We start from the raw sequence: 454,864 nt of genomic DNA on the forward strand, positions 1-454,864 counted from the left end.
GCAGCGTCCATCCGGTCGCGTACGGGATTCTCGTTCCAAGGGCTGTTCCAGTGCGCGGCCCTTTCATGTCGTGCTCCACACCTGCTTCACGTCGAAGCCGCGCCGTCCGTCCTGCCGCCGCCCCCGTTCGTCCGGGGCCGTGCCGCGGCGGGCCCGCGCGGAGGATCCCGACGGCGCCGGCGGGGCGGAGCGAACCGAGCGGTCAGGGAAAGGAACGAGCGCCATGCGTGAGAACCCGAAGGACCGGTCCCAGGTGCGTGCCGCCCGGCTGGCCGCGGCCCTGACGGCCGCCGTCGAACACCGCTGGCCCGTGGTGCCGGGCGCGGTGCTGCGCGACGGCCGCTGCTCCTGCGGCGACCTGGACTGCGCCGTCCCCGGTGCGCACCCGCACGACCCCTCGCTGCTGGCCGCCACCACGGACGCCCGGATGGTGCGCTGGTGGTGGGAGCGGCAGAGCCCGGACGCGGCGGTGCTGGTGGCCACCGGCTCCGCGGTGTCGGCGGTCAGCCTGCCCGCGGAGGCCGGCGCCCGGGCGCTGGTCTACCTGGGCGCGCTGCGGCTGCCGCTCGGCCCGGTGCTGGCGATGCCGGGCCGCTACGCGCTGCTGGTGGCGCCGTACTCGCTGGACATGCTCGGCGAGATGCTCGCTCAACTCCCTTGGGTGCCAGGCTCGTTGCGCTACCACGGGCCGGGCGGCTTCCTGCCGCTGCCGCCCGGCGGTACGGCCGGCCGGGTGCGCTGGGTGCTGGCGCCGCGGCCGGGAGCCGGCGGTGGGGTCTGGCTGCCGCAGGTCGGGCCGCTGCTGGGGGAGTTGGTGGAGGCGACGGTCCGGCTGGACAGCGGACGTTCGGCCTACTGAAGGCGGGCGCCCCGCCGGGTGTTCCGTCAGGGCACTGCGTCAAGTCGCCCCGGAAAGCAAAAGATCCGACCGCTGGCGACGGGGGATGCACCAGCGGCCGGACTCTTTAGACAGTAACAAGGATCCGCGTCCACGCCAATTTCCAAGACGCCCTGCACGCCCGGAAATTGCGCGTTCACCGCGACAGTGTGACGCGTATCACGCGGATCCCGAGCGCTTTAGTTCAGGGTGACCTGACGGTTCACCAGGTTCGCGCGGGCGCGCCGCTCCTCGGCGGTCAGCGGGGTCCCGTCGGCGAGCACGGAGGCGAGCCGCTGGGCGAACTCGGCGGCCGGCTTCTCGCAGTCGGCGGCGGTCATGGCGAGCGGGAGGTCCCACACCGGGACGGTCAGACCGTGCGCGCGGAACGAGCCGACCAGGCGGGTGTCCGCGCCGAGCGAGGCCTCGCCGGCCGCGTTCAGCCGGGCCAGCGCGTCCAGCAGCTGCTCCTCCGGCACGGTCATCACCCAGCGCAGGTGGTTCTTGTCCGGGGTGCCGCACCAGTACGCGGCGTCCACACTGGCGAGCTTCTCGGTCGGGATGGCCGAGGCGTTGGCGCGCTCCAGCGAGGCGGCGACCTCGCCCGTGGCGGACTCGGCGTCCTCCAGCCAGAACTCGAAGCCGGTGTGCACGGCGGGCGTGAACGCGGCGGTGGTGTCCAGCAGGTCCTGGAGGCGGCGCCCGCCCGGGACGGTCCGGCGGGCCGGCACCGGGCTGCCCGGCTCGGTGGCCAGGGCCAGCTCCAGGGCGTCCGCGAGGTCGCGGCTGAGGTCGCCGGAGGAGGACTGGGTCTGGAGACCGAGCAGGATCGAGCCGTCCTGGCGGCGCAGGGCCGGCCAGGCCAGCGGCAGCACGGTGGCCAGGGTCACCGACGGGACGTCACCGCTCGCGCCCTCGGCCACCCCGGCGGCCAGCGCCAGCGGCACCGTGGCGGCGGGCACCAGCTCGCGCAGCGCCACCCAGTCGGCCTCGCCCGGCAGGCCCTCGAACGGGCGGTGCACCAGCTCCTGCACCGCGTGCGCGGCCTCCCGGCCGTGACACGCCTTGTACCGACGGCCCGAGCCGCAGGGGCAGTCCTCGCGGGCCCCGACCACGGGGATCTCGCCCGTGACGGCGGTGGTGGACTGGCGCTGCGGCGCCTTCTTGGCGGCCTTCTTGCCCATGCTGCGGCTCTCCCGGGAACGGTGGTCCTGTGTCCCGGGAAGCCTAACGACACATTTCCCGAGCCCGGCTCACGCGCTACGGGCATCGCCTCCGGTGCGCCGGGCGTGCCGGGCCCGGGCGGGCAGCGCCGCCCAGACCGTGACCTCGCCGGGGGCGTCGCGCACGCCCCAGTCGCTGGCCAGCTGGTCGACGATGCTCAGGCCGCGGCCGCCGCGCGAGGTCAGCGACGGGCTCGCGGGCAGCGGCCGGGTGGCCGATCCGCCGTCGGTGACCTCCAGGGTGAGCACCCCGTCGGCGTGCATCTGCCAGCGGACCAGCACCCCGCCGTCCGGCTCGGCGGACTTCCGGTCGGCGGGCGCGGGGTGCGCCCCGGACGGGACACCGACCAGCACCTGCCCGAGCACCTCGGCCCGGGCGCTGCGGCCCAGGGCCGGCAGCGGGCCGAGCGGACGGGCGTAGCGACAGGCGTTGCTCAACAGTTCGGAAAGGATCAGAACGGCATCATCGATGACCGGTTCCGGTATCTGCCGGTCACCCAGATCTCGACGCAGTCGGCGCCGCGCGACCCCGACACTCGCTGGGCCGTGCGGCACTGCCATGGTCGATGAAGTCGGCACTTCACGCGCCACCATCAACGCCACCCCCGGACCTCCTTCAGCGTTTGCCGAGGGAGAGATGCCCCTTGGTAATGCGTCGGAAACGAGCACCGGACGATCCCACGGGCTCATTTCGAGTGCGGCAACCGACGGTCGACATCAGGTCATTCCGCGCTCACCCTCTGTCGCCCAGGTGAAAGAATTCCGGCAATATCGCGCAAGGAAGGTTTGACTGCCGACCAGAGTGATCAGATCAGGGATCACCGGCCGAGCTGGGCCAGCACCTCCGCGGGCCGGTTGGTGATGATCGCGGACACCCCGAGCTCCAGGCAGAGCTCGACGTCGGCCGGCTCGTCCACCGTCCACACGTGCACCTGGTGCCCCAGCTCGCGCAGCCGGGTCACCAGCCGCGGCCGGGCCCGCACCAGTTCGATGCCCGGGCCGGCGATCCGCGCCCCGCCCGGCAGCGGCGAGCCCTCGCGCAGCCGGCCGAGCAGCGGCAGCGGCCGCTCGAAGAGGAAGACCCTCCGGTACTCCGGCGCGGCGGCGGCCACCCGGTTCAGCGCGATCGAGGAGAAGCTCATGATCCGGGCGGTCGGGCGGTCGCCCTCCCGGGTCGCGCCGATCTTGAACCGCTCCAGGGTGCGCAGCAGCTCGGCCTCCACCCGGCCGCGGAAGCGCACCGGGTGCTTGGTCTCGATCGCCAGGTCCACCGGGCGGCCGCACTCCACCACCAGCTCCAGCAGGCGCTCCAGCCGCAGCACGCCGCGCAGCTCCGGGTCGGTGCTGGGGCGGCCGGTCTTCCAGGCGCCGAAGTCGTACGCCTCCAGCTCGGCGAGGGTCATCGCCGAGACGGTGCCCTGGCCGTTGGAGACCCGTCCGATCCGGCGGTCGTGCACGCAGACCAGCGCGCCGTCGGCGGTGACCCGGACATCGCACTCCAGCGCGTCGGCGCCCTCGTCGAGCGCGCGCCGGTAGGCCGCGAGGGTGTGCTCGGGCAGGGCGTGGGAGGAACCGCGGTGGGCGATCACCTGGACGGGCGGCGCGGTGCGCGCCGCCGCCGAGGACAGGTCTGGGCTGGTCACGGGCCCCACGATAGGCGGCGCAGGTGACGCGCGGACGAAGACGGCCCCAACCTGTGGGGCCGTCTTCGCTGTTCTCCGGTCGTCTCAGGCGCGAACGGCGCGGCGGCTGAGCGGGGTGAGCGCCCAGGTGACCAGGGCCGGCACCAGGAAGGCGAACAGCGAGGCGGAGGTCCACTCCTGCGGGGTGAAGTGCAGCGTCTCCTGGGCGGAGGTCCAGAAGTCCGTCCACCAGCCGGCCACCTGGGTCGGCGCGATGAACTGGTAGACCGCGAAGCCCAGCGCCCACGGCAGCAGCATCAGCCAGCGGGACGGCGCCTCGGCGGAGAGGTTCCAGCCGTGCCGTCCGGCGCCGAGGAAGTAGTCGACGGCGAGCACCGCCAGCAGCGGCACGAAGACCGAGCCGATCAGGCCGAGGAAGCCGTAGTAGGTGTCGGTGAACTCGTCGATCTGGAGCGCCAGCACGGTGGTCAGGGCGCCGATCGCGCCGGAGAGCACCCGGCGGTCCACCTTCGGCAGCAGGTTCTGCACCGACATCGCGGTCGAGTACACGTTGGCGAAGGACTGGTCCGTCTCGCGCAGCACCAGCACCAGCAGGAACAGCCAGCCGGCCCAGACCCCGAGGAAGGAGTCGAAGATCCGGTTCGGGTCGCCGTCCGACTGCAGCAGCGCCATCAGGCCGAGCACGTAGCACCAGACCTGGGCGAGCGTGTAGCCGGAGAAGCTGCCCCAGAACGCCGAGCGCGGGGTGCGGGAGTGCCGGGTGTAGTCGGCGGCCAGCGGGACGAAGGAGATCGACACCGCGATCATCGCGTCGGTGGCGCCGAGGAAGCCGTGCCAGTTGCCCGCGCCAGGGTCCGGCACGCCCTGGCGGCCCAGCTGGACGGTGAAGTACACCATCGCCACCGCGACCGCCCCGGCCACGAACCGGCGCAGCACCGCGATCGAGCCCAGCGGCCAGATGGTCAGCGCGGTGGTCAGCGCGCCCGCGAGCAGGACGAACAGCCAGCGCAGGCCGCTGGTGTGGGCGACGGTCTGGGCGCTCGCCGCGATGGTCAGCAGCTCGAACACGCCCCAGCCGACGCACTGCACGATGTTCAGCACCGTCGGCAGGTAGGACAGCCGGGTGCCGAACAGCCCGCGCAGGTTCGCCATCGCGGGGGCGCCGGTGCGGGCGCCGATCAGCGCGGCCACGCCGAGCATCGCGGTGCCGACCGCCGTGCCGATCGCGATCGCGGTCACCGCGGCGGCCAGCGACAGCTCGCTGCCGCGGGCGCCGAGCACGGTGGCGGCGGTGGAGAAGCCGATCAGGCTGACGCCCAGGTTCATCCAGAGCGCGAACTGGTCCCGGAAGCTCAGGGTGCGCGGCGGTTCGGTGTCCAGGACCAGGGGGGCCTCGACGTGCGCGGGGCGCTCCTGGAGGGCGGTCGCGGAGGTGGGGGCGTCCGAGGACGCGTTCGCGCCCGAAGAAGAGGATGGCGAAGCAGGCGGCATGGCCGATACTCCCTACGCCGGCATTACCCGGACAGGTTCCGGCGGTCAGCGCCCCCTCGAACGTCCGTCACTCCGGTGGCGTACGGTCGACATGCGCACTCTCAGCCTGGTGGGTCCAAGCTCCCGCGTTTCAGTTTGGAGCGACAGGCTAACCGGGACGGGGGCGAACGCCCAAGGCCGAGCCGTGCGCGGTCCGCATCGCGGGACGGCCGGCGGGGGAGGGAGCCTCGGCCGTCGTTCCCGGCGTCGGTACCGGTGTCGGTCGGCGTGGCCGTCGGGGCCGGCTAAGGATTCTTATGAGTTCTTCAGAGGGGTCCTTACGGCAATCGAATCGACAGTGCGAAAAACTATGGTCCTTGGTTCTGCCAGCTATGGAGGTCGTCCGTGAGCACCGAGCGCGAGGTTGGGCCCACCGGGCCGCAGGGGGAGCAGCCCGCCGGCCAGGGAGCGGCTGAGGCCGCTTCCGACGGCCCCGCTCAGGGCGGGCACAAGCCGACCATGGCCTTCCGGCGGGTGCCCGAGCCGGACGCCGGTACACCGGTCGAGGCCGCTGCCGTCCAGAGCGCTCCGGCGGAGGGTGCTGCTGCGGCGGAGGGCGGGCACCGGCCCACCGTCGCCTTCGGCAAGGTGCCCGCACCGGAGGCGCCCGCCGCCCCCGTCCCGCCCGTCCCGCCCGTCGCGCCCGCGGCGCCTGCCGCGCCCGTCGCCCAGGAGCCGGCCGTCGACCCGGCCACCGGCTACATCGACGCGCCGCCGCCGGTCCTGCCGCCCGCCCCGCCGACCCCGGTGGCCCCGGCCGCCGCCCCGGTCCTGCCGCCGCCCGGCAACCCGTACGCCACCCCGACCCACGGCGTCCCGGCTGCCGGCGCCCACGAGGGGTACGGCGCCGCACCCGCCGCGCACGGCCACCACCCCTTCGGAGCCGGTCAGCCGCTCGGCGGCTGGGGCCCCACCCAGGACGCCGGCGCGGGCTACCCCGGCGGCCCGGCGGGCCCGCTCGGCTACCCGGCCGACCACGCCGGCGGCCCCGGCGGGCCGGGCAAGAAGCGCGGCGGCCTGGTCGCCATGCTCGCGGCCGTCGCCCTGGTCGCCGGTCTGGCCGGCGGCGCGCTCGGCGTGACCGTCGCGAACCGCGGCGACAGCATCACCTCCGCGAACGACCACCGCAGCACCACCATCCAGGCCAGCGACCACCAGAAGAACGAGCCCGCCCCCGGCTCGATCGCCGCCATCGCGCAGAAGGCGCTGCCCAGCGTCGTCACCATCAAGGCGCAGGGCAACGGCGAGTCGGGCACCGGCACCGGCTTCGTCTTCGACACCGAGGGCCACATCCTCACCAACAACCACGTGGTCGCGCCGACCCTCAACGGCGGCAAGCTGACCGTCAAGTTCGCCGACGGCAGCTCCTACAACGCCTCGGTGCTGGGCCACGCCGAGGGCTACGACGTCGCCGTGGTCAAGATCGACAACCCGCCGAAGGGCAAGCTGGCCCCGCTGCCGCTGGCCGACTCCGACAAGGTCAACGTCGGCGACGCCACCGTCGCGATCGGTGCGCCGTACGGCCTGGAGTCCACCGTCACCAGCGGCATCATCAGCGCCAAGGACCGCCCGGTGGCCTCCGGCGACGAGACCGGCGCGCAGGCCTCGTACATGAACGCCCTCCAGACCGACGCCTCGATCAACCCCGGCAACTCCGGCGGCCCGCTGCTCGACTCCGGCGGCGCGGTGATCGGCATCAACTCGGCGATCCAGTCCAACGCCTCCGCCAACGGCCGGGCCGGCAGCATCGGCCTGGGCTTCGCCATCCCGATCAACCAGGCCAAGTGGGTCGCGGACACCCTGATCAAGACCGGCAAGCCGGTCTACGCCAAGCTCGACGTGCTGCGCAACGACGACTACAAGGGCGACGGCGCGCAGATCCAGACCAAGGACATCCAGGGCCAGCCGGCCGTCACCCCCGGCGGCGCGGCCGACAAGGCCGGCCTCAAGCCGGGCGACGTCATCACCAAGCTCGGCGGCGCCCCGATCGAGAACGGCCCCGCGCTGGTCAGCCGGATCTGGACGCACAAGCCCAACGAGACCGTCGACGTCGAGTACACCCGCAACGGTCAGACCTTCACCACCAAGGTCACCCTGGCCGAGCGCGTCGGCGACCAGCAGTGACGCCCGGCCCCGCCGAAACGTGTGCGCCGAACCCCGCCGGACCCGTTAGGCTGACCTCCGCCTGGAGAGCTGCCCGAGCGGCCTAAGGGAACAGTCTTGAAAACTGTCGTGCGGTGACCCCGTACCGTGGGTTCGAATCCCACGCTCTCCGCCGGTAGGAGAACCACCTGCTCAGGGCGGGTGCCGACATCGTTCGGCACCCGCCCTCGGTGTTTCCTCCCGGGGGCGGCGGGCCGGGGGCTGACCCTGACACGGTGGCAGGGGGCGGAGTGGTCCCACCATGGTGAACATCGGAGACTTCGCCGGCCACGGCCGGGTGCCGGTGCGGATGCTGCGCCACTACGACGCGATCGGACTGCTGCGGCTGCGGCGGGCCCGACTCGCCGGGGCGATCGCGGCCGACGAGCTGCGGCTGGCCCGGGTGGAGGCGAGGCTCCGGACGATCGAGAGCGAGGGGACCACGCCCGCACACGATGTCGTGGTGAAGCCGGTGCCGTCCGTCCGGGTGGCCCAACTGACGGCGGTGGCCGCGAGTTACGCGCCGGAGGGCGATGGCGCGGTGCCGGTGCCGGAGGCCGTCCCGGTCGGCCCGCCTCGGTCGGCCCGCCTCCGCCCGCCCCCGGCACCACTCCACCACCCCGAGGCCCACTTGCCCGGGTACCGGACGGCGGGCAGAGTGCGGAGGTGGAGGCGGCCGGGTGGCGAGCGGAGGCGGCGATGAGTGATCTGACGGACCGACTGGCCCTGGGCCTCCCGGCCGGGGCGGTCGTGGTGGACCCGGACGTGACCGCCGCGTACCGCCACGACATGGCGGGCTTCTGCGCGGCCGGCCTGCCCGCCGTGGTGGTGTTCCCGGAGACGGTCGAGCAGGTGCAGCACGTGATGCGCACGGCGACCGAGCTGCGCGTCCCGGTGGTGCCGCAGGGGGCCCGAACGGGCCTGTCGGGCGGGGCGAACGCGGTGGACGGCTGCGTCGTGCTGTCGCTGGTGAAGCTGAACCGGATCCTGGAGATCGATCCGGTGAACCGGATCGCGGTGGTCGAGCCCGGTGTGGTCAATGCCGAACTCTCGCGTGCTGTAGAGGAGTTGGGCCTCTCGTACCCGCCGGACCCGTCCAGCTGGGAGTCCTGCACGATCGGTGGCAACATCGGCACCGGCGCGGGCGGGCTCTGCTGCGTGAAGTACGGCGTCACCAGCGAGTACGTGATCGGCCTGGACGTGGTGCTGGCGGACGGCCGGCTGCTGTCCGTCGGCCGCCGCACCGCGAAGGGCGTGGCCGGGTACGACCTGACGAGGCTGTTCGTCGGCTCGGAGGGGACGCTGGGCGTGGTGGTCCGGGCGGTGCTGACGCTGCGGCCCGCGCCCGCCCCGCAGCTGGCGCTGGTGGCGGAGTTCCCGAGCGCGGACACGGCCGGGGCGGCGGTCTGCGAGGTGATGGCGCGTGGGCTGAGCCCGTCGCTGATGGAGCTGATGGACGCGGTCTCGGTGCGGGCCGTCAACGAGCTGGGGCAGATGGGGCTGCCGGAGCACACCCAGGCGCTGCTGCTGGTGGCCTTCGACGGTCCGGACCGGGAGGAGGGGCTGGCGCGGGTCGCGGAGCTGTGCCGGGCGGCCGGGGCGACCGAGGTGGTGCCGGCCGAGGACCAGGCGGAGTCCGATCTGCTGCTGGCCGCCCGGCGGCTGGCGCTGCCCGCGTTGGAGCGGCTGGGCACCACGATGATCGATGACGTGGCGGTGCCGCGCTCCCGGCTGGCGGAGATGCTGGACGGTGTCGCGGTGATCGCCGAGCGGCACGGGCTGACCATCGGGGTGGTCAGTCACGCCGGAGACGGCAACACCCATCCGATCGTCGTCTTCGACGCCTCGGACGGGGAGCAGGCGGCCCGCGCCCAGCGCTCCTTCGGCGAGATCATGGCGCTCGGGCTGGAGCTGGGCGGCACGATCACCGGGGAGCACGGGGTGGGTCTGCTGAAGCGGGACTGGCTGGCCCGCGAGCTGGGCCCGGTGGCGCTGGACCTGCAACGGCAGCTGAAGGCGGTCTTCGATCCGCTGGGAATTCTGAACCCCGGCAAGATGATCTGATTCCCAGGGACATCTGCGCGCCGCCGGAAAGTCGACATGGAAGGGTGATCGACGTTTTCGGGGGCGTGTCCGTGGTTCGTGCGCGCCGGGGTGGTGCGCCCGGCGGTTCGGGTGCCGCCGCCGTGCTGTGCTCCGGGATGAAGTGCCAGGTCAGGCGGGTTTCGGTGAGGCGCTGCCGGCCCTCCTCGGCGCTGCCCGCGGCCAGGGTGGGCATCACGCGAACGGGCGAAATCGGCCGCACGAGCTAGTGCTTTGTCGATTTGTTGCGGAATGCTGTCTTCCGGCGCCACTGATCGCGGGTGTTCGTCCGGCCGGCGAACCTTGCCCACCTTGATCGACGATGGCACGGATGATGTCAGATTTCACGATGAAAAACTTCTCGGAACGGCTTCTTGGAGGGCGACTGAGCGACCGCAAGGCCGGGTGACGGCACCGGGCACCACGAACGGCGGGGGCGTCGGACGTGGGTGGCCGCGATCAACGCGTCACATCCAGACGGAACAGCGACAGAACAGCATTCGACCGGCAGGCGGAAAGGGTCACCGCGACACCGGTCCCGCGGGCGGTGCCGACATCGGCACCGCCCGCGCGTGCGTCCGGGGGCCCGCGCCCGGAGCCGTCGGCGTCCGGCGGTACGGTTGCGCTCCGACAGCGCACCCACGTGCCCGGGCCCAGGAGGGCCGGCCGGGGTGGCGATCGCGGCAATCGGAAGGAAGGGTGCGCGATGGCGGCGGAGGAGGAGGGCCTGATCGGCCCGGACGAGACCAGGCCTGCACCGAATCCCGGGCACCGGTCCGTCCCCGAACTGCTGCTCGGCCGCCCGCCGATGGCCCGCCCGCTGCCGTCCTTCGACCACGAGGGCGCCCCCGCCGAGCCCGGCCCGCTGTTCGTGGACTGGCTCGCCACCGCGTTGTACGCCGGGGTGCTGGACCCGCAGGCCTTCACCCTCTCCACCGTCGACAGCGACGGCATGCCGGACGCCCGGGTGCTGGTGCTGCGGGACGTCGACGCGGCCGGCACCGGCTGGGGCTTCTCCGCGGACGCCCGCAGCCCCAAGGGCCGCCAGCTCGCCGACCACCCGGCCGCCGCGCTGAGCGTCTACTGGCCGCAGCTGGGCCGCCAGGTGCGGGTGCGCGGCATCGTCGAGCGGGCCGCCGACCTGGTCGCCGGCGCCGAGTTCGCCACCCGCTCGCCCGCCGCCCGGGTCGGTGCGCTGGTCGGGCGGCAGAGCGAGCCGCTGGGTTCGGTCGCCGAGTACGACGAGGCGGTGGCGGTCGCCCGTCGCCGGCTGGAGACGCACCCGGACGCGGTCGCGCCCGGGCACGCGGTCTACACCCTGTGGGCCCACGAGGTGGAGTTCTGGCAGGGCGACGCCGGGCGCCGGCACATCCGGCTGCGCTACACCCGCACCGGGCCGGTCAGCTCCCCCGAGTGGTCGCGCACCCTGCTCTGGCCGTAACGGGCCGGCGGGCGCCGGGGCCTACCGCCGTCCGGTCAGCGTGGCGCCGATGCTGGCCGCCACCACGCAGGCGATCCCGGCCAGCTGCGGCGCGCCCAGCAGCTGGCCCAGCACCACCAGTCCGACCAGCGCGCTGACCGCCGGCTCCAGGCTGACCAGCACGCTGAACACCCGCTGCGGCATCCGCCGCAGCGCGGTCATCTCCAGCGCGTACGGGAGCACCGGCAGCAGCAGCGACACCCCGGCCACCGCGGCGAGCAGCCCCAGCGGCGAGGCTTCGGGCGCGGTCAGCCCGTGCCAGGCCTGGCCGAGCCCGAACGGCGCCAGCGTCAGCGCGCCGACCGTCATCGACACCGCCAGGCCCTGGAACCCCTGGAAGGTCGCGCCGACCTTGTCGGTGAACAGGATGTACACGGAGTAGCAGGCGGCCGCTCCGAAGGCGTACAGCAGGCCGACCGGGTCGAGGGAGCCGCCGTCGCTGCCCTCGCCGAGCAGGGTCAGCAGCACCACACCGGCGGCCGCGAGCAGCGCCCAGAGCAGGTGGCTGGCGCGCCGGGCGAAGACCAGGGCGACCGCGAGCGGGCCGAGGAACTCGATCGTCGCGGCGGTGCCCATCGGCAGCCGGTCGATCGCGCCGGCGAACAGGAAGGTCATCCCCGCCGAGGCCATGCCGAGCAGCGCGGCCGCGGCGAGGTCGCGCGGGCGCTTGTCGCGCAGCTTCGGCCGGGTGACGGCGAGCAGGATCACGGCGGCGAAGCCGAGCCGCAGGAAGGTCGTGCCGCTGACCCCGAGCGGGCCGAACAGCGGCTTGGAGAAGGCGATGCCGGTCTGCACCAGGAACATCGCGACCAGACAGAGAAGCGGCGCCGGGATGCTCTCCGGGCGCCGCAGGATCTTGCCGAACCGGCCGGTGGACCGGCCGGGGTGGATCTCGGGTGGCGCCTCGGAACCGGGCGACCCACCTCGTCGCCAGCTGCCCCGCTCACCGGCAGGCTCGCCCTTGGGGCCGGGCGGCATGGCCAGGGCCTCGGCGACGGCGGGTGCCGACGACGAGGCGGCGGAGGTTTCGCTGGTATGGGAGCTGGGCATATTTGTGAGTTTGCCGTAAGGAGTGACCAACCAGCAAGCTCGTTACAAAAATCGGGACGGAACCGGACGGGTGCATCCGAAAGGGTGGACTCTCGCGGGCGCCACGGCGTGGCTGCGGTGATCCTCCGACGGACCGTCAGTATCAAGGCCGGGTGCGCTATCTCCGCCCCGCGGCCCTCCTCGCCGCCGCCCTCGTGCTCCTGCTGGCCACCGACGGGACGGGCGCGAGCGCCGAGGCCGCCGCCCGGGCCTCCGCCGCCCCCCGCATCCGCGCCGTCAAGCTCCCCGACCGGGCCGGCCCGCCCCGGCACCGCAGCATCTGGAGCGGCCCCGCCTTCGACGCCTGCACCGCACCGTCGCTGGACACCCTGCGGGCCTGGCGCGGCGCAGCACCGTACGGGGCACTCGGCGTCTACAGCAGCGGCTCCCAGCGCGGCTGCGTCCAGTCCCGGCTCACCGCCGACTGGGTGCGCCGGGCGCGGGCGCTGGGCTGGCGCTTCCTGCCGGTGCACGTCGGGCTGCAGGCGCCGTGCGCCGACCTGAGCCGCAAGCCCCAGCGGATCGACCCGGCGAAGGCCGCGGAGCAGGGCCGGGAGGAGGCGGACGAGGCGGTCCGGGGGCTGCGCTCGCTCGGACTCGCCAGCGGCAGCCCGGTCTACCTGGACATCGAGGCCTACCCGTTGCGCGACGCGGCCTGCGGCCAGGCCGTGGTCGACTTCGCCCTCGGCTGGACGGCGGGCCTGCACGCCGCCGGCTACCGCTCCGGCTTCTACTCCAGCCTCGACTCCGGCATCGCGGACCTCGCCGCCGCCGCCCGGGCCGGCAGCTCCCCGATGCCCGACGCGCTCTGGTACGCCCGCTGGGACGACCGGGCCGACACCGACGGCTCCGGTGGGCTCGCCCCCGACCTGTGGAGCTTCCACCAGCGCGTCCACCAGTACCACGGCAATGTCGAGGAGACCTTCAACGGCGCCACCCTCACCGTCGACCGCAACCTCGTGGACGGCCCGACCGCCGGCTGAGACCCGCGGGTAGGGTGGCCCCCGATCCAGCACGGGGGGCAGCATGGCGAACGGTCAGGGGTACGGCGGCGCGAACGGGTACGGCGCGGCGCCGCCGCAGAATCCGTACGCGCGGAATCCCTACGCACAGGCGCCGTACGGGCAGAACCCCTACGCGCAGCCGGTGCCGGCGCCCCCGCCCCCGCCGCCCCCGCCGCACCCGTCGGCCTACCCGTCGCCCCGGCCCGAGGCCGGCTTCCCCGGCCCCGCGCCGCGCCGCAACCGCCTCGTCGTGCTGCTCCAGTTCCTGCTCCAGTGGATCTACGCGCCGCTCTGGATCCTCGCCCTGGTGGCCTTCTTCGTCATCCTGATCCTCGCCGACAACGTCGGCGGCGGCTCCGGCCCGAGCTCCGACGGCTGGCTGAAGGTCAATCGCAGCTTCATCCCGCCGCGCCGTCTGCGGGCCGAACTCACCGGCCGCCCGGAGCACTGGGAGCGCTACGTCACCCCGATCCTGGCCCGCCGGATCGCCGCCGCCGAGGCGGCGCACGCGGCCGGCGACGGCGAGCTGCGGGCCGACCACGGCCGGGTGGTGAAGGTCGGGCTCCCGCTGCGGCTCTACCGCGGCCTCGGCGCGGCCGGCGTGGTCCGGCTCGCCGAGCGGCACGGCTGGCACGGCTCGGCGTCCGGGACGGACGCCGAGCACGTCCGGATCGCCCGCCACTTCCCCGCCCCGGCCGCCCTGAACGCGCCGTCCCCGCAGGACCCGCCCGCCCCGCCCGGCACCCCGTGGGGCCCGCAGCCGGTCCGCTTCGCGCCACTGCTGCCGTTCGTCTTCCTGCTCCAGATCGTCTACGTCCCGGTGTACGGTCTGCTCACCTTCTGGGTGAGCCGCCCCGAGCCCGACTACTGGGACCGCTGGGGCGCCCGCTGGACGGTCGGCCCGCGCGCCTTCCGGGCCGAGTTCACCAACAGCCCCGCCGCCTGGGACCGCCACATCCACCGCATCCTCGACCGCGACGCCACCCGCGAACTCGCCCGCCCCGCCACCTCCTACCGCGGCCTGGCCGCCCCCGACGGCAGCTTCCTGCGCCGCGTCCACCTCAAGCGCGCCACCTACCGCGGCGCCGGCGCCCACCACGCCCTGCGGCTCGCCGCCGCCCAGGGCTGGACCCTCGATCCCGCCTACACCCCCGACCCCGCCAACTCCCTCCGCCTCTGCCGCCCCGACCACTCCTGATCCGCCCCCGGGCGGAACCGGGATGGATCCGTGATCCGCGCAACGGGGTCGAGGTGCTGACAGGGCGGGGTGCGGACGGCACAATCGGCCACGTCCGGGCCCGTACCGCCCGGTAGGTGCCCGCAGGCGCAGCCGCCAGTGCCGCCAGGTCAAGGAGGACCCGTGTTCAGCACGATGCAGGACGTCCCGCTCACCATCGCCCGGATCCTGGAGCACGGCGCCACGATCCACGGCCGCTCGACCGTGACCACCTGGGACGGCACCGGGCCGGTCGTCCGGACCTACGCCGAGGTCGGGGCGCGGGCCGCGCAGCTCGCGTGGGCCTTGCGCGACGAGCTCGGGTGCACCGACGCGAGTGTCATAGCAACGTTGATGTGGAACAACGCCGAGCACCTGGAGGCGTACCTCGCCGTTCCGGCGATGGGCTCCGTGCTGCACACGCTGAACCTGCGCCTGCCCGCCCAGCAGCTGTCGTTCATCGTCAACCACGCCGCCGATCGCGTGATCATCGTGAACGGCTCCGTCCTGCCGCTGCTCGCCGCCGTGCTGCCGGACCTCGCGCCGACCCTCAAGCACATCGTGGTCAGCGGTCCCGGCGACCGCTCGCTGCTGGCCGGTTTCGCGGGCGGCGTGCACGACTACGAGGAGCTGATCGCGGGCCGGCCCACCGCCTACCCCTGGCGCCAGGACATCGACGAGCGGCAGGCCGCCGTGCTCTGCTACACCTCCGGCACCACCGGGGACCCGAAGGGCGTGCTCTACAGCCACCGCTCGATCTACCTGCACTGCTTCCAGGTCAACACCGGCGACAACTTCGCCTTCACCCCGCGCGACACCGCGCTGCCGGTGGTCCCGATGTTCCACGTGAACGCCTGGGGCATCCCGCACGCGGCCTTCATGTCCGGCGCCAACCTGCTCATGCCGGATCGTTTCCTCCAGCCCAAGCCGATGGCCGAGATGATCGCCACCGTCCGACCGACCGTCAGCGCCGCCGTCCCCACCATCTGGAGCGGCCTGCTGGACGAGCTCGACGCCGGCGACTACGACACCTCCAGCCTGCGCATGGTGGTCATCGGCGGCAGCGCCTGCCCGCCCTCCCTGATGAAGGGCTTCGAGGAGCGCCACGGCATCCGGGTGCTGCACGCCTGGGGCATGACCGAGACCTCCCCGCTCGGCTCCTTCGCCCAGCCGCCGGGTGGCCTCACCCCCGAGCAGGAGTGGCCGTACCGGGTCACCCAGGGCCTCTTCCCGGCCTCGGTGGAGGCCCGGCTGATCGGTCCGGGCGGCGAGCGGATGCCGCACGACGGCGTCGCCGCGGGCGAGCTGGAGGTGCGCGGCCCGTGGATCGCCGGGGCGTACTACGGCGGCGCCGGCCAGGACCCGGTCCGCCCGGACGACAAGTTCTCCGAGGACGGCTGGCTGCGCACCGGCGACGTCGGCACCATCACCGCCGACGGCTACCTCACCCTCACCGACCGGGCCAAGGACGTGATCAAGTCCGGCGGTGAATGGATCTCGTCCGTCGAACTGGAGAACGTCCTGATGGCCCACCCGGAGGTGGCCGAGGCCGCCGTGGTCGCCGTCCCGGACGAGAAGTGGGGCGAGCGCCCGCTGGCCACCGTGGTGCTGCGTCCGGGCGCGACCGTCGGGCTGAAGGAGCTGCGGGCCTTCCTGTCCGAGCGGATCGCCTCCTGGCAGCTGCCGGAGCGCTGGTCGATCGTCGAGTCGGTGCCGAAGACCTCGGTCGGCAAGTTCGACAAGAAGGTGATCCGGGCCAGTTACGCGGCCGAGGAGCTGGACGTCACGGTGCTCGGCAAGGAGTGAGCGGACGAAAGGGCCGACCCCGTACGGAACGGGGTCGGCCCTTTCGCGTGCCTCGGCCGATGCGTCGGCCGATGCCTCGGCCGACGTCTCAGCCGGCGGCGGCGACGCCCGCCTCGCCCATCGCGCCGATCCGCCCGAGCAGGTCGACGATCCGGGACTGGACGTCCTCGCTGGTCGAGCGCTCGGCGAGGAACAGCACCGTCTCGCCGGTGCGCAGCCGGGGCAGTTCGCGCGGGTCGAGGTCCACCGAGGTGTAGACCACCAGCGGGGTGCGGTGCAGCCGGTCGTTGGCGCGCAGCCAGTCCAGCAGGCCGACCCGGCGGCGGCGGATCTGCAACAGGTCCATCACCACCAGGTTGGGCTGCACGCTGCTCGCCCGGGCCACCGCGTCGTTCTCGTCCACCGCGTGCTCGACGTGCATGCCGCGCCGCTCCAGGCTGCTGATCATGGCGGCGGCGATGTCCGGATCGCCCTCGACCAGCAGCACCCGCGGCGCGTGGTGCTCGCCGTCGCGCGGCGCCAGGGCGCGCAGCAGGACGGCCGGGTCGGCCCCGTACGCGGCGTCCCGGGTGGCCTGGCCGAGCCCGGCGGTGACCAGCACCGGGACCCTCCGGTTGAGCGCGGCGGTGCGCAGCGACTGGAGCGCGGTGCGGGTGATCGGGCCGGTCAGCGGGTCGATGAACAGGGCGGCGGGGAAGCCGGGGGCCTGTGCGTCCACCTCCTCGCGGGAGCGGACGATCACCGGGAGGTAGCCGCGCGACTGGAGCGCCTGCTTGGTGGCCGGGTCGGGTTCGGGCCAGACCAGCAGCCGACGGGTGTTGACCAGCTCGCCGGTCGGGGCCGACGGCTGCCCGGCGGCGGGCCGCGGTTCGGCGGCCGGGAGCTCGGCCATCGCGCGCGGCGCGGTCCGTCCGGCGTCGGCCGGGACGGGCGGCTGCGGCGCGATGGGCGTCGCGGGGGCGGGCAGCGCGGTGGCGGGCACCGGCGTGGGGCCGAGCGGACGCGCCGGGGCGAGTTCGCCCAGGCCGGTGCCGACCGGACGCGGGGCCGAGGGCTGCTCGGCGGAGGGCAACGCGGCCCGGGCGGGGGCCAGCGCGGTGCCCGGGGCGGGCTCCGGCTGGCCGACGGCGCCGGACGGGCCGGAGGCGTTCACGAGCGCGTCGGGGCCGGGGCCCGGCGGGACGGCCAGTCGGCGGCGGCGGCCGGTCGGCGCGGCGGCCGGTTCGGGCAGCGCGGGGGCGGGACCGGTCGGCAGGGCGTGCTCCAGGCCGGGGTAGACCGGGGTCTCGGGCGCTCCGGGCAGGGCGAAGCCGCCGGAGGCGTCCTCGGCGGCGGGCAGCGCGCGGCGCCGGCCGGTCGGCGCGGCGGGCTCGGCGGTCGGGGTGCCGCCCGGCGGAGTGCCCTCCGCGGCGGGCGCGGGGGCCGGGCCGAGCGCCAGCGGCTCGCGCCCGGCGGGCCGGTTCGGCTGCGCCCGGTCGCCGTGGACGGGCACGGCGTAGGCGGGGCCGGAGCGGCCGTCGTCCTTGCCCCACGGGTCGCTCTGGGCGCCGTTCGGTCCGGGCAGGCCCTGGCGGCCGTACGCGGGGTCGTTGCCGGTGCCGTTCCACTGCTCGGGGACGGCCCGCTCGATCCGGGCGGGGGCGTTCGGCCACTGGTCGGCGGGAACGTCGGGAGCGGAAGGGACGGAGGGAGCGGAAGGGACGGAGGGCGCGGAAGGGACGGAAGGGGCGGAGGGCGCGGCGGGGGCCTTGGGCTCGGGGGTCTCGACGGCCGGCTTGCCGCGGCGGCCGCGCCGCTCGGCCGTGGGCTCCTCGGCGGTCGCCGGCTTCGCGTCGGCGCGCTCGGGACCGGGCTGGTCGCCGTCCTTCGCGGGCTCGGCGGCCTCGCCGCCGCTGGGCAGCTGCGGGATGCCCGGCAGCTCGGGCAGGACGGCGCTGTCGCTCTCCTTGGGCCGGTCGGAGCGGCCCTCGGCGGCGGCGCGCTCGGCGGCGGCCTTCGCGGCGGCCGGGTCCAGCGGCAGCTCGACGACGTACGTGGTGCCGGCCTTGCCGGGCAGCTCGTGCGGCTGGAGCACACCGCCGTGCCGCTCGACCACGGCGCTGGCTATCGGCAGGTGGACGGGGCTGCCGCCGACGCCGGGCCCGCGGATCTCGACCCGGGCGACCTCGCCGCGCTGGGCGGCGGCCAGGACGACGGTCGGCGGCTCGGGGGCGGGCGGCTGCGCGGGCTCGGCGGCGCCGTTCAGGCCGGGCACGGCCAGGCCGGGGGAGGGGGTGGCGGGGGCGTCCAGCGCCAGGCCGATGCCGCTGACGTCGGCGACCAGGTGGGCCAGCGCCTGGGCCAGCCGCCGCTCGTCGGCGATCACCTCGACCGCGGCGGCGTGCACGGAGAACCGCACCCGGCCGGGGCCGACCAGCTCGCCGGCCTCTTCGACGGCCCGGCGGACCACGGTGTCCAGACCGACCGGTACCCGAGGCTCGGCCTTCCGCCCGCCCTTGCCGTCCTTGCCTGCCGGGCCTTCCTGGCCGGCCTTGGGCTCCTTGCCCTCGGCCGCGCCGCTCTCGCCGGCCTCGCAGCGCTGGTGGTCGAGGACCCCGTCGATCAGCTTGCCGAACCGGCGGCACTCGGCGGCCAGCCGGCGCAGCGTCCAGTTGGCCTCCGGCCAGAGCTGGCCGGCCGGGTCGGCGGCGAGCGCGTCGAGCCGCTCGTTCAGCGCGTTCAGGGCGCCGCCCAGTTCGCTCTCCAGGACGGCGGTGAGGTGCTCGTTGCGGGCGGTCAGCGCGATTTCGCGGCTGCGGTCGGTGAAGGTCATCACCGCGCCGACCAGCTGGTCACCGTCCCGGACGGGGGCGGTGGTGAGGTCGACGGTGACCGGTCTGCCGTCCTTGCGCCACAGCACGGTGCCGCGCACCCGGTGCTTGCGCCCGGAGGTCAGGGTGTCCAGCAGCGCCGACTCCTCCAGCGCCAGCGGGGTGCCGTCGGCCCGGGAGTGCTGGATCAGCGGGTGCAGCTCGCGCCCGCCCAGCTCGCTCGCCCGGTACTCCAGGATGTGCGCGGCGGCCGGGTTGACCAGCACGCAGCGGCCTTCGAGGTCCACGCCGAGCACGCCTTCGGCGGCCGCGCGCAGGATCATCTCGGTCTGCTTGTGCTGGCGGCGCAGCTCGGCCTCCACGCCGAGCCGGCCGGAGAGGTCGCGGACCAGCAGCAGGAGCAGGTCGGAGGAGGAGGGCGAGTTCTCCCGGTACGAGTCGTACGGGGAGCGCGCGTAGCCGCGGCCGCTGCCGCCGTCGTCGGCGAAGTCGTTGCCGGAGACCTCGACCGGGAAGGTGGTGCCGTCGGTGCGGCGGGCGGTCATCCGGACCGGGCGCTCGACGGCGTCGCCGTCGCGGGTGGCCGGGCGCATCGAGCCGGGGATCCGGCTGGGGTCGAATTCGGGGAGCAGGCCCAGGACGCCCATGCCGACCAGTGAGGTGCCCGGTGCCTGCAATGCCTGGACAGCCGCGCTGTTGGCGTCCACGACGGTGCCGTTGCTGTTCACCAGCAACAATGCGTCGGGCAGGGCGTCGAGTATCGCCGCGAGGCGAGCAGCGCCTCGGATCGGCCCGCTGCTCACGTCGACAGGTCTCCTCGGCTCGGGGCAGCTCCTCCGGAGACGGCAGTATCTCATTCTTCTTTGCGGCGGAGACGACCCGCCTAGTAACGTGGGCGGTGGTTGGTGCCGAGCCCCAGGGTTGTGGCATCATCACTGACACACGGAACGGGTCCGCTCACGCGGGCGTGGTCCATGTGGGGAGGCTTCGCCTAGTCCGGTCTATGGCGCCGCACTGCTAATGCGGTTTCGGGGTTATTCCTGATCGAGGGTTCAAATCCCTCAGCCTCCGCCAGTCGGGAGCCCCCGTCGACGATCTTGTCGACGGGGGCTCTTCGCGTTCCCGGGGGCCTCCGGGCGGCCCCGGGCGGGGGTCGGATCAACCGATTTCGCCCCACGCCGCAGGTCATGTAATGTTGTCCACGCAACGCCCCGGCGGCAACGTTCACCAGGGCGAGCGCTCATAGCTCAACGGATAGAGCACTTGACTACGGATCAAGAGGTTGCAGGTTCGAATCCTGCTGAGCGCACCAAACCACCGCAAGATCGGGTTCGCCCGTTCCTTGCGCTCATAGCTCAACGGATAGAGCACTTGACTACGGATCAAGAGGTTGCAGGTTCGAATCCTGCTGAGCGCACCATCGAGAAGCCCCTCGGCCACTGGCCGGGGGGCTTCTCTCGTTCCGCCGTGCGTGCCCTGCCGCCCCATGGATGAAATGCGGCTGATTCGGGTACATCCCGTCCTGACCCCCCGGATGGCTGCCAAACGGGTGGGACCTCGGCAAAAGCGCAGGTGTCGCAGTATGACCGGCTCAGGATCGTGATTCCTTTTTGTCCGATCTTGTGTCGACTGCCCACCATCCCGGCAGCCGATCGCGAAGGAGAGCCGGATGAGCCGACAGTTTTCCCGTACGGCTGTCGCCCCGGCCGTGCTCGCGACCGGGCTGCCGGCGACCCTGGTCGTCGACACCCGGCCCTTTGTCCCGACTCCGCAGTCCCCCGCTGCCGCCTCCACAGCCGCCCCCGCCCCCGCCGCCGCGAAGTCGGTGCCCACCGTGTCGGTCGAGCCCGCGCTGAGCGCCTCCGCGCGGTCCGGGCAGGACGCCTGGCGCATCGGACTCGCCGGAGCCCTGATGGTGCTCACCGGCCTAGGGCTGACCACCCGTCGGGTGTTTGACCGTAGGCCCGGTGCCCCTCGGCGCTGAACTCGCGCCGAACTGTCCCGACCATCCGTTCATGTGCCTGCGCGTCAGGTCGGCTTTGAACGATTCGTCAGCAAATGTCGACACACCTTGGTTCAAATGTCGCATTTGATGACGTATGAACTTAGCCTAACCCTGGCACTGCCCGTCCGATCCGGGCCGCCCGTTGCGCGACACACCGACCCAGAGGATCCGTGCATGGACGTCACCCGCGATTCTTCGCAGCGACCCGACCATCTGCCCAAGGCGCTCCCGCCCGCACTGCCGGAACGTTCCGCCTCGGGTTCCAGCCCGCTCGCCAAGACCACGGTCGTGAAGACCGTCCAGCAGGGCGGCCCGGCCGACAGCGGCCCGGCGACCACTCCGCTGGCCGTCGTCCCGAGCCCCTCGCCGAGCGAGCGGGTGGACCTGCGCGATCCGCTGGAGACAGCCGCCCCGGAGACCGTCGACCTTCTGGAAACCACGCTGGCCGGGGTGCCGACCGCCACCACCTCCCGTCGCCCGCCGCGCGCCGACCAGGCGCTGCGCGAGCAGCGCGCCACCGCGCTGCCCGGCTGGATCGCCCTGCTGGCGGTGCTGATCGGCGTGACCGGCGTGCTGCTCGTCCTGCTCCGCACCGGCGTCATCCCGCACTGGGACGTGCTGCCCGACCTGCGCGGCAGCGCCGCCAAGGAGAGCGGCGCGGTGGAGGCGGACGCGAAGTCGATCACCGCCGCGGCCTCGGCCGGACTGCTGGTCGTCCTCGCGCTCGCCGGTCTGCTGGCCAACGCGGGCGGCGAGACCCGGGTGCTGACCCGCTGGGGCCGCTACCGGGGCACCGTCCGCCGGACCGGCCTGGTCTGGGTCAACCCGCTGCTGCGCCGCCGCCGGGTGGACGTACGGCTGCGGCACTGGCGCAGCGAGCCGGTCAAGGTGGTGGACCGCACCGGCACGCCGATCGTGGTCCGGCTGCTGATCGTCTGGCGGGTCAAGGACACCGCGCGGGCGCTGCTGGCGATCGAGGACCACGAGGGCTACCTGCGCGAGCAGGTCCAGGCGGTGCTCACCCGCACCGCCTCCACCCTGCCCTGCGACAGCAACGCGGCGCCCGGCCCCGCGCTGCGCGACGGGCAGTGGTTCGCCGACGAGATGACCAGGGCGCTGGCCGCCGAGGCCGCCCCGGCCGGACTGGAGGTCTACTCGGTGCAGCCGCTGGCCCTCGAATACGCGCCCGAGGTGGCCGAGTCGATGCGCCGACGCCGGCTGGCCGACCTGGACGCGGGCCTGCGGACGGTGCTGGTGGACGACGCGGTCGAGGCGGCGGCGCTCGCCGTGCGCCGACTGGAGCGGGCGACCGCGCACGAACTGGACGAGGCCGCCCGCAGCGCCCTGATGGAACAGCTGCTGGTCGCCTTCGTCGCCCCGGCCGGAGTGGCCGCCTCGGTACCGTCCCCGGCCGCCCGTGCCGGGCGGAAGGAAGGACGACCCGCATGAGGATAGCCACCGGCGCGTACACCGGACCCGGGACCGGCACCGACGGCGACCGCGGTCTGATCGGCTTCGAGGAGCGCCTCGGCAGCATCCCCGCGATGGCGGGCTGCGGCTGCCCGAACTGCGCCGCCCGGCCGCGCACCGCCCGCTCGGCGCCGGAAGGCGGCAGCCGAATACACCGTGCCGTGCGAAGTACCTGCCTGGCCACCACCGTGCTGGCGGGCGCCGGGGTCGTCGGCCTGACGGCCGGGGCCGGCTCCGCGCACGCCGCGGCCGGGAAGCAGGGTTGGGACGGCTCCAAGTACTGGTTCAAGAACGGCAGTGGCGAGTGGCGTTGGACCAGCCACTACGACGTGTACGCGCGGAACACCGGGCAGTCCGGCGGTGGCTCCGCCCAGGCCGTCTCCAACGGCTCGGCCTCCTCCGCCGGGATCCGCCAGGGCTGGGACGGCTCCAAGTACTGGTTCAAGAACGGCAGTGGCGAGTGGCGTTGGACCAGCCACTACGACGTCTACACGAGGAACACCGGGCAGTCCGGCGGTGGCTCCGCCCAGGCCGCTCCGCAGCCCGCGAACCGTCCGTCGGCGAACCCCGCGCCGGCCTCCGGGAGCATGGAGTCGGCCGTCGACTACGCGCTCGCCCAGCTGGGCAAGCCGTACGTCTGGGGCGGCAACGGCCCGTCCGGCTACGACTGCTCGGGGCTGGTCCAGCAGGCCTACCGGCGCGCGGGGATCAGCCTGCCGCGGGTGGCCGACGACCAGTACGCGGCGAGCACCCCGATCAGCGCCGGGCAGCTGCGCCGCGGTGACCTGGTGTTCTGGTCGGACAGCGGCCGGGCCTCGGGCATCCACCACGTGGGGATCTACCTGGGCGGCGGCAAGTTCGTGGAGGCGCCGCGGCCGGGCACGACCGTCCGGGTCTCGACCCTCACCTCCGGCTACTACCCGACCCACTTCGGCCGGCCGTAGTCCCGGCACGCGTACGGGCCCCGACAGCACGACGCTGCCGGGGCCCGTACGCGTGCTCAGGGAAGGTGCGGCGCCGAGCAGCCGTGGCGCTGGGCGGAGCGGGTGGCGAAGGTGCGCAGGGCCTCCTTCTCCAGGGCGGGGTCGGGCGCGCCGACCCGGTCCCCGTCGAACACGGTGGACACCGTGAAAAGGGCGGTGGCGCCGCCCGGGCAGCCGGCGGTGGCCCAGGCCACGTCGTCCTTGGCGCCGGCCGGGCCGGTGACCGGGTAGTCCGCGACGGCGGGGAGGAACTCCGCGAACGGCGGGTAGTACGCCCCCAGGCGGAAGCGCGGGGTGTCCTGACCGGCGTACAGGAAGCAGTCCTCGATCGGGGCGCCCGGGTCCGCGGGCGACTCACCGGTGATGCCGGGCAGCCCGGCGCAGGTGCCGCCCGCCGCGCCGTCCGCGACCTTGACGTACCGGTCGTCCGCCGGAACCTCGGTGATCTCCGGACCGGAGGGCGCGGTGCAGCCCCAGACCCGGGCGGCGCCCTGCGCGGCGCGGGCGGCGACGCGGGCGAACCGGGCCCGCCGGGCCGGGTCGTCGTGGACGTACTTGCCGTTGGCGGGAACGGTCCGGACGGTGACCAGCAGCCCCTCCTCGCCCCGGTCCCGGCAGTCGAGGGCGACCACGGCGGCCGAGTCGCTCCGGCCCTTGAGGTCCAGCACGCCCCGGTGGCCGTGGCCGAGCGGCATCACCATGCTGGTGGCGAGGTCCGGACGGTCCCGGCCGAGCGTGTGCAGCGCCTGGACGACTCCCGCCTCGCCCCGGGCGATCCGGACGTCCAGGTAGCCGTTGCCGGGGTTGTCGGCGTTGTCCAAGGAGCAGGAGGCCAGGCCGTCGGGCCCGTTGACGTCCTTGCCGCGCACCCGGTCCACCCCGAGCAGGTCCTCGACCTCGGCGGCGTCCACGCTGCCGTGGCAGAGCCCGGCCAGCGAGCGGCCGTCCTGCCAGCGGTCGTACCCGCCGCCCAGGTAGAACACGGCGCCGGCGGCGAGGGCCAGCCCGACGGCGGCGGCGACCGGAAGCCGCCACCGCCGACGGGCCCCGCGCGGCTCGGCGGGCTCGGGCGTCACTTGTTCTCGCCGCCGCGGCCGAGGGCGGTGGCGGCGTCGCTGCGGCCGGTGTTGTAGATCGTCCGCATCTGCTGCTCGTCCCAGTCGACGGCCGGGGAGTCCGGGTTGAGCCCGTTGCGCTGCTCCTGCCACTTCTCGACCATGGCGCTGATCCCCTCGTGTCCGCTGCGGCCGTTGGCGCCGGTGAGGGTGTTCCCCTCGATCCGGCCGGCCGCGGTCGCGTTGATCTCCTCGGTGGCACTCATCTGCCAGTGCATGATCCCGTCGCCGAGCAGGGACTGCGCCGCGGCGCCGAGGCCGGGGACCGGGACCAGCTTCATCGGGGTGCCGATGCCCTGGTACAGGCCCTTGGCCTGCCAGGCCTTGACCTTGGCGTCGTCGTCGCGCTGGTCGAGGATGGCGTCGGCCTGGACGGCGTCGTACACGCCGAGGGCGACCGAGGAGTTGGCCATCACGCCCTTCCACTCCTTCTCGCCCACGTTCGACGGGAGCTCGGCGAGCTGCTGGGCGACGTGCACCATCTCGGCCTGCTGGACGATGTGGTGGGACTCGGGGTCGTCGGCGATGCCGCGCAGGACCCGGATCAGGGCGCCCTTGTCCGTGGCCATCCTGGTCTCCCCGGTGACCGGGTCGATCCAGACACCGCTGCCGCCGGCGCCCGCGTGCTCCTTGGAGGCGCGGTTGGTGCCGGAGAGGATGTCGTGGGTGTCGGACGCGTAGTCGGCCAGCGCGTCGGCGATCGGGCGCTGCATGCCGGCCGGGAGCTTCTCCTTGCCGATGCCGCCGTCCAGCAGGTTGACGCTGTCGTGCATCACCCGGGCTTGGGCCTCGGTGTGGTGCTTGACGGAGTCCTCCTGGCCGGGAAGGCTGCCGGTGGCGGCGGCCTCGATGGCCAGGCCGAGCGAGTGCTGGCCCTTGACGTAATCGCCGTCGACTATCTCCTGGGGCCAACGGCGGTCGTGCAGCAGATACTTGAGGTTGTCGTGCTGCCAGGGGCCGCCCGGGTCCAGGAAGCGGGTGGAGGCCTGGGGGTTGTGGCTGAGCGACTCCAGGAAGCCGGCCACCGGGTCGCCACCGCGACCTTCGCCGAGGTAGTCCCACTTGGGCTGCATGGAGTCGGGCACCCAGATCGCCTGCGGATCGACCTTGAGGTCGCGCTCGTGCTTGAGCAGGCTCTCGCCGTAGGAGTTGAGGAAGTCGGAGTCGTAGGTGCCGGAGCGCATCAGACTGCTCATCAGCTGGAAGCCCTGCGGCAGCGGGCCGCCGCCGTGGCGGTTCACGAGCTGGGGGCCGAGCTTGATCATCTCGTCCTCCCACTCCTGCATGGCCTTGGAGCGGCTCTGGGTGGCGGTGCCCAGGGTCGCGCCCAGCGAGGCCTGGAGCTGCTTCATGGCCTCGTTGCGTTCCTTGCTGTACTTGCCGAACAGCGACGGGTCGTTGGCATCGCGCCAGAAGTCCAGGGTGCCCCGCGGGCCGAGCGTGGTGGCGAACTGCTCGGCGAACGCCGGATCGTTCTTGCGCTTGTCCAGCAGGGCGTTGAGCCTGGTCAGCTCCTCGATCGAGAGGTTGCCGCCGCCCTTCCCGGCCAGGGCGAGCGCGTCGGACAGGTCCTTGCGGGCCTCGGTGGCGTCCTTGAGGTTGTGGTAGCCGTTGGCGTTGAACGAGTGGTCGCTCGCGCCGTTCGGATCCGAGCGCAGGGCCCAGGCGGCGGCCTGGTCCGCGTCGGCGGCCTGCTGGAGCACCGCTTCGAGGCTGTGGACCAGGTCCTCCACCGCGCGCTTGCGCTGGGGCAGGAAGACCCGCTCGTAGTCCGGGTCGCCCTGGGCGGACTTGTCGTTGAGCAGCGGGTGGACGTCGGTGACCTTGCCGGTGCCGTCGACCTGGAGGTGGTTGGCCGGGCCGTCCTCGTCGGCGATCTTCTTCAGCCGGTCCTGGGCGGCGGTGAACTGCTGGGCGGCGTCCGCGAGCAGCCCGCTGATGTCGGCGGACTCCTTGCCGGCGGCGTCGAGCTGTTCGGCGGCTTTCTTGAGCTGCTCCCCGGCCTGGGTGGCGGCCTCGCCCTCCCAGCCGGCGGCCAGCTTGTCGGCGACCTCGCTGGTCAGCCGGTCCTTCAGGCCCACGTAGCGGGCCTGGAGGGTCTTCCACTCCTCGGCGGCCGCGTGCAGCGGCTCGAACTTGGTGTTGCGGACGATCTCGTAGCTCAGCACGGTGGTGGCCCCCTCAGTTCCCGCCGGACAGGTTCTGCTTGTTGGCGTTCTCGGTCGCCGTGTACTGGTCGGCGGTCTTCCGGAGCCGGTCGGCGAGCTCGTAGAGCATGTTGCCGAGGGTGGCGACCTGGTTGTCCCAGCGCATGGAGCGGTTGCGCAGCTCCGGGCCGGTCTGCCAACTGGTCAGCGCGGCATAGGCGGTGGTGGTCTTCTCGTCGGCGGTGTCGTCGACGGTGTGGAAGTTGCCCTGGATCTCGCTGACGGTGCCGGCCCGCGCCTTCAGGTCGGCGGGAGTGACGGTCACCTGGCCGCCGCCGGCGGGGCCGTCGGCGGAGTTGAGCCGCAGGCTCGCGTACTTCGCCCGGTCCGCGTCGTCGAACAGGCCGTCCCAGGCAGGATTGTCAGCCAAAGCGTTCCCCCGATATTGGCGTCGTGGTCTTGAAGTCTTTGTCCGTGCTTGGTCGTTCATTGACCACGACTTGTCAGCTCCGCCGATGGTTCCCGAACCGGCGGATCCGATCCGGAACGGCACAGGCCGCGAACCGGGCCCCGGGTGGGGCGGGTTCGCGGCCTGCGGAGACGATGCCGGGCCGTCCCGGGCTCAGGCGGAGGCGGCGTCCAGCAGCGCGGTCTGCTCCGGGGTGAGCTCCAGGGTGGCGCCGGCCAGCAGCGGCGGAAGCTGCTCGACGGTGCGGGCGCTGGCGATCGGGGCGGCGACCGTCGGCCGGGCCGCGAGCCAGGCCAGGGCGACGGAGGCGGGCTCCACCTCCTGCTCGGCGGCGACGGTGTCCAGCGCCTCCAGCACCTTGAGGCCGCGCGGCTCGGCCAGGTAGCGGGCGGCGCCCTCGGCGCGGGCGCTGGCCACGTTCTCGCCACCCGGGCGGTACTTGCCGGTCAGGAAGCCGGAGGCCAGCGCGTAGTACGGGACGGTGGCCAGGCCGTGCTCGGCGACCACCTCGGCCAGCGGGCCCTCGAAGGTGTCGCGCGAGACCAGGTTGTAGTGCGGCTGCACGGCGATGTACTTCGCCAGGCCCTCGCGCTCGGCGAAGGCCAGCGCCTCGGCGAGCCGCTCGGCGGAGATGTTGGAGGCGGCGACCGCCCGGACCTTGCCCTCGCGGACCAGCTGGTCCAGCGCGGTGACGAACTCCTCGACCGGGGTGTCGTCGTCCCGGTGGGTGTAGTAGAGGTCGATCCGCTCGACGCCGAGGCGGCGCAGCGAGTCCTCGGCCGCGGCCTTGATGTTGGTGGCGCTCAGACCGCTGCGGTCGGCCAGCATGCCGACCTTGGTGGCGATCACGATGTCCTCGCGGTTGCCGCGGCTGCGCAGCCAGTTGCCGAGGACGGTCTCGGACTCGCCGCCGGTGTTGCCCGGGGCCCAGGAGGAGTAGACGTCGGCGGTGTCGACGAAGTTGCCGCCGGCCGCCGCGTAGGCGTCCAGGACGGCGAAGGACTGCTCTTCGTCCGCCGTCCAGCCGAAGACGTTGCCGCCGAGGGAGAGCGGGAAGACGGACAGGTCGGAGGTGCCGAGGCTCACCCGGCTGTGGGTTCCGGTCATGGTCCCAGTCAACCCGACCGCGGGGCGGGGCGCCGGTGAATTCCGCGGACTTCACATGCCCGTCGTACCGCTGTCGCACGTGCGGGTGGTGTGGCGTGCGTGACGGGGGTCCGGGGTGTGCCCGAGGTGGGCGGATTCGTTAGAGTCCGTGCCATGGCTGACAACGACTACGACCCCGCCGGCAGCACCCAGATGTTCCGGGCGTTCGTCGACGAGACCCCGGCTCCGCAGGCGCCGGGCAACGTTTCCACCTACGGCAGTGCCAAGAGCGGCAGCCGCACCGGCGTGATCGCGCTGGTCGCCGTCGTCGCGCTGGCCGTTCTGGGCGCCGTCATCTGGCTGGCGGTCAAGTGACCTTCGCGCGGGTGGCCCGGTGGAGGGTCACCCGCGCGACGGGAGCGGAACGCCTCAGCAGGGCTTGCGCCAGGCGTTCAGTTCGAGCTTCTTCTGCATCGAACTGAAGCCCAGCGACTTGGTCTTGGCGCAGAACCGGTCCGTGTCGAGCTTGTATTCGACGTGGAAGACCGCCTTGCCCGCCTTGACGAAGGGGGCGACCCGGTCGCACTCGTCGAACTGGGCGCACTCCTCGTTGACCGCGAAGTCGAAGTCCGCGAGCAGGGCCGGGATCTGGTCCAGGTCGTTCTTCAGGCCGATGGCGAGGCCGCGTTCGTGGGCGAGCTGCGCCAGCATCCGGTTGTACTTGAGCTGGTCGTCGGGGGTCAGCGGGAAGCCGCTGTTCTGGTTGTAGGCCTCGATGGTGTCCGGCTCGATGGCGTCGAAGCCCTTGCTCCGGCACATGTCGAAGCGGGCGGCCATCAGCGGCCTCAGCTGGTCGAGCTTGCGGATGTCGAACCACTTCTCGCCCTTCCAGCCGGTGTCCGAGCCCTGGAGGGACTTGGCGAAGGCGGCGGAGTCGGGGCGGAAGTCCTCCCAGGAGCCGGCGTTGATGTAGCAGATCACCTTGCGGCCCTTGGCGTGCAGTGCGGCCACCACCGAGGCGTCGTTCTCGAAGCCGTCGATGTCGTAGACCGGGACGTCCACCGACTGGTCCACGCCGCCGCCGAGTTGCCACTGCCAGGTCAGGCCCGGGGCGGGCTGCCAGTGGGCTCCGGCCGGCGCCGGGGCGGGGTTGCCCGGCGGGGTGCCGGGGCCGGGTGCGGTGGCGGGCGGGGTGCTGCCGCCCGGCGTGCCCGTTGCCGGGGCGGGGGCGCCGGTGGTGGTGGGCGCGGGTGCCGGGGTGCCCGGCGTTTCCGGGGCGGTGGTGGTCGGGTCGGTGGTGCCGGTGGTGCTCGGCGCGGTGGCCGCGGGGGAGTTGCTCGGGGTGCCGTCGGCCGAGTCCTGGTCGTCCTCCGATCCCGAGCTGCTGCACGAGCTGACCAGCAGGGCGGTGGCGGTGGCGAGGGCCAGGGCGGCCGGTAGTAGCCGGTTGCGGCGGTTCACGGTAGTCGAACTCCGAGTCGGGTCAAGTCAGTTCAGCGGCGTTCAGGCCGTACGGCAGGGTGCGCCAGGGGTTCTCCCCGGCTCCTGGTACGGCGCAGCCGACGCCGGCTCGCCGGGCGGCGATCAGGGCGGCGGCGTCCTGGGCGTGCTCGGTGGGGACGTCGTAGACCAGGTGGCAGAAGCGGGAGGCCGCGTGCCGGGCGGTCCACAGCGGCTGCGTCATGGTGCGGTAGGTCTCCCAGTCGCCCTCGAAGGTGACCAGGAGGTCGGCCAGGCCGACCTCGGCGTAGCCCGGGTCCGGGTGCTCGCCGTGGCCGAACACCACGGTGCCGCAGCCGGCCGCGCGGGCGGCCGTGGCCAGCCGCCGGTAGTGCGCCAACGCGCCCGGGTGGGTGGACACTTGGTCGAGGTAGACGCCGGTGATTGCATGGCGCTGACGGTACGTCAGAATGTCGCCCACCACGGCCGCGTGCGGCCGCCGGCCGTAGTCGGTGTCGGTGTAGCCGACCAACGGCAGCCCCGCGGCGCGCAGTTCGTCGGCCGCCTCGGCGAAGACGTGGTCCGGGAGCGCGCCCGGTCCGTCGGCGAGGTTGAGCACGACGGCGGCGATCCGGGCGGGGTCGGCGGCGGCGACCGCCTGCCAGGCCGCCGGGTCCACCGCGGGGTGGACGTACAGCGGCACCAGCAGGCGGCCGTCGGGGGTGTACCCGGCGGTCATGCGACCACCGGGGCGGGCGTGGGCTCTTCGGTGTCGAGCCACAGGTCACGCAGGGTGTCGCCGAGTCCGGTCCGCGCGCGCCAGCCGAGCGCCCGTTCGGCGGCCGAGACGTCGGCCTGCTGCCAGGAGACGGCGGCCGAGCGTTCGGAGCCCGCCCCGCTCTCGTCGAACCGGCCGCTGAAGCGGGCCACGGCGGCCAGCCCGTGGGCGATCGACCGGACCTGTAGGGCGTTCCCGGAGGCCAGGTTGAGCACCCGGGGCAGCGGGCGGTCGGCGGTGACGGCCAGGCCGACCGCCTCGGCCACGTCCCGGGCGTCGACGAAGTCGCGGTAGGCGGAGAGGTCGCCGACCGTGATCACGCCGTCGTTGCCCTCGGGCAGCACCCGGCGCAGCTCGGCGGCCAGTCGTCCTGGCAGTGAGCCCACCGGGGCGCCGGGGCCGACGGGGTTGAACACCCGCAGCACCACGGCGTCCAGCGGCGAGCCGGCCACCGCGAGGGAGCCGGCCAGCTTGGTCGCGCCGTAGACGCCGACCGGGCGGGCGTCGGCGTCCTCGGCGAGGGATTCGCCCTCCGCGCAGACGCCGTACTCGCCGGCCGAACCGATGTGCACCAGACGTGACGTGGGGGCGCCCAGGGCGAGCGCCTCGCAGAGCACCGCCGGGCCGCGGGCGTTCACCTCGGCGAGCTTGACCGCGCTGCCGGCCACCGCGCCGGCGAAGTTGACCACCACGTCGGGGGCCAGCGCGGACAGTTCCTCGCCGAGCGGGCCGGCCTGGGCGGTGGCCAGGTCCAGCCGGAGGTCGTGGGCGGGCCGCCGCCCCGCGGTCAGCACGGTGGCACCGGGCAGTGACCGCAGGACGGCGGTGGCGTGACGGCCGAGGAAGCCGTCGCCGCCGAGGAGCAGTATTCTCACGCGGCCCGTCCGTCGCTCTCGGTGCCCGCGGTGGCGGGCTCGGTGGCCTCGTCGTCCGGGGCGGTGCGGGCGGCCGGGATCGGCAGGTCCGCGACACCCGGCCGGGTACCGGTCGACTCGAAGGGCATCAGGACCGGGCGGATGGTCGAGAACTCGGCGTTGGCCCGGTCGTAGTCGTCGGGTCGGCCGATGTCCAGCCAGTAGCCGCCGAACTCGTAGGCGGCGGGCGGGGTCCGGGCGGCCAGCAGGTCCAGCACCAGCTCGTCGAAGCCCAGTGGCAGGCCCGGGGTGTACGTGGCGAGTGCCGAGCGGGAGACGCCGTACACGCCCATCGAGACGCGGTAGTCGATGCTGGGCTTCTCCTGGAAGCCGGTGATGCTGCCCTCGGCGGAGGTCAGCACGCCGAAGTCGATCTTGACCTGGCGGGCGTAGGTGGCAATGGTCAGCGGAGCCCCGGACGCCTCGTGGTGCTTGAGCACCCCGGCGAAGTCCAGGTCGGTCAGGATGTCGCCGTTCATCACCAGGAAATGCTCCGGCAGGCGGTCCTGCATGGTGAGCAGCGGGCCCATGGTGCCGAGCGGGCTGTCCTCGACGGCGTAGCCGACCCGCAGGCCCCACTGCGAGCCGTTGCCGACGTAGGCGCGGATGATGTGGCCGAGATGGCCGATGGCCAGGGTGACGGTTTGGAAGCCCGACGCGGCGAGCTGGCGCATCACGATCTCCAGGATCGCGTGCTGGTCGCCGATCGGAACGAGCGGCTTGGGAAGCGCGGTGGTGTACGGGCGAAGGCGAACGCCCTTACCGCCGGCCAGGATCACTGCATGCATGGTGTTTCCCCCACGGAAAGGATGTGCATGGCACTTACCTCGACTCCAGGACGAGCATGATCGTTCGCGGCGGTCAGACGTTGTAGATGTCGGTCTTGTAGCGGGCCAGGTTGGCCGGGTCGCGGAAGAACTCGATGGTCTGCTCCAGGCCCTGCTCCAGGCTGAACGCGGGCGCCCAGCCGGTGGCCTCGCGCAGCCGGGTGGCGTCCGCGACCAGCCGCATGACCTCCGAGTTGGTCGGACGGATGCGCTGCTCGTCCTCCTTCACCAGCAGGTCCACGCCCATCAGCTTGCCGACCAGGGTGACCAGGTCGCCGACCGAGATCTCGCCGCCGGTACCGGCGTTGAAGGTGCGGCCGACCACCGTCTCGGCGGGCGCGGTGCCCACCGTGCGGAAGGCGTTGGCGGTGTCCTTGACGAACATGAAGTCGCGGGTCGGGCGCAGGTCGCCGAGGGTGATCTCGGTCTGGCCGGCCGCGACCTGGGCGATCACGGTGGGGATGACGGCGCGCATCGACTGGCGCGGGCCGAAGGTGTTGAACGGGCGCAGGGTGACGACCGGGGTCTCGAAACTGGCGTGGTAGCTGTCCGCCAGCCGGTCCCCGCCGGCCTTGGAGGCGGCGTACGGGGACTGGGTGTTGATCGGGTGGTCCTCGGTGATCGGCACGGTCTGCGCGGTGCCGTAGGTCTCGCTGGTGGAGGTGTGCACCAGGCGCGGGATCTCCAGGTGGCGCACCGCCTCCAGCACGTTCAGGGTGCCGGTGACATTGGTGTCGACGTACGAGTGGGGGGCGCGGTAGGAGTACGGGATCGCGATCAGGGCGGCCAGGTGGTAGACCGCCTCGGTGCCCTTGACCAGGCCGTTGACCGAGCCCGGGTCCCGGACGTCGCCGAGGATGATCTCGACCGAGTCCAGCACCTCCTCGGGCAGGGTCTCCAGCCAGCCGAAGGACGAGAACGAGTTGTACTGGACCATCGCGCGGACGTGGTGCCCGTCGGCGACCAGGGTCTCGACGAGGTGGGAGCCGATGAAGCCCTCGGCTCCGGTAACCGCGACGCTGCTCATGCGGGGGTTCGCTTTCTCGAAGTGGAGCGGGTACGGCGGTGCACGCGGATTCGGGCGTGCGGGATATTCGTTGTGGTGTCCAGCGGTGCCCGACCTTCAGCACCGCTGTCCGGTGGTGCTGTTCAGCGGTGTTGGGTGGTGCGGCCGAGCGCGGGCCCGGCGATTGCGGTGAGGACGACGGCGGCCGCCCCACAGCCGATCAGCTGGAGGACGATCGGGTCCGCACCTGCCAGCAGCCCGGCGCTCTCGGCGACCGCGGCGGCCAGGCAGATCAAGGCGGTGCTCCAGCTGAACCCGAAGGCGTTCAGCAGCAGCGCCAGCCAGAGCGAGCCGCCGAGGAGCAGCATCGCGCCGAGCTGCGGCACGCCGAGCGCGGGGGCGCCGGGCCACAGCACGGTCGCGGCGGCGTCCAGCGCGGCCACGGTGGTGAGGTAGATGAACAGGCAGCCGAGCAGGATGCCGCCGGTGCGCCGGGAGAACTGGCCGCTGGTGTGGCTGGTGCGCAGCGCGGCCACCGCCATCGCCCGGTAGCGGAAGAGCAGCCACTCGGCCAGGCCCAGGCTGAGCGTCAGCGCGATCATGGCCGGACCGGTCAGGGCGGTCGACGCCTCCTGGGTGGCGTGGCCGCCGGTCCGCACCGCCTGGTGGATCGTCCCGCCGAGGCCGGCGATCAGCGTGAGCGCGCCGCAGGCCAGGCCGAACAGCAGGTGCGGGACCTCCTGGCGGACGGGCAGCCGCAGTTCGACGGATTCGCGTTCGCCGCCGCGGATGCAGACCAGCAGCTCCCGAACGGCCAGGCCGACCGCCAGCAGCACCGAGGCGAGCAGCACCACCGTACGGGCCAGTTGGGGGACGTCCACCGCCAGCACCACGCCCGCGCCGACCGAGGCCGGGGCCAGCGCCACCAGCAGGAACTTCTCCCGTCCGAGCACCAGCAGCACGGTGGCCGCGGCGAGGTAGCAGGACTGCCCGGCGGCGAAGCCCAGCGCGCCGAGCGGCCCGCCGACCAGGTACGCGGCGCTCGCCGCGACCAGGGCGCCCAGCGGGGCGCCGACGGCCAGGCAGAGCGCGGCGTCGCGGCGGCGCAGCCGGCTCAGCCAGCGGTAGGACCGGTGCGCCAGCGCCTGGTTGAAGCCCCAGCTGACCAGCGTCGCGACGGACAGCGCGAGCATGCCCGAGGGCAGGCCGAAGCGCATCCGGGTGGTCGCGAACAGGTTGGCGCCGAGCAGGTAGCCGAGACCGGGCAGGGCGAACACCAGGCCGCGCACCACGCAGCGCCAGGGGTCGGCCCGCCAGGGGTTGGCGAACTCGGAGCTCGGGCCGGGGTAGCGGCGCTCGACCTTCTCGAACAGCTCCTCGGCGACGGTGAACGCGTCGGGGCGGCCGTACAGCAGGGCGGCCTGCTCGTCGGAGAGGCCGTCGGACTCCAGGAAGGCCGCGATCTCGTACGGGTGGACGGCGTCGGCGCAGACGTCGCGCAGGCGCTCGGCGAGCTCGTCCAGCGGGTCCGCGGGGAGGTAGAGCGACTCCTCGTGCTCCGGCTCCGGCGGGGCGGGGCGGCGGCGCTTGAGCGGCAGCGCGCGCAGCTGCACGGTGTGCTCGGGCCCGGCTTCACCGGGAACCAAGCGGAGCGGACCACTCATGCGTCCACCTCGCTGCGCTCGGCGGCCGCTGCGCGGGACACGCTCCTGTCCATGGTTCTCTCTCCGCGCTCGTTCACGCGCCGACCTCGCTCGGAGTAGGCGCCGCGGCGGCCAGCTGCTGGTCCCAGTCGGGGCTGGGCGCCTGGTCGGTGACGGCGACCATGCCGCCCGGCATCCAGCGGGCGGTGCCCAGGAGTTCGGTGTAGATGCCGCGGAAGCCGTCGATGTTCTGGCGGAGGGTGAACTGCTCGATCACCCGCAGCCGGGCGCCCTCGCCGAGCCGGGCGCGCCGTTCGGCGTCGCGCAGCAGCTCGATCGCGGCGGCCGCCATCGGTTCGGGCTCGCGCGGCGGGACGACCAGACCGGTGTCGCCGACGGCCTCGCGCACGCCGCCGACGTCGGTGGAGACGGTCGCGCGGCCGCAGGACATCGCCTCGATCAGGGTGAACGGGAAGCCCTCGCTGATGCTGGAGAGCATGACCACGTTGCCCGCCGCGTACGCGTCGGTGATGTCGGCGACGCGGCCCTCGAAGGCCACCGAGTCGGCTATGCCGAGCTCGGCGGCCAAGGCTATGCAGCCGTCCCGGTACGCCTCGCCGCCCTTGGGGGTGCCGCCGAAGAGCCGCAGACGCGCCTCGGGGATCTCCCGCCGGACGATGGCGAAGGCCCGGATCAGCGTCTCCAGGTCCTTGATCGGGTCGACCCGCCCGGCCCAGCTGAGGGTCGGCGTCTCGGGTTCGGGGCCGGCCGGCGGGAAGGCCGCCGGGTCCACCCCGTTGTAGACGGTGCGGATGTGCGAGGGCGGCGTGCCGCCGCGCTCCTCCCAGCGCCGGTTGTACCGGTTGCCGGGGGTGACCAGCGCGGCCTGCCGATAGCTCTCCTCGGCCAGCATCCGGTAGAAGCCGAGCAGCAGCGCCTTGACCGGCCAGCGGTACGGGCCGGTGCGGTAGCCGAGGTAGCGCTCGCGCAGGTAGATGCCGTGCTCGGTGAGCAGAAACGGTACTCCGTACTGCTGAGCGGCGATCAGCCCCGGCAGGGTGGCGAGCCCGCCGCTGGCCGCGTGCGCGACGCCGTCCTTGGGCGGCTCGACCGAGAGCGGCCGCAGGGCGTGCTCCAGCAGGTCGGTGGCGTTCAGGGCGTCGTGCATGGTGGGCCGGGAGACGGCGGTCGGCAGGTAGTCGCGGGTCCAGACGTGCTGGAGGGTGCGCAGCGCGCGCTCGCTGCGCAGCGCCGGGCTGAGCAGCCCGCGGCGGGCCAGGTCGGCGAAGCCGTACAGCTCGGTGCCGAAGTGGGTGGTGTAGACCGGATCGAGGACGGAGTGCAGGAAGCGCTCGTACGCGTTGAGGAAGCGCCGCATCTCCTTGCCGTGGGGCGGCCGGGCCTCCGAGGCCGGTCCCCACAGCGGTGCGGTGGTGACCGATCGGACGTTGGCGGGCAGCTCCCAGGCCAGTGGCTCGTGGCCGGTCCCGGTGACGGCGATGACGTCGAAGTCGACGTCCGGCATGCCCTGAACGAGCTGGTCGCACCAGACGCTCACGCCGCCGTGCTGGTGCGGATACGTCCCCTCGGTGAGCAGGGTGACGCGCATTCCTGTCCCCCCTCCTGTTCTTGCGTCGGTTCCGCCTGGATGGCCGGAACGGGAGCCGCGGCGGGGCCGGGCCGGGCGACGGCCCGGCCCCACCAGCGGAGTGGTGCCGGTTACCGGTTGTCGGAGCGTCCGGTGGCGCTGCTCGGCGTGGCCGTCCCCCCAGAGGCCTTGCCGTTCTTCGGCGCGGCCTGGTCGCCGCGGCCGTTGCCGTCCTGACCGATGGTGCCAGCGACGACGCCCTTGCCGGGCACCGGGGTTCCGCTACCCGGGACCAGCGACGGAGCGTGCTTGCGGGTGTTGTCGCCCGGGCCCACCGGGACCGGGGTGGCGACGCCCTGCGGCACGACCTTCTTGTCCGACGGCACCGGGGCCGGCACGGACTTGGCCGCGACGCTCGGCGCGACGGCGGCCGGGGCGGCCGGCGCGGCCGGCAGCTGGAGGGTGACGGTGCTCTGGAGCGCACCCGGGGACACCCAGCCCGAGAGCGTACCGGCGTAGGACGAACCGAACCCGGACGTCCCGATGGCCAGCTTCTGAGCAGTTCCGGTCGGCATGGTGGCCTGGACCTGAACACCGGCCGGAGCGCTGACCGTGACGGCGTTCCCGACCCGGTAGGCGGTGACCTGCCCGGCCGCGACCGCCGCGCTCCAGGCCGCGCGGCGCTGGAACTCCAGGCCGATCTCACGCTGGCTCAGGTTCACGATCGGGGCGTTGTCCGCGTGCAGCGAGCGGTAGGTGCCGAGGATCTTCTCCAGCACCGGGTACAGGATGCGGTCCTCGGACAGGTTCGACTGGTGCACGAAGTGCGGCCGCGGGTCGTTGTTCAGCACGTGGCCGAGGTCGATCCGGGCTTCCAGCGGCACGATGTACGACTGGTAGCCGGTGGTGGTGTCCAACGGCTGCGGCAGGCAGGTCGAGTTGGCGTTGTTCTCGCAGACGCCGCTGCCGCCGTTGGCCTTGCTGGTGTAGATCCAGTTGTACTCGTCGGCCTCCTCCTTCGCGGTACCGGCGTTGTAGAAGACGTTCATCGGGTACCGCGGCACGGTGAGCGTGGACGAGCCGACGGCCCGCTGGCCGGTCTCGCGGGAGGCGTCGCTGGCGGTGAACTTGATGCCGTTGGCGGCCAGCGCCGGCGCCAGGTTCGGGTTGTCGCTGGTCTCCTGCGGGGCGGTGAGCAGCCCGGAGTGTTCGCCGGTGACCAGGGCCTGCGGGTCGACCTGGAGGCCGTTGGTGGCGGCCCAGTCGAAGTTGGTCTTGATCTGGCCGGAGATGGTGTTCTGGTCGACCCAGACGGTGGCGCCCGCGGCGTTCTTGGCGCAGACCCACGGCACCACGGTGACGTTCTGCTCGCAGCCCAGGTACGGGTGGGTGTAGGTGTGGTTGACCCACCGGTAGCTGTTCTGGTCGGCGATCATCCGGGTCGCCGTCGGGTCGACCGTGGCCTGGTGGTCGGCCTTCCAGTCCTCGCTGCCGCCACCGTTGAACACCATGTCCAGGGTGAAGTTGTTGGCGGCCTGCCACTGCTTGAGGTGGTTGGCGTCGTCGGCGGTCATCCGGATCGGGTTGGCGGTGTCCGGGGTGCCGGGCGGGCAGGTGACGTCGCCGGGGGTGCACTTGAGCACGGTGTCCCAGCGGTCGTCGGCCAGGAAGACGTCGTCCACGTGGGTGGCGAAGTAGTTGCGGTCGTAGCCGAGGTGGACGCCCTGGGTGATCCAGTCCACCATGCCGCGGGCCAGCAGGCGGTACTGCTGCTGGTACTGGTTGTAGACGAACGTGACGACCAGTTCCTTGCGGCCGTCGTGGGTGTACTCGCCGACCAGCGAACCGCGCGCGGTGGAGTTCGGTATCGACGCGTCGACCAGCGGGACGAAGGAGGAGCCGGCCGGCAGACCGGCCAGCGGGGTGGCCAGGTAGCCGTAACTCTCGCTGACGTTCGGGTCGTTGTCCTCGAACGGGACGCTGCCCTTGAGGTACCCGAACGGGCCCGAAGTTCCGGCCGCCGTGGTGGCGCCCTGGAATCCGTCGAGGGAGCCCACGAATCCGGGATTCTGGGCGTAGTTCAGGCCCACCGCCGGACTGGCCCAGGTGTACGCGTCGATCTGGCGGACGTTGAATGCGGCTTCGTAGCTCGCGATCGCGGTCATCTCGGCGGCACTGTTGGGGAAGGGGTTTTCGTTGGGCAGCACGATGCCCTGGAACTTCCCGCGGGGCTGGCCGTTCAGAGTGTCGCTCAGGAAAGCGGAGTTGATGACGGGTCGGTTGGGGTCATTGAGGCTGACGACCTTGTAGGGCGTGCCCTGACTCTTCAGCTCGGAGGCGATGGCCGCGACGGACGGGCCGCCGTCGTCGACGACCAGGATGGTGAGGTCGATCCTGGGCGGCGTGGTGTCGCCGTGGGCCAGGGTGGTCTGCAAGCCGCTGGCCAGCAGAACTGTCGCCGCGCACGCGGCGACTCTTCGGGTCGCTCGACCCATGGTGATCCTCCCCTTGGGGCAGTCGTCGCGCTGCTCCGCGCGCTTGCCTGCCCGTGTAGCTGTTCGCGGGCAGCAGGCTGCCCGGGCCCATCCTGGTCGAGGGACAGCGTTGCGAGGGACCAATTGGGCGAGAGTGCAGCGAACCTGTTACCAACGTTCATGGCGAGGCCATGAAGGCGCTGGTTGTGACCGGAACCGTACCGGTGGCGCACATAGTGAATTGAAAATGAAAAAGCGGAAGCCGAGTGTTACAGGTGGCTACCGACGGTGTGGCTCGGCGGGCGGGCGGGGCACCTGCACTGTCGTCGTTGCGCATGACACTCTTGCACAACTCGTCGCTCTACTGGGCAGGTTCATGCAATATCGAGCAGTGCTGTGCCACGGGACAGTCCGAAATTGCAATGGAACCGTTCGTACGGTGGATCAGCATACCGAGTCGATGGGATTCCGGAGCGTACGGAATGCGTCACCGAAGGCCGTCGGAACGCCGCTGGTCGGACGCGGTGCGGGATTGCGCGGGGCGATGCGGCGGCGCGCGGCGATGGCCTGAACTAAATCGAACGGGCCGGCCCGTGACGCGCACGGACCGGCCCGGTCTGGGGGCTGGCGGCTCAGCCCTCGTTGATCAGCCCCTCGCGCAGCTGGGTCAGCGTCCGGGTGAGCAGCCGGGAGACGTGCATCTGGGAGATCCCGATCTCCTCGCCGATCTGAGACTGGGTGAGGTTGCCGAAGAACCGCAGCATGATGATCCGGCGCTCGCGCGGCGGCAGCTTGGCCAGCAGCGGCTTGAGCGACTCCCGGTACTCGACGCCCTCCAGCGCGAGGTCCTCGTAGCCGAGCCGGTCGGCCAGCGGTCCGTCGCTGTCCTCCTCGCCGGTGCCGGAGTCGAGCGAGCTGGCGGTGTACGCGTTGCCGACCGCGAGGCCCTCGACCACGTCCTCCTCGCTGACCCCCAGGCAGGTCGCCAGCTCGGCGACGGTGGGGGAGCGGTCCAGCCGCTGGGAGAGCTCGTCACCGGCCTTGGTGAGCGCCAGCCGCAGCTCCTGGAGCCGCCGCGGCACCCGCACCGACCAACTGGTGTCCCGGAAGAAGCGCTTGATCTCGCCGACCACGGTGGGCATCGCGAAGGTGGGGAACTCCACCCCGCGCTCCGGGTCGAACCGGTCGATCGCCTTGATCAGGCCGATCGTGCCGACCTGGACGATGTCCTCCATCGGCTCGTTGCGGCTGCGGAAGCGCGCCGAGGCGTACCGCACCAGCGGCAGGTTGAGCTCGATCAGGGTGTCGCGGACGTAGGTGTGCTCGGAGCTGCCCGGATCCAGCGCGGCCAGCCGCAGGAACAGCGAGCGGGAGAGCGTCCGGGTGTCCAGCCCGGAGCCGGGCGGTGTCTCGGATCCCGGGCCGGGCGGTCGGAGCGGTTCGACCCGCTGCCGCGGGACCAGGTCCTCGACGACGGCCGTGCCGTTGGCGCGCCCCGCGTGGATCTCCGCAGTGCCCAGCTCTCCGGACATGCACCCACCCCCTTGTGACTGTCAGTTGAACGGGGGCCTTCGCGCGGAGGTTCCCGGCGAGGGCCTTCCCCCTCCATACCGGAACACGGTCCACGGCAAACCCGAACGTCGCAAGATGTCACGCCGGAGTAACTCGCTGCAATCTCACTCTTCCCAGGAGTTCCCGGTCCGAAGCCTGGTCAGGATCCGGGAGAGCAGCCGGGACACGTGCATCTGGGACATCCCCAGCTCGGTGCTGATCTGGGACTGCGTCAGGTTGGCGAAGAACCGCAGCATCACGATCCGCCGCTCCCGCTCGGGGAGCTGGACCAGCAGGTGGCGGACCATGTCGCGGTGCTCGACCTCGGCCAGCGCCGCGTCCTCGTAGCCGAGCCGGTCCAGCAGGGCGAGCCCGCCCTCGTGCTCCTGCGCCGCCTCCAGGGACGCCGCGCTGTAGGCCCGCCCGGCGTCCAGGCAGGCCCGTACGTCCTCCTCGGGGATGCGCAGGCTGGCGGCGATCTCGGGCACCTTGGGCACCCGCCCGTGCAGCACCGTCAGCTCCTCCATCGCGCCGCTGACCTGGACCCACAGCTCCTGGAGCCGGCGCGGGACGTGCATGGTGCGGACGTTGTCCCGGAAGTAGCGCTTGATCTCGCCCAGGATGGTCGGCAGCGCGTAGGTGGGGAACTGGACGCCGCGCTCGGGGTCGAAGCGGTCGATCGCGTTGATCAGGCCGATGGTGCCGACCTGGACGACGTCCTCCATCGGCTCGCTGCGGCTGCGGAAGCGGGTGGCCGCGTAGCGGACCAGCGGGATGTTCACCTCGATCAGGGCGGCCCGGACCCGTTCCCGCTCGGGGGCGTCCGGGGGCAGCTCGGCGAGCCGCTCGAACAGCACCCGGGTCAGCGTCCGGACGTCCACGGCGGGGCGGCCGCCGGGGCCGCGCAGCCGCTCCGGGCGGAGCTCGCCGGCCGGGCTGGTGATCGCAGCCAGCACTTCGTCCACGGACACCTCACCCCTCCCAAAGTCGTCAACGGCGGGCCCTGCGGATCGGGTGTTGCGGCTGGTTCACTATCTCGCCATGTCCGGCAAAACCGGTCATAGCATCACAAGGTGGGCACAGGTCGGGCAAGCACCCGGTGGAGGTGTGTTGGTCGGGCGTTCGACGTCTCCCGGGACGGCCGGCGCGATGCCGCCCGGAGCGCCCCCGGACACGGCGCGGCGCCCCGTCCGAGCTCCGGACGGGGCGCCGCGGCCGGTCGGGGCCGGACGGGTGCTCAGACCTCGACGTCGGCGATCGCCCAGGTGGCGAACTCGCGCCACAGGCCGGCCGCGGCCTGGTGGTCCGGGTGGGTCAGGTAGGCCTGGAGGGCGTCGCGGTCCTCCACCAGGCTGTTGATCGCGTAGTCGTACGCGATGCCCCGCTCGGTGATGTTCCAGCCGCACTCCCACTCGCGCAGCTCGGGGATCGCCGTGCCGAGCGCGTCGAAGGCCTTGGCGCCGGCGAGCACGCGCTCTTCGTCCTTGCTGACGCCTTCGTTGAGCTTGAACAGGACCAGGTGCCGGATCACGATTGCCGCTCCTCGCGGACGGGGACAGAGGGTCCCGCTCACCGTAGCCGGTGCGGGCCGGCCGTGGGTCGCCCGTGGGTCGATCGGCCCGACGCCCGACCGGGCGGCTACTTGATCAGGCCGGTCATGAAGGTGCCGACGGCCTTGGCCGCGTTCGAGATCCCCTCAAACCCGAGCTGGACCAGCTCGGCGGACCGGGAGGGCGAAGTGATGATCGAGTAGAGCACGAAGACGAGCAGGAGGACGATGCCGATCTTCTTCGCCTGCGCCATCGGGTTCCCTTCCTCCAGCCGTGGGCCGCCGTCGTCCCGTCCCCGAGCGGCCTGCAAGGGGCAGCTTATCCACCCGGACGGGCTATCAAGTGTGCGACGCGTTCGGCCGGCGGGACGAAGGTCCCCGCGAGTGGGGCCTTTCTCCGGGTGCCCCGTCGGGGGCCGGGCGGCAGGATGGATGACGTGCCGAGGATCTGGCAGGAATCCCCGGTGCATGGATCCGGAGCTCCCCGCTGTGGGACCGGTCGCCGCGGCTTCCCCCCGACGTGGCGCCGGTTGTGGGACTCCGCAGGGGGAGCGGCCAGTCCCCCCGAACCGCTCCCCCCTCCAGGCTCCGTACGGACCGGGCACCGGTGGTCATCGGCCCGGGGTACGGAGCCGTTTTTCGTGCCCGCGCGGCACCGGAGGACAGCTGCGGCACGAACCGCCGAGGGAGAGACGCCGAGAGAAAACGCCGAGAGAAACGCCGAGGGCCCGTCCGGATCGGACGGGCCCTCGGGCTTTCGAGCGGTAGCGGTGGGATTCGAACCCACGGTGGAGTTGCCCCCACACACGCTTTCGAGGCGTGCTCCTTTGGCCGCTCGGACACGCTACCGAGAGGAACTCTACCGGAGGGGTGGCGCAGTCACGAAATCCTTGTCGGCGGAGCGGGCCGAGGGACCCTCAGCGATGAGTGTCGAAGAAGGCCCGCAGCTGCTCGCCGCACTCCTCGGCGAGGACGCCCCAGACCACCTCGGGGCGGTGGTTGAGCCGGCGGTCGCGCATCACGTCGAAGAGCGAGCCGGCCGCGCCGGCCTTCTCGTCGAGGGCGCCGTAGACCACCCGGTCGATCCGGGACAGCACGATGGCGCCGGCGCACATGGTGCACGGCTCCAGCGTGACGACCAGCGTGCAGCCGCTCAGCCGCCATTCGCCCTCCCGCCGCCCGCCGCCACCCTTATTCGGCGCGCTGCGCGCGGCCTGCCTCAAATTCTCCGCCGCCTGCCGGATCGCGACCACCTCGGCGTGCCCGGTCGGGTCGCCGACCGCCTCGCGCACATTGTGGCCCCGTCCGATCACCTCGCCGTCCGGATCCAGCACGAGCGCCCCGACCGGTACGTCCCCGGTGGCCGGCGCCAGCGCGGCCTCGGCCATGGCGAGGCGCATCGGCGCCGCCCAGCGGTCGCGGACCGGGTCGGGGCGGACGGGTGCGGGCAGCGGGGGGACGTACGGGACGGTCAGTGGGGTGGATGCGGGCTGCATGGCATCCAGTGTCGGGCATCCGGTGACGGACACCGGCAGGGCCGTGGGCCGCCCCCGCTACCGGACGGCCTCCAGGACCTCGCCGCAGCCCAGGGCCTCGGCGATCTCCTCCAGGGCGTCGCCCGGCACCGCGCCCTCGCCGCTGAGCGCGAGCAGTTCGTCGGAGGCGAGGCCGAACTCGGTGAGCAGGTGGGCGTCGCCGAGCGGGCCGACCGGGACGGAGCCGTGGGCCTCGGCGTCCTCGTCGTCCTGCTCCCCGGCGTCCTCGGCCTCGTCCAGCAGGTGGTCCAGGTCGCCGAACTCGCTCTCGCCGGCCTGGTCGACCAACTCGTCGGTCAGGACGGAGCCGTAGGAGCTGCGGGCGGCCGCGGCACCGTCCGACACGAAGATCCGCGGGTCCTCCTCGCCGTCCACGCGGACGATGGCGAACCAGGCGTCCTCCTGTTCGATGAAGATCAGGACGCTGTCGTCGTCCTGGGTGGAGCCGCGGGCCAGGTCGGTCAGATCGGCCAGCGTTTCGACGTCGTCGAGCTCCGTCTCGCTCACATCCCACCCGTCCTCGGTGCGAGCAAGCACTGCCGCGAAGTACGCCACCAGGGACACTCCCAAGATCGTCGGTTCTCGGCTCTCGGCGCGCACGGGCAATGCGAAAATCTGGTCGCCCCCGCGCCCGGGGCGGGCCGCTTGTTCGGACCGTCCCATCGGAATCGTGACAGAAAGCCTGCCCTTGCGGGGGGTGTTCGGCAGCGCGTCTTTGCAGGTCGTGTCGGAAGGACCGGGTGGCGGAGGGCGGTGCGGTCCGAAGCCGGTCGAAATTTGCTCCGAACGCCCGTCGGGGGGCGCGGGGCCGGTGGCCGGCCGTGTCAGATCCGGAAGGTTCGCATCCGCATCGCCTCGCGCATCCGCCGTTCCTTGGTCCGTCGGGGCTGGACCCGCTCCCGCAGCTCGCGGGCTTCGGCGAGCTCACGCAGGAAGACGGCCCGGCGCTTGCGGCGGTCCGCCTCGGTCTCCGACTCGGCCTCCGGGGGGTCGTGCGGCGGGCCCTGGCTCCGGCCGGCCCCGTCGGCGGGCTCCTCCGTCGAGCCGCCCCCGGCGTTCGGGTTGCTCGTCATAAGAGGTGACATTCCCAGAACGGCCCGGTTGATACCACAGGAGGTACTTCCGTCCGAACTTCACCGCAGGTCGCGGTGCGTCACCGGGACGTCACCCGGTCGGCCGCCCGGGTCGGGCACGGTGAGTCGTACACCCGTGCAGGACCGGGCTAACCTCGATACATGCGTCTCCACGTCGTCGACCACCCCCTGGTCGCCCACAAGCTCTCCACCCTGCGCGATGAGCGCACCGACTCACCGACCTTCCGTCGCCTGACCGACGAGCTGGTGACCCTCCTCGCCTACGAGGCCACCCGTGACGTCCGCACCGACGAGGTGGAGATCACCACGCCCGTGGCGGTCACGATGGGTACCCGGCTCAGCTACCCGCGCCCGCTGGTGGTCCCGATCCTGCGGGCCGGCCTCGGCATGCTGGACGGGATGACCCGCCTGCTGCCGACCGCCGAGGTCGGCTTCCTCGGCATGGTCCGCAACGAGGAGACCCTTGAGGCCTCCACCTACGCCACCCGGATGCCGGACGACCTCTCCGGCCGCCAGGTCTACGTGCTCGACCCGATGCTGGCCACCGGCGGCACCCTGGTCGCCGCGATCCGGATGCTGATCGAGCGCGGTGCCACCGACGTCACCGCCGTCGTGCTGCTGGCCTCCCCCGAGGGCGTCGAGGTGATGCAGCGGGAGCTGGCCGGCCTGCCGGTCACCGTGGTCACCGCCGCCGTGGACGAGCGGCTCAACGAGAACGGCTACATCGTCCCCGGCCTCGGCGACGCGGGCGACCGCCTGTACGGCACCGCGGGCTGAGCCTCCTCCCCCTGAACGTACGAGAGCCCCCGACACTGCGTCTGCCGGGGGCTCTCCTGGTCTCGCGGGGGTGTCAGCAGCTCCCGGTGGCGGTCGGGGCGGGGGAGGGCTTGGTGGCCAGGGCGAGGGCGGCGGCCGCCTGGGTCTCGTCCAGCAGGGCGTTGTAGCTGTCGCCGATCACGAAGTCCACGCTGGCGTCGGTGCGGGCGTCGGCGGTGACGGCGGCACCGGCGATCTGCGAGCCGACCAGGGTGCCCGCGCCGGCGCCGGCCGGGCCGGCGATCACCTGGGCGGTGCCGGGCACCTTCTTGTCCAGCTCGGCCGGGGCGTTGCCGACCTTGCCGATGACGAAGCCGCGCTTCTTGAGCTCCTCGGCGGTGCGGCCGGCCAGGCCGCCCTTGGTGGTGGCGTTGTAGACGTTCACGGTGACCGCGGACGGCTGCGGGATCGCGTGCGGGTCGCCCTCCGCGGCGGGTGCGCCGGCGGTGGCGTCCGGGGTGGGGGCGGCCAGCGGCTTGCCGGACGGCGTCGCACAGGCCTGCGCCGAGCTGTTCTTGTTCTTGCCGGTGAAGATGTCGTACAGCTGCACGCCGCCGAGCCCGACCAGGGCGAGGGCGAGCAGGCCGGCCAGCGCGGCGATCACCTTGCGGCTCTTCTTCGGGGGCCGGCCCAGCCGCGGATAGGTGTTGCCGGTGACGCGGTACTGCTTCCCCTTGAGGCCTCGGGGAGTCAACATGCTCACGGTTTGTCTCCCCCTCGTGCCAGGGCGGGGTCGGGATGACGGATCGGCCGGGTGGGGACTTCCCCCGGTGCGGGCGGAATCCCCTGGTCGCGGCCGTAGTCAGCAGCCTAGTGCCGTACGGCTTCGAAGGTACTAAACGATCATCATCTGGCGTACCCCGGTACCCGAAAGGGCGTACCGGGGTGTGGGCGGAGCGCCCTCCGCGGGGTGGGACGAGCCGGTCGCGGGCCGACGGGCCCGAGATGGGGGTCCGTCACTCCATTTCGAGGACGCGGGCGTGCAGCACCTGGCGCTGCTGCAACGCGGCCCGTACGGCCCGGTGCAGCCCGTCCTCCAGGTAGAGGTCGCCGTGCCACTTCACCACGTGGGCGAAGAGGTCCCCGTAGAAGGTCGAGTCCTCGGCCAGCAGGGTTTCGAGGTCGAGTTGGCCCTTGGTGGTCACCAGCTGGTCGAGTCGCACCGGACGCGGGGCGACGTCAGCCCACTGGCGGGTGCTCGTCCGGCCGTGATCCGGGTACGGCCGCCCATTGCCGATGCGCTTGAAGATCACACGGAAAGCCTACCGTTTGGGCGGCGGATGGCGCAGCAGCCGAGGCCCCGCCACGCGCGCCGGTGTGAACCGCGGGTGGATGAATGCGGCTATTTGACCGGATATGTCGCGAACATCGTCCGGCACCGATCGGGTTCCGGTCTCGATTCCGAAGCGTTCCGAAGCGTTCCGATCCGCTCAGGAATGTGCACGGATGGCCTCCGGTGCTGACCCGTCAGCCGGAGAGCGCGGCGCCGATCCGATCCAGGGAGGACAGCCGCATCAGTCCGTAGTTGTAGAACTCGACCTCGGGGACGCCGAGTTCGCGCAGGGTGGCGAGCTTGGCGGCGAGGTTCTCCGGGCCGTCGCAGTCGGAGGACATCGGGCGCAGGATCACCGCCATCCGCTCCGGCCGGACGCCGTGCAGGGCGAAGGCCGCGATCTTCTCCCGGACGGCCTCCGGGGTCCTGGCGTAACCGAGGGTCTCGATCTGGTCGGTGACCTCGGCGAGGGCGGGCAGGTCGATGCCGGAGAGCCAGCCCTTGCCCGGGCCGCCGCCGTCCATGAAGCTCAGCCGCATGCCGTACCGGTGGGCCTGCTCGGTGAGTTCGGCGGCGAGCGAGGTGACGGTGGCGGCGGAGGCGTCCACGTACGCGGCGAAGGCGCCGTCGGCCAGGGCGCTCAGGTCGGCGGGCTCGGCGGCCGCGGACTCGTCGGCCAGCCGGCGGCGCAGCTCGGTGCGGACGGCCTCGGCCACCTCCTCGGCCGGGACGCCGGCGGCGGTGGCGGCGGCGCGGCAGTGCGGGCAGAAGCAGACGCCGAGCAGGGCCTCGGCGGTCGGGCCCAGCTCCTCGAAGTAGCGCTCGTGGTGGTAGCCGTGGCGCAGGCCGTGGAAGTGCGGGGACTCGGCGCGGATCGCGTCCACGCCGTACCGGCCCAGTTCGGCGACCAGGGTCAGCGCGTACTCCCGGACCTCCGGGTTCGCCGGGCAGAGCTCGGTGAGGTGGCGGTCGCCGAAGGCGTTGGCCGGGGCGCAGTCGGGGTGGGCGAAGCCCAGCCGGTCGTTGTGGCAGAAGACCGTCCAGGCGTGCAGCTTCAGGCCGCGGCGGCGGGTCTCCTCGGCGGCCTCGGCGAAGGGGTCGCGCTCGCCGATCGCGGTGGACGGCACGGGCGTGAGGCGGCGGCCCCGCCAGGCGGCCGGGTCGGGGCGGAAGTAGGCCGCGCCGGGCTCCAGGTAGCGGACCACCCGCCGGGGGTTGTGCGGGAAGACGTCGCGGGCCTCGTGGTAGACGGAGGCGAGGGTGACGCCGCCGACCCCGGCGCGGTCGGTGAGGTTGCCGAAGAAGGTGTCGGCGCCCTCGTCGAGCAGGTCGGTGGCGAAGGCGAGGACGGACGACTCCACGGTGCGGCTCCGGAGCTGGGGGAGGGGGAGCTGTCCACGCTAGTCGCAGGGGTTGGATTGGTCTATACCTGGTGGCCCGGGTGGGCTACGCGGGCCGCGCCGGCCCTGCCGGCGCGTCGGACTCGGACTCGTCGGACTCGTCGGACTCAGAGGCCGAGCTCATCCAGCTGCTTGAGCAGGGCGGAGCCGGGGCTGTCCGGGGTGGCGGGCTTCGTGGCGGTGGGCTTCGGGGGCTGCCGCTCGGCCGGCCGGTTGCGGAGCAGGTAGGCGGCGGCCAGTCCGCCGATCAGCCCGCCGAGGTGCCCCAGCCAGCTGACGCCCGGGGTGATCGGCAGCACGCCGACCAGGACGGTCGAGTAGACCGCCGCGACGACGACGCCGACCACCGCGTCCAGCACGTTGCGGTCCAGGACCCCGCGCAGCACCACGTAGCCCAGGTAGCCGAAAACCATGCCGCTCGCGCCGGCCGTCACGGTGTTCGGGCCCTCCAGCAGCCAGACCGTGAGCCCGCCGGACACCATGATCACCAGGCTGGCCAGCAGGAACTTCTTCATGCCCCGGTAGGCGGAGAGGAAGCCGAGCACGAACAGCGGCCAGGAGTTGGCCTCGATGTGGTCCCAACTGAAGTGCAGGAAGGGCATGGTGAACATCTCGGGCAGGTCGCCGATCCGCTCCGAGCGCAGCCCCAGCTCCCGCGACAGCCCGTAGTCGTCCAGCCAGTTGATCACCTGCACCGACCAGATGACGGCCTGGATGCCGAGCATGGTGAACAGCGCGTCACGGGAGTCGGTGAGCAGACGGGACATTCTGGAGGCCATGCCACCGAACTCTAGGGGCGGCGGGATCGCACGTGCACCCCACTACAGTGACCGGTGTCATTCCGACTGTGAGAGGTGACCGTTCCATGACTGTGCGTCCGCCGCTGCCGTACGAGTTCCTGCCGCAGGTGCCGTCCTTCCAGCTCAGCAGCCAGGACATCACCGAAGGCGGCACGCTGGGCCAGGAGTTCATCCACGCCGGCGGCAACCTCTCGCCGCAGCTGGCCTGGTCGGGCCTGCCGGAGGGCACCCGGAGCATCGCGGTCACCTGCTACGACCCGGACGCGCCGACCGGCTCCGGCTGGTGGCACTGGCTCGCCCTCGACCTGCCCGCCGACACCGCCGGCCTGCCGCGCGGTGCCGGCTCCTCGGACGCCGACCTGCCGGGTGCCGCCTCCTTCCACGGCCGCAACGACTTCCCGGGCAACCAGTACGACGGCGCCGCCCCGCCGCCCGGCGCCCCGCACCGCTACGTCTTCGCGGTGCACGCGCTGGACGTGGAGAAGCTGGGCGTCGCCGCCGACGTCCCGCCGGCCCAGGTGGGCTTCAACCTGACCTTCCACACCATCGCCCGGGCGCTGCTGACCGCCGAGTACGGGGTCTGAAGCTTTGGCGACGTCCGATCGTCCGGTCGAGGTCTGGCGGCTGCCCGAAGAGGAGTGGCGGGCCGGTCGCCGGGCCGTGACCTGGACGGTCGGACCGGACGGGGAACTGGCCGTCCTGGTGGTGCCGGAGCAGTACCTGGCACCGGCCGGGTCGTGGCCGCCGCTCCGGTTCCCGTACGACGCCGAGGTGGTGCTGCCGGACCGGGGCGGTGAACGCCGGGTGCCGCTCACCGGGGTCGGCTGCTCGCCGGACCACCTGGCGCTGCTGCCGGGCGGCCGCTTGCTGCTGGCCGAGTGCCGGGCCGAGCAGGACGGCGAGGAGTGGCAGCCCAACGGCTTCGTCCACCGCCCCGACGGGACCCCCGGCCGGGAACTGCGGCTCGGCGACGACGTCCGGGCACTGGTGACCGACCGGAACGGCCGGATCTGGACGGCCTACGGGGACGAGGGCATCTACGGCGACCACCCGATGTCCTTCGCGGGCCTCCGGGGCGCCGACACCCACGGCCGGGTGGTCTGGAGCCCGGACCACCGGAAGGAGCTGCCCGGCTACCCGCTGGAGGGCCTGGCCGGCGCGACCGAGGGCCGCTACGCCTGGCTGGCCTGGTACCCGAGCTCCTCGGGCAGCTACCTCACCCGGATCGAGGAGACCGCCGGGACGTCGACCACGGTGCCGTGCCCGGTCCGGCTGCCGGTCGGCTTCGCGGTCCGCGCCCGGGAGGGCGTCTTCCTGACCTCCGGCGGGGAGCTGACCTGGCACCTGCTCGTCGGCAAGCAGTGGAAGCGGACCGGCAAGCGCCAGTTGGACGTGCCCGGCGACCTCGACCGGGAGCGCGCGTACGGCCGGGACGGCGTGCTGTGGTTCCGCTCCGGCAACGGCTGGTACCGGGTCGAGGCCTAGGGCCGTCCCGCCGCGTGCTCGGCGCGGGCCGCCAGCCTGCGCAGGTGCTCGCGCAGCGCCGGCGGCTCGTGCACCTCGAAGGCGCAGTCCAGCGAGAGCAGCCGCATCGCCGTCCACGCCAGCGAGTCGGAGCGGGAGCGGAGCAGGCAGCTCTGCTCGTCGATCGGCTCGACCTCGGAGTCGCCGGACTGGAGGCTGTGCCGGACCCGCTCGGCCGGGGCGTGCACGGTGGCGACCACGGTGCCGCTCGGTGACGGGCGGCGCAGCTTGGCCGCCACGTACGCGGCGGCGTCCTCGGCGGGCAGCGGGCGCGGGGTGAAGCGGACGCCGGTGGCGACCGGGTCGGCCAGCCGGTCGACCCGGAAGAGCCGCCAGTCCGTACGGTCCAGGTCGTAGCCGACCAGGTACCAGCGGCGGCCGACCGAGACCAGCCGCTCGGGCTCGACCTGCCGCCTGCTCTCGGCGCCGTCGTACGCCCGGTAGCCGAAGCGCAGCCGCTCCCGGGCGGTGACGGCGCGGGCGAGCACCGTGAGGTCCTCCGGGTCGACGGTCGGACCGTCCCCGGTGAGCAGCGGCACGGTCGCGGAGTTGAGCGTGCCGACCCGGTGCCGCAGCCGGCCCGGCAGCACCTGGAGCAGCTTGCCGAGCGCCCGTACCGAGGCCTCCTCGATGCCGACCACGGCGTGCCCGGCCGCCGCGCGGAGCCCGACCGCGATGGCCACCGCCTCCTCGTCGTCCAGCAGCAGCGGCGGCATCGCGGTGCCCGCGACCAGCCGGTAGCCGCCGACCGCGCCCATGCTGGCCCGCACCGGGTAGCCGAGCTCGCGCAGCCGGTCGATGTCGCGCCGGATGGTGCGGGGGCTGACGCCGAGCCGCTCGGCGAGCTCGCTGCCCGGCCACTCGCGCGGGGTCTGGAGCAGGGACAGCAGGCTCAGCAGCCGGGCCGGGGTGTCGCTCATGGGCTCCAGGATGCCGGAACAACTGGGACAGGAGCTGACCTACATGGCCCGTACTGTCATGGGCGTGGAGAAGAGCGTCATGAAGAGCGGGTCGTGAAGAACGTCGTGAAGAAGGAAGAGGAGTACGGAATGGGGACCGCGGCAGCGGACCGGCGGAGGTGGATCGCGCTGACGATCGTGATGGTGGCCTCCTTCATGGACCTGGTGGACGTCACCATCGTCAACATCGCCATCCCGAGCATCCAGCAGGACTTCGGCGCCTCCTTCAGCGCCATCCAGTGGGTCACCGGCGGTTACGCGCTGGCCTTCGCGATCGGCCTGATCACCGGCGGCCGGCTGGGCGACATCCACGGCCGCAAGCGGGTGTTCCTGATCGGGATCGGCGGCTTCACCCTGGCCTCGGCGCTGTGCGGGCTGGCCGCCTCGCCGGAGATGCTGGTCGCGACCCGGCTGCTCCAGGGCGGGACGGCGGCGCTGATGGTGCCGCAGGTGCTGTCGATCATCCACGCGACCTTCCCGGCGGAGGAGCGCGGCAAGGTGTTCGGCCTGTTCGGCGCGGTGGTCGGGCTGGGCGCGGTCTCCGGCCCGCTGATCGGCGCGCTGCTCACCGAGTGGGACCTGTTCGGCCTGGCCTGGCGGCCGATCTTCCTGATCAACCTGCCGGTCGGCCTCGCCGGGTTGCTGCTCGGCCGCCGCTTCATCGACGAGTCGAAGGCCGACCAGGCGCTGAAGCTGGACCTGGTGGGCGTGGCGATGGCCAGCCTCGGCCTGCTGATGCTGATCTACCCGCTGACGCACGGCCGGGAGGCCGGCTGGCCGCTGTGGGGCTACCTGTCGATGGCCGGGAGCCTGCCGGTGTTCGCGCTGTTCGTGGTGTACGAGCGGTTCAAGACGCGGCGGGACGGTTCGCCGCTGGTGGAGCTGGCGCTGTTCCGGGTGAAGTCCTTCGCGGCCGGGATCTGCGTGGAGCTGGCCTTCGGCGTGGCGCTCGGCATCTACTTCCTGGTCTGGACCCTCTACATGCAGGTGGGGCTGGGCTGGAGCCCGCTCAAGGCCGGTGTGACCGGCATCCCGTTCTCGATCGCGGTCTCCATCACGGCCGGGCTCTCGGTGCAGAAGCTGGTGCCGCGGTTCGGGCGGAAGGTGCTCCAGACCGGCGCGCTGGTGATGACGGCGGGCGTGCTCGTCTACATCTGGGAGGCGGACCGGTACGGGACGGCGATCGCGGCCTGGCAGATGGTGCTGCCGATGGTGGTGATGGGCCTCGGGATGGGGCTGATCGTCGCGCCGATCACCGACGCGGTGCTGGCGGAGGTGCCGCGTGAGCACGCCGGTTCGGCGTCCGGGCTGATCAACACCGTGCAGCAGGTGGGCAACGCGCTCGGGCTCGGCCTGGTCTCGGTGGCCTTCTTCGGGGCGATGGACGACGTGGTCGCGCCGGAGGCGATCGGTACGGCGTTCGGCACGGCCTTCGTGCACGCGATGTGGTGGGTCGCCGGGGTGCTGTTCGCGGTCTTCCTGCTGATGTTCGCGCTGCCGCGGCGCAAGGCGGCCGGGGCCGTCGCCGGCTCCGCGGCCGGCGCTGCTTCGCGGGAGCAGCAGCCCGTCCTGTCCTGACGCGGCACCCCCGTTCGCGGGCCCCGGTCGCGCCACGCGGCCGGGGCCCGCGTCGCGCACGGGGCGGGCTCGGGCCCGGTGTGGTCGCCCTGCTGGGTCGACCGGCGGTCAGCGCGCACCGGTCGGGGCGGGGGAGGCGATGCTACGGGTGGTGGTGCGCGGCTTGGCAGCGGCCTTGGCCTCCTTCGCGGCGCGCTTCACCTCCTGCTTGAACTCCCGTACCAGGGTGAGGGATTCGGGCCCGGTGATGTCGGCGACCGAACGGTGCGCGCCCTCCTCGCCGTACGCCCCGGCCGCCTCGCGCCAGCCCTCCGGCTGGACTCCGTACTGCTTGCCGAGCAGGGCCAGGAAGATCTGCGACTTCTGCTTGCCGAAGCCGGGCAGGGCGTTGAGCCGGCTGAGCAGCTCCTTGCCGGTGCGCACGTTCTTCCACAGCGCGGCGGCGTCGCCGTCGTACTGCGCGACGAGGAACTGGCAGAGCTGCTGCACCCGTTTGGCCATCGCGGCCGGATAACGATGGACGGCGGGTTTCGCGGAGAGGAGCGCGACGAACTCCTCCGGGTTGTAGGTGGCGATCTCGTGGGCGTCCAGGTCGTCGTGGCCGAGGCGCTGGGCGATGGTCAGCGGACCGGTGAACGCCCACTCCATCGGGACCTGTTGGTCCAGCAGCATGCCGACGAGCGCGGCGAGCGCACTCCGTCCGAGCAGTTCGTCGGCCTCGGGCTGCTGTGCGAGCCGAACGGTGACGTTCATGGGCTTGCCCTCCTCGGAGTTGACGTCTGGTCGGCGCCCAGTCTGGTGGACGCGGCGTGGGCGCACGCGGTCAACACGCCCGTAGCGTGGGAAGTCTTGTCTCTCAAGCCCTTGCCAGTGCTGCATTGTTCGTTGGCGGAGCGCCTCCCGGGAGTGTCGCCGACCCGGCGCGGACAATTATGTGCCCGCGCTTGCGGGGGTGATGAGTCATTTCATATGACTGTTGCTGTTGTGGCGGTGTCGCGGGCTGACGGTAGGTCATTCTGTGTCCAAATCGATGCGTCCAGAAAGGCTCGCCCGCCGTGACCCAGCCGTTCGAACTGCCGTCCTTCTACGTGCCGCACCCGGCTCGGCTCAATCCGCATCTGGAGGAGGCGCGGGCCCATTCCACCGGCTGGGCCCGGGAGATGGGCATGCTGGAGGGGTCCGGAATCTGGGATCAGGCGGACTTGGAGGCCCACGACTACGGGCTGCTCTGCGCCTACACCCACCCCGACGCGTCCGCCGAGGTGCTGTCGCTGGTCACCGACTGGTACGTGTGGGTCTTCTTCTTCGACGACCACTTCCTGGACATGTTCAAGCGCACCAACGACCGGCAGGCGGGCAAGGTCCACCTCGACCGGCTGCCGCTGTTCATGCCGGCCGACCCGGCCGCCGAGATGCCGGAGCCGGAGAACCCGGTCGAGGCCGGCCTGGCCGACCTGTGGCGGCGCACCGTGCCGGAGATGGGGGAGGACTGGCGGATCCGGTTCGCCGAGAGCACCCGGAACCTGCTCCGCGAGTCGCTGTGGGAGCTCGCGAACATCGATGAGGGCCGGGTGGCCAACCCGGTGGAGTACATCGAGATGCGCCGCAAGGTCGGCGGCGCGCCCTGGTCGGCGCAGTTGGTGGAGTACGCGGTCGGGGCCGAGGTGCCGAAGGAGGTGTCGGGTTCGCGGGCGCTGCGGGTGCTGATGGACGCCTTCTCCGACGGGGTGCACCTGCGCAACGACATCTTCTCGTACCAGCGGGAGGTGGAGGACGAGGGCGAGTTGAGCAACGGGATCCTGGTGCTGGAGCGGTTCCTGGAGTGCTCCACCCAGGAGGCCGCCGACGCGGTCAACGACCTGCTCACCTCGCGGCTCCAACAGTTCGAGAACACCGTGTTCACCGAACTTCCGGTGCTGTTCGAGGAGACCGGGCTCGACCCGGAGGGACGCGCCCGGGTGCTGGCGTACGCCAAGGGCCTCCAGGACTGGCAGTCCGGTGGGCACGAGTGGCACCTGCGTTCCAGCCGGTACATGAACGGCGGTGGGGCGGCGGAGAGTTCGGGTGGCGAGGTGCCGCAGCCGCCCGCCGGAAACTGGTGGGACCAGTACGCGATCGGTGGCATCGGCACTTCGGCGCTGGACATCCTGCGCAAGGGGGCGGTGAGTGCGCAGGCGCCGGCCGCGCGGCGGGCGCGGTCGCACGGCCACGTGCCCTACCAGGCCGTCGGGCCGTCCCTGGTGCCGGAGTTCAGGCTTCCGTACGACCGCAGGCTGAGCCCGCACCTGGACGGCGCGCGGGAGCGTTCCGTCCGATGGGCCCAGCGGATGGGCCTGTTGGCGGCCGACCCGGACCTCCCCGGCTCCGGGATCTGGGACGCCGATTCGCTCCGGGACTACGACCTCCCGCTCTGCGCGGCGGGCATCCACCCCGACGCCACGCCCGACCAACTCGACCTCGCCTCGTCCTGGTTGGTGTGGGGCACCTGGGCGGACGACTACTACCCGAGGGCCTTCGGGGGCGCCCGGGACCTGGCCGGCGCCAAGGCCTCCAACGAGCGGCTCGCGCAGTTCATGCCGGTCGACGACACCCCCGCGCCGGAGCCCCGCAACGCCCTGGAGCGCGGCCTCGCCGACATCTGGGAGCGCACCGCCGCCCTGCTGGACGCCGACGGCCGCGGCCGGTTCCGGGAGGCGGTCGAGACCATGCTGACGAGCTGGGTGTGGGAGGTCGCCAACCGGATCCAGAACCGCGTCCCGGACCCGGTGGACTACCTGGAGATGCGCCGCTCCACCTTCGGCTCCGAACTCACCACCAGCCTTGCCCGGACCGGTCTCGGCGGGGCCCTGCCGGCCGAGGTGTACGCGCACGGTTCGATGCGGGCCATGGAACACGCCGCGGTGGACTACGCGGCCATGGCGAACGACCTCTTCTCGTACCAGAAGGAGATCGAGTACGAGGGCGAGCTGAACAACGCCGTCCTGGTGGTGCAGAACTTCTTCGGCTGCGACTACCCGGCGGCGGTCCGCATCGTCGAGGACCTGATGCACGCGCGGCTGGACCAGTTCCAGCACGTCGTGCGGAAGGAACTCCCGGTCATGTACCAGGACTTCGGGCTGGACACGGCGGCCCGGGAGCTGCTCGAAGGGTACGTGGCGGACCTGGAGAACTGGCTCGCCGGCATCCTCGGCTGGCACCGGGACTGCCACCGGTACGGCGCGGCGGACCTGGCGCGGCACTTCGGTGCCTCGGTCGAGCGGGACCTCGTGGAAGGGCCGACGGCTGCGGTGCCGTTCGGCCCGACCGGCCTGGGGACGGCCTCGCTGCGGCTGCCGGCGCCCGGGCGGTGACGCTCTGACGGGCGGCGCACCCTCGCGGGGCCCATTCCTCCCCCGCTTTCCTACCCCGCGCGGGTGCGCGGCCTCGTGGCTAGGCTGGCGATTCGGGGGCGTGCGCCCTCCGGCGCGCGCACTTCGCCACACACGAGGGCAGAGAGATGGCTGCGCTACCTGAGGGCACACCCTGCTGGGCCGACGCGATGTTCACCGACCTGGAGGGCGCGAAGGCCTTCTACGGCGACGTGCTGGGCTGGACCTTCGGCGAGAGCTCGTCGGAGTACGGCAACTACACCCAGGCGTACTCGGACGGCAAGGCGGTCGCCGCGATCGTGCCGCCGATGCCGGGCGCGCAGGCCCAGTCCGCCTGGTGCCTGTACCTGGCCTCGTCGGACGCCGGTGCCACCGCGGCGCGGATCCGCGCCAACGGCGGCGAGGTGGTCATGGGGCCGATGCAGGTCGGCGACTTCGGCACGATGGTGATCGCCAAGGACCCGGCGGGCGTGGCGTTCGGCGTCTGGCAGGCCGGGCGGCACGAGGGCTTCGAGAAGCAGAGCGCGCCGGGCGCGTACAGCTGGGCCGAGTTGGTGACCCGCGAGCCCGCGAAGGCCGACGCCTTCTTCCCGGCGGTCTTCCCGTACGGCGTGCGGAAGATGGCGGGCGGGGACTTCGACTACCGGATGTACCAGGTCGGCGAGCAGGTCGTGCTCGGCCGGATGGCGGCGGAGGACGAGTTCCTGCCGGCGGAGGCGCCCTCGTACATCAGCGTCTACTTCGCGGTGGACGACGCCGACGTCGCGGTCGAGAAGCTGACGAAGCGCGGCGGCACGGTGTACGCCGGGCCGATGGACAGCCCGGACGGCCGGTTCGCCGTGGTCGGCGACCCGCAGGGCGCGGCGTTCGGGCTGATCGACCTCGCGCGGCGGGTCGGCGAGCCGCCGGAGACGGAGGAGGCCTGATGGGAGGCGAGCCCATGGGTGAGCGGGAGGAGCTGGTCGAGGCCCTGGACAAGCACCGCGGGCTGCTGCGGCGCACCGTCCGCGAGCTCACCGACCAGCAGGCGGCCGAGCGCACCACGGTCAGCGAGCTGTGCCTCGGCGGGCTGATCAAGCACGTGGCGGGGGTCGAGGCGCGCTGGGCGCGGTTCATGACCGGCGGCGCGGAGGCGATGCGGGGCGCGGACGGCGACTGGGGCGGGCCCGGCGGCCCGGACGCCTGGGCGGCCCAGTTCCGGATGGCGGAGGGCGACACCCTGGCCGGGCTGCTCGCCGAGTACGAGCGGGTGGCGCGCGGGACGGACGAGCTGGTCCGGACCCTGCCCGACCTCGGCCTCAGCCATCCGCTGCCGCAGGCGCCCTGGTTCCCGCCGGGCGCGGTCTGGTCGGCCCGGCGGGTGCTGCTGCACCTGATCGCCGAGACCGCGCAGCACGCCGGGCACGCCGACATCATCCGGGAGTCGCTGGACGGGGCGAAGTCGATGGGCTGATCCGGTGTCGGGCGCCGGGCGCCGGGCGCCGGGCGGCCTCGGCGGCTTCAGCGCCCGCGGCGGGCGTTCATGGTCGCCTCGATCCCGTCCAGGATGACGTTGACGCCGCGGGTGAAGCTGTTGTCCCGGCCCGCCTCGACCTCGCTCGACACCTCGGTGGTGTACAGCCGGTGCAGCCGCGGGAAGTCCTTGGTGGCCTCGATGACGGTGGGCAGCAGCCGGTTCATCCACTCCTGCTCGTCCTGGCCGCTGCGGGCCAGCGAGGCCAGCCAGGAGGCCTCCACGCAGGCCGTCCCGATGGTGTAGCCCACCACCGCGTTCATCGCCTCGTTCGCCTCGGAGAACTCGAAGCCGGCCGTCTCCATGACGGCCAGCTGGGCCTCGCAGAGCCGCATCCAGTTGGGGCCGAGGTAGATCATCCCGACGTCACCGATCACCCCGACCATCCACGGGTGGCGGGTGATGGCGGCGCGCATGCTCTCGGCGCACTCCATGACCTTCGCGCGCCACACCTTCGGCTCCTCGGAGCCCTCGGCCTCGGGCAGCGGGAGGGTACCGAAGATCTGGTCGACGACCAGCGCGAGCAGTTCCTCCTTGTTGGCGACGTGGGTGTACAGCGAGGTCGCGCCGGCGTTCAGCCGGGCGGCGAGCTTGCGCATGCTCAGCGCCTCGATGCCGTTGGCGTCCAGCAGCGCGAAGGCCTCGGCGACGATCTGGTCGCGGCTGAGGGAAGGCTGTTCGCGCTTGCGCTGCGGACGGTTCCACGGCATGGGGATGCCCGGGGTCGTGCCGTTCTCCGACTTGGCCGCCATGGGGCCCTCCTTCACTGTTTCGCACAGTGTACGGCGGGGCGAACGCTGTTCGGAGGGCGAACGGTGTGCGGCATTGCGAACAGTGTGCGGCGTCCGTACAGTGTTCGGAGCGGCGCACACCGTTCCCCTGGGGACGGAGGGCGGTGTGCCCGCGACGACTTCCGCGCGGCCTCGGCCTGTACCCGAGCGGCCGCGGCCCGCGCCTGATCCGACTCCTCGAAGGACCGAGGCCTCGAAGGTCCGGCGCCTCGAAGGTCCGGCGCCTCGAAGACCCGAACACGTGAAGACTCAAGGGGGAAACGCCGTGGAACGTCATCCGAAGCGCTGGCTCATCCTGGTGGTGCTCTGCCTCAGCAGCCTGGTGCTGGTGATCGACAACATGGTGCTGACGGTGTCCATCCCGCCGATCGCGGAGGACCTCAAGGCCGGGGCGCAGGACATCCAGTGGATCATCGACTCGTACATCCTGGTCTTCGCCGGGCTGCTGCTCACCTCGGGCAGCCTCTCCGACCGCTTCGGGCGGCGGAAGGTGATGGTCGTCGGACTGGTGCTGTTCGGTGCCGCCTCGCTGGTCGCGGCGTACGCCGGCAGCCCCGGTGAACTGATCGCCGGGCGCGCCCTGATGGGCGTCGGCGGCGCGCCGGTCATGCCGAGCACGCTCTCCATCCTGATCACCGTCTTCGACGACGAGGAGCGCCCGAAGGCCATCGCCGCCTGGACCGCGGTGGCCATGGTCGGCCTGGTCGGCGGTCCGGTGCTGGGCGGCGCGCTGATCGCGCACTTCTGGTGGGGCGCGGTCTTCCTGCTCAACGTGCCGATCGCGGTGGTCGCGATCATCGCCGCCGTGCTGCTGATGCCGGAGTCCAAGGGGCCGTGGCGCCGGCCCGACCTGCCGGGCATGGCACTGTCGATGGTCGGCATGACGGCGCTGGTCTGGTCGATCATCGTGCTGCCCCGGGACGGCTTCGCCAGCGCGAGCGCGCTCGGCGCCCTCCTCCTCGCCGTCGCCGCGCTGACCGGGTTCGCCGTCCGGCAGGTCCGCACCGACTCGCCGATGGTCCCGGTCAAGCTCTTCCGCAACCGGGTCTTCACCGGCGCCAGCTTCTCCCTCGTCCTGCTGACCTTCGCCACCGGCGGGCTGATGCTGGTCCTCACCCAACACCTCCAGTTCGTACTGGAGTTCTCGCCCACCGACACCGGCCTCGCCTTCATCCCGCTGGCCATCGCCTCGCTGGTGTTCAACGCGCTGGGAGCGGTGCTCGGCAAGAAGGTCCCGGCGCGGGTGCTGACCTTCATCGGCATGCTGGTCATCGCGGGCGGCTTCGGGCTGCTGGCCACCCTCTCGGTCGGCGACGGCTTCACCAAGGTCGCCCTGGCGATGCTGGTGCTCGGCGTCGGCTCCGGGCTCGGCATGCCGGCCGCCGCCAACGCCCTGATGGGCGCCATCCCCAGCGAGCACGCGGGCGTCGGCTCCGCGCTCAACGACACCATCCAGCAGTCCGGCGCGGCGCTGGGCGTGGCCATCCTCGGCACCGTCCTCTCCAGCACCTACACCGGCGCGATGCCCGACACGGCCCCCGCCGCCGCCCGCCACGACATCACCGGCGCACTCGCGGCGGGCGGCTCCACCGGGGACGGCGGACTGGTCACCGCCGCCCGGGAGGCGTTCAACACCGCCACCTCCACCACCTTCACAGTGGGCGGCATCGCGGTCGTCGGGGCCGCGCTGCTCACCCTGGTGCTGATGCGCGACGGCCGCAAGACCGCCGAACCGGCGGCGCCGGAAGCCGAGCCGGCCGCCCGGTCCATCTGATCCGCCTCCTCCTCCGCCTCTTCCCTCGCTTCTGCCACCTCTCACGGTCCCGACCACCTCGCGCGGTCGGGGCCACTGGGCTGGTGTGGGGACGCGTAGCCTTCCCACCATGTCCTTCGAGTACCTGGAGCGCGCGTCCCGCCTGCCCGGCGCGGTGGTCTGGACGAAGCGGGCCCTCGGACACACCGGCGCCAACCAGGCTGGGCCCGTCCTGCCCGACGGCTGCATGGACCTGCTGTGGACGGAAGGGCGGCTACTGGTCGCCGGACCGGACACCCGGGTCTTTCGCCCCGACCCCGGGCTGCGCGGCCCCTGGGCGGGCGTACGCCTGCGGCCCGGCGCCGCCCCCGCCCTGCTCGGCGTCCCCGCGCACGAACTGCGGGACCGCCGCGTCGAGCTGGCCGACCTGCGCCCCGCCGCCGAAGTGCGGCGCCATACCGAACGCATCGACGCCGCACCCGACCCGGCCACCGCCCTGGAAGCCCTCGCCCTGTGCCTGTCCGCCGAGGCACCGCCCGAGGACCCCCTCATCCGCGCGGTTGCGGCCTCCCTCGCCGCCGGCCGCTCCGTCGCCGCGACGGCCGAGACGGTCGGCCTCGGCGCCCGCAAACTGCACCGCCGCTCGCTCACAGCCTTCGGTTACGGCCCCAAGACGCTCGCCCGCGTCCTGCGCATGCAACGCGCCCTGGCCCTCGCCCGCTCCGGCGTCCCGCTGGCCGCCACGGCGGCCCGCACCGGTTACGCCGACCAATCCCATCTGTCCCGCGATGTAAGGGAGTTGGCCGGCCTCCCGATGCGTGCCCTGCTCCCCTCCCTACAGCGGCGCAAGTAGGTCCACCCCGTTGCCGTCCGGGTCGTGCAGCACGGCGTACCGCTGCCCCCAGAAGGCGTCCCACGGCTTCAGCTCCCCGTGGTACCCGGCGCCCGTCAGCTCCTCGTACAGCGCATCCACCTGCCCCGGGCTCGCACAGCGGAACGCCAGCGCGCTCCGCGTCCCGCCGCTCGGAGGCTGCCAGTCCGGATGGAACGACCGGATGGTGGACTCGGCATCGAGCACCAACATCATCCCGCCCGGCACCTCACCCTCGACATGCGCCTCCCCCTCGGCCCCCTCCGGAAACCCGACCCCCCAACTGCCGGTAGAACCCGACCGACGCCGCCACATCCGCAACAGCCAGCCCGACAAACGCCAACCGCGGCCCACCCGTACTCTCCATGCCCGCCACGTTAGCTAGCTCCCACCCACCCGCTCTTGAACGAATCGGACACCCATCGCCAGACATCCGCTCGCTCCACCGCGGGCCACTCATCGCCGGATGAAACGGCCTCATCCAGTTCCAGATGGCGTTTGACGAGGTCATCGAGCTTCTCTTGGTCGGGCCAACCACCCGCCATCCACTCGCGAACGATGGCTCACAGCTGGGCTTCGCTCGGATAGCGGAGGTTGCGCAGGTCGCGTTCACCTGGGCGTGGGCTGCCGAACCGGCGATAGAGCGGGTTCAGCAAGGTGGGGGTGGGGTTGAGCCAGATCAACAGCCCAGCGCCCTCGGTCGCCCGGGTGATGCAGTCGTTCCTCACCAGGGCGATCCCGACCCTTCCGCTGGCCACTAGGGCCGTGTTGCCGCAGTCTTCCCGGGGCGCGGCAAGGGCCTCGTAAAGCCGGGGGGGCGTTCTCGCACGCCGTGACCTCGATCCGCGCCTACGGCCGCTCCCGGAGGATGACGAATCGAGGCCGCGTCGGCCGGCCGCGCCAGCGAGGCGATGAAGTCCGTAGCAGGAGCAGGTGTGAAGTACTGGCCACGCTTCGCACAGTCCGTTGAACCAATGGCAGAGGACGACTCCCGTCGCCGCGCTTCCGTGTAAGCCACAAGGCCCGTTTCCGCTGCGGTTGCCCTTACTTCCACGGGTACAGCGTAGCCAGGCCGCGTCGGATCAGATGAGCCTTCTGGTGGAAATCTAGCGACCCCGGATTCGGCATATGTCCCAGGATTCTAATTACCTCGAATATGGGAAGCCCCGTTCTCCACGTCATCTGGGTGCACAATGGAGTCCTGGATTCCCAGTGTATGCATGAGTGATTTGACTGAAACCACTCTGGAGTTTCCGACCCAGAGTATTCGGAAGGAAAGTGATCCATCTCTGGATTTCTTCGATGCTTGCGACCCTGAGAGCCCGAGGGCTTCGGCTGCCTTTGTGAAACTTATATGCTGTGGAAGGAGGTCGGAGAGTCGATAGTAGAGATTCCTCCCGTCAACCCAGGACCGCCCGACTTGCGCAGGGTCAATAATGGGGGCAGGCGCCCCGTCCCGTAATCCATCTCGGAGTTTGCCGTGAAAGTGATTGGCATAATCCATGGCTCCCATTCGCTTGAGGAGGGACCCTATGCGCTCCCCGCGGATTCTCTCGTTGGTGTCTGGATCCCTTACGTGGACCGCATTGATAATTGATGATGCGTGCAGAGTGAAGTATTCCCCTCGGGTATCTTCTGGAATGAAGTCCACTGCGCTGCCCGTGTTTGTCTCCGATGAGCTGGAGCTCACCAGGCTGCGGGCGCTGGCGAAGGCGCGGCTCATCATCAACTCTTGTAGCTTCTTCGGGGGCGTGCCGACTTCAGAGGTCGACCATGTCTCCAAGAGTCCCGCCACCATCGCGGACCTTATGTCGCAAACCTCATAGCGCCAATTTCTCGCCATTTCTCTCGACCACCCCTCAAAGTATGGAGTCAGTAGATCCAATGCGATCATGAGCCATTTCTCTCGCTCCCCCTGGTCCCCTTCCCTTGCCAGAGTGACCACCGACTCCCAAAGGCGCAGACTAGCTGTCGATTTTTCTCGCCCCAGGCGAACTTGCCCACGTAGCGCTTGATAGGTTGGATGTTTCTTCACCGTGCAAATTTGAATATTGCCTATGTGTGCACATATTGGCTCCTTGCCGCACGTGCGAAGAATTTGTTCAGTTATTATCGTGAAAGCGTCGGGCATCATGGTCCAATCCCACACAGGTGGATCCGTCCTGGGGAAATCATGAGGGCGCTCTCTGCTCGGCTGCTCATCTTTGCTCGGATTTAACCCGATCGAGTGAACCGTGTTGCGTGTCAGCAGGATGTGGAGATTGGGTCAAGGAGGCCATCAGGGGCATGATGGGTCGGAATGGGTGACCCTGCGATCGTGACGCCGTTCCTCGGGCTGTTGTGGCGCCCTTGGTGTTCGGGTTGGCCAGGCCCGCGTAGGCGGCGATTCAGGTGAGCGCCTTGGCCAGCGCCTCTACAAGAAGATGCAGGACGCCGGCAGCTCTGCCGGGACTGCCCACCAGGCCCACCAGACGGTCCGCACGTCGCTGAACGAGGCAGTCCGCCGCAGGGCCATCACCGAGAACCCGGCGACGATCGCCAAGGCCCCGATGCTGGACGAGAAGGAGGTCGAGCCCTACTCGGTGGAGAGCGGCTCCTGGTCGAAGCATCCAAGGTTCGGAACACCGCCCGCTGGGTCATCGTGCTCGCGATGGGCCTCCGCCAGGGTGAGGTGCTCGGGCTGCAGTGGGAGGACAGCGACTTCAGGGCCAGCGTCATCCGCGTGCGACGCGGCCGACTGCGGCCCCGCTACAAGGCAGGGCTGCGGAAACCGCTGCGGGCGCAAGCCCGGCTACGGCCCGAAGAAGATCAACATTCGGCGCGAGAGCAAGTCCACCAAGTCGAGGACTGGCAAGCGGCCCATCGGTGTATCCGAGGAGCTGATGAAGCTCCTGCTCCAGCACAAGGAGAGGCAGACCGCGAGCGTCTGCGCGCCCGCGACCTGTGGGTCGAGAAGGGCTACGTCCTCACCGTTCGGCAAGGTATCTATTTGTGCATCACGTCGGTGACGTTGTCGCGCTTAGATTTGCGCGGGGCGGACGGGGCGGAATCGAAGATTCTGCTCGTCGACTCCCCATGGCTCCGCATAGTGTATCTCTGCCAGTACGGTCCTCAGATCGGTGTGCTCGAATTCCCTGCCTGCGAGCACGATCTCTGGTCATCGGGTGTCCTCACCGACGGAGCCCCACACGCACCATCGCACCGCGGTTGACCACGGCAGAAGGCTTCGTGCGCGTCAGTGACCCTTGTCCTCGTTGCTACCTGCGGTGTGAGCGCAGCTGTAGCTCCGAAGCAGGCGCACACGAGGCGCGGCTGCCAAGCAGTATGGCGACGTCCCGCAAGGCAGGTCGCCCCACGAGATGGTAGTCAGGTCGGACTCAGAGGGCTCTGGTCGGCGTCACTGTTCCGTTTCCAATCAGGCATAGACGCCAACCAGTTGGTCGGAGACGATGTTGAGGGGGCGTGAGGTTCCTGGTAGCGGGATTGTCGATCAAGACTGACCTGTCTGTCTGGAACTCGGTGCGCCGATGCGGCGGCCGACACACGTAGGATCTGCGTGTTCGTTGGAGGAGGGCGCGTGGGTAACAGCGGGGGCGCAGCAACACACTCGGGTGTGGACTTTCAGCAGCGGATCGCGGCTTTGGCCATGACCCACATGCTGTGCGGGCTGGACTTTCAGCCCTTCGGGCATGCAGGCGGCGCCGAGATCAAGGAGTTGCGCTTCGAGACGCCCGACGAGATCGACGATCTCGTAGTCGTGGCCTCTGGTGCGCGCTACTTCGTGCAGGCTAAGAACACGTTGAGCGTGTCCTCGGACCCTGCCTCAGAGTTTGGGTCAGTCCTGGCCCAGTTCGTTGGCCAGTACGTGCTGGACAGTCAGCCTGGTGATGTCTACGTACTTGCGACATCGCTCGAGGCATCTGGGCGTATCCGCAAGGAGCTTCGGAAAGTCACCGAGGCGGCTCGGCTGAACGCGGCTGGCAGCGGGAGCATGCCGCTCTCGGCTCAGGAGAGGGGCGTCCTGGAGAAGACCCAGGACATCATCCGATTCCACTACCTTGCCCGTCTGCAGAAGGACATCACTGAAGTCGACCTGCAGCGGATTATGGCGAGAATCCAGGTCAGTGCCTTGGATATCCGTGAGGGCGGATCGCTGGAGGCGGCGGCCCTTCTCGTGCTCGGCAGCAGAGCCTCTGTACCAGCCAAGCTGCTGTGGGCCAACATGATCGCACTCGCCGTTTCTCTGGCCCGAGACCGGCTCTCCCTCGACGCCGCTGGCGTGGAGAGCCGTTTCGGAAAGTACGTGAGCGACCCCGTCCAGGTTGAGCCAGAGCCCTTCTCTGGCCCGCTCACCGCTGATCTCGTGGCTGGTATGCGCTTCGGGTGGGACGTGGTGCTGGCCAAGTCGCCCTACGACGGGTGCGACTTCATAGTTGCCGACATCAAGAGGTTCGACGAGACCGGCGCCAAGCGCATCAAATTCTCCTCGGGGCACGTGGAGATCGGTGTGGGCGAACAGTGGGAGATTGTCGGACGCTGGGCAACCTGGATGGGGTTCGAGCGCTACATGGATGCCCATGCTGACGAATACAAGGACAAGGAACTGGCGGTGATGGCCGCCAACCTCCCGGAGGATCCGAACCGCTCGGCCGCGACCCTGGCCCATGCGGCTCACTGCGCCAACCTCGCTGCAGGACACAGGGAGGACTTCTTCATCTGCCGGCACTGCGGCAATCCGATTTCCGAGGACGGCGCTCCACTCGTCGAGGTCGACGAGGAGGGCCAGCCAGAAGACGTGGGCCTGGTCCACCGAGCATGCTGTACACCCACTGACCGTGTGCTGGGCGGGATCGACGCAGCACTCTTCCGCGATCACCATCGCCTGCGGAACTTCGACTACAAGGGCTGGATATCGGCCCTTCAGGGAGGGCAATGGGTCTTTGGCGGCCTGGCGGAGTCCCAGGTCAAGCGCGGAGTCATCTCCTGGAAGTACGCGTACGACGACTTCTCCCAGGGCAGCTGGTGCATCAGGATGACGCTGGAGGACGGTGGAGCCACCTACATCAGCGACCGGGGCCGAGTGCACCGCATGTCCGCCGAAAAGGCTACGCAAGCGGCTGAGGACATGAACCGCATGCTCACGAAGGAGCGCGAGAAGGGCGACCCCTTCTGCTACACCGCGAGCGGCTCAGGCTGGGGCCAGTACTCGATCCTGTTGGCCCAAGGGCAGGAGCCGATTCCGTGCACGGGCGCCGAGGCGGCTCGCTATACCCGGGCCGTCGGCGAGGCGTACTCCGAGTGCGAGCGCTACTACGCACCTCTGGCGTACCTCGTGGACGCGGCGACCGGAGACCCAGTCGTGGTTGAAGACGTGATCTCGTTGCTTACCAACCCGTTGGAACTGGACTCCTACATCCAGAACTGGGAGCGCGCCGGCATTGAACTGCCGGATTTCACGGTGTCGACACTCCTGACGGACGAGCAGTTCGATCGCTTCCTCTGGCTGGCCATGACTCGTGGCCAGGGCGTGATCATCAACCCCAAGTTGGCACTCAATGGATCGCTGGTCAGCGGTTTTCCGGTGTCCAGCTTTGAGCAGATGATGCACGATGCGGAACACGCAAGCGAGGCTGTCGATGACGATGCTGCGCAGGGAATCTGACTCTCCATGGCAGGGTAGTTGGACCCGCCGATCCCGCCGCAGGAACTGGAGGAGTAAGGCCGCGGTCGCGGCTGTCCTCGCCGAAGCTCTGGATCAGGTCGTCGATCGAGCTCAGAACCCGGGCAAGTACGGCTGGCGACAGCTCTGACTGGTAGAGCATGTCCAGGCCTTGTCGAAGGCTTTCGTTGTGACCTGCCCCACTGTCATGCTGGTCCAGGCCCAGCGGTTGCCTCAGTCGTTTGCGATCAGTTGCTGGAACAACGGGCAATCGACGGCGTGCCACTCGCGTACGAGGACGTTCTGGCCTTCGAGGATCACCTCGGCGTGCCAGGGGTGGCAGTCAACGCAGGGCCAGACTTCGTACGCTGTGCCGTCGTCGTCGAAGGCCGGCAAATCGATGGACCCGACCGGAGCCGTGTAACCGACCTGTGGTTTCGATGGGTGAGTCACGGAGGCAGTATCCCCTGCACCGCCCAGTTGGGGGACGGTGCAGGACGATAAGGATGCATGTCGGTGCTTCATCCAACCCAGATGCCATCAGGTGAGACCCGGCGCGCGAGGCGTCGGCCGGCGTCGCTGACTGGGCTCGACCAAGACACGTCGGTGACCTGGCACCCGAAGTCGTCGGCAAGGGCTTGTACGAGCTTGGCGCCAATGCCCTGTCGGCGATAGGAGTCCGCCACCCAGATCAGGTCGATGAGCGGGCGCAGAGTGTCGTCCTCGTCGCCGTACCCTGATCTGTCGGTCAGGTCCCAGCGGATGTGCTGGCTGGTGTCGCGGGCGGCCAGGTAGCCGATGATGTGCTCGTTGGCCTTCAGCAGGTACGCCCGTACCTTGTCCGGGGTTTTCCTGGGCTCAGCAAGGTCGGACCACGAGTTGAAGTCGTAGTGGTTCTCCTTCTGCGGCATCCGCCCCACCTGGTGGGTCAGCTTCCGCCAAGCGATCGGCGATTCCGTCGTTACGACGGCCAAGTCGGCCCACCAATCCAGGTTCCTTGGTGCCCGGACGCCGAACGCCCATGCTGCATGGTGAGAGGTGTGTCCCTTGTCGCTGTCCGAGTCGCGCTGCAGGCTAATGCCGCAGGAGCACTTGCCACCGCTGGGGGTCTCCACGCGGCGGAACTGGACGGGAACGGCGCCGTAACTGAGATTCCGATCTCCGCCGCCTACCCATGGCCGGGCTGTCGTGCCGTCCTGCTCGATGAACCCGGTCCATCGATCTATCCAGCCGGGGTGCTGCTCGGGAAACAGCTCCCGCTTTAGCTTCTCGAACGCAGGCAGTGTCGGGCGAACCCAGACACTGCCTGCGGTCGCCCGGCCGTTGAGGCGTACTCCGTGCCGCTTGGCTCTGCCACGCAGGAAGTGCAAAAAGATGCTCGGTGGTGCGGAAAAGTCGACTCCGCGGACCAGTTCCCGTTCGCCAGGTGCAAGCCAGTCCTCGATAGGGAGTGTCAGTTGGTCAGCGAGGGCGTGAAGTCCGCTGTAATCGTGGTCGAGCTCAGCGCTGCGCAACGCTTCCACTGCCGCGCCGACCCGAGCAAAGGGAACAGGCAGACCGACCAAGCTTGGCCCGATGCAGCATGAGAGGGTGCCCCGATACCCGTCGCACCGGATGTGATCGACAGACGTGTGTTGCGCCCTGGTGACGGCCTCGGTGTAGGCGGCAGGCAGATCTGGGGAGTCTCCCCGCCGGGTCAAGGCGTCGACGTGCCCATCTCGGTCCAGTTCGACCAGGGCGTACCAACGGTGAGCCCAGACATTGATCTTCCGAGAGCTGGGGCCATGTCGATCGGGATCGAGGTAGATCGTCCGCTCAGTCATGCGCTCTGCTCCTCGTCAGGTACTCCCGCACTCAGCTGCACATCGGGATGGGGCCTGCCGCGCTCGTCGGTGATTGTGGCGTGTGAAGCTGGCAGGACCTCGACGCGGAGCATGGGCCAGGGCGTGCCATCCTGATCTGAGCCATCAGTCAGGAGCATGTGGCGCACGAGGGCGCCCACCAGAAAGCTGCGCTCGGCGAGCTTGCTCAGGTAGCTCTGCAATGCCTGCTCGGCGTCGCGGTTCTCACGCACGCCGATCAGATCGGATGCAATGTCGCAGTAGTCCTGGACCAAGCCCAGGAACTCCAAGATGAGGTCCTCGTCCTCTTCGGGGAGACGGTCTGGCAGCGCGTACTCGAAGGTCATGCTCGGCTTGATCATGTTCCACAGCGGGCTTCCGCGTGTGATCAGCTTCAGCCTCCGGGGCTGAGGGAAGGCAGGGTCGGGCACCAGCCTCAGCTGGCCTGGCGTGGCCTCGCCGAGCGAGCGCGTCCATGCGGCGTGCTTGGCCTTGATCTCGCGCAGGAGATCCACTGTGAAGTGGCCTGGCTGGTCATCTACCTGCTTGTGATGCTTGCTGCACAGCAGGACCAGGTTCGTATGGTTGTCGATGGACGCGTCGTCGAGAGCACCAGCTCTCGGTCCCCCCTTCGAGCGGGCGACTATATGGGCCTCCTCGCCGAAGACCGAGGGGTCGTCCCAGTCAGTTTCAGGCGTCACCACCTGCACCCGGCAGATCGCGCACCTGCCGCCTGCTTCACCCCAGATGATCTTCCGGGTCTTTTCGGACACGGCCATGGACAGCACCCTGCCAGAGGATCGGTCCCCAGCGGGTGGGAATGCGATGGTTCGGCCAGAGAGCCTGCGGGTGCGGGTGTGCCTATTCGTCGTGGCCGTGAGCCTGCCGGTGGTGGCGGAAGTACTCCGCTCTCTCCGGGATGGCCGCTGGGCATCGCCGGCCCACGAGGCGTCCGGCTGCGGCGGCAACAGCACTTCCCTCGTCTGTGAGGCGGCTTCGGATGACGCCCTCGGAGTCAACGAAGATGTCGCCGAGCTCGAACATCTGGTCGCAGCCGAACGCGCAGGCCAGCATTCCGATGGCGAGATCGCGCCGTTCGCCCTCGCTTGCCTCGGCCCGGCGTTTGATATGCGCGGCGCGGAGGTAGGCCGCTGGATAGGTCTCCCCGCACAGTGCGCATGGGGCAGCCGTGCGGTTGTTGAGCAGCCACCGGCGCAGCTGAGGTTGCTCCCGGCGGGCGCTACCCAGCCGAGCGGTGTCGGTAGGCCCTTCCAACAGGTGAGTCGGGAAGGTCAGCGACCACGGCTCAGCCGCCTCGGTGGAACTGCCAGCGCCCAATTCCGCGGGCAGGGTGAAGTGCAATGCTCTCGCGGAGGGGCAGACCTCCGGCGCAGGATCCGGGAGCCGGTCGCGACCGCGCGAGATGAAGGCATGGGAGTCGCTGATCCGGTGGACGATCCGGACCAGGATCTGGGCGTCGTCCGCCGCGTCGGCGCCTGGTGTGAACATCGCTAGGTCGTCGGTACTTTCGCCGCTTCGCCAGATCGCCTCGGTCACCTGTAGGTCGATCCACTGTGATCCCAGCCACCACTCCTTGCGTGGCTTCTTGGACCCGGTTGACGTGAGCGCGAGCTCAGCCTCCAGGGCGAGCACCGGGTACTGGCCCCAGACGATGATGTACTCGCCCTCCACTGTCTTGGTCGCGAGCCGAGCAAGCTCTGGGAGGACGTGCAGGAGCGGTTGGGCGTCGGTTGGATGGTGGTCGGCCGGACAAGACTGGCCGGGTTCTGTGCGGATGAGGAAGTGCTCGTTGACCAGGTCGAACAGGGAGCACACCGCGATCTCGGAGAGCCGGCCGCAGCATGGGGTTGCGCGAACGGTTAGTACCAGGGGATGGCCAGTTTGGTAGGGCCTTCCCTTTGCCCGGATGAGGCGCCCGTTGAGTGCACGGTTCTCCACCAGGCCTGCGCGGAATTTGCTGCGGGCGACCATCTCCTTGATGTCGAGGGCGGTCATCGTCCGCGCCATCTCGTCGTTTCGATCGACGTGGCGTTCGCCATGCTGTGACTCGGCCGGTTCGAGACCGGCCAGGGCATAGGCGGGCCGGTACGTGCAGCCGTGAACACCTGGGCTGGTCAGCCACGCGCTGGGTTGGCGCGAGTGTGGGATGCGCAGGCCGAGGGCGGGTAGATCGTCCGCTGGCAACAGATGTGCTGGGCGATCGGCCTCCGAGTACCGCGGGAGGTCGAGGAACGCGCGGTCGGCTGGTAGGTAGTGCGGAGCCACTAGGCAACCGTATCGGTCCGTGTGCGGCGGCAACTGCAACCACTGCAACCACGACACGAAGAAGGCCCCGACCGGGTTCCCGGTCGGGGCCTTCAACTGCCTTGCCAGGCAGAGGCGGAGGATACGAGATTCGAACTCGTGAGGGGTTGCCCCCAACACGCTTTCCAAGCGTGCGCCCTAGGCCTCTAGGCGAATCCTCCGAGGGAGAGCTTAGTACATGTTTCGGGGTGCTCGCGACCACCTGTCTCGCAGGCGGAAGGGTGGGGGTGGCCTGTGGATCGTCGGGGCGGGGATCCGGTAGTGTGGGGGTCAGCCCCTCGTGTGGCGTCATCTCTCTGAACCCCCCCAGGGCCGGAAGGCAGCAAGGGTAGGAGGGCTCTGGCGGGTGCACGGGGGGTCTTTGCGTTCCCCGGGGAGTGGGCCGGGGGTGAGGGGCGACGCGTTTGTCGGTCCGTCCCGATATCGTCGGTGGTGTGTCCCTAGCCCTGTACCGCCGCTACCGCCCCGAGACCTTCGCGGAGGTCATCGGGCAGGAGCACGTGACCGCTCCGCTCCAGCAAGCCCTGCGTAACAACAGGGTCAACCACGCCTACCTGTTCAGCGGGCCGCGTGGCTGTGGCAAGACGACGAGTGCGCGCATCCTGGCCCGTTGCCTCAACTGTGAGCAGGGGCCGACGCCGACGCCCTGCGGAGAGTGCCAGTCCTGTCGGGATCTCGCGACCGGCGGGCCCGGGTCGATCGACGTGATCGAGATCGACGCCGCCTCGCACGGTGGTGTGGACGACGCGCGCGAGCTGCGGGAGCGGGCGTTCTTCGCGCCGGTGCACAGCCGGTACAAGATCTTCATCCTGGACGAGGCGCACATGGTGACCTCGGCCGGCTTCAACGCGCTGCTCAAGGTGGTCGAGGAGCCGCCGGAGCACCTCAAGTTCATCTTCGCGACCACCGAGCCGGAGAAGGTGATCGGGACGATCCGGTCCCGGACGCACCACTACCCGTTCCGGCTGGTGCCGCCCGGCACGCTGCGCGACTACCTGATGGAGGTGTGCGGCCGGGAGGGCATCCAGGTCGAGGACTCCGTGTTCCCGCTGGTGGTCCGGGCGGGTGCCGGGTCGGTGCGTGACTCGATGTCGGTCATGGACCAGCTGCTGGCCGGGGCCGCCGAGGGCGGCGTCACGTACCAGATGGCCACGGCGCTGCTCGGGTACACCGACTCCGCGCTGCTGGACGAGGTGGTGGACGCCTTCGCCGCGCACGACGGGGCGACGGTGTTCCAGGTGATCGACCGGGTGGTCGAGGGCGGGCACGACCCGCGCCGCTTCGTCACCGACCTGCTGGAGCGGCTGCGCGACCTGGTGATCCTGGCCACCGTGCCGGACGCGGGGGAGAAGGGGCTGATCGACGCCCCGGCCGACCGGGTCGCGGTGATGCAGGCGCAGGCGGACGCGTTCGGCGCGGCCGAGCTGAGCCGGGCCGCCGACCTGGTCAACACCGGGCTGACGGAGATGCGCGGCAACGCGGCGCCCAGGCTCCAGCTGGAGCTGATCTGTGCCCGGGTGATGCTGCCGGGTGCCTACAGTGACGAGTTGTCCTTGCAGGCCCGGCTGGACAAGCTGGAGCGACGGGCGACGGCGGGCGGGTTCGTCGCCCCGATGGCCGCCCAGATCCAGGCCTCGGCCCCGGCCCCGGTCGCCATCCAGGCCCAGGCCCCGGCCCCGATGGCAGAGATGCCGGTGGCGCCCACGCCCACTCCCGCACCGGTCGCCCCGCCCGTACAGCCCGCGCAGCCCGTGCAGGCCCCGCAGCCCGCTGCCGCGCCCGCCGGGCCGGCGCCGGGCGCCTGGCCGATCCCGCGCAGCTTCCCGCCCGCCGGCGGCGCCCCGGCGGCGTCCCCGGCCGCGCCGCCGCAGACCGCCCCGGCCCCGGCCCCGGCTCCGGTCCACGCCCAGGCCCAGTCGGCCCCCGCGCCGGCTCCGACCCCGACCCCGACCCCGGCTCCGACCCCGGCACCGGCCCCCGGCGGGCAGCCGTCGGCGGCCGCCCAGCAGGGTGCCGCGCAGGTCAGGCAGCTGTGGCCGCAGATCCTGGAGGCGGTGAAGAACCGCCGCCGCTTCACCTGGATCCTGCTCAGCCAGAACGGCCAGGTGGCCGGGTTCGACGGCAGCGTGCTCCAGGTGTCCTTCATCAACGCCGGCGCCCGGGACAGCTTCGTCGGCAGCAACAGCGACGACGTGCTGCGCTCCGCGCTGTCCGACGCGCTGGGCGTGGACTGGCGGGTCGAGTGCATTGTCGACCCGTCCGGCGGCGTCGGAGGCCCGGGTGGCGGTGCGCCGGCCGGTGGCGCCCTGAGCGGCGGTGCCCAGGGCGGTGGCGGCTGGGGCGCCCCGGCGCGTCCGGCGGCCGCCGCGCCGCCCGTGCAGGCCGCGCCCGTGCAGCCCGCGCAGCCGATGCCGCCCGTGCGGTCCGCGCCGGTTCAGGCCGCGCCCGTGCAGGCCGCGCAGCCCGTGCGGTCCGCGCCGGTGCAGGCCCCGCCGCCCGTGGCGGCCGCGCCGGCCCAGCCGGTGCGCTCGGTGGCGCCGGAGGACGACATCCCGGAGGCGGACGATCCGGACCTCAAGGAGGACGTGTTCTCCGGCCAGGAGCTGATCATCCGCGAGCTGGGGGCGACGGTGCTGGAGGAGATCCACCACCAGGGCTCCTGAGCCGGGCTCCCGCGCGACACGCAGCACGTAGGCTCGGCGGTGACGGACGAAGCACCGCAAGACAGCCGTGACAGCAAGGAGACAGCCGTGTTCCCCGGTGGTGGCCAGCCCAACATGCAGCAGCTGCTGAAGCAGGCGCAGAAGATGCAGCAGGATCTCGCGAAGGCCCAGCAGGAGCTGGCCGAGACGAAGGTGAACGGTACGGCGGGCGGCGGCCTGGTCGAGGCGACGGTGACCGGCGCCGGTGAGCTGGTGGCGCTGACCATCGCCCCGGCGGCCGTGGACCCGGAGGACACCGAGACCCTGGCCGACCTGGTCCTGGCGGCCGTCCGGGACGCCAACCAGGCCGCGCAGAAGATGCAGGCCGAGCGGATGGGCCCGCTGACCCAGGGCCTGGGCGGCGGCGGCATCCCCGGCCTGCCGTTCTGACCGCGGGTTCGTGGGGCTGACCGCGGGTTCGTGGGGCTGACCGCGGGTTCGTGGGGCCGCTCGGGCTCCCGGGCCCAGTCGGGCCCCTGGGGTCAGAAGGTCTGAAGTTCAGCCGATAGACCCATGTGATTTATGTGGGAGTCGGGCGTCGGGCGCTGTGTCCGACGCCCGATTCGTTGGATGATGGCACCGGAGCACCATCGACCATCCGAGGGAAGGCGCGACGTTGTACGAGGGCGTGGTTCAGGACCTGATCGACGAACTGGGCAGGCTGCCCGGCGTCGGGCCCAAGAGCGCGCAGCGGATCGCCTTCCACGTGCTGCAGGCCGACCCGACCGACGTCCGCCGGCTCGCGCACGCGCTGCTGGAGGTCAAGGACAAGGTCCGCTTCTGCGCGGTCTGCGGCAACGTCGCGGAGGCCGAGCAGTGCCGGGTCTGCCTGGACCCGCGCCGCGACCTCGCCGTCATCTGCGTGGTCGAGGAGTCCAAGGACGTCGTCGCCATCGAGCGCACCCGCGAGTTCCGCGGCCGCTACCACGTGCTGGGCGGCGCGATCAGCCCCATCGAGGGCGTCGGCCCGGACGACCTGCGGATCCGCGAGCTGCTCTCGCGCCTCGCGGACGGCACGGTCACCGAGCTGATCCTGGCCACCGACCCCAATCTGGAGGGGGAGGCGACCGCCACCTACCTGGCCCGGCTCTGCAAGCCGATGGGCCTGAAGGTGACCCGTCTGGCGAGCGGCCTGCCCGTCGGCGGGGATCTGGAGTACGCGGACGAGGTCACCCTCGGCCGCGCCTTCGAAGGGAGACGACTGCTCGATGTCTGACCGGACGATCAACCAGCAGCCCCACACCCCCCACCAGCAGTCCCACGGGGAACCGGGCGGCGCGCACGCCCAGCACGCGGCGGCGCACGCCCCGCACACCCACGGCCACGGTTCGGAGCCGGACGACTTCGCCGTGCAGATCGCCGACTCGGTGGAGAGCTTCGTGCTCGCCGTCACCGAGGTCGCCAAGGGGGACGAGCCGGGCAGCGCGGTCTCGCTGCTGCTCCTGGAGGTCTCGCAGCTGCTGCTGGCCGGCGGCCGGCTGGGCGCGATCGAGGACGTCGTCCCGGAGGACCGCTTCGAGCCCGACGCCGGCCCGGAGCCGGACGGCGAGCAGCTGCGCGAGCGCCTCGCCGAGCTGCTCGCGCCGATCGACGTCTACCACGAGGTCTTCGACCCGTACGGCCCGCCGGAGAAGCCCAACGCCTTCCGGATCTCGGACGACCTGGCCGGCGTGGTCAGCGAGCTCCAGCACGGCCTGACCCACTACCGCGAGGGCCGGGTCAGTGAGGCGCTGTGGTGGTGGCAGTTCTCGTACCTCTCGAACTGGGGCACGACCTGTACGGCGGTGCTGCGGGCCCTGCAGTCGCTGATCGCCCACGTCCGGCTGGACAGCCCGCTCGGCGCGGTGCCGGACGGCGCGGACACCGACGACGACGGGCTCACCGACGAGCAGCTGGAGCAGCAGGCGGGCGACCTCATGGCGGCCGAGCTCGGCCTCGGTCGGTAGGCGCGCGGCCGAGCCCGGCCTCGGTCGGTGGGCGCGTCCTCCCGGCCGGACACATCCGGCGGGCCGCATTCCGCGAATGCGTCCGCGGATTGTGACGGATGCCTCAGCGGCCCGGTCGGAAAAGAAATCCGGCCGGATCGCCGTCCCTTGATCCGCCGATTCTTCGGAGCCGTACCGAATCGCCCGCAGACCTGTCGGTCGAACCGTCAGCACCGCCGCCCATGTGCTGAAACTACCGTCTCACCATATGGAAAGCGCCGGTCAGAGCACCCTTGCTCGGTAGACTGACGACGACCGCACCCCCCTCTCCCCAGGGGGGTACGGGGGCCCGTGGCCCCCGGAAAAGACTTCGAGTCGAGGAGCGCACGTGGGCCTTGTCGTGCAAAAGTACGGCGGCTCATCCGTTGCGGATGCCGAAGGCATCAAGCGCGTGGCCCGCCGAATCGTTGACGCCAAGAAGGCCGGCCATGAGGTCGTCGTCGTGGTGTCCGCGATGGGCGACACGACGGACGAGCTCATCGAACTCGCCGAGCAGGTGTCACCGCTGCCTGCCGGGCGTGAGTTCGACATGCTGCTGACCGCTGGAGAGCGCATCTCCATGGCGCTGCTGGCCATGGCGATCAAATCCCTGGGGCACGAGGCGCAGTCCTTCACGGGCAGCCAGGCCGGGGTCATCACCGACTCCGTCCACAACAAGGCGCGCATCATCGACGTGACGCCCGGCCGCATCCGCACCGCCCTGGACCAGGGCAACATCGCGATCGTGGCCGGCTTCCAGGGCGTGTCCCAGACCAGCAAGGACATCACCACGCTGGGCCGGGGCGGCTCGGACACCACCGCCGTCGCGCTCGCCGCCGCCCTCAAGGCCGAGGTCTGCGAGATCTACACCGACGTGGACGGCGTGTTCACCGCCGACCCGCGCGTGGTGAAGAAGGCCCGCAAGATCGACTGGATCGCCTACGAGGACATGCTGGAACTGGCCTCGTCCGGCTCCAAGGTGCTGCTCGACCGGTGTGTCGAGTACGCCCGTCGCTACAACATCCCGATTCACGTACGCTCGTCCTTCTCGGGTCTCCCCGGGACGATCGTCAGCAACGACAACCCGAACCAGCCCGAAGGGGGCGAGATGGAGCAGGCCATCATCTCCGGAGTCGCCCACGACACCTCCGAGGCCAAGGTCACGGTCGTCGGCGTGCCCGACAAGCCGGGCGAGGCGGCGCGGATCTTCCGTGCCATCGCCGACGCCGAGGTCAACATCGACATGGTGGTGCAGAACGTCTCCGCCGCGTCGACCGGCCTGACCGACATCTCCTTCACCCTGCCGAAGACCGAGGGCCAGAAGGCCATCGACGCGCTCGGCCGGGTCAAGGAGGGCATCGGCTACGAGTCGCTGCGCTACGACGACGCGATCGGCAAGATCTCGCTGGTCGGCGCCGGCATGCGCTCCAACCCGGGGGTCACCGCGACCTTCTTCGAGGCGCTGTCCGCCGCGGGCGTCAACATCGAGCTGATCTCCACCTCGGAGATCCGCATCTCGGTGGTCACCCGCGCCGACGACGTGCCGGAGGCCGTCCGCGCCGTGCACAGCGCCTTCGGCCTGGACAGCGAGAGCGACGAGGCCGTCGTCTACGGCGGCACCGGGCGATGACCCGGGAGCGGTACGGGAGCTCCGGGCGATGACCCGGGCACCGGGCCGGGACGCCGGGCGATGACCCGGCGCCCGAACCTCGCCGTCGTCGGCGCCACCGGCGCGGTCGGCGAGGTGCTGCTCGGACTGCTCTCGCTCCGCCAGGACGTCTGGGGCGAGATCCGACTCGTCGCCTCCCCGCGCTCGGCCGGCCGCACGCCGGTGGTGCGCGGGGAGGCCGTCCGGGTCGTCCCGCTGGCCGAGGAGGCCTTCGCCGGGATCGACGTCGCGGTGTTCGCCGTCCCCGACCGGGTCTCCGCCCAGTGGGCGCCGATCGCGGCGGCCAAGGGCGTCGTGGTGATCGACGGCTCGGCCGCCTTCCGTACGGTCGACGACGTGCCGCTGGTCGTCCCGGAGGTCAACGCGGCCGCGCTGCGGATCCGCCCCCGCGGCATCGTCGCCAGCCCGGCCGGCACCACCCTCGCGATGATCGCGGCGGTCGGCGCGCTGCACGCCGAGTACGGGCTGGCCCAGCTGGTGGTCGCCTCCTACCAGGCCGCCGGCGGCGAGGGCCGGGCCGGCGAGGCGGCGCTGCGGGCGCAGACCGAGCTGGTGGCGGGCACCCCCGTCGGCCGGCAGACCGGCGACCTGCGCGCGCTGATCGCCGACCAGGGGCCGTTCGCCGCCCCGCTCGCGCTCAACGCGGTGCCCTGGACCGGCGGGCTGCGCGAGGGCGGCTGGTCCGCCGAGGAGATGGGCATCCGCGACGAGTCCCGCAAGGTCCTCGGCCTGCCCGCGCTGAAGGTCTCGGCGACCTGCGTGCACATCCCGGTCGTCCGCACCCACGCGCTGGCCGTGCACGCGCGGTTCGAACGCGAGGTCACCCAGGAGCACGCGCAGGAGATCCTGCGGGACGCGCCCGGCGTGGTCCTCTACGACGACCCGGCGGCGGGCGAGTTCCCGACGCCGAACGACGTGGTCGGGACGGACCCGGTCTGGGTCGGTCGGGTCCGGCGGGCACTGGACGAACCGGAGGCGCTGGACCTCTTCCTGTGCGGGGACAACCTGCGCAAGGGGGCGGCGCTCAACCTGGTGCAGCTCGCGGAGCTGGTGGCCGGAGAGCTGACGGCGCGGTAGCGGCGCAGGGGCCCGTGGCCCCGCGCTCGTCCATACCTGTGTCCGCTCCTCGACACAATCTGTCCGGAATCCCGGGGGAATCCCCTGGAGGCCTCTTCCACCGATGCGGAAGAATGGTCCCCGGGCCGGGCAACCATGACAGGGGATCGAGTGTCCAACGTGCGTGGCGAACGTGATGGTGGGGGCAAGGGCGGGTATCCCGGCGAGAGCCGCGACGGCCTTCCCCTCGCGCACCCTGTGGCCCGTGAGTAGGCCGGAAGAAGATCTGATGACGGCGGCCGCACCGGGTGCGGCGGACTCCGGCGCTGGTACCCACGCGGGTACCAGCGAGGACCTGCTCACCGAGACCTACCAGGCGCACTACCGCTCGCTGCTGCGGCTGGCCGCGCTGCTCCTGGACGACCTCTCCACCTGCGAGGACGTCGTCCAGGAGGCGTTCATCCGGGTGCACGCCGCCCGGCGCCGGGTGCGCGAGCCCGAGAAGACCCTGGCGTACCTGCGGCAGACGGTCGTCAACCTGTCCCGCTCCACGCTGCGCCGCCGCATCCTCGGACTGCGACTGCTGCCGAAGCCCATGCCTGACATGGCCAGTGCAGAAGAAGGTGCCTACGATGCCCTGGAGCGTGATCAGTTGAAGGCCGCGCTGCGTGGTCTGCAACGCCGTCAGCGGGAGGTTCTGGTGCTGCGTTACTTCGTGGACATGACGGAGGCGCAGGTCGCCGACACCCTGGGCATCTCGCTCGGCTCGGTGAAGGCCTACGGCTCGCGCGGACTCGCCGCCCTCCGCATCCAGATGGAGGCCGGACATGGCTGAGGCTGACGGGGCCGCGGGCCGGGTGCCGGAGCTGTCCGGACCGTCGGGCCTGGCGGACCCCTCGGAGCTGTCCACCGAGGAACGGGCGCTGCGGGAGCTGATGCACGGCGCCGTCTCCGGGATCCAGCCCTCGGCGGGCGGGCTGCCACGCATCCGCCGGGCCGTCCCCCGTCGGCGGGCCGCCCGGCGCGGCGCCTGGACCGGGGCGGCCGCCCTCGCCTTCGTCGTCGCGATCGGCCTGCCCGTCCTGCACGAGGGGGAGCACCTCGGGCTCTCCGGCGGCCCCGGTTCGGCCGACGCCAAGAGCCCGGCCGCCGGCTCGCCCAGCGGCGCGGCCGGCACCTTCGGCGACGGTCCGGCCGCGCACCCGGACCCGAGCGGCACCGGCGCGGTCACCCCGCCGCCGGGTACGGCCGCCGCCTCGCACGCCCCCGGCGCCGGGGCGACCCACACCGAGGGCGGCCAGGCCTCCACTGGCGCGGCCGGCGCCGGCGACGTCGTCCCGCTGTGCACCCGGACGGACCTCGGCGAGGGCGCCGCACAGGTCGGCACCGCCGACGGCGCCGGCCGGATCTACGGCTCGTTCACCGTCTACAACGTCTCCGGGCGCAGCTGCCGGCTCGGCGGGCCGGGCTCGGTGGCGGTCACCGCCGTCAGCGGCGGCGACCGAGGCCGGATCCGCACCGCCGACCACGCCCCGGGCGACCCGGCCGTCGGCCTGCCGACGATGGACGCGGAGCCGCCGGTGCTCGCGCCGCGAGCCGGATACCGGGTGCCGTTCGCCTGGGTCCCCGACCAGACCTGCACCGGCTCCGGCGCCGGAGCCGTCCCGGCGAACGGCGTCAACAAGGTGCGGCTGCGCGCCGACGCCCCCGCCGCCGAGCCCGAGGCCCCGGCCTCCGACGTCAGCGGCGCGCCCAGCGCCAACCCGCAGGCCTCCTCCTCCCCGACGGCCGCCCCCACCACGGAGTCCAGCCCGACCACGACCCCGAGCGGCAACCCGTCCACCACGGCACCGACCGCCACCCTCGCCCACACCCCCGCCCCGGGCAGCCCGGCGGCGGCCACGGCGACGCTGCCGGTGGCGTGCAGCGGCACCGTCTACCGCGGCGGCGTCCAGGGGCTGGGCGGCCCGGCGCCGCAGCCCTCCGGCTCTCCGGCGGCGGGCTGACCACGGCGGTCGGACGGACGCGAGGGGCCCGGGGGACGGAGCGGGTGTGAGGAGTGGTTACCGTGGGGGTGTGTACCGGTTCCTCCTGACTCCCCGCTGGCTCGGCGGCACCGCCGTGGCCGTGGCGGCCGTGGCGGTCTGCCTGTGGCTGGGCTCCTGGCAGCTCGGCCGGTTCGAGGACCGGGTGTCCACGCACCAGGAGACCAAGCAGTCCGTCGCCGCTTCGGGTGACGCCCGGCCGATCGACGCGCTGCTCAACCACGCGACGCCGCAGGTGAACACCGAGACCGTCGGCAAGGCCGTCACGGTGACCGGCAGCTACGACACCGAGCACCAGCTGGTCGTCCCCAACCGCGCGCTGGACGGCAAGCAGGGCTACTACGTGCTCACCCCGCTGCGCACCGCCGACGGACACGCCGTCGCCGTGGTGCGCGGCTGGGCCGCCGGGGATCCGGGTGCGGGTGTCGCCGTGCCGCCGCCGGGCGGGCAGGTGACGGTGACCGGGCGCCTCCAGGCCAACGAGGGCACCGGCAGCAACGGCGCGGTGGCGGGCGGCCTGCCCGCCGGGCAGCTGGGCACGATCAGCCGGGCCTCGCTGCTGAACGTGCTGGAGTACGACGGCTGGTACGACGGCTGGGTGGCCGCCGACGACGCGCCCGCCGGGCTGACCCCGGTGCCGACCGTCCAGCCGCAGGGCGGGGACGGGCTCACCCTGCGCGCGTTCCAGAACCTGGGCTACACCCTGGAGTGGTTCGTCTTCGGGGGCTTCGTGGTGTTCATGTGGTTCCGCCTGGTCCGCCGCGAGGCGGAGGCGGAGCAGGACCGGGCCCTCGGACTGGACCCGGTCCTGGACTGACCGTCTCCCGGCCCGCCTAGCGCTTCGGCGGGGTCGGCAGGGCCGGCGCCGGCGTGGGCTTGGCCGCCGGCAGGGTCGGCGTCGGCACCGGGAACGCCGGCAGGGTCGGCGTCGGCACAGGAAACGGCGGCTGGGTCGGCGAGGACGAGCCGGTGGGCAGCGGCGTCGGGTCGCTGTGGCAGTGACCGTTGCCGTGGCCGCCGGAGTCGTCGTCGGAGTCGTAGTGGTCGATGTGGTGGTGGACCGTGCGACCGGTCTTGGAACCCTTGGAGCCCTTCGAGCCCGAGGAACCCTTGGAGCCCGAGGAGCCGCCGGACCCCTTCGAGCCCTTGGCGAGTTCGACCGTGCCGTCCGGGGCGCCGTCCGGGGCGCCGTCCGGGCCGGTCGACCCGTACACCGCCGGCCGGACGGCCGTACCGGCGCTGGGCGCACCGGCCTTGGCCGGGGTGGCGGCCGGAGCCGTCGGCGTACCGGGTGTGGTCGGTACGGCCGAGGGGTACTGCGCCGGCGGGCCCGCCGGGGGCGGGCAGACGGCGTTGTCCTGATGCGATCCCGAGCAGCCGGTGAGCACCAGGGCCCCGGCCACCGTCGCCCCCGCGAGCATCAGCAGACGTCTCACGCGCTACCCCCGGCACCGCGCGCGTCGGCCTCGGCCGGCCCGGCGGCCTCGGTCGGCGCCGCGGGCAGGTGCCGTCGGACGAAGTCGATCTCCAGCCGGAGCTGCTTGATCCGCTCCTCCACCACCAGCGACCCGTGCCCGGCGTCGTACCGGTACACCTCGTGCGGCTTGTCGAGCTGCTCCAGCCGCTCGACGTAGTTCTCGATCTGCCGGATCGGGCAGCGCGGGTCGTTGACCCCGGCGCTGATGTACACCGGCACCCGCACCCGCTCGACGTAGGTCAGCGGCGAAGAGGCGGTGAAGCGCTCCGGGACCTCCTCCGGGGTGCCGCCGAACAGGGTGCGGTCCAGCGACTTCAGCGCCTCCATCTCGTCGGCGTACGCGGTGTGGTAGTCCGCGACCGGGACGACGGCGACGCCCAGCGCCCAGCTCTCGGGCTGGACGCCGATGCCCAGCAGGGTCAGGTAGCCGCCCCAGCTGCCGCCGGTGAGCACCAGCCGCGCCGGGTCGGCGAGGCCGCTGCCGACCGCCCACTCGCGGACCGCGGCGATGTCCTCCAGCTCGATCAGGCCGACCCGCTCGTGCAGCGCGTCCGTCCAGGCCTGGCCGTAGCCGGTCGAGCCACGGTAGTTGACCCGGACCACCGCGAAGCCGTGGTCCAGCCAGGCGGCCGGGCCGGCGGCGAAGGAGTCGCTGTCGTGGTGGGTCGGGCCGCCGTGGATCTCGAACACCGTCGGGTACGGGCCCCGCGCGGGCGTCGTCGGCCGCTGCACCAGCGCGTGCACCCGGCCGCCGGGGCCGTCCACCCAGACGTCCTCGACCGGCACCGAACCGGGCGGCACCGAACCGGGCGCCCGCAGCACGACCGTCCCGGCGGTGGAGCGGACGGCGGAGGGCTCGGCGGCGGAGGACCACAGGTACTCGACGGTGCCGTCCGGGCGGGCGGTGGCGCCGCCGACGGTGCCGCGCGGGGTGTCCAGGCGGGTCAGCCGGCCGTCGGCGAGCGTGTACGAGAACAGCTCGCTGCGCGCCTCGTACTCGTGCTCGACCAGCAGTTCGGTGGCGCCCGGGCGCCACTGGGCGGAGACGTCACCGGGCAGCTCGCGGCCCTGCTCGTCGCGCAGCGGCAGGGCGGTCTCGGCGCTGGTGGCGACGTCCCAGATCATCGGCTCCCAGCGGCCGGTGCGCTGGTGGGCGACGAGCAGGCGGGTGTCGCCCTCGACGGGGGCGAAGCCCAGGCAGGCGACGCCGCGCGGCTCGTCGCGGCCGGTCACCTCGTCCAGCTCGGCGACGGTCTCGACGGTGCCGGCCCCGGTGAGGCGGACGATCCGGATCGCGGCGTGCATCGCGTCGCCGTGCTCGGTGTGGTCGATGGCGAGCAGCGTGCTGTCGTGGCTGAGGTCACCGATGCCGCCGTACTCCTCGTGCCGGTAGATCTCGACCGGCTCGGCGCCGCCCGGGCGGCGCAGGTGCAGGGTGGTGCCGTCCTCGTCGGTGGAACGGCCGACCACGACGGTGCCGTCGCGGCCGAGGGCCAGGCCCGCCGAGTAGGAGGCGCCGAGGCCGGGCACGGCCTCCTCGTCGGGGCCGCCGGCGAACGGCTGGCGGCGCCAGATGCCGAACTCGTCGCCGTCGTGGTCGTCGAACCACCAGATCCAGTCGCCGTCGGGGGACAGCTCGGCGTCGGTGGTGCCGTTCGGGCGGTCGGTGACCTGGCGGTGGGCGCCGGTGGCGCGGTCCCAGGCGTAGACCTCGTAGGTGCCGGTCGCGTTGGACACGTACAGCGCCCGGTCGGGGGCGTCCTCGGCCCAGTCCGGCAGTGACACGCGTGCTGCCCGGAACCGCTGCTCCCATGCCGGTACGGCGCTCTTCTCCTCGCTCATCCGACCATCCAACCCGATCGGGGGGAGGGAAGGGAACGGGCGGGGCGTTCACGAACGGGGTCGGGTCCGACCGCGTTCACGAACGGGGCCGATCCCGGCGCGGCGGCGCCCGGCGCCCGGCGCCCGGCGTACGGCGCTCAGGCGCCCGGCACGCGGTCGAGGAAGCCGTACACCGCGCCGATCCGACCGTCCGGGGTGGCCGTCAGCACGTCGAAGCCGATCACCATCGGCTCCGCGCCGGCCGGGCCGAGGTCCCAGGTGAAGCGGGCGATGCCGTGGTGCGCGTCCACCGGGCCGAGGGTGAACTCCAGCCCGGGGAACTGGGCCTGGGCGGCGCCGATCAGCGCGTCGATCGCGTCCCGGCCGGCCACGGCGGCCAGCGGGTCGGTGTAGCGGCCGTCCTCGGCCCACGCCTCGTCGATCAGCTTGCGACGGGCCGCCGGGTCGGTCTCGTTCCCCAAGCTCGACATCACCTCCCGCACCGAACTCGCCACCGTCCTCTGAGGTTGTTACAACGAACCGGGGCCCTGGTGAACGGCATTCGCCAGGGCCCCGGTTCGCTCAGCTCCCGGTAGTGGTGTCGTCGTTCGTTGTCGGATCTGCGGAGTGCTTCCACCCTTCGGAGTAGTGCTCCCGGTGATAGGCCAAGTGCGCCGGATCAATCCGATGTCCAGGAGCCTCGCGCAGTCTCCCCATGCCCGCACCCGAGGAGCGGTCAATGATCGTCAGGTCGTCGGCGATGGCCAGCGTGCCGAAGTCGAACAGCGTGTGATGGTTGGGGCACAGGCACAGCACGTTCCCCGCGACATCGGGCCCGTTGTGCGGCTGCCCCAGCCCACGGATGTGGGCCGCCTCGGCGTACACACCGGTGGGCGTGCGAAGCTGCGCGCCACACACCTGGCACGCGAAGCCATGGGCGCGCTTCACGAAGTTCGCCACCTTGATGCTGCGAACGATCCGCTGGACCTTGGCTTCGAGCCGGGTCGGGGTGTCGCGCCCAACCGGTTCCGGGATCGTCGGTTCCCGTTGGGCCGGAACGGAGTTGGACAGACTCACCAGGCGGTAGCGCCAGATGCGGAACCCGGAGCGACCGGTGTCGTGCCAGGAGTCTTCGACGCGAAAGAGCCCGTCATAGCGGTAGTTGGGCTTGGCAGAACGCCTGGAAGGCTGCTCTACCGCACGAACCACCCTCACCGGCGCGCCGATGGTCTGACTGGTGACCAGGGCTGCGTTGCCGCGAGTGAGCTCCTGGTCCCGCACCTGCCGCTTGGTTTCCAAGTCACGGCCGCCCTGCCCGGTGTAGACGATGACATCGCCGTAGTCCTCGTCGTCCTCGTAGCCCCCGGAGACGACTATGGACTCGGCTCCGAACTCCGCAGTGCCGCAGATGCCGGCCTGCAATGGTCGGTGCACCTTGGCCTCGGAGAGCTCTCGCCGACTGGCGAAGATGAGTCCGACATCGATCCCCGGTACATAGCCGTAACCGTCGAAGTCGATGGGTGCGACGGGAAGGACTTCCTGCAAGGCTCGGCCTCTCGACGTCGGAGAATCGATGCGCTCATCGAGGTGCCTAGGGATGAGCTTCGTAGCGCAAACGCTCTCGGACCTCGTGTGGTTCCACGCTGCCGCATCAGTGCTTTCCGGCAGCTGGGCGGCTTGTGAGCTGCGACACGGCTGTGCGGCCTGCTCCTGTGTCTCGCCGGGCCGGCTGAGGCGCGGTCACTCGGCGGGCCGGGTACAACGACAGAGGGCCTGCCGGATTTCTCCGGCAGGCCCTCTGCACTGGGTCGGGGTGGCGGGATTTGAACCCACGGCCTCTTCGTCCCGAACGAAGCGCGCTACCAAGCTGCGCCACACCCCGGTCTTGCGGTTTGTCGCTCCGTCTCCTTCGCGACGAGTAGAACTCTACCGGACGCTCGCCGAGACACGAAATCCGGTTCCGGGCGGGCGTCCGGCGGGGGTCAGCGGGGGGCCGGGACGAGGGTGAGGAGGGTGGCTTCGGGGGGGCAGGCGAAGCGGACGGGGGTGTAGCGGTTGGTGCCGCAGCCGGCGGAGACGTGGAGGTGGGAGCGGTGGCCGCCGGCGGTGTGGGTGGAGAGGCCCTTGACCCGGCGGGTGTCGATGTCGCAGTTGGTGACCAGGGCGCCGTAGAAGGGGATGCACAGCTGGCCGCCGTGGGTGTGGCCGGCCAGGATCAGCGGGTAGCGGTCGGCGGTGAAGGCGTCGAGGACGCGCAGGTACGGCGCGTGGACGACGGCGAGGGAGAGGTCGGCGTCGGCGGAGGGGCCCCCGGCGACCTCGCTGTAGCGGTCGCGGCGGATGTGCGGGTCGTCGAGGCCGGTGAACTCCAGGTCGAGCCCGTTCACGGTGAGTCGGCCGCGGGTGTTGGTGAGGTTGAGCCAGCCGGCCCCGTCGAAGCCGTCGCGGAGCTTCTCCCACGGGTTGTGGACGGCGCCGGTGATGCCGCGGCGGGCGGTGCCGTCGGGGTTGTTCATGCCGTGGACGCCGCTGCGCATGGCCTGGAGGTAGCGCGCCGGGTTCTTGCGGGCCGGGCCGTAGTAGTCGTTGGAGCCGAAGACGTAGACGCCCGGGAACTCCATCAGCGGCCCGAGCGCGTCGAGGGTGGCCGGGACGGCCTCCGGGTCGGAGAGGTTGTCGCCGGTGTTGACCACCAGGTCGGGGCGCAGGCCGGCCAGGCTCTTCAGCCAGCGCTGCTTCTTGCCCTGCCCGTTCACCATGTGGATGTCGGACACCTGGAGGACCCGGATCGGTCGGGCGCCGTGCGGAAGGACGGGGACCTCGATCCGGCGGAGGCGGAAGGCCCGGACCTCGTACCCGATGGAGTAGGCGAGACAGGCGGCGCCGGTGGCGGCGATGCCGAGGGGAACGGAGTACAGCGGTCGCATCAGGCCATGCTCTCAGACGGTGGATCAGCTTGTGCACGCCCGGAGTCGGGGCCGGCGGAGGGGCCGGGGGAGAGGCCGGTGGAGGGGGCGGCGGGTGCCTCCTCGGACTCGCGCCGGGCGCGCAGCGCGCGGACCTTGTGGCGGTTGCCGCAGCGTTCCATCGAGCACCAGCGCCGCCGCCCCGGACGTGAGGTGTCGACGAAGACCAGTTGGCAGTTGTGCCCGCCGCACTCCCGGATCCGGTCGGCGTACGGGCCGGTGAGCAGGGCGATGGCGTCCCGGGCGAGGGTGGAGGCCAGCTGCGCGCCGTCGGCGGGCAGCGGGGCGGCGGCGGTGCCGTCCGGGGCGATCCGGGGGACCAGCGGCGGGTGTTCGGCGGCCCGGTTGAGGACGGCGTAGTCCGTGGGCTCGCCCGTCCCGCCGTGGGCGCGGGCGGTGGCGAGGCGCCAGAGCGCGTCGCGCAGGGTGCGGGCGGCGGTGAGTTCGGCGGGGGAGATCCGTATGGCGTCGGCGGGCAGCCGCAGCCGGGACGGCGGGAGCCAGGCGGCGAGGTCGGCGGGCCGGTGCAGCGCCTCGTACCGGGCGTACGGTCCGGGGCCGCCGGTGGTGAGCAGTTCGAGGCAGAGGGCGCCGGGGTCGAAGTGGAAGCGGCCGCCCGAGGGGGTGGTGAGGACGAACCCGGGCTGGTCCGCGCTCCGGGCGGCTGCGTCGTCTCCGTCGGTCATGCGGCCAGGATAGGTGTAACCGGGATGAGGGGTTACCGGGAATCCGGCTGCGGGCCCTCAGGCCGGGATGGCCGGAACGGCCGGAACGGCAGGGATGGCGGGGATGGCCGGGATGGCATTGACGTATTCGCGCATCATCCGCGGCACCCGGTACGCGTACTGGTGCCCGCGCCGCACCTGGACGACGGAGAAGTCGACCAGCTCGGCCAGGACGTCGAGATTGCGCGAGTCCTCCCGGCCCCCGTCGACCGGCTCCTGCCGGACGTCGTCGATGGAGAACTCCTCCGGGAAGCGGGCGAACCGTCTGAGCGCCCGCCGCTGCCGTTCGTCCAGCAGTTCGTACGCCCAGGCGAGGCTGCGGTGCAGCGAGCGGTGGTGGGAGAGCCCGCCCACCTCCTCCTGGCCCAGGATCGGCAGCACCCTGCACTCCTCCACCAGGACGTGCAACGGCACCGAGCGCATCCGAACGGCGGCGTTCTCGATCGCGAGCGCCAGCCCGCCCAGTCGGCGGCAGAGCTCGACCACCTGCGGCATCTGGTCGCGGAGGTCCAGGGTCGGGACGACCGATCGCACCCGTCGGCGGAACAGTTCGGCGGCGGGCGGGCAGCCGTCGGGGCCCTCCGGGTGGTCGACCGGCAGCGGCGACACCTCCCACAGGTCGGCGGGGAGCCCGGCGGGTGCCCGCAGCGAGGTGATCACGACGTGGAGCGCCGGGTGCCGCTCCAGCAGCGCCCTGACCTGCCCGGTGACCGTGTCGATGACGTGCTCGGCGTTGTCGACGACCAGCAGCATCCGCAGCTCCGGGTCGGTCCGCGGGTCCCGGTCGAAGCCCCGGAGCAGGGTGTCGAGCGCGCGCCGGGCCTGTGCCGAGGCGGCGGCCGGGTCGACGGCCTCGGGGGTGACCGAGCCGAGCTCCAGGACCGCGACGCCGTCCCGGAAGCGGTCCAGCAGGTGGGCGGCCGCGTCCAGGGCCAGCCGGGTCTTGCCGACCCCGGCCGGTCCGGTGAGCACCAGCGGCCGGCCCGGCCGCAGGGCGGTGACGACGTGCAGCAGGTCGGTCCGGCGGCCGACGGTGACGTCCGTCTTGGGGCGAAGCCCCTGCCAGCGGGCGTTGTCCGGGACGGCCAGGGGCGTCGGGGAGTCGCCCTGCCGGGTCGTCTGGGGTGCCTGGGGCGTGGGGATCGCCTGGGTCGGGTTCGTCGCGGAGAACAGGGCCCCCACCAGGAGTTCCACGGAACTTCGCCGCGGATTCCTGATGGCGCCGGTTTCCAGATTGCGAATGGTCCGGACACTGACAGTGGAGTACTCGGCCAATTGCTCCTGGCTCCAGCCGGCCATCTTCCGCTGGGTCACCAACATCGAACGAAGCTGATTGCTGTCCATTTCCCCGGGCTTCCTGCTGTCGTGAGCAGAATGAAAGTCAGACTCAGTGCACCGCTTTGCGGAACCGATCCAGAACCGGGCGCAGGCCTGCAAAGTGGCGGGTCTCGGTGCGTCGGCGTTGTGAAGCAAAGGTGTTTCAATGATGATTGTGAAACAATGGACGGAGGGCCTGTCCGGCGCGCGAACGAGTGTACTACGCGAATTATTTCCGGCTAATGGCCGGAGCGTTATGTCCGTCCCTTCGGGGGCGGCAACTTCGTGTCCGGTCCGGCGATTTTCGGCATTTCGGCTGATACCGCGCGGCCCTTGTCGGCCACTCTGGCCGAATACCGCTCCCCCCGGCCGGGGCCGGAGCATCGACTGTTCACGGACTGGACCGCCGCCCGTTCCCGGGTCGGCCGGTCGTCACCCGACGCGCCGCCCGGCGGCGGCCGGCCCGGGATCGTCGGGAGATACTCGATCATCTGCGGAGACCCGGCGGAACCCCGGCGGAAGCCCGCTGGAAACCTGGTTGAGCCCGCCCCCGGCCGAAGGATAAGAAGAGGAAATGACAACGCTCAAGGAGCAGCTGCACGAGGACCTCACGGCTGCCATCAGGGATCGGGACGAGCTGCGCTCGTCCACCATCCGGCTCACGCTGGCCGCCGTCACCAGCGAGGAGGTGGCGGGCAAGCAGAAGCGCGAGCTGTCCGACGCCGACGTGCTGAAGGTGATCGGTCGCGAGGCGAAGAAGCGCCGGGAGGCGGCCGAGGCCTTCGACACCGCCGGCCGGACGGAGCAGGCGGCCCGGGAGCGGGCGGAGGGCGAGCTGCTGGCGACCTACCTGCCCAAGCAGCTCTCCGACGAGGAGCTGGCCGCGATCGTGGCGGCCGCCGTCGCCGAGAGCGGCGCGAGCGGCCCGCAGGGGATGGGCGCCGTCATGAAGCTGGTGAAGCCCAAGGTCGACGGTCTGGCCGAGGGCGGCCGGGTCGCCGCCGCCGTGAAGGCCGCCCTGGCCTGACCGGCCCCCGTACCGGCGCGAAAGACGCGCGGATCGACGCGAAAGACTCGCGCAATCGAGTGCGAAAGACGCGCGCATCGACGCGAAAGACGCGCGCATCGACGCGAAAGCAAAGGGGCGCCCTCCGCAATGGAGGACGCCCCTTCGTCGTCCGACGAGGACGGTCGGCCAGGTCAGCCGTTCCCGTTCCCGTTCCCGTTGTTGTGCCGGCCACCGCCGCCACCACCGATGGGCGGGAAGGTGAATCCGCCGGGCAGTCCGGTGGGCAGTCCACCGGGCAGGTCGGGGTTGCCACCCGGGTTCCCGCCCTGGTTGCCGGAGTTGCCCTGGTTGCCGCCCTGCTGCGGCGGCGGGGGGTTGCCGCCCGGCTGCTGGGTGTTCGGGTCGGCGGCCGGCGGGTTGGCGGCCGCAGGGGGAGTGGGAGTGGGCGCCTGCGGGTCCGGGATGCTGGCGGTCTGGATGGGCTCCAGCGGCGAGCCCTTGAGCGCCTGGTTCATCGCCATCGCCCAGATCGGGCCGGGGCCGTCGGCGCCGAACACCTCGGAGTAGTACTTGCCGCCGATGGTGATGTTCTTCATCTTCACGCCGCCGGCCGGGCCGCCGAGCCAGACCGCGGTGGCCAGCGACGGGGTGTAGCCGCTGAACCAGGCGGCCTTCTTCTCGTCGGTGGTACCGGTCTTGCCGGCGATCTTGCGGCCGTCGTCCATGGTCAGGGCGGCCGCGGTGCCCTTCTCGGTCACGTTCAGCAGGACGGAGTTGAGCGAGTCGGCGGTCTGCTCGGAGAACGCCTGGCTGCACTGGGCCTGCGGGACCGGGATGTCCTTGCCGTCCACCGTGGTGATCTTGTTGATCGCGATCGGGGTGCAGTACTTGCCGCGGGCCGCGAAGGTCGCGTAGACGTTCGCCATGGTCAGCGGGGAGAGCTCCAGGGTGCCGAGGACCATCGAGGGCACCTCCTGGAAGGCGTCGCCCTTGGCGGACTGGGTGATGCCCAGCTTGTTCGCCATCTGCTTCATCGCGCAGAGGCCGACCTGCTGCTCCATCTGCACGAAGTAGGTGTTGACCGAGCGGGCCATCGCCTCCTTCAGCTGGTACGGCCCGACCTCGCTGTCCTGCTCGTTCTTCACCGACTCCTTGGGCCTGGCGGTGTTCTTCCAGGTGCCCGAGCAGGTGGACATCTGCGGGTAGTCGATCTTGTTCTCGGACGGGAACGACTGGGTGTTCGACATGCCCGACTCCAGCGCGGCCGCGGCCAGGATCGGCTTGAAGGTCGAGCCGGTCTGGAAGCCGTTGCCGCCGCCCATCGCGGCGTCCACGTTGAGGTTGACGACGGTCTGGTTCTTGTTCGGGTCCAGGCCGTACGGGCGGGTCTGGGCCATCGCCAGGATCTTGCCCGTGCCCGGCTCCATCATGGTCGCGGCGGCCGATACCTGGTCGGTGACGTTGACCTTCTTGGTGACGGCGTTCTGGGCGGCGGCCTGCTTGTCCGGGTCCAGCGTGGTGTAGATGTTCAGGCCGCCGGTGTTCCAGAGCTTCTTGCGGTCGTCGGCGTTCTTGCCGAACGCCGGGTCCTGCTTGACCACGTGGCGGACGTAGTCGCAGAAGAAGCCCATGCCGGCCTGGGCGGTGATGCAGCCGTTCTGCGGGTCCTTGTACTTCAGACCCAGCGGGGCGGCCTTCGCCTCCTTCGCCTGGTCGGCGGTGATGTGCTTGTTCTCCAGCATCTTGTCGATCACGACGTTGCGGCGCTTGACCGTGTTCTCGGGGTAGCGCACCGGGTCGAAGGACGACGGGTTCTGTACCATGCCGGCCAGGGTGGCGGCCTCGGCGATGGTCAGGTCCTTGTTGCTCTTGCTGAAGTAGCGCTGGGAGGCGGCCTCCACCCCGTAGGCCTGGTGGCCGTAGAAGGTGATGTTGAGGTAGTTGGTGAGGATCTGGTCCTTGGACAGGTCCTCCTCCAGCTTGATGGCGACCTTGAGCTCCTGGATCTTGCGGCCCAGGGTCTTGCGCTGGGCCTCCAGGACGGCCGCCTGGTCGTCGCCGGCCTTCTCCACGTTGACGTTCTTGACGTACTGCTGGGTCAGTGTCGAGGCGCCCTGGGCGGTGGTGCCGCTCTCCGCGTTCTTGCTGATCGCGCGCAGGACGCCCTTGAGGTCGACGGCGCCGTGCTCGTAGAAGCGGGCGTCCTCGATGTCCACCTGGGCGTGCCGCATGAACGGTGACATCTGGTCGGCGGTCAGGACGGTGCGGTCGCGCTCGTAGACCTTGGCGATCAGGCCGCCCTTGGCGTCGAAGATCTGGGTGGCCTGGGTGAGCGGCGGGGTCTTGAAGTCGTCGGGGATGTTGGAGAAGCTCTCCGCCGTGTCCTTGGCGGTCAGCCCGATGGCGCCGACGGCGGGCAGCGCGAGGCCGGCCAGCAGGACTCCGGAGAGCACGCTGACGCCCAGGAACTTCACGCCGTCGCTCGCGCGGTCGAACGGTGATCCGGCGGCCTTGCCGCGCGGAGCTCCGTCGTTGCCTGGGGGCTGGGGTGCCGGGGGGCTCTTCGGTGCCATGGGGAGAACCCTACGTCGCGGAATCCCGCCCACAGGGGCAGGTGTTCGCCTAGGCTTGTCACAAGCTTGCGACAGCTTCGGTGCGTCAACATCCTTCACTCTTGTGGGCGAGGAGACTTGCCCGAATTGCCCGGCGATGGCTGGGTTTTGAGGCGGCTGGGGCCTGCTGCGACCCCATGAACGGTTGCGCTCAGTGACGACTCCTGTGGCTAGAGTGCGGAGTCCGCCCCTGGCAAGTGGTGCGACCTGCGATCACTCCAACGAGTGAGCTGATGGGCACCCATAGTCCGATCGGGTCATGCGAGATTGAGCCCGAAGGGGCTGTTGCAAGCTGTCGTTCTTCCGTAACGTCCTCAACTGGCAACGGTGAATATGCCGTTGCCGCCGTGGGGGAGCCTCGAATACGGGAGAGGACGGCGCCGGCATGGGCTGGGTAGACGACTGGAGTGCGCAGGCCGCCTGTCGCACGAGTGATCCGGACGAGTTGTTCGTCCAGGGGGCGGCACAGAACCGCGCGAAGGCGGTGTGCAGCGGCTGTCCGGTCCGGACGGAGTGCCTCGCGGACGCGCTGGACAACCGGGTGGAGTTCGGGGTGTGGGGCGGGATGACCGAGCGCGAGCGCCGGGCGCTGCTGCGCCGCCGCCCGACGGTCATGTCATGGCGGCGGCTGCTGGAGACGGCCCGCACCGAGTACGAGGAGTCCCTCGCGACCGGCGTGATACTGACGGACTACGCCCAGGCGGGCTGAGCCCGGCCGCACCGCGCGGTCAGGGCCGGTCGGCCCCGCGGGCACGGACTACACCGCGCCGTTGAGCCGGTCCCCGATCGCCCGCAGTCCGTCCAGGTCGTGCACGTCGCCCGGCAACGCCGGCACCTCCACGATCGGCACGTCCGGATACACCGAGACGAAGCGGTCGCGGGTACGGCGTTCGCGCCCCATGATCTGCATCCGCTCGGCGTGCAGGCGCAGCAGCCCGGCCGCGAGCAGCTCCGCCTCGGGCGAGGCGTGCTCCGAGCCGTTCTCCTCCAAGGCCTCGGCCGCCGCCAGCGCTCGCTCCGCGGTGAGCTGTGGTGCTCCCGTGTCGTGCACCCGGTTGAGCACCAGTCCGGCCAGCGGCATCCGGTCCGCGGCGAGCCGGTCCACGAAGTACGCCGCCTCGCGCAGCGCGTCCCGCTCCGGCGCGGCCACCACCAGGAACGCCGTGCCCGGCGCCTTGAGCAGCTGGTAGGTGCGGTCCGCGCGCTCGCGGAAGCCGCCGAACATCGAGTCCATCGCGCTGACGAAGGTCTGTACGTCGGTGAGGAGTTGGGCGCCGAAGATCTTGCCCAGGGTGCCGGTGAGCAGGCCCATCCCGGCGTTCAGGAAGCGCATCGCGCTGCGTCCGCCGACCTTGGCCGGGGCGGTCAGGATCCGGATCACCCGGCCGTCCAGGAAGGACCCGAGCCGGTTGGGGGCGTCCAGGAAGTCCAGCGCCGAGCGGGACGGCGGGGTGTCCACGACGATCAGGTCCCACTCCTCGGCGGCGCGCAGCTGCCCGAGCTTCTCCATCGCCATGTACTCCTGGGTGCCCGCGAAGCCGGCCGACAGGGACTGGTAGAAGGGGTTCTCCATGATCGCCCGAGCCCGGGCGGGCTCGGCGTGGGCCAGCACGACCTCGTCGAAGGTCCGCTTCATGTCCAGCATCATGGCCTGGAGTTCCCCCTCGCCGGAGACCCCCTTGACCACCCGCGGGGTGTTGTCGAGCTCGGTCAGGCCCATCGACTGGGCGAGCCGGCGGGCCGGGTCGATGGTCAGCACCACGACCTTGCGGCCGCGCTCGGCCGCCCGCAGGCCGAGCGCCGCGGCAGTGGTGGTCTTGCCGACGCCGCCGGACCCGCAGCAGACGATGATCCTGGTCTTCGGGTCGTCGATCAGCTCGTCCACCGCGAGCCGCTTCCCGGTGCTCCGCACCCCGTTCGAGGTCATGCCGCCCCCTGCCGCTTCAGTTCGCCCGCCAGCCGGTACAGCCCGCCGAGGTCCACGCCCTCGCCCAGCAGCGGGAGTTCGTACGTCGGGAGCCGCAGCTGCTGGATGTCGGCGCGCTGGGCGCGCTCCAGCTCGACCCGCTCGGCGTGCTCCCTGGCCTGCTCCAGCAGCGGGTCGAGCAGCGGCTCCACCGCCGCCCGGACCTTCTCCGCGGTGCGCGGGCGGCCGCCGAGCCCGGCCTCGCCGAGCGCCAGGGCGACCTCCTCGCGGTGGTCCCCGTCCACCGCGGCCACCGCCGCCGCGTCCAGCACCGGCGGCCGGACCATGTTGACCACCACCCCGCCCACCGGGAGCTTCGCCTCGCGCAGCTCCTCGATGCCGTCGACCGTCTCCTGAACCGGCATCTCCTCCAGCAGGGTGACCAGGTGCACCGCGGTCTCCGGCGACTTCAGCACCCGCATCACGGCCTGCGCCTGGGTGTGTATCGGGCCGATCCGGGCCAGTCCGGCGACCTCGGCGTTGACGTTCAGGAAGCGGGTCAGCCGACCGGTCGGCGGGGCGTCCATCACCACCGCGTCGTAGCGCCGCCGGCCGTCCGGCTCCTTGCGCCTGGTCGCCTCACAGGCCTTGCCGGTGAGCAGCACGTCCCGCACGCCGGGCGCGATGGTGGTGGCGAAGTCGACGAAGCCGACCTTCTGGAGCGCCTTCCCGGCCCGGCCGAGCTTGTAGAACATCTCCAGGTACTCCAGCAGCGCCTGCTCGGTGTCGATCGCCAGCGCGAAGACCTCGCCGGGCCCGCCCTCCCCGGCGGCCAGCCCCAGCTGGGTGCGGGAGACCGAGGCGATCCGGCGCTCCTCGTACGGCAGCGCGGCGATCCCGAACAGCTCGGCGATGCCCTGCCGGCCCTCCACCTCGATCAGCAGCACCCGGCCGCCGTCCGCGGCGAGCGCCAGTGCCAGCGCCGCGGCCAGCGTGGTCTTCCCGGTGCCGCCCTTGCCGCTGACCACGTGCAGCCGGACGCCCTCCCAGTCGGGGTCGCGCCGGGCCGCCTGGCCGGGGGTGCGTGCCACGCTCCGCCTCCGTCCCTCTCCGTCCTGCGGGCGTCCCCTCCTGACGAGGGCGCCCCTCACCAGGGTGCCCTCCCACGAGACCAGGGTGCCCTCCCGCGAGGGTAACCAGGGACCGTACCGGATGCCCGGAGCACCTGGGCCGCCAGGCCCGATCATGCCCTCTTTGTGCTCCACCTCACACGCCTCGCGACGGGCGGCGCGGATCGCCGCGACGGCTCGTCTAGAGTCTGGCCATGACCAAGTGGGAATACCTGACGGCGCCCGTGCTGGTGCACGCCACCAAGCAGATCCTGGACAACTTCGGCGCGGACGGCTGGGAGCTCGTCCAGATCGTGCCCGGCCCCAACCCGGAGAACCTGGTGGCCTACTTCAAGCGGGAGAAGAGCGCATGAGCAAGGTCGAGGAGAAGCTCGCCGAGCTGGGCCTGACCCTGCCGCCGGTGGCCGCCCCGGTCGCCGCGTACGTCCCGGCCCTGCGCAGCGGGGACCTGGTGTTCACCTCCGGCCAGCTCCCGGTCGTCGGCGGCAAGCTGCCGACCACCGGCAAGGTCGGCGCCGAGGTCTCCCCGGAGGAGGCCAAGGATCTCGCGCAGATCTGCGCGCTGAACGCCCTGGCCGCCGTGAAGTCGGTGGTCGGTGACCTCGACCTGGTCGAGCAGGTCGTCAAGGTCGTCGGCTTCGTCGCCGCCGCCCCCGACTTCCACGCCATCCCGGGCGTCGTCAACGGTGCCAGCGAGCTGCTCGGCACGGTGCTGGGCGAGGCGGGCACCCATGCCCGCAGCGCCGTCGGCGTCGCGGTGCTGCCGCTGGACGCGCCGGTCGAGGTCGAGCTCGTGGTGCGCGTCAAGGCCGCCTGAGACTGACCGAGGTCGGCTGAGACCGACCGGAACAGACCGAGTGTGATCACGGAGGCGGGGACGGACCTGTCCAACCCCGCCTCCGTGCGCTTAGCATCCGGGCATGGACCATCGAGCGACGACGCTCCCGATGCCGCCCGGCTGGCCTGCCCGCATCCGGGCGGTCGAATCCGGCGCGGTGACCCCGCCGGTGCCGCGGCCCGCCGCGACCGTCGTGCTGCTGCGCGACGCCGCCGAGGGGCCGGAGGCCTACCTGCTGCGCCGGCGCACCTCGATGGCCTTCGCGGCCGGGATGTACGCCTACCCGGGCGGCGGGGTGGACCCGCGGGACGCCGAGGTCGAGCCGGGCTGGGCCGGGCCGACGCCCGAGGAATGGGCACGGCGGCTCGGGGTGGACGCCCGGACGGCGCGGGCCGTGGTCTGCGCGGCCGTCCGCGAGACCTTCGAGGAGGCCGGCGTGCTGCTGGCCGGCCCGGACGCGGACAGCGTCGCCGCGCCGCGCGACTGGTCCGCCGAACGGGCCGCGCTGGAGGCGCACGAGCTGTCCTTCGCCGAGTTCCTCCGCGACCACGGCCTGGTGCTGCGCAGCGACCTGCTGGGCGGCTGGGCCCGCTGGATCACCCCGGAGTTCGAGGACCGGCGCTACGACACCTGGTTCTTCGTCGCCGCGCTGCCGGCCGGCCAGCGCGCGGCCCTGGAGGTCGGCGAGGCCGACCGGGTCGCCTGGCTGACCCCGGCCGAGGCGGTGCGGGGCCACCGGGAGGGCCGGTTCGGCATGCTGCCGCCGACCGTGACGGTGCTGCGCGAGCTGTCATCGGTGCGGACCGCCGCCGAGGCCCTGGCCGCGGCCGCCGGCCGTCGGCTGGAGCCGGTGCTGGGCCGGGCCGAGATCCGCGGGGACCGGCTGACGGTCCGCTGGCCCGGCTACGAGGAGCTGACCATCGACGGGGAGTTCCCCGAGGAACCCTGAGCCCGTACGACCCGTACGACCCGTACGACACGTACGACACATGTGAAACGTACGATCCGCGAGGGCTTCCGTAGCGACCCGCACCTACCCCCCGTACCTACCTGTACCGACCCGTACCGACCCGTACCGCCGCAGAGAGAGGACCGACGCCGATGACTCACAATGACGTGGCTCGCCGGACGGCACCCGAGATGCCCGCCCGCCGCGTGATCCCCCGTGCCGCCGCCTGCGACGGCCAGGCCCCGTTCGTCGAGGTGGCGCAGCGCGCCCTCGTCCGGGCGCTGCCGCTGCGGACCCTGCATCGAGACGGCGGAGGCGGCCGGTGAGCGGACTGCTGCCGGGTGACCCCGCCGCCGTCGTCGGCGGCGAGGCCACCCCTCGGGCGCTGTGCGTGCTGGCACCGAACCCGTCGCCGATGACGCTGGACGGCACCAACACCTGGCTGCTCGCCGAGCCCGGCTCGGACCTCGCGGTGGTGATCGACCCGGGCCCGCTGCACGAGGGCCACCTGCGCCGGGTGATCGACCTCGCGGAGGAGCGGGGCCAGCGGATCGCGCTGACCCTGCTCACCCACGGCCACGCCGACCACTCCGAGGGCGCGGCCCGCTTCGCCGAGCTGACCGGCTCCGAAGTACGGGCCCTGGACCCGGCGCACCGGCTGGGCTCGGAGGGCCTGGTGGGCGGCCAGCGCCTGGACGTCGGCGGCCTGGACCTGCGGGTGGTGGCCACCCCCGGGCACACCTCGGACTCGCTGACCTTCCACCTGCCGGACGACGGGGCGATCCTCACCGGGGACACCGTGCTCGGCCGCGGCACCACGATGGTCGCCCACCCCGACGGGCGGCTCGGCGACTACCTGGACTCGCTGCGCCGGCTGCACACCATGGCCTCCCAGCACGGCGTGCGCACCGTGCTGCCCGGCCACGGCCCGGTGCTCGCGGACGCGCTCGGCGCCGTCGACTACTACCTGGCCCACCGGGCCGCCCGGCTCGCCCAGGTGGAGACCGCGGTCGAGGCGGGCTGCCGGACCGCGCCCCAAGTGGTGGCCCGGGTCTACGCCGACGTGGACCGGGCGCTCTGGCCGGCCGCCGAGCTGTCGGTACGGGCCCAGCTGGACTACCTGGAGGGGCACGGGCTGATCCCCGAGCTCGACTGACCGCAACGCCGAAGGGCCCGTCCGAGACAGGACGGGCCCTTCGGCGTTGCGGGTGTCAGCTTTCGCGTGTCAGCCCCGGGCGTCAGCGCGAGCGGCGCGACAGCCGCTCGACGTCCAGCAGGACCACCGCACGCGCCTCCAGCTTCAGCCAGCCGCGGCCGGCGAAGTCGGCGAGCGCCTTGTTGACCGTCTCGCGGGAGGCGCCGACCAGCTGGGCCAGCTCCTCCTGGGTGAGGTCGTGGGCGACGTGGATGCCCTCCTCGGACTGCACGCCGAAGCGGCGGGAGAGGTCCAGCAGGGCCTTGGCGACGCGGCCGGGCACGTCGGAGAAGACCAGGTCGGACATCACGTCGTTGGTCCGGCGCAGGCGGCGGGCGATGGCCCGCAGCAGCGCGATGGAGACCTCAGGGCGGGCGTGCAGCCAGGGCTGGAGGTCGCCGTGGCCGAGGCCCAGCAGCTTGACCTCGGTCAGCGCGCTGGCGGTCGCGGTGCGCGGGCCCGGGTCGAACAGCGACAGCTCGCCGATCATCTCGCTGGGGCCGAGCACGGCCAGCATGTTCTCGCGGCCGTCCGGCGAGGCGCGGTGCAGCTTGACCTTGCCCTCCGCGACGACGTACAGCCGGTCGCCCGGGTCGCCCTCGTGGAACAGCGACTCCCCACGGGCGAGGGTGACCTCGGTCATGGAAGCGCGCAGCTCGCCGGCCTGTTCGTCGTCGAGTGCCGCGAAGAGTGCGGCGCGCCGCAGAACGTCGTCCACGTGCTTCCTCCTTCTCGGCCGTTCGGCGGGTGGGCCGTCCGGCGCAAGTTTCGATCAGTGTTCTGCGTCACCAAGCATGGCGCATGTCGCTCCGATCATATGAGGAGGGGGTGTGCCGAGGTGTGCCGTGCGGGGCCATTCGTACCGGCGGGTCACCGGGTGGGGCCGGTGATCCGGAGCCCTCGGAGGCTCGTCAGGCGCTCGTCCGTCGTTCGTCAGACGCTCGCGGGGCGCTCGCCGGGCGCTCGCCGATGCTCGTCAGCCGCTTGTCACGCGTAGAACTTGAGCAGCTCCGGAGCCAGCACTTCGGCCGCGACCTCGTGGGTCTGGCCGTCCAGCGTCCGATGCTCGGCGCCGGGCACGGCCGCCGCCACCGCGCGGGCCGGGGCGCGCAGCGTCTCCGGGCTGGCGCCGCCGTCCAGGACCAGGGTCGGCACGGTGATCGTGGCCAGCAAGTCGGCCGGGACGACCGCGCCGGTCAGGTCACCGAGCGCCGCCGCGTCGTACGCCAGGGTCGGCGCGACCGCCTCGAACAGCGGCCACACGGGCGCGCCGCGCATCCCCGCCACCATCTCGGCCGGCGCCCCGGCGTACACCATCAGGGCGGCGACGGCGTCCCCGTGCCGCCCCTCGGCGAGCGCCGCCGTCAGCTCGGCGACGTACCCGCCGAACCGCTCGCTCTGCTCCTCGGTGGTGCTGAACGGCGGCTCGTAGACGGCGAGCCGGGTGACCCCCGCGTTCACGGCGGCGGCCCGCAGCGCGACCGCGCCGCCCGAGGAGTGGGCGAAGACGTGGGCCGAGCCGCCCGCGGCCGCGATCACGGCGGCCAGGTCCTCGATCTCGCGCTCCACCGCGAAGGGCGCGGTGTCCCCGCTGCCGCCGCGTCCGCGCCGGTCGTAGGTCCACACGGTGTGGTGCGCCGCCAACTGGTCGGCGATCGCGGCACCCGGGCCCGTGCTGCGGTGGCACAGCGCGCCTTCGACCAGGACGACCGCCGGTCCGGAGCCGGTGACGGAGCAGGCGAGGACGGTGCCGTCGGTGGAGACCACGGTGGTCATGAGCTTCTTCCTTGCTGTCGGACGAGTCGGTCATGGAGGTAGACCGGAATGCGCCGCAGAACTCATCGCTCCGGCCGGAACTTCTTTCGGAACTTCCGCGCGGAGGTTCGGACGGAGCGTCAACAGGGCGTCCTTCCCGAGGAAACCGAGCGCACGGGCGGAGAAGGCGGCGCGCAGGTACGCCGGACGCACCTGTCCGGCGAGGACCACCTCGTCCCCGCGCTCCACGTCGGCGACGACCTCCAGGTCCTCCTCGTCCGCGAGGAGGACCGGCAGCGCGCCGCGCACCGTGCTCATGTCCTCGGCCGGCAGGACCCCGATCATCCGCACTCTCCCCCTGTCAGGTGATGGCCACGGGCGGACATCATGAGACAACAGGCCTTGCCAGGGCCGGTTTCCACGGTTGATCGGCTCCGAAGGGTCCGCCGGTCGGCGTAGCCTTCGTGCATGGCAGAGAGCAAGGTCCGGAAGGCCGTGGCGAAGCAGCCGGTGGCGAAGAAGGCGGCGGTGAAGCCGAAGAAGCCGGAGTCGCACCTGGCGATGGTGCGGCGGGCCCGGCGGATCAACCGCGAGCTGGCGGAGCTGTACCCGTACGCGCATCCGGAGCTGGACTTCGAGAACCCCTTCCAACTGCTGGTGGCCACCGTGCTGTCGGCGCAGACCACCGACCTGCGGGTGAACCAGACCACCCCGGCGCTGTTCGCGAAGTACCCGACGCCGGAGGACATGGCGGCGGCGAACCCGGAGGAGCTGGAGGAGGTCATCCGGCCGACCGGTTTCTTCCGGAACAAGGCGAAGTCGCTGATCGGCCTCTCGATAGCGTTGCGCGACGAGTTCGACGGCGAGGTGCCCGGTCGGCTGGACGACCTGGTGACCCTGCCCGGCGTCGGCCGCAAGACCGCCAATGTCGTGCTGGGCAACGCTTTCGGGGTCCCCGGCATCACGGTGGACACCCACTTCGGGCGGCTGTCCAGGCGGTTCGGCTGGACAGCCGAGGAAGACCCGGTGAAGGTCGAGGCGGTCGTCGCCGAGATCTTCCCGAAGTCGGAGTGGACGATGCTCTCGCACCGGGTGGTCTTCCACGGCCGCCGGATCTGCCATTCCCGCAAGCCCGCCTGCGGCGCCTGCCCGATCGCGCCGCTCTGCCCCTCGTACGGCGAGGGGGAGACCGATCCGGAGAAGGCACGCAAGCTCTTGAAGTACGAGATGGGCGGTCAGCCCGGACAGCGGCTGCGGCCGCCCGCCGACTACCCCGGGGAGGCCGCCGCCCGCGCGGACGCCGCCGCCCATCAGGGACGGGTCGCGGATCTGGCGGTGGACGCATGAGCGGTGGACGCATGAGCGAGCGATGGGGACACCACCGGCCGGACGCCGGGGGAGCCGCGAGGGGTATCGAACTGGACGGCCTGCCGAACTGGCTGGAGCCGGTCCGGGTGGCGGCCCAGCGGGTGCTGCCGGAACAGCTGAGCCGTTTCCTGCCGCCGGCCGAGGGCGGCCGCCCGGCCGCCGTGCTGATGCTGTTCGGCGAGGGGCCGGACGGGCCGGACCTGCTGCTGATCGAGCGGGCCCGCTCGCTGCGCTCGCACGCCGGGCAGCCGGGCTTCCCGGGCGGTGCGCTGGACCCGGAGGACGGTGACCCGGACGGCCCCGGCCCGATCGCGGCGGCGCTGCGCGAGGCCTGGGAGGAGACCGGCCTGGACCCGGCCGGGGTGCAGGTGTTCGCGGAGCTGCCCCGGCTGTACATCCCGGTGAGCCGCTTCGTGGTGACCCCGGTGCTCGGCTGGTGGCGCGAGGAGACGCCGGTGCGCCCGATGGACGCGGGCGAGACCGGTGCGGTCTTCCGGGTCCCCGTCGCGGACCTGGCCGACCCGGCGAACCGGTTGCGGCTGCGCCAGCCGTCCGGGCTCCTCGGGCCGGCCTTCACGGTCGCCGGGCGGCTGGTCTGGGGCTTCACGGCCGGGGTGATCGACCGGGTGCTGCACCACAGCGGCCTGGAGCTGCCCTGGGACCAGTCCCGGATCGTCGACCTCCCGGACGACGCGCTGGCCCTGGTCCAGGGCGACCTCGAACACTCCCGGGTCCTACCGGGCGGCGACGCCGGCACTTCGTGACCGACCGTCGGCGCGTCCGGCCCGCGGACCGTGGGAGGGTGTCGGAGTGAACGTCCTGGATGTGCTGCTGATCGCCGCGGCCGTGGCATTCGCCGTGTCGGGCTACCGGCAGGGCTTCGTGGTCGGTGTGCTCTCGCTGGTCGGCTTCCTCGGCGGCGGCCTGCTGGCCGTCGAGCTGCTGCCGCTGCTGCTGCTCGACCGCATCGGCCCCGGCACCACGGCCTCGGTGGTGGCCGTCGTGGTGGTGATCGTCCTCGCCGCGATCGGCCAGGCGATCACCGCGCACTTCGGCTGGAAGCTGCGCGGGCACATCGGGCGCCGCCCGGCCCGGGTGCTGGACGCGAGCGGCGGCGCCGTGGTGAACGTCGTCTCGATGCTGCTGGTGGCCTGGCTGATCGGTTCGGCGCTGGCCGGGGCATCGCTCCCGACGGTCTCCCGGCAGGTCCGCTCCTCGGCGGTCCTCGGCGGGGTGCAGAACACGCTGCCCAGCGACGCGCCGAACTGGTTCTCGGACTTCTCCAAGGTCCTCGCCCGCAACGGGTTCCCGCAGGTCTTCAACCCCTTCGAGCACGAGCCGATCACCCAGGTCGACAGCCCCGACCCCGCGCTGGCCGCCAGCCCGGCGGTGGCACGGGCCCGGCAGAGCCTGGTCAAGGTGGTCGGCACCGCGACCTCCTGCGGCAAGACCCTGGAGGGCAGCGGCTTCGTCTTCGCCCCGCACCGGGTGATGACCAACGCCCACGTGGTCGGCGGGGTCAGCGAGCCGACCGTGCAGATCGGCGGCGTCGGCCAGCTGTACGACGCGACGGTGGTCCGCTACGACTGGCAGCGCGACATCGCCGTCCTGGACGTGCCCAAGCTGAACGCGCCCGCGCTGGCCTTCGCGGGCGAGGCGAAGACCAACGACAGCGCGATCGTGGCCGGCTTCCCGGAGAACGGCGCCTTCAACGTCCAGCCGGCCCGCATCCGCGGCCGGATCCAGGCCAACGGTCCGGACATCTACCACCGCGGCCAGGTGGTCCGGGACGTCTACTCGGTGCGCTCGGTGGTGCGCCAGGGCAACAGCGGCGGCCCGCTGCTCACCCCCGACGGCGAGGTGTACGGCGTGGTCTTCGCCAAGTCCCTGGACAGTGCCGACACCGGCTACGTGCTGACCGCGGCGGAGGTGCGCGAGGACGTCGAGCGGGGCGGCGCCGCCTCGGGCCGGGTGGACACCCAGGGGTGCGCGCTCTGACGAGGGCGCCATCGGGGGCCTCGGCGGTGTTTGCGGTGGTGCTTCGTGGACGGCCGGGGAGGCCGGTCGGGGACGTCGGGGGAGGCCGGTCGGGGACGTCGGGGGAGGCCGGCCGGGGACGCGCTGGGCCGGGCCGTCCGATATCCGTCGCACCGTCAGGCCGCCCTGGTAGCCTCGGCCGCGCTCACCCGTTCGGCTCAACCGGGCGCCGTCCCGGAGTGGGCCCGACAGGAGGTCATGGCAGTCCGATGATGGGTCACTCGCACGCGGTGAGCGGGGCGATGCTGTACGCGGCATCGGCTCCCTTCCTGCCCCCGCTGCTGCTGCACACCACCTTGCAGCCGGCGGACATACTGATGGGCACGGTGCTGTGCGCGGGCGCGGCCCTGCTGCCGGACCTCGACCACCACGACGGCTCGATCGCCAACTTCCTCGGCCCGGTCTCCAAGGCGCTCTGTCGCTTCGTGGCCTGGGCCTCCGGCGGCCACCGGCACGCCACCCACTCGCTGCTGTTCGTCGCGCTGATGGGCGGCGGCACCTGGGCCGGCGTCACCTACCTGGGGCGCAACTTCACCCTCGGGCTGACCTTCTTCCTGCTGGCGCTCGCGATCCGGGCCCTGCGGCTCTGCCCGCCGGGCGACGGCCCGGAGGCGTGGATCACCGTCATCGGCCTGGCCGCGCTCGGCACCTTCGGCATGAACACCTGGATGCCCAACTCGCCCGGCTGGCTGCCGTACGCGGTGGGCCTGGGCACGCTGGCGCACCTGCTCGGCGACTGCCTGACCAAGAAGGGTGCGCCGCTGCTCTGGCCGCACAAGGAGCGCTACGAGATCGTGCTGATCAAGCGCAGCGGCAACAGCGTGGAGACCAAGGTGCTGGTGCCGCTCATGTCGGTGGCGACCTTCGTCCTGCTCTGGTTCACCGCGCTGTCGCCGACGATCGTGAACTGAGCGGCTGATCGGGGCTGGATCGGTGAAGTCGAACCGACCGGTTGATCGGGACTGGATCGGTGAAGTCGAACCGACCGGCGCCTTCGAGGGGATGCGGCGCGAGGCCTCAGGTCTCGCGCCGCAGTCGTGCGCCCACCCAGCGGGCGCGCCGGCCGAGGATGCGTGGGATGCCGAGCTGCCGCCGCTCCGTGTGCTGACGGCCGTCGGGACCGTCGAAACCGAGGTCGTCCGCCCGGTCGGGGCGGTGGGCGGAACGCTGAGGGCTGTTGTGACGTCGGCCGCGCGAGGCGCCGCCGCTTTCGGGCATCCAACTCATACCGGAAGGGATGCCCCTGGGCCGGTGGAGGTAACCGCCCAGGGCGCGCCGAAATTGGCCTATGCGGTTGTCATATGAGTTCAACCTCAAGGGAGTTGGGCCCAAAGGCCCCATCCGACGGGTCGCACGTCCGGCTCCGTCACGGCCCCTTCACCGCGGCGTCTTGACCCCGTCGCAGGCCCGTCGCAGCCCCGTCACGTTCCCGGGGCGGCCTTGGCGGGCCGGGTGCAGCCCTGGCGGGCCCGGTGCAGCCCTGGGCGGGCCCAGGGCGGTCTTGGCGGGCCCGGTGCGGGTCACTCCTTGTGGCGGCCGACCCAGTCCAGCAGCTCGGCGGTGAACTCCTCCGGTGCCTCCTCGTGCGGGAAGTGCCCGACCCCCGGCAACAGCCGCCAGCGGTACGGCGCGGCCACGTACTCGCCGCCGCCGAGTGCGGTGTGCGACAGCAGCACCGGGTCCGCCGCGCCCTGGACGTGCAGCGTCGGCGCGGTGATCGGCTTCTTCATCCGGCGGGCGAACTGGATGCCGTCCGGCCGGGCCATCGAGCGCAGCAGCCAGCGGTACGGCTCGATCGAGCAGTGCGCCGTGCTGGGGATCTGGATCGCCTGCCGGTACGCGTGCACCGCGGTCTCGTCCAGGCCGTTCGGACCGGTCCAGGAAGCCAGGTAGCGGCCGACGAGCTCGGCGTCGTCGGCCACCAGCCGGCGTTCCGGTATCCAGGGCCGCTGGAAGCCCAGCACGTGTTCGAAGGCGGCGAACTGGCGGCGGTCGGTCAGTAGCGCCCGGCGCAGGTCCCTCGGGTGCGCGGCGGAGACCACGGTCAGGCTCTGGATGACGGACGGGCGCATCACGCCCGCGACCCAGGCCAGCGTGCCGCCGGAGGCGTGCCCGACCAGGTGGGCCCGGCGCTCGCCGAGCGAGCGGATCACGCCGGTGATGTCCAGGGCGAGATTGCCCGGGTCGTACCCGCGCGGGGTGCGGTCGCTGCCGCCGATGCCGCGCAGGTCGAGCGCCACCGCCCGGTAGCCGGCCTCGGCGAGGGCGGTCAGCTGGTGGCGCCAGGCCCACCAGTACTCGGGCCAGCCGTGCACCAGCAGCACCAGCGGGCCGGAGCCCAGCTCGGCGATGTGGAAGCGGGCGCCGTTGGCCGCGAGGTCGCGGTGCGTCCACGGGCCGGGCTGCCGGATGTCCCAGGCGGCCTCGCCGCCCGCCGTCGAGGCCGCGTCGGAGGCCGCTTCGACGGGTTCCCGCTCGGACTCCCCCTGAGGCTCCCTCTCGGGGCCCTCGGGGCCCTCGGGGGCGGCGGCGGGGCCTGTGAGGGCTCCGGGGCCGTCGGGGCCTTCAGGGGTGAGGCCGGCGCCGGAGTCGGGGCCGGAATCGGCGGACGGCTGCGCGGGCACGGGCTTCTGGTCAAGCGGCATACCGAGAGCGTGTCACATCCGAGTGCCGGACATGTGCCCGGCACTCGTTGTCGGCGGGTCCGGGTGCCCGCCGACTTCTGTCGGTGACTTCTGCCCGTGAGTTCTCTTGGTGAGTTCTCTCGGCGAGTTCTTGGGGAGTGCTGCTTACGGGATGCGGCCGAAGGCCCGGTCGATCTCCTCCTGGGTGGCCGGGCGCGGCCGGGCGTTCTTCAGCACCTCGGCGGTCTTCTGGGCGCCCTCGATGGTGCGGACCGGCTTCTCGATCTTCTTGAACGAACGCCAGGCCAGCATGCCGAGCAGCACCGCGAGCAGCAGGTAGGCGCCGGCCACGATCAGGAAGGACCAGCCCAGCGACAGGCCCAGCGCGTGGATGCCGAAGGCCGCCGCGGCGCTCAGCATCGGGATGGAGAACAGCGCCACCACGCCGGCGACGATCAGCGAGACACCGCCGGAGACGCCGCGCTTGACGTCCGCCCGGATCTCGGCCTTGGCGAGCGCGATCTCGTCGTGGACCAGCGCGGACAGGTCGGCGGTGGCCGCCGCGAACAGCTGCCCCACCGAACGCTCGCCCTCGTAGGGCGCCCGGCCGTTGCTGGACGGGTCTGCGGCTCCTGCGGGCATCAGCGGTTCTCCTCTGCGGCTGTACGGCGTGACGCCGCCGCGGGTGTGCGGTTCCGGGTCCGGTGGGGGTCCGGAGGCGTCTGGGGGTTGTCGACAGCTCAGAATCATGCCCCTACCGGCCAGTCGGACACCACTCCGGGGCCCCGCCGGAGGGACGTGTCCCGGTGGTCGGGGTCTTGGGGGAGGGCCTCGGGGAGGCCCCTCGGGAGTCGCTCGGGAGTCGCTCGGGAGTCGCTCAGGAGTCCTGCGGGACCTGCCGGGGTTTTCCTGCGGGGCCTCTTCGGGGCGGCTCAGGCGCGGCGTCCGGACCGGTCCGGGCCGCCGGACTCGGACTCGGGGTCGGGGTCGGGGCCGGAGTGGGGGCCGGGGCCGGGGCCGGAGTGGGGGTGACGGCGGGAGCTGTGGTCGGGGTGCTCGCCGGGCAGCGGGCGGGCCGCCTCGCCGACCCTCGCCCGCCAGGCCGGGTCGTCCGCCTGGTAGACGTCCGGCACGCCGTCCCCGTCCACGTCGCGGTCCTCCTCCTCGCACAGCGCGCGGTAGTGCCGGTTGCGCAGCTTCAGCAGCACGGTGGCGACCGTCGCGCAGATCAGCGAGCCGAGCAGGACGGCGGTCTTGGCCCGGGAGGCGAGCGTCGGGTCCCCCGGGAAGGCCAGTTCGCTGATCAGCAGCGACACGGTGAAGCCGATGCCCGCCAGCACCGAGACGGCCACCATGTCCGCCCACTTGAGCTGCGGGTTCAGTTCGGCCCTGGTGTACCGGGCGGTCAGCCAGGTACCGCCGAACACGCCCACCGACTTGCCGACCAGCAGACCGACCACGATGCCGATCGGGGTGGCCTGGGTGAACACCTCGCGTAGCGTCGGACCGGATATCGCCACCCCGGCCGAGAACAGCGCGAACAGCGGGACGGCCAGACCGGCCGAGAACGGGCGGACCAGGTGCTCGATGTGCTCGCCGGGGGAGTGCTGCTCGTCGCCCTCCCGGTGGCAGCGCAGCATCAGGCCCATCGCGACGCCCGCCACGGTGGCGTGGATGCCGCTCTCGTGCATCAGCGCCCAGGTCACCACGGCCAGCGGCACGAAGAGGTACCAGCCGTGGACGCCGCGCCGGTGCAGGAACCAGAACAGCACCAGCCCGGCGAAGGCCAGACCGAGCGCCCAGAACTTGATGCCGTGGCTGTAGAAGATCGCGATGATCAGGATCGCGATCAGGTCGTCGACCACCGCGAGGGTGAGCAGGAAGGCGCGCAGGGCGGACGGCAGGTGGCTGCCGACCACGGCCAGCACGCCGAGGGCGAAGGCGATGTCGGTGGCGGTCGGTATCGCCCAGCCGCCGGGGTGCCCGCCGCCGCCGGAGTTCACCAGGGCGAAGAGGATCGCGGGCAGCGCGACCCCGCAGACGGCGGCGATCACGGGCAGCAGCGCGGCGCTGGGCGTGCGCAGCTCACCCGCGACGAACTCGCGTTTGAGCTCGATCCCGGCGACGAAGAAGAAGATCGCCAACAGGCCGTCCTTGGCCCAAGTGGCCAGGGAGAGGTCGAGGTGCAGAGGGGCGGAGGGGCCGACGGTGTAGTCGAGCATGCTCCGGTACGCGTCGGGCCAGACGTTGGCCCAGATCAGCGCGATGGCGGCGGCGCCCAGCAGCAGCATGCCGCCGACCGTCTCGGTACGCAGCGCGTCGGCGATGAAGGTGCGCTCGGGCAGTGACAACCGGCCGAAGAACTGCCGGCGGCGGGTCGTCGGCTCGTGAACGGGCGGCTGGTCGGTCACGTGGACCTCCTGGGGCTGGGAGCGGCAACGGATGCACGGGTGGTGCAGTTGCCGACCAGACTTCCCGGCGCGCCCTGTGACGCCCGCGGGTCCCGTCAAGGGATCTTGATGCGTCCCTAACAGTCTAACGGGAGTTCGGGTGACATCCGGATTGTCCTATTCAAGGACTTAAACCCTGCGGGTCGGGACTGCACCTCGAAGGAGCAGTGGCCCGAGTGCCCGAACGCAGACGGCTGTGCCCCGGGCGGTGGTCGCCGCCCGGGGCACAGCCGTTGTTCAGCTGTTCAGCTGTTCAGCTGTTCAGCTGTTCAGCTGTTTCGGTGGTTCGGTGGTTCGGCCTCGGTGGGTTCAGCCGTTGTTGTTCGTTCAGCCGTTGCCGTTGTCCGAGGACGGCAGCTGGGACTGGATCTGGCTCATCACCGTGCTGTCGGCCAGGGTGGTGGTGTCACCGACCTCGCGGCCCTCGGCGATGTCGCGCAGCAGACGGCGCATGATCTTGCCGGAGCGGGTCTTCGGCAGCTCGCCGACCACCTTGATCTGCTTCGGCTTGGCGATCGGGCCGAGCGTGCGGCCGACGTGCGCCCGCAGCTCGTCGACCAGCTCGGGGGTCTCGGTGACGCCGCCGCGCAGGATCACGAAGGCGACGATGGCCTGGCCGGTGGTGGCGTCGGTGGCGCCGACGACCGCGGACTCGGCCACCGACGGGTGGCCGACCAGGGCCGACTCGACCTCGGTGGTGGAGATGTTGTGACCCGAGACGAGCATGACGTCGTCCACCCGGCCGAGCAGCCAGATGTCCCCGTCATCGTCCTTCTTGGCGCCGTCACCGGCGAAGTAGCGGCCCTCGAAGCGCGACCAGTAGGTGTCGATGTAGCGCTGGTCGTCGCCCCAGATGGTGCGGAGCATGGACGGCCACGGCTCGGTGAGCACCAGGTAGCCGCCGGAGCCGTTCGGCACCTCGTTGCCCTCGTCGTCCATCACGGTGGCGGCGATGCCCGGCAGGGCGCGCTGGGCCGAGCCCGGCTTGGTCTCGGTGACGCCCGGCAGCGGGCTGATCATGATGGCGCCGGTCTCGGTCTGCCACCAGGTGTCCACGATCGGGCAGGTGCCGCCGCCGATGTGCTCGCGGTACCAGATCCAGGCCTCGGGGTTGATCGGCTCGCCGACGCTGCCCAGCACCCGCAGCGAGGACAGGTCGAACTTCGCGGGGATGTCGTCGCCCCACTTCATGAAGGTGCGGATCGCGGTCGGCGCGGTGTAGAGGATGGTCACGCCGTACTTCTGGACGATCTCCCAGAAGCGACCCTGGTGCGGGGTGTCCGGGGTGCCCTCGTAGATGACCTGGGTGGCGCCGTTGGAGAGCGGGCCGTAGACGATGTACGAGTGGCCGGTGACCCAGCCGATGTCGGCGGTGCACCAGTAGACGTCGGTCTCCGGCTTGAGGTCGAAGACGGCGTGGTGGGTGTAGCTGGCCTGGGTGAGGTAGCCGCCCGAGGTGTGCAGGATGCCCTTGGGCTTACCGGTGGTGCCCGAGGTGTAGAGGATGAACAGCGGGTGCTCGGCGTCGTGCGCCTCGGGGGTGTGCTCGGTGGACTGGCGCGCGGTGATCTCGTGCCACCAGACGTCGCGGCCCTCGGTCCACGGGATGTCCTGCTCGGTGCGGCGGATCACCAGGACGTGCTCGACGCCGTCGACCTTGGTGAGCGCCTCGTCGATGGCCGGCTTCAGGGCGGAGGGCTTGCCACGTCGGTAGCCGCCGTCGGCGGTGATGACGAGCTTGGCCTGGGCGTCCTGGATGCGGGAGGCGACGGCATCGGAGGAGAAGCCGCCGAAGACCACCGAGTGGGTGGCGCCGATCCGGGCGCAGGCGAGCATCGCGACGACCGCCTCGGCGATCATCGGCAGGTAGACGGCGACCCGGTCGCCCTTGCGCACGCCGAGCTCCAGCAGCGCGTTGGCGGCCTGCGAGACCTCGTCCTTGAGCTGGGCGTAGGTGATCGAGCGGCCGTCGCCGGGCTCGCCCTCGAAGTGGATGGCGACCCGGTCGCCCAGGCCGTTCTCCACGTGGCGGTCGACGCAGTTGTACGCGACGTTGAGCTTGCCGTCGGCGAACCACTTGGCGAAGGGCGGGTTGGACCAGTCGAGCGTCTCGGTCGGCTCGACGGCCCAGGTGAGGCGACGGGCCTGCTCGGCCCAGAAGCCCAGACGGTCCTCGGAGGCCTGCGCGTACGCGGCCGCGGTGACGTTGGCGGCTGCGGCGAGCTCTGCCGGCGGGGCGAAGCGCCGCTCCTCCTTGAGCAGGTTGGCCAGGCTCTCGTTGCTCAACGCGCACTCCTCATCGAGTCATGATCGGGGGCGATCCCGTGCGTGGGGATTGTCCCGTGTGTCCCAGCGCACAGCTCACCAGGCGAACGGGGCAGTTGACAAGAGGCTCCTGTGAATTGGTGTAGACCTTTGATCGGCGGCCGGTCGGCCTCCGGCATGGTTCGCGACGGTGGGCCGGAGGGTCGTACGAGGGTGGGTGGGCCCATGCCCCAACCCGCCTGACGGGGGCACGGGCCCGACTCTCAGGCGGCCACTTGAGGGTCCTCCTCGCTGCCTCCGGCCGGCACCTGTGCGTCCTCATTCACCCGTTCGGCCGATGTCCGGCCGGGTCGGGCATCGGGGCCGGTCCGGCGGGAGAGCTCGGCGTTGTGTTTGATTTTGCCGGTCTCGTCGGTCTCGTCGGTGCGTTTCCCGCCGCGGGCCTTGACGCGGTCGTCGACGCGGGCTTCGACGCGGGCTTCGACCGGGCTGAACGTTCCGGCGGCCCGGTCCAGGACGTAGGCCTGCGCCGTCGCGAAGTCGAAGTACATGCCGACCAGTCGCAGGGTGCCCGCCTCGACCCGGCGTTCCACCGCCGGGTTCGCCATCAGCTGGTCCAATTGCTGGACCACGTTGGTGATGCAGAGCTGCTCCACGACGTCCACCGCGGGCCGGCCGGCGAACTCCGCCGGGACCCGGCGGAGCCGGTCCAGCGAGCCGCGGCCGTTGCGCAGCCAGCGGGCCAGCGGGGTGGGCTGCCCGGGGCGCTCGTGCACTCCGTCCAACAGGGCCTGCATCGCGCCGCAGCCGGAGTGGCCGCAGACCGTGATCGAACGCACCTCCAGCACCTCGACCGCGTACTGCACCGCGGCGGCCACCGAGTCGTCCGCCGCACCGGGTTCGTACGGGGCCGGCACCAGGTTGCCCACGTTGCGCACGGTGAACAGGTCTCCCGGACCGCTGTTGGTGATCATGCTGGTGACCATCCGGGAGTCCGCGCAGGTCAGGAAGAGTTGGGAAGGCGTCTGCCCCTCCCGGGCCAGCCGGGCGAGCTCCGGCCTGATCAGCGGGGCGGTGTGCCGCTGGAACACCCGGACGCCGTCCAGCAGTCGGCCGTGCGGGTCCTCCTGCTGCTCGATGCAGTGGTGGCCGACCCAAGGCGTCCAGGCCCGGCAGCGGTGCGCGCCAGGTGAACTGCCCGCATGCACCGTGCCGTCCGGGTCGAGCACCTCGTCGTCCTGGCGCCGCGTCACCATCCAGACCCGGCCGCCCGCTTCCTGGTGCCCGGCCCGCCAGGTGTGCAGGGTCTCGTAGGCGGCGTGGTCCAGGAAGGTGCCATCGTGGACCACGGTGACCTCGGCCCCGGCCGGGATGCCGGCGAGCGCCCGACCGAGCCGAGGCACGGTGGTGAAGGCGAGCGGGCCGTGGGTCTGGACGGTGACCGTGCCGTCGGGGCCGGTCACGACGTCCACATGGGCGCGGGTCAGCCGGTAGAGGGCGAGCAGCGCGGCGGTGCCGGCGCCGATCGCGACGCCCCACAGCACGCCGGCGGCCACCACGCCGAGCACGGTGATCAGGTAGACGGGGAACTCGCGGTGCCGGTGCACCTTGCGGATGTGCGCGAAGCTCACCATGTGCAGCCCGATCACCAGCACCAGCGCGGCGAGCGCGGCCAGCGGGATCCGGTGCAGCCCGCCGGTCAGCGCGAGTGCGGCGGCCAGCACCCAGACGCCGTGCAGCACCGAGGCCCACCTGGTCTGGCCGCCGGCCCGCACATTGGCGGTGCTGCGTACGGCGCCGCCGGCGATCGGCAGTCCGCCGACCAGCCCGCTCACCAGGTTGGCCAGACCTTGGCCGCGCAGTTCGCGGTCGAGGTCGCCGGTGCGCCGGGACATCCGGTCGATCGCGACGGCGGACAGCAGCGACTCCGCACTGGCGACGGCGGTGACGGTGAGGACGGCCGCGAGCAGTCCGAGGAGCGGGCCGTGCGGCAGGGCGGGCAGGAACACCTGCGGCCGCCAGTCCGGCAGTTCGATACGGGCGAGCCGTAGGTCCAGGGCGAACACGAGGGCGGTGGCCAGCGCGACGCCGACCAGCGGGCCGGGCGCCTTGCCCAGCCGGGCGCCGAACTCGCCTGCCCGGCCCGGGAGTCGGCCGAGCCGGGGCCAGCCGATCAGGATGGTCACCGTCACCGCCCCGGCCAGCAGCGCGGGTGGGTGTGGAACGGCCAACTGTCCTGGCAGGGCAAGCAGATTGGCGATCGCGGAGCTCTGCGGTGAGCCACCGAGGACGACGTGCAGCTGCGCGATCGCGATGGTGAGTCCGACTCCGGCCAGCATGCCGTGCACGATCGCGGGGGAGACGGCGAGCGCCGTCCGGGCCACCCGGCGTGCGCCGAGCAGGAGTTGGAGCAGGCCTGCGGCGGCGGTGATGGCGCAGGTGGCCTGCCAGCCGTACTGGGCGACCAGTCCGGCGGTGACCACCGTCAGTGCGGCCGAGGGGCCGCTGACCTGGAGCGGTGTGCCTCCGCACAGCCCGACCACGATCCCACCCACCGCCGCGGCGGCCAGACCGGCGGTGAGCGGGGCGCCGGTGGCGAGCGCGATGCCGAGGGAGAACGGCACGGCGATGAGGAAGACCACGAGGGAGGAGGAGACGTCCTGGGCCCAGCGGACCCGGGTGCCCGAGCAGGGCGGTGCGTGGTCGGTGGTGTCGGAGGCGATGGGGGCGCTGGAGATGTCGAGGGGCATTGTCTTCCCGTCTGTCCGGGGGAGCGAACGCAGTCAGGTCCGGCGCTGAGTCCGGAGCGGGGCTCCGGGCGGACGGCTGTGTGTGGGGGCGCGACAGTGTGGCGGGATGGCGTGGGCGCGGCGGGGAGTGCGGGTTTCACCGGCCGGCGTGGACCATCGGGCCCGCCGGGGCTTGGGCGAGGTGCGGGACGTCTCGCTGAGGGCCGCCGAGCGAACCATCAAGACTCGGTAAACCGAGGGTAATGAAAGCTTTGCACAGCGTGGTTGCGGGAGGGAAGCGGAAAACCCCGGGGTTCACTCCAATGGGCGGTGGCCGAACCGTCGGGAATCTGCTGCGGCGGCGGTCGGGCCGGGTGGGCGGACCTTCGAGGGGCGGGGCCGGACGCGGCGAACGGGCCGCGCCCTCCCCGGAGCGGGGTGGAGCGCGGCCCGTTCGGCTGCGGTGATGCGAGGTGGGTGCGGGGTCGGCGCGGGTCGGACGTGGGTCAGACGTGGGCGCCCGCAGGGGCGGTGCGCTCGCCACCGCCGGCGAAACCGCCATCGCCGGCGAACGCGCCGCCGTCCGGGAACGCGCCCAGGACGAAGTCCTCGTCCACCTGGGTTGAGAGGTCGATGCCGACCTTGGCGTTGGCCCAACTCTCCGCGTTGCGACGGTGGAAGAGCACCGCCTGCTCGGTGTAGCGGCGCGCGTCCCGCCGTCCGTACGCCGCGTCGGTTTCGATCCGCAGATTCTCCAGCACGGCCCGGTTGGCCGGCTCCAGCGACTTCAGCGGCGGCTCGGCGCCCTGCTCCAGGCGGCGCACCCAGTCCGACTGCCCGAAGGTGGTGAGGAGGTCGTCGCCCACCTCGCGGCGCAGGAAGGCGAGGTCGTCCGGGCCTTGCACCTTGTTGCCGACCACCCGCAGCTCCACGCCGAAGTCGCGGGCGTAGTCCTTGTACTGACGGTAGACGGAGACGCCCTTGCGGGTCGGCTCGGCCACCAGGAAGGTCAGGTCGAAGCGGGTGAACAGGCCGGAGGCGAAGGAGTCCGAGCCCGCGGTCATGTCGGTCACCAAGTACTCGCCGGGGCCGTCCAGCAGGTGGTTGAGCAGCAGTTCCACCGCGCCGACCTTGGAGTGGAAGCAGGCCACCCCGAGGTCCTCCTCGGTGAACGCGCCGGTCGCCAGCAACCGGACCGAGCCTTCGTCCAGCGCGACGGGGCGGGCGCAGGAGGCGTAGACCGGGTTCTCCTCGACGATCCGCAGCAGTCGCGAACCCCGGCCGGGAGGCGTGGTTTTGATCATTTCGTCGGAGGAGCGGATCAGCGGGTTGCTGCCGCGCAGGTACTCCTTGATCTCCGTTAGGTACCCGCCCAGCGGGGCCAGTTCGGCGGCCTGAGCGTCAGTCAACCCGAGGGCGGGGCCCAGGTGCTGGTTGATGTCGGCGTCCACGGCGATGACCGGTCGGCCCAGGGCCGCAAGGTGGCGGATGAACAGGGCGGACAGCGTGGTCTTCCCGCTGCCGCCCTTGCCGACGAAGGCGATCTTCATCTGGGGACTCCGGCTCTCGCTCAGGGCCCTCGCTGCGGGGCCGCCTGTCCAGGGGCCGCGTGCGACGGGCACCCTAGTTGGAAATCGTTATCGTCTCCGATAGCGGCCATGCTAGCCGGGGTTTGGGTTTCGCCGGGGGAGGGAAGTGAGGATTGCCCCTAACGGGTGATGCGGGGTTGCTGTTCCGGGAGGGGCGGCCCGTTCATTACTCTCGGGTAGGTGAGCACTGGAACTGATCCCCTCGCCCCGCTGGCCCAGCTCCCCGGGGTGCCCGACGCGGTGGCCGAGGTGCGCAAGGCCGTCGACCGGCTCTACGGCCACCGGGTGATGCGCCGCCGAGCGGCCGAGGTCACCTCCGAGTCCGCCCTGCGCGGCGCCCGTGCGTCTGCGGCCCTGGCCGGAGCGAACTGGCCGCTGGAGGAGGTCCGACGTCGAACCGACTTCGGCGCGGACCCCGAGGCCCGCACGGTCGGCGCGGCCCTGCGGATCGCCGCCGAGGCCGGCCAGCTGCTCAGCATCTGGCGGCACTCGCCGCTCCAGGTGCTGGCCAGGCTGCACCTGCTCGCGGTCGGCGACGGCGATCCGGCCGCCGGCCGCCCGCGGCGGGCCGGGGAGGGCGCCGAGGAGCTGTTCCCGCTGGCACTGGAGCCGGTGGAGAGCGTCGAGGTCGACGTCGTGGACGGGCCGCTGCCCGTGCTGCCGCCCGCTCCGGGCGCGGAGGAGGTCGCGGCCCGGCTCGATCAGCTCTCCCGGCTGCTGGTGGCGCGCGCGGAGGGCCAAGGCGTGGGCACGCCGGCCCTCGTGGTGGCCTCGGTGGTGCACGGTGAACTGCTCGCGCTGCGGCCGTTCGGCACCCACAACGGGGTGATCGCGCGGGCCGCCCAGCGGATCGTGCTGATCGCCGAGGGGCTCGATCCGAAGTCGATCTGCCCGACCGAGGTCGGCCTGGCGGAGCTCGGCACCGCGGCCTACCGCCAGGCCCTCGCCGGCTACCTGGCGGGCACCCCCGAGGGGATGGCGGCCTGGATCGCGCACTGCGGCCGGGCGCTGCGGCTGGGCGTGCGGGAGAGCACGGCGGTCTGCGAGGCGATGCAGCGCGGAATGGTCTGAGCGGTCCCGCGCTCCGCGAAGGGGCGGGCGGACACACGGATGCGGCGGCACCTGATCCTGCTGGGTGCCGCCGCTGGTGCAGATACCGGGTGACCATGCATGCACCGGAAGTGCCGATCAGACGGGGATCCTGCCCGTTCGTCTGGTCCGGCGGCCCGACAGCGGGTCGGCTGCATGTGGGTGCTCGGATATCTGTACGTGCGGTCCGTGGGGCCTGAACTGCGTTGTCGGTTTGACCTCTTCGGTCCTGACCGGGTCTCGCGGGCCGTGCTTCATTTGTATCGCGTTTCGGGCGAAAGGGGAACCCGAAAAGAGAAGTCTGCGCCGATTGCCCGTTTTGGCCAGAAGTGTCAGGAGTGCCAGGCCTCGCGACCTCGCGACCCCATGGCCTCAGGCGCCCGGGCGCTGCCGGCGGGCCAGGTACCAGATCACCCCGGCGGTCAGGGCGGCCGTCCCGACCGCGACGGCGGTCAGCACCGAGCCGCTCGGAGCGGAGAACTCGGGCAGTCGGCGCCGCAGTTCCACCGGCTTCTCGAAGACCAGCACCGGCCACTCCCGGGCCTGCGCCTCCTTCCGCAGCGCCCGGTCGGGGTTGACGGCCGAGGGGTGGCCGACCGCCTCCAACAGCGGCAGATCGGTGGAGGAGTCGCTGTAGGCGTAGGACTCGGCCAGGTCGTAGCCCTTGGTCGCGGCCAACTCCCGGATGGCGGCGGCCTTGTTCTCGGCGTAGGCGTAGTACTCGATCTCGCCGGTGTAGCAGCCGTCCTCGACCCGGAGCCGGGTGGCGATCACGTGGTCCGCGCCGAGCAGTCGGCCGATCGGCTCGACCACCTCGGAGCCGGAGCTGCTGACGATCACCACGTCCCGGCCGGCCGCGTGGTGCTGCTCGATCAGCGAGGCGGCCTCGTCGTAGATGATCGGGTCGATCAGGTTGTGCAGGGTCTCGGCGACGATCTCGCGGACCTGCTGGACGTTCCAGCCCCGGGTCAGCGCGGAGAGGTACTCGCGCATCTTCTCCATCTGGTCGTGGTCCGCGCCGCCGACCAGGAAGACGAATTGGGCGTACGCGCTGCGCAGTACGGCCCGACGGTTGATCAGGCCGCCCTGGTAGAACGGGCGGCTGAAAGCCAGCGCGCTCGACTTGGCGATGATGGTCTTGTCGAGGTCGAAGAAGGCCGCTGTGCGCAGTCCGCCCGGGCGGAGGCGAACGGGCGGGCGGAGCTCTTCGGGCCCCGTGGTGCCGCCCTGGGACTCGTCGGCGTGGTCGTCGGCGTTCTCGGTGGTGTCCACGGGAACCGAGGATAGAGGGAGCCGCAAATCACCCCGCCATTCGGCGTACTCGCGGGCGTGCGGGTTTGTGTTTCTGGCCGCTCGGGTACACCATGGAAGTCACGGATCGTTCGCGACCGTGCTAACCCGGTCCGGCTCCTCCCCCCCGAGTCGGGCTGTGGATAGACGACCCCCGCTCTCCCCCCCGGCGGGGGTCGTCGCACGTCCGGGGCCATTTTCAGGGCTTGAACGCCCCTCGCGTCGCATCCGGCGCCGCCGTGTCGACGGCCTACAGGGGGTGTCGCCACCTCGGCCGGGCGTTCGACTTTCGTCACTCTGCGTTGTCATTCACTCATGCCCGTCGAGGATCGAACGGCTGGTTCCGATCGGTGGCGCGGGCCCGTCCGGAAGCAGTGTCCGGAGGACCTCGGGCGGCGGTCCGGAGATCGACTGAACGGGGTGGGAGGGGGTCGCCGGTTCATCTCGGTGACCCCCTTTCGTCAATTCTTCGCCGATTAGCCCCCCGCCCGGGTGAACGTTTTTATCCACAGCCCCGGGGTTATCCACAGGCAATCGGAACCTGGATGACGGAATCCGGATCTCCCCCCACCGTGATGACCGGCGGCGGTCGCCAGGCAGGGCCTCATCCCCTTCCAACCGGAGGTCTGTCGGGCGGCCGTCCGCCGCAACCGTCCGACGTGCGCCGTCGACCACCCCGGTGGTCGACGGCGCGGAGGGGAGACACCATGTCGACGCCGATCGCCGACCACATCACCGCCGAGGGCCCCGCGGTCGCCGGGCCGCTCGTCGTCACCGAGGACGAGGGCCTGGCCGAGCACCTGCTGCGGATCTGCGCGGCCGCGGGCACCGAGCCGAGACTGGCCCGGGGCGGGCCACCGACGCGGGAGCTCTGGGAAGGGGCCTCGCTGGTCCTGGTCGGGGACGACCAGGCCGTCCGCTGCTCCGGGCTGGGGCGGCGCGGCGGGGTGCTGCTGCTCGGGCTGGACCTCGACGATCCCGGGGTGTGGGTCAGAGCCGTCCAACTCGGGGCCGAGCACGTGCTGTTCCTGCCCGACGCCGAGGCCTGGCTGCTGGACCGGATCGCGGACGCGACCGAGGGCGTCGGCTGTCCGGCGGTCACCGTCGCGGTGCTCGGCGGCTCCGGCGGGGCCGGAGCCTCGACGCTGGCCTGCGCGCTGGCGGTCACCGCCGCGCGGGCGGGCCGGCGGACGATGCTCATCGACGGCGACCCGCTGGGCGGGGGCCTTGACATCCTGCTCGGCGGCGAACGGGTCAGCGGGCTGCGCTGGCCCGAGCTGGCCGGCTCCCGCGGGCGGGTCAGCGGGACCGAACTGGCCCGGGCGCTGCCGGCGCTCAAGAGGCTCTCCGCGCTGTCCTGCCTGTCCTGGGACCGCGGCGACACCCTGACGGTGCCCCCGGAGGCCATGCGCAGCGTGCTGGCCGCCTCCCGGCGGCGCGGCGGACTGGTGGTGGTCGACGTGCCCCGCCACCTCGATGCGGCGGCCGGGCAGGCGCTGGAGCAGTCAGACCTGGCGCTGCTGGTGGTCTCCGCCGAGCTGCGCGCGGTGGCCGCCGCCGACCGGGTCGCGGCGGCGGCCCGGATGCGGCTCGGGGACGTCCGGGCCGTGGTGCGGCCGGCCCGGGCCGGCGGGCTCCTGGCCCGGCAGATCGTCCGCGGGCTGCGGCTGCCATTGGCGGGGGAGCTGGACCCGGAGCCGGGCCTGGCCCCGGACGTGGTGAAGGGCATCCCGCCCGGCAGCCGGGAGAGCGGCCCGCTCGCGCGCTTCTGCGCGACCTTCCTGAGCGAGGTACTGCCGCCGGTGTCGGCGGTCGGAGGAGGTGTGTACTGATGGTCCGTCTGCGCAGAACAGTCCTTCGGGACGGTACGCCCGGTCCGGGCGGCGGTGTGCGGGAGCACCGGCTGCTGCGGAGCGTGCCGCCGCCCGGCGGGCCGCCGAAGGCCGAGCACGGGCCCTGCCCGTACGGCCGGACGGCCCGCGAGCAGCGGTCGGCGGCCCTGGTGGACGCGGTCCGGCTGAGGCTGGCCGAGTCGGGGGCCGCCCCGACGGCCGGCTCGGTCGCGGCGGCGCTGCGGGCCAGCCGCCCGCCGCTCAGCGGCGACGAGGTCCTGGACACCATGCGCTCGCTGCGCGCCGAGCTGGTGGGTGCGGGCCCGCTGGACCGGCTGTTGGCGGCGCCCGATGTCACGGACGTCCTGGTGAACGGTCCGGACGAGGTGTGGGTCGACCGTGGCGGCGGCCTGCACCGAGCCGCCGGAGTCCGGTTCGCCGATGCCGAGGCGGTGCGACGGTTGGCCCACCGGCTGGCCACCGCGGCCGGTCGGCGGTTGGACGACGCCCGGCCGTGGGTGGACGCCCGACTGCCGGACGGCACCCGGTTGCACGCCGTGCTGCCGCCGATCGCGGCCGGCTGCACGCACATCTCGCTGCGGGTGTGCCGGCCCCGGCCTTTCACGCTCGGCGAGCTGGTGGCGGGCGGCGCCCTGCCGCCGCGGGGCGCCGACCTGCTCGCGGGCATCGTGCGGGCGCGGCTGTCGATGCTCGTGTCCGGTGGGACGGGCTCGGGGAAGACGACGCTCCTGTCGGCGCTGCTCGGCCTGGTCGGGCCGGAGGAGCGGATCGTGGTCGCCGAGGACTCGGCCGAGCTGCAACCGGCCCATCCGCACGTGGTCCGGTTGCAGAGCCGCCCGCCCAACCAGGAAGGGCTGGGCGAGCTCACCCTGCGGGATCTGGTCCGCCAGGCGTTGCGGATGCGTCCGGACCGGTTGGTGATCGGCGAGGTTCGCGGGGCCGAGGTCTCCGACCTGCTGGCCGCGTTGAACACCGGGCACGAGGGCGGTTGCGGCACGGTCCACGCCAACACGGCGGCGGACGTGCCGGTCCGGCTGGAGGCCCTGGGGTCGCTCGCCGGACTCGACCGACCGGCGCTGCACAGTCAACTGCGGGCCGCGCTCGATGTGGTGGTGCACCTGGTCCGTGATCCGGGCTCGGGGCAGCGCCGGGTGGCGGAGATCCACACGATGGCCGGGGACCGTGACGGGCTGGCCGTGGCCACACCCGCGGTGGTCTTCCCGGCGTCCGGTGGCCTGCGTCCCGGCCAGGGCTGGGAGCGGCTGGTCGGGCTGCTGGCGGCACGTGGGGTGTCGCTCGGGTCGGGGCGGTCGTGATCGCGGTGGCGATGGCCGTGGCCGGGTCGGCAGGTGTGGACGTGCGGGTGGTGGAACTCGCCTTCGCCCTGCTGCTGGGTGGGTGTGCGGTGGGAGCCGTGGTGCTGCTCGGCGGCTCGATGAGGAACGACCGACGGCAAGGGAGGTGAATGGCATGACGTGGCGTCAGTTCGCTTTCTGCTGGGCGATGGTGCTGTGCTTGGTGACCATCGCGGCGTGGCGAGCCGTGCAGGAACAGCTGTCGGGTGGGCGGCGCTCCAGGCTGGTGCTGGCGGGCAGCGATCCGCCGCTGCGGGGGTCGAGCCCGGCGGTTGCGGTGCGGGCCCGGTGGCGACTGTCGGAGTTCCGGGCACCCGAACTGCTGCTCCTGCCGGTCGGGTTGGCGGCCGGACGGGCCACCGACTCGCCGGTGCCGGTGCTCGCGGCCGTGCTGGCCATCCTGCCGATGAGCGGATGGCGGTCGCGGCGGCGCCTGGCCGCGGAAGCCCGGCAGCGGGCCGCGGCCGTGGTGGAGCTCTGCGCCGGGCTGGCGGGGGAGTTGCGGAGCGGGGCGACACCGGAGCAGGCGCTGCACCTGGTCACCGTGCGGATCGCCGACGACCCGGCGGAGCTGAGCAGGCTCGGCGAGGAACCGGTGGCCCGACTTGCCGCGGGCCGCTACGGCGGGGACGTGCCCGCGGCGCTGCACCTGCTGGCCGAACTGCCGGGCGGTAGCGGAGCCGCGGCCATGGCGGCCTGCTGGCGAGTGGCCGAGGACAGTGGATCGGGGCTGGCCGCCGCGCTGGACCGGGTCGCGGAGGCGTTGCGCAGCGAGCGGGCACTCGCGGAGGAGATCGCCGGGGAGCTGGCCGGGCCGCGTACGACGATCGCCGTGCTGGCCGCACTGCCGGGCGTCGGGCTGTTCCTCGGCGCGGTGCTCGGGGCCCGCCCGCTGGATGTCCTGCTGCATACGACGGCCGGGCTGGGCTGCCTGGTGGTGGGCGCCGCCCTGGAGGGGCTGGGCGTCATATGGACGGCGCGCATCGTCCGGGCGGCGGCCCGGGGAGCCCTGGAGGCGTCTGCGGAGCGGCGCGGGTGGCGCCGGGTGCCCGAGCGTGCGTTGCCCGCTCCTCGGGCGGGCGAGTGGAACCGCGGCCGGTTGCCGTTGCGTGCACGGGAGTTCGGCGTGGGACTGGTGGCGAGGGCGAGGTGATGCGGGGCGTCGAATGGGCCGTGCTCGTCCTCCCGGCGGCCGTGGCCGTCGCGGCGTGGATGTCATTGCGCGGCCGAGCGAGGAGGCGGCGGGCGCTCGCCTGGGCCCGCGAATCGAAGGAGGTGGAGTCGCGAACATGGCTGGGTTCATTGGGCGTTGGGCGTCGACGGCGGGTGGTGGCGGCGACCGCCGGAGGGCTCGCGGCGGCGGTGCTGGTCGGTGGCGGCGCCGGACTGGCCGTCGGGGTGTTGGTGGCGGTGGGCGTCCACCAGTGGTCGGCTCGGGCATCGTCACCAGCGGATCGCCGAGCGGCCCGGGAGGAGGAGCTGCTGACCAGGCAACTCCCCTTGAGCGCCGAACTGTTGGCGGCCTGCCTCGGATCGGCGGCGCTGCCCTCAGAAGCCGTGTCGGCGGTGGGCCGGAGCGTGGGCGCGCCGATGGGGCCCAGGCTGGTGGCGATCGGGGCCGAACTGGCCCTGGGCGCACCGCCGGAGCTCTGCTGGAGTCGGCTGGGCGAGCAGCACCCGTCGCTGGCGCCGTTGGCGCGCTGCCTGGAGCGCAGCAGCCTCGGGGGCGTCCCCGCCGCCGACCCGCTGATCGGGCTGGCGCAGGGGCAGCGCACGGCGGCCGCCCGTGCGGCGCACGCCCGGGTCCGCCGGGCCGCGGTGATCGCCACCGCCCCGCTGGGGCTCTGCTTCCTCCCGGCCTTCGTGCTGATCGGCGTGGTGCCCGTGGTCATCGGACTCACCAGCCGCTTTGCCGACGCCATGTGAAGGCAAGTCGGTTCACAGGTATCAGAAATCAGAAAGAGGAGAGATTCATGACCGTAGTGATCGCGATCAGGCCCGGCAAGGGGCGCCCGCGCGGGCCGCTCGCCAGGGTGTGGCGGCGGAGGAGCCGCAAGGTGGCCCTCCGGGTGCGCAACATGGCTCGACGGCAGGGCCGTTCGGACGCCGGGATGGTCTCGGCCGAGTACGCCGTCGGGACCTTGGGCGCGTGTGCCTTCGCGTTCGCGCTGTACAAGGTGGTGACCAGCGACGGCATCACGGCGGCGCTGACCGACATGCTGGTGCGGGCGCTCCATGGGACGTAGGGGCCGCCGTCGAACTCCCGGCTCCGGCGCGCAGCCAGCCGGCTCCGTTGCCCGGCCCGTCGACCGGCCCGTCGTACGGGTGGGTGCCGGGCGTCCGGGGGCGGGCCCCGGCCGTGGGTGGCCGCTGTGGCCGCTGTGGCCGCTGCGGTCGGGGCGGCGGCGCGGTGACACGGGTTTCGTGACGGCGGAGACAGCGGTGGCGCTGCCGGCGCTCCTCCTGCTCGCGGCGATGCTGATCTGGGGCGTGCTCGCGGCGGCCGCGCAGATCCGCTGTGTGGACGCCGCCCGGGTCGGCGCCAGGGCGGCGGCGCGTGGGGAGCCGGATGCCGCCGAACTCGCCCGCTCGGCAGCCCCGCCGGGTGCGCAGGTCCGGGTGGCATTGGCGGCCGACACGGTGCGGGTGGACGTGGACGCGCCGTGCGCCGGGCCGGGGAGGCTCGGTGGGCTGCTCGCCGTACGGCTCAGCGCGGCGGCCGTGGCGGCCCGGGAGGACGTCCTGGTGGCGGTCGCGGACGGAGGTGGTGGCCCATGGCCGTCCTGACCGGGCCGCGGGCGGCGGCGGCGCGGGTGGCGAGCGCCCGTACGGGCCGGGCGGCGGCGGGCGGGCGAGGGCCGGACGCCGGCTCGGCGACGGTCTGGCTGCTCGCCCTGGCGATGCTGGGCACGGCGGTGTTCGGCGGGACGCTCGCGGTCGGTTCGGTGGTCGCCGCCCGGCACCGGGCCGAGTCGGCGGCCGATCTCGCGGCCCTCGCGGCGGCGGGCCGGATGCTGCTGGAGCCGGACGGTGGCTGTGCACGGGCGGCCGGGATCGCTGCCGCGCAGGGCGCCGGGCTGGTTTCCTGCGCGGTGGACCGGTCGGCGGACGCCGTCGAGGTGGTGGCCGAGGCGGAGGTCCGCGGGCTCCCGGCGCGCCTGCCGCTCGGCCCGGCACGGGGGAGGGCCCGGGCCGGGCCGGTACGGGCCCCGGTCACCGGCGCGGAGGACGTTCCCGGCGGAGTGCCGAGCGGTGCGGCGGTGGCCTCATGAACCGGCCGGGGCTTCACCGTCCGGTCCCGAGGTCGCCTCCGGTCCGTCCGGTCCTTCGACAGCCTCCGGCCCCGAGGTCGCCTCCGGTCCGTCCGGTCCGTCCGCGGCCTCGGGCGCTCCGGACAGCAGGACGTCCAGGAGCCGAACGGCGGCGGCTTTGTCCAGCGGGTCGTTCCCGTTGCCGCACTTGGGTGACTGGACGCAGGACGGGCAGCCGCGCTCGCACTCGCAGGAGGCGATCGCCGTCCGGGTGGCCGTCAGCCACTCGATCGCTCGCTGGAAGCCGCGTTCGGCGAAGCCGGCCCCGCCAGGGTGGCCGTCGTAGACGAACACGGTCGGCAGCCCGGTGTCCGGATGCAGTGGGACGGAGACGCCGCCGATGTCCCACCGGTCGCAGGTGGCGAACAGCGGCAGCAGGCCGATCGACGCGTGCTCGGCGGCGTGGGCGGCGCCGGGCAACTGGTCGAGCGGGATGTCCGCGTCGAACAGCTGGTCCTCGGTGACGGTCCACCAGACCGCACGGGTGCGCAGCGTACGGGGCGGAAGGTCGAGTTTGGTCTCGCCCATGATCTCCCCGGTGGAGATCCGCTTCCGGAGGTAGCCGACCACCTGGTTGACCACCTCCACCGAGCCGAAGCAGAGCCGGCCCTCGCCCCAGTCCACGGTGGTGTCGGTGTCGAGGACGGAGATGGAGGTGATGTCGCGGGCGGCCGTGGTGTACGGCGGGTCGGCCGGTTCGACCAGGGCGACCGAGTTCTCCAGGTCGAACTCCCGGACCAGGTAGGTGCGGCCTTGGTGCAGGTGGACGGCCCCGGTGTGGACGGTGGTGTGCGCGGCGGCGGCGTCCACTGTGCCGAGCAGTCGGCCGGTGTCGGCCTCGACGATCTGCACCGGGCTGCCGCCGCTGCCGCGCAGGTCCACGGCGTCGGCCGCGCGCTCCCGGCGGGTCCAGTACCAGGAGCCGTCACTGCGCCGGCGCAGCAGGCCGCGCCGTTCCAGGACCGGCAGCAGCGGCGCGGTGGAGGGCCCGAACAGCTCCAGGTCGCCTTCGGTGAGCGGGAGTTCGGCGGCGGCCGCGCACAGGTGCGGGGCGAGCACGTGGGGGTTGTCGGGGTCGAGCACGGTGGCCTCGACGGGTGCCGCGAACAACGCCTCCGGGTGGTGCACCAGGTAGGTGTCCAGCGGGTCGTCCCGGGCGATCAGGACGGCCAGCGCGCCCTGGGCCTCCCGGCCCGCCCGGCCGGCCTGCTGCCAGAGCGAGGCCCGGGTGCCGGGGTAGCCGGCCATCAGGACGGCGTCGAGGCCGGAGATGTCGACGCCGAGTTCGAGAGCGGAGGTGGAGGCGAGTCCGAGCAGTCGGCCGGTGTGCAAGTCGCGCTCCAGGGCCCGGCGTTCGTCGGCGAGGTAGCCTCCGCGATAGGCGGCCACCCGCCCGGAGAGCGGTCGGCCGAGCTGGTCCTGGGTCTGGAGCGCGACGAGTTCGGCGGCGCGGCGGGAGCGGACGAAGACGACGGTGCGGGTCTCCCGTTCGACCAGGTCGGTCAGCAGGTGCGCGGCTTCGGCGGTCGCGGTGCGGCGCACGGGCGCGCCGTGCTCGCCGACGTTCTCGGTCAGCGGCGGCTCCCAGAGGCCGAAGACCATCGGCCCGCGCGGCGAGGCGTCCTCGGTGACGGCCACGGCGGGCAGGCCGGTCAGGCGTCGGGCGGTCGCGGCAGGGTCGGCGGTGGTGGCGGAGGCCAGGAGGAAGGCGGGTGAGGAACCGTAGCGCGCGCAGATGCGGCGCAGCCGCCGCAGCACCTGGGCGACGTGCGAGCCGAACACGCCCCGGTAGCTGTGGCACTCGTCGACCACCACGTAGCGCAGTGCCTTGAGGAATGAGGACCAGCGGGCATGGCCGGGCAGGATGCCCCGGTGCAGCATGTCCGGGTTGGTGAGCACATAGGAGGCGTACTGGCGGACCCACTCGCGCTCCTCGGGCGGGGTGTCGCCGTCGTACAGGGCGGCGCGGACCCGCGGCGGGGCGAGTTCGGCGGCCCGGCGGCGCTGGTCGGCGGCGAGCGCCTTGGTCGGGGCCAGGTAGAGCGCGGTGGCGCCGCGGCCGTTGCGGGCCTCGGTGCCGTCCAGCAGGTCGCTGAGCACCGGGGCCAGGTAGCCCAGCGACTTGCCCGAGGCGGTGCCTGTGGCGATCACCACAGTCTGGCCGCTTTTGGCCAGGTTCATCGCTTCTGCCTGGTGCGCCCAGGGCCGCTCCACCCCGACCGCGCGCGCAGCGGCCACGACCTCCGGACGGATCGCGTCGGGCCACGGTGAATAACGTGCAGCTCGGGCGGGAAGGTGCTCCGTATGGGTGAGCCGATCGGACCGCCCCCGGCCGGTGGCCAGGGTCGCGAGCAGTGCCTCGGGCGGGCTGTGTCGGGGCGGCATGAGGACCCAGTGTGTCACCGGCGTGACGGAGAATCGTCGTAAGCCATCGTGCGGGCATGGTCACAGGTGGTTGAATGTGGCCGTGACGGCCGTATGGCCGTGGGTCGCAGCGCTGAGGCTTGCCACGTGTTGGCTGGGCGCGCCCGGGCTCGCGACCATGCGGTGGCGGCCGTCCGGCCGAGGATCGCACATGACGTAGCAAGGCAAGGTGCTGGAGGTTCCGTGGACCTGTCCCTGTCGACCCGTTCAGTCGGCGATCGTACGGTCGTCGAGGTTGGCGGCGAGATCGATGTGTACACCGCCCCGAAGCTGCGGGAGCAGCTCGTCGAGCTCGTCAACGACGGCAAGTACCACCTCGTCGTCGACATGGAAGGCGTTGACTTCCTCGACTCGACCGGCCTCGGTGTGCTGGTGGGCGGTCTGAAGCGGGTGCGCGCTCACGAGGGCTCGCTGCGCCTCGTCTGCAACCAGGAGCGCATCCTGAAGATCTTCCGCATCACCGGCCTGACCAAGGTCTTCCCGATCCACACCTCGGTGGACGACGCGGTTCAGGCAACCGACTGACGCGGCCGGGCCGGCCCGTGCGGCCGGCCCAGCCCGTTCCTCGCGTCCCCGGACGCCCGGCCCCGGTGGCCCGGTGCGTCCCCGGGCGCCTTTGGGCCGGTTCCGCCGGCCCCCAGGGGCCGGACCTCCGGCCCCGGCCGGAGCACCCGCCGGAGCACCCCGAGGGGGAGAGATGGCAACCGTCGAACTTCGATTCAGCGCGCTTCCCGAGCACGTGCGGACGGCCCGGCTGGTCGCCGCGGCCGTCGCCAGACGGGCCGGGGTCGACGAGTCGGTGCTCGACGAGGTGCGGCTCGCGGTCGGTGAGGCCTGCTCCCGCGCGGTCGGATTGCACCAGCGCGGCGGCATCGGCGGCACCGTCCGGGTGGCGCTGACCGACCAGGAGAAGCGTTTCCTCATTGAGGTCGAGGACGAGGCGGGCCCCGATGCCGTTCCGGCCTCCGGCGCCGCCGAGGGCGGCGAGCCGGACGAGGACACCCTGGGCCTCGCCGTGATCACCGGCCTGGTCGAGGACTTGGAGGTCACCAACGGTATGGATGGTGGCCTGATCCGGATGAGCTGGCCGGTTTCGGTCGCCTCCGTCGCGCTCTGAAGTGCTCTGCAGTGCTCTGAAGTGCCCTGAAGCCCTCTGAGGCGCATTGAGGCGCGTTGAGGCGCAGCTTCGCCGTCACGTCGGCCCTCCGCATGGGGGCGGACGTCCACGCGGGGACGAGGAACCGGGAACCGGGGAGCGGACACCGGCCGTGTAGGTTCGACGACCGATGACGACCGAACCGAAAGGCCCCTCCCGGTGAACAAGCGACTGCTGGCCGTACCCGCTCTCGGCGTGCTGCTCGCGTTCGGAGCCGTCGGCTGCGGCGGCGACGACAACAACAGCAAGCAGCTGGAGTCCTGGGCATCCAACGTCTGCGGCGCGGCCAAGGACCCGATCGCCCAGGCGCAGACCGCGCTCGCGGACACCGACCAGGTGAAGACCGGCGAGTCCCCGGCCGACCTCCAGAAGCGGCTCTCCGCTGACGTCGGACGGCTGGCCAAGACCAACCAGGACATAGCCGCCGCCATCGACGCGGCCGGGGCGCCCAAGGTGAAGGACGGCGAGACCCTCCAGAAGGACACCGTCGACGAGCTGAAGAAGGCGGCCGACGGCTACCTGGAGGTCCAGAAGAAGCTGGACGCGCTGTCCAACAACGACCAGGCCAAGTTCGCCGACGGGCTGCGCAGTGTGGCCGACCAGCTGCGTCAGCTGGCCTCGCTCTCCACCCAGGCGCAGAGCAAGCTCCAGAGCGGTGAGCTCGGTGCGGCGATGGCCAAGCAGGAGAGCTGCAAGCGGCCCCAGAGCAGTGCCCCGGCCGCGACCGGTGCCGAGAGTGGCGGCGCGAGTGGCGGCGCGAGCGCCCCGGCCACCACCCCGGCTGCGGGCGGGGCCGGCACGACCCCGGCCCCGGGTGCCACCGACACCCCGAGCGCCCCGGGGGCGACCCCGGCGCCCGGCACGACCGACGGCGCGAGCCCGGCCGCGGCCGGCGCGACCACCGCTCCGGCCGCTCCGGCGACCACCCCGGCGAACCCTGCCCCCAGCGCGAGCTGAGCCGAGGACAGCGGACCGAACGATCCGACGCGCCGGGTCCCGGGTGGGGCCCGGCCCGGCGTCGGTTTCGCGTGGACGGCTTCCGGAGGCCCGTCGGCGGGTGACTCGGTGCTCCACGAGGGAGGCGCGCGAGGGGCCTTGGGGGCGCGTGGGGTGCTGCGGGCTTCCGGCCGGTGAGCGCGGGGCGCAGCGGCGGCCGGGAGGTGGACGGCGGGGGACAATGGCGGGGTGATCAGTAGCCCCGTTCTCGACCCGACCCGCCTCGCCAAGTTCCGCGAGGCGTTGCTCGCCGCCTCGTTCACCGCCGACGGGTGCCTGGACCTGCTCGGGCCCACCGGCTATTCGGCGCTGGCCCGCAGCGAGGCGGTCCCGGCGCTGCGGGCGACCCGCGGTGGCAGCCCGCTGGAGACGCTGGTGCGGCTGTTCCTGCTCCAGCAGCCGGTCCCGTACCGGGCGGCCGCCGCCGCGCTGCCGGTGGAGGACTGCCTGGCGGACGGCTGGCTGCGCTCCGACGGCGATCTGGTGCGTGCCACGGTCGACGTCCGGCCGTACGCCAACGAGGTCGCCGGGATGCCCAGTTCGGATGCCTGGGTGGTCTCCGACCTGGGCTGCGCGGTGGGCGGCGCGGGCGGCATCGGCTCCGGTGAGACCGCGCACGGGGTGGCCCGCAAGGACCTGGTGCTGGGGGTCGGCGGTGCCTCCACGACGCTGGCCAACATCACCGTGCGCCGCCCCGTCCGGGCCGCGCTGGACCTCGGTTCGGGCTCCGGCGTGCAGGCGCTGCACGCGGCCCGGCACGCCGGGACGGTCACCGCCACCGACCTCAACGAGCGCGCGCTGCGCTTCACCGAGTTGACCCTGGCGCTGTCCGGTTTCGACAACACCGAGGTCGCCGCCGGGAGCCTCTTCGAGCCGGTCGGGGAGCGGAAGTTCGACCTGATCGTCTCCAACCCGCCGTTCGTCATCTCGCCGACCGGCCGTTTCACGTACCGCGACGGCGGCATGGCCGGCGACGACCTGTGCCGCAGCCTGGTCCGCTCGGCCGCCGACCACCTGGAGCCCGGCGGCTACTGCCAGTTGCTCGCCAACTGGCAGCACGTCAAGGGCGAGGACTGGCAGGAGCGGCTGGCCGGCTGGGTCGCGGGCACCGGGCTGGACGCCTGGATCGTCCAGCGCGAGGTCCAGGATGTGGCCCAGTACGCCGAGTTGTGGCTGCGCGACGGCGGCGACCACCGTGGCCCCGGTGGCGACTACCAGGCGCGGTACGGCGAGTGGCTGGACGCCTTCGAGGCGGGCCGGGTCGAGGGCATCGGCATGGGCTGGATCACCCTGCGGGCGAGCGGCGCCGAGCGTCCGACCGTCCGGGTGGAGGAGTGGCCGCACCCGGTGGAGCAGCCGCTCGGCCCGCACATCGACGCCTGGTTCGACCGGCAGGACTTCCTGCGCTCGCACGACGACGCGGGCCTGCTCGCGGCCCGCTACGTGCTGGCGGACGAGGTGGTCCAGGAGCAGGTCGGCGCGCCGGGTGCGGAGGACCCGGAGCACGTGATCCTGCGGCACAACCGAGGCATGCGCCGGGCCACCAAGGTGGACACGGTGGGCGCGGGCTTCGTCGGGGTCTGCGACGGGACGCTGTCGGCGGGCGAGATCGTGGACGCCATCGCGCAGCTGCTCGGCGAGGACCGGGTGGTCCTGCGGGACCGGGTGCCGGAGTCGCTGCGGCTGCTGACCGAGCAGGGGTTCATCGACCCGGTCCGCTGAGGCCCGGTTCATCCGTCCGTACCTCCCGGTTCGTGCGGGCGCCGTCGGGCGGCTGCCCCCCGTTGGCCCTCCACTGCGAGGCTCTGTCCACAGGCTGTGGACAGAGCCGGGGAGCCGGGGGCCAGGGGTGGACACGACGACGGCGATGGTGGGCGGACTGGTGTTCACCCTCTTCGGTGGCGCGCTGCTGCTCTGGTGCGCCGCCGAAGTGCGCCTGCGCCTGTGGGTGCGCCGTCGGGGGATGTCGGCGGTGGCCACCGTGGTCGCCGAGGAAGACGTGCACGGTCGGCTGGACAGTGCGCCGCTGCTCTCCTTCTCGGTGCCGCCCTCGGCGTGCGGGACCGGCGCGTGCGGGATCGCCGGGCTCGTGGTCGCCCGCCCGCGCGGGCACACCCCGCTGCGCCGCTCGGACCGTCTCGCGCCGGGCGCCTCGGTGCGGATCTGTTACGACCCGCGGCGTCCGAGCCGGGTGGTGCCGGCGGCCGGGGAGGTCCGCCGGGCGGCCGTCGTCGACCTGCTGTGGAGCCTCCTGGGTGTGGGCTGTCTGACGGCGGGCGCCGGCCTCCTGGCCGCGGCCGGAGTCTGAGGACCGGAGTCTGGGGACCGGAGTCTGGGGACCGGAGTCCGAGGACCGGCGACACACGCGAACCCCCGCGCCGCACGAGCCGATGCACCGTCGATTTTCCGTTGACAGATCTTGAAATCCGTCATTCCATCCTCCGGAACCTGCCGAAGGCCCCCCTCCGCGCGGCGGGAACCTCCGTCATCGGGTTACCGTTCGAGTGGCGTCGGTGAGTCCGGCAAGTGAAAAAGCGGGATCCGTCCGTTTGACAAGGGTGGCCGGGGTACGGTCACACTCCGCTGTTGGGGGTGCCGTGTGGCGGCAGCCCCGGGACGGTGGAGGGGTCGGGCGGAGCGCAGCCCGTGCTGCCGGCGCCGACCAGCCACATAAGGACCGGGAGAGAAGAGCGAAGGTGTCCCCGAGCAGCGAGACCGCGCACGGACAGCGACTCGTCATTGTCGAGTCGCCGGCCAAGGCGAAGACGATCAAGGGCTACCTTGGCCCCGGCTACATCGTCGAGGCGAGCGTCGGGCACATCCGCGACCTGCCCAGCACCGCGGCCGAGGTACCGGACAAGTACACCGGCGAGGTGCGCCGCCTCGGGGTGGACGTCGACCACGACTTCGCGCCCATCTACGTGGTCAACGCGGACAAGAAGTCCCAGGTCAGCAAGTTGAAGTCGCTGCTCGCGGAGTCCGACGAGCTCTTCCTCGCCACCGATGAGGACCGCGAGGGCGAGGCCATCGCGTGGCACCTCCAGCAGGTGCTCAAGCCCAAGGTGCCGGTGCACCGGATGGTGTTCCACGAGATCACCAAGTCGGCGATCCAGGAGGCCGTGGCCAACCCGCGCGAGCTCAACCAGCGCCTGGTCGACGCCCAGGAGACCCGCCGCATCCTCGACCGCCTCTACGGCTTCGAGGTCTCGCCGGTGCTGTGGAAGAAGGTCATGCCGAAGCTGTCGGCGGGCCGCGTGCAGTCCGTCGCCACCCGCCTGGTCGTCGAGCGCGAGCGCGAGCGGATGGCCTTCCGCACCGCCTCGTACTGGGACCTGGTGGGCACCTTCGGCACCGGCCGCACCCCGGCCGATGCCGCCAACCCGGAGACCTTCGGCGCCCGGCTGTCCGCCGTCGACGGCAAGCGGATCGCCAGCGGCCGCGACTTCGGCCCGGACGGTCGGCTGAAGGCCGGCAGCACCAACACCCTGCACCTGGACGAGCAGGCGGCCCGTCAGCTGGCCGCCGCCCTGGAGCAGACGGCGTTCGGCGTGCGCAGCGTCGAGTCCAAGCCGTACCGCCGCTCGCCGTACGCGCCGTTCCGCACCACCACGCTCCAGCAGGAGGCCAGCCGCAAGCTGGGCTTCGGCGCCAAGCGGACCATGCAGGTGGCCCAGAAGCTGTACGAGAACGGCTTCATCACCTATATGCGTACCGACTCCACCACGCTGTCGGACACCGCGATCTCCGCCGCCCGCGCCCAGGTCACCCAGCTGTACGGGGCCGACTACCTGCCGGACGCCCCGCGCACCTACGCCAGCAAGGTCAAGAACGCGCAGGAGGCGCACGAGGCCGTCCGCCCGTCCGGCGACCGCTTCCGCACCCCCGCCGAGACCGGTCTGACCGGTGACGACTTCAAGCTGTACGAGCTGATCTGGATGCGCACCGTCGCCTCCCAGATGAAGGACGCGGTCGGCCAGTCCGTCACCGTCAAGGTCGGCGGCACCTCCGCGGACGGCCGGGACGTCGATTTCTCCGCCTCCGGCAAGATCATCACCTTCCACGGCTTCCTCAAGGCCTACGTCGAGGGCGCCGACGACCCGAACGCCGAGCTCGACGACCGCGAGCGCCGGCTGCCGCAGGTCTCCCAGGGCGACCCGCTGGCAGCCGAGCGGATCACCCCGGAGGGCCACGCCACCAAGCCGCCGGCCCGCTACACCGAGGCCTCGCTGGTCAAGGAGCTGGAAGACCGGGAGATCGGCCGCCCCTCCACCTACGCGTCGATCATCGACACGATCATCCAGCGCCGCTACGTCTTCAAGAAGGGGACGGCGCTCGTCCCGTCCTTCCTCTCCTTCGCCGTGGTCAACCTGCTGGAGAAGCACTTCGGCCGGCTGGTCGACTACGACTTCACCGCCAAGATGGAGGACGACCTCGACCGGATCGCCGCCGGTGAGGCGCAGTCCGTGCCGTGGCTGAAGCGCTTCTACTTCGGTGAGGGCGAGGGCCACATCGCGGGCGGTGCCGCCGAGGCCGGCAACGGCGACGGCGATCACCTGGGCGGCCTGAAGGAACTGGTCACCGACCTCGGCGCGATCGACGCCCGGGAGATCAGCTCGTTCAAGGTCAGCGACGACATCACCCTGCGGGTCGGCCGCTACGGCCCGTACGTCGAGCGCGCCTCGACCGTCGAGGGCGAGCCCGGCCAGCGCGCCGACATCCCGGACGAGCTGCCGCCGGACGAGCTGACCGTCGAGCTGGCCGAGGAGCTGCTGGCCAAGCCCAGCGGCGACTTCGAGCTCGGCCCGGACCCGGTCAGCGGCAACATGCTGGTGGCCAAGGACGGCCGCTACGGCCCGTACGTCACCGAGATCCTGCCCGAGGGCACGCCGAAGACCGGCAAGAACGCGGTCAAGGCGCGCACCGCCTCGCTGTTCAAGACGATGTCCCTGGACACCGTCACGCTGGAGGACGCGCTGCGGCTGCTCTCGCTGCCGCGCGTGGTCGGCACCGACGCCGAGGGCGCGGAGATCACCGCGCAGAACGGCCGCTACGGCCCGTACCTCAAGCGCGGCACCGACTCTCGCTCGCTCACCAGCGAGGACCAGCTCTTCACGATCACCCTCGACGAGGCGCTGGCGATCTACGCCCAGCCCAAGCAGCGCGGCCGGGCCGCCGCCGCCCCGCCGCTCAAGGAGCTGGGCAACGACCCGGTCAGCGAGCGTCCGGTGGTGGTCAAGGACGGCCGCTTCGGCCCGTACGTGACGGACGGCGAGACCAACGCCACGCTGCGCAAGGACGACGACGTCGAGACCATCACGCCGGAGCGCGGCTACGAGCTGCTCGCCGAGAAGCGGGCGCGCGGACCGGTGAAGAAGGCGGCCAAGAAGGCTCCGGCGAAGAAGGCCGCGGCCAAGAAGACGACGACGGCCAAGAAGGCGACCGCGACCAAGACGGCGGCGGCGAAGAAGACGGCGGCCAAGAAGACGACCACCACCAAGGCGGCGGCCAAGAAGACCGCTGCCAAGAAGACCGCCGCCGGCAAGGCCGCGGCCACCGACGAGGGCTGATCCCAGGTCATCGCCGACGGGCCCGCGCCTCCGATCCCGGGGGTGCGGGCCCGAGGTCTGTTCGGGGTCCGTGGGGGCACCGGTCGGAGGTCCGTCCGGTGCGTGCGGGGGCGCGGGCCCGAGGTCCGCTCGGTGCGTGCGGGGTACGTCACAACCCGGTGATGAGCGTGATCCGGAAGCCCGTTCGCCTCATTCCGGCCAAGCTCCGCCCGCTACGCTGACCGTATGACGAGCGAGGAGCAGCCCACCCCCAGCGCCGCCCCGGCCGCCAGTGCCTGGGCGTCCGACCTGCCGGAGGTCGCGCCCGCCGGGACCCCGGTGGACCGGGCCCGGGCGTTGCTGCGGACACGTCCCTACCGGCGCCTGTGGACCACCCAGCTGATAGGCGGCACCGCCGACCGGCTCGGCCTGCTGGCGCTGCTCGCGCTCACCGTGATCGCCGTCGCCCAGGGCGGCCAGTTCGGCAGCCTGCCGCGCAGCCTCGCCTTCGCCCTGGCCGCGGTCCTCGCCGTCCGGGTGGTGGCCACCGGACTGGTCGGCGTCCTGCTGCTGGAGCCGGTGCACCAGCTGGTCGCCGGCAAGCTGGACCGGCGCTGGACGCTGTTCGGCGCCGATGTGCTGGCCGCCCTGCTGGTCGGCGTCGCGCCGTGGTGGAGCGTCTGGCTGGGCTCCGCCGCGAAGCCCTCCGAGGCCGCCGCGTACGTCCTGCTCGGCACCGTGTTCGTGACCGGCGCCGCCGAGCGGATCCGGGGGATCGCCAGGAACGCCGCCGCCCCGGGCCTGCTGCCGCCCGCCAACCCGCACCTCCCGGTCGCCGAGCGGCGCCCCGCCGCGGCCAACCTGGAGAGCGTCCGGAGCATCGACCGCTTCACCGGCTGGGTGACCGTGCCGCTCGGTGCCGCCGCGCTGGTGGCGCTCACCCTGCTCAACAACGTCGGCGCGGCGCTCGGCTCCGACTTCCTGCGCGGCCACCAGCTCACCGTCGCGGCCCTCGGAGCGGCCGGACTGTTCGCCGCCGCCGCCGTCCGCGACTACCTCCAGCAGCTGCCCGGCGGCCCGGTGGCCGTCGCCCCGGTCTCCCCGCTCCAGGGCCTGCGGGCGCCGACCGACGCCGCCCCCGGCCCGGCCCTGAGCAAGGGCCGCACCGGCAGCGCCCCGTACTTCACCTTCGCCGTCGCGGCCGGCTACGCCTCGATGGCGGGCGTCGCCGCGCTCGCGCTGCTCACCGCCGCCGAACACCGCGCCGGACCGATCGGCTACGGCCTGGTGGTGCTCGCCGCCGCCGGCCTGCCCGCCCTGGGCGCCCGGCTCACCCGGGCCGTACTGCCCTCGCTGTCCCGCCGCCGGCTGCTCGCGGTGGCACTGCTCACCCAGGGGGTCGCACTGATCCTGGCCGGGCTGGTGCTGGACTTCGTGCTGGTCCTGCTGCTGACCGCGCTGGCCGCGCTGGCCGCCGGGATCGTGATCTCGGCCGGGCGCACCCTGCTCGCCCAGGAGGTCGAGGAGGCCCGGCTGCCGAAGGTCACCGAGCACCTGTTCGCGGTGCTCCGGGCCGTGGTCGCCGCCGCGCTGGTCGGCGTGCCGCTGATCGCCGCCGCTTACGGGGACGTCGAGTACGGCACCGTCGAGCCCGGCTCCTTCACCTTCATCCACGGCGGCGCGGCGCTGGCCGTCTCCACCGCCGGGCTGCTCACGCTGGTGCTCGCCGCCGTCGTACTGCTGCGCACCGACGACCGGCGCGGCACCGCGCCGTTCGTCAAGGACCTGGTGGACGCGGTGCGCGGCCCGGTCGGCCCGGTGCCGCACCGGGGCGCGGGCACCGGCTTCTTCATCGCCCTGGAAGGCGGCGACGGCGCCGGCAAGTCCACCCAGGCCCAGGCGCTCGCCGAGTGGATCCGCGGCAAGGGGCACGAGGTCGTGCTCACCCGTGAACCCGGCGGCAGCCCGGTCGGCCAGCGGCTGCGCGGCCTCGTCCTGGACGTCGGCAACACCGGCCTGTCGCACCGCGCCGAGGCGCTGATCTACGCGGCCGACCGCGCCGAGCACGTCGAGAACGTCATCCGCCCGGCCCTCGCCCGCGGCGCCGTGGTGATCACCGACCGGTACATGGACTCCTCCATCGCCTACCAGGGCGCCGGGCGCGACCTGGCCGCGACCGAGGTCTCCCGGATCTCCCGCTGGGCCACCGGCGGACTGCTGCCCGACCTGACCGTCGTCCTGGACGTCGACCCGACCAGGGCCCGCGAGCGCTTCACCGAGGCGCTGGACCGGCTGGAGTCCGAGCCCACCGAGTTCCACCAGCGGGTCCGGGCCGGCTTCCTCGCCCTCGCCGCCGCCGACCCGGCGCGCTACCTGGTCGTGGACGGCAGCCAGGCCCCCGGCTTCGTCACCACCGCCATCCGGCACCGGCTCGACCGTGAGCTGCCGCTCTCCGAGCAGGAGAAGGCCGCCCGCGTCGAGCAGGAGCGGCTGGCGAAGGAGGAGGCCGAGCGGCGCGCCGCCGAGGAGGCCCGCAAGAAGGCCGAGGAGGAGGCCGCCGAGCGCAAGCGACAGGAGGTGCTGGCGCAGCTGCGGGCCGAGCAGGCGGAGAAGGAGCGGCTGGCCAAGGAGGAGGCCGAGCGGGCCGCCGCCGAGGCCCGGCGCAAGGCCGAGGAGGAGGCGCGCCGCCGGGCGGAGGAAGACGCCAAGCGCCGTGCCGAGGAGGAGGCCAAGCTGCGCGCCGCCGAAGAGGCGCGGCTGGCCGCGGAGGCCGCCGAACGCAAGCGGATCGCCGCCGAGGCGGCCGCCCAGGCCGAGCTCCAGCGGCAGCGTGAGCTCGCCCGCGAGGAGCAGCGCCGCCGGGCGGAGGAGGCGCTCCAGCGGGCCGAGGAGGCGCGGCTGGCGCAGGCCGCCGCGCTCGCGGCCGCGGCTGCGGCGGCGGACTCGGCGGAGGGGCGGGCCGAGGGCCGACCGGGGGGCCTGGGGGACGATGTGACCAGGGAGCTGCGGGCGGTTCGGGACGTTCCCAAGGGTGCCCCGGCGGACTCGGCGGCGGACTCGTCGGAGGGCGCGGCGCAAGGCACGTCGAAGGGCGCCTCGAAGGCTGCTTCGACGGACGCGGCGGAGGGCTCGGCACAGGGCTCGGCGTCGGCTGCGTCGGGCGGGCTCGGGGACGAGACGACGCGCGAGCTGTCGCTGCGGGACCGGCAGGCGGCGGTCCGGGCGGCGGAGGCCGTCGAGGCGCGCCGGGCCGTCGAGGCGCGCGGCGCGGTGGACGAGACCGCGAAGCTGCCGGTGGTGCCGGGCTCGGCGGTGGACGAGACGGCTGTGCTGCCGACGATCCCGGCGGATGCCGACCGGACCGAGGTGCTGCCGCGGGTCGAGCCGGGTCGAGGTACGGGACGTTCTGACGGACGTGCCGAGGGACGTACCGACGGACGTGCCGAGGGACGTACCGACGGACGTACCGATGGACGTGCCGAGGGCCGGTCGGTACAGGGCACGCGGCGCGCGGAGCCGGTGGACGGCACCCGTGAGCTGCCGGTGGTCGGCGGGGAGCCGGCTGCCGGGCCGCAGTCCTCCCAGTCGCGGTCCCAGTCGCAGCCGGGGGCCGAGCGGCCGCGGCCGGAGTGGGCCGAGGAGACCCCGCTGGACGACCTGCCGAGCCTCACCGACACCCTGCTCGGCTCGCACGACGAGTGGAGGCGCTGGGAGCACGGCGGCCAGGGCGGCGCGCAGGACGGGTCGCAGGCCGGCCCGGAGCGGTCCGGCGGCCGTGACGGGGACTCCCGGGACAAGGGCGACGGCAAGGGCAAGGGCCGCCGCTGGGGCCGTCGGGGCTGACACGTTGCGGGCGGCGCCGTCGGGGCAGGTCCCCGGCGGCGCCGCCGCGTTTCCGCGGGGCCCGGTTCCGCCCCGCCCGCGCGTCCGGTGCGACCCGGACGGAGCAGTGGGTGTCAGGCCGGAGACGTATGCTCGACGGCGGGGAAATCGGACAGGGTGAGGCGCCACGGGCGCTGCCGTACGGAGCTTGGGAGCAGCAGTGGCCGTCTGGGACGACCTGGTGGGCCAGGATCGGGTGGTCGAGCAGCTGACTGCCGCCGCCGCTGCGGCCGGGGCGACGGTGGCGGCCGGTCGCGGGGCCGCCCCGGTGGAGGGCACGAACGCCTCCCTGATGACGCACGCCTGGCTGTTCACCGGGCCGCCCGGCGCCGGGCAGGTCACCGCCGCGCGCGCCTTCGCCGCCGCCCTCCAGTGCACCAGCCCCGACCTCGCGCTCGGCGGCACGCCCGGCTGCGGGTTCTGCGACGGCTGCCACACCGTGCTGGCCGGCAGCCACGCCGACGTGAAGTACGTCCGGACGGACGGCCTGTCCATCGGCGTCGGCGACATGCGCGACCTGGTGATGCGCGCCTCCAGCTACCCGACCGGCGGCCGCTGGTCGGTGATCCTGGTGGACGCCGCCCACCGGCTCACCGAGGCCGCGGCCAACGCACTGCTCAAGGGCGTGGAGGAGCCCTCGCCGCGCACCGTCTGGCTGCTCTGCGCCCCCTCCGTCCAGGACGTGCTGCCGACCATCCGCTCGCGCTGCCGCCTGCTGGTGCTGCGCACCCCCTCGGCCGAGGCGGTCGCCGACAACCTGGTCCGACGTGACGGCGTCGACCCGGAGACCGCCCGGCTCGCCGCGCTCGCGGGCCAGGGCGACATCGAGCGCTCGCGCCGCCTCGCCGTCGACGACCAGGCCCGGACGCGTCGGGCGGAGGTGCTGCGCATTCCGCTGGAGATCGGCGACATCGGCGGATGCCTGACCGCCGCCCAGCGCCTGGTCGACACCGCCAAGGCCGACGCCGAGGCGCTCGCCGAGACCCAGGACGCCAAGGAGACGGACGACCTGAAGGCGGCCTACGGCGCGACCGAGGGCAGCAAGGCGCCGCGCGGCATGGCCGGTGCGGTCAAGGAGCTGGAGAAGCGGCAGAAGAGCCGCGCCACCCGGACCCGTCGGGAGACGCTGGGCGTCGCCCTGCTCGACCTGCTCGGCTTCTACCGGGACGTGCTCGCCATCCAGCTCGGCTCCACCGGCGCGCTCGCCAACGAGGACCAGCGGCAGGCGCTGAACCGGGTGGCCCAGGCCGGTCCGGCGGAGAGCACCCTGCGCCGGATCGAGGCGGTGCTGGCCTGCCGCACGGCGCTGGACCGCAACGTCGACCCGCTGCTCGCGGTCGAGGCGATGACGGTGGCGCTGCGGGCGGGCTGATCGGGGCTTCGTAAGGCTTCGTAAGGCTTCGTAAGGCTTCGTTGAGAGCACTGCTCTCCTGGGTGGGCACTGCTCCGCCGGCTGTTGAGCGCTGTTCGGGCGGTCTGAGCATCGCTTAGGTGGGAGAGCACTGCTCTGGCGGGGGAGCGTAGATCCTTCGCCGAGCGGTGCTTCGTGGGGAGAGCACTGCTCTCCGTGGCGGGCGCCGCTCTGCGGGCATCGCTCTAGAGCGAGAGCACTGCTCTGGCGGGGGAGCGTCGATCCGCTGCCTCGGGCTCGGGGGCTGGTCGCACGCCGCTCCACCGGCTGAGCACCGCTTCGAAACGAGAGCGGTGCTCTCGCGAGCGCCCGCTGCTCTCCCCGCCGAGTTCCGCTCCGCCTGCCGAGCTCCGCTCCGCCCGCCGAGGCCGTACGCCTCCCGGAGCCGGTGTGGCGTCCCACCTTCGAGTGAACGGGCGACACTCGCCGGGCACACCGTCGTGTGACCGTCCGCGCGTTGTGCACGCTGAGGGGCCGACTGCGCCCATTGGCGGGCGGTCGGCTCCCGTTCGCGCCGACGTCCGGTTCGGCGCGGCCCCCTCCAGAGGTGGTGCGTCCCGTGGTTCGTTCGCTCCTCGTCATCCCCCTACTGGCCGCCGCCCTCGGCGGGATCTGGCTGGCCCGGGGCGCCCAACAGCGCTGGCGCGACCTGCGCGCCGCCGAGACCTACGAGCTGGCCGGCGACCGCTGGCCGATGCTGCTGCGAGCGGCCGGGGCGATGCTCTGCGGGGTGGGCGTCACCGCGCTGACCGTGCTCACCGCGCTCGGCGCCTTCGGCGGCCTCGGCCGGGGCGACCAGGAGCCGGACCGGGTGGGGTCGGCCGTGGACGTGGCGGGCGCGCGCTCGGGCTCGGAAGTGGGCCCGGCGGTCCGCCAGCAGGCCGCGCCGCCCGCCGCCGAGTCGCCCGCCGCTGAGCCGGCCTCCGGTGCCGGTGCCCCCGCTGCCGCCGGTGCCGCCGGTCCCGCCGCTGCCCCCGCGGCTCCCGCCGTGATCAGCCACTTCGACAGCGTCGGCCACCCGGGCGGCGGCGAGCTGCTCCAGTCGGCCGTGCTCGGCCCCGACGGGCAGCCCCGCAACATCCGGGTCTGGCTCCCGCCGCAGTACGCCATGGAGCCGAACGCCCGCTTCCCGGTCGTCGTGATGCACGCGTCCGCGCCCCGCAGGACCGCCGACGCCGAAGTCCCGGACGTGTTCGAGGGCATCGGCTCGGCCCTCCAGAACGGCAAGTCCCGCCCGTTCATCCTGGTCGCCCCCGAGGCGCCGAACGGCACTGGCCACCCCTGCGAGCTGGTCGCCGCCGCCCCGGCCGCCGTCGCCGACGACCTGACCCTGCGCACCACGATCGCGGCCACCTTCCGGACCCTGCCGCCCAGCCCGGCCTCCTGGGGCACCCTCGGCGTCGAGGGCGGCGCGCCCTGCGCCGCTGCCGCCGGACTGGCCCGGCCCGACCTGTACGGCGCGGCCGCGGCGGTCTCCGGCCGGTACGACGCCGCCGCGCTCACCCAGACCGGCGCCGAGGCCCCGGCCGGCGGCGCGGCCAAGCTGCTGCTGGCCGCCGCCAGGGGCGACTCCGCCGGGCTGGACGCGGCGCGCAAGCTCCAGTCCGCGCTGAAGGCCGGGCCCGGGGCGGCGGCCAAGGCCGAGGTGCGGATCTCGGACAACGTGCAGGACTTCACCCCCGACCGGGAGCGGCTGCGGCTGGTCCGGCAGGCGGCGCAGTTCCTGGCCGAGGCGCTGGCCAAGGCGTCCTGAGCGCGGCTCAGGTGGCGCTACGCTGCCCGGTGCCCGAGGCGGGGACCGGGCAGCGGCGTTTCCACCGGCTGACTCACGAACCGCCGCACCAACTGGTCGACCAACCGCTGCACCAACTGATCGACCCACGGCTTCAGCAGTTGATCCACCAGTCGCTGCACCGGTCGTTTCAGGTGCTGTTCATTCGATGTGCGGAGAAGTAGGAGAGGTAGCGGATGAGGGCCATCGGGCGGGTGCGGGTACTGGCCGCGGCGCTGGTCGTCGGGCTGCTGACGGGCGGTTGCAGCGCCGATCCGGCCGGAGGGCCGACGCCGTCCTCCTCGGCATCGGCCGCCGCCACGCCCTCGGCCCCCGGGACGGCGGCCGGAGCCACCCCGCTGGAGCCGCTGCCCGCCGCCGTCCCGGCCGCGCTCGCGCCGTACTACGCGCAGCAGCCGGTCTGGCAGCCGTGTGACAGCGGGTTCGAGTGCGCGACGTTCCGGGTGCCGCTGGACTACGACCACCCGGCGGACGGTGACCTCACGCTGGCGGCCGCCCGCGCGGCGGCGGAGCCCGAGGCGTCTGCGGGCACCAGGCTCGGCTCCCTGCTGCTCAACCCGGGCGGGCCCGGCGGCTCGGCGATCGAGTACCTGGAGGCCGCCGCCCGGACGTACGACCACGGGGTGCGCGCCCGGTACGACCTGGTCGGCCTCGACCCGCGCGGGGTGGGCCGCAGCAGCCCCGTCAGCTGCCTGAGCGGCGACCGGATGGACGCCTACACCGCCGTCGACCTGACCCCCGGCGACCAGCGCGCGATCGACGCGCTGGTCGCCGCCGACAAGGAGTTCGCCGAGGGCTGCCGCCGACAGTCCGGTCCGGCGCTCGGCCACCTCGGCACCGTCGAAGCCGCCCGCGACATGGACGTGCTGCGCGCCCTGCTCGGCGACGAGAAGCTGAACTTCGTCGGAAAGTCGTACGGCACCTTCCTCGGCGCCACCTACGCCGGGCTCTTCCCGAGCCGGGCCGGTCGGCTGGTGCTGGACGGCGCGATGGACCCGGCGCTCGACTCCGTCACCGGCAACCGCACCCAGGCCGGCGGTTTCGAGACCGCCTGGGCCGCCTTCGCCAAGGACTGCGCCAGGCGCGAGGACTGCCCGCTCGGCCGCACCGAGCAGCAGGTCGGCGAGCAGCTCACCGCCCTGCTCGACGGCGTCCGCACCGACCCGCTGCCCACCACCACCGGCGGCCGTCGGCTCACCGGTTCGCAGGCGACCACCGGTGTGATCGAGGCCATGTACGCCGACTTCCTCTGGCCGAAGCTGCGCACCGCGCTCGCCGACGCCAGGGCCGGTGACGGCACCGACCTGCTGAGGCTCTCCGACGACTACTACGGGCGCGAGGCGGACGGCTCGTACCCCAACCTGATGTTCGCCAACACCGCGGTGAACTGCCTCGATCTGCCCGCCCCGTTCCGCGGGCCGGAGGACGCCCAGCGGGCGGTGCCGGAGTTCGAGCGGGTCTCGCCGCACTTCGGCCGCGACATGGCCTGGATGGCCCTGGCCTGTACCTACTGGCCCGTCCCCGCCACCGGGGCGGCGCACACCATCCGGGCCGCCGGGGCCGCCCCGATCGTCGTCATCGGCACCACCCGCGACCCGGCCACCCCGTACGCCTGGGCCCAGTCGCTGGCCGGCCAGCTGGAGTCCGGCCGGCTGCTCACCTTCGACGGTGACGGCCACACCGCGTACGGCCGGCACAGCGGCTGCGTGGACGACGCGGTGAACCGTTTTCTGCTGACCGGGGAGGCGCCGGAGCAGGGCAAGCGCTGCGACCGGTAGCGCGGGGCCGGGAGTCGGTCGGCCCCTCCCGGCAAGTGGCTTTCACTTCAACTGATCATCGGTGCGACGTTACGATGAGCGCCCCCTGCCGCCCTCCCCTGCACCGGAGTTCATCGTGCTCGGAGTCAACGACCTGGCGACGTACGTCCTGGGTGCCCTCGTCATCGTCCTGCTGCCCGGACCCAACTCCCTGTACGTGCTGTCCGTCGCCGCCCGCAAGGGCATCCGGACCGGCTACCAGGCCGCCGCCGGCGTCTTCGTCGGCGACCTCATCCTGATCAGCCTCACCTCGCTGGGCGCGGCCTCCCTGCTCAAGGCCAACCCGGCCGTCTTCGCCGTGGTCAAGCTCGGCGGCGCCGCCTACCTCCTCTGGATCGGCTACGGCATGCTCCGCGCCGCCCGCGCACTGTGGCGCGAACGCCGGGCCGCGGCCGACCCCACCGCCGAGCAGGCCCCCGAGTCCACCGAGAACCCCTTCCGCCGCGCCCTGGTGATCAGCCTCCTCAACCCGAAGGCGATCCTCTTCCTGCTCTCTTTCTTCGCCCAGTTCGTCGCCCCGTCGTACGGTCAGCCCGCCCTCTCCTTCGCCCTCCTCGGCGGGATCCTCCAGACCTTCAGCTTCCTGTACCTCTCGCTGCTGATCTTCGCGGGCACCACCCTCGCCGCCGCCTTCCGCCGCCGCAAGCGCCTCTCCGCCGCCCTCACCAGCGGCGTCGCCGTCCTCTTCGCCGGCTTCGCCGCCAAGCTCGCCGTCTCCTCCGCCTGACCCCACGCCCGGACACCGGGTACGGATCACCCTCGAACCTGTGTAGACTGACCCGCGTTGCCAGCACATGGCAGCGGTGCCGCCTTAGCTCAGTTGGCCAGAGCAACGCACTCGTAATGCGTAGGTCGCGGGTTCGAATCCCGCAGGCGGCTCAGAGAAGGCCCAGGTCACATAGCCCGTGACCTGGGCCTTTTGCCATTCCTTGACGTGTGGGCAGGCGTCAGCGCCGCGCTACAAGATCGCTTGCGTGAGCGATGCGTGAGCGCCGGTGTTGATCTTGGGTTAGCCCTTGGCCTTCTTGGCCTTGGACTTCGCCTTCTTCGCGGCCTTCCGCTTCGCCTTCTCGGCTTCGGCGGCAGCCTTGGCGTGAGCCTCGGCCTCGGTCTTCCGCTGAAGGGGCACGAGCTTCGCGGCAGCCTCGGCGGCGTCCTTGGCGATCTCGGGCAGGACGCTGGTGTAGATGTCCGAGGTGATCTTGATGGAGGAGTGGCCGAGCATCTCGGACACCACCTTCATGTCGACCCCGCCCGCGAGCGCGAGGGTGGCCGCGCCGTGGCGGAGGTCGTGCAGGCGAATCGGCGGCTGGCCGGAAGCGGCCACGAGTCGCTCGAACATCTCGGTGACCTTGCCGGGGTGGAGCCAGGACCCGTTCTCATTGGTGAAGACCCGGCCGGTGTCCTTCCAGGCCGGTCCCCAGTCGTCCCGCTCCTTCTGTTGGCACTCGCGGTGGCGCCGCAGGACGGCCACCGTGTCGTCGTCCAGTGCCACGGTCCGGAAGCTCCCGTCGGTCTTGGGGTCGGACTCCTCGACCTCCCAGCCGTCCTGCACGAGCTGGGCCGTCACGGTCAGCGAGCTGTTGTCGAGGTTGGTCTCGGACCACGGCTGACCGCACGCCTCGCCCCTGCGAAGCCCGCGGAAGGCGATCACGTGCCACATCGCGTACAGGCGGTCGGAGGCCACGTGGTCGAGGAACGAGCCGGTCTGTTGCGGCGTCCAGACCATCACGGGGGAGGGCTTCACGCCGGTCGCCTGCCACTGGGCGACCCGCTCCGGCGTCCAGACCAGAGCCTTCGGCTTGGCGGCCGGGTCGAGCTTGACGTGGGCGGCTGGGTTGAGGGTGATCAGGCCCTCGGGGATCGCGTCGTTCAGGGCGGTCCGGAGCGTGGCCCGGATGCGCTGGCGAGTGGCCGCGCCGGTCGTTCGCCGGAAGGGCGGCATCTCGGCGAGCTTGGCGCACAGAGCCTTGCGGCGGGCGCGGTTCTCCACGCCCTTGATCGGTACCGTGGCGAGCTCGGCCTTCAGCGCGTGCCGCAGGGCATTGTTCTCCAGGATCTCCTCATTGGCGTCGGCGATGGCCGTGAACATCTCGGCGAGCGTGCTCACCCGCAGCCGGTCGACGCGGATGTGCCCGATGCGGGGCTTGAGGTGGACCCGCACGTCACACTCGTAGCGGGTGATCCCGGACTTGCGGATCTTCTTGCCGGCCAGCCAGGTATCGAGCCACTCGCCTACGGTGACCCGGCTGGACAGATCCTGACCGGCCTTCAGGCGGTTGCGGGTCTCCTCGATGTCGGGCAGCTGGGCCTTCTCGTCGGCGACCTTCACCAGCAACTCGCTGATCAGGGCCAGGTCGTCGGGGTCTTCCTTGCCGAGGGCGAGCAGACCGCGGACGTGATCGAGGTCGGCCTGCGCCTCCTTGAGCGTCTCGTAGCCGGCGCGGTTGAACGAACGGCGGGTGCCGTCTTCGGCGTTGGGCAGCTCCTGGCGTATGGAGTAGGAGCCGTGCTTACGGGTGCCGGCCTTCGGGCACGCCTTGCCGAGCGGCTTTCCGGTCTCGGCGTCGCGGCAGTAGCAGCGGTGGTAGGTGGAACCCTTCATTCGTCCTCCAGATCGGTATCGGTGTTCAGTGGGGGAAGCTCGGCGTCGAGAAAGTCGAGACTCGGTGCGAGTTGCGGGACTTCCAGGCCGATCTCGCGCAGGTATGCCCTGACGGGTTGAAGCCGCTCGCGGATGGCTGCGACGAAAGCGTCGAGTTTGTCCTGTGAGCCGGGAGGCCATTCCTCCCGGAACAATTTGAATTCCAGCTGGAACGCGTCGTGATGTTCCTCCTGGAGCTCCTGCCAGATCCGTTCGTGCTCTCGGTAGAGGCGGAGCCGGTACATCCCGAGCGAGTGGCGGGCCTCTCCTGTGAAGTGGGTGAGCGCCGACCAGCGGTCGCTGGGCATCTCCGGCAGGTAGTCGACCCCGCCGCCGAGGGCCGGGGAGAAGAGCAGCTCGACGGGAGCGATGTCCAGGGCCTCGGCCACGACGATCAGCTCGGGGATCGTGATCGTCTTGCGCCTGCCGGACTCCCAGTTGGCGATGACGTTCCGGGGGACTTCGTAGCCCAAGTCCCCTGTTTCGTCAGCCACATCCTGCGCGGATAGTCCAAGGTCCTGCCTCCTTCGGGTGATTGCTCGGATCACGTCCTTGGTGATCCGTTCGGGCCAGTCGGGCGCGTCTTCGTCGTCGGTGGACCAGTGTTCCTCGGGGCGTTGTGTCATATCGACACAGTAGTCACTGGAAAGCTCTTCTCCGTTGCGGCACTCCGCCGTAGCCCCCCGTCCGGGGGAAGCTCGGATTTGGAGTTCATGTGCGAACTGGTGACATATCGGCGACGGAGCAGGGGATGGGTCGGGCCGAACTTCTCAGGCTGCCGGCGGCCATCGACCTCGACACCGCCAACCGGGCCATCGGCCTCGGGCGGAGCAAGGGCTACGAGCTGGCCCGCCTCGGCGCGTACCCCTGCCGGGTCCTGCGGCTGGGCAAGAAGTACCGCGTGATCACAGCGGACCTTCTGCGCCTGCTCGGCATCGACGCGGCGCTCGGCGAAGGTGCGGCGGCTGATGCAGCTTGACGTGGTGAGAGCCCGATCCACAAGCCTGTCTGCCGTGGGCGTACTTGCCCGATTGGAGTGGATCTTCCAGTGGCATGACCGTACGTTCGTGGTCCCTCGGCGGCCTCGGCCGCCGAGGGACCGACGCCAAGGTGCAAGTAGTCCATGCGAGTTGAGAGGGCCGGGATCCCCGGCCCGACCACCCCAGAGCGCACGAAGGCCCCCGGTGCTGCGAACACCGAGGGCCGGGCGAAGTCCTTACCCACGACCTTCATCGGCGGCGCGCGACGGAACAGGTCCCGCGCCCCAATCTGGAGCTTCACAATGGAGTTTACGGGCCACACGCCCGATGCGGCAGTCCCCGCTACGAGTTGGCCTCAGGTCGCCAAGCCGGGCGAGCCCGGCACCTACCTGCCTGCCCAGCAGGCCCCCGTGTCCACAGCCTGCGGACACGACGCCGAGGCGGCGCCTGCCGAGCCCACGACCCCGGACGGGACCGACCTGATTCCCGACACCGAGGCGACCGAGGGCGCCGACCTGCTCGCGCAGCTGAGGGCCCAGATCGCGAAGTTCGTGATCCTTCCCTCCGAGCAGGCCCTGGATGCCGCCACCCTGTGGGTCGCCGCGACCCACCTGCAGGGCTCGTGGCAGCACGCCCCGCGCCTGGCCGTGGTCGGCCCGGCCAAGCGCTGCGGCAAGTCCCGCCTGCTCGACGTGCTCACCGAGACGGTGCACCAGCCGGTGCTGACGGTGAACTCGACTCCAGCCGCCGTGTTCCGCTCGATCACCGAGGAGCCGCCCACCCTGCTGGTGGACGAGGCGGACACGATCTTCGGCAGCCCGAAGATGGCCGAGAAGAACGAGGAGATGCGCGGCCTGCTCAACGCCGGGCACCAGCGCGACCGATACGTGCTGCGGGTCGTCGGCAACGACCACACCCCGCGCAAGTTCCACACCTTCGCCATGGCGGCCATCGCCGGCATCGGGGACCTCCCCGACACGATCATGGACCGCTCGATCGTGATCCGCATGCGCCGCCGTGCCGAGGGCGAGAGCGTCTCCCCGTACCGGACGATGCGGGACCGCCCCGCCCTGCACGCGATCCGCGACAAGATCGCCCGCTGGACCGCCCCGCTCGCCGACCAGGCCCTCTGCCTGGAGCCCGCCATGCCGGTCGAGGACCGTGCGGCCGACACCTGGGAGCCCCTGGTGATCATCGCCGACCTCGCCGGAGGCCCCTGGTCCCGCCTCGCCCGCCAGGCGTGCAAGCGCATGGTCGACGCTGAGGTCCAGACGGAGGAGGACAACCCCGGCGGCGCACGGATCCTCGCCGACATCCGCCGGATCTACCACGCCAACAGCGAGCCGGAGAGCATGACCACCGATCAGCTGCTGCACCAGCTCAACGGCCTCGACGAGGCCCCGTGGGCCGAGTCGGCCCGGGGCGGGCTGACCCCGCGCGGGCTCGGCTCGATGCTCCGCGAGTTCGGCATCACCTCCGGCAACGTGCGCCTCGGCGACGGAACCCAGCGCAAGGGCTACACGCGCCACAAGTTCCTCGACGCCTGGCGCCGCTACTGCCCCACCGTCCACCCGAGCACCCCCACGGCCACGGACGAGAACGCGGGCACGGGCGCGGGCAGCAGAGGCTGACCCCATCGCCGAACCGCCGTCCCTGCCGTCCCTGCCGTCCCTGCCGTAACAGCGCAGGTCACAGCACCTGCCGCCGGGACTGATCGCCGCACCAAGACGGCACCACGCCCGGCCAAGACGGCAGTGGGACGGCAACCGGCCCACGCCTCCACCGGCCCGCCGCCGCTCGAACCACGGCGCGAGCGGCGGGCCTCCTCGGGGACGGGAAACACATCCGTCTTGTGCTGTCCCATCCGTCCCTGCCGTAAAACAGCAGGTCAAAGGCCGTGAAGCCGGGACGGATACGAGTCCCAAGACGGATACACACACCGTCCCGAACCTGAACACGCCGCAGCCGTGACACCCCCGGCCAACCACACCCGCCCCAGCCGGAACCCCTCCCACAGCGGCCGGGACGGCAAGACGGCAAGCCCGCAAACCACCACCCCGACCCGCGAGGACCACCTTCCGCATGACCGCCACCGCTCCACTGCGCCGCCCCCGCCTGGACCCCGTCCTCGTACAAGCCGCCATCGCGGGCGCCCTGTCCTTCGCCCACCTCCACGACATCGCCGAAGCCGCCGGACAACACGGCTGGAAAGCCTGGGCCTACCCCGTCTCGGTCGACCTACTGCTCGTCGCCGCCTGGCACCGCATGCGGACCCTGCACACCACCGGACGCCCCGCCGGCACCGCTTGGACCTGGTTCGCCATCGCCCTGACCGCCTCCCTCGGCGCCAATGTCGCCACCGCCGGACTCCTCGACCTCGCCCACGTCCCCGCCTGGCTGCGGATCCTGGTCGCCGGATGGCCCGCCCTCGCCTTCTTCGGCGGCACCCTCCTCGCCCACAACACCACCGCGACCGCGACCACCACCGACCCGAAGCGCGCCGAGGGCGAACGCCCGCTCCGTGCAAGCCCCGAGCCCACCCCGGCAGCCGAGCCCGCACCGGTGGAGGACACGGAGCAGGACGGCCCGCCCGGCGACGAACCAGTGCTCGGCCCCGACGACGCCGTCCGACCCGACGCGCGGGAACCGGTGGTCGGCACCAAGCGCACCGGCCGCAAGCCCGCCGCTTCGATGGACGAGCTGGCCGAGACCGTCCGCCCCGCCGTCGAAGAGCACGGTCCCACCCACGCCGTCATCAGGGCCGCCCTGCGCGAGGCCGGCATACCGATCGCCAGCGACCGCCTCGGCAAGCTGACCCAGCGCTTCAAGGACGAACAGGCCGCCCGGCAGGGCGACGCGCAAACCGGCCTCTCGGCCGCCTGACGCCCCCGCCGCTCGCCCGGACACCGGCCGCTGCCGGACCGGGCGAGTGGCCCCTCACCGGCGCTGACCGGTGATCACCGGGCCCCCGCATACCGCCAGCGGGGTGTTCCGGAAGTCCCGAACCCTCGGCTTCTACACCGGATATCCGGCACCGCCGAACCGGGTTCCCGGACCGACCATCACTCCGCATCCCGCACGCACCGCGCGTGCACCCGCCTGTCCCGACAGAGAATCCGGAGGCCCCCGTGCCCGATCCGCAGCCCCACCACGACCCTGCCCGTGCCGTTCCCGAGCAGGGTCCCAAGGGCGTTAGGCTGCTCGGCCGTCTGCTCCGCGCGTTCGGTAACTCGGCTCCTGGCGGAGCCAGTTGTACCCAGTCTCCGACACTTCGCGCGGGTCTGGGGTCCTCCGCCCCAGGGGTGGCGGCCCGGCGCGAGGGCGCGCCAGGCCAGGAGGTCCAGGCCGAGGGCGGCCTGGACCCGGAGAAGCTCGACGCGCTGCAGCGCGACATCCTCGCGCGCGTCCGCACCGACCAGCCGAGCACCGAGATGCCCGTCACCGTCGACGACGAGAGCGTCCGCGCCGCGCGCGCCGCGTTCCTGCACGAGAACACCGCCGCCCTCGACGTCCCGAAACTGAACACTCCCGAAGGCGCCCAACCGATGCCCCAGGGCAAGCACCGCAAGCACACCGGAACCCGCCGCACAGAGCGAGTCGGCCCGGTCGGCTTCACCGAAGCGGAACTCGCCGAGCTGAAGGACGCCGCCGCACGCCACGGCTACAAGGACACGATCTCCGGATACCTCGGCGACATCGCGCTCGCGTTCATCCGGGGCGAGTTCACCGTCGACCTGCCCCTGCACACCGACCGCCTCGCCCTCCAGGAGTTCCGGGCCGAGATCCGCCAGGAGATCAACGCCATCGGCAACAACATCAACCAGATGGTCCACGTGCTGCACCGCGACGACCGCGTCGAACCCGACATCGGTGAGCGCCTGGAACGCCTTGAAGGGCTGCTGACCGACATCGCCCGAGCCCTGCTCATACCCACGACCCCGACCCGCCTCGATGAAGGAGGTGCCAGCGCGTGATCCCCTCCATCAAGGCCCCCGGCGGCAACACCCGTGGCCTGCTGGCCTACCTCTACGGGCCCGGCCGCCACGACGAGCACCTCGACCCGCACCTCGTCGCCTCGTTCAGCCCGCTCGGCCTGCGCGACCCCGGCCGGGACCCGCAGGCGACCCTCACCCAGCTCGCTCGAATCCTCGACGAGCCGGTGAACCTGCACAACAGCGGCTTCGGGAAGAAGGTCACCGACCATGTCTGGCACTGCCCCGTCCGCGCCGCACCTGGCGACCGGTACCTCTCCGACGCCGAGTGGGGCGAGATCGCCCGCCGCATCGTCAACGCCGCCGGCATCGCTCCCGACCGTGACTCGCACGGCTGCCGCTGGATCGCCGTACGCCACGCCGACGACCACATCCACATCCTCGCCACCACCGTCCGCGAGGACGGCCGCCGCCCCAAGCTCCATAACAGCGGCAAGCGCGCCCAGGCCGAAGCCCGCAAGATCGAGAAGGAACTCGGCCTCTACCAGGTCCGGCCCGGCGACCAGACCGGCGAGCGCCGCCCCACCCAGGCTGAGATGCACAAGGCCGACCGCCTCGACTGGCAGCAGACCAGCCGCGCCTGGCTGCAGGACCGCATCCGCGACGCCATCCCCTACGCCGGCAGCGTCGAAGAACTCCTCGCCTACCTCCAGGCAGACGGCGTCGAGGTCAAGCCCCGCCGCCTGCCCTCCGGAGACCTCCAGGGCTACGCGGTCGGACGGCCCGGCGACACCAACGCCAAGGGCGAGCAGATCTACATCCCCGGCAGCAAGATCGCCCCCGACCTGTCCCTGCCCAAGCTCCAGGCCCGCCTCACCGCCGGCACCCCGGAGGAGCACCCCACTGCCCGGCGCAACCGGCCCACCACCAGCTGGCAGCGCACCACCAACGCCCTCGAGCACGTCCACCAGCACCTCACCGAGGGCGCCGCCAGCGGAACGGGAGGCGAGGACGGCGGCGCGCTCGCGCAGGCCCAGATCACCGCGCTGGGCGACATCATCAACGCCACCGCCCAGCAGGCTCCCGCCGAGCTGCGGGCCGAACTGCGAGCCGCCACCCGGGCGTTCGCCCGCGCCCAGCGCTCCCAGGTCCGCGCCGACCACCAGGGCGCCGCCGACCTGCGCCGGGCCGCCCGCGACATCATCCACGCCGGCGACGGGCCAGACGGCAACGCCCTCACCGTGATGATGGCAGCCCTCGTGTGGGCGGCGATCCTCACCAGCCGCTGGCACCAGGCACGAGGCCACGCCCAGCAGGCCCACGCCGCCCAGCAGGCCGTCCAGCACCTCCAAGCCGCCTACGACCAGACCGCCACCGACCAGCTCACCGCCCTAACCCACCGCCAGCCCACCAAGGAGATCACCAACACCATCGCCGGCGACGTCCGCTCCGCCGTCCCCGACCACGCGGGGCGCATCCTCGCCGACCCCAACTGGCCTGCCCTGGCCACCGTCCTCGCCGACGCCAAGGCCCTCGGCCACCAGCCCCGGCAGCTCCTCCAGGAGGCCGCCGCCCGCCGAGAACTCACCACCGCCCGTCTGCCCGCCAAGGTCCTCCTCGGCCGCATCCAGCACACCAGCCGCAACCCCAGCTACAACTCCGCCGCCGAAGCCGCCCGCGTACGCGCCGCCACCGCCCGGAGCGCCACGCACGCCACCCCCACCGACCCGGCCAACCCGGTCCCCCAGGCCGCTGCACGAGTGGCCGGCTCTCAGCACCGCACCCGCTGAACCCTCCCGGCTAGGGCCTCAGGTGCCCAGTCGACCCCCGAAGCCGGGGCGCCGAACCGGTGCCCCGGCACCACCATCCATCAAGTTGCGCGGCGGCTGATCAACTCCATCTCAGGCTCGCCCCACACACTCGTGAGCCGGGCCAGCTGAGCTCAGCGGCTGGCGTCCGCATTCCGGGCCTGCTGCCGCTGCCACGCCCCAGGCGCGGCAGCGGGCACCCAGCCGCGCACGTGCCCGGACCCGATGTACAACACGTTCTTGATCCGGTTGTGGGGTCCCCAGCCCACACCCACGTTGCCCGTCACCAGCACGAAAGCGCCTGGCGGGACGTGCCATCCCGCGAACCAGGCATCCTGGATGCCGCCGGAGTCGCACCAGCGGACCTGTGCCTTCGATCCTCGCCTGGCTCGCTGGTAGACGTTCGCCACCTGCAGCATCCGGGTGCCATCCGCACGGTGGACCTCCTGCTCACGCAACAGCCATGCCCACTGGGAGGCCAGCGTTTCCTGCCGCCGCTGGCCCCGGGCCCGCGAAACCAGCAGCACAGGGCCAAGAACGCAGGCTGCCAGGAGGAGCGCGGGGAGGTACGGGGTCACGTTCGCCATGGCCTTATCAATACCCGACAGATCCGTCCGTGTGCCATCCAACCCCGCCTGCGGCGGCCAGCCACACGAACGCCCGTGCGGACAGATGTCGGTTCGATGTCTTCTCCGGCGGCCGGGAACCATCCCGGCCGCCGTGCGTCTTGTGTGCTTGCCAACCGACTCCCGACACCGAAGGGCACCACTTGACCAATCCCGGCACCGACCACGACGGCCACCACCGAGCCGTCATCCGCGCCATCCCCCACCCCGGTGAACTCGACGCTCGCGGCATCCCGATCACCTGCTCGAACTGCCGCGCCCGCCGCGACTGGCTTCTCCTCAACGTCCGCCACCAGGTCTTCGTCCGATGCCGCTGCGCGGCCGAGTGGCACGAGCCCGACCTCACCCGCGCGTACTTCGACCTGCACTTCACCGCCCCTGAACACGAATGGGACGACTACGACACCGCCATGCGGGCGCTCGCGTTCGACGGTCTACTCGCCGGCACTACGTGGGACTGATCCTGGAACACCTTCGGGGCCAACACCGGACGACGGTGCTGGCCCCGAAGGAATGGGTGCAGTTCTGCGCAGGCAGTGCAACCGGAGGTTCGAATCTGCCAGTCCCGAGCGGGTGATGGATCTACCGGCGAGACGGCATCCAGCCGGCGCGACGGTGGAGGCCGCCCCGTCGTCCAGTCGCTTCACGGTCATGCCCGCGCGAGAGTTGACTCGCGGCCTGGCACGATGGCGCGTCGTTGCGCAGGATCGCGCGCCAGACCCGTTCCTGGAGTTCACGGATGCAGGGATCACAGGCGTACATGGGTGCCTGCGCTCCGGCGACGGCGGCGGGGCCGATCCACAGCACCCGGGTCCACTGCTGACCGCAGTACAGCCAGCAGAAGCCGTCGACCCAGGCGTTGCCGTCATCGGTCGTGGGCGGGTCAGGCACGCCACCACGAGCGAACTCTGCGATGCCGGGTATCACCATGTGCGACACGGCCGGTTCGGGCAGCACGGGTCACCCTCCCGGCCCGCGTCCACCGCCGAGCTCGATGCCGCCGCTGGACTCCAGCCCGTCGATGGGCGCCCACTCCTGTTCCAAGATCGAGTAGGTGATCGAGTCGCGCCAAGCACCGCGAACGAAGACGTGGTCGCGAATGCGACCGTCCTCGGTCATACCGGCGCGCAGGAGCGTCCGTGCGGATGCCTCGTTGAGCGGGGAGCGGGCGGCCCAGATGCGATGCAGACCAAGGACGTTGAATCCGAGGGCGCACAGCAGGTGGACGGTCTCGGTGCCGAGTCCCTTGCCCCACTCGGCGGCGTGGAGGGCGAAGCCGATGGTGGCGGCCTCCTGCGGCTCGGTGGCCAGGCGGGCGTACCCGATCAGCCGGTGCTCGCCGAGGCGGGTGATGGCCAGGCAGTACTCGCTCCTGGGGGTCGCGTTCGCGGCGGCGATGGAGCGGTCCGTGATCGCCTGGACCTGCTCGCGGGTGCGGGGTTCGAAGCTGAGGTGCCGGGTGGCCTCGGGGTCGCCGTAGACGGCCAGGAGGTCGTCGGTGTCCTCGGGTTCGACTTCGCGCATCGCCAGGCGGGGGCCGGCCAGGTGAACTGGGGTCATGGCCGCGGAGCCTACCTGCGCGGTCACCGGATGAGGACGGACGTCGGGCTGGCGGTGAACGCCTCGATCTCCTCGCGCAGGTCGGCCACCCCACCGGTGGCCCGTCGACCGCCGGAGGGGAGCGCGGCGTGGACGCGCTGGGCACTGCTGGTGATGCCGAAGTTCCGCTGCTCGACGGGGAGGTCGAGCACGGGTCGGACGGCCTCGGCGGCGCCCTCGATCTCGCCTCGAGCGAGCCGGGCGAGCGCGAGGTCGGTCTGGGCGCCCGCCTCGTCGCCGAAGGCCCACTCCTCCTCGGAGGCGGTGCGGTAGGCGGCGACGGCGGCCTCGGACTGGCCCTCGCCGAGCGCAGGGTCCTCGCCGAGTTGCACGGTGGCCTCGGCGACGTAGTAGAGCTGGCGAGGCTCCGGGAAGGTCATGATGCCGCCGAAGCCGTCCAGGTCGTCGAGCTGAACGACGGCCCGAGCGTCCTCGGCGCGCTGGATGGCGGCGCGGGTGGCCTCCCCGTCACCGAGGAGCGCGTGGGCGCGGGCGGAGAGACAGGCCAGCCACACGCTGGTGGTGCCCCGGACGCTGCCGGCGGCAGCCTGCCCGAGGTCGGCGTAGTCGGCGGCCTCGGCCGGGCGGCCGGCCCAGTAGGAGATGAGCGACTGGAGCGAGCGGACCCAGGCACGCATGGCGTGGTGGTCCGCGTTGTCGGCGCAGACGAAGGCGGTACGGGCCTGCATCATCGCGGCGCTCGGGTTGCCCAGGTCGTGGCTGGCCTTGGCGAGCATGCCGGAGGTGATCCCGGCGAGCAGGTACAGCTCACGGGCCTGCAGCGGCTTGACCCGGCCGTGCTCCAGCAGCCGGAAGGTGAGGTCCTGGACCTCGACCAGGTCGCCGAGCAGCGTCGGCAGGGCGAGCTTGGGGTACGCGGCGGTGAGCCGTCGTACTTCGTCCTGGATCTGGCCCAGGGTTTCCGGGCCGATGCTGCTTCCTTCCGCCATTGCGGTGAACCGAAGTGCACGACGAGCTGCCATCGCGACCTGCCTTTCCAATTCCGTGGTGCCCGCGTCGAAGCGGGTCTCGCTGTTGGACGGACCACCGGCAGGCAGTACCGCTGCCTGCTCGGAGGAGAGGAGGACAGGGACCGGCCGTGGCGGCGGGACGACGAATGAGGCGGCGGGTGCGGGCGCAGGCAGTGAAGCGGCCGGTGCGGGCGCGAGGAGTTGCACGACGCTGACGCCGAACATGGCCTCCAGCACTCGGCACTGGTCCGGGTAGGGGCGGGTCTTCACCGCGCCGCCGTACCAGCGCTCGAACTGCCGCTTGGAGACCGACATGCCCCGGAGCCGAGGGTCGTTCTCCTGCTCGGCGGCCGAGTTCGCGGTCGCCTCGAACCGGAGGCGGAAGGTCTCGTAGACCTGCCAGTGCCGCTGCAGCGTCAAGACCCTTAAGAGTGTGGGAGTTTCGACCACTGCGGATCCTCTCCGTCCCCGTTCGTCTGCTCTGACGATAGCCATGGTCAGGCGACAGGAAACGCGTTCGAGGGCCGCACGGGCCAGATGACGGCAGCCATGACGGCGGTCATGACGCACGACGTCGTCTGCCGCGCGGACCAGGTCCGGCGACGACGCCGCCATGACGGCGGCGATGTCGTATCCATGCCCAACCGCCCGCCGCCATGCTGAACAGCCTTCGCAATCCGCGCACAACCGACAGCGAAGCGTGAGATCGAGGGTGGGAGGGATCCGATGGACAACGCCACGACCGGACAAGCCGCCGACGCACGGTCCCTGGCGGATACCGAGACGAACGGAACTGCCGAAGAGGGCCACCTCACTCGTACCCGGCATCGCCCGGGGCTGACCATCCGCACTTTCAGCGTCGCCCAGGACGGCACGCGCTACGACGACTCCGGCGTGACCAGCGCCACCCCGGGCCCCGACGAGTACGTCGCCCGGATCGAGGTCTGGCCCGCCTGCGCTTGCCCGCAGCATCGCGCCGGCTGATCCGCGCAAGTCGAATCCACCAACCCGGGGCCCGACACCGCCTCAACCCTTTTCCACTCGCTCGCCCGAGAGGAGAACCAGCCATGCACCGGCTGACCGACGCGCCCGCGCTGCACGCTGAGCTGCAGCGCATCGACTACCGCACCACCCCCGAGTACTACTTCGACACCGAGCACGTCACCGACCCGGTCGTGCTGGAGCTGCTGAACTGCTGCTCGACCGTCTTCGGCATCAAGAAGGCGATCACCGACCTGCTCGCCGGCGACCTGGACATCCCGCTGCCGGAGGCGACCGGGATCATCGAGCCCGGCGCCAGCGTCCGGGGCCGCGTGATCGTGGCGCCCGGGGCCGTCGTCGCCGAAGGCGCGATCGTCACCGGACCGGTGCTGGTCTGCCCCGGCGCGGTGATCGAGGCCGGCGCCCGAGTACGCGACAACACCGTCGTCGGCCCCGGCTGCCGCATCGGCTTCGGCGCCGAGGTCACCCGCTCCTTGCTGACCGGTGGCGTCTTCATGAAGCACACCAGTTTCGTCGGGGACTCCGTGCTCGGCCTCGGCGTCAACATCGGCGCGTTCGTGTCCACCACCGGCCTGCGGGTCACCTCCGGACCAGTCACCGAACCGGCCACCGAAGAGGTCTGCGCCCACCTCGACGGCCGCCGCATCCCCACTGGCCAGACGAAGTTCGGCGCGGTGGTCGGCGACGGCGTGATCGTTCCCGCCGGCACCGTGCTCCAGCCCGCCACCCTCATCGGCGCACACACCCTGCTCTACCCGAAGACCCAGGTCGGGGGCTTCTTCCCGGCCGGAAGCCAGGGAAGGTGACCATGCTCACCACCGACACCACCATCACGACCGACCACCGGGCCGTGCGGATCACCGGAGGCCGCCGCCTCGCCGGCACCGCCACCATCCAGGGCAGCAAGAACATCGCCCTGCACCTGTACGCCGCCGCGATCCTCGCCGACGACCCGCTCACCCTGGCCGGTGCACCCGAGATCCTGGACACCCTGGTCGTCGCCGACATCCTGCACCGCACCGGCACCCGCGCCAGCGTGATCGGCGACGAGTTCGCCACCCGACCGGCCGACTCCTACTTCCCCGTCATCCCGGACGACCTCGGACGGCGCATCCGCACCACCGCGGTCATGGGCGGCGCCCTGCTGGCCCGCGCCGGCAAGGTCACCTTCCCCACCCCCGGCGGGGACGCCTTCTGCGCCCGCTACATCGACCGGCACCTGGCCGCGATGGAAGCCGCCGGGGCCGAGGTCGAGGTGAGCCGGGGCCGGGTGCGGGCCCGGTTCACCGGCAAGCGGCTGCCGTTCGTCACCGACGCCGAGACCCGCTCCTGGGGGCCGAGCCTGGGTGCGACGGTCACCGCGATGCTGCTGGCCGCCCGAACCCCGGGCACCTCCGCGATCCTCAACCCCAGCGTGGAACCCGAGGTCACCCACACCGCTGCCCTGCTCTCGCAGGCCGGCGTCGGCATCGAGTGGCGGGGCAGGAAGGCCCTGAACGTCACCGGCACCGACCGCATCGGGGGCGGGGTGTTCACCGTGCCGCCGGACCGTCTGGAGGCCGCCACACTCGCGCTGGCCGCCGCCATCACCGGCGGCACCGTCCACCTGGACGGCTTCCCGCCGGCCGCGTTCCCGGACGGGCTGGTGTCGGTGTTCGCCGACGCCGGAATCCAGCTCGACCCGCTGGACGGCGGAACGGCCGTCAGCACCCCGGCCGGGCCACGGCCGGTACAGATGGCCACCGGCCCGCACCCCGGCTTTCCCACCGACGTGCAGCCGCAGCTGACCGCCTTCCTCACCCAGGCCGAGGGCGCCTCCCGTATCAACGAGCGGATCTACACCCAGCGCGACACCCACCTGCCGGCCCTGGCCGCGTTCGGCGCCGCCGTCAACGCGACCGGCTCGGTGATCACCGTCCGGGGCCGGTCCGCCCTCACCGCCACCGACGTGGCCGGGGAGGACATCCGGGCGGTGACCGCGCTCGTGATCGCCGCCCTGGCCGCCGAGGGCACCTCTACGATCCGAGGGATGTATCACCTGCGGCGCGGATACGGCAGCCTGCTGCCGAAGTTGGCCGCGCTCGGTGCCCACCTGACGATCGACCAGGAGTAGCCGTGACCAACACCGTGCCGTGGACCCCGAACGCGCTCGCCGACCTGCGCGAGTGCCTGGACCTGATGACCGCAGACGGCACCGTGCCCGGCGGCGTCATCGCCCACGGCACCTTCGACACCGAGCCCGGCTACCTGGCCTCCGGCGTCGTCGCCCCCGAGTGCGGCGACGCCCGGCCGGGGCCGGACACGGTGTACGACGTGGCCTCGCTGACCAAGGTCCTGGCCACCTGGCCGCTGGTTGGCACCTCCCTCATGGTCGGCTTCACCCTGGACACCCCGACCCGCGAACTGCTGACCGGCATCCCGACCGAGGCGCCCGGCGGGCGGGTGACGGTGAGCCAGATCCTGGCCCACACCTCCGGCCTGCGGGCCGACACCCGCCTCGACCAGTACCGGCACCGCGCCGAGACGCTGGCCGAGCTGATCTGTGGCGAAGACCTGATCGCCGAGCCCGGAGCCGGACACCGCTACATCAACCGCGGCTTCATCCTCCTCGGCCTGGCCCTGGCCCACTACCGCGGCCGGCGGCTGGACAAGCTGGCGGCCGAGCTCTGGCAGGACCTCGGTATGACGAGCACGACCTACGGACCGGTGCCCCGCTCCGCTCAGGTCGCCCCGACCGAGCAGCGGCTGAACGGCGGTCCCCGGCTGTGGGGGATGCCGCACGACGACAACGCCGCCCTGCTCGGCGGGGTCGCCGGCCATGCCGGGGTGTTCACGACCCCGGCCGACCTCGCCGCCTTCGCCACCCACCTGCTGACCTCACACGCCACCGGCGAGCCCCTGGGCCGCTGGCTCGCTTACAGCATGCGGCCGCAGGCCGAGATCGAGCCCGGTCTCGACCGTGGCCTGGCCTGGATCCTCGCCGACGAAGGCAGGGTCGCCTACCACCACGGCTTCACCGGCACCAGCCTCTACCTCGCCCCGGCCACCGGCCGCTACCTGGCCATCTGCACCAACGCCGTCTACCACCACCAGGACAACCGCACCCGCCTCGCCCCGCTGCGGGCCCTCGCCCTCAAGGCGATCACCGACGAACCCTAGGAGGGCCAACCGTGCCCAGCACCACGCTCGCGTCCCTCACCACCCTGCGGCTCGGCGGCCCGGCCAGCGACGTCCTGCAGGTCGCCGATCCCGACGACTGGTTCGAACTGGTCCGTACGATCGGCGACCGGCAGGAGGGCGCGCCCCTCACCCTCGGCCACGGCAGCAACGTCATCGCCTCCGACACCGGCCACGAGGGCACCGTCGCCGTGATGAACACCCGGGGCATCACCGTGAAGCGGGTGGACGACGACACGGTGGCCGCGACCGTCCAGGGCGGCCACCCACTCGCCGACCTCGTCCAGCGGGCCGCAGCCGAACACCTCGCCGGAATCGAGTGCCTGGCCGGCATCCCCGGCACTGTCGGCGCCGCCCCCGTACAGAACGCCGGAGCCTACGGTCAGCAGATCTCCGACACCCTCGACCATCTCACCGCCTGGGACTGGGACATGGGCCGCCTGCGGACCCTTCCCGCCCAGGCATGCCGCCTGCGCCACCGCGACAGCCGCTTCAAGAACGACCCCGGCCGCTGGACCATCCTCACCGCCACGTTCCACCTCACCCGCTCACCGGCTGCCCCGATCACCTACCAGCCGCTCGCCGACGAACTCGGCGTCCGTGTCGGCGCCCGACCGCCCGTCGCCGAGGTGACCGCCGCAGTCCTCGCCAACCGCAACCGCCGCGGACTTCTCCTCGACCTCCACGGTCCCGACGCCCGCCAGGCCGGATCGGTCTTCCTCAACCCGCCCGTCACCGCCGCCCAGGCCGCCCGCTGGTCGGCTGCCGGCTGTCCGGTCCACACCGACAGCGACGGGCAGCTGCGAGCCAGCGCCGGCTGGCTGCTGGAGCACATCGGCTACCGCCCCGCCTACAAGATCGCGGACGGCATTCGCTGCTCGGAACGCCGGACCCTCACCCTCACCGCCCACGAGGGGGCGACCGCGACGGACTTCGCCCAGGCCCTCACCGAACTCTCGGTGCAGGTTGAGATCGCAACCGGAATCAAGCTCCGGCCCGAGCCGACGTTGGTCGGCGCCTGGGCATAAGGAGTCGTCTCACTTGACTAAGAAAGCCGTCGCATTGGAGAACTCAAGGCCTTCTTCGACCGGTTCTCAGAGCTGTCCTGACCCGTCGCGCAGTCCGCCCTCGACGATCGCCTCCGTGGAGTGGAGCGACCCTGCGATGAGGAGCACATCGTGGGTAGTGTGGGCGCGGCCCGAAGACGGTGGTGTCTGTCGGCGATCTCCCAACCGTGACCCCCTAACGGGCGATGAAAAGTGACCCCTTCCGTGATCGAGTGATCAGCCTGGCTCTATGCGAGTCAGGAGGAGGAAGAGGTGATTGGCGTGGAGGACTGGGCTGAGATCCGGCGGCTCCATCGCTCGGAAGGAATGTCGATCAAGGGGATCGCGCGGCATCTGGGGATCGCGCGCAACACCGTTCGGCGGGCGGTTGCAAGTGACGACCCGCCGAAGTACCGACGGTCGCCGAAGGGCTCGATCGTGGACGAGGTGGAGCCGGCGATCCGCGGGCTGCTGGCCGAGTTCCCGCGGATGCCGGCCACGGTGATCGCGGAACGGATCGGCTGGCAGCGGTCGCTGTCCGTACTCAAGCGGCGGGTGGCCGACCTGCGGCCGGTCTACCTGCCTCCCGACCCGGTCTCCCGGACCACCTACCGGCCCGGCGAGCTGGCCCAGTGCGACCTGTGGTTCCCGCCCGTGGACATCCCACTCGGGTTCGGGCAGACCGGCCGACCGCCGGTGCTCGTCATGGTGGCCGGGTACTCGCGGGTGATCACCGCCCGGATGATCCCGACCAGGCAGGTCGCCGACCTGGTCGCCGGGCACTGGGATCTGCTGTCCGGCTGGAGGGCGGTGCCGAAGGCACTGGTGTGGGACAACGAACCCGCCGTCGGCCGCCGTCGCGAGGGCAAGGCGGTGCTGACCACGGAGTTCGCCGCCCTCGCCGGGCTGCTGGCCTGCAAGGTGATCCTGTGCCGGCCCCGCGATCCGGAGGCCAAGGGCCTGGTCGAGCGGGCCAACGGCTACCTGGAGACGTCCTTCCTGCCCGGACGCGTCTTCACCTCCCCGGCGGACTTCAACACCCAGCTGGCCGCCTGGCTGGAGATCGCGAACCGGTGGGTCCACCGCACGCTGGAAGCCCGCCCGGCCGAGCGGTGGGAAGCGGACCGGGCCGCGATGCTCCCGCTGCCACCGACCGCGCCGCCACGCTGGTGGCAGACCTTTGTGCGGCTCGGGCGCGACCACTACATCCGCCTGGACACCTGCGACTACTCCATCCACCCGTCGGCGATCGGCCACGTCGTGCGCGTCGAGGCGGACACCGACACGGTCCGGGCCTACCTCGACAATCGCCTGGTCGCCGACCATACGCGCTGCTGGGCCCGCCACCAGACCCTGACCGATCCCGAGCACGCCGACCACGCCGCCGTGATGCGCGAGAGCCACCGGCTCGCACTCACCCGTGGCGCCGCGGCTGCGGCCGTGGAGGTCGAGGAACGCGAACTCCCTTCCTACGACCGGGTGTTCCGCCTGATCGAGGGCGGCGCCGGAGCGGAGGACTGAACCATGACCGCCCGAAGCCCCGCCCAGGCCAAGACCACCGCCCGCGATATCAGGGCCGAACTTGCCTTCCTCACCCGCGCGTTGAAGGCGCCGAACCTGCTGAACGCGGCCGAGCGACTGGCCGAACGAGCCACCGCCGAGTCCTGGACCCACCAGGAGTACCTGGCCGCCTGCCTGCAACGCGAGGTCGCCGCCCGCGAGAGCCACGGCGGCGAGGGCCGCATCCGAGGCGCGCGCTTCCCCGCCCGCAAGTCCCTGGAGGAGTTCGACTTCACCCACCTGCGCGGCCTCAAACGCGAGGCGGTGACCCACCTGGGCACCCTGGACTTCGTCGCGGCCAAGGAGAACGTGGTCTTCCTCGGCCCGCCCGGCACCGGCAAGACACACCTGGCCATCGCGCTGGGCATCCGGGCCTGCCAGGCCGGCCACCGGGTCGCGTTCGCCACCGCGGCCCAGTGGGTCGACCGCCTGGCCGCCGCCCACACCTCGGGCAAGCTCCAGGACGAACTCACCAAACTGGCCCGAATCCCTGTCCTGATCATCGACGAGGTCGGCTACATCCCGTTCGAACCGGAGGCCGCGAACCTGTTCTTCCAACTGATCTCGGGCCGCTACGAACGCGCCTCGGTGATCGTCACCAGTAACAAAGCCTTCGGCCGATGGGGAGAGGTCTTCGGAGACGACACCGTCGCCGCCGCCATGATCGACCGCCTCGTCCACCACGCCGACGTGCTCTCCTTGAAGGGAGACTCCTACCGCCTCAAGGACCGCGACATCGGCCGCACCCCCGCAGCGGCCTAGAAACCGGCAAACAACTCGAACGGGGTCAAGATTGACCGCCCCGAGAGGGGTCCAGGTTCAGCGACCGCCGACAGTGTCAAGGCCGGGCGTGGCCCTGCCGCGGTCGGGAAGCTGCAAGGGGGATCAGCTGGAGACGCGCTCGCCAGGGTCGTCGGGTGCCCGGGAATCATCTTGAGAAGGCTGCTGGGCGAAGGCATACAGCTCATCAAGTGACAGGCCAAGTTCGGTGGCCAGCGCGGCAACAGTGAAGAACTCTGGCGTGGATGTCCGGCCCTTTTCGATGCTGCGCACGGTCTCGACAGAGATTCCCGCACTGCGGGCGACGGCCTCGGCCGAACGTCCCGAGGCTTGGCGCGCCTGCGTTAGGCGGGAGGTGAGCATTCGCCCACGGCGCTGGGCTGCGGGATCGAGCCTCCTTCGTGACATGGGTGTAACTATACCTGTATAGTCACACCCATGACGGTGACCGCGGCGGCCCCTTCCCCTAGTTGGCCTGAAGATGTGCTGCGGCTGAACGCCGTCTGCCCGTACTACACGATGTTCCCGCTGGACTTCCCGCTTCAGCAGCTCGCTGCCCACCCTGAGGCGACCCGAGTGCTCGATCCCTTCTGCGGGAGGGGTACCACGCTGTACGCGGCGCGCCTGGCCGGGCTGCCTTCGGTGGGTATCGACATCAATCCGGTGGCCGCTGCCATCGCCCAGGCCAAGCTCATTCAGATCACGCCTGGTGCCGTGGTCCGGCTTGCTCGAGAAATCCTCGATGGTGGGACCCGGGGTGACGCACCCGAGGGAGAGTTCTGGCAGTGGTGCTTCGAGCGCGAGACGCTGGGTGAGCTCGTGACGCTGCGCGAGGCCTTGCTGGAGATGACCACGCCGACGGCGGCGATGCTGCGCGCGGTCATGCTGGGCATCTTGCATGGCCCTCGCAACAAGGGCCTACCGTCGTACCTGTCGAATCAGATGCCGCGTACCTACGCCTCCAAGCCCGCCTACGCAGTGAAGTTCTGGTCCAAGCGGGACATGGAGCCGGTTCGGATCCCAGCCCTGGAGGTCATCGAACGGCGGGCCAAGCGTCTGCTGGACGCGGCCCCTGTCGCCCACGGCGGAAGGGTCTATCTGGGCGACTCCGTCGAAACGCTCAATGTCCTGCGGCAGAAATTCGATCTCGTAGTCACCTCGCCGCCGTACTACGGCATGCGCACCTACGTGGCGGACCAGTGGCTGCGCTCGTGGTTCCTCGGTGGCCTTCCGGAGGTTCCCTACGGTTCGCACGGCCAGATCGCTCGGCAGCCGAATCAGGAAGCGTTCATCCATGCCCTGGCCGAGGTTTGGGCCGCCTCCGCAAACAGGTGTCGCCAAGGGGCCCGTCTGGCGATCCGCTTCGGAGCTCTGCCTTCGGCTCGTACTGACCCGAAGGAGCTGCTGCTGGCCTCGGTGAGGGAGGCGAAAGCTGGGTGGGTCGTCAAGGAGGTCCGCCAGGCTGGCACCCCACCCAAACGCCGCCGACAGGCCGAGCAGTTCGGCAAGGCCGGTTCCGCCATCGAGGAGATCGACCTCGTCGCCGAGTTGGTCTGACTGTCTCGCTTATCGCAACCCGGTTACTTTTCACAACTGCATAACGGGTTGTCAGTGCCCCGTGTCATGCTGTGAGGCCAGACGAGTGAACCACTCGCCTGTGACAGCACGAGCGTGGTGTGGGGAGAGGCATGTTCGACGCGGACCAGATCAAGCAGCTCAAGCAGCTGATCGGCGACCAGGTCGAAGCCGGCCGCGCGGAGCTGGACAAGTTGGTCGAGCAGTCCCGTGCCATCCGATCCGAGGTTCGGGTGATCAAGCCGCGGGCGGCGACGTCGGTCGCGCTCATGTCCTCCGATGGTGGCAACAACAAGGTCGCTTTCAACCCCTTCTACCTGCAGGTTGTCAGGGTCGTCGACTCCAACGGCAGAGAGTTGTGCATGGAGGTCGTCTCCCCGATCGCCGACATCGACGCCCTCAGTCGCCGCCAGTTCCACGAAGATGGCAGCCCGCGCACCGCCCTCGGCAGGATGATGCACGGCCTCGGCGTCGAAAGGCTCCAAGACCTCTCACCGATGATGTCCGGCAAGTCTCCCAGCTGGGTGCAAGTCTTTCGAGACCTGTGCGAGTGGGCCACCCTGTACGACTTGATCTGCCACCGCGACTACGCGACCGACACCCTGATCGTCCGCGACGGCCTGCTCCGCAGCAAGATCTTCCACGGCGAGCTGTTCGTGAAGATGGGCGAGCTGATGTACGAGGCCATTGACCAGGTCTACCGCCGCAGTCGATGCAAGGTGTGGCTGGTGGGGCTGGCGAAGAAGACCCAGGTCCTGGAGTACTACCGGCTGGCGATCTCCCTGTCCGGCGTGTTCGACAACGGCGCCGCCTGCTTCGCCAGGGTTCCTTCGGAAATGCTGGACGAGGTGTACTTGTGGGACGAGTACACAAGGAGCATTGAAGACGAGTCCAAGGGCGAGAAGCCGAAGTTCAACTTCGGCTCGATGTACTTCGTCCGCTTCGGCCCGTACTCCGGCGACCCTATCTGGACCGTGGACATCATGTCCCGTCAGGACAAGGAAGCCCAGACGATCTTCGGTTATCTGCAGGCCGACGCTGTGGCCGGCTTCCCGATCCCGCTCTACCCGAACTGCATCCAGCAGGCCGACAACTTCTCCCGTGTTGCCGATCTGGACATGGACATCATCGAAGACCAGCTCGTCGACGCTGTCCGTGACCAGGTTGGCGAAGAGAAGGCTCCGGTCATCGATGCCTTGCGGCTGGCCTCCGACGTGGCCGCCCGCCGCTACGAGTAATACCTCTTTCTGTCCGCCCCGCGCACTGTGGAGCAAGAACCGTCATGAGCCTGTTCGAGCGCGACAAAGTCGTTGGCACCTTCCGCGGCTTCTCCGAAAGCGGCATGGAGTTCCACGCCGACCTCGTGCTGCCGCACCACGACGACTTCCAGACCATGGCCATGCACGGCCAGTTTGTCCTTGTCCAGCTCGAACACGAGCGTGAGGCCATCCTCGGGCGCATCACCACCATTTCCTCTCAGGGGCGCTTGGTGTCCCCCATCGGAGAGGACTACGCCACCCGCGCCGTGCGCGACCAACGGCCCATCCCCGACGAGCTGCGCGAGCGCTACCTGAAGTACAAGGTCGACATCCGTATCCTCGGCGTCCTTCGTATGGAGGGCGACAAGCACATCTTCGTCCCCAGCCACCGGCGCCTCCCGCACGTCGGTGCCCAGGTCGCGCTCCTGGGAGACGACTTGCTCGCCGAGGTCGTCAACGCCAAGGACACAGCTGGAGGCGCGGTGCCCATCGGTTACCTTGCCTTCGGTGAATTCGTCTACGCCGGCAACGACAAGCGCGTGGGTGACACCTCCTGGATGCAGATCCAGCAGCCCACGATCATGCCGACGTTCCAGATCGACAAGCTCGTCGCACGCCGAAGCTTCGTCTTCGCCCGCGCCGGCTTCGGCAAGTCGAACCTGGTCAAGCTGCTCTTCTCGGCCCTGTACGAGAACCAGCCCACCGTCCCGCGTCGCTCCGGCGAAGCCCCTGTCGGCACGGTCATCTTCGACCCGGACGGCGAGTACTTCTGGCCCGACTTCAAAGGCCGCCCCGCTCTGTGCGACGTGCCGCACTTGCGCGACAAGTTGGTGGTCTTCACCAACCGCAAGGGCCCCAGCGACTTCTACCAGTCCTTCGTCGTCAACGGCGTCAAGCTGAACATCAAGGAGCTGCAGGCCTCGCGCGTGCTGGGCATCGCACTGCCGCCGGAGAAGCAAGACCAGCAGAACGTCGTCAAGCTCAAGTCCCTCGACGGACCCAAGTGGAGCCGTCTCGTAGACCTGATCCACCGCGACAAGTACGGAGCCGACCGCGACCAGGTCCGGGAGATCCTGCACCTCGACCCTGGCCAGGAGGCGGAGACCAACGCCGCGATCGGCAACATGACCCGCGTCGTCAACGCGCTTCACGACCCCGACAGCCAGCTCCTGAGCGCTTTGAAGGACTGCCTGTCCCAGGGCAAGCTCTGTGTGGTGGACATCTCCCAGATGCGCGGCTCTCAGGGGCTCCAGCTTGCCGGCGTTATCCTCGGCGATATCTTCGAGCACAACCAGAACCAGTTCACCGAGGCGGACCCCAAGTCCATCCCCACCATCGCCGTCATCGAAGAGGCTCAGTCCGTCCTCGGCGGCTCCAGCCAGAGAGAGGACGGCCCCTTCGTCTCCTGGGTGAAGGAAGGCCGAAAGTACGACCTCGGCGCCCTGCTCATCACGCAGCAGCCGGGCAGCCTCCCGCAGGAACTTCTCAGCCAGGGCGATAACTTCTTCGTGTTCCATCTGCTCTCGCAGGGCGACCTGATGTCCCTGAAGAAGGCCAACGCCCACTTCTCCGAGGACCTGCTGGCTACCCTCCTCAACGAGCCGCTCGTCGGCAACGGCATTTACTGGTCCAGCGCACCCGGCACCGACCGTCACTCGCGCCCCTACCCGGTCTCTGTGCGAGTCCTCAGCTTCGAGGACTCGTACACGATGGCCGACCCCGACTACTCGATCCCCGCCCCCGACAGTTTCGCTGCCCAGTCCCGAACCGCCGTTGAGGAACGACGGTCCGAGGCGCTGGCCGCCACCGTCAGTCTTGCCGCCACCCACCCCCAGGGCACCACCAGTGTGGCAGCTGGGGAGGATCTCGCTGTGGACGACAGCGCGATCGCGATCGTCCACCTGCGGGACAACAAGCCCGAGTTCCACAAGATGATCGACACACCTCGTGGCATCAAGTGGGGACGGGTTGCCTACATGCTGGCCGAGAAGGCACCTGCGCACGCCCAGCGCGACGGATCGGACTTCGCCTGGGGCAATAGCCTGGTCAAACGAGCCGTCGACCAGCTGTACCCGGACCGGTGGGTCTCGGTGGCCCGCGAAGACGACAAGACTCCAGGCAAATCCCCCAAGTTCATCATGCTCAAGGAACACGCTCCGAAGGAAGAGTCGAAACTCGAGCAGGCTCTGCGCGATGAGCTGCTTGCCGCCGCACCGACCGAGGATGAGCCTCTCTTCTAAGCCCGTTACGCCAGCGAGGGGGAGAGGGGGAGAGCATGACCTCCGGCAACCGCAGCACCCCGCTGACTCCAGCCGAGAGCGATCTCATCCGGGTCCTCTCCGCCCGTTGGACGATGCACATATTGCTGGCTCTTCATGCCTCTGAGGGATCGCGACGGTTCAGTCAGATTCAAGAAGCTGTGACTGGGATCTCCAACCGCATGCTGTCCAGCCGCCTGGCGGACCTGGAGAGCCGTGGTCTGGTGTCCCGACACGTAGCCGTGACCCGGCCGGTCACCGTCGCGTACCAACTTACTGTCCTCGGAGGAGAGGTTGCCTCGGTTCTGACTCGCCTGCGCGATGTGGGTGAGAGCTGACTGGCGTCGTGATCTCCTGCGTGAGCGATGCGTGAGCGGACGGGGCGGCACGTGCCGGTTCGGACGGGATCACGGGTCACGGCGCAGCGTCCTGACCTGCGGGTTCGTCACCAAGTGATCGATGCTGGCAGCAGTCAGCATGATCACTCGCGGGCTCGTCATGCGTAGGTCGCGGGTTCGAATCTCGCAGGCGGCTCGGTAGACGGAAGGCCCGGTCGGTTCGCTGGCCTGGCCTTTTCGGCGATCGCCTCCAGGCCGGCGGCGGGGGAGGAGTCGATGACCAGGACGCCGCGCAGCGCGTCCAGGCCTGAGCGAATGTGTCAACGATATTGCGGAGTGTGACGTGGGCGGGCGGCTGCCGATGGTGATCGGCCTTGCGGGCCTTCGTTTCCCCGGGCGGCGGCAGCCACCCCGCTGTTACGCAGGGTGGCCATCGGGCCTGCGGGAGAGGAGTGCCGGGGCCGATATCGAGGCAATATCGGCCCGATGAGGGCGTCTCCTACCGTCACTCGGGTCAGCGGTCTCAGAGGACGGGCACCGCACCGAAGGCTAGGGGACGACAGCATGGAGTTTCGGATTCTCGGACCGGTCCACATCCTGGCCGACGGCCAGGAGGACTCGCTGAGCGGTACGAAGCAGCGGACGATGTTCGCGGCGCTGGTGATGGCGGGCGGCCGGGCGGTCTCCGACGAGCACCTCGGGCGGATGCTCTGGGACTCGAACCCGCCCAGCACGGCCGGTGCCCAGATCCACACCTATGCCTCGCGGATCCGGCGGCGGGTCGGGAACGAGGTGCCGTTGGTGCGGATCCGCTCGGGCTACAGACTCTTGGCCCAGCACGTGCCGTGTGATCTGACGCGGTTCGGCGGGCTGATGCAGACCGGGTTCAAGGCGCTGCGCGACCAGCGGTTCGAGCTGGCCTCCGAGCAGTTGAGAGAGGCGCTGGCCTGCTGGAACGGCGAGGCTCTGGCGGATGTGACGGACCATCTGGTGATGGCCGAGCGCCCGCAGTTGGAGGAGGCCAGGCTGGAGGCGCTGGAGGCCAGGATCGAGGTCGACCTGATCCTCGGCCGGCACCGGCAGCTGATCTCCGAGCTGACCGGGCTGGTGTCGCAGCACCCGATGCGGGAGCGCTTCCGGGCGCTGCTGATGACCGCGCTGTACCGGTCCGAGCGGCAGGCCGAGGCGATGTCGCTGTACCTGGACGGGCGGCGCATCCTCGCCGACGAACTCGGCGTGTCGCCTGGGCAGTTGCTGGCCCGTACGTACGAGGCGATCCTGAGCGGTGAAGTGCGCACGGTGATGCCGCACCAGCTGGCGAGCTGAGGCCCGGCGCGACACGGGAGATCGCGCCGGGCGGAGTGAAGGGCAGCCTGATGGGCAGCGTGAAGGGCGTGGGAGACGGGGTGAACCGTCTCCCACGCCCTTTCGCGTGGCGTCCGGAGGTCAGAACGGGAGCAGCGGACCCTCGGCGGTGAGGGTGGCGGCCAGGGCCTCCTCGGGCGGCAACTCGCCCGCCGGGCAAGGGTCGAGAGCCGGAGGCGCCTCGTCGAGCAGGCGGTGGAGGCGGACAAGCAGGGCCCGCAGGGTGGCGCGCAGCCACAGCTCCTCCGCCTGGGTGCCGGACGCCCAGAGTCCGAGGCAGGCCGCGGCCGCGTAGAGGGTCTCGTAGCCGGCCGCCAGTCGGCGGTCGGCCTCGCGGGTCGGCGGCTCGTCCGGCGCCTCGGCCATCCGTCGGTGCAGCTCGTCGCCCGCGGCCAGCACCGACGTGGCGAGGATCCGGATGTCCGCCGCGGCGGCGGTGAGTTCGGGGCCGGTGACCAGCCGGGGAAGCGTCTGGATGGGGCTGCAGCCGCCCCGGGAGAGGGAGTTGAGCCGGGAGGGGTCCACGTCGGTCAGCGGCTCGCCGAGCCGTACGGCCTCCGCGAGGCCGGACTCGTCCGCCTCCTCGGCCGCGAACCCGTGGACCAGCCAGGGGAATTGGGCGACGACCGCGCCGCGCAGCCGGTCGGTGTCCGAGGCGTTCTCGACCACCGGGCGGCCCAGCAGGGCCGTCGACTCGGCGACCAGGGCCGGCACCAGGGCGGAGACCACCGTGGTGGTGACGCCGGCCTCGGCGGTCAGGGTGTGGGTGCTGCGGGCCGCCAGCACGGCGGCGGCCTCGGCGGCGGCGAGCAGGGCGGCGGCCCGGCCGAGCGCGCCGGCCTCGGCCACCGGTCCGTACGGGCCGCGCGGGCCGGCGGCGGCTTCGCGCAGCGCCTCCCGCAGGACGCGCTCTCCGGCGTCCAGGCTCCGGGCCCAGCCGAGCACCTGACGGGCGAGTTCGGCCGCGCCGATGGCGGCCGGGTCCTGCCGCAGGGCCGCCCGGCGGTCGCGCAGCAACTCCTCGTGGTTGCGCACAGCTTGGCCCGACCCGGCGCCGATGCCACGGGCGGACGGAACGGGCCCGTCCGCCGTTGTATGGGGGCTCGGCTCGGAGCTGCTGGCCATCGCTGCCTCCTTCGGGGACGGGGCATGTATGGCCCGACTCTGCCAAGGCGGTCTATACCTCCGCTATGGCGGCTGTTCAGCGTAGTGCCACCGGTGCGGGTGCCATAGGCGGTGGATCACAGCATCGGATCACACCGGCCGCCGCGTCCACCCCACCACCCCCCTGTCTCGGAGGGTGGACCGAGGGCGCGAGCGGATGGAAACCGTATGGGATCGGTATGACGGCGCCGGGGAAGGTGGTGGACGGAACCCCGCCGCCGCGCGGGGGAGGAGCCCCGCCGCCGCGTAACGAAGGATGCAGCCGTGCAGCCGTCCCGACCGAACAGCCGCAGGACCGCCGTCCGGTACCGCCGGGTGGTCGCGCCGATCGTCGTCACCGCCGCGCTGGGCGTACTGCTCACCGCGTGCGGCGGCGGCAAGGTGACCACCGAGAGCAACTCGTACCAGGTGAGCGACGCGGTCACCGCCCTGCGGATCAACAGTCCGGGCGGGCTGGTCGAGGTGGTCGCGGGCGACGGCGGCGGCGTCCGGGTGACCGAGACGGCCCGGTACGACGGTGACAAGCCGTCGGTCTCGCACAAGACCGCCGCCGACGGGGTGCTCGTGCTGGACGCCTCCGAGTGCGGGCACGGCATCGGCCACAAGGTGTGCCAGGTGGGCTACCGGGTCGTGGTGCCGAAGGGGCTCGCGACGACGGTGCGCAACACCGGCGGCGATGTCACCGTCACCGGTCTGGCCGGTGCGCTCGATCTGGCCTCGGACGGCGGCAAGGTGCTGGCGAGCGGGCTGGCCTCGAAGTCGTTCACCGCCAAGGCGGACGGCGGCACCGTGAACGCCGCCTTCGTCGAGACCCCGGACCGGGTGCGCATCGAGTCCGCGGGCGGCAGCGTCACCGCCCGCCTGCCCGACGCGGCGTACGCGGTGGACGCGACGGCCAACGGCGGGACGGCGGACGTGAAGGTCAAGACCGACCCGGCCTCCTCGCACAAGGTCACCATCCGCAGCGACGGCGGCAGCGTCTCCGTGCTCCCGGCCGGCTGAGCACCCCGCACCCCCCAGGCCCGCACCCCCCAGGCCCACACCCTCCCTGACGTGGGCGAACCTTCTCGAATTGGTGGATGGCAGAAGTGGATGACCGGATGAACGGCTCTCCCGACGGCGCGCTCGCTGCCGTCCGGCGGCCCGTGGTGCTGCTCGCCGAGGAGCTCTCCCCGGCGACCGTCGCCGTGCTCGGCGCGGAGGTGGAGGTGCGCCGCTGCGACGGGGCGGACCGCGCCGAGCTGCTCGCCGCGCTGAGCGGCGCGGACGCCGTGCTGGTGCGCAGCGCCACGCGGATGGACGCCGAGGCGATCGCCGCCGCCCCCGGCCTGCGGGTGATCGCCCGGGCCGGCGTGGGGCTGGACAACGTGGACGTGGCCGCCGCGACGGCCGCCGGGGTGCTGGTGGTCAACGCGCCGACCTCGAACATCGTCAGCGCCGCCGAGCTGGCCATCGGCCTGCTGCTCTCGGTGGCCCGGAACATCCCGCAGGCCGACGCCTCGCTCAAGGGCGGGTCCTGGCAGCGCGGCCGCTTCACCGGGGTCGAGCTGGCCGGCAAGGTGCTGGGCGTGGTCGGACTGGGCCGGATCGGCTCGCTGGTGGCCCGGCGGATGGCCGCCTTCGACATGGAGGTCGTCGCCTACGACCCGTACGTGGCGCCGGAGAAGGCGGCCGAGCTGGGCGTGCGGGTGCTCGGACTGGACGAGCTGCTGGCCGTGGCGGACTTCGTCACCGTGCACCTGCCGAAGACCCCGCAGACCCTGGGGCTGATCGGCGCGGACGCGCTGCGCGCCGTCAAGCCCGGGGTGCGGATCGTCAACGCCGCGCGGGGCGGCGTCGTGGACGAGGCGGCGCTGGCGGACGCGCTGCGGGACGGCCGGGTGGCCGGGGCCGGTCTGGACGTGTTCGAGACCGAGCCATGCACGGACTCGCCGCTGTTCGGGCTGGACGGCGTGGTGGTGACGCCGCACCTGGGGGCGGGCAGCTTCGAGGCCCAGGAGAAGGCCGGGGTCACGGTCGCCGAGTCGGTGCGCCGGGTGCTGGCCGGCCTGGACGCGCCGGAGGCGGTCAACGCCGCCGAGGTGGCGGCGGCGAAGGCGGTGCCGGCCGTCTGAGAGCGGGGACGGACGAACGGCGTCGGCCGCCGCGACGGGTGTCGCGGCGGCCGACGCCGTGGTGGGGGAGGGGCCGGACGGGAGTGATCAGCTCCAGTCCTGGTTGGCGGGGACGGTGGGGGTCGCGGTCACGTCCGGGGTGAGGGTGGTGGTGTCGGCCACCACGGCGGCCGGGCCGACCGGGGACGCGTCGGTGGCGGTGGCGATGCCGACGAGGGCGGTGACGCCCAGGGCCGCAACGACAACCTGCTTCGCGAGGTTCGCACCGAAGAGTCGCATTTCCACCGTTTCCCGTCTGGCTGTCCGTGTTCCCTGCTGACGAGGAAGACCTTAGGAAGGGGCGGCTTCGAGCTCTTATCACTCTGTTATGGATTCCGGCGGCGAGCGATATCGGGCCTGGCCGGAACCTGTATTCGCGAGTGGGAGAGGTGAGCGGAGGTCACCCGGCGGCCATGGCCGGAACCCTGGCGGAGCGTTCGGTACCGTCCAGCGCCGAGTTGCCGTAGATTCCCTGGACCCAATTGGTCTGGTAGACGGTGTCGAGATAGCGCTCGCCGAGGTCGGGGGAGAGCGTCACCGCCGTCAGCCGGCCCTGCGGGTCGTGCTCGGCCAGCCAGGCGGCCGCCCCCGCGACGGCCGTGCCGGTCGAGCCGCCGAAGAGGAAGCCCTTGGCGGCCAGCCGGTGGCACATCCGGACGGTGTCCACCTCCTCGACGATCCGCACGTCGTCCACGTACGCCTCGTCGAGCATCGCGGGCCGGACCCCGGAGCCGAGGCCGGGGATCCAGCGCGGTGCCGCCGGCCCGCCGAAGCTGACCGAGCCGGCGCTGTCGACGGCGACGATCCGCACGCCGGGGCGGTGCTCCTTGAACCAGCGGGCGCAGCCCATCAGGGTGCCGGTGGTGCCGGCGCCCACGAAGAGCACGTCGAGCTCGGGGAAGCTCTCGGCGATCGCCGGCGCCGTCCAGCGGTAGTGGGCGCCCCAGTTCTCCGGGTTCTGGTACTGGTTCAGCCAGACGTAGCGGTCGTCGCTGTCCAGGAGCCGCTGGACGTAGGAGAGGCGGGCGCCGAGCAGGCCGGTGACCGGGTCGGCCTCGGTGATGGTGTGCACCCGGGCGCCGAAGACCTCCATCAGGCGTCTCGCCCCGAGATTGCACCGGGAGTCGGTGACGCAGAGGAACCGGTAGCCCATGCTGGCGGCCATCAGGCTGAGGGCCACGCCCAGGTTTCCGGAGGACGATTCCACCAGTACGGAATCCGGTCGCAGCCGGCCCGCCCGCTCGGCGGCCTCGATCATCGACACCGCGGCCTTCTGCTTGATCGAACCGGCGAAGTTCATGCCTTCGCACTTGAGGAAGAGCGGCACACCCAGGCTCGCTCGCAGGTCGACGAAGAGGTCGTGCTCGTTGAACTGGTGCGGAGCCGAGATGATCGGCATCGGTGCCTCCCGGGCAGTGGCGGGGTGGAGCGCGAGGGTGGGGGGTGTGGGGGCGGGTCGTACCGGGGTGGGGCCGTTACCCGAGGAGGGCGCCCCGCGGGTGGGGGGCGCACCGTCGAGGAGCCGGGGCCGGCTCAGCCGTGGCGGCGCAGCTCGTGGAAGAAGCCGGGGACGACGGTCAGGTCGCCGGTGGCCCGGACGGTGTCCAGGACGTGCTTGCCGACGGCGAGGTCGAGCACGCCGAGGCCGAACGGGGAGAAGATCACCGGCCGGTCGGCCGGCACCCGGACCCGCCCGGTCAGCACGTCGTACAGGGTGCCGTCGACGAAGTCGCGGTGGCCCAGCCGCTGCTCGGTCAGGTGCAGCGAGGTGTCGGCCTTCAGGCAGTGCTCGATGTCGTCGGTGATGTTGGTGGCGGCGAGGACCACCTCGGGCGACAGGTCGCGCAGCGAGACGTGCAGCACCAGCGGGTTGTGCGAGAACCACGCGGGGTCGTGGACGTGCGGGGTGCCCGCGATGGTCGCGAAGACCACCAGGTCGCTGCCCCGGATCAGCGACTCGGCGCTGTCGTGGACGGTGACCGCGCCGGTGCCCCCGGCCTGCTCCAGGTAGCCGGCGAAGCCCGCGGCGGACTCGGCGGACAGGTCGAAGACCCCGGAGGCCTCGAAGGTCCATCCGGTGCCCGCGAGGTAGGTGTGCAGGTAGCGGGCGATCAGCCCGGTGCCGATGAAGCCGACCCGGCGCGGGCGCTCGCCGCGGCCCTCGGCGAGCCGGGCGGCGGCCAGCGCCGCCGAGGCGGCGGTGCGGGCCGCGCTGATGATCGAGCTCTCCAGGCAGGCGATCGGATAGCCGGTCTCGTGGTCGTTGAGGATCAGGACGGCCGAGGCGCGGGGGATGCCGGCCGCGACGTTCTCGGGGAACGAGGAGATCCACTTCAGTCCGTCCACCGCGACGTCGCCGCCGATCGAGGCGGGCAGCGCGATGATGCGCGAGCTCGGCTTGTCGGGGAACTTCAGGAAGTAGGACGGCGGGTTCACCGTCCGCCCCTCGCCGTGAATGCGGTAGGCCTGCTCGACGATGTCGACGACCTCCTTCTGGCGGCCGTCGAGGACGCTGCTGACCTGAGCGCCCGAAATGACGGCGAACGGCGGGACGGGGCTGCTGCTGGACATATCCGGCTCCAATAGTCGGGCTTTCTCGGTTCTTTGCTCCGGCCATTGAAAGATATGCATCGGGCCTAGCAGGAAACCATATCCGGACCATCGATTCCACATATTTCCGAAGGGATATCAGAGGAAATGGAAAAGCCCTGTGCCGGACATCCGAGCGGATGTCCGGCACAGGGCCGGAGCCGGTGTTTCAGCGGGCTTCGAGTTCCCCCTCGGTCAGTTCCAGATCCCGCGTGGCGCCGGCCGCGCGGAACAGGTCGGCCGCCCGGGTCAGCCGTTCCAGGGCCTCCCCGGACCGGCCGAGCGCACGCGCCGCCCGTCCGAGCGCCGCACCGATCCGGCCCTCGGCGAGGCTGTTCCCGGCCCGGCGGGCCACGTCCAGCCCCTCCAGCAGCTCGGCGTGCGCCTCGGCGGCCAGGCCGCGCCGCAGCAGCGTCTCGCCCAGGCCCAGCCGGGCGTAGACGGTGCCCAGCAGGTCCTCCTTGGCCGTCACGATCCGGACCACCGCGTGCAGCCGGCGCTCCGCCTCCTCGAACCGGCCGAGCGCCAGCAGGGCGCGGCCGAGCCGGTAGAGGGCCTGCGCGGTGCCCCTGGTCTCGCCGACCCGCTCGGCGACGGCCACCGCGCTCTCGGCGTAGGCCAGCGCCTCCTCGGGTCGTCCGAGGTCCAGCTCGCCCTGGGCCAGGTAGCCGAGCACATGCGCCTCGGAGGAGAGGTCGCCGGCCGCCCGGAACAGCTCCACGGCCTCCTTCAGCCGCACCCCGGCCGAGCCGAGGTCCCCCTGGATGCGGTCTAGCACGGCCAGCGAGCGCAGCGCCAGGGCCCGGCCGTGGTCCTCGCCGAGCTGCTCGAACTTGGCCAGGGCCTGGCACAGCAGGTCGGCGGCCTCCGAGACGTGCCGGGAGCGGATCCAGGACGCGCCCAGCGACTCCAGCGTGGCGGCCTCGCCGCGGACGTTCCCGGCCGCCCTGGTCGCCTCCAGGGCGCGTTCGCAGCAGTACTGCCACTCCTCCAGGTAGTCCCTGGTCTCGAACAGGACGGAGCTGCAGCTCGCCAGGTCCCAGACCAGCTCGTCCATGCCCAGCCCGGCGGCCTGGTCGATCGCGGCGATCAGCGACAGCCGCTCGGCCTCGAACCACTCCAGCGGGGCGGCGGTCAGCTCCTCCAGCAGCAGCTCGTTCACCGGGTAGCGCGGGGTGGAGCCGTGGATCAGCGAGTAGTCCCCGCCGTACTCCTGCCGGTGCGCCTGCTCCGCGACGGTCAGGTAGCCGCGCAGCGCCCGGTCCAGGCTCGCCGCCCGCTCCTCCTCGGTCTCCTCCAGCCGGGCCCGCTCGTCGGCGAACAGCCGCAGCAGGTTCTGCATCCGGAAGCGCAGCTGGCCGGTGCCGTCGGTGCCGGTGACCTCCAGCAGCTGGACGTCGACCAGGTGCTCCAGCAGCCGTTCGGCCTCGAAGGGGTGGACGTCGACCAGCGCGGCAGCCGTCCAGACCGTGACGTCGGGCGCCGCGAGCAGCGCCAGCCGGCGGTACAGCTGCGCCGCGTCCGGCGCCAGGTAGCGGTAGCTGAGCGCGAAGCCGGCCCGGACCTGCGACTCGCCCTGGCTCAGCTCGTCCAGCCGGCGCCGTTCGTCGGCCAGCCGGGCCACCAGGTGCCGCACGCTCCAGTGCGCCTTGGAGGCCAGCCGGGCGGCGGCGATCCGCAGCGCCAGCGGCAGCCGGTCGCACAGTTCGGCCAGCCGTTCGGCCTGCTCCGGGTCGGCCGCGATCCGGTCCTCGGGCACGATCCGGCCCAGCAGTTCGACCGCCTCCGCGGCCGGCAGCACGCCGAGTTGGACCCGCACCGCGCCGTACCGGAGCATCAGCTGCTCCATCGGCTCCCGGCTGGTGACGATCACGCAGCACTGCCCGTTGCCGGGCAGCAGTGGGTGGATCTGCCCGACCGTACGGGCGTTGTCCAGCACCACCAGGACCCGGCGGTCGGCCAGCAGGCTGCGGTACAGCTCGGTGCGCTCGCCGGTGTCGGCCGGGATCTGCTCGCTCGGCACGCCGAGGGCGCGCAGGAAGCGGCTCAACACGTCGGCGGCCGAGGTCGGTTCGTGGGTCTCGTCGTGGCCGCACAGGTCGACGTAGAGCCGGCCGTCCGGGAAGTGGCCGGAGACCCGGTGCGCCCAGTGCACCGCGAGGCCGGTCTTGCCCACCCCGGCGACCCCGGTGATCAGGCCGATGCCGGGCGGCTGCTCCTCCGTCCGGCCCTCGACCAGCCGGTCGAGCAGCGCCGTCTCGGCGCCCCGGCCGGTGAAGGCGGGCACGTTGGGCGGCAGGAAGGAGGGGGTGGGGCGGGTCTCGGCGGCCGGCGGCGCGGCCTCCTCGACCGGCTCCGGGGCCGGGGTGTCGGGCAGGTTGAGCGCCGGGTCGTCGCGCAGGATCGCGTCGTGCAGCTGGAGCAGCGGGGTGCCGGGTTCGAGGCCCAGCTCGTCGATGAACTGCCGGCGGCCCTCGCGGAAGGTCTCCATCGCCTCCGCGCGGCGCCCGGCCCGGTACTGGGCCAGCATCAGGGCCTGCCGGGCGCGCTCGCGCAGCGGGTGCTCGCGCACCACCGCGGTCAGCGTGCCGATCACGTCCAGGTGCCGGCCGAGCGCGAGCTGCAGCTCGATGGCGGCCTCGTAGCAGGCCAGCCGCACCTCCTCCAGCCGGTCCGCCTCGTCCTCGACCGGGCGCCCGGTGACCCCTTCCAGCACCGGCCCGCGCCACAGCCCGAGGGCCCGTTCGTACAGTTCGGCCGCCTCGGCGGTGCGCCGCTGGGCGGCGGCCTGCTCGGCCTCCTGCACCAGGCGGCGGAAGACCAGCAGGTCGATCCGGTGCCCGCCGGTGTTGAACTGGTAGCCCGGATGGACGGTGGCGATCAGCTCGTCGCCGCTGCCCTCGGCGCGGAAGATCTTGCGCAACCCCGCTATGCAGATGGCGACTTGGGTACGGGCGGTGGCCGGCGGAACGCCCTGCCAGACCGCTTCGACCATCGCGTCCACCGAAACGACGGAATCGGGCGAAAGGAGCAACAGAGCGAGAATGGTGCGCTGTCGGGGACCGCCGATGGCAATGCGCCGGCCGTCCACGGCGACCGAAAGCGGGCCGAGTAGTCCGAACTCGATCTGAACGTCCAACCGATCCCCCGTGTGTCGGATGCCCTTCCCGCGCCGGCGACGTCCTGCCGCCGCGGGTTGCGGCCACCCCTCCCCCCGTCGCGCAATCGGTCACAGTACCGTTCCGAACGCCGGGGCGCTCCCCCCCTTTGCCGAAGGTTTTCTGACATGATCACGGAAATCGGAATTATGGACCGCGTAGGGACGACCGATGGGAGCGGGATGGACCGGCCGCCGAGAGTGGGGGCCGGTGAGACCCGACTACTGGAGGTGGCTACCCGCATGGGCGTGGAGCAGAACTGGAATCCGGCCGAGATCGGCCCCGCGGACGCCGGGACCGAGGCCACTCCCGACGGTCTGATCGAGTACCTCAAGGGCCTGGACGACCTGGGCGCGCTGCTGACCCGGGAGAAGGCCCTGGTGTTCCGGGGCTTCGACGTCACCCCGGACACCCTCGGCGCGGTCTACGACCTGCTGCTGCCGAACCGGCTCGCCTACGTGCACGGCAACTCGCCGCGCACCAAGGTCGGCCAGAACGTGTACACGTCGACGGAGTACCCCCAGGAGTTCACCATCTCGATGCACAACGAGATGTCCTACGCCCACGCCTGGCCCGCCCGCCTGGCCTTCTACTGCGAGGTCGCCCCGGAGACCGGCGGCGCGACCCCGGTGGTGGACGGCGTGCGGTGGCTGGAGGCGCTCGACCCGGAGCTGCGCGAGGCCTTCGCCGGCGGGGTGCGCTACCTCCAGAACCTGCACGACGGCTACGGCTTCGGCAAGAGCTGGCAGCAGACCTTCGAGACCGAGAGCCGCGAGGACGTCGAAGCCTTCCTGTCCGGCACCGAGGCGGTCTGGGAGTGGCGCAAGGACGGCGGCCTGCGGGTCGCCCAGCTGCGCCCGGCCACCACCCGGCACCCGGTCACCGGCACCGAGGTGTGGTTCAACCAGGCCGACCAGTGGCACCCGGCCGGGCTCGGCGACGACACCGCCGCCCGGCTGGCCGCCGTGCTCGCGCCGGAGGACCTGCCGCAGTCCGTCACCCTGGCGGACGGCTCGCCGATCCCGGCCGAGTGGGTCGAGCAGATCCGTGACCGGGGCCTGGAGGCCGCGGTGGACGTCGACTGGCACCGGGGCGACCTGCTGCTGATCGACAACCTCCTGGTCGGCCACGGCCGCCGCCCGTTCACCGGCTCTCGCCGGGTGCTGGTCGCGATGTCCGACTGAGCTCGCGCACCACGTGAAACGGCCCCGCCGTCCCCCACGGGGGACGGCGGGGCCGTTTCACGTGCCGGCCGGGTTCACTGCCGGCCGGCGGCCAGGTCCAGTGGGCGCACCCGCAGCGCCAGCCGGGCCGGGATCAGGCTGGAGACCAGCGCGAGGGCCAGGCAGACCGCGGTGGCGCCGGCCAGGGTGCCCCAGGGCAGGTCGAAGGCCGCCGACCGGTCCGTCTCCAGGATCCGGTTCTCGATCAGCAGCACGGTCGCGTACTGGGTCAGCAGGGTGACGATCAGTCCGAGGGCCGCCGCGGTGGCGACCACCACCAGGGTCTCGGCCGCGACCACCCGCATCACCTGGCGGCGGGTGCCGCCGGTCAGCCGCAGGGTGGCGAAGTCCCGCAGCCGGTCCCCGGTCGACATCATCATCGTGTTGACGATCGCGATCAGCGCGTACAGCAGCGCCGGGCCGAGGATCGCCAGCATCGCGATCCAGCCGTTCTTGGTGGTCCGGTCGTTGTGCGCGCCGATCCAGTCCGCGCCCGCGGTGGCCCGGGCCGCGCCGCCCAGCGCGGCCGCGACCTGCTCGGGGCCCGCGCCGGTGCCCAGGTAGGCGACCGAGACGGCGGTGGCGCCGGGGGCGGCCTCCCGGGGGACGACGATCTCGGGCAGCTGCGGCAGCAGGTGGTGGACCACGGCGACCAGTCGCAGCTGCTCGTGGGTGCCGTCCGCCAGCCGGGCGTCCAGGGTGTCGCCGACGTGCCAGCCGAAGACCTTCGCCATGTCGCCGGAGACGGCCACGGTCTTGCCGCGCAGGTCCTCCAGCGAACCGTCCTCGGTGGAGAGGTTCCAGGCCGCCCGCAGGTCGCCGTCGACGGCCAGCCCGTCCTCCGGGATCGGCAGGTCGGCGGGGCGGCCGCGGGCGGGCCGCTGGTCCGGCAGCGCCAGGCCGTCGAACCGTACGGTCGCCGCGGTGGTCAGCGTGGCGTCCGGCAGCGCGGCCAGGTTCCGCAGGGCGTCGGCGGGCAGGGCCGGCGCGCCACCGGAGGGCTCGACCACGTACCCGGCCCTGAGGGCGGCGCGGCCCTGGGCGGCCATCGCGTCGCTGAAGGCCACCGTGCCGCCGACCACCGAGCCGGCCAGGCCGATCACCAGGAACACCGGGGTCGCGGTGGAGACGGTGCGGCGGATCGCCGCCAGGGCGTTCTGCCGGGCGACCAGCCCGGCCGCACCGGGCAGCAGCGGGACGAGCCCGGTGAACAGCCGCACCAGCGGCGGCACCAGGACCGGCGCGACCAGCACGATGGCGAGCACCGCCATCACGTCGAAGAGCAGCGCCCACTGCGGGGTGGTCTGCGGATCGCGGGACTGCGGATCGGCCATCATCGACGCGGGCATCGAGATGAAGGTCTGCAGGGTGTAGCCGAAGACGCCGAGGAAGAGCACCGCGGCCACCCAGCGGACGGCCGGCATCACCTTCTTGTCGACGGCCACCTCGTTGAGCGCCTCCACCGGGCGCACCCGGCCGGCCCGGCGGGAGGCCGTGTAGGCGCCGAGCAGGGCCACCGCCAGGCCGCCCGAGGCGGCGAGCAGCAGCGGCAGCACGGCCGGTTCGGAGTGGAAGCCGCTCGGCGCGGCGCCCTGGTCGACCAGCCAGGAGGCGATCACCGGAGCGACCGCCAGGCCTATCGCGCAGCCCGAGACCGCGGCGGCGAGCGCCACCACCAGGGCCTCGCCGAGGATCAGGGAGCGCACCTGGCGGGGCGTCGCGCCGACGGCGCGCAGCATCGCCGTCTCCTGGCGGCGCTGGGCGACGGCGAACGCGAACGTCGAGGAGACCACGAACACCGAGACGAACCCGGCCATCGCGGCCATGAAGCTCACCAGCTTGTGCAGCGAGGGCGCGCCGGGCAGCGAGTCCTCGCCCATCGTGGTGTTGAGCAGCACCCCGGCGGCGGACATCACCGCGACGCCGAGGGCGAGCGCGACGAAGGAGCCGACGAAGGCCAGCCATCGGCGCCGCAGCGACAGGGCGGCGATCGGGAGCAGCAGCCGGAAGCCGTTCATCGGGGGCCCCCGCCGTCACGGACGCCTTCCAGGGCGGTCATCCGGGCGGCGACGGTCTGCGGGTCGGGGCCGTCCAGCTGGTCGACCACCCGGCCGTCGGCGAGGAAGAGCACGGTGTCGGCGTAGGAGGCGGCGACCGGGTCGTGGGTGACCATGATGGTGCTCTGACCCTGCTGGTCGACCAGGGAGCGGAGCAGCGTGAGCACCTCGCGGCTGCTGGTGCTGTCCAGGGCGCCGGTGGGTTCGTCCGCGAAGAGCACCTTGGGCGCGGAGATCAGCGCCCGGGCGATCGCCACCCGCTGCTGCTGGCCGCCGGACATCTGCGAGGGCAGGTGGCCGGTCCGCTCGCCCAGGCCCACCTGGGCCAGGGCGGCCCGGACCTGGGCGGGGTCGGGCTTGCGGCCGGCCAGCCGCAGCGGCAGGCCGACGTTCTGTTCGGCGGTCAGCGAGCCCAGCAGGTTGAAGGCCTGGAAGACGAAGCCCAGGCGTTCGCGGCGCATCGTGGTCAGGGCGGTCTCGTCGAGGCCGCCGAGGTCGACGCCGTCGACGACGACCCGGCCGGAGTCCGGGCGGTCCAGTCCGGCGGCGCACTGGAGCAGGGTGCTCTTGCCCGATCCGGAGGGGCCCATGACGGCGGTGAAGCTGCCGGGGGAGAAACCGACCGTGACACCGGCCAGGGCGGTGACGGCGTTCTGGCCGGAACCGTAGGAGCGGGTGACCTGTTCCAGGCGTACTACGTCATTGTCATTCATGGTGATGCACTTCCTACCAGGTGGCGTTATCGGGAGGGGTGACTGTCCGTCACGGTCCGGGGCGGCCCGGTGGGGCCGCCCCGGGCGGACGGTCAGTAGCCTCCCCACCCGGCGAGGAGGCGGTCCCGTTCCTCGGCCGAGAGGAGCTCCACCTCGCCGGTTCTGGTCAGCGGGGCGTCGACCAGGGTCCGCAGGGCGCGGTGGAGCTGGTCCAGCAGGCCGCTCGCCTCCTCCCGGTCGTAGACGTCCGGGCGGTAGCCGAGCCGCAGTTCGAGGCCGTCCCCGTGCAGCGGCGGGACGGCCTGCATCCGCAGCGGGTAGTGGGTGGCGTCGATGCTGCCGGCGTCGCCGAGGGTCAGGCCGTCGAGTCCGGCGGCCAGCGCCGCGGCGTCCAGCGGGGCGTTCTGGTGGATCACGGTGGTGTCGAACAGCACCTGTCCGCCGGCCAGCCGCTGGATCTCGCCGAGGCCGAGGTGGTGGTGCGGGATCAGCCGCGACTGCTCGTCCTGGAGGCGGGCCAGCAGGGCGGACAGCGGCTCGTCCTCGTCGATCCGGACCCGGACCGGCAGGGTGTTGAGGAACATCCCGACCATCCGCTCGACACCCGGCACCTCGGCCGGGCGGCCGGAGACGGTGGCGCCGAACACCACGTCCTGCTCCCCGGTCAGCCGGGCCAGCACCAGCGCCCAGGCGCCCTGGACCGCGGTGTTGACGGTGACGCCGTGGGCCCGCGCGGCGCCGGCCAGCTCCTCGGCGAGCTCCCCGGACAGGTCGATCGAGACCGACCGGTGCCGGACCGGCTCGCGGTGCGCCGCGTCCGGGTCGACCAGGGTCGGCCGGGCGTCGCCGACCGAGGCGGACCAGGCGGTGCGGGCCGCCTCGGCGTCCTGGCCGGCCACCCAGGCGAGGTAGTCGCGCAGCGGGGTCGGCTCGGGCAGCGAGTCGGTCGAGCCGCCGTGGGCGTAGGCGGTGAACAGCTCGTCCAGCAGGACCGGCACCGACCAGCCGTCCCACAGGATGTGGTGGCCGGTCAGGATCACCCGGTGCACCGCGTCGCCCAGCCTGGCCACCCGCAGCCGCAGCAGCGGCGGGCGGGTGAAGTCGAACGGCTCGGTGCGGTCGGCGAGGGCCAGCCGCTCGGCCTCGGCCACCGGCTCCGGGTGCCCGCTCAGGTCGTCCTCGCGCCAGGGGAGCGCCACCTCGCGGTGGATCGCCTGGAGCGGGCGGCTGAGACCGGCCTGGCGGAAGCCGGCCCGCAGCCCGGGGTGGCGGGCGAGCAGGCGCTCGGCGGAGAGCCGCAGCAGGGGCGCGTCGAGCGGTCCGTGCAGGTCGAAGTGGACCTGGGTGGCGTAGACGTCGACGTCGTCGTCGGCCAGCAGGGCGTGGAAGACGAAGCCCTCCTGGAGCGAGGAGAGCGGCAGCACGTCCACCAACTCCTCCTCCGAGGCGAGGAGTTCGGCCGCCTCGCGCTCGGACTCCGGGTCGGTGAAGACGCTCCGCGCCGGGGCCTGGGGCTCCGCCAGGGGGCGGGCGACGACGGCCAGCGCCTGGGCCGTCCGGTGCTGGAAGACCTCGCGGACGGTCACCACCTGGCCGGCCGCCCTGGCCTGGGCGACGAAGCGGATCGCCAGGATGCTGTCGCCGCCGAGGTCGAAGAAGGACTCGTCGGCGCCGACCGGGCCGGCGCCCAGCACCTCGGCGAAGGCCGTGCAGAGCGCCGCCTCGACCGGGTTCGCGGGCGCCGTCCGGGGGCCGCCCGCGGCCTGGTCCGGAGCCGGCAGGGCCTTGCGGTCGACCTTGCCGTTGGTGGTGAGGGGCAGGGCGTCGAGGAGGACGATGGCGGAGGGGATCATGTAGTCGGGCAGGGTGGCGCCGATGTGGGCGCGCAGGGTGGTTTGGTCGGTGCTCTGGTGGGGGTGGGGGACGGCGTAGCCGATGAGGCGGCGGTCGCCGGGGCGGTCTTCGCGGACGAGGACGAAGGCTTGGGCGAGGGAGGGGTGCTGGGCGAGGACGGCTTCGATTTCGCCGGGTTCGATGCGGAAGCCGCGGATCTTGACCTGGTGGTCGGCGCGGCCCTGGTACTCCAGGGTGCCGTCGGTGCGGCGGCGGACGAGGTCGCCGGAGCGGTACATGCGGGTGCCGGGGGCTCCGTAGGGGTCGGCGACGAAGCGTTCGGCGGTGAGGTCGGGGCGGCCCAGGTAGCCGCGGGCCAGGCCGGCGCCGGCGATGTAGAGCTCGCCGACGACTCCGGTGGGGACGGGTTGGAGGTTGCCGTCCAGGACATACAACCGGGTGTTGGTGACGGGTAGGCCCATGGGCGGGTTGGTGCGGCCGCTGAGCGGGGTGCTCATGCTGGCGCAGACGGTGGACTCGGTGGGGCCGTAGGCGTTGACCATGCGCAGGCGGGCGGACCAGTGCTCGACGAGGTCGGGCGGGCAGGCTTCGCCGGCGACGACCAGGGTGCCGCCTTGCGGTAGGGCGTCGGGAGCGAGGACGGCGAGGGCGGTGGGCGGCAGGGTGAGGTGGGTGACGCCCTGGTCGGCGATGAGTTCGGTGAGGGCAGGGCCGGGGAGGAGCTGGTCGGCGTCGCCGAGGACGGCGCGGGCGCCGGTGAGCAGGGCCATGCCCAGTTCCCAGACGGCGGCGTCGAAGGACGGTGAGGCGAACAGCAGGACCCGGCTGTCGGGGGTGACGGCCAGGCTTTCGCGCTGGCTCTCCACCATGCTGGCCAGGCCGGTGTGGGTGACCACCACACCCTTGGGCCGGCCGGTGGAACCCGAGGTGTAGATGACGTACGCGGCCCGGTCGGGGGTCAGCGGCGCCTCCCGGTCCCCGTCCGTCAGGTTCGCGGCGGAGCGGCCGGCGGTGTCCAGCGACTCGACCAGCAGGCGGGGCACCGGGCTGTCCGCGAACAGGCCCTCGGCCAGCTCCCCGCTGGTGAGCACCAGGGCGGGCCGGGCGTCGCCGAGCATGTAGCCGATCCGGTCGGCCGGGTAGCGCGGGTCCAGCGGCAGGAAGGCGGCACCGGCCTTGAGCACGGCCAGTTGGGCGACGATCAGCTCGATCGAGCGCTCCAGGGCGATCGCGACGAACCGCTCGGCGGCCGCGCCCTGCTCTACCAGCAGCCGGGCGAGGCGGTTGGCGCGCTCGTTCAGCTCGCCGTAGGTGACCTGCTCGGCGCCGAAGGAGAGCGCCACGGCCTGCGGACGGGCGGCCGCCTGGGCCTCGAACAGCGCCGGGAAGGTGGCCGGCGCGACCGGCCGATCCGTGTCGTTCCACCCGGTCAGCAGCCGCTCGCGCTCCTCCGGGGCGAGGACGTCCAGCTGCCCGAGCGGCAGCTCCGGTGCGGTGGCGAGGGCGGCCAGCACCCGCAGCAGCCGGTCGCCGATCTCCCGGGCCTCGGCCTCGGTGAGCAGGTCGGTCTGGAAGTCGAGCCGGAAGGCGACGGTGTCGTCCACCGGGAGGGCCATCAGGCCGAGCGTGTAGTGCACCGCGTCGTGGACCCGGACGTCGGCCAGGCGCACCCCGCGGACGGGTGCGTGCAGGGCCGCGGCGTCCAGTGGGTAGTTCTCCACCACCATGGCGGTGTCGAAGAGTTCGCCGACCCCGGCCAGCTCCTGGATCTCGGCGAGGCCCAGGTGCTGGTGCTCCAGCAGACCGGACTGCTCGGCCTGGAGCCGGCCGAGCAGCGCGGCCGACGACTCCGCCGGGTCCAGCCGCAGACGCAGCGGCAGGGTGTTGATGAACAGGCCCACCATCCGTTCGGCGCCGCGCAGTTCGGCCGAGCGGCCGGAGACGGTGACGCCGAAGGTGACGTCGGTGGAGTTGGTGATCCGGCCCAGGGTGATCGCCCAGGCGGCCTGGAGCAGGGTGTTGAGGGTCAGCCCGTGGGCGCGGGCCCGGGCGGTCAGGCCGGCGCCGGTCTCGGCGGGGGCGCGGAACTCCAGCCGCTTCGGCGGCACCGGCACCCGTCCGGGCGCGGTGGCCCGGACCCGGGTCGGCTCCTCCAGGCCGGCGAGGGCGCTCTGCCAGGCGGCCCGGGCGGCCATCCGGTCCTTGCCGTCCAGGTGGAGCAGGTGCTCGCGGTACGGGCGGACCCGGGGCAGCGCGGTGCCGTCGCCGCCGGACGCGTACAGCGCCAGCAGCTCCTGGATCAGCAGCGGCATCGACCAACCGTCCAGCAGCAAGTGGTGGTTGGTGAGCAGCAGGCGGTGGCGGTCCTCGGCGAGGCGGAGCAGTGCGAAGCGCAGCAGCGGCGGGCGGTCCAGGTCGAAGCGGCGGGCGCGCTCCTCGGCGGCGAAGGCCGCGGCGGCCGTCTCCTTCTCCGGGGAGCCGCTCAAGTCCTCCTGACGCCAGGGGAGTTCGACCGTGTCGGGGATCACCTGGACCGGCCGGACCGGGCCGGTGCGGAAGCCCGCCCGCAGATTGGCGTGCCGCTCCAGCAGGGCCTCGGCGGCGGCGCGCAGCGCTCCGGCGTCCAGCGGGCCGTCCAGGTCCAGCTCCAGCTGGGCCAGGTAGATGTCGGTGTCCTGGGCGTTGTAGAGGGCGTGGAAGAACAGGCCCTCCTGGAGCGGGGAGAGCGGCAACACATCGGTGAAGCCCGGGAGTTCGGCCTCCAGGCGGTCGATCTCGGCCTGGCTGAGGCCGGCCGGTGCGAGGTCGGACGGGGTCCGGCCGCCGGCGCCGGGGCGGCTGCCGTGCTCGGCCAGCGCGCGCAGCGCGGCGAACCAGCCCTCGGCCAGGGCGCGGACCTCCTCGGCCGAGCGCAGGCCCGGGGCCCAGCTCCACTCGGCGACCAGCTCGGGGCCGTTCGGGCCGTCCTGGGTCAGCGCGTTGAGCTCGACGGCGTGGGCCATCGGCATCCGGTCGTCGGCGCCGGGCACCCGGCCGTCCAGCTCGGGCAGCACGGCCCAGTCGCCCTCGGCGGCGGTGAACCGGCCGAGGTAGTTGAAGCCGAGCCCGGGGGTGGCCAGTCGGGCCAGTCGGGGGCCGGTGCGCGGGTTGAGGTGGCGCAGCAGGCCGTAGCCGATGCCCTTGTCCGGTACCGCGCGCAGCTGTTCCTTGACCCGCTTGAGCAGCGCGCCGGCGGCCGGGCCGCCGGTCCTGGCCTCGGCCAGGTCGAGCGGGCCGGAGGCCAGCCGGACGGGGTGGAGGCTGGTGAACCAGCCGACGGTGCGGGAGAGTTCGGCACCACCCATGGTGTCGCCCTCCCGGCCGTGGCCCTCCAGGTCGACCAGGGTCTCGCCGTCGCAGGCCAGGGTGAGCGCGGTCAGCAGGACGTCGTTGACCTCGGCGTGGAAGGCGGCCGGCAGCGTGGTGAGCAGCGGCTCGGTGACCGCGGCGGGCAGTCGCAGGGTGAGGCGCTCGGCGCTGCCGTGGGTGTCGCGCGCCGGGTCGATGGCCGGCGGCTCGTCGGCGGTCGTCAACACGGCTTGCCACCAGCCGAGTTCGGCCTCGCGTTCGGGCCGTTCGGCTTCCTCGGCGAGGCGCTGGGCCCAGCCACGGAACGAGGTGGTGACCGGGGCGAGGGCCGGGGTGCGGCCCTCGTGGACGGCCTGCCAGGCCTCGGCGAGGTCGGGGCCGAGCACCCGCCAGGAGACCCCGTCGACCACCAGGTGGTGGATCATCAGCAGCAGCAGGCCACTCTGCTCAGGGCCTCGGTCGAACCAGACGGCCCGCACCATGGCGCCCTCGCGCGGGGCGAGTCGCGCCCGTGCGGCGTGCCCCTCGGAGGAGCGCAGCGTCCGCAGCGCCGCCTCGTCGAGACCGGTGGCGTCGACCCGGCGCAGGGCGGCGCGCACGGTGCCGGGGGCGGTGGTCTCCAGCTGCCAGTCGGCGGTGGTGCGCAGCCGCAGCGCGTCGTGGTGGTCGATGAGGGCCTGGAGGGCGGCCGTCAGCTCGGCCTCGGTCGCGGCGGCCGGGACGCGCAGCGTCAGCGACTGGTTGTACGCGTCGAACTGCTCGACGGCGCCGGGGTGTCCGGCGAGCCAGCGGATGATCGGGGTGGCCGGCAGCGGGCCGATCCCGGTGCCGGGGGCCTCGGTGGCGGCCTGCGGGAGGTCCAGCGCGACCTCGGCGAGGCCGGCCGCGGTCTTCCGGGTGAAGACGTCCCGGGCGGTGATGGTCAGTCCGGCCTGCCGGGCGCGGGCGACCAGCTGGATCGACATGATGCTGTCGCCGCCGAGCTCGAAGAAGGAGTCGTCGGGGCCGACCCGCGGCCGGCCGAGCACCTCGGCGAGCAGCTCGCAGAACAGCTCCTCGCGCGGGCCGCGCGGGGCGCGGGCGGCCTCGGCGGAGGGCTGCTCGGGGGCGGGCAGCGCGGCCCGGTCCACCTTGCCGTTGGCGGTCAGCGGCAGTGCGGGGAGGGCGATGACGGTGCTCGGGACCATGTACGCGGGCAGCGACTGGCCGACGAAGTCCAGGAGTTCGGCCGTGCCGAGCGGGGTGTCGGCGGCGCTCGGCACCGCGTAGGCGACCAACCGGCGCTCGCCCGGGCGGTCCTCGCGGACCAGGACGACGGCCTGGGCGACCTCGGGGTGACGGCCGAGGGCGGCCTCGATCTCGCCGATCTCCACCCGGTAGCCGCGGATCTTGACCTGGTCGTCGCCGCGGCCGAGGTAGTCGACATTGCCGTCCGGCAGCACCCGGGCGGTGTCGCCGGTGCGGTAGAGCCGGGCGCCGGGGGCGCCGAACGGGTCCGGTACGAAGCGCTCGGCGGTCATCGCGGGCTGACCGAGGTAGCCGCGGGCCAGGCCCGCGCCGCCGATCCACAGCTCGCCGACGGTGCCGACCGGCACCGGTTCGAGCTCCGCGTCGAGCACGTACATGCTGGTCGCGGGGATCGGGCGGCCGATCGGCACCACCTCGGTGGGCTGCGGGCCGGTCACGTCGAAGACGCAGTTGCCGACGGTGATCTCGGTGGGGCCGTACTCGTTGACGACCCGGGCGCCGACCCGGTCGCACCACTGCTCGGCGACCCGGCCGAGCAGCGCCTCGCCGCCGACGACCAGCACCGGGGCGAGGCCGTGCGCCTCGGCCGGGGCCAGCTGGTGGGTGAGCATCTCCAGGTGGCCGGGGGTGAGCTTGAGGAAGTCGAACGGGCCCGACTCGGCCAGCCAGGAGCCGAGTTCGGCGAGGTCGCGGCCGGCCGGGAAGAGGTGCACGGGGGCGCCGGTCATCAGCGGCACGTACAGGGTGGGCACGACGAGGTCGAAGGCGACGGAGGAGTACAGCGCGGCGCCGCCGCCGGTGCCGGTGTAGTCCTGGACGGCCCAGCCGAGGTAGTTGGCCAGGCTGCGGTGGGCGATCTGGACGCCCTTGGGCCGGCCGGTCGAGCCGGAGGTGTAGATGACGTACGCGAGGCGGTCCGGGTCGCGCGGCGCGTCCGGGCGGGTGTCGGACCGGCCGGCCACGGCCGCCGGGTCGAGCACCGGGCCGGAGAACTCGGCCGGGTGGTCGCTGACCAGGGCGACGGCGCCGGCGTCGGAGAGCACGGTGGCGATCCGGCCGGCCGGCCAGGACGGGTCCATCGGGACGTAGGCGGCGCCGGCCTTCCAGACGCCGAGCAGGGCGGCGAGCAGGGCCGGGGTGCGGTCGAGCAGCACGCCGACCACGGTGTCGGGCCCGGCGCCCTCGGCGCGCAGCCCGTGGCCGATCCGGTTGGCCCAGGCGTCCAGTTCGCGGTAGCTGACGGCGGTGCCGTCCAGGACCACGGCGGGCGCCTCGGGAGTGCGCGCGGCCTGGGCCTCGAAGGCCTCCAGCGCGCCCTCGGTGTACGGCGGTCGGTCGAGCGCCGAGTTCCACTCGACGAGCAGCCGGCGGCGCTCCTCGGGGGCGAGCAGGTCGACCCGGCCGAGCGGGGTCTGCGGGGCGTCGAGAACGGCGCGCAGGAAGCGCAGGAAGCGGTCCTGGTGCTCGGCCGCCTCGGCGGGGAGGTAGAGGGAGGGGCTGGCGTCGAAGTCGACGGTCAGGCCCTGGCCGTCGGCGCGGTCGTAGAAGGCGATGCACAGGTCGTCGACCGGGCCGTTGGACAGGTTGTGGGAGAAGGCCGGGTGGTCGCCGAAGCGGAGCTCGGAGTCGAAGGCCATGATGTTGACGGTCGGGCCGACCAGGCCGTCCCCCGAGCCGGTCAGGCCGAGCGTCCGGCAGACGTCCTCGTAGCGCGGCAGCTGGTGCTTGAGGCCGCCGCGCACCTCGCCGACGGTCTGGCGCACCAGCTGGGCGGCGGTCTCCTCGGGCCGTACGTCGAGCAGCAGCGGCACCCAGTTGGACGCCATGCACGGGGTGCGGCGGGCCACCGGGGTGGTGCGGCCGGTGACGGGCATGCCGATGATCTGCCGGTTCTGCCCGGTCATCCGCTGGAGGTAGGCGGCGCACAGCGCGATCACCAGGACGGACCACGGCGCGCGGGCGGAGCGGGCGAGCTCCTTCAACCGGTCGGCGTGCTCCTGGGACAGCGTGGCGGTGCGGCGGTGGAAGCCCACCGCGGGGCGCTCGGCGCCCGGGGCGACGGTGCGGTCCACCAGACGGCGCGGCTCGGGGCGGTCGGCCAACTTCGCGACCCAGTAGCGCAGATCGGCCTCGGCGGCCGCGGAGGCGCGGTAGGCGGCGTCCTCGTCGAGCAGCACCGGCAGCGGGTCGAAGGTGCCCTCGGCGGGTTCCTCGCCGCGGGCGAGGGCGGTGTACAGCTCGGCGGCCCGGGTGCCGACCAGGGAGCCGCCGTACGCGTCGATCGTGACGTGGTGGGCCCGCTGGTAGTAGTAGAAGCGGTCCTCGGCGAGCTTGATCAGCGCGAAGCTCTGGATCCGGCCCTCGGCCAGCTCGACCGGGCGGGTCAGGTCCTCGTCCATCCAGGCGCGGGCGGCGGCGGCCGGATCGGCCTCGGCGCTCAGGTCGAGCAGCGGCAGCGAGCGGCCGCGGGCGTCCGGGGCGACGTACTGGACCAGGCCGTCCGGCTCCTGGACGACATGGGTGACGCGGTAGGTCCAGGCCTCCTCCAGGACCTGGCGCCAGGCGGTCTCCAGCAGCGCGTGGTCGACCGGGCCGTGGATCTCCTTGTACTCGGCGATGTTGTAGCGGCAGCCGGAGGGGTCGAGCTGGTGGGCGAACCAGATGCCGGTCTGGGATGCCGAGAGCGGCAGCCGGAGGGGGGCCTTGGGGTCAGACATTGCGCTGCTCCACCCTTCTGGACGGGTCGGTCGGGTCGGTCGGGGTGGTCTGCTGCCGGTTCAGGTGGGCGAGGCAGGTGGCGCGGTCGGCGTCGTCCAGCTCCGTCGACCAGCCCGCCGGGACGGCGGCGAAGGACGGCCAGAGGGAGTGCTCGCCGAGGTCGTTGACGAGCACGCGGTAGCGCCCGGCCGGATCGTTGAACGGGTCGTGTGGCATGGGGATTCGGTCTCCTCCCGCGGCGCGGGGTAGGGGCGTGTCTTGCGCCCTAGGCGGCGGGGACGCCGAGCGTCCCGGTGAGCAGCTCGGTGAGCTCGGCCGGGTGGGTCTCCGGGTAGAAGTGGCCGCCGGGCAGCACCCGCAGGTCGAAGCCGGCGGCGGTGCACTCGGCCCAGCGCCGGGCGTGGTCGGGCCGGCAGGCGTCGTCCTCGGCGCCGACGACGGCGGTGATCGGGCAGAGCAGCGGCGCGCCGGGGGAGTACCGGTAGGTGTCCACCAGGCGGAAGTCGGCCCGCAGCACCGGCAGGGCCATCTCGCGCAGGTCCTCGTCCTCCAGCAGTGCGGCGCCGGTGCCGCCGAGGCCGCGGACGTAGGCGAGCACCGACGCGTCGTCCCGGCCGATGTCGGGGCCCTGGTTCGGGACGGCGGGCGCGCGGCGGGCCGAGGCGAAGAGGTGGCGCAGGGCCGGGCGGTGGCGGGAGGACAGGCGGCGGGCGGTCTCGAAGGCGACGGTGGCGCCGAGGCTGTGGCCGAAGAACGCCACCGGGCGGTCGAGCAGGGGCTCGACGGCGGCGGCGATCGTGGTGGCCAGGGTGTCCATGTCGGGCGCCGGGGGCTCGCCGTACCGGTCCTGGCGGCCGGGGTACTGCACGGCGGTCAGCTCGACGGAGGCGGGCAGCCGGCCGGAGAGCTCGCGGAAGGCCGCGGCCGAGCCGCCGGCGTGCGGGAAGCAGACGAGCCGCACCCGGGCCTGCGGCCGGGCGGCGTACGTACGGAACCAGCGGGCGGTCTCCACCGTGGTCGTGGTCTGGGCGAGCATCGGAAGCCTTTCAACCGACTCGGCGAGCGCCTCGCGCCGCGGCGCCCGGTGCCGGCGTACACATGTCCGGCTCGGACCAATCTCCGGGATGTGCCTATATTTCGGCGCTACCGGCCCTGGTCGGGGGTGTGAGGGGGCCTGGCGGCCGCCGGATCCGTACAGGCACGCGAAAGGCCCTGCCGCCGCCGGGAGCGGAGGCAGGGCCTGTGCGGGGAGGGTCAGATCACGGCGCCACCGGCCACTCGCCGAAGCGGGCGTCGACCGCCGTGCCCGGCTGGAGGGCGGCGGAGGCCGCCTTGACCACCTGGGCGCTGGACTCGCCGTTGGTGAGGACGACCAGGCCGGAGCCCTGGTGGACCTTGAACATCGAGACCGCCTGGTAGCCGCCCGGCGAGCCGCCGTGGCCGAACTCGACGTCCGGGCCGCTGGTGTCGACGATCGTGCCGAGGCCGAAGAAGCTGGTGCTGTGCGGGGTCAGCATCTGCTCGGCGAGTTCGCGGCCGATCAGGCCGAGCGGGCGGCCCAGGTAGCAGCGGCGGACCTCCAGTTCGAACTTGGCCAGGTCGGCCGCGGTGCTCCAGAGGCCGGCCGCGGACTTCTCCGGGTGGATCAGCCAGCCGCCCTCGATGCCCTGCCCCCGCTCGTCGTGCCCGAGGGCGACGGGCCGGCCGGCGGTCTCCGGGAAGGACTGGTCGAAGCTGCTGTTCGCCATGCCCAGCGGGCGCAGCACCAGTGTGTCCATCAGGTCGGCGAAGGCCTCGCCGGTGACGTCCGTGAGCATCTGCTCCAGCAGCGTGTAGTGGGCGTTGGACTGCCGGAAGGTGCCCGCCCGCTCCTGCCGGACCGGGCCGGAGGCCGGCCGGACCTCGCCGCGCAGCAGCTCCACCGGGGTGGCCACCGGCTGCCCGCGCCGCACCCCGCGACGCGGGGTTTCGGTCAGTCCGGCGGTGTGGCTGAGCAGTTGACGGACCGTCACCTTCACCGTGCCGGGCAGCTGCCAGGAGGTGAGGTAGCGGTTGACGTCCTCGTCCAGGCCGATCAGGCCCTCCCGGACCAGCGTCAGCACGCCGAGCGCGGTGACGTGCTTGCCCCAGGAGCCGACCTGGAAGAGCGTGTCCGGGGTCACCGGCTCGCTCGACCCGGCGGCCAGGGTGCCCAGCGCCTCCAGGGCGACCAGTTCCCCGCCCTCGACCACGGCGATGCTCGCGCCGGGCACGGCGACCTCCGCCAGGACGGCCGTCAGCGAGTCGAGCGAGACCCGCCGGCCGGCCGGGGCGACGGTCGGGGCGAGCGGCGCCGGGACGTCCAGGGCGCGCGGGGCGCTGCCCGTCGCCAGGTCGACCGCGGCCGCCAACTGCCCCAGGGTGTCGTGCTGGTAGAGCATGAAGAGGCTGATCGGCAGGTCGGCCTGCCGGGCGGCGGCGATCACCCGGATGACCAGGATCGAGTCCCCGCCGAGGCGGAAGAAGTTGTCCTCGGTGCCGATCCGCTCGACGCCCAGCGCCGCCGACCAGAGCGCGGCGATCCGCCGCTCGGTGTCGGTGCGCGGCTCGACGTACACCCGGTCGGGCTCCGTCCAGGCCTCGGGCTCGGGCAGGACCTTGCGGTCCACCTTGCCGTTGGCGGTGAGCGGGATGGTGTCCAGCTCCATGAAGACCTGCGGGATCATGGTGTCCGGCAGCGACCGCGCCAGCAGCTCGCGCAGCTCGTCCGGCCGGGCCGGCTCCCCGCCGACGGGCACCAGGTAGCCGACCAGCCGCTGGTGGCCGTTGGGGTCGGTGCGGACCGCCGCGACGGCCTCGGCGATGTACGGCAGTCGGGTCAACGCGGCCTCGATCTCGCCGAGTTCGATCCGGACGCCGCGGATCTTCACCTGGTGGTCGACCCGGCCCAGGAACTCCAGGCCGCCCTCGTCGTTCCAGGCGACCACGTCGCCGGTGCGGTACAGCCGCGATCCGGCCGGGCCCCACGGGTCCGGCAGGAAGCGCTCGGCGGTCAGTTCGGGCCGGCCGCCGTAGCCGCGGGCCACGCCCACGCCGCCGACGTACAGCTCGCCCGCCACTCCGACCGGCACCGGCGCCATCGCGGCGTCCAGCACCCGCAGCCGGGTGTTGCGCACGGAGCGGCCGATGGTCACCCGGGCCTCGCCGATCGGGTCGCCGGCGGCGATCAGGGCGTGGGTGACGTCGTCCGAGCACTCGGTGGGGCCGTAGGCGTTGACCATCGGCACCGCGGGGAAGCGCCGGAACCAGCGCCGGCACAGGTCCGGCGGCAGCGCCTCTCCGGTGACCACCATCCAGCGCAGGTCCGGGAGTTCGGCGGTCAGCGCGCCGGAGTCCCAGGCGTCCATCGCGGCGCGCAGCAGCGAGGGGACGACCTCCAGGACGGTGATCCGCTCCTCGGCCACCCGGGGCAGCAGGGCCAGCGGGTCGACCGAGGTCACGGCGTCCACGACCCGCACCGAGCCGCCGACCACCAGGGTGGAGAGCATCTGCCAGACCGAGATGTCGAAGGCCATCGAGGCGTTCTGCACCACCGAGTCGGCGGCGGTGAGACCGAGGTCCTCGATCTTCGCCAGCAGGTGGTTGGCCATGCCGCGCCGGTGCACCAGGACGCCCTTGGGGCGGCCGGTGGAGCCGGAGGTGTAGATGACGTAGGCCAGGTCGTCCGGCCCGGCCAGCGGGGCGGGGTCGTCGGCCGGCGCGTGGCTCCACTCCTCGGGCCGGTCCAGCAGCACCGGCAGGGCGGTCAGGCCGGGGGCGGCGGCGAGCAGCGGCGCCATCCGGTGGGTCTCGGTCAGCAGCACCGAGATCTCCGCGTCCTGGGCCATGTAGCCCAGGCGCTCGGCCGGGTGGTCCGGGTCGAGCGGCAGGTAGGCGCCGCCGGCCTTGAGCACCGCGAGCACCGCGATGACGGTGGACGGCGAGCGGTCGGCGCAGATGCCCACCAGGGTGTCCGGGCCGACGCCCAGCTCGCGCAGGTGGTGGGCGAGCCGGTTGGCCCGCGTGTTGACCTCCGCGTAGTCCAGCACCTGGCCGTCGGCGGTGATCGCCGGGCGGTGCGGGGTGAGCGCGGCGTGCCGCTCGAACTCGGCCTCGGCCATCAGCCACACCTGCTCGCGGTCGGTCGCCGTCCAGGCGGCCAGCCGCTCCTCGTCCTGCGGGGCGAGGTAGGTGGTGCGGGCGTCGCCGTCCGGGTCGGCCGCCATCGCGGACAGCACGGCGCGGTACATCCCGGCCAGCCGGGCGCCGTTGGCGGGGCTGAGCACCGAGGTGTCGGCGGTCAGGTTGAGGCCGGCGCCGCCGGTGGCGACGCTGAGCGCGAACTCGGTGCTGCTCTGGCCGATGGCGGCGGTGGCGTCGATCTCCGCGCTGTCGAAGCCGCGGAAGTCGTGGTAGTTGAAGATCACGTCGATCTGCCGCCGGCCGCCGGCCAGTTCGCGCTGGATCGCCTGGAGCGGGTAGCGGCGGTGCGACCAGAGCTCGACCTCACGGGCGAAGACCTGCTCGACCAGCTCGCGCCAGGTACGGGCGGAGCGGTCCGCCGCGAACGGCAGGGTGTTGAGGTACATGCCCTGCACCCGGTCGGCGCCGGGCGCCTCCGGCCGGGCGTCGCAGACCAGGCCGGTGTGGAAGCGCTCGTCCTCGCCGAGCTGGCTCATCACCTTGAGGTGGGCGGCGAGCAGGACGCTCTTCACCGACACCTTCGCCCGCGCCGCGAAGGCCCGCAGCGGCTGCTCCAGGTCGCCGAGCGGCACCTGGCTGACGTGCGGCCGGCCCTCGCCCTCGGCGCCCCAGCCGGCCGGCACGGTGACCGGGGCGTGCCGCCCGACGATCCCCTGCCAGTAGCCGCGGTCCTCGGCGGAGGCGAGCGAGGCCAGTTCACCGGCCACGAAGTCGGCGAAGCGCACGCCCGGGGCCTCGTACGGGCCGGCCGCGCCGCCGTCGCGGTACGCCCGGTAGACCTCCACCAGCTCGGTGAGCAGGGCGAACTGGCTCCAGCCCTGGGTCAGCGCGTGCGGCTGGGTGAACGCCAGGCGCCAGCCGTCCGGCTCGTCCAGGTGCACCGCGACCCGCAGCAGCGGCGGGGTGGCCGGGTCGAAGACGTCGGCGCGCTCGGTGGCGAAGAAGCCCTCCAGCGCGGCCCGGCGGCCGGCCTCGTCCAGCTCGCGCAGGTCGTGCACGGTGACCGGGACGTCCACCTCGCGGTGGACCAGCTGGAGCGGGGTGGAGAAGCCGGTGAGGTCGAAGGAGGTGCGCAGCGTCTCGTGCCGGCGGGTCAGCTCCCGGACGGCCAGCCGCAGCGCGGACTCGTCGAACGGCCGCTCGTCGTTGATCCGGTACGAGACGCACTGGTGGTAGCTGGCCTCGCCGCCGGCCAGCATCTCGACCAGCATGCCCAGCTGCACCTGGGTGGCCGGGTAGGCGTCCTCGACGCCCTGCGGCAGCGCGGCCAGGTCCTCGTCGGCGAGCAGCGCGAACGGCTCGACCGCGGCGAGCGCCTCGGCGGGGGCCGGGCGGCCGGTGATCAGCTCGCCGAGGCCGGCCACGGTGCGCCGCTCGAAGACGTCCTTCACGGCCACGTCGTACCCGGCCCGGCGCAGCGCGCCGACCAGGGTGACGGCGCGGATGGAGTCGCCGCCGAGCTCGAAGAAGCCGTCCTCGACGCCGACCCGCTCGGCCCCGAGCACCTCGGACCAGACCGCGGCGAGCTGCTCCTCGACGGAGCTGCGCGGGGCGACGTACTCGGCCTCGTCGACCTGGGCCAGGCCGTCCGGGGCGGGCAGCGCGGCCTTGTCGAACTTGCCGTTGACGGTCAGCGGCATCGCCGCCAGGGTGACGAACGCGGCCGGGACCATGTAGTCGGGCAGCGAGCGGGCGAGCAGCGCCCGCAGCTCCTTGGCCGAGGGGCTCTCCTCGCCGCTGGGCACCAGGTAGCCGACCAGCCGGTCGTCCCGGACGACGACCACGGCCTGCCGGATGCCGGGGTGCTCCAGCATCACGCCGGCGATCTCGCCGAGTTCGATGCGGTAGCCGCGGATCTTCACCTGGGTGTCGATCCGGCCGAGGAACTCCAGGGTGCCGTCGGCGCGGCGGCGGGCGAGGTCGCCGGAGCGGTAGAGGCGCGAGCCTGCCGGGCCCCACGGGTCCGGCACGAAGCGCTCGGCGGTCAGCTCCGGGCGGCCCAGGTAGCCGCGGGCGACGCCGGGCCCCGCGACGTGGATCTCGCCGGGGACGCCGACCGGGACCATCCGCCCGGCCCGGTCCAGCAGATGAATCCGAAGATCGCCGAGCGGGTCGCCCACGCGGTTGCCCGCAAGCGGGTCAAGGTCTTCCTCCTCGATCCGGTGGAAGGTGGAGTGCACGGTCGTCTCGGTGATGCCGTACATGTTGATCAGCTCGGGCCCGGTGAGGCCCATCAGGTCGACCCAGGGGCGCAGTTCGGGCACTTCGAGCTTCTCGCCGGCGAAGACCACGGCGCGCAGCGCGAGCCGGGCCAGGCGCGGGTCCCGCTCGACGGCGGCGGAGACCAGCGAGCGGAAGGCGGTCGGGGTCTGGGAGAGGACGGTGACCCGCTCGGTGACCAGCAGGTCGAGGAAGTCCTCCGGCGAGCGGGTGACGGCCGTCGGGACGACGACCACCCGGCCGCCGAACAGCAGGGCGCCCCACATCTCGAAGACGGACACGTCGAACGCGTACGAGTGGGACATCGAGAAGACGTCCGAGCCGTCGAAGCCGTAGTGCTCGTGCGCGGTGGTCATCAGCCGGACCACGTTGGTGTGGGTGAGCACGCAGCCCTTGGGCTTGCCGGTGGAGCCCGAGGTGTAGATCACGTAGATCACGTGCTCGGGGGAGGAGACCGGCTCCGGGTTCGTGGCCGGCCGGGCGGCGATCGCCTCGGCGTCCCGGGCCAGTTCGACCACCGTGCCGGGGAAGACGTCGGCCAGCACCGGGGAGGTGCCGGGGGAGACGATCGCCAGCTTGGCGCCGGAGTCCTCCAGGGCGTAGCCCAGGCGGTCGCTCGGGTGGGCCGGGTCCAGCGGCAGGTAGCCGGCACCGGACTTGAGGATGCCGAGCAGGGTGGGCAGCAGGTCGGCGCCGCGCTCCAGGCACATGCCGACCAGGTCCTCCGCGCCCACGCCGTGCGAACGCAGGTGGTGGGCGAGGCGGTTGGCCCGCTCGTTGACCTCGGCGTAGGTCAGGTGGACGTCGCCGGCCGAGACGGCGAGGGCGTCCGGGGTGCGGGCCGCCTGCCGCTCGAACAGCTGGTGCACGGTGGCTTCGACCGGGGTGACCCGCTGGTCGGCGCCGTCGGTGAGGAAGGCCAGTTCGGCGGGGGAGACGTGGATCGCGGTGGCGTCGCCGTCCGGGTCGGCCGCCATCGCCTCCAGCACCGCGCGGTACATCCCGGCCATCCGCTCCAGGTTGGCGGGGCTGATGCTGCGCGGCGAGGCGGTGAGGATGATGTGGCCGGCGCGGGAGGCGACGGTCAGCGGGAACTCGGTCGGGCTGTCGTCGATCGCCTCGGTCTCCTGGTCGAGCAGGTCGCCGTCGATCTGGTGGAAGTCCTGGTAGTTGAAGTAGACGTCCATCAGCCGTTCGGCGCCGCCCCACTCGCGCTGGATGGCCGGGAACGGGTAGCGGCGGTGCGGCCACAGGCCGACCTCGTGGGCGAAGGTCGCGGCGACCAGTTCGCGCCAGGTCCGGGCGGAGCGGTCGTGGACGATCGGCAGCGTGTTGAGGTACATGCCCAACACCCGGTCCGCGCCGAGGCGTTCGGGGCGGGCGTCGCAGACCAGGCCGGAGTGGAAGGACGACTCCTCGGTCAGCTGGCTGAGCACCTTGAGGTGGGCGGCGATCACCACGCTCTTGAACGAGGCCTTGGCCTTGGTGGCCAGCGCGCGCAGCGCGGGTTCGAGGTCGCGCAGGTCGGCGGCGGCCTTCACGGTGCCGCGCTCGGCGGTGGCGTCGCCCCAGCCGGTCGGCAGCAGGTAGCGGGCGTGGCCCTGGACGACGCCCTGCCAGTAGGCGCGGTCCGCCACCGACTCCAGCGACTCCAGCTCGCCGGCGATGAAGTCGGCGAAGCGGACGTCCGGGATCCCGGGGCTCTCCGGGGCGAGGCCGTCGCGGATCCGGACGTAGGTCCGCAGGATCTCCATCAGCAGGGAGTGCTGGCTCCATCCCTCCATGACCGGGTGGCACTCGGTGACGGCGATCCACCAGCCGTCGTCGGTGACCAGCGCGTGGTAGCGCATCAGCGACGGGACGGTGAGGTCGAACAGGTCGGCCCGCTCGGCGGCGGTGAAGGCGCGGATCCGGCCGGTCGCCTCCTCGGCGTCCAGGCCGCGCAGGTCGGTCGTCCCGGAGGCGGTGGCGGCGGTGGCGTGCACCAGCTGCATCGGGCGGGAGAAGCCGTTCAGGTGGATCGAGGTGCGCAGCATCTCGTGCCGCTCGGTGACGAAGCGGACGGCCGCCTCGAACGCCGGGTGGTCGAAGGGCCGGTCGTCCTTGATCCGGCCGGCGCTGACGTTGTGGTAGTTGTTCAGGCCCTCGTCGGCGAGCATCTCGACCACCATGCCGAGCTGCACCTGGGAGAGCGGGTAGGCGTCGGTGACGCCCTCGGGCAGCAGCGCCCGGTCCTCGTCGGAGATCAGCGCGAACGGCTCCACCGTGCGGTCGTCGGCCGTCGCGGCCGGGCGGCCGGTGATCAGCTCGGCGAGCCGGGCCACCGTACGGTGCTCGAAGACGTCCCGGACGGCGAGGTCGAAGCCGCTCTCGCGCAGCGCGCCGACCAGCGCGACGGCGCGGATGGAGTCGCCGCCGAGCTCGAAGAAGCCGTCTTCGACGCCGACCCGCTCGACCCCGAGCACCTCGGACCAGACCGCGGCGACCTGCTCCTCGACCGGCGTGCGCGGGGCGACGTAGGCCGCCGCGGTGCCGAGCGCGCCCTGGTCGGGGGCGGGCAGGGCGCGCTGGTCGAGCTTGCCGTTGACGGTGAGCGGGATGCGCTCCAGGGCGACGAAGGCGGTGGGCACCATGTAGCCGGGCAGCGCGGCCGAGCAGTGCCCGGCCAGGTCGGCGGCGGCGGGCAGGTCGGCCCCGGCGGGGACGAGGTAGGCGACCAGGCGCTTGTCCCCGGGCACGTCCTCGCGGGCCACCACGACGCCGTCCTTGACGCCCGGGTGCTCCTGGAGCACCTTGGCGATCTCGCCGAGTTCGATGCGGTAGCCGCGGATCTTCACCTGGGTGTCGATCCGGCCGAGGAACTCCAGGCTGCCGTCCGGGCGGCGGCGGGCGAGGTCGCCGGAGCGGTAGAGGCGCGAGCCTGCCGGGCCCCACGGGTCCGGCACGAAGCGCTCGGCGGTCAGCTCCGGGCGGCCCAGGTAGCCGCGGGCCACACCCGGGCCGGCGACGTGGATCTCGCCGGGGACGCCGATCGGCGCCAGTTCGCCGTTGCCGTCGAGCAGCCGGATGCCGAGGTCGGCCAGCGGGTGGCCGATCGCGTTGCCGGCCCCGGAGGCGAGGTCCGCGGCACCGACCCGGTGGTGGGTGGTGTGCACGGTGGTCTCGGTGATGCCGTACATGTTGACCAGCTCGGGGGCGCCGAGCCCGCGGCGCTCGACCCACTCGCGCAGCGCCGCGAAGTCCAGCGCCTCGCCGCCGAACACCACGGTGCGCAGGGCGAGTTCGGCCGGTACGGTGCGGCGGCCCTCGGTCCGGATCAGCTGGGCGAACGCGGACGGGGTCTGGTTGAGCACGGTGACGCGCCGCTCGGCCAGCAGGTCCAGGAAGAGCTCCGGGTCCCGCGCGGTGAGGCTCGGCACGATGACGACCCGACCGCCGTGCAGCACGGCGCCCCAGATCTCCCACACCGAGAAGTCGAAGGCGTAGGAGTGGAACATCGTCCAGACGTCGTCCGGCCCGAAGCCGAACTGCGGCCGGGTGGTGTCGAACAGGCGCAGCACGTTGGCGTGGGTGAGCACGCAGCCCTTGGGCTTGCCGGTGGAGCCCGAGGTGTAGATGACGTAGACGGTGTTCTCCGGGCCGGAGAGCGGCTCGGGGTCGGTGGTCGGGCCGTCCGCCACCTCGGCGTCGACGAGTTCGCCGGTGAAGACCGGGGCGAGCAGCCCGCGGGTGGCCTGGTGCACGACGGCGACCTTCGCGCCGGAGTCGGCGAGGATGTAGCCCAGCCGCTCGGCCGGGTTGGCCGGGTCCATCGGCAGGTAGCCGGCGCCGGACTTGAGGACGCCGAGCAGGGTCGGCACCAGCTCGGCGCCGCGCTCCAGGCAGACGCCGACCAGGTCCTCCGGGCCGACGCCCAGCGAACGCAGGTGGTGGGCCAGGCGGTTGGCCCGCTCGTTGACCTCGGCGAAGGTCAGCTCGCGGCCGTCGGCGACGACCGCGACGGCGTCGGGCGTACGGGCGGCCCACTCCTCGAACCGCCGGTGCAGGGTGGTGCGGACGGGCTCGGACGGGAGGTGCCCGTCCAGCGCGCCGGTCAGTACCGCGCGCTCCTCGGCGCCGAGCAGCGCCAGCCGGGAGACCGGCGTGGCGGGGGCGGCGGTGGCCGCGTCGAGCAGGGCGGCCAGGTGGCCGGCCATCCGCTCGGCGGTGGCGGCGTCGAACAGCGCGGTGGCGTACTGGAGCCGGCCGCCGAGGCCGCCGTCCTTGCGCTCCTCGACCTGGAGCAGCAGGTCGTACTTGGCGGTCACGTCGGCGAACTCGAAGGGCTCGACGGCGAGTCCGGGCAGGGCGAGCAGGCCGTCGCGCTCCTCGTGCCAGGTCAGCGCGACTTGGTGCAGCGGGGTGCGGGAGGTGTCGCGCTCCGGCTGGAGCTCGTCGACCAGCCGGGCGAACGGCACCTCCTGGTGGTCGAAGGCGTCCAGCACGGTGGCGCGGGCCCGGTCGAGCAGCTCGCCGAAGCCCGGGTCGTCCGCCCAACGGGCGCGCATCACCAGGGTGTTGATGCCGTAGCCGATGAGCCGCTGGAGCTCCGGGCGGGTGCGCCCGGAGACCACGGTGCCGACGTTGACGTCGGTGCGGCCGGTGTAGCGGGAGACCAGCACCTGGAAGGCGGTGAGCAGCACGGCGAACGGCGTGGTGCCGTGCGCCTCGGCCAAGGTGCGGACCTTTCCGGCTAGTTCGGCGGAGAAGGCGAGCGGCACGTCGGCGCCGGCCGTGCTCCGGACCTCCGGTCGGGGCCGGTCGGTGGGCAGCTCGGTGGCCTCGCTGTCCGCCAACTGTTCGCGCCAGTAGGTCAGTTGCTTCCGCATGGCGGGGCCGTCCAGCTGCTCCCGCTGCCAGGCGGCGAAGTCGGCGTACTGGACGTCCAGTTCCGGCAGCCCGGTGTCGGCGCCCTGGAGCGCCGCCGTGTAGGAGGCGCCCAGCTCGGCGGCGAAGAGGTTCACCGACCAGGCATCGCAGGCGATGTGGTGGAACACCACGGCCAGCACGTGGTCGTCCTCGGCCAGCCGGAACAGGCCGGCCCGGGCGGGCCACTCGGCGGCCAGGTCGAAGCCGCGGCGCACCGCCCGCTCGACCTCCTCGCGGGCCCGACGCGGCTCCCCGGAGAGGTCGGTCAGCGGCAGCGCGACGGCGGCGGCCTCGTCCACCAGCTGGACCGGCTCGACGCCCAGCAGGGTGTAGCGGGTGCGCAGGATCTCGTGGCGGGCCACGATCCGGTTCCAGGCGGTCTCCAGGGCGGCGGCGTCGAGCGTCCCGCGCAGCCGGAGCACCAGCGGCACCAGGTACTCGGCGCTCTCCGGGTCCAGCCGGTTCAGGAACCACATCTGCTGCTGCCCGGCGGACAGCCGCAGCGGCTGCTCCCGGTCGGCGCGGGTGATGCCGACGGCCCGGCGGGCGCCTCGGCGCCCGGCCAGCCGGCTGCGGAGGAGCTCCTCACGGCGGGCGGCCGCGGCGTTCTTCTCGGTCTCGGCGGAAGTCATGCCTTCTGCTCCTCCATCAGCTCGGAGTCGGTCAGCTGGTCGATCTCTGCGGTGATCTCGGCCTCGACGGCGGCGGCCATCTCCGCGACGGTGGGGCCCTCGAAGACGGCCCGGACGGGCATCCGGATCTCGAACTCGGCCTGGAGTTCGGCGATCAGGGTGATCGCCAGGATCGAGTTGCCGCCGGAGTGGAAGAAGTTGTCGTGCACTCCGACGGTGGTGCCGAGCAGCTCCTGCCAGATCTCGGCGATCCGCTCCTCGACGACGGTGCGCGGGGCGACCGCCTCCTGCTCCCGTACCTCCTCGGGGGCGGGCAGGGCGGTCCGGTCGACCTTGCCGTTGGCGTTCAGCGGCAGGGCCTCCAGCGGGGTGTAGCTGGTCGGCACCAGGTATGCCGGCAGGTACTCGGCGCAGTGCGCGCCCAGCTCCGCGGCGCTCGGCGCGGCGCCGTCCGTGGCCACGTAGTAGGCGGCGAGCCGGGCCTCCGGCTGCCCGCCCCCGGTCTCGCCGACGAGGGCGACGACCACGGCCTCGGCCACGCCGGGGTGGCGCAGCAGCGCGGCGCGGGCCTCGCCCGGCTCGATCCGGTAGCCGCGGATCTTCACCTGGTTGTCGACCCGGCCCAGGAACTCCACGGCCTCCTCGGGCAGCCAGCGGACCAGGTCGCCGGTGCGGTAGAGCCGGGCGCCGGGGGCGCCGTACGGGTCGGGCAGGAAGCGCTCGGCGGTCAGCTCCGGCCGGTCGGCGTAGCCGCGGGCGACACCGGTGCCGCCGACGTACAGCTCGCCGATCGCGCCGATCGGCAGCGGGCGCAGCTCCCGGTCCAGGACGTACATGGTCAGGCCGGGCAGCGGGCGGCCGATCGGGACGGTGCCCGGGGTGCCGCCGGCCGGCACCGGGTGGGTGCAGGCGCCGACGGAGGTCTCGGTGGGCCCGTACTCGTTGATCAGGCGGCCCTCGCCGAGCCGGTCGGCCCAGGCGCCGGCCAGCGTGCCGGAGAGTGCCTCGCCGGCCACCACCACGACCCCGGCGAGCGCGGCGGACTGCTCGGGGGTGATCTGGCGGGAGAGCACTTCCAGGTGGCCGGGGGTGAGCTTGAGGAAGCTGAACGGGCCTGCCCCGACGAGGTGTTCGCCGAGCTCGGAGAGGTCCAGCCGCTGCGGCAGCATGGTGACGGCCTGCCCGCACAGCAGCGGGGCCCACAGGTTCGGCACCACCAGGTCGAAGGCGACGGAGGAGAACACCGCTGCGCCACCAGTGCCCTTCGAGGCCAGCTCGTCGACGGCCCACCGGAGGTGGCCCGCGAGGCCCCGGTGCGGCACGGCGACGCCCTTGGGCTTGCCGGTCGAGCCGGAGGTGTAGATCACGTACGCCAGCCGGTCCAGGTCGGGGCGCAGCTGCGGCGCGGTGGCGGGCAGCGGGGCGAGCGTCTCGGCGAGGGTGTCCACCGCGACCGTTCGGCCCCGGTAGTCGGCCGCGAAGCGGTCGGCGTACGAGGCCTGGGTGAGCACCACCGGGGCCTGGGCGTCGGCGGCCATGGTCGCGACCCGGCCGGCCGGCCAGCTCGGGTCCATCGGGACGTACGCGGCGCCGGCCTTCCAGGCGGCGAGCATGGCGGTGAGCAGGTCCGCGCCGCGGTCCAGCAGCACGCCGACCTTCGACTCCTCGGTGACGCCGAGCGACCGCAGGTGGTGGGCCAGGCGGTTGGCGCCGGCGTCCAGTTCGGCGTAGCCGGTGGTGCGGCCGGACTCGGTGACGGCGACGGCGTCGGGGGTGAGCGCGGCCTGCCGCTCGAAGAGCTCCAGGGTGGTCAGTTCGACCGGCTGGGCCTTACCGACCGCCCAGTCCCGGAGCAGGGTGGCGCGCTCCTCGGCGGGCAGCAGGTCGAGCTCGCCGAGCGCGGTGGCCGGGTCGGCGGCCACGGCGGTGAGCAGCCGCACGAAGCGGTCGGCCAGCGCCTGGACGGTGGCGGCGTCGAACAGCGCGGTGGCGTATTCGAGTTGGCCGGACATGGTGCCGTCGCTGCCGCGGCGCATGTAGAGGGTCAGGTCGGTGTGGGCGAGGCCCCAGAGGGCGGCCAGGGCGTCCTGGTCCTCGGCGGTCTCGGTGGCGCCGTTGAACTCCTCGTCGTGCAGGTCGAAGGCGACCTGGTAGAGCGGGGTGCGGGAGAGGTCGCGGACCGGCGCCAGCTCCTCGACCAGCCGCTCGAACGGGAGGTCCTGGTGGGCGAAGGCGTCCTGGCAGACCGCGCGGACGCGCTCCAGGGCCTCGCCGAAGCCCAGGTCGGGGGCCAGGGCGCAGCGCAGCACCAGGCTGTTGAGGAAGAAGCCGACGACGTTCTCCAGCTCGGCCCGGTCCCGGCCGGCCACGGGGGTGCCGATCGGCAGGTCCCACTGGCCGGCGTGCCGGGCGAGCAGGGCGCCGAAGCCGGTGAGCAGGGTGGCGAACGGGGTCGCGCCGTGGTCGCGGCCGATCGCGGTCAGCTTCTCGGTCACCTCGGCGGGGACGGTGAAGAACACCACCGAGCCCCGGCCGTCCCGGACGGCGGCGCGCGGCCGGTCGGTCGGCAGGCCGACCGGGGTGAGGCCGTCCAGGGCGCCGCGCCAGTGGTCGAGTTCGGCCCGGAGGACCTCGTCGGTGAACTGCTCGCGCTGCCACACCGCGTAGTCGGCGTACTGGACGGGCAGGGCCGCAAGCTCGGCCGGGCGCTGCCCGGTCTCGGCGGCGAGCAGCTCCTTGAGCTCGCGTTCCATCACGGCGGAGGACCAGCCGTCGGTGGCGATGTGGTGCATGGTCAGGACGAGCGCCTGCTCCTCGCCGGGCAGCCGGGCCAGCAGGCCGCGCAGCAGCGGGCCGTGCTCCAGGTCGAAGCCCCGGCCGAACTCCTCGGTGAGTACGGCGGTGAACTCGGCGCGGTCCACGTCGAGTTCGCGGATGTCCACGGCGAAGGGGTCCTGGACGAACTGGAGCGACTCGCCGTCCACCACGGCGTAGCGGGTGCGCAGCGCCTCGTGCCGGGCGACCAGGGCGTCGACGGCGCGGCGGACCTGCTCGGCGCGGGTGTCGGCGGGCAGCCGCAGGAACATCCCGGCCACCCACTCGGCGCTGCCCGGGTTCATCCGGTCCATGAACCAGAGCCGGTGCTGGCCGAAGGAGAGCGGCAGGCCGCCCTCGCGGGGGACCGGGACGATCGCCGCGGTCCGCGCGGAGGCGTCTTCGGCGGGAGCGAACAGCCGGGCCATCGCCTCGACGGTGGCGGCGGCCAGCAGCGCCCGCAGCTTGACCTCCCGGCCGAAGACCTGGGAGAGCCGGTTGGCGAGCCGGGTGAGCTGGAGCGAGGTGCCGCCGAGGCGGAAGAAGTCGTCGTCGAGCCCGACCCGTTCGACCTTCAGCAGCTCCTGCCAGGCCTCGGCGATCCGCCGCTCGGTCTCGGTGGCCGGGGCGCGGTGGGAGGCCCGGTCGGTGTCCGCGACCGGCGCGGGCAGGGCCCGGCGGTCCACCTTGCCGCTGGAGTTCAGCGGGAACTCCTCGACCTCGACGAAGGCCGCCGGCAGGTGGGTCTGCGGCAGCCGCTCGGCCAGGAAGCCGCGCAGCTCGCCGACCACGGAGGCGTCACGGGTGCGGACGTACGCGGCCAGCCGCAGTCCGCCGTCGGCGGCGGTGAAGGTGGTGACGACGGCGCCGACCACGCCCGGGTGGGCGGCCAGCGCGGTCTCCACCTCGCCCGGCTCGATCCGGACGCCGTTGACCTTGGCCTGGTCGTCGGCGCGGCCCAGGTACTCCAGCACGCCGTCCTTGCGCCAGCGCACCCGGTCGCCGGTGCGGTAGAGGCGCGAGCCGTCCTTGGCGTACGGGTCCGGCACGAATCGCTCGGCGGTCAGGTCGGGGCGGCCCAGGTAGCCGCGGGCCACCCCGATGCCGCCGGCGCACAGCTCGCCGGGCACGCCGACCGGCGCGGGCCGGCCGTTGGCGAGGGCGACCAGCACCCGCATGTTCTCCAGCGGGCGGCCGATCGGCACCGGGCCGGTCAGCTGGGCGCGGTCGAAGCGGTGCGCGGTGACGTCGATGGAGCACTCGGTCGGACCGTAGGTGTTCCACACCTCGACGTCGACGTGCCCCAGCAGCTTGTGGACGAGTTCGGCGTGCAGCGCCTCGCCCGCCGAGAAGAGCAGCCGCAGCGAGCCGCAGCCCGCCCAGCCCGGCTCTTCGACGAGCAGCCGCAGCACGGACGGGACGACCTGGAGGACGGTCACGCCGTGCTCGGCGGTGGCGCGCAGCAGGGCGGCCGGGTCGCGCTCGGCGCCGACCGGCGCGAGCACCACGGCGGCGCCGCGGATCAGCGGGGCGAAGACCTCCCAGCAGTGGGCGTCGAAGGTCAGCGCGGTCTTCTGGAGCACCCGGTCGTCGGCGCCGAGGCCGGGGCCGCGCAGCAGCCAGTCGATCCGGTTGCCGATCCCGCCCTGGGTGACGACGACGCCCTTCGGGGTGCCGGTCGAGCCGGAGGTGTGGACGATGTACGCGGCGTCGGCCGGGGCGACGCCCGTCACCGGCGCGGTGCGCGGGAACTCCTCGGTGGCGGTGCGCAGTTCGGCGGGCGTCAGGACGCGGACGGCGGCCTCGGCGAACAGGCCGACGGCGTCCTCCTCGGCCAGCACCAGGGCGGGGCGGGTGTCCCGGACCGTCCAGTCGAGCCGGGCGGCCGGCTGGTCCGGGTCCAGCGGGACGTACGCGCCGCCGGCCCGCCAGACCGCGAGCAGCGCGACCACCAGGTCGGCGCCGCGCCGCAGGCAGACGCCGACCACGCGGTCCGGGCCGACGCCCTGGCCCCGCAGGAAGTGGGCGAGCCGGTTGGCCCGCTCGTCGAGCTGGGCGTAGCTGAGCTCGACCCGCCCGTCGACCACGGCGACCCGGTCCGGCGTGCGCGCCGCCTGTCGGGCGACGAGCTCGTGGACGGGGGTGAACTCGCCGGTTGAGCCGTTCGACCACGACTCGGGAATCATAGGTACTCCTCATACGGTCGGCAGCTGCCGAGGGGCGGGTCAGGGGCGGGCCTGCGGCGCTCAGGCCGCGGTGTGCTCCATGCGCTGACGCAGGCTCAGCGGGCGCATGTCGGTCCACACCCGGCCGATGTGGGCCAGGGCGTCCTCGCGGCTGCCGGCGAAGCCCTCGGCGCGCCAGCCGGCGGGCAGCTCGCGGTCGGCGGCCCAGATCGAGTACTGCTCCTCGTCGTTGAGCACCACCAGGAAGGAAGGGGCGGTGTCGTTCGTCGCAGTGGACATGGAAATCTCCTCGGCCTCACGGGACAGGGGGTGACGTTGTGGACCAGCCTCGGGGCGGCGGCTATACGCGGGCTCTGCGCGGACTGGTGGTCGGATCCGTAGTCGTTCGGACACAGTCGCCCGGACACGCAAAGGGGCGCGGGGAGCCAGTGGCTCCCCGCGCCCCTTCCGGCGGTGCGGTGGTGGTCTACGCGGCGCCTTCCGGCGCCCGCTCTTCCGGTGCCTGCTCTTCCGGCACCCGCTCTTCCGGCACCCGCTCTTCCGGTGCCTGCTCCTCCGGCGCCCGCTCCTCCGCCGTAGCGACCAGGCCGCTGGTCCGGATCGCCGGGCTGAGCAGCGCGCAGACGGCCATCACGGCCATCGCGGCGGCCACGCCCACGACGGTGTGCCCGGTGCCCCAGGCGGCCAGCAGGAAGCCGCCGGCCAGCGCCCCGGCCGAGTTCATCCCGGAGCCCGCCAGCGCGAACACGCTGGTCACCCGGCCCTGAAGGGCGTCGGGGGTGACCCTCACCTGGTGGACTCCGGCGACGACGTTCACCAGCGCCCCGGCGAAGCTCATCCCGGCCCACAGCGCCCCGAGCAGCACGGGGTTCGTGGTGAACGCGACCGGCAGCACCAGCAGCGTCCAGGCGGTCAGCGTGCCGCAGACGATCGCCGACATCGGCAGCCGCTTCATGAACCAGGGGCCGCCGAGCGCCCCGGCCACCCCGCCGATCCCGGCGACCATGCCGATCAGCCCGATCGTCGCCGGTGAGCCGCCGTGCTCCCGGACGATCAGCACCAGGGCGAGCGACAGCACCTGGAAGAGCAGGTTGCTGCCGGCGATCAGGACCACCGCGGCCCGCATGAACCGCTGCTCCCAGACCCAGCCCAGCCCCTCGGCGACCTCCGTCCGCAGTCGGCGGGGCGCCGCCTCCCGGGCCTCCTGGAGGTCCTCGCGGATGAACAGCAGGGTGCCCAGCGCCACCAGGTGGGCCAGCGCGGTGAAGCCGAACGGCAGCCACCCGCCCAGGGTGAACAACCCGCTGCCGGCCGGGCCGCCGAGCAGCCCGGCGGCCTGGCCGCGGGCCTCGTTCTGCCCGAGCGCGGCCGAAAGCTGCTCGGGCCGGACGAGATTGCGCACCGCGGCGCGCTCGGCCAGCCGGTACATCAGGGCCGCGCTGCCCTCGACGAACGCCGCGGCCATCAGCAGCGGCAGCCAGAGCCCGCCGGCCAGCACCATCGCGGCGACGGCGCCCATGGCCAGCACCCCGGCGAGGTCGCAGGCGATCATCACCCGGCGCCGGTCCCAGCGGTCCACCGCGACCCCGGCGGGCAACTGCACCAGCAGTTGCGGCAGTACGGCGGCGAAGCCCACCAGGCCGGCGTCGACCGGCGAGCCGCCCTGCCACACCACCAGCAGCGGGTAGGCGACGGTGCCCGCCCGCAGGCCGAGCATCGAGACGCCGGCGCCGATCCACAGCAGCAGGAAGTCCCGGTTGCGGCGCAGCGGTTCGGCGGCGGGCCCGGCGGCCTCCTCGGGCGCCTCGGCCTCCAGCAGGCTCATCGCGTCCCGGCCTCGCGCTTGCCCCGGTGGCACCACTCCAGCACGGCCATGGCGCTGTACATCTTGTTGGCCGCCTGGTCGAAGGCGATGCTGGCGGGCCCGTCGAGCACCTCGGCGGTGACCTCCTCGCCCCGGTGGGCGGGCAGGTCGTGCAGGAAGGCGGCCTTCGGGCTGGACTCCCAGAGTGCGGCGGTGACCTGGAACGGCGCGAACTTCTCGCGCCACAGCGGGTCGGCCTTGGAGGTGCCGGTGGTCTGCCAGCGCGAGGTGTAGATCGCGTCCTGGTCGGCCGGGATGTCGTCCATGTCGTGCCGCTCGGTCAGCCGGGAGCCGCTCAGCGCGGCGCGGGCCCGCGCCTTGTCGAGGATGTCCGCGGCGAGGCCGAAGCCGGGCGGGGTGCGCAGCTCCAACTCGACGCCCTGGTAGCGCGTCAGGCCGAGGGCGAGGGCGGCCGCGGTGTTGTTGCCCTCGCCGACGTAGAGCACCCGCAGGCCGTCGATCCGGCCGAAGTGGCGCAGCAGCGTGGTGAGGTCGGTCAGGCCCTGGGTGGGGTGCTCGTCCGCGCTCATCGCGTTGACGACGGACATCCGCTCCTGGTCGGCCCAGCCGCGCAGTTCGGCGGTCTCGCCGGCCGTCCGGGCGACCAGGATGTCCAGCATCCGGGAGAACACCTGGCCGGTGTCCTCGGTGGTCTCGCCGGTGTTCAGCTGGAGGTCGTCCGGTCCGTAGCCGATGATCTGCCCGCCGAGCCGGAGTGCGCCCGAGGAGAAGGCCGTTCTGGTTCTGGTGGAGGTCTTGCGGAAGTAGATGCCGGTGATCGCTCCGGCGAGCGGGCGGTCGGCGCCGCCGGTTCCCGCTCCGACGGTTCCGGTTCCGGCGGTTCCGGCGGAGAACTCGGCGCCCCGGGCCACCACGGACCGCAGCTCGGCGTCGGTGAGGTCTTCGAGGGAGATGAGGTGGCGTACGGCCATGACGGGCTCCTTGGACGGTCGGCAGGGTGTGGAACGGCCCGGCGCGCGGCCTGTCCTGCCGCGCGCCGGGACACCGGGGTTCGATCAGACCCGGACGGGCTCCCGTACGGGCGGCTGCGGGGCCGGTACGACGGCCTCGGGCTCGACCGCGTCCTCGACCTCGCCCTCCACGGAGAGGCTCGGCACCCAGGCCAGCCAGCCCGGCAGCGTCCAGGAGCGCTCCCCGAGCAGGGCCAGCGCCGCCGGCAGCAGCACCCCGCGGACGAGCGTGGCGTCGATCAGCACGGCCACCGCCATGCCGACGCCGAGCATCTTGTAGTCGGCCATCGACAGCGTGGCGAAGACCGAGAAGACCGCGACCATCACGACCGCCGCGCTGGTGACGACACCGGCGCTGCCGCTGATGCCCTTGGTCACCGCCGTGCGGCCGTCCTTGCCGCGGACGTGCAGTTCGCGGATCCGGCTCAGGATGAACACGTGGTAGTCCATCGACAGGCCGAACAGGATCACGAACATGAAGAGCGGCAGCCAGCTGATCACCCCGCCGTAGGGGTGGAAGCCGACCAGTGAACTCCCGTGCCCCTCCTGGAAGATGAAGGTGATCACGCCGTACGCTGCGCCGATCGAGACCAGGTTGAGCGCGATCGACACCAGCGGCACGGCCAGCGAGCGGAAGGCGGCGACCAGCAGCAGGAAGGCGAAGCCGAGGACGAAGGTGAAGACCCACGGGGTGCTGTCGCGCACGGCGTCGGCGAAGTCCGAGATGGCGGTCTCGCCCGTCACCGCGTACTCCAGGCCGTCCACCCTGCCGAGGCTCTCCGGCAGGGCCTTCTCCCGCAGCGTCTTCAGCGCGGCGGCGGCCGGGGCGTCACTGGTGTTGCCGGCCAGCGGGACGTACACCACCACGGTGTTGTTGGCCGCCTCGCCGACCGGGACGACCGCGACCGGCTCGTGCAGCGCGCCGTTGCTGTCGGCCACCTGCCGGTGCAGCGCGGTGATCGCCTGGTCGAACTCGCCGCCGTGCACGACCGCGCCGCGGGCCACCACGATGGCGGGCGCCGGGCTGCCGGGGAAGGCGTCCTGGATGGCCACCATGTTGGCGATCTCCGGGACGCTGCGCGGCAGTTCGTCCTGGAGGCTGGGGTCGGCCAGCCGCATGTCCAGCGCCGGCAGCGCCGCCACCAGCAGCAGGGCCAGCACCGAGCCGCCCCACACCAGCGGACGCCGGACGACCTGGCCGACCAGCGCGCGCCACATCCGGGAGTCCCGGGCGGCGGCGCGGCGGCGGCCCAGCCAGGGCAGCCGGCCCGCGTCCATCCGGTGGCCGAGCATCGACAGCAGCGCGGGCAGCGCGGTGAGCGAGCCGACCACGGCCAGCAGCACCACGATGATGGTGCCGAGCGTCATCCCGGTGAAGGTGTCGATCCCGGTGCACAGCAGGCCCGCCATCGAGACCATCACGGTCAGGCCGGAGACGGCCACCGCGCGGCCCGAGGTGGCGGCGGTGATCCGCAGCGCCTCGGCGTGCTCGCGGCCGGCGAGCCGCTCCTCGCGGACCCGGCGCAGGTAGAACAGCGAGTAGTCGACGCCGACGGCCATGCCGATCAGCAGCACCACCGAGGCGGCCGAGTTGTTGACCGGCACCCAGCGGCCCGCCAGGTGCATCAGGCCGAGCGCCGCGGCCACCGCGGTGATCGACAGCAGCACCGGGATGCCGGCCGCGACGAGGGCGCCGAAGACGACCAGCAGCACCAGCAGGGTGAGCGGCACCGAGGTCTGCTCGGCCTTGGCGAAGTCCTTCGCGGTGGCCTTGGACACGGCCTGGTTGACGCTGGCGTTCCCGGCTTCGACGATCTTCAGATCGGGGTGCCCGGCGGCGACCTTCGCCACCGCGGCCTGGGTCAGCGCGACATTGGCGTCCGCGTTGTCCCAGCCGTAGCCGGGGCCCGCGAGCGAGAAGCTGACCAGCACGGAACGGCCGTCCGGCGAGACCTGGTTGCGGCCGGCCTCCCCGGTCGGCTCGCGCAGCTCGGTGAGGGTGTCGGCGGGCAGCGCGCGCAGCGCGTCGGCGACCTCGCCGGCGGCCTTGCGCATCGCGGGGTTGTCGGCGAACACCGGTGCGCCCGGCCCGGCCTGGATCAGCACGCTCTCGGCCGGCGGCCGGGAGTTCGGCCCCGCCTGGTCGATCATGCGCTGGGCGTGGCCGGACTCGCCCGGGTCGTAGGCCTTCGGGCTCTCGCCTCCGCCCACCGCCGAACCGGCCGCGAGCGCCAGCACGACGCAGACGATCCACCCGATCAGGGCGGTCTTTCTGTTCTCGGCCGACCAGCCGGTCACCCGCTCGATCAGCGGCTTCCGGCTCGGTGTCGGCGGGGCGTGACGGGCAGTCCGTTCCACGGGGGTCGGCACGGCCATACTCCTCTGTTTCTCCGGTGGTCCTCACTCAGAGATCCGGACGGTCGGGCTCGGCCGGTCGGCGAAGCCTCGGGAGGCAGGCGGCGCGCTCTCCCGCCGTACGGGTACGGCGTCGGACCTGCCAGGACCGAGCGTGAGGCCCGTCACTATCGGTCACCTATCAGCGGTCTATATTCCGTCGTCCCCTCGCGCGGGCGCCGGTATCGTGCGGCCCATGCGTCCTGACGTTCGAGCGTTGACGGCCGTGACACACAAGGCAGTCGGGGCAGCCGGATGAGACCCTCCCCGGCCGGTCGGACCTTCCTGCCGCTGTCTGCGCGGCCAGGACCGCGCCCCACAGGCCGCCCGGCCGACCGGCTCGCCCGGGTGTACTCCTACGACGCGCTCGGCTCGTTCGTCGCCCTGCCCCTCGGCGAGATGGCCGCCGGCCCGGTGGCCCAGCGGATCGGCGTGCCGCGGACGCTGCTGGGGGCCGCCGCCCTGGTGGTGCTGGCCACCGGCGCGGCGCTGCTCAGCCGGAACCTGCGCCGGCTCACCGTCGCCTCGCCGTCCCCCGTCTCCGGCGGCTGAAACTCCCCCTCCGGTCAGGAGGGGTGACTGACGAACCGTTTCCTCCCTCCGGCATATCTGCCGAACGGCAGATGGCAGACGGCCGTGGATCCGGAAGGCTTTGGACGTGCCCCAGCGGCGCGTCCGAGCCGGCGCGCCGCCCCGCCCCACGCTGCCAGGAGGCCATGGTGAAGCGCCGCCCGAAGTCCGCACCCGCCCTGATCGCCCTCGTGGCGGCCGCCCTCGTCCCGCTCGCGGGCTGCGCCGACGCCAACGACGCCAAGCCCGAGGAGAAGACCTTCGCGTTCACCGGCACGAGCCTGGACGTCAGGTCGCACGGCGCCCCCGCCGACCTCGTCGCGACGGACCGCCAGGACGTCAAGGTCACCCGCTGGTTCGACACCAGCGGCAAGCTCGGCGACGCCAAGGAGTCCTGGACGCTCGACGGCGGGGTGCTGGAACTCAAGGCGGGGTGCAACGGCTTCGCCAACTGCGACACGAAGTACCGGATCGAGGTGCCGACGGGCGTCGCGGTGCTGCGCGACGGACGCCAGACGGACCTCAAGGGCTGAGCGGCGCGGCCCGCTTCGGGGAGACCGCGGCCCGCTTCCGGGGAGACGGAGAGACATGCTCGAACTGATCGACATCACCAAGGTCTACAAGGGCGGCAAACGGGCCGTCGACGGCATCACGATGCACCTCGGCCCGGGGATGCTCGGCCTGCTCGGGCCGAACGGCGCGGGCAAGTCCTCGCTGATGCGGATCGTGTCCACGGTCACCAAGCCCACCGGCGGCCGGGTCCGCTACCTGGGCGCCGACGCGGTGGCCTCGCCGGACGCCCTGCGCCGGGAACTCGGCTACCTGCCCCAGGACTTCGGGGTCTACCCGAACCTGACCTCGCGGGAGTTCCTGTCCTACCTGGCGGCCGCCAAGGGGATCGGCGCCCGCTCCGCCCGGGCCCGGATCGAGGAGCTGATCCAGCTGGTCAACCTGACCGAGGCGGTCAAGCGCCCGCTCGGCACCTACTCCGGCGGCATGCTCCGCCGGGTCGGCATCGCCCAGGCCCTGCTGGCCGACCCCAAGGTGATCGTGGTCGACGAGCCGACGGCCGGCCTGGACCCGGAGGAGCGGGTGCGCTTGCGCAACCTGCTGAGCGAACTCGCGGCGGACCGGGTCGTGATGCTCTCCACCCACATCGTCTCCGATGTCGAGTCGGTCGCCTCCGACATCGCCGTGGTCGCCCAGGGCCGGCTGCTGCGCCGGGGTGCCCCCGACGAACTGGTCCGGGAGATCGACGGGCAGGTCTGGGAGGTCATGGTCCACCCCGCCGAGGTGCCGGCCGTACAGGCCCGGCACGTGGTCAGCCGGATGGTGCGGACCGCGGACGGGGTGCGGCTGCGCCTGCTCGCCCCCGTCCCGCCGACCCCGGACGCCGTCCGGGTCCCGCCCGACCTGGAGGACGCCTACCTGGGCGTCATCCACCTCCCGGGAGAGCCGGCCCGGGTCTCGCCGCCGTCCGAGCAGCGGGCGGCGCGGCGGTGACCGGGCGGCTGGTGCTCGGCGACTTCCGCGACCGGCTGCGCCGACCGGTGTACGCGGTGACGCTGCTCGCCGCGGTCGGCCTCGGCTACCTGGCCGTGCCGAACGCCGGCGGCCACTGGACGATCATGGACGTGGCCGGCCACCGGGGCCTCTACAACAGCGCCTACGTCGGAGCGGTCACCGCGCTGGCCGGCGCGCTCTGGCTCACCTTCGGCGGCTTCTACGTGGTGCGCAGCGGCATCGCCCGGGACGCCACGACCGGCGTCGGGCAGATCCTGGCCGCCACCCCGCTGCGCACCTCCCGGTACCTGCTGGCCAAGTTCCTGAGCAACCTGCTGGTGCTGGCCTCGATGGTCGGGGTGCTGGCCGGCACCGCGCTGCTGATGCAGCTCGCCCGCGGCGAGGACCGCGCCGTCGACCCGGTCGCCCTGCTGGAGCCGTTCCTGCTGCTCTCGCTGCCGGTGGTGGCGGCCACCGCGGCGGCGGCGCTGCTGTTCGAGACGGTGCCGCTGCTGCGGGGCGGCTTCGGGAACGCGGTCTGGTTCGTCCTGGCGATGGTCGTCACCATCGGCGGGCAGTCGGCCTCCGCGCCGCTGGACGGCCTCGGCGTGCACCAGGTCGCGCAGTCGATGGGCGCGGCGCTGGAGGCCCAGCAGCAGGTGCCCGGTGACGCCGGGTTCAGCCTCGGGCTGACCAAGGTCGACAAGCCGCTGGGCACCTTCCTCTGGACGGGCTACGAGCCGTCCGCCGGCTTCCTGCTCGGGCGGCTGGCGCTGGTCCTGGCGGCGTTCGCGGTGGCGCTGCTGCCGGCCCTGTGGTTCGGCCGGTTCGACCCCGCGCGGGGGGCCGCGGAGGCCGCCCCGGCCCCGGCTTCGGACGCCGAGCTGCCGGAGCCCGTGGCAGCGCACCGGGCGACCGCGCCGGGCCCGTTGCCGCGGACCGAGCCACAGCGGGCCGGGGCGTTCGGACGGCTGCTGGCCGGCGAGGTCCGCATCCTGGTGCAGGGCGTCTCCCGCTGGTGGTGGCTGGTCGCCGCCGGGCTGACGGTGGCCGGGTTCGCGCTGCCGGTGAACGTCGTCACCGGGCTGCTGCTGCCCGTGCTGTGGCTGTGGCCGGTGCTGATCTGGTCCCGGCTGGGCAGCCAGCAGGTCGAGAACGGCCTGGAGGTGCTGCTCGGCGCCTACCCGTCGGCCCGGCGCCGACAGCTCGCCGAATGGACGTCCGGGGTGGCGCTCACCGCGGTGCTGGGCGCCGCCCCGCTGATCCGCATGCTGGCGGCGGGCGACGCCGCGGGGGCGGCCTGCTGGCTCGGCGGCGCGCTGTTCGTCCCCTCGCTGGCCATGGCGCTCGGCGTGGTGAGCCGCGGCCACCGGCTCTTCCAGGCGCTCTACCTGCCGCTGTGGTGGCTGCTCGTGAACAACGTGGCCGCCGTCGACTTCATGGGCGCCGTACGGGTCGGCGGCAGCCCGGCCGGTCCCGGCCCGCTGCCGTTCGGGGCGCTGTCCGCGGTGCTGCTCGCGGTGGTGTTCCTGGTCGGCGCCGCCCGCCGGAACGTCAAGGGGTGAACGCGAGGAGCCCGGGCCGTCGGCGGACGTCCCGGGCTCCTTTCGCACGTCGGAGGTGTTGCTCGTCCGTGGGCGTCAGTCGTCGTCGCCGAGGTCGGCGCCGAGCTCACCGTCCGGGGTGCCGCTGATCGCGTACCCCTGCCGGCGCGCCTCGTAGCAGGCCACCGTCGCGGCCGCCGAGACGTTCAGCGAGCCGACCCGGCCCAGCTGCGGCACGAACACCACCTGGTCGCACAGCGCCAGCGCCTCGGGGGTGATCCCGCGGTCCTCGTGCCCGAGCATGAAGGCCACCGCCGGGGTCAGCTCGGCGGCGAACATCGGCACCGCCTCGTCCGCCAGCTCCAGGCCGACGACCTTGAAGCCGTCCGCCTTGGCCGCCGCCACCGCCTCGGCGATGGTCGGGAAGTGCTCCACCTTCAGGTACTTGTCGGTGCCCATCGCGGCCTTCTGGGCACCGGAGGAGCGCACCGACGGGGTGTCCCCGACCAGGTACAGCTTCTCCGCGCCCATCGCCGCGCCGGTGCGGACCACCGAGCCGACGTTGAACGGCGACTGGAGGTTCTCCAGGATCATCGCGAGCCGGAACTCGTTGCTGCGCCGCCACGAGCGGTGCAGACGCTTCAGTTCGGTCCCGCGCAGCTGCTTCACGTCGTCGTACCTCGTCCACTCTCGGAGCCCTCGCCCACCTCGGGGCGGGGCCGCGCTTCCAGAATCCGCACCCCGTTGACCGACGTGACCCGGGTGGTCGGGTAGCCCTGCTCGTTCAGCCACTTCTGGAGCGAGTCCGAACCCAGGTGCTTCTGCACCACCAGGAACGCCGAGCCGTCCGGGGTCAGCCGGTCCAGCCAGTGCGTGAGCAGGCGGCGCAGCGCGGCCTTGCCGATCCGGATCGGCGGGTTGGAGTAGATGGTGGCGAAGCGGACGTCCTCGGGGACGTCGTCGGGCAGGGCCGCCTGGACGTTGCCGAGCCCCAGCGACTCGGCGTTCAGCCGCACCAGCTCCAGGGCGCGCTCGTTGACGTCCACCGCCCAGACCGGCAGGCGCTTGCGGCGGCTCGCCCAGGTCAGCGCGATCGGGCCGTAGCCGCAGCCGATGTCCAGGATCGGGCCGCGCACCCGCGGCTGCGGGGCGTGCTCCAGCAGGATCCGGGTGCACGGGTCGAGCCGGCTGCGGGAGAACACCCCGGCGTCGGTGGTCAGTTCCAGGGTGAGGTCCGGCAGGGAGACCGTGATCGGCCGGCGGTCGCTGGCAACCTCGGGTGCACCGGTGAAGTAGTGCGAGCCGGACATGATTTCCCCGTCGTTCGTCTGGGCCTCGGGGCCACCGGGTGGGTGTGGGTCAGCCCTCGTACGGCACCGATCGTACCCCCGGCGGCCCGCGGGCCCATCCGGCCGACGGGTGCGCTCAGGCGGTGCCGGGGGTCTTGCGGGTGGCCACGTTGATCCGGTTCCAGGCGTTGATGGTGAAGCAGACCGAGATCAGCTGCGCCAGCTCGGCCTCCGCGAAGTGCGCGGCCGCCCGGGCGTAGACCGGGTCCGAGACGCCGCCGCCGATCCGGGCGATCTCCTCCGCGAGCGCCAGGGCGGCCCGCTCGCGCTCGCTGTACACCCCGGCCGGGGCCTCCGGCCAGACCGGCAGCAGGTGCATCCGCTCGTCGGTCTCGCCGGCCTTGCGGGCGTCCTTGGCGTGCATGTCCAGGCAGTACGCGCAGCCGTTCAGCTGGGAGGTGCGCATCTGGACCAGCTCGACCAGGGCCGGGTCCAGGCCCTCGCGGGCGGCGGCGTCCAGGGCGATCATCGCGCGGAACACCTTGGGGGCGGTGCGGGCGTAGTCGAGGCGGGCAGTGGTCCCGGTGCTCCCGCTCGCCGTGCTCTCGTTCGCCGTGCTCTCGTTCGTCGTCATGGCTACGACCCTAGGGACGGAATGCACCCCGCTCCTGGGTCATTCGGGAGGCGGTTTCGTGGGTCAATCCCGATCGACCGCCCGCGTCGCGGCCGGGCGCGGGGCGGCGGATACTGCCAGTACCGCCAGCCGGGCCCGCGCGGGCCTTCGAACAGGTGGGGAGGATGCCATGCCGCAGGAACAGCACGAGGAATACCTGATCGAGGAGACCGCCGAGACCGTCGAGCCCGACGAGAAGGCGCCCGAGGCCGACCCGTACGACGAGGTGGCCGAACGCCGGGCCCTCGGCGCCGACCCGGCCACCAACATCGCGGACGTGGTGGAGCAGACCCGGCCGGTCCGGCACGACGAGGAGGAGCACCGGGAGGAGTAGCGAGCGGGGCCGCTGCGACGGCGCTCGGACTACAGCGCCCGGCGGCGTTGCAGCCAGGCCATGGCCGCCCAGCCCGGCAGCACCGGCAGGATCAGCGTCAGCAGGCGGTACAGCGTCACCGCGGCCACCACCCCGCCCTGCTCCATCGACGTGGTCTGCTGGAGCAGCGCCATCAGCATCCCGTCCACCGCGCCGGCCCCGCCCGGGGTCGGCGCCGCGCTGCCCACCGCGTTGCCCACCAGGAACACCACCGCGACCGAGGCGAACGTCGGCTCCCGGCCGATCGCCCGGACACAGCAGTACAGACAGGTGATCAGGCAGAGCGACACCAGCAGCTGCCCGGTCACCCCCACCGCCAGCCGGGTCGGGCTGCGCAGCAGGTCCAGCAGCCGCGGCAGCACCTCGGCCGTCAGCGGCCGCAGCCGCGTCGCCAGCCACCGCCGGGCCACCGGGATCGCCGCCACCACCGCCAGCAGCGCCGCCGCCCCCGCCAGCCCGCCGACCACCGCGGGCAGCGCGTCCAGCTCGGAGCCGCCCGGCTCGAAACCCAGCAGGTAGACGAAGGCCCCGAGTTGCAGCAGGTGCAGCACCAGGCCGATCAGGTTCCCCACCCCGACGCTGGACAACGCCTGCGCGGTGGGGATCCCGGCCCGCTGCAACAGCCGGGTGTTCAACGCGATCCCGCCGACCCCACCCGGCGACACCAGCTTCACGAACGACCCGGCCACCTGTGCCAGCACCGCGTTGCGGAAGTCCAGCCGCTCCGGCACGAAGCCGACGAAGCCCATCGCCGCCGCCACATGGCTCACCGCCGCGGCGACCAGCGCGCCCACCAGCCACCACGGATCGGCGTCCATCAGGGTCGCGATCGGGTTGTCCTCCGCCGCGAACAGCTGCGGAATCAGCAGCCACCCGGCCACCACCCCGCCCACCACGATCAGCAGGGTCCGCGGCCGCAACCGCTCCAACCGCACCGGCTGCCCCACCACCTCCGGCCGCCCCCGCAACACCTCCGCCCGGATCTCCTCCAGCAACCCCCCGGGCACCGGGCCGTCGTCGGTCGCGCTTTCGGAGGCGGCCCCGGCCTCGGCCGCGCGGTCACTTGTGGTCCCGCCTCCGGCCGGGCCGTCGGCCCCGGCCCCGGCCGTGGCCGCGCCGCCAACCGCGTCTCCGGCCGGGCCCCTGCGGTCTGCCGCGGTGCCGACCGGGTCTCCGGAGGCGACCGCGCTCCCGGTCTCGCCTCCCGCCGTGCCGACGACTCCGTGCGCCGGTTCGACCGCCCCTGCCCCCGCGGCCGTGTCGGCGGGGGAGCCGGGCCGGGGCCGGGGGATGGCGTGGTGGGCGGGTTCGGCCGCCGCCCCCGTGGCGCTCTGCTTGGCGTGCTGCTTGAGGGCGCGGCGGGTGGTGTGGGTGAGGGCGATGGGTTGGAGGAGGGGGAGGGCGGCGCCGATGGGGTCGGGGCCGAGGACGGCGGTGGCGGTGCGGACGGAGCGGGCGGCGCCGGCGCGCAGGGCGAGGGTGGTGAGGAGTTGGGCGAGGTCGCAGCGGAGGACGAGTTCGGTGGCGGCGATGTCGCCGTCGGCGAAGTCGACCAGGTGGACCGCGCCCGAGTCGTCGATCAGCAGGGAGGAGGGGACGAGGGCGCGGTGGGCGATCTCGCGGCGCTGGAGCAGGGCGAGCTGGCGCCAAGCGTCGGTGAGGAGTTCATCGGTGATCTCCTCGTCGGCGAGCTCGTCCAGGGTGCGTCCGGCCAGTCGCTCGTACGCGATGAGGGCGGTGTCCTGGCCGATGCCGGCGGTGGCGGCGATGCGGCGGGTGCGGACGCCGACCGCGAGGGCCGCGTAGGTGACCAGGGCCTCGTGTTCCAGCCCGGTGCGCGGGGAGCGCAGGACGCGCGGGTCGGGGGCGGTGTGCAGGCGCAGTCGGCGCCAGGCGCGCTGGACGGCGGCGGCGGTGACGGCCGGCCGGTCGAGGAGTCGGACGTCGAGGTCGGGCAGGTCCTCGGCCTGCCGGACCCGGTAGCGGTCGGGGCCGGCCGGCTGGGCCTCGACGGGGCGCAGGCCGCTGTCGCGCAGGGCGCGCAGGATCTCGCCGGGCCGGGGGCAGGGGTCGGGGGTGCCGACGGCGTACAGGGTGCCGTGGGCGCCCGTCCAGCCGATCAGCACGCCGAGCAGCAGCGCGGTGGGGGTGGCGTACCCGCCGGTGATGCCGGCGGCGCCGGAGAGGGCGAGGACGGCCCAGGGCAGTCGGCGTTCGCGGCTGCCGGAGGCGGTCATGAAGGCGAGGACCGGCGCGAGGTAGCCGTAGACGGGCTCGGTGTGCCCGAGCACGTTGCCGGGCAGCGGCTGGGTGAGCGCGGAGAGCAGGGAGACCGGGGCGAGGTTGTCGGCCCACAGGTCCAGGCCGAGGGTGGTGCCGTAGGCGATGACGGCGGCGAGCAGCCCGTCGGAGACCTGTTGGAGGGCGCGCCGCCGGTCGGGGCCGAGCAGGCGGCGCAGGGCGAGGCCGACCGGCAGCAGCAGGACGGCGGCGGTGGTGAGCCCGCCGGCCAGGCTCGCCAGCGGGCGCGGCACCATCGCGGCGGCCTCGGCGACGTCGGCGGCGATGCCGCCGGTGGTGGCGCGGGCGTAGTCGGCGAGCAGCAGGGTGAGGGCGATGGCGAACAGGCCGCCGAGCAGCCGGATCAGGGCGACGGGCTGCCGGACCCGGTCGCCGACGGGCAGTGGGCGGGCCCTGAACCGGTCGGGGCCCGCCGCCTGTTCGGGTATCCGGACGTGCGCGCCCGCTCCCGCGCCGCCCGCTCCCGCGCCGCCCGCTCCCGCGCCGCCCGCTCCCGCGCCGCCCGCCTCCGCGCCGCGTTCCCGCGCGGGCGCACCGCCGGGGTCGCCGCCGGTACCGCCGTTCGTACTCCCCGTCACGATCGCCACGGGTGGCATGCTCCCATGCCTCCCGTGGGCGGGGAGCGGGGATGCCGGAGCGACCGTCGCTTGAGCAGGCGCCGCGCGCCGGGGCGGCATAGCCTTTCAGTCATGAGCGCCTGCGAAGACCTCGCTCTGGCCCCCGAGGAGATCGCGCCACGACCGCCCGCCGACGGCTGCGCCGACTGCCTGGCGCAGGGCCGCCGGGACTGGGTGCACCTGCGGATCTGCCTGGACTGCGGCCACATCGGCTGCTGTGACTTCTCGCCGCAGCGGCACGCCACGGCGCACTTCCACAACACCTCCCACCCGGTGATCCGCTCGTACGAGCCGGGGGAGGACTGGCGTTGGTGCTTCGTCCACGAGGTCATGGGTTGAGGAGCGGGCCGGGACGGAAGGAGGCCGATGATGACCAAGGGGACGACGGGCGGCACCGCCAAGCTCCGCCGGGGCACCCAGGAGCTGCTGGAACGCCGGGGCATGGCGAACCCGCCGACCCGGCTGGCGCCGAAGCCGAGCGTCGCCGCGATGGCCTCCGGCACCGCCGGGTACGGCGCCGGTGAGACGTTCCGGCACGGGGGGCGGGACGTGCCGGGCACGACGCTGCACGGGGCTCCGGCGACGCACGCCGAACTGAAGGGGCACCGCCACCGCGGCGCGGAGAAGCACTCCGCCCACTGAGCCCGCACCGGCGAACCCCCGAGCCGCCCCTGACCGCGTGTCAGGGGCGGCTCGGGGGCTGTCCCGGATGCCGGGGCGCGGCGCCGTCCCGAAGACTCTCTCCCGTCAGAGCCGCCGTGAGCCGTCCTTGGAGAGAGCCCGAATGAACGCTTCTGCCCGTACCGGCCGTTGGTCCGCCCTGGTGGCGGCCGGCGCGCTGCTCGCCGCCGCCACGGTCGGCGTCGCGACCCCGGCCCTGGCCGCGGGCCCGTCCTCGGCCGCTGTCGCGGCAGCCCGGCCCGCCCCGCTGGACCGGGCGGCGCTCGCCGCGGCCCTCCACGCGCTGCCCGCCGACGTCACCGGCGCGCTGGTCCGGGTCGACGGCCCGGGTGCCCGGTGGCGCGGCACCTCGGGGGAGGACGTGCCGGCGGACGCCCGGTTCCGGATCGGCAGCGTCACCAAGGTGTTCACCGCGACGGTGATGCTCCAGCTCGCCGCCGAGGGCAAGGTCGACCTGGACGGCACCGTCCAGCACTACCTGCCGGGCCTGCTCCCGGACGGCTACCCGACCGTCACCGTACGGCAGTTGCTCAACCACACCAGCGGCCTGCCCGGCGGCGGCGGGATGACCTCGGGGGACGGCAGCACGGCCTGGTTCGCCGCGCACAAGGCGGACTGGTTCAGCCCGCGGCAGGTGGTGAAGGACATGCTCACCCAGCCGATGAACTTCGCCCCCGGCACCGCCCAGCAGTACAACGGCAACGGCTACTTCGTCGCGGCGCTGGTGATCGAGAAGGTCACCGGCGACGACTACGCGGACCAGGTGCGGCGGCGCATCACCGGCCCGCTCGGCCTGCGCGCCACCTACGTCCCGGCCGCCGACGACCTCACCGTCCACGGCCCGCACGCCACCGGCTACGTGGACGTCCGCAACCCCGACGGCAGCACCTCCCGGGTGGACGTCACCGAGCAGAGCCCGTACCCGTGGGCCGAGGGCGGCATGATCTCCTCCGCCGCCGACCTGGAGCGCTTCTTCGACGCGCTCTACCGGGGCCGGCTGCTGCCGCCCGCCCAGCAGGCCGAGGTGTTCGCCGTCCCGGACCTTCCGAACGACCACAACAGGAACTGCGAGATCGGCCCGACCGCCGGGCGCGCCTGCTACAGCACCGCCGGACTGCTGCGCACCGTGCTGCCGAACGGCACCGAGGTCTGGGGCAAGAACGGCTCCCGGCCCGGCTACACCACCGGCGTCTTCGCCACCCGGGACTTCTCCCGCAGCGTGGTCGTCGGGCTCAACCCGACCGGCATCACCGGCGAGGAGTTCCCCACCCTGTGGAAGCTGGTGACCACCGGCTTCGGCTCCGGCCAGGCGTACGGCGCGTAGCGCGCCACCTGATTGTCAGTGCCGTGCGCTACGTTCGTCGCGTTCGGCAGGGGACGGCAGGCGCGGCAGGCACGGCAGGACGACGAGGACGGGGGCGGGGGCGGCATGGCCGAGGTGATCACGGAGGAGCCGGTCGAGCTCCAACTGGAGCGGTACCGCACCGAGTTGACGGGCTACTGCTACCGCATGCTCGGCTCGGTCTTCGAGGCCGAGGACGCGGTGCAGGAGACGATGGTCCGCGCCTGGCGCGGGCACCGGGGCTTCGAGGGGCGGGCCGCGCTGCGCTCCTGGCTGTACCGCATAGCCACCAACGTCTGCCTGGACGCGCTGAACGGCCGCAACAACCGGGCCCGCCCGATGGACCTGGCCGGCCCGGTCACGGTCTCCACCGCCCACGGCGAGCAGCTGCCCGAGGTGACGTGGATCGGTCCGGCGCCGGACGGCCGGGTGCTGCCCGAGACGGGCGATCCGGCCGAGGTGGCCGCCCAGCGCGAGTCGGTGAAGCTGGCGTTCGTCGCCGTGCTCCAGCGCCTCGCGCCCCGGCAGCGGGCGGTGCTGATCCTGCGCGAGGTGCTCGGCTGGAAGGCCGCCGAGGTGGCCGAACTGCTCGGCGTCACGGTGGCCTCGGTCAACAGCGCCCTCCAGCGGGCCCGGGCGGTGCTCGCCGGTGACGCCTCGGCGGCCAGGCCGGCCCCCGCGTTGGACGCGGACCACCGGGCGCTGCTGGACCGCTACGTCCGCGCCTTCGAGGCGTACGACATGGACGCGCTCGCCGCGCTGCTGCACGAGGACGTCACGCTCAACATGCCGCCGTTCTCGATGTGGCTGCGCGGGCGGGGCGAGATCCGTGACTGGATGCTGGGCCCGGGGCTCGCCTGCCGCGGGTCCCGGCTGCTCCCGGTGACGGCCAACGGCGGCCCGGCCTTCGGCCAGTACCGGCCGAGCCCGGCGGGCGGGCACGAGCCGTGGTCACTGGTCGTGCCGGAGGTGTCGGAGGGCCGGATCACCGGGTTCACCCACTTCCTGGACACCGACGTGCTCTTCCCGCTCTTCGGCCTCCCGCCCCGGCTGGAGGCGGAGCCCGCCGCCGAGTAGCTCGGCGAGGTCCGGGTCCGGTTCCAGCGGAACGGCGGCGCCCGGCAGCAGCGCCGAGAGGCCGCTGAACGCCAGCAGTTCGCGCAGCGGGCCGTCGGCGTTCAGCAGCACCACGGTGACGCCGTGCCGGGCGGCGGCCAGCCGCAGTCGGGCCAGGGCGTCGACGACGGCCAGGTCGGGGGCGCTCAACGCGCCCAGGTCGCACGTGAGGACGGCTTCGCGCGGCGTGGTCTCCATGCCGGATAGGACCGCCGGGGCGGCCCGGACTCATCGGTCGGCCACGGGAACGCGGGGAACGGGCCGGGTGGCAGAGTGGGGGCGACCGCACCGACCCTGCCCCAGGAGGAGCACCGTGACGGCTGAGCCCTTGAAGTCCCGCGAGGAGTGGCTGGCCTCCCTGCCCCGGATCTACGCGGCTGCGGGCTGTCTGCTGCGGGACGCGTCCGGCCGGATCCTGATCGTGAAGGCCGGGTACCGCGAGCACTGGCAGTTCCCGGGCGGCACGATCGACCTCGGGGAGGGCCCGGTCGAGTGCGCCGAGCGGGAGTTGACGGAGGAGACCGGCCTCGTCCAGCGGGCCGGCGAGCTGCTGGCCATCTCCTGGACCCACGCCTCGGCCGAACTCGACCACCCCGCCCAGCACTTCCTGTTCGACTTCGGCAGCGTCCCGGACGGCACCCCCGTGACCGTCCCGGCCGGTGAACTGGACACCCACCGCTGGGCCCCGGTCGAGGAGGCCCTGGGGCTGCTCGGCCCGGCCCGTTCGGCCCGGCTGCGGGCGGCCCTGGAGGCGGCGGCCGACGGCCGGGTCCGGATCGTCACCACCAGCGTCTCCGGGTTCTGAAGCGCGTCGAAGTACCCTGCCCCGGGCGGGAGTTCCATCCGGAGCAGGGCGCCGGAGGTCTCACTGCCGCGGCTCGGACTCCCCTTCGTTCCGGGCGGCGATGATGGCGGCGATCGCCTCCGAGACGTAGGCCTCCGTCTCGGACTTGTCCACCGCGAGCCCGGCCAGCACGCCCTGGCCGTTCTCCAACTCCAGCAGCGCGAGCAGGATGTGCTCGGTGCCGACGTAGTTGTGCCCGAGCTTGAGCGCCTCCCGGAAGGTCAGCTCCAGCGCCTTCTTGCCCTGGGCGTCGTACGGGATCAGCGCGGGCACCGTCTGCTCGACGGCGGTCGGCAGCGCGGCGGTGGCCGCCGTCCGGACGGCCTCTGGGGTGAGGCCCTGGGCGTCGAGCGCCTTGACCGCGATGCCCTCGGGCTCGGCGAGCAGGCCGAGCAGCAGGTGCACCGGGGTGATCTCGGCGTTGTTCGCCTTCCGGGCCTCCTCCTGGGAGGCCACCACGACCTTGCGGGCCCGGGGGGTGAACCGGCTGAAGCCCTGGCTGGGGTCGAGGTCGTTGGGGGCGCCCGGGTCCTTGGGGACGAAGCGCTTCTGGGCGGCCTGCTTGCTCACGCCCATGCTGCGGCCGATGTCGGTCCAGGAGGCGCCGGAGCGGCGGGCCTGGTCGACGAAGTGGCCGATGAGGTGGTCGGCGAGGTCGCCGAGGTGGTCGGCGGCGATGACCGCGTCGGAGAGCTGGTCCAACGCGTCGGGGTGGACCTTCTTGATCGCGGCGATCAGGTCGTCGAGGCGCAGCGGGGTGGTGCTGGGAACAACGGGATTCTCCATGCGTCAACCGTAGGTTGTCGACCCGAGGGTCGTCAACCATCGGTTGACGATGGTCATGGAAGCTTGCGGGGGCGGGTCATCCGGCGGGCAGCAGCCGCTCCCGGACGGCGGCGATCCGCTCGGGCGTCACCCCCGCCGCGAGCAGGTAGCCGACCGGGTCGAGCCCGTCCAGGACGGCCGCCAGGGCGGCTTCGGCGGTGGTCCCGGCCTCGGCGAGTACCGCGTCGATCCGGTGGTACGGGTCCGGCAGGCCGAGCATCCCGTACAGCGGGCGGATGTTGGGCAGGCTCAGCAGGTAGTCCTCGGCGATCGCGGCCCGGTCGACCCCGGCCAGGGCGAGCAGCAGCAGGGCGGCCAGGCCGGTGCGGTCACGGCCGGCGCCGCAGTGCACGACCACGCCGCCGAGGCGGGCGTCGGCGATCGCGCGGACGAGCGCGGCGGCGGCGTGCGGGCAGTGGTCCAGGTAGGGGCGGAAGGCGAGCGGCGTGCCGTCCAGCCGTCCGTGGGCCTGCCACCAGGCGGGGCCGGCCAGTTCGTCCAGCGGGACGCGGACCAGCTCGACGCCCTCGGGGAGCGGGAGGAGCGGCCGGTACTCCTCGGCGTTGCGCAGGTCGACCACGGTGCGCACGCCATGGTCGAGGAGGGCGTCCCAGCCCTCGGCGGTGAGGCGGTCCAGGTTGTCCGCCCGGACCATCGCGCCGCGGGCGGTGAGCCGGCCGGAGGCGGTGGGCAGCGCACCCAGGTCGCGGACGTTCAGGCAGCCGTCCCAGACGAGGGTGCGGTCCTCGATCGTGCTCGGCGCGTACGTCGTCCGGTTCATGGGCTCCCCGTTTCCTGGTCGGGGGTCCCGTTACCCCCTCGTTATCAACGACTCTCGAAGGGGCGGGATGGTTCCTTGCCGTTCGATTCCAGGGAACCGGTCGTTCAGGGTGTTCAGCCCTGAGTGGAGGGGGCCTCGGCCTCGGCGCGGACCAGCTTCTCCATCGGCTCCACCGCGATCTGGCCGAGCATCGAGCCGGCCGCGATCGCGCCGACCAGGAACACGGTGGACAGCCAGGCCATGGTCGACACCGGCAGGGTGAAGGCGCCGGCCACCCGGGCCGCGCACTCGGTCAGCAGCGCGGTGCCCCAGATGCCCGAGAACAGGCGCTCGTGGCGGCGGAAGGCCCACGACCCGGCCGCCCGGCCCTCGACCAGCCGCTGCCAGGCGGCAGCGCGCTCTGCCTTGCCCTTGGTGAGGAAGGGCATCAGCATCGGGGTCATCACCGGCCGGCCGATCAGCGCGGAGGCCAGGACGGCCAGCGCCACGGTGCCGCTCAGGGCGCCGTCCTTGGCGATCATCAGCCGGGCGTCGCCGGTGACGAAGGTCAGCGCCAGGCCCGCCAGGTTGACGGCCAGCATCAGGGCGGCCCACAGGTTGAGCCGGCGCTCGCCCAGCAGGCCGAGGACGGTCCGGGCGGCCGGGACGGCGCTGCTCCAGGCCAGCGCGGCGAACTCGCTCAGGCCGCAGGCCGAGTGCAGCAGGTAGTAGCCGGCCAGCGGGGCGGCCACGTCCAGGGCGAGCGGGCGGAGCCCGGAGACCAGCGGGTTCGACTCCTCGGCCTTGGTGGCGACCGGGGCGGCGGCGATGCTGGGGACGGCGACGGCGCTGACGGTCTGGCTCACGGTGGGTTCCTCCCCGGCTGGTGGCCGCGGGCCGCTGCCCGCGTCGTGCCGCCAGTCTTTCCGCCCGCGCCTCCCTCAGAGCAGTGTCGTCCGTTGCCTCATCCGCGTGACAGTTGTCATGGTGCGGGCCGTGACACCGCCCCTGAGCTGCGGATTCCTAGCCCTCGGCGGGGAAGGTCCACAGCTCGCGGCCCAGCGTGTCCAGGCAGCGGACGGCGGTGAACCGCTCGTCCCCGGCCGACAGGAAGCCCTGGGCGACCCCGGCCAGCACCGTCCGGGCGACGCCGTCGCCGCGGGTCCAGGCGCCCGTCAGCACCAGCGCCTTGTCGGCCAGCTCGGCGCGCTGCACCCGGGCCACCGCGGCGGTCAGCAGCGCGGCGTTGACCGCCTCCAGCTCGGCGGGGGAGAGGTAGGTCTCGCCGGTGGAAGCGCGGTCGGCCTCGGCCCGGCGCCGCAGCTCCGGCAGGCCGTAGTGGCGGACGGCGGCCACGGCGTCCTCCAGCGGCAGCTGCCAGCGCGGTCCGGGCAGCACCTCCCACCAGACGTCCTCGCCGACCGGCAGCACCTCGCCGATCCGGGCCCGCCAGAGCTCGAAGCCGTACCGGGTGCGCGGGTCGGGCCGGTGACCGGGGAGGGCCGCGAGGGTCCAGTCGGTGCGGCGGACGGCGCTCAGGTCGAAGGTGAACGGCACCCGGTCGGCGGCGGGCCGCTCGACCAGGCCGAGCAGCAGCCAGTGGGTGCCGTCCGGCAGGCTGAAGGTCCGGCGCCACCCGGTGAGGCCCAGGCCGCGCAGCGCGGGCGCGAGGTACTCGCGCAGGCCCTTCGCGTGGAGCTCGTGGGCAGTGGTCATCGCGGTCTTCCCTGCTGGTGGTGGAGGCCCCCGGCGCTGCGGGCCGGTCGGTCGGGCGAGGAGTGCGCGCACGGGTCGTACGTGCGCGGCCGGGGTGCGGAGGCGGGTCGGACGCGTCGGCGGTCCGGACTGCTTCGCCTACCGACAACGTAGGCCGGACGGGCCCCGTCGGGCCGTGGGCGAACGACAGCAGTCCTCAGGTCCTTGGTCCCGCCGGGGCCGGTCGTTCGGCCGGCGCCGGTCCGTTCGCTCGAATGGCGCATCATGTGGCGGGTGCAGAGTGCAGAGCGCCCCGGAGCGGGCACCGACGGGCCCGTCGGCCGGTCCGGACCAGTACCACCCGCCGGCCCGCCGCCCGACCCGGAACCGGCCCCCGCCGCTCCCGACCTGACCGAGGCGGTCCAGGCCGCGCAGAGCGGGGACGAGGAGGCGTTCCGGCTGCTGTTCCGGACCGTCCAGCCGGGCCTGCTGCGCTACCTGCGGGTGCTGGTCGGCGGCCGGCCGGAGGACGCGCAGGACGCCGAGGACATCGCCTCCGAGACCTGGCTCCAGATCGCCCGTGACCTGCGCGGCTTCTCCGGCGACGGGGACGGCTTCCGCGGCTGGGCCGCCACCATCGCCCGCCACCGGGCCCTGGACCACCTGCGCGCCCGGCGCCGCCGTCCGGTCGGGGAGCTGCCCTTCGAGCAGCTGGTCGAGCTGGCGGCCGGGGACGACACCGCGCGGGCCGCGCTGACCACGGTCGGCACCGCCGACGCGCTGGCGTTGATCTCCCGGCTGCCGCGCGACCAGGCCGAGGCGGTGCTGCTGCGGGTGGTCATGGAGCTGGACGCGGAGAGCGCCGCCCGGGTGCTCGGCAAGCGGGCCGGCAGCGTCCGGATGGCCGCCCACCGGGGGCTGCGGCGGCTGGCGAAGCTGGTCGAGCCGCTCGCGTCCGGCGGCGGCATCCCCGCCGCCCGGGCCGCGGGGCAGGCCGCCGATCAGGCCGCTGGGCAGGCCGCCGGGACACCCTCGAAAAAAACTTCTCCGCAGGGTGTGACAGAACGCCGGGCCGCGACGCTGAAGGACATGAGATGAGCACCAACCGATCCCGTCGGATCGACCGTGATGCCGCCGAGCAGCTGCTCGGTGGTGCCGTGGGCGGCCCGTCGGCCGGGCAGGACGCCTCGCTCACCGGACCGGACGGCGGTCCCGGGCAGCTCGCCCGGGTGCTCGCCGCGGCCGCCGCTCCCGCGACGGCCGACGAACTGGCCGGGGAGGAGGCCGCCCTGACCGCGTTCCGGGAGGCGCGTCTCACGTCCGACCCGATAGCGACCCCCGTCCGGAGACGATCGATGGCAACCGCCGCGCTGGCCAGGGCCTTCAGCACGAAGGCCTCCGCCGTCGTGCTCGGCGCCACCGCGCTGTGCGGGGTCGCGGTCGCCGCCGGCACCGGCAACCTGCCGTCCGCGCTGGGCGGCGGCCCGGCTGCCCCGGGCCCCTCCTTCGACGGCCAGGACGCGGCGGCCGGCTCCGTGGTGGGCGAGCCCTCCGACGGCCGGTCCCCCGGCGTGGCCCCGTTCGGCAGCGCGGCGCCCGGTTCCGCCCACCCGTCCGGCAGCCCCTCCGCCGGAGCGCACGCGGGCGTCCCGTCCGACCCCGCGGTGTCCGGCACCCCCTCCGCCGAGGGGCCCAGCGGCCGTTCGGTCCTCCCGTCCGCCATGGTCGGCCTCTGCACCGGTTTCGCCGACCGTACGGCCAAGGGCGAGCGTCCGAGCCGGCTGGCCGGCGATCCGCTGTACGGCCCGCTGGTCACGGCGGCCGGCGGCGCGGACCGGGTGGGGGACTACTGCGCGGCCGCGGTCGGCGGGGAGGACGGCGACCACCAGGGCGCCGGCGGATCGGCACGCGAGCCCGGCCGCGGCGCCGGCTCCTCCACTCCCGGCTCGGGCTCGGGAGCCGGGCGCGGTGGCGGCAGCGGCAATGCCAACGGCGGCAACAGCGGCCAGAACGGCGGCAACAACGGCAATGCCAACGGCAACGCCAACGGCAACGGCAACGGCAACGGCAACGGCAACGGCAATGCCAACGGGAACGGCAACGGCAACGGCCAGGACGGCAGTGGCAGCGGCGGCGGCAGCAGACCGGGCAGACCCGGTGGAGCGACCGTCCCGCCCCTGACCGGCAGCGCCACCGCCCCGGACGGCCGCCCGGATCGGACCGATCGGACCGAGAACCGGCAGTAGCCGGAAGGCCCCCAGAACTCCGGGTGGGCGGCGAGCGACTCCCCCCGGGCTCGCTGCCCACCCGGATCGAACCACCAGCAACACCAGCAACACCAGCAGTACCCCGCCGGCCCGGCAGGACCGGCGGAAGCAGTACCACCCGAAGACTCCGGGTGGCCGGTCGGCTCCCTGTGCCCTCCGTCCGCCCGGCCGGCTCCGGCCGGACCGCCAGGCGCACCCCCGGACGCGTCGACGGCCCGACCGGCCCCGGAAACGTGCGGCCCGCCCTCCCGCAGTCAGGGCGGGCCGCACCCCCGAGCCGGCGGCCGGGGGATCGCTGCCCGGTCCCCCGACCGCCACCTTCCGCCCCCGGCGGGGCCGTTCGGCGGTGCGGCTATCGTGCACGGGTGCACGAGGCGGCCCGGGACCCCGGGCAGGGCGCGTGTCAGGGCACGTGAGGGGAGCTCCAGGTGATCGGACGGGCGCTGAACGGGCGTTACGAACTCGTCGGCATGCTCGGCGTCGGCGGCATGGCGACCGTCTGGCGCGGGGTGGACCGGGTGCTGGGCCGTCAGGTGGCCGTCAAGGTGCTCAACGGCGGCCTCGCCGACGACCCCCGCTTCGCCGAGCGCTTCAGCCGCGAGGCCCAGCACGCGGCCATGCTGGTGGACCCGAGGATCGTCATGGTCTTCGACTCGGGCGTGGACCAGGGCACCCCGTTCATCGTGATGGAGCTGGTCAACGGCCGTTCGCTGGCCGCCCTGCTGGCCGAGCAGCGGGCCCTGCCGGTGGAGCGGGCGGTCGGCATCGCGTCGGCGGTCTGCGAGGCGCTGGCGGTCGCGCACGCGGCCGGGCTGGTGCACCGGGACATCAAGCCCGGGAACATCATGATCACCGGCGACGGCGGGGTGAAGGTCGTCGACTTCGGCATCGCCCGGGCCGGCTCCTCCAACAACCTGACCCAGACCGCGAGCGTGCTCGGTACGGCCGCCTACCTCTCGCCCGAGCAGGCCACGGCCTCGGCGCTGGACGGGCGGACCGACCTGTACGCGGTCGGCTGCGTGCTGACCGAGATGCTCACCGGCGCGACGCCGTTCACCGCCGAGACCCCGGTGGCCATCGCGTTCAAGCACGTCAGCGAACGGCCGCTGCCGCCGTCCGCCCGGCGTCCGGGCCTGCCGCCGGCGCTGGACGCGGCGGTGCTGCGGCTGCTGGCCAAGAACCCGGCCGACCGCCCGGCCGACGCCGCCGCCGCGCGGGCCGAACTCCTCGGCACCGTGCCCGGGTTGATGGTCGGCGACCCGACGGCCGAGCTGCTCGCGACCACTGCCGCCACCCAACTGCTGCCGCCGGTACCGCAGTTCCCGTCACCGAGCCAGCAGCCATACCCGTCGCCGCACCCGTCGCCGAACCAGCAGCACACCACCGTGCTGCCGCCGCAACCCCCGGCCGCCACCTCGGTGATGGCGCCGATCCGCGTCCCGGCCGCTCCCGTACCCGCGCCCGCCCCCGGCCGTGGCGGCCGCCGCAAGCCGCTGGTGTTCGGGGCACTGGGCGTGGCGGGCCTGGCCGGCGTCGCCGCGCTGGCCCTGACGGCCTTCGACGAGCCGGCCGCCGGCCCGTCCGCCGCCAAGCCGGCCGCGGCCACCGCCCCGGCCGCCGGCACCTCCGCCGCCCCCACCACGCCGACGCCGACCGCCACCTCCGCCGCGACCGCGACCACGCCCCCCGCCGCCCCGTCGACGGCTCCGGCCTCGCCCCCGCCCGTCCCGCGCAACCAGCCGGCGGCCCTGCAACTCCAGTCCTTCCGGCAGGCGGTGGCCCAGGCGCACATCACCAAGGAGCAGAACCGGCAGGCGGACCTGCTGAAGGTCCTCGACGCGAGCGCCGCCCGCCTGAACGAGGGCGACCCGGACGCGGCCGCCCAGGAGCTCAAGAGCGCCCAGAAGGTGGTCAAGGACCTGGGCAAGAAGCACGCCATCGACGCCCCGACCTACGCCAACTGGAACGCCCGCCTCGCGGCCCTGTTCACCACCCTGCACACCACCGCCGACCTCCAGGACGACTGACGGGGCGCATCCGGTCTGCCGAACTCAGCTGGTGTAGTCGGCGTTGATCTTCACGTACCCCTCGGTGAGGTCGCAGCCGTACACGGTGAACGCGCCCTCGGCGATGCCGAGGTCCACCCGGATGACGACCTCGTCGCCGGTCAGGTAGCGGGAGGCCTGCTCCAGCAGGGCGTCGCTCGGCTCCTCCGGGTGCATCAGGAGGTCGCCGAAGGAGATCCGCACCCGCGGCGGCTCGATGTCGGTCTCGTCCTCCAGCTTGCCGACGGCCATCGCGATCCGGCCCCAGTTGGGGTCGGCCCCGTGCACGGCCGTCTTCACCAGCGGCGAGTTGACCACGCTCTTGCCGACCCGCTTGGCCTGGGCGTCGTCGCGGGCCCCGGTGACCTGGACCTCGATGAGCTTGTCGGCGCCCTCACCGTCCGAGGCGATGTCGCGCACCAGGTGCAGCGCGACGGTGTGCAGCGCCCGCTCGAACTCGGCGAGGTCGACCGGCCCGGCCAGGCCATTGGCGAAGATCGCGGCGGTGTCGCTGGTGGAGGTGTCGGTGTCGATGCTCAGGGCGTTGAACGTCCGGTCCATCACGCGCCGGAACAGGGCGTCGAGTTCGGCGGCCGGGATGTCCGCGTCGGTGAAGAAGAACGTCAGCAGGGTGGCCATGTTCGGCTCGATCATGCCGACACCCTTGGCGATGCCGGTGAGGACGGCGTCGCCGACCGGCACGCTGAGGTGCTTCGGCCGGGTGTCGGTCGTCATGATCGCCGCGGCCGCCGCCGGGCAGTCCGCCTCCGGGAACGGCCAGGACAGCTCGTCCAGCCCGGCCCGGATGCTCTCCATCGGGTAGGGGCGGCCGATCACCCCGGTCGATCCGATGACCAGCTCCTCGGGGTCGATGCCGACGATCTCGGCGACCCGGCGACGGACCTCGGCGGCGTTGTCCGCGCCCGCCGTGCCGGTGGCCACGTTGGCGTTCCGGGAGAGCACGACCATGCCGCGGCTCCGCTGCCGGGGCGCGGCCGCACGGCTGAGGACGACGCTCGGCCCGGCGAAGCGCGAACGGGTGAACACGGCGGCGGAGCGGGCGGGCACCTCGGAGACGACGACGGCGAAGTCGTCCTCGACGTCCTTGAGCCCCATGTTCCTGGTCACGCCGCGAAATCCCCTGGGGGCCGTGATCGCCATGGTGGTTCACATTCCTTCTCGGTGAATGAACATTCTGATCACCGTACAGTCAAGCATTCTGTGCGGCAATGACCTCACGCGGTTTCGGCCATCGATGCGCCATGCCTACTGCATAAGTATGCAATCCCTCATGTCGCCGGGCTATCCAGCCAGACTGTCTCGCCCTCGGGCGTCACGGTCAGCCCGAAACGCTCGAAGCCGGGATGCCCCTGGTCGCGCCACCAGTAGTGAGCGGCCGCCACCTCGTCCCAGAGGCTGCGGGGGCCGGACTGCACCACCTCGTAGGACGTCCGGCCGGGCTCCCAGTCGACGGTGGACCAGGACGTGACGGCCGTGTCGTGCAGCCACAGCGTGTACGAGCCGTCGGCGTACCGCTCGACCAGCGGGAACGCGTCGGGCACCCGCGCGCCGACGGCGAACATGGCCAGCCACCCGCCGACGTCCTCCGGAGACAGCGTCGTCGTCGACCTCACCCCGTCCGCCGGCCACGGCCCCGACAGATACGCCAAACTGTTCGGCCGCTCGGCCCGCTGCCGCCGCAACCGCATGAACGCCGACGACCCGACGAACCGCCCACTGGCCGTACCGTCCTCCCCGACCGTGAGCCGAACCACCGCCTCCCCGCCGTACTCCGGCGCCCACGGCACGACGATCACCGCACCCGGCCGGGCCTGCGCCACCCACTCGTACGGCACCCGGCGCACCGAACAGGTGGCGATGACGCGATCGAACGGCGCACCGTCCGGGCAGCCCTTTGCCCCATCTCCGACCACGATCCTCGGCGCGCACTTCGCCTGCGCCAACCGGTACTTGGCGGCGGCAGCACTCTCTTGGTCCACCTCCACCGTGACGACATTCCCGTCCCCGACTTGGTGGGACAACAGGGCGGCATTCCACCCCGTCCCCGTCCCGATCTCCAACACCCGATGCCCGTCCTGCGGGTTCAGTGCCGCGAGCATCGAAAACACCATCGTCGGCATCGAGTTGGACGAGGTCGGCGTGGTGCCCCTGCCATTCCCGGTGTGCTCCCCGTCATCCCACTGCGTCGTGAGCGGGATGTCCGAGTAGACGGCCTCCCACCACCTCGCCGGATCAGCCAACCGGTGCGCGGATTCCTCTTGCCGCACCCCATCGGCCCGCCCCGGCCAGATCAGGTCCGGAACGAACCAGTCTCTCGGCACCGCCTGGTAGGCCTCCACCCACTCCGAGGTGAGCGCCCCACTCGCGCTGAGCGCGGAGGCCAGCCGCACCCGTCCGGCCTCCGCTTGTTGCCGCTCACTCATCCCTCAGCGCCCCGTCGCCGGGCCGCTGCCGTCCGAGGTGTTCCCACCCTCGTCACTGCCGCCACCGCCGTGCTTGTTGCCGCTGTTGGAGTCGTCCTGCTGGCCGCCACCCTTGCCGTCACCCTCGCCGCCACCGTGCTTGCCGCCGTCGAACATGGGCATGTGCGTTCCCCTTTGCGTTCGGTCAACTCCCGTGCTGCTCACGGGTGCTGGTGAGAACGCTAGGGAAGTTCGCATCGGCTCTGGGCGCGCGATTCTCGACTATTCGAGCCGCCGTGCTCGACGTTCTCCGGAATTCCTCACACATCCCCGAGCGCCCGGCGACACCGCGCGATGACCCGGTGGGCATCGGCGCCGTAGACAGCCGACTCAGCAAGGGTGTCCCACACCCGCCGGTACAGCGCGATGTTGTCCGGCTGGTCGAGCCACAGCTCGGCGTGCCAGTCCTCCACGATGACGAGCCGCTCGTCATGAATCCAGAACCCGTTGGCAGGCGGCAATTTGAGCAAAGCCTCGAACGGCACAATGCCGAGGGAAACGGTGTCCAGCCCGATCACACCGCTGAGCCGGTCAAGCTGCGCGGCCATAACGGCTGGAGGGCAGATCAGGGCGCGCAGAGCAGATTCCCCCATGACAATGTGGTACTTCTTGCCCGGCCGGTACAGGCTCTCCTGTCGCTGGATGCGGGCTCGAACGGCATCCTCTATGTCGCGCGGTGACTGATGGAGGTCGACATATGCGCTGAAGATGTGCCGAGCGTAGTCGGGCGTCTGAAGTATGCCGACGACCATGGCATCCTCCCACCCGCGCATCACCCTTGTGCGGTCGTGCTCGGCAGTCAGCGTGTCCTGTACTGGCTTGTGCCCGGCGGCCAACTGCCGCCGCCAGGAACGAGTTCCTGACTCGAAGGCGCGCAGCCTGGCGGACAGTTCGGCTGCTGCTTGGGGCGTTCCGACGCCTTCGGCCCAGGCCTTGAGGTCGTCGTGGGTAGCTGTCTGTCGACCGGTCTCCAGCTTGCTGACCTTGGATTGCGTCCAGTTCAGCCGGTCGGCCAGTTGCCGACCTGTGAAACCGCCCTCGGTGCGCAGCTCGCGGAGCCGCATACCGAGGGCGATTCTGGCTTGCTGGAAGTCGGTGCTCACATGTCGGACGGTACCCCAGCGGCGAACTTGGTGTGCGGGACGGCAAAGTGCCAGGCGGCGTCCCGCTCCTGGCAGACGCGGGCCACCTTCACCGGGTCGGTGATCACCTCGATCTCGGTGACGTTGTCCTCGGCGTCGAAGTGCAGCAGGGCGATGACGCGCGAGTCGAACAGCCAGGCGTCCTCCGCCGGGAGGCCCAGCTTCTCGGCGTCGGCACGCCAGAGGTAGCGGATGTCCTCGCCGACCATGCCGTTCCGCTCGGCGTTCTGGAGTAGGTACCGCTGCCCGAGCGTAGGCGGGTTGTCCATGATCCGCACCCGCTCGAACCGCTTGCCCAGGGCCGTCTGTTCGCGGCGCGTGCGGCACCACGGGTGTTCCAAGTCCCATTCGGGGTCCAGCCCGGCCGCGAACCGGCGGTACTCCTCGGACTCTTCGTCGGAGCGGTACTGGCGGCGGGTCTCAAGGCGGTAAGCCGTGTGCTGGCAGCTCACGAACATGTCCTCGAACTCGTCCCAGCTGATCAGCACCCGCTCTCGCTCCACGTCGCGCGGCGCGAAGTCGGCGAGCAGCACGCGTGGCACGGTCACGAACCCCTCGCCGGGCTTAATGTTGCGGAACTGGGCGATCTCGTCCGGATCGGTCACGAGGTCACCTTGCACGATCACCTCGTTGGTCTCCACGCTCTCGTAGAGCGTCGGGCATCCGTTGAGCCCTGAGTTGCTCCCGGTGAACCGCAGTCGTCGGTTCATAGCCGCTCCCTTCGAAGTCGGTCAGGTTGACTCAGGATGCCCGGAGAACCACGCGGAGTGAGCGCTGATTCTCGAATATTCTCCTGCGGGGGCCAAGGGGGTCCCAGGCGCGACTAGAGATCGCGGAGGAAGAGGTCCGCCCATTCGGTCAGTTTCGTTCGCGCTTGCTCGCCGAACAGGGCATGGCCTTCGTACATGGCGAACGCCTCCCGGTACACCTGAATGTCTCGGCGGTCCCGGAGGAGGACGATTCCGGTCTCCGTCTCGACGGTGGCAAGGCTGTTGTCGTAGACCATGAAGGTGTTGAGTGGGCTCTCCGGGATGTGCTTCCCGAGTGGGATCACCCCGAGCCGGACGTTCGGAAGCCTGGAGACCGACATGAGTCTCTCTAGCTGCATCACCATGGCCCGGGGTGGCAGGACCGCCCACCTGGCGGCCTGTTCGGTGAGCAGGAAGGTGAAGGACTTCGTCTCGTCGTAGAGGACGGTCTGGCGCTCCAGCTTCTTCGCCACGGCTTTGGTGGTGTCTCCCGGCACGTGGGCGAGGCTCGCCCGTACGTACTCCGGCGTGGCGAGCAGGGTATTCAGCATCGAGAGCAGGAAGTGTCGGATCTCAGTGGACGACTGGTCGAGCGCCGCGAGTTCGACCTGCTTCTTCTCCAGACCCTTCCTTCTCAGGGCCCGGACGTCCTGCCACTCGGTGTTCGCCACGCGGGCCAGGTCGAGTACTCGTTGGGCCAGCTCCGCAGGCACTTCGAGGGCCCGCAGGATCAGCTCCACATCCACCAGCGATGGGGTGGTCCTGCCGGTCTCGATCTTGCTGATCTTCGATTGCGTCATGCCGCAACGCCGAGCAAGCCGGTCTCCCGCGAGACCGGCTTGAACCCGTAGCTCCCTCAGTGATTTCGCCAGGTCACTCTTGCTGTGGCCCAGCTCATCAGGATCTATTGCCACCCGTGCTCTTTCACGTAGTCGGCGAACGACACCGACTCGGCCACGGCGATTCGCTGCCATTCCCGGTACTGGTCGATCCCGCCTTCAACGAGTACGCGGTTGAGCGGCGTTCCGTCCGGCGCGTAGTTCATCAGGACCACGGTCGAATCGTCGAACGCCCAGAAGTCCTGGTCAGGAAGGCCGGGGTTCGGCCTGTCGGTCAGGTCGAGGATGCGGATGTCCTCGCCGGCCATGGCGTGCGGCTCGTAGTACATGAACTCGTACCGCAGGTAGTCACTCAGCGGTCGAGTGACGATGTGGACGCGCTGAACCGTGCGGCCGGCGGCCGTGTGAGCCCTGAGCCGGTCGGTCCACCCGGAGGTGTAGGTGCTCGGGTCGATCCGGCTTCCGTTCAGGAATTCCTCGAAGTCCTCGGCTTCTCCCGGGACCTTGTAGGCGGGCAGGGTTTCGAGTCGAAACGCTGACTGGGAGAAGCCGTGCAGGACTCGCTGCCAGTCCTCACCATCCAAGAGCACGGACGGCCTCCTTCACGATGTTCTCGGGTAGCTCCACGGCATTCTCGTGTGCCGGCACCGTCAGCTCTCCGTACTGGTCGCCCTGAAAGACGAGCGTGCCGCGGTCGGTGAGGTAAACGTTCGGGCACTCGCCCTCTCGGCAGTCCCCGCTGCTGTTACCCGTAAGCCTCTGGTGAGCCATGGCCAACCCCCTGCGGATCGGACCGGGTTGGGCCGACTGACTGAAACGGTATGGAAGCGGTGAGTGATCTGTCCATGCAGTCGGGGAGCTATTCCCGTCTTGGACTAATGATCACCGCCTCGGTCGGGGGGATCGCTTTCGGGGCAGTGGCGGAGCAGGAAGTCGGCCCGGGCCGACTTCCTGCTCCCTGGGTGAGGTTCTACTCGGCGGGGTCGGGTCCCGCGTAGGTCGGTGAGCGGAAGAGGCGGCGGAAGGCCCCGGCTCCGTGCTGCTGGTCGAGTCGACTGGTCAGTCGTCTCAGGTAGCTTCCGTTATGTGAGCACCGACATCCAACAGACGCGGGTCGCTCTCGGCGCCCGAATGCGTGAACTGCGCACCGAGAGCGGCCTGTCCGGCCGCGCCTTGGCCGCGTTGCTGGGATGGCCGCAGTCCAAGGTCAGCAAGCTGGAGACCGGCAGGCAGTCGCCCAGCACGGCGGATGCGGTCGCATGGGCCTCGGCTGTCGGGAGGCCCGACGCTGCTGCCGAACTCGTCGGCCGGATAAGAACGCTGGAGACTCAGTACCGGTCGTGGCGCCGCCAACTGGCTGGCGGCGCCCGGTCGGTGCAGGAAGCACACGACGCGCAGGGGAAGAAGACCAGCTACCGGCAGTCGTTCGATCCGACCTTGATCCCCGGCCTGTTGCAGACGCCCGAGTACGCCCGCGCTGTGCTTACTCGATACACCAGAATTCATCCGTCGATCCGCGATGTCGAGGCCGCGGTGGTTGCCAGGGTGGGGCGTCAGACGGTTCTCGCCGATCGAGCACGATCGTTCCACTTCCTGGTGTGGGAAGGGGCGTTGGTCTCCCGCTTCTGCCCTCCGGCAGTACTCGCCGATCAGCTGCTCGGCCTGATTCCTCTGCTGGCTCGGGCTAACGTCCGACTGGGGATCGTGCCCTTCGAGGCCGATTTGCTGGTTCCCGTGGGAGTCGGGTTCTCGATCCACGACGGCACGCTCGTGATCACCGAGTCCTGGCACGCGGAAATGTGGCTGGACGATCCGGCGGACGTTGCGGTCCACATCCGGGCCTGGGATGCCTTGGCGGAAAGCGCCCTCTACGGTCCAGCCGCACACCGGGTGATCGCCAGGGCCTGCCGAGCACTTCGTGGCGATCGCTGAGAGTCTGCGCTGCCTTCTGCCACGCAGCTTTGCACGAAGGGATGCGCAGGAAGTCGGCCAGGCCGACTTCCCGCTCCGAGGCCGGTCCTGAGTGGGTCGGCGATCAAGCGGCCGAGGGTCAGGAGCGCCGGCGGTCGATCAGCTGCCGGTGTGATTCCTGTACTCCCTCGGGGAGTTCGTCCGGTGAGAACCATCGAGCCTCCAGGATCTCGAAGGAGGCCTCCTCGATCTGCCCGCTGACGTACAGGGCCTCGTAGGCGACCTCGACGCGCAGTTTGTAGCCGCTCTTCAGGTGCGCCAGCTCGCACACCTTCACCGCGAGCCCGGTCTCCTCCCGGACCTCGCGCACGATCGTGTCCTCGAAGCTCTCGCCCGCGTTCGCGTAGCCGGTCGGGAGGCCCCACTGCCGGCCTTCCGGCCACATGCGGTGCTTGAGCAGCAGCACCCGGCCTTCGTGGTCGCGGACGATGCCCGTCACGCCGACCATGAACTTCGCGTGCCAGAGCCAGAGGACCCGCCACTGCATCGGGCCCCGGATGATCCGCCAGAGCTTCGCGGCGATCTTCTTCATGGGTTCACCTTTCGTGAACAGAAAGTGGATTCTCGCGAAAGCGCTTTGCCCACTCGTGCAGTTTGCGGCGGGCGCTGTCACCCCAGAGTGCATATCCTTCGAGTGTTCGAAACTCGTCCAGGTATTCCTGGATGTCCCTGGGGGTGCGAAAGACCAGTGCCCCGGTGGAGACTTCCACGGTGGCCAGGGAGGAATCGTAGACCGTGAAGACGTTCAGCGGCGCCCGCGGCATGTGGCCGGCCATGGGAATGACGCCCAGCCGGACATTCGGCAAGCGGGAGACGGACACCAGCCGGTCGAGCTGCACGGCCATGGCCGGGGACGGAAGGAGGGGCCAGAGGCAGGCCTGCTCGGTCAGGATGAAGGTGAAGTGCTTGGCGGCCTCGTAGAGGACGGCTTGCCGCTCCAGCTTCTTGGCGATGGCCTTCGTATGGTCGCCGGGGAACGGGGCAAAGCTGGCCCGGATGTACTCGGGCGTCGCGAGCAGGCCGGTGACCATGGTCGGCAGGAAGTAGCGGAGCTCTGTGGAGGTCTGTTCGAGGGCCGCAAGCTCGACCTGCTTCTTGTCCAGCCCCTTCCGGTGCAGGGCTCTGGCGTCCTGCCACTCCGTGTTCGCGATGCGGGCGAGGGCGGTCACCTGTGCGATCAGGTCCGGTGGCGTGGTCAGTGCGCGCAGGATCAGTTCGACGTCGACGAGCGACGGGATGGTCCTGCCAGTCTCGATCTTGCTGATTTTTGATTGCGTCATGCTGCAACGCCGAGCAAGCCGGTCCCCTGCGAGACCGGCCTGAATCCGTAATTCTCTCAGTGCTTTCGCCAGGTCGGTCTTGCTGTGGCCCAGCTCGTGAGGATCTATTGCCACCCGTTGTTCTTTCGCGTAGTCGGCGAAGGGCGACCGGTCCGGGTTGGGCCGGTTGCCCGAAACGGTATGGAAGGCGCAAGGGATCTGTCCACGCGGTTCTGGCGTTATTCCCGTACTGGACTAATGATCACCGTTTCGGGCTGCACGTGTACGGATTGCGGCCCCTCGCGCCGGGTCGGGCGCGAGGGGCCGCAGGGGTGGGGTGGTTGCGCAGGAAGTCGGCTGGGCCGACTTCCTGCGCGGTCAGACGTGGTGGTCGAATTCGCCGGCCTTGAGGCCGTGGAGGAGCGAGGCGAGGGCGGTGGCGGTGGTGGGGAGGATGAGGTGGCCTTCGTCGGACTCGCGGAGTTCGACCAGGCTGTCGGTCTTGCGGACCTCCACGCAGTCGCCACCGGAGCCGCTGTAGGAAGACTTCTGCCACTCGGTGTTGGTCATGATGGGCCTTTCAAAGGTTTCGTGTGATCTTGCTGATCAGGTCACGGGAGTCGTTTTCATTGAGTGCCACTGATTCGGTGCGCTCGAAGATGGCGCGATAGCTGGCAAGTTGGCTGGCCGCATCGAGGTGTATCGACCCCTGGGACGACTCGACCTCCACGGTGTCGAGCTCGGGCACCGCGCCGTACGCGTACGTGAGGTTCTCGACGGCCCCGGGAAAAGTATCGATGTCGAACGGTACGACTCGGATGGTCATCCAGGACTGCTCGGAGTCCTCGATGAGAGACGCGAGTTGTTCTCGGAGGATCGGGGTGCCGCCGAATCGGGTCCACAACACCGATTCGTAGATGAAGCATGTGGTCGGAGTCTGGTTGCGACGCAGGTCAGCTTTGCGTTGCATCCTGAAGGTAGTGCGGGACTCCACCTCGTGCCGGGGGAGCTGTGGGATCAGGCGCCCGAAGACTGAAGAGGCATAGCTCATGGTCTGGCAGACGCCGGGCATATGAGTGACGACCCAGAGAGCGAGACTGCGGGCGCCCTTCTCCAGCTCGGCGATTTCGAGGAATCCGTCGGGGATGGTTCCCCGGTACTCCTCCCACCAGCCCTTGGAGCGGTCCAGGATCATGGCTTCCATGGCGTCGATCAAGGGTTCGTTCATGCACTTGCAGGCGGCAGCGTAGGAGCGGAGCCGCTCGGGGCTGACGCCGACCTTGGCCGCCTCGATCTGGCTGACCTGAGTCCGGTCGATGCCAAGAGCTCTGCTGAGGCTGGACGTCGACAGCCCGGCGGCCTCGCGCATTTTGCGAAGTTCAGCCCCGATGCGGCGTTGACGGAGCGTCGGGTTGACTCGTGGCGGCATGGGTTCCTTCCTCGCCGGGGTTTCCAAGTCTGCCGCAGACTGTCGCCTCGTTGTGCGCGAGTCCCACGTGGGGGTGAATCCATACGAATCTGGGATCACATGTGATTTCGTCGGGGTATCGTCAATCTCACATCGATCCGACGGATCGTCAGTAACGCCTGCTAGCAAGCACCGCAGAGCAGCCATGTCTTCTTCGTTGGCCTGGCTCACGGCGACACATGTTCCGCCGGTTCCCCCCTACTCACGCTTCGGGAGAACTCCCATGCGTCACATCAACACCCCCACCATCGCCATCGCCCGTCAGACCCTCCACCACAACATGACGCGCTTCGGCTGGGACCCCTCCACCATCTTCGACGCGCAGTTGGCCCTCGTCGAGTTGCTCGTCAACGCCTGGCGGCACGGCCACACCCCCGCCCCGCTCGTCGAGATCATCTCCGACAACGGCAACCTCCGCGTCTCCGTCACCGACGAGAGCCCGGTCCTCCCCGCCACTCCTCCCCTCTCGCTCCTCGCCGAGTCCGGCCGGGGCCTCCAGCTCGTCGCCGGGCTCACCCACCGTTGGGGCGTCGACCCCCACGAGCGGGCCAAATCCGTCTGGTTCGAGCTGGACGGGGCGGCCCGGTGACCTCCAGCCGCTTCCCGATGGTGCCGACCGACCCCCGGGTCCGGAACTACACCGAGGACCACATCCGTACCCTCCTCGCCGAAGTCCGGGAGCGCGGCCGCAAGTACGGGCTGATCTTCCCCTCGGCCGGCACGGACAAGACCATCGACGGACGCGTCCTGGTCTGCTTCAACACCGCCCCGGCGTCGACCCTTCTGAACCTCCTCGTGCTCCTCCTGGAGGCCGACCGCGACGCCGCCTGACATCACCTGACACCGCTTGACGCAGCCGGGTGCCAGGCCTCAGCCCTGGCCCCGGATTCTCCGCTCCACGTTCCCCCGGATCGCCCGGGACGCCGTTCCGGCCGCCGCAGCGAGGAAGACGAAGTTGTAGCCGATCTGGAGCACCACGACGAGTCGGGCGGTCTGCCCGGCCGGGGTGATGTCGCCGTACCCCACCGTCGCCATCGTCACGACGGTGAAGTACAGGGCGTCCAGCCGGGTCTCCAGCCCGGCGAACTCCGCCTTGTGCGCGCCCAGCACGTAGTACGTCCCGGCGAAGATGGTCAGTGCCAGGAAGATGAGGAAGGCCAGCCAGACCACCGGGCGCTTGGCGGTTCCCCGCATCACGCCGACGATCTTGGCGACCAGCAGCCAGGTCAGGCCGACCAGCGCGCCCGCGAAGACCAGCCAGCTCAGCAGCGGCCGGCGCTCGCCCAGCCACTCCAGCGGCAGGGTGAAGTACCCGGCCATCAGCAGCGCGGAGGCGCCCAGCAGCCAGAGCCAGGCCCGTACGTCGACGGGCGGTGGCGGCGGCGGGTCCTCGGACATCACCGTTCGACCGGCCCCGGTTCGTCCAGCAGTTCCAGCACCGCCAGGACGGCGAGCAGCCCGAGGGCCAGACAGAGCGTCACCAGCACCGTCGGGTAGGTCCACAGCACGAAGGCCAGCGCCGCGAGCGCGACCGCCAGCCAGCCCAGCGCGGCCTTCCGGCGGTGGACGAACCGGCCGACCGGCCCGAGCCGCAGCCCGGCCCGTCCGGCGACCCGCCGTACCGCGCCGAGCCCGGCGTGCCAGCCGCCCCGGACGGTGCGGGCCCACCGCCCGCCGCCGCTGATCCAGGCGCCGAGCGCGACCAGCAGGCCGAGGGTGACCACCACCCGGACGGCCGAGCGCAGGTAGCGCACCAGGGTGTCGTACACCGCCTGGGCCGCCCCCTGGTCGACATCGGCCGGGAGCCCGTCCAGGTAGACGGCCCGGAACACGCTCAGCCCGATGCCCAGTAGCAGCGCCCCGCCCGCCATGCCCAGGGCCGCCGCCACCACCGCCCGGCGGCGGCGCCGGGCGAGCAGCACCCCGCCGAGCGCGCAGGCGCCGGCCAGCACCGGCACCCAGAAGCCGGCCAGGTCCAGGACCCGCAGGGTGGTGCGGACCTTGGGGAGGGCGTCGGAGCGCAGCAGCGGATAGGAGGTGTGGATCTCCGGGATCCGGGAGGCGAGCGGGAGCCCCTGCTCCACCAGCATGGCCTTCACCCGGGCGATCACCGGGGCGAGGTCGAGCAGCACGGTGTCGTCACGCACCTCGACGGCGCCGCCGCCCTGCCCGGTCACCATCTTCTCGACCGCGGCGTGGGCGTCCCGGTTGACGTCCGTCCAGACGGTGACGAAGGCGTCGCTGTCGACGAACCGTTCGACCTGGCCGTGGACGAAGGTGGTGAGCCCGTCGTCCAGGGCCTGGCCGATGCCGCCGAGCAGGGCGCCGAGCTTGGACTTGTCGGCGGGGGTGGCGCCGTCGAACAGCGAGTCCAGCGGCAGCTTCTTCATGATTTCGGCGGTCACCCGGTCGGTGACGGCCGTCTTGACGCGGGGGTCGTGGGCCAGCGGGGCCATCGTCGCGAGGTAGCGGTCGGTGTCGCTGATCTCGGACTTCGCCCAGAGCGCGAGGGCGCTCAGCGGGGTGAGCACCCAGGCCAGCGCGATCAGCAGCGCGGCGACGAAGGCACGCGCCCGCTGCGATGGCGGGCCGGGTGCCAAGTGCCGGGCGAGCCGCGCCTCCTGGGCTTCGACGGCGCCCAGCCGGGCCCGCAGCTCGGCCAGTTCGTCGCCGGGCCGCTCGGCAGGCCGCTCGCCGGGTTGCTCGCCGGGCCGCTCGCCGGGCTCGTCGGTCGGCATGCCGGGACTCCGTTCCTCCACTGGGTGCATCCCAGGAGACAACGGATCAGATCGGACGGCCAGTCGGCAGCGGCGGCCCGGAACAGCGGAAAGCCCCTGGTGGCGTACCAGGGGCTTTCCTTCAGGAGCGGGGTGACTCAGGCGGCCGTCTCGGGCCGCTTGGTGTCGGTGGCGTCGGTGGCCTTGGTCACGTTGGTCGGCGTGACGGCCGGACGCTCGGTGCTCTGCGCGGTGCCGGCGTCCGCCGGGGTGTCGTCCTCGCGCATGGCCTTCGTCTCGGCCTTCAGGATGCGCATGGACTTGCCCAGCCCGCGCGCCATCTCCGGCAGCTTCTTCGATCCGAACAGCAGGACTACGACCGCCAGCACCACGAGAATGTGCCAGGGCTCAAGACCGTTACGCAGCATCCCTGGCCACCGGTCCCTTCATTGTCTAGAGGCATGGCGGGCGCTAGCGCCCGTGCTGGCCAGTATGCCTGCCCCTGACGGCGAACGGATACACCAGCCGGGAAACGCTGGCCAAAAACCAGGTGCCGCTTGGGCGGGACCTGGGGACGACGGGACGCCCGGGGCCGGGGCCCCGGCACGGGCGAATGCGCCCACCTGGGCGTTTGCGGGTGCCGAAGCTCACATCCACCGCCGGTGCCAGTGTGATCAGTAGACGAACGGAACCAGACGCTTCGACACCCGGCGGTACTCCTCGTACTCACGGCCGAAGGCGTCCAGCAGCAGCCGCTCCTCGGCGGAGATCCGCCAGCCGTACGCGGCGAGCAGCAGCGCCGCGACCACCAGGGCGGCCGCCCAGCTGCCGGTGCCGAGCGCGTAACCGACCCAGACCATCAGGCTGCCGGCGTACCCGGGGTGCCGGATCCGCCGGTACGGGCCGGTGCGGACGAGGCGCTGGGTGTCCACGGTGCGCAGGGTGCGGGTGTAGTACCGGCCCAGGGTGCGCATGCCCCAAGCCCGCAGCAGCAGCCCGTCCGCCACCAGGGCGACCCCGAACCAGCGTGCCCAGCCGGGCAGTTCGCCGATCGAGGCGCTGTCGAACAGCACCACGACCAGGACGGAGGCGACGTAGCAGCCGATCAGCAGCCGGGTGGACCCGCGGTCGCGCCGGTCGGCGTGCCAGGTCCCGGCGGAGGCGTCCTCGCGCCGGCGCAGCAGCAGCTCGAACGCGATCCAGCAGAGGAGGCCGAGGAGGGCGAGAAGGGCGGGCAGGGACATGGAGTGCTCCCGACGCTCTGGGGTGTGCGCTCTGGGGTGTGCCTCCACGTTCCTCCCCAAGGCCCCCCGACGCACCCGCCCGCAGGTGGAGCGCGCGGCGTCCACCCCGGGGTGGAGGCCCGGGTACGGCGCGCGCCGCGCTACAAATGCAACAGATGTACATCTGCTACATTCGTGTCATGAGTGAGCCAGTGATCGAGTCGATGGCCGAGGTGCGGAGCCATCTCGCGGACGTGATCGACCGGGCGAGGCGCGACGAGACTCCGACGATCATCACCAGGCGGGGCAGGCAGGAGGCGGTGGTGATTGACATCGCTGAGTATCAGCGTCTCAAGGACGTGGCCGAGCGGGCCGAGGACGAGTGGCTGAACCGCCTTGCGGATGAGGCCGAGGCCGAGGGGCTGGAAGGCTCCGTCTCTCTGGAGGAGATGGCCGCCATGCTTCGCGAGCACCACGGCTGACGGCGATGGGGTACGTCACGCGGTTCAGCTCGCGCGCGCAGCGGGAGCTTCTCAAGGTGCCCCTGCCGGATGCGCGTCGGATCCTCCATCGGCTCGCCGAGTTGCAGGTGGCGCTGGACGATGGCGACACCTCGGCGTTCGACATCAAGGCCCTCCAAGGACACCACGCCCGATGGCGGTTGAGAGTGGGGGACCATCGGGTCGTCTATACCGTCGAGGCCGGGATACTGGTCGTCTGGATCCTGTCGGTGGGCAACCGCCGAGACATTTATCGGTACCTGTAGTCGCGGCTGGATGTACAGCGGAGAGCCCCCGCCCGGGTGGGCGGGGGCTCTCGGATGACGCGCGGGGATCGGCCGGGTGGTCAGACGGCGGCGGTCTCGGACTTGGTCGCGGTCTCGGTCGAGGGCTCCGGTGCGGACTCCGGCGACGGCTGCGGGGTGGGGGCGGCGGCCGGGAGGTGGCGCATCAGGCGGTAGGCCAGCAGCGCGGCGCCCAGGGCGCAGACCAGGCCGACCACGGCGGCGACGTGCAGGCCGTCGGTGAAGGCGGTGCGGGCGGCCTCCAGCAGGTCGGCGCCGAGCCGGTCGGGCAGCTGGGCGGCGACGGTGACCGCGCCGCCGAGGGTGTCCTGGGCGGCCCGGGCGGCCTCACCGTCGATGCCGGTCGGGAGGGCGCCGTCCAGCTGGTGGTGGTAGACGGCGGCGCCGGCCGCGCCGAGCAGGGCGATGCCGAGCGAGCTGCCGAGCTCGACGGCCGTCTCGGAGGTGGCGGAGGCGGCGCCGGCCTGCTCGACCGGGGCGGCGGAGACGACCATCTCGGCGGTCATCGTCATGGTGCCGACCGTCCCGGCGGCCAGCACGCCGGCCGCGGTGAGGATGAGCGCCAGCGGGGAGTGCGCGCCGACCATCGTCATCATCGCGAAGCCCACCGAGCCGATCAGGAACCCGCCGGCCATCAGCACCGCCGGGCGGGCCTTGCCGGCCAGCGCCGAGCTGATCCCGACGGACGCGCCGACGCCGACGCTCGGCACCAGCGACCAGAGCGAAGCGGTCAGCGGGCTCATGCCCTTGACCAGCTGGAGGTACTGCGAGGTGAAGAGCGAGAAGCCCATCATCGAGAACATCGCGATGGAGTTGACGCTGATCGCGCCGCTGAAGGTGCGGATCCGGAACAGGCTCAGGTCCAGCAGCGGGTTGGCGGCGGTGCGCTGGCGCTGGACGAAGGCGGCGACCATCAGCAGTCCGGCCGGGATCGCGAGTCCGGGCAGCAGGCTCCAGCCCTCGACGGCGATGGTCTTGACGCCGTAGACCAGCGGCAGGATCGCGGCCAGCGAGAGCACGGCGCCGAGCAGGTCGAAGCGGCCGGTGCGCTCGGTGGAGCGGTACTCGGGGAGCAGGAAGGGCCCGGCCAGCAGCACCAGGGCCATCACCGGGACGGCGAGCAGGAACGCCGAGCCCCACCAGTAGTGCTCCAGCAGCAGGCCGCCGGCCACCGGGCCGAGGGTGGCCCCGGCGGTGAGGACGCCGCCCCACAGGCCGAGCGCGAGCTGCCGCTGCTTGGCGTCGTGGAACATGTTGCGGATCAGCGCGAGGGTCGAGGGCATCAGGGTGGCCCCGGTGGCGCCGAGCACCGCGCGGGCCGCGATCAGCTGGCCGGCGTCCTGCGACCAGGCGGCCAGCAGCGAGGCGCCCGCGAAGCCGACGGCGCCGATCATCAGCAGTCGGCGGCGGCCGATCCGGTCGCCCAGCGCGCCCATCGTGAGCAGCAGCCCGGCCAGCAGGAACGAGTACATGTCCAGGATCCACAGCTGCTCGGTGCCGCTGGGCGCCAGCGTGGTGGAGATGTACGGGACGGCGAAGAAGAGCACGCCCATGTCCATGGTGAGGACGAGGGTCGGGAGCAGCAGGACGGCCAGGCCGATCCATTCACGACGGCCCGCGCGGCCGGTGGTTGCGGTCATGGGGAAGACGGTACGGACGTGTCAGACACTTGTCTAGTACAGATGTACAAGACGGGCGTACGAGACGGCTGTACGAGACGATCGTACGAGACGTGTGTGCGAGACGTTCGTCCAGTGCTTCCGTAGGATCGGGGCATGGGAAACCGCGAAGACCTGATGGCCGGCGCCAAGCACTGCCTCTACGAGAAGGGCTACGGGCGCACCACGGCCCGCGACATCGCGACCGCCTCCGGCGTCAGCCTGGCCGCGATCGGCTACCACTTCGGCTCGAAGGACGCACTGCTCAACGCGGCGATGATCGAGGCGATCGGCGACATGGGGGAGGCCATGGGCGCGGTCGTGATCGCCGCCAACCAGGTCTCCGACGACCCGGAGGTGCGCTTCGCGGCCGTCTGGGACGGGCTGCGGAACGTCTTCGTCGAGCACCGCGGGCTCTGGGCGGCCCAGTTCGAGGCGCTCGCCCTGGCCGGACACGCCCCCGAACTGGCGGAGGCCTTCGCCGGGGCGCAGAAGGAGGGCCGACTCGGCCTGGCCGCGGTGTTCCGCGGGGTGGACGAAGTGCCGGAGACCGAGGAGAACGTCGCCCGCGGGGCCTTCTACCAAGCGCTGCTGACCGGCTACTGCGCCCAGTGGCTGGCCGCGCCCGAACTCGTGCCCAGCGGGCAGGACTTCCTGCGCGGACTGCGGCTGGTCGGCGACGGGGTGTTCAACCCCCTGCCGTAGCCCTGCTGTAGCCCCTGCCGGCGGCTACGCCGTGACGGCGGTCAGCAGCACCACCGAATCGACGTGCGCCAGCAGCCCGTGCCGCTCCTGCGGGACGGGCTCCAGCCGTCCGGCCGCGAGTTCCAGCCGTCGGCCGGTGATGGTCAGCGAGACCCGGCCGCGCAGCACCTGGATGCTGCCCGCGGTGGGCGGGTTGTGCTCGTCCAGCGCGGTGCCCGCGGTCAGCGCGATCACGGTCTGCCGCAGGATCCCGTCGTGCAGGACCAGATGGGCGCTGCGCCCGTGCGGGCTCTCGGCCGCCAGGGCGGCGTGCTCCACGGCGAGCTGTTCGAGATCGGGCACCGCGCGCCTCCTCCTCGCTCCGGGTGCACTCCGTGTGCCCAGGGTCGCGGACGTCCGGGCGCCGCGCACCCGGAGACGCCTGAATCGAGTCGCCCGACCCGAGTCGCCCGACCCGAGTCGCCCGACCCGAGTCGCCCGACCCGAGTCGCCTGAATCGGTTCGCCCGACCCGGGACGCCCGCCCCGGGACGCCTCGCCCGACCCGATGCGCCCGACCCGACCAGTCCGGGGTGCGCCCCCCGCCGACTGCCCGCATCGTGGAGGCATGGCGACCAACCAGAGAATCTTCAGCGGGCTCCAGGTCAACCGCACGGTGCTGACCGGCGGCGCGGTGCTCACCGCGATCGGTGCGGTGCTCGGCGCGGCCGGGGCGACGATGGTCTGCGTGGCGCTGGTCACCGCGGGCCGCAGCTGGGTGCGCGGCCTGGAGACCGCGCCGAGTGCCCTCGCCCAACGGGCCCTGCACGAGGCGCGGGTGGCGTCCTCGGCCGGCTGGGAGGCCTGGCGGGCCGAGCACGGCTCGCCCAACTGAGCGGCCCTGTACGCGGGTGCGCGGGATCGGCGGGCCGCCCGAAAACGGCCCGCCGCAGCCGCAACGTCCCTACAGTCCCAGCGACTTGGCGATGATGCTGCGCATGACCTCGCTGGTGCCGCCGTAGATCCGGAACACCCGGTTGTCGGTGTAGAGCCGGGCGATCGGGTACTCCAGGATGTAGCCGTAACCGCCGTGCAGCTGGAGGCACTTGTCGATCACGGTGGACGCCGACTCGGTGCAGAACAGCTTCGCCGCGGCCGCGTCCGCGACGGTCAACTCGCCGTTCTGGTACAGCTCCAGCGCCCGGTCCACCATCGACTGCTGCGCCACCACCTGGGCCTCGCAGTCGGCCAGCGTGAACTTGGTGTTCTGGAACTCGGCCACCGCCTTGCCGAACACCTTGCGCTCCTTGACGTACTGCACCGCGAACCGCACCGCCGCCGCGGCCGCCGCGTACGCGCCGACGGCGATCGCCAGCCGCTCCTGCACCAGGTTGTGGGTCAGGTAGGAGAACGCCCGGCCCTCCTCGCCGAGCAGGTTCTCCACCGGAACCCGCACGTCGCTGAACGCCAACTCGGCGGTGTCCGAGGTGCGCAGGCCGATCTTCTGGAGCTTGCGGCCGACGGTGTAGCCCTCGGAGTCGGTGTCCACGCAGAGGATGGACAGCCCGGCCCGCCGGTTCTCCGGGTCGTACGGGGCGGTGCGGCAGACCACCAGGACGAGGTCGGCCAGCACGCCGCCGGTGATGAAGGTCTTGGCGCCGTTCAGGACGTAGTGGGTGCCGTCCTCGGAGAGCCGCGCGGTGGTGGTGATGCCGGCGAGGTCGGAGCCCGCGCCGGGCTCGGTCATCGCGATCGCGGTCATGATGTCGCCGGAGACGAAGCCGGGCAGCCAGCGCCGCTTCTGCTCCTCGTCGGCGTACTCCAGCAGGTACGGCAGCACCAGGCCGGTGTGCACGCCGGAGGAGCCGAAGCTGACACCCGCCCGGGCGGTCTCCTCGGCGATCACCGCCTGGTACTTGAATCCGCTCTCGCCCGCGCCGCCGTACTCCTCCGGCACCTCGATGCCGTAGACGCCCAGCGCGCCCAGCTGGCGGTAGAAGTCGCGCGGCGGGTGGCCGTCGGCCTCCCAGCTCTCGTAGACCGGGACGACCTCGTTGGCGATGAAGTCCCGGATGGTCTCCCGGAAGGCCTCGTGGTCCTCGGTGAACACGGTGCGGCGCACGGCGGCGCCTCCCTTCGTCGGCACCGGCCGGGGCTGCCGACCGGGGCGGAACGTGCCTGGTGATGGCCCCACAAATTAATCGGCGGTAGCTTCGACTGTCCATGGTGGCCAAGGCGTGCACGGCTTCGCCGACCCCGGCGGAAAGAAATGGTCGCCAGATAGTCGCACTGGCACACTGAGGACCCATGTCTGAAGGTGTTCCGCCCGAGTCCATTCCCGCCGAGGAGCTGCGGACGACCGAGGTCGATCTCGGCGGCCTGGTGAACGTCCTCGCCACCCACCTCTACTCCACCCCGCTGGTCGCCCTGCGCGAACTCGTCCAGAACGCGCACGACTCGCACACCCGCCGGCTCCTGGAGGACCCGGCCGGCGACCACCGCCCGCTGATCCGGGTGCGCGCCGACGCCGCCCGGCGGACCGTCGCCATCGAGGACACCGGGGCCGGCCTCACCGAGCCCGAGATCCACTCCTACCTGGCCACCGTCGGCACCGGCTACACCCGGATGCTGCGCGAACTGACCGGCAACCAGGAGCTGATCGGGGCCTTCGGACTGGGCTTCCTCTCCGCCTTCTCGGTCGCCGACGAGGTCACCGTCACCACCACCTCGCACCGCGAGCCGGGGCTCGGCCACCGCTACACCAGCCGGGGCGGCGAGCAGTACCGGGTCGAGCCGGTGCCCGCCCGGCCCCACCCGGGCACCGTGGTCGAGCTGGCGCTCAAGGCCGAGCACGGCCACCTCGCCGACGAGGACGTGCTGCGCGAGGTGCTCGGCCGGTACTGCGTGCTGCTGCCGATCCCGGTCTTCGTCGGCGAGGACGAGACGCCGGTCAACTCCGTCGAAGTGCCCTGGCGCCGGCGGGCCCACCCGTCGCCCACCCCCACCCTTGGCCGAGACGCTTCGCGTCACCCCTCCGACGGCGACCAGTACGTCGCCCGGATGCGCTTCGCCACCGCCTTTGGCCGCCGCTTCGAGCCGCTCACCGCCTTCCCCGTCGACCCGGTGGAGGGCACCACCGACGCGGTCGGCCTGCTCTGGGTCCAGGACGGCGGCACCTACGGCAGCAGCGACAACCGCGACCTCGCCGTCTACCTGCGCGGCATGCTGCTCGCCGAGGACGCCCGCGACCTGCTGCCCAGCTGGGCCGGGTTCATCGGCGGCGTGGTCGAGTCCGGCCGGCTCACCCCCACCGCCAGCCGCGAGGACCTCCAGCGCGACGAGCACTACCGCGCGCTCCAGCGGGCCTTGGCCGACGCCATCGTCGAGGGCCTGTACGAGACCGCCCGGCTGCGGCCCGCCGCCTGGCGCCGCATCCTCACCCGGCACGGCCAGGACCTGCTCGGCGCCGCGCTCTGCGACGAGCGGCTGTTCACCCTGCTCGCCGACGACGTGCCGGTGCCCACCTCGCAGGGCGACCTGACGGCCGGTGCGCTGCGCGCGGCCGGCGGCGGCGCGGTGCACGTCGCGCTCGGCAGCGGCGGCGGCTTCGAGGAGATGCTGTACCGGGCGATGCGGGTGCCGATCGCGCGCGGCGACCGCTACGCCGTCCTGCCGTTCCTGCGCCGCTACGCCCAGCTGCGCGGCTGCCGGCTGGTCGAACTGGGCAGCGAGCAGGGCAACCGCGAGCTGTTCCGCGACCCGGAGCGCCCGCTGCCGGAGCACGAGGCGGCCTGGCTGGCCGGCGCCCTGGCCGGCCCGGGCGAGCAGCTCGTCCCGGCCCGCTTCGACCCGCCCGGCCTGCCGCTCGTCCTGGTGCCGGACCGCGAGGCCGAGCTGAAGGCCCGGATCGAGGACGACCAGGCGGACGCCCGGATCCCGTCCGCAGCCCTGCGGCTGGCCCGCGCCTTCACCGCCCGCACCGACGGCGAGGTCAAGGCCCGGCTGTACCTCAACCTGGCCAGCCCGGCGGTCCGGGACCTGCTGGCCGCCTACCGCGCCGGGCACACCGGCAGCGCGACCGCGGCCGGGCTGCTCCGCTCGCTCAAGGTGATCATGGCCGCGGCCTCGGCCGGCCCGTCCGAGGGCGACCTCACCGCCGCGCTGGCCGGCATCGGCACCGCGGTCTCCGCCCTGACCGCCGCCGTCCCGACCGGTCTGCCGGCGGTCCCGGACAGCCCCGAAGCCCTCACGGAGGAGCCGTGACGGACGGATTGTCAGTGGCATGCGGTAGACAACTCATCAGCACGACGCAGGGGGAACGGGCATGACCACCGACATCTGGGCCTGGGTGCGCGACACCCACCGGCAGCTGGCCGAGGCCGGGCACCACAGGCTGGCCGAGGCCATCATCGAGCTGCCCGAGCACGCCGGCCAGGGGCGCAACGACCAGCTGGACGCGCTCTACCCGGAGGCGGTGGCCGCCGCCCGGTCGCTCGGCCTGCCCTGGGTCGAGGTCTACCTGCGGCACTGGCGGATGCAGAACCTGCTGAACAAGCGCCAGCAGGGCGAGGCGGCGCTGCCCGAGGCGGTCGACCTGCTGGACTTCGCGCATCGCGAGGAGACGGCGAGCTGCCCGCAGTCCGTCTGCGTGGTGCAGGACTTCGCGATCTGCCACGCCCGGGTGGACGGGCCGGGGTACGTGGCCGAGCGGCTCGCGGTGGTCGGCGAGACGCTGGAGCGGATCGAGCCCGCCCGGGCCTGCTACGACTGCCTCTCCCGCGAGTACTCCGACGCCCTGGAGGACGACGGCCGGGAGGCCGAGGCGCTGGCGTACCTGGACTCCGCGGCCAACCGGATGCGGGCGGCCGGCCAGCAGGTCTCGCTCCGCTTCCAGCAGGCCCGGGCCGGCACCCTGCACCTGCTGGGCCGGCACGAGGAGGTGCTGGAGCTGCTGGCGGCGGCCGAGCAGGCCGAGCAGAAGCAGGGGCGCCGGCTGGACGAGCGGGACGAGCGCTGGGGCGCCCTGCTGCGGGCCCGCGCGTTCGCCGCGCTCGGCCGCACCGAGGAGGCGCTCGCCCTGCTGCCCGAGCGGGCCGAGGCCGAGCAGCACGCGGACCTGCGCGGCACCTGGACGCAGACGGTCGAGCTGCTGGTCGCCGCCGGCGCCTGGGAGAACGACGCCGCGCTGGGCGCTGTCCTGGCCGGCTGGGCCGGGTACCTGGACGGCGTCGGCGCGCACCGCCCGTGCGTGGACCAGCTGCTGGCGGCGGGCCGGCTCGCGCTCGCCCGCGGCGCCCGTACGGTGGCGCTGACCCTCGCCGCCACCGGGGAGCGCAAGCTCGCCCAGCTGCGGCGCACCGACGGCGTGGCGGAGCAGGTCGCGGCCCTGCGCGCGGCCGCCGAGGCACTGCCGAGGCCCGAGCTGCCCGTGGTGCCGGGCGAGCTGGCGGCGCACCTGGCCGAGGCCCGGGTGCCCTTCGAGACCGGCGCCGACCTGCTCTCCGTCGCCCTGGACCGGTACCGGGGTGAGCAGGCCGGCGCCACCGAGCTGACGGTGCTCCTGGCCACCGTGCTGGGCACCCTCGGCCACGCCCGCGCGGCGGCCGACCTGCTGTGGCGCCGCCTGGAGGAGGACGCGGGGAGCGAGGAGCTGACCGGCGCGCTCGGCGAGATGCTGATCGAGGCCCGGGACGGGGAGGGCATACGCCGCCTCGCCGACCTGGTCTCCCGCACCGACCCGACGGACGGGCTCTGGATCCGCGCCCGCTGGGCCGGCTCCGAGGGCCGCTGGGCCGAGGCGCTGGAGCACTGCCAGGCGATCCTGGCGCTGGACGACGAGGTGCTCAACACCCGCCGTCTCGCCGCCCACGCCGCCACCGAGCTGGGCGACCACGCCACCGCGCAGCGGTACTACCTGGAGCTGCTGGAGCACGCGGAGCCCGCCGGCGGCACGGCTGACGGTACGGCCGGCGGTACGGCCGGCGGTACGGCCGAGGGTGGCCACCGCACGGTCCAGGAGTCCGACCTGTGGCACCTGATCACCGCGGCCAGCGCCAACCGGGACTGGGCCGTGGTCCGCTCCACCGGCGCGCTGCTCGACATCGAGTTCGACGAGCCCGAGGGCCCGGTGGACGAGGAGTGGCAGCTGGTCACCATCCGCGCCACCCGCACCAACGGCGCGACGGCCGACCTTCCCGCCGTCCGGACGGGCCCGGCCACCGCCCGCATCCTGCCGGTGCTCGGCGACGACCTGACGCTCAACCACGGCGACGTGGTGGTCTTCGCCCCGGCCCTGCTGGAGAGCCCGCCGGCCGAGGACGCCCCCGAGGAGGAGCGGCAGCACTGGCGCCCGGTGTTCGGGTACCTGACCCTGCTCGACCCGGCCGGGTACACCACCTACTGGATCGACGGCGGCTGGCCCGGCGAAAACACCTGGTTCCGCCTGCGCGAGGAGCTCGCCCGCTCCGGGTACGCGGCCTGGGCGTACAGCGGGGACGGGTACCGGATCACCGACCCGGCGGACGGCGGCGACACCCTGCCCGGCGTCTACGCGGCCCTCGGCGTCCCGCCGACCGCCTCGGCCGCCGAGGCCGACGCCCTGCTGCACCGGCTGACGGGCGACTGGCCGCACCCGCTCGCCTGGCCCGCCCTCGCCAAGGCGGCCGGCGCGGACCTCGCCCGGCACGAGGAGATCGTCGAGCGCTACGGGCTCTGACCGGCCCCAACGACACGAACCCCAACGACACGAACCCCAACGACACGAACCCCGACGACACGAACCCGACGACACGGCCCCGGCGGGCCGGCCCCACCCGGGCCCCCGCCGGGGCCGTGCGCGTCCGCCCGTCCCGGGCACCCGCGCTCACGCCCGGGAACCTTCCGGCCCCCAGTCGAGTCTTTGTCAATGCTTTACTCTTCCATTGCCAAGACTCGACCATCCCGGAGTGCCCGCACCGTGACCAGCCTCGCCCTCGGCCCGTCCTGGCTCGATCCGACCACCCTGATCTCCACCTTCGGCCTGATCGGCATCCTGGCCATCGTCTTCGCCGAGTCAGGCCTGCTGATCGGCTTCTTCCTGCCCGGCGACTCGCTGCTGTTCACCACCGGCCTGCTGGTGGCCGGCGGCACCTACCTGCACCAGCCGCTCTGGCTGGTCTGCGCCCTGGTGGTGGCCGCCGCGGTGGCCGGGGACCAGGTCGGCTACCTCTTCGGCCGGAAGGTCGGCCCGAGCCTCTTCCGCCGTCCCGACTCCCGGATCTTCAAGCAGGAGAACGTGGAGAAGGCCGCCGCCTTCTTCGACCGGCACGGGCCCAAGGCGATCGTGCTGGCCCGCTTCGTGCCGATCGTCCGCACCTTCACCCCGATCGTGGCCGGGGTGAGCAGGATGAACTACCGCGGCTTCGTGCTGTTCAACCTGGTCGGCGGCGTGCTGTGGGGCGGCGGCGTCACCGTGCTCGGCTACTTCCTCGGGCAGATCCCGTTCGTCCGGGACAACATCGAGGCCATCCTGGTCGGCATCGTGCTGATCTCGGTGATCCCGGTGGCGATCGAGCTGCTGCGGGCCCGCCGTTCCGGTTCCGCCGCAGGCCACCGCGCCGGGTAGGCGTTCGACGCCCCCTCCACGGGACGCCGCGTACATGTGCGTCGGGCTGTTCGATCAGGCAAGGTGTAACCCGAGATCGAACGGTGGCCGACGGCCACCAGGGGCGGCAAGGAGCGGAAGAAGTGCCTAAGCGGGGCCGACCGGGTGCGGGCAAGCGGGCGAGGGGAGGCCGGGCGGTACGACAGCCGAGGCAGGCACCCCCGAAGCCGGTGCACCCTTCCGACGCGCCGCCCACCGAGGGCCTGCTCGGCCACCCCGCGCCGCCGGTCGAACCCACCGTCGTCGTCCCGCTCGCCCCGCCCGTCCCGGAGACCAAGGGCCTGCTGGCCCCCGAGCCCGAACCGGCCCCCGAGCCGGCGCCCGAGCCGGCGTCCGAGCGGGCGCCGGGGTCGGTGCCGGGGGCGGCTCTTGAGGCGGCGGCCCGAGCCGCCGTCGAGCGTCCGGCCGGCCGCCGCTCGGTCGCCGAGGACACCCTCACCCCCGAGGAGTGGCGGGCGGCCGGCTACACCCCGCCCACCGGCATCCCGATCCCGGACCTGACCGCCGGCGCCCCCGGCGAGGCGCCCTGGCCGGACCGGATGCGCACCCTGCTGCGCACCCCGATGTCCGAGCGCCCCGCCTTCGAACGCACCGCCCGCGAGCTGCACCCCTCCGTCGGCCACACCCGCAATGTCCCGCGCATCCTCGACCTGACGCTGCGCATCGGCGAGCTGCTGCTGGCCAGCGGCGAGGCGGCCGAGGACGTCGAGGCGGCGATGCTCGGCATCGCCCACGCCTACCGGTTGGACCGCTGCGAGCCGCAGGTCACCTTCACCCTGATCGGCATCTCGTACCAGCCCTCGCTGGTCGAGCCGCCGGTCACCGCCGACCGCGTGGTGCGCCGCCGCACCTCCGACTACACCCGGCTCGACGCGGTGTACGAGCTGGTCGCGGACATCACCGCGGAGAAGGTGTCGGTCAACGACGCCTACCGCCGGCTGGCCCTGATCCGCCGCAACCGGCACCCGTACCCGGCCTGGTTCCTCGCCCTGACCACCGGCCTGCTGGCCGGCGCGGCGACCTTCCTGGTTGGCGGGAAGATGGACGACAAGGGCTGGCTGGTGTTCGCGAGCGCCTTCGTCGCGGCCGTCCTCGGCGACCGGCTGGCCTCCGCGCTGGCCAAGCGCCGGCTGCCGGAGTTCTACCAGTTCGTGGCGGCCGCGATGCCCGCCGCCGCCTCCGGGATCATCCTCTCGCTCAACGACTGGGGCCTGCGCGGCTCGGTCGTGATCACCGGTGGCCTGTTCGCCCTGCTACCCGGGCGCGCCCTGGTCGCCGCCGTGCAGGACGGCCTGACCGGCTTCTACATCACCGCCGCGGCCCGGCTGCTGGAAGTGGTCTACCTGGTCGCGGGCATCGTGATCGGGGTGATGGTGATCCTCTACCTGGGGGTCGGCTTCGAGGCGAACCTGCGCCCCGACGAGAGCCTGGTGGGCGTCAACTACCCGCCGGTCCAGATGGTCGCCGCGATGCTGCTGACCCTGGCCTTCGCCACACTGCTCCAGACCGACCGCCGCTCACTGGCCCTGGTCACGATCAACAGCGGCATCGGCTGGGCCAGCTACGGCGCGCTGGTGTACAACGCGGGCGTCAACCCGATCGCCGCGACCGGCGTGGCGGCCGGGCTGGTCGGCCTCTTCGGCCAGCTGATGGCGCGCTACCGAAACGGTTCGGCGCTGCCGTACGTGACCGCCGCGATCGGCCCGCTGATGCCCGGTTCGGCGCTCTACCTGGGGATGCTCGCCTTCGCCCAGGGGCACTCCAGTGCCGGCCTGGTGTCGGTCTTCCGGGCGGCGGCGATCGCGATGGCGCTGGCGATCGGGGTGAACCTGGGTGGGGAGATCGCCCGGCTGTTCATGAAGCTGCCGGTCGACGCCGAGCTCCCGTCGCTGCCCGCCATGCCGCGCCGGGCGGCCAAGCGCACCCGAGGGTTCTGACCGGGCGTCGACTCCCGTCGACACCCGTGGGGGTACGCAGTACCCGCAGTACGCAGTACGCGCAGGACCAGGAACGAAGGTAAGACCCATGACGACACTGCTGGACAGCTACCGCGAGCACATCGTCAACGCGCACAAGCAACCGCTGTTCCTGCTGCTGGTCGGCTTCATCACCTCCTTCGTCTTCATCCGGTTCAGCGTCCGGATGATCCGCGCCCAGGTGCGCTGGTGGCCCGGCAACGTGACCCCCGGCGGCCTGCACATCCACCACATGGTGTTCGGCCTGGGCTTCCTGCTCCTCGGCGGCATCGGGGTGTTCGCCACCTACGGCGGGCAGCCGTGGATGGACTGGTTCGGGCTGGCCTTCGGCATCGGCTGCGGCCTGGTGCTGGACGAGTTCGCGCTGATCCTGCACCTGGACGACGTGTACTGGAGCGAACAGGGCCGCAAGTCGGTGGACGCGGTGATCATCGGCATCCTGTTCACCTCCCTGCTGCTGGTCGGGTACGTGCCGCTCGGCGTGGTGCCCGGCGAGGAGACCAGGTGGGGCCTGGTCACGATCATCTCGGTGAACTGCCTGGCCTCGGTGGTCACCCTGTTCAAGGGCAAGGTGTGGACCGGCCTGCTCGGGATCATGGTCCCCGGGCTGTCCTGGATCGGGGCGATCCGGCTGGCCCGGCCGAGCAGCCCGTGGGCACGCTGGCGGTACACCGAGCGCCCCCGCCGCCGGGCGCGCGCGCTGCGGCGCGAGCGCCTGCTGCACCGGCGCGCGGACCGGGCCCGCACCTGGCTCTTCGACCTGATCGCCGGCGCCCCCGACAAGGTGCCCGCCAACCACCCCGCCGCCCACCGGGTCGCCGAGCGGATGTCCGCCCGCGCCACCGCCCACCTCGACGCCCACGCCGCCCGAGCCCTGGCTCGCCGCCAGGCCCGGCTGGCCGACCGCCGCTCGGCCGCCGCCACGCCGGGCCGGCCCGCGGGCACGGCGGACCAGGACGCCGCAGCGGCCGGCCCCACCCGCTCCCGACAGGCACAACAGCGCCGCCGCACCATTCGGGCCGGCCGCAGCCGTGCCGTCGCAGTCACCCCGACCGGCCTGGAGACCCGCCCGGCCCGTCACCCCCGCCTGCGCCCCCACACCCGCCGCATCGGCCGGTAGGCCGTCGGGCCGTCGGGCCGCCCGTCCGCCCGTCCTGCCTGCCCGCCCGGCGCGCGTCTGCCCCTCCTGGTGGCTGGTCAGATCATCTGATGGTCACCCGACCGGAAGAGCATGTTCCAGGTGTGAAGCCTGGCGGAATTGAGAACATGAGCGTCATGTGACCGTTCTGTCACGTGATGGGATGATTCCTCGGACCCCCGCCACCCCTCGTCCGACGCCGTCCCCTCCGGACCCGTCAGAAGGGGATGTCCCGTGGCGCGCAGGCTCCTGCTGACCCTCCTGCTGTCCCTCACCGCCCTGCTCGGGCTGCTCCCCGCCGTTCAGGCCGCGCCGGCGCAACCGGCCCCGGCGGAACCCGGGACCTCGGCCGATCCGGCCGGTGGCGAGGAGCCCTACCCGACCACCGAGGAGATCGATCAGGCCCGGGCCGAGGCCGACGGCAAGGCCTCCTCGATCGCCGCCCTGGAGGCCGCGCTCACCGCCGCCCGGGTCGAGCTGGACCGGGCCGGGCGCGCCACCGAGCAGGCCGTCGAGGCCTACAACGGTGCCCAGCTCGCGCTCGCTCGGGCCCGCACCGAGGAGGCCGCCGCCGCGCAGCGCGCCGCTGCCGCCGAGGCCGAGCGGTCGGCCGCCGCCGAGGACGCGGCCCGGCTGGCCGCCGAGACGTACCGGCAGGGCGTGGGCGCCGAACTGTCCGCGCTGAACGCCCTGCTCGGCGCCCACGGTCCGCGTGAAGCGGGCGACCGCGCCGTCGCGGTGGGGCAGGTCAGCGAGCGCACCCGGCAGATCCTGGACGCCGCCACCTCCACGGCGGCCGCCGCCCGCAGTGCCTCCGCCGCCGCCCGGGCCGCCACCGAGGCCGCGGGAAGGGCCGCCGTCGCGGTCGGCGCCGCCAAGGTCCGGGCGGAGCAGCGGCTGGCCGCGCAGCAGGGCGAGGTGGCCGCCGCCGACCAGCGCCGCGAGCAGCTGCTCGCCGAGCTGGCCGTCGCCCGGGACACCACCGTCGAGCTGGAGCGCCAGCGCCGCGAGGCCCTGGAGGCGATCGCCGCCCGCGAGGCCGAGGCGGCCGCCCGCGCCGCCGCCGAACAGGCGGCCCGAGAGGCCGAGGCGGCGGCAGCGCAGGCCGAGGCGGTGGCCAAGGCCCAGCAGAAGGCCTTGCCGCCGCCCGCCACCCGCCCGTGGTCCGCCGAGGGCGCGGCCGCCGCCGTCGCCTTCGCCAAGTCCAAGATCGGCCTGCCCTACATCTGGGGCGGCGAGGGCCCGGCCGGCTACGACTGCTCCGGGCTGACCATGATGGCCTGGCGCGAGGGCGGCCGGCAGCTCAACCACTTCGCCGCCGACCAGTACGCCCAGAGCACCCCGATCAGCTACCGCCAACTGCGCCCCGGCGACCTGGTCTTCTGGACGGACACCGGGCGCGCCGCGGACATCTTCCATGTCGGGCTCTACATCGGCGGGGACCAGATGATCGAGGCCCCGCGGGCCGGCAAGCCGATCAAGCAGGCCAGCCTCTGGATCATGGGCACCCCGGACTTCTACGCCCGCCCCTGACCCGCCCGCGCTGACGCGCCTGCTCCGATGCGCCCGTCCCGATGCGCTCGCTCCGGTGCGCCTGCTCCGATGCGCCCGTCCCGATGCGCTGCTCCGATGTGCCTGCTCCGATGCGCTCGCTCCGATGCATCCGACCCGGTGCGCCCGACCCGATGCGCCCGCCCCGAATCTCCAGAGAGCCCTGCCTGTTGACGGCGCCGCCGGGATCGGTAATCTGACGCGGCCATCAAGGCGATCATCAAACTTTCATACCTGGGGTGTTGGTGTCCCACCGCCGTCTCATCGCGACCGCCGCGTCCATCGCCGCCGGATTCGCTTTCCTGCCGAGCCAGGCGTTCGCCGCCGGGCCGGCCCAGCCGACCGTACCGCCCGCCGTGGAGGCCCCGGCCCTGACCGGGACCGGTCCGTCCACGCCCAAGACGTTCACCAGCCCGGCGGAGAAGTCCTACCGGGTGCAGGGCAAGGCCGCCCCGCAGGCCGCGGCGGCCGCTCCGCGCGCCACCGGCAGGACGATCTACGCCGTCACCGCCTCGACCTGCACCACCGACACCGGCACCGGCGCCGAGGCCACGCCGTTCTGCAGCCTCCAGCACGCCGTCGACGCGGCCGCGCCCGGCGACACCGTCAAGGTGTCCGGCACGATGGAGAGCGGCAACCCGGCCCGTTCCCGGGAGTCGGTGGTCATCCGGACCTCCGGGCTCACCGTCATCGGCGGCGACAGCGTCCCCGCGAAGGTGGACAGCGCGGGCGACCAGCCCACGCTGACCCTGGACGGCGTCAGCGACGTGACGATCAGCCACCTCTACCTGAGCGCGTACACCGGGTCGGGCACCGTGGCGGTCAAGGGCTCCAGCCGGATCACCCTGGACTCCAACCACATCTGGGCCGGCGGCCAGAAGGGCTTGGGTGTCGCCATCGACGGCGCCTCCAGCTCGGTCGCGGTGACCCGGACGCACATCGCCCCGGATCCGACGATCTCCAACACCGCCGTCACCGTCGCCGCCGGCGCCCGGGACGTCACGCTGGCCGGGAACCTGCTGGCCAGGTCCGGCATCGCCGCCACCGGGGTGCAGGGCCTGAACGTCACCGGCAACACCATCCAGCGCGGCTGCCTCCCGGCGGTCGCGGTGGACGGCGCCGGGGCGGCGGTGTCGATCCAGAACAACCTGGTGGTGGAGTCCACCGAGGCGGCCGCCTGCGACTCCGGCGTGCCGGCCGTCACGGTGTCCGCCGAGTCGGCCGCGGCGACCACCACCGACTACAACGACTTCTACTCCGCCGTCACCACCGGCGCGGGGCCCTACCGCTGGGCCGGCACCGCGTACCCGACGCTCGACGCGTTCCGGGCCGCCCAGCCCCAGGGTGCTCACGACACCGTGGAGGCGGTGGCCCCGTCGATGGTCGGCAGCGGCTACGAGTTCGGTGTGGCGTACGCGCTGCAGCCCGGCTCCACCGCGATCGGCGCCGCCAACCCGAGCGCGCCCGGCGCGCTGACCGCCGACTTCTTCGGCAATGGTCCGATGACCGACCGGGGCGCGGTCAAGTACCTGAGCACCAACCCCAACTTCACGATGGCCCTCACCGCGAGGAACACCAGCGCGTACGGCATCACGCTGACCGTGAACGTGACCTCCAAGCCGGTCGCCCAGGACCTGTACGTCACCTGGGGCGACGGCGCCACCAGCGTGGTGAACTTCGCCGGCGACAAGCCGGTGACGTCGACGCTGAGCCACCGCTACCAGAAGCTGGGCGACTACACCGTCACCGCCACCGACTACGACCGTAGTGGCAACACCGTCCGCAACACGGTGAACGTCGGCACCGTCGGCTCGCAGTACACCCCGTACGGGCCCAAGCGGCTGCTGGACACCCGAGACGGCACCGGCGCGACCGCCGCCAAGATCCCGGCCGGCGGCACCGCGCGGGTGCAGGTCGGCGGCAACGCCGGTATCCCGACCGGGGTCACCGCGGCGGTCCTGAACCTGACCGTCACCAACCCGGTGACGGCGGGCCACATCGACGCCTACCCGGAGGGCGGCGCCCGACCGGCCACCTCCAACGTCAACTACCAGGCCGGGCAGACCGTCCCGAACCTGGTGACGGTGCCGGTCGGCGCGAACGGCTACGTCGACCTGTACAACGGCGGCTGGGGCTCGGTGGACCTGATCGCCGACATCACCGGGTACTTCACCCAGTCCAACGCCAACGGCTACTACGAGATCGGGTCGAAGCGCCTGGTCGACACCCGTGACGGCACCGGCGCCCCGCGGGGCCAGGTCGGCGCCTACCGCTCCCTCCCGGTGCAGATCGTCCTCTCCGCCCCCGGCATCCCCTTCTCCGGCGTCAACGCGGTCGCGCTGAACATCACCGTCACCGACCCGCGCAGCGACGGCCACCTCACGGTGTACCCGAGCGGGCAGGGCCTGCCCACCGCCTCCAACGTCAACTTCACCGCCGGGCAGACCGTGGCCAACGCGGTCATCGTCCCGGTCGGCGCGGACGGCCGGATCCAGGTGTACAACGGCGCCTGGGCCTCGACCGACGTGATCGTCGACGTGGTCGGCTACTACGGCATGTACGGCGGGGCCGCCTACATGCCGGTCGAGCCGGAGCGGCTGCTGGACACCCGCGACGCGTCGACCTGGCGCGGCGGCCAGCTGGGCGGCCGGTACTACGTCCCGCTGCACATGACCGACCGCAGCGACATCCGGGCGTTCGTCTTCAACACCACCGTCACCGGCACCCGTGACGCCGGCCACCTGTCGATCGGGGCGGACGGCAACACCTGGCAGGCCTACCAGAACGGGACGGCCTACCCGCAGACGGCGCCGGACGTCTCGACGCTCAACTGGCGCCGCGGCGAGACCGTGCCGAACATGGCCCAGGCCGTGCCGGGCAACGGCATCGTCGACCTCTTCAACGAGAGCGACGGCCCGCTCGACCTGATCGTGGACATCTTCGGCTACTACCAGAACGGCTGATCACCGGTCAGTGACGCGAAGGTCCCCGGGGCGGAGCACCAGCCCCGGGGACCTTCGCGCATCCGGCCGCGGCCGTTCGCCTCCTCGGAGACGCGCTACCGGCCGGCCAGGGCGGCCAGGGCCCTGCGGCTGTCGAGCAGTCGTACGAAGGCCCAGCCCCAGACGCCGGCGAGCGGGAGCGACACCAGGAAGACGGCGAGCGCGCCGCCGATCCGGCCGATCAGCTCGCCGTTGCAGGCCTCCTGCATGTGGAAGCCCTTCGGCTCGTAGAAGGCCGGTGCGCCGCAGAGCCCGTTGCCCGGGGCGAAGACCAGCCAGAGCGCCCAGAGCCAGCCGGCCACGGTCAGCCCGCCGACGAGCTTCATCATCAGGGATTTGCTCTCGTAGTCCTTCAGCTTCCGGAAGTACTCGTCCTCCATGGGCCCCCACAATGCGGATCGTTTGTACCTGAACCGGCACGAGGATGCCAGCCCGCGCCGCCGGACGCCACTGTCGGTGGGTCGCGCTAGCGTGGCCGCGGGGACGGCGAGGTGGCGGGCACCGTCACGCTCTGGTCGGACGAGGAAGACGGCACGCCGGTCTCCGAGATCGGCTGGATGGTGCTGCCCGAGTACCAGGGCCGCGGCCTCGCCAAGGCGGCCGTCCGCCGGGTGCTGGACGCCGCCGCGCAGGACGGCCGCTGGGGCGAGGTGCACGCCAACCCGGGGGTCACCAACGGGCCGTCCAACGGGATCTGCCGGGCGCTGGGCTTCCGGCTGCTCGGCGAGCGGGACTTGGGCTTCGCCGGTCGCGTCCTGCGGGTCAACCACTGGGTGGTGGTACCGGGCGAGCACCTCGGGTCGAGCACGGAATAATTCGGATGCCGTGGCGCCAACCGCCGCCGTACGGTGGCCTCATGGGCAACAGTGATCACACGGCCGTCGACACCGTGAACGGGCTCCTGGTGCGGGCCGTCTCGGCGGACGAGATGGAGGAGTGGAGCCGGGCACTCAACTTCGGCTTCATGCGCCCCGACGTGGGCGCCGCGATGGAGCTGCGCCACAAGCTGTTCGAGCCGGGCCGGATGCTGGCCGGGTTCGACGGCGAGCGCCAGATCGCCACCTTCCGCAGCTTCGACACCGCACTGACCGTCCCCGGTGGCTCGTTCGTGCGGGCCGACGCCGTCACCAACGTCACGGTGAGCGCCACCCACCGCCGCCGGGGCCTGCTCAGCGCGATGATGCGCCGGGATCTCGCGGCCGCCGCCGAGCGCGGCTGCGCGGTCGCGATCCTGCTCGCCGCCGAGTACAACATCTACGGCCGGTTCGGCTTCGGCCCGGCCACCCGGGGTGGCGGCTGGAAGATCGACCTGCGCCGCACCCGGGGCCTGCGCGACGGCCTGCCGGGCGTCCCCGGCGGCCGGATCGACTTCGTGACCATGGCCGAACTGCGCGAGCTGGGATCCGACCTCCACGAGCGCTGGCGGCGCACCCAGCCGGGCGCGATCGAGCGCAGCGCGGTCTGGTGGGAGCGCAACACCGGCGAGATCCCGGTGCCGGGCGAGGGGTTCAAGGAGCCGTTCGCCGCCGTCCACCGGGACGCCGACGGTACGGTCACCGGCCTGGTGATCTACCGGGTCACCAGCAAGTGGGACCACGCGTACCCCGACTGCACGCTCACCGTGGACGAGTTCATCGCCCTCGACCTGCCCACGTCCGTCGAACTGTGGCGCCTGGTGCTCTCCGTCGACTGGGTGGCCCGCGTCGAGGTGCCCAAGCTCGGCCCGGACGACCCGCTGCCGCTGCTGCTCCAGGACCGGCGCGCGGCCACCCCGCACGAGAACAACTCGGACATGATGTGGCTGCGGCTGCTGGACGTCGAGGCCGCGTTCGCCGCCCGGACGTACGGCGCCCCCGGCCGGGTGGTGCTGGAGGTCGACGACAAGCTGGGTTACGCCTCGGGCCGCTGGGCGCTGGAGGCGGCCGAGGACGGCACCGGCCGCTGCGTCCGGACCGCGGACGACGCCGATCTCGCCCTCGGCGCCTCGCAGTTGGGCTCGCTCTACCTGGGCGCGGAGACGGCGTCCCGGCTGGCCTCGGCCGCTCTGCTCACCGAGTTGCGTCCGGGCGCGGCGGCCGCCGCCGATCTGCTGCTGCGCACCCCGGCGCAGGCCTGGACCCCGACCGAGTTCTGAGCCGAGGACGTCGTGCACACGCGTAAGGCCGGCCCGCACGCGCTGCGGGCCGGCCTTACGTGTTGGTCGTGGGCGCTACTTGACCGCCGTCTTGCCGATGGTGGGCAGGATGAAGTCCTGGATCAGGCCCTTGGCGTCGCGGACGATCGGCCGGAAGACCCGGTAACGGGACAGGTTGATCACCCGGGCGGCCATGGGGGTCGAGCGCCGGACGAACTCCCGGGTCCGCTCGGTGTCCTCGGTGCGGTCGAAGACCCAGTAGAGGACGACGACCATGAGGTGCAGCCAGAGCACGTCGGGCAGCAGCTCGACCAGTTCGGCGTCCAGCTTGGGCGCCAGTTCCGAGCCCTGCAGGACGTCGCGGAACAGTTCCACGGCGGTTGCCCGAGCCGGGTGGGACTCGTTGGAGAACGGGCTGAGCGAACTGCTCGGATCGGCGGCGGTGCGGAAGAACTGCGCGGAGAACTCGTGGTACGGCGCGGCGGTGTCCAGCCAGGATTCCAGCGCGATCTGCAACCGCTCGGCGAAGTCCCGGGTGTGGGCCATGCGGCGCCTGGCGTCGGCCGCGTGGTCGTAGGTCATCCGGTCGTAGAACCCCTGGATCAGGAATTCCTTCGCCGAGAAGTAGTAGTACGCGTTGCCCACCGAGACACCGGCCTCGGTGGCGATCGCGCGCATGGTCGTCTTCTCGTAGCCCCGCTCCTGGAACAGCCGCATGGCCGTCTCCAGGATCAGCGCCCGGGTCGCCTCACTCTTGTCGGTCTTGGGTTGCGCCCGGCCGCCGGGCATGGGCCCGCTCTCCGCCGCGGGCCCGTGCTCCGGGTCGGGCACGGCCGAGGTCTCGGCCGTGCCGTTCTCGCCGTCCGTTCGGTTCGTCGCTGCCAGGTCGTCCACGAGCACGAGCCTAGCCGGAGACGACGTTCCAACCGGTGTCGGTGTTGGTGTTACCGGATGCCCCCTCCGCACCCGGTGCCACGAATACCGCCCGCGTTGATTCGAACGCGTTCAAAAACATGACGGAACTGTAGACGCTTCCGTTGAACATGTTCAACTCCATCTCTGTGGGAGGCTGATCGGATGATCAGTTCAGGGCAGACCGTCATTCGGCGCGGCGGCGTGCAGGACGCCGGGTTCATCGCCGAGCTGCACGCGCACAGCTGGCGCACCACCTACACCGGGATCGTCCCGGAGGAGGGGTTGGGCGACGGGATGGTCGCCCAGCGCCGTGAGCTGTGGAGTCTGAGGCTCGCCGCCGATTACGGGGAGCCGGAGAACACGCCCGAGCTCCTGGTGGCGGAGCGGGCCGGTGAGGCGGTCGGTTTCATCTATCTGGTGCCGCAGCCGGACGGCGGAGTGCTGATCGACAATCTGCACGTGCGCCCGGGTCTGACCAGTGGCGGCATCGGCCACGAGCTGCTGGCCGCGGCCCGTGCCCATGTCGCCGAGCGGCACCCGGGAGCCGCACTCTCGCTGGAGGTGCTGCGGGACAACACCCGCGCGATCGCCTTCTACGAGCGCGAGGGCGCCGAGCGGGTCCGGGCGCAGGTGGGGGAGTTCCCCGGTGGATTCCTGCTGCCCGAGTACGTGTACGCCTGGCCCGCGGGGCGGGTGGCGGTCGGATCCGACCGGTCGGATCCGGCGGATCGGTCGTAGGGATTTTGGAAGCGGGTGAGGTCGGGTCGGATCAGTCGACGTCGTAGACGGTCACCGGGACGCCCCGGGCCGTCAGCCGGGCGCTGACCAGCGGCTCGACCTTCTCCCAGCGCCCGCCCGCCAGGCCGCAGCCGATCCGCGGCATGTGGACGGAGGCGCCGAGCCGCAGCGCGTGCTCGCCGAGCGCGACCAACCCGGTGTCGATCGCCTCGTACCGCACCGGCACTCCGGTGGAGCGCCCGGTGCGGATACCGCGCTGGCCGACCAGGTTGGCCACCCAGACGTGCGGATCGACCGGCACCAACTGGACGGCGCCGAGGCCGAAGTCGTTCTTCGCCCGCTCCCGATGCCAGCGTCGGTACGCCGCTTCGGGTTCGGGCCAGCGTCTGGAGAGCGCGAGCACGAAGCCCTTGCCCCAGCCGCCGAGGTCGTTGCAGACATGCGCGATCACCTTCACGCCCTTGCCCTGGGGCGTGGTGGCATCGCCTCGGACGTAGGTGATTTCCCCCATGCCTCGACGTTAGAGGGTGGCACTGACAATCTGCTCGCCATTTTCCGCGGGCCCGTTCGGCGCCCCATCCGGCGCTCCATCGGTCGGCCCGTCCGGCGCCCCGCGTCCCGCCAGGTGGCGCCGCCCCGCGAGCGCGATCAGCAGCGCGAGCGTGGCGGCCGCGGCGGGCAGGGCGTAGCCGGTGCCCGGGGCGGCGTGCTCGGCGACCGTCCCGGCGAGCGCCGCCCCGGCCGAGATGCCGACCACGATGCCGGACACCGCCATCGCCATCCCCTCGTTGAACTGCCGCTGCGGCAGCAGCTCCTGGACCAGCGTCATCCCCGTCACCATCGTCGGCGCGGTGGCGGTGCCGGCCGCGAACAGCACCACGCCGAGCACCCCGAGCCCGGCCCCGCCCAGCCCGGCGGCGAGCGGCAGCAGCAGCACGGTGGCCATCGCCGCGGCGCAGCGCAGGAAGCGGGTGGCGGGCGCCCGGCGCGGCGTGAGCAGGCCGAACAGCAGCCCGGCCACGCAGGAGCCGCCCGCGACCAGGGCCAGCAGCAGTCCGGCCGAGGCCTTGTGGCCGAGCGTGTCGGCGTACGCCACGGTGGTGATCTCGGTCGCGCCGAAGACCATGCCGGTGGCCAGGAAGGTCAGCACCAGCACCCGCAGTCCGGGCGCCCGCAGCGGCGAGCCGTGCCGCCGGTCGGCGGACTCCCGTACGGGAAGCGGGGGTTCGGTGCGTCGCTGGGCGGCGAACAGCAGGGCGCCGACGGTGCCGAGGGCGCCGGTGGCGAGCAGTCCGGCCTCCGGGGCGAGCGTCGTGCAGAGCAGCATCGCGAGCACCGGCCCGGCCATGAAGCAGAGTTCGTCCAGCGCCTGCTCGAAGGAGTTGGCCAGGTGCCGGGCGGCCGGGTCGTCCCGGTGCAGGTGCGCCCAGCGGGAGCGGGCCATGCCGCCGAGGTTGGGCATGGCGGAGCAGGCCGCGGAGCTGAGGAAGAGCGTCCAGCCGGGCGCGCCGAGCCGGACGCAGAGCACCATGGCGGCCATCGGGACGACGCTGTACAGCGCGGCCGGCACCGTCACCCGCGCCTGCCCGTACCGGTCCACCAGCCGTCCGATCAGCGGCATCCCGATCGCGCCGGTGACCAGCCCGACCGCCGAGACCGCACCGGCCAGCCCGTACGAGCCGCGCCGCTCGGAGAGCAGCACCACCAGTGAGACGCCGTACATCGACAGCGCCAGTCGGCCGAGCAGGCCGGCCAGGGTGAAGGCGGCGGCGCCGGGGGCCGAGAACAGCCGCCGGTAGGAGGCGAGGGAGGCGCGCGGGGGCATCGGGCTCCTGTGAGCGGGGTGGAAGGGGGCCCCAGCTGGGGGGGTGGAAGGGGGCGCTCCCAGCCTGGTGCCGCCGCCGGGCGGCCGTCCAACACCTATTCCGTCGCACTCACAACACGCTGTTGTTAATCTGCCGCCCATGCCCCGCGACCTGCACCCCCGCCTGCTCCGCGGCTTCGTCGCGACCGCCGAGACCCTGCACTTCGGCCGGGCCGCCGAGCGGCTGCACATCGCCCAGCAGGCCCTCAGTCGGGACGTCCGGGCGTTGGAGGGGCTGCTCGGCGGCGCACTGTTCGACCGCACCACCCGCAGTGTCGAACTCACCTCGGCCGGACGGCAGTTGCTGCCCAGAGCCCGTCGGTTCCTGGCCCTGCACGACGAGATCCTGGCCGAGGCCGCGGCCGCGGGCGGATCCGGGGCCGCCGCCCGTCCGCTGCTGGTCGACCTCAACAGCGATGTCACCGGCCCGGACCTCACCCCCGACCGGGTGCTCGAACGGGCCCGCGCCGACTGGCCGGAGGGTGAGCTGCTGGCCCGCTTCCACGGCGGACTGGCCGCGGCCGCCGCCGAACTGCTGGCCCACCGGCTGGACGCCGCCTTCGGCCGCTTCGCCGGGCTGCCCGCTCCGGCGCGCGGCCGACTCGCCCAACTACCGGTGCGGTTGGAGCCGATCGCGCTGGTGATGGCGGACACCCATCCGCTCGCCGGTCGCCCCGTCATCCGGCCGGCCGACCTGGTCGGGCATCCCGTCGACATCTGCGCGGGAAACCCGGCCACCACCGAGTGGGCCGACCTCGGCGCCCGGCTGCTGCACGAGCACGGCCTGACGGCGGCCGCGCCGCACGTGCCGCCGGTCGGCGTGGACGAGGCCGCCCGCTACCTGGCCCGGCACGGGGATCCGATGCTGACCACGGTCGGCGGGCCGCAGATTCCGGGGACGGTGACGGTACCGCTGGTGGAGCCGGTGCCGCTGAGCCTGGTCAGCCTGGTGCACCGGCCCGGTGAGCGCCACCCGGGGCTGCGGGCGCTGGCCGGGGCGGCGGGCGCGCTCGGTACGGCCGAGGGCTGGCTGCGCCGCCCGCCGGGCAGCTGGCTGCCCGCGGCGGATGCGGCGCTGCTGTCGTAAGAGTCGAAAGAGTCGTAAGAGCCGCCGGGGCAGCCGGAACCGCCCCTGCCCCGGGGGGTCGGGCAGGGGCGGTGGTCCCGGGGGCGGACTCAGCCGGCCTTGACGGCGGAGATGTCGAAGTTGAGCTTGACCTTCTCGCCGATCAGCACGCCGCCGGTCTCCAGCGCCGCGTTGTAGGTCAGACCGAACTCGGTGCGGTCGACGACGGCCTTGCCCTCGAAGCCGACCCGGTTGGCGCCGTACGCGTCGGTGGCGCTGCCGGTGTACTCCAGGTCCAGCACGACCGAGCGGGTGGTGCCCTTGATGGTGAGGTCGCCGGTCATCCGGTACGAGTCGCCGTGGATCAGCTGGGCGGAGGTGCTGCGGAAGCGGATCTCCGGGTGGGTGTCGATGGCGAAGAAGTCGCCGGTGCGCAGGTGCTCGTCACGCTGGGCCTGGTTGGTGTCGACGCTCGCGACCTTGATCACCAGCTCCGCGGAGGAGTTGCCCGGGTGGGTCCCGTCCAGGTGCAGCTTGCCGTCGTACTCGGTGAAGCGGCCCTTGACGTTGGTGACCATCGCGTGGCGGACCGAGAAGCCGATCTCGCTGTGGGTGCTGTCGATGGCCCAGTCGCCGGTCAGGTGGGCGAGGTCCGGCCCGGCCGGGGTCTGGGCGGCGGCGGGGGCGGTGACGGTCTTGGTGCGGTTGAACAGGCCCATGGCTTCCTCCTTGGTTCGAAGCCGGTTGTTTAGGCTTCAACTTGTTGACTTGAGCATAGGCCACTTTCGTTCAACTTTCAACCATGACCTTGAGTGAGTCCCGGCGCGGCGCCGCGGGCCGGGGTTTCGCGGCTCACCGGAAGGCCTGGCGGAAGGCCCCGCGGCAGGCCCAGCGGAAGGCCTACCGGAAGGCCGGGCCGGCGCCGGCGGCCCAGTCGGCGAACGTGCGCGCCGGGCGGCCGAGGACCGCCTCGACGTCGAGGCTGACCAGCTGCTCCTCGGCGAGCGGCGAGCCGAGGATGCCCAAGGTGCCGTCGATGACGGCCTCGGGCAGGAGCCGGGAGAGGTGCGCGCGGGCCTGCTCGCGGCTGAGCTCGACGAAGGAGACCTCCTCGCCGATCGCGGCGCCGATCGCCGCGGCCTGCCGGCGGGGGGGTGATGGCCTCAGGCCCGGTGAGGGTGTAGACGCGGCCGTGGTGGCCGGCCTCGCGCAGCGCGGCGGCGGCGACCGCGGCGAGGTCGGCCGGATCGACGACCGGGAGGGCGACGTCGGCGAAGGCGGTCTCTCCCCGATCAAGCAAACAGATCTGTCCGTAAGAGGGCAGGTCGGGAGGCCTCGGCGAAGGGGCCGCACCGGTGGACGGGATACTGGAGCCATGAAGCTGAGGGAGTTCTGGCGACGGATGTACGAGCACTTCGGTGAGGCGTACGCCGAGTCGTTCGCCAGTGACCACGTGATGAGCGAGTTGGGTGGACGGACCGTCCAGCAGGCCCTGGCGGCCGGCTGGGACGTCAAGGCCGTCTGGCGGGCGGTCTGCGAGACCCAGAACGTCTCGGCGCTGCTGCGCTGAGCGCCCTCGCCCCAGCCCAGCCCTCACCCTCGCCCCAGCCCTTGCACCCCCACCCCCGCTCCCGCGTACGAGACCTCCCGCCCGGGACCCCTACCGTGCGGTAGCGTCCCCGGCGTGACCGACACGTCTGACACCCGCCTCGCCGACTTCGAGCAGCACCGGCGGATGGTCTTCGGCATCGCCTACCGGATGCTCGGCAGCGTCGCCGACGCCGAGGACCTGGTCCAGGACACCTGGCTGCGCTGGAGCGGGGTCACCGGCCCGGTCGCCAGCCCCGGCGGCTTCCTGGCCCGGACGGTCACCAACCTCGCGCTCAACAAGCTGGACTCGGCCGCCGTCCGCCGCGAGTCCTACGTCGGCCCCTGGCTGCCCGAGCCGCTGGTCGCCGAGCCGGACGCGACCGACGGCGTCGAACGGGCCGAGACCGTCTCGGTCGCCCTGCTGGTGCTACTGGAGAGCCTGTCCCCGTTGGAGCGGGCGGTCTTCGTGCTCAAGGAGGCCTTCGGCTTCTCCTACCAGGAGATCGCCGAGGCCCTGGACCGCACCGAGGCCGCCTGCCGCCAGGTCGGCAGCCGGGCCAGGGCGCACGTGCGCGCCCGCCGGTCGCGCTACGACGCCCCGCCCGAGCTGCGCCGCCGGGCCACCGACGAGTTCCTGGCGGCCTGCGTCGGCGGCGACCTCAACCGGATGCTCGAACTGCTCGCCCCCGACGTCACCGCCTGGACCGACGGCGGCGGCGTGATCCGCGCCGCGCTGCGACCGGTCACCGGCGCCGACAACCTCGCCCGCTTCATCCTCGGGGTGCTCCGCCAGCACGGCGAGGCGGTCGGCGTCCGGCCGGTCCTGGTCAACGGCGTGCCCGGCGCCCTGCTCACCGTGAACGGCGCGCTGGACTCCGTCTTCGTGTTCGAGCTGGCCGAGCAGCCCGACGGCACCGTACGGATCTCCGAGATGCGCGCCGTCCGCAACCCGCACAAGCTCGCCCACCTCACCGGCCCGGCCCGACCCACGGCTTGACCCTCGACCAGGTCGAGCCCGCAGAGTCACCGGCATGGAGAGCGAGCTGCACAGCATCGGCGAGCTGGCCCGCGCCAGCGGCCTGGGCGTCGGCACCCTGCGCTACTACGACGGCGCCGAGGTGCTCGCACCCGCCTGGGTCGACCCGCAGACCGGCTACCGCTGGTACCGGCCCGGCCAACTCGCCGACGCCCGACTGCTGGCCCGGCTGCGTCGGGTCGGCCTGCCGCTGCCGACCATCCGCGCCGTACTCGGCGCCGCACCCGGCAGTGGCGAGGCCCGACGGGTGCTCGACGCACACCTGCGCAGGCTGGAGGACGGCCTCGCCGACGCCCGCCGCGAGCTCTCCCTGATCCACGCGATGATCGACCAGAGGGAGCAGCCGATGACCACCACCCCCGCCGAACTCCGGCTCACCGTCCCGGCCGAAGGCCTCGCGGCCGCCCTGGACGCGGTCCGCTTCGCCGTCGCCGGCGACCCCGAGCAGCCCTCGATCGCCGGCGTGCTCTTCGAGCCGGACGGCCCGGTGCTGCGCCTGGTCGCCACCGACCGCTACCGGATGGCCTTCGCCGAGGTGCCCGCGGACTGCGCCGCCTCGGTCGACGGGCCGACCGCCGGCACCATCGTCCCGACCGCGCTGGTGGACGCGCTGCGTGCCCTGCTCGGCGCGGGAGCGGCCGAGGTGGCGCTCACCCTCGGCGGCGGGCTGGTCCGCGCCGAACTCGGGGAGCATCGGGTGGAGGGCGCCGCCCTGGACTTCGACTACCCGGACCACCGCGCCGTCACCCGGCTCGAACCGGAGCACCGGATCACCCTCTCCGCCGCCGAACTGCGCGCCGCCGTGGAGACCGGCGCCACCCGTACCCTGCCCTCCGGCCCGGGCGGCGCCGACTGCGCGGTCACCCTCCTGACCCTGGCCGGGGACGGCCGCCTGGCGGTCACCGACGACCCGGCGCCCGAGGGCTACCTGCTGGCCGTCAACCGGGACTTCCTGCTGGACGCCCTCGACGCCGGGCGGACGCCCGCGGCGGCCGGGCCCGGACAGCTGCTCCTCGAACTCGGCGGCCCGATCGCCCCGCTGGCCGTCCGCACCCCCGGCCGGTCGGGCACCTTCTCCGTCCTGATGCCGATCCGGCTGCCCGAGTCCGCCTGACCGCGTCGGCCTGACCGCGTCGGCCTGAGCGAGTCCGCCTGGTCGAATCCGTTCGATCGCGTCCCGCCCGACCGAAAACGCTCGACAGGGCCGCCGGGGGGCTCTGCCATGATCACCGGATGAGCTCGCACATCGATCCTTCCGTCGTCGAGGTCCACGTCCCCGCCCCCGGCGGCGGGCGACTGTGGGCGGAGCGCCGCGGCGGCGGCAGCCCGGTGGTGCTGCTGCACGGATCCGGCATGGACTCCCGGCTGTGGGACGCCGTCGCCCCGGCCCTGGCCCGGCACCACGACGTGATCCGGTACGACGCCCGCGGCCTCGGCCGCTCCGACGCGCCGGAGCGGACCTTCGACGACATCGAGGACCTGGGCGCCGTGCTGGACCACTTCGGTCTGGGCAGCGCCGCGCTGGTCGGCCTGAGCATGGGCGGGGAGACGGCGCTGGACTTCGCCCTCGCCCACCCCGACCGGGTCACCGCGCTCGGCCTGGTCGGCGCCTCGGTCAGCGGCCACGACTGGCCGCCGTCCCCGGAGACCACCGCCTACGCGGAGGCCCGGCGGCGCCGCGACACGGCGGTCCTGGCCGAGCTGGAGCTCTCCGTCTGGGCCGCGATGGGCCGCGGGGCCACGGGGGGCGAGCTGATCGCGACGATGGTCGAGGAGAACGCGGCCCGCCGCATCATCAGCGAGCAGCACCTCGCCGGCGCCCCGGCCCGCGACGCCGAGCGCCAGCTCGGCTCCGTCACCGCGCCCACTCTGGTCGTCCACGGCGACCACGACCACCCGGAGATCGCGGCGATCGCCCGGCGCCTCGCCGCCGACATCCCCGGCGCCCGGGGCCACCTCGTCCCCGGCGCCGACCACTACCTCCCGCTGCGCACCCCCGAACAGCTCACCACCCTTCTCCTCAACCACCTGGCCTAGGCTGTTTGCTCGTCGCTAGCACTCCGCTTGCCATGGCAAGCAGGGTGCTTCAGGCTGTCCCCATGGCCTCACTGAACGTCGGCTCGCTCGGCGAGTACATCCGCGAGCAGCGCCGCAACGCCCAGTACTCGCTGCGGCAGCTGGCGGAGGCCGCCGGCGTGTCCAACCCGTACCTCAGCCAGATCGAGCGCGGGCTGCGCAAGCCGAGCGCGGAGATCCTCCAGCAGATCGCGAAGGCGCTGCGGATCTCGGCGGAGACGCTGTACGTCCAGGCCGGGATCCTGGAGGAGCGGCGGGGCGAGGGCCTGGAGCTGAGGGCCTCGATCCTGGCCGATCCGCTGATCAACGAGCGGCAGAAGCAGGCGCTGCTCGCGGTCTACGACGCCTTCCTCAAGGAGAACGCCGCGTCGGCCCCCCGTTCGGAGGCCGACGGCCCAGCCACCCCGCACACCCACCGGGAGGACCGGTAACCATGCCCATCACCGATGAGATCAAGAAGACCCTCGGCGACCCGACCCCGCTGTACGCCCTGGCCGGCGTCGGGGACCTCGCGTACGAGAAGCTGCGCGAGGTGCCGGGCCGGGTCGAGGCACTGGCGGCGGACCGCAAGGGCACCCAGGAGATGGCCACCGCCAAGCTCCAGGAGGCGCAGTCGCTGCTGACCGGGGCTCAGGCCAAGGTCGCCGAGACCGTCACCACCCTGCCGACCGACCTCAAGGCGCTCCAGGAGCGGGCCCAGGGCTTCGCCCTCCAGCAGGTGGCCCGCGCGGTCGAGCTGGCGGTGAAGGCCAAGGAGACGTACGACGAGCTGGCCGAGCGCGGCAAGGTCGTGGTGGACAAGGCCCGTCCGGGAGCCTCGGAGGAGGCCGCGCAGCCCGAGCCGGCGGCCGAGCCGGCCGAGGTCGAGCCCGCCCCGAAGAAGTCCGTCCGGGCCGGCCGGGACGCCGCCGAAGCCGGGGAGTGAGACCGGGGGCACATCCGGCCACCGCGGGACGTTGACCCGGTTGCGGGCGGTCGTCATGCCAGGATGGGCGGCGGTCGCAGCGCCGGAGTAGAGAGCAGAGGAGACCGCAAATGGTCGGAGTGTTGCAGATTCTGGCCTTTTCCTACCTGAATCCCATCTGGTGGGCGACCGTCGCGATCCTCGCCTACAAGGCGTTCGCCCTGGTCGACGCGGTCACCCGCCGCGAGGACGCGTACCGGGCGGCCGACAAGAAGACCAAGGGCTTCTGGGTGGCGATCCTGGCGATCTCCTTCGGCTGGGACTTCCTGTTCGGGGTGAACTTCTTCACCGGCATCGGCACCCTGGCCGGCCTGGTCGCCTCGATCGTCTACGTGGTGGACGTCCGCCCGGCGATCCGGGCACTGACCGGAGGCGGCGGCCGGGGCGGCCGGAGCAACACCGGCCCGTACGGCCCCTGGTAGGACCGGTGGCGGACAACACGGCGGCCCGGGCAGGGAGTTCACCTGCCCGGGCCGCCGCATGTCCAGCCCACCGAACGGGCCCCGACTGGTCAGCCCAGGAACAGCTGCGTCGGATTGCGCTCCAGCAGCAGCACCGCGACGTCGTCCGTCAGCGCACCGCCGTTCAGCTCCTCGACCTCGGCGATGGCGCTGTCCACCAGCCGCCCCCGGGTCAGCCCGGCGGCCTGGTGGTCGCCGACCAGGTCGGCGAGCCCGTCCTGGCCCAGTCGCCGCGATCCGGCCCCGACCCGGCCCTCGATCAGTCCGTCGGTGTAGAGCAACAGCCGCCACCCGGGCCGGAGTTCGACCTCGTGGGCGGGCCAGGTGGACTGTCCGTCGTGGCACGGCAGCAGGCCCAGCGCGGGCCCGGCGTGGTCGGAGGGCAGGGTGAGCGGCTCGTGGTCGCGGCCGAGCAGCAGGGGCGCCGGATGCCCGGCGAGGTAGAGCCGCGCCCGCTCACCGGTGCCGCGCCCGCCGGTCTCGGCAGGCCCGCCGGTCTCGGCAGGCTCGGAGGGCTCGGCAGGCTCGGAGGGCCTGGAGGGCTCGATCACCAGCATGCAGAGCGTCGCGAAGATCTCGTCGCTGCGCCGCTCGTGCTCCAGCACGTGCTGGAGGGTGGTGAGCAGCGTCTCGCCGGTGAGGCCCGCGAAGACCAGGGTGCGCCACGCTATCCGGAGCGCCACGCCGAGCGCGGCCTCGTCCGGGCCGTGGCCGCAGACGTCGCCGATCACGACGTGGACGGCGCCGTCGTCGGTGCGCACGGCGTCGTAGAAGTCGCCGCCGAGCAGCGCGCGGCGGCGGCCGGGGCGGTAGCGCCGGGTGAAGGAGAGCCCGGCGCCGTCGAGCAGCGGGGTGGGCAGCAGGTGGCGCTGGAGGCGGGCGTTCTCCTGGCCGCGCAGTTCGGCCTCGACCAGGCGGCGTTGGGACTCGTCGGCGCGCTTGCGCTCGACGGCGTAGCGCAGGGCGCGGGCGAGCAGCGGGCCGTCCGTCTCGTGCTTGATCAGGAAGTCCTGGGCGCCGGCCGCGACGGCGGCCGCGCCGAGTTGGGCCCCGGCGGCGTCGGTGAGCACCACGACCGGGGTGTGCGGTGCCCGGCGCAGCAGCTCGTGCAGCCCCTCCAGCCCGTCGGAGGCGTCGGACGGGTGCGGCAGGTCGGCGGGCGAGGCGAGGTCGAGCAGCACGCAGCCGAACTCGGGGGTGCGGGAGCGCCCGCGCCGGGCCCAGGGGGCGGGCGGGGCGAGCAGTTCGGTGGCCTGGTCCAGGCCGCGGGCCCAGTGGATCTCGATCGAGGTGCCGCTGCCGGCCACCGCGGCCTTGATCAGCTGGGCGTCCGAGGCGTCGTCCTCGATGACCAGCAGCCGCAGCGGACCGCCGTCGGCCGGGCCGTCCGCCGCCGGGGCGCCGCCCGGCTCGGAGATGTGCGACGGGTGGCCGGCGTGCGCGGCCCGCGAGCGGGGGTGGGGTATCGGGGGAGCCGCCGCGGCCGGGCCGGTCGTGACGCGGCTGCGGGCATGGCCGACGGGGGCGCCGCCATGGGCGCCCGACAGGTCAGCGGCACCAGGTGCCCGCCCGTCTCCCGTTGCGGGCATCGGTGGTTCCTCCCTTTCCCCGACTGCGTAACGGCCGGCGTCCGTCCGCAGTGCCCGACCGGGTGCCGGGGAACTTCTCGCGACCATAACGTGATCTCCGGGGATTTCTGTGGCCGACCGGGCCGTTGTGGCCAGTGCCACGACGGTGCCGGGTGTGGCGGCCGGACTCGGACGAGGCAGCGAAGGACGTGGTGGAAGTGACGGCGGCGACTCGGATCACCCTGGTGGAGGGCGACATCACGGAGCAGTCGACGGACGTCGTGGTGAACGCGGCCAACTCGTCCTTGCTGGGGGGTGGCGGGGTGGACGGCGCGATCCACCGCAAGGGCGGGCCGCGGATCCTGGAGGAGTGCCGCCGGCTGCGCGCCTCGCACTACGGCAAGGGCCTGGCCACCGGTCGGGCGGTGGCGACGACGGCCGGACGGCTGCCCGCCCGGTGGGTGGTGCACACCGTCGGGCCGGTGTATCGGGCGGAGGAGTACGAGGAGCGGGCGGAGCTGTTGGCCTCCTGCTATCGCGAGTCGCTGCGCGCCGCGGCGGGGCTCGGTGCGCGCACGGTGGCCTTCCCGGCCGTGTCGGCCGGGATCTACGGCTGGCCGCCGGCGGACGCGGCCCGGATCGCGCTCGACACCGTCGCTCGGGTGCTGGACGGCGGTGACGCGGAGGCGGGCGCGGAGCTGGCGGAGGTGCGGTTCGTGCTGTTCGGGTCGGAGATGTACGGGGTGTTCGAGCGGGCCCGGCGGGAGCTGTTCGGGCAGGAGGGCTGACCGGGCGCTGGGTGGCGGCACTGCTCGGCCGGGACCATCGTGACCTGTCGGGGCGTCAACACGCCAGAGTTATTCGATAACTCGTTCGAGTGAAGCGGATGTGTCGCCCACCAGACCGCCCGGCGACCGGCCCCTCGCCCCGTGGCGAGCAGCGGCGGCGGCCGACTACGGCGCGAGCGCCGACCAGGGCACCGTGACCTCGCCCTGCCGCCACCGCCCGCGCGCGTCCACCAGCGGCCAGCTGCCCGCCAGCGCCGTACACGCCGCCACCCAGCGCTGCCGCGCCCCGAACGCCCCGTACGGCGCGGCAGCCGCCCAGGCCCGGTCGAAGTCGGCCAGGAAGGCGTGCACCGGGCGCCCCGGCACGTTGTGGTGGATCAGCGCCTTCGGCAGCCGCTCGGCCAGGTCGGAGGGCTGGCCGAGGCCGCCCAGCCGGGCCGCGAAGGTCACCGTCCGGGGCCCCTCGGGGCCGAGCGCGACCCAGACGTGCCGCCGCCCGATCTCGTCGCAGGTGCCCTCGACCAGCAGCCCGTCCGGGGCGAGCCGCGCGCACAGCCGCTCCCACACCCCGGCCACCGCCGACTCGTCGTACTGCCGCAGCACGTTGGCGGCCCGGATCAGCTGGGCCGGCGCCCCGCCGTCCAGCGGCACCTCGAAGCCCCCGCGCCGGAAGGTGAGCAGCGGCGGCACGGCGTACGGCAGCGCGGCGGCGACCCGCTCCGGCTCGATCTCGATCCCGACCACCCGGACGTCCGGCCGCACCGTGCGCAGCCGCCCGGCCAGCTCGACGGCCGTCCACGGCGCGGCGCCGTAGCCGAGGTCCACCGCGACCGGCGGGCGCTCGGCGGCGCGCAGCGCGCGGCCGAGGGCGTGGGCGATCCAGCGGTCCATCCGGCGCAGCCGGTTGGTGTTGGTGGTGCCCCGGGTGACCGTCCCCACCGGGCGCCCGCTCCGCCCGCGGGCGGGCGCGGCGGACGGGGGGTCGAAGGAGGCAGCCATGCCGGAAAGGGTAGTCGGACCGCCGACCACACCGCGCTGACCTGGGGCGATGTCGACCGCCCCGACCAATGGGCCGGGGCGGGAATGCCGGGCGAGGTCCGTGCGGTTGGCACACTGGTGGTGATGTGTGCCCGGACGGGGCAGCGCACACCGGACAGCGGGCGGCCTGGCGGGCGCCCGGACGGGCCGCACAGAGGAGGCTTCAGCCAGGTGATCCAGCACCCCGTCCGTTCGGTACGCCGTGCCCAGCCCACCGCACCCGCACGCGGTCGGCTCCAGTCGCTGGTGCCCGGCCGCCGCCGTCCGCGCCGGATAGCCATGCTGAGCGTGCACACCTCGCCGCTGCACCAGCCCGGCACCGGGGACGCCGGGGGGATGAACGTCTACATCGTCGAGCTGGCCAAGCGCCTGGCCGAGCTGAACATCGAGGTCGAGGTGTTCACCCGGTCGATCTCCTCGGACGACGCGCCGACGGTCGAGCTGGCCCCGGGCGTGCTGGTCCGCCACGTCACCGCCGGGCCGTACGAGGGCCTGGTCAAGGAGGACCTGCCGGCCCAGCTGTGCGCCTTCACCCACGGAGTGCTGCGCACCGAGGCGGGCCACCGCCCCGGCCACTACGACCTGGTCCACTCCCACTACTGGCTCTCCGGGCAGGTCGGCTGGCTGGCCGCGCAGCGCTGGGGCGTGCCGCTGGTGCACACCATGCACACCATGGCGAAGGTCAAGAACGCCGCGCTGGCCGAGGGCGACACGCCCGAGCCCCCGGCCCGGGTGATCGGGGAGACCCAGGTGGTGGAGGCGGCCGACCGGCTGATCGCCAACACCACCGAGGAGGCCGCCGAGCTGGCCCTGCACTACGCCGCCCGGCCGGACCAGCTGGCCGTCGTCCACCCCGGGGTCAACCTGGACGTCTTCCGCCCGGACGGCTCGCAGGCGTCCGCCGCCGCGCGGGCCCGGCTGGGCCTGCCGCAGGACGCCGCGGTGCTGCTGTTCGCGGGCCGGATCCAGCCGCTGAAGGCCCCGGACGTGCTGCTGCGGGCGGTCGCCGCGCTGCTCGACCGCCGCCCGGAGCTGCGCGAGCGCCTGGTCGTGCCGGTGGTCGGCGGGCCGTCCGGCACCGGGCTGGCCCGGCCGGAGAGCCTGCACAAGCTCGCCGCCCAGCTGGGCATCTGCGACGTGGTGCGGTTCCACCCGCCGGTCGGCCAGCCGCAGCTCGCCGACTGGTACCGGGCGGCGACGGCGCTGGTGATGCCCTCGTACAGCGAGTCCTTCGGGCTGGTCGCGCTGGAGGCGCAGGCCTGCGGCACCCCGGTGGTGGCGGCCGCGGTCGGCGGCCTGCCGGTCGCGGTGCGGGACGGCGAGACGGGCAGCCTGGTGAAGGGCCACGATCCGGTGGAGTGGTCGTACGCCCTGGAGCCGTACGTCACCGACCCGGCCATGGCGGCCCGGCGCGGCGAGGCGGCGGCCCGGCACGCGGCCTGCTTCGGCTGGGACACCGCCGCGGCGCGCACCGCCGAGGTGTACGCGGGCAGCATGGCGCCGGTCGGCCGGTTCGCCGTGGCCCGGCAGCGGCTGGCCTGAGAGACGTCGGGCGGAGTGAGGCTGCGCCCGACCGGTACCGACGAGTAACGTCACCCCCATGGCAATCCGCACCAAGGACGAGGCCCTGACCCTCCTGCGCGCCGCCCTGGACGACGCCGGGGTGGCCTGGGAGCCGGCCGCCACCGACCCGTACACGCTGGTGGCGGCCCTGCCGGGCACCCGGAAGCTGAGCACCGCCTGCGCCCTGCGGGTCGGCGACCACACCCTGTCGGTGAACGCCTTCGTGATCCGCCGCCCGGACGAGAACCACGAGGCCGTCTACCGCTGGCTGCTGGAGCGCAACACCCGGCTGTACGGCGTCGGGTACGCGATCGACGCGCTCGGCGACGTCTACCTGGCCGGCCGGCTGCCGCTGGAGGCCCTCACCGCGGAGGTCGTGGACCGGCTGCTCGGGACGGTGCTGGAGAACGCGGACGAGCCGTTCGACACCCTGCTGGAGCTGGGCTTCGCCACCGCGATCCGGCGCGAGTGGGAGTGGCGGACCAAGCGCGGGGAGTCCACCCGCAACCTGGCCGCCTTCGCCCATCTGGCGGCGCCCGCCGACACCGACTGACGTCAGGCGCCCGCCGGGGCCTTCCCGGTCTCGACCTCCGCGATGGGTGTCGTCGCCACCGCCACCGCCACGTCCTCCCCGGCCCGGCCGCCGGTCGGGTTGCCCAGCAGCAGGTAGCCCGCCGCGGCGACGGTGCCGCAGACCCCGCACGCCACCCACAGCACCCCGCCGCCGGCCCGCTCCAGCAGCACCCCGCCCGCGGCCGGGCCGAGGAAGGAGGCGAGCGACCAGGAGAGCGAGTAGACGCCCTGGTAGCGCCCCCGCGCGTGGGTCGGCGACAGCTCGGCGATCAGCCCCATCAGGGTCGGCGTGTAGAGGATCTCCCCGATCGTCCAGACCGCCACCGTGAAGGCGTAGAACCAGGCGGACGACCCGGCCAGGGCCGCCAGCCCGAACCCCCAGCCGATGAACAGCGCGGCCGCCGTCAGCATCGCCGAACGGCTGCGCCGCTCCACCCACCGGGTGAGCGGGATCTGGAGCAGCACGATCAGCAGCCCGTTCAGGCCGATCACCAGGCCGTACTCGGTGGACGTGATGCCCTTGAGGCCCATGTCCACCGCGAGGGTGGTCGACCCCTGCTGCATCACCAGGGCGAGCAGCAGGGTGAGGCCGACCACGGCCATGAAGCGGCTGTCGCGGAACACGGTGCCGATGCCGACCGCCGGTTCGTCGGCCTTCACGGCCGGGGCGTCGGGCTTGGTCTCCGGGATCCTGATGAAGATCACCACCGCGCAGAGCGCCGTGGTGACCGCGTCCAGCAGGAACAGCGTGAGGTAGCCGTGGGTGGCGATCAGCCCGGCGAGCGCCGAGGAGAGGCCGAAGCCCAGGTTGATCGCCCAGAAGTTCAGCGAGTAGGCGCGGACCCGGTCGGCGGCCGGGACGATGTCCGCGATGATCGCCGAGACGGCCGGCCGGGAGGCGTTGTTGCAGAAGCCGACCAGGAAGGCCACCGCGGCGATCGCCACCTGGCCGTCCATGAAGCCGAGCACGGCGGTGGACAGCGCGGTGCCGAGCTGGGCGGCGAGCAGGGTCGGGCGGCGCCCGATCCGGTCGGTCAGCACCCCGGCGACGATCGAGGAGAGCGCCGCGCCGAGGCCGAACAGGGCGGCGACCAGTCCCGCGTAGCCGGCCGAGTATCCTCGGCTGCTGGTGAGGTAGAGCGCCAGGAAAGTGACGACGAAGGCGCCGAGCCGGTTGACCAGGGTCGAGAACCAGAGCCACCAGAACCGGCGCGGCAGCCCGCCCGCCGTCTCCTGGATCATCCTTCGGAACCGGGCGGTGACGGGCATGTGGGGGCTCCCGGGGGCAGGCGTCCGCTGAGCGGTGAGGCAGGCCCGGTCAGCCGACGCATGTAAGTGTCAGATGCGCGGGTCACACATTACACACGGGCCGAAGGTCCCCACCAGGCGTTTTCCGGCCCCCCACTAAGCTGGGGGCCATGGCTGACACGACGTACCGACTCATCCTGCTCCGCCACGGCGAGAGCCAGTGGAACCAGAAGAACCTGTTCACCGGTTGGGTCGATGTCGACCTCAACGAGAAGGGCGAGAAGGAGGCCGCCCGCGGTGGCGAGCTCCTGGCCGCCGAGGGCCTGCTCCCCGACGTGCTGCACACCTCGCTGCTGCGCCGCGCCATCCGCACCTCGCAGATCGCCCTGGACAAGGCCGACCGGCACTGGATCCCGGTGAGCCGCAGCTGGCGCCTGAACGAGCGCCACTACGGCGCGCTCCAGGGCAAGGACAAGGCCCAGACCCTGGCCGAGTTCGGCGAGGAGCAGTTCCAGCTGTGGCGCCGCTCGTACGACACCCCGCCGCCGGTGCTGGCCGACGACGCCGAGTACTCGCAGGCCGGTGACGCCCGCTACGCCGAGATCCCGAGCGAGCTGCGTCCGCGCACCGAGTGCCTGAAGGACGTCGTCGAGCGGATGCTCCCGTACTGGTACGACGCCATCGTCCCGGACCTCGCCGCCGGCAAGACCGTCCTGGTCACCGCCCACGGCAACAGCCTGCGCGCGCTGGTCAAGCACCTCGACGGCATCTCCGACGAGGCCATCGCCGGCCTGAACATCCCGACCGGCATCCCGCTGGTGTACGAGCTGGACGCCGACTTCAAGCCCGTCACCGCGGGCGGCCGCTACCTCGACCCGGACGCCGCCGCCGCGGCCATCGAGGCGGTCAAGAACCAGGGCAAGAAGTAAGCCGACCGCGACACGGCCCCGCCGCCCGGCACGACCGGGTGCGGGGCCTTCGTCTTTCGGTCAGTTCGGGGCCAATCCGCATGCCCGGCACGGGAGTTGGGCAGCTGAGAAAGTGGTTCAGACCATTGACGGGCCCAGGGGTGGCTCCTACCGTGAGGGCACCGGACCGGCGCAGGCATGCCAGGAGCTCCCCGTCCGGGCCGCCGCACCCCACGCGCGCGTCTGCGCCCCGGCGCACACTCCATCCACCCCCACGGAGGAGCACCATGCGCACCCGCCACATCGTCGGGGCGGCCGTCGCCGCGCTGGCGATCCCGCTGACCCTCGCCGTCCCGGCCTCGTCGCACGGCTGGATCTCGACCCCGCCCAGCCGGGCCGCACTCTGCGACACCCACGTGCAGGGAGTCCCCTGGGACTGCGGCGACATCCAGTGGGAGCCGCAGAGCGTCGAGGGCCCCAAGGGCTTCCCGGCCCTCGGCCCCTCGGACGGCACCATCTGCGCGGGCGGCAACGCCCGCTTCGCCGAGCTGGACGATCCGCACGGCGGAGCCTGGCCGACCACGCCGGTGACGGCCGGCCGGCAGCTCACCTTCACCTGGACGTTCACCGCCCGGCACGCGACCACCGACTTCCGGTACTACATGACCAAGCCGGGCTACGACGCCGGTCAGCCGGTCACCCGGTCCAACCTGGACCTGACGCCCTTCCTCACCGTCCCGTACGGCGGGGTGCAGGTGCCGAGCACGCTCAGCCACACCGCGACCATCCCGAGCGGGCGCACCGGCCACCAGGTGGTCGTCGCGGTCTGGACGATCGCCGACACCGGGAACGCCTTCTACTCCTGCACCGACGTGCAGTTCTGACGGACGCGGGCGGGCCAGGACCGCGAACGAGGTGCACGGCCGCCGGAATGCCGTGCACCTCACGCGCGAACTCCCGGGCGTCGGGCCGCTCAGTGGCCGCCGCAGCAGCCGCCGTCCGCGCCGCCGCACTGGCAGGGCGCGCCGGACTGGCAGCCGCAGCCGCAGCCCGGGCCGCAGCCGCAGCCGGCCGCGAGGACGGGAAGCAGCTTCGGAGCGAGTGGCTCGACGGTGTCGTGGGCGGTTGCCGGTCGGGTCGGGTTGGCCTTCATCGAGCTCCCCTTCTGGTGACGGGCACGCTCCGGTGCCCCACCGTCGAGTGAAACCGCCGAACGGAGGGAGCGTCAACGGGCGCGCAGTGGTGGGGCGCACGGCCCCCCGTGCGCCCGCACCACCCCCCGTCACGGGTTTACTCACCCTCCGGGGTCAGCCCGGCCCGGTCAGTCGACCGGCGCGGCCTCGGCGGCCTCGGTGGCGGCCACGAACTCGGCCACGTGCTCGCCGGTCACCAGGTACACCACGCGCTTGGCGACCGACACCGCGTGGTCCGCGAACCGCTCGTAGTACCGGCCGACCAGGGTGATGTCGACGGCGGTCTCGATGCCGTGGTGCCAGCGCTCGTCGATCAGGTGCGACAGCAGCTCGCGGTGCAGCGAGTCGATCGCGTCGTCGTCCTGCTCCATCTCCAGCGCCTTGTCGACGTCCTTGGTGGCGATGACCAGGCCGGCCTTGGCGACCAGGCGCTGGGCGAGCTGGCCCATCTCCAGGACGGTGGAGTGCAGGTCGCGGGGCACGGCGGTGTCGGGGTAGCGCATCCGCGCGACCTTGGCGACGTGCCGGGCGAGGTCGCCGCAGCGCTCCAGGTCGGCGCTCATCCGCAGCGAGGTGACCACGATGCGCAGGTCGGTGGCGACCGGCTGCTGGCGGGCCAGCAGGTCGATGGCCCGGTTCTCCAGCTCGTGGTGCAGCTCGTTGATCTTCTCGTCCGCGGCGATCACGCTTTCCGCCAGCGCCAGGTCCGCGTCGAGGAGGGCGGTGGTGGCGCGGCCCAGGGCAGAGCCGACCAGCCGGGCCATCTCGACCAGGCTGTCGCCGATCGCATCGAGTTCCTCGTGGTACGCGTCGCGCATGTTCTCTCCTCAGTAGCTGTGTCGGTGGCGGTGCCGACCGGTCAGCCCGTCCGACCGTGATTTCGTCGTACGGGCGACCGCTGCTGGTGGCGCGCATCGTACGCGCACACCCGAGCCGGTGGCCGCTGTTCGGCGCACCGATCTCTCCCACACGGGCTGCCTGGCCAACTTTCCGCCGTCAGGGCGACGCCGCACGGCCACCACGGTGAATCAGCGGCCACCTGAAGGTGAATTCTCGGCAACGCGTGGTCGATGCCTTGATCCAGAGCCTGGGGACTGCCCTCACCGTGCGCTTACGCTGGCCACATGGACGTGAACGTGGCCGCCGCCGCTGCCTGCGCCATAGCCGGGCTCGGCGTCGGCCTCACCGCTTCCGTCGCCTTCCGTTGGAGCGAGCGCGAGCAGGCCAAGGGCAGGTACAGCGGGACCGGCGGCAGGAACCTGGGCCGGCACCAGTCATTGGGCACCGGCGGCACCGAGCCGCCGCTGCCGCCGGGGGTCGACACCGTACTCTCCGTGCTGCGCTCCTGCGCGATCGTGCTGGGCGAGGGCGACGAGGTGGTCAAGGCCAGCTCGGCGGCGTACGCGATGGGCCTGGTGCGCGGTGGCGCCGTCGCCGTGGACCAGATGCTCTCGCTGGCCCGCTCCACCCGCCGGGACGGCGAGATCCGCCAGGTCGAGCTGGAGGTGCCCCGACCGGGCGCGGCCCGCGCGGCGGAGCCGCTCGCGGTCTCCGTCCGGGTGGCCCCGCTGGGCTCCCGGCTGGTGCTGGTGCTGGTCGAGGACCAGACCGAGCGCCGGCGGGTGGAGGCCGTCCGCCGGGACTTCGTCGCCAACGTCAGCCATGAGCTGAAGACCCCGGTCGGCGCCCTGTCGCTGCTCTCCGAGGCGGTCGCCGACGCGTCCGACGACCCGGAGGCGGTGCAGCGCTTCGCCGGCCGGATGCAGGTCGAGGCACACCGGCTGGCCAGCCTCGTCCAGGAGATCATCGACCTCTCCCGGGTCCAGGACGACCGGCTGATGGTCGACCCGGAGCCGGTCGCGGTGGACGAGCTGATCGCCGAGGCGATCGACCGCTGCCGCCAGCAGGCCGCCGCCAAGCAGATCCTGATCGCGGCGGGCGGCATCGCCGGCCTCTACCTGCACGGCAACCGCGGCCAGCTCGCCGCGGCGCTCGGCAACCTGGTCGAGAACGCCGTCAACTACAGCCCGCCCCGCACCCGGGTGGCCATCGCCACCCGCCGGATCTCCAGCGCCGCGGCGCTCGGGGAGGCGGACGGCGAGCTCATCGAGATCTCGGTCACCGACCAGGGCATCGGCATCTCCGAGAAGGACCGCGAGCGGGTCTTCGAGCGGTTCTACCGCGTCGACCCCGCCCGCTCCCGGGCGACCGGCGGCACCGGCCTGGGCCTGTCCATCGTCAAGCACGTCGCGGCCTCGCACGGCGGCACCGTCTCGGTGTGGAGCGTCGAGGGCCAGGGTTCGACCTTCACCATCCGCCTGCCCGCCGGGCAGGCGCCCCGCGAGGACGAGCCCGACGACGCGTTCGACGACGAACCGGACCACGAACCGGACCACGAACCGGACCACGAGTCGTACGGCGAGCGCGGCGGCGACCCCGCCGGCCCGGCCGCCGCACCCCGAACCCTCACCCCGGACCGCACGGACCGTACGGGCCGCCCGCTCCCCACCGGGGGGCGGAAACAACACCTGTCCCACACAACCCCTCAGCTTGCCCCGGAGGCCTGATCGTGACCCGAGTACTGGTGGTCGAGGACGAGGAGTCGTTCAGCGACGCCCTCTCGTACATGCTCCGCAAGGAGGGCTTCGAGGTGGCCGTCGCCGCCACCGGCCCCGACGCCCTGGAGCAGTTCGAACGCAACGGCGCGGACCTCGTCCTGCTCGACCTGATGCTGCCGGGCCTGCCCGGCACCGAGGTCTGCCGCCAGCTCCGGGTGCGCTCCAACGTCCCGGTGATCATGGTGACCGCGAAGGACAGCGAGATCGACAAGGTCGTCGGCCTGGAGATAGGCGCTGACGACTACGTCACCAAGCCGTACTCCACCCGCGAGCTGGTCGCCCGGATCCGCGCGGTGCTGCGCCGCCGCGGCGAGGACGGCGGCGCGGGCGACAACGGCGGCGGCCCGGGCGCCCTGGAGGCGGGCCCGGTCCGGATGGACGTGGACCGCCACGTGGTGACCGTGGACGGCGCCAAGGTCGACCTGCCGCTCAAGGAGTTCGACCTGCTGGAGATGCTGCTGCGCAACGCCGGCCGGGTGCTCACCCGGATGCAGCTGATCGACCGGGTCTGGGGCGCGGACTACGTCGGCGACACCAAGACCCTGGACGTCCACGTGAAGCGCCTGCGGGCCAAGATCGAGCCGGACCCGGGCGCCCCGCGCTACCTGGTCACCGTCCGCGGCCTGGGCTACAAGTTCGAGCCGTAAAGAGCGGTAAAGAGCCCTGGGGAGCCCTGGGGAGCCTTGAAGGGCCACAGCGGGCCGTAACCGCCCGGCGGCCACCCCGAGCACGCGAAGGCCCCCTCCGGACAGCCGGAGGGGGCCTTCGCGTCGCTTACGGCGTCAGTGCGCGGCCGGGACGGCCGGAGCCGTGGTGCCGGCCGGGGCGACGGCGCCACCGGTGGCCGGGGTGGCCGGGGTGGCACCGGTGGCCGGGGTGGCCGGGGTGGCCGCACCGGGGGTGGCGGTCTTGGCGGGGGTGGCGGTCGGCGACGGGGTCGGCCCGAAGCCCTTGTACAGGCCGTTGCCGTGCTCGCCCGAGTCCGGGCTGACGCCGGCCTGGGCCTCGACCTTCTGGCCGTCCTTGAAGGTGAAGACGGTCGGGGCGAAGCCGCCGACGTGGACGCTCGCGGAGGCGACGGTCGCGGACGGGTTGCCCTCGCCGCCGATCGCCACCGCGCCGCCGGCCGGGACGACGATGCCGGAGAGCGGGGCGCCGGCCGGGTCCGCGAAGGTGGCCGCGGCGCCGTTGACGGAGACGGACTGGAGCTCGGCCGGGGCGTCTCCGGAGTTCGCGATGTTGACGACCACGTTGGCGGCACCGGTGTGCTCGCCCGCGGTGCCCACCCCGGTGACGACCACGATGTTGTTCAGTCGGAGGTGCGTACCGATGGTCGCCGCCGCGTTGTCCGGCTTGATCTGGAGCGTGTCCGGCGTGTTGCCGGCGGCGCAGGAGGACAGCGAGGCAATGGCGATGGCGGCGATGGCGGCGATGCTGCCGCGTCGAAGGCTGCGGCTCACGGCGGCGGCTTCTCCTAGGTCACGTGTCGGGTGGTCAGGTCTCAGATTATCGACCTCGCTTATGCGCTCCTCACGGGGTGGTCCCCGTGTCGCACTCCCGGGGGCCTCCGGGGGCCGTCCGGCCGTATGTTCGGGGCCGACCGATGACACCGGTCGGCATGTCCGGGTCACGCGACGGACAAGGTTCGACCAAGATCGAATAACGATTCGGCCGCGACCCGGAAAGGGGTGAAAGCTCAAGATCCAATCATGGTTGCGGGGGTGTTGCGCAAGGGTTTCGCCGAACCCCGGAACCGCCTCCGACCTGCGGGAAGCCCCTCTCGAACATCGGTCGCAGCACGTCATGGGGGTCCTTGTCAAGCCCCGAGACCGGCCCTGACCTGCGAAAACGCCCTTCGGGTGTGCGAAGAAGCGTGTTAAGCTGGAAAGCCACGGAAGGGGTCCTGTCACATGACGTTCAAGGTTGGCGACACGGTGGTCTACCCCCATCACGGGGCCGCGCTGATCGAGGCCATCGAAACTCGCCAGATCAAAGGTGTGGACAAGACCTACCTGGTGCTCAAGGTGCAGCAGGGAGACCTGACGCTCCGCGTGCCCGCCGAGAACGCGGAGTTCGTCGGCGTGCGCGATGTAGTCGGCCAGGAGGGTCTGGACCGGGTCTTCGAGGTGCTGCGCGCACCGTACACGGAAGAGCCGACCAACTGGTCCCGTCGCTACAAGGCGAACCTGGAGAAGCTCGCCTCGGGCGATGTCATCAAGGTTGCCGAGGTCGTCCGCGACCTCTGGCGCCGCGAGCGCGAGCGCGGCCTCTCGGCCGGCGAGAAGCGGATGCTCGCGAAGGCGCGCCAGATCCTCGTCAGCGAGCTCGCGCTGGCGGAGAACACCAACGAGGACAAGGCGGAGACGCTGCTCGACGAGGTCCTCGCCTCGTAGCGCGCGCGACCGCAGTGCCGTAGGGCTTTCGCCCGACGTTCACAGCGCCCGGTGTCGGCGCACCGCTCTTTGGACGAACCGTCCGGGAGTGGTGCAGTGGCACTCCGGGCGCTGAGGCGTGTCCGGACCACGCCCACCGCCCGGGCCCGCCGAGCCCGTTCCCACCGTGCACGACCGTTTCTGCACCCGTTCGCGCGGAGTTTGCGGAGCCGGGTCTTACGGGGCCGTGCCTTGCGGAGTTGTGCGGCGGGCGGTACACCATGGCACTTCGGAAGGGGCCGGGCGCGCCCGCCGGGCACGCCATGGCCATACCCACTTCGCCGAAGGAGTGAAACCTGAACGCGTCAGGAGCAGTCGCAGCAGCAGTGGTGCCCGCCGCCGGACGCGGCGAGCGGCTGGGGCCCGGGGCCCCGAAGGCCCTGCGGGAGCTGGGTGGTGTGCCGCTCCTGGTGCACGCCGTCCGGGCCCTGGCCCGCAGCCGGGCGGTCGGCCTGGTCGTGGTCGCCGCCCCCGCCGACGGGGTGGCCGAGGTGGTCGCCCTGCTGGACAGCCACGGACTGGACGACAAGGACATCCGGGTGGTGGCCGGCGGGTCGACCCGCCAGGAGTCGGTCCGGCTGGGCCTGGCCGCGATCCCGGAGGAAGTCGAGGTCGTGCTGGTGCACGACGCGGCCCGTCCGCTGGTCCCGGTCGAGGTGGTCGACACCGTCGCGGCCGCCGTCCGCTCCGGAGCCCGCGCGGTGGTGCCGGCGGTGCCGCTGGCCGACACCGTGAAGCGGGTCGAGCCGAACCCGGGCGGCCCCGAGCCGGTGCTCGACACGCCCGAGCGCGCCACGCTGCGCGCGGTGCAGACCCCGCAGGGCTTCGACCGCGCCACCCTGGCCGAGGTGCACGCCCGGGCGCTGGCCGAAGAGGACTCGGGCACCGCCGACGCGCCGCCGGTCACCGACGACGCCGGCCTGGTCGAGCGCTACGGCGGCCGGGTCGTCGTGGTGCCCGGTCACGAAGAGGCGTTCAAGGTCACCCGTCCGCTGGACCTCGTGCTCGCCGAGGCCGTACTCGCCCGCCGGAGGGCCGCCGATGCCTACTGAACCGCAGACCCCGCTGATCCCCCGGGTGGGCATCGGCACCGATGTGCACGCCTTCGAGGCCGGCCGCCCGCTCTGGGTGGCCGGGCTGGAGTGGCCGGACGCCGAGGCCGGGCTCTCCGGGCACTCGGACGCCGACGTCGCCGCGCACGCCGCCTGTGACGCGCTGTTCTCGGCCGCCGGGATCGGCGACCTGGGCGCCCACTTCGGCACCGACCGCCCCGAGTGGGCCGGCGCGTCCGGGGTGAAGCTGCTCGGCGAGGCGGCCCGGCTGGTCCGCGAGGCGGGCTTCGAGATCGGCAACGTCGCCGTCCAGGTGATCGGGGTCCGGCCGAAGATCGGCAAGCGGCGGGCCGAGGCGCAGGCCGCGCTGTCCGAGGCGGCCGGCGCCCCGGTGTCGGTCTCCGGCACCACCACCGACGGGCTGGGCCTGACCGGCCGGGCCGAGGGCCTGGCCGCGATCGCCACCGCGCTGGTGTACGAGCGGCGTTGAGCCCTCACGGGTGAGCGGGCGGCGGCGACCCGCTGCTGATGGGTGTTCACCGGTGTTCCCGGGGGCCCGAATCGTTATGGTGCGGTTCGGGCCCGTACGGGTTTCCGCTCGGGCCGGACCGCCGACGAGAAGAGGTACTCCGTGACTGCCAAGCTCTCCGACCGTGCCAAGGCCCTGATCGACGCCAAGAGCTTCGCCGTGGTCTCCACCATCCAGCCGGACGGTGGCCCCCAGTCCTCCGTGGTCTGGGTCAAGCGGGACGGCGACGACATCCTGTTCTCCACCGTCCAGGGCCGCCGCAAGCACCTCAACCTGGTGCGGGACCCGCGGGTCTCGATCCTGATCAACCCGGCGGACACCCCGTACGAGTACCTGGAGGCGCGCGGCGAGGTCTCGATGACCACCGAGGGCGCCCGGGCGCTGATCGACGAGCTGGCCGGCAAGTACATGGGCCAGGACAAGTACACGATGGACGGCCCGGACGACGTCCGGGTGATCGTCCGGCTCAGCCCGAGCAAGGTGCTCGGCCGCATCTGACGCCGGCCCGGGATCCGCCGTTCCCCGGGATCACGAGCCCGTTCTCCCGGGGAATGTGGCGGGGCACCCCCCACCGCCCACTACGCTTGACGCTGTGAGCATTCGTCTGTACGACACCAGCACCCGCCAGGTACGCGACTTCGTCCCGCTTGTGCCGGGTTGTGTCTCGATCTACCTGTGCGGCGCTACCGTCCAGTCGGCGCCACACATCGGGCACATCCGGTCCGGGCTGAACTTCGACATCATGCAGCGGTGGTTCGCCTACCGCGGCTACCAGGTGACCTTCGCCCGGAACGTCACCGACATCGACGACAAGATCATCGCCAAGGAGCGCGAGCTCGGCACGCCGTGGTGGCAGATCGGCTACGAGAACGAGCGCGCCTTCAACGACGGCTACGACGCGCTGGGCTGCCTGCCGCCGACCGTCGAGCCGCGGGCCACCGGGCACATCCCCGAGATGATCGAGATGATGCGCGGCCTCATCGAGAAGGGCCACGCCTACGCGGCCGACGGCAACGTCTACTTCGATGTGCGCTCGTACCCCGGGTACCTGGCGCTCTCCAACCAGAAGCTGGACGACCTGCGCCAGCCCGAGGGCGAGGGCGAGACCGGCAAGCGGGACGCGCGCGACTTCGCGATGTGGAAGGCCGCCAAGCCGGGCGAGCCGAGCTGGGAGACCCCGTGGGGCCGCGGCCGTCCCGGCTGGCACCTGGAGTGCTCGGCGATGGCCCACAAGTACCTGGGCCCGGCCTTCGACATCCACGGCGGCGGGCTGGACCTGATCTTCCCGCACCACGAGAACGAGATCGCCCAGTCCAAGGCCTTCGGCGACCACTTCGCCGAGTTCTGGGTGCACAACGCCTGGGTCACCATGGCCGGCGAGAAGATGAGCAAGTCGCTGGGCAACTCGGTGCTGGTCTCCGAGATGGTCCGCAACTGGCGGCCGATCGTGCTCCGCTACTACCTGGGCGCCGCGCACTACCGCTCGATGATCGAGTACAGCGAGGAGTCGCTGCGCGAGGCCGAGGCCGGCTTCGGCCGGATCGAGGGCTTCATCCAGCGCGCCGTCGAGCGCTGCGGCACGGTCGACGCGGCGCCCGAGGTGCCGCCGGCCTTCGCCGAGGCGATGGACGACGACCTGGGCGTGCCGCAGGCGCTGGCCGTCGTGCACACCGCCGTCCGCCAGGGCAACAGCGCCCTGAACGCGGACGACAAGGAGAGCGTGGTGGCGCGACTGGCCGAGGTCCGTGCGATGCTCGGTGTACTGGGCCTCGACCCGCTCGACCCGCACTGGGCCGGGACGGAGCGCGGCGAGGACCTCCACGGTGTGGTCGACTCGCTGGTCCGTCTGGTCCTGGACCAGCGGCAGGCGGCGCGCGAGCGCAAGGACTTCGCCACCGCGGATGCCATCCGCGACCAGCTCGGCTTGGCCGGGCTGGCGATCGAGGACACCCCGTCCGGCCCGCGCTGGACGATCAACAGCCAGTAACCCCATCCGACGATCGGGGTGATGGGTGGGCCGTACCGGACCGGTGCGGCCCTCCCGCATGACGTAGCGCATGCCCCGGCCGCCACCGGGCAGACCGGGGCGGCCGGGGCGTGCCGAACAGACAGGAAGTACAGCCATGGCCGGCAACAGTGCACGCAGGAACCGCCGCAACCCCGGATCGAAGAAGGGCGCGTCTGTCGGTACCGGCGGGCACAGCCGGAAGGCGCTCCAGGGCAAGGGCCCGACCCCGCCCGGCGAGGAGCGCAAGGGCCACCCCAAGCAGCGGGCCGCCAACGCCGCGCTGAAGCGCGAGCGGGACGCCAAGGCCCGGGCCGGCATGCGCCGCTCCGGCGGCGGCGGCCGCGGTGGCCGCGGCGGCGCGGGCAGCGCCGAGCTGGTCTTCGGCCGTAACTCGGTGGTCGAGGCCCTCCAGGGCGACGTGCCGGCCAACGCGCTGTACGTCCAGCAGTTCATCGACACCGACGACCGGGTCCGCGACGCCTTCCAGGCCGCCAACGACCGCGGCATCCCGCTGATGGAGGCCCCGCGCGCCCAGCTGGACCAGATGACGGGCGGGATGAACCACCAGGGCCTGGTGCTCCAGGTGCCGCCGTACGAGTACGCGCACCCCGAGGACCTGCTGGCGGACGCCGCCGACGCCGGCCAGGACGCGCTGATCATGGCGCTGGACGGCGTGACCGACTCGCGCAACCTGGGCGCCGTGGTCCGCTCGGCCGCCGCCTTCGGCGCGCACGGCGTGGTCATCCCCGAGCGCCGCGCGGCCGGCATGACCGCCGGTGCCTGGAAGACCTCCTCCGGTGCCGCGGCCCGGCTGCCCGTCGCCCGGGCCACCAACATGACCCGCGCCCTGGAGGCCTACCAGAAGGCCGGCCTGATGGTGGTCGGCCTGGCCGCCGACGGCGAGGCCGAGATCGGCGACCTGGAGCTGCTGACCGGTCCGGTCGTGATCGTCGCGGGCAGCGAGGGCAAGGGCCTGTCCCGACTGGTCTCGGAGACCTGCGACATGCGGGTCCGGATCCCGATGTCCGGTCTGACCGAGTCGCTGAACGCCGGTGTCGCGGCGGGCATCGTGCTGTACGAGGCCGCGCGACTGCGCGCCAAGCGCTGAGCACGCCCGGGGCGGGGGACGCAGGAGATCTTCCGAATTCCCCGCAATCCGAGTGAAGGCGATCGGGCCCCGACCGGGCCCGATCGCTTTTTTCATGATCACTTCAAGTGTGCTCCGGACATCCACCCGGGAGAGTGTCCTAAGCGGCCGTCACCCGGTTAGACGGGCGTGGACACCAGAACACCTCGGCGCCCCCTGTTCGGCGACGGCAGCACCGGGATAGACGCGGGCCCCGGCCTCAACACCGTCAAGGTGGAGTCGGACCCGGCGCGGCTCAGCAGCACCCAGGCGAGCTTCCGGCTCCGGCTCCAGGACCCGGTGGCGCCGCTGATCGAGGCCCCGGCCGGACTGCTGTCCACCGGTGCCGCCTTCGGCGACCCGTACGCCAACCAGGGTCTGATCCGCCGTCCGCTGGTCACCCCGCAGGTCGTCGTGCCGGCCGGTGCCGTCCCGGCGCTGGCCGGGGCGGGGGCCGGCGGCGCGCCGCGCCGCAAGGGCCGGGTCACCGCCGTCACCTGGACCGGGCAGGCGCCCCCCGGGGACCTCGCGGCCACCCAGCTGCTGGAAGCGGTGCGCCTGGGCGGCACCCCGGGCGGCGGCGTCCGCCTGCTGGAGCCCGAGACCCAGGTGATCCCGTCCCTCGCGGGCGCCCGGGCCGTCCCGCGCCAGCCCCGCGAGGGCGCCGGCACCGCCACCGACGCGGGCATCGGCCCGATCGGCGAGCCGCACGGCTGGACCCCGAGCGGCGAACTGCCCGAGGTCTCCGCGGCGGACGCCGAGGGCAAGCAGCCCTGGTACCCCGGCCGCCGGGTCGACCTCGGCCTGGTGCTGCTGCCGCTGCGCGCCGTGCTCGGCTCGCTCGCGGTCTACGCCGGGTTCAGCAAACTGTGCGACCCGGTGTACTTCGACGGCGGCGAGCGCGGCTCGATGATGCGCTGGCTCTCCTCGCTGCACCCGTGGAAGGTCGCCGAGCCGCTGCTGGCCTTCGCCATGGCGCACCCGGTGGGCGCCGGCCTGGTGGTGTCGTTCACCCAGATCGTGGTCGGCGTGCTGACCGTCCTCGGCCTGTGGCAGCGGCTCGCGGCCGGCGCGGCGATGGCGCTGTCCGCCGTGCTGCTGTTCACCGTCAGCTGGCGGGCCGTCCCGGTCTACGACACCCCGGACCTGATCTTCCTCGCGGCGTGGAGCCCGCTGCTGATCGCCGGGGCGCCGTTCGCTTCGCTGGACGGGCGGCTCAACCTGGAGGCCTGGCGGCGGTTCGGCGCCGACGCGTCCGGGGCGCTGCGCCGCCGGGTGCTGCGCCGGGGCGCCGTCGTCACCACGGTCGTGGTCGGCCTGACCCTGCTGCTCGGCTCGATGCTCGGCGCCGCCGTCCGGACCGGCGCCCGGGCGCACCAGGCACCGGAGCGTCCGGCCACCGACTTCGGCACCCCGGTCTGGCCGTCCGGCAGCCCGTCCGGCGCCCCCGGCGGCAAGGGGACGTCCACCACGCCCCAGACCGCCGTCCCGCACCCGGCCACCCCGACGCCGAGCGCGGCCACCCCGTCCGGCACGCCGTCCACCAAGCCGGCCACGCCGACGCCGAGCGGCAAGCACTCCGGCAAAGCGGAGACCGGGTCCGGCGCCTCCCCGGTGGCCCCCACCCCGCCCGGCGGAGCGGGCACCGCGCCCGTGTCGCGCGGCACCCCGGGCTCCGGCGGCGCCGGCGTGCCGCCCAAGCCCAGCCCGTCCTCCGGACTGCTCGGCGGGGTGCTGGGCAGCGCGCCGCTGGCCGACCTGTCCGGCGGCCCGGCCCCCCACCCGGGGATGCCGACGGCGACCTGAGGGCCCTGAACGCCGGTCGGCCGGGCGCTCCCCACGGAGCGCCCGGCCGACCGGCGTCTTCGGGTCCTGGCGGGGCGGCCTAGCGGGGCGGCCGGCCGGCGCCGGAGGCGAGCTCCTTGGCCGCCTCGGTGAGGTCCTTGGCGGTGTCGATGGCCCGCCAGTAGACGCCCTGCGGCAGCTGGTAGCCCGCCAGCCGCTTGCTGCGGGCGAGCTGCGGGAAGGTGGTGCGCTCGTGATCGCCCACGTCCGGCAGCAGCTCGGCGAACTCCGGGCTGAACACGTACAGGCCGGCGTTGATCAGGAAGGGCGAGGGCGGGGCCTCGATGAAGTCCAGCACGTTGCCGAACTGGTCGGTCTCCACCGCGCCCCAGGGGATCCGCGGCCGAGCGAGGGCGAGCGTCGCGACGGCGTCCCGCTCGTGGTGGAACGCGGCCATGTCGCGCAGGCTGAAGCGGGTCCAGATGTCGCCGTTGGTGGCGTACCAGGGCTCGTCCGGGCGGGGCAGCGCCTTGGCCGCGTACTTGAGGCCACCGCCGCGCCCGAGCGGCTCCGCCTCGACCACCGTGCGCACCCGCAGCGGGAGCTCCGCCTTGACCAGCCACTCCTCCAGCACCTCGGCGAGGTGCCCGCAGGAGACCACGGCGTCGGTGACGCCCTCCTCGGCCAGCCAGGCCAGCTGGTGGCCGAGGATCGGCACGCCCGTCCCCGGGATCTCGACCAGCGGCTTCGGGCGGTCGTCCGTGTAGGGGCGCAGCCGGGAGCCCTGGCCGCCGGCCAGGATGACGGCCTGGGTGACGGGCGTCGTGGTCGGCCGGGGCGACTGCGGGTGCGGTGCGGACGGGAGGTCGGCGATGGGGCCGGAGTCAGCGGTCATGCCTGAACAATAGGGCTGAGCGACGGAACGTCCGCCGCTCAGCCCCGGGTGCTCTTGGTCGCCTGGCTCCCCGCCGCCTGGCCCGTCGTCAGCCGACGACGCCGGCCGCGAACGAGCCGTCGCAGACCGGGCGGGCGAAGGAGCGGGCCCGCTGCACGTCGCCCTGGTACTTGCGCACCGCCGCCTTGCCCAGATCGCCGGCCAGCGAGGTGCAGTACGGCGTCAGCGAGGGCTGCTCGCGCATCGAGCGCTCCAGCAGGTCCAGCGCGGCGGAGGGGTTCTTGGCGCGCAGCTCGTCGAGCAGCACCACCCGCAGCGACTCCTGCGGGGCGAGCCCGTCCGAGGTCTTGGCGGCGGCGCCGGCCGCGTTGTTGGAGCGGCCGATCCCGGCGCCGTCGCCGCTGGACGCCGCCACGACCTGCTGGTCGAGCCCGGTCGGCGGGGCCCAGGGGACCCTGGTCACGGCGAGGGTGCCGGTGGTCACCAGGACGACCGGCAGGGTCAGGGCGACGGTCTGGCCGATACGGCGCACTAGCTGCTTCACCCTCAGGAGAGTAGCGGTGGGTGCGGGCCGGATCGCCCTCCGTTACCCCATCGAGTGACAGGGTGTCCGGGTTTGTCCCCACACCGTGTTGACGCGGGGTACGACGGAGCCCGCCGGACCGGTAGGGTCCGACGGGCTCCGTGGCGTTTCGCCGCTCTTGCGGCGGTCGCGTCAGTTGCTGAGGCGCAGGCCGGTGCTGGTGGAGAAGACGTGGGTCTCGTTGGCGATCGGCACCACGTGGACGGTCTCGCCGCGGGCCGGGATCTGGCGGCCGGGCACCCGGACGACCAGCTCGTGGTCCTGGCCGCCGAGCTGGGTCGTGCCGTAGACGAAGCCGTCCGAGCCGAGCTCCTCGACCACGTTGACGGTCAGCGCGACGCCCTCGATGCCGCCCGCCGGGACGACCTCGAAGTGCTCGGGGCGGATGCCGACGGTCACCGTCTTGTCGGAGCCGGAGCCGGCCAGGTCCTCGCGGGAGATGTGGACGACCGAGCCGCCGAACTTCACGCCGCCGTCCACCAGCGGCACCTCGACCAGGTTCATGGCGGGCGAGCCGATGAAGCCGGCCACGAAGACGTTGGCGGGCTTGTCGTACATGTTGCGCGGGGTGTCGACCTGCTGGAGCAGCCCGTCCTTGAGCACCGCGACCCGGTCGCCCATGGTGAGCGCCTCGGTCTGGTCGTGGGTGACGTACACCGTGGTGATGCCCAGGCGGCGCTGGAGGCCGGCGATCTGGGTGCGGGTCGAGACGCGGAGCTTGGCGTCCAGGTTCGACAGCGGCTCGTCCATCAGGAAGACCTGCGGCTCGCGGACGATCGCGCGGCCCATCGCGACGCGCTGGCGCTGACCGCCGGAGAGCGCCTTCGGCTTGCGGTCCAGGTACTGGGTGAGGTCGAGGATCTTCGCGGCCTCTTCGACCTTGGTGCGGATCTCCGTCTTGTTCACGCCGGCGATCTTGAGCGCGAAGCCCATGTTGTCGGCGACGGTCATGTGTGGGTACAGCGCGTAGTTCTGGAACACCATGGCGATGTCCCGGTCCTTCGGCGGCAGGTGGGTGACGTCGCGGTCGCCGATCCGGATCGCCCCGGTGTTGACGTCCTCCAGACCGGCCAGCATGCGCAGGCTGGTCGACTTGCCGCAGCCCGAGGGGCCGACCAGCACGAGGAACTCGCCGTCCGCGATCTCCAGGTCCAGCGCGTCCACCGAGGGCTTGGTCGCCCCGGGGTAGACGCGGGTCGCCTTGTCGTACGTGACAGAAGCCATGGTCGTTGCTCTCCTTCACCGGCAGGAACGTGCCGGACGATCCGAGTAAAGGGGGGGGTGTCGATGCTCAGCCGGCCCATCAGTGGTCTGAACCACTGCGCGAACCGACTCCCGGCGACGCTACCTGCGCGTCCGCCGCTTGTCAGCCCCCGCCCGACCCGATTTCGGCATCGGTTCCATCACGCCCACCCATCCCACCAACCCCCGGATATCCCCCCATCCCGTCACCCGCGCCCGGTAGACTGCCCCCCGGTGCCGCCGTGATCCGTCGCGGACGGCCACCGTGCCTCCTTAGCTCAGCTGGCCAGAGCACCGCTCTTGTAAAGCGGGGGTCGTCGGTTCGAACCCGACAGGGGGCTCAGCGCAGCGCGAAGGGCCCGCCGGTTGCGGCGGGCCCTTCGGCGTTGCGCGGGGTCAGTCCGGGGGTAGGGCGAGGGTGGCCAGGGCGCCGCCGTCGGGGTGGTTGGCGAAGGTCAGGGTGGCGCCGATGACGCGGGCGTGACCGGTGGCGATGGTGAGGCCGAGGCCGTGGCCGCGGCCGCGTTCGGGGGCGTTGGTGCGGAAGCGTTGGGGGCCGTGCCGGAGGAGGTCCTCGGGATAGCCGGGGCCGTGGTCGCGGACGCTGATCAGCAGGCCGTCGACGTGCAGGTGGACCGGGCCGGCGCCGTGGCGGTGGGCGTTGAGGATCAGGTTGCCGAGGATGCGGTCGAGCCGGCGCAGGTCGGTGCGGACCTGCCGGTCGGCGGCGATGTCGACGGTGACGTCCAGTCCGGTGAGGGTGACGGTGCGGCGCACCGCGCGTTCCAGCGGGACGGCGGAGAGGTCGGGGGCCTCGGCGTCCGCGTCCAGGCGGGAGACCTCCAGCAGGTCCTCGACCAGGCCGCGCAGCGCCTGGACCCGGTTCTGCACCAGCTGGGTGGGGCGGCCGGGCGGCAGCAGTTCGGCGGCGGTGACCAGGCCGGTGAGCGGGGTGCGCAGCTCGTGGGCGACGTCCGCGGTGAAGCGCTGTTCGTCCTCCAGCCGGCGGTGCAGGGTGCGGGACATCAGGTCGACGGCGGCGGCGAGGTCGGCCACCTCGTCCTTGCCGTCGACGAGTTCGCCGATCCGGGTGTCCGTCCCGCCGGCCGCGATGCCCCGGGCGGCGGTGGCCGCGGTGCGCAGCCGGCGGCTGATCCGGTCGGCGACGAGCACGCCGGCCAGCACGGTGGTGAAGACCGCGGCGACGACGGTGAGCAGGATGATCCGGTCCAGGTCGGCGATGGCCTGCCGGTCCTGGGTGAAGTCCACCCGGACGGACAGCGCGCCCTCCTGTACCGGCCCGGCCGCCCACATCGACTCGCCCGAGCCGTCGGCGGCGAGCAGCGACCCGTGTCGGCCGCCGGTGGTGAGGGTGCGCAGCTGCTCGGGCAGGGCCGGGTCGTTCAGGGTGGCGCCCCGGCCGAGGATCTTGGCGCCACCGCGCTTGTAGTCGGCCAGGCCGGAGTCGAGGGCGGCGAGCGAGGCGGAGCGGGCCTGGTCGACGTGCTGACGGATCATCGCCTGGTGGACCAGCAGGCCGACGGCCACCGCGACCAGGACGGCGATGGCGGCGACGGCGGTGGCGATCTGGCGGCGCAGGGTCATGCCGGGCGCCGCAGCTTGTAGCCGAACCCGCGGACGGTCTCGATCCGGCCGGAGCCGATCTTGGCGCGCAGTCGCTGCACGTGGACGTCCACGACCCGGGTGTCGGCGCCCCACTCGTAGTCCCAGACGCGCTCCAGCAGGGTGGAGCGCTCCAGCACGATGCCGGGTGCGGCGGTGAACTCCAGCAGCAGCCGCAGTTCGGTGGGGGTGAGCGGGACGAGGCGGCCGTCCACTCGGACCTCCATGCTGTCGGTGTCGACCTGGAGGCCGTCGAAGCTGCGGACGGCGGTGGGTGCCTCCGAAACGGTGGGTGCCTCCGAGGCGGCGGGGGACTCCGAAGGGTGAGGGGCGGCCGGGGCCTGCGGCTGGTCGGCCGTGGGGACGACCCGGATGCGGCGCAGCACCGTACGGATCCGGGCGACCAGTACGGCGCTCTCGAAGGGCTTGACCACGTAGTCGTCCGCCCCGGCTTCCAGCCCGGAGACCACGTCCACCGGGTCGGTCCGGGCCGACATCATCAGGATCGGCAGCTGGCTCTCCTCCCGGATCCGGCGGCAGAGCCCGACCCCGTCGAGCAGCGGCAGCATGACGTCGAGCAGGAGCAGGTCGGGCCGTACGGCGTGGAACGCCTCCAGCCCCTCCAGGCCGTCGGCCGCCGTGGTGACCGGGAAGCCGTAGCGCTCCAGGGCCATCCGGGTGGCCTCGCGGATCACCTCGTCGTCCTCGACCAGGAGGATGTGCGGGTGGGGGGTGGCGGGGGTGGCGGCGGGGGTCATCGCTTCGCTTCCGGGAACACGGCGGGGGCGGAGGGGGCGGAGGGCCCGTTCGGCGGGGCGGTGGGCCGGGCGGTGCGCAGGGACGGGACGGCGGCCTCGGGGGCCGGCTGCTTGGGCGGGAGCGGGGCGGGGCGCGCCGGTGCCGTGCCGGGCACGGGTGTGGCGGTGGCGGCCGCCCGGCCGTTGTCCGGGCCGGTGGACGAGCCGGCGGACTGGCCGGTGGGCGGGAGCACGCCGACGCCCTCGTCCGTGCGGTCCCTCAGGGCGAGCCGGGCCCCGTCCCACTGGTAGTGGCTGGTGGTCTGGACGTAGGCGCTGGTCGGCTCGTACAACCACAGGTCGGGGCCGATGGTCGCGGCGCTGAACGCCTGCTGGACCGGCACCCGCAGGACGGGCAGCAGGTGGTCCTCGGCGAGGGCGTAGACGTGCAGCACGACCAGTCCCGGGACGGCGACGACGGTGATCAGCTCGGGCCGCCCGTCCCCGGTGAGGTCGCGGAACTCGGGGCTGCGGATCTCGCACCCGGTGCAGGAGGTGAGCGCCTGCCGCTCCTCCTGGCTCACCTTCGGGTCCTTGGCGAGGACGGTGCGGACGTCGACCGCGGTGATGTCGCGCCCGGGGACGGTCAGGTCCGGTACGGGCTGCGGCGGTTCCGGGGTGACGTTCGCCGCGGTCGCGGCCGGCGGCGGGGAGGTGGGCAGTTGCGGCCAGAGCGGCCGGGGCTCGGCCGGTGGCGTGGCGACCGCGACCGGGCCCTGGTCGTGCAGGCCGCCGGGGGTGGGCCGGCCGAAGGTGACGGCGGCGAGGGCGACGAGGACGGCCAGGCCGGCCAGGGCGGCCACCGGGATGGCGCCGGGCCGGCGGCGGGGGGCTGGTATCGCTGCCACGGTCGGTGCTCGTCCTCCTGGTCTGAGGGGGTGCTTCGGCACCGCCCCGGTGGTAGGTCGCGTGGCGGGCGGCCCGCGGTTCCCCCTTCGGCGGCGGCCGTCAGGCCAGGTCCGCCAGCACGATGATGTTGTCCGTCCAGTGGCCGTCCGAACCGATCTGCCCGCCGCAGGTGATCAGTCGCAGCGCGGGCGCGGGCGTGTCGCCGTAGACCTGCTCGGTGGGGAACCGGTCCTTGGCGGCCTGGAGCAGCGTGCGGACCTTGAAGTCCACGGTGGTGCCGTCCGCGCGCCGGATCCGGATCAGCTCGCCGGGGCGCAGTTTCGGCAGCCGTTTGAAGACGGCCGGGCCGTGCGCGGTGTCGAGGTGCCCGATGAGTACGGCGGGGCCGGTCTCGCCGGGGGAGGGGCTGTTGCGGTACCAGCCGACCTCCTCGCCGTGGTCGGCCGGCGGCACCTCGACCGTGCCGTCGGGGTTCAGGCCGAGGTCGGTCACCGGCGCGTCCACCCCGACCGAGGGGACCAGCAGGCGGGTCGGCGGCGAGGGGGCGTACGGCTTCGGGGCGGTGGGCGCGGTGCCGGGCGTGGTGCCGGTCGTGGCCGGGGTTGTCGCTGCCGGGGTGTCGGTGCCGTGCCCGGAGGTCTCGACCCGGACCACCGGCGTCTCCCGGCCGGACAGCGCGAGCGAGGTGCCGAGCACCAGGCAGAGCAGGCCCGCGGTGCCGAAGGCGGTGCGGCGCAGCGGGCCCGGGCCGGACCGGGCGGCGCGTCGCCGTCCCCGGCCGGGTTTGCGCCGGCGTCGGTGGCTGGCGGTCCCCGCCACCGGGGCCGCCCCGGCGGTCTCGGGACCGGTGTCAGCCGCGCGCACCGGAGCGGCGGCGCAGGACGGCGAAGCCCAGCGCTCCGGCGCCGACGGCCGCGACGGCGCCGCCGCCGGCGAGCATCAGGCCGGAGCCGTCGGAGGCGCTGGAGCCGTCACCGGCCTGCGCGGCGCCCTTGGGCACCTCGCGGACCTGCGCCGGGGCGCCACCGGGGGCGATCGGCGTCGGCGTGGCGGTGCGCTGCGCGGGGGGGACGGCGGGGGCCGCGGCGGCCGGGGCGGTGGGGGTGGCCGTCCGGGGCACGGCGGGGGCGGGCGTGGCGTGCGGCGGCGCCGCCTCGGCGGCCGGGGCGGCCGGGGCGGTGACGCCGGCGGCGGGCTTCGGCGCGCTGTCGGCCCAGGCCTGCCCGCCGGTGACGGTGGCCAGCAGGGCGGCGCCGGTCAGGGCGCAGGCCGCCAGGACGCGGCGGGCGGGGGAGTGGTGGGTACGGCTCCTGCTCATGGGGTGTCTCTCCGTCTGCATCGGTCGGTACGTGGTGGACGCCGGCCCGCGGTGCGGTTCGCGGGGCCAGGCGTACGGGTTCGTCACGGGACGTCCGTCGTCGGCGCCGGACGCGTACGTCCTCGTCGTGGACGCCCTCCGGCCCGTTCGGCGGGGGCGTCGTCGATGACGGTAGGAGGGCCGTGTCGCGGTCCTCGGCCGGTCGTGTCACGGCCGCCCATCGGCTGCGTAACGGCGGCGGGTCGTGACGTCCGGCCGGGTGTCTCCTACCGTCCCGACCGCAGCCGGCGCAGCGTCCAGCCGGGCCCGAGGGCCTGGGTGTGGGCCGTGAGGAGTTCGGCGGCGCGGCGGTAGGAGAGGCGGGCGTGGCCGGTGTGGGGGCAGCGGTCGCGGGCGGGGGTGCCGGTGGGGGCTCGGCGGTCGGTGAGGAAGAGCGGGCCGGTGGGGCGGCCGGCGACGAGGAGGGGGAGCAGGCGGGCGGTGCCGGACTGCCAGTGGACGGGAGCGCTGCCCGGGCGGGTGCGGCGGCGCGGCGGGTCGAGGTGGTCGGTGTCCAGGGCGAGCACGGTCTCGATCGCGGCGCCGGACTCGTGCAGCAGGTGCCAGAGCGCCTGTTCGCGCAGTGGCGCGCGGAGGGCGAACAGGGCGCGCAGCTCCTCGGGGGTCGGCGGCGCGGCGGCCGCGGCGTGGCTGGTGGGGCGCGGGTCGACGGGGCGCAGGTCGGTGGTCGGGTCGCCGTCGATCCAGCCGCGGGCCCGCCACCAGGCCACGGCCGCGCGCAGGGTGGAGAGTTCCCGGGTGAGGGTGCGCGGGCCGGTGTCGGCTCCGCGGCGGGCGGCCGCGGCGCGGAGCCGGTCGGGGGTGTCGGGGTGGTCGAGCAGCGCGAGGGGCAGGACGGGCGGCCGGGCGCGCCGTCGTTCGGGGCCGGTGGGCGCGGGCCGGTCGGCGAGCGCCCAGGCCCAGGTGTGCAGCGCGATCCGGTAGATCCGCCGGGAGCCGTCGGCGAGCCCGGCGGCGGCCAGGTAGCGCTCGACGGCGACGGCGTACTCGACCGGTGGGAGTCCCGTCTCGGCTTCCGTCACGAACGATCGCCTTCTTCCGCAGTAAATCATTCACGCGAGGTCACTCCAGGTCGTTCGAACCCTAGCCGGAATTCGCAGTAAATGGCAGGTGGGAGGCCTTGGTTGGGCGAATTTACTGCGGCAGTGAAGGCTCTTGGAGAAATTGACTCCGAAAGGCTCAACTTTTTCTCCGCGAACCCTTGAATCCACTCCCCGTCGAACCCCAGACTTGCTGCACATGGCAGTGCAAACCGACCGGATCCCGGCCCGCCGCAGGCGCCTGGGAGACCGTCTCGCCGTCCTGGGCGAGCGTGAATTCCGCTGGTTCTTCATCGGCTGCACGACCTCCCTCATCGGCTCCTCGATGGCGCCGGTCGCGGTCGCCTTCGCGGTGCTCGACGACGGAGGCGGCGGCACCGAGGTGGGGTGGGTGATGGCGGCCCGGATCCTGCCCGTGGTGCTGGCGCTGCTGGCCGGCGGGCTGATCGCGGACCGGCTCGGCAGTCGCCGGGCGATGCTGGGCTCGGAGCTGCTGCGCGGCGTCGTCCAGGCGCTGTTCGCCGCGCTGCTGGCCGCCGGGCACGCGCCGGTCTGGGCGATGGTCGCGCTGGTGGCGGTCTGGGGGATCGGCGAGGGGCTGTTCATGCCGGCCTTCGGCGCGGTCGTGCCCGACCTGGTGCGCCGCAAGGAGCTGACGGGGGACGCCAACACCCTGCTGGGGCTGTCCCGTTCGGTGTCCACCGTGGTCGGCCCCACCGCCGCGGGGCTGGTGACCGCCGCCTGGGGCCCGGCGGCGGTGCTGCTGGTCGACGCGGTGACGTACGGCGTCGGGGCCTTCGCCCTGGCCGTGCTGCGACTGCCGGTGCGGCCGGCGGCCGGCGAGGACTCGATGATCAAGGATCTGCGGGAGGGCTGGTCGGAGTTCGCCGCCCGCCCGTGGCTGTGGATCACCACCGTGCAGATGGGCCTGTTCAACCTGCTGGTCTGGGCCCCCTTCCTGGTGCTCGGCCCGCTCACGGCGCAGCGGGACCTCGGCGGTGCCCGCGCCTGGGGCCTGGTGATGGGCGCGTACGGGGCCGGCGCGGTGTTCGGCGGCCTGCTGATGCTCGGCCGGGCGCCCGCCCGCCCGCTCGCGGTGGCGTCGGTGGCCGCGCTGGGCTGGGCGCTGCCCTCGGGGGTGCTCGCGGCCGGGGTGGGGCTGCCCTGGGTGGCCGCCGGCGCCCTGGTGGGCGGGGTCGGCTCGGCGGTCTGCGGGACGCTCTACAGCACCACCACGCAGAAGTGGGTGCCGGTGGAACTGCTCGGCCGGGTGACGGCCTTCGGCGTGCTGGGCGCCTTCGCGCTCGGTCCGCTCGGACTGGCGGCGGCGGGGCCGCTGGCCGGCCGGTTCGGCACGGGAACCGTGCTGCTCTTCGGAGCGGTCTGGCAACTCGTGGCCGGGGTCGTAGTGTTGGCGGTACCGGCGGTGCGCAACCGCCGCTGGGAGGAGGGCCCGGACAGCTGACCAACCTCGGACGGCTCCGGGGCGCACCCCCGGCCCATCGCGCATCGCGCCCGGCCGGCCCCGGAGCGAAACCGGCTGCCCCTCCCGTGCGTGCGTGCCTCCGCGACGGGCGGGGCGGCCGACCCGGCCGTACGGTGGAGAGCGGGGGACGGAGGAGGTCGATCATGCCCGGTTCGCTCACCATCAGCCATCACGAGTCCGCGGCCACCCTGGACCACACGGACGCGGAGCGGCTCGCCACCGTCATGGCGGAACTCGCGTACCTGCTGGAGATCCCGGGGTCGAACCGGATCAACGACGCGCAGCTCGCCGTGCTGTGCGAGGGCCGCAGCCCGGACCGCGCCGAGCTGGTGCACTGGTGCGCGTCGCTCGCCCGCAGACTGAAGGGGCAGCTCTGACCGGAGTCGTACGAGCCCGCGCCGCCGACCGCCCGCCGTACGATGGCGCGTGGGGCGGGGACGCCTCCCGGGTGCCGGGGTGGTCGGCGGCCGGTCCGGCGGAGGGTGGGGGCCCGAGAGTGTCGCAGTCCTGGTCGATGTCCTGGCTCACCGTGCCGACACCGCTGCCCAGCGGCCCGCTGCACATCGCGGTGACTCCGCTCGGCGTGGCGGCGGCCGGCTACCGGGGCCGCGACGGCGAACTGCCGCCGTGCACCGACGAGTCGAAGAGCACGGCCGTCACCGAGCGGATCGGCGCCTACCTGGCGGGCCGCACCCGCGAGTTGGGCCTGCCGATCGACTGGAGCCTGAGCTCCGGACCGCACCGCGCCGTGCTCCAGACGCTCTGGCGCGAGGTGCCGTACGGCCGGACCATCACCTATGGCGAACTGGCCGCCCGCAGCGGGGTGTTCGAGGACGTCACGGAGCCGGGGCTGGCCGCTCGCACGGTCGGGCAGATGATGGCCGCCAATCCCGTGGCCCTGCTGGTGCCCTGCCACCGGGTGGTGGCGGCGGACGGGATCGGCGGCTTCGGCGGCGGCCAGGTGGGGGTCGACGTGAAGCGCTGGCTGCTCACCCTGGAGGGCGTGCTGGAGCCCACGCTCGACTGGAACGGGCCGCTGTAGCAGCCGAGTTGGCGTGCTCCGTCGTCGCCAAGCCCGGGGCCGGACCAGTGACACCCGCCCGGGCGCCCGGCGAGGCCGCACCGGTTGGATGCCGGGCACCAGCCTGTACTCGATGCCGCACGTCCGGCTCCACCTCGGCGCCCGTCGGCCGCTCCCCGAGCGCCGACCGCACGGCGTCCCGCGGCGGATCGGCCTCCTGGGTGAGCGCCCGGAAGCCCGCGCGGCCGGCGCCGGAGGTGGGCTGAGGCGGGCGGACAGGGCAGCGCGTAGCCGACGTGGTCGGCCGTGGACAGTCCGGTCGGCGGGGGTGCCGCGCGCGGATCGTGTCAGAGGGTGACGCGGCCGGGGGTGTCGATAGGAGAGGATAGGGCGCGGCACTCCCATATGTTCGAATCAATAGTCGAACAAATATCGATCTGGTGATCTATTCGTACTATTTGTTTGGCCATTTCGAACCACTCGAACGAGTGATTGCGGGTCGCGGTCGAATGGGCCCACTATGAAGCTGCAACACGCATGCGCAAGGCGACACTTCATCGGGTAATCGGGTATGCGAAGGGCTCTCCTCATGTCGACCGAAACCAATGCCGGTATTCCTGCGCCAGGCGCGCAGTCGGACATCCGGCAGCAGCAGAGTCTGAGCACGGCGGGCGCGCGGAACCTCGCGACGACCACCAAGTCCGCGCCCCAGATGCAGGGCATCAGCCCGCGCTGGCTGCTCAGGAGGCTGCCCTGGGTGCAGGTGTCCGGCGGCACCTACCGGGTGAACCGCCGCCTGCGCCACTCGGTCGGCCGCGGCCGGGTGAGCTTCGTCAAGACGGGTGCCGAGGTGCGGATCGTCGCGCCGACGCTGGCCGAGGTGCCGGTGCTGCGCGGCTTCCAGGACGAGGCCGTGCTGGAGGAGCTGGCCTCGCGCTTCGTGCAGCGGGAGTTCGACGCGGGCGAGGTCCTGGTCCAGGCCGGGGCGCCGATCACCGAGGTGTTCCTGATCGCGCACGGCAAGCTCGACCGCCTGGGCACCGGCAAGTACGGCGAGGAGACGGTGGTCGGCACCCTCGCCGACGGCGACCACCTCGGCGACGAGGCGGTCCGGCAGGACGGCGGCCAGTGGCCGTACACCGTCCGCGCCGCGACGTCCGGCACCGTCATGGCGCTGACCTGGCCCGCCTTCCAGGAGCTGCACGACCGCTCCGAGTCGCTCCAGCTCCAGATCATCGAGTACCTGAACGGCTTCCAGCAGGCGCAGAACAAGCACGGCGAGGCCGCGATCGACCTCTCCGCCGGCCACCACGGCGAGTACGAGCTGCCCGGCGCCTTCGTGGACTACGAGCTCAAGCCGCGCGAGTACGAGCTGAGCGTCGCGCAGACCGTCCTCAAGGTGCACACCCGCGTCGCCGACCTCTACAACCAGCCGATGAACCAGACCGAGCACCAGCTGCGGCTCACCATCGAGGCCCTGCGCGAGCGCCAGGAGCACGAGCTGGTCAACAACCCCGAGTTCGGGCTGCTCAGCAACGCCGCGTACGACCAGCGGTTCCAGACCCACTCCGGCCCGCCCACCCCGGACGACATGGACGAGCTGCTCAGCCGCCGCCGCAGCACCAGGATGTTCCTGGCCCACCCCAAGGCCATCGCCGCCTTCGGCCGGGAGCTCAACAAGCGCGGCCTCTACCCGGGCACGGTCGAGGTGGAGGGCCGGCAGATCATGGCCTGGCGCGGTGTTCCGGTCTTCCCGTGCAACAAGATCCCGATCGTCCGGGGCACCAGCTCGATCATCGCGATGCGAATCGGCGAGGACAACCAGGGCGTCATCGGCCTGCACCAGACCGGAATTCCGGACGAATACCAGCCGGGCCTTTCGGTGCGGTTCATGGGAATCTCCGAGAAGGCCATCATTTCGTACCTGGTGAGCGCCTACTACTCCGCCGCGATCCTCGTTCCGGACGCCGTCGGCGTCCTGGAGAACGTGGACATCGCGCAGTACTGACGGTTCACGGCGGCCGGTCGCACGCGGCCCCGGGCTCGGCGTGCCGGGTCCGGGGCCGCGTGCCTCCGAGCCCGACACCGCAGGGCAACCCCGGTCCGCCGACGGCGGGCCGTCCCACGACAGGCGCCGACAGGGGGAAACACCCAAATGACGAGTCCCACGCTGGAGCGGGACCACAAAGAAGGGCACGAGGCGGCGGACATCCTCGCCCGGGCCCGCGCGCTGGTCGACCCGGTCCTGCGGACCGCCGTCGACTCGCTGCCCGGCACCATGCGCAAGGTGGCCGGCTACCACTTCGGCTGGTGGGAGGCGGACGGCACCCCCGCCGAGGCCTCCGCCGGCAAGGCGATCCGGCCGGCCATGGTCCTCGCCGCCACCCAGGCCCTGGGCGGCAAACCCGACGAGGCCGTCGCCGCGGCCGCCGCGGTGGAGCTGGTGCACAACTTCACCCTGCTCCACGACGACGTCATCGACCGGGACGACACCCGGCGCCACCGGCCCACCGCCTGGCGGGTGTTCGGCACCACCGAGGCCATCCTGGCCGGGGACGCCATGCACTCCCTCGCGCTGCGCCTGCTCGCCGAGGACGCCCACCCGGCCGCCCAGGGCTCGATCCGTCGGCTCACCGACTGCGTGGTCGAACTCTGCGAGGGCCAGCAGATCGACTGCGCCTTCGAGCAGCGCCACGACGTCTCGCTGGCCGAATGCCTGGCGATGGCGGAGGCCAAGACCGGTGCCCTGCTCGGCGCCGCCTGCGCGATGGGCGCCCTGTACGGGGGCGCCTCCGAGGAGGCCGCGCAGGCGCTGGACGGCTTCGGCCGGGAGATCGGCCTGGCGTTCCAGCTGATCGACGACCTGATCGGCATCTGGGGGGATCCCGCGGTGACGGGCAAGCCGGTCGGCGCGGATCTGGCCGCCCGGAAGAAGTCGCTGCCGGTGGTCGCGGCGCTGGGGTCCGGCACCGTTGAGGGCAAGCGGCTGGCCGAGCTGTACACGCTCGAACGGCCGCTCAGCGCCGAGGAGTTGGCGCGGTGCGCGGCGGCGGTCGAAGCGGCCGGCGGGCGCGGCTGGGCGCAGGGCGAGTCCTGCGAGCGGATGGCCGCGGCGATGGCGCAGCTGGCCGCGGCGGTGCCGGAGCCGGCCGCCGCCGATGAACTGCTGGCGCTCGCCGAGCTGGTGACGCGCCGTACGCACTGAGCGGGGCGCTCGTACTGCGCAAGCGGCAGGAGTGCTCACAGGAGTGCTCACAGGAGTGGGAAGTCGGCCCGTCCGACGTCCCACTCCTGTCGCTTGCGGCGCTCGGCGGTCAGCCGAAGGCGGCCAACAGCCGTTGCTCCTTCGCCGGTTCGATGCCCTGCCGGACCTGCGCCTCCGGCCGCCCCTTGCGCCCGGCCGCGTCGGTGTCCTCGGCCGGCCCGCGCGCCCGCAGCCACTCCCAGGTGTCCCGGGCCGTCTCGGCGAACGGGCGGCAGCGCAGGCCGGCCGCCTCCGCGCGGGTGGTGTCGGCCAGCCAGGCGCCCGCCAGATCCGGCACGTCAGGTGCCCAGAGCGGGAGTTCGGTCCACGGGTCGACCCGGTCGGGCCCTTCGGCGAGCAGCGGCCCGTCCTCGACCCAGACCAGCTCGGTGTCCGCGGCGCCCGCGACCTCCCGGCAGGTCTCCAGCCACTCGCCGAAGCGGAGCCGGCCGGGCGGCGCCGTGGTGATGTACCGCCCCGCTGCCCGGGCCGTCAGCCGGTCCAGTCCGAAGCGGGCGAAGTCCCGGACGTCGATCACCTGCATGGTCCGCCGCGGATCCCCGGGGGCGAGCACCCGCCCGCCGCGCGCCATCCGCTCCAGCCACCAGGGCAGCCGGCCGCCGTTCTCGTACGGCCCGATGAGCAGGCCGCTGTTGAGCACCAGCGTGCGTTCGGCGCCGAAGCCCGCGAGTACGGCACGCTCGCAGCCGGCCTTCAGGGCGGTGCCGGGCGGCTGGTCGGGCGGGGTGTCGGCGGGGCAGGGGTGCAGTGCGGAGTCCTCGTCGACCGCCCGGGCGGGCCAGTCGGTGAAGGCGTGCACGGAGGAGACGAAGGTGTAGTGGTCGGCCCGCTCGCGCAGCAGCCGGGCGCTGAGCGCGGCCTGGGCGGGCTGCTGGGCGGAGGTGTCGACGACGGCGTCCCAGCTGCGGCCGTCGACTAGCCGGGCGAGGTCGTCGGCGCTGTCGCGCTCACCCCGGACGACCTCGACGCCGGGCAGATCGGCGGCGCTGCGGCCGCGGTTGAAGGTGGTCACCAGGTGGCCCCGGGCGAGCGCTTCGGTGGCGTAGGCCCGTCCGAGGAAGGACGAGCCGCCAAGCAGGAGGATCTTCATACCGTTGACCCTCCCTCGGTCGCCCCGCAGGTATGCCCGGATCAGCGCTGAGCAGAGGGCGGAACCCGGGCGTCGGCCGGAGTCGGGGCGGTGCCGATCCGACATGCCGCCCCACCCGGCCCCACTTAGCATCCCATTTGTACCGATTCGAGCGGATTCGGGGATATGCATGACCTCGACCGCCTCGTACGAAGGACCCGCGATGAACCAGTCCGAGCTGGAGGCCCTGGCCGCCGACGCGTACGTCTACGGCTACCCGCTGGTCGCCGGCCTCACCATGGCCGAACGCTTCACCAAGGGCGGCCTGGGCACCCTGCCGGCGGCGCCGTTCAACCACCTCAGCCACGCCACCCGGCTGGCCGGCCCGGCCGACGACTTCGTCTCCGTCAACAACGACACGATCTACTCGATCGCCCAGCTCGACCTCTCGGAGGGGCCGCAGGTCCTGCACATCCCCGACACCGCGGGCGCCTACTACGTGCTCCAGGTCATCGACGCCTGGACGGACAACGTCGCCTACCTCGGCCGCCGGGCCACCGGCACCGGCGCGCAGACCTGGCTGATCGTCCCGCCCGACTGGCACGGCACCCCGCCCGACCCGACCCGCGTGATCGAGCTGCCGACCACCGTCGGCACCCTCGTCGGCCGCTTCGCCTGCCTCGGCCCGGACGACCTGCCCCGGGTCCGGGCCCTCCAGGACGCCCTGGAACTGGCGCCGCTGGAGCCCGGTGGCCTGGTCGCCGGACTGCCCGAGCCGGACAACGACGTCCCCGAGCGGCTGGCCTTCTTCGAACGCATGCGGGTCTGGATGCAGGCCTTCCCGCCCGCCACCGCGGACATCGAGTACCAGCGCCGCTTCGCCCCGCTCGGCCTGCTGGACGACGGCGCCTCGCCGTACCGCGCGGCCGCCCCCGAATGGACACTGGCGCTGGCCAAGGGCCTGGCCGCCGGGCGCGAACGGGTCGAGGACGCCAGCCGCCCGCCCGAGGACCACCCGCCCGGCGAATGGCGCAGCACGCTCCACCTCTTCGACTACAACACCGACCACCTGGGCCCCGGCACCCTGGACGACCCCGAGTGGCGCATCCCCGACCGCCGCGCCGCCTACCTCAGCCGGGCCGCCGCCGCCCGGGCCGGCCTCTGGGGCAACCACGCCTACGAGGCCTCGTACGCGATGACCTACGACGACTCCGACGGGCGCCCGCTCACCGGCGCCAACAACTACACCCTGCGCTTCGACCAGCCGCCCCCGGCGGGGGCGTTCTGGTCCGTCACGATGTACTCCGTCCCGGACTACTGCCTGGTGGAGAACCCGATCGACCGCTACTCGATCGGCGACCGCACCCCCGGCCTGGTCCGCGCCGACGACGGCTCCCTCACCCTGACCCTCCAGCACGACCAGCCCGAGGACCCGGACGCCGCCGCCAACTGGCTCCCCACCCCACCCGGCGAGTTCCGCCCCATCCTCCGCATCTACCAGCCCGAACCCCCGGTCCTCGACGGGACCTACCAAGTCCCCCCGATCCACCGCACCTGACACCCCTCACCGGGCTTGCGCCCGAGAAGTCGGCGGGCCCGACTTCCTGCGCGTGGCTTTCGCTGGGTTTCGCGCGGAACCCAGGGGCCGCTCGCATGCTCGGCCAGCGCCTGGCCTGTTCTGCGCCAGAAGTCGGCCAGGTCGACTTCTGGCGCGTCTCTGGCTGCGGGCCCCGGTGGCCGGGAGGGCGCCCCTTGGTCCCCGCGTGCGTCAGTGCTCCGCCGGGGGCGTTGTTGTCGGGCTGGTCGGGTGGGGGGAGCCGTCCGGGGTGGGGGTGGCCGATGAGGAAGGGGGCGGGGTGGTGGCGGGGGTCGTCGGGGTCGCAGGCGGGGAGGAGGCGGAGCCGCCGCGGGTGCGCGGTCCGCCCTCCAGGGTGACCACGGCCTGTGAGGGCGGCAGCGCGATCCGGGCGGTCCAGTGCGACGTCGGTGCCTGGTCCTCGTCCACGGTGACGATCACGGTGATCCGCTGGCCGGGCGCCAGGGTGCCGGAGTCGCGGCTGAGCCGGAGCCAGCCGGCGTCCGTCACCGTGTGCCAGCGGATCACCGTGGTGCCGGAGTTGGTGAGGGTGAGGATGGTCCGGCTGCCGTACTCGGCGGCCTCGACGGTGAGCAGTCCGGCCGGGGTGGGCTCCGCGGTGCCCGGCGCGGAGGCGCGGTCGGCCGCGGAGGCGCGGTCGGCCGTGGGGGCAGGGGCGGCGACCAGGGCGGGGCTGGTGAGCGGGGCCGCGCCGTGGGCCGGGACCGGGATCGCCGCACCCTGGAAGGCCGGCCGGGGAAGGCCGGGAAGCAACGTTTCTGCACCGCCCGTGCCGGCGCCCGCCAGCTCCAGCCCCGGCATCCCCGGCATCCCCGGCAGCCCGGAGGCGCCCGCTCCCGTCGGGCCGCCCACCGCGGGCTGCGGCCGCTGCCCGGCCGACCGCCCGGCTCCGTCCACCCGTACCGCCGACACCGTGGCCGCCGACTCCGGGCCGCCACCACCCCGGTGCCCGGCCCAGAGCGCGATCACCGGCGCCGCCAGTACGGCCGCGAGCACCCCGGTGGTCACCACCCGCCGACGCACCGCCAGCCCGCGCCCGGCATCCGGCACCCGGTGCCGGGGGAAGCCGCCCTGGTCGAACCGAAGCTCCGGAGCAGCCACCCCAGGAGAGGCCACCCCCGCAACAGCCCCCACCGGAGCCCGCAGCAGCGAGAGCCCCGACAGCCCCGCCACCCTCTCCGCCGCCTCGCTCGCGGCCACCCGCTCCGCCGTCCCCCGACAGGCCGGGCAGTCCACCACGTGCTGCACCAGCTCCCGCCGCAGCGCCGGGCCGAGCACCCAGTCCCGCCAGGACTCCGCGCCCGCCCCGCCGAGCCGGTCCAGCTCCGGACAGCTGCCGACGCCGAGCACCCGCAGCGCCGCCCTGGTCCGGGCCACCTCGGTCTCGGCCCCGGCCAGCAGTTCACGGGTCCGCTCGAACGGCAGGCCCAGCACCGCCGCCACCTCCAGCGGGGTCAGCCGGTGCCGGACGGACAGCTCCAGCGCCTCGCGTTGCTCCGGGTCGGTGCCGGCCGCCTCCGGCCAGACGAGCGAGGACAGCTCGCGCCGCCGCCGGGCCGCCTCGGCCTCGGCCTCGTCCGAGGCGCCGCCCGCAGCACCCGTCACCGCGGCACCTGTCGCACCACCCGTCGCACCACCACCCGCGAGCCGCCGCAGGCAGCAGTACCGGGCCAGCGAGAACAGCCAGGCCCGCAGCAGCCCCGGCTCGGCCAGCCGGTCGCCGTGCCGCCGCGCCAGCTCGCGGACCTCGCACAGCGCGTCGGCGGCCGCGTCGTGCTCGCACAGCACCGAGAGGCAGTAGGTGAACAGCCCGTCCACCTGCCGGTCGTACGCCGCGAGCACGGCAGCGCCCCGCGGCTCGGCCGCCCCGGCCCTCCCAGCCGCAGCCCCGACCGATCCGACCCGGCCCACAGTTCGCGTTGTCACCCGTACGACGGTAGAGACCGCGGTCGGCTGACCCCGCCCATTCACCGCGTATGTACTTCTTTCGGGTAACAACATCGCCCATCTGTGCGGCGACCCCGGCAATCCCGGCAACCCCGGCGACCCGGTGACCCCGGCCGATACGTGGCGGACGCACGACGAACCGCCGCTGTCAGACCCACCCGCTACGGTGGGCCGCATGCCTCCGCGTTCCAAGACCACCGCCAAGCCGCGCCCGGCGTACCGCTGCACGGAGTGCGGCAACCAGCTGCCCAAGTGGGTCGGCCGCTGCCCGGAGTGCAACGCCTGGGGCACGGTCGAGGAGTACGGCGCGGTGCCGATCCGGACCACGGCGGCCGGCCCGGTCAGCGCCCCCGCCCGCCCGATCGCCCAGGTGGACGGCCAGGTCGCGACGGCCCGCTCGACGGGCGTGCCGGAGCTGGACCGGGTGCTCGGCGGCGGCCTGGTGCCCGGCGCGGTGGTGCTGCTGGCCGGCGAGCCCGGCGTCGGCAAGTCCACCCTGCTGCTGGACGTCGCGGCCAAGGCGGCCACCGCGCAGCACCGCACGCTCTACGTCACCGGCGAGGAGTCGGCCGGCCAGGTCCGGCTGCGCGCGGACCGGATCAGCGCCCTGTCCGAGCACCTCTACCTCGCCGCCGAGCAGGACCTCGGCGCCGTGCTCGGGCACATCGAGGCGGTCAACCCCGGCCTGCTGATCCTGGACTCGGTGCAGACCATCGCCTCCGCCGAGCTGGACGGCGCCCCCGGCGGCCCGGCCCAGGTCCGCGAGGTGGCGGGCGCGCTGATCCGGGCGTCCAAGGAGCGCGGCATGGCCACCCTGCTGGTCGGCCACGTCACCAAGGACGGCCAGATCGCCGGCCCGCGCCTGCTGGAGCACCTGGTGGACGTGGTGCTCAGCTTCGAGGGGGACCGGCACGCCCGGCTGCGCCTGATCCGCGGGGTCAAGAACCGCTACGGCGCCACCGACGAGGTGGGCTGCTTCGAGCTGCACGACGAGGGCATCGTCGGCCTGGCCGATCCGTCCGGGCTCTTCCTGACCAGGCGTGACAAGCCCGTTCCGGGCACCTGCCTCACCGTCACCCTGGAGGGCAAGCGCCCGCTGGTGGCCGAGGTGCAGGCGCTGATGGTGGATTCGCAGATCCCCTCCCCGCGCCGCACCACCTCGGGCCTGGAGTCGCCCCGGATCGCGATGATCCTGGCCGTGGTCGAGCGGCACGGCGGGGTGAAGCTCGGCAAGCAGGACATCTACACCGCGACGGTCGGCGGGGTGAAGCTGACGGAGCCCTCGGCGGACCTCGCGGTCGCGCTCGCGGTGGCCAGTTCCTCCACCGACACCCCGCTGCCCAGCAACCTGGTGGCGATCGGCGAGGTCGGCCTGGCGGGCGAGGTACGGCGGGTGACGGGTGTGCAGCGGCGGCTGGCCGAGGCGCACCGACTGGGCTTCACCCACGCCCTGGTCCCGCCGGATCCGGGCAAGGTGCCGCCGGGCATGAAGGTGGTCGAGGTGGCGGACATCGGCGAGGCGCTGCGGGCCATCCCTGGCCGCCGCCGCTCCGCCGCCAAGCCGCGCACCGAACGCGCCGAGTCCCGTACGGATTCCCGCGGTGAGGCACCGTCGGCGCCGCCCGCCCCCCGCTCCGGCCGGGCCGCGAACCGCCCGGTGGCCCACCCGGAGGAGCTGATGGACGGCTGGGAGCCGCTCGACTCCGACGAACTGCGCTGACCCAAGCCCTGCCGAAGCCACACACAGTTAGACTTTCTCCAGTCTCATTGGCCAGAAGGCAGTACCGAGCGGTACTGAGCGACAGAGCAACAGACCGCGGAGCGGCGCACGGCGCGAGGCGCGCGGCACGGGTCGACCGGAGGAGTCACGTGGCAGCCAGCGACCGGGGGGCGGACAAGGCCTCCCGCGAGGAGGCCCTGCTGCGGGCCTCCCTCACCGCCATCGCGCCCGGTACCGCGCTTCGGGACGGCCTGGAGCGGGTCCTGCGGGCCAACACCGGCGGTCTGATCGTGCTGGGCTTCGACAAGACCGTCGAGTCCCTGTGCACCGGCGGCTTCGTCCTGGACGTCGAGTTCAGCGCCACCCGGCTGCGGGAGCTGTGCAAGCTCGACGGCGCGGTGGTGCTCGACAAGGACATCACCAAGATCGTCCGGGCCGGTGTGCACCTGATGCCGGACTCGACCATCCCCACCGACGAGACCGGTACCCGCCACCGCACCGCCGAGCGGGTCAACCGGCAGACCGGCTACCCGGTGGTCGCGGTCTCCCACTCGATGCGGCTGATCGCGATGTACGTGAACGGCACCCGCCGGGTGCTGGAGGACTCCACCACCGTCCTGTCCCGCGCCAACCAGGCGCTGGCCACCCTGGAGCGCTACAAGCTGCGTCTGGACGAGGTGGCCGGCACGCTCTCCGCGCTGGAGATCGAGGACCTGGTGACGGTCCGGGACGTCACCGCCGTGGCCCAGCGCCTGGAGATGGTCCGGCTGATCGCCACCGAGATCGCCGGCTACGTGCTGGAGCTCGGCATCGACGGCCGGCTGCTCTCGCTCCAGCTGGACGAGCTGATCGCGGGCGTGGAGCCGGAGCGCGAGCTGGTCGCCCGGGACTACTTCCCGGAGCGGGCGGCGAAGAAGGGCCGGACGGTCACCGAGGTGCTGGCCGACCTGGAGGCGCTCACCCACGCCGAGCTGCTGGACCTCCAGACCGTCGCCAAGGCGCTCGGCTACTCCGGTTCGCCGGAGTCGCTGGACTCCGCCGTCTCGCCGCGCGGCTACCGCCTGCTGGCGAAGATCCCGCGCCTGCCCAACACGGTCATAGAGCGCCTGGTCGAGCACTTCGGAGGCCTGCAGAAGCTGCTCGCCGCGAGCATCGACGACCTCCAGACCGTCGAGGGCGTCGGTGAGACCCGTGCCCGCTCGGTCCGCGAGGGGCTCTCCCGCCTCGCCGAATCGTCCATTCTGGAGCGCTACGTCTGATCGGACGCGCGGCCACGCATCCGCACGGACGCACCGACGGCCCCCGGCTGGAGAAACGTTTCCCCGGCCGGGGGCCGTCGCACATCCGGAAGACCTGAAGCCCCGAAACCCCGGAGCCCCCGGCCGCACACCGCGACCGGGGGCTCCGACGGAAGTTGACCGGTTCTCAGCTGTCCAGCCGGATCGAGGCCCGTGCCGAGACCTTGTCCCCGGAGAGCCCGGTGAGCTCCGCGAGCACCACGTACGTCCCGCTCGCCGGCGGCGCCTGGTCGGCGGTCGCGCACTGCGGCTTGCTGCGGCTGCGGTCCCAGGTGAAGGTCTCGGTCTGGCTGCCGTTGGCGCCGAGCTGCACCCAGATGTTGCCCTTGTCGGCCGGGCAGTCGCCGGAGGACCAGACCCGGTCGTTGCTGCTGCCGCTCACCGTGATCACGGAGGCGGTGCGGCCCAGGTCCACCCGGCAGTTGGTGCCGGAGGAGTTCTTCACCGTCAGGGCCAGCCGCGGCTTGTCCTTGGGCTGGTACGAGTTCTGGGTGCCGGCCAGCTCCAGCGCCACCTGTGAGGAGACGCAGACCGGCAGCGCCATGATCTCGGGGGTGTTCACGGCCGGAGCGCCGCCACCGGAGCCGCCCGTACCGCCGCCGCCGGCGCCGCCGCCCGCGGGAGCGGCGCCGCCGCCCGCAGGCGCGCCGCCGGTGCCGGTGCCGCCGCTGAGGTTGACCTCGGTGCCGCCGCCGCCCGCCACCGGGCCGCTCCCGCTGCCGCCGGCGCCGGGAGGCGCCGCGGGGCCGCTCGGGGAGGCGCCGGGCGTGATGGCCTGGGCGGGTGACTGGTTCGGGGCCTGGGACTGGGAGGGAACCGCCTGCGCGGCCTTGCCCTGTGAGCCGCCGTCACCCCCTCCGCCCTGATCGATCATCAGCCAGGCGATCAGCGCGACGACCGCCGCGACGGCGACGAGCATGACGACGCGCCGACGCCAGTAGATCGAGGCCGGCAGTGGTCCGACGGGTTGACGCAGAGAAGGCACGATCAAACTCTACGAGACCGTGTGTAGCAATGGGTCCACCAACACCGCACACTCGCCCCTTCCTTCACATGATCCGCCATTTGACCCGTTCGAGCGAGCCCCAACCGGACGATTTCCGGACGGTCCCGAGAAGATCCGAAAGTGGCCCACTCCACTTCGGCCCGGCGGACGGGCATGGCAGGATCGAAGGGCCATGACTGCCATCACCACCGCCACCGCCCCCGACGCCGCCCGGCTGCCGATGCCGCTGCCGCTGTTCCACTCGACCGTCCTGGACTGGTACGAGGCGAGCAAGCGGGACCTGCCCTGGCGAACCCCCGACGCCACGCCCTGGGCGGTCATGGTGAGCGAGTTCATGCTCCAGCAGACCCCGGTCAAGCGCGTACTGCCCGCCTGGGAGGCCTGGCTCACCCGCTGGCCGGCCCCGGCCGACCTCGCCGCCGAGGCGCCCGGCGAGGCGGTCCGGATGTGGGGCCGACTGGGCTATCCGCGCCGGGCGCTGCGCTTGCACGCGGCCGCGGTGGCGATCACCGAGCAGCACGACGGCGAGGTCCCGGACGACCACGCCACCCTGCTCTCGCTGCCCGGGGTGGGGGAGTACACCGCCGCCGCCGTCGCCTCCTTCGCCTTCCGCCAGCGGCACGTGGTGCTGGACACCAATGTCCGCCGGGTCTTCGCCCGCGCGGTGACCGGCGTCGAGTACCCGGCCCAGGCCACCACCGCCGCCGAGCGCCGTACCGCCACCGCGCTGCTGCCCGACGACGCCGAGACCGCCGCCACCTGGGCGGTCGGCGTGATGGAGCTGGGCGCCCTGGTCTGCACCGCGCGCGGCCCGGAGTGCGGGGACTGCCCGCTGTTCACCACCTGCGCCTGGCAGCGGGCCGGCCGCCCGCCGTACGAGGGCCCGGCCCGGCGCGGCCAGTCCTACGAGGGGACGGACCGCCAGGTGCGCGGCAAGCTGCTCGCGGTGCTCCGCGAGGCGCACGGCACCGTGCCCCAGGCACGGCTGGACGCGGTCTGGCCGGACGCGGTGCAGCGGGCCCGGGCCCTGGACGGCCTGGTCGCGGACGGCCTGGTCGAGCCGGTCGAGCAGGGCGTCTACCGGCTGCCCCAGTAGAACGGCTACCCCAGTAGAACGACTGCCCCGAGAACGAACGACGGCGCCCCCGGGAGAAGAACCTCCCGGGGGCGCCGTCGCGGTGAGCGGGCCGGTCAGATGTCCGCCGGCTCCAGCGCGGCCTCGGCCGCCTTCTCGCTCTTGCCGCCGGTCCCGCGCAGCGGCACCTCGCGCAGGAACACCGCCGCGGCGATCGCGATCACGGCCACCCCGGCGCCCCACAGGAAGACGGTGTGCATGCCGTTGGACACGGCGTGGTGGTAGGCGTCCTGGACGACCGGGTCCAGCTTGCGCAGGTCGGCCGGGCTCAGCTGGCTCGGGTCCTGCATGCCGCCGCCGGCGCCGGCGTGCTCGCCGAGCCGCTCCTGCATGGTGTCGGCCACCCGGTTGTTGAACAGCGCGCCGAACAGCGCGACACCGAAGGAGCCGCCGATGGTGCGGAACAGGGTGGCGGTGGAGCTGGCCACGCCCATGTCCTTGAGCTCGACGCTGTTCTGCGCGACCAGCATGGTGATCTGCATCAGGAAGCCCATGCCCGCGCCGAGCACGACCATCCAGCAGGCGGAGGTGAAGCGGGTGGTCCCGGTGCCCATGGTGGAGAGCAGGATCATGCCGCCGGTCATCACGAGGGTGCCGATGATCGGGTAGATCCGGTACTTGCCGGTCTTGGTGACGGCCTGGCCGACCACCAGCGAGATCACCAGCATGCCGAACATCATCGGCATCAGCAGCAGGCCGGAGTTGGTGGCCGAGGCGCCCTGGACGACCTGCTGGTAGAGCGGCAGGAAGACGGTCGAGCCGAACATCACGAAGCCGACGATGAAGCCGATGATCGAGACCAGGGTGAAGTTCAGGTTCCGGAACAGGGTCAGCGGGAGCATCGGCTCCTTGACCCGCCGCTCCCAGTAGCAGAAGTAGATCAGCGAGGCCAGGGCGAGCGTGGCCAGGCCGAGGATCTCCTGGGAGCCCCAGGCGTACTGCTGGCCGCCCCAGGTGGTGATGAGCACCAGCGAGGTGATGCCGACGGTGAGCAGGACGGCGCCGAGGTAGTCGATCTTGGCGGTGCTGCGGACCTTCGGCAGCTTCAGCGTGATGATGACCGCGACGAGCGCGACCAGGCCGAGCGGCAGGTTGATGTAGAAGGTCCAGCGCCAGCTCAGGTGGTCGGTGATGAAGCCGCCGACCAGCGGGCCGCCGATGGTGGCGAGGGCCATCACCGCGGCGAACATGCCCTGGTACTTGCCGCGGTCACGCGGCGGGACGAGGGCACCCATGATCGACATGACGCCGACCATCAGACCGCCGGCGCCCAGGCCCTGGACGGCGCGGAAGCCGATGAGCTCGTTCATGTTCTGCGACAGGCCGGACAGCGCCGAGCCCACCAGGAAGATCACGATCGAGGTCAGGAAGCTGCCCTTGCGGCCGTACATGTCGCCGAGCTTGCCCCAGATCGGGGTGGAGGCGGCGGTGGCCAGGGTGTACGCGGTGACCACCCAGGACAGGTGCTTGGCGCCGCCGAGTTCGCCGACGATGGTCGGCATGGCGGTGCCGACGATCAGGTTGTCGAGCATGGCCAGCAGCATGGTGACGACCAGGCCGACCATGACGAGACGGATCTCGCGCGGCGACCGCGGTTGCTCCTCCTCGGCCGTCTTGTCCTCCGGCTTCGGGCCGGCGGTCTTGGACTGTGACATGGGGTGGGGTCTCCCGGAGGGTGTTTCGGACGGCTGAGGGTGATTCGAGGACGGAGTACCGCGCCGTGCGGCGGGTCACTTACTTGTCGCCCGGCTAGTTAATCGATCGTCGGCACGGTAAGTTGTTTCCTAGCCGGTCGTCAAGCCAGTTTCCTGACCGGCCGCCTGGGCAGGAAGAATGGGCCCGGGGCGGACACCACCTCGGGTCCGTAGCAGTCCACCGACGCAGTCATGAGGCAGGCCATGGGCACTCCGCACAGCCCCCGCAGCGACACTCGGGCTCGCATCCTTGAGGTCTCGCTGGAGCTCTTCTCCGAGCACGGCTACGAGCAGACCTCACTGCGTGAGATCGCCGACCGGCTGGGCGTCACCAAGGCCGCGCTGTACTACCACTTCAAGACCAAGGACGACATCGTCCTGGGCATCGTCGAGCGGATGGCCGCGCCGATCGACGAGACCATCGCGTGGGGCCGCGAGCAGGCCTGGAGCCCGGAGATGCGCGACGAGCTGATCCGCCGCTTCGCGGGCGGCATGGCCGAGCGGGCGCCGCTGCTGCGCTTCTTCCACGAGAACCAGCCGGCACTGCGCGAATCCCCGGCCGGGCTGGCCTTCAAGGACCGCATGATCGCCATGATGCAGCTGGTGCACGGGCCGGACGCGGACTTCCACGACCGGCTGCGGGCCGCGATGTCGCTGTTCGCCGTCCACTCCTCGCTGTTCCTGCTCAAGCACGACAACGGGGACTGCGGCCCGGCCCTGAACGTGTGGGGCGAGCAGCTGCCCTCCGCCGGCCTGGACGAGGCGATCGCGGCGGCCCGGGACATCGGGCTGGAGATCGCCGGCCGGATCGACCACCCGGTGCCCGCGGCCGGCGTCTGAGGCCGACATCCGAGGCCGGCGCCCGACGGCGGCGCCCGACGGCGGCGTCCGGCGATGGGGGCTCAGAAGTCCGTGACGCCGTGCCCCTGGAGGTACGTGATCGGGTTGACCACCGCGCCGTAGCGGTTGCTGGTGCGGATCTCGAAGTGCAGGTGCGGGCCGGTGGAGTTGCCGGTGCTCCCGGACAGCCCGATCCGCTCGCCCGCCGACACCCGCTGCCCCTTGACGACGGCGACCGAGGACAGGTGCGCGTACTGCGCGTAGTGCCCGTCCGCCAGCCGCAGCACGACCTCCTTGCCGTACGAGCCGTCCCAGCCGGCCGACACCACGGTCGCGTTGCCGACCGCCAGCAGCGGGGTCCCCGGGCGGACCGCGAAGTCCACCCCGGTGTGGTACCCGGCCGCGTAGCCGCGGTTGGGTTTCCCGAACGGGTTGCTGGTCGGCGCGTTCGGCACCGGCGCCGACCACTCCGGAGCCGGCTCCGGAGCCGGCTCCGGCTCGGGCTCCGGCTCGGGCTCGTCCTCGGGCTCCGTCTCGGGCTCCGGCTCGTCGGGGACCGGTTCGGCCGCGGCCTGCGGCGGGGGCGGGGACGACCCGAACGGCAGCAGGTTGGCCGCCACCGCCACGAACTGCTGCGCCGTCTCCCCGTCGTCGGGCAGCTTGTACGCGCTGGGGACGGCGACCTGGACCAGCCCCGCGATCGGCACCTCGGCCTGCGGCACGGTGAAGGCCGAACTTCCCGGCGTGGTGGGCCGCACGGTCTGCGCCGAGGCGGTGCCCGGCGCGGCCACCAGCAGCACCCCGGCCAGCAGCACCGCGGCCGCTCCGGCCGAGATCAGCGCGTGGTCCTGCTCCGCACGCTGCCGGCTGCCCGGCAGCGTGGTGTGCCGTGGCGTTCCGAGCGTGCGCAGCGGCGCGGCTTGGGTGCGGACGGCCTGGCCGAGCCTGGGCTGCCAGAGCGCGGCCTGGGCCACGGCGTGGGCCGCGGCGCGGGCGGCGAGCCGGCGCAGGGCCGGCCCCATTGACGGGACGGTGGACATCGCTTGCCGTACCTCACGGTCGTACGAGGGCAGCACGACGGGCCCGTTCGGGACGCGTGCTGAGCGGGGGACCACTCAGGTGTAACGGTCACCGAGCGGAGTCCCAAACCGCATGACGTACTACGCCAAGTAGTCAGCGTGGCGCCGGATATTCAAGCCGACGGAGTAACGATCATGAGATCCGATCGTCCACGACCGCTCCGCGGGGTCCGCCGACTTCCCGGTCCCGGCTACTACCAACGGTCGTACCGGCCCGGAGGCCTGTGACCAGCACCACTGGCCCGGGCGGAAAGCGTCCGGCCCGTCCCCGCGAGCTGCGGGGACGGGCCGGACGTGGAGTTGTCAGAGCTGCCTGGTCACAGGCCGATCGCTACCGGTGGGCGACGATCAGTTGTCGACCGGGCGGACCCGGATCCAGGTCTCCAGGTAGTTCGAGGACTCGTTCTCGACCTCGATGCTGGTCCCGGTCTTCGGGACGTCGACACCGCTGTACTGGTTGTCCTTGGTCCACCACGACTTCAGGTCATTGAACTCGTCGACGCCCTTGGCCTTCGGGATGACGGTCTCGACGCCGGCCTTGTGCAGGGTCAGCCCGGTGGTGCGGCGGGAGCCGAAGGTGGAGTCGTAGCCCTGCATGCGCGGACGCATCAGGGTGCCGTCGGTCCACTTCAGCGGAGCCGGGTGCGAGTCCACCGGCAGGACCAGGCCGTGGCCCGGGTGGATGCTGACGTTGTTGTCGGTCTGCGACTCGTCCCAGTACCAGATCAGCAGACCGGGCTGGTAGGCGTAGTGCTCGACCCACTCCGGCCGGTCGGCGAAGCCGAAGTTGTACGGGCCGGTCTTCAGCGTCTGGTCGAAGGACACGTACTGCCGGTTCTCCGCGATGTAGTACTGCGCGTAGTCCTTGGTGTACGAGCCGCCGAAGCGGGTGAAGCCGTCGGCCGCCCAGCCGTTGTCACCGTTCTCGGCGTCGTCGCTGAACACGGTGGCGCCGTCGGCGACGACCGCGATGTTGTCCAGCGTCAGGCCGCGGTAGTGCAGGCCGCCGTCGGTGGTGTTGTGGTAGCGGAACTTGATCTGCTTGCCCGCGTAGGCGTCCAGGTTGAAGGACAGGTCGCCCCAGGTGGCCACCTGGCCGCTGAGGGCCGGACGGTCGTTCTCGCGGGGCAGCGCGGTGCCGTTCCAGGTGCCGTCGATGACGGTCCAGTTCTTGCCGCCGTCGGTGGAGACCTCGCCGAACGCGTAGTCGAAGTCCTGCTCCAGCTCGTACCAGGCCTTGGCGTTGATGCTGGCCTTGGTCTTGCCGGTCAGGTCGATGTCACGGGTGAGGGTGACGTTCAGGTTGTCGGCGCTGCCGCTCCACCACTCGCTGTTGCCGCCGAAGGGCTTGTTGATCGCGGTGGTGATGCTCTTCTTCGGCAGGTCGACGATCAGGCCCTGCGGCAGGTTGCTGTTGTACTCCGCCGGGCCGATGTGGTGGGTCGACTCCTTGCCGGCCTTGGCGCGGTCGACCTTCAGCCAGCCGAGCTGGTACTTGCTCCAGCCGTCGAGGTCGTTCGGCATGTCGCCGATGCTGTCCTTGCCCTCGCCGAGCCAGGAACCGGAGGACATCAGCGACCAGAAGCCGACCGAGTTGTCGATGCCCTTGCCGGCGGTGTCGTAGAGGTCCGGCAGACCGAGGTCGTGGCCGTACTCGTGGGCGAAGACGCCGAGGCCGCCGTTCTCCGGCTGCATCGTGTAGTCGCCGATCCACAGGCCGCTGTTGCCGACCTGGACGCCGCCGAGCTTGTTGCCCTCGGGGCCGGCCTTGCCCTGGAGGTTGCCGTAGACGTACGAGCGGTGCGCCCACAGGGCCTTGCTGCCCTGCTTGCCGCCACCGGCCGACTTGTCCTCGCCGGCGTGCACGATCTGGAAGTGGTCGATGTACCCGTCGGGCTGGTTGAAGTTCCCGTCGTGGTGCGAACCGTAGCGGTCCCACTGGTCGTACTGGGCCAGGGTCGCCTTGATCTGGGCGTCGGTCTGGCCCTTGGCGAGCTGGTCCTTGTACCAGATGTCCACGGCGTCGCGGATCAGGTCCTGGGCGCTGCCGCAGACGTTGGAGCCGCAGTAGTCGGAGCCGTACCGGGCCTCGTTCCACGGCACCCGGACCCAGTCCGAGACCACGCCGTCGACCGAGTAGCGGCCCGAGGACTGCTTCTCGTAGTACGTCTTCAGCGAGGGCTTGTCCTTGCTGAAGTACAGGTCCTGGTAGTGCTGCTGGTTGTAGTCGGCCTGCCAGGCGGTCGAGTTGTTGGTGGCCGGGTTCGGCTTCTCGATCTCGTTGTGCTTCGGGCCGGCCTCACCGCCGTACTTGACCTTGCCATCCGGCGTCATGGTGGTGTTGTCCACCTGGTCGCCGAAGTCGACCAGGATGGTGAAGATCTTGTCCGTCCGCTCGCGGGAGAGCTCGACGTACTTGTCCTTGCCGATCTTCACACTGGTGCTGCCGTTGTGCTTCTCGACCTGGGCGGTGCCGTTGAGCAGCTGCTCGGTGGCGGCCTTCTGCTCGGCCTGCACCTTCGCGGTCAGCGGGCCCGGGATGTTGTGCTCCGTGTTGGCCTGGACGGCCGCATCGGCGGGGTCCCGAAGGACCGGGGCCGAACCGGCGGCGACGGCGGTGCTCGGGAACAGGCCCGCACCGAGCGTGACTATGACCGCCGTGGCCGTGGCGGCCGCAGCGGTTCTCCTGGTGTTCTTCAACGTTGTGACGTCCTCCCCGACCGGGGCCAGTACTTGGCCAAAACCCGGCAAACCAAAATGAAAGACAGGTGGACGTCATTTGATCCAAGCGTGCACGGAAAAGATAGACCTTGACCCTGACATGGTCACGGCGCTATCCTCCGCGACTCCCCATCACCTGACCATATGTCAACCGTATGTTGATTAAACGTTACTGAGAAATCGAGCGCACCCGCACCAGCCGCGGCGGAAGCCAGTCGTCCCGTTCGGCGTCCCGCCGCAGGGGGGCGGGCCGGAACGCACCGAGCCCCCGGCGCGAACGCCGGGGGCTCGATGGCTGTGAAGTTGTCTGTTAAAAGTTGGGTTACTTCGTCAGGTCCGGACCGGACGAGGCGACCGCGGCCGGGGTGTCCGCGACGGCTGACTTCTCCTCGCCGCGGAAGGTGAACTTGGCGTCCTTGCCCTCGCCCTCGACGTCGACGACGACGATGTGGCCGGCCCGCAGCTCACCGAAGAGGATCTTCTCGGAGAGGTGGTCCTCGATCTCGCGCTGGATGGTGCGGCGCAGCGGACGGGCACCCAGGATCGGGTCGTAGCCGCGCTTGGCCAGCAGCTTCTTGGCCTCGACGCTGAGCTCCAGGCCCATGTCCTTGTCCTTGAGCCGCTCGTCCACCTTGTCGATCATGAGGTCGACGATCTGGATGATGTCGTCCTCGGACAGCTGGTGGAACACCACGATGTCGTCGACACGGTTCAGGAACTCGGGGCGGAAGTGCTGCTTGAGCTCCTCGCCGACCTTCGCCTTCATCCGCTCGTACCCGGTCTGGGTGTCACCCGCGGCCGCGAAGCCGAGGTTGAAGCCCTTCGAGATGTCCCGGGTGCCGAGGTTGGTCGTCATGATGATGACGGTGTTCTTGAAGTCGACCACGCGGCCCTGGGAGTCGGTCAGGCGACCGTCCTCCAGGATCTGGAGCAGCGAGTTGAAGATGTCCGGGTGGGCCTTCTCGACCTCGTCGAAGAGGACGACGGAGAACGGCTTGCGGCGGACCTTCTCGGTCAGCTGGCCGCCCTCCTCGTAGCCCACGTATCCGGGCGGGGAGCCGAACAGCCGGGAGACGGTGTGCTTCTCGGAGAACTCGGACATGTCGAGCGCGATCAGCGCGTCCTCGTCGCCGAACAGGAACTCCGCCAGCGTCTTGGACAGCTCGGTCTTACCGACACCGGACGGGCCGGCGAAGATGAACGAACCGCCGGGGCGCTTCGGGTCCTTGAGGCCCGCACGGGTGCGCCGGATGGCCTGGGAGAGCGCCTTGATGGCGTCCTTCTGGCCGATGACGCGCTTGTGCAGCTCGTCCTCCATGCGCAGCAGGCGGGACGTCTCCTCCTCGGTCAGCTTGAAGACCGGGATGCCGGTGGCGGTGGCCAGGACCTCGGCGATGAGCTCCTCGTTCACCTCCGCGACGACGTCCATGTCGCCGGCCTTCCACTCCTTCTCACGCTTGGCCTTGGCCTGGAGGAGCTGCTTCTCGTCGTCGCGCAGGGACGCGGCCTTCTCGAAGTCCTGCGCGTCGATCGCGCTCTCCTTCTCGCGGCGCACGTCGGCGATCTTCTCGTCGAACTCGCGCAGGTCCGGCGGCGCGGTCATCCGACGGATGCGCATTCGGGAGCCGGCCTCGTCGATCAGGTCGATCGCCTTGTCCGGCAGGAAGCGGTCCGAGATGTACCGGTCGGCCAGGGTGGCGGCGGCGACCAGGGCGGCGTCCGTGATGGAGACCCGGTGGTGGGCCTCGTAGCGGTCGCGCAGGCCCTTGAGGATCTCGATGGTGTGGGGCAGCGAGGGCTCCGCGACCTGGATCGGCTGGAAGCGGCGCTCCAGCGCGGCGTCCTTCTCCAGGTGCTTGCGGTACTCGTCCAGGGTGGTGGCACCGATGGTCTGGAGCTCGCCGCGGGCCAGCATCGGCTTGAGGATGCTGGCGGCGTCGATGGCGCCCTCGGCGGCGCCCGCGCCGACCAGGGTGTGCAGCTCGTCGATGAACAGGATGATGTCGCCGCGGGTGCGGATCTCCTTGAGGACCTTCTTCAGGCGCTCCTCGAAGTCACCGCGGTAGCGCGAGCCGGCCACCAGGGCGCCCAGGTCCAGCGTGTAGAGCTGCTTGTCCTTGAGCGTCTCCGGGACCTCGCCCTTGACGATCGCCTGTGCCAGGCCCTCGACCACGGCGGTCTTGCCGACGCCGGGCTCACCGATCAGCACCGGGTTGTTCTTGGTGCGGCGGGACAGCACCTGCATGACCCGCTCGATCTCCTTCTCGCGCCCGATGACCGGGTCGAGCTTGGCCTCGCGGGCGGCCTGGGTGAGGTTGCGGCCGAACTGGTCCAGGACCAGCGAGGTCGACGGGGTGCCCTCGGCGGGCCCGCCGGCGGTGGCCGACTCCTTGCTGCCGCCGGTCTGGTAGCCGGAGAGCAGCTGGATGACCTGCTGGCGCACCCGGTTGAGGTCGGCGCCCAGCTTCACCAGGACCTGGGCGGCGACGCCCTCGCCCTCGCGGATCAGGCCGAGCAGGATGTGCTCGGTGCCGATGTAGTTGTGGCCGAGCTGAAGGGCCTCGCGGAGCGACAGCTCCAGGACCTTCTTCGCCCGGGGGGTGAAGGGAATGTGGCCGGACGGGGCCTGCTGGCCCTGGCCGATGATCTCCTCGACCTGCTGGCGAACGGCCTCAAGAGAAATCCCGAGGCTCTCCAGGGCCTTGGCGGCGACGCCCTCGCCCTCGTGGATCAGACCCAGGAGGATGTGCTCGGTGCCGATGTAGTTGTGGTTGAGCATCCGGGCTTCTTCCTGAGCCAGGACGACAACCCGCCGCGCGCGGTCGGTGAACCTCTCGAACATCGTTTATCGCTCCTCAGAGCGGTCGGGCAGTTCGGGGTCCGTCCCCGCCCTGTCCTTCCGCATGCTAGTCCCGCTCAGCGGCGCGGCCCACGGATTCACTCCCCGGTAGAGGAGCGAGATGCTGCGCGACCAGCCGACACCAATCCCAACCTGATGCTGGGAATCGGTGTTCCCACAGGCGGGCCGGATGCACCGGATTCCGCTACGCCATCGGCGAACACGTGCCGCCGGGGGCGCGGCCGGAACCCCCGGTCGGTCGCGCGTACTGCCCCTGGACGGGCCGAAGAACCCGTCCACCTGCATTCATACCCGGTATCGGGGCGGTTCTCGCGCAGTTTCCGCGGTGGCGGTGTTCGCCTGGCGAGAAGTCGGGCCGAAGTCGGGCCGTGGTCACGCCGGTTGAACGGCGGCCGGGTGGCCCGTGGGCCTTCCGGTGGTGTCGGCGTTACCGCTTCGCCCTTACAGCGTTGCACAGCCGGTGATTGTTCCGCCGCCCGAGCCGCGGCCCGGACCGGGTGGTCCGGGCACGCGCCGCGGGGCGCGGAGGAGTGTCCTCCGCGCCCCGTGCGGGTGAGGGCGGCGCCGTCTTCAGGACGCGTTGGCCTTCTCGTAGGCCTCACGGACGTTGCTCGGCACGCGACCGCGGTCGTTGACGTCCATGCCCTGCTCCTTGGCCCAGGCGCGGATCTTGGCGGTGTCCGGCGCACCACCGGACGGACGCGCCGCACCGCCGCGGCCCGGACGACGGGCGCCGGCGAGCCGACCGCTCTGCTTGCGCCCCTTCTCCACGTACGGCGCCAGCAGACCGCGGAGCTTGTCCGCGTTGGCGCTCTTCAGATCGATCTCGTAGGCAACGCCGTCGAGCGCGAACGTCACCGTCTCGTCCGCCGAACCGCCGTCGAGATCGTCTTCAAGAATGACCTGCACCCTCTGTGCCACGGGCTTCCCTTTCCGCTAAACGACCCATTGCCTAAGGAAAGGAAAGCGCCTTTCTCCGGAAAACACAAACCCTTGACCCCGATGGAGCGGCTCAGAGGTGCAGCAGCATGCGCGAGTTGCCCAGAGTGTTGGGCTTCACGCGCTCCAGGTCGAGGAACTCGGCGACGCCTTCATCGTACGAGCGGAGGAGTTCTTCATAGACATCCGTAGCGATCGCCGCCGGGTCTGTCGTACCATCATCGGTTTCCTGGAGCTCACCGATCTCGACGAAACCGTGTTTCGCGAAGAACGCCACCTCGAACGTCAAGCAGAAAATCCGACGGACGCCCAGCCAGCGTGCCGTCTGCACCAGCTTCTCCAGCAGCAGGTGCCCGATCCCGGAGCCGCGGACGCTCGGATCCACCGCGAGCGTGCGGACCTCGGCGAGGTCCTCCCACATCACGTGCAGTGCGCCGCAGGCCACCACCGTGCCGTCGTCGTCCCGTTCCGCGACCCAGAACTCCTGGACGGATTCGAACAGTGTGACTGTGGGCTTGTCCAGCAGAATGCCGTCCCGCGCGTAGGAGTCGATGAGCCTGCGCACTGCCCGTACGTCCGTGGTCCGCGCCCGGCGGATGGTGACCTCCATGGTCGGGACGTTATCGCGCCGATCCCGGTTCCGTCCCACCGGTATCCGATCCCGGGTCCGCGGAATCCGCGCCGGTCGGATCGGGCGGGAACAGGGCGGCCACCCGCAACGCGTCCCGCAGCGCTTCGCGTTGCTCGGGGGACATCAGTCCGAAGAAGTGGACCAGGGCCGCCGCCGGATTGTCACTGGTCGCCCAGGCGTCGTTCATCAGGGCCGCGGTGTACGCCTCACGCGAGGAGACCGGTTCATATCGATAGGCCCGGCCGACCCGCTCGCGGCGCAGCCAGCCCTTTCTGTGGAGCTTGTCCAGGACGGTCATCACCGTGGTGTACGCGATTTCGCGTTCCGACCGCAGATCCAGGAGAACCTCGCGAACCGTCACCGGCCGGTTCCACTGCCACACCCGGGTCATGATGGCGTTCTCAAGTTCGCCGAGTTGCCGGACCATAGTGCGGCCAGGATAGGGAGTGAATGGGGCAAATCTTGTGAAGTGCGCCAAACCGGCGCGCCGCCACCCCCGGGAATCGGGAATGGCGGCGCGGAGGTCGTTCGGTGCGGCCGGCGGTGTCAGTCGATGTCTTCCTTGGCCCGCTGGGCCCCGCCCTGGCTGCGGATGATCGCCCGCACCAGGAATCCGAAGCCGATCGCCATGACCAGCGGCGGCACGATCGCGCTGACGTAGTCCATCAGGTCACTCCTCCTCGGTCTTCTCCGCCGACGCGGCGGAAGCCTTCGGCTCCGGCTTCACCAGCGGGAAGAGCACCGTCTCCCGGATGTTCTTGCCGGTCAGCAGCATGATCAGGCGGTCCACGCCGAGGCCGAGGCCACCCGTCGGGGGCATCGCGTACTCCAGGGCGCGCAGGAAGTCCTCGTCCACCTGCATCGCCTCGACGTCGCCGCCGGCCGCCAGCAGCGACTGGGCGGTGAGGCGGGCGCGCTGCTCGACCGGGTCGACCAGCTCGGAGTAGGCGGTGCCGATCTCCGTCCCGAAGATCACCAGGTCCCACTTCTCGGCCACGCCGGGCTCCGAGCGGTGCTGGCGGGTCAGCGGGGAGACCTCGGTCGGGTAGTCCTTGATGAAGGTCGGCCGGACGGCGTTCTCCTCCAGCAGGCGCTCGACCATCTCCAGCACGATCTGGCCGTGGCCCCAGTCCTTCTCGAACGGGATGCCGTGCTCGGTGGCCAGCTTGCGCAGCTCCTCGACGCTGGTCGCCGGGGTGACCTCGGCGCCCAGGCGGGCGGAGATGCCCGGGTAGACCCGGACCTCCTCCCACGGCTCGGCCAGGTCGATCTCGTGCTCGACGCCGTGCGCGTCCACACCCTTGATCACCGTGGTGCCCAGCGCGTCCCGGGCGGCGTTGATGATCGTCTCGCGGATCAGCGCGGCCTGGGTGTCGTAATCGCCGTACGCCTCGTACGACTCCAGCGAGGTGAACTCCGGGTTGTGGGTGGAGTCCGCGCCCTCGTTGCGGAAGTTGCGGTTGATCTCGAAGACCTTCTCGGCGCCGCCGACCACCAGCCGCTTGAGGTACAGCTCGGGGGCGATGCGCATGTAGAGGTCGATGTCGTACGCGTTGATGTGCGTCTTGAACGGACGCGCGTTGGCGCCGCCGTGCACCGGCTGGAGCATCGGGGTCTCGACCTCGATGTAGCCGTGGTCCTCGTAGGTGCGGCGGATCGAGCGGACGACCTTGCTGCGCAGGTGCAGGATCTCGCGGGCCTCGGGGTTGACGATCAGGTCCACGTAGCGCTGGCGGACCCGGGCCTCCGGGTCGGTCAGGCCCTTGTGCTTGTCCGGCAGCGGGCGCAGGCACTTGGCGGTGAGCTCCCAGCGGTCCACCATCACGGACAGCTCGCCGCGCTTGGAGGTGATCACCTCGCCCTCGACGCCGACCTGGTCGCCGAGGTCGATGTCGGTCTTCCAGGCCGCCAGCCGCTCGGCGCCCAGCTTGTCCAGGGAGAACATCACCTGGAGATCGCCGGTGCCGTCGCGCAGGGTGGCGAAGCAGAGCTTGCCGCCGGTGCGGGACAGGATCACGCGGCCGGTGACGCCGGCCCGCTCGCCGGTCGCCGTGTCCGGCTCCAGGTCGGGGTGCTTGGCGCGCAGGTCGGCGATGGTGGTGGTGCGGGGGAATCCGACCGGGTACGGGTCGACGCCGGCCGCCCGGAGCCGGTCCAGCTTCTCGCGCCGGACGCGCATCTGCTCGGGAAGGTCGTCGGTCGCGGGAACAAGGCTCTGATCGCTCACCCCACAAGGGTAGCCAGCCACACGTGGTGCTCCGCGCCGGGATGACACCCGGGATGACACCGAGGGGAGGCCGTCGGGTCGACGGCCTCCCCTCGGGGACGGGCGGACGGCTCAGCCGGTGCCGGTGGCCAGCTCGATGTCCTCGGGGCCCTGTTCGGCCGGCGGGGCGGGCGGCGCGGGCCGGGTCTGGGCTTTGGCGCGGCGGCCGAACAGCTCGGCGGGGGTGGGCATCCGGTGCGGGCGGGGCGGGTTCTGCGCGGCGGCGGGCTGCTCCGGGCCGGAGTCGGTGCTGCTCATGGTGGTCCGTCCTCCTACAGGGGTGGGGTGACTGTGTGGCGGTGCGGCGGGGCTCGGTACGGCCACCAGGTGGCGGTGCTGCCCGGCGGTGAGGGCGAGCCGCTCGCGGACGGCGGCCTCGGCCAGCGCGTGGCAGCGCCCGGCCAGCCGGGAGCGGCGGGCCCGCTCGCCGTGGCCGCAGGGCTGGCGGGTCAGTCCGCGCAGTGCGGTGAGGTCCTCGGGGCCGGGCAGGTACCCGTCGGACACCGCCTCCTCCAGCCGCTCCAGGTAGCCGGGGGCGCTGCCGGGCAGGGCGGAGCGGTAGCGTCCGAGGTCGGCCAGCAGGAAGGAGCGCAGTCGGCCGCCCTCCTGGACGGCCTCGTCGATCGCCTCGGTCAGGCGCAGCGCGTCCTGGACGTCCTCCGTCCAGAGCTCGGCGCCCGGCCCGGCGAAGGCCGGCCGGTCGGGGCCCTGGAGGTGGACGGGGACGGCGGGGTGCAGGGCTTGGGCGAGGGCGCGGCGCAGCACGCGGACTTCGTCGGCGCTGAAGGCCATGCCGCCGCGCGATCCGTGTGGCGTAGGCATGGGCTGACACTACGTGAGGAATATCCGATTTGTCGGTAGCGTCGCGGCCGAACCACCCACGTTCGGCCCCGGTGCGGAAGCGTTTCGCCGCCGCCTGTAACGCCACCCGGGGCCCACCTGGTCATCCAGGTGTCAGGGGAGAACGAACGAGGGGACCGGGCAGATGCAGCCGGACGGTCAGCAGAAGGCGGCCCGGGGCCGACGGCGGGACGAGGACTTCCAGGCCTTCGCGGCCGCCCGGGCCCGCCCGCTCTACCGGTCCGCCTGCCTGCTCACCGGCGGGGACACCCACCTCGCCGAGGACCTGGTGCAGGAGACGCTCGGACGGATCTACGCCCAGTGGCACCGCACCTCCTGGTTCGGCTCCAGGCCCCGGATCGACAACCCGGCGGGGTACGCGCACACCGTGCTGGTGCGGGCCTTCCTCTCGCACCGCGGCCGCCGCTCCAGCGGCGAGCGGCCCGTCGACGCGGTGCCGGACGGCGCCGCCCCGGAGGGCGACCCGGAGCTGCGGCTGGCCCTGCTGGACGCGCTCGCCCGCCTCGCCCCGCGCGACCGGGCGGTGCTGGTACTGCGCTACTGGGAGGACCGCAGCGTCGAGGAGACCGCCGGCATCCTGCGCAGCACCCCGGGCGCCGTCCGGACCCAGTCCCACCGCGCGCTCGGCCGGATCCGCGCGGTGCTCGGGGACAGCATCGGCGAACTCGTCGGGCGCTGAGCCCGTCCCGGACCGACCCAACCGTCAGAGAGGTGTGTCCAGCATGTCCACAGAGCAGTTCGAGCGGGCCTTCACCGAGGCCATCGGGCGGGCCGGCGAGGCCTTCGACACCGAGATCGGACCACTGGTCGACACCGGCTGGTCGTACGGGCGCCGGCTGCGCCGTCGGCGGCGGATCGCCACCGCGGCGGGCGCCGCCGCGCTGGCCCTGGTCGCGGTGGGCGGGGCCGCGGCCGGCGGGGCGCTGCCCGGCGGCCGGGCCCCGGCGCCGGTCGGCGCGGCCGCCCCCCCGAAGCCCGCGCGGATCTCCGGCCCGGAGCTCGCGAACATGCTCGTCGAGCTGCTGCCGACAGGCTCGGCGCTGGTGGGCGACGCCCGGGGGACGGAGAGCCGGGCGCCGCAGGTGCGACTGCTGATGGACGACGACCGCGGCCGGGCGCAGATCCTGCTCTGGATCACCCGTGCCCCGGCGGGCGTCCGACTCGACTGCTTCACCGGTCCGTCGCCGGCGGACCCGAGCCCTCGGCACGCCGCGTCGAGGACCGGTGTGTCGATCTTCCGGCAGCTTCCCGGCGTCGATCCGTTCGCCGTCTGGAGCGCGGCCCTGACGGCGGACGGCTACCAGGTGGTGGTCCAGGAGTGGAACGGCGAGCCGTTGGCGCCGGGCGCGCCGATCACCCGGACGGACCCGCCGCTGACCGAGGACCAGCTGGCCGGGATGGCGGCGGACCCGCGCTGGAAGCAGGTCGCGGCCGCCCTGCCAGACGGGCCCGTCGTCAACGTCTGGCCCTCGTTCCCGCCGGTGTCGGGCATGGGGCCGGACTCGACGACGTGCGTCGCGCCGCCGGTCCTGCCGTCCGGTGTGCCGGCCCCGGCGGAGCCCGCCCGCTGAGCGCCGCTCAGGCGGCGGCGGGCCGGTTGCGCTCGTACACCAGGCGCAGGCCGATCAGGGTCAGCCAGGGCTCGTGCACGTCGATGGTGGTGGCCTCGCCGAGGACCAGGGGCGCGAGGCCGCCGGTGGCGATCACCTGGACGTCGTCCGGGTCCTTGGCCAGCTCCCGGGCCATCCGCTCGACCAGGCCGTCGACCTGCCCGGCGAAGCCGTACAGGATGCCGGACTGCATGCCCTCGACGGTGTTCTTCCCGATCACGTTGCGCGGCCGGGCCAGCTCGATCTTGCGCAGCTGGGCGCCGCGGACACCGAGCGCCTCGACCGAGATCTCGATGCCGGGCGCGATCGCGCCGCCGACGTAGTCGCCGCGCGCGTTGACGGCGTCGAAGGTGGTCGCGGTGCCGAAGTCGACCACGATGCACGGCCCGCCGTACAGGTGGTTGGCGGCCAGCGCGTTGACGATCCGGTCCGCCCCGACCTCCTTGGGGTTGTCCATCAGGACGTGCACCCCGGTCTTCACGCCGGGCTCCACGATCACCGCGGGGACGTCGCCGTAGTAGCGGCGGGTCACCTCGCGGAGCTCGTGGAGCACGGCGGGAACGGAGGAGCAGATCGCCAGGCCCTCCACCGAGGCCTCCCGGACCGCGGTGTGGTTGCCCATCAACCCCTGGAGCAGCACCGCCAGTTCATCGGCCGTGCGGCGCGGATCGGTGGAGATCCGCCAGTGTTCCACCACGTCCTCGCCGTCGAACAGGCCGAGTGTGGTCTGGGTGTTGCCGACGTCGATGGTGAGGAGCACGGGGACGCTTTCTGCGAGTCGGGACGGGACTGTTCTCGACCTGACGGTCAGGCGCGCAGGTCCAGGCCGATGTCCAGGACCGGCGAGGAGTGGGTGAGCGCGCCCACGGCCAGGTAGTCGACACCAGTCTGGGCGACCTCGCGCGCGGTGGCCAGGGTCAGTCCGCCGGAGGCCTCCAGCTTCGCCCGGCCGGCCACCAGCGCGACGGCCTCCTTCAGCTGGTCGACGGTGAAGTTGTCCAGCAGGATCAGATCCGCCCCGGCCTCCAGCACCGGCGGGATCTGCTCCAGGTCGTCCACCTCGACCTCGACCGGCAGCTCCGGGTACGTGGCCCGGACGGCCCGGAAGGCCTCGGCCACGCCGCCGGCCGCGACCACGTGGTTGTCCTTCACCAGCGCGGCGTCCGAGAGCGCCATCCGGTGGTTGGCGCCGCCGCCGCAGCGCACCGCGAACTTCTCCAGCGCGCGCAGGCCCGGGGTGGTCTTGCGGGTGTCCCGGACCACCGCGCCGGTGCCCTCCAGGGCGTCCGCCCAGGCGCGGGTGGCGGTGGCGATGCCGGACAGGTGACAGAGCAGGTTGAGCGCGCTGCGCTCGGCGGTCAGCAGGTCGCGGGTGCGGGAGCGGACCGAGAGCAGCACCTGGCCGGCCTCGACCCGGTCGCCGTCCTCGACGTGCCGCTCGACCTCGAACTCCTCCTCGCAGATCAGCGAGACGACGGCCTCGGCGACCCGCAGGCCGGCCACCACGCCGGCCTGGCGGGCGGTGAAGTCGGCGGTCGCGACGGACTCGGCGGGCACGGTCGCCACCGAGGTGACGTCCTCGCCGCCGGCCAGGTCCTCGGCCAGCGCCAGGGTGGCGATGTCCTCGACCTCGACCGGGTCCAGCCCGGCGCGCTCCAGCAGCTCGGCCAGCTGCGGGTCCAGGCCGGTCTCGTAGCCCTCGCCGTCCCCGCAGGCGCAGCCGTCGCCGCAGCCGCCCTGGTCGGCCATCGGGAGTTCCTCGTGGGAGTGGGTCATGGTTCTACTGCTCCTCAGGGGTGCTGACGGGGCCGCCGGCGGCGGCGAGGGTGGTGATCAGGTGGCGCCGCCAGTGGGCGTCGTCGCGCTCGGGGAAGTCCTCGCGCCAGTGGCCGCCGCGGGTCTCCTCGCGCTGCGCCGCGGCCGCGACCAGGGCGGTGGCGACCAGCAGCAGGTTGGCGGCCTCCCAGGTCTCCACCCGGGGGTCGGCCGGCTTCTCCTCGGCCACGTGCGCGTAGGCCTGCTCGGCGAGCAGGGCGAGGCCCGCGGCCGCGTCGGCCAGCGAGGCGGCCGAGCGCAGCACGCCCGCGCCGCGCGACATCAGCCGCTGGATCTCGGCGCGGGCCTCGGAGGCCGGCAGCGGCACCGGCCGGGCGGCCTGCGCGGCGGCCACGTCCACGGTGCGCTCGGGCAGCTCGCCGGCCGCGTGGCGCTCGGCCAGGTCGGCGGCGATCCGCTCGGCGAAGACCAGGCCCTCCAGCAGGGAGTTGGAGGCCAACCGGTTGGCGCCGTGCACCCCGGTGCAGGCGACCTCGCCGCAGGCGTACAGGCCGGGGACGGAGGTGCGGCCGTGCCGGTCGGTGCGGACGCCGCCGGCGGCGTGGTGCGCGGCCGGGGCGATCGGGATCGGCTCGGTGACCGGGTCGATGCCGTGGGAGCGGCAGGTGGCGAGGATGGTCGGGAAGCGGCGCTCCCACATCTCGGCGCCGAAGTGCCGCCCGTCCAGGTACATGTTCTCGGCGCCCTGCTCCAGCATGCGCCGGGTGATCGCCTTGGCGACGACGTCGCGCGGGGCCAGTTCGGCCAGCTCGTGCTGCCCGAGCATGAACCGCACGCCGTCCGCGTCCACCAGGTGGGCGCCCTCGCCGCGCACGGCCTCGGAGACCAGCGGCTGCTGGCCCTCGGCCCCCGAGCCGACGAAGAGCGGGGTCGGGTGGAACTGGACGAACTCCAGGTCGGTGACCTCGGCGCCGGCCCGCAGCGCGAGCGCCACGCCGTCGCCGGTGGAGACGGCCGGGTTGGTGGTCGCGGAGAAGACCTGGCCCAGGCCGCCGGTGGCGAGCACCACCGCGCGGGCGCGGACGGCGCCGACGCCGTCGCGGGCGCCCTCGCCCATCACGTGCAGGGTCAGCCCGGCGGCGTGGCCCTCGGCGTCGGTCAGCAGGTCCAGGACGAGGGCGTGCTCGATCAGTTCGAGGTCCGGGTCGCTGCGGACGGCGGCGACCAGCGCGCGGGAGACCTCGGCGCCGGTGGCGTCCCCGCCCGCGTGCACGATCCGGTGGCGGTGGTGGCCGCCCTCGCGGGTCAGCAGGATCTCGCCGTCCTCGCCGCGGTCGAAGTCCGCGCCGATCGCGATCAGCCGGCGGACGGCGTCCGGGCCCTCGGTGACCAAGGTGCGCACGGCCTCCTCGTCACAGAGCCCGGCGCCGGCCACCAGGGTGTCGTCCAGGTGCTGTTCGGGGGTGTCCCCCTCGCCCAGGGCGGCGGCTATGCCGCCCTGCGCCCAGCGGGTGGAGCCCTCGTCCAGCATCGCCTTGGTGACCACCATGGCCCGCAGGCCGGCCTCGCGGACGTTGAGGGCGACGGTGAGACCGGCGATGCCCGAGCCGACCACCACCACGTCGGTGGTGGCGGTCCAGCCGGGGGCCGGGGCGGTGAGGCGGTGCGTGGGCATGGGGGCTCCTTCAGCGCGAGACGGCGTCGGCCGCGCCGTTGCCGTCACGGTACGCCGCGTCCCCGCGCAGCAGTCCGCTGCCCTCCGGGGCCTCGGCAGGGTCGCCGCCGAAGCCGGTGATCCGGTTCCGCCCGTCCACGAAGACGACCTTCGGCTCGTAGCCCTTGGCCTCGGCCGTGTCCATCTGCCCGTAGGCGATGAGTATGACGAGGTCGCCGGGGTGGACCAGGCGCGCGGCGGCGCCGTTGATGCCGATCACGCCGGTGCCGCGCGGGCCGGCGATGGTGTACGTCTCCAGCCGGGCGCCGTTGTTGATGTCGACGATGTGGACCAGCTCGCCGGGGAGCAGGTCGGCGGCGTCGAGCAGGTCCTCGTCCACCGTGACGGAGCCGACGTAGTGCAGGTCGGCCTGGGTCACGGTGGCCCGGTGGATCTTGGACTTGAGCATGGTGCGGAGCATTGCGGGTCACGCCTCCTGTGAGTGCATGCCTAGGGGGAGCTCTTAGCGAACGATGATGCGGACGTTGTCGATCAGGCGGGTGGTGCCCACCTTCGCGGCCACGGCCAGCACCGCCTCGCCCTGGAAGTCGTCCGCCGCCTCGGAGAAGTCGTGCGGGTCGATCAGGGCGAGGTAGTCCAGGGTGATGCCCTCGGCGCCGTCCAGGGCGGCCGAGGCGGCCTCGCGGACGGCCTTCGGGCCCTGAGCGGCGGCGTCCCGGCCCGCGAACAGGGCCTTGGACAGGGTGAGCGCGCGCTCGCGCTCCTCCGCCGAGAGGTAGCGGTTGCGCGAGGACCGGGCCAGGCCGTCCTCCTCACGGACGGTCGGCACGCCGACGATCTCGACGTCGAAGTCCAGGTCGGCCACCATCCGCCGGATGATCGCCAGCTGCTGGGCGTCCTTCTCGCCGAAGAAGGCGAAGTCCGGGTCGGTGATGTGCAGCAGCTTGGCGACCACGGTCAGCACGCCGTCGAAGTGGCCGGGCCGGGTGGCGCCCTCGAAGCGCTCGCCCATCGGGCCGGCCACCATGCGCACCTGCGGCTCGCCGTTCGGGTAGACCTCCTCGACGGACGGCGCGAAGACCACGTCGGCGCCGTTCTCCTCGGCCAGCCTCAAGTCCTCGTCGAGGGCGCGCGGGTAACGCTCCAGATCCTCGGTCGGGCCGAACTGGAGCGGGTTGACGAAGACCGTCACGGCGACCCGGCCGTCCCGGCCGACCTGCTTGCGGGCGGCCCGGATCAGCGCGGCGTGGCCCTCGTGCAGCGCGCCCATGGTCATCACGACGGCGTTGTCGACCGGCTGCTCGTCCGGCCAGAACGCGGCCTCGAAGTCGTCCACGGTACGGGTCAGGACGGCCCGGTGGACCTTCGGCGTCCGCTGGGACTTGCTTCGCTGGGCCTTGCCCGCCATTCCTGCGCTCCTTCATTCATTCGGCGCGCACTTCGGCGCCGCCTTGTTACGCTCCGTCCCGTGCGGGTAACGCACCGGGCAGGGCTTGTCCGTCGTGAGGCCGCTTTCGGCGGCCGAGCGAGAAGCCCCGGCTCAGGCCGGGGAGGAGTCACCTAGCGCTTCTCCTCGTTGAGGTCGAGAGCGTCTAGTACAGCGGCCGCAGCGTCGGTCGAGAGAGACCCGTTCGCCACCGCCCGCTGGGCAGTGGCGCGGGCCATTGCACGATACGCCGCCGGGATGTCCGGGGACACCGCACCGAGCTGCGCCAGGTGGCGCCGTACGGTCCCCTCGTCGCCCCGGGCGACCGGGCCGGTGAGGGCCGCGTCGCCGGAGCGCAGGCTGTTGTCCAGGGCGGCGCCCAACAGCGGGCCGAGCATCCGGCCGGGCTCGGCGACGCCCGCCGTGCGCAGCAGGTCCATCGCCTGAGCGACCAGGGTGACCAGGTGGTTCGCGCCGTGCGCGAGGGCGGTGTGGTAGAGCGGGCGGACCTCCTCGGGCACCCACTCGGGCTCGCCGCCCATCTCCACCACCAGCGCCTCGGCGACCGGCCGCAGCTCCTCGGGGGCGGTCACGCCGAACGGGCAGCCGGCCAGCCGGGCCAGGTCCACCGAGGTGCCGGTGAAGGTCATCGCCGGATGCAGGGCCAGCGGCAGCGCCCCGGCCCGAGTGGCGGGCTCCAGGATGGCGACGCCGTGCGCGCCGGAGGTGTGCACCACGATCTGGCCGGGACGGATCGCGCCGGTGGCGGCCAGCCCGGCCACCAGGTCGGCCAGCGCGTCGTCCGGGACGGTCAGCAGCACCAGGTCGGCGGCCGCCAGCACCTGCGGCGGGGTGACGATCCGCACGCCCGGCAGCAGCGCGTCGGCGCGGCGGCGGGAGGTGGCGGACACCCCGGAGGCGGCGACCACGGTGTGACCGGCGAGCTGGAGCGCGGCGCCCAGCGCGGGGCCGACCCGGCCGGTGCCGACCACGCCGACGGCCAGCCGGGCCGGGCGGTTGCCGGGGTCGCCGGGGTCTCCGAACAGATCGAAGTCGGACGAACTCATGCGCCCACCTCGCTGCGCTCGGCGGGGGCATTCGCCCATACGCGGCTCTTGATGGTTCGCTCGCTGCGCTCGTTCACGCGCCCACCTCGCTGCGCTCGGCGGGGGCATTCGCCCATACGCGGCTCTTGATGGTTCGCTCGCTGCGCTCGTTCACGCGCCCACCTCGCTGCGCTCGGCGGGGGCATTCGCCCATACGCGGCTCTTGATGGTTCGCTCGCTGCGCTCGTTCACGCGCCCACCTCGCTGCGCTCGGCGGGGGCATTCGCCCATACGCGCCTCTTGATGGTTCGCTCGCTGCGCTCGCTCACGCGCCCACCCTTGTCCTGAATGGCCCGTTCCAGTCCCACCTGCGGGTACCGGACGTACCGCCCCAGTGTACGGGCGGGTCAGTCCGAGGCCCCGGCCCGGATCAGCCCGGCCTCGTACGCCAGCACCACCGCCTGGACCCGGTCGCGCAGGCCCAGCTTGGCCAGGATCCGGCCGACGTGGGTCTTCACGGTGGCCTCGGAGAGCACCAGCCGGGCCGCGATCTCACCGTTCGACAGCCCTTGGGCGACCAGCAGGAACACCTCCCGCTCACGCTCGGTCAGCGGGCCGATGACGTCCGAGCCGGGCGCGCTGTGCGGGGTGGGCAGCACCTCGGCGAAGCGGTCGATCATCCGGCGGGTGGTGGTCGGGGCGACCACCGCGTCCCCGCCGTGGACGGCGCGGATCGCGGCCACCAGCTCGGTCGGCGGGACGTCCTTGAGCAGGAAGCCGCTGGCGCCGGCCTTGAGCGCGGCGAAGGCGTACTCGTCCAGGTCGAAGGTGGTGAGGATGAGCACGTGCGGGGCGTTCGGCAGCGGGCTGCCGTCCTCGGCCAGGCAGATCCGGCGGGTCGCCTGGACGCCGTCCAGCCGCGGCATCCGGACGTCCATGAGGATCACGTCCACCTCGGTGTGACGCAGCTTCTCCAGGGCCTGCGCGCCGTCGCCCGCCTCGGCGGTGATCTCGATGTCGCCCTGCGACTGGAGGATCATCCGGAAACCGGTGCGGAGCAGTTCCTGGTCGTCGACGAGCATCACGCGGATGGTCAAGGTGGGACTCCTTGGGGGGTGGACGGCGGACGGGGGCTAGTGGGCCGCCTTGAGCGGCAGGACGGCGCGGATCCGGAAGCCGCCGCCGGGGCGGGGGCCCACGTCGAGGCTGCCGCTGACCATGCCGACCCGCTCGCGCATGCCGATCAGGCCGTGGCCGAGGCCGTCCGCGCCGCCGGCGGTCAGGTACTCGTCGGTGCTGCCGCGCCCGTCGTCCTCCACCAGGACGGCCAGCTCGCGCTCCCCGAAGTCGACCGCGACCCGGGCGTGCACATCGGGGCCGCCGTGCTTGCGGACGTTGGTGAGCGCCTCCTGGACGATCCGGTAGACGGTCAGCTCGACGCCGCGCGGCAGCTCGCGCGGGTGCCCGGAGGTGGCGTAGTCGACGTCGAGCCCGGCGGTGCGGACCTGCTCCAGCAGCTCCGGCAGCTCCTCGACGCCGGGCTGCGGCACGTACTCGTCGGCCTTGGTGTCGGCGGTGCGCAGCACGCCCAGCAGGCGGCGCATCTCGACCAGCGCCTGGCGGCCGGTGGAGGCGATGGTGCCGAGCGCCTCCTTCGCCTGCTGCGGGGAGTTGTCCAGGACGTACGCGGCGCCGTCGGCCTGGACGATCATCACCGAGACGTTGTGCGCGACCACGTCGTGCAGCTCGCGGGCGATCCGGGCCCGCTCGGCGGCGACCGCCACCTTGGACTGGGCGTCGCGCTCGCGCTCCAGCCGGGCGGCGCGGTCCTCCAGCTCGGTCAGGTAGGCGCGGCGCACCCTGGTCAGCCGGCCCCAGGCCCAGCAGAGGATGAACGGCGTGCTCATCAGCAGCGTCATCAGCACGGCCTGGCCGAAGGTGTACGGGGTGGTGTGGACGTCGCCGGACCCGCTGTCGAAGACCGTCCTCATCGGCTTCAGCTGCCAGAACACCAGCGGACCGGAGGCCAGGCCGGCCGCCAGCGCCAGCCGGGAGGTCCACTTCCGGCCGAAGGCGGCGCCGGTGTACGCGAAGACCAGGTAGGCGACCGAGGAGCCGCCCGGGACGATGTCCGCGAGGACCTGGCCGACGCCGATGGCGGTCGCGGCGGCCACCGTGGCGTCGGGGTAGCGTCGCCGGAAGACCATCAGCAGCGGCAGCAGCACCGCGATCACGATCGTGGCGCCCAGGCGCCAGTCGTCGTAGGGGTCGGCCTCGTTCGGCACCAGGCCGACGAACAGCACCACCACCGCCCAGGCGGCGTCGACCACCATGGGGTGACGGCGGAGCCAGGCGTTGAGTCGATGCACGTGTCCAGCGTAGGCAGTCGCTTCGCATGCCCATGTCCGCCGGGAGGGCGATCCGCCCTACTCCGTAGGTCGGAGACGAACCCGACCCGCGCCGGGGAGCCGGGCGCCGATTGGGAGGGCCTTTCCGCGGCCGGGTAGCGTCCCGCCCCATGACTTGGATGCGGTGGGCGCCCGCCATGGAGCAGGCCCTGTACGACCCGGCGCGCGGCTTCTACCGCAGGCCGGAGGGCCCGGCCGGGCACTTCCGCACCTCGGTGCACGCCTCGCCCAGGTTCGCCCGTGCGGTGGCCCGGCTGCTGCTGGAGGTTGACGAGGCCCTCGGCCGTCCGGAGGAGCTGGCCCTGGTCGACATGGGGGCCGGGCGGGGGGAGCTGCTGGCCGGCGTCCTGGCCGAGCTGCCCGCGCCGGTGCTGGCCCGGCTGCGTCCGTACGGCGTGGAGATCGCGGAGCGTCCGGCCGGACTGCCGTCCACAGCCCTGTGGACGGACGAGCCGCCGCGCGGCGTGACCGGGCTGCTGTTCGCCAACGAGTGGCTGGACAACGTGCCGCTGGACGCCGGGGAGGTGGACGAGGACGGGGTGCTGCGCTACGTCGAGGTGGACACCGCGACCGGTGAGGAGCGCCTCGGCGAGCCGGTGTCGGCGGCCGACGCGGCCTGGGCCGAGCGCTGGTGGCCGGTCACGGAGCCCGGCGAGGCGGTGGAGTTCGGCGGCCCCCGGGACACCGCCTGGGCGCGGGCCGTCGCCGGGCTGGAGCGCGGCCTGGCCGTCGCCGTCGACTACGGGCACACGGCGGGACGGCGGCCGTTCCTCGGCACCCGGGCCGGCTTCCGGGACGGCCGGGAGGTCGCGCCGGTGCCGGACGGCTCCTGCGACGTCACCGCGCACGTGGCGCTGGACTCGATCGCGGCGCCCGCCCTCCACAGCCTGTGGACGACGCAGCGGGACGCGCTGCGCGCGCTCGGGGTGAGCGGTGAGCGCCCGGCACTCGCGCTCGCCACCAGCGACCCGGCCGGATACCTGCGGGCGCTGGGCGGGGCGGGGGAGGGCGCCGAGCTGACCGACCCGGGCGGGCTGGGCGCCTTCGGGTGGCTGGTCCAGGCCGTCCGCATGCCGGAACCTGAAAGCTTGGCGGGCCTGCCGGGATGGCAGACTCTGGGGGCATGAGGGAGACCACGGTCGGCATCGGGGCGGGCGCCGAGAACTTCACCGGCACGGCGGGCACCACCGACATGGTGCTCAACATCGGCCCGCAGCACCCGGCCACGCACGGCGTGCTGCGGCTGCGGATGCTGCTCGACGGCGAGCGCATCGTCAGTGCCGAACCGGTGATCGGCTACATGCACCGGGGCGCGGAGAAGTTGTTCGAGGCCCGTGACTACCGGCAGATCATCATGCTGGCCAATCGGCACGACTGGCTCTCCGCCTTCTCCAACGAGCTCGGCGTCGTCATGGCCGTCGAACGGATGCTCGGCATGGAGGTCCCGGAGCGGGCGGTGTGGATCCGCACCCTGCTCGCCGAGCTCAACCGGGTGCTCAACCACCTGATGTTCCTCGGCTCGTACCCGCTGGAGCTCGGCGGGATCACCCCGGTCTTCCACGCCTTCAACGGCCGCGAAGACCTCCAGCACGTGCTGGAGGAGGCCTCCGGCGGCCGGATGCACTACATGTTCAACCGGGTCGGCGGCCTCAAGGAGGACCTGCCGGCCGGCTGGCTCGGCCGGGTCCGCGCCGCCGTCGCCACCGTGCGCTCCCAGCTGCCGGTCTTCGAGGACCTCGTCCTCGGCAACGAGATCTTCCGCGCCCGCACCGCCGGCGTCGGCGTCCTCACCCGGGCGCAGGCCGAGGCCTACGGCGTCAGCGGCCCGATCGCCCGCGCCAGCGGCCTCGACCTCGACCTGCGCCGCGACGAGCCGTACCTCGCGTACGGCACCGAGGAACTGCGCCGGGTGCTCACCGTCGTCACCCGCGAGGAAGGCGACTGCCTGGCCCGCTTCGAGTGCCTGCTGGAGCAGACCCTCAACTCGCTGGACCTCGCCGACGCCTGCCTCGACAAGCTCGCCGACCTGCCGCCCGGCCCGGTCAACCAGCGGCTGCCCAAGGTGCTCAAGGCACCCGAGGGCAGCACCTACGCGTGGACCGAGAACCCGCTCGGGATCAACGGGTACTACCTGGTCTCGCGCGGCGACAAGACGCCGTGGCGGCTGAAGCTCCGCTCGGCGTCCTTCAACAACATCCAGGCGCTGACCGAACTGCTGCCGGGGACGCTGGTCGCGGACATGGTCGCGATCCTCGGGTCGATGTTCTTCGTGGTCGGGGACATCGACAAGTAGGTCACTTCTTCTTGGGCCTGGCGGGGTCCCTGGGCTTGGCGGGGTCCGCGGGGTGGGGCGCCACCTTGCGGTCCCCCTTGGTGGCGATCCGCTCCTCGCAGAGCCGGGCCAGCACCTCGTACCCCGCCTTGCCCATCAGCTCGGTGAGCTCGGGGCGGTAGCTGACGTACACCGGCTCCGCGCCCTGGTGGGCCGCCGGGGCGCCGGTGCACCACCAGTGCAGGTCGTGGCCGCCCGGGCCCCAGCCTCGGCGGTCGTACTCGCCGATCGAGACCTGGAGGTAGCGGGTGTCGTCGGGGCGGTCGATCCAGTCGTAGGTACGGCGGATCGGCAGCTGCCAGCAGACGTCCGGCTTGGTCTCCAGCGGCTCGCGGCCCTCCTTGAGCGCCAGCGCGTGCAGGGCGCAGCCGGCGCCGCCCGCGAAGTCCGGGCTGTTCACGAAGATGCAGGCGCCGTTGACCCGGCGGGTCTGGCGGTCGCCGTCCTCGTCCAGCATGGTGATGCCGCCGTCTGCGACGATCCGGCCCTTGGCGTCGGTGCCCTCGGCGAAGTTCTCCCACAGCTCGGGGGTCAGCCGGGTCGCGTGCGAGCGGACGCGCTTCTCGTCGTCCTCGTCCGAGTAGTGCGCGCCCAGCGTGCAGCAGCCGTCCGACTCGCCGCGGCCCTCGCGGATGCCGTGGCAGCCCTGGCCGAAGACGCAGGACCAGCGGGAGGTCAGCCAGGTGAGGTCGCAGCGGAAGACCTGCTCCTCGTCGTCGGGGTCGGCGAATTCGACCCAGGCGCGGGGGAAGTCGAGCGGGACCTCGTCGCGCGGGATCTCGCGGCGCAGGGTCGGCATCGCGAGGTCGACGGGGGCGGGGGAGGCCTTGGGCTTCGCCTTGGCCTTCTTCTTGGACGTTTCTGCTGGTGCCACCTGGCAAGGGTAGAGCTTTCGGGTGCGGTGGCGCGGTGGCGGGACCGGTGCCGATCCCCTTGGTTGCCGCTGGGTGCCCTCGGCCGCTGCCGCTGCTTCCTTCCGCTGTCCTTCTGGCGAGTGCCTCGCCCTCTGCCGCCCCGCCCGCTGTCCGCCGGGTGCGCCGCCCTCTGCCGCCTTCCCTTCCTTCTGCCACCCCGCAGGGGTGAAGGCGGGGTGAAGAGGTCCGGCGGGCCCTGCGGCCGCGGGCCGGGGCGTGCCTAGGATGGCGGCCGGTTCGGCACGGGTCCGCGGTGGGCCCGCCGCTGGTCCGCGACGGGGAGGTACGGGGATGGCAGGCGGCAGCACCGGGGCATCCGGCCGCGCGACTGGGGAGTTCGTCCTCAAGCCGTGGGAACTGCACGGCGAGGGGCGGGAGTTCGAGCGGATCGGCGGCGAACTGGCGAAGGCCGTCACCGCCCTGGAGCAGGGCCTCGCCGCCCTCGGCGCCCCCTGGGGGGCGGATCAGCCGGGCAGTGGCTTCGCCGCCGCCTATGGGCCCGCGCGCGGTGAACTCGTCGGCGGGCTGCGGGAGTTGGCCGGGCAGGTGACCGATGTCGGGACCGGCCTGCATACGATGGCCGCGCGGACGGCGGACACGGACACCTCGGCGGCGAAGGGGTTCGGGGCGACGGCGGTGCCGACGGTCTCCTCGGGCTCGTCGGCAACCCCGGGGGCGGCGCCCGTCGTCCCCAAGGACATGTCGGTCTGACGGACCAGGCTCGAAGGGGGAAGCGCGTGTCCCGGAAACTGCCCGAGGAACTGGTCCCGGTGCTGGCCCGGACCGGCCGGCTGTGGCCGCAGGCCGACGAGGAGGGGCTGCGCAAGGCGGCCGGCGTCTGGCGCGAGTTCGGCACGGAGGCCGACCGGCTCACCCGCCGCTGCGGCGAGTCCGTCCGACGCGTCACCGCCGACAACTCCGGCCACGCGGTCGAGGCCTTCGGCGCGTACTGGCAGGGCTTCAGCGGCGGCGGCAAGGGCCACCTGGACGACGCGCACAGCGCGGTCGGGCTGGTCGCCGGGGCCTTCGACACCGCCGCGCAGGCCGTGGACACCTGCAAGGCCGAGATCATCGCGACCCTGCGGCAGCTGGCCGCCGAGCTCAAGCAGGCCGAGGAACTGGCGGCCAAGGCCAAGGAGGAGGCCGGCCGGGTCGCCGCGGCGGCCGACGGCGAGCGGGCGAACGGCGGGGTGGTCGGCGGACTGGAGAAGGCCGTCGGCGGCTTCGCGTCCGCGGTGAAGAACACCGCCACCGAGCAGGTCGCGGCGGGCATGGCGGCCGTCGCCGTCGAGGTCGCCGCGCTGAAGATCGGCGGGCTGCTCACCGAACTGGGCCGCGCCATGAAGGACGCCCTGACCGGGGTGCTCAAGGAGCCGGCCGCCGTCGCCCTGCTGAAGCTCGGCGCCGGGCAGGGGGCGGGGATCACCGCCGCCTCGTACCGCACCGGGGCGTTCGACCCGCTCGCCGCCGGGCTGCCCGCCGCCCTCGCCGAACCCGGGGTGCTCGGCGCGGACGGCTCCGGGCTGGTGCTGCTCGCCGGGAAGGACGGCAAGCCGCTGGTCGGCGTGCCGGGGCTGACGGTCCAGGTGGACGGGCACGGCAAGCCCGTCCTCGGCCCGGACGGGCAGCCGGTCATCCTGCGCGCGGACGGCAAGCCCGTCGCCGACGCCTCCGGGCTGCTGGTCGTCCAGGGGCCGGACGGGAAGCCGGTGGTCGGGGTGGCGGACCTGGCCGTCCGGCTGGACGAGCACGGGCAGCCGGTGCTCACCGACGGGGACGGCAAGGCGCTCCGCGGGGTGCCGCTCGCCGGGCTGCCGCGGGATGCCGACACACCGGCCGCGGGGGAGGGGCCCGACCGGACATCGGACCCGAAGACGCCGGGCGTGGTGACGGTGGCCTCGGCCGGGGTGGCTCCGGGCGTGGTGGCTCCGGGCGTGGCGGCTTCGGTCGGGGTGGCTTCGGTCGGGGTGGCGGACCCGGGGGTGGCCGTCGGCGGGCCGGATACGGCTTCCGGGTCCTCGTACGTGACCGCCGGTGCCCCGTCGGGGCAGCACAAGACGTCGGGCGGTGGCGGTGGCGGCGGCGGTGGCTGGGCGCCGCCGGCCCGGGACGACGGCCCGCCGGTGCGGTCCGCCGCCGCGCCGGCCCGCCAGAGCAGCGGGTCGGCGGGCTGGTCGGACGGGGACTACCCGCTCCAGGCCCCCGCGGCCTCCCCTTCCTCCTCGCCCGCTTCGTCGCACGGCGGCGGCCAGCCGGTGACCGTGCGAACGGACTCGGTGAGCGCGCCGGTCGCGCCCGCCGTCACCGCGCCGTCCGTCGGTGGGCCCGCCGCGCAGGGGCCCGCGCCGGAGACCCCGGCGACGGTCCGACCGGTCGGGGTGCCGGGGCAGTTCGGCACCCCGGCGTACGGCGGCGGCGGGTACCAGGTGGCCGGGCCGGCCGGAGCGGTCGGGCCGGTCGGTTCCGTCGGACCCGGGCCGCTGGCGGGCACCGGCGGCGGGCCCGCGAACGTGGCGGCGCCGTTCGGCAGCGGCGTCGGGGCCGGTGCTTCCGGCGGTGTGGTCGGCGGCGGGCCGCAGCCCGGTGCGGAGGCCCGGCCCGGGACACCGGCGGTCCGCGCCCCGGTCGGCGCCGCGCCGAACCCGGTCGTCGGACCGCCGCCCGGCCACGGCGCACCGCCGCCTCCGGCCGTACCCCCGATCGTCGGGACCACCCCGGTGATCGGCCGCCCCGAAGCGCACCCGGCGGAGGCCCGGCGGCGGGAGACCGCGGCGGGCGTCGCCGACCCGACCCTCGCCTGGGGCGCCGTCCCGGTCGCGACCGCCCACGCGATGGCCCTCCAACTCGCCCTCCGGGCACGGCGCGGAGTCCAGCCGGACGACCAGGCGACCCGGCCGCGGAGCATCGCCGACAGCCGTCCGTACGGCCTGCCGGGCGGGCTCGCCCCGGTCGACCCGGAGCACCAGGCCGAACTCGAACGCCGAGCCCCCCGGGACGAGGACGGCCTGCCGGTCCGCCACCCCGACCCGGCCGCCGGAGGCTGGGCGGAAGCGGTCAACGACGGCGGCTACCGCGAACCGGGCCGGGCCAACAACAGCCTGGAGATCGCCCTCTCCGCGGTCGAGTGCTACACCGGCCGCCCCACCTGCGCGGCCCCGCGCATCCCCACCGAGGGCGACGCCGGCGAGCGCGGCGGCCGCGACCGCGCCGAACGCGAACTCGGCGCCCCCTTCCGGGACCTGGGCGACGGCGGCCGGGCCTTCGACCGCCTCGCCGACGACCTCCGCCGCGCCGGCCACGGCTCCCAGGCGGTGCTCCTCACCCTCGACGCCTACGGCCGCCCGCACGCCTGGAACGCCGTCAACCACCAGGACACCGTCACCTACCTCGACCACCAACTCGCCCGCCAGGCCCCCACCCCCCTCCACCCCGCCACCCACGGCCTCTGGGCCATCGCCCTCACTCCCGAGGGCCGCCCCCTCACCCCCGCCGCCTGACCACACAAGCCCGCCTCCCCACGCCCGAACCCCCCCACCTCCCTCCACCCCGCCACCCACGGCCGTCGTCACACCCCCCGCACGGGAAGTCGGCGGGCCCGACTTCCCGCGCCCGAGCACCCGTTCTTCCATCCAGCCACCCGCGGTCGTCGTCGCCCCCTGCACAGGAAGTCGGCGGGCCCGACTTCTCGCGTCGAGGCCTTCGCCCTCTTCCACCCCGCCACCCGCGGCCCTTGGGCGGTCGCCGTCACCCCCGAGCGCTGGAAGTCGGCGGGCCCGACTTCTCGCGTACAGGCCCTCACCTCCTTCCGGCCCACCACCCACGGTCGTCGTTGCACCCCCTGCACGAGAAGTCGGCGGGCCCGACTTCCCGTGCGGGGAGGAGGCGTCCGACAGGGTGGTGGCTTGGGGTTGGCGTAGGAAGTCGGCCAGGCCGACTTCTCGTGCATGAGCCCTTATCTCTTCCACCCGGCCACCCGCGGCCCTTGAGCGGTTGTCGTCGCCCCCGTGCGCTGGAAGTCGGCGGGCCCGACTTCTCGTGTTCGGGCCTTCACTCCTTTCGCCCTGCCACTCGCGATCTTTGGCGGTCGTCCCCGCCCGTGCTGCATGGCCCGCACGGGCCGCGCTGGAAGTCGGTGGCGCCGACTTTTCGCACAGCGAGGGCGTTGGCGTAGGAAGTCGGCCAGGTCGACTTCCTGCGTGGCTCGGCGCCGGTTTCCAGGCGGGGGAGTCGGCAGGTCAGCGCATATCTCTCGGGCGGGAGCGGGCGAAGGCGGCACAGGAAGTCGGGCGGGCCGACTTCCTGTGCCGGGAGGGGGACGCGGCGCCGTAGGGGGCGCGAGAAGTCGGGCTGGTCGACTTCCCATGCGCGGGGATGGGCGCTCGGCAGGTATGGCCTGGGGGTTCGCGCAGGAAGTCGGGCGGGCCGACTTCCTGCGCGCATGCGAGGTGGAGGTGGGGGTTCGGGTGTGGGGCCTTGTCTCCCCGCGCGGGGAGGAGGCGTGTGGCAGGTAGGGCGTGGTTGTTGTGCGGGGAGTCGGGCCCGCCGAATTCCCGCGTGTGGGGGCGTAGGGTCGCGGGCGGGAGCGGACGGGAGGGGTGGGCCGGGTGGTTTCGCGGGCGCGGGCGGTGGAGGCGGGGCACCGGTGGATCAATGGGGATCTGCCGCAGGGGGCAGGGGCGGTGCGGCGGGTGTGCACCCATGAGTTCGAGCTCGGGTGGGTGGTGTGGGCGGAGCCCGCTCGGGCGGTGGTGGACCCGCTGACGGGGGAGCGGCGGGCACCCGAGGAGGTGGGGGCGGCCTGCGCGGTGGTGGACCGGGAGAGCGGACGGTTCACGGTGTGGCCCTCGGTGCCGGTGGACGAAGTGGTCGGGCTGTACCGGGACTTCGTCGGCGCCGGCGGCCACGACCCGACCCGCCCGCCGGCGACCGGCCGGGGCGCCCGGGCCGAGCTGACCTACCGGGACGGCACCGGTGAGCAGCGGTCGCTGGCCCTGCGTTCGGCGGTGGGCCTCCCGCACCCGGCGCTGCGCGGCTGGTGGTGGCTGCGCGAGCAGGGCGTCGCCCCCGAGGACGTGCTGGCCGTCCGGACCGACCTGCGGCTGAGCGCCCTGCCCGGCGGCTACTGGTCGTACGCGCTGGCCGCCGAACTCCCGTACGTGCGGATCGACTTCGAGCTCCCGTACGGCCCCCGCTTCGACCACCGCGCCGCCGCCGTACGGGCGCTGCCCGCGCCGCCGGACGGTCCGGCCCGCAACCGGGTGCCGTTTCCCCGCGCGGCGCGCCCCGAGCCCCAGGAGCCCGACGCGGCGCTCGCCGCCCGGCTGGTGGCGCGGTTCGGCCCGGCGGGCGTGCGGCGCTTCGACCCGGCGGACGTCGTCCGCGCCGAACTGCCCGGCGACGCGGCCGCGCTGCTGCTGGCGGTGGGCGTGCCGGTGGCCGTGCCGGGGTTCTTCGCCCTGCACCACCCGGGCACCGAGGCGATCGCCGACGGCACCCGCCAGGGCACCGTGCTGCCCCCGCTCGCCGCGCACCTGGCCGAGCTGGGCCGCGGTACCCGGGTCGCCGAGCGCGAGCGTCTGGCGCTCGCCGGTCGGCTGGTGCTGGGGACGGACGGCTGGTCGCTGCTGGTCCTCGACCCGGCCGACGGTGCCGTCCGCGCGGTGGACCCGGACTACGCGACCGCCCGCCACTGCAACGCGGGCCTGCGCGCCTTCGTACGCTGCCTGGAGGTGTTCGCCGGCTGGTGGCCCACGCTGCGCGGGCTCGACCCGGTGGCCGCGGGCGCGGCGGTGGACGCGCTGCAACGCGCCTTGGCGGAGGTGGACGGCACGGTCTTCGACGACCCGGAGAACTGGTGGGCGGTCATCGTGGAGCAGCTGTGGGACGGCCTCCTCTAGACCGCGCCGACGGACCGACCCGACCGCCCGGACCAGCGCGAATACCGCCGCACCCCCTCTCACCGGTGCCCGCATCGCGTAGCGTGGAGATTTATGCGACTCGGTGTGCTCGACGTAGGTTCCAACACGGTCCACTTCCTCGTGGTGGATGCCCATCCGGGCGCTGCCCCGCTGCCCGCGTACTCGCACAAGGCCGAGCTGCGCCTGGCCGAGCTGCTGGAGCCGGACGGTTCGATCAGCGAGATCGGCATCGAGCGCCTGATCGGCCACATCCTCTCCTCGCTGCGGGTTGCCGAGGACAAGGGCGTCGTCGACATCCTCCCGTTCGCCACCTCCGCCGTGCGCGAGGCCGCCAACGGCGAGGAGGTGCTGCGCCGGGTGGCCGCCGAGACCGGCGTCGAGCTGCGCGTGCTGTCCGGACAGGACGAGGCCCGGCTCACCTTCCTGGCCGTCCGCCGCTGGTTCGGCTGGTCCTCGGGTCGGCTGCTCAACCTGGACATCGGCGGCGGCTCGCTGGAGATCGCCTGCGGCCTGGACGAGCAGCCGGACGTCGCCTGCTCGCTGCCGCTGGGCGCCGGCCGGCTGACCGCCCGCTGGCTGCCCGGTGACGTCGCCCAGCCGGACGGGCTGCGCGAGCTGAGACGCCACATCCGCGCCGAGCTGGCCACCGTGGTCGGCGAGATCACCCGGCTCGGCGTGCCGCGGCACGCGGTCGCCACTTCCAAGACCTTCAAGCAGCTGGCCCGGATGACCGGCGCCGCCCCCGCCGACGCTGGCCCGTACACCGACCGCCGGCTCACCCGCAGCGGGCTGGCCGCCTGGCTGCCCCGGCTGTCCGGGATGACCGTCGCCGAGCGCTCGCGGATTCCCGGCGTGTCCGAGGGCCGGGCCAAGCAGCTGCTGGCCGGTGCGCTGGTGGCCGACGCCGCGATGGACCTGTTCGGCCTGGAGGAGCTGGACGTCTGCCCGTGGGCGTTGCGCGAGGGCATCATCCTGCGCCGCCTGGACGCGATGGACAGCCCCACCGACCGCCGCCGCCCGGCGCTCACCCCGTAACCGGTGACCCGGGCGGTCCGGGGCAACGTGCCGATGGTCACTGCGCCGGGCATCCCGCCCCGTCCGGAGCGCGATCCGCTTACGCTGTCTCCCGTGGTGCAACCAGCGGGCGAGGACGGAACGCAGGACGACCGCGCTCCCGGGAACGGGCGGACGCGGTCGGACGGCCCGCGCCGCCGGCTCGGCAAGACGGTCGCGGGCGCCACCGCCGCCCAGGCCGCCAAGCAGGCCGCGAAGGCCGTCAAGGCGGCCCAGAGCGCGGCGAAGAAGACCACCACCGCGAAGAAGGCCGCACCGAAGAAGGCCGCCGCGAAGAAGCCCGCCCCCAAGGAACCCCGGGAGACCAGGGAGACCAGGGAGACCAAGAAGCCCCGGGAGACCGGGGAGCCCCAGGAGCCCCGCGAGACCCGCACCGCCCGGGCCGCCGGCGCCGCCAAGGCCGCCGTCCAGTCCGTCCGCTCGGTCAAGGCCGCCAAGCGCGACGCCGCCCGCCCGCCGCTGCTGCGCACCACCGACCGGCTGGTGCTGCCCCCGCACCCGGCCCTGCACATCCCCGACACCAAGGTGGTGCTGTCCACCGCCTCGGTGTACCCGGCCACCACCGCCGTCGCCTTCGAACTGGCCGCCAAGCTCGGCTACGACGGGGTCGAGGTGATGGTCTGGAACGACCCCGTCAGCCAGGACATCGACGCCCTGCGCCGGCTCTCCGACGCCCACCGGATGCCGATCCTGGCCGTGCACGCGCCCTGCCTGCTGATCACCCAGCGGGTGTGGACCACCGACCCGTGGACCAAGCTGGTCCGGGCCCGGGCGGCGGCCGAGAAGCTCGGCGCGAGCGCCGTCGTCGTCCACCCGCCGTTCCGCTGGCAGCGCCAGTACGCCCGGGAGTTCGTCGAGGGCATCAACCGGATGGCGGGCGAGACCGACGTCCGCTTCGCCGTCGAGAACATGTACCCGTGGCGCTACAAGGACCGCGAGATGCTCGCGTACGCGCCCGGCTGGGACGTCACCGACGAGGAGTACCGGCACTTCACCATCGACCTCTCGCACGCCGCCACCTCCCGGATCGACACCTTCGCCATGGTCGAGCGGATGGGCGACCGGCTCGCCCACGTCCACTTGGCCGACGGCAGCGGCTCCGGCAAGGACGAGCACCTGATCCCGGGCCGTGGCAAGCAGCCCTGCGCCGAGCTGCTGGAGCACCTCGCCCGCACCGGTTTCGACGGCCACGTGGTGCTGGAGGTCAACACCCGCCGCTCGTCGTCCCCCGCCGAACGCGAGGCCGATCTGGCCGAGGCCCTCGCCTTCACCCGCTTGCACCTGGCGACGCCCTCGCGCGTGCGCTGAGCCCGTAGGCTGGGCGGTCGGGCCGGACCGGGCACGAACCCTATCGAGGGGGCTTGGTGATGCAGAATCAGGCACGGGACCAGCAGGACCAGCAGGACCAGCAGGACCAGCGGGACCGGAAGTTCAGCGAACTCCGCGACTTCCGCGAGCTGGCCGGCAGCTTCGGCTCGGTGGCCGCCGAGTACGACCGCGGCCGCCCCGGCTACCCGGAGGAGCTGTTCGACGACCTGGAGCGGCTCTGGGGCCACCCGCTCGGCGGCGCCCGGGTCCTGGACGTCGGCGCCGGCACCGGCATCGCCACCCGCCTGCTGGCCGCCCGCGGCGCGGACGTGATCGCCGTCGAGCCCTCGGCCGGGATGGCCGCGCGGTTCAGGGCCGTCTCGCCGCACCTCCCGGTGGTCCGCGGCGGCGGCGACGAGCTGCCCTTCCACGACGGCTCCGCCGACCTCGTCACGTACGCCCAGGCCTTCCACTGGACGCGGCCGGAGCGCTCCGTCCCCGAGGCGGTCCGGGTGCTGCGGCCCGGCGGCGCCCTCGCCACCTGGTGGAACCTCTTCGACGAGACGGTCCCGTGGGTGCGCGCCCGGGACAAGCGGCTGTCGGCCGCGCTGGCCGGCCGCTACCACGGCTACGGCCGGGTGGCCGAGCTGACCGCCCCCTTCGCCGCCGCCGGGCTGGCCGTCCACCGCGCCGTGCTGCGCTGGCAGCGGCGGGCGCCCGTCGACCAGGTGGTGGACAACCTCACCTCGCGCTCCTTCTTCGCCTCGCTGCCGCCCGAGCGGCGGGACCCCCTGCTGGCCACCGAGCGCGCCTTGCTGCTGGCCGAGTTCCCGGACGGCCAGGTGGTCGAGCCGTACGTCCTCGACCTCACCGTGGCCGTCAAGCCGGGCTGCTGACGCTGCCCGCATCGCGGACGGGCCGTCCGCCGACCGGACGGCGGGCGTAGGCTCGGTACCCACAGCGGCCCCCGAACCCTCCAGCAGCGGGGTGCCCGCGAGAGCCCCGAAGGAGTGGAGCACAGTGCCCGAGCTGAGGTCCCGTACGGTCACCCACGGTCGCAACATGGCAGGCGCCCGGGCGCTTCTCCGGGCGGCCGGCGTAGCCCGCGAGGACTTCGGCAAGCCGATCATCGCGGTCGCCAACTCCTTCACCGAGTTCGTCCCGGGCCACACCCACCTCCAGCCGGTCGGCCGGATCGTCTCCGAGGCGATCAAGCAGGCGGGCGGCATCCCGCGCGAGTTCAACACCATCGCGGTGGACGACGGCATCGCGATGGGCCACGGCGGCATGCTCTACTCGCTGCCCTCGCGCGACCTGATCGCCGACTCGGTCGAGTACATGGTCAACGCGCACTGCGCCGACGCCCTGATCTGCATCTCCAACTGCGACAAGATCACCCCGGGCATGCTGATGGCCGCGCTGCGGCTGAACATCCCGACGGTCTTCGTCTCCGGCGGCCCGATGGAGGCCGGCAAGGCCACCCTGGTCGACGGCACCGTGCGCAAGCTCGACCTGGTCGACGCGATCTCCCAGGCGGTCAACGAGTCGGTCTCCGACGAGGACATCGCGATCATCGAGGAGAACGCCTGCCCGACCTGCGGCTCGTGCTCCGGCATGTTCACCGCCAACTCGATGAACTGCCTGACCGAGGCGATCGGCCTCTCGCTGCCCGGCAACGGCTCGGTGCTCGCCACCCACACCGCCCGCAAGGCGCTGTACGAGAACGCCGGCCGGACGGTCGTCGAGATCGCCAACCGCCACTACGGCCAGGACGACGCCTCCGTCCTGCCCCGCGCGATCGCCACCCGCGCCGCCTTCGAGAACGCCATGGCCCTGGACATCGCCATGGGCGGCTCGACCAACACCATCCTGCACCTGCTCGCCGCCGCCCAGGAGGCCGAGCTGGACTTCGACCAGCGGGCCATCGACGCGATCTCCCGCAAGGTGCCCTGCCTGTCCAAGGTCGCGCCGAACGGCTCGTACTACATGGAGGACGTGCACCGGGCCGGCGGCATCCCGGCGATCCTCGGCGAGCTGTACCGGGGCGGGCTGCTCAACGAGGACGTCCACACCGTGCACGCCGACTCGCTCGCCGAGTGGCTCAAGACCTGGGACGTGCGCGGCGGTTCGCCCTCCGCCGAGGCCGTCGAGCTGTGGCACGCCGCCCCCGGCTGCGTCCGCTCCGCCGAGGCCTTCTCCCAGTCCGAGCGCTGGGAGTCGCTGGACACCGACGCGGCCAAGGGCTGCATCCGCAGCGTCGAGCACGCCTACTCGGTCGAGGGCGGCCTGGCCGTGCTGTACGGCAACCTCGCCGAGGACGGCTGCATCGTGAAGACCGCCGGCGTGGACGAGTCGATCTGGACCTTCAGCGGCCCGGCCGTCGTGGTCGAGTCCCAGGAGGACGCGGTCGAGGCGATCCTCGCCAAGCGGGTCAAGGAGGGCGACGTCGTCGTCATTCGCTACGAGGGCCCCAAGGGCGGTCCGGGCATGCAGGAGATGCTCTACCCGACCTCCTTCCTCAAGGGCCGGGGCCTGGGCAAGGCCTGCGCGCTGGTCACCGACGGCCGCTTCTCCGGCGGCACCTCGGGCCTGTCCATCGGCCACGCCTCCCCGGAGGCGGCCTCCGGCGGCACCATCGCGCTGGTCGAGGACGGCGACACCATCGCCATCGACATCCCGGGCCGCCGGATCTCCCTGGAGGTCCCGGACGAGGTCCTGGCCGAGCGCCGCCGCGCCCTGGAGGCCGGCGACGGCTACCGGCCGAAGAACCGCGACCGCCAGGTCAGCCAGGCCCTGCGCGCCTACGCCGCGATGGCCACCTCCGCCGACAAGGGCGCCGTCCGCGACGTGACCAAGCTCGGCTGAGCCGGTACCGGACGGGGCCGAGCCGGCACCCGACGAGGCCGAGCCGGCACCGGATCCCGTACGGACCCGACGGAGGAGCCGTCCCACCCCTGGGACGGCTCCTCCGCCGCATCCGGCGGTCGGGTGATAATCGACGGCGTGAGCGAGCAGCCCCCCACCACCGCCCCCACTCCCGTCGGCGCCCCCGAGCCGGAGCCCATCCGCTGGTTCGGCACCAGTTGGCTGAACCGGGACAACGGCTACTGGCTGCGCCGGGTCGCCGTGTCGGTCGGCTCGCTGGTCGCGGCCGCCGCCGTGGTGCTGGTGCTGCGCTTCGGCATCGAGGGCATCGCCCTGTCCGACAGCGGCACCTTCCTCAACGGGCTGCTGACCGCCGCCATCGCGGTCTGCTCGATGATGGCCGTACGGCGCACCTGGAAGGTGCTCACCGAGGGCAAGGACCAGCTGGACGGCTGGATGGCCGAGGACAAGTCGCTCGGCGCGGTCTGGATGATCGGCGGTGCCGGCTCGCTGCTCGCGTACTTCGCCCGCAGCCTGGTCGAGGCCCCCGGCGAGGCGGTCCACCGGGCCGCCTACGAGCGGGCCGTGGCCCAGTACGAGAAGCGCCAGGCGGGCCGCAGCCGCCGGCCCGACACCAAGGCGCCGAGCCGGGGCAAGCGCAAGCGCTGACGGCGCGAGCCGAGGTCCTGGGCTCAGCCCTTGCCACGGGCCTGCTTCACCGACCCGACCACCCCGGCGACCGCCAGCAGCAGACCGGCCGGCAGCAGCGAGAGGAAGAAGGCGCCGAACAGGCCCTCGTCGCCGAGGAAGTACTGGGCCAGCGTGTTCAGCGCCAGCAGCCCGCCGGTCGCGGGGAGCGCCGACTGCCACGGATGCTCGTCCGCCCAGCGGCGCAGCCGCCGGTCGGCGGTGTCGCCGCGCAGCTGCCCGCCGACGGTGCCGACCAGGAAGAAGAAGAACAGGCCCCAGCCGGCCGGGCCGGCCAGCATGTCGAGCGCCCAGTTCCCGGTGATCGCCTCGACCCCCAGGGCGGTCGCCCCCACCACCGCACCGACCCCTGCGGCGGTCCGCCACGGACCCACGGTCGCCGAGGCGACGGCGAGTTGCCGGTTCTCACGTCGGGACATGTCGTCGTGTGCCATGGCTCCACGGTGCGCCCGCCGGAGCGCGGAGGCCATAGGGGAAACCCCGGAGCTTCTCCCTAGGGGCACTGGCCGCACAACCGGCGCCGACCACGGGCCGGACGGTCCGCCCCGGTGCCGCCGAGCGGTGCGAGGATGGCCGCAGTACCGAAGCAAGGAGCGGACCATGGGCAGCAGCGCGGAACACGGACAGAAGATCGCCTTCCTCGGCACCGGCAAGATCGGCGAGGCCCTGCTCTCGGGTCTGCTGCGGGCCGGCAAGGATCCGGCCGACGTCCTGGTGACCGCCCGCCGCCCCGAGCGCGCGGCCGAACTCGCCGCCCGCTACGGCGTGGTGGCCGTTTCCAACGCCGAGGCCGCCAAGCTCGCGGACACCCTGATCCTCGCGGTCAAGCCGCAGGACATGGGCACCCTGCTGGTGGAGCTGGCCCCGCACGTCAGCCCGGACCGGCTGGTGATCTCGGCCGCGGCCGGCGTGCCCACCACCTGGTTCGAGGAGCGGCTGGAGGCCGGTACTCCGGTGGTCCGGGTGATGCCCAACACCCCGGTCCTGGTGGACGAGGGGATGAGCGTCATCTCGGCCGGCAGCCACGCCACCGAGGAGCACCTGGTGCGTGCCGAGGAGATCTTCAGTTCGGTCGGCAAGGCGCTGCGGCTGCCGGAGGCCCAGCAGGACGCGGCCACCGCGCTGTCCGGCTCCGGTCCGGCCTACTTCTACTTCCTGGTCGAGGCGATGACGGACGCCGGCATCCTGCTCGGCCTGCCCCGGCAGGTGGCGCACGACCTGATCGTGCAGTCCGCGATCGGCGCCTCGGTGATGCTGCGCGACTCCGGCGAGCACCCGGTGAAGCTGCGCGAGGCGGTGACCTCCCCGGCCGGCACCACCATCGCGGCGATCCGCGAGCTGGAGAACCACGGGGTGCGGGCCGCTCTGCTCGGCGCCCTGGAGGCGGCCCGGGACCGCTCGCGGGAGCTGGCTTCCGGCGGGAAGTGACCGCTGCGCGACCCCTCCCGCAATCACCGCGCACCCCCTACGCTCTCGCAGCATCGGCCTACCGGTCGGTAGCGAGCTTGCCTGGAGGTCCGCTTGAGTGCCGCACCGACCGTACGGCCCGTGTCGTCCGAGATCCCGCCCGGCCTGCGCGCCGGGCGGGCCGCGCTCGCCGCCGGCTTCCTGCTCCAGGGCATCGTCTTCGCCCTGCTGGTCACCTGCATCCCGGAGATCCAGCACCGGTACGGGCTGAGCGACGGGCTGCTGCCGGTCTTCCTGGCCGCGGTGCCGATCCTGGCCGGGGTGGGCTCGATCCTCTCCGAGCGGCTGGTGAAGCGCACCGGCGCGCGGGCCGTGCTGCGGGTGGTCCAGCCGGCCGTCTGCCTCAGTCTGGCGGCCGCCGGACTGGGTGGGACGCTGTGGCAACTCGCCCTGGCGCTGGGCTCGTTCGGGCTGCTGGTGGGTGCGCTGGACGCCAGTATGAACATGCTCGGGGTGGCGCTCCAGCACCGCTACGGTCGCTCGATCATGATCGGCTTCCATGCCGCGTTCAGCCTCGGCGGCATCCTGGGCGCGGCGATCGCCGGCCTCGGCTCGCACGAGGACCTCGGGCTGCCGGTGCTGTTCGGCACGGTCGCCGCGGTGGTCGCCCCGCTCGCGCTGCTGGTCGGCACCAGGTTCGCCGGCCCGGCCGAACTCGGCGACGCCATAAGGGAAGCGGCCGAGGCCGCCGCCCGGTCCGTCCCGTGGCGGCCGCTGCTGCCGCTCTGCCTGGCGATGGCCTTCGCGTACATCGCGGACGCCTCGGTCTCCAACTACAGCGTCAAGTACCTCACCGACGGCCTGGGCAGCCGGGAGGACCTCGCCAAGCTCTCCTACCTGGGGTACATGGTCGCGATGCTGCTCGGCCGCACCCTGGGGGACCGCGCGGTGCAGCGCTTCGGTGCCGTCCCGGTGGTCCGGGCCGGTGCCGCGCTGGCCGCGCTCGGCTTCGCCGCGGCCGCCGCCGCGCCCACCGCCTGGGCGGGCATCGCCGGGTTCACCGTGCTGGGCTTCGGCATCTGCGCGATCATCCCGCAGGTGTTCGCGGCCGGCGGCCGGCTCTTCCCGGCGGACTCGGACGCCGCGGTGGCCCGGCTCAACCTGTTCAACTACGTCGGGTTCCTGATCGGTTCGCCGCTGGTCGGGGCGATCGCGGACGCGAGCTCGTACCGCTGGGCGCTGCTCGCCCCGATGCTGCTGGTGCTCGCCGTGCTGCCGCTCGCCGACCGCTTCGCCCCGGCCCCGGCCGCCGGCTGACCGCGGTCCGGAGCTCGGGCGCGCCTTGGGTCAAGTCCCGGTATCGCGAAGAGGATTGCGCCAATTCGTCGTGCGCCGAACGGCTTCGTGGCGGAGCCGGCAGGGAGCCGTGAAGGCCGCGCGCGCATCCTCTTCGCGCCGTCTTCAACCGGAACCTTCGCGCCGTCTTCAACCGGAACGGTCGGACCCCCGCCGTCGGTTGACGGCGGGGGCGGTCGACAGGGTGGGAGGTCAGCTGATAACGGTCTGGAGCTCGGGCACCCCGTAGGTCCAGCTCTGGTCCCGGGCCGTCGTGGTGCCGCCGACCTGGCCGAACTCGTAGTAGACGTACGGCGCCCAGTTCAGCGTGTACGGCGCCGTGCCCCAGGTCGGGGCGTCGGTGATCTTGACGGTGAGGGTGACGCTCTTCGTCGCCCCCGGCAGGATCGGTGCGTTGAAGTGGAAGTTGGCGCTGTTCCCGTTGGTCACGCAGTCGGAGGTGTCGCCGGTGCAGCCGACGACGGTGAACGCTCCGGCCTGGGTGTTGGCCGGCCAGGTCGGTTGGACGGCTTCATAGGCGAAGTAGATGGCGCTGTTCTCGGTGTTGGTGAGGGAGAACGTCAGGGTCAGCTGGTCTCCCGCCTTGGCCGCCGACTTGTCGACCGCGAAGGTGGTGCCGCCGACCGCGGCGGAGGCCGGCTGGGCGGCAAAGAGCATGCCAAGTCCCAGTATTGCAGCGAGAATTACCCCAAGGCGTTGCACGCTGAATGGCTTCATGGCGGAGAGGATATGGAGTCGCAAAGCTTTTGTCTGTACCGCCGCGAAATGCGCCACCACCACCCGGCGCGCCCTGGCGGCGGCCCGGCCGTTGCCACCCGCTACGGTGGAGGCCATGCCCGAAGCCGAGCGTGACACCCCCTGCGGCCTGCACCTCTTCTGGGACGAGGCCGTCACCGCGTACGACTTCGGCCCCGGCCACCCGATGGACCCGACCCGGCTGGCCCTCACCATGCGCCTGGTCGAGGCCCTCGGACTGAGCACCGGGCCCGGCGTGACCCTCCGCTCCGCGCCGCCCGCGGGGGAGTCCACCCTCCGGCTGGTGCACACCCGGGAGTACGTCGAGGCGGTCCGCAACGCCGCCGCCCACCCCGAGCGCACCGACGCGCTGCACGGCCTCGGCACCGACGACAACTGGTCCTTCCCGGCGATCCATTCGGCCTCCGCGCTGATCGCCGGGCAGTCCGTGGCCGCCGCCGAGGCGGTCTGGCACGGCGAGACCCCGCACGCCGTCAACTTCACCGGCGGGCTGCACCACGCGATGCCCGGCAAGGCCTCCGGCTTCTGCGTCTACAACGACCCGGCGCTGGCCATCGCCCGGCTGCTCGAACTCGGCGCCGAGCGGGTCGCCTACGTCGACGTGGACGTCCACCACGGCGACGGCGTCCAGGCGGCCTTCTGGAACGACCCCCGGGTGCTCACCGTCTCGCTGCACGAGCACCCCGCCACGCTCTTCCCGCAGACCGGCTGGTCGATCGAGACCGGCGGCGAGGACGCCCCCGGCTCCGCCGCCAACCTGCCGCTGCCCGCCGGCACCGGCGACGCCGGCTGGCTGCGCGCCTTCCACGCCGTGGTGCCCGAACTGCTGGACGCCTTCCGGCCGCAGGTGCTGGTCACCCAGCACGGCGCCGACACCCATCTGGAGGACCCGCTCGCCCATCTGGCCGTCACCGTGGACGCCCAGCGGCTGATCGCCGAGGCGCTGCACGACCTCGCCCACCAGTACGCCGGCGGCCGCTGGGTGGCCACCGGCGGAGGCGGCTACGCGGTGGTGGACGTCGTGCCGCGCACCTGGACCCACCTGGTCGCCACCGCCGCCGCCCGGCCCGTCGACCCGGCCACCGAGACCCCCGAGTCCTGGCGCGCCGAGGTCTACCGCCGCACCCGCCGCCCCGCCCCGCTGCGGATGACCGACGGCGCCCGCCCGGCCTGGCGCGACTTCGACTCCGGTTACGATCCGGCCGACCGGCTCGATCAGGCCATCCTCGCGACCCGCCGGGCGGTGTTCCCGCTGCACGGCCTGCTGGCCTGATCCCGCCCTCCCCGCCCTGCGCTGCGGGGGCGGTGCGTACGCGGGGCGGTGCCATCGCCGGTCGGCTACGTACTGCAACGGTCCTATCTCTCACCGTACGAGGACTGCACCTCCCCTCTTCCCACTGGTACCACCCATAACTACTCTGGGGATACACGTGTGCCGGTGGAGTCACCGGAGGGGAAGCCGGTGCCTTGCACACGGGTAAGGGTCGGGTGATGGTCATGAGTTCCGTCGAGCGCCCCCTTCAGGAAGTCGTCTTCCTGACCGTGGCGGAGGTCGCCGCGGTCATGCGGGTGTCCAAGATGACGGTGTACCGGTTGGTGCACAGCGGAGAGCTGCCGGCCATCCGGGTCGGGCGGTCCTTCCGGGTGCCCCAGCAGGCGGTGCACGAGTACCTCAAGGAGTCCTACGTGCGGCTTGAGAGCGCGTAGCGGCGAGCGCGCGGGTACGGGGTTCACAGCGGTGGGCCCCGCACCCGTTCGCCGGGGATTTCCCCCGAGTTCTCCGGCAGCCGGGGGCGCGATTTACAGCCCTGGGCAACCGGCAGGTAGGCTAGGCCCTCACGTCAGTCGTATGGACTCCGTCTCTCACGGGCGAGAGTCTCAGTGAGCGAGGGTTGTTCCGTGGGCTCTGTCATCAAGAAGCGTCGCAAGCGTATGGCCAAGAAGAAGCACCGCAAGCTTCTGAAGCGGACTCGCGTTCAGCGTCGCAACAAGAAGTAAGCGGCCCCGGCCGCGCCTGGCGCGCCAGCGCTTCCACCGCCCGCCCATGCCCTCGTGGCCTGGGCGGGCGGTGTCGTTTTTCGGCCCGGTGTCGCTTCACGGGCCGGTGGGGCGGCACGGTACGGTGCACGCAGGCCGCTCGGGCCTGGGGAATGGGGGCAGCACCGTGGGCGTGGTCGTGCTCGTCACCGGCGTGGCACGCCATCTCGGCGCCCGCTTCGCCGCCGAGGTACGCCGCCGACCGGGCGTGGACCTGGTGGTCGGCGTGGACGTGCAACCGCCCCGGCAGCAGCCCGAGGAGCCGTCCGGCCCGGCCGCCCCGTACCGCTTCCACCAGCTCGACCTGCGCCGCCCGGTGCTCTCCCGGGTGCTCGCCGAGCACCGGGTGGACACCGTCGTGCACCTCAGCGTCAGCGCCACCGGCCTGGGCTCCACCAACCGCTCCGCGGTGAAGGAGTCCAACGTGATCGGCACCATGCAGCTGCTCGGCGCCTGCCAGAAGGCCCCCGGGGTGCGCCGGCTGGTGGTGAAGTCCACCACCGGGGTGTACGGCTCCGCGCCCCGCGACCCGGCGGTGTTCAGCGAGCGGATGCAGCCCAAGGACCCGCCCGGCGGCGGCTTCGCCAAGGACGCGGCGGAGGTCGAGGGCTACGTCCGCGGCTTCGCCCGGCGCCGCCCGGACGTCGCGGTGACGGTGCTGCGCTTCGCCAACATCGTCGGCCCCGGCGCGGACACCCCGCTGAGCGAGTACTTCGCGCTGCCGGTGCTGCCGACCGTCCTCGGCTACGACCCCCGCTTGCAGTTCGTGCACGAGGACGACGCCGTCGCGGTGCTCTGCCGGGCCGCCGACGAGCCGCTGCCGGGCACCGTCAACACCGGCACCTTCAACGTGGCGGGGGAGGGCGTGCTGCTGCTCTCCCAGTGCGCCCGCCGACTCGGCCGGCCCACCCTGCCGCTGCTGCTGCCCGCGGTCAGCTGGATGGCCGCACTGGCCCGGCAGACCCGGCTGGTGGACGTCTCACCCGAACAGCTGCGGCTGCTCACCCACGGCCGGGTGGTGGACACCGCGCGGCTGCGGGACACCTTCGGCTACCGTCCGGCGTTCGGCACCCCGGAGGCCTTCGCCGACTTCGCCGCCGCCGAGGGCCCGGGCCTGCTGCCGCCCGAACGGCTGGCCGCCGTCACCGACCGGCTGACCGCCCTGCTCGGCCCCGAAGGGACCACGCCCGCCGGGCCGGACACCGTACCGAACCGCCCCCGCCGACCGAGGAGCTGAACCCGCGATGAGTGCCGCCGCCGAGAACGCGCCGGGCGAGGCCAAGGTCATCCCGATCGAGTCCGCCCCCAGCTGGTCCGAGCCGGAGGGGCCGAAACTGGCCGACCGGCTCGCCGGGGCCGTCGGCGGGGCGCTGTCCGGGCCGCTCGGCCCGGCCGCCACCCGGCTGCTCGGCAAGGGCTGGGAGGGCCGCGCCGCCGAACGGCTGGCCTTCCTGCGCCGCCGGGTGACCGGCGACTACGAGGTGGACGAGTTCGGCTTCGACCAGGAGCTCACCGAGGAGGTGCTGCTCTCGCTGCTGCGCCCGCTGGCCGAGAAGTACTTCCGGATCGACGTCCAGGGCGTGGAGCACATTCCGGCCGAGGGCGGCGCGCTGATCGTCGCCAACCACTCCGGGACGATCCCGCTGGACGCCTTGATGACCCAGGTGGTCATCCACGACCACCACCCCGCCCGGCGGCACCTGCGGATGCTCGCCGCGGACCTGGTCTTCGTGCTGCCCGGCGTCAACGAGCTGGCCCGCAAGGCCGGCCACACGCTGGCCTGCAACGAGGACGCCCAGGCGCTGCTGGAGCGCGGCGAGGTCGTCGGGGTCTGGCCGGAGGGCTTCAAGGGCATCGGCAAGCCGTTCTCCGAGCGCTACAAGCTCCAGCGCTTCGGTCGCGGCGGCTTCGTCTCCTCGGCGCTGCGGGCGCGGGTGCCGATCGTGCCCTGCTCGATCGTCGGGGCCGAGGAGACCTATCCGATGATCGGCAACGTCAAGACGCTGGCCCGGCTGCTGGGCCTGCCGTACGTGCCGGTCACGCCGACCTTCCCGTGGCTGGGCCCGCTCGGGGTGCTGCCGCTGCCGACCAAATGGACGATCCGCTTCGGCGAGCCGATCGCCACCGACAGCTACCCGGCGGAGGCGGCGGACGACCCGATGCTGGTCTTCGACCTGGCCGACGAGGTGCGGGAGACCATCCAGCACACCCTGTACCAGCTGCTGGTGCAGCGACGGTCGGTGTTCTTCTGAGCCGGCGCACCCCGCCGACCTGATCCACCCGCGTGCGAGGGCCCGGCGGATATCGCACTCCGCCGGGCCCTCGCCGTCCTGTCCCCCCGCTGTCAGCCGCCCAGGATGCGCAACCCGGGCAGCAGGTCCGGCAGCAGCGGCGGCACCTCGACGCCCTGCGGCTGGGCCGCGCCGCCGCTGGGCGCGGCCGGCGGCGGCACCTGCGGGGCCGCGTCGGCGCTCGGCGAGGGCTTGGTGCCGGTGAGCCCGCTGGTGAGGCCGCCGACCAGGCCGTTGACCGCGTCGGGGGCACCGCTGGGCAGGTTCTCCGGCAGGATGCCGCCCTTGCCGCCGAGGCCGGAGGCGCCGGTGCCGGGGAGGCCCGGGGCGTGCTCGGTGGGGTGGTTGCCGGTCACACCGGCGTCCGGCGCCTGGCCGGCACCGGAGGTGCTGCCGGAGCCGCTCGCCGGGGAGCCGGCCGGGGAACCGCCGGTCGAGGCGGAGGAGCCGCCGCCCGCTCCGGAGCCGGCCGCGCCACCGCCGACGGCGGGGGGCAGGGCCAGGCGCAGGGGCGCGACGTCCTCGCTTATGTCGTCGAAGAGCTGGCTCACCAGGTGGGCCTGCCGGGTGAGCTGGGCGGGCAGCTTGCCCTGGAGCTCGCTCCAGTGGCCGTCCTCGTCGTGGGCGAAGCCGGCCAGCGCCCGCATCGGGTCGAGCGAGCCGTTGCTGCGGTAGACCGAGCGCAGCAGCTCGCGGCCCTTGAGGGCGTCGGCGTGCATGTCGTCCAGCGCGCGGCGGACCTGTTCGACGGTGGCCTCGCTGAGCCCGCCGGCCGGGCCGGTGCGGCCGACCAGGGTCTTGGCCTCGCCGAGCCGGGTGGCCGCGTTGTCGAGCAGCAGCTCGCCGCGCTCGGAGTCGGAGCCCGCGAAGCCGAGCCGCAGGCCCTCCAGTCCGCGTTTCAGGCCGTACAGCGAGTCCCCGGGGAGGGCGTTGGTGCTGGCCGTGGCGGCGCCGGCCAGGCTGCCGACGGCGAGCCCGGCGACCAGCCCGCCGATGGCGAACCGGCGGCTCCAACGGCCGCGCGGCGCCGTGCGGATCGTCCGGTGGCGGCGCTGGCGGGGCACCTCGGCGCCCGTCCCGCCGGCGAAGGCCTGCTCGAACGCGGCCATCAGCTGGGCGCGTTGGACCGTCCGGACCTCCCGGTCCAGGGTCGGCCCGGGCAGTGCCCCGAGCGCGTCGGTCAGCCCGACCAGTTCGGCCATCGCGGCCGAACCGGCGCCGGTGGCAGCGGTGTTGTCCGATTCGGCGTTGGCCGCAGCGCGTTGCTCCGCCTGGTGGGCCTCCAGCGCCTCGGCGAAGGCCTTCGCCCGCCGGTGCTCAAGCACGTTTGCCGTCACGGGCCACACCTCCCTTCGTCGTTGTCGACAGCCCGGCCCGCCGGACGGTTGCCCCGGCGGGCCAAAGACACTCCATCGGGTGATAGGCCGCAATTCGACTTGACCGTACGCCCGGTGGGGGCTTGCACGCTGGCCAACGAGCGGTACGGGCGGTCGGTTACGCACGGCTGATCATCGGATCGACCGTTCACCCTGACGTGTCGGCCGGGCGTGGACGGTGACGGCCGGCCGGGCGGTATCGCGGACTCCCCGCCGCTCACCGCGCGTCGGGCGGGAGCAGCCGGGCCAGGGTGCGGACGGCGCGGTACTGGAGGGTCTTGATGGCGCCCTCGTTCTTGCCCATGATCCGGGCCGTCTCGGCCACCGAAAGCCCTTGCAGGAAGCGCAGGGTGACGCACTCCTGCTGCTGCGGGTTGAGCCGGCGCACGGCCTCCAGCAGGGCGGCGTTGGAGAGCGACTCCAGCACCGACTCCTCCGGGCTGCGCTCGCACTCGTTGGAGTCGAGCATCTCGCCGGTGGTGACCTCCAGCCGGAAGCGGCTGGACTTGAAGTGGTCGGCGACCAGGTTGCGGGCGATGGTGACCAGCCAGGCGCCGAAGTCCCGGCCCTGCCAGGTGAAGGTGCCGATCCGGCGCAGGGCGCGCAGGAAGGTCTCGCTGGTGAGGTCCTCGGCGGTGGCCCGGCTGCCGACCCGGTAGTAGATGTACCGGTACACGGTGTCCGCGTAGTGGTCGTAGAGGCGGCCGAAGGCCTCGCTCTCGCCGGCCTGGGCCCGCTCGACCAGCTCCATGACGGGGTTGTGCTCGGTCTCGTAGCCGGGGGTGGGCGTGGTCCGGGCGCGGCCCCGGCCTGCGCCCGCGGTGCGGCCGCGCGAACCGGTGCCGGTCGAGCCGGCGGCGGTGGTGCGCAGTGCCGTGCCCGGGCCCTGGGGCAGGCCGAACGTTCCTCCGGCGAGGGCGAGTTGGGGCGTCCCGCCGAACTGCCCGCCGAGCCGGCCGCGGAGCAGGCTGCGCAGCAGGTCCAGGCCGGCGGAGATCTGCCGTTCCACGGGCGGCCGTTCGCGCGGGCCGGTGCGGGGGCGCAGGGGCGCGGACGACGGGCGGGAGGGTGCAGGCGCGTCGTTCCGGACGGGTGGGTACACGGGACTCCCAGAGGCAGAACTGTGGACGGATCACCTCCGCCTGCGCGGAGAGCACGCCCGGAGGCGCCCGTTCGAGCGAGACGCGTGGTGACGTGCATCCAGGAGAGAATAACGCTTTGTGCAATGACAGCTACACGGTGTGGTTGAAGTGGTCGTTTGGGATCCATTTGTTGTGCATATTCGGCTGACACTGACCGGAGCTGTCATCGTTCATCCGGCTCAACGTGATCGAACGGGCGCCCAGGGTGACCAATTTGGCGGCCGGAAGGCTGGTTTCCCAGCCTTGGGGCTCGGCAACCCCCGACTTTCCCGGGCTGGCGAACGATCAGAACCGGTCACCGGGCGACAGGTTCGCGCAAACGGCGGGGACTGCAAAGCGCTGCAAGGGAGTTCGCTCGTACGAGGGGCCAGGTCAGAGGCATGGTTGACGTCTGCTCACCCTCCCGGGCGAGCGCGTCCGAACGACCCGCAAAAGCCCCCCGGGCGCCCCGAGCGCCGTCGTCGGAGGTTCTCAGGCGTCGCGACGGCGCCGACGGCTCAGTGCCACCCCGGCCGCCGCCGCGCCGGCCAGCACCCCGAGCGCGGCCGCCGCCGGCAGCCCCACCCGGGCCGCCTTGCGCCCGGTGCGGAAGTCCCGCACCCGCCAGCCCTGGGCCCGGGCGTGGCGGCGCAGCGCGCCGTCCGGGTTCACCACGTACGGGTGGCCGACCAGCGAGAGCATCGGGATGTCGTTGGCCGAGTCGCTGTAGGCGGCGCAGCGGTCGAGGTCGAGGCGTTCGCGCCGGGCGAGCGCGCGGACGGCGGCGGCCTTGGCCGGGCCGTGCAGCAGGTCGCCGACCAGCCGGCCGGTGTAGTGGCCGTCCCTGGCCTCCGCGACGGTGCCCAGCGCGCCGGTCATGCCGAGCCGCCGGGCGATGATCCGGGCCACCTCCAGCGGGGCGGCGGTGACCAGCCAGACCCGCTGTCCGGCGTCCAGGTGCATCTGGACCAGGGCGCGGGTGCCCGGCCAGATCTTGTCCGCCACGACGTCCTCGAAGATCTCCTCGCAGATCGCCTCCAGGTCGGCGGTGGGCTTGCCGGCCACGATGCCGAGGGCGGACTGCTTGGCGTCCGAGATGTGGTCCGGGTCCTCGGCGCCGTGCAGCCGGAACCAGGCCTGCTGCCAGGCGAAGCGGGCGATGTCGCGGCGGGTGAGGAAGCCGCGGCGGTAGAGGCCGACGCCGAGGTAGAAGATCGCGGCGCCGCGCAGGATGGTGTTGTCGCAGTCGAAGAACGCGGCGGCGCGCGGGTCGTCCGGGTCCGGGGTGTGGTTCTCGGCCGGGGCCTTGGGGGCCTTCCCCGGCTTGGCCGCGTCCGGCTCCGGCGCGCCTTCGGGCGCGGCCCGCAGCGCGGCCTCGGCCGCCGCGGCCGCGGCTTCGCCGGCCAGAGCGCTCCGCTCGTTGCTGGAACGCCTTGCCTGGGTGAGCCTTCTGAGCACGGCCATGACATCGAGGATAGCCAGCCTGACGTGCGACGACCGCGACGGAGCCGTGCTCGCGGGGTGAACAGTTCCTCCGGCCCCGAGTGCGGCGGTGCCCCGGCGCCCCGGGTCCCCCGTGTACGGGTGTCGCAGAATGGGGCGGTGAGCCCACTGCTGCGACGTAAGAGCCCCAAGCCCGCGGACCGGACCGTGACCCTGGTCGGCAAGCCCGGCTGCCACCTGTGCGACGAGGCCCGCGAGGTGATCGTCCGGGTGGCGGGCGAGCTGGGGGCGTCCTTCGAGGAGAGGGACATCACCCAGGACGAGGAGCTGTACCGCCGCTACTGGGAGCAGATCCCGGTCACCCTGATCGATGGGCGCCAGCACGACTTCTGGCGGGTCGACGAGAACCGTCTGCGCAAGGCCCTGACCGCCTGACCGGCCGTCCGTACACCACCGCCCCCGCCGATCGGCGGGGCGGATTGGCCGAATCGTTGCCGAAGACACTCCGTTTCGGCTTGGGGCGCGTCGGGTTGGTCGGCTTACGATCGAACGCGTTTGCGCCCGTGGGGGGCTGAGCACACGAGGAGTGCCGCCATGCTTCCCGGCCCGACCCCTGGGACGCCCGCGACCCGAACGGGGTCCCGGGGCTTCGCCGTGGTGGACGTGGAGGCGACCGGCCGCAGTCCGTGGCGGCACCGGATGGTCGAGGTCGCGGTGGTGCTGCTCGACGAGCGGCTGCGCCCCGAGGGGGAGTTCGCCACCCTGCTGGATCCGCTGGGCCCGGTCGGCCCGACCCATGTGCACCGGATACGCCAGTGCGACGTCGAGGGCGCCCCGCGCTTCCGGGAGATCGCCCCGCGGCTGCTGGAGCTGCTGGCCGGCCGGGTGCTGGTCGGTCACCACGTCAGCTGCGACCACGCCTTCCTCGATCGCGAGTTCGCCCGGATCGGGGTGCCGCTGCCGCCCGTCCCGCTGCTGTGCACGATGCGGCTGGCCCGCGCCCACCTGCCGCAGGCCCGCGGCCTCGGCCTGGCGGCCTGCGTGGAGGCGGCGGACCTCGGCTGGTACCCGGCGCACACCGCGCTCGGCGACGCCCGGGTGACGGCCGAGCTGCTGCGGCACTGCCTGGGCGCCCCGTCCTGTCCGCCGGACGACTGGACCGGCCCGCTGCGCGAGGCCGCCCGGCTGCCCTGGCCCCGGATCGGCCGGGCCCGTTCCCGCCCGTCCGGCGCCGGTGTCCCGCTGCTGCGCAGGGAGGCTCCGTACGGTCCCTGGCTGCCCGGTTCCCAGGCCCCGGAGGTCGTCCTGACGCACTCCGGTGCTATGGGTTCGACGGCGTGATGCGCATCACTGTGCAGGGACAAAACGGACACCATCTTTGTGCACACGTTCACAAACGCATAGCCTGGCTGCCAAAGCCCAGCTTCACCCACAGGAGCACCGTGGCAATCGGCCGCCCACCACAGAGCAGTTCGCAGACGCCCGACCAGGGCGCCGCGCGCCGACCCTCGCGTGCCCGGGGTATCCCGGAGGCGACGGTCGCCCGTCTGCCCCTCTACCTGCGTGCCCTCACCGCGCTCTCCGAGCGCTCGGTGCCGACGGTCTCCTCCGAGGAGCTGGCCGCCGCGGCCGGCGTGAACTCGGCGAAGCTGCGCAAGGACTTCTCCTACCTCGGCTCCTACGGCACCCGCGGTGTCGGCTACGACGTCGAGTACCTCGTCTACCAGATCTCCCGCGAGCTCGGTCTGACCCAGGACTGGCCGGTCGTCATCGTCGGCATCGGCAACCTCGGCCACGCGCTCGCCAACTACGGCGGGTTCGCCTCCCGCGGTTTCCGGGTCGCCGCCCTGTTGGACGCCGATCCCCACGTGGTCGGTTCCACCGCCGCCGGACTTCCGGTGCGGCACATGGACGAGCTGGAGTCGATCGTCGAGAGCCAGCACGTCTCCATCGGCGTGATCACCACCCCGCCCGGCGCCGCCCAGCAGGTGTGCGACCGGCTGGTGGAGGCCGGCGTCACCAGCATCCTGAACTTCGCCCCCACCGTGCTGACCGTCCCGGACGGCGTGGACGTGCGCAAGGTGGACCTCTCCATCGAGCTCCAGATCCTCGCCTTCCACGAGCAGCGCAAGGCCGGCGAGGAGCCGGACGACCGCGCCGAGTCGGTGCTGGACCGCGCCCCCGGGCCGGTCCGGGCGGCCGCCGCCAAGCTGCGCCGCGCGGCCGGCGGCTCCGGCAAGGCCCCCCGGGGCACGGCCGAGACGGCGGCCAAGGACCAGGCCGAGCAGGCCAAGGGAAAGTCCGCCAAGGGCGGCGACGGGGATCTCTCCGCGGTGATGCCCGCATGAACACCGAGAGCTGTGAGGGGCGGGCATGAGCCTTCTCGTCGTAGGGCTGAGCCATCGCACGGCCCCGGTCGGGGTGCTGGAGCGCGCCGCGCTGACGGGTGACGTACCGACCCGGCTGCTGCACGACGCGGCCGCCACCGCGACCGTCGCCGAAGCCGCGCTGGTGAACACCTGCAACCGGATCGAGCTGTACGCCGACGTGGACAAGTTCCACGCCGGCGTCGCCGAGCTGTCGCTGCTGCTGGCCCACCACAGCGGGGTGGACCTGGAGGAGCTGACCGCCCACCTGTACGTCCACTACGAGGACCGCGCCGTCCACCACCTCTTCTCGGTGGCCTGCGGCCTGGACTCGATGGTCGTCGGCGAGGGCCAGATCCTCGGTCAGCTGCGCGACGCGCTGGCCAAGGCCCAGGACGAGCACACCGCCGGGCGCGGCCTGAACGAGCTGTTCCAGCAGGCGCTGCGGGTCGGCAAGCGGGCGCACAGCGAGACCGGCATCGACAAGGCCGGCCAGTCGCTGGTCACCTTCGGCCTGGAGCAGGTCGCGGCGGGCGCGGGCGAGATCGCCGGCAAGCGCGCGCTGGTGGTCGGCGCCGGCTCGATGAGCTCGCTGGCCGCCGCCACCCTGGTCCGCTCCGGCGTGACCGACCTGCTGATCGCCAACCGGACCCCGGCCCGCGCCGAGCGGCTGGTCGAGATCCTCGGCCCGGACGTGGCCCGCACCCTGGACCTCGCCAAGGTGCCGGAGGCGCTGGCCGACGTGGACCTGGTGATCTCCTGCACCGGTGCGTCCGGCGTGGTGATCAAGGCCGAGGACGTGGCCGCCGCCGTCGCCCTGCGCACCTCGCCGCAGCCGCTGGCCCTGCTCGACCTGGCCATGCCGCGCGACGTCGACCACGCCGTGCACGAGCTGCCCGGCGCCCTGCTGGTCGACCTGGAGAGCCTCTCCCACGCGCACGCCGCCAGCCCCGGCGCCGGCGACGTCGACGAGGTCACCCGGATCGTCTCCAACGAGGTGACCGCCTTCGGCGCCGCCCAGCGGGCCGCCCGGATCGCGCCGACCGTGGTCGCGCTGCGCTCGATGGCCTCCGACGTGGTCGCCGCCGAGCTCGGCCGGCTGGACTCCCGGCTGCCCGACCTGGACGAGCGCTCGCGCGCCGAGATCACCCAGACCGTCCGCCGCGTCGTCGACAAGCTGCTGCACGCCCCGACCGTCCGGGTGAAGCAGTTGGCCGCCGAGCCCGGCGGCGCCTCCTACGCCGAGGCGCTGCGCGAACTGTTCGACCTCGACCCGGCGGCCGTGCACGCCGTGTCGGGCACGCCCGTCGGCGGTGCGCCCCAGCCCTCCGCCGGGGGCACCAGATGAACCGTCAGCCATCCCACGAGTACCACCGGGACGATCACCTCATGAATGGTCAAGCGATCACGGAGCAGCCCTCGGCCACCCCGGCCCTGCGGCTCGGAACCCGGCGCAGCGCCCTCGCCATGGCGCAGTCGGGCATGGTGGCCCGCGAGGTGACCAGGGTCACCGGGCGCCCCGTCGAGCTGGTGGAGATCACCACCTACGGCGACACCTCCCGGGAGTCGCTGGCGCAGATCGGCGGCACCGGTGTGTTCGTCTCCGCGCTGCGCGACGCGCTGCTGGAGGGCCGGATCGACTTCGCCGTGCACTCGCTCAAGGACCTGCCCACCGCCGCCCCCGAGGGCCTGGCGCTCGCCGCCGTCCCCGAGCGCGAGGACGTCCGGGACGCCCTGGTCTCGGCCGAGGGCCTGGCCCTGGACGAGCTGGTGGAGAAGCTGGCCGGAACCGGCCGCCCGGCCCGGATCGGCACCGGCTCGCCCCGCCGGATGGCGCAGCTGAACGCCTGGGCCGCCGCCCGCGGCGCCCAGCTGGAGACGGTCGCGATCCGCGGCAACGTGGACACCCGGATCGGTTTCGTGACCGGCGGCGAGCTGGACGCGGTGGTGCTGGCGACGGCCGGCCTGAACCGGCTCGGCCGCAGCGCCGAGATATCCCAGCACCTCGACACCGAGCTGATGATCCCGGCCCCCGGCCAGGGTGCGCTGGCGATCGAGTGCACCTCCGCCAACACTGACCTCACCGTCGCGCTCGCCGCGCTGGACCACGCCCCCACCCGGGTCGCCGTGGCCGCCGAGCGCGCCCTGCTGGCCACCCTGGAGGCCGGCTGCTCGGCGCCGGTGGCCGCGCTGGCCACCTGGGGCCGGGAGAACGAACTGCGGCTGGACGGCGTGGTCGGCGACCCCGACGGCTCCGCCCTGCTGAAGATGTCCGCCAACGGTCCGATCGTCCTCGACGAGACCGCCGAGCGGCAGGCGGTGGCCCTCGGCCGCGCGCTGGCCGACCGGCTGCTCGCCGCGGGCGCGGCCGCCCTGATGGGGGAGCGAGCCCGATGAGCGAGCGAAGCGAGCGAATCATGAAGAGCTGCGCGTTTCGCGAAGAGACCGCCGAGCGCAGCGAGGTGGGCGCATGAGCCCCACCGCCGCCACCGACGCCCTGTTCCCCGTCGGACAGCCCGCCACCGGACGGTGCACCTTCCTGGGCGCGGGCCCCGGGGACCCGGGGCTGCTGACCCTGCGCGCGGTCGAGGTGCTCTCCACCGCCGACGTGCTGGTCGCCGACCCGCTGACCGCGGCCGCCGTGCGCAGCCACTGTCCGTCCGCCGTGCAGGTGCACACCCCCGCCGCCGAGGGCGCCGGCTTCGACCTGGCCAAGCTGGTCGCCGAGGCCGTCCGCTCCGGCAAGCACGTGGTCCGCACCGTCGACGGCGACCCGGGCCTGGACGGCTGCGCCGCCGAGGAGATGCTCAGCTGCGCGGGCGACGGGATCCCGTTCGAGGTGATCCCGGGCGTCGCCCAGTCGGTCGGCGTCCCGGCGTACGCGGGCGTCCCGCTGCGCGGCACGGCGGGCACCGACGTCCGTTTCGTGGACGGCGCCCAGCTGCTGTCCGGTGCCCCGGTGGACCTGGGCTCGCCGGAGACCACCCTGGTGGTCCGCACCACCCTGGGCCAGCTGCCCGCCACCGCCGCCGCGCTGGTCGCGGGCGGCCGCAAGCCGGACTCGGCGCTGAGCGCCACGCTCTCCGGCACCACCACCCGGCAGCGGACCTTCACCTCCACCCTGTCCGGCATCGCGGCCGACCTGAAGGCCGCCCGGGTGCTGCCCTCGCCGGTCTCCGCCCCGGTCGACCCGGCCACCTCGGTGATAGCCGTGGTGGGCGAGCAGGTCGCCCACCGCGCCTCGCACTCGTGGTTCGAGACCAAGCCGCTGTTCGGCTGGAACGTCCTCGTGCCGCGCACCAAGGAGCAGGCCACCGGCCTGTCCGAGCAGCTGCGCTCGTACGGCGCGGTGCCGCAGGAGGTGCCGACCATCGCGGTCGAGCCGCCGCGCACCCCGCAGCAGATGGAGCGGGCCATCAAGGGCCTGGTCACCGGCCGCTACGAGTGGATCGCCTTCACCTCGGTGAACGCGGTGCGCGCCGTCCGGGAGAAGTTCGAGGAGTACGGCCTGGACGCCCGGGCGTTCGCCGGGATCAAGGTCGCGGCGGTCGGCGAGACCACCGCCCAGGCCCTGGTGGACTTCGGCGTGAAGCCGGACCTGGTGCCCTCCGGCGAGCAGTCCGCGGCCGGCCTGCTGGAGGACTGGCCGCCGTACGACCCGGTCTTCGACCCGATCGACCGGGTGCTGCTGCCGCGCGCCGACATCGCCACCGAGACCCTGGTGGCCGGCCTGGTCGAGCTCGGCTGGGAGGTCGACGACGTGACGGCGTACCGGACGGTGCGCGCCTCGCCGCCGCCGGCCGAGACCCGTGAGGCGATCAAGGGCGGCGGCTTCGACGCGGTCCTGTTCACCTCGTCCTCGACCGTCCGGAACCTGGTCGGCATCGCCGGCAAGCCGCACAACGTGACGGTCATCGCCTGCATCGGCCCGGCCACCGCCAAGACCGCCGAGGAGCACGGCCTGCGGGTCGACGTGATGGCCCCGGCGCCGTCGGCGGCCGCGCTGGCCCAGGCGCTGGCAGACTTCGGGGCCAAGCGTCGCGACACCGCGACGGCCGCCGGTGAGCCGGTCTACCGGCCCAGCGAGCGCCGTCCCGGTTCGCGCCGCAAGGCCCGCTGAAACCCCTCATGGCCGGGGGCGGCCGACCGTCGCCCCCGGCACTGCACAACCGTTCGGAGAGAGAAGCCGTGTCCGCTGAATTCCCGTACGTACGCCCGCGCCGGCTGCGCCAGAGCCCGGCGATGCGCCGACTGGTGGCCGAGACCCGGCTGCACCCGGCGGAGCTGATCCTGCCGCTGTTCGTCCGCGAGGGCGTCAGCGAGCCCGTCCCGGTGACGTCGATGCCGGGCGTCGTCCAGCACTCCCGGGACACCCTGCGCAAGGCCGCGGTCGAGGCGGCCGAGGCCGGCCTGGGCGGCCTGATGCTGTTCGGCATCCCCGAGGTGCAGGACGCGGTCGGCAGCGAGGGCACCAACCCGGACGGCATCCTCCAGCAGGCGATCCGGGACGTGGTCTCCGAGGTCGGCGACGCCCTGGTGGTCATGTCGGACCTCTGCCTGGACGAGTACACCGACCACGGCCACTGCGGCGTGCTGGCCGCCGACGGCAGCGTCGACAACGACGCCACCCTGGAGCGCTACGCCGAGATGGCCCGGGTGCAGGCCGACGCCGGCGTCCACCTGGTCGGCCCGTCCGGCATGATGGACGGCCAGATCGGCGTGATCCGGCGGGCGCTGGACGAGGCCGGCCACCAGGACGTGGGCATCCTCGCCTACACCGCCAAGTACGCCTCGGCCTTCTACGGCCCGTTCCGCGAGGCCGTCGGCTCCTCGCTCAAGGGCGACCGCAAGACCTACCAGCAGGACCCGGCCAACGCCCGCGAGTCGCTGCGCGAGCTGGAGCAGGACATCGCCGAGGGCGCGGACATGGTGATGGTGAAGCCGGCCATGTCCTACCTGGACGTGCTGCGCCAGGTCGCCGACGCCTCCCCGGTGCCGGTCTCGGCGTACCAGGTGTCCGGCGAGTACGCGATGGTCGAGGCGGCCGCCGCGAACGGCTGGATCGACCGGGAGCGGATGATCATGGAGACGCTCACCTCGATCCGCCGGGCCGGCGCCGAGCAGATCCTCACCTACTGGGCCGTCGAGGCCGCCGCGATGCTCAAGTAGCGGTCCCCGTACGGCAGAAGGCCGGGCCATTCCCCGTGGGGAACGGCCCGGCCTTCCGGGTTCCCGCTACATGCCCACGTTCCCGGCGTGCGCGAAGCCCGCGCCGCCGCCCATGATGTCCTCGGAGGTCATGGCGACGCCGCCGAGCTCGCCGGCGGCGGTGTCACCGGCCTTGGCGACGCCGAAGCCCTCGGCGGCCAGGAACGGCTGGCCGTTGGCGGAGGCGGCGAACTCGCCGCCGCCGAACACGCCGGTGTGGGCGAAGGCCGGGGTGGCGGCGCCGGCCAGCGCCAGCGCGGCAGCGGCGGTCAGGGCGGCCTTGGCCAGCTTGCTCTTCATGGATCTGCCCTCTCTCTGGGAGCGCCCCCGTGGACGCTCTGACACGTGATCACACCCGGTGGTCCGGACCTGCGCCCCACGCGCCGGGCCGGACCGCCGGTCACCCGTCCGGACCACGCGGGGGCGCGGCCGGCCGGACACTCTCGTCCGCGAAGCCCGGAGGGCCCGGGGAGGAACTTCCTCCCCGGGCCCTCCGTCCGTGCCGTGCCCTCGATCAGCCGATCAGGTGCGAGACACCCGAGTCGCCCGAGGACTGGGTGTTCTGGCCCACGTCGCAGATCTGCTTCGGGGTGTTGTCCAGGACCGGGACCTCGACCGGAACCGCGACGCCGATGACGGCGACGGCGATGTTGTGGATCTCCGGCAGGCAGATGTTCGGGTTGTCCAGAACGTGGCTGTTCGGGCTGTCGTTGCCCAGGGTGCCGGTGTGGTCGGTGCCACCGTTGCCCTGGACAGAGGTGGCGGCGCCGTCCGAGTCGGCGATGGCGGAGGCCGAGCCGGCCGACAGCGCGAGCGCGGCGACGGCCAGGCCGGCCGCGGCGAAGGACTTCTTGATCATTTCCGGTTTTCCTCTCGGGGATGAATCGGGGAGTGATTCGGGGGTGGATCAGACGGGTGGTGCGGGGGAACAGCGCGGCGAGCGATCAGCCGATCAGGTGGGACACACCGCCGTCGCCCGTGGCCTGGGTGCCCTGGCCGACGGTGCAGTACTGCTTGCCGCCGGTGTTGGCGATCGGGACCTCGACCGGAACCGCCACGCCGAGCACGCCGACCGCGATGTTGTGGATCTCCGGCAGGCAGATGTTCGGGTTGTCCAGGAAGTGGAAGTTCGGGCTGTCGTTCCCGACAGTGCCGGTGAAGTTGGTGCCGCCGTCGCCCTCGATCGAGGCGGCGCCACCATCCGAGTCGGCGATGGCGGCGGCGGGTCCGGCCGCACCGGCCAGCGCGGCGATGGCCAGGCCCGCGGCGGCGAAGGACTTCTGGATCATGGCGAGATCCCTCTCTGAAATGCTCTTTGGATTCCGTGCGTACAACGCTGAGAACGCTGGGACCCGGTCTTCAGTCACTGACGTCCAGATCAAAGAACGACGGCACGGAAGGTTACGGGGATTTTTGAAAAGAGTCCCGGAGGCGCGGCGGCGGAGGACTTCCGGTCGGATTATTAGCCCGAATTGGCTAATCGCCGCAATCCGTACTCCGGGTCGCTCGTTGAGCACATTGCTTTCCCACTGCGGTCTCCGCAGTCCTTCCCCCGTGATCCCCAGTTCGTACAGCAGAACGGTGAAAAGCATGAAGTTCTCCAAGCGGGCCGGCGCGATGCTGCTGGCGGTCGGTGCCGGCGTGCTCGCCTCCCAAGGAGCGGCCTCCGCGGCAGCCCCGATCGGCCCCGAACAGGTCGGCGCCCTGGAGGACACGCTGGCCACCCAGCAGGTCCCGGCGGACGTCCCGCTCGCCCCGCTGGGCAGCCATCTCACGGCCGCTCTCCCGACCTCGCTGCTCATGCCGCCGGTGCCCGGCCCGACCGCCAGCGCCGACGGCGCGCTGATCCCGGAGCAGGTCCTCCCCCAGCTGGGCACCGGCAAGGTCGGCCCGAGCGCCAACGCCGAGCTGCCGGTGCCGCTGCTCGACCAGAGCGCCGACGTCGGCAAGGTGCTGCTGGACGCCCCGGCCTCGCCGCTGCACGCCAAGACCCCCGGGCTCACCCTCGGCAAGCCGCTCGCGCTCGCCGCGGACGACGCCGGTCAGCTCGCCGACGGCCGGCTCAAGGTGGGCGAGCTCGACCCGCGCCTGGTCACCGGCACGGTCCAGGCCATCCCCGGCGCCAAGGCCAGCCTGGGCGACGAGGACAGCCGGGTGTCCCTGACCGACGCGGCCGGCGCCCTGGCCGGGACGACCACCGGGATGACGACCGGCGTGGTGCGGCAGACCGGGCTGACCGGCCTGACCCAGCTCTGACCGGGCCGCCACGAGAGCCCGGTACCCCGACCACGCGGCGGGGTGCCGGGCTCTCGTCCGTGCGCGGGCTCAGCCCGGCAGCAGGCCGGTCAGCCCGCCGACCACCGGGAGGTCCTTGGCGCCGCCGCCGGCGCTCAGCGGGCCGGTCAGCGTCCCGGTGCCGATCTCGGGCAGGCCCTGGTCCGGCTGGAGGGCCGCGCCGTTGTTGAGGAAGTCGGCCGAGGAGTTCGCCCACGGGTCCAGTCGCAGGCTCTTGATCGGCGCGATGCCGTAGCCCAGACCGGTCGTCGTCCCGCCGAGCGCCTGGCCGAGGTCGTTCTTGGCCAGGTTGGCCTGGCCGGGGGCCGTCTGGCCCAGGGCGGGGGCGGCCTGCGCCGAACCGGCGCCGAGCAGCACCGCGGCACCCGCGGCGGCGGCCAGGGCGGCCGCGCTCTTCTTCGAAACCATCGTGATCACCCTTCGGTGGATCGGGGAGCCCGGACGGCTGTCCGGGGATGCCGAACTGCCCCCCGGCCGGCTGGACGGGGGGCAGGACGACCGGAACGCGTGCCGATCGCTGATCAGCAGTCGTCGGCCGGCGGCTGGGTGAGCTCGACGTTGGCGCACTTGTTGCCGAACGCCGGGTTCAGGGCGCCGATGATGTCGATGGTGTTGCCGCACAGGTTGATCGGGATGTCCAGCGGGATCTGGATCTGGTTGCCGGAGACGACACCGGGGGAGCCGGCGGCGACGCCCTCGGCGGTCGAGTTGGCGGCGGCGGAGCCCACCGCGCCGAGCACCAGGCCGGCGACGGCGGTGGAGAGGACGACGGCCTTCTTCATGTTCTGCATGGGGGTTTGATCTCCTCGATCACACACGGGGGGAGCGTGCCGCGCCGCGCAGCGCGGGCTCGGTGAAACAGGTGAATCAGCTGTCGCCGGTGCGGCGAGAGCGGGTTCAGCCGACGTTGGCGCACTCGTTGCCGAATGCCGGGTTGAGCAGCGCGATGATGTCGACGGTGTTGCCGCAGATGTTGATCGGCAGGTGGATCGGCACCTGGATCTGGTTGCCGGAAAGCACACCCGGGGAGCCGGCGGCGACGCCCTCGGCACCCGCGCTGGCGGCCGCGCCACCGGCGGCGCCGAGCACCAGGCCGCTGGCGGCCAGGGTCATGGCGGCGGCCTTCTTGAGGTTACGCATGTCATTCCTCCGATTTCTGCCCGACGGAAGGGAAATGTCGGGATCCGGGCGAGCACGAATACTCACCCGATGACTTCAGGGATTGCCGTGATTGTCACTCGGGCGGCGCACACCGGAGTGTTCCGCCCGTGGCTCGGGCGTGGCCGGGGCCGCCAGGTCGCGGTGCCTTCCGCGGCAATTCCCGCACGGCCGGGAAAGGCTCGGACAAAGGCGCGACCGATGGAATTCCGATCAGGCGATCCGGCACGGGTTGCCGGACGCCGGGTATGGGGAGGCCCGCCGTACGGGGGCCGTGGAGACCGGGTTCCGTCAGGGAGAACGAGGCACCTCCCGAGGGGAAACGGTCCGGACGGCCCATCACCCGAATGCCGCGCTCTCGGCCGCCTTTGGGCCGGATGGGTGACAGTGCGGGGCCCGTCGCAACCCGTCCGGTGGGGTCTCGTTCTTGATGTCGCACTCCCCGTGCATCTCTGTCGAACAGTCAGGAGGCTCACATGAGCATCAAGAAGACCGCCGCCGTCGGCGCGGCCGTGGTGGGCGTCGTGGCCGCCGGTGCCGGTACCGCGATGGCCAGCGCGGGCGCCCAGGGCGTTGCCGCCGGTTCCCCCGGTGTCATCTCCGGCAACCAGATCCAGGTCCCGGTGCACCTGCCGGTGAACGTCTGCGGCAACTCCGTCAACATCGTCGGCCTGCTGAACCCGGCGTTCGGCAACAAGTGCGCCAACATCGGCTGAACCAGCCGCCGCCGGTTCGGCCGGTGCGAGCCGCCGTTCCGCGCTTCCCTCCTGGGGCGCGGGGCGGCGGCTCTTCGCTTGCCCGGGAGTTTGTCGGCCCGTCAGTTCCCGGCCGTGTCAAGAGTCTTGTTGCGTTACTTGTCAGTACCTAGAATGCGAGACCTGCTCACCTTTTCTGCTCCTCTCTTTGCTCCGCGCCGCTCGGCGCCCCCGCCCGGGCGGCAACCCCCACCCCCGCAAGGAGTCGCGTGTGACCAGGTCCCCACGGTCGGCGGCACGACGAACGCGCACCGGGTCCTCCCGGTGCGCCGCACTGCTCGCCACCGGAACCCTCCTCGCCACCCTCGGCCTGGCCGGTGCCCCCACCGCCCTGGCCGACACCGCCCCGGCCGCGGCGCCCGCGGCCACCCGTCCGGCCGCGATCGTCGCCCTCGGCGACAGCGCCATCTCCGGGGAGGGCGCCGGCACCGACACCAGCGACGGCTACTTCCCGGAGACGGACAGCCCCACCAACTACTGCCACCGGCACCCCAAGTCGGAGATCTTCGTCACCGACATCCCCGGGGTCACCCCGATCGACCTCGCCTGCTCCGGCGCCCAGACCGGCGACCTGGTCAGCGACCCGGAGCTGGCGAAGATCACCGGCCCCGGCAGCGGCGACTTCGGCGAGCCCAAGCAGGACGTCAAACTGGCCGACACGGCGGGCAAGTACGACGTCAAGATGGTCGTCGTCACCATCGGCGCCAATGACGACTTCGACTTCAGCGGCATCATGATGCACTGCCTCGCGCAGTACTTCCCGGTCCCCAAGGACCAGGGCTGCCGGGACACCATCGGCAGCGACGAGATCCGCCGGCGTGCCAAGGGCATCCAGCCCAAGGTGGTCGCCGCGCTCCAGAACATCCGGCAGACCATGCGCAAGGCCGGCTACGCCGACTCCTCGTACCAGCTGGTCTACCAGTCGTACTTCAACCCGATCACCCCGGACATCCGGCGCAACGACTACGTCGGCAAGGTCGCCGACGGCTGCCCGGCCTTCCCCGAGGACCTCGCCTGGGGCCACAACTGGGTGGTGCCGACCCTCAGCGACGCGCTGCGCGGGGCGGCCGAGCAGGTGCCCGGCGTCCGCTACCTGGACCAGCGGCGGGTCGCCTTCGGGCACGAGGTCTGCGCGGAGTGGACGAGCTCCCCGTACGAGTACACCAACGGGGACGTCATCAACCTCTCCGAGTGGGTGCGCAACGGCTGCGACTCGCAGATCGGCATCCCCGGGCTGTGCATGAACATGGTCCGCCAGTCGTACCACCTGCGGGTGGCCGGCTACCGCGGCGAGGGCGTCTGCCTCGGCCAGTTCTACGGGCGGCCCGAGCTGACCCAGGCGTACTGCACGCTCAACCAGCAGAACACCACGTCGATCCAGCCGCTCAGCCCCGGACAGCCGTTCGGCGACGTGCCCGAGGACGGCTCCTGGTACCAGCTGACCAACGCGGCCAGCGGCAACGTGCTCGACCTCACCGGCGGCGGCACCTACGGCGACTCCACCAACGGGCGGCCCGCGATCACCTATCCGGCGGGCGGCGGGCTCAACCAGTCCTTCGTCCTGGAGGCCAAGGCCGGCGGCGGCTACGAGGTCGACTTCAGCGGCAACCGCGACATGTGCCTGGACGCCAACGCCGCCTCCACCGCCCCCGGCACCCGGATCCAGCAGTGGGGCTGCACCGGCGGCGGCAACCAGCACTGGGTCTTCAAGCCGGCCGGCAACGGCCGCTACAAGATCGCCGACTCCCAGGACCAGACGAAGGTCCTGGCCGCCGGCACCACCCTCGACGCCAAGGGCAACCCGTACGTCGAACTCGCCACCGACACCGGCGCCGCCAGCCAGCTCTGGCAGCTCACCAAGCTCGGCATCCTCTACGTCCACGGCTGACCCGGACACCCCCTCAGGCCGTCGCCGCCCCCACCCGGGCGGCGACGGCCCCGGTCATGACCACGTCGGTACCGGCCCTCGGCGGCACGGTGCCGGGCGGGGGTCCGCGGACGCCAGGGGTTTTCGGGTCCGGGGCGTGCCGTAGGCTCACGGGAACCATCGTTGCGCCGGAGCCGCGCGGACCAAGAGCGGGGCGGGGAGTACCCAGAGCAGATGAGCACGGCATCGAGCACCGAGTCGTCCAGCACCGAGCCCGGAGCCGCCGAGGCGGCGCCGGCGAAGGCCTCCGAGGAGCGGACGGGCCGGGCGCCCGGGCGGTTCGGGGCGCTCGTCGACCGCTTCGGGCCCGCCCTGGGCGCGTACGCGGTGGTCAAGGCGATCGGCCTGAGCGTCTTCCTGTTGCTGCTCTCGCACACCGGCGACTACCTGAAGAAGCAGCCTGGCCGCGGCGGCGGCGCCCACGCCTGGGACGTGCTGGGCACCTGGGACGGCGTCTGGTACCAGCGGATCGCCGAGAACGGGTACGACCCGCAGCTGATCCCGCTGCACGGCTTCCCGCTGGCCACCTACTACGAGAACTCGGCCGCCTTCTTCCCGCTCTACCCCTGGCTGATGCGGCTGGTCGGCGCCGTCACCGGGCTCGGCCCGTACGGCTCCGGGATCGTCGTCTCGGTGATCGCCTCACTCTTCGCCGCGGCCGGCATCTTCGCCGTCGCCGAGCGGCTCGGCGGCTTCCGGGCGGGCGTGATCGCGGCGGTGCTCTGGGGCCTGTTCCCGGGCTCCGGCGTGGAGTGGGCGGTGTACTCGGACTCGCTGTTCGTCGCGCTGTCCGCCTGGGCCTGCTACTGCGTGATGACCCGCAACTGGCTCGCGGCCGGCCTGCTGGCGCTGGTGGCGGGCCTCAACCGGCCGACCGCGGCCGCGCTGATCGCCGCCGTCTCGATCGCCGCGCTGGTCGCGCTGGTCCGCCGCACCGACGGGGTGGCCCGCCCGCTGACCGCGATGCTGATCACCCCCTGGGGCCTGTTCGGCTACGTCGCCTGGGTCGGCTGGAAGATGGGTGACTGGGGCGGCTACTTCAAGCTCCAGCAGGGCGCCTGGAACCGCTACTTCGACGGCGGCGCCTCGACCCTGCGCACGATCATGGACGTGATCACCGGCCACTGGGACTTCTGGCAGTCCAACCCCGTCCCGGACCTGATCGCGATCGCCCTGCTGATCGCCCTGCCCGGCCTGCTGGTGCTGCTCTGGCGCAGCCGGCCGCCGCTGGTGATCTGGGTGTACACCGCGCTCACCATCGCCACCGCGCTGAGCAGCAACCAGATCTTCGGCAACATCTCGCGCTACCTGCTGCCGGCCTTCCCGCTCTGCATCGGCCTGGCGGTGGCGCTGCGCCGGATGCGGACCTCCTCGCTGGCCGGGCTGCTGGCGATGCCGGTCCTCGCGGCCGGCTGGTACGCCGGGTATGCGCTGTTCGAGTTGGGCATCCCGTAGACCCGGCGTTTCGTTGGCAACGGGATCATCCGGCAGCAGACGGGCCGTTGCTAACCTCGGACGCATGACGACGACCCCGCGGCCCGTGCGCCAGATCCGCGACATCTCCGGGCTGATGGATCACGCGAGCCACGTCCTGGCCACCCGGATGGCGGCCGCCTTCACCGAGCTCGGGATCACCCCGCGCGCCTACGGCGTGCTGTTCCACGCCCAGGAGGCCGAGCGCACCCAGATCCAGCTGGCCGAGCTGGCGGACCTGGACAAGACGACCATGGTGGTCACCGTCGACGAACTGGAGAAGGCGGGCCTGGCCGAGCGCCGCCCCTCCGCCGCCGACCGCCGAGCCCGGATCGTCTCCGTCACCGAGGCGGGCGCCCGGGCCGTGGCGCGGGGCACCGCCATCGCCGACCGGGTGCACCGCGAACTCCTGGACGCCCTGCCCCAGTCCGAGCGCGAGGTCTTCGTCGCCGCCCTGACCAACCTGGTCGAGGGCCACCTCGCGGAGCCCGTCGAGGTCGAGCGCACCGTCCGCCGCGCCCGCCGGCCACGCAGCTGACGGAGCGTCAGCCCTAGGGCCAGACCAGGCAGTACAGCTGGTGCCCGGCCTCGTGCAGCCGGTTGGCGAAGTCCTGCCACTCGTGCAGCATGCTGTAGATGACGAAGGCGTCCCGCGGGCCGCGGCGGTCGGGGACGGTGGACCAGATGAAGGCGGCGGCGCCGAGCTCGGTCTCGTCGGCCTTGCGCAGCGGCTCGACGACGTTGTGGGGGAGCTGGACGACGGCGTAGTCGGGGTGCAGCACGACCAGTTCCAACGGCGGGACCTGGTGCAGCGGGACGCCCTGGATGCCGGTGAGCACCATGGCGCTCATGGTCTCCGGCTTGATCTTGGTGGAGAGGTGGCCGGTGGGGGAGCCGCTGGTCTCCATCAGGTCGCCGAGCCGCCCCAGCGCGCCGAGTTCGCCGGCCTCCAGGCCGAGCCCGCCCGGGCCGAGGGCGGTGGGGACTCTGGCGGCGGTCGCCCGGTCGGGGGCTCCGAAGTACTTGTACGTCACCCCCACGCGTCCCTCACCCCGCCTCTCGCCACCGCGCCGGCCACGACCCGTGCCCGCTCCCGTTCCCCCGCGTGGGGCCTCGGCGGGTCGGCGGGAGCCCCCCGCGGCCTCGTCGTAGCCGTCCTGCGCCTCGGACACTCGGACCATCCTCACCGGAATTCGCCGGAATCGACAGACCCCCGCACGTCCGGCGTCCCACCGGACGTGCTCCTTACCCGTCATGCGCCGCCGTACCCACTCGCGGGACGCGGCAGTCCTCTTTACACCCCTGCACACAAACCGGAACGCCTGTGCACTCTGTGTGCACAGTCTGACTGGTCCCCGGTCCGGTGCAGTCAGCGGCCCCTGCTGTACGGACAACCGTACAGACAACGGTGCCCGGATCATCGTTCCAGATGATCGGGCCGGACATGCAGAGCGCGAGGACACGATTTGAGACCATGTCTTTTGTGAGCTACCCCTACGAAGCCCCCCAGTCCCAGTCGCTGTTCGACCGCGCCTCCGTGGTGACGCCCGGCGGCGTGAACTCCCCGGTGCGCGCCTTCCGCGCGGTCGGCGGCACGCCGCGCTTCATGGTGTCCGGCAGCGGTCCCTACCTCACCGACGCCGACGGCCGCGAGTACGTCGACCTGGTGTGCTCGTGGGGTCCGATGATCCTCGGCCACGCGCACCCCGCGGTGATCGACGCCGTCCAGCAGGCCGTCACCCGCGGCACCTCCTTCGGCACGCCCGGCCAGGGCGAGGTCGAGCTGGCCGAGGAGATCGTCGCCCGGGTCGCCCCGGTCGAGCAGGTCCGCCTGGTCTCCTCGGGCACCGAGGCCACCATGTCCGCGATCCGGCTGGCCCGCGGCTTCACCGGCCGGGCCAAGGTGGTGAAGTTCGCCGGCTGCTACCACGGTCACGTGGACGCCCTGCTGGCCGCCGCGGGTTCCGGTGTGGCCACCTTCGGCCTGCCGGACACCCCGGGCGTCACCGGCGCCCAGGCCGGCGACACCATCGTGCTGCCGTACAACGACCTGGCCGCCGTCGAACAGGCCTTCGCCGCCCACCCGGGCGAGATCGCCTGCGTGATCACCGAGGCCTCGCCCGGCAACATGGGCGTCGTCCCGCCGCTGCCCGGCTTCAACGGCGGTCTGGCCAAGCTCTGCCGGGAGAACGGCGCGCTGTTCATCTCCGACGAGGTGATGACCGGCTTCCGCGTCTCCAAGGCCGGCTGGTACGGCCTGGAGGCGGCGAACGAGGACTGGGCGCCGGACCTGCTGACCTTCGGCAAGGTCATGGGCGGCGGCTTCCCGGCCGCGGCCTTCGGCGGCCGCGCCGACGTGATGGCGCACCTGGCCCCGGCCGGCCCGGTCTACCAGGCGGGCACCCTGTCCGGGAACCCGATCGCCACCGCGGCCGGCCTGGCCCAGCTGCGCGGCTGCACCGACGAGGTGTACGCGACGGTGGACAAGGTCGCCGCCGAGGTCTCCGGCCTGGTCGCCGAGGCGCTCACCAAGGAAGGCGTGGCGCACCGGCTGCAGACCGCCGGGAACATGTTCTCGGTGTTCTTCACCGAGGCCCAGGTCACCAACTACGACGAGGCCAGGACCCAGGAGGCGTACCGTTTCACCGCCTTCTTCCACGCGATGCTGGCGGAGGGCGTCTACCTGCCGCCGTCCGCCTTCGAGTCCTGGTTCGTCTCGGCGTCCCACGACGAGCGGGCGATCGAGCGGATCGCCGCCGCCCTGCCGGCCGCCGCGCGCGCCGCTGCCGCCGCCACGGCCTGAACCGCCGCGGCCACGGCTCGGAACGCCGCGGCCCGAACCCGATCCCCAGGAGTAGTCGAGAAGTGAGCGCCAAAGAGATCACCGTCGTCCACCTGATGCGGCACGGCGAGGTGCACAATCCGGAGGGCATCCTGTACGGGCGCCTGCCGGACTACCACCTGTCCGAGCTGGGCCGGAAGATGGCCGAGCGGGTCGCCGAGGACCTGGCCGACCGGGACATCACCCACGTGGTGGCCTCCCCGCTGGAGCGGGCCCAGGAGACCGCCGCGCCGATCGCCGAGGCGCACGGCCTGGCCGTCGCCAAGGACGAGCGGCTGATCGAGGCGGAGAACATCTTCGAGGGCAAGACCTTCGGGGTGGGCGACGGTTCGCTGAAGAACCCGGGCTACTGGAAGTACCTCACCAACCCGTTCAAGCCCTCCTGGGGCGAGCCGTACCTCGACCAGGTGGTGCGGATGATGGGTGCGCTCGGCGCCGCCCGGGACGCCGCGCGCGGGCACGAGGCGGTCTGCGTCAGCCACCAGCTGCCGATCTGGATCGTCCGCTCCTTCGTGGAGCGCCGCCGGCTCTGGCACGACCCGCGCCGCCGGCAGTGCTCGCTGGCCTCGCTGACCAGCTTCACCTTCGAGGGCGACAAGCTCGTCTCGGTCGGCTACCGCGAGCCGGCCCGCGACCTGCTGCCCGCGCACCTGGTCGGCAAGGGCCGCAAGGGCGACAAGCCGGTGGGCAAGAGCTTCGGCGCGTAGCCCTCGCAGCGTCCTGTAAACGGCGTGTAAGTATGACTTCGGGTCACCTGGCGAACGCCGGGTGACCCGATTTCGTCGCAGGTCAGAGGGGGTGCGACGCGCAAGGCAGGACCCCGGCGAACCCGCCCGGATCTCCATGCGAAACTTTTCACATGTCTGCCATGACGCGCCCCCGTCCCCGTGTCGCCGCCGCAGCCGCCGCCACCGTCGCCGCTGCCGCGCTCGCCCTCACCGGCTGCTCCTCCTCGGGCACGTCGGGAAGCGGCGAGGGCCAGGTCGGCTTCGTCACGGTCAAGGGCACCAACCTGTCGAAGGCGGAGCCCGGCCGGCGGGGGGACGCGCCGGACATCGCCGGGGACACCCTGGAGGGCACCCCGGTCAAGCTCGCCGACTACCGGGGCAAGGTCGTGGTGCTGAACGTCTGGGGCTCCTGGTGCGGTCCGTGCCGGGCCGAGGCCAAGAGCCTCCAGAGCGTCTCGGAGAAGTACAAGGACCAGGGCGTCCAGTTCCTCGGCGTCAACACCCGGGACACCGAGAAGCAGAACGCCGTCCGCTTCGAGCAGGAGCAGGGCGTCACCTACCCGAGCATCTTCGACCCGGCCGGCACCCAGCTGCTCAAGTTCGCCAAGGGCAGCCTCAACCCGCAGTCGATCCCGACCACCCTGGTCATCGACCGGGACGGCAAGCTCGCGGCCCGCGCCGTCGGCGGCACCACCGAGGACGCGCTGGAGTCGATCCTCCAGCCGGTGGTCGCGGAGCAGAAGCAGTGAGTCTGCCGCCGCTGCCCCTCGCCGACGCGACCTCGACCGTTCAGAGCGGCGCGCTGCTGGCCGCCGCTCCGGTCGCGCTGCTGGCCGGGCTGGCGTCGTTCTTCTCGCCGTGCGTGCTGCCGCTGGTCCCGGGCTACCTGTCGTACGTGACCGGCTTCTCCGCCGCCGACCTCGCGGACGCCCGCGGCTCGCGGCGCGGCCGGATGCTGCTCGGCGTGGTGCTGTTCATCCTCGGCTTCACCGCGGTGTTCGTCTCCACCGGCGCCCTGTTCGGCTACTTCGGCCAGGAGCTCCAGGACTACAAGCGGGTCATCAGCATCGTGCTGGGCGCGCTCACCGTGGTGATGGGCCTGGCCTTCATGGGCCTGGTGCCCGGTCTGAGCATGCGCGAGGTCCGCTCGCACCGCCGTCCGAACGTCGGTCTGCTGGGCGCCCCGATGCTCGGCGTGGTCTTCGGCGTCGGCTGGACCCCGTGCATGGGCCCGACCCTGACCGCCGTGCAGAACCTGGCCCTCAACCAGGCCGACGCCCAGCGTGGCGCGCTGCTGACCACCTTCTACTGCCTGGGCCTCGGCGTACCGTTCATCCTGGCCGCGGTGGCCTTCCGCCGGGCGCTCGGCGCCTTCGGCTGGGTCAAGCGGCACTACCCGCTCGTCATGAGGATCGGCGGCGGCATGCTCGTCGCGGTCGGTCTGCTGCTCGTCACCGGGATCTGGGACTCGATGATGAGCCAGTTGCAGTCCTGGACCGCCGACTTCCAGATCGGAATCTGACCGTGAGCAAGACCACGACCGAGACCGAGCAGCCGCCGGCCCCGGACGACGCCGCCGCCGAGCGGCTCAGCACCGCGCCGGTCGAGTCCGACGGACCGACCGGCATAGGCCCGTTCGGCTGGGCGCGCTGGATGTGGCGCCAACTGACCTCGATGCGGGTCGCCCTGATCCTGCTGTTCCTGCTGTCGCTGGCCGCCATCCCCGGCTCGCTGATCCCGCAGAACGGCCAGAACCAGTTCAAGGTGCAGACCTGGAAGGCGCAGCACACCTCGATCGCGCCGATCTACGAGAAGCTCCAGCTGTTCGACGTCTACAGCTCGGTCTGGTTCTCGGCGATCTACATCCTGCTGTTCGTCTCGCTGGCCGGCTGCATCGTCCCGCGCACCTGGCAGTTCGTCGGCGTGCTGCGCTCCCAGCCGCCGGCCGCCCCGCGCAACCTGACCCGGATGCCGGTGCACGCGGCCTGGCGCACCTCGGCGGACGCCGACCGGGTGAACGCCGCCGCGCACCGGCTGCTGCGCAAGCGCGGCTTCCGCGCCCACCTGTCCGGCGGCGCGGTGGCCGCCGAGAAGGGCTACCTGCGCGAGGTCGGCAACCTGATCTTCCACCTGTCGCTGTTCGCGCTGCTCGGCGGCTTCGCCTGGTCCAGCCTGGCGGCGGGCACCGGCGGCAAGCTGATGGTCCAGGGCGAGGCCTACTCCAATACCATCACCCAGCTCGACGACTTCACCGGCACCCGGTTCTACGGCAGCCAGGACCTCGACCCCTTCTACCTGAAGCTGAACGACTTCACCTCGAAGTTCCAGGAGAAGGGCGACCAGATCGGCGCCGCCCGGCAGTTCACCGCGAACGTCGAGTACTCCGCGGGCGGCGACGCGTCGAAGCCGAAGAAGTCGACGATCGAGGTCAACCACCCGCTGGAGGTCGGCGGCAGCAAGGTCTACCTGATCGGCCACGGCTACGCCCCGATCGTCACCGTCAAGAACGGCCAGGGCGACGTCGTCTACCACGGCGCCGTCCCGTTCCTGCCGCAGGACGGCAACCTGACCTCCACCGGCGTCGTGAAGGTCTCCGACTACGGCGTGGGCCCCGACGGCAACAAGACCCAGCTGGGCTTCTCCGGTTTCTTCCTGCCGACCGCCCCGCTGAGCTTCGAGGGCACCGGCCCGCGCTCGCTGTTCCCCGGCGACGCCGCCCCCGAGCTGGTGCTGAACGCCTACTCGGGCGACCTCGGCACCGACTCCGGCCTGCCGCAGAACGTCTACCAGCTCAACACCCGCAAGCTCACCCAGATGACCCAGGACGGCGAGCCGGCCAAGGCCCGGCTCAAGCCCGGCCAGGGCTGGACCCTCCCCGACGGCTACGGGTCCGTCACCTTCGAGGGCTACAAGCAGTGGGCCAGCTTCAACATCACCCACCGCCCCGGCAACGAGATCGCGCTGACCGGCGCCGTGCTGGCGATCCTCGGCCTGATCGGCTCGCTGTTCATCCAGCGCCGCCGGATCTGGGTGAGGGCGGTCGCCCTGCCGGGCGGCGGCACCCAGGTGGAGCTGGCCGGCCTGGCCCGCAGTGAGTCGGCGAAGATCGCCGAGGAGCTGGCGGAGCTCGCGGTGGACCTCCAGGACGACGCCCCGGCCTCCGAGGAGGAGGACTCCGAGGACGCCGACGCGGCACCCCACGACCCCGAGGCCGAGGCCTCCGACGCCACAGTCCCTGCCGACCAGAACTCCAAGGAGTAGACGGTGCATCTCGCCTCGGCGGTCGACCCCCAGCTGGCCGACCTCTCCAACAAGCTGATCTATTCGGCGATGGTGGTCTACACCATTGCCATGTTCGCCCACATGTTCGAGTGGACCTTCGGTAGCAGGGGCGGTGTCGCCGTCCGCTCGAAGGAGCAGGCGGGCACCCTCGCCGAGACCGTCGCCGCGGCCGAGCAGAAGGCCGCGAAGAAGGTCACCGTCACCGTGGCGGGGGCCGGCGGCGGCACCACCACGCTCACTCGCACCGCCGTCGCGGGCGAGGGCGCGACGGTGGTCACCAGCGGGCGCGCCGCCGACGAGGTGGACGGCCCGGGCGCGGCCGGCGGCAACGAGAAGGCCGACCTGGCCGGCCGGATCGCGGTCTCGCTCACCGTCCTCGGCGCCCTGCTGCACGTCGGCGGGATCGTCACCCGCGGCCTGTCGGTCTCCCGCTGGCCGTGGGGCAACATGTACGAGTTCTCCTGCGCCTTCGCCTTCGCCATGACGGCCGCGTACCTGGTGCTGCTGGCCGCGAAGAAGAACGTCCGCTGGCTGGGCCTGCCGGTCGTCCTCGCCGGGCTGCTGACCCTCGGCATCGCCACCACCGTGCTGTACACCGACTCCGAGCAGCTCGTCCCGGCGCTGCACTCGCCGTGGCTGGCGATCCACGTGTCCACCGCGATCTTCTGCGGCGGCGCCTTCTACGCGGCGTTCATCTCGACGCTGCTGTACATCGGCAAGGACTCCTTCGACAGGCGCATGGCGGCCGGCCTGACCACCGGCCCGCTGCGCACCTCGCCCTCGCTCTGGCGCCGCCTGCCCGCCGCGTCGACCTTCGACAAGCTGTCCTACCGGATCAACGCGCTGGTCTTCCCGCTGTGGACGTTCACCATCATCGCGGGCGCGATCTGGGCCGAGGCGGCCTGGGGCAAGTACTGGGAGTGGGACCCGAAGGAGACCTGGTCGTTCATCACCTGGGTCGCCTACGCCTGCTACCTGCACGCCCGTGCGACGGCCGGCTGGAAGGGCCGCAAGGCCGCCTACCTGGCGCTGGCGGCGTTCGCCTGCTGGCTCTTCAACTACTACGGCGTGAACATCTTCGTCACCGGAAAGCACTCCTACGCGGGGATCTGACCGGGGCACACAATCACCCACCGGCCCGGCTCTCTCCCACAGGTAGCCGGGCCGGGCTGCGACAGGGGTAGTGCGCGCCGGCCGCCGGTCGGTGCGAGAGGAACTGAGGAGGAAATCGCGCAATGGAGTGCGACGAGGTCATGCTGACCGTCCGAATCACCGCCGCCGAGCGCACGCTGCTCCGCAGGCTCGCCCAGGGACACCGGAGCGACGTCTCCGAGGTGGTCTCCGACGCGTTGCTGGACATCATCCCGACGCTCAGCGCGCCGGGAGACGCCTACCGGCTGCTGGGGGCGCTCGCGATGCCCGCGCCGTGCGCCCTGACGGTCTGGCTGCCGACTCCGCTGGCCGACCTGCTGGTCCCCGGTGCGGCCCGGATCGCCCAGATCACCGACGTCCGGATCGAGTCGGCCAGCGCCGCCCTGGGCGCCGCGCTGCGGCTCTGGCTGGCCCAGGACCCGGCGCGGCTGGCGACCAACCTCAGCGTGATGCACGCGGGCCGGCCGTCCGCCCTGATGGCGGCCTGACGCCGGTCAGCTGGCCAGCGGCAGCCGGGTGCCGCCGAGGTCCGGTGCGGCGGGGCGGCCGTCGTAGGCGTCCCGGCGCACCGGGCCGGTCGAGCCCTCGGCCGGCCCGTCCACCGGTGCGGTGAGCAGCCGGCACTCGGCCACCGTCCGGCCGTCCTGGAACAGCAGGACCCGTACGGGGAGCCGGCCGTCCGCGGGGTCGCCTTCCGGGATCGCCCGGACGAAGCAGGGCCGGTCCAGCTCGATGTAGTGGTCGAAGGAGGTCACCAGCTCGACCGGCACCACCGGCTCGGGGTGGCGCAGCCGTTGGGCGGCCTGCCGGGCGGCCTCCAGCACCAGCATCCCGGGCACGTGGTCCAGCTCGTGGTCGAACAGCACCGGGTGGGTGGCGTCGGCCCGCAGCAGCCAGGTGTCCGGCGCCAGGGTCGGGCTGAGCACCACGTCCGCGGGCTGTGCCCGGCCGACCAGCTCGGGTGCGGCGGGCGCCGGCAGCCGCGGGGCGGTGGTGCGCCGCGCGGGGCCGCGCAGCCGGGCGTACGAGGCGGGGGAGATCACCCGCAGTTGGCCGGTGCCGTGGCCGAGGGGTCCGCCGTCCCGGGTGACCTCGATGCGCACCCGCAGCGAGGCCAGCTCGCCGCCCCGCATCCGGACGTCCTCGCAGCCGACGGTCAGCATCAGCGAGGCGGGTCCCGCGGTGACGGCCAGGCCCGGCAGGCCGGGCTCGCCGAGCGCGTAGGCGAGGTCCTCCATGGCGAAGTGGTGGCCGCGCGGCACTCCGAACCCGGCGTGGCCGATCAGCAGCCCGGCCTGCCGGATGGTCTCCGCCAGCAGCACCGGGTCGTGGAAACGGTCCCCGGGCAGCCGGTAGAAGCCGTGCAGCCGGGGCCATTGGGCGCCGAGCAGGAAGTCGTACGGGCCGGTGGCCTGCCAGCCGGTGATGAACACCTCGGACACCGAGGCGCGGTGCACCAGGTGCCGGGAGACGGTCCGGTCGTGGAAGTCGTAGCCGGTCGCGGGGCCGTCGTGGAAGTCGAAGCCGCCACCGCTGCCCGGGCCCGGGTGGGAGTACGGGCCGTGCGGGTCCGGCTCTACGATCGATGGCATGACTGGCCCCCGCTTCAGGGTGTCGGTCGGAGCGGCCGCCACGGCCGTCCGAGCAAAACATACATACCACCCGGTTTGTGTTCGGCGACTGGGGTGCCCCGGCCGCACTCTCCGGCCCGGCCACGTTACCTGGCCCGTGGACTGGGGGAATCCCTGTTCGAGAAAGAATGGGCTGGGAACAGGGGTTGTCCCCGCTGATGGTGGGACGAAGCAGGCGCTAGATTAGATACCAACCATGCGGTTTCGGATCTCTCGTCCGCATGCGAGCGCCGCCCCACAGGGGACGCGCGCCGACAGCAGCCGGGTGGGGGTCGCGCCGGCCGAGCCCGGAGGGGGGCCAGTGGTCAAGCAGGAACGCGCCGGGCGGACCCGGCAGGCCGTACTGCTCGCCGCCGCGGAGACCTTCGCGCGGGTGGGCTTCGAGGCCGCCAGCCTGGTCGACATCAGCCGCCGGGCCGGGGTGAGCAAGGGCGCCCTCTACTTCCACTTCGTGTCCAAGCGGGCCCTCGCCGACGGGGTCCGGCACGCCGCCGGGCGGGAGGTCGGCTCGGCCGCGCTGCGCGCCCTGCGGGCGGACGGCCCGGCGCTCCAGAGCCTGATCGACTTCTCGCACGAGCTGGCCCGGCTGCTGCGCGAGGACCTGATGGTGCGGGCCGGGGTCCGGCTCGGCTGCCGGGGCTCGCACCGGGACGGCGCCGCGGTGGGCCCCGAGGTCGCCTGGGGCAGCCTCGCCGCCGTCGTCCACCGACTGCTGGAGCGCGCCGCCGAGGCCGGTGAGCTGTGCCCGGGGGTGGACCGGCGGTCCGCCGCCGAACTGCTGACCGCGGCGGCGGCCGGCCAGGTGCTGATCGCCGGGGAGGAGGCCGGGCGGCCCGGCCCGGAGGCCGTGAGCCGGCTCTGGACGGCCGCGCTGCCCGCTCTGGTGACGGCGGAGAACCGGGCCGGCTACCGGCTCTGAGCCGCGGCGGGCCGGGCCGTCAGGCCCGCCCCCGGGACGCTCGGACCCGCCCCGGGGACGCTCGCCCGCTCGGCGCCGCTCAGGCCCGTTCCGCGACGCTCAGCCGGGCCAGCGCGTGCGGCTGGACCAGGCCGGGCAGCAGCAGCGTCCAGAGGTCGGACATCCGCTGGATCAGGTCCTTCCGGTCGGCCAGCACCTGGGAGCTCAGCTGGATGCCGGTGACGGCCCCGGTGATCACCCCGGCGGCCGCGGTCAGGTCGACCCCGGGGTGCAGGTCGCCGGCCTCCCGGGCGCGTTCCAGCAGCTCGCGGGCGGTGTCCATCCAGCCCTGGTAGGCCGCGGTCTGCGGCAGGGTGAAGCTGCCGTGCTCGATCGTCAGCCGGATGCTGCCGCGCACCAGAGGGTCGCTCTGGAGCGCGCGGGCGAAGGCGTACCCGAGGTCGATCAGGTTCTGCACCGCGCTGTCCGAGGCCGGCTCCCAGCCCATGATCCAGGCGCCCTGCCCCTCGATGATGACGGCCAGCGCCAGCTGCTCCTTGGACGGGAAGTGGAAGTACAGCGCGCCCTTGGTGACACCGGCGCGGTCCAGGATCTCGGACATCGTCGCGGCGGCGTAGCCCCGTTCGTCGAACACCTCGGCCGCCGCGATGAGTACCGCCTGGCGGGTCGCCAGTGCGCGGGCCTGCCTGGCCATCGCAGCCTCCCTGGATAGTTCTGGTACTCGGCAGCGGCCGATCCTATGGGGGCGGACGGGACAGCGGACACATACCGTCCAGTAGGTATTCTACCGAGCCGCTGTACGCCCCCTCGGACGGCGTGGGGGTCCGGCGCACGCCCCACAGGCGGGCGCGCGCCCCCGGGAACGCCGGACGGCCGGTCACCCCGTGCGGGTGACCGGCCGTCGGCTCGGGCCGTGGGCCGTCAGGCGGCCTGCTGCCAGCTGACCGGCGAGTAGTACGCCGGGCGGCGCTCCAGGCGCCGCCAGTTGGCGATCGGCTCGATCGGCGCGTTGGCGGCGGCCTGCTGCGCGGCGGCGGCACGCGCGGCGAGGACGGCGGTCAGGGCGGCGAGTTCCTCGTCGGTGAGACTGCCGCTCACGATGCGGACGAGGGGTTCGGCGGAAGCGGTCATGTCCTGGTTTCTCCCCCGGTTGCTGTGGTCTGAGGTGGTGTGCCGGTACGGGCCGCGCGGTGGAGCGGCCGCTACATCGGCGGGTTGCCGTGCTTGCGGCTGGGCAGGTCGGCGTGCTTGGTGCGGAGCATGGCCAGGGCGGAGGCGATGACCTGGCGGGTCTCGGCGGGGTCGATGACGTCGTCCACGAGGCCGCGCTCGGCCGCGTAGTACGGGTGCATCAGCTCGTTCTTGTATTCCTTGATCTTCTGGGCGCGCATCGCGTCGGGGTCCTCGGCGGCGTTGATCTCGCGGCGGAAGATGACGTTGGCGGCGCCCTCGGCGCCCATCACGGCGATCTCGTTGGTGGGCCAGGCGAAGGAGAGGTCGGCGCCGATGGAGCGGGAGTCCATGACGATGTAGGCGCCGCCGTAGGCCTTGCGCAGGATCAGCGAGATGCGCGGCACGGTGGCGTTGCAGTACGCGTACAGCAGCTTGGCGCCGTGGCGGATGATGCCGCCGTGCTCCTGGTCGACGCCGGGCAGGAAGCCGGGGACGTCGAGGAGGGTGAGCAGCGGGATGTTGAAGGCGTCGCACATCTGGACGAAGCGCGCGGCCTTCTCGCTGGCGTTGATGTCCAGGACGCCGGCCAGCGACTGGGGCTGGTTGGCGATGATTCCGGTGACGTGGCCGTCGACGCGGGCCAGGACGCACAGGACGTTGGTGGCCCAGCGCTCGTGGACTTCGAGGTACTCGCCGTGGTCGACGATCTCCTCGATGACCTTGCGCATGTCGTACGGGCGGTTGCCGTCGGCGGGCACCAGGTCCAGCAGGCTGTCGTTGCGGCGCTCGACCGGGTCCTCGGTGGCGACGGACGGCGGCATCTCGCGGTTGTTCTGGGGCAGCAGCGAGAGGAGGTAGCGGACCTCCTCGATGCAGGACTGCTCGTCGTCGTAGACGAAGTGGGAGACGCCGGAGACGCCCGCGTGGACGTCGGCGCCGCCGAGCCCGTTCTGGCTGATCTTCTCGCCGGTGACGGCCTGGACGACGTCCGGGCCGGTGATGAACATCTGGGAGGTCTCGCGGACCATGAAGACGAAGTCGGTCAGCGCGGGGGAGTAGGCGGCGCCGCCGGCGCAGGGGCCGAGCATCACGGAGATCTGCGGGATGACACCGGAGGCCTTGGTGTTGCGCTGGAAGATGCCGCCGTAGCCGGCGAGCGCGGTGACGCCCTCCTGGATGCGGGCGCCGGCGCCGTCGTTCAGCGAGACCAGCGGCGCGCCGGCCGCGATGGCCATGTCCATGATCTTGTGGATCTTCTGCGCGTGGGCCTCGCCCAGCGCGCCGCCGAAGATCCGGAAGTCGTGCGCGTAGGTGAAGACGGTGCGCCCGTGCACGGTGCCCCAGCCGACGATCACGCCGTCGGTGTGCGGCTTCTTGGCCTCCAGGCCGAAGCCCTGGGCGCGGTGCCGGCGCAGCGGCTCGACCTCGTGGAAGGAGCCCTCGTCCAGCAGCAGGTCGATGCGCTCGCGGGCGGTCAGCTTGCCCTTGGCGTGCTGGGCCTCGGTGGCCTTGTCGCTGGGGCCGCGGCGGACCTTCTCGCGCAGCTCGTGCAGCTCGGCGACCCGCCCGCGGGCGTCGGCCGGGACCTCGTGGACCTCGCCGCCGTCGACCGGCGCCTCATGCACAACCGTCATCTCGAACCACTCCAAGGGTGAGGGAACTGTCCGACAGCCAACGTCTGCTGTGCCCCCGGCTGCGAATCACTTTCTTCACTTATGACTGTACGAGGGGCCGTGCGCTGGTTTCGGCGTCGATTCCGTACAAGGTCGAGTTCGTTTAGCTGTCAGGCTTGTACAGAAGCAGCCCGTTCGGTTCCTGAGCGCTCGGTGTTCAGTCGGATACCGGGAGTTGTCGAACGGGTGATGGTCTGATGATCTGAAAGTTAACAAAAGCGCAGGTCAGGGCCGTCTTTCCGGGAAGCGGGGCGGTTGTCCCGGGTGGCGTTCGAGGCCCGCTCGCGGGAGGCGGCCGACCGGCCCCGATATGGCTCGGCGCCAGGATTCTCGTAGGGAAGCGCCAAAAATGCCGAAGCCCACCCCGAGTACTGGGGGTGGGCTGTCCGAGCGAGCGGCGAACCGGCTCCGATCAGGGCTTCCGGCCGTCCTCAGGCTCGTCGCGATCGCGCAGTTCCCGCTCGCGGCGGCGCAGATCGGCCTCCCACTGCTTCAGCATGTCCTCGTGATCTTTGTCGCTCTTCTTCAACGAGGCGAGGAACTCGGGGTCGTCGTCCGGCGCCATCGGGCGCCCGCCGCGCGGAGCCGGGCGGCTGGGGCGGTCGTCGGCCGGGTGCCCGGGGTAGGCCTCGGCGGGCACGGCCCGCAGGAACCCGCGCTGCTTGCCGGCGATCAGCCAGGCGATCGGGCCCAGCGGCGGGAAGAGCAGCACGATCAGCACCCAGACCACCTTCGGCAGGTGCTTCACCTCGTCCTCGGGCGTGGTCAGGCAGTCCACGAACGCCCAGACCCAGAGCGCGAGCGGAAGGATGATGGTCAGCAGAATCCGCAACATGGCTGCGATCTCCTCCCGGCAACGGCGGAAGCGGCGGGCGCGCCCGCACCTGGCAGGGGCCCTTGACCGAGCCAGGCTATCGGGTGGCGGATACTGACAGGCATGGCATACGACGATCTCCGCTCGTTTCTCCGGGCCCTCGACCGCGAAGGCGACCTCAAGCGCATCAAGGCGGAGGTCGACCCGCACCTGGAGATCGGCGAGATCGTCGACCGGGTGCAGAAGGCCAAGGGTCCGGCGCTGCTCTTCGAGAACGTCAAGGGCTCGTCGATGCCACTGGCGATGAACGTCTTCGGCACCGAGCGGCGGCTGGCCAAGGCGCTCGGACTCAAGGGCCCGGACGACATCTCCGAGAAGATCGCCGGTCTGCTCAAGCCGGAGCTGCCGCAGGGCTTCACCGGCTTCCGGGACGCCTTCGGCAAGCTCGCCTCGATGGCGCACGTCCCGCCCCGGCACGTGAAGCCCGCCGACGCCCCGGTGCAGGAGGTCGTGCTCACCGGTGACGACGTCAACCTGGACGAGCTGCCCGCCCTCTTCACCTGGCCGCTGGACGGCGGCTCCTTCTTCAACCTGGGCCTGACCCACACCAAGGACCCGGACACCGGCGTCCGCAACCTGGGCCTCTACCGGCTCCAGCGGCACGACCGCCGCACCATCGGCATGCACTGGCAGATCCACAAGGACAGCCGCAACCACTACGCGGTGGCGGCCAAGCGCGGCGAGCGCCTCCCGGTCGCGATCGCCTTCGGCTGCCCGCCGGCCGTCACCTACGCGGCCACCGCGCCGCTGCCCGGCGACATCGACGAGTACCTGTTCGCCGGCTTCGTCGCGGGCGAGCGGGTGCGGATGGTCGACTGCAAGACGGTGCCGCTCCAGGTCCCGGCCGACGCCGAGGTGGTCCTGGAGGGCTGGCTGGAGCCCGGCGAGATGCTTCCCGAGGGCCCGTTCGGCGACCACACCGGCTTCTACACCCCGCAGGAGCCGTTCCCGGCGCTGAAGATCGACTGCGTGACGATGCGCCGCCGCCCGATCCTCCAGTCCATCGTGGTCGGCCGCCCGCCGACGGAGGACGGCCCGCTGGGCAAGTTCACCGAGCGCTTCTTCCTGCCGCTGCTGAAGATCATCATCCCGGACATCGTCGACTACGACCTGCCCGAGGCCGGCGGCTTCCACAACTGCGTGATCGTCTCGATCGACAAGAAGTACCCCAAGCACGCCCAGAAGACGATGCACGCGATCTGGGGCGCCCACATGATGTCGCTGACCAAGCTGATCATCGTGGTGGACTCCGACTGCGACGTGCACGACTACCAGGAAGTGGCGTGGCGGGCCTTCGGCAACGTCGACTACAGCCGTGACCTCACGGTGGTCGAAGGGCCGGTGGACCACCTGGACCACGCCTCGTACCAGCAGTTCTGGGGCGGCAAGGCCGGTATCGACGCGACCCGCAAGCTGCCGGAGGAGGGCTACACCCGGGACGGCGGCTGGCCGGAGATGGTGTCCTCGGACCCGGCCACGGCCGCGCTGGTGTCGCGCCGTTGGAAGGAGTACGGACTGTGAGCAGCACGGCTGCCGTCGAGACCCCGGGGCGTACGAAGGCGTTCCTGCGCCTCGTGACGATCGAGCACTCGATCTTCGCCCTGCCCTTCGCCTACATCGCCGCGCTGACGGCCATGTTCCTGGACGACGAGCGGGTGCACTGGAGCGTCCTGCTCATCGTCACGGTCTGCATGGTCGGCCTGCGGACCTTCGCCATGGCGGCCAACCGGATCATCGACCGCGAGATCGACGCCCGGAACCCGCGCACCGCGACGCGTGAACTCGTCACCGGCGCCGTGTCGTTGAAGACCGCGTACGTCGGCTCGGCGGTCGCGCTGGTGGTCTTCCTCGGCGCGGCCGCGATGCTGAACCCGCTCTGCCTGGCGCTCGCGCCGGTGGCCGTGGTGCCGATGGTCGTCTACCCGTACGGCAAGCGGTTCACGGACTTCCCGCAGGTGATCCTGGGCCTGGCCCAGGCGATGGGGCCGGGCGCCGCCTGGCTCGCGGTGACCGGCCGCTGGTCCTGGGAGGCGGTCGTGCTGGGCGCGGCCGTCGGCATCTGGATCGGCGGGTTCGACCTGATCTACGCCTGCCAGGACGTCGAGTCCGACCGCGAGCACGGGGTCCGCTCGGTGCCGGCCCGGTTCGGCGTGCCGGCGGCCATCCGGGCCGCGCGGGTGTGCCACGTGCTGACCACGCTGCTGCTGGGCTGGTTCGCGCTGCTGACGGACGCCGGGGCGGCGTTCTGGATCGGCCTGGTGGTCGTCGCGGGCGCGTTCGTCTACGAGCACACCATCGTCAAGCCGAACGACCTGTCGAAGCTCAACCGGGCGTTCTTCCAGACCAACAGCTTCGTGGGGGTCTCGCTGTTCTTCTTCGCGCTGGTGGACCTGATCGTCCGCGGCCTCGGGGCCTGATCCCGGACAGTGTGGGACCGGCGCGCGTTGGCATTTGGCGCGGTCTTGAGCGCGGCGGGGCTCAGTTGTGGAGGAAGGCCTCCAGGGACGCGGCCAGGGCCACCGGGGTCTCGTACATCGGGTAGTGGCCGCTGCCGGCCAGCTCTTCCAGCTCGGCGTTGGGGTAGTGGGTGAGGAAGGTGCCGCGCATCACGTCGGCGGTGAGGGCGAGGTCGTGCTCGCCGACGATCACCTTGACCGGCACCGGGTTGCCGCTGATCCGGTGCTCCAGGTCGGCCGTGGCCCAGTCGCGGACGTAGCCGCCGAAGGCCTCGGGGGTGGAGAGCCGGAGGGACTGGTCGACCATGCGGTCCAGCCAGACCCGGCCGGCCCGTTGGCCGGTGACCAGGTCGAGGATCGCGAACCGCTTCTCCCGGTCCTCGGCGGCGCCGTGGAACAGCGCCTCGCCCGCCTCGTCCAGCGGATACGCCCCGGCCGGCACCGGGGCCAGGCCGACCAGCTTGCGCACCCGCAGCGGCGCCTCGGCGAGTACCTGCTGGGCCGCCTTCCCGCCCATCGAGTGGCCGACCAGGGAGAAGCGGTCCCAGCCGAGCTGGTCGGCCAGGGCGAGCGCGTCGGCGGCGATCTCGGCGAGGGTGTACGTGCCGGGGACGTCCTTGCGGTCCCCGTAGCCGCGGTAGTCGAGGAAGGCGTAGCTGAAGGCGCCGCCGTCGAGGTAGTCGAGGAACGGGCCCCAGCCGGCGCTGGTGCCGAACCAGTCGTGCAGGACCAGGACGTGGTGGTCGCCGGTGCCGGTCAGGCGGTGAGGAATCGTCATGCCCTCGGTCGTTCCCCGCGAACCGTCCGCCCGAACGGACGGTTCGTGGGGAAGGGGGCGCTACGCCTCGGAGAGGGTGGTCTCGTACGCGGCGGCCGTGAGCAGCTCCTTCAGCTCGGCGGCCTTGCTCGGCTCGATCTCGATGATCCAGCCGTCGCCGTACGGGTCCGAGTTGACCCACTCCGGATCGTCGACCAGCGTGTCGTTCACCGCGGCGATCTTCCCGGAGAGCGGCGCGTAGAGGTCGCTCACCGACTTCACCGACTCCACCGTGCCGAACGGCTGGCCGATCTCGAACGCGTCGCCGACCTTGGGCATTTCGATGAAGACGATGTCGCCGAGCTGCCGCTGGGCGTAGTCGGTGATGCCGACGCGGACCCGGTCCTTCCCCACTGTCTCCACCCACTCGTGCTCCTGGGTGTACTTGAGGTGCGACGGGATGTTCGCCATGGCGGGCTCCTTGCGGTCGTCGGGTGCTGACGGAGGGTCAGCACCCGATGAAGCCTGCCCCAGCCCTCGCCGTCGCGCCGTGCGGAGCACCCGATCGAGTGAAGTTCGGGCGTCGCGCCGGGCGAACGCCGGGGCGTGCTCGGGGGGCGGGCCCATGGCGGCCGGGCGGGAGAGCGGCGCCTGGAAGCCGGGGGCGAAGCGGGCCGGCAGCGCCGGCCGCCGCGGCGGGGATATCGCGTGGGCGGCGTCGCCGATCGGCGGCGGCCCGTCGGCGTACCGCCGTGGGCGGCGTCGCCGATCGGCGGCGGCCCGTCGGCGTACCGGCGCCGGAGGGGGTGCGGTCAGCCCAGGAGCAGCCGGTCGCCGACTCGTAGGCGGCCGGGGGTGGCGACCTCGGCGAGGGCGTCGAGGCGGCCGTCGTGGGTGTGCACGATGGCCTTGAGGATCTCGGGGGCGTGCGGGAGGCCGGGCTGGGGGGCGGCGGTCATGGCGCAGCGCTCGCTGGAGGCGAGGAAGGTGAGCCGGGGGCTGTCGGGGGTCTCGCCGTGGGCGTGGTGGCCGAGCCAGGCGTCCTCGACGAAGGGCGGGGTGCCGGGCGGGGTGCGCAGCACGATGTTGGGGCGGAAGCGGCGCTCGTCGACCACGGTGAAGGGGGCGGCCTCGCGGACCCAGTCCAGGGTCGCGGTGCTGAGGACGCTGACCGGGAGCTGGTCGAAGTGCGAGACGGCGTCCTCGCGGGCGAGTTCGACGTCGTCGAGCTGGAGGTAGGCGCGCAGGAAGGCGTTCGGCCGGTCGACCGGGCGGCCGAGCGGGTCGAACAGTTCGGGCCCGTCGATCCGGTGGCCGAGTCGGGCGGAGAGGCGGAGCAGGCCGTCCATCCGGCGGAAGCGGCGGGTGCTCTTGCCCGAGCCGAGCTTCCCGGCCGCGTCGCGGACGGCGTAGAGGCGGTCGCCGGCCAGGCCGCGCCCGTCCACCTCGACGGAGTCGAGCCGCTCGCCGCCAGTGGATTTCACGGGGTAGCGCCAGATTCGCTCGATCACTCCGATGATCTCAGCCATGGCCTGGAAGCGTACTGGCGTGGACGGGGGATGGTCTAGACCAAGTGTCGAGCAAGTTACTCGCCGGTTCGGCCCGGTCGGCCGGGTTCAGCCCAGTCGGGCCACCGCCCGTACCGGTGCCCCGTCCGCCGCGACCAGCCGCAGCGGGAACAGCGAGACCGACACCGGCAGGCCGGCCTCCTGGGCCGCCAGCAGCGGCCGCAGGTCGGTCAGGTTCTCGGCGATCACCCCGCCGCCGGGCGCCCCCAGCAGCACCCGGTGGGCGGCGAGCGAGGGCTCGTCGGCGGTGGCGTGGTCGTGCTCGTCGGTGAGGTCGGCGAGCAGGGCGGCCACCGCCGGATCGCCCGGGCCCGGGTCCGGCGTCGGGTCGACGCTGAGCGCGTCCACCCCGACCGTCCGCACCCCGGCGGCCACGATCGCCTCGGCGGCGGCCGGGGTCAGGCTGGGGTGGGCGAGGTAGGCGTCGGTGCCCCAGTGCCGGGCCCAGCCGGTGGCCAGCAGCAGCACGGTGCCCTCGGCGGCCCGCTCCAGCGCGGGCGCCAGCAGCTCGGGGGTGACGGCCGTACGGGGCTCCAGCCCGCGCAGGTCGGCGACCACGGCCGGGCCGGTGAACCGCTCCAGCGGCAGCCCGTCCAGCGTCGGCCAGGTGACGTCCACGTGGTACGGCGCGTCCACATGGGTGCCGGACTGGGAGCCGAGGTGCAGGGCCAGCACGTTCACCCCGGCGGTGGCCGTGGTGAGCGCGGGCTCCAGCAGGACGGCCGGATCGCCGGGGTAGACCGGCATCGCGGTGGTCACCTGATGGGTGAGGTCGACGAGGGTCGCTGGCATGCCCCCATCCTTCCAGGGGGCGGCGGTTCGCGGACCCTCCCGGCCCGCCCGGGCCGAACCCGCTGGTCGGGCCGGGACAGAATTGCCCCATGGGAACTGCGAAGCGTCAGCCGTGGGTGGTCGGAGTCTCGGGTGCGTCGGGGACGCCGTACGCGGCCTCGGTGATCCGCGCCTTGCTGGCGGCCGGCGAGGCGGTGGACCTGGTCGTCAGCCGCGCCGCCCGGCTCACCATCCTGGACGAGACCGGCATCGCCTTCCGGGACGCCCACTGGCGCACCGACCTCGCCGCCTGGCTGGGCACCGACGAGGGCCTGGACGACGTCCGCTACTGGCCCGCCGGGGACTTCGCGGCCGGCCCGTCCAGCGGCTCCTACCCCGCCAAGGGCATGCTCGTGGTGCCCGCGACCACCGGCGCGGTGGCCGGGATCGCGCTCGGCCTGAGCAAGGACCTGTTGCAGCGGGTCGCCAGCGTCACCCTCAAGGAGCGCCGCCCGCTCGTCGTCTGCGTGCGCGAGACACCACTCAACGGGGTGACGTTGAAGCACTTGGTGGAGCTCGACGCACAGGGGGCGGTCGTGCTGCCCGCGTCCCCCGGTTTCTACGCCGGCGGATCCACCGTCCGGGAGCTCGTGGACTTCGTGGCCGGCCGGGTGCTGGACGCCGTCGGTGTGCCGCATTCCCTGTACCTGCGCTGGGAAGGGGAGTTGGGAGCGGCCGCCCGCAAGACGGCCGACGGTGACGGCGCTTCGGCTGAGGGGGAGTAAGGGGGCCGAGGGCGGGAGAGTATCTTCTCTGCGATATCCGGGTCGTTCGGCGCACGGCGCCTTTGAATCCGGATAATGATCTGTGGGTCTGGTGAGGTTCGGAAGGACGCGGACGGTATATGGACACGGTGGACAGACAGCTCATCCAGGCGCTCAGGGAGAACGGCCGTGCGTCCTACGCCGAGTTGGGCCGGCTGGTCGGGCTCTCCGGCCCGAGCGTCACGGACCGGATCAACCGCCTGGAGCAGGCCGGGGTGATCACCGGCTACCGGGCGACGGTCAACCCGGCCTCGCTAGGCTTCGGCGTCACGGCCCTGATCGGCCTTCAACTCACCGACGCCGCCGACCACGAGGACGTGGCGTTCCGGCTGAAGGACCTCAACGAGGTCGAGGACTGCTGGTTCATCGCCGGCGACGACTCCTACATGCTCAAGGTCCGGGTGGCCGACGTGGCCGGCCTGGAGTCGGTGGTCAAGCGGATCTCCGGCACGAAGGGCGTGGCCAGAACCCGCACCACCGTCGTACTCTCCACCAAGTGGGAAAACCGGGTGAGTGAACTTCCTCCTGTAGGAGAGTGACGCATGGCACTGGTCGGTCTGGAGGAACTGCGCGCCGCTCGGCAGCGGATCGCGGGGGTCGCCGTGCGCACCCCCCTGGTTCCCGCCCCCTGGGCGGCCGAGGGGGAGCGGCGGCTCTGGCTGAAGCCCGAGAACCTCCAGCCGACCGGCGCCTTCAAGACCCGCGGCGCCTTCAACCGGCTGGCCGCGCTCAGCGAGGACGAGCGGGCCCGCGGCGTGGTCGCCCAGTCCAGCGGCAACCACGCGCAGGCGGTCGCGTACGCGGCCAGGACGCTCGGCATCAAGGCCGTGATCGTGATGCCGGACACCTCGCCCGCGGTCAAGGTGGAGGCCACCCGCTCGTTCGGCGCCGAGGTGATCCTCGTCGCGCCCGAGGAGCGGGACGTGCTGCCCGGCGAGCTGGCCGAGAAGCACGGCTACGTCTGGGTGCCGCCGTACGACGACCCGTTCATCATCGCGGGCCAGGGCACGGTCGGCCTGGAGATCGCCGAGGACGCCCCGGCCGAGCTGGACACCGTCCTGGTGCCGGTCAGCGGCGGCGGCCTGATCGGCGGGACGGCCGCCGCGCTCAAGCTCACCCGCCCCGGCATCCGGGTGATCGGCGTGGAGCCCGAGCTGGCCGCCGACGCCCGGGCCAGCCTGCGGGCGGGCCACCGGGTCGAGTGGCCGGTCGCCGACACCTACCGGACCATCGCGGACGGGCTGCGCACCCCGTCCCTGGGCGTGCTGCCGTACGAGCACGTCACCGCGTACGTGGACGACATCGTCACCGTCACCGAGGACGAGATCCGCGCCACCGTGGCCGTGCTGGCCCGCCGCGGCCGACTGGTCGCCGAACCCTCCGGGGCGGTCGCCCCGGCCGCGTACTTCCACCGCGCCGCCGAGACCGGCGGCCAGACGGTGGCGGCCGTGGTCAGCGGCGGCAACATCGACCCGACACTGCTCGCGGAGCTGTTGGCCGCATAGGCGTAACCTCGTCCCCGGCAACGAATCTAATGTCGGAGGAGGCGGGGCACCGCATGGACGCAGGGCTCAAGCGCGAGCTGGAGGCGAAGGTCTACGCGGGTGAGCGGCTGACCCGCGAGGACGGGATCGCGCTCTACGAGAGCGACGACCTGGCCTGGCTGGGCGGGCTGGCCCACCACGTGCGGACGCGGAAGAACGGCGACGTCGTCCACTTCAACGTCAACCGCCACCTCAACATGACCAACGTGTGCAACGCGTCCTGCGCGTACTGCTCGTTCCAGCGCAAGCCGGGCGAGAAGGACGCGTACACGATGCGCATCGAGGAGGCCGTCCGCCTGGCCAAGGCGATGGAGGTCGAGTCCCTCACCGAGCTGCACATCGTGAACGGCCTGCACCCGACCCTGCCGTGGCGCTACTACCCGCGCTCGCTGCGGGAGCTGAAGGCGGCCCTGCCGAACGTCTCGCTGAAGGCCTTCACCGCCACCGAGATCCACTGGTTCGAGAAGATCAGCGGCCTGTCCGCCGACGAGATCATGGACGAGCTGATCGACGCCGGCCTGGAGTCGCTGACCGGCGGCGGCGCGGAGATCTTCGACTGGGAGGTCCGCCAGCACATCGTCGACCACGACACCCACTGGGAGGACTGGTCGCGGATCCACCGCCTCGCGCACAGCAAGGGCCTCAAGACGCCCGCCACCATGCTGTACGGCCACATCGAGGAGCCCCGCCACCGGGTGGACCACGTGCTGCGGCTGCGCGAGCTCCAGGACGAGACCGGCGGCTTCCAGGTCTTCATCCCGCTGCGCTACCAGCACGACTTCCACGACTCCAAGGACGGCGTCGTGCGCAACAAGCTGATGGCCCGTACCGAGATGGCCACCGGCGCCGAGGCGCTGAAGACCTTCGCGGTCTCCCGGCTGCTGTTCGACAACGTCCCGCACGTCAAGGTCTTCTGGGTGATGCACGGCGTCACCACCGCCCAGCTGGCGCTCAGCCACGGCGCCGACGACATGGACGGCTCGGTGGTCGAGTACAAGATCACCCACGACGCGGACAACTTCGGCACCCCGAACAAGCTCGGCCGCGACGACCTGCTCGGCCTGATCCGGGACGCCGGCTTCCGCCCGGTGGAGCGCAACACCCGCTACGAGATCATCCGCGAGTACGACGGCCCGGACCCGCTGCGCCGCGAGTCGCCGCAGGCGATGCGCCTCTGACCGGCTCCGGCCCGACCGGGCTCGACCCGGCCCGACCGGGCTCGACCCGGCCCGACCGAGCCCGATCCGACCGGCTCCTGACCGGCTCTGACCTGCGAACACATCTGCCGCCCCGGCCCGCTTCCGGCCCGGGCGGCAGATGTCTTCACGGCCTCCGCACGAGGCCCGGGTTTACCAACGGGTACGGCGTTTGGCAGGATCGAAGGCATGTCCGGTTCTGATCGTGCCACCGCGTACCCGCCGCACCAGCCGATGTCGGAGCCGGGTGACCTGATGCCACAGCAGCAGTACGACAGCCGCCAGCCGTACCAGGAGCCGGTTCAGCAGGGCTACTACTACGGCGATTACCAGCCGTACGAGCAGGCTCCTGACGGGTACTCCGAGACGTACGACCAGCAGGCCCCGGCGTACCAGGCCGGGTACGAGCCCGAGTCCGTCTACGCGGCCGAACCGGTCGACCAGGCGCCCGGCTACGCGCCGACGCCCGGTTACGCCCCGACGCCCGGCTACGCGCCGGAGCCCGTGGTGCTCGCCGCCGCCCCGGCACCGGGTGGCCGGTCGGCCGCTCGCGGTCGGCGGCGCAAGGCCAAGCAGAAACGTCACGGCAAGGCCGTGATGGCCGGCACCGCACTGCTCGTCGCCGCCACCGCCGGCTGGTACGCCGTCGGCCAGGACGGCGCCAAGCCCGGCATCGCCGCCGCCGACGGCCCCGGCCCGGAGGGCGTCAGCAAGCCCGACCACCCCGCCCCGGGCGCCGCGGCCGCCCAGGCCGCCTCCGACCGGCAGTCCGCGGCCCAGGCCGCCGACCGCAGCCAGACCCGCCAGGACGGCTCGGTCGCCGCGATACCCGGCCTCGGCGCGGCCTTCACCGCGAAGATCCCCGCCGAGACCACCCAGGTCGTGCTCGCCTCCGGCCAGGACAAGAACACCGACAAGAACACCGTCACCCTCTGGACCCGCACCCCCGAGGGCCGCTGGCTGGCCGGCGAGACCTGGCAGGGCCACAACGGCAAGAACGGCTGGACCACCGACCACAACGAGGGCGACCTGCGCAGCCCGATCGGCGTCTTCAGCCTCACCGACGCGGGCGGCCGCAAGACGGACCCGGGCAGCAAGCTCCCGTACGACACGGACTCGCGGTTCGTGGTCTCCGGCACCGGCTTCTTCGGCGACCAGCTGGCCGGCTCCTTCGACTACGTCGTCGCGATCAACTACAACCGCGTCGCCGGCAACACCCCGCTCGACACGCGCCGCCCGATGGGCTCCAAGAAGGGCGGCGGCATCTGGCTCCACGTGGACCACGACGGCCCCACCCACGGCTGCGTGTCGATCCCCGAAGACAAGATGGCCCAGCTGATCCGCACCCTGGACCCGGCCGCCCACCCGGTCATCGTGATGGGCGACGCACCGACGCTGGCCGCCTGACCTCGGCGTACGCGCAGCCCAGGCGCCGCAACGCCCCTTGTGGACCCCCTACAGATCATGAGGGCGGATCCTGTCACCGGCCGTACCATGCCGACCAGGGGGTAACCCGGTTCCATGGCAGTATGAGCGGTTCGCGCATTGTGGCACTCGGCCACTACCAGCCCCCCAAGGTCCTCAGCAACGACGACCTGGCGGCACTCGTCGACACCGACGACGAGTGGATCCGCACTCGCGTGGGCATCCGCACCCGGCACATCGCCGAGGACGAAACCCTGGTCGACATGGCCACCGAGGCCGCGCAGAAGGCGCTCGCCAACAGCGGCCGCACGGCGGCGGAGATCGACCTCGTCGTCGTCGCCACCTGCACCGCGATCGAGCGCAGCCCCAACACGGCCGCCGCCGTGGCCGCCCGGCTCGGCGTGCGCTCGCCCGCCGCGTACGACATCAACACGGTCTGCTCGGGCTTCTCCTACGCCCTGGCCACCGCCGACCACGCCATCCGGGCCGGCTCGGCCCGCCGCGCGCTGGTGATCGGCGCCGAACGGATGTCCGACACGCTCGACTGGACCGACCGCTCCACCTGCGTGATCTTCGGCGACGGCGCGGGCGCCGCGGTGGTCGAGGCCCAGGAGGACGGCGCCGAGCCCGGCATCGGGCCGGTTGTCTGGGGCTCCGAGCCGGAGCGGGGCGACGCCGTGGTGATCACCGGCTGGGACCCGGTGATCAGCCAGCAGGGCCAGTCGGTCTTCCGCTGGGCCACCACCCAGCTCGCCCCGCTGGCCCGCCAGGCCTGCGAGCGGGCCGGCATCGACCCGTCCGAGCTGAAGGGCTTCGTCCCGCACCAGGCCAACCTGCGGATCATCGACGCCATCGCCGGAAAGCTGGGCCTCGGCGAGGACACGGTGGTCGCCCGGGACGTGGTCGACTCCGGCAACACCTCGGCCGCCTCGATCCCGCTGGCCTTCTCCAAGCTGGTCGAGCGCGGCGTGCTCTCGCCCGGCGACCCGGTCCTGCTCTTCGGCTTCGGCGGCGGTCTGGCCTACGCGGGCCAGGTCGTGCGCTGCCCCTGACTCGCCCGCTCGCCTCCGGGGCGCTCCTGACCCGGTGCCGACGGTCGGCGCTCCCTCGCTCGTGCCTCGCTCCCTCGCTTCTCCCTTTCGGCACCGGCGCGCCCCTTCGGCTCGGGGCGGGGACTCACCCGCTCGCCTCCGGGGCGCTCCCGGCCCGGTGCCGACGGTCGGCGCTCCCTCGCTCGTGCCTCGCTCCCTCGCTTCTCCCTTTCCAGGGCCGAGGGGCCTACGCAGGGCCTCATGAGCCGAACATGCCGGTGGGCGGGCACCCCGTGGAGGGGGCCCGCCCACCGGCATGTCTGGCGCGCGTACGGCACGTCGGCGGACCTCCCCCGAGGACACGGCCGCCGTCCGTCGTCCCCGGACAGGAGGCCGGGGTGCGCGCGGAGCGGATGGTGGGTGGGGGACGGTCCTACTTGGGCGCCTTCTTGCCGGTGACGCCCAGGTACACCAGGGGAGCGAGGTTGGGCTTGAGGTCCTTGACCTTGACGCCCCAGGAAGTGAAGGCCTTCTGGTGCTCGGCCGCCGAAGCGAGCAGCGAGACCAGGGCCCCGGCCACGGCGTTCGGGTCGAGCGACTTGTCGGCCTGGCCCTTCGCCTGGAGTTCCTTGACGGCCTCGGCGAGCGGCTTGGCGACCGCGTTGAGGACCGTCATGCGGATCTTGAAGAACCGCTTGTCCCCTTCAGCGGCACCGAGCGTGACCACTCGGAGAATGGCGTCGTTCTTGCGCCAGAAGGCGAGGAATCCGTCGACCAGTTCTTCCGAAGTGGTCGGTCCGGACTTCCCTGCCCAGGACTTTCCGGCCACCAGCTCTTTGAGCTGGTCGGCGTCCTTGGCCATTTCCTCGGCGATTTCGAGGACAGCGCCCTCGACATCCGGGAAGTACTGGTAGAAGGTCGCGGGGGAGGTACCCGCCATACGGGCGACGTCGATGACCTTGACGTCCCGATAGGGCGACGTGCTGAGCATCTCGCGGAGGCAATCGAGCAGCTTCTGCCGCGTCTCCTGTCCGCGTCGCCCGGCGACGCGACCGTCGACGGTGCGAACTTGTCCTGTCATGCCGTCAGCTTACCGTGGCACGATCTTGGCGCGATTCGGTGATGCGACTATTACTCCGCACGGGGGGTTGGTTTAGCGGCATGAACCACTTCGGACGGATATTCACCGGGCTTCGAAGCCCTTGTTGAAGCCCCCCCGTGTGCCTTTGATCTCACAGCGTGACGGCAGGTCCGCTGAGGGATGGTCTGGTAACGGAGCGTGACGATGGTCGCAGGGGGGCGAGCCGTCCGGAAGTGGCCGTCGGACCGGCCCGGACGACGGCTCCTGTCGGACGGGGGAGGTTGGATATGCGCGGGGCGGCATTGGAGAATCGGGTCCGGCACCACGCGGCGGGTGCGGACTACGGGGAGGTGGCAGCGGAGTGGACCAGCTGACGGCGCACGATCCGAGGCGGATCGGGCCCTTCGAGGTGCTGGGGCGGCTCGGCGCGGGTGGGATGGGGCTGGTCTACCTGGCGCGGTCCGCGGCGGGGCGGCGGGTGGCCATCAAGACCGTGCGGGGTGAGCTGGCCGAGGACGAGCTGTTCCGGGTCCGCTTCGCCCGGGAGATCGCGGCCGCCAAGACGGTCGGCGGCTTCTACACGGCGGCCGTGGTGGACGCGGACGCGGACGCCCGGGTGCCCTGGCTGGCCACCGCGTACATCCCGGCCCCCTCGCTGGAGGACCTGGTCGAGGACTGCGGCCCGCTGCCGGTGGAGGCCACCCGCTGGCTGGTCGCCGGCATCGCGGAGGCCCTTGAGTCCATCCACGCGGCCGGGCTGATCCACCGCGACCTCAAGCCCTCGAACGTCCTGGTGGTCGAGGACGGCCCGAAGGTGATCGACTTCGGCATCGCGGCCGGAGTGTCCAGCACCCGGCTGACCATGACCAACGTCGCGGTCGGCACACCGGCGTACATGTCCCCCGAGCAGGCCCGCGACAGCCGTAACGTCCGGGGCGCCAGCGACGTCTTCTCGCTCGGCTCGCTGATGGTCTTCTGCGCCACCGGGCACCCGCCCTACCGGGGCACCAACCCGGTCGAGACGGTGTTCCAGCTGCTGCGCGAGGAGCCGGACCTGACCGGCATGCCGCCCGAGCTGATGGACCTGGTCCGGGCCTGCATGCAGCAGTCGCCCGAGCACCGGCCCACCCCGGCGCAGATCCAGGCCGAGCTGGCCCCGCACCTGTTCTCCCGGGACGACGCCACCGGCGAGGCCGGGGACTGGCTGCCGGCCAACGCGCTGGAGCTGATCGAGCGCAAGCGCGGCCGCCGTCCGGTCACCGCGCCCGCGCGTCCGGCCCAGCCGCCGACGCCGCCCCCGCCCCCGCAGGCGCCGCCCGCGCCCGTCCCGTCGCAGCACCTCGGGACGGTCGACCCGCGCACCAACCCGGGGCGGCACGCCCAGCCGCCGGCCGGGCCGGTGCACAGCCCGCCGCAGTCGGGCCCGGCCTCGGACCCCGAGATCCCGACCGCGAAGATCGCCTCCCCGAACAGGCACCGGGCGCCCACCGGCGGCGCCGTCGAGGTGCGGCTGTCCGGCGCCTCGGTGCGGATAGGCCCCGGGCCGCGGGCCGAGTACGAGCAGCCCGGCCCGAACACCGCCCCGGCCGCGACCGACTGGGTCCGCCGGGCCCCGACCCCGCCGCCGGCCCCGGTCGCCCGCTGGCGCCCCTGGCGCTTCCGGATGTCCAACGACGTCTGGGGCACCCCGGTGGTCGCCGACGGCACGCTCTTCGTCTCCAGCTTCGAGGTGCACGCGCTGGACATCGCCTCCGGCGAGCGCCGCTACAAGACCCGGGACGTCGCCTGGGCGCTCGCGGTGGACGCCGGCCGGGTGCACGCCGCGGACGGCCCGCACCTGTACACCGTGGACGCCGCGGACGGCGCCGAGCGCTGGCGCACCTCGCTGGACGGCTGGGTCTACTCGCTCTCCGCCGCCGACGGCGTGCTCTGCTGCGGCATCAGGGGCGGCGGCGTCCAGCTGCGCTCGGCCGCCAACGGCGCCGAGCTGTGGCGCGCCGACGACGCCCAGCAGGACTACGAGAACCCGCAGTCCGGCCCGGTCCTGGTGGGCGGCGCCGCCTACTACTACGGCGCCGGGCGGCTGCGCTGCGTGGACCCGCGCGGCGCGGGCCTGCGCTGGTCCTTCCCGGTCGGCGAGGACGTGCCCTCGCACCCGGTCGAGCGCGGCGGCGTGCTGTACGTGTCGGCCGGCACCCGGGTGTACGCGCTGGACGCGGCCAGCGGGGCCGAGCGCTGGCGCTTCGACGCCCCGGTGGTGCTGTTCACCCCGCCCGCCCTGGACGCCGACGCGGTCTACGTGGCCGACTACCTGGGCACGGTCTACGCGCTGGACGCGGCCACCGGCCTGGACCGCTGGCGAGGGGTCACCGGGCGCCGCCAGGGCGCCGACCCGGTGGTGGTCTCGGACGGCATGGTGCTGGTCGGCAACGGCGAGGTGCTGTACGCCTTCGAGGCGGCCACCGGCCGGGAGCGCTGGCGCTACACGGCGCGCGGCGAGATCGTCGGCTCCCCGGCGGTCGCCGACGGCCTGGTGCACCTGGGCAGCCGGGACCACTCGCTGCACACCCTGGACCTGGCCAGCGGTCAGCTGCGCTGGGAGCTGGGCACCAAGGGCGAGCTCACCGGCTCGCCGGTGGCGGTCGGCGGCCGGGTCTTCGTCGGCTCCAAGGACCGCTGCGTGTACGCCCTGGACGCCTTCTACGGCACGGCGGTGCCCGCCCGCTGAACCGCGGGCGGACACCGCCGTGGTCTACCGGCTGCGGCCGGTCAGGCCTTGCGGGCCTCGGGGTGGCGGCCGCACCAGCCCTCCCACGCCGAGGAGACCATCTCCGTCACGTCGTGGCGGGCGCTCCAGCCCAGCTCGCGGTGGATCAGGTCGGCGGAGGCCACCACCCGGGCCGGGTCGCCGGCGCGGCGCGGGGTCACCTCGGCGGCGGTGTCGTAGCCGGTGACCTTGCCGATCACCGCCAGCATCTCCTTGACGCTGACGCCCTCGCCGCGGCCGATGTTCAGCACCAGCCGGGTCGCGCCGGCCGGGTCGGCGGCCATCCGCTTGGCGGCCGCCACGTGCGCCGAGGCGATGTCGGAGACGTGGATGAAGTCGCGGACGCAGGTGCCGTCCGGGGTCGGGTAGTCGTCGCCGAAGATCCGCGGGGCCTGGCCGGCGGTGAGCCGCTCGAAGACCATCGGGATCAGGTTGAAGACCCCGGCGTCGGAGAGCTCGGGGGAGGCGGCGCCGGCCACGTTGAAGTAGCGCAGGGCCACGGTGGACATGCCGTGGGCCTTGCCGGCCGCGGCGACCAGCCACTCGCCGGCCAGCTTGGTCTCGCCGTACGGGCTCATCGGGGCGCAGGGCGTGGACTCGGTGACCAGGTCGACGTCGGGCATGCCGTAGACCGCGGCGGAGGAGGAGAAGAGGAAGCGCTTCACCCCGCCCTCGGCGGCGGCCTCCAGGACGGTCTGGAGGCCGATCATGTTCTCGCGGTAGTACATGAACGGGTGCTCGACCGACTCGCCGACCTGCTTCTTGGCGGCGAAGTGCAGGATGCCCTCGATGCCGTGCTCGCGGATCGCGGCGTCCAGGGCGGCGCGGTCCAGGGTCGAGCCCTCGATCAGGGGAACGCCGGCCGGCAGCCGGGAGGCATCGCCGGTGCTGAGGTCGTCCAGGACGGCGACGCGCTCCCCGGCGTCGAGCAGCTGTCGGACGACGTGTCCGCCGATGTATCCGGCACCGCCGGTGATCAACCAAGTCATGTGCCGATCCTAGGCGTTCGGATTCGGGCTCCCGCGTGCGGGCGAGTCGAACAGGCAATTCGGACAAAGTGGTGAAAAGCTGACAAGGATTTCCGTGCGCTCAGGCCAGCGCCCTCGGGCGTGGTGACGAATCGGAGGCAGCCAGGTGAGGCGTCACAAGGAACACACCCGCCCCCTGCCCGCCAGGCCCCGGCCGACCGGGCCGAGGGCGGTGGCCGGGCGGCTGCCGGCGGCGGTCGCGGTCGTGGTGGCGGCCGCGCTGGCGCTGGCCGGGTGCAGCAGCGGCTCGCCCTCCTCGTCCTCGGCCGCCGCCACCACCTCCCCGCAGGACTCCTCGACACCCGGCCCGTCGAACGGCGCCACCCAGCTCCAGGAGGCCTACCAGACGGTGATCGCCAACGTGCTGCCCTCCGTGGTGCAGATCACCACCGGCAGCAGCCTCGGCTCCGGGATCGTCTACGACGACAAGGGCGACATCGTCACCAACGCCCACGTGATCGGCTCGGCGACCAGCTTCACCGTGACCCTCGCCAACAGCACCACCACGCTGGACGCCGGACTGGTCGGCAGCTACCCCGACTCCGACCTCGCGGTGATCCGGCTGAGCAACCCGCCGAGCGGCCTCAGGCCGGCCAGCTTCGGCGACTCCGGCAAGGTCCAGCTCGGCCAGATCACCCTGGCCATGGGCAGCCCGCTCGGGCTCTCCAGCAGCGTCACCCAGGGCATCGTCTCGGCGACCGGCCGGACCGTCTCCGAACCCCAGGGCCCCGGCTCGCCGGGCGCCACCATCGGCAACATGGTGCAGACCTCGGCGGCGATCAACCCGGGCAACAGCGGCGGCGCGCTGGTGAACCTGGACAGCAAGGTGATCGGCATCAACACGCTCGCCGCGACCGAGCCGCAGGCCAACGGCGCGGCCGCCCCCGGCATCGGCTTCGCCATCCCGGCGACCACCATCACCAACATCGCCGACCAGCTGATCAAGCAGGGCAAGGTGACCAACTCCGGCCGGGCCGCCCTCGGCATCACCGCCCGGACCAGCTTCAACCAGCAGTTCCAGCCGGCCGGCGCGGTCATCGTGGCGGTCACCCCGGGCGGGGCGGCGGCCTCGGCGGGGCTCCAGGCGGGCGACGTGATCACCAAGATCGGCGACACCCCGGTCGACTCGCTGAACGCGCTCACCACCGCGCTCGCCTCGCTCACCCCGGGCAGCAAGGTCACCGTCACGTACACCAGGGACGGCGGCACCAAGACCGCCGACGTCACCCTCGGCGAGCTGGAGAGCGCCCAGAGCTCGCCCTGAGCCCCGGTACGGGGACGCCGGGCCGCACGCCGCGCAAGGGTTCAGCGGGCCGGGTGCCGTACCGGAACCGGCGCCGGGGCCTCGTCACTCTCTCGACGAGGTCCCGGCGCCCTGCCGTGCGGGGAGGGATCAGCGGCGGGTGGTGTGGGTGCGCCAGGGCAGCTCGACGGTGACGGTGGTCGGGCCGCCGTCCGGGCTGTCCACCAGGAAGACCCCGTCCACCGCGCGGATGCGCTCGGCCAGCCCGGCCAGGCCGCTGCCCGGGTAGGGGGCCGCGCCGCCCTTGCCGTCGTCCTGGACCAGCACCATCAGCTGGTCGTCCGAGCGCCACACCTCGACCGAGGCCGAGCGGGCGCCGGCGTGCTTGGAGACGTTGGTCAGCAGCTCGCTGACGGTGAAGTAGGCGATGCCCTCGACCGCCGAGTCCGGGCGCTCGGGCTGCCCGTCAGAGCCGGTCAGGTCGACGTTCACCCGGACCCCGCCGGGGACGGTGCAGCGGGCGGCGACCGAGGACAGCGCCGCGTCCAGGCCTCGGTCGGTGAGCACCGCCGGGTGGATGCCGCGGGCCAGGTCGCGCAGCTCCTGGAGGGCCAGCTTCACCTCACCGTGCGCGTTGTCGACCATCCTGGTGGCCGCCGCCATGTCGTCCTCGGACTCCACCTCGCGCAGCCGCTCCTTGGCCATGCCGAGGTCCATCGCCAGCGCGACCAGCCGGGCCTGGGCGCCGTCGTGCAGGTCGCGCTCGATCCGGCGCAGGTCGGCGGCGGCGGTGTCGACCACGGTGCCGCGGTCGTCCTCCAGCTCGCGCACCCGCTCCGCCAGGGCGCCGGGGAAGAGCAGCGACTCGATCAGGATCCGGTCCACCGCCGCCAGTCCGCGGACCACCCAGGGCAGCACCGGCCAGAGCACGATCACCGAGACCAGGGTCAACGCGAAGCTCAGGATGCCCCAGGGCAGCATCAGCACGTTGTAGAGCGCCGAGCGCCAGTTCAGCAGGTCGGTGAGCTGGGCGATGGTGTAGCCGGCCAGGCCCGGACGGCGCGGCTTCACCGGTTCCGGCTCGTCGATCGAGGAGTCGTACGCCGACCGCGCCCGGCGCCGGCCCAGCGCGCCCAGGGAGCGCGAGACGGCCAGGCCGCCGGCCAGCAGCGGCAGGCCGATCACGGTGATCGACAGCCCCAGGCCGACCGAGAGGGTGACCACGGTGAGCACGAAGCCGGAGATGCCCAGCGGCAGGTTGAGCAGCAGTCGGCCCGCCTGGTGCCACATCCTGCTGCCGTACAGCGGGGGGCGCTCCATCCGGGCGTCCTGCTCCTTGATGGCGTCCACGGCGCGGTGCAGCGGCTTCATGCGGATCTACCGTCCCTCTTGGTCGTGCGGGCTGGACCAAGCTTCCCGAACCGGGGGCGGTCGGTGCCATGGGGGTGATACATCTTCCGGACCGGGGGTTATCCCCACCCCCGCCCCTCGTCCGGGGCCCGCCCGGGACGTCCACCGGCCGTCTTGCGGAGCGGTCAGGGGTCGAACGGAGCAGAGTGGTCCCCTTAGACTCACGCATTGGCCGTGGTGCGCCAGGGTGCGCCGTGGTGTGGACCTGGTTGGGACCGTGAGAGCAAACGTCGTAGAACTGTCCTGAGGGCGGATTCACGGCCGAGGTGGAGGCGAAGGCATGGAGGGGCAGCACGCGGCTGCCGTCGCGGCCGACCCGGCGGTCGGCAGCGGCTACTTCGACGCGTACGCCGCGATGGGCCTGCTGGCCGTCGTCGGGGTGCTCTTCGTCGCCGTGGCGTTCACCGCCAATCGGCTGCTGCGACCGGTGGTCTACTCGCCCGAGAAACTCCTCGCCTACGAGTGCGGCGTGGACCCGGTGGGCGAGGACTGGGCGCACACCCAGATCCGCTACTACGTGTACGCCTTCCTGTACGTGATCTTCGCGGTGGACGCGATCTACCTGTTCCCCTGGGCGACCGTCTTCGCCTCCGCCGGGTACGGCGCCGGAACGCTGGTCGAGATGTTCCTGTTCATCGGCTTCCTCGCGGTCGGGCTGCTGTACGCCTGGAAGAAGGGCGTTCTGGAATGGACGTGACGCACTCCCACTCGCACGGCGCGCAGGACGGTCCCGTCCCGCTCGGCCTGCCGGACCCGTCCCGCCCCGGCGCCGTCGAGCGCCGCGGCATCGGGCCGCTGGCCCGGCTCGCGCCGGACCCGGTCAAGGTGGTGCTCAACTGGGGCCGCCGCTACAGCCTGTGGTGCTTCAACTTCGGGCTGGCCTGCTGCGCGATCGAGTTCATCGCCGCCTCCATGGCCAAGCACGACTTCATTCGGATGGGTGTCATCCCGTTCGCGCCCGGCCCCCGTCAAGCTGACCTGATGATCGTTTCCGGGACGGTCACCGACAAGATGGCGCCCGCCGTCAAGCGCCTCTACGAGCAGATGCCCGAGCCGAAGTACGTCATCTCCTTCGGCGCCTGCTCCAACTCCGGCGGGCCGTACTGGGACTCGTACTCGGTCACCAAGGGCGTGGACCAGATCATCCCGGTGGACGTCTACGTGCCCGGCTGCCCGCCGCGGCCGGAGGCGCTGCTCCAGGGCATCCTCAAGCTCCAGGAGAAGATCGCCGCCGAGTCCCTGCCGGACCGCTACACCACGCCCGCCGCGGCGCTGCGGCGCCCGCTGGTGGCCGGGCCTTCGACTCCTTCGACTCCTTCGACTCCTTCGACTGAGGGGGATGTGTCGTGACCACGGCCGAGCAGTACGCGGCGTCGGTCGGGGAGTGGGCGACCGGCGCCGAGGCGTACGGGCTGATCACCGTCGACGTCCCCGCCGAGCACTGGATCGAGGCGCTCACCAACGCCAGGGACGTCCTGGGCCTGGGCTTCTTCGACTGGCTGAGCGCCGTCGACGAGCTCGCCGAGGGCTTCTCCGTGGTCGCCCACCTGGCCGCCGTCGAGACGCCGGGCGTACGGCACCTCGCGGTGCGCACCCGGCTGCCGCGCGACAAGGCGGCGCTGCCGACCGCCGTCGCCGTGTACGCGGGCGCCGCCTGGCACGAGCGCGAGACCCACGAGATGTTCGGCATCGACTTCCCCGGGCACCCCCACCTGGTCACCCTGCTGCTGCCGGACGGCTTCGAGGGGCACCCGCTGCGCAAGGAGTTCGTGCTCGCGGCCCGGGTCGCCAAGGACTGGCCCGGCGCCAAGGAGCCGGGCGAGTCGGACCACGGCGGCGGGCCGGCCCGGCGCAAGATGCTGCCGGCCGGCGTGCCGGACCCCAACGAGTGGGGGCCGCTCAAGGGCACCCTGCCGCCGGTCGCCGAGCGGCCCGCGCGCGGTGCGCGGGCGGCGGGCGCGGCGCGTACGCCCCGGGCGGCTGCCGCTGCTCCCGCTGCTGCCGCTGCCGAGGGCGGTGCGCCGGCGGTGCGGGCGGACCGGCCGCGGCGGACCAGGTCGGTCTCGGAGGGGTCGGCGAGCCAGGCGGCCGCTCCTGAAGCTCCCACCGCTCCTGAAGCTCCCACCGCTGCTGAGGCTCCCGCTGCTGCCGCTGCCGAGGGCGGTGCGCCGGCGGTGCGGGCGGACCGGCCGCGGCGGACCAGGTCGGTGTCCGAAGGGTCGGTCAGTCAGCCGGCCGCTCCCGAGGTTCCCGCGGCGCGGCCCCGGTCCTCCGACGCGCCCTGGCACAACCCGGTGCCCGCCCACGATGAGAAGCCCTCGGACGAGAAGCCTTCGGGTGAAAAGCCGGCCGGGCCCGAGAAGCCGGCCGGGCCCGAGAAGCCGGCCGGGCCCGCGGAGCCGGTCGAGCAGAAGGACGACCCCTCGGCCGGAGCGGCCGACCAGGACGGAGACGGCGCGTGAACCTGCTCGACACGGTGCTGCGCTGCGTCGCCACCCTCGTCGTCTTCCTGGTCTTCCCGCTGGTCATCGGCCAGACCGAGCACAAGGTCATGGCACACATGCAGGGCCGACTCGGCCCGATGTACGCGGGCGGCTTCCACGGCTGGGCGCAGCTCGTCGCGGACGGGGTGAAGTTCGCCCAGAAGGAGGACATCGTCCCGGCCGGGGCGGACCGCCGGATCTTCCAGCTGGCACCCGCCGTCTCGCTGCTGCCGTACCTCTTCGTGCTGCTGGCGATCCCGGTCGGCCCGAACGGCTTCGTCGGCCAGGCGGTCGACGCCGGCCTGTTCTTCGTGCTGGCCGTGATGGGCGTCGGCGTGATCGGCAAGCTGATGGCCGGCTGGGCCTCGGCGAACAAGTTCTCGCTGCTCGGCGCCCTGCGCACGGCCGCGCAGCTGATGTCCTACGAGCTGCCGATGGTGCTGGCGGCGGCCTCGGTGGCGATGGCCGCCGGTACCCTGTCGCTGCCCGGGATCCTGGACGCCTGGGAGTGGTACTGGCTGCCCTGGCAGATCATCGGCGCGTTCGTCTTCTTCACGGCCGGCCTGGCCGAGCTCCAGCGCCCGCCGTTCGACATGCCGATCGCCGACTCGGAGATCATCTTCGGCGCGTACACCGAGTACACCGGGCTGCGCTTCGCGCTCTTCCTGCTGTCCGAGTACGTCGGCATCCTGGTGGTGTCCGCGCTGACGGCGGTGCTCTTCCTGGGCGGCTGGCACGGACCGATGTCGGACCAGCTCGGCTGGCTCTGGATGATCCTCAAGACCTTCGGACTGGCCTTCGTGGTCATCTGGCTGCGGGTCACCTACCCGCGTCTGCGCGAGGACCAGCTGATGCGCTTCGCGTGGACGGGCCTGATCCCGCTCGCCCTGGTCCAGCTGGCCCTCACCGGCATCATCAAGGTGGCGATCTCATGAGCGAGCGAAGCGAGCGAATCATCGGTAGGTGCGTATGGGCGAATGCCCCTGCCGAGCGTAGCGAGGTGGGCGCATGAGTTTTCCCGGTGTCGGTCTGGCCAAGGGGCTGGCCGTGACGCTGCGGACGATGACGAAGAAGAGCGTCACCGCGCAGTACCCCGACGTGCAGCCGGTGCTGCCGCCGCGTTCCCGTGGCGTCATCGCGCTGCTGGAGGAGAACTGCACGGTGTGCATGCTCTGCGCGCGCGAGTGCCCGGACTGGTGCATCTACATCGACTCCCACAAGGAGACGCTGCCGGCCGCCGAGCCGAACGCCCGGGCCCGCACCCGCAACGTGCTGGACCGGTTCGCCATCGACTTCTCGCTCTGCATGTACTGCGGGATCTGCATCGAGGTCTGTCCGTTCGACGCGCTGTTCTGGTCGCCGGAGTTCGAGTACGCGGAGACCGACATCCACGAGCTGACCCACGAGCGGGACAAGCTCCGCGAGTGGATGTGGACCGTCCCCGCGCCGCCGGCGCTGGATCCGGCGGCCGAGGACCCCAAGGAGATCGCCACCGCGCGCAAGGCGGCGGACAAGCTGGCCGCCGCGGCTGCCGCCGCCGTCGCATCGGCTACCGAGGAGAAGGGTGACGACGCGTGATCGGTGCCGCCACGCTTCTCGCGGCGACCGGGTCCCTGGACCCGGCCGCCCGTTCTTTCCTGTCCCCGACCGGGCAGGAGATCGTCTTCCTGCTGGTCGGCATAGCCGTACTCGGCTCGGCCGTGGTCTCCGTGACCACCAGGCAGCTGGTGCACGCCGCCCTGTGGCTGGTGGTCGCGCTCGGTGGGCTGGCGGTGGAGTTCCTGTTGCTCACGGCCGAGTTCATCGCCTGGGTGCAGGTGCTGATCTACCTCGGCTCGGTGGTCGTCCTGGTGCTGTTCGGACTGATGCTCACCAAGGCGCCGATCGGGCGCTCGCCGGACGCCGACTCCAAGAACCGCTGGGTGGCCCTGGTCGTGGCGCTGGCCTCGGCCGGGACGCTGGTCACCCTGGTGGTCGACGCCTTCCGGACCTCCTGGATCGACCTCGGCCAGGGCGGCGGCTCGGCCGCCGTCACCGGGGCCAGCCTGTTCCGGCACTGGGTGCTGCCCTTCGAGGCGCTGTCGGTGCTGCTGCTGGCGGCGCTGGTCGGCGCGATCGTGCTGTCCCGCGGGTCCGGGCGGCGGGTGCCGGCGCCCCGGGCGGGCAAGCTGCGCGCCGGGCGGCCGGTCGGGTCGAACGGGACGGTCGCCGCGACGGCGCCCTCCGAGCCCGTTGCGGCGACCGCCGAGTCCGTGACGGAGGAGAGCTGATGCACCTCGCCTACCCCGCCGTCCTCGCCGCGCTGCTGTTCAGCGTCGGCGTGTACGGCGTGCTCGCCCGGCGCAACGCCGTCCTGGTGCTGATGTCCGTCGAGCTGATGCTCAACGCCGTCAACCTCAACCTGGTCGCCTTCGACGCCTGGCTGCGCGACTCGCTGCACGCCGGGCAGGCGCTCACCCTGTTCACCATCACCGTCGCCGCCGCCGAGGTCGGGCTGGGGCTCGCCATCGTCCTGCTGCTGTTCCGGGCTCGGGGCACCGCGGACATCGACCGGGCCACCGCGCTCGGCGACCCGGCCGAGGCGCTGCCCGTCGAGGAGACGCCGGTCGGGGCCGGGGCCCCGGTCGGAGCCGAGGCACTGAAGGGCCAGGCCACCGCATGAACCTCGCCCTGCCCGTACTCGTCCCCACCCTGCCGGCGCTCGGCGCCGCCGCCACCCTGGCCGTCGGCAAGAAGGCACCCGGGCTGGCCCGGCCGCTGGCGATCGTCCCGGTCGCCGTCTCGGCGGTGCTCGCCCTGGTGGTCGCCCTCCAGCTGGGCACCGGCCAGACCCTGGACGCCGCCACCCGGCTCACCCCGACCGGCGGCCCGGACATCGCGCTCGCCCTCCACCTGGACGGCTTCAGCTCGCTGATCTCGGTGCTGGTCGGCCTGGTCGCCACCTGCGTCCAGGTCTACTCGACCGCGTACCTCGCGAAGGACCCGCGCTACCCCTCGTACGCGGCGCTGGTCTCACTGTTCACCGCGGCGATGTTCCTGGTGGTCTACTCGGGCGACCTGATCGTGCTGCTGGTCGGCTGGGAGGTCATGGGCCTGTGCTCGTACTTCCTGATCGGCCACCACTGGGAGAGCGCGGACGCCCGCTCGGCCTCGCTGAAGGCCTTCCTGGTCACCAAGCTCGGTGACGTGCCGTTCCTGTTCGGGATCTTCCTGCTCGGCGCGGACGCCGGCAGCTTCCGCATCCCGGACGTGCTGGCCGCCGCGACGGACGGCCGGCTCGGGCACCCGACGCTGACCGCGCTGCTGCTGCTCGCCGGCGTGGCCGGCAAGAGCGCGCAGTTCCCGCTGCACACCTGGCTCCCGGACGCGATGGCCGGCCCGACGCCGGTCTCCGCGCTGATCCACGCCGCCACCATGGTCGCGGCCGGCATCTACCTGGTCGCCCGGCTGCTGCCGGTGTTCCTGCTGTCGGGCGCGGCGCTGGTCGTGCTCGCGGTGATGGCCGCCGTGACGATGATCGGCTCGGCGCTCTGCGCGCTCGCCCAGGACGACCTCAAGCGGGTGCTCGCCTACTCCACCGTCGGCCAGCTCGGCTACATGGCCGGCGCGCTGGCCAGCGGGGACCGCGAGGCCTCCGTCTTCCACCTGGTCAGCCACGGCGCGTTCAAGGCGCTGCTGTTCCTGGCCGCCGGTGTGGTGATCCACGCCGCGCACACCAACTCGCTCTCTGCGATGTCCCGCATCCCGGGGCTGCGCAAGCGGGTGCCGGACGCCTACTGGACGATGGGCATCGCGCTGATCGCCCTCGTCGGGCTGCCGCCGTTCTCCGGCTTCTTCAGCAAGGAGGCGGTGCTGTCCGCCGCCGAGCACGCCGCCAACGGGGAGGCGCTGACCAACGGGCTCGGCCCGTCCTCGGCGGTGCCGCAGGCGGCCGGGTGGATCGTGCTGATCTCCGCCGGGCTCACCGCGCTGCTCACCGCCGCGTACGCGACCCGGCTCTTCCTGGTCGCCTTCCACAGCCCGGCCGGTGCCGCCGCGGCCGCACCGGTGGTGCTGCCCGCCGCCGACCGGGCCACGGTCGTGGCCGACCACGAGGCCGGCGCGCCCTACTCGCCCGAGCTCGACGAGGCGGACCCGGCCAGCGCCGAGCCGCCCGCGATGCGCTGGCCGCTCTGGGTGCTGGCCGTGCCGACCATGGGCTTCGGCATCGCCGGCCTGCGCTCGGACTGGCTGCCCGCGCTGCTGGACGGCGGCACGCTGCGGCCCTCCGCCGTCACCGCCGTGACCGCGACCGGGCTCGCCGTGGTCGGCGTCATCGCCGCGTACGGCGCCTGGCGTGCGGCGACCTCCCGGCTGGACACCGGCCGCCCGGCCCCGGCCGCCGCCGGCCGGGTGCCCGGGCAGGGCGGAACCCCGGTCGCCGAGGTGATCGTCGCCGACCCCGGGCGCACCCTGCTCGGCCCGCTGTTCGGCCCGGCCCGGCACGGCTTCGGCGTCGACCGGCTGTACCATGCGCTGTTCGTCCGCCCGGTCGGCGCCGCCGCCAAGCTGGTCCGCTTCCTCGACCGCGAGGTCGTCGAGACCTATGTGCGCGGCAGCGGAGTCGGCGCCAACCTGCTCGGCCGGGCCGTCCGGCTCGCGCAGACCGGCAACGCGCAGACGTACCTCAGCGCCCTGCTGGCCGCGGTCGTACTGCTGGCCGTCCTGGTGGCGGTGTAACCGGTGCCGCTGCCCTTCACCTCCGTCCTCTCGACCGCTGCCGGGAGCCCCCGATGAACGCAGTCCTCATCGCCCTCCTGGTGCTGCCGCTGCTCGGCGCCGCGCTCACCCTGGCGCCGGTGTTCGGGCCGGACCGGGCCGTGGCCGACCGGCGGGCCCTGCGGCTGAACACCGTCGTCACCGGCGCGGTGTTCCTGCTCGGCGCGGCCCTCGCGGTCGGCTTCGACCACGACGAGCCCGCCCGGATGCAGGCCACCACCGACCTGTCCTGGATCCCGGCCCTGCACGTGCGCTTCCACCTCGGGGTGGACGGCGTCTCGCTGCCGCTGATCGTGCTGACCGCACTGCTCACCTTCCTCTGCGCGCTGTACTCGGAGAAGCGGCTGCCGAGCGGGGAAGCCCGGGGCGGGGCCCCTGATGAGCACCGTCCGTCCGCGCAGGCGTTCGTCGGGCTGTTCCTGCTGCTCGAAGTCGGCATGCTCGCCACCTTCGCGGTGCTGGACCTCCTGCTCTTCTTCCTGGCCTTCGAGATCGTCCTGATCCCGATGTACTTCCTGATCGCCCGCTGGGGCAGCGGCGCCAAGGTGCCGGCCGCCAACCGGTTCATCCTCTACACGCTGCTCGGCTCGGCCGTGATGCTGCTCGGCTTCCTGCTGATCGGCAGCAAGGCCGGCACCTTCGACATGCAGGCCCTGGCCACCGCGCACGGCAGCGGCCTCAGCCACACCACCCAGGTGATCGCCGCGCTGGCGATCCTGGTCGGTCTCGCGGTCAAGGCCCCCGCCTGGCCGCTGCACAGCTGGCTCCCCGACGCGCACACCGCCGCCCCGACGGTGGGCTCGGTGCTGCTCGCCGGCGTGCTGCTGAAGATGGGTACGTACGGTCTGGTCCGCGTCCTCCTCCCGGTCGTGCCGGACGGCGCCGCCACGCTGGCCCCCTATCTGGGCGCCTTCGCGGCCGTCGGCATCGTCTACGGCTCACTGGCCTGCCTGGCGCTGGCCCGCCCCGGCGCCAAGGGCGACCTCAAGCGCCTGATCGCCTACTCCTCCGTCGGCCACATGGGCTTCGTGCTGCTCGGCATCGCCTCCCTCACCCCGGTGGGCGTCAACGGCGCGCTGTTCGCCAACATCGCCCACGGTCTGATCACCGGTCTGCTGTTCTTCGTCGTCGGCGCGCTCAAGGACCGCTACGGCACGGCCGACCTCGACACCCTCTCCGGCACCACCGGCGCCGCCCTGTACGGCCGGGCCCCGCGGCTCGGCGTGCTGCTCGCCTTCGCCGCCGTCGCCAGCCTCGGCCTGCCCGGCCTGGCCGGCTTCTGGGGCGAGCTGCTCGCCATGTTCGGCGCGTTCGACCCGGCCGACGGCCTGTCACGCCCCGCGTTCGTCACCTACATGGCGCTGGCCGGCCTCGGCACCCTCCTCACCGCCGCGTACCTCCTGATCGTGGTCAAGCGTGTCTGCATGGGCGACCCCGAGCAGCCCGCACCGGTGGCCGAGCTCGCCGACCTGCGCCCGTACGAGGCCGTCAGCTGGACGCCGCTGGCCGCGCTCACCCTGCTCGCCGGACTCTGGCCCGCGCTGCTGCTCGGCCTCTCCGACCCCGCCGTCAAGCACCTCCTCGGGGGTGGCTGACCGTGCTCGCAGCCCAGACCGCCGCACTCGGACCTCACTCCACGGGGCAGCACACTGTGACCTCCCTCGCCGTAGCCAACCCGGGCAGCCTGATCCAGTCCGTGGACTGGGTGGCGATCGCGCCCCCGCTGATCGCCGCCGTGGCCGCCGTGGCCGTGCTGCTCACGGACCTGTTCCTGCCCGAGCGGCACAAGAAGTGGCTCGGCCGCCTCACCGCGGCCGGACTCGCCCTCGCCCTCATCGCACTCCTCCCTCTCACCGGCGGATCACCCCGAGCGACCTTCTGTGCGCAGAACGTAGCAGGGGGGTCTGACAACGGCGGCTGCTCGTACGTCGCCGACCACTTCGCCCTGGTGTTCCAGCTGCTCGCCCTCGGCGGCGCGCTGATCGCGGCGCTGCTGTCGGCGCACACCGTGGAGAGCGAGAGGCTGCCGCGCGGCGAGTACTGGTTCCTGCTGCTCTCCAGCGCCACCGGCGCCGCGCTGCTGCCCGCCTCCCGCGACCTCGCCACCATGGTGATCGCCCTGGAGGTCGCCTCGCTGCCCGCCTTCGCCCTGGTCGCGCTGCGCCGGGACGGCCGGGGCGCGGAGGCCGCGTTCAAGTTCTTCGTCTCCTCGGTGACCGCCACCGCCGTGATGCTGCTCGGCGTCGGCTTCGTCTACGCGGCGAGCGGCAGCCTGCACCTGGACGCCGTCGCCCAGGGCCTGGAGCACGCCCCCGGGCAGCTCAAGCCGCTGGCCGAGGCGGGCGCGGTGCTGACCCTGGTCGGCTTCGCCTTCAAGGTCGCCGCCGTCCCGTTCCACTTCTGGGTGCCCGACACCTACACCGGCGCGCCGCTGCCGGTGGCCGGCTACCTCTCGGTGGTCGGAAAGGCGGCCGGCCTGTCCGGGCTCGCGCTCGCCACCACCATCGCCTTCCGCCCGTACGCGGGCACCTGGGGGCCGGTGCTCGCCGTGCTGGCCGCCGTCACCATGACCGCCGGCAACGTCGGCGCGCTGCGGCAGCGCTTCGACACCCGCTACAGCGCGGTGCGGCTGCTCGCCTGGTCCTCGGTCGGCCAGGCCGGGTACCTGCTGGTGCCGCTCGCCGCGGCCGGCTACACGCCGGCCGGCCTCGACCCGCTCGGCGCCACCGCCGCGTACGCGCTGATCTACGGCGTGGTGAACCTCGGCGCCTTCGGGGTGGTCGCCGCCGTCGGCCGCCGGGCCGGGGCCAGCGTGGACGACTTCCGCGGCCTGTTCGCCCGCAACCGCTGGACGGCGCTGGCGCTCGCCTTCTTCCTGCTCTGCCTGGCCGGGCTGCCGCCGGGTCTGGTCGGCGTGTTCGGCAAGGTCGTGGTGTTCCGCGCGGCGGTCGACGCCGGGCTGGGCTGGCTGGCCGTGGTGATGGCCGTCAATGTGGTCGTCGCCCTGTACTACTACCTGCTGTGGACGGCCCGGCTGTTCGCCCCGGCCCCGGACGACGCGCAGGACGACGCGTCGGTCGAAGCGGCCGCCGGCCGCCGACTGCCGCTGAGCCTCACCGCGACGCTCGGGCTCACCGCCTCGGCGGCGGTGGTCCTCTCGGTGGCCCCACAGCTGGTCCTCCAGGTCGCGGGCGGCTCGCTGTTCTGAGCCGCTTCGGGGTCGGTTCGGGGTCGGTTCGAGGCCCGGCCGTAGCCGCTTCGGAGCCGCTTCCCGGGCCGCTTCCCGGGCCGGTTCCGGAGTCGGTTCGGAGTCGACCCAAGGCCGGTTCCGGGCCGCGCCGGGCGCCGGCGCGGCCCGGTCCGTCGGTGTCACGTCGATCACCGTCTCGGGTCACAAGGGAACAAGGCCCTCGGCCCCACCCGTTGAGCGGGCAAGAGGGACGAGGCAGAAAGGGCTTCCCCACCGCACCATTGGAGGGCCTGACGTGCACAGCCGGCACAACGGACTGAGGACCGCGGTCCTGCTCGGGGGCCTCTCGGCACTGATCCTGGCGATCGGCAGCTTCTTCGGCCGCACCGGTTTCGTGATCGCCCTGCTGGTGGCCCTCGGTACCAACGCCTACGCCTACTGGAACAGCGACAAGCTCGCGCTGCGGGCGATGCGGGCCCGGCCGGTCAGCGAGTTCGAGGCGCCGGAGCTGTACCGGATCGTCCGCGAGCTCTCCACCTCGGCCCGCCAGCCGATGCCCCGCCTCTACATCTCCCCGACCCCGGCCCCGAACGCCTTCGCCACCGGCCGCAACCCGCGCAACGCCGCCGTCTGCTGCACCGAGGGCATCCTGCGGATCCTGGACGAACGCGAGCTGCGCGGCGTGCTCGGGCACGAGCTGAGCCACGTCTACAACCGGGACATCCTGATCTCCTCGGTGGCCGGGGCGCTCGCCTCGGTGGTGATGTTCCTGGTGAACTTCGCCTGGCTGATCCCGTTCGGCCGCAGCGAGGACGACGACGGCCCGGGGCTGTTCGGGATGCTCGCCATCATGATCCTCGGCCCGCTCGCGGCCGGGCTGATCCAGATGGCGGTCAGCCGCTCCCGCGAGTACCAGGCGGACGCCGACGGCGCCCGGATCACCGGGGACCCGCTCGCCCTCGCGAGTGCCCTGCGCAAGCTCGACGCCGGCACCCGCCAGCTGCCGCTCCCGCCGGAGCCGCAGCTCCAGACGGCGAGCCACATGATGATCGCCAGCCCCTTCCGCCCCGGCGAGGCCGGCGCGAAGCTCTTCTCCACCCACCCGCCGATGGCCGAGCGGATCGCCCGCCTGGAGCGGATGGCCGGCTACCAGCGGTAGCGCCCGGCGAGGGCGCTCGGCGAGCGCGCCGTACGCCCTCGAACCCTCGGGCGGACCGGGCTCCCGGCGGCCCCGCGCTCGTTAGGATGATGCCGCGCCCGTCCGTCCGGGCGCGGCATCCGGAGGGAGAGGGCCGTCATGGCAGACGAGAGGACCGGGGACGCGCCGGCCCGACGACGCGGCCAGGGCGAACTGGAGGCCCAGGTGCTCGCGGTGCTCCAGCGGGCGCCCGGCCCGGCCGCCGCGGGGTGGGTCCAGGAGCGGCTGGAGGGCGACCTGGCGTACACCACGGTGATGACCATCCTGTCCCGGCTGCACGCCAAGAACGCCGTGACCAGGACCCGCTCCGGCCGTTCCTACCTCTGGCAGGCGTCCTCGGACGCCGCCGGACTGGCCGCGCTGCGGATGCGCCGGATGCTCGACGGGGAGGCGGACCGGGACGCCGTCCTGGCCAGTTTCGTCACCGCGCTGCTGCCGCACGACGAGGAACTGCTCCGGGCGCTGCTGGACGCCACGTCCGCCGATCCGGCAGCGCCCGACCGTGAGAGCTGACCCGTGGGCTTCTTCGTCTTCCTCCCGCTCGTCCTGCCGCTCACCGCGGTCCCGATCGCGCGCCTGACCGAGCAGCACCTGCACCCGCGCGGCGCGGCCCGGCTGATGACCGTGATCAGCGCGGTGATGGCGGTGTGCAGCGTGCTCTGCCTCGTGCTGATCGGCGTGGTGGGCACCGCCCAGATCCCCGGCAACCCGCTGCCGGACAGCTGGTCCGACCCGGAGGTGCGGGCCGCGCTGCCGTACCACGAGACGGTCGGCACCGCCGCGATGTGGCTGCTGGCCCTGGTGAGCCTCGCCTGCTCCCGGACGGTCGTCCGGCACCTGCGGGTACGGGCCCGCGCCCGCCGGGCGCTGGCCGGGCTGCCCGTCGGGCCGGACGGGGCCGACGACCTCGCGGTGCTGCCGGACCACAGCCCGTACGCCTACGCGCTGCCCGGCTCGCCCGGCCGGGTGGTGGTCTCCACCGGGATGCTGGCCGGCCTGGCCGCCGACGAGCGCGAGGCGCTGCTCGCGCACGAGCGGGCGCACCTGCGCCACCGCCACCACCGGTACCTGCTGACCACCCAGCTGGCCGCCTGCGTCAACCCGTTCCTGCGGCCGTTGCAGTCCGCGGTGGCGTACAGCGCGGAGCGGTGGGCGGACGAGGACTCGGCGCAGGCCGTGGGGGACCGCCGGATCACCGCGCGGGCGGTGGCCCGGGCGGCCCTGGTCTCGCACGCCGCCCCGGCGCCGGGCTTCGCGGCCTTCGCCACCCCGGCCACCGCGGCCGGACCGGTGCCGCGCCGGGTCGCCGCGCTGCTCGGCCCGGTGCCGACCTCCCGCAACTGGCCGCCGGCCAAGACCCCGGCGGGCCTGGCGGCCATGGTCGCGGCGATCGGTACGGCGGTGTCGGCGCTGTGCGCGCTCAACGCCGTGGTGGCCCTGCTGGTGCTGCTGAAGGCCGTCACCCCGCTCTAGAGCCCCTGGAGCCGTCAGAGCTCCGCGGCCAGCTCGTAGGCCGGACCCCGGCGGCCGCCAAGAAGCCGGCCAGCCGGCCCGGCAGCGAACGCGCCGGCCGTTCAGCCCTGCACGGCCTCCCGGAGGGTGCGGAACTCCGCGGCCAGCCCGTCCAGCGTGTAGTGGGCGTTGAGGCCGCTGGGGTTCGGCAGCACCCACACCTCGGTGTCGCCGATGCCCTCCGGCTGGCGTCCGAGCGCGGCCCGGCGCTGCCCGAAGGCCGTCCGGTAGGCGCCGATGCCGAGGACGGCCAGGGCGCGCGGCCGCAGCCGCAGTACCCGTTCGCGCAGCGCGGCGCCGCCCTCGCGCAGCTCCTCGGCGGTCAGCTCGTCCGCCTTGGCGGTGGTGCGCGGGGCGACGTTGGTGATGCCCAGGCCGAGGGCGAGCAGCTCCCGCTGCTCGTCCGGCCGGAACTGGCGGTCGGTGAAGCCGGAGCGGTGCAGGGCGGGCCAGAAGCGGTTGCCGGGGCGGGCGAAGTGGTGCCCGGTGGCGCCGGACCACAGGCCCGGGTTGATGCCGCAGAACAGCACTCGCAACCCGGGCCCGGTGACGTCCGGGATGGTGGTGTCCTTGGCGGCCAGCAGCTGTTCGGCGGTGGGCTTCGACGGCCCGGCGGTGGGCTTCGGCTGCTCGGCGGTGGGCTTCATCGGTGCGCGCGGATTCACCCGGCCAAGTCTGCCGTGCCCTGCGCCGGAGCCGGCGCGGGCTCCGGAGCCGCGGCGGCCGCCGCCCGGCGGTCGCGCAGCCACCGCAGGCCGAACACCACCGCGGCCGCGTAGGCCCAGCCGACGAAGACGTCGATGATGAAGTGCTCCGCGCCGTAGACCAGGGTGAACGTCATCGCGAGCGGATAGGCGACCAGCACCGCCCGCAGCCAGGGCCGGGCGGTGGGCCAGAAGAAGAACAGCAGCATCGCCGGGTAGGCGGAGTGCAGCGAGGGCATCGCGGCGACGTCGTTGGCGAACTGGCTGCCGTTCTCCAGCAGCGAGCTGGCCTGCGGCAGCCCGCTCTGCGAGATCACCTCCCAGACCACCCGGGACAGGTGCGGCAGGTTGCCCGCCTGGGAGGTCAGCCACGGCGGCTCGGCCGGGTAGAGCAGGTAGGTGGCGAAGCCCGCGAAGGTGAGCGCCAGGTAGGCGGCGAGCAGCTGCCGGAAGCGGTGGTGCGCGCGCCGCCAGAGCACCGCGAGCAGCAGGAAGACGACGAAGAAGTGCGAGAGGTAGACGGCTACGGCGATGTAGTCGTACCAGTGCGGCGAACCGGGGGTGTAGAGGCCGTGCTGGAGCCGGACGGTCCAGGTCTCGCCGAAGCCGAGCACCTCGTCGAAGCGCAGCTGCGGCAGCCAGTGCGGGGCCCACGGGGTGTGCGCGCCGTAGCCGCGCAGCAGCGAGTACGTCCACACCACGGCCATCACCGGCACCCAGTCGCGCAGGACCAGGAGGAAGCCGCGCGGGCCGTGCCCGCTGTGCACGGCCCCGGTCAGCAGGGCGCCGATCAGCCAGAGGAACAGCACGTCGTTGGCCGTGGGGATGCCCTCGGTCCGCAGGAACCAGAGGAAGAACGTCAGGTAGATCGGCCACGCCAGCAGCCGGAGTCTCGACCAGCCCGTCACGCGTGGGCGGGGCGGAGGCACCGGGCGCGGCTGCCCGGCCCGCACGTCGTGCGGGGCCGGGGGGAGGGTCTTGGTCATGCGCACCGAAACTAGCAACCCAAACTTGGAGGACTCTGGGTGAAACATGACTGGTTCGTAAGAGCGTGCGATCCAGTCGGCACCCGGTTCGATGGACGGTCAGGCGGGCTCGGGCGTGGCCGGGTACGGGTCAGGCCACGATGCCCAGCTCGTGCGGGGTGTTGTTGAGGCGGCGTCCGCCGGACGGGGTGACGGTGACGATGTCCTCGATCCGCACCCCGAACCGGCCGGGCAGGTAGATCCCGGGCTCGATCGAGAAGCACATGCCGGGCACCAGCGGCCGCTCCTCGCCCTCGACCAGGTACGGCGGTTCGTGCGTGGTGGTGCCGATGCCGTGGCCGGTGCGGTGGATGAAGTGCTCGCCGTACCCTCCTTCGGTGATCACCCGGCGGGCGATCCGGTCGATCTCCTGGCAGCCGACCCCGGGGCGGACCGCCTCGAAGGCGGTCTGCTGGGCGCGCCGGACCAGCTCGTGCACCGTCCGGACCTCCTCCGGGACGTCCGGGCCGACGTGCACCGTCCGGGTGGTGTCGGAGCCGTAGCCGTCCTTGAGGCCGCCGAAGTCCAGCACCACCGTGTCACCCGTACGGATGACACGGTCACCGGCCTCGTGGTGCGGGTCGGCGCCGTTCGGGCCGGAGCCGACCACGGTGAAGTCGACCTGGCTGTGCCCGTGCCGGATGAGCAGCGCGGCGAGGTCGGCGGCCACCTCGGACTCCCGGCGGCCGGCGAAGGCGACCTCCAGGATGCCCCGGTAGGCGGCGTCCGCCGCGCCGCCGGCCGCGGCCAGCCGCTCCAGCTCCTCGGTGTCCTTGACGGCGCGCAGCATCGGCAGGGTCTCGGTGAGCGAGGTGAAGGAGGCGCCGGGCAGCGCGGACTGGAAGCCGAGCAGGTGCAGCGCCCAGGTGTTGTCGGAGACGCCGTACCGTCCGGCCGGGTCGAGCAGCGGGCCCGCGGTGGCGTACGGGCTCTCGCCGTCGGACCAGTCGAGCAGCCGGACGGCCGGGGCGCCGACCGCCTTCTCGGCGTCCGGGCGCTCCAACGTGGGGACGACCAGGGCGGGTTCGCGTCCGGCGGCGAGGACGAGGGCGGTCAGCCGCTCGGTGATCGCGGTGGGCGTGTAGCCGCACAGGTAGGCCAGGTCGGGGCCGGGGGCGATGACCAGGCCGGCCAGTCCGGCGGCGGTTGCCTCGGCGGTGGCGCGGGCCATCCGGGCGCGGTGGTCCTCGACGGTGAAGGGGCGGGGCACGGTGGTTTCTCCTCGGGGGCCGGGCGGGCTCTGCTGGGACTCCATCGCGTCAACTCCATCATGTTCGCGCGGAGTTGGCGAAGCCCTCGGGGAGGCGGGGGTGCGATCGGGGCGGTCGGCGGGGGGTGCTGCCGGGGAGTTCATCCGGTCCTCCTTCGGTGCGGCGGTGAGGTTCGGGACGGCACCGGACGCGGCGCCGAGGCCCGCCCGGGAGGCTTCGCGGCGGGCCGTACCCGGCCAGTTCACCCGGTTGCCGGGCCTGTCGCATGCGGCGGGCGGCCGGGTGGGTGAGCGGGCGGTCTCAGCCCTCCCCGGCGGCCGGCGCCTCGGCGGGCCAGGTGGCGCGGCGCAGCGTGCGGCTCGCGGTCGCGGCCAGCAGCGCGGCGGCGAGCAGGGCGCTGATCGCGACCAGCACGGCGGCGGGGGAGGAGCGGTCCAGCAGCAGGCCGGCGACGAAGCTCCCGGCGGGCATCCCGGCGGTGAGCAGCGTCATGGTCGCCGCGATCACCCGGCCGCGCAGCGCGTCCGGCACCTGGCGGAAGACCAGCAGGTCGAGCATCACCCGCATGCTCGGCACGCCCGCGCCGAACACGAACAGCGCGGCGAAGACGGTCGGCGCCCCGCCGGGCAGCAGCGGCGCCAGCGGGACGGCTACGGCGCTCCAGGCGATCGCGAGCAGCAGCACGCCGGGGCCGGCCAGCCGGTGCAGCCGCGCGACCAGGGCGGTGCCGGCCAGCGCCCCGACCGCCTCGCCGGCCAGCGCCAGACCGATCCCGGCGCTGCTGGTGCCGTGCTCGCGCAGCAGCACCATGACGGGCAGCAGCAGTGCGGTCCCGGCCAGGTTGATCACCAGCAGGACGGCCAGGGCGCCGCGCAGCAGCGGGGAGGCGGCGAGGACGCGGAAGCCGGCCAGGGCGCCGCCCCCGGCGGGCTTGCCCGGGGCCGCGGACTCGTGCGGGCTGGGGAAGCGCACCGCGACGGCGGCGGTCACCGCGAGCAGGGAGGCGAGTGCGGCGCCGAGGAAGGGGACGGCGTGGCCGAGCCCGAACAGGAACCCGGCCAGTGGCGGCCCGGCCAGCGAGGCCCCGCTCATCCGGGCCTCGTCCTGGGCCAGTGCCTGGGGCAGCTGCTCCGGCGGGACGACCGAGCGCAGCGCGAGCATCCGGACCGGGCCGCTGTAGGCGACGGTCGCGCCGATCACGGCGGCGACCAGCAGCAGGTGGACCAGGTTCGGCGCCCCGAACGCCAGGGCCGCCGGGACGCTGGCGAGGGCGAGCAGCCGGGCGGTGTCGGCGGTGATCAGCACCCGTCGGCGGTCCACCCGGTCGGCCACCGCGCCGCCGTGGACGCCCAGCAGCAGGGTGGTGACCATCTGCACGGCGCCGAAGGCCCCGGCGGAGGTGGAGGAGCCGGTGAGCGCGAGGACCAGCAGGGGGAAGGCGGTGTCGCCGATCACCATGCCGAGGGTCGCGCAGGCCTGGCCGGCCCACAGGGCCTGGAATCGCAGGTTGCGCCGTAGCGGTACGGGTTGCTCCGTGGTCGCTGCCGTCAGTTGGTCCGTCATGTCCGCCCCGATCCGCGTTGCGACTGGCTGTCATTCACGCTGGCATGAATGGTGGCGCAGACGTGATTGATTACGCAAGAGTGATTGCTGACCTGCACGTGATTGCTGACGAATGCGTGATCGGTGACCGGCGCGTGAGCGCTCACCGAGGCGTGATTGCGCGAGGAGCGGCCGATCTGGAAGGGTGGGCCCGTGGTCGAGCACGCACCGGAACCCGCCGACAGCGGCGAGCAGCAGTCCGTCACCTGGGTCAAGGAACGCCAGGTGTCCGACGTCGCGGTGCTCAAGGCCCTCGCCGACCCGCTGCGCCTGGCCATCCTCGGCGCCCTCCAGGCCTCCGAGGGCCGCCCGCTGACGGCCAAGGAGCTCGCCGCCGCGCTCGACGAGCCGCAGACCAAGCTCTACCGGCACATCAAGCAGCTGGAGAAGGCCGGGCTGGTCCTGGTGGCCGGCACCCGGCTGGTCTCCGGCATCGTGGAGAGCCGCTACCGGGTCGCCCAGGCGTCGATCCGGCTGGCCCCCGGGATGTTCACCGCCGACTCGCCGACCCGCTCCGACGCGTACGACGCCGTCCTGGCCGCGATGGACCGGGTGCGGGCCGATTTCCGGGCCAGGATCGCCGGGGGCCGGCTGGACTTCGGCCGGCCGGCGGACGGCTCGGGCCCGCCGTCCGGGCTGTTCGCGGACTTCACGCTGCGGCTCGGTCCGGAGCGGTTCGAGCGGCTGCGCTCCCAACTGGCCGAAATCTTCGACGAACTGAACGAAGAGCCACCGAGTACGGCCGAGGACGCGCTGGATGTGACCGCCTTCACCCTGCTCTACGGTCTCCGACCGGGCACGGAATCATAAATTCCGGGCCGGTTGTCAGTGCGGTGGGACACCATGTCCGGCATGTCCTACGAACTCCAGGCGCTGATAGGAACACAGGAGCTGCTGACGGTGGCAGCGGCGGAGGTTCCGGCGGCCCGGGTGGTGCCGTTGGCGCAGGGCCTGGCACTGATCCCGGTCACGCCCACCGTCCTCGCCGCGCTCCAGAGCGACGCCACCGCGCGCAAGTCCGGCGGCGGGGCCGGATTCGGCTGGCACTCGGCCGGCTTCGAACTCCGGCTGGCCGCCTGGTCGAAGGCCGGCCCGATCGCCTGCGTCGAAGCCGAGTACCTCGGCGGCAGCGGCGCCCAGCGCGCCGCCGTCTGGGCGGACGGTGAGGTCGCCCTCGGCCCGCTCACCATCGGCGAGTTCGAACCCTCCCCGGCCGAGGGCACCCCGATCTCCCGCGTCCTGCGCCGGCTCGGTGCCCGCACCGAGGAGGGCCGCGTCGACGAGTTCGAAACGGTCGGCCTGGCCCGGCACCGCACCACCGCCGGCTGGGCCGACCTGCCTGCCTGACCCGCCCGCCCACCCGCCCGATCCGCCTGCCTGGCCTGCTCGCCTGATCCGCCGGCCTGATCCATCCGCCTGAGCCACCGCCACCACCCGTACGGCCTCGCCCGCCTGAGCTGCCCTGCCCTGCCCGGTCAGCCGAACCCGGGGTGGATCAGCCGTCCGTGGTGGATGAGGGACACGGACTGCTTGAGGCGGTGGGTGCGGATGCTGATCTCGTAGCCCCTGATGCCCTCGATGCCGGCCAGGCGGCCGCTGAGGTAGCGGTAGAAGTCCTGGGTGTCCTTGCAGATGACGACGGCCATCAGGTTGTGCTTGCCGCTGGTGGCCGAGACGAAGGCGCACTCGTCGTGCCGGCCCAGTTCCTCGCCGATCCGGTGAAGACCGGGCAGGTCGACCTGGAGCCAGAGGATGGCGTTGAGCTCGTACCCGAGGCGATCGGGCAGGATGTCGATGCCGTACGCGAGGGAGCCGGCGGCTTCCAGGGCCTCCAACCGGCGGGCGACCCGCGGCGCGGACCAGCCGGTGACCTCCGCCAGGCGGGTGTGGGAGGCGCGGCCGTCCTCGGCCAGGGCCTCGAAGAGGGGGACGTCCTCGTCGGTCGCGGCGAGCGGCGGCCCGCTGGGTACGGGGCGTTCCGCCGTCAGCCGTCGCACCTGCTCGTCGGTCAGCGAGCGCTCCCCGCCGGCCCAGCCGGCCGTGTCGGGGCCGGTGAACGTGTGGACGAGCAGGTCGACGCTCAGGTCGAGGACGGAGGCGGCCCTCGGGAGCTGCCGCAGCAGGACGTCGTCCCGCCCGGTGCCGACGGCCGAGCGGATGGTGCAGATGATCTCCGACCCGCCGGAGGCGATGCTGGCGTAGCCGACCTCGGGCCTGCGGGCGAGGGAGTCGGCGACGGGCCCCACGGCGTCCGGGCGGCAGCGCAGCCGGGCGATCCACTCCGCCTGCCCGTGGGCGGCCGGGCTCCTCAGCCCGACGACGCGCAGGACCCCGCCGCGCCGCAGGGCGTTGTAGCGGCGGGCCACGGTCTGTTCGGACGCTCCGAGGATCTCGCCGAGGCGGCGGAAGGAGGCCCGGGGAGCGCAGTGCAGTCCTTGGATGATTCTGCGGTCCAGATCGTCGGTCATGGAGGAATCCTTACACCGCACGCGTCCGGATGGAGCTTCCTTCACGTTCAACCGGATTGCCTGGGGATTCTTCTCCCCCGGGGGCGAAGCTGGTCGCTGCCCAGCCAGCAGCCGGTGCCCGCACGGCACCCCGCAGTCGAAGGAACCCCCACTCCGTGAACTCCGCAACGGTGCAGCGCCCCGGGGCCGGACGAGGCGTCACGCTCGTCATGGCCTGCCTGGGCGTCTTCGTCGCCTACCTCCCCGTGACCACCGTGTCGGTGAGCCTGCCGGCGATCCAGCGGGCGCTGGGCGCCTCGACCTCCCAGCTGTCCTGGGTGTCGGACGCGTTCGTGCTGCCGATGGCCGCGCTGATCCTGACCACCGGGGTGTGGGGCGACGTCCACGGCCGCAAGCGGGTGTTCCAGGTGGGCATGGCCTGCTGTGCCCTGGGCGCGGCCGTCTCGCTGACGTCGGACTCGGTGCCGTGGCTGTGGGCCGGGCAGGCGGCCTCCGGTCTGGGGGCGGCGGCCCTGCTGCCCACCACGCTGGCCCTGATCAGCCACGCCGTCCCCGACCACCGGGAGCGGGGGAAGTTCATCGGCCTGTGGGCGATGTCCATGCTGGCCTCGCTGGCCGTGGGTCCGCTGATCGCCGGGCTGCTCCAGGAGCACGTCGGGGTGCGCTGGATCTTCCTGCTGCCCGTCCCGGTCTCCCTGGTCGTGCTGGTCGTCGCGGCCTTCCTGCTGCCCGACTCGCGGGCGCCGCACGGCCGCCGACTCGACTGGCCGGGCCAGATCACGGCGGCCGTCGCGGTCACCTCGGTCGTCTACGGCGTGATCGAGGGCGGCGCCGACGGCTTCGGCGCGCCCCCCGTGGTGGCGGCCCTGGTGCTCGGCGCCGTGAGCGCGGTCGCGTTCGTCGTCGTGGAGCGCCGCAGCAGCAGCCCGATGCTCGACCTGGCCCTGTTCCGCAGCCCCGCCTTCGCCGCCACCTCCCTGGTCGCGATGATCAGCTTCCTGGGGCTGATCGGCTTCTTCTTCGTCCTGAGCCTGTACTTCGGCCTGGTGCAGCACCTGACCACGCTGGAGGCCGGACTGCGGATGGTCCTGGTCTCGGGGACGTCCCTCGTCGTCGGCGTCCCGGTCGGACGGCTGATGCACCGGGTGTCCGCCCGGGTCATGATCACCGGCGGCCTGGTGGTGATGGCGGGCTCGCTGCTGTCGCTGACCGGCATCGACGCCGGCACCTCGTACGGCTCGCTCGCCTGGCGCCTGGTCCTGCTCGGCGTGGGCATCGGCGCCGTCCTCACCCCGATGACGGCCTCCGCCGTCTCCGCCGTCCCCTACCACCTGGCCGGCATGGCCGCCGCGGGGAACAACGCCTTCCGCCAGGTCGGCGGAGCCCTCGGCCCGGCCGTGCTCGGCGCCCTGCTGACCACCCGCGCCGTCGGCGCCCTGCCCGACCGGCTCGCCGACGCCGGGGTGCCGGCGGAGACCGGCGGCCGCGTCCTCGCCGCAGCCCGGGACCAGGGGCTCGGCGCCGCCGCCGGGCTCGACCTCGGCCCCGCCACCGAACCGGCCCTGACCGCGCTGGGCGGCTCCTTCCTCGACGGCCTCCGGCTGTGCCTGACCGTGTCGGCCTCGCTCGCCCTGCTGGCCGCCCTCGCCTGCGCCCTCCTCCTGCGCCCGGCCGCGCCCGCCGGCCGCCCGTCCCCCGCGGCCGGGTCCACCCCCGCCCCCGCGGACGGCGTGTCCGCCCAGGAGCTCCAGCGCACGCCGTGACACCGGGCACCCGGCCGATGCGGCGAGGGCACTCGGGCGGAGTCCGCCCGAGTGCCCTCGCCGTGCCGTGCAACCGCTCGGAACCCGCGTCCACGCGGGCCCGGCGTCTGCCTTAGCGGTAGTTCACGTACTGGATCGCGAAGTCCAGGTCCTTGCCCTTGAGCAGGGCCTGCACGGCCTGGAGGTCGTCGCGGCTCTTCGAGCTGACGCGCAGCTCGTCGCCCTGGACCTGTGCCTTGACGCCCTTCGGGCCCTCGTCGCGGATGATCTTCGCGACCTTCTTCGCGTCCTCCGTGGTGATGCCCTCCTTGACGTTCGCGAAGATCTTGTACTCCTTGCCGGAGAGCTGCGGCTCGTTGGCGTCCAGAGCCTTCAGCGAAAGGCCTCGCTTGACGAACTTCGTCTGGAGGATGTCGAGGACGGCGCGCACGCGCTCCTCGCCGTTCGCCTTCATCTCGATCTTCTCGCCGGAGCGGCTGATCTCGGCGCCCACGTTCTTGAAGTCGAAGCGCGTCGCGATCTCGCGGGAGGTCTGGTTGATCGCGTTGTCGACCTCCTGCCACTCGACCTTCGAGACGATGTCGAAACTGGAGTCGGCCATGGGTGTTGGTCTCCTTGATGCTCTGGCTTCACTGGCACGTCCCACCCCACCGGGTGGCCCGCGGTCCCAGCCTATCCAGCGCCACACCGGCCTCGCCCGTAGCGGCCGCCCCAGACTCCTTGATCGTCACGTGATCTATCGAGTGGCGGAGCACCCCCCGGGATCGGGTATGGTTTACCAAGTCGAACGGGGTGAACACCCCGGGAAACGAAAATCCTGGCTGGTTGCCCGAGCGGCCAAAGGGAGCAGACTGTAAATCTGTCGCGCAAGCTACGCAGGTTCGAACCCTGCACCAGCCACAGGATAGAGAACAGCCCCCGATCTGCGGAAACGCGGATCGGGGGCTGTTCTGTTTGCGGCGGGCGCTCGGGTGGGCTTGTTGCACATTGCTTGCAATTACGGGGTGTAGGCAGCAGAGTGGGGGGTCGGGGGTGGGAGTCCTTCGAGTGAGCTGATCGTCTTCCCAGCCGGCGACCGCCGGGACAACGGCTCGCCCCACCCCCCTCCACACGTGTCAAAGGGGCGTCAAGGGCGCTCGCGGCGGCGTCAGGAACGCGTAGGGGCGGCCGGGCGCCGAGGGCGAGGACCGCAGGATCGGGACCAACTACCGACTGCGGAGGTCCCGTCCGATGTCCAGCGCCGCCACCCCAGCCGTCACGGCCGCCACGGTCGAACCCGAGCCGCCTGATACCGGCGACGAGCGGCACCGGCTCAGCGCGCCGGGCGGACTGGCCGCGCTCTCGCTGGACGCCATGGCCTCGGTCGCGTACGGGCCGGAGTCGATCGTGCTGGTGCTGGCCGCCGCCGGGGCGTACGGGCTGGGGTTCACGCTGCCGGTCACCGCGGCGATCGCCGTGCTGCTGGCGGTGCTGGTGGCCTCCTACCGGCAGGTGATCGCGGCGTTCCCGGACGGCGGGGGCTCCTACGCGGTGGCCAAGGCGCACCTGGGCCGCCGGACGGCGCTGACCGCGGCCGCCTCGCTGGTCATCGACTACATCCTGAACGTCGCGGTCTCGGTCACCGCCGGCGTCGCCGCGCTCACCTCGGCCGTGCCGGGCCTGTACGACGACCGGGTCTGGCTCTGCCTGGGCGTGCTGGCGCTGGTCACCGCGGTGAACCTGCGCGGGATCGCCGAGTCGGCGCGCTGGTTCATGGCGCCGACGGCCGTCTTCGTCCTGTCCATCCTGGCGATCATCGTGGCCGGGCTGTTCCGGGACGGCCCGGCCAGCACCGCGGCCGCCGCCGGCCACGCCTCGACGCTCGCCGAGAACGCCACCACCGTCGGCGCGCTGCTGCTGCTCAAGGCCTTCGCGGCCGGCTGTTCCGCGCTGACCGGGGTGGAGGCGGTGGCCAACGCCGTCCCCTCCTTCCGCACCCCGCGGGTCAAGCGCGCCCAGCACACCGAGGTCGCGCTCGGCGCGCTGCTCGGCGTGATGCTGATCGGGCTCGCCGTGCTGATCGGCCGCTTCCACCTCCAGCCGGTCGAGGGCGTCACCGTGCTCGCCCAGCTCGCCGACGCCTCGCTCGGCCACGGCTTCGGCTTCTACGTCGTCCAGTTCGCCACCGTGGTGCTGCTCGGGCTGGCCGCCAACACCTCCTTCGGCGGGCTGCCGGTGCTGCTCGACCTGCTCGCCCGGGACAACCACCTGCCGCACCTGTTCGCGCTGCGCGCCGACCGCCAGGTGTACCGGTACGGCGTGCTGTTCCTGGCCGCGGTGTCGGCGGCGCTGCTGGTCGGCTCCGGCGGGGACGTCAACAGCCTGGTGCCGCTGTTCTCGATCGGCGTGTTCGTCGGCTTCACCATCTGCCAGGTCGGCATGGTCCGGCACTGGCTGCTGCAGCGCCCCGCCGGCTGGCGCTGGAAGGCCGCGCTGAACGGCTTCGGCGCGCTGCTCACCGGCGTGGCGGCGCTGGTCGTCACCGGCACCAAGTTCACCGAGGGCGCCTGGGGCATCGTGGTGGCGCTGCCGCTGCTGGTGGTGCTGTTCGAGGCGGTCCACCGCAGCTACGGGCGGATAGGCGAGCGGCTGGAGCTGGGCCGGGTGCCCGGCCCGGTGTCGCGGCAGCGCAGTCTGGTCGTCGTCCCGGTGACCGCGATCACCCGGCTGACCAGGGACGGCCTGTCGGCGGCGCTCTCGCTCGGCGACGAGGTGATGGCGGTGACCGTGGTCCACGAGCCGGCCGCCGCCGAGGCGCTGCGCCGGGACTGGGAGCTGTGGCGGCCGGGCGTGCCGCTGGTGGAGATCCCGGACGGGCGCCGCCGGCTGGGTCGGCCGATCGCCGACTTCGTCAACGAGCTGAGGGCGGAGCACGCCTACGACCGGCTGACGGTGCTGATCCCCGAGGTGGAGCCGGTCCGCTGGTGGCAGCGGCCGCTCCAGAACGGGCGCGGCGCGGTGATCGACCGCGCCCTGCGCCGGCACACCGACGCGGTGGTCTGCCGGCTGCGGATGCGGATGTGACCCGGAACGCGGCGGAGGAACGGCCCCGGACGGCAGCGCGCGGTCCGGGGCCGTGCCGTACCCGGGCCCGAAGCCGCAGCCGGACCAGGGCCCGTGTCCGCAGCCGCAGATCTCGGTCCGGTGAAGCGGTCGTCAACGTCGCGTCAACGTCGCGCTATCACCCGTATGGAGGGCGTCAGGGAGCCATAACGCGCCCCTGACGGCTGCTTTGCTGCATCTGCCGGTGGTCCACCGGCGCCGCGCGAGCCCTCCGGCCCAGGTCGCGGCATCTCCCGAACCACTCTGGTGGAGCCCATGTCCGATCTCATCTACGTCGGTGTCACGGTCGTCGTGTTCGCCGTCATCGCCCTGATCGCGCGGGGGGTGGAGAAGCTGTGACTGCGGAGAACATCGCTGGTCTGGTCGTGGCCGTCGCGCTCGTCGGCTATCTCGTCGTGGCGCTGATCTTCCCGGAGAAGTTCTGACATGGGATCCACTCTCGCGGGCTGGCTCCAGGCCGTCGCCCTCGTCGGCGCGCTGGCCCTGTGCTACCGCCCGCTCGGCGACTACATCGCCGGGCTGCTCACCACCTCCAAGCACCTCAGAGCCGAGCGCGGCATCTACAAGCTGATCGGCGTCGACGGCGACGCCGATCAGCGCTGGACGGCCTACCTCCGCTCGGTGCTGGCCTTCTCGGCCGTGTCCGTCCTCTTCCTGTACGGCCTGATCCGCCTCCAGGGCTACCTGCTGCTGAACCTGGGCGTTCCGCAGATGGAGGGCCACCAGGCCTGGAACACCGCGATCTCGTTCGTCGCCAACACCAACTGGCAGTCCTACGCGGGTGAGTCCGCGATGGGCCACCTGGCGCAGATGGCCGGCCTGGCGGTGCAGAACTTCGTCTCCGCGGCCGTCGGCATCGCGGTGGTCGCCGCGCTGATCCGGGGCTTCACCCGCAACAAGACCGACCGGGTCGGCAACTTCTGGGTGGACCTCACCCGGATCAACCTGCGCCTGCTGCTGCCGATCTCGATCGTCTTCGCGCTGGTCCTGGCCGCCAACGGCGTGATCCAGAACTTCCACGGCTTCACCGACCTGACCGCCCTCGGCGGCGAGGTCCAGAAGATCCCGGGCGGCCCGGTGGCCTCCCAGGAGGTCATCAAGCTGCTCGGCACCAACGGCGGCGGCTTCTTCAACGCCAACTCGGCGCACCCGTTCGAGAACCCGACCGGCTTCACCAACCTGGTCGAGATCTTCCTGATCCTGCTGATCCCGTTCGCGCTGCCGCGGACCTTCGGCCGGATGGTGGGGGACAACCGCCAGGGCTACGCCATCGTCGCCGTGATGGGCCTGTTCTGGATCGCCTCGACAGCTCTGCTGACCTTCGCCGAGTCGCAGCACCAGGGCACCGCCCTCCAGGCCGCGGGCGCCGCGATGGAGGGCAAGGAGCAGCGCTTCGGCATCGCCGCCAGCTCGCTGTTCGCCGCCTCGACCACGCTGACCTCGACCGGCGCGGTGAACTCCTTCCACGACTCGTACACGCCGTTCGGCGGCGGGCTGACGGTCTTCAACATGATGCTGGGCGAGATCGCGCCCGGCGGTGTGGGCTCCGGCCTGTACGGCATGCTCGTGCTGGCGGTCGTCGCGGTGTTCGTGGCCGGTCTGATGGTCGGTCGTACCCCCGAGTACCTGGGCAAGAAGCTCGGCGGCCGGGAGATGAAGTTCGCCTCGCTGTACATCCTCACCACGCCGACGATCGTGCTGGTCGGCACGGGCGTGGCGATGTCCCTGCCGGGCGAGCGGGCCGGGATGCTCAACTCGGGCGCCCACGGCTTCTCCGAGGTGCTGTACGCCTTCACCTCGGCCGCCAACAACAACGGCTCGGCCTTCGGCGGCATCACCGTCAACACCGACTGGTACGACACCGCGCTCGGCCTGGCGATGATCTTCGGCCGACTGCTGCCGATCGTCTTCGTCCTGGCGCTGGCCGGCGCGCTCGCCCAGCAGCAGCCGGTCCCCGCCACCCCGGGCACCCTGCCCACCCACAAGCCGCTGTTCGTGGGCCTGCTGTCGGGCGTGATCCTGATCGTCGTCGGCCTCACCTACTTCCCGGCCCTGGCTCTCGGGCCGATCGCGGAAGGTCTGTCCTCCTGATGTCCACCCCTACGCTCAACGCCGAGAACCCCGTACCGGCCGACCGGTCCGAGCCCGCCGCGCCGCACAGAGTGGCGAGCGGCCTGCTCGACCCGAAGCTGATCCTCGCCTCCCTGCCGGACGCGGTGAAGAAGCTCGACCCCCGGGTGATGATCAAGAACCCGGTGATGTTCGTGGTCGAGGTCGGCTCGGTGGTCACCACCGTCTCCGCGATCGCGAACCCGTCCGTCTTCGCCTGGGCCATCACCGTCTGGCTCTGGCTCACCACGGTCTTCGCCAACCTGGCCGAGGCCGTCGCCGAGGGCCGGGGCAAGGCCCAGGCCGACACCCTGCGCAAGACCAAGACCGAGAGCGTCGCCCGTCGGCTCACGAACTGGCCCGCCACCCAGACCGAGGAGGAGGTGCCGGGTACGGCGCTGCGGCTCGGCGACCACGTGGTGGTCGAGGCCGGTCAGGTCATCCCCGGCGACGGGGACGTCGTCGAGGGCGTCGCGTCCGTCGACGAGTCGGCGATCACCGGCGAGTCCGCGCCGGTGATCCGCGAGTCCGGCGGCGACCGCAGTGCCGTCACCGGCGGCACCAAGGTGCTGTCCGACCGGATCGTGGTGAAGATCGCCTCGGAGCCCGGCAAGTCCTTCATCGACCGGATGATCGCCCTGGTCGAGGGCGCCGCCCGGCAGAAGACGCCGAACGAGATCGCGCTCAACATCCTGCTGGCCTCGCTGACCATCGTCTTCCTGGTCGCGGTCGTCACGCTCCAGCCGATGGCCACCTACGCCGGCGCCCCGCAGTCGATGATCGTCCTGGTCGCCCTGATCGTGGCGCTCATCCCGACCACCATCGGCGCGCTGCTCTCCGCGATCGGCATCGCCGGCATGGACCGGCTGGTGCAGCGCAACGTGCTGGCGATGTCCGGCCGGGCCGTCGAGGCCGCCGGCGACGTCAACACCCTGCTGCTCGACAAGACCGGCACCATCACCCTGGGCAACCGCCAGGCCGCCGAGTTCCTGCCCGCCCCGGGCGTGTCCACCGACGAACTGGCGGACGCCGCCCAGCTCTCCTCGCTCGCGGACGAGACCCCGGAGGGCCGCTCGATCGTGGTGCTCGCCAAGACCGAGTACGGTCTGCGGGCCCGCGCCCAGGGCGAGTTGGCCCACGCCACCTGGGTCCCGTTCACCGCCCAGACCCGGATGTCCGGCGTCGACCTGGACGAAACCGAGGGACTCCACCAGGTCCGCAAGGGAGCGGCCGGCGCCGTCTCCACCTGGGTGACGGAGAACGGCGGCTCGGTCGGCGGCGAGGTCTCCGCCCTGGTCGACGGGATCTCCGCCGCCGGTGGCACCCCGCTGGTCGTCGCCACGAAGACCGGCGACAAGCCCGCCCGCGTCCTCGGTGTCATCCACCTCAAGGACGTGGTCAAGGAGGGCATGCGGGAGCGCTTCGACGAGCTCCGCCGGATGGGCATCAAGACCATCATGATCACGGGCGACAACCCGCTGACCGCCAAGGCGATCGCGGAGGAGGCCGGCGTGGACGACTTCCTCGCCGAGGCCACCCCCGAGGACAAGATGGCCCTGATCAAGAAGGAGCAGGAGGGCGGCAAGCTGGTCGCGATGACCGGCGACGGCACCAACGACGCCCCCGCGCTCGCCCAGGCCGACGTCGGCGTCGCGATGAACACCGGGACCATGGCGGCCAAGGAGGCCGGCAACATGGTCGACCTGGACTCCAACCCGACCAAGCTGATCGAGATCGTGGAGATCGGCAAGCAGCTCCTGATCACCCGGGGCGCGCTGACCACCTTCTCGATCGCCAACGACGTGGCCAAGTACTTCGCGATCATCCCCGCGATGTTCGCCGGGGTCTACCCGGGCCTGAGCCACCTCAACGTCATGGGCCTGCACAGCCCGCAGTCCGCGATCACCTCGGCGATCATCTTCAACGCCCTGGTCATCATCGGCCTGATCCCGCTCGCCCTGCGCGGCGTGCGCTACCGCCCGTCCGACGCCAGCTCGCTGCTGCGCCGCAACATCGGGGTCTACGGCTTCGGCGGCCTGGTGGTGCCGTTCGTCGGCATCAAGCTGATCGACCTGATCGTCCAGTTCGTCCCCGGCCTCAGCTGACACGGGGGAAGGAGAGAAAACCATGTCCAAGCCCCTGCCGACGACCCTGCGCACCCATGTCACCGCGCTGCGCGCGCTGCTGGTGCTCACGGTGATCCTCGGAATCGCCTACCCGCTGCTGATCACCGGGATCAGCCAGGCCGCGTTCGGCGACAAGGCCAACGGCTCGATCGTGACGTCCGACGGCAAGAAGGTCGGCTCCAGCCTGATCGGCCAGAGCTTCGACCTCCCGAAGGCCGACCCGGCCGACCCGAACGAGGAGGCCAAGCCGGACCCCAAGTGGTTCCAGCCCCGGCCCTCCGCCAACCACTACGCCGGCGACAACTCGGGCGCCGGCAACCTCGGCCCGAACAGCGAGGACCTGCTGAAGGCCGTCCAGGACCGCCGCGCCGCCGTCGCCGCGTTCGACGGCGTCGACCCGGCCACCGTCCCCGCCGACGCGCTGACCGCCTCCGGCTCCGGCCTCGACCCGCACATCTCCGTCGCGTACGCCAAGGAGCAGGTCGACCGGGTCGCCAAGAACCGCGACCTGCCGGTGGAGACGGTGACCAAGCTGGTCGACGAGTACACCGAAGGCCGCTCGGCCGGCTTCCTCGGCAACGAGGGCGTCAACGTCGTCCTCCTCAACAAGGCGCTCAGCGAGCAGAAGTGACACCACATCAGATCGACGGGTGACCGGGCCGGCCCGGGCGCGGGAGGGCTCCTCCCATGCCCGGGCCGGCCGACCCGCGTCCCAGGCGTGCACCACCTCCCGATGGAAAGAGCAGTGCCCATGGCCCGCGACCTCACCACCGGCACCGGCATCCGCGGCGGCCGGCTGAGGGTGTACCTCGGCTCCGCGCCGGGGGTCGGCAAGACCTACCGGATGCTCGACGAGGCCCGGCGCAGACAGGAGCGCGGGGCCGATGTCGTGGTCGGGTACATCGAGTGCCACGGCCGCCGCCACACCGAGGCCATGCTGGCCGGCCTGGAGATCCTGCCGCGGGTCAGACGCTCCTACCGGGACGCCGAGTTCGAGGAGATGGACCTCGACGGCGCGCTCGCCCGCCGCCCGGCCCTCCTCCTGGTGGACGAGCTGGCACACACCAACATCCCCGGCGGCCGGCACGCCAAGCGCTGGCAGGACGTCGAGGAACTGCTCGCCGCCGGGATCGACGTCATCACCACCGTCAACATCCAGCACCTGGAATCGCTGAACGACGTCGTCCAGAAGATCACCGGCATCCCCCAGCGCGAGACCGTCCCGGACGAAGTGGTCCGCCGGGCCGACCAGATCGAACTCGTCGACATGGCCCCCCAGGCGCTGCGCCGCCGGATGGCCCACGGCAACGTCTACAGGGCGGAGAAGGTGGACGCCGCGCTCTCCAACTACTTCCGGGTCGGCAACCTCACCGCCCTGCGCGAACTCGCCCTGCTCTGGGTGGCCGGGCGGGTGGACGAGGGCCTGCGCGACTACCGGGCCAGCCACAACATCGACCGGGTCTGGGAGACCCGGGAACGCGTCGTGGTCGCCCTCACCGGCGGCCCCGAGGGCGAGACCCTGATCCGCCGCGCCGCCCGCATCTCCGACCGCACGGCCGGCGGCGAACTGCTGGCCGTCCACGTCTCCCGCAGCGACGGCCTGGCCGGCGCCTCCTCCGGCGCGCTCGCCCAGCAGCGCCAGCTGGTGGAGACCCTCGGCGGCAGCTACCACGTGGTGGTCGGCGACGACGTCCCCACCGCGCTGCTCGCCTTCGCCCGCGCCCACGACGCCACCCAGCTGGTGCTCGGCACCAGCCGCCGCGGCCGGATCAACCGCTTCCTCACCGGCCCCGGCACCGGACAGACCACCGTGGACGACTC

The 454,864-nt window shown here is 72.7% G+C and carries 393 protein-coding genes, 10 tRNA genes, 1 other RNA gene, 4 pseudogenes and 1 riboswitch (1 of these 409 only partly in view); of the genes and pseudogenes, 224 read left to right on the forward strand and 184 right to left on the reverse strand.

Features of this window, described 5'->3' with window-relative positions; genetic code table 11:
- Window positions 1-223 precede the first annotated feature (223 nt).
- On the forward strand, window positions 224-859 hold the full coding sequence (locus QWJ13_RS09650; RefSeq protein ID WP_316522498.1) for a bifunctional DNA primase/polymerase: 636 nt from the start codon (window positions 224-226) through the stop codon (window positions 857-859).
- 218 nt (window positions 860-1,077) lie between these two features.
- Here QWJ13_RS09650 and QWJ13_RS09655 read toward each other — a convergent pair whose 3' ends face one another.
- The 4 genes from QWJ13_RS09655 to QWJ13_RS09670 all read right to left on the reverse strand — a co-directional run bounded on the left by QWJ13_RS09655 (window position 1,078) and on the right by QWJ13_RS09670 (window position 5,234).
- Complete coding sequence (locus QWJ13_RS09655; protein ID WP_316522500.1) at window positions 1,078-2,061, reverse strand: DUF5926 family protein; 984 nt, start codon at window positions 2,059-2,061, stop codon at window positions 1,078-1,080.
- Window positions 2,062-2,130: 69 nt separating this feature from the next.
- Window positions 2,131-2,538 (reverse strand): ATP-binding protein, encoded by a 408-nt coding sequence (locus tag QWJ13_RS34285; protein WP_349256126.1) that lies wholly within the window; start codon window positions 2,536-2,538, stop codon window positions 2,131-2,133.
- 380 nt (window positions 2,539-2,918) lie between these two features.
- Complete coding sequence (locus tag QWJ13_RS09665) at window positions 2,919-3,743, reverse strand: glycerophosphodiester phosphodiesterase (protein WP_316522503.1); 825 nt, start codon at window positions 3,741-3,743, stop codon at window positions 2,919-2,921.
- An 84-nt stretch (window positions 3,744-3,827) separates the two neighbouring features.
- Window positions 3,828-5,234, reverse strand: coding sequence for a purine-cytosine permease family protein (locus tag QWJ13_RS09670; protein ID WP_316522506.1), 1,407 nt, complete (start codon window positions 5,232-5,234; stop codon window positions 3,828-3,830).
- Window positions 5,227-5,371, reverse strand: a riboswitch (TPP riboswitch). Its footprint overlaps the gene before it by 8 nt.
- A 361-nt stretch (window positions 5,372-5,732) precedes the next feature.
- Between QWJ13_RS09670 and QWJ13_RS09675 the strand changes: the two genes are divergently transcribed.
- The 5 genes from QWJ13_RS09675 (at window position 5,733) to QWJ13_RS09695 (ending at window position 10,938) form a co-directional block, all read left to right on the forward strand.
- Entirely contained in the window at window positions 5,733-7,397 is a 1,665-nt protein-coding gene (locus tag QWJ13_RS09675) for a S1C family serine protease (protein WP_432277493.1), read from the forward strand.
- 63 nt (window positions 7,398-7,460) lie between these two features.
- Window positions 7,461-7,548 (forward strand) — tRNA-Ser (locus QWJ13_RS09680).
- Between the two features lie 129 nt (window positions 7,549-7,677).
- Window positions 7,678-8,118, forward strand: coding sequence for a hypothetical protein (locus QWJ13_RS34340; protein WP_432277474.1), 441 nt, complete (start codon window positions 7,678-7,680; stop codon window positions 8,116-8,118).
- On the forward strand, window positions 8,115-9,479 hold the full coding sequence (locus tag QWJ13_RS09690; protein ID WP_316522509.1) for an FAD-binding oxidoreductase: 1,365 nt from the start codon (window positions 8,115-8,117) through the stop codon (window positions 9,477-9,479). The genes QWJ13_RS34340 and QWJ13_RS09690 overlap by 4 nt, the downstream gene beginning before the upstream one ends.
- A gap of 724 nt (window positions 9,480-10,203) precedes the next feature.
- Window positions 10,204-10,938 (forward strand): pyridoxine/pyridoxamine 5'-phosphate oxidase, encoded by a 735-nt coding sequence (locus tag QWJ13_RS09695; protein ID WP_316522512.1) that lies wholly within the window; start codon window positions 10,204-10,206, stop codon window positions 10,936-10,938.
- A 21-nt stretch (window positions 10,939-10,959) separates the two neighbouring features.
- Here the strand turns inward: QWJ13_RS09695 and QWJ13_RS09700 are convergent, their stop codons facing one another.
- Window positions 10,960-12,027 (reverse strand): EamA family transporter, encoded by a 1,068-nt coding sequence (locus QWJ13_RS09700; protein ID WP_316522513.1) that lies wholly within the window; start codon window positions 12,025-12,027, stop codon window positions 10,960-10,962.
- A 152-nt stretch (window positions 12,028-12,179) separates the two neighbouring features.
- On the opposite strand from QWJ13_RS09700, the gene QWJ13_RS09705 reads away from it, so the two are divergent.
- From QWJ13_RS09705 to QWJ13_RS09715, 3 genes are all read left to right on the forward strand, one after another.
- Window positions 12,180-13,049 (forward strand): glycoside hydrolase domain-containing protein, encoded by an 870-nt coding sequence (locus tag QWJ13_RS09705; protein WP_316522516.1) that lies wholly within the window; start codon window positions 12,180-12,182, stop codon window positions 13,047-13,049.
- A gap of 43 nt (window positions 13,050-13,092) precedes the next feature.
- Window positions 13,093-14,268, forward strand: a complete 1,176-nt coding sequence (locus QWJ13_RS09710; protein WP_316522519.1) for a hypothetical protein — start codon at window positions 13,093-13,095, stop codon at window positions 14,266-14,268.
- Between the two features lie 162 nt (window positions 14,269-14,430).
- Window positions 14,431-16,092, forward strand: coding sequence for a long-chain fatty acid--CoA ligase (locus QWJ13_RS09715; protein ID WP_316522522.1), 1,662 nt, complete (start codon window positions 14,431-14,433; stop codon window positions 16,090-16,092).
- 88 nt (window positions 16,093-16,180) lie between these two features.
- Here the strand turns inward: QWJ13_RS09715 and QWJ13_RS09720 are convergent, their stop codons facing one another.
- Window positions 16,181-19,705 (reverse strand): hybrid sensor histidine kinase/response regulator, encoded by a 3,525-nt coding sequence (locus QWJ13_RS09720; protein WP_316522524.1) that lies wholly within the window; start codon window positions 19,703-19,705, stop codon window positions 16,181-16,183.
- A 177-nt stretch (window positions 19,706-19,882) separates the two neighbouring features.
- Between QWJ13_RS09720 and QWJ13_RS09725 the strand changes: the two genes are divergently transcribed.
- From QWJ13_RS09725 to QWJ13_RS09750, 6 genes are all read left to right on the forward strand, one after another.
- Window positions 19,883-19,976 (forward strand) — tRNA-Ser (locus tag QWJ13_RS09725).
- 162 nt (window positions 19,977-20,138) lie between these two features.
- Window positions 20,139-20,214 (forward strand) — tRNA-Arg (locus QWJ13_RS09730).
- A 32-nt stretch (window positions 20,215-20,246) separates the two neighbouring features.
- A tRNA-Arg gene (locus QWJ13_RS09735) sits at window positions 20,247-20,322 on the forward strand.
- Between the two features lie 249 nt (window positions 20,323-20,571).
- On the forward strand, window positions 20,572-20,886 hold the full coding sequence (locus QWJ13_RS09740; protein ID WP_316522526.1) for a hypothetical protein: 315 nt from the start codon (window positions 20,572-20,574) through the stop codon (window positions 20,884-20,886).
- Between the two features lie 195 nt (window positions 20,887-21,081).
- Window positions 21,082-22,356: an SPFH domain-containing protein gene (locus QWJ13_RS09745; RefSeq protein ID WP_316522529.1), complete on the forward strand. Its 1,275-nt coding sequence runs from the start codon at window positions 21,082-21,084 to the stop codon at window positions 22,354-22,356.
- Complete coding sequence (locus tag QWJ13_RS09750; RefSeq protein WP_316522531.1) at window positions 22,353-23,321, forward strand: C40 family peptidase; 969 nt, start codon at window positions 22,353-22,355, stop codon at window positions 23,319-23,321. The genes QWJ13_RS09745 and QWJ13_RS09750 overlap by 4 nt, the downstream gene beginning before the upstream one ends.
- 56 nt (window positions 23,322-23,377) lie before the next feature.
- Here the strand turns inward: QWJ13_RS09750 and QWJ13_RS09755 are convergent, their stop codons facing one another.
- The 4 genes from QWJ13_RS09755 to QWJ13_RS09770 form a co-directional block, all read right to left on the reverse strand.
- On the reverse strand, window positions 23,378-24,436 hold the full coding sequence (locus QWJ13_RS09755; RefSeq protein ID WP_316522532.1) for a hypothetical protein: 1,059 nt from the start codon (window positions 24,434-24,436) through the stop codon (window positions 23,378-23,380).
- Window positions 24,433-26,643 carry a hypothetical protein gene (locus tag QWJ13_RS09760; RefSeq protein WP_316522533.1) on the reverse strand — a complete coding sequence of 737 codons (2,211 nt, stop codon included), beginning with the start codon at window positions 26,641-26,643 and terminating at the stop codon, window positions 24,433-24,435. The genes QWJ13_RS09755 and QWJ13_RS09760 overlap by 4 nt, the downstream gene beginning before the upstream one ends.
- A 13-nt stretch (window positions 26,644-26,656) precedes the next feature.
- Window positions 26,657-27,052 carry a type VII secretion target gene (locus QWJ13_RS09765; protein ID WP_316522535.1) on the reverse strand — a complete coding sequence of 132 codons (396 nt, stop codon included), beginning with the start codon at window positions 27,050-27,052 and terminating at the stop codon, window positions 26,657-26,659.
- Window positions 27,053-27,244: 192 nt separating this feature from the next.
- The gene (locus tag QWJ13_RS09770) at window positions 27,245-28,198 is read right to left on the reverse strand and encodes an aldo/keto reductase (protein WP_316522537.1); all 954 of its coding nucleotides are present in this window, start codon (window positions 28,196-28,198) and stop codon (window positions 27,245-27,247) included.
- Between the two features lie 153 nt (window positions 28,199-28,351).
- Between QWJ13_RS09770 and QWJ13_RS09775 the strand changes: the two genes are divergently transcribed.
- A complete protein-coding gene (locus QWJ13_RS09775) occupies window positions 28,352-28,552 on the forward strand; it encodes a hypothetical protein (RefSeq protein ID WP_316522539.1) in 201 nt (66 codons plus the stop codon).
- Window positions 28,553-28,606: 54 nt separating this feature from the next.
- Here the strand turns inward: QWJ13_RS09775 and QWJ13_RS09780 are convergent, their stop codons facing one another.
- The 16 genes and pseudogenes from QWJ13_RS09780 to QWJ13_RS09855 form a co-directional block, all read right to left on the reverse strand.
- Window positions 28,607-29,638 (reverse strand): endo alpha-1,4 polygalactosaminidase, encoded by a 1,032-nt coding sequence (locus QWJ13_RS09780; protein ID WP_316522541.1) that lies wholly within the window; start codon window positions 29,636-29,638, stop codon window positions 28,607-28,609.
- Between the two features lie 22 nt (window positions 29,639-29,660).
- Complete coding sequence (locus QWJ13_RS09785; RefSeq protein WP_316522542.1) at window positions 29,661-30,356, reverse strand: spherulation-specific family 4 protein; 696 nt, start codon at window positions 30,354-30,356, stop codon at window positions 29,661-29,663.
- The gene (locus QWJ13_RS09790; protein ID WP_316522544.1) at window positions 30,353-31,270 is read right to left on the reverse strand and encodes an NAD-dependent epimerase/dehydratase family protein; all 918 of its coding nucleotides are present in this window, start codon (window positions 31,268-31,270) and stop codon (window positions 30,353-30,355) included. Before QWJ13_RS09790 ends, QWJ13_RS09785 begins: the two co-directional genes overlap by 4 nt.
- Window positions 31,271-31,395: 125 nt before the next feature.
- A pseudogene (locus tag QWJ13_RS09795) lies at window positions 31,396-32,097 on the reverse strand (nucleotidyltransferase family protein); the annotation flags it as partial.
- A gap of 73 nt (window positions 32,098-32,170) precedes the next feature.
- Window positions 32,171-33,163, reverse strand: a complete 993-nt coding sequence (locus tag QWJ13_RS09800; RefSeq protein WP_316522546.1) for an SDR family NAD(P)-dependent oxidoreductase — start codon at window positions 33,161-33,163, stop codon at window positions 32,171-32,173.
- A gap of 122 nt (window positions 33,164-33,285) precedes the next feature.
- The gene (locus QWJ13_RS09805) at window positions 33,286-34,806 is read right to left on the reverse strand and encodes a hypothetical protein (RefSeq protein WP_316522547.1); all 1,521 of its coding nucleotides are present in this window, start codon (window positions 34,804-34,806) and stop codon (window positions 33,286-33,288) included.
- A 73-nt stretch (window positions 34,807-34,879) separates the two neighbouring features.
- Window positions 34,880-36,394 (reverse strand): GT4 family glycosyltransferase PelF, encoded by a 1,515-nt coding sequence (gene pelF, locus QWJ13_RS09810; protein ID WP_316522550.1) that lies wholly within the window; start codon window positions 36,392-36,394, stop codon window positions 34,880-34,882.
- Between the two features lie 110 nt (window positions 36,395-36,504).
- Window positions 36,505-38,868, reverse strand: a complete 2,364-nt coding sequence (locus QWJ13_RS09815) for a hypothetical protein (protein WP_316522551.1) — start codon at window positions 38,866-38,868, stop codon at window positions 36,505-36,507.
- A 611-nt stretch (window positions 38,869-39,479) separates the two neighbouring features.
- Window positions 39,480-40,379 carry an RNA polymerase sigma factor SigF gene (locus tag QWJ13_RS09820; RefSeq protein ID WP_316522553.1) on the reverse strand — a complete coding sequence of 300 codons (900 nt, stop codon included), beginning with the start codon at window positions 40,377-40,379 and terminating at the stop codon, window positions 39,480-39,482.
- A gap of 144 nt (window positions 40,380-40,523) precedes the next feature.
- Window positions 40,524-41,306 carry a SigB/SigF/SigG family RNA polymerase sigma factor gene (locus QWJ13_RS09825; protein WP_316523963.1) on the reverse strand — a complete coding sequence of 261 codons (783 nt, stop codon included), beginning with the start codon at window positions 41,304-41,306 and terminating at the stop codon, window positions 40,524-40,526.
- Between the two features lie 329 nt (window positions 41,307-41,635).
- Window positions 41,636-41,929: a Dabb family protein gene (locus QWJ13_RS09830; RefSeq protein ID WP_316522555.1), complete on the reverse strand. Its 294-nt coding sequence runs from the start codon at window positions 41,927-41,929 to the stop codon at window positions 41,636-41,638.
- A gap of 107 nt (window positions 41,930-42,036) precedes the next feature.
- Complete coding sequence (locus QWJ13_RS09835) at window positions 42,037-42,201, reverse strand: hypothetical protein (RefSeq protein WP_316522556.1); 165 nt, start codon at window positions 42,199-42,201, stop codon at window positions 42,037-42,039.
- Window positions 42,202-42,709: 508 nt separating this feature from the next.
- A tRNA-Ser gene (locus QWJ13_RS09840) sits at window positions 42,710-42,796 on the reverse strand.
- Window positions 42,797-42,864: 68 nt separating this feature from the next.
- Window positions 42,865-43,443: a nucleoside deaminase gene (locus tag QWJ13_RS09845; protein WP_316522559.1), complete on the reverse strand. Its 579-nt coding sequence runs from the start codon at window positions 43,441-43,443 to the stop codon at window positions 42,865-42,867.
- 57 nt (window positions 43,444-43,500) lie between these two features.
- Window positions 43,501-44,037, reverse strand: a complete 537-nt coding sequence (locus QWJ13_RS09850) for a tRNA adenosine deaminase-associated protein (RefSeq protein WP_316523965.1) — start codon at window positions 44,035-44,037, stop codon at window positions 43,501-43,503.
- Window positions 44,038-44,306: 269 nt separating this feature from the next.
- Window positions 44,307-44,555 (reverse strand): hypothetical protein, encoded by a 249-nt coding sequence (locus QWJ13_RS09855; RefSeq protein WP_316522561.1) that lies wholly within the window; start codon window positions 44,553-44,555, stop codon window positions 44,307-44,309.
- A gap of 162 nt (window positions 44,556-44,717) precedes the next feature.
- Between QWJ13_RS09855 and upp the strand changes: the two genes are divergently transcribed.
- A complete protein-coding gene (upp, locus tag QWJ13_RS09860) occupies window positions 44,718-45,353 on the forward strand; it encodes a uracil phosphoribosyltransferase (RefSeq protein WP_316522563.1) in 636 nt (211 codons plus the stop codon).
- A 73-nt stretch (window positions 45,354-45,426) separates the two neighbouring features.
- On the opposite strand, the gene QWJ13_RS09865 is transcribed toward upp, so the two are convergent.
- The 4 genes from QWJ13_RS09865 to QWJ13_RS09880 all read right to left on the reverse strand — a co-directional run bounded on the left by QWJ13_RS09865 (window position 45,427) and on the right by QWJ13_RS09880 (window position 48,844).
- Entirely contained in the window at window positions 45,427-46,089 is a 663-nt protein-coding gene (locus tag QWJ13_RS09865; protein WP_316523967.1) for a LytR C-terminal domain-containing protein, read from the reverse strand.
- Between the two features lie 259 nt (window positions 46,090-46,348).
- Complete coding sequence (locus QWJ13_RS09870; RefSeq protein WP_030061387.1) at window positions 46,349-46,645, reverse strand: type II toxin-antitoxin system VapB family antitoxin; 297 nt, start codon at window positions 46,643-46,645, stop codon at window positions 46,349-46,351.
- A gap of 214 nt (window positions 46,646-46,859) precedes the next feature.
- Window positions 46,860-48,026: a glycoside hydrolase family protein gene (locus QWJ13_RS09875; RefSeq protein ID WP_316522570.1), complete on the reverse strand. Its 1,167-nt coding sequence runs from the start codon at window positions 48,024-48,026 to the stop codon at window positions 46,860-46,862.
- A 146-nt stretch (window positions 48,027-48,172) separates the two neighbouring features.
- Window positions 48,173-48,844, reverse strand: coding sequence for a rhomboid family intramembrane serine protease (locus QWJ13_RS09880; protein WP_316522573.1), 672 nt, complete (start codon window positions 48,842-48,844; stop codon window positions 48,173-48,175).
- 86 nt (window positions 48,845-48,930) lie between these two features.
- On the opposite strand from QWJ13_RS09880, the gene QWJ13_RS09885 reads away from it, so the two are divergent.
- Window positions 48,931-49,449, forward strand: coding sequence for a YbhB/YbcL family Raf kinase inhibitor-like protein (locus tag QWJ13_RS09885; protein ID WP_316522576.1), 519 nt, complete (start codon window positions 48,931-48,933; stop codon window positions 49,447-49,449).
- Window positions 49,450-49,453: 4 nt separating this feature from the next.
- Window positions 49,454-50,350, forward strand: coding sequence for a hypothetical protein (locus tag QWJ13_RS09890; RefSeq protein ID WP_316522578.1), 897 nt, complete (start codon window positions 49,454-49,456; stop codon window positions 50,348-50,350).
- On the opposite strand, the gene QWJ13_RS09895 is transcribed toward QWJ13_RS09890, so the two are convergent.
- Complete coding sequence (locus QWJ13_RS09895) at window positions 50,347-51,309, reverse strand: helix-turn-helix transcriptional regulator (RefSeq protein ID WP_316522581.1); 963 nt, start codon at window positions 51,307-51,309, stop codon at window positions 50,347-50,349. The genes QWJ13_RS09890 and QWJ13_RS09895 overlap by 4 nt on opposite strands.
- Before the next feature lie 129 nt (window positions 51,310-51,438).
- Here QWJ13_RS09895 and QWJ13_RS09900 point away from each other — a divergent pair, with 129 nt between their 5' ends.
- A complete protein-coding gene (locus QWJ13_RS09900) occupies window positions 51,439-52,926 on the forward strand; it encodes an MFS transporter (RefSeq protein ID WP_316523968.1) in 1,488 nt (495 codons plus the stop codon).
- A 108-nt stretch (window positions 52,927-53,034) separates the two neighbouring features.
- On the opposite strand, the gene QWJ13_RS09905 is transcribed toward QWJ13_RS09900, so the two are convergent.
- A complete protein-coding gene (locus QWJ13_RS09905; RefSeq protein WP_316522583.1) occupies window positions 53,035-53,679 on the reverse strand; it encodes an HhH-GPD-type base excision DNA repair protein in 645 nt (214 codons plus the stop codon).
- A gap of 302 nt (window positions 53,680-53,981) precedes the next feature.
- Here QWJ13_RS09905 and QWJ13_RS09910 point away from each other — a divergent pair, with 302 nt between their 5' ends.
- From QWJ13_RS09910 to QWJ13_RS09920, 3 genes are all read left to right on the forward strand, one after another.
- Window positions 53,982-56,276, forward strand: a complete 2,295-nt coding sequence (locus tag QWJ13_RS09910) for a terpene synthase family protein (RefSeq protein ID WP_316522586.1) — start codon at window positions 53,982-53,984, stop codon at window positions 56,274-56,276.
- A gap of 146 nt (window positions 56,277-56,422) precedes the next feature.
- On the forward strand, window positions 56,423-57,220 hold the full coding sequence (locus tag QWJ13_RS09915) for a VOC family protein (RefSeq protein ID WP_316522588.1): 798 nt from the start codon (window positions 56,423-56,425) through the stop codon (window positions 57,218-57,220).
- The gene (locus QWJ13_RS09920) at window positions 57,220-57,747 is read left to right on the forward strand and encodes a DinB family protein (RefSeq protein WP_316522590.1); all 528 of its coding nucleotides are present in this window, start codon (window positions 57,220-57,222) and stop codon (window positions 57,745-57,747) included. Before QWJ13_RS09915 ends, QWJ13_RS09920 begins: the two co-directional genes overlap by 1 nt.
- A 47-nt stretch (window positions 57,748-57,794) precedes the next feature.
- On the opposite strand, the gene QWJ13_RS09925 is transcribed toward QWJ13_RS09920, so the two are convergent.
- On the reverse strand, window positions 57,795-58,559 hold the full coding sequence (locus tag QWJ13_RS09925; protein WP_316522592.1) for a TetR/AcrR family transcriptional regulator C-terminal domain-containing protein: 765 nt from the start codon (window positions 58,557-58,559) through the stop codon (window positions 57,795-57,797).
- A 304-nt stretch (window positions 58,560-58,863) separates the two neighbouring features.
- On the opposite strand from QWJ13_RS09925, the gene QWJ13_RS09930 reads away from it, so the two are divergent.
- Window positions 58,864-60,372, forward strand: a complete 1,509-nt coding sequence (locus tag QWJ13_RS09930; protein WP_316522595.1) for an MFS transporter — start codon at window positions 58,864-58,866, stop codon at window positions 60,370-60,372.
- A gap of 109 nt (window positions 60,373-60,481) precedes the next feature.
- The gene (locus QWJ13_RS09935; protein WP_316522598.1) at window positions 60,482-61,204 is read left to right on the forward strand and encodes a helix-turn-helix domain-containing protein; all 723 of its coding nucleotides are present in this window, start codon (window positions 60,482-60,484) and stop codon (window positions 61,202-61,204) included.
- Here the strand turns inward: QWJ13_RS09935 and QWJ13_RS09940 are convergent.
- Window positions 61,187-61,589: pseudogene (locus QWJ13_RS09940) on the reverse strand (VOC family protein). The gene QWJ13_RS09935 and the pseudogene QWJ13_RS09940 sit on opposite strands and share 18 nt — an antisense overlap.
- Window positions 61,590-64,835: 3,246 nt before the next feature.
- Between QWJ13_RS09940 and QWJ13_RS09950 the strand changes: the two are divergent.
- Entirely contained in the window at window positions 64,836-66,884 is a 2,049-nt protein-coding gene (locus tag QWJ13_RS09950) for a hypothetical protein (protein ID WP_316522600.1), read from the forward strand.
- A gap of 231 nt (window positions 66,885-67,115) precedes the next feature.
- Here the strand turns inward: QWJ13_RS09950 and QWJ13_RS09955 are convergent, their stop codons facing one another.
- From QWJ13_RS09955 to QWJ13_RS09975, 5 genes are all read right to left on the reverse strand, one after another.
- Window positions 67,116-67,334, reverse strand: a complete 219-nt coding sequence (locus QWJ13_RS09955; protein ID WP_316522602.1) for a hypothetical protein — start codon at window positions 67,332-67,334, stop codon at window positions 67,116-67,118.
- Window positions 67,335-67,402: 68 nt separating this feature from the next.
- On the reverse strand, window positions 67,403-68,704 hold the full coding sequence (locus QWJ13_RS09960) for a GNAT family N-acetyltransferase (RefSeq protein WP_316522604.1): 1,302 nt from the start codon (window positions 68,702-68,704) through the stop codon (window positions 67,403-67,405).
- Window positions 68,701-69,501 carry an HNH endonuclease gene (locus QWJ13_RS09965; protein ID WP_316522606.1) on the reverse strand — a complete coding sequence of 267 codons (801 nt, stop codon included), beginning with the start codon at window positions 69,499-69,501 and terminating at the stop codon, window positions 68,701-68,703. Before QWJ13_RS09965 ends, QWJ13_RS09960 begins: the two co-directional genes overlap by 4 nt.
- A gap of 82 nt (window positions 69,502-69,583) precedes the next feature.
- Window positions 69,584-71,008, reverse strand: coding sequence for a hypothetical protein (locus tag QWJ13_RS09970; protein ID WP_316522609.1), 1,425 nt, complete (start codon window positions 71,006-71,008; stop codon window positions 69,584-69,586).
- A gap of 115 nt (window positions 71,009-71,123) precedes the next feature.
- Window positions 71,124-71,208 (reverse strand) — tRNA-Ser (locus QWJ13_RS09975).
- A gap of 108 nt (window positions 71,209-71,316) precedes the next feature.
- On the opposite strand from QWJ13_RS09975, the gene ffs reads away from it, so the two are divergent.
- The 10 genes from ffs (at window position 71,317) to QWJ13_RS10025 (ending at window position 81,300) form a co-directional block, all read left to right on the forward strand.
- Window positions 71,317-71,413: signal recognition particle sRNA small type (ffs, locus tag QWJ13_RS09980), an RNA gene on the forward strand.
- A gap of 68 nt (window positions 71,414-71,481) precedes the next feature.
- Window positions 71,482-73,710 carry a DNA polymerase III subunit gamma and tau gene (locus QWJ13_RS09985; protein ID WP_316522610.1) on the forward strand — a complete coding sequence of 743 codons (2,229 nt, stop codon included), beginning with the start codon at window positions 71,482-71,484 and terminating at the stop codon, window positions 73,708-73,710.
- 87 nt (window positions 73,711-73,797) lie between these two features.
- A complete protein-coding gene (locus tag QWJ13_RS09990) occupies window positions 73,798-74,139 on the forward strand; it encodes a YbaB/EbfC family nucleoid-associated protein (RefSeq protein ID WP_316522614.1) in 342 nt (113 codons plus the stop codon).
- A 226-nt stretch (window positions 74,140-74,365) separates the two neighbouring features.
- Window positions 74,366-74,965: a recombination mediator RecR gene (gene recR / locus QWJ13_RS09995; RefSeq protein ID WP_316522617.1), complete on the forward strand. Its 600-nt coding sequence runs from the start codon at window positions 74,366-74,368 to the stop codon at window positions 74,963-74,965.
- The gene (locus QWJ13_RS10000; RefSeq protein ID WP_316522619.1) at window positions 74,958-75,695 is read left to right on the forward strand and encodes a DUF5063 domain-containing protein; all 738 of its coding nucleotides are present in this window, start codon (window positions 74,958-74,960) and stop codon (window positions 75,693-75,695) included. Before recR ends, QWJ13_RS10000 begins: the two co-directional genes overlap by 8 nt.
- Window positions 75,696-76,062: 367 nt before the next feature.
- On the forward strand, window positions 76,063-77,343 hold the full coding sequence (locus tag QWJ13_RS10005) for an aspartate kinase (RefSeq protein ID WP_316522622.1): 1,281 nt from the start codon (window positions 76,063-76,065) through the stop codon (window positions 77,341-77,343).
- Window positions 77,344-77,403: 60 nt separating this feature from the next.
- Window positions 77,404-78,459, forward strand: a complete 1,056-nt coding sequence (locus QWJ13_RS10010) for an aspartate-semialdehyde dehydrogenase (RefSeq protein WP_316522625.1) — start codon at window positions 77,404-77,406, stop codon at window positions 78,457-78,459.
- 268 nt (window positions 78,460-78,727) lie between these two features.
- On the forward strand, window positions 78,728-79,273 hold the full coding sequence (locus QWJ13_RS10015; protein WP_316523970.1) for a SigE family RNA polymerase sigma factor: 546 nt from the start codon (window positions 78,728-78,730) through the stop codon (window positions 79,271-79,273).
- Window positions 79,266-80,444, forward strand: a complete 1,179-nt coding sequence (locus QWJ13_RS10020; RefSeq protein WP_316522627.1) for a hypothetical protein — start codon at window positions 79,266-79,268, stop codon at window positions 80,442-80,444. The genes QWJ13_RS10015 and QWJ13_RS10020 overlap by 8 nt, the downstream gene beginning before the upstream one ends.
- 70 nt (window positions 80,445-80,514) lie before the next feature.
- The gene (locus QWJ13_RS10025; RefSeq protein WP_316522630.1) at window positions 80,515-81,300 is read left to right on the forward strand and encodes an SURF1 family protein; all 786 of its coding nucleotides are present in this window, start codon (window positions 80,515-80,517) and stop codon (window positions 81,298-81,300) included.
- A 16-nt stretch (window positions 81,301-81,316) separates the two neighbouring features.
- Here the strand turns inward: QWJ13_RS10025 and QWJ13_RS10030 are convergent, their stop codons facing one another.
- The 8 genes from QWJ13_RS10030 to QWJ13_RS10065 form a co-directional block, all read right to left on the reverse strand.
- Window positions 81,317-81,919, reverse strand: a complete 603-nt coding sequence (locus QWJ13_RS10030) for a hypothetical protein (protein ID WP_316522632.1) — start codon at window positions 81,917-81,919, stop codon at window positions 81,317-81,319.
- Window positions 81,916-83,802, reverse strand: a complete 1,887-nt coding sequence (locus QWJ13_RS10035; RefSeq protein ID WP_316522636.1) for a S9 family peptidase — start codon at window positions 83,800-83,802, stop codon at window positions 81,916-81,918. The genes QWJ13_RS10030 and QWJ13_RS10035 overlap by 4 nt, the downstream gene beginning before the upstream one ends.
- 137 nt (window positions 83,803-83,939) lie before the next feature.
- The gene (locus tag QWJ13_RS10040; protein ID WP_316522638.1) at window positions 83,940-84,272 is read right to left on the reverse strand and encodes a nuclear transport factor 2 family protein; all 333 of its coding nucleotides are present in this window, start codon (window positions 84,270-84,272) and stop codon (window positions 83,940-83,942) included.
- A 91-nt stretch (window positions 84,273-84,363) separates the two neighbouring features.
- Window positions 84,364-85,326 (reverse strand): YDG/SRA domain-containing protein, encoded by a 963-nt coding sequence (locus tag QWJ13_RS10045; RefSeq protein ID WP_316522641.1) that lies wholly within the window; start codon window positions 85,324-85,326, stop codon window positions 84,364-84,366.
- 263 nt (window positions 85,327-85,589) lie between these two features.
- A tRNA-Pro gene (locus QWJ13_RS10050) sits at window positions 85,590-85,663 on the reverse strand.
- Between the two features lie 100 nt (window positions 85,664-85,763).
- The gene (locus QWJ13_RS10055) at window positions 85,764-86,708 is read right to left on the reverse strand and encodes a metallophosphoesterase (protein WP_316522643.1); all 945 of its coding nucleotides are present in this window, start codon (window positions 86,706-86,708) and stop codon (window positions 85,764-85,766) included.
- The gene (locus tag QWJ13_RS10060; RefSeq protein ID WP_316522645.1) at window positions 86,708-87,433 is read right to left on the reverse strand and encodes a CGNR zinc finger domain-containing protein; all 726 of its coding nucleotides are present in this window, start codon (window positions 87,431-87,433) and stop codon (window positions 86,708-86,710) included. The genes QWJ13_RS10055 and QWJ13_RS10060 overlap by 1 nt, the downstream gene beginning before the upstream one ends.
- A gap of 57 nt (window positions 87,434-87,490) precedes the next feature.
- The gene (locus QWJ13_RS10065) at window positions 87,491-89,173 is read right to left on the reverse strand and encodes a helix-turn-helix domain-containing protein (RefSeq protein ID WP_316522647.1); all 1,683 of its coding nucleotides are present in this window, start codon (window positions 89,171-89,173) and stop codon (window positions 87,491-87,493) included.
- A 190-nt stretch (window positions 89,174-89,363) separates the two neighbouring features.
- On the opposite strand from QWJ13_RS10065, the gene QWJ13_RS10070 reads away from it, so the two are divergent.
- Window positions 89,364-89,816: a GatB/YqeY domain-containing protein gene (locus QWJ13_RS10070; RefSeq protein ID WP_316522649.1), complete on the forward strand. Its 453-nt coding sequence runs from the start codon at window positions 89,364-89,366 to the stop codon at window positions 89,814-89,816.
- A 173-nt stretch (window positions 89,817-89,989) separates the two neighbouring features.
- Here QWJ13_RS10070 and QWJ13_RS10075 read toward each other — a convergent pair whose 3' ends face one another.
- Window positions 89,990-92,371: a transglycosylase domain-containing protein gene (locus QWJ13_RS10075; protein WP_316522652.1), complete on the reverse strand. Its 2,382-nt coding sequence runs from the start codon at window positions 92,369-92,371 to the stop codon at window positions 89,990-89,992.
- 424 nt (window positions 92,372-92,795) lie between these two features.
- On the opposite strand from QWJ13_RS10075, the gene QWJ13_RS10080 reads away from it, so the two are divergent.
- Window positions 92,796-93,119, forward strand: coding sequence for a WhiB family transcriptional regulator (locus QWJ13_RS10080; RefSeq protein WP_033333275.1), 324 nt, complete (start codon window positions 92,796-92,798; stop codon window positions 93,117-93,119).
- A gap of 48 nt (window positions 93,120-93,167) precedes the next feature.
- Here QWJ13_RS10080 and bagB read toward each other — a convergent pair whose 3' ends face one another.
- Complete coding sequence (gene bagB / locus QWJ13_RS10085) at window positions 93,168-94,337, reverse strand: ATPase BagB (RefSeq protein WP_316522660.1); 1,170 nt, start codon at window positions 94,335-94,337, stop codon at window positions 93,168-93,170.
- Complete coding sequence (gene bagA / locus QWJ13_RS10090; RefSeq protein ID WP_316522663.1) at window positions 94,334-95,407, reverse strand: ATPase BagA; 1,074 nt, start codon at window positions 95,405-95,407, stop codon at window positions 94,334-94,336. Before bagA ends, bagB begins: the two co-directional genes overlap by 4 nt.
- A gap of 233 nt (window positions 95,408-95,640) precedes the next feature.
- Here bagA and sp36 point away from each other — a divergent pair, with 233 nt between their 5' ends.
- The 5 genes from sp36 to QWJ13_RS10115 all read left to right on the forward strand — a co-directional run bounded on the left by sp36 (window position 95,641) and on the right by QWJ13_RS10115 (window position 98,389).
- The gene (gene sp36 / locus QWJ13_RS10095; protein WP_316522665.1) at window positions 95,641-95,799 is read left to right on the forward strand and encodes a Sp36 family protein; all 159 of its coding nucleotides are present in this window, start codon (window positions 95,641-95,643) and stop codon (window positions 95,797-95,799) included.
- The gene (locus QWJ13_RS10100; RefSeq protein ID WP_316522667.1) at window positions 95,796-96,263 is read left to right on the forward strand and encodes a RidA family protein; all 468 of its coding nucleotides are present in this window, start codon (window positions 95,796-95,798) and stop codon (window positions 96,261-96,263) included. The genes sp36 and QWJ13_RS10100 overlap by 4 nt, the downstream gene beginning before the upstream one ends.
- Before the next feature lie 103 nt (window positions 96,264-96,366).
- Complete coding sequence (locus QWJ13_RS10105) at window positions 96,367-97,233, forward strand: NUDIX hydrolase (protein WP_316522669.1); 867 nt, start codon at window positions 96,367-96,369, stop codon at window positions 97,231-97,233.
- A 152-nt stretch (window positions 97,234-97,385) separates the two neighbouring features.
- Window positions 97,386-97,559, forward strand: coding sequence for a hypothetical protein (locus QWJ13_RS10110; protein ID WP_316522670.1), 174 nt, complete (start codon window positions 97,386-97,388; stop codon window positions 97,557-97,559).
- On the forward strand, window positions 97,556-98,389 hold the full coding sequence (locus QWJ13_RS10115) for an MBL fold metallo-hydrolase (protein ID WP_316522671.1): 834 nt from the start codon (window positions 97,556-97,558) through the stop codon (window positions 98,387-98,389). Before QWJ13_RS10110 ends, QWJ13_RS10115 begins: the two co-directional genes overlap by 4 nt.
- 82 nt (window positions 98,390-98,471) lie before the next feature.
- Here QWJ13_RS10115 and QWJ13_RS10120 read toward each other — a convergent pair whose 3' ends face one another.
- The 3 genes from QWJ13_RS10120 to QWJ13_RS10130 all read right to left on the reverse strand — a co-directional run bounded on the left by QWJ13_RS10120 (window position 98,472) and on the right by QWJ13_RS10130 (window position 100,528).
- A complete protein-coding gene (locus tag QWJ13_RS10120) occupies window positions 98,472-99,146 on the reverse strand; it encodes a Crp/Fnr family transcriptional regulator (protein ID WP_030288117.1) in 675 nt (224 codons plus the stop codon).
- A gap of 269 nt (window positions 99,147-99,415) precedes the next feature.
- Entirely contained in the window at window positions 99,416-100,204 is a 789-nt protein-coding gene (locus tag QWJ13_RS10125; RefSeq protein ID WP_316522680.1) for an alpha/beta fold hydrolase, read from the reverse strand.
- A 30-nt stretch (window positions 100,205-100,234) separates the two neighbouring features.
- Window positions 100,235-100,528, reverse strand: a complete 294-nt coding sequence (locus QWJ13_RS10130; protein ID WP_316522682.1) for a response regulator — start codon at window positions 100,526-100,528, stop codon at window positions 100,235-100,237.
- Window positions 100,529-100,651: 123 nt separating this feature from the next.
- Here QWJ13_RS10130 and nth point away from each other — a divergent pair, with 123 nt between their 5' ends.
- The 4 genes from nth to QWJ13_RS10150 all read left to right on the forward strand — a co-directional run bounded on the left by nth (window position 100,652) and on the right by QWJ13_RS10150 (window position 104,499).
- Window positions 100,652-101,530: an endonuclease III gene (gene nth, locus QWJ13_RS10135; protein WP_432277475.1), complete on the forward strand. Its 879-nt coding sequence runs from the start codon at window positions 100,652-100,654 to the stop codon at window positions 101,528-101,530.
- Window positions 101,531-101,541: 11 nt separating this feature from the next.
- Window positions 101,542-102,315 (forward strand): NUDIX hydrolase, encoded by a 774-nt coding sequence (locus QWJ13_RS10140; RefSeq protein ID WP_316522683.1) that lies wholly within the window; start codon window positions 101,542-101,544, stop codon window positions 102,313-102,315.
- Window positions 102,316-102,361: 46 nt separating this feature from the next.
- On the forward strand, window positions 102,362-103,549 hold the full coding sequence (locus QWJ13_RS10145; protein WP_316522685.1) for a MarP family serine protease: 1,188 nt from the start codon (window positions 102,362-102,364) through the stop codon (window positions 103,547-103,549).
- Window positions 103,550-103,797: 248 nt separating this feature from the next.
- Window positions 103,798-104,499 (forward strand): metal-dependent hydrolase, encoded by a 702-nt coding sequence (locus QWJ13_RS10150; RefSeq protein ID WP_316522686.1) that lies wholly within the window; start codon window positions 103,798-103,800, stop codon window positions 104,497-104,499.
- A 609-nt stretch (window positions 104,500-105,108) separates the two neighbouring features.
- On the opposite strand, the gene QWJ13_RS10155 is transcribed toward QWJ13_RS10150, so the two are convergent.
- The 6 genes from QWJ13_RS10155 to QWJ13_RS10180 all read right to left on the reverse strand — a co-directional run bounded on the left by QWJ13_RS10155 (window position 105,109) and on the right by QWJ13_RS10180 (window position 115,206).
- The gene (locus QWJ13_RS10155) at window positions 105,109-106,233 is read right to left on the reverse strand and encodes an alpha/beta fold hydrolase (RefSeq protein ID WP_316522688.1); all 1,125 of its coding nucleotides are present in this window, start codon (window positions 106,231-106,233) and stop codon (window positions 105,109-105,111) included.
- A gap of 144 nt (window positions 106,234-106,377) precedes the next feature.
- Window positions 106,378-106,854 carry a phage holin family protein gene (locus QWJ13_RS10160; RefSeq protein ID WP_316522690.1) on the reverse strand — a complete coding sequence of 159 codons (477 nt, stop codon included), beginning with the start codon at window positions 106,852-106,854 and terminating at the stop codon, window positions 106,378-106,380.
- Window positions 106,855-107,144: 290 nt separating this feature from the next.
- Window positions 107,145-108,623: a Na+/H+ antiporter NhaA gene (gene nhaA / locus QWJ13_RS10165; RefSeq protein ID WP_316522693.1), complete on the reverse strand. Its 1,479-nt coding sequence runs from the start codon at window positions 108,621-108,623 to the stop codon at window positions 107,145-107,147.
- Window positions 108,624-108,989: 366 nt separating this feature from the next.
- Window positions 108,990-110,948 (reverse strand): acetate--CoA ligase, encoded by a 1,959-nt coding sequence (gene acs / locus QWJ13_RS10170; RefSeq protein ID WP_316522696.1) that lies wholly within the window; start codon window positions 110,946-110,948, stop codon window positions 108,990-108,992.
- 242 nt (window positions 110,949-111,190) lie between these two features.
- Window positions 111,191-113,677, reverse strand: a complete 2,487-nt coding sequence (locus QWJ13_RS10175; RefSeq protein WP_316522699.1) for a SulP family inorganic anion transporter — start codon at window positions 113,675-113,677, stop codon at window positions 111,191-111,193.
- A 485-nt stretch (window positions 113,678-114,162) separates the two neighbouring features.
- Window positions 114,163-115,206 carry an ATP-binding protein gene (locus QWJ13_RS10180; RefSeq protein ID WP_316522701.1) on the reverse strand — a complete coding sequence of 348 codons (1,044 nt, stop codon included), beginning with the start codon at window positions 115,204-115,206 and terminating at the stop codon, window positions 114,163-114,165.
- 219 nt (window positions 115,207-115,425) lie between these two features.
- Between QWJ13_RS10180 and QWJ13_RS10185 the strand changes: the two genes are divergently transcribed.
- A complete protein-coding gene (locus QWJ13_RS10185) occupies window positions 115,426-116,316 on the forward strand; it encodes a Fic family protein (RefSeq protein WP_316522702.1) in 891 nt (296 codons plus the stop codon).
- Between the two features lie 390 nt (window positions 116,317-116,706).
- Here the strand turns inward: QWJ13_RS10185 and QWJ13_RS10190 are convergent, their stop codons facing one another.
- Window positions 116,707-117,504 (reverse strand): HAD family hydrolase, encoded by a 798-nt coding sequence (locus QWJ13_RS10190; RefSeq protein WP_316523974.1) that lies wholly within the window; start codon window positions 117,502-117,504, stop codon window positions 116,707-116,709.
- A gap of 827 nt (window positions 117,505-118,331) precedes the next feature.
- On the opposite strand from QWJ13_RS10190, the gene ssd reads away from it, so the two are divergent.
- The 8 genes from ssd to QWJ13_RS10230 all read left to right on the forward strand — a co-directional run bounded on the left by ssd (window position 118,332) and on the right by QWJ13_RS10230 (window position 124,104).
- Window positions 118,332-119,456 carry a septum site-determining protein Ssd gene (gene ssd / locus QWJ13_RS10195; protein ID WP_316522704.1) on the forward strand — a complete coding sequence of 375 codons (1,125 nt, stop codon included), beginning with the start codon at window positions 118,332-118,334 and terminating at the stop codon, window positions 119,454-119,456.
- Window positions 119,456-120,793: a TadA family conjugal transfer-associated ATPase gene (locus QWJ13_RS10200; RefSeq protein WP_316522706.1), complete on the forward strand. Its 1,338-nt coding sequence runs from the start codon at window positions 119,456-119,458 to the stop codon at window positions 120,791-120,793. Before ssd ends, QWJ13_RS10200 begins: the two co-directional genes overlap by 1 nt.
- On the forward strand, window positions 120,790-120,942 hold the full coding sequence (locus QWJ13_RS10205; RefSeq protein ID WP_316522708.1) for a hypothetical protein: 153 nt from the start codon (window positions 120,790-120,792) through the stop codon (window positions 120,940-120,942). Before QWJ13_RS10200 ends, QWJ13_RS10205 begins: the two co-directional genes overlap by 4 nt.
- A gap of 5 nt (window positions 120,943-120,947) precedes the next feature.
- Window positions 120,948-121,985 carry a type II secretion system F family protein gene (locus QWJ13_RS10210; RefSeq protein ID WP_316522710.1) on the forward strand — a complete coding sequence of 346 codons (1,038 nt, stop codon included), beginning with the start codon at window positions 120,948-120,950 and terminating at the stop codon, window positions 121,983-121,985.
- A 176-nt stretch (window positions 121,986-122,161) separates the two neighbouring features.
- Entirely contained in the window at window positions 122,162-122,758 is a 597-nt protein-coding gene (locus QWJ13_RS10215; protein WP_316522712.1) for a type II secretion system F family protein, read from the forward strand.
- A gap of 47 nt (window positions 122,759-122,805) precedes the next feature.
- Window positions 122,806-123,078: a DUF4244 domain-containing protein gene (locus tag QWJ13_RS10220; RefSeq protein WP_316522714.1), complete on the forward strand. Its 273-nt coding sequence runs from the start codon at window positions 122,806-122,808 to the stop codon at window positions 123,076-123,078.
- Window positions 123,079-123,256: 178 nt separating this feature from the next.
- A complete protein-coding gene (locus tag QWJ13_RS10225) occupies window positions 123,257-123,619 on the forward strand; it encodes a TadE family type IV pilus minor pilin (RefSeq protein WP_316522715.1) in 363 nt (120 codons plus the stop codon).
- Window positions 123,607-124,104, forward strand: coding sequence for an Rv3654c family TadE-like protein (locus tag QWJ13_RS10230; RefSeq protein WP_316522716.1), 498 nt, complete (start codon window positions 123,607-123,609; stop codon window positions 124,102-124,104). The genes QWJ13_RS10225 and QWJ13_RS10230 overlap by 13 nt, the downstream gene beginning before the upstream one ends.
- Here the strand turns inward: QWJ13_RS10230 and QWJ13_RS10235 are convergent.
- On the reverse strand, window positions 124,099-126,528 hold the full coding sequence (locus tag QWJ13_RS10235) for a DEAD/DEAH box helicase (RefSeq protein ID WP_316522718.1): 2,430 nt from the start codon (window positions 126,526-126,528) through the stop codon (window positions 124,099-124,101). The two genes, QWJ13_RS10230 and QWJ13_RS10235, sit on opposite strands and share 6 nt — an antisense overlap.
- 222 nt (window positions 126,529-126,750) lie before the next feature.
- Here QWJ13_RS10235 and bldG point away from each other — a divergent pair, with 222 nt between their 5' ends.
- From bldG to QWJ13_RS10295, 12 genes are all read left to right on the forward strand, one after another.
- Window positions 126,751-127,092 (forward strand): anti-sigma factor antagonist BldG, encoded by a 342-nt coding sequence (gene bldG / locus QWJ13_RS10240; protein WP_316522720.1) that lies wholly within the window; start codon window positions 126,751-126,753, stop codon window positions 127,090-127,092.
- A gap of 172 nt (window positions 127,093-127,264) precedes the next feature.
- Complete coding sequence (locus QWJ13_RS10245) at window positions 127,265-127,684, forward strand: ATP-binding protein (RefSeq protein WP_316522723.1); 420 nt, start codon at window positions 127,265-127,267, stop codon at window positions 127,682-127,684.
- Window positions 127,685-127,882: 198 nt separating this feature from the next.
- On the forward strand, window positions 127,883-128,680 hold the full coding sequence (locus QWJ13_RS10250; RefSeq protein ID WP_316522725.1) for a hypothetical protein: 798 nt from the start codon (window positions 127,883-127,885) through the stop codon (window positions 128,678-128,680).
- 228 nt (window positions 128,681-128,908) lie between these two features.
- Window positions 128,909-130,441 carry a DUF7059 domain-containing protein gene (locus QWJ13_RS10255; RefSeq protein ID WP_316522727.1) on the forward strand — a complete coding sequence of 511 codons (1,533 nt, stop codon included), beginning with the start codon at window positions 128,909-128,911 and terminating at the stop codon, window positions 130,439-130,441.
- Window positions 130,442-130,568: 127 nt separating this feature from the next.
- The gene (locus tag QWJ13_RS10260; protein ID WP_316522729.1) at window positions 130,569-131,027 is read left to right on the forward strand and encodes a DUF3592 domain-containing protein; all 459 of its coding nucleotides are present in this window, start codon (window positions 130,569-130,571) and stop codon (window positions 131,025-131,027) included.
- 388 nt (window positions 131,028-131,415) lie between these two features.
- Window positions 131,416-134,286: a type I DNA topoisomerase gene (topA, locus tag QWJ13_RS10265; RefSeq protein ID WP_316522731.1), complete on the forward strand. Its 2,871-nt coding sequence runs from the start codon at window positions 131,416-131,418 to the stop codon at window positions 134,284-134,286.
- 225 nt (window positions 134,287-134,511) lie between these two features.
- Window positions 134,512-138,108, forward strand: coding sequence for a dTMP kinase (gene tmk, locus QWJ13_RS10270; RefSeq protein WP_316522733.1), 3,597 nt, complete (start codon window positions 134,512-134,514; stop codon window positions 138,106-138,108).
- 199 nt (window positions 138,109-138,307) lie between these two features.
- A complete protein-coding gene (locus tag QWJ13_RS10275) occupies window positions 138,308-139,519 on the forward strand; it encodes a DNA polymerase III subunit delta' (protein WP_316523977.1) in 1,212 nt (403 codons plus the stop codon).
- Between the two features lie 598 nt (window positions 139,520-140,117).
- Complete coding sequence (locus QWJ13_RS10280; protein WP_316522735.1) at window positions 140,118-141,311, forward strand: hypothetical protein; 1,194 nt, start codon at window positions 140,118-140,120, stop codon at window positions 141,309-141,311.
- Between the two features lie 215 nt (window positions 141,312-141,526).
- On the forward strand, window positions 141,527-143,128 hold the full coding sequence (locus tag QWJ13_RS10285) for an alpha/beta hydrolase (protein ID WP_316522737.1): 1,602 nt from the start codon (window positions 141,527-141,529) through the stop codon (window positions 143,126-143,128).
- A gap of 115 nt (window positions 143,129-143,243) precedes the next feature.
- Complete coding sequence (gene leuE, locus QWJ13_RS10290) at window positions 143,244-143,894, forward strand: leucine efflux protein LeuE (RefSeq protein ID WP_316523978.1); 651 nt, start codon at window positions 143,244-143,246, stop codon at window positions 143,892-143,894.
- A gap of 78 nt (window positions 143,895-143,972) precedes the next feature.
- A tRNA-Thr gene (locus tag QWJ13_RS10295) sits at window positions 143,973-144,046 on the forward strand.
- Window positions 144,047-144,176: 130 nt separating this feature from the next.
- Here QWJ13_RS10295 and QWJ13_RS10300 read toward each other — a convergent pair.
- A complete protein-coding gene (locus tag QWJ13_RS10300; protein ID WP_316522738.1) occupies window positions 144,177-145,772 on the reverse strand; it encodes a tyrosine-type recombinase/integrase in 1,596 nt (531 codons plus the stop codon).
- Window positions 145,769-146,437 carry a helix-turn-helix domain-containing protein gene (locus QWJ13_RS10305; RefSeq protein ID WP_316522739.1) on the reverse strand — a complete coding sequence of 223 codons (669 nt, stop codon included), beginning with the start codon at window positions 146,435-146,437 and terminating at the stop codon, window positions 145,769-145,771. The genes QWJ13_RS10300 and QWJ13_RS10305 overlap by 4 nt, the downstream gene beginning before the upstream one ends.
- A gap of 125 nt (window positions 146,438-146,562) precedes the next feature.
- On the opposite strand from QWJ13_RS10305, the gene QWJ13_RS10310 reads away from it, so the two are divergent.
- From QWJ13_RS10310 to QWJ13_RS10330, 5 genes are all read left to right on the forward strand, one after another.
- The gene (locus tag QWJ13_RS10310) at window positions 146,563-146,790 is read left to right on the forward strand and encodes a hypothetical protein (RefSeq protein WP_316522741.1); all 228 of its coding nucleotides are present in this window, start codon (window positions 146,563-146,565) and stop codon (window positions 146,788-146,790) included.
- 303 nt (window positions 146,791-147,093) lie between these two features.
- Window positions 147,094-148,422, forward strand: coding sequence for a DUF3631 domain-containing protein (locus QWJ13_RS10315; RefSeq protein ID WP_316522743.1), 1,329 nt, complete (start codon window positions 147,094-147,096; stop codon window positions 148,420-148,422).
- Window positions 148,423-148,873: 451 nt separating this feature from the next.
- Window positions 148,874-149,674: a DUF2637 domain-containing protein gene (locus tag QWJ13_RS10320; RefSeq protein ID WP_316522745.1), complete on the forward strand. Its 801-nt coding sequence runs from the start codon at window positions 148,874-148,876 to the stop codon at window positions 149,672-149,674.
- Window positions 149,675-150,093: 419 nt separating this feature from the next.
- Window positions 150,094-150,765, forward strand: coding sequence for a MobC domain-containing protein (locus QWJ13_RS10325; protein WP_316522748.1), 672 nt, complete (start codon window positions 150,094-150,096; stop codon window positions 150,763-150,765).
- Window positions 150,762-152,513 (forward strand): relaxase/mobilization nuclease domain-containing protein, encoded by a 1,752-nt coding sequence (locus QWJ13_RS10330; RefSeq protein WP_316522750.1) that lies wholly within the window; start codon window positions 150,762-150,764, stop codon window positions 152,511-152,513. The genes QWJ13_RS10325 and QWJ13_RS10330 overlap by 4 nt, the downstream gene beginning before the upstream one ends.
- A 152-nt stretch (window positions 152,514-152,665) precedes the next feature.
- Here the strand turns inward: QWJ13_RS10330 and QWJ13_RS10335 are convergent, their stop codons facing one another.
- Window positions 152,666-153,118, reverse strand: coding sequence for a hypothetical protein (locus tag QWJ13_RS10335; protein ID WP_316522752.1), 453 nt, complete (start codon window positions 153,116-153,118; stop codon window positions 152,666-152,668).
- A gap of 182 nt (window positions 153,119-153,300) precedes the next feature.
- Here QWJ13_RS10335 and QWJ13_RS10340 point away from each other — a divergent pair, with 182 nt between their 5' ends.
- Window positions 153,301-153,618, forward strand: coding sequence for a hypothetical protein (locus tag QWJ13_RS10340; RefSeq protein WP_316522753.1), 318 nt, complete (start codon window positions 153,301-153,303; stop codon window positions 153,616-153,618).
- A 121-nt stretch (window positions 153,619-153,739) separates the two neighbouring features.
- Here the strand turns inward: QWJ13_RS10340 and QWJ13_RS10345 are convergent, their stop codons facing one another.
- From QWJ13_RS10345 to QWJ13_RS10355, 3 genes are read right to left on the reverse strand one after another with little or no spacing between them, the layout of a single operon-like run.
- The gene (locus tag QWJ13_RS10345; protein ID WP_316522755.1) at window positions 153,740-154,114 is read right to left on the reverse strand and encodes a hypothetical protein; all 375 of its coding nucleotides are present in this window, start codon (window positions 154,112-154,114) and stop codon (window positions 153,740-153,742) included.
- A gap of 3 nt (window positions 154,115-154,117) precedes the next feature.
- Window positions 154,118-154,717 carry a GNAT family N-acetyltransferase gene (locus QWJ13_RS10350; RefSeq protein WP_316522757.1) on the reverse strand — a complete coding sequence of 200 codons (600 nt, stop codon included), beginning with the start codon at window positions 154,715-154,717 and terminating at the stop codon, window positions 154,118-154,120.
- A 23-nt stretch (window positions 154,718-154,740) separates the two neighbouring features.
- Window positions 154,741-156,147 (reverse strand): NsdA family TPR-like regulatory protein, encoded by a 1,407-nt coding sequence (locus QWJ13_RS10355; RefSeq protein ID WP_316522759.1) that lies wholly within the window; start codon window positions 156,145-156,147, stop codon window positions 154,741-154,743.
- A gap of 306 nt (window positions 156,148-156,453) precedes the next feature.
- Between QWJ13_RS10355 and QWJ13_RS10360 the strand changes: the two genes are divergently transcribed.
- The 7 genes from QWJ13_RS10360 (at window position 156,454) to istB (ending at window position 163,274) form a co-directional block, all read left to right on the forward strand.
- Window positions 156,454-156,711, forward strand: a complete 258-nt coding sequence (locus QWJ13_RS10360; protein WP_316522761.1) for a hypothetical protein — start codon at window positions 156,454-156,456, stop codon at window positions 156,709-156,711.
- 83 nt (window positions 156,712-156,794) lie between these two features.
- Window positions 156,795-157,535: an LbetaH domain-containing protein gene (locus QWJ13_RS10365; protein ID WP_316522762.1), complete on the forward strand. Its 741-nt coding sequence runs from the start codon at window positions 156,795-156,797 to the stop codon at window positions 157,533-157,535.
- Between the two features lie 2 nt (window positions 157,536-157,537).
- Window positions 157,538-158,842, forward strand: coding sequence for a UDP-N-acetylglucosamine 1-carboxyvinyltransferase (locus tag QWJ13_RS10370; protein ID WP_316522764.1), 1,305 nt, complete (start codon window positions 157,538-157,540; stop codon window positions 158,840-158,842).
- A 2-nt stretch (window positions 158,843-158,844) separates the two neighbouring features.
- Window positions 158,845-159,888, forward strand: coding sequence for a serine hydrolase domain-containing protein (locus QWJ13_RS10375; RefSeq protein WP_316522766.1), 1,044 nt, complete (start codon window positions 158,845-158,847; stop codon window positions 159,886-159,888).
- Between the two features lie 11 nt (window positions 159,889-159,899).
- Window positions 159,900-160,934, forward strand: coding sequence for a UDP-N-acetylmuramate dehydrogenase (locus QWJ13_RS10380; RefSeq protein ID WP_316522768.1), 1,035 nt, complete (start codon window positions 159,900-159,902; stop codon window positions 160,932-160,934).
- A gap of 291 nt (window positions 160,935-161,225) precedes the next feature.
- The gene (gene istA, locus QWJ13_RS10385; RefSeq protein ID WP_316522771.1) at window positions 161,226-162,473 is read left to right on the forward strand and encodes an IS21 family transposase; all 1,248 of its coding nucleotides are present in this window, start codon (window positions 161,226-161,228) and stop codon (window positions 162,471-162,473) included.
- A 3-nt stretch (window positions 162,474-162,476) separates the two neighbouring features.
- Entirely contained in the window at window positions 162,477-163,274 is a 798-nt protein-coding gene (gene istB, locus QWJ13_RS10390; RefSeq protein ID WP_316522773.1) for an IS21-like element helper ATPase IstB, read from the forward strand.
- Window positions 163,275-163,397: 123 nt separating this feature from the next.
- Here istB and QWJ13_RS10395 read toward each other — a convergent pair whose 3' ends face one another.
- Window positions 163,398-163,700: a helix-turn-helix domain-containing protein gene (locus tag QWJ13_RS10395; protein WP_432277476.1), complete on the reverse strand. Its 303-nt coding sequence runs from the start codon at window positions 163,698-163,700 to the stop codon at window positions 163,398-163,400.
- A gap of 30 nt (window positions 163,701-163,730) precedes the next feature.
- On the opposite strand from QWJ13_RS10395, the gene QWJ13_RS10400 reads away from it, so the two are divergent.
- From QWJ13_RS10400 to QWJ13_RS10420, 5 genes are all read left to right on the forward strand, one after another.
- Window positions 163,731-164,849, forward strand: a complete 1,119-nt coding sequence (locus QWJ13_RS10400) for a DNA methyltransferase (RefSeq protein ID WP_316522775.1) — start codon at window positions 163,731-163,733, stop codon at window positions 164,847-164,849.
- A 131-nt stretch (window positions 164,850-164,980) separates the two neighbouring features.
- Window positions 164,981-166,105, forward strand: a complete 1,125-nt coding sequence (locus QWJ13_RS10405) for a hypothetical protein (protein WP_316522776.1) — start codon at window positions 164,981-164,983, stop codon at window positions 166,103-166,105.
- A 44-nt stretch (window positions 166,106-166,149) separates the two neighbouring features.
- Complete coding sequence (locus QWJ13_RS10410; RefSeq protein ID WP_316522779.1) at window positions 166,150-168,366, forward strand: ATP-binding protein; 2,217 nt, start codon at window positions 166,150-166,152, stop codon at window positions 168,364-168,366.
- A gap of 35 nt (window positions 168,367-168,401) precedes the next feature.
- Window positions 168,402-168,722, forward strand: coding sequence for a winged helix-turn-helix transcriptional regulator (locus QWJ13_RS10415; RefSeq protein ID WP_316522781.1), 321 nt, complete (start codon window positions 168,402-168,404; stop codon window positions 168,720-168,722).
- A gap of 564 nt (window positions 168,723-169,286) precedes the next feature.
- Window positions 169,287-170,048 carry an AfsR/SARP family transcriptional regulator gene (locus QWJ13_RS10420; RefSeq protein ID WP_316522783.1) on the forward strand — a complete coding sequence of 254 codons (762 nt, stop codon included), beginning with the start codon at window positions 169,287-169,289 and terminating at the stop codon, window positions 170,046-170,048.
- 120 nt (window positions 170,049-170,168) lie between these two features.
- On the opposite strand, the gene QWJ13_RS10425 is transcribed toward QWJ13_RS10420, so the two are convergent.
- Entirely contained in the window at window positions 170,169-171,122 is a 954-nt protein-coding gene (locus QWJ13_RS10425; RefSeq protein ID WP_316522784.1) for a hypothetical protein, read from the reverse strand.
- Between the two features lie 393 nt (window positions 171,123-171,515).
- Here QWJ13_RS10425 and QWJ13_RS10430 point away from each other — a divergent pair, with 393 nt between their 5' ends.
- Window positions 171,516-172,253 carry a DUF4097 family beta strand repeat-containing protein gene (locus QWJ13_RS10430; RefSeq protein WP_316522786.1) on the forward strand — a complete coding sequence of 246 codons (738 nt, stop codon included), beginning with the start codon at window positions 171,516-171,518 and terminating at the stop codon, window positions 172,251-172,253.
- Window positions 172,254-172,351: 98 nt separating this feature from the next.
- Window positions 172,352-173,323 (forward strand): annotated as a pseudogene (locus tag QWJ13_RS10435) (hydroxyacid dehydrogenase); the annotation flags it as partial.
- Between the two features lie 129 nt (window positions 173,324-173,452).
- Here QWJ13_RS10435 and QWJ13_RS10440 read toward each other — a convergent pair.
- The 4 genes from QWJ13_RS10440 to QWJ13_RS10455 form a co-directional block, all read right to left on the reverse strand.
- Window positions 173,453-173,644, reverse strand: coding sequence for a hypothetical protein (locus tag QWJ13_RS10440; protein WP_316522788.1), 192 nt, complete (start codon window positions 173,642-173,644; stop codon window positions 173,453-173,455).
- Window positions 173,645-173,804: 160 nt separating this feature from the next.
- On the reverse strand, window positions 173,805-174,803 hold the full coding sequence (gene sbnA / locus QWJ13_RS10445) for a 2,3-diaminopropionate biosynthesis protein SbnA (RefSeq protein ID WP_316522790.1): 999 nt from the start codon (window positions 174,801-174,803) through the stop codon (window positions 173,805-173,807).
- Between the two features lie 134 nt (window positions 174,804-174,937).
- Window positions 174,938-175,975, reverse strand: a complete 1,038-nt coding sequence (sbnB, locus tag QWJ13_RS10450; protein WP_316522791.1) for a 2,3-diaminopropionate biosynthesis protein SbnB — start codon at window positions 175,973-175,975, stop codon at window positions 174,938-174,940.
- A 187-nt stretch (window positions 175,976-176,162) separates the two neighbouring features.
- Window positions 176,163-179,084 carry an AfsR/SARP family transcriptional regulator gene (locus tag QWJ13_RS10455; protein ID WP_316523980.1) on the reverse strand — a complete coding sequence of 974 codons (2,922 nt, stop codon included), beginning with the start codon at window positions 179,082-179,084 and terminating at the stop codon, window positions 176,163-176,165.
- Window positions 179,085-179,393: 309 nt separating this feature from the next.
- On the opposite strand from QWJ13_RS10455, the gene QWJ13_RS10460 reads away from it, so the two are divergent.
- On the forward strand, window positions 179,394-180,335 hold the full coding sequence (locus QWJ13_RS10460; protein ID WP_316522793.1) for a TauD/TfdA family dioxygenase: 942 nt from the start codon (window positions 179,394-179,396) through the stop codon (window positions 180,333-180,335).
- A gap of 74 nt (window positions 180,336-180,409) precedes the next feature.
- Here the strand turns inward: QWJ13_RS10460 and QWJ13_RS10465 are convergent, their stop codons facing one another.
- From QWJ13_RS10465 to QWJ13_RS10515, 11 genes are all read right to left on the reverse strand, one after another.
- The gene (locus tag QWJ13_RS10465; RefSeq protein WP_316522795.1) at window positions 180,410-182,392 is read right to left on the reverse strand and encodes an ABC transporter permease; all 1,983 of its coding nucleotides are present in this window, start codon (window positions 182,390-182,392) and stop codon (window positions 180,410-180,412) included.
- Entirely contained in the window at window positions 182,389-183,144 is a 756-nt protein-coding gene (locus QWJ13_RS10470; protein ID WP_316522796.1) for an ABC transporter ATP-binding protein, read from the reverse strand. The genes QWJ13_RS10465 and QWJ13_RS10470 overlap by 4 nt, the downstream gene beginning before the upstream one ends.
- Before the next feature lie 92 nt (window positions 183,145-183,236).
- Window positions 183,237-192,311: a non-ribosomal peptide synthetase gene (locus tag QWJ13_RS10475; RefSeq protein ID WP_316522798.1), complete on the reverse strand. Its 9,075-nt coding sequence runs from the start codon at window positions 192,309-192,311 to the stop codon at window positions 183,237-183,239.
- The gene (locus QWJ13_RS10480; protein WP_316522801.1) at window positions 192,304-192,528 is read right to left on the reverse strand and encodes an MbtH family protein; all 225 of its coding nucleotides are present in this window, start codon (window positions 192,526-192,528) and stop codon (window positions 192,304-192,306) included. Before QWJ13_RS10480 ends, QWJ13_RS10475 begins: the two co-directional genes overlap by 8 nt.
- A 49-nt stretch (window positions 192,529-192,577) precedes the next feature.
- Window positions 192,578-193,348 (reverse strand): thioesterase II family protein, encoded by a 771-nt coding sequence (locus QWJ13_RS10485; RefSeq protein ID WP_316522803.1) that lies wholly within the window; start codon window positions 193,346-193,348, stop codon window positions 192,578-192,580.
- A gap of 223 nt (window positions 193,349-193,571) precedes the next feature.
- Window positions 193,572-204,293: a non-ribosomal peptide synthetase gene (locus QWJ13_RS10490; protein WP_316522805.1), complete on the reverse strand. Its 10,722-nt coding sequence runs from the start codon at window positions 204,291-204,293 to the stop codon at window positions 193,572-193,574.
- The gene (locus QWJ13_RS10495; RefSeq protein ID WP_316522806.1) at window positions 204,290-209,293 is read right to left on the reverse strand and encodes a non-ribosomal peptide synthetase; all 5,004 of its coding nucleotides are present in this window, start codon (window positions 209,291-209,293) and stop codon (window positions 204,290-204,292) included. The genes QWJ13_RS10490 and QWJ13_RS10495 overlap by 4 nt, the downstream gene beginning before the upstream one ends.
- A 60-nt stretch (window positions 209,294-209,353) precedes the next feature.
- Window positions 209,354-209,572, reverse strand: a complete 219-nt coding sequence (locus QWJ13_RS10500; protein WP_316522808.1) for an MbtH family protein — start codon at window positions 209,570-209,572, stop codon at window positions 209,354-209,356.
- A gap of 187 nt (window positions 209,573-209,759) precedes the next feature.
- The gene (locus QWJ13_RS10505; protein WP_316522810.1) at window positions 209,760-211,118 is read right to left on the reverse strand and encodes an MFS transporter; all 1,359 of its coding nucleotides are present in this window, start codon (window positions 211,116-211,118) and stop codon (window positions 209,760-209,762) included.
- Window positions 211,115-212,089, reverse strand: a complete 975-nt coding sequence (locus tag QWJ13_RS10510; RefSeq protein WP_316522812.1) for an ornithine carbamoyltransferase — start codon at window positions 212,087-212,089, stop codon at window positions 211,115-211,117. The genes QWJ13_RS10505 and QWJ13_RS10510 overlap by 4 nt, the downstream gene beginning before the upstream one ends.
- A gap of 84 nt (window positions 212,090-212,173) precedes the next feature.
- Window positions 212,174-214,498, reverse strand: a complete 2,325-nt coding sequence (locus tag QWJ13_RS10515) for an MMPL family transporter (protein WP_316522814.1) — start codon at window positions 214,496-214,498, stop codon at window positions 212,174-212,176.
- Between the two features lie 372 nt (window positions 214,499-214,870).
- Here QWJ13_RS10515 and QWJ13_RS10520 point away from each other — a divergent pair, with 372 nt between their 5' ends.
- The 4 genes from QWJ13_RS10520 (at window position 214,871) to QWJ13_RS10535 (ending at window position 218,160) form a co-directional block, all read left to right on the forward strand.
- On the forward strand, window positions 214,871-215,074 hold the full coding sequence (locus tag QWJ13_RS10520; RefSeq protein ID WP_316522815.1) for a hypothetical protein: 204 nt from the start codon (window positions 214,871-214,873) through the stop codon (window positions 215,072-215,074).
- A gap of 164 nt (window positions 215,075-215,238) precedes the next feature.
- Window positions 215,239-215,625 carry a hypothetical protein gene (locus QWJ13_RS10525; protein WP_316522816.1) on the forward strand — a complete coding sequence of 129 codons (387 nt, stop codon included), beginning with the start codon at window positions 215,239-215,241 and terminating at the stop codon, window positions 215,623-215,625.
- Window positions 215,626-215,680: 55 nt separating this feature from the next.
- Window positions 215,681-216,595, forward strand: a complete 915-nt coding sequence (locus QWJ13_RS10530; RefSeq protein ID WP_316522818.1) for an ABC transporter ATP-binding protein — start codon at window positions 215,681-215,683, stop codon at window positions 216,593-216,595.
- The gene (locus QWJ13_RS10535; RefSeq protein ID WP_316522819.1) at window positions 216,592-218,160 is read left to right on the forward strand and encodes an ABC transporter permease; all 1,569 of its coding nucleotides are present in this window, start codon (window positions 216,592-216,594) and stop codon (window positions 218,158-218,160) included. Before QWJ13_RS10530 ends, QWJ13_RS10535 begins: the two co-directional genes overlap by 4 nt.
- A 75-nt stretch (window positions 218,161-218,235) precedes the next feature.
- Here QWJ13_RS10535 and QWJ13_RS10540 read toward each other — a convergent pair whose 3' ends face one another.
- The 3 genes from QWJ13_RS10540 to QWJ13_RS10550 all read right to left on the reverse strand — a co-directional run bounded on the left by QWJ13_RS10540 (window position 218,236) and on the right by QWJ13_RS10550 (window position 220,062).
- A complete protein-coding gene (locus tag QWJ13_RS10540) occupies window positions 218,236-218,808 on the reverse strand; it encodes a TrmH family RNA methyltransferase (RefSeq protein WP_316522821.1) in 573 nt (190 codons plus the stop codon).
- Window positions 218,805-219,449, reverse strand: a complete 645-nt coding sequence (locus QWJ13_RS10545) for a class I SAM-dependent methyltransferase (RefSeq protein ID WP_316522823.1) — start codon at window positions 219,447-219,449, stop codon at window positions 218,805-218,807. Before QWJ13_RS10545 ends, QWJ13_RS10540 begins: the two co-directional genes overlap by 4 nt.
- A gap of 115 nt (window positions 219,450-219,564) precedes the next feature.
- Complete coding sequence (locus QWJ13_RS10550) at window positions 219,565-220,062, reverse strand: carboxymuconolactone decarboxylase family protein (protein ID WP_316522825.1); 498 nt, start codon at window positions 220,060-220,062, stop codon at window positions 219,565-219,567.
- Between the two features lie 169 nt (window positions 220,063-220,231).
- On the opposite strand from QWJ13_RS10550, the gene QWJ13_RS10555 reads away from it, so the two are divergent.
- Window positions 220,232-220,435: a hypothetical protein gene (locus tag QWJ13_RS10555; RefSeq protein WP_316522827.1), complete on the forward strand. Its 204-nt coding sequence runs from the start codon at window positions 220,232-220,234 to the stop codon at window positions 220,433-220,435.
- A 29-nt stretch (window positions 220,436-220,464) separates the two neighbouring features.
- Here the strand turns inward: QWJ13_RS10555 and QWJ13_RS10560 are convergent, their stop codons facing one another.
- On the reverse strand, window positions 220,465-223,362 hold the full coding sequence (locus QWJ13_RS10560) for a lysylphosphatidylglycerol synthase domain-containing protein (protein WP_316522829.1): 2,898 nt from the start codon (window positions 223,360-223,362) through the stop codon (window positions 220,465-220,467).
- 102 nt (window positions 223,363-223,464) lie between these two features.
- Between QWJ13_RS10560 and QWJ13_RS10565 the strand changes: the two genes are divergently transcribed.
- The 4 genes from QWJ13_RS10565 (at window position 223,465) to QWJ13_RS10580 (ending at window position 226,492) form a co-directional block, all read left to right on the forward strand.
- A complete protein-coding gene (locus QWJ13_RS10565; protein ID WP_316522831.1) occupies window positions 223,465-223,731 on the forward strand; it encodes a UBP-type zinc finger domain-containing protein in 267 nt (88 codons plus the stop codon).
- Between the two features lie 30 nt (window positions 223,732-223,761).
- A complete protein-coding gene (locus tag QWJ13_RS10570; RefSeq protein ID WP_316522834.1) occupies window positions 223,762-224,034 on the forward strand; it encodes a hypothetical protein in 273 nt (90 codons plus the stop codon).
- A gap of 142 nt (window positions 224,035-224,176) precedes the next feature.
- Entirely contained in the window at window positions 224,177-225,397 is a 1,221-nt protein-coding gene (locus QWJ13_RS10575) for a serine hydrolase domain-containing protein (RefSeq protein ID WP_316522836.1), read from the forward strand.
- 105 nt (window positions 225,398-225,502) lie between these two features.
- The gene (locus QWJ13_RS10580) at window positions 225,503-226,492 is read left to right on the forward strand and encodes a sigma-70 family RNA polymerase sigma factor (RefSeq protein ID WP_316522839.1); all 990 of its coding nucleotides are present in this window, start codon (window positions 225,503-225,505) and stop codon (window positions 226,490-226,492) included.
- 105 nt (window positions 226,493-226,597) lie between these two features.
- Here QWJ13_RS10580 and QWJ13_RS10585 read toward each other — a convergent pair.
- Window positions 226,598-226,729 (reverse strand): annotated as a pseudogene (locus tag QWJ13_RS10585) (hypothetical protein); the annotation flags it as partial.
- 115 nt (window positions 226,730-226,844) lie between these two features.
- On the opposite strand from QWJ13_RS10585, the gene QWJ13_RS10590 reads away from it, so the two are divergent.
- A complete protein-coding gene (locus tag QWJ13_RS10590) occupies window positions 226,845-227,336 on the forward strand; it encodes an NUDIX domain-containing protein (protein WP_316522841.1) in 492 nt (163 codons plus the stop codon).
- A 60-nt stretch (window positions 227,337-227,396) separates the two neighbouring features.
- On the opposite strand, the gene QWJ13_RS10595 is transcribed toward QWJ13_RS10590, so the two are convergent.
- The 4 genes from QWJ13_RS10595 to QWJ13_RS10610 form a co-directional block, all read right to left on the reverse strand.
- Window positions 227,397-228,161 carry a Clp protease N-terminal domain-containing protein gene (locus QWJ13_RS10595; protein WP_316522844.1) on the reverse strand — a complete coding sequence of 255 codons (765 nt, stop codon included), beginning with the start codon at window positions 228,159-228,161 and terminating at the stop codon, window positions 227,397-227,399.
- Between the two features lie 76 nt (window positions 228,162-228,237).
- Window positions 228,238-228,981, reverse strand: a complete 744-nt coding sequence (locus tag QWJ13_RS10600) for a tyrosine-protein phosphatase (protein WP_316522846.1) — start codon at window positions 228,979-228,981, stop codon at window positions 228,238-228,240.
- Between the two features lie 113 nt (window positions 228,982-229,094).
- On the reverse strand, window positions 229,095-229,826 hold the full coding sequence (locus QWJ13_RS10605; protein WP_316522848.1) for a VC0807 family protein: 732 nt from the start codon (window positions 229,824-229,826) through the stop codon (window positions 229,095-229,097).
- A gap of 157 nt (window positions 229,827-229,983) precedes the next feature.
- Window positions 229,984-230,676 carry a hypothetical protein gene (locus tag QWJ13_RS10610; RefSeq protein ID WP_316522850.1) on the reverse strand — a complete coding sequence of 231 codons (693 nt, stop codon included), beginning with the start codon at window positions 230,674-230,676 and terminating at the stop codon, window positions 229,984-229,986.
- 264 nt (window positions 230,677-230,940) lie between these two features.
- Between QWJ13_RS10610 and QWJ13_RS10615 the strand changes: the two genes are divergently transcribed.
- The 3 genes from QWJ13_RS10615 (at window position 230,941) to QWJ13_RS10625 (ending at window position 234,949) form a co-directional block, all read left to right on the forward strand.
- On the forward strand, window positions 230,941-231,753 hold the full coding sequence (locus tag QWJ13_RS10615) for an RNA polymerase sigma factor (RefSeq protein ID WP_432277477.1): 813 nt from the start codon (window positions 230,941-230,943) through the stop codon (window positions 231,751-231,753).
- A complete protein-coding gene (locus QWJ13_RS10620) occupies window positions 231,750-232,901 on the forward strand; it encodes a hypothetical protein (protein WP_316522851.1) in 1,152 nt (383 codons plus the stop codon). The genes QWJ13_RS10615 and QWJ13_RS10620 overlap by 4 nt, the downstream gene beginning before the upstream one ends.
- 449 nt (window positions 232,902-233,350) lie before the next feature.
- Entirely contained in the window at window positions 233,351-234,949 is a 1,599-nt protein-coding gene (locus tag QWJ13_RS10625) for a protein kinase domain-containing protein (protein WP_316522853.1), read from the forward strand.
- Between the two features lie 24 nt (window positions 234,950-234,973).
- Here the strand turns inward: QWJ13_RS10625 and argJ are convergent, their stop codons facing one another.
- The 8 genes from argJ to QWJ13_RS10665 form a co-directional block, all read right to left on the reverse strand.
- Window positions 234,974-236,128 carry a bifunctional glutamate N-acetyltransferase/amino-acid acetyltransferase ArgJ gene (gene argJ / locus QWJ13_RS10630; RefSeq protein WP_316522854.1) on the reverse strand — a complete coding sequence of 385 codons (1,155 nt, stop codon included), beginning with the start codon at window positions 236,126-236,128 and terminating at the stop codon, window positions 234,974-234,976.
- Between the two features lie 128 nt (window positions 236,129-236,256).
- Window positions 236,257-237,411: a methyltransferase domain-containing protein gene (locus tag QWJ13_RS10635; RefSeq protein WP_316522856.1), complete on the reverse strand. Its 1,155-nt coding sequence runs from the start codon at window positions 237,409-237,411 to the stop codon at window positions 236,257-236,259.
- A 3-nt stretch (window positions 237,412-237,414) separates the two neighbouring features.
- Window positions 237,415-237,573 (reverse strand): hypothetical protein, encoded by a 159-nt coding sequence (locus QWJ13_RS10640; protein WP_316522857.1) that lies wholly within the window; start codon window positions 237,571-237,573, stop codon window positions 237,415-237,417.
- A 137-nt stretch (window positions 237,574-237,710) separates the two neighbouring features.
- On the reverse strand, window positions 237,711-238,553 hold the full coding sequence (locus QWJ13_RS10645) for a helix-turn-helix domain-containing protein (protein ID WP_316522859.1): 843 nt from the start codon (window positions 238,551-238,553) through the stop codon (window positions 237,711-237,713).
- Entirely contained in the window at window positions 238,550-239,302 is a 753-nt protein-coding gene (locus tag QWJ13_RS10650; protein WP_316522861.1) for a DUF6879 family protein, read from the reverse strand. The genes QWJ13_RS10645 and QWJ13_RS10650 overlap by 4 nt, the downstream gene beginning before the upstream one ends.
- Window positions 239,303-239,415: 113 nt before the next feature.
- A complete protein-coding gene (locus QWJ13_RS10655) occupies window positions 239,416-240,255 on the reverse strand; it encodes a helix-turn-helix domain-containing protein (protein ID WP_316522863.1) in 840 nt (279 codons plus the stop codon).
- Window positions 240,246-240,770, reverse strand: a complete 525-nt coding sequence (locus QWJ13_RS10660) for a DUF6879 family protein (protein ID WP_316522865.1) — start codon at window positions 240,768-240,770, stop codon at window positions 240,246-240,248. The genes QWJ13_RS10655 and QWJ13_RS10660 overlap by 10 nt, the downstream gene beginning before the upstream one ends.
- The gene (locus QWJ13_RS10665; protein ID WP_316522867.1) at window positions 240,754-240,951 is read right to left on the reverse strand and encodes a hypothetical protein; all 198 of its coding nucleotides are present in this window, start codon (window positions 240,949-240,951) and stop codon (window positions 240,754-240,756) included. The genes QWJ13_RS10660 and QWJ13_RS10665 overlap by 17 nt, the downstream gene beginning before the upstream one ends.
- A gap of 315 nt (window positions 240,952-241,266) precedes the next feature.
- Between QWJ13_RS10665 and QWJ13_RS10670 the strand changes: the two genes are divergently transcribed.
- Window positions 241,267-242,112 carry a helix-turn-helix domain-containing protein gene (locus tag QWJ13_RS10670; protein WP_316522869.1) on the forward strand — a complete coding sequence of 282 codons (846 nt, stop codon included), beginning with the start codon at window positions 241,267-241,269 and terminating at the stop codon, window positions 242,110-242,112.
- A 118-nt stretch (window positions 242,113-242,230) separates the two neighbouring features.
- Here QWJ13_RS10670 and QWJ13_RS10675 read toward each other — a convergent pair whose 3' ends face one another.
- From QWJ13_RS10675 to QWJ13_RS10690, 4 genes are all read right to left on the reverse strand, one after another.
- On the reverse strand, window positions 242,231-242,683 hold the full coding sequence (locus QWJ13_RS10675; protein ID WP_316522871.1) for an NUDIX domain-containing protein: 453 nt from the start codon (window positions 242,681-242,683) through the stop codon (window positions 242,231-242,233).
- A gap of 4 nt (window positions 242,684-242,687) precedes the next feature.
- On the reverse strand, window positions 242,688-243,545 hold the full coding sequence (locus QWJ13_RS10680; RefSeq protein ID WP_316522872.1) for a helix-turn-helix domain-containing protein: 858 nt from the start codon (window positions 243,543-243,545) through the stop codon (window positions 242,688-242,690).
- Between the two features lie 243 nt (window positions 243,546-243,788).
- Window positions 243,789-243,980, reverse strand: a complete 192-nt coding sequence (locus QWJ13_RS10685; protein ID WP_316522874.1) for a DUF397 domain-containing protein — start codon at window positions 243,978-243,980, stop codon at window positions 243,789-243,791.
- Window positions 243,981-243,990: 10 nt separating this feature from the next.
- Window positions 243,991-244,839: a helix-turn-helix domain-containing protein gene (locus tag QWJ13_RS10690; protein ID WP_316522876.1), complete on the reverse strand. Its 849-nt coding sequence runs from the start codon at window positions 244,837-244,839 to the stop codon at window positions 243,991-243,993.
- Between the two features lie 262 nt (window positions 244,840-245,101).
- Between QWJ13_RS10690 and QWJ13_RS10695 the strand changes: the two genes are divergently transcribed.
- Entirely contained in the window at window positions 245,102-245,467 is a 366-nt protein-coding gene (locus QWJ13_RS10695; RefSeq protein ID WP_316522878.1) for an ATP-binding protein, read from the forward strand.
- Window positions 245,464-245,709: a hypothetical protein gene (locus QWJ13_RS10700; RefSeq protein WP_316522880.1), complete on the forward strand. Its 246-nt coding sequence runs from the start codon at window positions 245,464-245,466 to the stop codon at window positions 245,707-245,709. Before QWJ13_RS10695 ends, QWJ13_RS10700 begins: the two co-directional genes overlap by 4 nt.
- 39 nt (window positions 245,710-245,748) lie before the next feature.
- On the opposite strand, the gene QWJ13_RS10705 is transcribed toward QWJ13_RS10700, so the two are convergent.
- The 4 genes from QWJ13_RS10705 to QWJ13_RS10720 all read right to left on the reverse strand — a co-directional run bounded on the left by QWJ13_RS10705 (window position 245,749) and on the right by QWJ13_RS10720 (window position 248,839).
- Window positions 245,749-246,276, reverse strand: a complete 528-nt coding sequence (locus tag QWJ13_RS10705; protein ID WP_316522882.1) for an ion channel — start codon at window positions 246,274-246,276, stop codon at window positions 245,749-245,751.
- Window positions 246,276-247,616, reverse strand: a complete 1,341-nt coding sequence (locus QWJ13_RS10710) for a hypothetical protein (RefSeq protein ID WP_316522884.1) — start codon at window positions 247,614-247,616, stop codon at window positions 246,276-246,278. Before QWJ13_RS10710 ends, QWJ13_RS10705 begins: the two co-directional genes overlap by 1 nt.
- A 137-nt stretch (window positions 247,617-247,753) precedes the next feature.
- Window positions 247,754-248,023 (reverse strand): Sec-independent protein translocase subunit TatA, encoded by a 270-nt coding sequence (gene tatA / locus QWJ13_RS10715; RefSeq protein WP_316522886.1) that lies wholly within the window; start codon window positions 248,021-248,023, stop codon window positions 247,754-247,756.
- Window positions 248,024-248,269: 246 nt separating this feature from the next.
- The gene (locus tag QWJ13_RS10720; RefSeq protein WP_316522888.1) at window positions 248,270-248,839 is read right to left on the reverse strand and encodes a methyltransferase family protein; all 570 of its coding nucleotides are present in this window, start codon (window positions 248,837-248,839) and stop codon (window positions 248,270-248,272) included.
- Between the two features lie 179 nt (window positions 248,840-249,018).
- Between QWJ13_RS10720 and QWJ13_RS10725 the strand changes: the two genes are divergently transcribed.
- Both QWJ13_RS10725 and QWJ13_RS10730 read left to right on the forward strand, forming a co-directional pair.
- Window positions 249,019-249,300, forward strand: a complete 282-nt coding sequence (locus QWJ13_RS10725) for a type II toxin-antitoxin system Phd/YefM family antitoxin (RefSeq protein ID WP_316522890.1) — start codon at window positions 249,019-249,021, stop codon at window positions 249,298-249,300.
- 5 nt (window positions 249,301-249,305) lie between these two features.
- Window positions 249,306-249,584: a type II toxin-antitoxin system RelE family toxin gene (locus QWJ13_RS10730; RefSeq protein ID WP_316522891.1), complete on the forward strand. Its 279-nt coding sequence runs from the start codon at window positions 249,306-249,308 to the stop codon at window positions 249,582-249,584.
- 80 nt (window positions 249,585-249,664) lie between these two features.
- Here QWJ13_RS10730 and QWJ13_RS10735 read toward each other — a convergent pair whose 3' ends face one another.
- Window positions 249,665-251,263, reverse strand: a complete 1,599-nt coding sequence (locus tag QWJ13_RS10735; protein ID WP_316522893.1) for an MFS transporter — start codon at window positions 251,261-251,263, stop codon at window positions 249,665-249,667.
- A gap of 135 nt (window positions 251,264-251,398) precedes the next feature.
- On the opposite strand from QWJ13_RS10735, the gene QWJ13_RS10740 reads away from it, so the two are divergent.
- Complete coding sequence (locus QWJ13_RS10740) at window positions 251,399-251,986, forward strand: TetR/AcrR family transcriptional regulator (RefSeq protein ID WP_316522895.1); 588 nt, start codon at window positions 251,399-251,401, stop codon at window positions 251,984-251,986.
- Between the two features lie 24 nt (window positions 251,987-252,010).
- Here the strand turns inward: QWJ13_RS10740 and QWJ13_RS10745 are convergent, their stop codons facing one another.
- Window positions 252,011-252,328, reverse strand: coding sequence for a cupin domain-containing protein (locus QWJ13_RS10745; RefSeq protein WP_316522897.1), 318 nt, complete (start codon window positions 252,326-252,328; stop codon window positions 252,011-252,013).
- A 264-nt stretch (window positions 252,329-252,592) separates the two neighbouring features.
- Here QWJ13_RS10745 and QWJ13_RS10750 point away from each other — a divergent pair, with 264 nt between their 5' ends.
- Entirely contained in the window at window positions 252,593-252,859 is a 267-nt protein-coding gene (locus QWJ13_RS10750; RefSeq protein WP_316522899.1) for a hypothetical protein, read from the forward strand.
- Window positions 252,860-252,928: 69 nt separating this feature from the next.
- Here the strand turns inward: QWJ13_RS10750 and QWJ13_RS10755 are convergent, their stop codons facing one another.
- Window positions 252,929-254,086 carry an acyl-CoA dehydrogenase family protein gene (locus QWJ13_RS10755; RefSeq protein WP_316522900.1) on the reverse strand — a complete coding sequence of 386 codons (1,158 nt, stop codon included), beginning with the start codon at window positions 254,084-254,086 and terminating at the stop codon, window positions 252,929-252,931.
- 185 nt (window positions 254,087-254,271) lie between these two features.
- Here QWJ13_RS10755 and QWJ13_RS10760 point away from each other — a divergent pair, with 185 nt between their 5' ends.
- The 7 genes from QWJ13_RS10760 to QWJ13_RS10790 all read left to right on the forward strand — a co-directional run bounded on the left by QWJ13_RS10760 (window position 254,272) and on the right by QWJ13_RS10790 (window position 267,234).
- Window positions 254,272-256,227 carry an ATP-binding protein gene (locus QWJ13_RS10760; RefSeq protein ID WP_316522903.1) on the forward strand — a complete coding sequence of 652 codons (1,956 nt, stop codon included), beginning with the start codon at window positions 254,272-254,274 and terminating at the stop codon, window positions 256,225-256,227.
- A gap of 61 nt (window positions 256,228-256,288) precedes the next feature.
- Window positions 256,289-258,679: a tetratricopeptide repeat protein gene (locus QWJ13_RS10765; protein ID WP_316522904.1), complete on the forward strand. Its 2,391-nt coding sequence runs from the start codon at window positions 256,289-256,291 to the stop codon at window positions 258,677-258,679.
- A gap of 240 nt (window positions 258,680-258,919) precedes the next feature.
- Complete coding sequence (locus QWJ13_RS10770) at window positions 258,920-259,567, forward strand: DedA family protein (protein WP_316522905.1); 648 nt, start codon at window positions 258,920-258,922, stop codon at window positions 259,565-259,567.
- A 209-nt stretch (window positions 259,568-259,776) separates the two neighbouring features.
- Window positions 259,777-261,543 carry a threonine/serine exporter family protein gene (locus tag QWJ13_RS10775; protein ID WP_316522906.1) on the forward strand — a complete coding sequence of 589 codons (1,767 nt, stop codon included), beginning with the start codon at window positions 259,777-259,779 and terminating at the stop codon, window positions 261,541-261,543.
- Between the two features lie 88 nt (window positions 261,544-261,631).
- The gene (locus QWJ13_RS10780; protein ID WP_316522907.1) at window positions 261,632-262,702 is read left to right on the forward strand and encodes a hypothetical protein; all 1,071 of its coding nucleotides are present in this window, start codon (window positions 261,632-261,634) and stop codon (window positions 262,700-262,702) included.
- 252 nt (window positions 262,703-262,954) lie between these two features.
- Window positions 262,955-264,253: a C40 family peptidase gene (locus tag QWJ13_RS10785; RefSeq protein ID WP_316522909.1), complete on the forward strand. Its 1,299-nt coding sequence runs from the start codon at window positions 262,955-262,957 to the stop codon at window positions 264,251-264,253.
- Between the two features lie 257 nt (window positions 264,254-264,510).
- Window positions 264,511-267,234 (forward strand): right-handed parallel beta-helix repeat-containing protein, encoded by a 2,724-nt coding sequence (locus tag QWJ13_RS10790; protein ID WP_316522911.1) that lies wholly within the window; start codon window positions 264,511-264,513, stop codon window positions 267,232-267,234.
- Between the two features lie 95 nt (window positions 267,235-267,329).
- Here QWJ13_RS10790 and QWJ13_RS10795 read toward each other — a convergent pair whose 3' ends face one another.
- Window positions 267,330-267,653, reverse strand: coding sequence for a hypothetical protein (locus QWJ13_RS10795; protein ID WP_316522912.1), 324 nt, complete (start codon window positions 267,651-267,653; stop codon window positions 267,330-267,332).
- A gap of 111 nt (window positions 267,654-267,764) precedes the next feature.
- Between QWJ13_RS10795 and QWJ13_RS10800 the strand changes: the two genes are divergently transcribed.
- A complete protein-coding gene (locus QWJ13_RS10800) occupies window positions 267,765-268,088 on the forward strand; it encodes a GNAT family N-acetyltransferase (RefSeq protein WP_316522913.1) in 324 nt (107 codons plus the stop codon).
- Between the two features lie 41 nt (window positions 268,089-268,129).
- On the forward strand, window positions 268,130-269,407 hold the full coding sequence (locus tag QWJ13_RS10805) for a GNAT family N-acetyltransferase (RefSeq protein ID WP_316522914.1): 1,278 nt from the start codon (window positions 268,130-268,132) through the stop codon (window positions 269,405-269,407).
- A 75-nt stretch (window positions 269,408-269,482) separates the two neighbouring features.
- Here the strand turns inward: QWJ13_RS10805 and QWJ13_RS10810 are convergent, their stop codons facing one another.
- The gene (locus tag QWJ13_RS10810) at window positions 269,483-270,301 is read right to left on the reverse strand and encodes a TetR/AcrR family transcriptional regulator (protein WP_316522916.1); all 819 of its coding nucleotides are present in this window, start codon (window positions 270,299-270,301) and stop codon (window positions 269,483-269,485) included.
- 183 nt (window positions 270,302-270,484) lie between these two features.
- Here QWJ13_RS10810 and QWJ13_RS10815 point away from each other — a divergent pair, with 183 nt between their 5' ends.
- Window positions 270,485-271,060: a GNAT family N-acetyltransferase gene (locus QWJ13_RS10815; RefSeq protein WP_316522918.1), complete on the forward strand. Its 576-nt coding sequence runs from the start codon at window positions 270,485-270,487 to the stop codon at window positions 271,058-271,060.
- Window positions 271,061-271,091: 31 nt separating this feature from the next.
- On the opposite strand, the gene QWJ13_RS10820 is transcribed toward QWJ13_RS10815, so the two are convergent.
- Both QWJ13_RS10820 and QWJ13_RS10825 read right to left on the reverse strand, forming a co-directional pair.
- Window positions 271,092-271,571 (reverse strand): macro domain-containing protein, encoded by a 480-nt coding sequence (locus tag QWJ13_RS10820; RefSeq protein WP_316522919.1) that lies wholly within the window; start codon window positions 271,569-271,571, stop codon window positions 271,092-271,094.
- 9 nt (window positions 271,572-271,580) lie between these two features.
- Complete coding sequence (locus QWJ13_RS10825; RefSeq protein WP_316522920.1) at window positions 271,581-272,885, reverse strand: MFS transporter; 1,305 nt, start codon at window positions 272,883-272,885, stop codon at window positions 271,581-271,583.
- A 139-nt stretch (window positions 272,886-273,024) separates the two neighbouring features.
- On the opposite strand from QWJ13_RS10825, the gene QWJ13_RS10830 reads away from it, so the two are divergent.
- The gene (locus QWJ13_RS10830) at window positions 273,025-274,011 is read left to right on the forward strand and encodes a LysR family transcriptional regulator (RefSeq protein WP_316522922.1); all 987 of its coding nucleotides are present in this window, start codon (window positions 273,025-273,027) and stop codon (window positions 274,009-274,011) included.
- Window positions 274,012-274,100: 89 nt separating this feature from the next.
- Here QWJ13_RS10830 and QWJ13_RS10835 read toward each other — a convergent pair whose 3' ends face one another.
- Together QWJ13_RS10835 and QWJ13_RS10840 are read right to left on the reverse strand one after the other, a co-directional pair.
- On the reverse strand, window positions 274,101-274,709 hold the full coding sequence (locus QWJ13_RS10835; RefSeq protein ID WP_316522924.1) for a YceI family protein: 609 nt from the start codon (window positions 274,707-274,709) through the stop codon (window positions 274,101-274,103).
- 181 nt (window positions 274,710-274,890) lie between these two features.
- On the reverse strand, window positions 274,891-275,286 hold the full coding sequence (locus tag QWJ13_RS10840) for a hypothetical protein (RefSeq protein ID WP_432277478.1): 396 nt from the start codon (window positions 275,284-275,286) through the stop codon (window positions 274,891-274,893).
- A 79-nt stretch (window positions 275,287-275,365) separates the two neighbouring features.
- Here QWJ13_RS10840 and QWJ13_RS10845 point away from each other — a divergent pair, with 79 nt between their 5' ends.
- The 7 genes from QWJ13_RS10845 (at window position 275,366) to QWJ13_RS10875 (ending at window position 280,078) form a co-directional block, all read left to right on the forward strand.
- Window positions 275,366-275,560: a DUF3046 domain-containing protein gene (locus tag QWJ13_RS10845; RefSeq protein WP_316522926.1), complete on the forward strand. Its 195-nt coding sequence runs from the start codon at window positions 275,366-275,368 to the stop codon at window positions 275,558-275,560.
- Between the two features lie 165 nt (window positions 275,561-275,725).
- On the forward strand, window positions 275,726-276,577 hold the full coding sequence (sigJ, locus tag QWJ13_RS10850; protein WP_432277494.1) for an RNA polymerase sigma factor SigJ: 852 nt from the start codon (window positions 275,726-275,728) through the stop codon (window positions 276,575-276,577).
- 34 nt (window positions 276,578-276,611) lie between these two features.
- Entirely contained in the window at window positions 276,612-277,730 is a 1,119-nt protein-coding gene (locus QWJ13_RS10855; RefSeq protein WP_316522929.1) for a DNA polymerase III subunit beta family protein, read from the forward strand.
- Between the two features lie 119 nt (window positions 277,731-277,849).
- Window positions 277,850-278,653, forward strand: coding sequence for an alpha/beta fold hydrolase (locus tag QWJ13_RS10860; protein ID WP_316522931.1), 804 nt, complete (start codon window positions 277,850-277,852; stop codon window positions 278,651-278,653).
- Window positions 278,654-278,715: 62 nt separating this feature from the next.
- On the forward strand, window positions 278,716-279,123 hold the full coding sequence (locus QWJ13_RS10865; protein WP_316522933.1) for a helix-turn-helix domain-containing protein: 408 nt from the start codon (window positions 278,716-278,718) through the stop codon (window positions 279,121-279,123).
- Window positions 279,124-279,125: 2 nt separating this feature from the next.
- Window positions 279,126-279,617, forward strand: a complete 492-nt coding sequence (locus QWJ13_RS10870) for a hypothetical protein (protein WP_316522935.1) — start codon at window positions 279,126-279,128, stop codon at window positions 279,615-279,617.
- Window positions 279,618-279,727: 110 nt separating this feature from the next.
- Entirely contained in the window at window positions 279,728-280,078 is a 351-nt protein-coding gene (locus QWJ13_RS10875) for a DUF2516 family protein (RefSeq protein WP_316522937.1), read from the forward strand.
- Between the two features lie 89 nt (window positions 280,079-280,167).
- On the opposite strand, the gene QWJ13_RS10880 is transcribed toward QWJ13_RS10875, so the two are convergent.
- Window positions 280,168-281,706, reverse strand: a complete 1,539-nt coding sequence (locus QWJ13_RS10880) for a PP2C family protein-serine/threonine phosphatase (RefSeq protein WP_316522939.1) — start codon at window positions 281,704-281,706, stop codon at window positions 280,168-280,170.
- 197 nt (window positions 281,707-281,903) lie between these two features.
- Here QWJ13_RS10880 and QWJ13_RS10885 point away from each other — a divergent pair, with 197 nt between their 5' ends.
- On the forward strand, window positions 281,904-282,473 hold the full coding sequence (locus tag QWJ13_RS10885) for an O-acetyl-ADP-ribose deacetylase (protein ID WP_316522941.1): 570 nt from the start codon (window positions 281,904-281,906) through the stop codon (window positions 282,471-282,473).
- Between the two features lie 165 nt (window positions 282,474-282,638).
- Here QWJ13_RS10885 and QWJ13_RS10890 read toward each other — a convergent pair whose 3' ends face one another.
- Window positions 282,639-283,472: a class I SAM-dependent methyltransferase gene (locus QWJ13_RS10890; RefSeq protein WP_316522943.1), complete on the reverse strand. Its 834-nt coding sequence runs from the start codon at window positions 283,470-283,472 to the stop codon at window positions 282,639-282,641.
- 213 nt (window positions 283,473-283,685) lie between these two features.
- Between QWJ13_RS10890 and mshA the strand changes: the two genes are divergently transcribed.
- Together mshA and QWJ13_RS10900 are read left to right on the forward strand one after the other, a co-directional pair.
- Window positions 283,686-285,053 (forward strand): D-inositol-3-phosphate glycosyltransferase, encoded by a 1,368-nt coding sequence (mshA, locus tag QWJ13_RS10895; protein ID WP_432277495.1) that lies wholly within the window; start codon window positions 283,686-283,688, stop codon window positions 285,051-285,053.
- A 58-nt stretch (window positions 285,054-285,111) separates the two neighbouring features.
- The gene (locus QWJ13_RS10900) at window positions 285,112-285,627 is read left to right on the forward strand and encodes a type III secretion system chaperone family protein (RefSeq protein ID WP_316522945.1); all 516 of its coding nucleotides are present in this window, start codon (window positions 285,112-285,114) and stop codon (window positions 285,625-285,627) included.
- A 2-nt stretch (window positions 285,628-285,629) separates the two neighbouring features.
- On the opposite strand, the gene QWJ13_RS10905 is transcribed toward QWJ13_RS10900, so the two are convergent.
- The gene (locus tag QWJ13_RS10905; RefSeq protein ID WP_316522947.1) at window positions 285,630-286,916 is read right to left on the reverse strand and encodes an MDR family MFS transporter; all 1,287 of its coding nucleotides are present in this window, start codon (window positions 286,914-286,916) and stop codon (window positions 285,630-285,632) included.
- A 149-nt stretch (window positions 286,917-287,065) separates the two neighbouring features.
- Between QWJ13_RS10905 and QWJ13_RS10910 the strand changes: the two genes are divergently transcribed.
- Window positions 287,066-287,824, forward strand: a complete 759-nt coding sequence (locus QWJ13_RS10910; protein ID WP_316522948.1) for a phosphoglyceromutase — start codon at window positions 287,066-287,068, stop codon at window positions 287,822-287,824.
- 266 nt (window positions 287,825-288,090) lie between these two features.
- Complete coding sequence (locus QWJ13_RS10915; RefSeq protein ID WP_316522950.1) at window positions 288,091-288,687, forward strand: lytic polysaccharide monooxygenase; 597 nt, start codon at window positions 288,091-288,093, stop codon at window positions 288,685-288,687.
- Between the two features lie 89 nt (window positions 288,688-288,776).
- Here QWJ13_RS10915 and QWJ13_RS10920 read toward each other — a convergent pair whose 3' ends face one another.
- Window positions 288,777-288,956, reverse strand: a complete 180-nt coding sequence (locus tag QWJ13_RS10920; protein WP_316522953.1) for a hypothetical protein — start codon at window positions 288,954-288,956, stop codon at window positions 288,777-288,779.
- A 168-nt stretch (window positions 288,957-289,124) separates the two neighbouring features.
- Window positions 289,125-289,814 carry a phosphate signaling complex protein PhoU gene (gene phoU, locus QWJ13_RS10925; protein WP_316522955.1) on the reverse strand — a complete coding sequence of 230 codons (690 nt, stop codon included), beginning with the start codon at window positions 289,812-289,814 and terminating at the stop codon, window positions 289,125-289,127.
- A gap of 306 nt (window positions 289,815-290,120) precedes the next feature.
- Between phoU and QWJ13_RS10930 the strand changes: the two genes are divergently transcribed.
- Both QWJ13_RS10930 and phoP read left to right on the forward strand, forming a co-directional pair.
- Window positions 290,121-291,563 (forward strand): sensor histidine kinase, encoded by a 1,443-nt coding sequence (locus tag QWJ13_RS10930; protein WP_316522957.1) that lies wholly within the window; start codon window positions 290,121-290,123, stop codon window positions 291,561-291,563.
- 2 nt (window positions 291,564-291,565) lie between these two features.
- A complete protein-coding gene (phoP, locus tag QWJ13_RS10935) occupies window positions 291,566-292,261 on the forward strand; it encodes a two-component system response regulator PhoP (protein WP_031069385.1) in 696 nt (231 codons plus the stop codon).
- Between the two features lie 135 nt (window positions 292,262-292,396).
- Here the strand turns inward: phoP and QWJ13_RS10940 are convergent, their stop codons facing one another.
- Window positions 292,397-293,074 (reverse strand): DUF461 domain-containing protein, encoded by a 678-nt coding sequence (locus QWJ13_RS10940; RefSeq protein ID WP_316522963.1) that lies wholly within the window; start codon window positions 293,072-293,074, stop codon window positions 292,397-292,399.
- Window positions 293,075-293,524: 450 nt separating this feature from the next.
- Here QWJ13_RS10940 and QWJ13_RS10945 point away from each other — a divergent pair, with 450 nt between their 5' ends.
- The 7 genes from QWJ13_RS10945 to QWJ13_RS10975 all read left to right on the forward strand — a co-directional run bounded on the left by QWJ13_RS10945 (window position 293,525) and on the right by QWJ13_RS10975 (window position 300,567).
- Window positions 293,525-294,007, forward strand: a complete 483-nt coding sequence (locus QWJ13_RS10945; RefSeq protein WP_014136563.1) for a CarD family transcriptional regulator — start codon at window positions 293,525-293,527, stop codon at window positions 294,005-294,007.
- 368 nt (window positions 294,008-294,375) lie between these two features.
- Window positions 294,376-295,098: a 2-C-methyl-D-erythritol 4-phosphate cytidylyltransferase gene (gene ispD, locus QWJ13_RS10950; protein WP_432277479.1), complete on the forward strand. Its 723-nt coding sequence runs from the start codon at window positions 294,376-294,378 to the stop codon at window positions 295,096-295,098.
- A complete protein-coding gene (gene ispF / locus QWJ13_RS10955) occupies window positions 295,088-295,588 on the forward strand; it encodes a 2-C-methyl-D-erythritol 2,4-cyclodiphosphate synthase (RefSeq protein ID WP_316522981.1) in 501 nt (166 codons plus the stop codon). The genes ispD and ispF overlap by 11 nt, the downstream gene beginning before the upstream one ends.
- A 141-nt stretch (window positions 295,589-295,729) precedes the next feature.
- Window positions 295,730-296,125 carry a PPOX class F420-dependent oxidoreductase gene (locus QWJ13_RS10960; protein ID WP_316522983.1) on the forward strand — a complete coding sequence of 132 codons (396 nt, stop codon included), beginning with the start codon at window positions 295,730-295,732 and terminating at the stop codon, window positions 296,123-296,125.
- Between the two features lie 94 nt (window positions 296,126-296,219).
- Entirely contained in the window at window positions 296,220-297,614 is a 1,395-nt protein-coding gene (gene cysS / locus QWJ13_RS10965; protein WP_316522985.1) for a cysteine--tRNA ligase, read from the forward strand.
- A gap of 136 nt (window positions 297,615-297,750) precedes the next feature.
- Complete coding sequence (gene rlmB / locus QWJ13_RS10970) at window positions 297,751-298,743, forward strand: 23S rRNA (guanosine(2251)-2'-O)-methyltransferase RlmB (RefSeq protein WP_316522988.1); 993 nt, start codon at window positions 297,751-297,753, stop codon at window positions 298,741-298,743.
- 168 nt (window positions 298,744-298,911) lie between these two features.
- Window positions 298,912-300,567 carry a DoxX family membrane protein gene (locus tag QWJ13_RS10975; protein ID WP_316522991.1) on the forward strand — a complete coding sequence of 552 codons (1,656 nt, stop codon included), beginning with the start codon at window positions 298,912-298,914 and terminating at the stop codon, window positions 300,565-300,567.
- 79 nt (window positions 300,568-300,646) lie between these two features.
- Here QWJ13_RS10975 and QWJ13_RS10980 read toward each other — a convergent pair whose 3' ends face one another.
- The 3 genes from QWJ13_RS10980 to QWJ13_RS10990 form a co-directional block, all read right to left on the reverse strand.
- Entirely contained in the window at window positions 300,647-301,441 is a 795-nt protein-coding gene (locus tag QWJ13_RS10980; protein ID WP_316522993.1) for a nucleotidyltransferase family protein, read from the reverse strand.
- A gap of 88 nt (window positions 301,442-301,529) precedes the next feature.
- Entirely contained in the window at window positions 301,530-301,985 is a 456-nt protein-coding gene (locus QWJ13_RS10985; protein ID WP_316522995.1) for a hypothetical protein, read from the reverse strand.
- A gap of 171 nt (window positions 301,986-302,156) precedes the next feature.
- Window positions 302,157-303,248 carry an ABC transporter ATP-binding protein gene (locus QWJ13_RS10990; RefSeq protein ID WP_316522996.1) on the reverse strand — a complete coding sequence of 364 codons (1,092 nt, stop codon included), beginning with the start codon at window positions 303,246-303,248 and terminating at the stop codon, window positions 302,157-302,159.
- Between the two features lie 285 nt (window positions 303,249-303,533).
- On the opposite strand from QWJ13_RS10990, the gene QWJ13_RS10995 reads away from it, so the two are divergent.
- Window positions 303,534-303,607, forward strand: a tRNA-Thr gene (locus QWJ13_RS10995).
- Window positions 303,608-303,662: 55 nt separating this feature from the next.
- Here the strand turns inward: QWJ13_RS10995 and QWJ13_RS11000 are convergent.
- The 6 genes from QWJ13_RS11000 to QWJ13_RS11025 form a co-directional block, all read right to left on the reverse strand.
- On the reverse strand, window positions 303,663-304,871 hold the full coding sequence (locus tag QWJ13_RS11000) for a sensor histidine kinase (RefSeq protein ID WP_316522998.1): 1,209 nt from the start codon (window positions 304,869-304,871) through the stop codon (window positions 303,663-303,665).
- The gene (gene cseB, locus QWJ13_RS11005) at window positions 304,868-305,647 is read right to left on the reverse strand and encodes a two-component system response regulator CseB (protein WP_316523000.1); all 780 of its coding nucleotides are present in this window, start codon (window positions 305,645-305,647) and stop codon (window positions 304,868-304,870) included. Before cseB ends, QWJ13_RS11000 begins: the two co-directional genes overlap by 4 nt.
- Complete coding sequence (locus tag QWJ13_RS11010; RefSeq protein WP_316523002.1) at window positions 305,644-306,534, reverse strand: hypothetical protein; 891 nt, start codon at window positions 306,532-306,534, stop codon at window positions 305,644-305,646. The genes cseB and QWJ13_RS11010 overlap by 4 nt, the downstream gene beginning before the upstream one ends.
- 100 nt (window positions 306,535-306,634) lie before the next feature.
- A complete protein-coding gene (locus QWJ13_RS11015) occupies window positions 306,635-307,354 on the reverse strand; it encodes a class F sortase (protein WP_316523004.1) in 720 nt (239 codons plus the stop codon).
- 31 nt (window positions 307,355-307,385) lie between these two features.
- Window positions 307,386-307,853 (reverse strand): hypothetical protein, encoded by a 468-nt coding sequence (locus QWJ13_RS11020; RefSeq protein ID WP_316523006.1) that lies wholly within the window; start codon window positions 307,851-307,853, stop codon window positions 307,386-307,388.
- 266 nt (window positions 307,854-308,119) lie between these two features.
- On the reverse strand, window positions 308,120-308,935 hold the full coding sequence (locus tag QWJ13_RS11025; protein WP_316523007.1) for a hypothetical protein: 816 nt from the start codon (window positions 308,933-308,935) through the stop codon (window positions 308,120-308,122).
- A gap of 217 nt (window positions 308,936-309,152) precedes the next feature.
- Between QWJ13_RS11025 and QWJ13_RS11030 the strand changes: the two genes are divergently transcribed.
- The 5 genes from QWJ13_RS11030 (at window position 309,153) to QWJ13_RS11050 (ending at window position 314,665) form a co-directional block, all read left to right on the forward strand.
- The gene (locus tag QWJ13_RS11030) at window positions 309,153-310,418 is read left to right on the forward strand and encodes an MFS transporter (RefSeq protein ID WP_316523009.1); all 1,266 of its coding nucleotides are present in this window, start codon (window positions 309,153-309,155) and stop codon (window positions 310,416-310,418) included.
- A gap of 164 nt (window positions 310,419-310,582) precedes the next feature.
- Window positions 310,583-310,816, forward strand: a complete 234-nt coding sequence (locus QWJ13_RS11035; protein ID WP_316523011.1) for a hypothetical protein — start codon at window positions 310,583-310,585, stop codon at window positions 310,814-310,816.
- 119 nt (window positions 310,817-310,935) lie between these two features.
- Entirely contained in the window at window positions 310,936-311,481 is a 546-nt protein-coding gene (locus QWJ13_RS11040) for a methylated-DNA--[protein]-cysteine S-methyltransferase (protein WP_316523013.1), read from the forward strand.
- A gap of 568 nt (window positions 311,482-312,049) precedes the next feature.
- A complete protein-coding gene (locus QWJ13_RS11045) occupies window positions 312,050-313,468 on the forward strand; it encodes a family 2B encapsulin nanocompartment shell protein (RefSeq protein WP_316523018.1) in 1,419 nt (472 codons plus the stop codon).
- A 147-nt stretch (window positions 313,469-313,615) separates the two neighbouring features.
- Entirely contained in the window at window positions 313,616-314,665 is a 1,050-nt protein-coding gene (locus QWJ13_RS11050) for a family 2 encapsulin nanocompartment cargo protein polyprenyl transferase (protein ID WP_316523021.1), read from the forward strand.
- Between the two features lie 109 nt (window positions 314,666-314,774).
- Here the strand turns inward: QWJ13_RS11050 and QWJ13_RS11055 are convergent, their stop codons facing one another.
- Complete coding sequence (locus QWJ13_RS11055) at window positions 314,775-315,815, reverse strand: NAD-dependent epimerase/dehydratase family protein (RefSeq protein WP_316523023.1); 1,041 nt, start codon at window positions 315,813-315,815, stop codon at window positions 314,775-314,777.
- Window positions 315,816-316,017: 202 nt separating this feature from the next.
- Here QWJ13_RS11055 and QWJ13_RS11060 point away from each other — a divergent pair, with 202 nt between their 5' ends.
- Window positions 316,018-317,352 carry a DUF1254 domain-containing protein gene (locus QWJ13_RS11060; protein WP_316523025.1) on the forward strand — a complete coding sequence of 445 codons (1,335 nt, stop codon included), beginning with the start codon at window positions 316,018-316,020 and terminating at the stop codon, window positions 317,350-317,352.
- Between the two features lie 210 nt (window positions 317,353-317,562).
- Here QWJ13_RS11060 and QWJ13_RS11065 read toward each other — a convergent pair whose 3' ends face one another.
- Window positions 317,563-319,317 (reverse strand): BACON domain-containing protein, encoded by a 1,755-nt coding sequence (locus QWJ13_RS11065; protein WP_316523028.1) that lies wholly within the window; start codon window positions 319,315-319,317, stop codon window positions 317,563-317,565.
- A gap of 196 nt (window positions 319,318-319,513) precedes the next feature.
- On the opposite strand from QWJ13_RS11065, the gene radA reads away from it, so the two are divergent.
- Both radA and disA read left to right on the forward strand, forming a co-directional pair.
- Window positions 319,514-321,058 (forward strand): DNA repair protein RadA, encoded by a 1,545-nt coding sequence (gene radA / locus QWJ13_RS11070; protein ID WP_316523030.1) that lies wholly within the window; start codon window positions 319,514-319,516, stop codon window positions 321,056-321,058.
- 200 nt (window positions 321,059-321,258) lie between these two features.
- The gene (gene disA / locus QWJ13_RS11075; RefSeq protein ID WP_188306273.1) at window positions 321,259-322,317 is read left to right on the forward strand and encodes a DNA integrity scanning diadenylate cyclase DisA; all 1,059 of its coding nucleotides are present in this window, start codon (window positions 321,259-321,261) and stop codon (window positions 322,315-322,317) included.
- Between the two features lie 166 nt (window positions 322,318-322,483).
- On the opposite strand, the gene QWJ13_RS11080 is transcribed toward disA, so the two are convergent.
- Window positions 322,484-323,341 carry a hypothetical protein gene (locus QWJ13_RS11080; RefSeq protein ID WP_316523032.1) on the reverse strand — a complete coding sequence of 286 codons (858 nt, stop codon included), beginning with the start codon at window positions 323,339-323,341 and terminating at the stop codon, window positions 322,484-322,486.
- A gap of 193 nt (window positions 323,342-323,534) precedes the next feature.
- Between QWJ13_RS11080 and QWJ13_RS11085 the strand changes: the two genes are divergently transcribed.
- Window positions 323,535-324,458 (forward strand): HhH-GPD family protein, encoded by a 924-nt coding sequence (locus QWJ13_RS11085; RefSeq protein ID WP_432277480.1) that lies wholly within the window; start codon window positions 323,535-323,537, stop codon window positions 324,456-324,458.
- 95 nt (window positions 324,459-324,553) lie between these two features.
- Here the strand turns inward: QWJ13_RS11085 and QWJ13_RS11090 are convergent, their stop codons facing one another.
- Window positions 324,554-326,152 carry an MDR family MFS transporter gene (locus QWJ13_RS11090; RefSeq protein WP_432277481.1) on the reverse strand — a complete coding sequence of 533 codons (1,599 nt, stop codon included), beginning with the start codon at window positions 326,150-326,152 and terminating at the stop codon, window positions 324,554-324,556.
- A gap of 243 nt (window positions 326,153-326,395) precedes the next feature.
- Between QWJ13_RS11090 and QWJ13_RS11095 the strand changes: the two genes are divergently transcribed.
- Entirely contained in the window at window positions 326,396-327,031 is a 636-nt protein-coding gene (locus tag QWJ13_RS11095; RefSeq protein WP_316523035.1) for a TetR/AcrR family transcriptional regulator, read from the forward strand.
- 62 nt (window positions 327,032-327,093) lie between these two features.
- On the opposite strand, the gene QWJ13_RS11100 is transcribed toward QWJ13_RS11095, so the two are convergent.
- From QWJ13_RS11100 to QWJ13_RS11135, 8 genes are all read right to left on the reverse strand, one after another.
- On the reverse strand, window positions 327,094-328,071 hold the full coding sequence (locus QWJ13_RS11100; RefSeq protein WP_316523038.1) for a M23 family metallopeptidase: 978 nt from the start codon (window positions 328,069-328,071) through the stop codon (window positions 327,094-327,096).
- A 387-nt stretch (window positions 328,072-328,458) separates the two neighbouring features.
- The gene (locus QWJ13_RS11105) at window positions 328,459-330,810 is read right to left on the reverse strand and encodes an immune inhibitor A domain-containing protein (protein ID WP_316523039.1); all 2,352 of its coding nucleotides are present in this window, start codon (window positions 330,808-330,810) and stop codon (window positions 328,459-328,461) included.
- Window positions 330,811-331,153: 343 nt separating this feature from the next.
- Window positions 331,154-333,673 (reverse strand): ATP-dependent Clp protease ATP-binding subunit, encoded by a 2,520-nt coding sequence (locus QWJ13_RS11110; protein ID WP_316523040.1) that lies wholly within the window; start codon window positions 333,671-333,673, stop codon window positions 331,154-331,156.
- A gap of 588 nt (window positions 333,674-334,261) precedes the next feature.
- On the reverse strand, window positions 334,262-334,612 hold the full coding sequence (locus QWJ13_RS11115; protein ID WP_316523043.1) for a histone-like nucleoid-structuring protein Lsr2: 351 nt from the start codon (window positions 334,610-334,612) through the stop codon (window positions 334,262-334,264).
- Window positions 334,613-334,703: 91 nt separating this feature from the next.
- Window positions 334,704-335,240, reverse strand: coding sequence for an amino-acid N-acetyltransferase (locus tag QWJ13_RS11120; protein ID WP_316523046.1), 537 nt, complete (start codon window positions 335,238-335,240; stop codon window positions 334,704-334,706).
- A gap of 10 nt (window positions 335,241-335,250) precedes the next feature.
- Window positions 335,251-335,688, reverse strand: a complete 438-nt coding sequence (locus QWJ13_RS11125) for a BlaI/MecI/CopY family transcriptional regulator (protein WP_316523048.1) — start codon at window positions 335,686-335,688, stop codon at window positions 335,251-335,253.
- A 243-nt stretch (window positions 335,689-335,931) separates the two neighbouring features.
- Window positions 335,932-337,488, reverse strand: a complete 1,557-nt coding sequence (gene lysX, locus QWJ13_RS11130) for a bifunctional lysylphosphatidylglycerol synthetase/lysine--tRNA ligase LysX (RefSeq protein ID WP_316523049.1) — start codon at window positions 337,486-337,488, stop codon at window positions 335,932-335,934.
- 111 nt (window positions 337,489-337,599) lie between these two features.
- A complete protein-coding gene (locus QWJ13_RS11135) occupies window positions 337,600-338,349 on the reverse strand; it encodes a hypothetical protein (protein ID WP_316523052.1) in 750 nt (249 codons plus the stop codon).
- A gap of 163 nt (window positions 338,350-338,512) precedes the next feature.
- Between QWJ13_RS11135 and QWJ13_RS11140 the strand changes: the two genes are divergently transcribed.
- Together QWJ13_RS11140 and QWJ13_RS11145 are read left to right on the forward strand one after the other, a co-directional pair.
- Window positions 338,513-339,067, forward strand: coding sequence for a SigE family RNA polymerase sigma factor (locus tag QWJ13_RS11140; protein WP_316523054.1), 555 nt, complete (start codon window positions 338,513-338,515; stop codon window positions 339,065-339,067).
- 43 nt (window positions 339,068-339,110) lie between these two features.
- Entirely contained in the window at window positions 339,111-339,959 is an 849-nt protein-coding gene (locus tag QWJ13_RS11145) for a hypothetical protein (RefSeq protein ID WP_316523055.1), read from the forward strand.
- 7 nt (window positions 339,960-339,966) lie between these two features.
- Here the strand turns inward: QWJ13_RS11145 and QWJ13_RS11150 are convergent, their stop codons facing one another.
- From QWJ13_RS11150 to QWJ13_RS11185, 8 genes are all read right to left on the reverse strand, one after another.
- The gene (locus QWJ13_RS11150) at window positions 339,967-340,758 is read right to left on the reverse strand and encodes a type III pantothenate kinase (RefSeq protein ID WP_316523057.1); all 792 of its coding nucleotides are present in this window, start codon (window positions 340,756-340,758) and stop codon (window positions 339,967-339,969) included.
- Between the two features lie 47 nt (window positions 340,759-340,805).
- Window positions 340,806-341,774, reverse strand: coding sequence for a carboxylating nicotinate-nucleotide diphosphorylase (gene nadC, locus QWJ13_RS11155; RefSeq protein ID WP_316523060.1), 969 nt, complete (start codon window positions 341,772-341,774; stop codon window positions 340,806-340,808).
- Window positions 341,775-341,778: 4 nt separating this feature from the next.
- Window positions 341,779-343,449 carry an L-aspartate oxidase gene (locus QWJ13_RS11160; RefSeq protein ID WP_316523061.1) on the reverse strand — a complete coding sequence of 557 codons (1,671 nt, stop codon included), beginning with the start codon at window positions 343,447-343,449 and terminating at the stop codon, window positions 341,779-341,781.
- A 10-nt stretch (window positions 343,450-343,459) separates the two neighbouring features.
- Window positions 343,460-343,909: an aspartate 1-decarboxylase gene (gene panD, locus QWJ13_RS11165; RefSeq protein ID WP_316523063.1), complete on the reverse strand. Its 450-nt coding sequence runs from the start codon at window positions 343,907-343,909 to the stop codon at window positions 343,460-343,462.
- A gap of 42 nt (window positions 343,910-343,951) precedes the next feature.
- Window positions 343,952-344,857, reverse strand: coding sequence for a pantoate--beta-alanine ligase (panC, locus tag QWJ13_RS11170; RefSeq protein ID WP_316523065.1), 906 nt, complete (start codon window positions 344,855-344,857; stop codon window positions 343,952-343,954).
- Window positions 344,858-345,009: 152 nt separating this feature from the next.
- Window positions 345,010-345,942 (reverse strand): Rossmann-like and DUF2520 domain-containing protein, encoded by a 933-nt coding sequence (locus QWJ13_RS11175; RefSeq protein WP_316523068.1) that lies wholly within the window; start codon window positions 345,940-345,942, stop codon window positions 345,010-345,012.
- Window positions 345,943-346,328: 386 nt separating this feature from the next.
- On the reverse strand, window positions 346,329-347,018 hold the full coding sequence (locus QWJ13_RS11180; protein WP_316523069.1) for a response regulator: 690 nt from the start codon (window positions 347,016-347,018) through the stop codon (window positions 346,329-346,331).
- A gap of 36 nt (window positions 347,019-347,054) precedes the next feature.
- Complete coding sequence (locus QWJ13_RS11185) at window positions 347,055-348,290, reverse strand: sensor histidine kinase (RefSeq protein ID WP_316523072.1); 1,236 nt, start codon at window positions 348,288-348,290, stop codon at window positions 347,055-347,057.
- A 149-nt stretch (window positions 348,291-348,439) separates the two neighbouring features.
- Here QWJ13_RS11185 and QWJ13_RS11190 point away from each other — a divergent pair, with 149 nt between their 5' ends.
- On the forward strand, window positions 348,440-349,456 hold the full coding sequence (locus QWJ13_RS11190; RefSeq protein ID WP_316523074.1) for an SAM-dependent methyltransferase: 1,017 nt from the start codon (window positions 348,440-348,442) through the stop codon (window positions 349,454-349,456).
- Window positions 349,453-350,622, forward strand: a complete 1,170-nt coding sequence (locus QWJ13_RS11195) for an NADH-quinone oxidoreductase subunit D (protein WP_316523077.1) — start codon at window positions 349,453-349,455, stop codon at window positions 350,620-350,622. The genes QWJ13_RS11190 and QWJ13_RS11195 overlap by 4 nt, the downstream gene beginning before the upstream one ends.
- Before the next feature lies 1 nt (window position 350,623).
- Here the strand turns inward: QWJ13_RS11195 and QWJ13_RS11200 are convergent, their stop codons facing one another.
- Window positions 350,624-351,535 carry a DUF3109 family protein gene (locus tag QWJ13_RS11200; RefSeq protein WP_432277482.1) on the reverse strand — a complete coding sequence of 304 codons (912 nt, stop codon included), beginning with the start codon at window positions 351,533-351,535 and terminating at the stop codon, window positions 350,624-350,626.
- Between the two features lie 331 nt (window positions 351,536-351,866).
- On the opposite strand from QWJ13_RS11200, the gene QWJ13_RS11205 reads away from it, so the two are divergent.
- The 8 genes from QWJ13_RS11205 (at window position 351,867) to QWJ13_RS11240 (ending at window position 363,409) form a co-directional block, all read left to right on the forward strand.
- Window positions 351,867-352,286, forward strand: a complete 420-nt coding sequence (locus tag QWJ13_RS11205; RefSeq protein WP_316523078.1) for a hypothetical protein — start codon at window positions 351,867-351,869, stop codon at window positions 352,284-352,286.
- Window positions 352,287-352,312: 26 nt separating this feature from the next.
- Window positions 352,313-355,072, forward strand: a complete 2,760-nt coding sequence (locus tag QWJ13_RS11210; RefSeq protein ID WP_316523080.1) for a toxin glutamine deamidase domain-containing protein — start codon at window positions 352,313-352,315, stop codon at window positions 355,070-355,072.
- A gap of 1,128 nt (window positions 355,073-356,200) precedes the next feature.
- A complete protein-coding gene (locus tag QWJ13_RS11215; protein WP_489753395.1) occupies window positions 356,201-357,472 on the forward strand; it encodes an SUKH-4 family immunity protein in 1,272 nt (423 codons plus the stop codon).
- Between the two features lie 93 nt (window positions 357,473-357,565).
- Window positions 357,566-358,528, forward strand: coding sequence for a Ppx/GppA family phosphatase (locus tag QWJ13_RS11220; RefSeq protein WP_316523084.1), 963 nt, complete (start codon window positions 357,566-357,568; stop codon window positions 358,526-358,528).
- Between the two features lie 543 nt (window positions 358,529-359,071).
- On the forward strand, window positions 359,072-359,875 hold the full coding sequence (locus QWJ13_RS11225; protein ID WP_316523993.1) for a sugar phosphate isomerase/epimerase family protein: 804 nt from the start codon (window positions 359,072-359,074) through the stop codon (window positions 359,873-359,875).
- Window positions 359,876-359,934: 59 nt separating this feature from the next.
- Window positions 359,935-360,771: a class I SAM-dependent methyltransferase gene (locus tag QWJ13_RS11230; protein ID WP_316523087.1), complete on the forward strand. Its 837-nt coding sequence runs from the start codon at window positions 359,935-359,937 to the stop codon at window positions 360,769-360,771.
- 124 nt (window positions 360,772-360,895) lie between these two features.
- On the forward strand, window positions 360,896-362,740 hold the full coding sequence (gene ilvD / locus QWJ13_RS11235; RefSeq protein WP_316523090.1) for a dihydroxy-acid dehydratase: 1,845 nt from the start codon (window positions 360,896-360,898) through the stop codon (window positions 362,738-362,740).
- 138 nt (window positions 362,741-362,878) lie between these two features.
- Entirely contained in the window at window positions 362,879-363,409 is a 531-nt protein-coding gene (locus QWJ13_RS11240) for an EamA/RhaT family transporter (RefSeq protein ID WP_316523091.1), read from the forward strand.
- Between the two features lie 23 nt (window positions 363,410-363,432).
- Here the strand turns inward: QWJ13_RS11240 and QWJ13_RS11245 are convergent, their stop codons facing one another.
- On the reverse strand, window positions 363,433-363,882 hold the full coding sequence (locus QWJ13_RS11245; RefSeq protein WP_316523093.1) for a hypothetical protein: 450 nt from the start codon (window positions 363,880-363,882) through the stop codon (window positions 363,433-363,435).
- A 166-nt stretch (window positions 363,883-364,048) separates the two neighbouring features.
- On the opposite strand from QWJ13_RS11245, the gene proC reads away from it, so the two are divergent.
- Together proC and QWJ13_RS11255 are read left to right on the forward strand one after the other, a co-directional pair.
- Complete coding sequence (gene proC, locus QWJ13_RS11250) at window positions 364,049-364,876, forward strand: pyrroline-5-carboxylate reductase (RefSeq protein ID WP_316523096.1); 828 nt, start codon at window positions 364,049-364,051, stop codon at window positions 364,874-364,876.
- Between the two features lie 120 nt (window positions 364,877-364,996).
- A complete protein-coding gene (locus QWJ13_RS11255; protein ID WP_316523098.1) occupies window positions 364,997-366,172 on the forward strand; it encodes an MFS transporter in 1,176 nt (391 codons plus the stop codon).
- A 231-nt stretch (window positions 366,173-366,403) separates the two neighbouring features.
- On the opposite strand, the gene QWJ13_RS11260 is transcribed toward QWJ13_RS11255, so the two are convergent.
- Window positions 366,404-366,868, reverse strand: a complete 465-nt coding sequence (locus QWJ13_RS11260; protein WP_316523102.1) for a hypothetical protein — start codon at window positions 366,866-366,868, stop codon at window positions 366,404-366,406.
- A 175-nt stretch (window positions 366,869-367,043) separates the two neighbouring features.
- Between QWJ13_RS11260 and QWJ13_RS11265 the strand changes: the two genes are divergently transcribed.
- The 5 genes from QWJ13_RS11265 (at window position 367,044) to QWJ13_RS11285 (ending at window position 371,256) form a co-directional block, all read left to right on the forward strand.
- Window positions 367,044-368,240: an acetoin utilization protein AcuC gene (locus QWJ13_RS11265; protein WP_316523105.1), complete on the forward strand. Its 1,197-nt coding sequence runs from the start codon at window positions 367,044-367,046 to the stop codon at window positions 368,238-368,240.
- Between the two features lie 224 nt (window positions 368,241-368,464).
- On the forward strand, window positions 368,465-368,674 hold the full coding sequence (locus QWJ13_RS11270; protein WP_045699258.1) for a helix-turn-helix domain-containing protein: 210 nt from the start codon (window positions 368,465-368,467) through the stop codon (window positions 368,672-368,674).
- A 192-nt stretch (window positions 368,675-368,866) separates the two neighbouring features.
- Window positions 368,867-368,965, forward strand: coding sequence for a 30S ribosomal protein bS22 (locus QWJ13_RS11275; RefSeq protein ID WP_003948845.1), 99 nt, complete (start codon window positions 368,867-368,869; stop codon window positions 368,963-368,965).
- A 166-nt stretch (window positions 368,966-369,131) separates the two neighbouring features.
- Window positions 369,132-370,241: an NAD-dependent epimerase/dehydratase family protein gene (locus tag QWJ13_RS11280; protein WP_316523381.1), complete on the forward strand. Its 1,110-nt coding sequence runs from the start codon at window positions 369,132-369,134 to the stop codon at window positions 370,239-370,241.
- A 7-nt stretch (window positions 370,242-370,248) separates the two neighbouring features.
- Window positions 370,249-371,256: a lysophospholipid acyltransferase family protein gene (locus QWJ13_RS11285; RefSeq protein ID WP_316523382.1), complete on the forward strand. Its 1,008-nt coding sequence runs from the start codon at window positions 370,249-370,251 to the stop codon at window positions 371,254-371,256.
- A 92-nt stretch (window positions 371,257-371,348) separates the two neighbouring features.
- Here QWJ13_RS11285 and QWJ13_RS11290 read toward each other — a convergent pair whose 3' ends face one another.
- The 3 genes from QWJ13_RS11290 to QWJ13_RS11300 form a co-directional block, all read right to left on the reverse strand.
- On the reverse strand, window positions 371,349-372,632 hold the full coding sequence (locus tag QWJ13_RS11290) for a DUF5667 domain-containing protein (protein ID WP_316523383.1): 1,284 nt from the start codon (window positions 372,630-372,632) through the stop codon (window positions 371,349-371,351).
- 256 nt (window positions 372,633-372,888) lie between these two features.
- Window positions 372,889-373,680, reverse strand: a complete 792-nt coding sequence (locus QWJ13_RS11295) for an ECF subfamily RNA polymerase sigma factor, BldN family (protein ID WP_316523384.1) — start codon at window positions 373,678-373,680, stop codon at window positions 372,889-372,891.
- Window positions 373,681-374,284: 604 nt separating this feature from the next.
- Complete coding sequence (locus QWJ13_RS11300) at window positions 374,285-375,256, reverse strand: HAD family hydrolase (RefSeq protein ID WP_316523386.1); 972 nt, start codon at window positions 375,254-375,256, stop codon at window positions 374,285-374,287.
- 138 nt (window positions 375,257-375,394) lie between these two features.
- Between QWJ13_RS11300 and QWJ13_RS11305 the strand changes: the two genes are divergently transcribed.
- From QWJ13_RS11305 to hemB, 7 genes are all read left to right on the forward strand, one after another.
- Window positions 375,395-375,670: a glutaredoxin family protein gene (locus tag QWJ13_RS11305; RefSeq protein WP_316523387.1), complete on the forward strand. Its 276-nt coding sequence runs from the start codon at window positions 375,395-375,397 to the stop codon at window positions 375,668-375,670.
- Window positions 375,671-375,829: 159 nt separating this feature from the next.
- A complete protein-coding gene (locus QWJ13_RS11310) occupies window positions 375,830-376,576 on the forward strand; it encodes a 3'-5' exonuclease (protein WP_316523388.1) in 747 nt (248 codons plus the stop codon).
- A 101-nt stretch (window positions 376,577-376,677) separates the two neighbouring features.
- Window positions 376,678-377,583 carry a redox-sensing transcriptional repressor Rex gene (locus tag QWJ13_RS11315; RefSeq protein WP_316523389.1) on the forward strand — a complete coding sequence of 302 codons (906 nt, stop codon included), beginning with the start codon at window positions 376,678-376,680 and terminating at the stop codon, window positions 377,581-377,583.
- Between the two features lie 25 nt (window positions 377,584-377,608).
- Window positions 377,609-378,949, forward strand: a complete 1,341-nt coding sequence (locus QWJ13_RS11320; RefSeq protein ID WP_316523390.1) for a glutamyl-tRNA reductase — start codon at window positions 377,609-377,611, stop codon at window positions 378,947-378,949.
- Window positions 378,950-378,990: 41 nt separating this feature from the next.
- A complete protein-coding gene (hemC, locus tag QWJ13_RS11325; protein ID WP_316523391.1) occupies window positions 378,991-379,998 on the forward strand; it encodes a hydroxymethylbilane synthase in 1,008 nt (335 codons plus the stop codon).
- A gap of 73 nt (window positions 379,999-380,071) precedes the next feature.
- On the forward strand, window positions 380,072-381,721 hold the full coding sequence (locus tag QWJ13_RS11330) for a bifunctional uroporphyrinogen-III C-methyltransferase/uroporphyrinogen-III synthase (protein WP_316523392.1): 1,650 nt from the start codon (window positions 380,072-380,074) through the stop codon (window positions 381,719-381,721).
- 68 nt (window positions 381,722-381,789) lie between these two features.
- Window positions 381,790-382,770: a porphobilinogen synthase gene (gene hemB, locus QWJ13_RS11335; protein WP_316523393.1), complete on the forward strand. Its 981-nt coding sequence runs from the start codon at window positions 381,790-381,792 to the stop codon at window positions 382,768-382,770.
- Window positions 382,771-382,836: 66 nt separating this feature from the next.
- On the opposite strand, the gene QWJ13_RS11340 is transcribed toward hemB, so the two are convergent.
- From QWJ13_RS11340 to QWJ13_RS11350, 3 genes are all read right to left on the reverse strand, one after another.
- Window positions 382,837-383,109: a hypothetical protein gene (locus QWJ13_RS11340; protein ID WP_316523394.1), complete on the reverse strand. Its 273-nt coding sequence runs from the start codon at window positions 383,107-383,109 to the stop codon at window positions 382,837-382,839.
- Window positions 383,110-383,323: 214 nt separating this feature from the next.
- On the reverse strand, window positions 383,324-383,668 hold the full coding sequence (locus tag QWJ13_RS11345; protein WP_316523395.1) for a rodlet layer protein: 345 nt from the start codon (window positions 383,666-383,668) through the stop codon (window positions 383,324-383,326).
- An 85-nt stretch (window positions 383,669-383,753) separates the two neighbouring features.
- Window positions 383,754-384,098 carry a rodlet layer protein gene (locus QWJ13_RS11350; protein ID WP_316523396.1) on the reverse strand — a complete coding sequence of 115 codons (345 nt, stop codon included), beginning with the start codon at window positions 384,096-384,098 and terminating at the stop codon, window positions 383,754-383,756.
- A gap of 301 nt (window positions 384,099-384,399) precedes the next feature.
- Here QWJ13_RS11350 and QWJ13_RS11355 point away from each other — a divergent pair, with 301 nt between their 5' ends.
- Window positions 384,400-385,065 (forward strand): hypothetical protein, encoded by a 666-nt coding sequence (locus tag QWJ13_RS11355; protein ID WP_316523397.1) that lies wholly within the window; start codon window positions 384,400-384,402, stop codon window positions 385,063-385,065.
- Between the two features lie 69 nt (window positions 385,066-385,134).
- On the opposite strand, the gene QWJ13_RS11360 is transcribed toward QWJ13_RS11355, so the two are convergent.
- The 3 genes from QWJ13_RS11360 to QWJ13_RS11370 form a co-directional block, all read right to left on the reverse strand.
- On the reverse strand, window positions 385,135-385,512 hold the full coding sequence (locus tag QWJ13_RS11360) for a hypothetical protein (RefSeq protein WP_316523398.1): 378 nt from the start codon (window positions 385,510-385,512) through the stop codon (window positions 385,135-385,137).
- A 113-nt stretch (window positions 385,513-385,625) separates the two neighbouring features.
- Complete coding sequence (locus tag QWJ13_RS11365) at window positions 385,626-385,895, reverse strand: chaplin (RefSeq protein WP_316523399.1); 270 nt, start codon at window positions 385,893-385,895, stop codon at window positions 385,626-385,628.
- A 106-nt stretch (window positions 385,896-386,001) separates the two neighbouring features.
- Complete coding sequence (locus QWJ13_RS11370) at window positions 386,002-386,244, reverse strand: chaplin (protein WP_316523400.1); 243 nt, start codon at window positions 386,242-386,244, stop codon at window positions 386,002-386,004.
- A gap of 494 nt (window positions 386,245-386,738) precedes the next feature.
- Between QWJ13_RS11370 and QWJ13_RS11375 the strand changes: the two genes are divergently transcribed.
- From QWJ13_RS11375 to QWJ13_RS11390, 4 genes are all read left to right on the forward strand, one after another.
- Entirely contained in the window at window positions 386,739-386,978 is a 240-nt protein-coding gene (locus QWJ13_RS11375; RefSeq protein ID WP_316523401.1) for a chaplin, read from the forward strand.
- Between the two features lie 250 nt (window positions 386,979-387,228).
- Window positions 387,229-388,905 carry an RICIN domain-containing protein gene (locus QWJ13_RS11380; RefSeq protein ID WP_316523402.1) on the forward strand — a complete coding sequence of 559 codons (1,677 nt, stop codon included), beginning with the start codon at window positions 387,229-387,231 and terminating at the stop codon, window positions 388,903-388,905.
- Window positions 388,906-389,118: 213 nt separating this feature from the next.
- Window positions 389,119-390,399 (forward strand): glycosyltransferase family 39 protein, encoded by a 1,281-nt coding sequence (locus tag QWJ13_RS11385; protein WP_316523403.1) that lies wholly within the window; start codon window positions 389,119-389,121, stop codon window positions 390,397-390,399.
- Between the two features lie 64 nt (window positions 390,400-390,463).
- A complete protein-coding gene (locus QWJ13_RS11390) occupies window positions 390,464-390,955 on the forward strand; it encodes a MarR family winged helix-turn-helix transcriptional regulator (protein ID WP_316523404.1) in 492 nt (163 codons plus the stop codon).
- 13 nt (window positions 390,956-390,968) lie between these two features.
- On the opposite strand, the gene QWJ13_RS11395 is transcribed toward QWJ13_RS11390, so the two are convergent.
- Window positions 390,969-391,451 (reverse strand): hypothetical protein, encoded by a 483-nt coding sequence (locus QWJ13_RS11395; protein WP_074004012.1) that lies wholly within the window; start codon window positions 391,449-391,451, stop codon window positions 390,969-390,971.
- A gap of 440 nt (window positions 391,452-391,891) precedes the next feature.
- Between QWJ13_RS11395 and hemL the strand changes: the two genes are divergently transcribed.
- From hemL to QWJ13_RS11430, 7 genes are all read left to right on the forward strand, one after another.
- Window positions 391,892-393,220, forward strand: a complete 1,329-nt coding sequence (gene hemL / locus QWJ13_RS11400; RefSeq protein ID WP_316523405.1) for a glutamate-1-semialdehyde 2,1-aminomutase — start codon at window positions 391,892-391,894, stop codon at window positions 393,218-393,220.
- Window positions 393,221-393,315: 95 nt separating this feature from the next.
- Entirely contained in the window at window positions 393,316-393,966 is a 651-nt protein-coding gene (locus QWJ13_RS11405) for a histidine phosphatase family protein (protein ID WP_316523995.1), read from the forward strand.
- A gap of 152 nt (window positions 393,967-394,118) precedes the next feature.
- Entirely contained in the window at window positions 394,119-394,736 is a 618-nt protein-coding gene (locus QWJ13_RS11410) for a TlpA family protein disulfide reductase (RefSeq protein ID WP_432277483.1), read from the forward strand.
- Between the two features lie 2 nt (window positions 394,737-394,738).
- Window positions 394,739-395,509 (forward strand): cytochrome c biogenesis CcdA family protein, encoded by a 771-nt coding sequence (locus tag QWJ13_RS11415; protein WP_316523996.1) that lies wholly within the window; start codon window positions 394,739-394,741, stop codon window positions 395,507-395,509.
- 2 nt (window positions 395,510-395,511) lie between these two features.
- Complete coding sequence (resB, locus tag QWJ13_RS11420) at window positions 395,512-397,248, forward strand: cytochrome c biogenesis protein ResB (RefSeq protein ID WP_316523408.1); 1,737 nt, start codon at window positions 395,512-395,514, stop codon at window positions 397,246-397,248.
- A 3-nt stretch (window positions 397,249-397,251) separates the two neighbouring features.
- Window positions 397,252-398,382, forward strand: a complete 1,131-nt coding sequence (gene ccsB / locus QWJ13_RS11425) for a c-type cytochrome biogenesis protein CcsB (RefSeq protein ID WP_316523409.1) — start codon at window positions 397,252-397,254, stop codon at window positions 398,380-398,382.
- A gap of 140 nt (window positions 398,383-398,522) precedes the next feature.
- Window positions 398,523-398,909, forward strand: coding sequence for a hypothetical protein (locus QWJ13_RS11430; RefSeq protein WP_316523410.1), 387 nt, complete (start codon window positions 398,523-398,525; stop codon window positions 398,907-398,909).
- 6 nt (window positions 398,910-398,915) lie between these two features.
- On the opposite strand, the gene QWJ13_RS11435 is transcribed toward QWJ13_RS11430, so the two are convergent.
- Window positions 398,916-400,013: a ScbA/BarX family gamma-butyrolactone biosynthesis protein gene (locus QWJ13_RS11435; protein ID WP_316523412.1), complete on the reverse strand. Its 1,098-nt coding sequence runs from the start codon at window positions 400,011-400,013 to the stop codon at window positions 398,916-398,918.
- A 340-nt stretch (window positions 400,014-400,353) separates the two neighbouring features.
- Here QWJ13_RS11435 and QWJ13_RS11440 point away from each other — a divergent pair, with 340 nt between their 5' ends.
- Entirely contained in the window at window positions 400,354-400,971 is a 618-nt protein-coding gene (locus QWJ13_RS11440) for a ScbR family autoregulator-binding transcription factor (RefSeq protein ID WP_316523413.1), read from the forward strand.
- 79 nt (window positions 400,972-401,050) lie between these two features.
- On the opposite strand, the gene QWJ13_RS11445 is transcribed toward QWJ13_RS11440, so the two are convergent.
- From QWJ13_RS11445 to QWJ13_RS11460, 4 genes are all read right to left on the reverse strand, one after another.
- Window positions 401,051-401,665, reverse strand: coding sequence for a ScbR family autoregulator-binding transcription factor (locus tag QWJ13_RS11445; RefSeq protein WP_316523415.1), 615 nt, complete (start codon window positions 401,663-401,665; stop codon window positions 401,051-401,053).
- A gap of 227 nt (window positions 401,666-401,892) precedes the next feature.
- On the reverse strand, window positions 401,893-402,102 hold the full coding sequence (locus tag QWJ13_RS11450; protein WP_316523416.1) for an acyl-CoA carboxylase epsilon subunit: 210 nt from the start codon (window positions 402,100-402,102) through the stop codon (window positions 401,893-401,895).
- 71 nt (window positions 402,103-402,173) lie between these two features.
- Window positions 402,174-403,778 (reverse strand): acyl-CoA carboxylase subunit beta, encoded by a 1,605-nt coding sequence (locus tag QWJ13_RS11455; RefSeq protein WP_316523417.1) that lies wholly within the window; start codon window positions 403,776-403,778, stop codon window positions 402,174-402,176.
- A gap of 451 nt (window positions 403,779-404,229) precedes the next feature.
- Entirely contained in the window at window positions 404,230-404,652 is a 423-nt protein-coding gene (locus QWJ13_RS11460) for a PLD nuclease N-terminal domain-containing protein (RefSeq protein ID WP_316523419.1), read from the reverse strand.
- A gap of 102 nt (window positions 404,653-404,754) precedes the next feature.
- Here QWJ13_RS11460 and QWJ13_RS11465 point away from each other — a divergent pair, with 102 nt between their 5' ends.
- Window positions 404,755-406,212, forward strand: a complete 1,458-nt coding sequence (locus QWJ13_RS11465) for a menaquinone biosynthesis decarboxylase (protein ID WP_316523420.1) — start codon at window positions 404,755-404,757, stop codon at window positions 406,210-406,212.
- Window positions 406,209-407,108, forward strand: a complete 900-nt coding sequence (gene mqnP / locus QWJ13_RS11470; protein WP_316523421.1) for a menaquinone biosynthesis prenyltransferase MqnP — start codon at window positions 406,209-406,211, stop codon at window positions 407,106-407,108. The genes QWJ13_RS11465 and mqnP overlap by 4 nt, the downstream gene beginning before the upstream one ends.
- 61 nt (window positions 407,109-407,169) lie before the next feature.
- Here mqnP and QWJ13_RS11475 read toward each other — a convergent pair whose 3' ends face one another.
- The 4 genes from QWJ13_RS11475 to QWJ13_RS11490 all read right to left on the reverse strand — a co-directional run bounded on the left by QWJ13_RS11475 (window position 407,170) and on the right by QWJ13_RS11490 (window position 410,264).
- The gene (locus QWJ13_RS11475; RefSeq protein WP_316523422.1) at window positions 407,170-407,925 is read right to left on the reverse strand and encodes an alpha/beta fold hydrolase; all 756 of its coding nucleotides are present in this window, start codon (window positions 407,923-407,925) and stop codon (window positions 407,170-407,172) included.
- Between the two features lie 60 nt (window positions 407,926-407,985).
- Entirely contained in the window at window positions 407,986-408,375 is a 390-nt protein-coding gene (gene gcvH, locus QWJ13_RS11480; protein ID WP_316523423.1) for a glycine cleavage system protein GcvH, read from the reverse strand.
- A gap of 341 nt (window positions 408,376-408,716) precedes the next feature.
- A complete protein-coding gene (locus QWJ13_RS11485; RefSeq protein WP_316523424.1) occupies window positions 408,717-409,433 on the reverse strand; it encodes an MOSC domain-containing protein in 717 nt (238 codons plus the stop codon).
- A gap of 87 nt (window positions 409,434-409,520) precedes the next feature.
- Window positions 409,521-410,264, reverse strand: a complete 744-nt coding sequence (locus tag QWJ13_RS11490; RefSeq protein WP_316523425.1) for a cyclase family protein — start codon at window positions 410,262-410,264, stop codon at window positions 409,521-409,523.
- Between the two features lie 89 nt (window positions 410,265-410,353).
- Between QWJ13_RS11490 and QWJ13_RS11495 the strand changes: the two genes are divergently transcribed.
- The 6 genes from QWJ13_RS11495 (at window position 410,354) to QWJ13_RS11520 (ending at window position 416,284) form a co-directional block, all read left to right on the forward strand.
- Window positions 410,354-411,028, forward strand: coding sequence for a UbiX family flavin prenyltransferase (locus QWJ13_RS11495; RefSeq protein WP_316523426.1), 675 nt, complete (start codon window positions 410,354-410,356; stop codon window positions 411,026-411,028).
- A gap of 119 nt (window positions 411,029-411,147) precedes the next feature.
- The gene (locus QWJ13_RS11500) at window positions 411,148-411,606 is read left to right on the forward strand and encodes an Lrp/AsnC family transcriptional regulator (RefSeq protein ID WP_030055719.1); all 459 of its coding nucleotides are present in this window, start codon (window positions 411,148-411,150) and stop codon (window positions 411,604-411,606) included.
- Window positions 411,607-411,609: 3 nt separating this feature from the next.
- Window positions 411,610-412,572, forward strand: a complete 963-nt coding sequence (locus QWJ13_RS11505) for a threonine ammonia-lyase (protein ID WP_316523429.1) — start codon at window positions 411,610-411,612, stop codon at window positions 412,570-412,572.
- 53 nt (window positions 412,573-412,625) lie between these two features.
- Entirely contained in the window at window positions 412,626-413,789 is a 1,164-nt protein-coding gene (gene mqnE, locus QWJ13_RS11510) for an aminofutalosine synthase MqnE (RefSeq protein ID WP_316523431.1), read from the forward strand.
- A gap of 207 nt (window positions 413,790-413,996) precedes the next feature.
- The gene (locus QWJ13_RS11515) at window positions 413,997-415,214 is read left to right on the forward strand and encodes a L,D-transpeptidase family protein (protein WP_316523432.1); all 1,218 of its coding nucleotides are present in this window, start codon (window positions 413,997-413,999) and stop codon (window positions 415,212-415,214) included.
- 122 nt (window positions 415,215-415,336) lie between these two features.
- Window positions 415,337-416,284 carry a beta-ketoacyl-ACP synthase III gene (locus QWJ13_RS11520; protein ID WP_316523434.1) on the forward strand — a complete coding sequence of 316 codons (948 nt, stop codon included), beginning with the start codon at window positions 415,337-415,339 and terminating at the stop codon, window positions 416,282-416,284.
- A gap of 412 nt (window positions 416,285-416,696) precedes the next feature.
- Here the strand turns inward: QWJ13_RS11520 and QWJ13_RS11525 are convergent, their stop codons facing one another.
- A complete protein-coding gene (locus QWJ13_RS11525; RefSeq protein ID WP_224284690.1) occupies window positions 416,697-417,344 on the reverse strand; it encodes a TetR family transcriptional regulator in 648 nt (215 codons plus the stop codon).
- 361 nt (window positions 417,345-417,705) lie between these two features.
- On the opposite strand from QWJ13_RS11525, the gene QWJ13_RS11530 reads away from it, so the two are divergent.
- A complete protein-coding gene (locus tag QWJ13_RS11530; RefSeq protein WP_316523437.1) occupies window positions 417,706-420,072 on the forward strand; it encodes an outer membrane protein assembly factor BamB family protein in 2,367 nt (788 codons plus the stop codon).
- A gap of 41 nt (window positions 420,073-420,113) precedes the next feature.
- Here the strand turns inward: QWJ13_RS11530 and galE are convergent, their stop codons facing one another.
- Entirely contained in the window at window positions 420,114-421,100 is a 987-nt protein-coding gene (gene galE / locus QWJ13_RS11535) for a UDP-glucose 4-epimerase GalE (protein WP_316523438.1), read from the reverse strand.
- A 175-nt stretch (window positions 421,101-421,275) separates the two neighbouring features.
- On the opposite strand from galE, the gene QWJ13_RS11540 reads away from it, so the two are divergent.
- Window positions 421,276-422,403 (forward strand): S1C family serine protease, encoded by a 1,128-nt coding sequence (locus tag QWJ13_RS11540; RefSeq protein ID WP_432277496.1) that lies wholly within the window; start codon window positions 421,276-421,278, stop codon window positions 422,401-422,403.
- A gap of 129 nt (window positions 422,404-422,532) precedes the next feature.
- On the opposite strand, the gene QWJ13_RS11545 is transcribed toward QWJ13_RS11540, so the two are convergent.
- The gene (locus QWJ13_RS11545; RefSeq protein ID WP_316523998.1) at window positions 422,533-423,702 is read right to left on the reverse strand and encodes a sensor histidine kinase; all 1,170 of its coding nucleotides are present in this window, start codon (window positions 423,700-423,702) and stop codon (window positions 422,533-422,535) included.
- 370 nt (window positions 423,703-424,072) lie between these two features.
- Here QWJ13_RS11545 and QWJ13_RS11550 point away from each other — a divergent pair, with 370 nt between their 5' ends.
- From QWJ13_RS11550 to QWJ13_RS11610, 13 genes are all read left to right on the forward strand, one after another.
- Complete coding sequence (locus tag QWJ13_RS11550) at window positions 424,073-424,489, forward strand: NADH-quinone oxidoreductase subunit A (RefSeq protein ID WP_316523439.1); 417 nt, start codon at window positions 424,073-424,075, stop codon at window positions 424,487-424,489.
- The gene (locus QWJ13_RS11555) at window positions 424,480-425,142 is read left to right on the forward strand and encodes an NADH-quinone oxidoreductase subunit B (protein ID WP_316523440.1); all 663 of its coding nucleotides are present in this window, start codon (window positions 424,480-424,482) and stop codon (window positions 425,140-425,142) included. The genes QWJ13_RS11550 and QWJ13_RS11555 overlap by 10 nt, the downstream gene beginning before the upstream one ends.
- Window positions 425,139-426,254 (forward strand): NADH-quinone oxidoreductase subunit C, encoded by a 1,116-nt coding sequence (locus QWJ13_RS11560; protein ID WP_316523441.1) that lies wholly within the window; start codon window positions 425,139-425,141, stop codon window positions 426,252-426,254. The genes QWJ13_RS11555 and QWJ13_RS11560 overlap by 4 nt, the downstream gene beginning before the upstream one ends.
- The gene (nuoH, locus tag QWJ13_RS11565; RefSeq protein WP_432277484.1) at window positions 426,251-427,210 is read left to right on the forward strand and encodes an NADH-quinone oxidoreductase subunit NuoH; all 960 of its coding nucleotides are present in this window, start codon (window positions 426,251-426,253) and stop codon (window positions 427,208-427,210) included. Before QWJ13_RS11560 ends, nuoH begins: the two co-directional genes overlap by 4 nt.
- A 73-nt stretch (window positions 427,211-427,283) precedes the next feature.
- Window positions 427,284-427,853, forward strand: coding sequence for a NuoI/complex I 23 kDa subunit family protein (locus QWJ13_RS11570; RefSeq protein ID WP_316523442.1), 570 nt, complete (start codon window positions 427,284-427,286; stop codon window positions 427,851-427,853).
- Window positions 427,850-428,545: an NADH-quinone oxidoreductase subunit J family protein gene (locus QWJ13_RS11575; RefSeq protein ID WP_316523443.1), complete on the forward strand. Its 696-nt coding sequence runs from the start codon at window positions 427,850-427,852 to the stop codon at window positions 428,543-428,545. Before QWJ13_RS11570 ends, QWJ13_RS11575 begins: the two co-directional genes overlap by 4 nt.
- Window positions 428,545-428,937, forward strand: coding sequence for an NADH-quinone oxidoreductase subunit NuoK (gene nuoK, locus QWJ13_RS11580; RefSeq protein WP_316523444.1), 393 nt, complete (start codon window positions 428,545-428,547; stop codon window positions 428,935-428,937). The genes QWJ13_RS11575 and nuoK overlap by 1 nt, the downstream gene beginning before the upstream one ends.
- Entirely contained in the window at window positions 428,934-430,994 is a 2,061-nt protein-coding gene (locus tag QWJ13_RS11585; protein ID WP_316523446.1) for an NADH-quinone oxidoreductase subunit 5 family protein, read from the forward strand. The genes nuoK and QWJ13_RS11585 overlap by 4 nt, the downstream gene beginning before the upstream one ends.
- 53 nt (window positions 430,995-431,047) lie before the next feature.
- Window positions 431,048-432,628, forward strand: a complete 1,581-nt coding sequence (locus tag QWJ13_RS11590; RefSeq protein ID WP_316523447.1) for a complex I subunit 4 family protein — start codon at window positions 431,048-431,050, stop codon at window positions 432,626-432,628.
- 56 nt (window positions 432,629-432,684) lie between these two features.
- Window positions 432,685-434,241, forward strand: coding sequence for an NADH-quinone oxidoreductase subunit N (locus QWJ13_RS11595; RefSeq protein ID WP_316523449.1), 1,557 nt, complete (start codon window positions 432,685-432,687; stop codon window positions 434,239-434,241).
- A gap of 277 nt (window positions 434,242-434,518) precedes the next feature.
- Window positions 434,519-435,382, forward strand: a complete 864-nt coding sequence (htpX, locus tag QWJ13_RS11600) for a zinc metalloprotease HtpX (RefSeq protein ID WP_316523450.1) — start codon at window positions 434,519-434,521, stop codon at window positions 435,380-435,382.
- A gap of 138 nt (window positions 435,383-435,520) precedes the next feature.
- The gene (locus QWJ13_RS11605) at window positions 435,521-435,934 is read left to right on the forward strand and encodes a BlaI/MecI/CopY family transcriptional regulator (protein WP_316523451.1); all 414 of its coding nucleotides are present in this window, start codon (window positions 435,521-435,523) and stop codon (window positions 435,932-435,934) included.
- Window positions 435,935-435,937: 3 nt separating this feature from the next.
- The gene (locus QWJ13_RS11610; RefSeq protein WP_316523452.1) at window positions 435,938-436,894 is read left to right on the forward strand and encodes a M48 family metalloprotease; all 957 of its coding nucleotides are present in this window, start codon (window positions 435,938-435,940) and stop codon (window positions 436,892-436,894) included.
- 101 nt (window positions 436,895-436,995) lie between these two features.
- On the opposite strand, the gene mug is transcribed toward QWJ13_RS11610, so the two are convergent.
- The 4 genes from mug to QWJ13_RS11630 all read right to left on the reverse strand — a co-directional run bounded on the left by mug (window position 436,996) and on the right by QWJ13_RS11630 (window position 441,436).
- Window positions 436,996-437,580: a G/U mismatch-specific DNA glycosylase gene (gene mug, locus QWJ13_RS11615; RefSeq protein WP_316524001.1), complete on the reverse strand. Its 585-nt coding sequence runs from the start codon at window positions 437,578-437,580 to the stop codon at window positions 436,996-436,998.
- A gap of 14 nt (window positions 437,581-437,594) precedes the next feature.
- Window positions 437,595-438,623 (reverse strand): phosphatase PAP2 family protein, encoded by a 1,029-nt coding sequence (locus QWJ13_RS11620; protein WP_316523453.1) that lies wholly within the window; start codon window positions 438,621-438,623, stop codon window positions 437,595-437,597.
- A gap of 130 nt (window positions 438,624-438,753) precedes the next feature.
- Entirely contained in the window at window positions 438,754-439,917 is a 1,164-nt protein-coding gene (locus tag QWJ13_RS11625) for an aminopeptidase P family protein (RefSeq protein WP_316523454.1), read from the reverse strand.
- 256 nt (window positions 439,918-440,173) lie between these two features.
- Entirely contained in the window at window positions 440,174-441,436 is a 1,263-nt protein-coding gene (locus tag QWJ13_RS11630; RefSeq protein ID WP_316523455.1) for an MFS transporter, read from the reverse strand.
- A gap of 192 nt (window positions 441,437-441,628) precedes the next feature.
- Between QWJ13_RS11630 and QWJ13_RS11635 the strand changes: the two genes are divergently transcribed.
- Both QWJ13_RS11635 and QWJ13_RS11640 read left to right on the forward strand, forming a co-directional pair.
- The gene (locus QWJ13_RS11635) at window positions 441,629-442,285 is read left to right on the forward strand and encodes an ArsR/SmtB family transcription factor (RefSeq protein ID WP_316523456.1); all 657 of its coding nucleotides are present in this window, start codon (window positions 441,629-441,631) and stop codon (window positions 442,283-442,285) included.
- A gap of 42 nt (window positions 442,286-442,327) precedes the next feature.
- A complete protein-coding gene (locus QWJ13_RS11640) occupies window positions 442,328-442,822 on the forward strand; it encodes a hypothetical protein (protein ID WP_316523457.1) in 495 nt (164 codons plus the stop codon).
- 128 nt (window positions 442,823-442,950) lie between these two features.
- On the opposite strand, the gene QWJ13_RS11645 is transcribed toward QWJ13_RS11640, so the two are convergent.
- Complete coding sequence (locus tag QWJ13_RS11645; RefSeq protein ID WP_316523458.1) at window positions 442,951-443,943, reverse strand: Lrp/AsnC family transcriptional regulator; 993 nt, start codon at window positions 443,941-443,943, stop codon at window positions 442,951-442,953.
- A 209-nt stretch (window positions 443,944-444,152) separates the two neighbouring features.
- On the opposite strand from QWJ13_RS11645, the gene QWJ13_RS11650 reads away from it, so the two are divergent.
- Window positions 444,153-445,706, forward strand: a complete 1,554-nt coding sequence (locus QWJ13_RS11650; RefSeq protein ID WP_316524003.1) for an MFS transporter — start codon at window positions 444,153-444,155, stop codon at window positions 445,704-445,706.
- Window positions 445,707-445,818: 112 nt separating this feature from the next.
- On the opposite strand, the gene QWJ13_RS11655 is transcribed toward QWJ13_RS11650, so the two are convergent.
- A complete protein-coding gene (locus QWJ13_RS11655; RefSeq protein WP_049652087.1) occupies window positions 445,819-446,307 on the reverse strand; it encodes a YajQ family cyclic di-GMP-binding protein in 489 nt (162 codons plus the stop codon).
- A gap of 218 nt (window positions 446,308-446,525) precedes the next feature.
- Here QWJ13_RS11655 and QWJ13_RS11660 point away from each other — a divergent pair.
- The 7 genes from QWJ13_RS11660 to QWJ13_RS11690 all read left to right on the forward strand — a co-directional run.
- Window positions 446,526-446,606 (forward strand) — tRNA-Tyr (locus QWJ13_RS11660).
- Between the two features lie 330 nt (window positions 446,607-446,936).
- Window positions 446,937-448,769 (forward strand): APC family permease, encoded by a 1,833-nt coding sequence (locus QWJ13_RS11665; RefSeq protein WP_316523459.1) that lies wholly within the window; start codon window positions 446,937-446,939, stop codon window positions 448,767-448,769.
- Window positions 448,770-449,143: 374 nt separating this feature from the next.
- A complete protein-coding gene (kdpF, locus tag QWJ13_RS11670) occupies window positions 449,144-449,233 on the forward strand; it encodes a K(+)-transporting ATPase subunit F (RefSeq protein WP_316523460.1) in 90 nt (29 codons plus the stop codon).
- Window position 449,234: 1 nt separating this feature from the next.
- On the forward strand, window positions 449,235-450,899 hold the full coding sequence (gene kdpA / locus QWJ13_RS11675) for a potassium-transporting ATPase subunit KdpA (protein ID WP_316523461.1): 1,665 nt from the start codon (window positions 449,235-449,237) through the stop codon (window positions 450,897-450,899).
- Complete coding sequence (gene kdpB, locus QWJ13_RS11680; protein WP_316523462.1) at window positions 450,899-453,022, forward strand: potassium-transporting ATPase subunit KdpB; 2,124 nt, start codon at window positions 450,899-450,901, stop codon at window positions 453,020-453,022. Before kdpA ends, kdpB begins: the two co-directional genes overlap by 1 nt.
- Window positions 453,023-453,044: 22 nt before the next feature.
- A complete protein-coding gene (kdpC, locus tag QWJ13_RS11685; RefSeq protein ID WP_316523463.1) occupies window positions 453,045-453,674 on the forward strand; it encodes a potassium-transporting ATPase subunit KdpC in 630 nt (209 codons plus the stop codon).
- A 120-nt stretch (window positions 453,675-453,794) separates the two neighbouring features.
- Window positions 453,795-454,864, forward strand: the 5' end (the start) of a protein-coding gene (locus QWJ13_RS11690; RefSeq protein WP_316523464.1) for an ATP-binding protein. The gene runs 1,495 nt beyond the window's last position; 1,070 of the gene's 2,565 nt are visible here — the first part of the coding sequence; the start codon lies at window positions 453,795-453,797; its stop codon lies off the right edge, out of view.

The organism is Kitasatospora brasiliensis (genome assembly GCF_032654805.1).
Taxonomy (GTDB): Bacteria; Actinomycetota; Actinomycetes; order Streptomycetales; family Streptomycetaceae; genus Kitasatospora; species Kitasatospora brasiliensis.

Excerpts from the sequence above, each read along its gene's own strand:
- QWJ13_RS09880 (WP_316522573.1), bottom strand. The coding sequence starts at position 48,844 with ATGGCCTCCAGAATGTCCCGTCTGCTCACCGACTCCCGTGACGCGCTG.
- QWJ13_RS11310 (WP_316523388.1), top strand. The coding sequence starts at position 375,830 with ATGCTTCCCGGCCCGACCCCTGGGACGCCCGCGACCCGAACGGGGTCC.
- QWJ13_RS10465 (WP_316522795.1), bottom strand. The coding sequence starts at position 182,392 with ATGAACGGCTTCCGGCTGCTGCTCCCGATCGCCGCCCTGTCGCTGCGG.
- sbnA (WP_316522790.1), bottom strand. The coding sequence starts at position 174,803 with ATGCCGATCATCTCGGCTCCGCACCAGTTCAACGAGCACGACCTCTTC.
- sbnB (WP_316522791.1), bottom strand. The coding sequence starts at position 175,975 with ATGTCCAGCAGCAGCCCCGTCCCGCCGTTCGCCGTCATTTCGGGCGCT.
- QWJ13_RS10780 (WP_316522907.1), top strand. The coding sequence starts at position 261,632 with ATGACGACACTGCTGGACAGCTACCGCGAGCACATCGTCAACGCGCAC.
- proC (WP_316523096.1), top strand. The coding sequence starts at position 364,049 with ATGGGCAGCAGCGCGGAACACGGACAGAAGATCGCCTTCCTCGGCACC.
- nuoK (WP_316523444.1), top strand. The coding sequence starts at position 428,545 with ATGCACCTCGCCTACCCCGCCGTCCTCGCCGCGCTGCTGTTCAGCGTC.
- QWJ13_RS10760 (WP_316522903.1), top strand. The coding sequence starts at position 254,272 with ATGTCTGAAGGTGTTCCGCCCGAGTCCATTCCCGCCGAGGAGCTGCGG.
- QWJ13_RS11555 (WP_316523440.1), top strand. The coding sequence starts at position 424,480 with ATGGACGTGACGCACTCCCACTCGCACGGCGCGCAGGACGGTCCCGTC.
- QWJ13_RS10665 (WP_316522867.1), bottom strand. The coding sequence starts at position 240,951 with ATGGCTCACCAGAGGCTTACGGGTAACAGCAGCGGGGACTGCCGAGAG.
- QWJ13_RS10485 (WP_316522803.1), bottom strand. The coding sequence starts at position 193,348 with ATGCTCGCCCAGACCACGACCACGGTGGAGACCGCCCGCTGGTTCCGT.
- QWJ13_RS11205 (WP_316523078.1), top strand. The coding sequence starts at position 351,867 with ATGGCAGGCGGCAGCACCGGGGCATCCGGCCGCGCGACTGGGGAGTTC.
- QWJ13_RS10610 (WP_316522850.1), bottom strand. The coding sequence starts at position 230,676 with ATGACCACTGCCCACGAGCTCCACGCGAAGGGCCTGCGCGAGTACCTC.
- QWJ13_RS10065 (WP_316522647.1), bottom strand. The coding sequence starts at position 89,173 with ATGCTCCGGCCCCGGCCGGGGGGAGCGGTATTCGGCCAGAGTGGCCGA.
- QWJ13_RS09785 (WP_316522542.1), bottom strand. The coding sequence starts at position 30,356 with ATGACCGCCGGGTACACCCCCGACGGCCGCCTGCTGGTGCCGCTGTAC.
- QWJ13_RS10015 (WP_316523970.1), top strand. The coding sequence starts at position 78,728 with ATGACGGCGGCCGCACCGGGTGCGGCGGACTCCGGCGCTGGTACCCAC.
- QWJ13_RS10900 (WP_316522945.1), top strand. The coding sequence starts at position 285,112 with ATGGCAATCCGCACCAAGGACGAGGCCCTGACCCTCCTGCGCGCCGCC.
- QWJ13_RS09710 (WP_316522519.1), top strand. The coding sequence starts at position 13,093 with ATGGCGAACGGTCAGGGGTACGGCGGCGCGAACGGGTACGGCGCGGCG.
- QWJ13_RS10580 (WP_316522839.1), top strand. The coding sequence starts at position 225,503 with ATGGCCGAGGTGATCACGGAGGAGCCGGTCGAGCTCCAACTGGAGCGG.
- QWJ13_RS11550 (WP_316523439.1), top strand. The coding sequence starts at position 424,073 with ATGGAGGGGCAGCACGCGGCTGCCGTCGCGGCCGACCCGGCGGTCGGC.
- mug (WP_316524001.1), bottom strand. The coding sequence starts at position 437,580 with ATGAAGCCCACCGCCGAGCAGCCGAAGCCCACCGCCGGGCCGTCGAAG.
- QWJ13_RS10150 (WP_316522686.1), top strand. The coding sequence starts at position 103,798 with ATGATGGGTCACTCGCACGCGGTGAGCGGGGCGATGCTGTACGCGGCA.
- QWJ13_RS10595 (WP_316522844.1), bottom strand. The coding sequence starts at position 228,161 with ATGGAGAATCCCGTTGTTCCCAGCACCACCCCGCTGCGCCTCGACGAC.
- QWJ13_RS10725 (WP_316522890.1), top strand. The coding sequence starts at position 249,019 with ATGAGTGAGCCAGTGATCGAGTCGATGGCCGAGGTGCGGAGCCATCTC.
- QWJ13_RS11190 (WP_316523074.1), top strand. The coding sequence starts at position 348,440 with ATGACTTGGATGCGGTGGGCGCCCGCCATGGAGCAGGCCCTGTACGAC.
- QWJ13_RS10405 (WP_316522776.1), top strand. The coding sequence starts at position 164,981 with ATGTTCGACGCGGACCAGATCAAGCAGCTCAAGCAGCTGATCGGCGAC.
- QWJ13_RS10620 (WP_316522851.1), top strand. The coding sequence starts at position 231,750 with ATGAGCACCAACCGATCCCGTCGGATCGACCGTGATGCCGCCGAGCAG.
- QWJ13_RS11160 (WP_316523061.1), bottom strand. The coding sequence starts at position 343,449 with ATGCCCACGCACCGCCTCACCGCCCCGGCCCCCGGCTGGACCGCCACC.
- QWJ13_RS09650 (WP_316522498.1), top strand. The coding sequence starts at position 224 with ATGCGTGAGAACCCGAAGGACCGGTCCCAGGTGCGTGCCGCCCGGCTG.
- QWJ13_RS11445 (WP_316523415.1), bottom strand. The coding sequence starts at position 401,665 with ATGGCCAGGCAGGCCCGCGCACTGGCGACCCGCCAGGCGGTACTCATC.
- QWJ13_RS10890 (WP_316522943.1), bottom strand. The coding sequence starts at position 283,472 with ATGGCTGCCTCCTTCGACCCCCCGTCCGCCGCGCCCGCCCGCGGGCGG.
- QWJ13_RS11055 (WP_316523023.1), bottom strand. The coding sequence starts at position 315,815 with ATGAAGATCCTCCTGCTTGGCGGCTCGTCCTTCCTCGGACGGGCCTAC.
- QWJ13_RS10410 (WP_316522779.1), top strand. The coding sequence starts at position 166,150 with ATGAGCCTGTTCGAGCGCGACAAAGTCGTTGGCACCTTCCGCGGCTTC.
- QWJ13_RS09820 (WP_316522553.1), bottom strand. The coding sequence starts at position 40,379 with ATGTCCGGAGAGCTGGGCACTGCGGAGATCCACGCGGGGCGCGCCAAC.
- QWJ13_RS10705 (WP_316522882.1), bottom strand. The coding sequence starts at position 246,276 with ATGTCCGAGGACCCGCCGCCGCCACCGCCCGTCGACGTACGGGCCTGG.
- QWJ13_RS11630 (WP_316523455.1), bottom strand. The coding sequence starts at position 441,436 with ATGACGGACCAACTGACGGCAGCGACCACGGAGCAACCCGTACCGCTA.
- QWJ13_RS09960 (WP_316522604.1), bottom strand. The coding sequence starts at position 68,704 with ATGACTGAGCGGACGATCTACCTCGATCCCGATCGACATGGCCCCAGC.
- QWJ13_RS11650 (WP_316524003.1), top strand. The coding sequence starts at position 444,153 with ATGGCCTGCCTGGGCGTCTTCGTCGCCTACCTCCCCGTGACCACCGTG.
- QWJ13_RS11125 (WP_316523048.1), bottom strand. The coding sequence starts at position 335,688 with ATGGTCCGGCAACTCGGCGAACTTGAGAACGCCATCATGACCCGGGTG.
- QWJ13_RS10870 (WP_316522935.1), top strand. The coding sequence starts at position 279,126 with ATGCCCATCACCGATGAGATCAAGAAGACCCTCGGCGACCCGACCCCG.
- QWJ13_RS11370 (WP_316523400.1), bottom strand. The coding sequence starts at position 386,244 with ATGCGTAACCTCAAGAAGGCCGCCGCCATGACCCTGGCCGCCAGCGGC.
- QWJ13_RS10310 (WP_316522741.1), top strand. The coding sequence starts at position 146,563 with ATGGGTCGGGCCGAACTTCTCAGGCTGCCGGCGGCCATCGACCTCGAC.
- ssd (WP_316522704.1), top strand. The coding sequence starts at position 118,332 with ATGTCGACGCCGATCGCCGACCACATCACCGCCGAGGGCCCCGCGGTC.
- QWJ13_RS10470 (WP_316522796.1), bottom strand. The coding sequence starts at position 183,144 with ATGAATGACAATGACGTAGTACGCCTGGAACAGGTCACCCGCTCCTAC.
- QWJ13_RS10230 (WP_316522716.1), top strand. The coding sequence starts at position 123,607 with ATGGCCGTCCTGACCGGGCCGCGGGCGGCGGCGGCGCGGGTGGCGAGC.
- hemC (WP_316523391.1), top strand. The coding sequence starts at position 378,991 with ATGAATGGTCAAGCGATCACGGAGCAGCCCTCGGCCACCCCGGCCCTG.
- QWJ13_RS11320 (WP_316523390.1), top strand. The coding sequence starts at position 377,609 with ATGAGCCTTCTCGTCGTAGGGCTGAGCCATCGCACGGCCCCGGTCGGG.
- QWJ13_RS10695 (WP_316522878.1), top strand. The coding sequence starts at position 245,102 with ATGCGTCACATCAACACCCCCACCATCGCCATCGCCCGTCAGACCCTC.
- QWJ13_RS10440 (WP_316522788.1), bottom strand. The coding sequence starts at position 173,644 with ATGCGACTCTTCGGTGCGAACCTCGCGAAGCAGGTTGTCGTTGCGGCC.
- kdpC (WP_316523463.1), top strand. The coding sequence starts at position 453,045 with ATGTCCAAGCCCCTGCCGACGACCCTGCGCACCCATGTCACCGCGCTG.
- QWJ13_RS10500 (WP_316522808.1), bottom strand. The coding sequence starts at position 209,572 with ATGTCCACTGCGACGAACGACACCGCCCCTTCCTTCCTGGTGGTGCTC.
- QWJ13_RS11355 (WP_316523397.1), top strand. The coding sequence starts at position 384,400 with ATGAAGTTCTCCAAGCGGGCCGGCGCGATGCTGCTGGCGGTCGGTGCC.
- QWJ13_RS10880 (WP_316522939.1), bottom strand. The coding sequence starts at position 281,706 with ATGCCCGCAACGGGAGACGGGCGGGCACCTGGTGCCGCTGACCTGTCG.
- QWJ13_RS10365 (WP_316522762.1), top strand. The coding sequence starts at position 156,795 with ATGCACCGGCTGACCGACGCGCCCGCGCTGCACGCTGAGCTGCAGCGC.
- QWJ13_RS34340 (WP_432277474.1), top strand. The coding sequence starts at position 7,678 with ATGGTGAACATCGGAGACTTCGCCGGCCACGGCCGGGTGCCGGTGCGG.
- QWJ13_RS10710 (WP_316522884.1), bottom strand. The coding sequence starts at position 247,616 with ATGCCGACCGACGAGCCCGGCGAGCGGCCCGGCGAGCAACCCGGCGAG.
- QWJ13_RS09835 (WP_316522556.1), bottom strand. The coding sequence starts at position 42,201 with ATGGCGCAGGCGAAGAAGATCGGCATCGTCCTCCTGCTCGTCTTCGTG.
- QWJ13_RS10360 (WP_316522761.1), top strand. The coding sequence starts at position 156,454 with ATGGACAACGCCACGACCGGACAAGCCGCCGACGCACGGTCCCTGGCG.
- QWJ13_RS10320 (WP_316522745.1), top strand. The coding sequence starts at position 148,874 with ATGACCGCCACCGCTCCACTGCGCCGCCCCCGCCTGGACCCCGTCCTC.
- QWJ13_RS10530 (WP_316522818.1), top strand. The coding sequence starts at position 215,681 with ATGCTCGAACTGATCGACATCACCAAGGTCTACAAGGGCGGCAAACGG.
- QWJ13_RS09845 (WP_316522559.1), bottom strand. The coding sequence starts at position 43,443 with ATGCAGCCCGCATCCACCCCACTGACCGTCCCGTACGTCCCCCCGCTG.
- QWJ13_RS10815 (WP_316522918.1), top strand. The coding sequence starts at position 270,485 with ATGATCAGTTCAGGGCAGACCGTCATTCGGCGCGGCGGCGTGCAGGAC.
- QWJ13_RS10075 (WP_316522652.1), bottom strand. The coding sequence starts at position 92,371 with ATGGCACCGAAGAGCCCCCCGGCACCCCAGCCCCCAGGCAACGACGGA.
- QWJ13_RS11345 (WP_316523395.1), bottom strand. The coding sequence starts at position 383,668 with ATGATCAAGAAGTCCTTCGCCGCGGCCGGCCTGGCCGTCGCCGCGCTC.
- QWJ13_RS10820 (WP_316522919.1), bottom strand. The coding sequence starts at position 271,571 with ATGGGGGAAATCACCTACGTCCGAGGCGATGCCACCACGCCCCAGGGC.
- QWJ13_RS09770 (WP_316522537.1), bottom strand. The coding sequence starts at position 28,198 with ATGACCGGAACCCACAGCCGGGTGAGCCTCGGCACCTCCGACCTGTCC.
- QWJ13_RS10565 (WP_316522831.1), top strand. The coding sequence starts at position 223,465 with ATGAGCGCCTGCGAAGACCTCGCTCTGGCCCCCGAGGAGATCGCGCCA.
- QWJ13_RS10735 (WP_316522893.1), bottom strand. The coding sequence starts at position 251,263 with ATGACCGCAACCACCGGCCGCGCGGGCCGTCGTGAATGGATCGGCCTG.
- QWJ13_RS11450 (WP_316523416.1), bottom strand. The coding sequence starts at position 402,102 with ATGACCGCTTCCGCCGAACCCCTCGTCCGCATCGTGAGCGGCAGTCTC.
- galE (WP_316523438.1), bottom strand. The coding sequence starts at position 421,100 with ATGACTTGGTTGATCACCGGCGGTGCCGGATACATCGGCGGACACGTC.
- QWJ13_RS09900 (WP_316523968.1), top strand. The coding sequence starts at position 51,439 with ATGGGGACCGCGGCAGCGGACCGGCGGAGGTGGATCGCGCTGACGATC.
- QWJ13_RS10130 (WP_316522682.1), bottom strand. The coding sequence starts at position 100,528 with ATGATCGGGGTCCTGCCGGCCGAGGACATGAGCACGGTGCGCGGCGCG.
- QWJ13_RS09670 (WP_316522506.1), bottom strand. The coding sequence starts at position 5,234 with ATGCCGCCTGCTTCGCCATCCTCTTCTTCGGGCGCGAACGCGTCCTCG.
- QWJ13_RS11360 (WP_316523398.1), bottom strand. The coding sequence starts at position 385,512 with ATGGTTTCGAAGAAGAGCGCGGCCGCCCTGGCCGCCGCCGCGGGTGCC.
- QWJ13_RS10720 (WP_316522888.1), bottom strand. The coding sequence starts at position 248,839 with ATGTCCCTGCCCGCCCTTCTCGCCCTCCTCGGCCTCCTCTGCTGGATC.
- ispF (WP_316522981.1), top strand. The coding sequence starts at position 295,088 with ATGCCTACTGAACCGCAGACCCCGCTGATCCCCCGGGTGGGCATCGGC.
- QWJ13_RS10020 (WP_316522627.1), top strand. The coding sequence starts at position 79,266 with ATGGCTGAGGCTGACGGGGCCGCGGGCCGGGTGCCGGAGCTGTCCGGA.
- nadC (WP_316523060.1), bottom strand. The coding sequence starts at position 341,774 with ATGACCCACTCCCACGAGGAACTCCCGATGGCCGACCAGGGCGGCTGC.
- QWJ13_RS10685 (WP_316522874.1), bottom strand. The coding sequence starts at position 243,980 with ATGACCAACACCGAGTGGCAGAAGTCTTCCTACAGCGGCTCCGGTGGC.
- QWJ13_RS10550 (WP_316522825.1), bottom strand. The coding sequence starts at position 220,062 with ATGACGACGAACGAGAGCACGGCGAACGAGAGCACGGCGAGCGGGAGC.
- QWJ13_RS10765 (WP_316522904.1), top strand. The coding sequence starts at position 256,289 with ATGACCACCGACATCTGGGCCTGGGTGCGCGACACCCACCGGCAGCTG.
- rlmB (WP_316522988.1), top strand. The coding sequence starts at position 297,751 with ATGGCCGGCAACAGTGCACGCAGGAACCGCCGCAACCCCGGATCGAAG.
- istB (WP_316522773.1), top strand. The coding sequence starts at position 162,477 with ATGACCGCCCGAAGCCCCGCCCAGGCCAAGACCACCGCCCGCGATATC.
- gcvH (WP_316523423.1), bottom strand. The coding sequence starts at position 408,375 with ATGGCGAACATCCCGTCGCACCTCAAGTACACCCAGGAGCACGAGTGG.
- QWJ13_RS11245 (WP_316523093.1), bottom strand. The coding sequence starts at position 363,882 with ATGGCACACGACGACATGTCCCGACGTGAGAACCGGCAACTCGCCGTC.
- QWJ13_RS10160 (WP_316522690.1), bottom strand. The coding sequence starts at position 106,854 with ATGCCCGCAGGAGCCGCAGACCCGTCCAGCAACGGCCGGGCGCCCTAC.
- QWJ13_RS10855 (WP_316522929.1), top strand. The coding sequence starts at position 276,612 with ATGGAGAGCGAGCTGCACAGCATCGGCGAGCTGGCCCGCGCCAGCGGC.
- QWJ13_RS10210 (WP_316522710.1), top strand. The coding sequence starts at position 120,948 with ATGACGTGGCGTCAGTTCGCTTTCTGCTGGGCGATGGTGCTGTGCTTG.
- QWJ13_RS10220 (WP_316522714.1), top strand. The coding sequence starts at position 122,806 with ATGACCGTAGTGATCGCGATCAGGCCCGGCAAGGGGCGCCCGCGCGGG.
- QWJ13_RS10910 (WP_316522948.1), top strand. The coding sequence starts at position 287,066 with ATGGCTGACACGACGTACCGACTCATCCTGCTCCGCCACGGCGAGAGC.
- QWJ13_RS10010 (WP_316522625.1), top strand. The coding sequence starts at position 77,404 with ATGACCCGGCGCCCGAACCTCGCCGTCGTCGGCGCCACCGGCGCGGTC.
- QWJ13_RS10180 (WP_316522701.1), bottom strand. The coding sequence starts at position 115,206 with ATGAAGATCGCCTTCGTCGGCAAGGGCGGCAGCGGGAAGACCACGCTG.
- panC (WP_316523065.1), bottom strand. The coding sequence starts at position 344,857 with ATGGCGGGCAAGGCCCAGCGAAGCAAGTCCCAGCGGACGCCGAAGGTC.
- QWJ13_RS09935 (WP_316522598.1), top strand. The coding sequence starts at position 60,482 with ATGTCCTTCGAGTACCTGGAGCGCGCGTCCCGCCTGCCCGGCGCGGTG.
- QWJ13_RS10915 (WP_316522950.1), top strand. The coding sequence starts at position 288,091 with ATGCGCACCCGCCACATCGTCGGGGCGGCCGTCGCCGCGCTGGCGATC.
- QWJ13_RS11350 (WP_316523396.1), bottom strand. The coding sequence starts at position 384,098 with ATGATCCAGAAGTCCTTCGCCGCCGCGGGCCTGGCCATCGCCGCGCTG.
- QWJ13_RS09885 (WP_316522576.1), top strand. The coding sequence starts at position 48,931 with ATGACTGTGCGTCCGCCGCTGCCGTACGAGTTCCTGCCGCAGGTGCCG.
- QWJ13_RS09740 (WP_316522526.1), top strand. The coding sequence starts at position 20,572 with ATGAGCCGACAGTTTTCCCGTACGGCTGTCGCCCCGGCCGTGCTCGCG.
- QWJ13_RS11620 (WP_316523453.1), bottom strand. The coding sequence starts at position 438,623 with ATGACCAAGACCCTCCCCCCGGCCCCGCACGACGTGCGGGCCGGGCAG.
- QWJ13_RS11140 (WP_316523054.1), top strand. The coding sequence starts at position 338,513 with ATGCAGCCGGACGGTCAGCAGAAGGCGGCCCGGGGCCGACGGCGGGAC.
- QWJ13_RS11500 (WP_030055719.1), top strand. The coding sequence starts at position 411,148 with ATGGACACGGTGGACAGACAGCTCATCCAGGCGCTCAGGGAGAACGGC.
- cseB (WP_316523000.1), bottom strand. The coding sequence starts at position 305,647 with ATGACCCCCGCCGCCACCCCCGCCACCCCCCACCCGCACATCCTCCTG.
- QWJ13_RS09905 (WP_316522583.1), bottom strand. The coding sequence starts at position 53,679 with ATGAACGTCACCGTTCGGCTCGCACAGCAGCCCGAGGCCGACGAACTG.
- QWJ13_RS10495 (WP_316522806.1), bottom strand. The coding sequence starts at position 209,293 with ATGATTCCCGAGTCGTGGTCGAACGGCTCAACCGGCGAGTTCACCCCC.
- sigJ (WP_432277494.1), top strand. The coding sequence starts at position 275,726 with ATGGTCTTCGGCATCGCCTACCGGATGCTCGGCAGCGTCGCCGACGCC.
- tmk (WP_316522733.1), top strand. The coding sequence starts at position 134,512 with ATGACGAGCGAGGAGCAGCCCACCCCCAGCGCCGCCCCGGCCGCCAGT.
- QWJ13_RS10315 (WP_316522743.1), top strand. The coding sequence starts at position 147,094 with ATGGAGTTTACGGGCCACACGCCCGATGCGGCAGTCCCCGCTACGAGT.
- QWJ13_RS09690 (WP_316522509.1), top strand. The coding sequence starts at position 8,115 with ATGAGTGATCTGACGGACCGACTGGCCCTGGGCCTCCCGGCCGGGGCG.
- QWJ13_RS10105 (WP_316522669.1), top strand. The coding sequence starts at position 96,367 with ATGGACCATCGAGCGACGACGCTCCCGATGCCGCCCGGCTGGCCTGCC.
- QWJ13_RS09920 (WP_316522590.1), top strand. The coding sequence starts at position 57,220 with ATGGGAGGCGAGCCCATGGGTGAGCGGGAGGAGCTGGTCGAGGCCCTG.
- QWJ13_RS11090 (WP_432277481.1), bottom strand. The coding sequence starts at position 326,152 with ATGTCACAGTCCAAGACCGCCGGCCCGAAGCCGGAGGACAAGACGGCC.
- QWJ13_RS11495 (WP_316523426.1), top strand. The coding sequence starts at position 410,354 with ATGGGAACTGCGAAGCGTCAGCCGTGGGTGGTCGGAGTCTCGGGTGCG.
- QWJ13_RS09745 (WP_316522529.1), top strand. The coding sequence starts at position 21,082 with ATGGACGTCACCCGCGATTCTTCGCAGCGACCCGACCATCTGCCCAAG.
- nth (WP_432277475.1), top strand. The coding sequence starts at position 100,652 with ATGGCAGAGAGCAAGGTCCGGAAGGCCGTGGCGAAGCAGCCGGTGGCG.
- QWJ13_RS11455 (WP_316523417.1), bottom strand. The coding sequence starts at position 403,778 with ATGACGGTTGTGCATGAGGCGCCGGTCGACGGCGGCGAGGTCCACGAG.
- radA (WP_316523030.1), top strand. The coding sequence starts at position 319,514 with ATGCCTCCGCGTTCCAAGACCACCGCCAAGCCGCGCCCGGCGTACCGC.
- QWJ13_RS10235 (WP_316522718.1), bottom strand. The coding sequence starts at position 126,528 with ATGCCGCCCCGACACAGCCCGCCCGAGGCACTGCTCGCGACCCTGGCC.
- QWJ13_RS10875 (WP_316522937.1), top strand. The coding sequence starts at position 279,728 with ATGGTCGGAGTGTTGCAGATTCTGGCCTTTTCCTACCTGAATCCCATC.
- QWJ13_RS10555 (WP_316522827.1), top strand. The coding sequence starts at position 220,232 with ATGCCGCAGGAACAGCACGAGGAATACCTGATCGAGGAGACCGCCGAG.
- QWJ13_RS10675 (WP_316522871.1), bottom strand. The coding sequence starts at position 242,683 with ATGAAGAAGATCGCCGCGAAGCTCTGGCGGATCATCCGGGGCCCGATG.
- QWJ13_RS10690 (WP_316522876.1), bottom strand. The coding sequence starts at position 244,839 with ATGCCGCCACGAGTCAACCCGACGCTCCGTCAACGCCGCATCGGGGCT.
- QWJ13_RS10035 (WP_316522636.1), bottom strand. The coding sequence starts at position 83,802 with ATGAGCGAGGAGAAGAGCGCCGTACCGGCATGGGAGCAGCGGTTCCGG.
- QWJ13_RS09805 (WP_316522547.1), bottom strand. The coding sequence starts at position 34,806 with ATGAGTGGTCCGCTCCGCTTGGTTCCCGGTGAAGCCGGGCCCGAGCAC.
- QWJ13_RS10480 (WP_316522801.1), bottom strand. The coding sequence starts at position 192,528 with ATGCCACACGACCCGTTCAACGATCCGGCCGGGCGCTACCGCGTGCTC.
- QWJ13_RS11145 (WP_316523055.1), top strand. The coding sequence starts at position 339,111 with ATGTCCACAGAGCAGTTCGAGCGGGCCTTCACCGAGGCCATCGGGCGG.
- QWJ13_RS11390 (WP_316523404.1), top strand. The coding sequence starts at position 390,464 with ATGACGACGACCCCGCGGCCCGTGCGCCAGATCCGCGACATCTCCGGG.
- QWJ13_RS10350 (WP_316522757.1), bottom strand. The coding sequence starts at position 154,717 with ATGACCCCAGTTCACCTGGCCGGCCCCCGCCTGGCGATGCGCGAAGTC.
- QWJ13_RS11385 (WP_316523403.1), top strand. The coding sequence starts at position 389,119 with ATGAGCACGGCATCGAGCACCGAGTCGTCCAGCACCGAGCCCGGAGCC.
- QWJ13_RS10490 (WP_316522805.1), bottom strand. The coding sequence starts at position 204,293 with ATGACTTCCGCCGAGACCGAGAAGAACGCCGCGGCCGCCCGCCGTGAG.
- upp (WP_316522563.1), top strand. The coding sequence starts at position 44,718 with ATGCGTCTCCACGTCGTCGACCACCCCCTGGTCGCCCACAAGCTCTCC.
- QWJ13_RS10505 (WP_316522810.1), bottom strand. The coding sequence starts at position 211,118 with ATGAGCCTGCTGGAGGCCGAGGCGCCCGAGGAGGCCGCCGGGCCCGCC.
- QWJ13_RS11085 (WP_432277480.1), top strand. The coding sequence starts at position 323,535 with ATGACTGCCATCACCACCGCCACCGCCCCCGACGCCGCCCGGCTGCCG.
- QWJ13_RS10055 (WP_316522643.1), bottom strand. The coding sequence starts at position 86,708 with ATGCGACCGCTGTACTCCGTTCCCCTCGGCATCGCCGCCACCGGCGCC.
- QWJ13_RS11545 (WP_316523998.1), bottom strand. The coding sequence starts at position 423,702 with ATGGAGCGCCCCCCGCTGTACGGCAGCAGGATGTGGCACCAGGCGGGC.
- QWJ13_RS11340 (WP_316523394.1), bottom strand. The coding sequence starts at position 383,109 with ATGAAGAGCAAGCTGGCCAAGGCCGCCCTGACCGCCGCTGCCGCGCTG.
- QWJ13_RS11665 (WP_316523459.1), top strand. The coding sequence starts at position 446,937 with ATGTCCAGCGCCGCCACCCCAGCCGTCACGGCCGCCACGGTCGAACCC.
- QWJ13_RS10070 (WP_316522649.1), top strand. The coding sequence starts at position 89,364 with ATGACAACGCTCAAGGAGCAGCTGCACGAGGACCTCACGGCTGCCATC.
- QWJ13_RS10860 (WP_316522931.1), top strand. The coding sequence starts at position 277,850 with ATGAGCTCGCACATCGATCCTTCCGTCGTCGAGGTCCACGTCCCCGCC.
- QWJ13_RS10650 (WP_316522861.1), bottom strand. The coding sequence starts at position 239,302 with ATGAACCGACGACTGCGGTTCACCGGGAGCAACTCAGGGCTCAACGGA.
- QWJ13_RS10060 (WP_316522645.1), bottom strand. The coding sequence starts at position 87,433 with ATGACCGACGGAGACGACGCAGCCGCCCGGAGCGCGGACCAGCCCGGG.
- QWJ13_RS10200 (WP_316522706.1), top strand. The coding sequence starts at position 119,456 with ATGGTCCGTCTGCGCAGAACAGTCCTTCGGGACGGTACGCCCGGTCCG.
- QWJ13_RS10420 (WP_316522783.1), top strand. The coding sequence starts at position 169,287 with ATGGAGTTTCGGATTCTCGGACCGGTCCACATCCTGGCCGACGGCCAG.
- QWJ13_RS10635 (WP_316522856.1), bottom strand. The coding sequence starts at position 237,411 with ATGAGTGAGCGGCAACAAGCGGAGGCCGGACGGGTGCGGCTGGCCTCC.
- QWJ13_RS10980 (WP_316522993.1), bottom strand. The coding sequence starts at position 301,441 with ATGACCGCTGACTCCGGCCCCATCGCCGACCTCCCGTCCGCACCGCAC.
- QWJ13_RS11515 (WP_316523432.1), top strand. The coding sequence starts at position 413,997 with ATGTCCGGTTCTGATCGTGCCACCGCGTACCCGCCGCACCAGCCGATG.
- QWJ13_RS10525 (WP_316522816.1), top strand. The coding sequence starts at position 215,239 with ATGGTGAAGCGCCGCCCGAAGTCCGCACCCGCCCTGATCGCCCTCGTG.
- QWJ13_RS11475 (WP_316523422.1), bottom strand. The coding sequence starts at position 407,925 with ATGACGATTCCTCACCGCCTGACCGGCACCGGCGACCACCACGTCCTG.
- QWJ13_RS11435 (WP_316523412.1), bottom strand. The coding sequence starts at position 400,013 with ATGCCATCGATCGTAGAGCCGGACCCGCACGGCCCGTACTCCCACCCG.
- QWJ13_RS11265 (WP_316523105.1), top strand. The coding sequence starts at position 367,044 with ATGCCCGAAGCCGAGCGTGACACCCCCTGCGGCCTGCACCTCTTCTGG.
- QWJ13_RS09700 (WP_316522513.1), bottom strand. The coding sequence starts at position 12,027 with ATGCCCAGCTCCCATACCAGCGAAACCTCCGCCGCCTCGTCGTCGGCA.
- QWJ13_RS10140 (WP_316522683.1), top strand. The coding sequence starts at position 101,542 with ATGAGCGAGCGATGGGGACACCACCGGCCGGACGCCGGGGGAGCCGCG.
- QWJ13_RS11030 (WP_316523009.1), top strand. The coding sequence starts at position 309,153 with ATGGCAGTGCAAACCGACCGGATCCCGGCCCGCCGCAGGCGCCTGGGA.
- QWJ13_RS11585 (WP_316523446.1), top strand. The coding sequence starts at position 428,934 with ATGAACCTCGCCCTGCCCGTACTCGTCCCCACCCTGCCGGCGCTCGGC.
- QWJ13_RS10460 (WP_316522793.1), top strand. The coding sequence starts at position 179,394 with ATGGGCGTGGAGCAGAACTGGAATCCGGCCGAGATCGGCCCCGCGGAC.
- QWJ13_RS10395 (WP_432277476.1), bottom strand. The coding sequence starts at position 163,700 with ATGTCACGAAGGAGGCTCGATCCCGCAGCCCAGCGCCGTGGGCGAATG.
- QWJ13_RS11375 (WP_316523401.1), top strand. The coding sequence starts at position 386,739 with ATGAGCATCAAGAAGACCGCCGCCGTCGGCGCGGCCGTGGTGGGCGTC.
- QWJ13_RS10830 (WP_316522922.1), top strand. The coding sequence starts at position 273,025 with ATGCCCCGCGACCTGCACCCCCGCCTGCTCCGCGGCTTCGTCGCGACC.
- QWJ13_RS11300 (WP_316523386.1), bottom strand. The coding sequence starts at position 375,256 with ATGGCCGTGCTCAGAAGGCTCACCCAGGCAAGGCGTTCCAGCAACGAG.
- QWJ13_RS11490 (WP_316523425.1), bottom strand. The coding sequence starts at position 410,264 with ATGCCAGCGACCCTCGTCGACCTCACCCATCAGGTGACCACCGCGATG.
- QWJ13_RS11120 (WP_316523046.1), bottom strand. The coding sequence starts at position 335,240 with ATGGAGGTCACCATCCGCCGGGCGCGGACCACGGACGTACGGGCAGTG.
- QWJ13_RS10740 (WP_316522895.1), top strand. The coding sequence starts at position 251,399 with ATGGGAAACCGCGAAGACCTGATGGCCGGCGCCAAGCACTGCCTCTAC.
- QWJ13_RS11520 (WP_316523434.1), top strand. The coding sequence starts at position 415,337 with ATGAGCGGTTCGCGCATTGTGGCACTCGGCCACTACCAGCCCCCCAAG.
- QWJ13_RS10865 (WP_316522933.1), top strand. The coding sequence starts at position 278,716 with ATGGCCTCACTGAACGTCGGCTCGCTCGGCGAGTACATCCGCGAGCAG.
- QWJ13_RS10175 (WP_316522699.1), bottom strand. The coding sequence starts at position 113,677 with ATGCCCCTCGACATCTCCAGCGCCCCCATCGCCTCCGACACCACCGAC.
- QWJ13_RS10945 (WP_014136563.1), top strand. The coding sequence starts at position 293,525 with ATGACGTTCAAGGTTGGCGACACGGTGGTCTACCCCCATCACGGGGCC.
- QWJ13_RS10245 (WP_316522723.1), top strand. The coding sequence starts at position 127,265 with ATGGCAACCGTCGAACTTCGATTCAGCGCGCTTCCCGAGCACGTGCGG.
- QWJ13_RS09775 (WP_316522539.1), top strand. The coding sequence starts at position 28,352 with ATGGCTGACAACGACTACGACCCCGCCGGCAGCACCCAGATGTTCCGG.
- QWJ13_RS11505 (WP_316523429.1), top strand. The coding sequence starts at position 411,610 with ATGGCACTGGTCGGTCTGGAGGAACTGCGCGCCGCTCGGCAGCGGATC.
- QWJ13_RS11285 (WP_316523382.1), top strand. The coding sequence starts at position 370,249 with ATGAGTGCCGCCGCCGAGAACGCGCCGGGCGAGGCCAAGGTCATCCCG.
- QWJ13_RS10370 (WP_316522764.1), top strand. The coding sequence starts at position 157,538 with ATGCTCACCACCGACACCACCATCACGACCGACCACCGGGCCGTGCGG.
- QWJ13_RS11220 (WP_316523084.1), top strand. The coding sequence starts at position 357,566 with ATGCGACTCGGTGTGCTCGACGTAGGTTCCAACACGGTCCACTTCCTC.
- QWJ13_RS10600 (WP_316522846.1), bottom strand. The coding sequence starts at position 228,981 with ATGAACCGGACGACGTACGCGCCGAGCACGATCGAGGACCGCACCCTC.
- QWJ13_RS10545 (WP_316522823.1), bottom strand. The coding sequence starts at position 219,449 with ATGTCCGGCTCGCACTACTTCACCGGTGCACCCGAGGTTGCCAGCGAC.
- QWJ13_RS11045 (WP_316523018.1), top strand. The coding sequence starts at position 312,050 with ATGTCGACCGAAACCAATGCCGGTATTCCTGCGCCAGGCGCGCAGTCG.
- QWJ13_RS11365 (WP_316523399.1), bottom strand. The coding sequence starts at position 385,895 with ATGCAGAACATGAAGAAGGCCGTCGTCCTCTCCACCGCCGTCGCCGGC.
- QWJ13_RS10285 (WP_316522737.1), top strand. The coding sequence starts at position 141,527 with ATGAGGGCCATCGGGCGGGTGCGGGTACTGGCCGCGGCGCTGGTCGTC.
- QWJ13_RS10640 (WP_316522857.1), bottom strand. The coding sequence starts at position 237,573 with ATGCCCATGTTCGACGGCGGCAAGCACGGTGGCGGCGAGGGTGACGGC.
- QWJ13_RS11100 (WP_316523038.1), bottom strand. The coding sequence starts at position 328,071 with ATGTCCACCGTCCCGTCAATGGGGCCGGCCCTGCGCCGGCTCGCCGCC.
- QWJ13_RS11485 (WP_316523424.1), bottom strand. The coding sequence starts at position 409,433 with ATGGCTGAGATCATCGGAGTGATCGAGCGAATCTGGCGCTACCCCGTG.
- QWJ13_RS10305 (WP_316522739.1), bottom strand. The coding sequence starts at position 146,437 with ATGACACAACGCCCCGAGGAACACTGGTCCACCGACGACGAAGACGCG.
- QWJ13_RS10615 (WP_432277477.1), top strand. The coding sequence starts at position 230,941 with ATGTGGCGGGTGCAGAGTGCAGAGCGCCCCGGAGCGGGCACCGACGGG.
- QWJ13_RS11230 (WP_316523087.1), top strand. The coding sequence starts at position 359,935 with ATGCAGAATCAGGCACGGGACCAGCAGGACCAGCAGGACCAGCAGGAC.
- QWJ13_RS11050 (WP_316523021.1), top strand. The coding sequence starts at position 313,616 with ATGACGAGTCCCACGCTGGAGCGGGACCACAAAGAAGGGCACGAGGCG.
- QWJ13_RS11035 (WP_316523011.1), top strand. The coding sequence starts at position 310,583 with ATGCCCGGTTCGCTCACCATCAGCCATCACGAGTCCGCGGCCACCCTG.
- hemL (WP_316523405.1), top strand. The coding sequence starts at position 391,892 with ATGTCTTTTGTGAGCTACCCCTACGAAGCCCCCCAGTCCCAGTCGCTG.
- QWJ13_RS10080 (WP_033333275.1), top strand. The coding sequence starts at position 92,796 with ATGGGCTGGGTAGACGACTGGAGTGCGCAGGCCGCCTGTCGCACGAGT.
- QWJ13_RS09925 (WP_316522592.1), bottom strand. The coding sequence starts at position 58,559 with ATGGCGGCCAAGTCGGAGAACGGCACGACCCCGGGCATCCCCATGCCG.
- QWJ13_RS11590 (WP_316523447.1), top strand. The coding sequence starts at position 431,048 with ATGAACGCAGTCCTCATCGCCCTCCTGGTGCTGCCGCTGCTCGGCGCC.
- QWJ13_RS10110 (WP_316522670.1), top strand. The coding sequence starts at position 97,386 with ATGACTCACAATGACGTGGCTCGCCGGACGGCACCCGAGATGCCCGCC.
- QWJ13_RS10795 (WP_316522912.1), bottom strand. The coding sequence starts at position 267,653 with ATGGAGGACGAGTACTTCCGGAAGCTGAAGGACTACGAGAGCAAATCC.
- QWJ13_RS10155 (WP_316522688.1), bottom strand. The coding sequence starts at position 106,233 with ATGCCGCTTGACCAGAAGCCCGTGCCCGCGCAGCCGTCCGCCGATTCC.
- QWJ13_RS10930 (WP_316522957.1), top strand. The coding sequence starts at position 290,121 with ATGGACGTGAACGTGGCCGCCGCCGCTGCCTGCGCCATAGCCGGGCTC.
- QWJ13_RS11020 (WP_316523006.1), bottom strand. The coding sequence starts at position 307,853 with ATGAGCAGGAGCCGTACCCACCACTCCCCCGCCCGCCGCGTCCTGGCG.
- QWJ13_RS10415 (WP_316522781.1), top strand. The coding sequence starts at position 168,402 with ATGACCTCCGGCAACCGCAGCACCCCGCTGACTCCAGCCGAGAGCGAT.
- QWJ13_RS11110 (WP_316523040.1), bottom strand. The coding sequence starts at position 333,673 with ATGTTCGAGAGGTTCACCGACCGCGCGCGGCGGGTTGTCGTCCTGGCT.
- QWJ13_RS10000 (WP_316522619.1), top strand. The coding sequence starts at position 74,958 with ATGTCTGACCGGACGATCAACCAGCAGCCCCACACCCCCCACCAGCAG.
- QWJ13_RS10300 (WP_316522738.1), bottom strand. The coding sequence starts at position 145,772 with ATGAAGGGTTCCACCTACCACCGCTGCTACTGCCGCGACGCCGAGACC.
- mqnE (WP_316523431.1), top strand. The coding sequence starts at position 412,626 with ATGGACGCAGGGCTCAAGCGCGAGCTGGAGGCGAAGGTCTACGCGGGT.
- QWJ13_RS11095 (WP_316523035.1), top strand. The coding sequence starts at position 326,396 with ATGGGCACTCCGCACAGCCCCCGCAGCGACACTCGGGCTCGCATCCTT.
- QWJ13_RS10730 (WP_316522891.1), top strand. The coding sequence starts at position 249,306 with ATGGGGTACGTCACGCGGTTCAGCTCGCGCGCGCAGCGGGAGCTTCTC.
- QWJ13_RS10335 (WP_316522752.1), bottom strand. The coding sequence starts at position 153,118 with ATGGCGAACGTGACCCCGTACCTCCCCGCGCTCCTCCTGGCAGCCTGC.
- QWJ13_RS11570 (WP_316523442.1), top strand. The coding sequence starts at position 427,284 with ATGAGTTTTCCCGGTGTCGGTCTGGCCAAGGGGCTGGCCGTGACGCTG.
- QWJ13_RS10905 (WP_316522947.1), bottom strand. The coding sequence starts at position 286,916 with ATGCCCGTCACCGCCCGGTTCCGAAGGATGATCCAGGAGACGGCGGGC.
- QWJ13_RS10825 (WP_316522920.1), bottom strand. The coding sequence starts at position 272,885 with ATGCCCCCGCGCGCCTCCCTCGCCTCCTACCGGCGGCTGTTCTCGGCC.
- phoU (WP_316522955.1), bottom strand. The coding sequence starts at position 289,814 with ATGCGCGACGCGTACCACGAGGAACTCGATGCGATCGGCGACAGCCTG.
- QWJ13_RS09750 (WP_316522531.1), top strand. The coding sequence starts at position 22,353 with ATGAGGATAGCCACCGGCGCGTACACCGGACCCGGGACCGGCACCGAC.
- QWJ13_RS11000 (WP_316522998.1), bottom strand. The coding sequence starts at position 304,871 with ATGACCCTGCGCCGCCAGATCGCCACCGCCGTCGCCGCCATCGCCGTC.
- QWJ13_RS11640 (WP_316523457.1), top strand. The coding sequence starts at position 442,328 with ATGTCCTACGAACTCCAGGCGCTGATAGGAACACAGGAGCTGCTGACG.
- QWJ13_RS10510 (WP_316522812.1), bottom strand. The coding sequence starts at position 212,089 with ATGGCCGTACGCCACCTCATCTCCCTCGAAGACCTCACCGACGCCGAG.
- QWJ13_RS10835 (WP_316522924.1), bottom strand. The coding sequence starts at position 274,709 with ATGGGCCTGTTCAACCGCACCAAGACCGTCACCGCCCCCGCCGCCGCC.
- QWJ13_RS09655 (WP_316522500.1), bottom strand. The coding sequence starts at position 2,061 with ATGGGCAAGAAGGCCGCCAAGAAGGCGCCGCAGCGCCAGTCCACCACC.
- QWJ13_RS11645 (WP_316523458.1), bottom strand. The coding sequence starts at position 443,943 with ATGACCGACGATCTGGACCGCAGAATCATCCAAGGACTGCACTGCGCT.
- QWJ13_RS11330 (WP_316523392.1), top strand. The coding sequence starts at position 380,072 with ATGAGCCCCACCGCCGCCACCGACGCCCTGTTCCCCGTCGGACAGCCC.
- QWJ13_RS11460 (WP_316523419.1), bottom strand. The coding sequence starts at position 404,652 with ATGTTGCGGATTCTGCTGACCATCATCCTTCCGCTCGCGCTCTGGGTC.
- QWJ13_RS10570 (WP_316522834.1), top strand. The coding sequence starts at position 223,762 with ATGACCAAGGGGACGACGGGCGGCACCGCCAAGCTCCGCCGGGGCACC.
- argJ (WP_316522854.1), bottom strand. The coding sequence starts at position 236,128 with ATGGCGATCACGGCCCCCAGGGGATTTCGCGGCGTGACCAGGAACATG.
- kdpA (WP_316523461.1), top strand. The coding sequence starts at position 449,235 with ATGGGATCCACTCTCGCGGGCTGGCTCCAGGCCGTCGCCCTCGTCGGC.
- QWJ13_RS09695 (WP_316522512.1), top strand. The coding sequence starts at position 10,204 with ATGGCGGCGGAGGAGGAGGGCCTGATCGGCCCGGACGAGACCAGGCCT.
- pelF (WP_316522550.1), bottom strand. The coding sequence starts at position 36,394 with ATGCGCGTCACCCTGCTCACCGAGGGGACGTATCCGCACCAGCACGGC.
- QWJ13_RS11175 (WP_316523068.1), bottom strand. The coding sequence starts at position 345,942 with ATGAGTTCGTCCGACTTCGATCTGTTCGGAGACCCCGGCGACCCCGGC.
- QWJ13_RS10750 (WP_316522899.1), top strand. The coding sequence starts at position 252,593 with ATGGCGACCAACCAGAGAATCTTCAGCGGGCTCCAGGTCAACCGCACG.
- QWJ13_RS10125 (WP_316522680.1), bottom strand. The coding sequence starts at position 100,204 with ATGACCACCGTGGTCTCCACCGACGGCACCGTCCTCGCCTGCTCCGTC.
- QWJ13_RS11135 (WP_316523052.1), bottom strand. The coding sequence starts at position 338,349 with ATGCCTACGCCACACGGATCGCGCGGCGGCATGGCCTTCAGCGCCGAC.
- QWJ13_RS10845 (WP_316522926.1), top strand. The coding sequence starts at position 275,366 with ATGAAGCTGAGGGAGTTCTGGCGACGGATGTACGAGCACTTCGGTGAG.
- kdpB (WP_316523462.1), top strand. The coding sequence starts at position 450,899 with ATGTCCACCCCTACGCTCAACGCCGAGAACCCCGTACCGGCCGACCGG.
- QWJ13_RS10040 (WP_316522638.1), bottom strand. The coding sequence starts at position 84,272 with ATGTCGAGCTTGGGGAACGAGACCGACCCGGCGGCCCGTCGCAAGCTG.
- QWJ13_RS11525 (WP_224284690.1), bottom strand. The coding sequence starts at position 417,344 with ATGACAGGACAAGTTCGCACCGTCGACGGTCGCGTCGCCGGGCGACGC.
- QWJ13_RS10575 (WP_316522836.1), top strand. The coding sequence starts at position 224,177 with ATGAACGCTTCTGCCCGTACCGGCCGTTGGTCCGCCCTGGTGGCGGCC.
- QWJ13_RS09675 (WP_432277493.1), top strand. The coding sequence starts at position 5,733 with ATGGCCTTCCGGCGGGTGCCCGAGCCGGACGCCGGTACACCGGTCGAG.
- panD (WP_316523063.1), bottom strand. The coding sequence starts at position 343,909 with ATGCTCCGCACCATGCTCAAGTCCAAGATCCACCGGGCCACCGTGACC.
- QWJ13_RS09965 (WP_316522606.1), bottom strand. The coding sequence starts at position 69,501 with ATGGCCGTGTCCGAAAAGACCCGGAAGATCATCTGGGGTGAAGCAGGC.
- QWJ13_RS10400 (WP_316522775.1), top strand. The coding sequence starts at position 163,731 with ATGACGGTGACCGCGGCGGCCCCTTCCCCTAGTTGGCCTGAAGATGTG.
- QWJ13_RS09895 (WP_316522581.1), bottom strand. The coding sequence starts at position 51,309 with ATGAGCGACACCCCGGCCCGGCTGCTGAGCCTGCTGTCCCTGCTCCAG.
- QWJ13_RS09815 (WP_316522551.1), bottom strand. The coding sequence starts at position 38,868 with ATGGGTCGAGCGACCCGAAGAGTCGCCGCGTGCGCGGCGACAGTTCTG.
- QWJ13_RS11625 (WP_316523454.1), bottom strand. The coding sequence starts at position 439,917 with ATGGAGTCCCAGCAGAGCCCGCCCGGCCCCCGAGGAGAAACCACCGTG.
- QWJ13_RS11195 (WP_316523077.1), top strand. The coding sequence starts at position 349,453 with ATGAGGGAGACCACGGTCGGCATCGGGGCGGGCGCCGAGAACTTCACC.
- QWJ13_RS10920 (WP_316522953.1), bottom strand. The coding sequence starts at position 288,956 with ATGAAGGCCAACCCGACCCGACCGGCAACCGCCCACGACACCGTCGAG.
- tatA (WP_316522886.1), bottom strand. The coding sequence starts at position 248,023 with ATGCTGCGTAACGGTCTTGAGCCCTGGCACATTCTCGTGGTGCTGGCG.
- QWJ13_RS09865 (WP_316523967.1), bottom strand. The coding sequence starts at position 46,089 with ATGTTGACTCCCCGAGGCCTCAAGGGGAAGCAGTACCGCGTCACCGGC.
- QWJ13_RS10100 (WP_316522667.1), top strand. The coding sequence starts at position 95,796 with ATGAGCAAGGTCGAGGAGAAGCTCGCCGAGCTGGGCCTGACCCTGCCG.
- bagB (WP_316522660.1), bottom strand. The coding sequence starts at position 94,337 with ATGACCTCGAACGGGGTGCGGAGCACCGGGAAGCGGCTCGCGGTGGAC.
- QWJ13_RS09800 (WP_316522546.1), bottom strand. The coding sequence starts at position 33,163 with ATGAGCAGCGTCGCGGTTACCGGAGCCGAGGGCTTCATCGGCTCCCAC.
- QWJ13_RS11655 (WP_049652087.1), bottom strand. The coding sequence starts at position 446,307 with ATGGCCGACTCCAGTTTCGACATCGTCTCGAAGGTCGAGTGGCAGGAG.
- QWJ13_RS11605 (WP_316523451.1), top strand. The coding sequence starts at position 435,521 with ATGGCAGACGAGAGGACCGGGGACGCGCCGGCCCGACGACGCGGCCAG.
- QWJ13_RS11260 (WP_316523102.1), bottom strand. The coding sequence starts at position 366,868 with ATGCTCTTTGCCGCCCAGCCGGCCTCCGCCGCGGTCGGCGGCACCACC.
- QWJ13_RS11060 (WP_316523025.1), top strand. The coding sequence starts at position 316,018 with ATGAACCAGTCCGAGCTGGAGGCCCTGGCCGCCGACGCGTACGTCTAC.
- sp36 (WP_316522665.1), top strand. The coding sequence starts at position 95,641 with ATGACCAAGTGGGAATACCTGACGGCGCCCGTGCTGGTGCACGCCACC.
- QWJ13_RS11405 (WP_316523995.1), top strand. The coding sequence starts at position 393,316 with ATGCGGCACGGCGAGGTGCACAATCCGGAGGGCATCCTGTACGGGCGC.
- QWJ13_RS11270 (WP_045699258.1), top strand. The coding sequence starts at position 368,465 with ATGAGTTCCGTCGAGCGCCCCCTTCAGGAAGTCGTCTTCCTGACCGTG.
- QWJ13_RS10990 (WP_316522996.1), bottom strand. The coding sequence starts at position 303,248 with ATGGCTTCTGTCACGTACGACAAGGCGACCCGCGTCTACCCCGGGGCG.
- QWJ13_RS09915 (WP_316522588.1), top strand. The coding sequence starts at position 56,423 with ATGGCTGCGCTACCTGAGGGCACACCCTGCTGGGCCGACGCGATGTTC.
- QWJ13_RS11430 (WP_316523410.1), top strand. The coding sequence starts at position 398,523 with ATGCTGACCGTCCGAATCACCGCCGCCGAGCGCACGCTGCTCCGCAGG.
- QWJ13_RS10805 (WP_316522914.1), top strand. The coding sequence starts at position 268,130 with ATGGGCAACAGTGATCACACGGCCGTCGACACCGTGAACGGGCTCCTG.
- QWJ13_RS09855 (WP_316522561.1), bottom strand. The coding sequence starts at position 44,555 with ATGACGAGCAACCCGAACGCCGGGGGCGGCTCGACGGAGGAGCCCGCC.
- QWJ13_RS10475 (WP_316522798.1), bottom strand. The coding sequence starts at position 192,311 with ATGTCTGACCCCAAGGCCCCCCTCCGGCTGCCGCTCTCGGCATCCCAG.
- QWJ13_RS11410 (WP_432277483.1), top strand. The coding sequence starts at position 394,119 with ATGTCTGCCATGACGCGCCCCCGTCCCCGTGTCGCCGCCGCAGCCGCC.
- QWJ13_RS11465 (WP_316523420.1), top strand. The coding sequence starts at position 404,755 with ATGGCATACGACGATCTCCGCTCGTTTCTCCGGGCCCTCGACCGCGAA.